Below are 461373 nucleotides of genomic sequence, written 5' to 3' on the forward strand. Positions count from 1 at the left end.
TTTTAAGAGTGCATTTCGGCTGATTTGATCTTTTAAATCTAACGCCATCTCACCTGCCCCAAATTCTTCAAAAAAGACTACATCTATGCCATCTGCATAAACTGTGAAAGGGGTTGGCAAGACCTGCCAGCGAAAATCACCTTTGAAGAAGTTGGTTACCCTTGCGGCTAAATTGGTTATTTTACTTAGGTAGACACTGCCTTTAAGATCCATGCGACTGATGAGGGTCGTTTTAAGCGGCTTTCTAAAAATACCCATGCACTCGCGCATATATTGGTTTATCTGCAATATTGCGGCTGCGTTAGGTGCCCCTTGGTGAACGCGATCATACTGTCTGACCAATTTATTTAAGCGTGATACCTCTCGCCAACGTGCATAAGTGCTGGGCAAGCTTTTTGACCAGGCTCGGTCACCGTCTATTTTGTCCCACTTAAGGCGCATAGTAGATAGGCCTAAGAACCCAATCTCCAATGACTCTTTAAGCAGAGCCTCCATCTGTAGCATCTCGCTCTCAGTGGGAGTGGCATCTGCATCTGTCGAGCGCATTAGCCCCATTACACCAGCTCTGAGGTCGCTATGGCCTAACATAGAGATAACGTTAGGTCCTAATGGGTGCTGTTTGACAAAATCTACCCACTGTTTTGGTGTGTTCCAGGTTTTATGTTGTTTGATTATTGGCAAGACTCTTTCTCGAGGAACGGTTTCGACTCGAGTAAAAATATCTGAGGCATCTTCATATTCACTACAGATCATACTTAGTGAGCAGCTGCCAACCATCACAGTGGTGACACCGTGCCGCACAGATTCAGATAAACTTGGGCTGGCAATGAGCTCTGCGTCATAGTGTGTATGAGTATCGATAAACCCAGGCATCACCCACATCTTATCTGCGGTTATGACTTTTTCGCAATGGTCTTCATTGAGCGGCTCATTACAAACTTGGGTTATTTTCCCTGCCTTTATGCCGATGTTTTTAACAGTGGCGTGCTTGCCTGTCCCATCGAAATAGAGGCCATTCTTAATGATTATGTCAAATTCTGCCATTGCCTAATCCTCCTATTAGTGTTTCTTTTTAGTTTTTTTTTCAGGTAACTTTTATTAGGTTACGTGTTAGTTAAACTGCTTTCTTGTCATTTGACGACACAGCTTTAGGAAGCTAGGTTCTTTTTTTATCAATGGGTTAAGTCTATTCTCGCTTTAAAGGTGAATGATTATGATTCCATGATAGTGGACGGAGGGAGATATGAATGAGACATATTTGATACGAAGCGCTGCGTTACAGGGGTTTAGCGACTTAGTGAAATCCTATGATGGTGAGCCAGCTGAACTGCTTGAAGCGGTGGGGCTCTCCTTTGAGGAGTTAAATAGTAAAGAAACTCTTATCTCTTTTCTCGCAGTGCAGCAGCTACTGGAGTTAAGCGCGAATAAACTCAATGTTCCAGGTTTTGGTTTAGCTTTATCTCAAGGCCAGAATATAGATATGTTGGGTCAATTAGGCCTACTGATGGCAAGCTGTAAAACCCTTAAAGATGTCATGTTATCGGTGCAAAGGTACATGTCACTACATTCGCCAGCGGAGAATTGGGTATTCAGTGAGGTTAATAATCTTGTTTATATCACTCGGTTTGAGTATGAGGCCAATACTGTGCCGCTTAAACAGATAAAAGAGTTGTCATTGGGGGTATGTTTTAAATTTTTGCAGCTTTTCATTGGACTGAGTTTCACAGCCACAAGGGTTGAGTTATCTCACAGTCCCGTGTCTGAGCTGAAGGCTTACCGTAAGATATTTAAAGTTGATGTGCAGTTTAACCAAGAGTATGACCAGATAATATTTGATAAGAAATATTTACAACAAGTTGTGCATCTTGATGATCAAAATCGAAATGAGTTTTTAGAGAAGTACATTGATAACGCTGTATCTGCGACAGATTATAATAATCTTGAGCGTCAAATTATGGGGCTGTTGATCCAATATATTGGTTCAGAAAATGCTTCTCTAGACAATATCTCCCGTAAACTCGGTATGAATAAAAGGACCTTGCAGAGACAGCTTAAAACTCAACAGATTAATTTTAAAGGGATATTAGCAAACATACGTGGGCGTAAGGCGTGTTGGTATCTTAGTGCAAGTGAAATGAGCATTACTTTAATCAGTGAAGCGCTAGGATATAAAGACGTTAGTGCCTTTTCTCGTGCATTTAAATTGCTTTACGGTACTTCGCCATCGCAATGGCGTAAAGCCAGAGGAGAGTTTGACTGCGAAGGAGACTGTGTGGCTACAGGGGTTGGCGAATGACTACGGCCTTAAAGAGCGTGATGTGAAAAGTGGCAAGAGCAAGGCGGTAGATATTAAGCTGCTTCTGCAAAATATCGATGTGATCCCGACGGGCATGGTGTTGGCTCAAGGGATAGATGAAAGCGGCTGGGGTACCGGTCACTTTGCAATACAGGGGAACGCGCTTTATGGGGAGCATCTACCTCAAAGTGGCGGTAAATACCTGACCACACCAGGTGGTCATGTCAAAGTTGCCGCCTTCGACAGCTTGTACCAGGGGACCGCTGCTTATATTTATAATCTTAACTCCAGTCGTGCCTACCATGGGCTGTGGCAGTTACGTCAGCAGCTGCGTGTGCAGGGAAAGTCCGTTACAGGATATGAGTTAGTTGGGGCTTTAGTGGATTACTCGGTACGTGGTCAAGCCTATGTGGATAACCTGCGCAGTCTTATCGAACATCATCATCTGGATAGTTATGATAACGCCAAATTTAACTCGGCAGAGGGCCGTCATTTAATTAGGTTTAAACACTAATTTGTTAATAATTTGGTTTTTATGTGCCTTTTTACAATGCCGTAACCATTTGGATTTAAATTAGATACATGAATGTGTACTATAACCAGTTCATAAATAAAGCGTAGGTTTGTAAATCTAAGAGGAGACTAATGGAAGCTTCTCTTTTTAGATTGGTTCTCTGACCTACCATTTTTAAAAACAATGGATTATAGGATTAATAATCATGTTGAAGAAAAGTCTAGTTTCATTATGTGTTACCAGTGCTTTAGTGAGTGGATGTGGTAGCTCTGATGATAATGAGCCTCAAGTAGAAGTTAAAAATACAGCCCCCACACTAAGTGCCAATTTTACACCAGTAATAGAGAAGTCTGAGTCGACGCTATCAGTATCTGCAAGCGATAGTGATGGCAGTATTGCGAGTTATTTATGGGAACAAACTGCTGGTCCTGAATTAGAGTTAACTGGCATAGACTCGGAGCAAATTAGTTTTACCGCTCCTATGGTATCTGTCGATACACCAATCAGTTTTAAAGTGACGGTGACTGATAATGAAGGCGCTACAACTTCGGTGACTGAGGACACCAATATTGAGCGAATTGAAAGCATCTATAAACTTGCTGGCAAGGTTGTTGGTGAACAATATATTGGTGCTAAAGTTACTGCGGCTGTCGGTGAAGAGTCTGTAGAAGGTCTAGTAGACGATGCTGGCAGCTTTACTCTCGATCTCGCTGTTGATGATGATGTTGCGTTAAATTCAAGTGTTAAGTTATCAGCAAATGGTGAAACATTATTAGGACTTAGCTCTTTGCTGCCTTCTTTAGAACAATTAGGTGGCTTGATTATTGATGCGCAAGCAAGTCAAAAGCGTCAAAGTGTTGCTTCCCAAGCTGCACAAGCACTTGAGAACACTCCTACCATCTCAGTATCTGCAGTATCAACGGCATTATACAGTCTTCTCGTTGCTGCAAATGGTGGTGAAGAGCCAAGTAACATAGAGGTTTTTGAGTTGGTCGAAAGTCAGGTTGACCCTGACGCCTTGATTGAAGCGGCTGCAGTAGTGCAGATTCTTATTAATAGTGATGATGCAATACTCGAAGACGGAGCTGATTTAATCGCGGTTCTTGCCGACCCTGTACAGTACAATGCGTTGGTTGAAACGATTGAAGAGGCGACGCCTGGTGCTATTGAGGATGCAGTTGATGCAGTTGTTGCGGATCCTGAGTTAACGCCACCGGTTGAAGCGGCTGATATTCCATCTTTATATTATCGAACCTCTCCAGTAGCGCCGACTTTTATTGCTCGTGGCGGTAATCGCTATGAGTTTGCTGAGGATAGTACAGGTGAAGTTGCGACAAGCTATGGGGTCTCATCGTTTACATGGTCGTTAAATGAAGGTGACATTATGCTGACTTATCTTGAAGATCAAGGCAGTGTTAGTTATCCAAGTGTCGACTCAATTGCAGGACTTACCCAAGAACAGATAGACAAAATACACGACGTGGGTATTTTTCAGGTTGAAGTGACAGATGAGAGACTTACTGAGCGTATGACTCGTTTGACAACGGGCTCTGCTTTAGATACGTATCGTATAGAAGTGGTTACTCGAGTAACTATGGCTCCCATCGAGCTCGATACTGAAGTGATTACTATTCCTGCTTGGGGAGATACTTACTCTTCAGATACCTTAATGCGTAAGTCGGCTAGCGGTGGCGTTGAGTTTGTCGATGCTGATATTGCCGGTTTATGGGGTTTTGAGGTTTATAATAACGAAGGAGTAAACTCTCTCGGTTCTGCGGCTACTAACCATTTTGAAGTGTTGGAGTTTCTGACCGATGGTAGTGGCACGAGTAAAGATAGCGGAGTGGAGTTTGACTGGTCTGTATCCAATGGAGTTTTGACCATAGTTTTTGCTGACTTTAGCCAAACATACTCAGTTATTGACAGTAACGAAGGTGACTTGGCGATATACTCTGAAGCTTCAGATCATGATGGCAAGTTGTTAGCGTCACTATTTGGCTATGGAACTCAGTTAGATGCAGACACAAGTTTTACTGCTGAAACGGCAGTAACAGGGTCAGAGCAATATTGGCAGTCAATGATAAATCAGTGGACAGCCAGCTCTTGGGATGGTGACAAACTGAATTTTTGCTATGACACGGATAATCTTGATTGCACTAGTTGGGGCAGTGTATTTTTTGGCTTCCAAATTTTAGACGACAGTTCAGGCACTCGTTTTTATGACGTAGAAGGTACACCACCTAATCTTACAAACTATTTTGGTAATGAACTTAGTTGGACTGTTGAGGCTAATGGAAAGCTTAAACACACCTATGTTGATTGGAAGTGTTGGGATAAGGATGAGTCTTGTCGTAATCGTCAGTGGCGCTTATTGAAAACAGTTGATGGTCGTTTAGGTCAGCGTATTTATGTACAAGAATTTGACCAGCTTAAAATTAATTCAACTGATGATTGGGAGTATTTTATTGCACCGCGTTGGAATATGTATGAGTTAATTGACTTAGAATATTTTAATGATGTTAATACTGCTCAGTCGAATGCCGCAACTAAGAGACAGTCGAGTAGCAAACAAGCCATCACTAGTGTTGAGAGAACCATTCTTGAGCCAACTAAGGCTGCACAACTTCATCATTAAATTTTTAAAGGTGGAAATATTGCGTAATTAATGTGTTACAAAGCCAAGCCCTTTACTCAATCGTAAGGGGCTTTTTTATGGCCGATAGGTATATCTGTTTAAGGATAGACACCTAGAGCTGCGTTCTATTCTAATTGATGGTCGATGAAATAGTTTTGGATTGAAATCAGTGAGCCATCAAATCAGTAAACTCTCTTAAATCCTGATTCAACGTCGTGGTGGGCTTAAAGCTCAACCCCTGCTTCATCCTCATTAACTATCTCTGTTTCTTCAAGTGCCGCTGCTATCCACTTTTGCATCTCAGGGCTCTGTGTTAGGTGTTTCATATATCGGCGTGAACTGTCGGATACGGCAACGCCATAGGTGTGAAAACGCATTACAACAGGAGCGAACATCATATCTGTGATGGACCAAGTGCCAAATAGCCAGCTTCCAGTCTTGCCTGTGTCGAACTCATCCATCTGCTGTGACCAGATGGTATCGATACGCTGAATATCTTTTTTAGCAGCTTCGCTGAGCTGGATGCAGCGGGTGGCGCGGATATTCATTGGTAGTTCATTGCGCAGAGCATTAAAACCAGAGTGCATCTCGCAGGCGAAAGATCGGGCTTTGGCTTTTTGACTTAGGTTTTCAGGCCAAGCGGAACCAGACATATAAGCATCATTGATATATTCACAGATAGCTAACGAATCCCACACTTTGATGTCGTTATCGATTAAAGCGGGGACTTTCAAGTTGGGCGAGATCTCCTTTAACTGTTGATAGAAGCTATCAGTAAAGAGTTTTAGCTTGATTTCGTTAAATTCGATCCCTGATTTCTCTAGCATTAACCAAGCTCTCAGTGACCAGCTAGAGTAATTCTTGTTGCCGATGTAAAGTTCCATATAATCTCCTTTTGATCCGTTACTGTTTTTTTACTATATGGGCTTGTACTGATGCTGACTAACGAATAGATTTGATGTTATCTATCAATAATTCGAATGGGTAAGGCTGAGAATATGGATATTGATGCTTTAAGAAGTTTTATCGCTTTTGTGGAAACCGGCAGCTTTACTCGCGCGGCGAAACAGACACATAAAACACAATCTGCAGTCAGTATGCAGATGAAGCGCTTGGAGGGGGAGTTGGGTAAAGGTCTGTTTGAGAAGGAGGGGCGAAACTTAGTTCTCTCTGTTCAAGGGCGACGCCTAGCACTTTATGCCAAGCCTCTTTTGCAGCTTCATGATGAAACGGTAGCGACTTTAAAGTCACCAGATGTGAGGCCTCGATTACACCTTGGTTGCCCAGATGACTATGCGGACTCTATTTTGCCGTCCATCGTTAAGTTGTTACATCGCTATCTACCAAAGTTGGAGCTGCAGATCACTTGTGCTTCCAGTTACCTTATCAGGGTGATGTTAGACAGTGGGGAGCTTGATGCCGCCATAGTGACTCGCTTGCCTGATTCTGAAGAGGGCTATCTGCTGACAACCGATGTGGGTGTGTGGATAGGTAGTGAAGAGATGGATATTACTGCCCAAAATCCATTACCAATTGTGCTGTTTCAAAAGGATTGTAAGTTTCATTTAGCAGCGATAGATGGCTTGATGAAACAGGGACGGGAATACCGTTTGATGGCCTCAAGTAGCAGTGCTACAGCTATTAAAGGGATGGTTAAACAAGGGATTGGACTCGGTGCGATGGCTAAGTTGAGTGCAGGACAGGATTGTTTTGTTATCGAGTCTGAGAGTTTACCTCCATTGCCAAGCATAGGTATTGCACTGGTTATCTCATCCCGTGCTCACTCTCCTTTGTCGGCTGAATTGGCGCAGCAGTTAGTAAAAGGATTTACTGAAATGACATGATGGGTATAAAAGGGCTCTCGATAGGAGCCCAAATGCTGTTATTGTTTCGTTTTGTAGTCAAAGCGTAGGGGAAGACCCTCCCTCATCACTAATAGGGTGATCTCATTTTGACCGAGTGCATCCCATAGGGGGTTCGAGCCTTCATGTACCCATTGGTTGTTGGCTTGAAGTACTACATCTCCAGATTGAAGTCCTAAGGTTTTATAAAACTCATTTCTGTCGATATCCGTTAACTTTAGCAAGTGAACCCCTTCAATCTGGTGCTCCGTTGCTTGAAAGTGTTGGGCCAGTTGCTGCTTGTTTTGAAGGTGCTTTGAGAGCCAGTTTCTAGATAGTTGCATCTTGGCCGTAGTGGGAAGTTGCTCAATCCTTTGTACTTGAGCACTGCTTGGCTCTCTACTGACTGAGCTGTCTCGTGATGAGTTGCTGGCAGGAGTCATACTGACCGTTGCGGGTTTATCTTGACCTTGGCTTAGTCGTAGAAACTCCTTTTGACCATTGTTGTTGAGTAATACTCGTTGTGACTCAATGGCGGTTAAGGTCACATCTAAATTTACACCACGTCTGCTAACCAGATTTAGGCCATCGCCATGCTTATATTCGGTCAGTGTTTGGTTATTAAGATCTTGAAGTTTGGCTCTTGAATCCTCTGTAGGATCTTTGACTGAAGTCGAGACTAAACGAAGGGGCAGAGTCGTGGGAATTGGTAGACCTAAACGGATCAGCTCCTGATTGATGTAGTAACCATAGCCATCTGCGGTATTAGCGCCTTTAGTGTACAAGCCATTGACGAACAGAACCGGCACATTGCCAAGGCCTAAACGTTGGGCTAACTCTTGGTCTGAGTCTAACTTGTCCTGATATTGGTTGTGATCGATACATTGGCTAAAGCTTTTGCTATCTAAACCAAGTTGATTGGCGATGATAAGGTAGCGTTCTCGATTGAGCTGATTAATGTTGCTATATAGCGCCTCTTGATATGCCCATTGGCTGCCTGATTCTGCTGCGCAGAGGTTGGCATTCGCTGCGGCTTTGCCGTAACGATGAAAGGTTTGTGGTAGATCGTAGAAGACTAAGTTAATGAGTTCGCCATATCGAGTCTCTAGCGTTCTGAGCTCAGGTTGTAGTCGAGCACAGTGGGAGGACTGAAAGCTGCAAAACAGTGAGAGCTTTACTACTGCATCTGGATCACCTTTTATCGGCTTATCGGTATCTGGTAGGAAAAACCTTGGTGCGGCAGGAGGGGTTAGCAGTATCTCTACGTGAGGTGCCGTTGATTTAGTGAGTTGCTGCTCTACTTTTGAGGCAACTGCCGTTTCCAACGCGGCTTTTCTTAACTGATATTTATGCCATTCAAGATCGAACAGCTTTAATTGGATACTGCTGTCTATTTGAGTCATTAAAACGGGTTCATTGTCTATGGTTGCGACAATTTGCTGGTGCCTGTTTCCTGAGTCGATATCAAGCTGCTTGCTGACTTTGCGTTCATTGAGCTCAGTTGAGGAAAGTTGAGGTTGCTCAGAATCGCTGCAAGCGACTAGCAGTAGGGCAAGTATCAGGCTGAGATTGAGAGTGGATCTTTGCATAGCGTTGAACCTAGACTAAATATGAAAAAACCATGGGAACAAGATTGAACCCATGGTGTACTTATACCAACCAGTATAAAGGTGTGATCGCTCAGCGAGAATCTAGTGGTCCTGAGGCAAGGTCTTTAATTGCTCCTGCATTAATGACATTCACCACATCCATGTGGTTTGCAGCGAGTGAAGAGCATAGTTATTCTACGGTTTAGCTCGTTAACACGGCATCAGGACCACTAAAACTCGCCTGTAAGGAGTGTTTTTGGTTGCCTACTTCTGCGTTGAATGAACTCACAAGGGAACAACCATTCCATCATCCATTCGTCTTGAATTAGTTTGCCAAAAAGCACTCTGAGTAGTTCAATCTCTTATACTGGTTGGTATTTCTTATACTAAAAGTGATTACTCAGGCTTATCAGTATTTGAGTTCCACATCAGCTCTGAGATAAGTGTTTGTGTTGCCACATTCGGGTGGAAACAATCGCCACCATTGATGTGAGATGCACCGAACTGGAAAGTACCGCCAGATGGTGTGGACTCATCAACATATTCAGCGACAACCTCAATACCGTTAGGATTTTGGCCATTATTATTGCTGTTATATGCAGTGGCTTCTTCGGCAAGTATTGCGTTATAACGTTTCTGCGCTGCCGCAACGCCAGCTATCCTTGATGCCAATGATTCACCATTTAACGTACCAGATTGGGTCACAATTGAGCATACATCATAGCTGCTCCAGATTGACTCACAGTTGATATACTCATCTCCTGCTTGCTTATCTAATCCCGCTTGGCGAATATCTTGAACGCGAGGCACACTACCGAGCAGAATACTTGAGCCTTCAGGCATGCCAGATACGAGTGTATTTAATCCAGTACGTATCGCTTGACGCCACTCATCATCGCTGTAGATAGGGTCACTACAGTTTGATGGATCAACGCAATCACGACTACAGAGATCGTTACCACCAAAAAGCAGTTCAACGTGATCGGGGGTTGGTGTTTGAGCGACAATGGTGTTGGCCTGAGCGGCGAAACTTGGCTCAGATCCATCTTCACGAATACCTGTTAGCTCGGCTCCCGTTGCAGCGCTGTTGTTACTGTTAATTGAGTTGTCGAGCACCTTGTAGCGGTCATGAACACTGGTGACCGAGGAGCTTGAACCATCAAACCAAGAGTGTTCAGGTTGATCGCCACCCGCTAGACATAGCAGTGACCACCATGAACTGTTGTAGGTACAGTCTGCACCAAAGGCGCGGGTAATACTGTCACCGACGACAGCGATATTAGCAACACCTGCTACAGGACCTGGCGGAGGAGGTGTTCCACCTTCATTGTAATTTCCAACCAATGAGACACCGCTAAAGCTTGAGTAACCATTCATCATCACATGGTAAGTACCAGCTTGTATGTTGCTGATGGTACAGGTTTCGTTATTACCGCTTTTATAGGGGCGACAATCATAGGTTCCGGTTGTTGCTTCTGCACCAAATCTGACATAAAGATCCGCATCTCCAGTACCGCCAGACATTGCGATGCTAAGATCTTGTGCTCCAGCTGGGACCTCAAAGGTGAACAGAAGCTGTTCACCACTACTGCCCGTTAAATTGTTGAGTGCCACTGAGTTTTCTAATACTCCAGTGTTTGAGCCCGGTGGTGGCGTGGTACCTGGTTCATCGTAACTTGCTGTCAGGGTGAGGGCTGAATAAGCGGAGTAGGCTTTTAGCATCACATGATATTCGCCGTTTTGCACATTGGCGATATCACAGGACTCACTGTTACCACTGTTGTATGGTCGGCAGTCGTAGCTTGAGCTGGTAGGCGCACTCCCAAATTTCACATAGAGGTCGGCATCGCCACTGCCTCCAGCAGTATTAAAGTTTAAATTGGTCGCGCCTTCAGGGACCGTTAAGGTAAAGAAGGTTTCGCTTCCTGATGTCCCGCTCAAGCCACTGGCTGGTGTTGCATTTTCTAATGCCGTTGCTGCTAATGCGTTGCCTGATAGCATTAACATATTGAGCGCTAATATATTCTTGAGTTTTTGGTTCTTTATTAATCGTTTCATAGAGCCTCGTCCATTATTCCCCAGAGTGATAAGTTTTGTTTTTATTATTAATGTTAATTTTTTTAACGATGTTTAACCTAGCAAGAATTATGGGGGATCAATACGTAACCAAAGATAAATGGCTCAAAGGGCGACAAAAATATCCCTTGAGTTTACTTTCTTTGTGAGTATTGCATTGGATAGAAAGTTCTGTGATATTGGCTCATAACAAAATGTTAACAGCAGCAGTGATGGAAGATTGGATAGAGGTGTTTAGTGAAAAACCTAATCGTTTCTCATAACTACTTTACCCTGATATCTGGTTATTTAAATAGAGTAAGACAGCAGCATTCAGGGACAGATAGATCGTCAAATCAAAGGGAGAGTGACCCATTAGAGGAGAGATCTGTATATCTTATTGAGGATATAGAGAAGCTGATTGAGCAGATATTGTCGGTATCCGATGATCTCTCTTTTGGTTTGGTATTAGGGGAGAATATCCACCCTTCAGATTATGGTTTAGTTGGGTACGCATTAATGAACTGCCCTGATTTGAATACCGCATTAAGCTTATCCTCAAAATATAAACCTGTAATGAACCAAGCTTTTGAATCCTTTTTTATTCAAGGAGAGCGAGAGTCAAGTTATCAGGTTAGGCCTAAATTTGATGAGGTCTATTTAACCTCACTCGTCGAGTTAGATTTCGCCTCCGGTATCCAGCTTGCTAAACTGCTGGTGGATAAACAGGATCTACCCAAACTTAAGTTGCAACAAGTAAACTTTCAACATGGTCCTTTGAGCTGCCCCTCCCATTATCAAAGAGTGTTCAATTGTCCGGTTAATTTTCACCAGGAGAGAAGTGAGATCATTATTGCCAATAGTGTGCTGGCACTGCCTGTTCGCTCAGCTAATCCTGCAATATTGGATATGTTACTTAGAAAAATAGATAAAGCGGTTAAATCCTACTCTTTAGGTCAGTCATTTAGCAGTAAAGTGATCTGCTACGTCTCTAAACATCAGCAAGATATCCCCAGTGCTAAGCAAGCGGCCAGTGACTTTAATATCAGCTTGAGTACATTAAAAAAACACTTGATGTCAGAGGGGCGAAATTACTCAGAGATTTGTGATTCGATTAGAAAAAACATGGCAATTAAAATGGTGGCAGATCCTAAAACCCAGATAAAAGCTATCTATTCATCCTTAAACTTCTCCAGTTCCAGTGCGTTTAATCGTGCCTTTAAGCGTTGGACATCTATGACGCCGACCGAATATCGGCACAAGATGAGTTTATCGTTAAAATAGAGGGGCTGTTTATTCCCCCTATAACACTTCTAGTTCTCAACCTAGCCGGTAAATCGAAACAACAGTTTGTTATCTGGCTGTGGAAGCTTTTTAGTTTAAGTCACTAGTTAGACAAAGTTAGTAGGGGTGTCTGTACTACAAGTTGAAAATCCATTGCCATAGCGATACTCAAAGCTGTAATGGTTACAATAGAGCAACCAAACACTTGCCTTGCCCATTGATTAAGATTGATATCACGTTGGTAACCTTTTAGTGCCATTCCAAGCCACCACAAGCTGGTGGCACAGGTTACTGCCATAAAGGCGATCCCTGTGTAACCTGCCAAGGGGAGCAAGGCGCTAACTAAAGAAAAAACGGCAATATAAAGTACTATGTGCAGCTTAGCCCTAGTCATCCCTTTGGCAACGGGCAACACGGGAATTTTCGCTGCGGCATAATCTTTATATCGAAAGATGGCAATGGCATAAGAGTGAGGCATCTGCCACAAGCTAAACATCAAGAGTAAAATGACTGCGCCAGTATCTATCTCTCCTGTGACCGCACAATAGCCAACTACCGGCGGCACGGCTCCCGAAAAGCTGCCGATTAAGGTGCCGTAGACAGAGTGTCGTTTCATATAGAGGCTATAGATCCCCACATAAACCAGATAACCAATCACGGCAAATAACAGAGCAATCTTGTTGGTAAATATGGCCAATAAACCAAAGCCTATTAGGCCCAAAGCTAAACTGAATACCAGCACTGAATATACTGATATCTCACCCGTGACAGTCACTCTATTTCGGGTGCGCTGCATCTTGGCATCGATGTCCCTATCGATACAGTTATTAAGGCCGCAGCCTGATGCTACGACTAAGGACAAACCTAATATTGTCATCAACATCAAGGTCAAGTCTACGCTACCTTTGGCGGCTAACAGGAATCCCCCCGTAACGGAGATCAAATTTCCCATGATGATGCCAGGCTTAATCACCTGAACATATCCCTTTAAACGTGACAGCCACTGCTTAGACATAAACCGACCTTGAATATTCATAACCTTCTCTCTCTACATCATCAAATCGTTGGCAGCGTAAATAATCCATACTGACAAGCCCACCACCATGACAATGATCAGCGCAGTGAATAGGAATGAAAATGTATTGAGCTTACCCTCTTTGGAGAAGTCCAGATGCAGGAAGTATTTTAGGTGCACCACAATCTGAACAACTGCCGTCACCAGTACTAAACCTAAGGTGACAGGCTTGTCGAAGTGGTGTGTGATCACAGCCCAAAACGGAATGGCTGTTAATACCACCGATAGCATAAAACCCATGAGGTAGGATTTAACACTTCCCATAAAATTTGCGGAGCTATTACTCTCAACTGTTTCTACCTGATTCATCACATGGCCCCCAATAAATAAACCACAGTGAATACACAGATCCACACAATATCCAGAAAGTGCCAAAACAGACTTAAACACCCTAAACGAGTAATACTGCGCTTATTAAGCCCCGTCTTTAATACTTCAAACATCATGATAGCCATCCACACAAGCCCAGCTGTGACATGCAGACCATGCATGCCAACTAAGGCAAAAAACGATGACAAAAATGCACTGCGTTGTGGCCCATTACCATGCTCAATTAGGTGATGGAACTCGTAGATCTCCATACCAATAAATGCACAGCCAAGAGCGAAAGTGATCAATAACCAGCCCAAAGTCGCGGCTTTTTTCTGATGCTTAGCACAGATCAAAGCGAAGCCGAACGTTATGCTACTGACGAGGAGTGCGGCGGTTTCGATTAAGACGAAGTTTAATTCGAAAATATCTTTGCCTGATACGCCGCCATCGGTATTCATATACAACACGGCGTAAGTGGCAAAGACTGACGCAAACAAGATACAGTCGGTCATTAAATAGAGCCAAAAACCGAACAGGGTATTTTCACTGGTGTCATGATGTTCATCATGGCTTGTTGCATGACTCACATCATAGTGTTTGTTGGCATCTGCAACGCCTAAATTTGCTCTGATAGCAATACTCATATTAGTCCCCTTGCAACCTTATCTAAGTGAGCATTTTCAATACGGGCCACTTCATCAGGTTGAACATAATAATCATGGTCATTGCTATAAGCACGACAGAGAAACACCACGAAGGCGCCTAGTATCCCAGCAATTGCCAGCCAAAGAATGTGCCAAATAGCGGCAAAACCAGCTGCAGTAATGCCCAGTGCCATCAGTATTCCGCTGGCGGTATTTTTGGGCATGTGAATTGGCTCATAAGCATCATGACGCTGGTAAGCCTCACCTTTCTCTTTCATGTCTGTAAAACAATCTATATCAGACACGTGAGGATCTTTGGCAAAGTTATAAAACTGAGGTGGTGATGATGTTGACCACTCTAATGTGTGACCATTCCAAGGATCGCCCGTGGTATCTAAGTTCTGCTCACGATCACGAAAACTCACATAGAGCTGCACAAACTGCAATATGATCCCAGCCAAGATAATAAAGGCACCGATAGCCGCTAAATAGATCCAGAAGTTCCAATCAGGATTGTCAGTGTGACCGATACGACGGGTCATGCCTAAGAAGCCAAGCACATATAGAGGCATAAAGGCAACGTAGAAGCCCACCTGCCAACACCAAAATGCCGCTTTCCCTAGGCGTTCATTGAGCTTGAAACCCATCGCTTTAGGGAACCAGTAAGCGAAACCAGCTAAGTAACCAAAAACTGCACCGCCTATGATGGTGTTATGAAAATGCGCGATGAGGAATAAACTGTTATGCAATACATAATCAGCTCCCGGTACCGCGAGTAAGACCCCTGTCATCCCCCCTATGGTGAAGGTCGTCATAAAACCTAAAGTCCATAACACTGGCACGGTTAAGCGAAGGCGGCCACGATAGATGGTAAACAGCCAGTTGAATAATTTGACCCCCGTCGGCACAGCAATCACCATGGTCATCACACCAAAGAAAGCATTCACGTTTGCGCTAGAACCCATAGTGAAGAAGTGATGTAACCAAACGATAAAGCCTAAAATTGAGATGGCACCACTGGCCCAAACCATAGATTTATAACCAAATAGGCGCTTAGAGGTAAATGTTGATATGATCTCTGAAAAAATACCGAAGGCGGGCAAAATTAGAATATAAACTTCTGGATGGCCCCATGCCCAAAACAGGTTGATGTACATCATGGCGTTACCGCCACCTGCATTAGTGAAGAAGTGGAATCCCAGATAGCGATCTAGGGTTAACATGGCCAAGACTGCTGTTAAGATTGGGAAAGAGGCCACAATTAAAATATTGGCCCAAGTGCAGGTCCAAGTAAAAATAGGCATCTGCATTAACTTCATACCAGGTGCACGCATCTTCAGCACAGTTGCGATAAAGTTAACCCCAGTTAAGGTTGTCCCTATACCGGAGATCTGCAACGCCCAAATATAGTAATCGACCCCAACTCCAGGGCTAAATGACAGCTCCGAAAGCGGCGGATAGGCTACCCAACCTGTTTTTGCAAATTCGCCTAACCCAAGTGAGATATTGATCAGTACAGCCCCTGAAGCGGTAAGCCAAAAGCTTAAGTTGTTCAGAAACGGAAAGGCGACATCTCTGGCACCTATCTGCAGTGGAACAATTAGGTTCATCAGGCCTATCATAAATGGCATCGCCATAAAGATAATCATGATCACCCCGTGGGCAGTGAAGATTTGGTCATAGTGCTCAGGGGGCAGATAGCCAGCAGCGCCATTGGTTGCGAGTGCTTGCTGTGTACGCATCATAATGGCATCGGAGAAGCCACGAATGAGCATCACCAGTGCTAAGATGATATACATGATGCCTAAGCGTTTATGATCGACCGAGGTAAACCAGTCATTCCATAACACAGCCCACTTTTTATGTTTAGTAATCAATGCCGCGATGATAACGCCTATTAGCGCCACGACAGCTAAAGTGACCATGATAATAGGTTCATGGTATGGGATTGATTCTAAAGTTAGTTTTCCAAGAAAAGACATAGTTACTCCATCTCCAAATGGTTAGAGGAGGAATGCCCTGAAGGGGATGACATATCTATTTTTTTATCCATAGGCATAGGATCACCCATATACATGTATTGCATCACGATATGGTCAAACATGCCTTGACTGACTTCGCCGTAATACTCGACGGGATTGTTTTCACTTGGTTTAGCTAATGCTTGATAACTTTGTCTATCAAGCTTATATTTTTGTTGCTTAACTTTAGCAACCCAAGTATCAAATTCTTGCGTATTTGCGGTTGCGATAGCTTTGAACTTCATGCCCGCAAAACCCGCTCCACTGTAGTTAGCTGAGATACCATCGAAGGTGCCAGGCTCATTCGCTATCAGATGGAGTTGAGTTGCCATACCTGCCATTGAATAGATCTGACTGCCCAACTGAGGAATAAAGAAAGAGTTCATTGCCGTATCTGAGGTGATCTTGAAATTCACAGGTACATTCGCGGGAAATGCCAGTTCATTGACCGATGCAATACCAAGTTCCGGATAGATAAACAACCACTTCCAGTTTAGTGAGACCACCTCAACAGTTATTGGTTTAGCCTCATGTTCCAATGGTTTATAGGGGTCAAGATCGTGGGTTGAGCCCCATGTAATGACGCCTAAAATAATCACAATCACCACAGGTACTAGCCAAACAATAATCTCAATGCTTTTTGAGTGCGCCCATTTAGGGGCAAAGATTTCATGATCACGACCATCTCGATATTTCCAGGCAAAATAGAGTGTCATGAAGATAACGGGGATCACCACTATCAACATCAATAGGGTTGCGACAACGATGAGGTGTTTCTCATCAATGCCTATTTGCCCTTTTGGATCTAGCACGCCCCCCTCACAACCAGACATCATGATTACTGATGCTGTGAGTGCAGCCTTACTTAAATTTCTAATTAACAAAGGAAGATTCCTCTAACCTTAAGTGTCTACAGCTCACTCCAAATGAGGAGAACTGCACATTAATAGCGTTCAGATACAGAGCAGAAAAATGTCAAACTTGGAGCAAATAGTCTTAGCTAAATTGTTCGACGATCTACCTTGTTAGTGACGCGCTAAATTTTAAAACCAGAAAATAAGATTAAAGAGGAGGGGCTCGACAGCCGTGAGCAGTTTGCTCACATGATTTAAATACAGGGGATGAAAAGCGAGGAAAACGACTAACTAAGTTCAAACCATTAATGAGTTTAAAAATATAGCTAATTAATCGCCAAAACTGATTAATAATCTGGGGGTTAACTAAGAATAAGCCGAATAAGCTCACTCCCAAACACTCAATAATTAAACCATCACTGACAGCAATGAGCTCACTGATATCAAGATAGCCACCTAAAGTCGCGGGAGCGGCATCCGATAGGCAAAGTAAAAATAGCCCGCCTAAAAATAGAGAGAAATTAGCCTTACCTGTACTTGAAAGTTTCACCAGAGAAGGCAATTTTTCAATAAGGGATAGGTTAGGAGTTAATTTCAAGGCGTATGTCCGAGCAGTTGAAAAGGGTTAAAAATCTAATGAGAAATATTAGCAATAAAGCTTGCCGCAGGAGGATAACAATAACCGAGTGATGAATGAAAGCCGATTAGGCCAGTAAAACGGCTTTCATATTAAATAAACCTTAATTAAAACGTAATTTAAACCATGGGTTTACGTTTTTAACCTTATTAGATCTTTTTTGCGTCTCAAAAAATGCATTAGTGTGAGTTTGGTGCTGTTTTGACTTGTGAGGCGATGATGCTTGTCACGGTAACGTGTCGACAAAAGCGAACCCATAGAGTGATAGATTATTTTGAGCCGCTATTAAACCAATCTTAAGTTATTATAGTTTCGACTCGAAACATATTTGACATTCAAATTATTTGTCTATAAATTATTGGTGTCGACTCGAAACTAATTTTGAGTTGTCTTTAAACAATTAATGAGGTTGATATGGCAAATTTACATCCAGTGGAGATCGCGAGTGCATCTGACGCGCAGCAGTTGTTATTTAAAAAGGTTGAGGGCGCATTTGGTGCCGTACCTAATATGTTTAGAACCATAGGCCATTCATCGGCCGCTCTTGAGAGCATGTGGACCTCTTTTGGTGCGCTGGGGAAGGGCAGTATCTCACCCGCTTTAGGGGAGCAGATTGCCGTATTAGTCGCGGACATCAATCGCTGTGAATACTGCCTCAGTGCACACACAGTGTTAGGTAAAAATGCGGGAGTCACGAAAGAGGAGATGGAGTTAGCGCAACGTGGAGTGTCGAATGACCTTAAGGTACAAGCTGCACTCGACTTTGCGAAAAAGCTGGTTACTCAACATGGTCAAGTGAGCCGTGATGATATCGGTTTAGTGAAGGGAGCGGGTTTTTCTGATGCTGAATTGACTGAAATTTTAGCTCATGTTGCGTTGAACATTTTTACCAACTACACCAATGTTGCATTCGATGTAGAAGTGGACTTTCCCAAGGTTAGTTTAAGTTGATAGTGACGATAGTTAACTTGGTATATAAGTCATCACTCTGTTTAGCAGACAGAGTGGTGGCAAAAAGTGAAGGGAGCGTTTATGCAAGTTCATGTTTTTGATACACACGTAACGACTTTGGCGAAACAATATGTGCACTTTGATGTTTTGGTGGATGATAAAAATAGGGAAAGGGTTAAAGAGTATGCCAAGGTTTACCTTGATTCATTAGGCATTAATGTTGAGAGTATTAGTCAGTCTCGATGTGATTTTTGTCACTCTGAGATGGCAAACCCTGAAGTGATAGCGTCGATAGAGCAGCATGGGTTTTGTATTATTCCTTTGAAAGTCGCTTAAGGAAACTTAAGCGAGGGGGGCTTAAATGATTAAGTGCGATATTTATGATTACATTGAAGTTGCTTGTCTATACAAGATAGAAGTGCTGTTAACGCTGCACTCAGGTGAAGAGGTTAAAGGTGTGGCAGATACGACGAGTATTAATGGTGATAAGCAGGAGTTCTTGGTGATTAAACAGGGCACTGAGACCCTGAATATAGAGTTGGTTAGCATTAAAAATATGAAAGCGTTAACGCCAAACCCTCATTTTTCTAGCCTAGATATCTATTGATTCAATAGCTATAAGAGGAGTTGGCTAACAATTATTCAATGTTTTAACGGTAAAGCTAAAATTTGTTATGCCATATAGCCAATTGCTCTTATAAGCGGATGCTTTATTTGTGGATTAGGTTAAGATTCGTATTCTGCCATCTATGCCGTCACAAAAGAGCTAAATACTATGCGCTATGAAGTTTGGGAACAGTTGAGAGTTGAAGCTGAAACTTTGGTTCAGAAGGAACCACTATTGGCCAGTCACGTATATTCATCTGTATTAAACCATGAGTGTTTGGGTTCAGCGTTAAGTTTTATTGTGGCGAATAAGCTCTCTGATGGCGTGGTTTCTCCTTTTACTTTTCGTGAGCTGTTCGACAAGGCATTTATTCATTGCGAACAGATGCTAACTAATGTCGCAACAGATATTAAGGCGGTGAAAGAGCGAGATCCTGCGGTTGAAAGCTACCTAACCGTTTTGCTAAATCTTAAAGGGTTTCAGGCTATTCAAGTTCACCGTTTGGCAAGTTGCTTATGGCACCAAGGCCGAACTGAGCTGGCACAGTTTATTCAAAGCCGAAATTCAGAGGTATTTGGTGTTGATATCCATCCCGCCTGTAAGATGGGGACGGGTATCATGTTTGACCATGCGACCGGAATTGTTATCGGTGAAACAGCTGTGATTGAAAATAATGTTTCACTGCTTCAGGGCGTAACGTTAGGTGGTACTGGTAACCAGCAGGGAGATCGTCATCCGAAAATCCGTGCAGGTGTTTTAATTGGTGCAGGCGCTAAGGTTTTGGGCAATATCGAAGTCGGTGAGGGAGCGAAAGTTGGCGCGGGCTCAGTCGTGTTAGCTGATGTAGATGCTCATACGACTGTAGTTGGTGTTCCGGCTAAAGTTGTCGGCAAACCTGTATCTGCTTGCCCAGCTGAAACAATGGATCAAACTTTTTATGAGTCTGACGATTGCCAGCGTCAGTCATAGGTTTCGATAGATTGCGGTTAATCTAAGTGACTTGAGTAGACGCGATAGTTGCCATCTGTGGCCTTGGCTTTATACATGGCGATATCAGCGTGCTTCATTATCTCTTTTTTGTTGGTACCATGTTTAGGGTACTCAGCAATGCCTATGCTTATTCCTATCACTAAGGCGTGATTTTCACATTGAATATCTTTGCTCAATGTATCCTGTATTGTCTTACTTATCTCTATTGCTCCTTGCAATGTCATTCCGGGAAGTACCACTGCAAACTCATCTCCCCCAAGGCGCGCTGCCACACCGCGTTTAGGGAGTATTCGTTGAATACGTTTAGCGACAACTTGAAGCACATGATCCCCCTCCGCATGTCCCAATGTGTCATTGACCATTTTAAAATCGTTGAGATCCATCATTAAGCAGCTAAAAACATGATGTTCGTTGGAGATTAGACTATCCAGTTCTTCATAAAACTGGTGGCGGTTAGCTAGGTTTGTCAGTAGATCATGGTGAGCTTGATAATGCTTTTCATGGATCGTTTGCTGTAGTTTAAAAATGGTCTCTTTACTCATTCTTGAGATAACAAATACAAAACCGCCTCCACCACAGAATATCGTGGCGACGATAAGCTCAAGAGTGCCAATATCTCTGTCTATCAGCATCCAGATATAGCCTAGGTAGCCGAAAATAAACATAAAGATCATGGTGAGCAGCAAGACCCAACCTTTATGCTGATGGTCGGGAATATTGCATATCTGATGAGTGGGCATTACTGCAGAGATGAGTCCCAGTAAGCCAGTCGTGACAAGTGCGATAGCGATATTGCTCATAAATGTATTTTAGTTTTATGTAATTGAAATAAAGAAGGTTACTGCCGATATAGTAAACAAGGTTCTTACAGTGATTGGTCTTAAGTATAGATGAAGATCTTATATCCGAAAGTTTGCTATTTAAGATCAAACGTCATGGTTATAAGTCGAATACTCAATCGCAACTGATTGTTTAGATCTGGTTTCTTCTATAAAACTTTCAAAAAAGCCGAGATGATTGGATCTTTCTGACTCTTGGTTTTACAGCAGCAACCAAGTTCAAAGGGGGGGATCTCTATGGGTGAGGGGATGATCTGTATGCGATCTCGAACTGGGCTGTTATTGATCACGACATCAGGCGTGATGCTGACGCCACACCCTAGTGCGACCATAGAGGCGATCGCCTCCTGGCCCGAAACCTGAGCATAGATGTTTGGGCTAAGGCCCAATTGCTTAAACCAATTATCGACCCTGCGTCTACCCGGCCCATGTTCTGGCACAATAAAGGGAAGTCGATCCCAGGGAATATAAGATTCGCTAAGTAGTTCCTGAACCTGACACCGGTAGGTGGGGGCGATAATGACGAGAGGAACATCGTCTATCTTGACGAAGTGTAAGCTATCTGGAAAAGGGTCTGGCAGGGCTGCGATGGCAACATCGGCGCGATTATTTTTCACTTCATTCACGGCATTCGCCGCATCACCTGTGGTTAGGGCTATCTCCACTAAGGGATGTTCGCGTCTGAAACTGTCTAGCAAGCCCGGTAGGTGACTATAGGCAGCAGTTACAGAGCAGTAGAGGTTAAGCCTGCCCCTAAGTAGGTCCTGCTTAGGATCAATCTTTGTTTTGAGCTTACTCCAGTGATCGAGTGTCTGCTCGGCAAAGTGACGGTACTCAACGCCTGCACTGGTAAGGGAAACACTGCGATTATCTCGCTGAAATAGTTTGGCACCCACCTCATCTTCCAGCCTCTGCATGGCGCGACTGAGTGTCGAAGGACTGACATGCATCGCCTGAGCCGTGCGTGAGAAGTGCAGGCTTTCAGAAAGGTGCAGATAGAGCTTTATGGTTTTTATATCCACGGCGCAGGATTACCTTACTCAATGAAACGAATGACCTGTGTTGCAATAATTGCAATACAGTGTCCCGAATATATCATTTTAAGCAATTAAAAGCATGCGCTATAGTGAATTCAATCACTGCTCAAGCAAGCGGGCTTGAGCAACTCTCCTAAATTCGAATCGAAAGGTGGTACATCAGATGGCTAACTATTTTAACTCTCTGAATTTGCGTCAACAACTGGAACAACTGGCTCAGTGCCGCTTTATGGATCGCAGTGAATTTAGTGAAGGTTGTGACTTCATTAAGGGTTGGAACATTGTCATCTTAGGTTGTGGTGCACAGGGCTTGAATCAAGGTCTTAATATGCGAGATTCGGGTCTGAATATCGCCTATGCACTGCGCGCTGAAGCGATTGAAGAGAAGCGTGCTTCATACCAAAAAGCCACTGGTAATGGTTTCCGTGTTGGTACTATTGAAGAGTTGATCCCTGAAGCCGATCTTGTTCTTAACTTAACACCCGATAAGCAACACACAGATGCCGTCACCCGCGTTATGCCGTTGATGAAACAAGGCTCGACACTTTCATACTCTCACGGTTTCAATATCGTAGAGGAGGGGATGCAAGTTCGTGAAGATATTACAGTCATTATGGTTGCACCTAAGTGTCCTGGTACTGAGGTTCGTGAAGAGTATAAGCGTGGATTTGGTGTACCAACCTTGATTGCCGTTCACCCTGAAAATGATCCTAAAGGGCAAGGTTTCGATATCGCTAAGGCCTATGCAAGCGCCACTGGTGGTGACCGTGCAGGTGTGCTTCATTCATCATTTATTGCTGAAGTGAAGTCAGACTTAATGGGTGAGCAAACCATTCTATGTGGCATGCTACAAACTGGTGCCATCCTTGGTTATGAGAAGATGGTTGCTGACGGTGTAGAGCCAGGTTATGCGGCTAAATTGATTCAACAAGGTTGGGAGACAACCACAGAAGCGCTAAAACATGGTGGTATCACCAACATGATGGATCGCCTCTCTAATCCAGCAAAAATCAAAGCGTTCGAGATGGCCGAAGAGCTTAAAGGTATCCTTGCTCCACTATTTGAAAAGCACATGGATGACATCATAGGTGGTGAGTTCTCTAAAACCATGATGGCTGATTGGGCAAATGATGATGCTAACTTGCTTAAGTGGCGTAAAGAGACAGGTGAAACTGCCTTTGAGAATGCACCTCAAAGTGATGAAAGTATCGATGAGCAGACCTATTTTGATAAAGGCATCTTCCTTGTCGCTATGATTAAAGCCGGTGTTGAGCTTGCGTTCGATACTATGGTGTCTGCGGGCATTATCGAAGAGTCGGCTTACTATGAGTCGCTACATGAAACCCCACTTATCGCTAACACGATTGCACGTAAGCGCCTTTATGAGATGAATGTTGTTATCTCTGACACGGCTGAATATGGCTGTTATCTGTTTAACCATGCTGCCGTGCCTATGCTGCGTGAGTATGTGCAAAACATGTCTCCTGAGTTCCTTGGACGCGGATTAAGTGACGGCAGTAATGGCGTCGATAATCAGCGTTTGATTGAGGTTAACGCAGCGATTCGTGGAACTGGCGTTGAGAAAATAGGTGCAGAACTTCGCGGTTACATGACAGCGATGCAGCGCATCGTCGAAGAGAAGTAGTTCATTTTCAAAAAGTTATAGGCCCAATATTTAATTGGGCCTGATAATAAAAATACACAAAGATAAATAAAGTTAGTCATTGAAGTAAAAGATAATTTCATAAAGAGGTTAAGGTATTACTTTTGGTGAAAATGCTAAAAATTGTTATCCATCTGGGCATTTATTCACTCAGGGTAAAAAGGTTTTTGTTGTGTTTTTTATTGGCTTTGTGTTATTGATTAATAACTCTTCGTTAGAAGATATCGAATTTAAGCAAACTAATTAGGAAACTGCTCAACTATGTTTAACCAAGCCGCCCTACTCATTATTGAGATTATTACCGTCGTGATTATTAAATCACAGCGGGGGCAAGGCATGGCATATCGACAAACCTAATTTAGGAAAAGATTGCAACCAACCCCCCGCTCCGAAAGGACCGGGGGGTTTTTCGTTTTAAGGCTTACAGAAAATAAAGCTTTACCCTACAAATATAGAACTTAGTGAGATGGGTTCAGAAAATAGTGAGAGATGCAGATGGAACAAGGGCAGAATAAACAGGGTCAGATGATGCGCGGTGCCGATGCCGTGATCAAAGTATTAACCGCTCATGGTGTGACCAATATCTTCGGTTACCCAGGCGGGGCAATTATGCCGATCTATGATGCACTCTATGGTGCCCCCGTTGAACATCTGCTCAGCCGCCATGAGCAAGGCGCCGCTTTTGCAGCTCTAGGCTATGCCAGAGCCAGTGGTAAAACGGGAGTTTGCTTTGCCACTTCAGGCCCTGGAGCCACCAATTTAGTTACCTCTCTAGCCGATGCACTACTCGATTCCGTCCCCGTTGTTGCTATCACAGGCCAAGTCTCCACTGCGGTTATCGGCACCGACGCTTTTCAAGAGATCGATGTCTTAGGTATGTCACTGTCTTGTACTAAGCACAGCTTTATGGTCACCGAGATGGACGAGCTAGTACCAACGCTTTACAAGGCGTTTGAGATAGCAGCTTCTGGTCGCCCAGGCCCTGTATTGGTCGATATCCCTAAAGATATCCAGATAGGTATGCTGGAATATAAGACACCGCTTCAAGACCGTGTTGAGGAGCCCGAGCTAGATACCGCTAAGCTAGATGATGCTGTCACCCTGCTGACTCAAGCTAAGAAGCCGATGCTCTATGTCGGTGGTGGTGTCGGCATGGCAAGTGCCGTAGAACCATTGCGAAAATTCATAAGAGTCACAGGTGTCCCCTCCGTTGCAACATTAAAGGGATTAGGCTCCATTGCCCATGACACTCCTGGCTATCTAGGGATGTTGGGAATGCACGGTTCAAAGGCGGCGAATATTGCTGTACAGGAGTGTGATCTCCTGATCGTGGTCGGTGCAAGGTTTGATGACCGAGTGACTGGACGCTTAGCTACCTTTGCAGAGCATGCCAAGGTGATCCATCTTGATATCGATGCTGCAGAGCTGGGAAAACTTCGATTACCTGAGGTGGCCATCGATGGCGATCTGCGCCAGATCCTGCCAGCTCTTGCCACTCCCCTTGATATAACACCATGGCAAGAGGAGATCGCCAGTTTAAAAGTGGAACATCAATGGAACTACGACAGACCTGGTGAGCTTATCTTTGCCCCTGCCATGTTGAATCGTTTGGCAGATAAACTTCCCGATGACAGTGTTGTCTGTTGTGACGTGGGTCAGCACCAGATGTGGGTAGCGCAGCATATGTGGTTTCGCAAACCTGAAGATCATCTGTCGAGCGCTGGTTTAGGCACCATGGGTTTTGGTTTACCTGCGGCCATTGGCGCTAAAGTCTCTCGTCCCGATGCTACTGTTGTCGCTGTGTCTGGTGATGGTTCCTTTATGATGAATGTACAGGAGCTGACCACCATCAAGCGTCGCAAGCTGGCGGTTAAAATCTTGCTTATCGATAATCAAAAGCTTGGCATGGTGAAGCAGTGGCAGCAGCTGTTTTTTGAGGAGAGATACAGCGAGACCGATCTTTCCGATAATCCAGATTTTGTCACTATGGCATCGGCATTCGATATTCCCGGACGAACCATCACCACAAGTGATGAAGTGGAAGCGGCACTGGAGCATTTAGTCAATTGCGATGGACCTTATCTGCTACATGTGCGGATTGATGACGCCCATAACGTCTGGCCACTCGTACCGCCAGGGGCGTGTAACAGAGATATGATGGAAGAGATGGATAAGTCGACATAATAAGTTGTTAGGCCGAGATATGACCCTATTTAAGAGCTGCATGATGGAGATACAGAGATGAAACATACCGTAAATTTAACCTTAGAACAGCGTCCAGAGGTGTTAGAGCGGGTGTTGAGAGTTGTCCGCCATCGTGGGTTTAAAGTCACCAAGATGAACATGAGTCTTGAGAGCGAAAAAGTCGCAGATTTAGATATGACAGTTGAGAGTGAGCGTGCCATTGAGCTGCTTACCAAGCAGTTGGATAAGCTTGTCGATGTACTTAGCTGCAATGCAAGCGAACATCGAGTGCCTGAAAGGCTCGTTAGTTAGCTATTAAAAGCAAATAAGATCAAATTTAAATAGAAATTAAATAAAGAGTGTCATCCCCCTGCAGTAACAGATAAGAGATTGAGGAAAAGATATGACCGCGAAGAGAGCTGAGTATATATGGTTTAATGGTGAGATCATGCCTTGGGGAGATGCCAAGGTGCATGTGATGTCCCACGGTTTGCACTATGGTTCCTCTGTTTTCGAAGGGATCCGTGTCTACGATACTCATCTTGGCCCAGCGGGTTTTCGTCTAACGCCTCACGTTGAGCGCTTATATGACTCAGCCAAAATCTATCGCATGCCTATTCCTTACAGTTTCGATGAACTGATGCAGTCATGCACAGACATCGTAAAGAAGAACGATTTAAAAAGTGCTTATATCCGCCCGCTGGCGTTTTATGGTGATGTGGGAATGGGGATCACGCCGCCAAAAGATGCTGTGTGCGATGTGATGGTGGCTGCTTTCCCATGGGGAGCCTACTTAGGGGAGGACAGCATGGAAGCGGGCGTCGATGTTGCCGTTACTTCGTGGAACCGTTTAGCGCCCAATACCATTCCAACTGGCGCTAAAGCGGGTGGTAACTACCTCTCCTCAATTCAGATCTCCACCGAAGCTAAGCGTAATGGTTTCGATGAGGGGATCGCACTCGATGTTAATGGTCTCGTCAGTGAAGGCGCTGGTGCGAACTTATTTGTTGTAAAGAAAGGGAAAATTTACACACCACCTGCCACAGCTGCTATTTTAATGGGCCTGACTCGAGACTCAATTATGGTGCTTGCCCGTGACTTAGGTTATGAAGTGGTGGAAGAGGCGATGTCCCGTGAGTTTCTCTATCTTGCTGATGAGATATTTATGACAGGCACCGCCGCTGAAATCGTCCCTGTGCGCAGTGTCGATCGCATCGAAGTCGGTGAAGGTAAGCGAGGCGCCATTACCAAGCAGATCCAGCAGAGCTTCTTCGGCCTATTTGATGGCTCTACCGAAGATAAATGGGGCTGGTTGGAAGTACTATAAAAGCAGGCCCTAGGTTTTAACATATAGGACCTAAGAATAAAACAAAGACGAACGCTTCGCTGACGGATAGCGGAACGTTCGCAGGCTCACTGACGGAATGCCGGGAAATTTTTGTTTTGTAGGTCGGGCTTTAGCCCGTCAATCAAGGGGTTGTTATAAGGTTTGTCGGCATAAATACCGACCTACATACGCCAGAAAAATTAAGACGAAACATAGAAGCTGAGATCGATATCTTACGCACATAGAATTAAAATTGAAGGTCACAGCTAGGTAGTTTGATGCTAGAACCTAGAACCTAGAACCTAGAACCTAGAACCTAGAACCTAGAACCTAGAACCTAGAACCTAGAACCTAGAACCTAGAACCTAGAACCTAGAACCAACTAGTAACCTAGCCTAGAACCAGCTAGAACCTAGCCTAAACAAAGAATAAGCAAACCTGAGAGTCATGACTCTTGGGCTTAAAAATTAAATTGAAGGTTAAATCGTGTGCTCTTCCTAGGATCTAGGACCTAGCATCTCGAGCCTTATTAGAAAGGACAATCGCAATGCCAAAACTACGTTCAGCTACCAGTACCCAAGGTCGTAACATGGCTGGAGCCCGCGCTTTATGGCGTGCAACTGGAGTTAAAGACAGTGATTTCGGTAAGCCGATTATTGCGATTTCAAACTCTTTCACTCAATTTGTGCCGGGCCATGTTCACCTAAAAGATATGGGCTCATTGGTGGCTGGCGCCATCGAAGAAGCGGGCGGTATCGCAAAAGAGTTCAACACCATAGCTGTCGATGATGGTATCGCCATGGGCCACGGCGGCATGCTCTATAGCTTGCCCTCTCGTGAGCTGATTGCTGACAGTGTTGAGTATATGGTCAATGCCCACTGCGCCGATGCATTAGTTTGTATCTCTAACTGCGACAAGATAACCCCCGGCATGATGATGGCCGCGCTGCGCCTCAACATTCCAGTAATTTTTGTCTCTGGTGGTCCGATGGAAGCGGGTAAAACGAAGCTATCAGGGGATATCATCAAGCTAGATTTAGTTGATGCCATGGTGGCAGGGGCTGATGAACGCGTATCCGATGAGGATAGCGAGAAGATCGAGCGCAGTGCTTGTCCTACCTGTGGTTCATGTTCTGGCATGTTTACCGCTAACTCAATGAACTGTTTAACTGAAGCCTTAGGTCTGTCACTGCCGGGCAATGGCTCAATGCTTGCGACCCACGCCGATCGCCGTGAACTATTTTTAGAAGCGGGCCGCCGCATTATGGATCTGGCAACCCGTTACTATAAGCATGATGATGAGTCGGCACTGCCTCGCAATATCGCTAACTTTAATGCCTTTGAAAATGCCATGACCTTAGATATCGCCATGGGTGGATCGAGCAATACCGTATTGCACCTACTTGCTGGTGCTCAAGAAGCTAAAGTCGATTTCACCATGGATGATATAGACAGACTCTCTCGCAAGGTGCCTCACCTATGTAAAGTGGCTCCATCGACGCCTAAGTACCATATGGAAGACGTCCATCGCGCCGGAGGTGTGATGGGGATTTTAGGTGAGTTAGACAGAGCAGGGTTAATTCACAATGACGCGTACCACGTTGCAGGCAAGAACCTTAAAGAAGTGTTAGCTAAGTGGGATATCGCCCAGAGTCAAGATGAAGCCGTGCGTAAATTCTTCTCCGCAGGCCCTGCCGGTATTCCTACCACTAAAGCCTTTAGTCAAGATTGCCGCTGGGACAGTGTCGATGATGACCGTGAAGGCGGCTGTATTCGTAAGCGTGAGTTCGCCTTTAGCCAAGAGGGTGGCCTTGCGGTGCTTTCCGGTAATATCGCCCTCGATGGCTGTATCGTTAAGACCGCTGGTGTCGAGGAGGAGAACCACACCTTTATCGGTTCGGCGCGTGTGTATGAGAGTCAAGATGATGCGGTTGCTGGGATCCTCGGTGGTGAAGTTGTCGCTGGTGATGTAGTGGTTATCCGCTACGAAGGGCCAAAAGGCGGTCCAGGAATGCAGGAGATGTTATATCCCACCAGCTACCTTAAGTCTCGCGGTTTAGGTAAAGCTTGTGCCCTTATCACTGATGGTCGTTTCTCTGGTGGTACCTCAGGACTCTCTATCGGCCATGTGTCGCCAGAAGCGGCAGCGGGTGGCACCATAGGTCTTGTTGAGACAGGCGATAGAATTGAGATAGATATTCCAGCACGTTCAATCAAGTTAGCCATTAGTGATGTTGAGCTGGCTGCGCGCCGCAGTGCCATGGAGTCTCGTGGTAAGCAAGCGTGGAAGCCAGTTGATCGCATCAGAGAGGTCTCATTGGCCCTTAAAGCGTATGCGCTACTGGCAACCAGCGCCGACAAAGGCGCGGTTCGAGATGTCAGTAAGCTGGAGGATTGATATGTTGGCATTAGCCTCAAAATCTAAACTGGATTTAGCCCACTATTATCTGCAGAAGACCTTGCTCTCTTCAGTGTATGACGTTGCCAAAGTGACGCCGCTGTCGAGCCTGAATAAGCTCTCGGCGCGTCTAGGCTGTCAGGTATTTCTTAAGCGTGAAGATATGCAACCTGTGCACTCATTTAAGCTGCGCGGCGCTTATAACAAGATGTCAGAGCTGACAGCACAGGAGTGCGAGTGCGGTGTGGTCTGCGCCTCGGCAGGGAACCATGCTCAAGGGGTCGCCATGTCGGCGGCCGCTCGTGGCATTAGCGCTGTGATTGTGATGCCGGAAACGACTCCAGATATCAAGGTTGATGCGGTGCGCCGTCTTGGCGGTGAAGTGGTGCTGCATGGGCAAGCGTTTGATCAAGCTAATGCCTATGCACAGAACTTGGCTAAAACAGAGGGGCGCGTATATGTGGCGCCCTTTGATGATGAGGCGGTCATCGCAGGACAAGGCACGGTTGCGCAAGAGATGCTGCAACAGCAGCGCGACCTTGAAGTGGTGTTTGTACCTGTTGGTGGCGGTGGCTTGATTGCGGGTATTGCCGCTTATTATAAAGCGGTGATGCCTCAGGTGAAGATTATCGGTGTTGAGCCGGAAGATTCAGCCTGCTTAAAAGCCGCCCTTGAGGCTGATGAGCGAGTGGTACTGGCGCAAGTGGGTCTGTTTGCTGACGGTGTGGCAGTAAAGCAGATAGGTGCTGAGCCCTTTAGGTTAGCCCGTGAGTATGTCGACAGTGTCGTGACGGTCACCTCTGATGAGATCTGTGCATCGGTGAAAGATATTTTTGAGGATACTCGCGCTATTGCTGAACCTGCGGGTGCTCTTGCGTTAGCAGGTCTGAAAAAATATATGGGCAGTGAAGGTAGAGGTGAGAAGGTGGCGGCGATTTTAAGTGGCGCCAACGTTAACTTCCATAGCCTACGTTATGTGTCTGAGCGCTGCGAATTGGGCGAGAAGAAGGAGGCGATTCTAGCGGTTAAAGTTCCTGAGCGTCCTGGTATCTTTCTGCGTTTTTGCGAGTTACTCGAAAAGCGGGTTATGACAGAGTTTAACTACCGTTTTAGTAGCCGAGACAAAGCGGTGGTATTTGCTGGGATCCGCCTTTCTCAAGGCCAAGAGGAGCTCGATGAGATCGTCGCTCGACTTGAGAGTGATGGCTTTGAGGTACAAGACCTCTCCCATGATGAAACAGCCAAACTGCATGTGCGCTACATGGTGGGCGGACACCCACCAGAAGCGTTAGAGGAGCGTCTGTTTAGCTTCGAGTTTCCTGAGCACCCCGGCGCCCTGTTTAAGTTTTTGACTACCCTGCAAAGCAAGTGGAATATTAGTCTGTTCCACTATCGAAATCATGGCGCAGCCTATGGCCGAGTGCTCGCGGGCTTTGAAGTACCAGAGTCTGACAGTTTAGCGTTCCAACAGTTTCTAACTGAGCTCGGGTTTGTTTATCAGGAGGAGACCCAGAGTCCCGCCTATAAACTCTTCCTCGATAACAGGGATTAGAAAAGTTAGTAGTAAGGGACGCAATCGCGTCCTTTTTTATGTTATCTTAAATTTCAAACGCTAGTTTGAAAAATCGACCGTCGAAGGCTTAGTTAGTCTTAAGTCCAGTTGTGGTCAATATTGAGAATTAATAAGATGCCTAAAGGCACTGCGATAAAAACCATAATGAGTCGCTAGCAGTAGCAATTTAATACGTAGGGAATGGTATCGAGTCTTTAGTCTCGTTTACTTATCAGATAGTTAACCCTTTTTCTGTAAGAGAAGGCTTTATTGAGGAAGTAAGATGTTAGTAGCACCGAAAATCGACGCATTTAATCCCCCACGTAGAACCTTGATGGGCCCTGGTCCTTCAGATGTGTATCCAGAGGTGCTTGCTGCCCAAGCGCGGCCTACCATAGGTCATCTGGATCCACTGTTTGTTGCAATGATGGATGAGCTTAAATCCCTAATTCAATATGCCTTTCAGACTAAAAATGAGATGACCTTAGCCGTCTCTGCCCCAGGCTCTGCGGGCATGGAAACTTGCTTTGTTAACTTAGTTGAAGCGGGCGAAAAAGTGATTGTCTGCCGTAATGGTGTATTTGGCGAGCGTATGCGTCAGAACGTTGAGCGCGTCGGTGCGACAGCTGTGATGGTCGATAATGAGTGGGGCGAGCCTGTATCGGTAAGCGATGTTGAAGCTACACTCAAGGCTAATCCAGATGCCAAGTTCCTCGCCTTTGTCCATGCAGAGACCTCAACGGGAGCGCTTTCAGATGCAAAGAGTTTATGTGCACTTGCCAAACAACATGGTTGTTTGTCGATTGTTGATGCAGTGACATCAGTCGGCGGCGTCGAGTTGCGAGTCGATGAATGGGGAATTGATGCCATCTACGCGGGTAGTCAGAAATGTCTTTCCTGTGTACCTGGCTTATCGCCCGTATCGTTTTCACCTGCTGCGGTTGAGAAGATTAAAGCACGTAAAACTCCAGTTCAGAGTTGGTTTCTGGACCAAACCTTAGTGATGGGATATTGGAGCGGCAATGCGGCAGCTGGTGGTAAGCGTAGCTACCATCATACGGCTCCTGTAAACGCACTTTACGCACTCCATGAATCTCTGCGTCTACTGGCCAATGAAGGGTTAGAGTCGGCATGGCAGCGCCACGCCGATATGCATCAAGTACTGCGCCAAGGTCTAGAGGGGCTAGGGCTCAAGTTTGTGGTTGATGAGACTTCACGCCTGCCACAGCTTAATGCGGTATATATTCCTGAAGGCGTCGATGACGCCGCAGTACGTAATCAACTGCTGCAAAACTATAACCTTGAGATAGGCGCAGGCCTCGGTGCCCTTGCTGGCAAAGCTTGGCGTATCGGCCTGATGGGCTTCGGTGCCCGCCGCGAAAATGTCGCATTGTGCCTTAAAGCATTGGAAGATGTGTTGAAGTAACACTTATCTTGTCCAAGTAAGCGACACTTCAAATGCCAGTAAGTTAAACTTACTGGCATTTTTTATCTGTTTAGCTTACCTAGAGTTAAGGTTGTTACCATAACAGCTTGCCTGAGGTAAGGGAGTGTCCTCTGTTATCGTTAACTCTTCAAAGCGTGCTGAGATTTGTTGATAAAGCTCAGGATATTTAAGTCGTAGCAATGCTAATGCTCTTTTATGGTAGCTGTGTACTGGTGGCGATAGTTGCATCAATGACTCTAGGTAATCCAATACTGTATTGGGGTTGAAGTGATAGCTTGAATCAATTATTAGGTACAAAGGGTCTATGCCAATAGGGTTAAGGTGATAGTCAGCTCTTTGACTGACTAGATAGCTAAGTAGTTCTAGGTTTCGCTTTTCTACACTAAGATAAATAAGGCTTTTTCCTGTGTGATCCATTCCTGTTATGTCAATTCCATTGATGCGTAACTCTTCGAAGTATGCTGAATTGCTACGACCAAACATCATTAAGAGATTGAAATCTATCTGTTCCTGTTTAAGTTGACTGCTCTGAAGAGGCTGATAATACGCTGTATCCCATGGGATAATTTGGTAGAAAAACCATCGTAATTGCTCTTCTGTTAAGTTAGCCGATTCAATGGCTTTTATCGCCTCGAGAATATTATTCTTACGAAGGTGTAGAGCAAAGACCTCGGACTCTAGCTCTTTATTTTTTGGGCGGGAATATCGAAGATAAGATGTTTGAGTTGCCATAAAGCAATCTGCTAATACCGGATCGATACTGTTAAGATTAGCAGCATTAACTTCCCTATTCTCATTCTTGAGTTGAACTGTGTAGTGACTGAGGTTTTTTGGTTGCCATCTTTTATCAACTGCCGAGACTTTAGCCTTACAGGTATGTAATTGTTCTTGTGTAACCTCTTTCTCAAGTAATAGAGCTCGCTCCTGGCTGAGCTTAACAATCAGTTTTGCATCAGGATCGAAAGCTAGTTTTTCTCTAGTTTGTACTTGAGTGAGATCTAGCTGATAGTGAGCCGATAATGAAGCGAGTTGTTCCTCTGTAAACTTATAATAATTTCTTGGGTAGCCCCCTGATACTAGTTGATCTGTTTGGGTTTCGAAAAAGGCGGGTGCATTGAGGCTTTGTAGTTGTTCAATAATATTGACCTGACGAATAACAGCATCACTCTCAATGTTCTTTCCTAGTACGTAGGTTAGTTTGGCTAAAGCATGTTCCATAGTTGAACCAAGGTAAGGATCGTTAGATATATTACTGTGCCGTTGTAATAGCTGATTGACGATATTGTTGCGTCCTTCAAAAGCAGCTACATCAATCAATAGCAGTTGCTCATCACTAATTGTTTCATAGCCAAGTAGTTGGTTAATATCATCTAATCTATTTATGGCTTCAGTTAAGATGTGTTGAGATACCTCTTCTTGTTCGATTAACCAAGCGACATCATCAATGCTCAGTTCAGTGGTTTTTATAAGCTGTAATGCCGCTTTTTCGGTTAGATTGGTAATGTTTTCTAATGCGGGGTTGGGGACAGCAACTGTAAAGCTAAAATCTTCAGGTAAGTCAGGAATTTCAACTTTTAGCAATTCATTTATTTTTAAAATATTTAGGTTCAGAGTTGATTGTTTCTTTAACTGTTCTGCACGCCAACTTGCAGCGAAATTAGAGTTTGAGAAGTGGTCGATTGCCGATGTGATCTCATCAACCGAATATCCCTCATCTAAATATTTACTCCAATTTTGTTTGCGCCCAAAATCATTACTTTTAACATAGTTATTTTTGATGAGCTGTTTGCACTTCTGATAACTGAATACGGGTTTGTTGGAGTAATTTAGTATTACTGTCTCAGTTATATTAGCTGTGTTGAGGTTAGCTTCAGTATTAACATGCTCAATATGAGTTGGAGCTATCTGGGGGCTAGGCCATAAAAAATACGATGTTATTGCCACAACGAGTGTGATGATGAAGATGAGCTCAATATGTATTCGTTTCACTAAGGTTTGTCCCTAAAGCTGAGTGGCATTACTCCCTTATTTGTTATCAAAAGGAGCCATAGAGATATGTTCTATGGCTCTGAGTTTACTAGTTTTAATACTTCAGGGAAAACACTGTAATAGCATATAATTGTATCAATATTAATGTTTTACAACGCCAGTGCCATCTCTCTTTGGGTCTCTGTTCTCCACCAATACTCTGTAGTGCTTAGTTGGCTCGTGTTAAGCTGATTGTTTTTCAGCGTTAAGCCTTGCCCCATCATAGGTGTTGCCAGCTTTACATCCGTGTCATTAGCGAGCTTAACGATGCGCTCTAATGGTTCATACCAAGAGTGAAAGGCGAGGTCGAAGGTGCCATTATGGATAGGCATCATGGTCTCTCCCCTTAGATCGATATGGGCTTGAAGGCTCTGCTCCGGCGTCATATGTATCGTTGGCCAATCGGCATCGTAGGCGCCAGTTTCGACCATGGTCAAAGTGAAGGGGCCAAAACGATCGCCAATCTCCTTAAAGCCTGCAAAGTAGCCTGAGTCGCCACTAAAATAGATCTTGTTCTGCTGTGATTCAATCACGTATGAAGCCCACAGTGTCTCATTCTTATCGAATATGCCACGACCGGAAAAGTGTTGAGTTGGCATCGCTGTGATCTTAGTGCTGCCCAGATTAAAGGACTCCCACCAATCCAGAGACTGAACCTTGTTTGCCGCTACGCCCCATCTCAATAGGTGCTTATCGACTCCCAAAGGCACGATAAATTGAGTTGATGTAGAGGCTAAGTGCTTAATGGTCGCCTTATCTAAATGATCATAGTGATCGTGGCTGATCAGTACGCCATCTATCTCTGGCAGATCCTTAAGTGAGATAGGCGTTGGGTGAAAACGCTTAGGGCCAATAAAGCTAAAGGGAGAGGCGCGCTCACTAAATACTGGATCGATAAGCCACTTCTTGCCATCAAGTTGCATAAAAATACTCGAGTGGCCCAGACGGATCACCATATCTTGGTCGCTGGGTAGCTCCATTAACTGTTTACTGGTGAGCTCGATAATTGGCTGCATCTGCTCTGGTTCAGCATCGACTCGCTTCTCTGTGGCGTAACGCATTAACAGCGGCAAAATTGCCGTCTCTTCAGTGAAATCTGCTGCTGTGTTGATGTAACCCCCCTTGTCACTGTGGTGTGTACCTTTTGCGTTATTAATACTTGGCTCAATTGAAGATGTGGTCATGGTTAGCATGGCGCCTCCGAAAATTAACGTTAGGGTGATAGCAATGAGTGGTTTCATTATCTGTCCATCTATTTAGTTAAACAAAGTAAACTATACGGTGTAGTTTACTTAAAGTTGTGTAAAAGTAAACTGGTCAGTGTAAAATATTGATGTGCTATTGTTGTTTTGAAAAGTAAGAGACTGAAATAATGGATAAAAAAATATCACGTTCTGAGCTAAAACGTCGTGCCATCATAGGTGCTGCCATGTCTGAGTTTCAGACTAAAGGGTTTAAAGCGACCAGTATGGATGATGTGGCCAAACGTGCTGAAGTGTCTAAGCGTACGGTTTATAACCACTTTTCAAGTAAAGAAGCACTGTTTAGTGCAATCATTTTGGAGATGATGGCACTCTTGTGTGCATTTGAGTATTTTACTTTCTCAGATGATATTGCTCTTGAGGTTCAGCTAGAAAAACTAGTGGATATAGAGGTTGAGCAGTTAAAGTCTCAGGCATTTATGGATATGGCTAGGGTGATTATCGCTGAAGCTGTGCACTCTCCAGAGTTGATCCAAGGTGCAATGGATGAGTTTAATAAGCAGGAAACACCGCTAAACACATGGTTTCAAGCTGCTTTAGAAGCTGGAGCGCTTAAGGGTCAAAGCCATGAGATCATAGTGACGCAATTTGTTGGGGTGATTAAGGCCTTCTGTTTTTGGCCTCAGTTGCTGCAAGGGGCTGCATTTCCCTCTGATGAGGAGGTGGTAGCGATAAAGAAAACAGTGGTTGAGATGGTATTGAAGCAATACAGCTAGCTTCAATTCACTTTTAAAAAGTCTTTATTGAAAAGGTCTGATTAGCGTAAAAACGACTAATCAGACCTTTTTAGATATTAAACATTCACTTAGATTTTATAACGATTGGTATTACTACTGATCTCTAACCAAGCGAACCGATGCTGCAGTGTATGTTTTCGAAGTACTGTTGTAACTTTGCCCATTATAGAAAAACAGATGCTCTGCTTTATTTGAGTCATTAGGGTTGGTGGTACTTGACCAAAAAGCTGACTGTAGAGGGGTATTAGGGAAGTAAGCACCATTGATCATTGGCGTGGCGTAATTGGTGTCTACTAAGCCTTCTAACTCCTCAATTGTGGGGAGTCGCCAACCATCGGCCGAACCACAGAAATCAGCGTTATTGACACTATCCTCAAAGCGTTGCGAATTGCAGAATGTGCTACTGTCATTTGCATCAAAACCGAAGCAAAAATTGCCTGAAGTGTTTGCACCTGAGAAGCCACCATTGGTTGTCGGGTCAGGATCAAACCAAGCATAAACATCATCGGCGTCATGCAAGCTCTCTTTCTTTATACCGTTGCTGTTGCGTTTCACTTCCCAGATAAGGTTGGTGGCGACATCTTTAACACATGACCACTGGGTGCCCTCACTTTCACTACCTGTATCGCTCCATGGAAGTGTCTGCTCTGCAAGTGGGTTACCATTATCGTCTAGCTTGATAAAGGGCGCCGTTGTTTCTTGGATCACAGGGAGGTTTGACAGAAGCTCATGGGTTACTGCTATCGATCCAACATTAATAGCGGGTCCAACGCCGCCAACAGTGCCTGTTCCACCAGAGTTGTCGACCACATCCTGTGTCGTACAAGCACCTAAATGACCTATAAATTCAAGTCTCCCTTTAACCGCTCCACCACTTGGGCCTGAGACATTTTGAACGCCAAGTTCAAGATTAAAGTCAACGCCATTACCGGTACCTGAAAAAGTGTTACTGCCACTTTCACTTGGGCCCCAAGATGCCATTGTTGACTGGCTATACTGGGTACGAGAAACGATTCGGTTAGCTGTTTGATTGGTGAGGTTGTTTAAGTCGATGTAACCCATATTGTCTGACTTAAACTCATCGATAACGACCTTGCCGCCACCACATGAGCAAAAGTCTTGATTTAACTTGTGGGTGACGTTTGATGCGCTACCAAAATCAAACCATGACAAAGCACCATCCCAGACAATGCCTTGGTACTGAGTACCATCAAACACATTATTCACAACAGGAGGGTTCCCCGCACTGTTTGCCCAAGAGTTCGCAAGGCTGAGATCTACCGTCACATACTCACTGCAGCTCTCTGGTAATACGTCAGTGTAAATGACTTCATTACACTGGTCAGTTACCGTGGGGTCGTTTGGATCACAATCATCATCATTGAGAGCGCCGTCACCATCTAAATCGATAGGAGTCGAGTCTGGATTGGTAGGATCGCTACCAGCATCTTTCTCCTCTTCGTCACAATAGCCATCACCATCGGTATCTACACAAGGTTGATCCCCTGTATTGATACATAGCTGAAGTAACGTGGTATCGACCTCTGTATTTTCAGAGACCAAAATATCAAGTCCTGATCCACTTGCGTTGGCAGAGTTTAGAATGGTAAGTAGGTTAGGTGTTGTCGGTAGGCTGGGAATATTAAATAGACCATCAATAATATACGCCGCGCCGCCGTTTAGCGTGCCATTAGGCCATTGAGTCACTAATGCTCCCGGTGCGGTTGTTGTAAACCCTGTGACCATATTATTTAGCGGTGTATTGGCCAAAAACACTTTATCGTTGGCGGCACTTGGGCTGGTTGCTCGTGCATTGATCATAAACTGGGCTTTAGTGATACTGCTGCCACTAGGTAAAGCTAACGTGTCAATAAAAGTGCTGTCTTTTGCCTCAATTTGATCGTAGGTAACAAGCGTGCCAGTGAGTGATGACAAAGCGGTACTTGGGGTATTTTGATCAGAACCTGGTGTGAAATCATCAGGCTCACCGCCTACTATTTCGTAGTAAGTCTCGCCTTGTTCTGCATTACAAGTAAACTTCTCTGTTAGAACAGAGATCACCTCTTTGACTGGTGTTTCTATCGGTTTTTGTGGCGCTTTTACACGGCAGGCAGCGACGGCAACAAAATCAACATTGGTGGTTGGCATCATCACCAGATCCAGATCGGTTTGCCCTGCGTGTAGTTTATCGAGAAGCGACTGGGTCCCCGCTTGGTTCTGTATGTTTTGTAAGTTTTCAAAATATACATTGGGTGAGACAGACTGCCAACTGCTTCTGATATCACTCACTGTCCCGCTGACATTGGCGTTTGAGCTTATGTTTGTTGCATCACCAATGGCGAAAATATCGAAGTAATTAGGGGTATCTGAAAGCGTAAAACCACGCTCTTTTAGCCCCATAACCAACAGACCATTGGTGAGGTCACTGGGTAAATTACTTAAGGTGTCTGCAAATATATTGGGGTTCGCAGGGGATATGCTGGCATCAAAATCATAGGGATGAACTAGGTTATTGGGTACAGTTCCTAACCAAGCGGTCAATGCAGCAGATGGGGATGTATTTTCTATGTTCGTTGTAGCGAAATTATCCCCTACACCATACATAAAGACCTGTTTTTCTTCGTCATCTTTACATGTTAATTGCTCAAACGCTTTTTCAAAGGGAAGCGGTTCTTTTTCACGGCTCCTGATGTTGTAAGCGATGTTACCGGCTTCTTTTTGGGTCAAGCGAAACATCTCATCGGTTACTGTTGATTCAACTTGGAGTTTAGGTATTTGTGCAACACAAGAGCCACCATCATAGGCGGTAATACAGGGCACTATGTTTGATAAATCGATTGGCGGATATGGGTCATCTGGGTTGCCTTCGCAATACTCAGGTACTCGGTCACAGATACTTTGAGAATGAAGGGTGAGATCCACTAATGACTCGGCCATCGCTTTAATGTCAGCATCATAGGCTTGTTTTAACGATAAGCCGTTGCCACCTAACTGCTCAAGGTTTGAGTTGAATGCTTGCAATATGGCTTCATTTTGCTGACCACTGCCATCAAGCTTAAAGTTTTGCGCTAAATAACTTTTAGCTTCCTTTAGGTTTAATGGGATTGCGTGACCACAGCACCAATCCTCTCCTAGCTCTTGTGCATATTGCACGACACCAAGAGCCAGTAGGTTGAATGGTGATGCTTCCTCTTCTCCTACTGGGAACGACATAAACCGTTTACCCTCGAAAGCGATAAAACTCCCTATGCCTGTTGCTTCAGGTGGCGCTAGCTCAATTAATACTCGTGCGTCTGGCGCGAGCTTATCAATGTCGATCCCTTTGTAAACTTCGGTGATCGCCACTGGGGTTGCATCGCAGGTAAAATCTGCATCTTCATCTATACAGGCTTTTACCTGAAATGAATCGGGGATCCCTTTTAATTCTGTTTTGGGTTCAATGACTGGATTGGGCTTCTCTGGTTCTGGCGTGGTGCTTTTATCGCTGCCTCCACACGCCCCCAGTCCCGTTATCATGATAAGTAAAATACTTAATCTTGTTAAAACATTCATCTTCAACTCCTCATTGAGCGTAAATTTATTCTTGTTAAGCCGTCCATTGGTTCGCCTTTTTTGACGCTTTTCCTAGGATTTGTTGGCATATTTGACGATATCAGTGCTGAGGAATTTCTCTTTAAAATACAAGGGAAAAAAGAGGGGGAGTTTGAAATTTACCCAATTTTACCTATGGGGAAATCTTTATAAAACAATATGTTGGTGGTTTCTTTAGAGAAGGGATGATGAAAGTGGTAAAAAGAGATTGTGCTCTATCCAAGCAGGTTTTCTTTAGAGTTTAGACTCGCTGCCATGTTAAGCAGCGAGTTGATTTAAGTAGGCGTTAAAAAGTGTAATCAAGTTTTACCCAAGCGGTACGGCCTGGCTCATGTGGCTTTGATTACATAGATTCGCTGCCTGTATCTGGCAGTATGTTAGCTTAAAAAGTGTAATCTAACTTTACCCAAGCGGTACGGCCTGGTTCATGTGGCTTTGATTACATAGATTCGCTGCCCGTATCCTGCAGTATGTTAGCTTAAAAAGTGTAATCAAGTTTTACCCAAGCGGTACGGCCTGGTTCATGAACCTGAAACATAGGCTCGCTGCCCGGTACATCATTACCTGCACCAGAGCGGCTGATATGCTCTGCGTAGGTGATATCGAAAAGGTTCTCAATACCTAGGCTAACCAAGATGGCATCGCCATGTTTCCAAGTGCCGTTAACCGCCAAGGTGCCAAAACCACTGCTCTCCCCTAAGTCTTGCCCTGAGATATTGCCCTGTCCGATACTCACTCTGTCTTGAGCGGCGACCACACGCCACAGCAGTCCCGCGGTCCAGTTACCATCTTGGTAATCCAGTGAGAGCCGCCCCTCTAATGGTGGGATCTGCCCCAGTGGAACATCTTGGCTATCATTCTGTCCTCGGCTATAGCTCAGAGTCGTTTGCGCCGATAAGTTATCGCTAAAGGGGTAACTGATACCGAACTCACCACCCCAAACCGTGGCGTCGATATTGTATGCTGATGCGCTCTTAGTATTGGCATCGATAAGAATGTAGTCATCTATTTGGCCGTAAAAAAGCGAGCTTGAAAGCTCTACATCTGCTTGGTATATCCAGCCGATATCCATCTGAGTCGTTTTCTCTGGCTCTAGATCAAAGGCTTTTTCGGCACTGTTTGCTGAGCTGGATTTCATTATCTCCCAATAGTCTGGGATCCTCTGTGCGTGGCCTGCACCAAGGTAATACTGGCTATTGCCGCTTAGGAGTTCGTAACGTAAAAATCCGCTGTAGAGTTCGTCGGTGCGCTTGCCTTGCTGGGCAACAAAAAGCTTGGTTTGCCAATGGTCGAATCTAAGGCCCGATAACAAGGTCCCTTTACCCATATCAACACTTGCTTCGATAAACAGGCCGCTATTTTCATAGCGCATATTATCGTTAAAAGGTTTTGAGAGTAGGTCATCGAGCCCAAAGTCAACATTGGCAGTGATGGCGCGACCCTCGTGAGCGCTAGACATATAGTCAACTCCCACGGTAGCTTGCCAGTTGTCACCTAGGGTGAGATCCAGCCACAGATGGCCACCATAAGTGCTTCGGCGAACATTGCTGCCAGAGTTCACCCCTTGGTCGAACTGATCCATAATATGGTTGTTCTCATTGGTGTATGCCTGAAATTCGAGGCCGTTAATCAACTCACTGTCAAATTCGAATTGGGCCAGAAGGGTGAGGTTTTCATTGCTGATCTCACGGGCTTTATTGGCTCTGTCGGCATATTCGGCTTCACCGCTGGACTGGCCGTAAGCCAGTTCGATAACGCTGCTATCTGTCGGGGTCCATCCCAGTGCTAGGTTGTAGTTATTTCTGTCATAGCTGGATTGAACGCTGTTGCCGCTACCATCTTGATAATGGTCGCTGCTCGACTGATTAATATCGAGATCTAAGTAGTGCTTCTCATCACCAGCTTTTAACTCAACTAGATAGTCTCTTCTATCGGCGCTTCCCCCTGTGATACTGGCGCGCCCCTCCATATCTTGTTCGCTAAAACTGTGACGATCTTTCTCAAATAGCACGGTTCCTGCCGAGCCAACTGGGCCATATTTCACCGTCTGCGGTCCTTTGATCACGGTAATATTGTCATAGGCTTCTGGATAGATGTATGCAGTAGGGGGATCCATACGTCCGCCGCAGGTACCGTAAACATGTTGACCATCATCGACGATACTTAGGCGCGAGCCGCCCAATCCCCTCAGAGAAGGGTCGCCACCCGCGCCGCCTTTGCGACCAATGCTAAAACCGGGAATGGTTTTAAGAAAGCCTGCGCCATCATAGGCGGGCAGAGGCAATCTAGGTTTCTTAGGGTCGGTAAACACCTTAGCGGGCTCACGCATCAGCTCTCCAGTCACGACAATATGCTCATCGCAACTATCTTGCTCACAGCCTTGAGTGTCAGCAAAGGTGCTAAAGGGGGATAAGATGCAGCTACTTGCGGTGAAAAGCGAAGTTAATATCTGTTTGTGCCGGTTCATTGCCAGACTCGGTTCTTAAAATGTGCGCTCTTTTTCGCAGATTTATAGCTTATTAACAAAGGGTAAGCGCGTGAGTGCGACAATGTGTCACAGCCAAAAATGATGGCCGTCACAGTTTTAAGGGCGGGTAGTTAGCTGCCGATTTTTAACTGTATTCGATGCAGAGTTTACTGGCCTACATCAGGGAGGTGTATTTGGGAAAGAATGAGGGAATTATGATCGATCTTTAATCTAAAAAGCTTGCTTAAAAATCACAATATCACTAATCTCCACGCCCCTTTGGAATTCGTAAGAAAACACCCGGTTTTCTTCTCCTTCATATTGAGTAAAACATGGCGCTACATACAGGGCTAGAGATAGATCCGAGCATGGATCAATACACCTCGTTATTTGAATCAATCGTACAGGATGTTGCTGATAATGGTTACAGCATTAAAACCAACGCCTTACCGGTTGAGTTGGCTCAAAAACTGAGTGCGCGAGCGCAAGCCATATCAGACACCCACTTTAAAGCGGCAGGCATAGGTCGAAGCAATGAGCTGATGCTAGATACTCAGATCCGCAGCGACGAGATCTGTTGGATTGTTGGCGACAGTGAGCTCGGTGCGAGCTGGTTAAACTGGGTTGAGGGACTGAAACAGTACGTCAATCGTACGCTATTTTTGGGACTCGATGAGTTTGAAAGTCACTTTGCTCACTATAGCGAAGGGGATTTTTATCAAAAGCATAAAGACGCGTTCCGTGGTGAATCAAACCGAATTCTAACCTTAGTGGCATACCTCAATGAGGATTGGAGTGAAGAGTGTGGCGGCGAGCTTCTGGTCTATCCCGATGACTCAGATGAGGTGATAGCCAAAGTTGCTCCTCATTTCGGCACTATTGTGGTCTTTATGAGTGAAGAGTTCCCCCATGAAGTACTGCCAGCTAAGTGCGATCGCTACTCTATCGCCACTTGGTTTAGACGTAAGTCAGATAAGTTGAGTTGATAAGGCTAAGAAGGGCGGCACTTTGTGCTTGCTAGGACGCTGCGCTTACGTAATAGCCTATGGCTACAGGAACGCGTTGCTTACAGTAGAAGCAACACTGAGCATTTGCCATTGCCGTCATCCCGGGCTTGTTCCGGGATCCATTCTTTTGAACTTAAGCGATGAAAGGCGGGCTGTTATAAATTCAAGAGATAAAGGCTTTAGTTGTTGCCGTTGCACTTCTCAGTGGCCTCTGTGTCCTCCGTGGTAAATCGCTTTTATCTTGGTGTTGTTATGAGAGTTGGGCTTCGCCCTGCTAGGACGCTGCGCTTCGAGTTAAAAGCCTTAAAGCAAAGGCGAGAGCTGTCTTACCACAGAGCGCTGCGCTACACAGAGTACGCGGAGGAAAAGCTGGAGGTAGAAGCAAAGAGGCTTTTGTTTGTGCTCCTCTCGTGGTCTCCGTGCCCTCCGTGGTAAATCGCTTTTATCTTGGTGTTGTTATGAGAGTTGGGCTTCGCCCTGCGAGGACGCTGCGCTTCGAGTTTCGAGTTAGAAGATAAGAACAAGAGCAGTGTCACCACGGAGCGCTGCGCTACACAGAGTCCGCGGAGGAAAAGCTGGAGGTAGAAGCAAAGAGGCTTTTTTGTTTGTGCTCCTCTCAGTGGTCTCCGTGTTCTCTGTGGTGGATCGCTTTTATCTTGGTTTTGTTATGAGAGTTGGGCTTCGCTCTGCGAGAACGCTGTGCTGCTAGTTTCGAGTTAGAAACCTTAAGAGCAAGAACAAAGGCAAGAGCAGTCTTATTACACAGATCACGAGGGAAAGCGGGAGGGGAAAACGCTGTATTTCGTTTGCTAATCGCTGTTAATGACTCTGTTTAAAATCTTCTAAAGTTTTTCACTTCACCAACGTCCATTAAATTGAAATCTGGAACTATGTTAGTGAACACTTAAGTGGCTGTAATACATCAAGTAATATGAAATTAATCAGTAAAAATGCTGATAGACATATTGTATACATATCGATATATTACTTTGCAACATAACAAGGACGAACCCCAAAGCTCTTATAGCGAATGGCGGACACCTGAAACAGGGATGTGTATCAGTTTATCTATCAGTTATCACGACTTGATCCCTGTCACTACCCATCTATTTCAGCCGATCTGTTCTCTTGAAGCAGATGAGCAGAGCGGGCTTCACCATTCGAGTGAAAAGCCTTATGAGCAAGCACAAAGGCAAGAGCTATCTCACCACTGAGCGCTGCGCTACACGGAGTTCACGGAGAAGAGATGGAGGTAAAGCAAACGCTTGTTGTAAAAAACTATCCCGTTTTGGGATTTATTAAGCTGTTATAAGTCAGAGCATTCCATAGCAAGGAAGTTGAATGAAAATTAAGATAAGAAATAAACACAAATCTATACCAGCAGGTCTTGAATTTGAATTGCCACAATTCACTGTATTAACAGGCGAAAATGGCAGTGGGAAAACTCATTTATTTGAAGCAATAAGCGACAAAAAAAATGGGCAAGTAACATTAGAAGAAGGTGGGCTGAACTCAATTAGCTATATTCCATTCGGCGGCCTAAATCCACAGGTAGATCAACAGTGTGATCCCGCTCAAATCTCACAAAAAGTAAAACAAGTTTGGCAAGAAGTAGCAAACGCTAAGCTACAGATAGAAAGAAGGAGTAGAGGTGTTGAATACACAGGGGCTCCCGAAGGAGACCCGATACTTAATCACGTAGGGAATGCTCAGCATAAAGAAGCCATTCTTAGTATTTCACAACAACTAAGTATTCTTCCGTCCCAATTAACTGAAGATATCATTTCAGATCGAATTAGCATGATGAGTCTATCAGGAAGCAACCTGTTTAATAGCCAGTTTGCTCTTATATTTAAATCATATCATGTGCGTTACTTAGATAATAAATTGAATAAGGTATATGAGGATGAAGGGACTTCCGATGCAAATCCTTACCTGAAGGATGAAGAGTTTAAAGAGCAATACGGAGAAGCCCCATGGGATTTTGTCAATGGAATCCTTGCAAAGTTATGCTTACCTTACACCGTCAACAACCCTATAAATTCAAAGAGAGACTCAACTTTCGTTTTTAAGCTGATTCACAATCAGTCCGGCATTGAAATAGGCACGAATGATTTATCGACAGGTGAAAAAACACTGATGTCGCTAGCTTTGGCCATATATAATTCTATTGGTACGGGTGATCGTGCTGACTGTCTAATTTTAGATGAGCCTGACGCCCCCCTTCATCCTTCAATGTCGAAGCTTATGCTTGAGATTGTCGAAGAGGAAATTGTTCAGAAACACGGAATTCCAGTATTATTATCTACACATTCACCAACAACGATAGCATGCACTCCCGCGAACGCACTCTACAAAATTACTGCAGCAGAAAAAATTCCAACTCAATGTGACCTTCATGATTCAATGAGAATATTGACCTATGGCATTCCAAATTTAAGAGTGTCTACTGAACATCGGCGCCAGATATTTGTAGAGCATACATATGACGTCGAATATTATGAGTCACTCTTTGATATTATTTCCAGAAAAATAGAATTTGTAACTATTCCTCAGTTTTTGCCTCCACACACTAATAATGGTTCCAATTGCGACGCAGTTTTGGAAATAACTCGAAAGCTTCGTGATATGGGGAATTCGCAGGTTTACGGACTAATTGATTGGGACTTAAAAAATGAGCCAGAGCAACAAGTAGTAATACTTGGCCTTGGTCGAAGATATGCAATTGAGAACTACATCTTTGAGCCACATTTTCTTGGCTTATATCTAATTCACAAAAAATTCGCATCTCCAGAAGAATTAGGTTTAGAGGGGTGCAACTCATATCTCGATGTAATAACTTTAATATCAAATAATAGTGATGCTATTCAAATAATTGTAGATTCAGTTCAGGAAAAATTACTTCCAGAAGAAGAGACATCAAGTTATTTTGAGAGTTTTCTTATTGATGAATCAAGCATTCGCATCGACCAAAGGATATTAGATATAAAGGGGCATACGCTGGAAGATTTAGCCAGAGAATCGTGGCCGCAATTAAATTGTGTTAGGAGTAACAATGGTGGCGATAGCGTTCTAAAAAAGGACGTCATCAGTACAGTAATAAATGATTTTCCTGGGCTTATATCAATAGATATAGCCGACACATTTCGAGAGTTAAGATAAAACTTATAACAAGGCACTGCTACGGAAAATTTACTCGCTGGCGCTCCTAAATTTCCGTAGAGCGCGGCGTTAGTTTTCAGCGTACATGGTTAAATTGATGGGTAGGGATTATGAGCAAGATATACAAATATTTTGGAAGTTCAGTTTTTGAATTAGTTTTTGATAAAGAAGGTTTCTGTGGTGTTAAATGTTCATTGCCTAAGGACTATAATGACCCCTATGAACTATTTCTAGCCATGGACTTGAATGTTCCTACTGAATATTTAGCGTTTTATAATGATGTTATTCAGGAGATGCCTCAATTCCCTACCTCATGTTTTTCTAAATCACCAATAGTTTCCCCTATGTGGGCTCATTATGCCAATAATCATACTGGTTTCGCAATCGAGTTTGATTTGGAAAAGCTACAGCAACATTTTGATGGAAACCCGTTTTGGGGTGTTGACTACCGAGAAGAACCACATAAGTCTCTCGGGGACATTGTTCAACGAGCGGCAGAACTTAAAAAACCACGATACACATATGATCTACAGCGTTTTGCATTTTCCGAAGCATATTTTTCTAAATACGCACAGTGGAGCTATGAGGAAGAGTTAAGGTTTGTGGATACAACAGGTGTTACCGAAAAAGCTGCCGGTAACGATATCTTATATATTCCAATGGACTGTTTAGTATCAGTGATTGTCGGCCCCAAATCTGACGAACAATTAATTACTTCAAGCCAAAAAGCGGTAGAAGAATGTGGGCTAAACTGGTACCAACTGGTCATTGGTAAAAGCCATCCTCAGCCTTATTTCAGGTCAATTGATGGGACTATATGTACTTTCAAGGATGGAGACGTTCTTGCTCATGATGAACTATGTGATAGATGTGAAGAGCCCATTAATAGTGGCAGCGAAATGTGCCCTTTGTGCAGCATTACGGAGGCTCATGCAATTGAAGCAGCAGCAGGCAACCCATTTCGGCTAATAAGTGAAGCTGGTCAGCTTGAAGGTTATATGCGTTCAATGGATGCAATACACAGAAAATAAGAAAACTAACGTATTAGGATAGGCAATCGGGTAGCCGGAGGTCTCTAACCTCCAGCCCCAAAACAAAGGGGTCGTAGCCCATTGACCTGAATCGAAGAGATACCTATGTAGTTGTCAGAGTCAGGTGTAGATGCGGCAGTGAGTTTCGGTTTCAAGGCCGTTCTATGACATCCTGTCACCACGGCATTTGTGAATCCATTCACATCAGATGTCATCGTAGAGACTGCAGTACAACAAAGGGGTCGTAGCTCATTGACCTAAATCGAAGAGATAAACAACTCAGTGTGAACGCGGCTGCGAGCTTCCAAAACATGGACGTTTTGGTAGAGCTCACAGGGATGTGCTTGCAGCGGTTCGCAAAAGTGTTTACACATTCAGCGAGCCGCAGGCTATAGATTAAGCATGAAGCCATGCTTACCCACAAACCATCAAACACCAACTCAGCCCAACCCCCCAAAGAAACCATAAAAAGATACTTCAAACTTGTTATCCGACAAGTTCCCCAATCTTGTTATCCAGACAAGCCAAAAACTATGTAAATAACCTCAACTCATCGTCAATCTTTAGTATTATCCTCTAAGGTATATGTTCCGGTTAACCGATTCTGCCAATTGGGTTTGGTATTGATACCATTCAGTACAAAAATGTGATTGCTCAGCGAGAAAGGGGGCAGTTAAACAAAGTTTAAGCTTGTTAACATCGCTCTGGAAGCGCTAAAACTCGCCTTTTAGGCGTGTTTTTGGCTGCCTACTTCTGTGTTGAATGAACTCACAAGGGAATAACCATTATCTCATTCATTCGCCTTGAATTAGTTTGCCAAAAAACACTCTGAGTAAATCACTCTCTTATACTGATTGGTATAAGGGTTAAACCTTGTTAGTGTAGAAGCTAAATATAATAAAAATCTCATTATGTGAAGGATCACTTATGTCTGAGGTTCGCTCTGAATACCTCTATCCTTGTCATGGTATTCATTCAGCACTGCCCAAAGGGCGTGCGTCGGGTCAATTGACCATATGTAAAACCCATCTGATGTTCACGGTTAACGACAAGACTGTTCAACTTGGCTTTGCCGAGCTTGAGATCTCTCAAGGTGGTGCCAGTGATAGGTTGATCTTCTTTAACCACCCTGCGTGTGCCGATTGGCGCTTTTACTGCTCCGATCGTTCTGTATTAAAAAACCCCTACTTAAAACAAGCGCCGCATCTAAATAGCGTGATGGCGAAAGCGACCCGTAAGCGTCAATTTAATTGGTTAGTGCTTACTGTGGTGGTTTTGCTGTGCGTGTTAGTGCCCGTGGGGCTGCTGGCCAATTTAGGTACCGGCAGTAAGATGATTGCTAAACAGGTTCCCGTTGAGTGGGAGGAGTCGCTGGGGTCATCGAGTTTCGATCAATACTCATTGCAGAGTGAGTTGATGGATGAGCAGCGCGGCGAGCTTTTATTGGCACCTTTAGTCCAGCCTCTATTGGAGGTTTTACCGAATAAGCGTTACCAATATCAATTTTATATCAGTGATGACTCTGAGCTAAATGCCTTTGCTCTGCCAGGTGGCGTAGTGGTGATCAACTCTGGATTGATCTTGGCGGCGGATTCACCAGAGGAGCTGCTCGGTGTGCTGAGCCATGAGATTGTCCATGTGCGTGAGCAACACGGGATCCGTAACCTTATTTCAAGCGCGGGCACCTACCTCATCTTAAGTGCCATTCTTGGGGATGTTTCCGGCTTGATGGCCGTGGTCGTCGATTCGGCTCCACTGTTGATAAATCAAGGTTACTCCCGCCAGTTTGAGACCCAAGCGGACGAACAAGGCTTCGATATGTTAGTAACTGCTAACATCGATCCTAAAGGCCTACCGCTGTTCTTTAATAAGCTGCTGGATAAAGAGGCCAAGATGTTGGAGAGCATTGAGGATGAAGATCAGCGTGGCTTGATTGAAACAGGGCTTGGGTTTCTTAGTTCACATCCAGCAACCAAAGACCGCATTGAGAATCTAGAGGCTAGAGCCGCGAGCATTGATGCTGAGTTTATTGTGTTAGATGAAGCGTTTTTTAAGCTGCAAGATGCAGTGGCAGAGTTTGTTGTTAAACATGAAGAGCCAGAAAGTGGCTTGTAAAAATCATAAACGATAAAAGGGAAATATGATGGAAGCAAAAATAATGGGCTCACAAGCCTTTTCCTACATAGATATCGATCTGGAACCAGGTGAAACAGTGATTGCTGAATCTGATGCCATGAGCAGTATGGATGCTGATTTGGATTTGACAGCAACCTTCAACGGCGGCTTTTTTAAGGGGCTACTGAAGAAGTTTTTTGGCGGTGAAACTCTGTTTATTAGCCGCTATAGCAATAATACCTCGGCGCCTAAGCGAGTGACTTTAGTGCAGCCGGTTCCCGGTGAACTCCGCTGTCATGAGCTTAATGGTGATGAGTTTAATCTTCAGCCTGGCGCTTACTTGGCGTCAACGGAAGGGGTTAAGTTGGGTCTGAGGTGGGCGGGCTTTGTCTCCTTTATTGCCCGTGAAGGCCTGTTTAAGCTGACGGTAACAGGTGAAGGTAAGGTCTGGTATGGCGCATATGGTGCCTTGCTGGAGAAGGAGATCGACGGGGAATACATTGTCGATACCTCTCATTTGGTGGCCTACGAGCCCGGAATTAAGCTAAAACTGCAGTTAGCGGGTGGGATCTTCTCTAGCTTCTTTGGTGGTGAGGGCTTAGTGACACGTGTGGAGGGCAAAGGGAAGATTATTGTCCAGAGCCGCAGTGTTTCAGGTCTTGCTGGTTGGTTAAATCCAAAGTTCAGATAATTGTGATAGTTGAGGGGGAAGATAGATAATGGAAATTGAATTGTTATACCGTCCTGGTAATACGGCAGCCAAAGTCACTCTTGAAGAGGGACAAACTATCACGACTGAGTCCGGCGCTATGATCGCCATGAGCGGTAATATGGACATTACCACAACCACCCATAAGAAGAAGTCTGGTGGATTTTTGAAAGCCGCTAAACGTATGTTGGCTGGCGAGTCTCTGTTTTTGAACCATTTCGAGCCTAAACAGGGTTCAGGTGAGCTGTTTCTGGGGAGCAGTCTTGCGGGCGATATGATGACGATGGACTTAGATAATGAGAGTCTGATCGTGCAAAACAGCTCCTATATGGCGTCATCAGAGGGGATAGATGTCGATATGGGCTGGCAGGGATTTAAGTCGCTTTTCTCCGGTGAAAGCGTGATCTGGTTGAACCTAAAAGGGCAGGGGAAGATCTTAATCTCCTCCTTTGGCGCCATCTACCCTGTGGAAGTCGACGGTGAGTATATTGTCGATTCAGGCCATATTGTCGCGTTCGATGAAACCTTAGATTTCAGTATTACTAAAGCTGGCAAAAGCTGGTGGCACTCCTACCTTGGTGGAGAGGGCTTAGTGTGTAAGTTCAAAGGCAAGGGGACAGTTTGGTGTCAATCTCATAATCCATCGAGTTTTGGTGGGGCGTTAAGCTCATCACTTCGCGCTAGAAAAGCTTAAGGGGAAGCGTAATGAATCAAACCTATAATATTACCCTGACCGGCGAGCTGATTGGTGAGATAGAGCGCTCTGATGCTATCGCGGTTTTTGCCAAGTTATTTAAGTTGCCTCTAGACAAAGCTCATGACTTTTTTCACAAAGCACCATTAGTGGTGAAAAAGTCAGTGGACGGCGATACCGCCAATAAGATCCAGCAGATCCTTGAGAAGTCAGGGCTGCATTGTGAAATCAATCCGGTAGAGGTGGTTGAGACAGAGCAGAGCACTCAAGTGGGCGTGATGAATGAGTCCGCTGTAGAGGCTCAGGATGAGCAAAGCGCTCAAGAGAGGGAAGAGATGTTAGATAGCGAATCGCAAACCACTACCGATCCAGAGCAGCCCAGCGCAAGCTTTAAAGGGCTTAAGTTTGAGATGGCAGGACAGCCTGATTATGGATTTGTAACGGTACATGTGCCTGCTGGTGAGATGCTAAAAGTGGAAGCTTCAGCCATGGCAACCATGGACACTAACATGCAGATGAAAACTAAGATGCGTGGTGGACTAGGTAGAATGGTCACTGGAGAGAATATCTTCGTTAATGAGTTTACCGCCGCGAATATGGAGGGAGAGGTGGGTATTGCTCCTGGCGCGCCGGGGGATCTGTGTCACCAGTATCTGGACAATGAGACCATCTATCTACAGAATTCGGCATTTGTGGCTTGCAGCAGTGGGATTGAAGTTGAGAGTAAATGGCAAGGGTTAGTGAAGGGGTTTTTCTCTGGTGAGAGCCTGTTTTTAATTCGGGCACAGGGCAAAGGCGATCTCTGGTTTAACTCCTATGGCGCAATTATTGAAATTGATGTGAATGATGACTACGTGGTCGATACTGGCAATATTGTTGGCTTCACCGATGGCCTTGAGTATCAGATCACTAAAGTGGGCGGTTATAAGTCGTTCTTCTTCTCGGGAGAGGGGTTAGTGTGTCGCTTCTCTGGTAAGGGAAAGGTCTGGATCCAAACCCGAAGCTCGGCGGCATTTGTGGGCTGGGCACACTGGTTTAGACCAGTGAAAAGCAAAGGTTAGTTCCTAGATTTAAACGACATTAAGCGTAAGCACTAAAAATGGCCCTATAGAGATATAGGGCCATTTTTGTTTGCTATTAGCTATTAAACAGCTGAATGATAATAAGCGTGATAAGTGCAGGGCAGACAAACTTGACGTACACAGGCCAAATGCGCCAGAAGATGCTGTTGCTGTCAGCCCCCTCTTGAGCTTGAATATCTTTTAGCAGATCATTTCTCTGCCACACCCAACCTAGATAGATTGCGATGCCTAGGGCGATAAGGGGCTGAGCTCGCTCTGTGGTTAGCGTGATCATAAAGCTAAACAGTTGCTCGAAGTTCAGTACCACAGTTAGCGACAGCACGACCACAAGTGCGCCAATTAAATAAGTAGCCTTGTTGCGACTGATAGATTTTTTCTCCATCAAATAGCTGGTGGGCACCTCAACAATTGAGATAGCCGATGTTAGTCCCGCTATGGTCATCAAGATAAAAAACACGAATGCCAACAGGTACTGTAGATTGCCGCCTAAGGTCTCAAATAGTGCAGGCAGTACAGTGAACACTAAGGTGTCTGAGTTAAGTAAGCTTCCATCTTCTGCAAATATCTGCACGCCATTATGCTGTGCGACATACATGGCTGGAATAATCATTAAGGCGGCTAAAAAGGCGACACTGGTGTCTGTTAGGGTGACGTATGCGGTTAGCTTGCCTAGATCCTCTTTCCTACTTAAGTATGCACCGTAAACCATCATGGCTCCTGTGCCTATGGTGAGTGAGAAGAAGGTCTGTCCCAGTGCGCCAATCAGCACATCCGGCTCCCATACTCGAGAGAAGTCTGGAACCAACAGCACCTCTAATCCTGTCATGGCACCGGTCTGGGTTAAGATGTAGATCACCCCCATCACTAAGATAAGCAGCAGTAGCGGCATTAATCTTTTTGACCACAGCTCGATCCCTTGCTGTACCCCTTGGCGTATCACGAATACCACCATCAAGATAAACAAAGTGGTGAATACTAGATTACGCGATAGCGAGAACTCCATCAGCCAGCTCGATACTTTTACAAAGCCAAATAACTCAGCGATGGGGGCTAAAGCGAAGCTGACAAACCAGCCTGAAAGTATGGTGTAGAAGGTGCAGATCAAAGTCGCAGTCGCGATAGAGATGAAACCTATGGCCTTACCTATTTTTTTACTGACAGGACCTGAGCCTATCTTTGCCATCGCATCGGCTGGGTTGGTCTGTCCGTGGCGACCAATCATCAACTCTGCAACCAGCATGGGGTAACCGAGGATTAAGATAAGCACCAGATAAACGAGGAGAAACGCTCCGCCACCATGGGTTGCGGCTTGAGTGGGAAACCCCCAGATATTGCCGACGCCAACAGCGGAGCCTGCGGCGGCCATAATGAAGCCTAATCTGGAACTAAAATGGGTGGAGTTGGAACTGCTCATGCTTATCTCTCGCTAACAAACTGTCTTCTGAGGGGCGCATCATAGAGGTTTATACTAACAGGTCAATGGCGAATTGTGGCGCGAAACTGATTTTTGGCAATGGAATGTGTTGTGTTTTTATCTATTTTTGATGAAGTCTATCGTTATTTTATCCTTTGTTGATGTTTGCTTGCTTAGTCGGTGGTTTGAAGGGAGTGAACGCAAACTTATTGCGTTTGAAATAAATTGTCGAGTTGTAATGTTTTTCATCACAACTCGAGTCTGATTGAGCTTAAGGGAGCTGAGTTGGTAGTGGGATGCTGGTTTTACTCTTAACCTGCTTAAGCACAAAACTGGATTTTACTCCTGAGATATGCGGGTCGGTTGTCAGCTTCTCCAATAGAAAAGTCTTAAACTCTTTCATATCGGCGATGAGTACTTTGAGCTGATAATCTGCATCGCTACCTGTTAATAGGCAGCACTCTTGCACCTCATCGTACTGGGTTATCTTATCTTCAAAGGAGTCTAAAATTGCTTGAGAGTGCTTCTCTAATCTCACTTGCACATAGGCGGTGAGAGAGAGATTAAAGTGCTCGGCTGAAAGCAAGGTGGCGTACCCGGCGATATAGCCGCTCTCCTCCATCGCCTTGACGCGTCGAGAGCAGGGAGAAGCCGATAGCCCTACTTTTTCTGCCAGCTCTTGGTTAGAGAGTTTACCTTGGCCTTGTAGCAGTTTTAAGATGGCCAGATCTATCTTATCGAGTTGCAACTCTGCCATATGAGTGGATCTCTTATTCATTATATTGGGTACCTGTCAGCTTCTTTCTCTTCTCCATTAAGCTTGAATAGATGAGAGACAGATAGGGAAAGGTTTTATGTATCACTAAGATGGATAACAGACCAATGATCCCGCCAAGAATTGTGGAGGCCAGCACATCCTGAGACCAATGCATACCCAATAGCATACGACTGAACCCCATGCCTATGCTCCAGACAAAGAGTAAGCCTGGCAGCACTAAATTTCCCGCAAGCAGCAGATAATAGCTGGCGATCATGGTTAAGGTCAGTGCAAACAGGGTGTGGCCAGAGGGGAATGCAAAGCCCACCTCATGTTTCCAGTGTTGCTTGATCAAAGGTGAGAGAGTGATGTCTGAATTGGCATAATTGAGTCTATCGAGTGTACTGCTCATCTCACTTTTGCGTTCCGCTTTGGTGAGTGAGTAAAAGTTATCTGTATTGAGCAGATATTGGCTCTCTAGCCATACCGCATTGGGTCTGGACTCATTGAAGTAGGGCTTAAGGTAGCTATTTAACCCTAGGCTAGTACACATACCCAGCGAGATAGTGAGAAAAAAGCTCATAAATTGAGGTTTTGATAAGCGCCGATATCCCAAAAGCAGGACAAGTAACACAGTGGCAACTCCATAGGGAGCTGTGCCTGTCGAGGTTAACCAAAACAGTAGGTTAGCAAAAGTAGAGTCTAGTTCGATGAGCGGAAACAGTGATGTATTCAACAGCAGCAAAATGGCTGGGATAATCGCTAAAATTGCCCAGCCAAAGATCATCGGGGCAAAAGGGGAACGAAGACTGGTTGAGGGTGCTTTCAAGAAAATGGCCTTTTAGTACAGTTTGTGTGCATTTTAATACTAAGGGTTAGGCTAACTTGCCAAAAACTGATTGCCAAGCAGATAGCCTGATAAAGCAGTAAATTGAATGAATTAGCATCAGAGGTTTAACCCCTGCTTAACACTTGTGTAAATTGTTACCTTGAAAAGAGCGCAAAGAGTGAAAATCCCCAAGGCAAAATTGCGATTGGGGATCTCATACTGATTGGTATTTAGCTTAAGTCTCCATGCTCTTATGGCGTGTAATAAACATCAAGATAAGCAGCACGGTTAGCAGTAAACCTGTTCCCATTAGTAGCGCGTAATCTTCCAGTTTTAGTATGGAGTAGAGAACGCCATACAGACTGGTTAGCATGGTGGCGATAATCGCGCCCTTTTTATAACTGGCTGTGGCGCTGGCCACATAGGCTGACACTGATAGCACCGGAATGGATGCGGCAATCGTGTAAGCATAGTTAAACTCTAGATGCTCCGAGAGTGAAAGTAGCAGCAGGTAGAAGAGGGTGACAGCGCAGCCAACTAATAGGTACTGGACCAAGTTAAGGCGCGTGTTTTGTCCAAATTCAAATATCAATAGCACGATAAAGGTGAGTGCGATAAATAACATGCCGTATTTTACTGAGCGCTCAATCTTTCCGTAGTGGGTGACAGGCTCAAAAAGCTGACTGCTTGCTTGTACTTCGGTGAGGTTGATATCTTGATGACTGCTGAATACTTGAGGATAGTTACGGGTTAGGTGGCTTATTTTCCAATCTGCGCTAAACCCTGTATCTGATATCTCTCTGTTGGTGGGTAAGATCCCGTTGAAGCTTGGGTGGGGCCAATCTGTGGTGATGGCGATATCTGTGTGTTCACCCAAAGGTAGTGCACTAATGGACTGAGAGCCGCGAAGTGCAATAGCAAAGTCGACCTCAAAATCATCTTGCTGAAGGTTTATTGAGAGGGGTTGGTGGAAGCCACGTTCCAGTCCAAGTTGTCGATCTAACCCTGTACCGGGCATGACTCCTGCCTCGGCTTGAGTTAGCAGTACCTTACCGTCGCTATTTAAGAGGGTTAATCTTTCTATCTTCTCAATCGCTTGGTTAGCGGAGATACCAAATATAAGTCTGGCATTATCTGTTTTTAGTTCAATTAGGTTTGGAATGTCTAACTCAGTCATAACAAATTTGGCTTTACCAGATACGGCAGCATTGTAGACCAATGATTGGTATATCCCTCTTGAACGAAAATCATGTTTAAGATCCATATTCAGCTTTAGCTTTTTAGGAAGTATCACAAGTTCACTTTGATATTCTGACTTATATTTTACTAGTTCACCTGCATCATTGATCTTCTCATGCACCATATGGTAACGATAGGGGATGACAAGGGCTGGCCCTGAAATACGCTGCTGTGGTCCCCAAGATTGTCCTATTTCATTAACCACGTCGTTGTAGAGGTATTGTCTGTCTGAGGTCATGTTCATCACTATTCCCAGAGGGATTGATGATAGAAGTGAGATGCCAACCAAGATAATTATCTTGTGGGTGATATTACTGGCGGCGGTGGTGAATAAGTTAAGCATTACTGGTTACCTTCCCTTTATTTGCGGTATTTTCCTTGGGGACTATTGGAGCAGAATTTAACTGGCGAAGGGGGGCAAGGCGGTGATCAATTGTGGCTAAAAAGAGGCAATCTATTCCAAACACAAAAAAGAGCGCCTAAGCGCTCTTTGTTATCATCTCGAGTCAGTGAGCTGTGCCACTGGGAGCTTATTGATAAGAATTACTCGGCAGACTCTTCGCGTTCACTAAGCTTCTTTTCGAGTGCATCTACTTGTGCTTGAAGTGCTTCAAGTTTTTCGCGAGTTTTTAGCAGTACATGTTGCTGTACCTCAAACTCCTCATGGGAAACCACATCTAACTTCATTAGCTGGTTTTGTAGGATCTGTTTACTCTTCTCTTCAAACTCGCCAGCAAATTGCTTTAGTCCATTTGGCAGGTTATCACTCAGTTGCTTAGCAACCTCTTCGAGTTTTTTGGGATTAATCATGATCGGTTTCCGCCATTGGCTAATTAAAGATTAATGATAGTCCAGATTGTACCTGATACCAATCGGTATAAGAAAGTGATCTACTCAGAGTTTTTTTGGCAAGCTAATTCAAGGCGAATGAATGACAGAATGGTTATTCCCTTGTGAGTTCATTCAACGCAGAAGTAGGCAGCCAAAAACACTCCTTACAGGCGAGTCTTAGCGCATCCGATGCGGCGTTAACGAGCTTAAACGTAGAACAACTATGTTCCTCACTCGTTGCAAACCACATGGATGTGGTGAATGTCATTAATGCAGGAGCAATTAAATACCTTGTCTCAGAAGCGCTAAACTCTCGCTGAGCGATCATATCTTTATACTGATTGGTATGGGGGGGCCATTTTTAGGAACTAGCTGAGATCAATAACTGCAGATGGTTTTTAGATTGGGGTGATACTAATTAGTATCAAAAAGCCCCCACTCAAGAGATTGAGTGGGGGCTTTAAATTAACTGAATACAGTTATTAGCTGAGCGTTAACTTCTCATCAAACTCAGGGAGAGGCTCATGCCTTTCTGCCAGATAGGTATAGATAACTGGCAGAACAAACAGGGTAAAGACTGTGCCAATGGCTAAGCCAGATACGATAACTAAGCCGATATTGAATCGAGCGACAGCTCCTGCGCCAACCGCGAACAGTAGCGGAATTAGGCCCGCAATCATGGCGGCAGTGGTCATCAAGATTGGACGTAAACGAACGGTCGCCGCAAGTTTAATGGCATCCATTTTACTGAGGCCATTATGCAGCTGCTCCTCTTTGGCCACCTCGCACATCAAGATCCCGTGTTTAGTGATGAGTCCTACTAAGGTGATAAGTCCAACCTGAGTGTAGATGTTCATCGACGACAGACCAAAGACATGGGTCCAAGCCAGTGCGATTAAGGCGCCACTGATAGCCAGAGGCACAGAGACCAGTATTACTAAAGGATCTCTGATGCTTTCGAATTGACTTGCTAGGACTAAGAAGATGATAGCCAGTGCCAAACCAAAGGTCGCAAATAGCGCAGAACCTTCAGTGACGTACTGACGTGCTTCACCTAGGAAATCATAGTCGTAACCCTTAGGTAGGTCGTTATCACCTATATTTTTTAGGAAGTCGATAGCATCACCTATCGCTACGCCCGGTGTGGCCACCCCGCCCACAGTTAAGGCATTCATCTGGTTAAAGTGAGGCAGTGAACGTGGCTCGGCAACCATCTCGATATCCACTAAGCTTGCAAGTGGAATGGAGCGACCGTCGGCAGCCTTAACGTAGAAGCCGTTTAGTGCCTCTGGGTTGTCTCGAAACTGTCTCTCAACCTGTGGGATAACCTCATAGGAGCGGCCATCAAGGTTGATTCGGTTAACATAACCATCACTCATCATGGTGGTTAAGGTGACCCCGATATCTTGCATTGTGATGCCGTAACTGCCAGCAAGGTCACGCTTGATATGGATCTTCATCGTGCCGGAATCAAATTTAAGGTTGATCTCAGAGTAGACAAACAGTGGGCTATTTTGCACCTTCTCAAGTACGCTGCTTCCTATCTGGAACAGGCTTTCAAATGAGTTTGATGTGGTGATCACAAACTGGATAGGTAAGCCACCAGAAGCACCTGGAAGCTCAGGCATCTGGAAGGTGGTTACTGCCATACCTGGGATCTGCTTGACCTCATCACCTAAAATCTTCTGCATCTCTTTTTGGCTCTTATCGCGCTCACTCCAAGGCACTAAAGGAGCGATACCGAAGGCCTGATTAGAGCTTGGTATTCCAACAAAAGCCAATGATGCATCACTTTCAGGGTGTGATTTAATGATATCGGTGACTAAGGTCATATTAGATTGAATGTAATCTAAGTTAGCCGTTGAGGGCGCGGTGCCCATCATCATCACAACACTTTTATCTTCGTTTGGTGCTAGCTCTGAAGGGATAAAACTGAACATAACAGGCAAGGTAGCGAAGACAATAAAGGCAAAAGCGATAACCACAGGGCGACGCTCCATCACCGCATTGAGCATGCTCTGGTAACGGTTTGTCATCCCTTCGAGGAAGCGCTCAACACCTTGCTCGAAACGGTTAGGTGTCGAGTGAGGCTTTAAGATTTTCGAGCACATCATTGGGGAGAGTGTCAGTGCCACGATCCCTGAGATAAATACAGCTCCAGCTAAAGTAAGGGCAAACTCCTTAAATAGAGAGCCCGTTATTCCGCCCATCAAGGCTATCGGTGCATAAACCGCTGCTAGTGTGATGGTCATGGAGATCACCGGAACTGCAATTTCACGGGTACCGATAATGGCAGCTCTAAAGGGAGTTTCACCGAGCTTAATATGCCGGTCGACGTTTTCCACCACCACGATGGCATCATCCACCACTAAGCCGATAGCAAGTACCATGGCAAGTAGGGTCATCAGGTTTAAGGTAAAGCCAAACATCTGCATGATGACGGCAACACCAATGAGGGAAAGCGGTATGGTGACAATCGGAATTATTACAGCACGCAGCGACCCTAGGAATAGAGTAATAACCACAATAACAATAAGTGCGGCTTCCCCTATGGTTTTGATCACCTCAGAGATGGACTCATCGATCGCCAATGAGGAGTCATAGAGAATACGAGCTTTCATCGATACAGGGAGGTTGCGCTGGATATCTGGCATCAACTCTCGGGCATCTTCGGCAACGATAAGCGGGTTTGCGGTTGGTGTGACATCGAGTCCAACAACGACCGCCTCTTGACCATCGGCCAATGCTCGGTAGACATCGTGGCTCTTATCTAGACTCACCTCGGCAATATCACCTAAGCGAACCACAAGACCATCTTTACTGGCGATCACTAGTTTTTTCAGCTCTTCAACGGTGGCAACTTGAGTATCTGCTGTGCCATTAAAGAGGGTAAATGTACCGTTGGCCTGACCTACTGCCGATTGGTAGTTGTTGGCTTGCAGTACCTGCATCACTTCGCTTGATGAGAGGTTAAACGCGCCCATACGTGCCGGATCTAACCATATTCTCATGGCATATTTGATACCACCGTAGAGGTTCACTTTAGCCACACCGTTGATGGTAAATAGCTGAGGCTTTACCACTCGCTCTAGGTAATCTGTTATCTGGCTAGAGTTGATCTGGTCACTATAGAAGGAGATATAGAGTACTGAGGTTTGAGACCCTGTGGACATATCAACGGTGGAGTCTTCCGCCTCTTTAGGCAGTTGAGAGCGTACCGAGTTAACCTTGGCGAGAATATCCGCCAACGCACCGTTTGGATCGGTATTGAGCTTCATATAGACAGTGATCTTGGAGGTGCCCAGAGAGCTGTCTGAGGTCATAAAGTCGACGTTGTCAGCCTGAGCCAGTGCTTGCTCTAAGGGCTGAGTAATAAAGCCCTGAATAAGATTTGCATCGGCGCCATAGTAGCTGGTGGAGACGGTGACCACAGTATTGGTCATCTCGGGATATTCACGCACCTGCATGCTACTCATGGAGTTAAAGCCAAGGAGTAGCAGTAGGAAGCTTATCGAGGCGGCGAGTACCGGCCTGCGAATAAAGATATCAGTAAAGCGCATTGCCAGCTCCCGTTTATAGTTGTGGCATAGTAGCCGGAGGCGTTAAAGCATCATCCTCGGTTACTTTGACTTTGCTGTTGTTGCTAAGACGAACCTGACCTGAGGTCACGACGAGATCATTGGCCGCTAAATGACCTTTGACTAGGGCGTTGTTACCATTACGTTCGAGCACCTCTACATTGATCTGTTGCACACGTTTAACGGTTTCTCCCTCCTCTTGACTCTCATGGATGAGGTAGATGGAGTTACCGTAAAGGGTGAAGTTGATTGCTGTTTGAGGCAGTACAAACTGCTCCGTCATCTCAGGTAGTAGAACGGCTACGCGGGCGAACATACCGCTACGCAGCTTTGCATCGATATTGGGGATGGTTGCCTGAATTTGGATTAAACCACTTTGATAGAAGACGGCAGGCTCAATCGCTGAGATCTTGCCTTCGAACGGGTGATCTGGATAAGCATCGACATAAACGTGAATTGTTTGGCCGTTAGAGATCCGAGGTAGCTGAGTTTGTGGCACTGTAAAGCGGATCTTCATGGTGCTGATATCCTCTAAACGAACGATATCGGTACCAGCTTGGAGGTATTCACCTAAGTTCACGCTACGTATGCCTACTAGTCCTGCAAAAGGCGCATCGATTTGGCGGCGATCTATGGTGGCTTTTAAGCTCTCAATATCGGCTTTCAGCGCGAGATACTTAGACTGACTATTATCTAAGTCTTGTTTTGATACTGAGTTCTTTTTATAGAGGCGAGTTAATCGTTGATAGTCAGCTTCGGCTGCGGGCAGTTGAACCATCTTGCTCTTTAAGTTTGCTTGTTCAACGGCGGAGTCGAGTACGATAAGACTTTGTCCATCCTGTACTTCTGAACCATTCTCAAAGTTAATATTTGAGATAACACCAGAAAGCTCATTGGCAATGGTGACACCTTGATTAGGCTCGACAAAACCGATGGCATCGATAGTTGGTTGCCAACTTTGAGGTGTTAGCGCGAGCGCTGTCACAGGAGACTCTGGTTCTGGCATATTGGCAATGGCGTCGGCAATCTTTCCCTTAACCATTATGTTAAAACCAATAACTGAACCGAAGGCAAGTAGTGCAATGATTAGCATCATCAGGGTCCATTTTTTCATTTTCCTGATAGCTCCTTTTGAGTTGATTCTGGTGTTGTGAGTAGGGCTTTCCAGCAAAGGTCGCAGGTTATCTCCAACTCGTCTCGATTATATTCAATCTGGCCACGTCGTATGCTTCTGCCAAGCGCCATAGATGGTTCAAGTGAGATAGCAAACAGGACCTTGTTTTGTAGGTTATGAAACTGACCGCTGACTCTCCCCGCTTCAAAAAGCATATGCAGCCCTTGAAAAGTCTGCTTTTCGTAGGTCTGATGGGGATCTGAGTCTATGCCTGGCAGATGGATATACTGCTCATAACTTAAATTTGCTGGTGTGCGTTGGCGGCCAAACTCGACAATGTTGAACCAGATACGTTTAAACCTCTGCTCCAGATCACCCTCATGGCAGTCAACTAGGATATTGCTCGCCACTTCACGCAGTACATGTTTTCTTAACTCCGAGATCAGCTCCTCTTTGTCTTTGAAGTAGCGGTAGATGGTGCCAGCCGCTACACCTGCTTCTGTTGCTATTTGCTGCATAGATAACCCCTGAATCCCCTTTGTGGCGATGATTTTTTCAGTGGCTGTAAAGATGAGCTCGCGCTTATTATCCATATTTTTACTTTTAAAACGTTAGTAGTGAATGAATGTTCATTCATTATTCTATGTTACTCAGTTTGAGATGGCAATCATTTGCTCATTTTGAGATAGGGGGTATGGGGCAATTCTGCTATTATCATCGGTCACTCAATTTTATTTACACCCAAACTAGTTTGAGATGCGGCTTATTGCTGCTTGAGATAACTCTTGGGTATAGCGCGTTGGTATAAGTTAAAAAATGAAGTTAAACCCCGGACAAAATGATGCCGTTCACTATGTATCTGGCCCCTGCTTAGTACTGGCTGGCGCTGGTAGTGGTAAGACCCGTGTGATCATCAACAAAATTGCCTATCTGGTTGAGAAGTGCGGGTATAAGGCCAGAACGATTGCGGCGGTGACTTTTACCAATAAAGCGGCACGTGAGATGAAGGAGCGTGTTGCTCAATCTATGGGGCGAAAGCAGGCGCGAGGCTTGTGGATCTCAACCTTTCACACCTTAGGTTTGGAGGTGATTAAGCGTGAACATAAAGTCATCGGCTTAAAGCCTGGCTTCTCACTGTTTGACGATCAGGACTCTTTGGCACTACTCAAAGAGCTGACTGAAGATGAGTTTGACGGTGATAAAGATCTGCTGAAAAACTTGATGACAGCCATCTCTAACTGGAAGGGAGATCTGGTTGTTCCTGAGCAGGCGATCAAGCTTGCAAAGGATGAGCAGTCTAAGTTACATGCGGTTTTATATCAGCGCTATGCCAAACATATGAAGGCATACAATGCGCTGGATTTTGATGATCTTATTTTAATCCCCACTCTTTTGCTGAGGCATAACAAAGAGGTGAGGGAGCGCTGGCAGCAACGTATTCAATATATGCTGGTGGATGAGTATCAAGACACTAACACCAGTCAGTATGAGCTGGTTAAGTTAATTGTGGGTGAGCGAGCACGCTTTACCGTGGTAGGGGATGACGATCAGTCTATCTATTCTTGGCGTGGTGCTAAGCCCCAAAACCTTGTGTTACTGGGCAAAGACTTCCCTAAACTTAAGTTGATTAAGCTGGAGCAAAACTACCGCTCTAGCCAACGAATTTTACGCGCGGCGAATATTCTGATCGCTAACAATCCTCACGTTTATGATAAGGCGCTGTTTAGTGAGCTTGCTTATGGTGAACCTTTAAGGGTGTTGATTGCAGCCAACGAGGAGCAGGAAGCTGAGCGGGTGATTGCTGAGATGATCCGGCATAAGTTTATGGGGAAAACTCAGTTCGGCGATTACGCGATTCTCTATCGAGGTAATCATCAATCTCGTCTGCTTGAGCGCTCACTGATGACGAACCGTATTCCCTATAAGTTAAGCGGTGGTACCTCATTTTTCGGTCGCGCAGAGATTAAAGATATCATGGCCTACTTAAGGCTGGTGGTGAATCCCGACGATGATAATGCCTTTTTGCGTGTGGTGAATTTGCCAAAGCGTGGTATTGGTCCCTCAACACTTGAGCGCTTAGGTAACTATGCTAATGAGCGTCATATCTCTATGTTTGAGGCAATTTTTCAAGCTGAGCTGAATCATCACCTGACACCTGCGGCGATGGGTTCACTGTATAAGTTTGGTCAGTTCGTTGTTGATACCGGAGAGAAAGCAACTCGTGGCGATCCGGTTGATGCGGTCAAGCACCTGATTCGTAATATTAATTACGAAGATTATCTGTATGAAACCAGTACTAGCGCCAAAGCGGCTGAGATGAGAATGAAAAATATCTCAGAGTTGTACCGCTGGGTGACTGAGATGCTTGAGGGCGATGAGCTAGATGAGGGGATGACTCTGCCAGAGGTGGTCACTCGCTTAACACTCAGAGATATGATGGAGCGTAACAGTGAAGATGAGGGGGGTGATCAGGTGCAGTTGATGACCTTACACGCCTCAAAAGGTCTGGAGTTTCCCTATGTGTTTATGGTGGGAACAGAGGAGCGGATCTTGCCACATCAAACCAGTATCGATGAGGATAATGTTGAGGAAGAGCGCCGCTTAGCCTATGTGGGGATCACTCGTGCCCAGAAGGAGCTTTGGTTTGTATTGTGCCGTGAGCGACGTCAGTTTGGTGAGACGATGCGCTGTGAGCCGAGCCGCTTTTTGATGGAGTTGCCTCAAGATGATCTAATTTGGGAGAATCGTAAGCAGGTTCAGAGCGAAGAGCAACGTCAGCAATCCGGTAGGTCAAATATTGCGAATCTAAGGGATATGTTTAAGAAGTAATTGTTTATAGGAGTGCTCTTTATGAGCACTCTTTTGAAGTTGTTTTATTGATTGATATTATATTAGGCACAGACTGAGGCTTGTACCTCTTGGAGTCGTAATACCTCTCCAAGTGCTTGGCCCTGTCCCTGCTCAAAACCTATCTCTAGCATCGACTCTTTCTGCTGCTTTGTGCTAATACCGTCAACAAAGACCGTTAACTCCAGCGCTTGAGCCGTTAAAAAGTGGGCATTAAGCAGCTTTTTGTGTTGCTTACTGTCTAGATGACAGGGATAGCTTGGGTCCAGTTTGAGCCCTTTTAGGGGAAGGAAGGTCAGGCTACTGAGAGCACTATGAGCGCTTCCATATCCACTGAGCGCTAAGTTGACCTCTAGCTTTGTGAGCAGATCGAAAGCATTAATGTGGTTATCAGTATCGAAGATAAACCCCTGCTCATCGAAAAATAGCCAGAGTTGCTCACGGCTAAAATAGCTCTGTTTCAACTTATTCTTAAGACGTCTTAATGCGTGCTTATGTTTGAGGTGATGACCCGAGATATTGATATGCAACGGCAGGTGGGCCAGTGACATCTTTTGTAGTTGGGCATACTCACTGTTTAACGTCTCCAATAGGAAGATATCTAGCTCTGTGGTTAAGCTGCAATGCTCTGCAATATTGAGCAGTTTTGCCTGTTTAATCTTGCCTAAACTAGGGTGGTTCCAATATAGACGTGGCTCAAGGGCCAAGGTCTCTCCTGTTTGCAAATCTTCTATTGGCAAGTAGCTAACTAAGAGCGAACGACTTGAGATCGCATTGCGCAGCTCAAGTTCAAGTTCAATATCTTTATCGAGTTGCTTATGGGATTTATCATCAAAAATAACATAGCAGCCTTTACCATTTGCTTTAGCTCGGTACATGGCTGCATCAGCGTCCCGTAGCAGGGATTCACTGGTGTCTGTTTTATGCTGGTTAAAGGCGATACCTATACTCGCGCCTGATTTAAACTGCTGATTGGCGAGTTTATAGGGCTCTGATAAACCAGTGAGCACACGCTCTGCGACCTCTTTTGCATCTTGAGAACCATTTATTCTGTCGAGCAAGATAACAAACTCATCACCACCAATCCGGCCTAGGCTATCATTCTCTCGGATGCAGAGTTTTAGTCGTCTTGAGGTTTCGACCAGAAACCTGTCTCCCTCTATATGACCTAAGGTATCGTTGATCAACTTGAACCTGTCTAAATCGATAAACAGGAGCGCAAAGCGATCTAGCTTATGCCTGCGAGTGTGTTTAATCGCTTGAGAGAGTTTCTCCATAAACATGCCGCGATTGGGGAGTCCTGTTAAGGTATCGTGGTTGGCATCATGGACGAGTTGTTGCTCCATTTTTCGTCTTTGAGCTATCTCTTTCTCCAAATCTTGATTGAGAAGAGCGAGTGCTTGAGTACGCTCGATAACTTTATCTTCGAGCTGTTCATAGCTGGCAATTAGAGACTCTGCGGATAACTTTCGTTCGATGGCGCTGGCAATATGCTGAGAGACAAAGGTTAGCAGGTCGAGATCATTCTCCTGATAACGACGGGTTTTATTTGTACTATAGATGGTTAATGCACCGCGGACCTGATCATGGATGAACAGAGGGATCCCAATCCATTGATAGATATCTTTAGTATTATTAAGCTCAGGAGTTTTAGCGTAGATCTGACCTGAGTTGACCAAGGACTGAATATCACTATTTTGTAGCAGCAGGGGTCTACGGTTTTTAATGACATACTCAGTTAAGCCATCACAAATTATTCTACTATCGGGAACTCGCCCATTCGTTTGACTGACATAGAATGGAAAGTTGAGCTGATTACACTGATCATTTAACAGGGCGATATAACAGTTACTTACTGGGATAAGGTGACTAATGACTCTATGGAGCTCTGAGTAAAATGCATGAGTATCAATATTTGAGGTCGCGAGATCGGCTATCTCAAAGAGCGACTTTTGTAACAGCTCCGCACGTCGCTTCTCATTCACTTCCTGTTTTAGCTTATCATAAGCAACGCTTAGCTCTCTTGTTCTCTGTGCTATAGCCTGCTCAAGCTGCTCCTGGTGTTGTACCCTCTCCATGATGTTGGATATCTGATGACTCACAAATCCAAGGAGCTCAATATCCACCTCTGTGAAATTAACCTGTTCAGAGTAACTTTGAATAACCAGGACCCCTACGACAGAGTGATGTACTGTTATCGGAACACCGAGCCATAGATGACAGGGGGCACCTAAACTCTCTATCTGCTTATCTAAGATTAACTGCTCAAATTTGTCTTGGTTGCACAGCAAGCTTCTCCCAGTTTTAAGCACATAGCCTGTTAAGCCGCTGAGCAGTTTTGCGGATATGTTTTCTTTGGAAAAGAGTTCAAGGGGATGTTTGTCTTTTTCATCGAGAAAGAAAGGGATTTCAAGTACGTTATTTAGCGGATCGAGTAGTGCTACAAAGAAGTTATCTGCGGGGAGAAGAGTGCTGAGGTAGCCATGTACCCCTGAGTAGAATTCAGCTGGGGAGCTTACGCTTGCTGCTAAGTTGGATAACTCAAGCAACATATTTTGCGTCACCTCTGCGCGCTTATATTTAAGAGCTAAGCTCTTTAAACGCGAAATCCTTTTTTGCATAAGCTCAAATTCACGCTGTGAGTGTTGAGTCTGTTCATCCCTAAACATGGTATCCGCCAATCGCTATTTTTATTTTATGGAGCTTGGATCTGGAATATTTTTACACTAATGGATATAAATAGCATGAAAAAACAGCTGAGCCAAGGTATTTGCTCGATATTATTCTGTGCAAAAAGCAGTCTTAATGAGGAAAAAAGAGGATAATAAGTTAAAAGTTGAGCAAACAAACACACTATTCGCATAAATCTGTAGACGGCAGGGTAAATAATCCATATTATATGCCTCGCTAACAAGGCAGGCACCCATAGCTCAGCTGGATAGAGCGCACCCCTCCGGAGGGTGAGGCCGAGGGTTCGAATCCTTCTGGGTGCACCAGAATGAGTTGAACGCCAAGTTAGTAATGTTGTTTTGAAATAGTCAGTGGTGATTGTAGCTCAGTTGGTAGAGTCCCGGATTGTGATTCCGGTTGTCGTGGGTTCGAACCCCATCAGTCACCCCATTTCAAATTACTTTTAGCTCGTAGAGCAGAGGGGGAACCTCTTTAAAAAATCTATCTCGGTGATTAGCGCAGCCCGGTAGCGCATCTGGTTTGGGACCAGAGGGTCAGAGGTTCGAATCCTCTATCACCGACCAAATTTAGATATATTGAATTGATTCGATATATCAACATAAAGAATAGATACGGTGATTAGCGCAGCCCGGTAGCGCATCATGATTTGAAGCAAGAGCGGACCAGAGTGTCAGAGGTTCGAATCCTACTCTTTATAAAATCAGCCAACCAAATTTAAAAGATTTACGGTGATTAGCGCAGCCCGGTAGCGCATCTGGTTTGGGACCAGAGGGTCAGAGGTTCGAATCCTCTATCACCGACCAAATTCTTCGAAAGCCTTCTGAGCAAATCAGAAGGCTTTTTTCGTTTTACGAACCAGAGGGGCAGAGGTTCGAATCCTGCTCTTTATAAAATCAGCCGACCAAATTTAAAAATATTTACGGTGATTAGCGCAGCCCGGTAGCGCATCATGATTTGAAGTAAGAGCGAACCAGAGGGTCAGAGGTTCGAATCCTACTATTCACAACATCAGCCGACCAAATTAACTAGAAGCCCTTAGAGAAATCTAAGGGCTTTTTGTTTTCAGCCCTAAACCACCTACTTCAGTAGGTGGTTATCATCAATTAGGCTTTGCCTGAATATCTACTCATGTTAATTGAACTCTAACTTTTAGCGAAGTAATAGAGGATAAAAAACATGAGTAGATATGAGAAAGCATCGCATGTGTATTGGCGATGTCAATATCACATAGTTTGGACACCTAAGTATAGGTTTAGGATTTTAAAGAATAAGTTAGGAAAAGATGTTTACCGATGTATTCATGTCTATAGTGAGCAGTTAGGGTGTGTGGTTGTAGAGTTGAATGTACAAATAGACCATGTACATCTGGTTATCAAAGTTCCTCCGAAGCTATCGATTTCAAAGTTGATGGGTGCTTTAAAAGGTAAAATTGCTTTGAAAATGTTTAGCAAGTATCCGTATCTTCGGAAAAATAAGCTATGGGGAAATCACTTTTGGCAAAGAGGTTACTTTGTTGACACAGTGGGGATTAATGAGGAAGTGATTCGAAGATATGTAAGGCATCAAGAAAAGGTTGAAAAACAGGAGCAGCCGCAATTAGATTTGAAGTAGACAACGCCCCCTTTTAGGGGGCTAATACAAAGCCACCTTCTTCAGAAGGTGGATTCTTTACTTTATAGTGGATTAGGGAGTCGAGAGATTCGAATCCTACTCTTCACAACATCAGCCGACCAAATTAACTAGAAGCCCTTAGAGAAATCTAAGGGCTTTTTGTTTTATAGTGGATTAGAGAGTCAATAGGTTCGAATCCTACTCTTTATAAAATCAGCCGACCAAATTTAAAAAGATTTACGGTGATTAGCGCAGCCCGGTAGCGCATCAACGCTTATTAATAGATATTTGAAACAAGAGCGGACCAGAGGGTCAGAGGTTCGAATCCTACTATTCACAACATCAGTCGAAAACAAAAAAGCCTAGGTCGTTAACCTAGGCCTTCCTTTTTGGTGACTTCAATTATTTAAGCGCTAATCTTCAATATCTGTTGGCGGGAAGATATAGCCCATAAAGGCATTGGTTTTCAGTGGCACAAATCGCTCTAGCTGAGGCATCTCTTCAATACCCGTCACAATAACCTTGATATCTAATCCTCGAGCAACATTGATGATTGCACGACACAGCTCACCACTATGTTCACTGTCATCATAGTAAGCGAAGGATTGATCTAATTTCACATAACTCGGTCTCAGTGACTGCAGGTACGACATTGAGCCAAACTGACGGCCGAAGTGATCGATGCCAAACTGGGCGCCGTTGTCTCGAATAACAGTACAGATCGCATGGCAAGAATCAGGATCGCTATAGACTGCCGCTTCTGGAATATCGAAACAGATACGTTCAGATAGGTTTGTTGAGCGCAAGAAGGTATTGAGCCATTCATGGAACTTAGGATCACTTAAGCTCTGGAAAGTTAAGTTGATGGCTATGGGCTCTTGGTTCTTGTTTAGTAGATGTTTTTCATGCACATCTTGTATCAAATGCTTATCTAACATCGAGCCTAGTGATAGCAGCTCAACATAGGGCATAAACTGCCCCGCATGGATGATCTTATCCCCCATATTAAGCTGACAATAAAGCTCCCTTTGTAGGATATTATCACTGTCATTAATATGGACAGGTTGCCATTTAAACTTGAAGTTACAATCTTGTATGGCTGCACTTAGATGTTCACGCCACTGCTCTCGAGTGAAGAGCTGTTTCTCGTTTGTCTCAAACCAATGGAAGACTTTATCTTCCTTGATGGCTTTTTGAAGCGCGTTGTCTGTCTGAGCTAAAATATCTGAAACCGACATATGACCAATACGCTCGGCAACACCAATGGCAAAGTTTTCATTAGGCTTACAGCCGGCCTTTGACATCTCCTGATTGATGGTACGTATTAAGGCTTGCAGATAACGACTTGTCTGATCATGCTCAGAGCTAGTGATTAAGAAGGCAAATTCATAGGCTGCAATTCGAGCTATGACCGAGCTCGCGACTTCATCGAGGTGATCTTGCATTTTCTCTGCAAGTAGCTTGATGGTTTCATCTCTTACTTGGTAGCCATATTTGCTATGAACCTCCTCTAACCAGTCAAACTTAGCCATGACCAAGGCACCGCTAGCAGGCTCATTAAGCCAGCTATTGAGACGCCCCATCATATACTGTCTGTTTGGCAAGCCTGATACTTGATCGACTAGGTTTTTCTTACGTAGTTCACCGACCTCTTCATCAAGGGAGTTAAAGAGCTGCTTTAGCTGATCTGACATACTATTAAAGGCAAGAACAACGGATTTGAGCTCAGCAGTTTTAGGCACTCGCATATCTGGGCCAAACTTGCGTTGAGCAATCTCTTTTGCATGGACAGCTATCTCATGTAGAGGTTTGAGTATCATGGTCAATCCGACCCTGGCAACTACAATAGCGATGAGAAAAAGTATGGAGAAAACGATGATGGCGTTTGTCATTGTTCGCCATAACTCGTTATATCCAAAACCTGGATGGGCAGTAAGCTCTAATTTCGCCAGCTGTATCCATCCAGAGGTAATTATGCTCTCTTTTTTTATTGTTTGGAAAAAATCGAGATCGATAAACCACTGTGGAACACCTTGAATATTAATGGGGTTTTCCCAAGTTTGCTGTTTACCATCGACCAACCAAGTTAATTTAACTTGCTGGTAGTAACCGCCTTCAAAGATAACGTTGATAAGGGTTTCGGCACCAACGATATCCCCTGCTTCAAGATCAGGAACTAGCATTATGCCAAGTGAATTACTGGTATTATTTAGGTCGGACTCCATCTGCTTAGTTAAAAAGCTCTGGGTCTCTGTAAATTGTACATAGCCTAGACTAGCCACCACCAGTAAGAATAGGCCGAACAGTAGTGAGTATATCTGTCGAAACAGTGTCATCTTTCTAGCTACTCCAATCTTAATTTGGGTTTTCTGAGTCTCTCGACACCCAATCTATGTTTGAGGTCATTCCACTTTGCAAGTTTCTTAGATGAACCTGCGAGAACTCCTCGTCCTTTTTCTTTGTTTAGCCAAAGTTGTCGACCGTTAAAGCTATATACTGGAAGCAGGTCTTTCCTTTGGGTTGCCGGTTTTATTTTTCTATCTAAATTATCGAGCACCAAGGGGATAGAGCCTGGTGTCTCATAATAAGCGAGGACCATATGGTATTGGTTAACCGTTGTGGCTTTTACCATAGTGATCCTTAACTTATCTTCTTCTACACCAAGTTGGAGTAAGGTGAAATATTTGGCAATTGAGAAATCCTCACAATCTCCACCGTTTACACCTATAAACTCCATTGGGGTTGCCCAGTAGTTGCTTTCACCCCAAAGCTTAATATCATCAACGAAACGAAAAAGGTTAAAAAAGGTATTTACCTTAGTTATCTTCTCTCTTTCGCTTAGATTTTTTGCTTCATCCAGTACTTTAAACCAAGCCCTGACACGTTTTCCCGCTCGTTCACCGTAGCGGGACTCAAGTGTTGAGGTGATATGCCCCTTATTGAGCTTTTGTGTGGGGGAAGCATAAAGACAGGAAGCAACTAACACCATAGCGATTAAGGTGAATCGACAGACTTTGATATAAGTTAAATTATGAGTAAGCCTGTCTTTCATGATGTTAGGTTAAGCTCCTTATTTCACTTCTTCATCTACCGTATAGATATTCCACTTCATATCAGCAGTTGTGTCTTCGCCAGTGACTTCAGCGATAACTCGTCTATTGCGAGTATGTGCCATGGCGGTTTCGCTAAGATCTATCGGTCGATCGAAGCTATATCCAATTGCTGTTAACCTATCAGGTTCAATGCCGAAACGTTCGCTTAGTGCAGTAGTGACTGCGTTTGCTCTGTTTTGGGAAAGCGCTAAATTATGCTCGTAGGAACCTGTTTTACTACAATGTCCTTCGATAGTTACCTTGGTATTAGGAAACTGGCGCATAAATGTCGCGATAATCTCTACTTGATCATAGTACATAGGATCTATGTAATAAGAGTCATTAGGAAATAAAATTTTAAGCTCTTGGCGTTCATTAATAGGCTTAATTTTCCCGCAACCATAGTTATCGATAGTTGCACCGCCAACGGTTTCAGTGCAGCGCTCACGGGCTACAATAACACCATCTCTGTCGTTATCGTTAAGATCGTGAACCTGTGTGGTTGCCCCATCCATGGTGGCAATGTCTCTCATCGAGCAGCCAGCCAATAAGGTTACGCTTAATATCAGAATGAAGGTTCTCATTAGTTAACCCCTCCTTCGTAGTTTCGTTCACCTTGCCATACATCCGGAGGAGTGACTCTTAGTGATTCTAATAGTCTGCCAGTTGCATTTAACACTCGGTACTCAGAGATTACTTGGTCATACTCAGCTTCAAGATAGTCTTTACGTGCTTCGAATAGCTCATTTTCAGTATCGAGCAGATCGAGCAGTGTACGCTGACCTAAGTTAAACTGTTGGCTATAGGCCACTTGTGTATCTTTGGCTGCGATCACATGATCTCGAATGTACAGCTTCTGTGGTTCAAGCAGTTCATAAGCGTTCCAAGCAAGGTTGACTCCTTCAACAACTTGGCGGTGCGCACGTTGACGGATCTCCTTTGCTTCGCCGATCTTGTATGCTGCTTCTTTCTCACGAGCAAGATCTTTACCGCCAGAGAAGAGGTTGTACTTGATTCGAACCATAGCAACCAGATCGTTGCTGTGACCACCTACACTTGAGCTAGCAATGTTGCTAAAACCATCTTCGCCATCTACGTCATTATTCCAGTTACCAGCTAAGTCTAAAGACAGCTTAGGATAATAGTTAGATTGAGCTGATGATTTCTCATTCTTTGCTGCTTCAATATCGCTACTCGCCGACTTTAGAATTGGGTGGTTCTCTTGAGCCAGTTGAATACTGGTATTGAGATCTTCCGGCATCATGTCGTCATCGGGCACAGGCACAATCAAGTTTTCTGGTTGTGACTCAACGACTTTTATAAACTGCGCTTTAGCGTCATAAAAGTTATTTTTTGCCGAAATAAGGTTAGCGTTTGCACGTGCTAAACGACCCGTTATCTGAGATAGATCAGCTGTAGAGCCTAAACCTGAGTCAGTTCTTTGCTTGATCTGTTCGTAGATATCTTGATGGCTAAGCAGGTTCTTTTCTGCAAGCGTCATCACCTGTTCGGTGCGGATATAGTTGATGTAGACTTTAGCAACATCGAGTGCCATATCCTCTGCTGCAGAGAATAATGCCCACTGATCGGCACTGGCCTCGAAGCTGAATCGATCAACTTCACTGCTAGTATAGAAACCATCAAACAGCATCTGTTTGATGCTAAAACCAGCTTCGCCACGTTCTAACTCTATAACACCGTCAGAATCTACGTCACCTTGGTTTTTCTTTCTTCGAGTCGAAGGACTATTGGTTTGCTCCCATCCATAACCGCCAGTCAGATCAACGGTTGGCATATAACCCGCTATAGCTTGATTAACCTGCTCCTCTCGAGCTTTAAATCGGTTAAAGGCTATGCGGATCTCAGGATTTGTATCCAATGTGTGTGCTACGGCTTGCTCCAGTGTTTGGCTGTATGCTGATGCCGGAATAATCAGCGCGCTAACTGCCAGTGCCAAAGCACTGCGTTTTAACTGCCGAATTGAACTGGTGTTCATTGTTAACCCCTCCAGGTTGAACTTTAAGGTTTAACGCTCTCGGAGCGCTGTATCTTTTGCCCTTAAAATTGGATTAAGTATGTACTCTAGAATGGATCTCTGCCCAGTAATAACATCAACTGAAGTCAACATCCCTGGTATTATCGGCATCTCTGTGCCATCGTCCCTTGTTAAGCTTGAAAGTTCAGTACGAACCTTGACAAGATAGAAGCTGTTCCCCTCCTCATCTTGTGATGTGTCAGCACTTATGTGCTCCACAGTCCCGTTCAACCCTCCGTAGCGAGTAAAGTCATATGCTGTGACTTTGACTACGGCTGGAAGACCAGGGTGTAAAAACGCAATATCTTTAGGTGTTATCTTAGTTTCAATAAGCAGTTGGTCTTCTGACGGAACAATTTCTAAAATATCAATGCCAGGTTGAACAACCCCACCCAATGTATTGATATAAATGCTTTTTATTGTCCCGTTTACTGGCGATACAATCTCCGCCTTATTCACTTTATCTTGAGCACCAACCTGCGCTTCGCTCATGCGTGATAGTTTAGTTTGTAGATCGCTCAGTTGAGTTCGCGTTTCAGTTGAAAAGGCAAATACTGCTTCGCGTCGCTTTAAAATAGCTTCATCTTGAGAGGCTTTTACCTTAGGACGCAGAAGCCTTAGGGTGGCTAACTCACCTTGTATGTCATTTACCGTACGTTCGAGTTTTAGCAGTTCAACTTCAGGCACAATGCCTTTATCCGCCAGAGGCCTTGTTAGCGACAGCTCTCGAGAGACTAATTGGTAACTTTTGGTTAGAGTACGTATTTTTGAAGCTAACTCTTGTGTCTCTTGCTGCCTTTGCTGTATCTGTCTGGCTAAGATCTCTAACTGATTGCTTAGGCTGTCTAATCGGCCTGAGTATTCATCTTTTTGACGTTCGATTAGCTCAGGCTCCAACTCTGCTAACTCTGCAGAAAACTGCAGTGGTAACTTAGTGATCCTTACTTGTTCGCGCCAATCAGCTGCCATATCGGTGATGACAATACTATTTAACTCTGTCTCTAACCGTTTTACGTTGGCTTGTAGGCTATAGACCTCTTGCTCTTGCTGAGCAAAGTCGGAACGAAAGCGAGTATCGTCAATACGAACTAAGGCTTGCCCTTTAGTAACTATCATCCCTTCCTGAACATATAGCTCCTGCATGATGCCGCCATCCAGGCTTTGAATTATCTGGACTTGAGATGAGGGGATCACTTTCCCCATGCCAGTTGTTACTTGGTCAAGTTCTGCAAAAAAAGCCCAAATTAAAAAGCATGTGGCTAAAGCCACTAGTGTCCAGATGATTAACCTATGACTGCTTGGTGCATCTGTCATCATGGCACCATAAACATCATCGATCATCTCAAGATCATGAGTGGTTAGTTTTTTACTCATTGGTTTGCCCTCCGGCAAGCAAACCTTTACTTAGCTTGTCTAGCACTTCCGCTTTGGGTCCATCGATGACCACATGTCCTCTGTCTAACACGACTATTCGGTCAACCAGTTTTAACAGGTGCATCTTATGGGTAATAAGCAGCAAGGTTCTGTCTCTGGTTACATTTTGCATTGCATGAATAAACTGCTTCTCTGCTCTAGCATCTAAGCTCGCACTAGGTTCATCCATTAAGAGCACTGGAGGATCGTTTAGGGTTGCTCTAGCGAGGGCTACGGTCTGTCTCTGCCCACGTGAGAGTGACTGGCCGCCTTCACCTACTTGCTGATCTAAACCTTCGCTGTCTAAATCGGTAAACTGACTGATCCCAGAGAGTTGAACGGCTCTGATCAATTGATGTTCTGTGACTTGACGAGTGCCGAAGAGGATATTGTCCCTGATAGTGCCGTGAAAGAGAGTGATATCTTGAGGCAAGTAACCAAAATTACGTCTTAAATCTGTAGGGTGGATCTGGGCTGAGTCAAGACCGTCATAACGCAGACTGCCTTTTGTTGGTTGGTAGAGGCCCACAAGCATTTTAGCCAATGTGCTCTTTCCTGAACCATTGCGGCCAATAATGGCAATACGCTCTCCGGGCTCAATATTGATAGACATTGGGTGCAGTACTGGCTTTTCAGAGCCAGGATACGCGAAGCTAATATGGTCTGCACTGATTTTACCCTGCAAGCGTTGACGGCTTACAAGATGACCTTTATTTTCAAACTCATCTTCTTGAGTCATGATCTCGTTAAGTTGGCGTAGTGCACTTGCTGTGTGGTTACCACGAGTCATAAGGCCTGCTAGCTGCGCCATAGGGGAGATAGCTCTGCTGGACAGGATCACCGCCGCAATAATCCCACCCATAGATATTTCGTTATCGGCAACTCGGTAAACCCCTAAAATCACGACACAAACAACAGAAAGTTGCACGACAAAATTGGCTAAGTTAGTGACTGCTGTCGAGATCTTTTTAGATTTAAGCTGCCAATTGGCTGTATGACCAATCATCTGCTGCCAACTTTTTTGCACTAAACCCTCTGCACCACTAGATTTAATTGATTCTAGAGACGCTAAAGACTCAATAAGGTGTCCGTGTTTTAAGCTAGAAAACTTATTACTCTCTTCAATAGCCGCTTTTAACTTAGGTTGCATGACTAGTGTATAACCAATAATGATCATACTGCCTATCAGAGGTATTACGGCCAGATCACCGGCTACAACGTAAATGATGATCATGAAAAATATGGCAAAAGGGAGATCGACTAAAGTAGTGATGGTTGCCGAGGTTAATATCTCTCTAATGCTGTCAAATTCGCCCAGTTGCCGTGCCATTCCACCGACGCTAGGGGAGCGCTTCTCTAGCGGTATACCTATCGCTTTAGCAAATAGCCTGGATGAAACAATGATATCAACTTTTTTCCCAGCCACATCAATAAGGTAGGATCGAAGCTGTCTTAGTATTAGATCAAATATGTAAGCGACACTCGCGCCTATGGCGAGTACCCAAAGTGATGAGAAAGCTAAGTTTGGCACAACTTTGTCATACACATTCATGATAAAGAGTGGGGACACTAACGCAAATAGGTTAACTAAAACCGATGCCAGTAGCGCATCTCGATAGATAGGTGCAGAGTCCCTAAGGGTCTGCACTAACCAATGTGTTGTGCTGTCATGTTGATGAACATCAAAGCCCATGTCACCACGGTACTGCTGCTTTACAAGAAAAAGATAGCCAACATAGATCGCCTCTAAATCTTCAAGTGTCAGTACCTGTTCACCACCAGTTTCTGGTAGTTGAATAACAGCTTTGTCTTTCTCTACATCTAACTCACGGAGTAAGCATGCCTTTTTATCTTTAAGTAGCAAGATACAAGGTAAAAATATAGGCGAGATCTGATTCAAGCCTTTTTGAGTGAGCTTGGCTGCTAAGCCTGCCCTCCCTGCAGCTTGGGGAACCAGATCTGGAGTAAGTACACTACCGGACAAAGGTAGACCTGCCGCCATCGATTCGCTGGAGCAGGGACTACCGAAGTATTCGGTCAATAATACTAAACTGTCTAGCAATGGATCGACTGTCACTCGCTGTGAGGCTGACACTGTCCATTGCTCAGTTTTTTTAGGAACTGATGTCGACACCTAAACGCATATCCTTAAGATTTTATTATCAATTTGATTTCATTATATTACATAAATCTTGATAAAAATTCTCTAATTTGATTTAAATCATCATTTTGCTTTACCCCTAAGGGATCAGATGCGTTACTTGATTCTCTTCTAAACTAGGGTCTGAACCAGGTCCTGTCGGTGATGGAGATGAAGCATCTGCCACTGTATTAATGATTAATGGACCATCTCCGTTATCACCTAATAAGCCATTGATAATCTCACTTTCAGTGTCTCCATAGATGTCACTAAGATCCACACCATCGAGTACGATATGCTGCTCAAATGTTCCGTTATGGTCAGCATCAATATCAATGGTAGTAGTTCCCGTTGTATCATTGATAGTGAAATGTAGGTACAGGAACAAGTTATCAGCAGTCTCACCTTGTAGTAGATCACTGAGGTCTAACTTATCTTGGCCTAGATTAAAGTCGATAATATGATCAGTACCTAATTCATCCTTATTCCAAACAAAGGTGTCTCTGCCTGCATCGCCTCTTAGTACATCATCACCCTGTCCACCAATAAGCGTGTCATCACCTCTACCACCACGAAGGGCATCGTTATGATTACCACCATCGAGGGTATCGTTACCTGTGTGACCATAAAGAATGTCGCTACCAGTTTGTCCATAAACCATGTCATCACCACTACCTGCGTTGACAACATCTGCTTTTTCACTAGTGACATCCGCTGATAATAACAGACCGTCATTATCGACAATGCTGTTAGAACCATTCAATGAACCTGTCATTATATGATGGCTGAGTAGAGTTGAAGTACTTAGCTCTATATCATTATCCGTATTACCGCTTACTGAGTTGCCAGTTGAACCGGCGTAGATAATATCGTTACCGCTGCCGGTCTCAATATGATCTTGACCTGCACCAGAGCTGACGTTTTGAGCTGAGTGAGTGCTGTAAGCTGTTCCTGAAGTTACTAACACTTCAGCACCTGCTTGATTGGTGATAGTACCTTGCAATCCACCACCAAAGTTAACATTCAACTGGTTCGGGTTAGCCGAATTCTCACCATCAACAACAAGGATAGAGTCATTGCCGTCATTGCCATCGACATTAAGGTCGATATCGACTGGAACGCCATTAAAGTCAGATGGGGTTACACCAATAATCAGTTTAGTGGTTGAAACATCACCATCAGAATCTCTGATTGTGTAAACAAAGGTTTCAGTCGCATCTTCAGGGATGATATTGGTGCCCGCTGTTAACTGGTACTCATAGGTGCCATCAGCATTGAGCACTAAGTTACCGTAAGTACCTTGTATCGTTGTACCTACACCAGTGAAGATGTCTGTACCATCATCATTGGTAAAGGCAACCCCGACAACGGTTAGACCATCAGAGCCTAAATCGTTGCTAAGCACGTTACCCTCTTTATTAGGTAAGTGGTAACCCACACCCTCAACTACCTTAGCGATTAACTCGTAGGTGTTAGTTTGATTTTCATAGGTTCTGACCGTGGTAACCAAGTCACCATTCTCATCAATGAAGCCAAGCACCTTAATGGTGTAGAACTCGCCTTCATATTGGAATGTCACCTCAGGTTGACCGATATTAATAATATCGCGACTTGCCTCTGGATCACTACTATTTGGGGTTTCGTTATGATCGAAGTTAATGTCAATTCCTACCGTCGTTACCACACCGAAAGAATCTGTGATGGTAAAATTAACCGTTAAGGTAGCCTGTGTAATTGACGAAAATACAGGGAAGTTAATGTGGGTGAAGTCACCCAATACTATATCTTGGTTGAGCTCAAGGACTCCATCCAAACCTGTATCATTATCGATAAAGCTATAACCAGAGGCGACATCGACATTTGCAACTCCCCAACGCATCTGATCGAGACCTGCATCGTTATCATCTGAATCGAAACGAGTCAGGTAAGGTCCACCACCAGTCCAACTACTCCACTCACCAACAATTCCAGATACCTCAAATCCATCGGTTAGTACATCGACACCGTTAGTATCTAAAGTAGCCTGTGCATGGTCATCGAGAATACCGACTTCAAGTGTTGTTGAGCTGGTATCGCCATCGATATCATATGCCGTCACACCAAAGTTATCGCTAAGCTCGTCTTCGGTTAAGCTGTGCGTCTGTGCTTCACTGAGTGTGTAGCTGTAGGTCACAGTTCCTGTGCTTGCATCATAATCAGTGATGGTTAATGTGCCATGCTCGCCCTCAATAACTATTGCTGCAGCTGGGGTTGCTGCAAGCAGCATAGCTAGAGTGACAGATGTAGTGACTCCACTGTTGGTTATCTCGAGTCTGTTTAACCCATCAGGTGCCGAAACAGTAAACTGCTGTGTTTGCACTACTGGGTCAATCTCTGTCCCTGTACCACCTGATAATTGATCTTCATCTAAGATCATTTTTGCAGGTGTTGTGATAGACACTGGATCGTCTGTAGGAGTTACTGTTAAGTAAACCGTTGCGGTATCTGTGCCACCATTACCATCGCTGATGGTGTAAGTGAAGCTAGCTGGACCATGATAATTCGCATTTGGCGTAAAGGTTATCGTGCCATTTGCATGGAGTACCACTGTGCCATTTTGAGGATCTTGTACTGAGACAACGGTTAAGGTATCACCGTCGATATCAGTGTCATTAACTAACAAATCAGACGTGTTGATAACGATAGCAGTATCTTCTTCAGTAGTGATTGCAACCGAGGTAGTGACAACTAAGTCGTAATCCGCTCCTACTGCGCCAATCAGTTTAATGCTAGTTGCATTATCCCAAATATCTTTTGCAATACTATGAGTGCTACCAGGTTGATAGGTCAGTGTTTGACCGCCAGCTGTTACTATTGTTAGCACTCCAGTGCTGAACGTTGCATTGTAAGTCCCGCCTGCAGCGGCCACTACACTGGTCGTAATATCAAAGTCACCAGTTCCACCATCAGGATAGGTAACAACCTTGTTACCATTCTCATCTACCTGGCCAATATAGATACTTAAATCGCCCCCATTAGCAGCAGAGTCTGTACCTACGAAGGAAACTGCATAAGCACCATTATTGCCTACAGCGACAATATCGAATCCTAAGTCGTTAATATTTGCTTGTTCACCAGTGAAGGTTAGTTCTGTACCTACCTTGTTACCATCTGCATCGTATTTTTGAGTGTGGACATCGTAATTGCCGGCATTATTGATACTTGCCCAAACGATGACGTAGTCACCGTCGTCTCCAACGCTGACAACTTTAGCGGGGCCGTGTCCACCTGAAGCCATGAACTTGTCAGTCGCACCATCTTTTGAACCATCGGCATTGAAGCGTTGGATGTAGGTGTGCCATTGACCACCTTCAATTCCACGCCATACCACCACAAATTCACCGTTAGAGCCGATAGTGGTGATAGAAGGCATATCGTTGCCAGTAGTACCTGCTAGAGACAATGTTTGCGTAGAGTTGGCAACTGGCACATTGGTTGAGCCATTAACCAGAGTCATTTTAACTACGCCACCAGTGGAACCGACAACTGCATAGATGCCACTTGAACCAATACTAATAACATTGGTCTCTAGGTCGTCAACACCTTCAGTACGACCAATATTTAGCGTTTGTGTACTGCCAATTTGAGTACCATCAGAGGACATTAATACAACATTGGTTGCGGTCGATGTGGAGCCGTGACTCCAAGAGATCACATAGTTACCGTTATCCAGTACTGAAATTTCAGGTTTGCCTTCAATAGGGAAACCATTTGTGTTGGTGGAGATTGAGCCTACAGTCTGGGCACCACCTACCTTGTTACCATCACTATCCAATACTTGCATGTACAAAGTGAAGCCGTTTTGCCAAACAAGGATACTGTTATCGCCAGATTGCTCTGAGGTGACACTTCTAAGCGCAGAAGCCCCAAGGTCCATCTCTGGACCCATTGTGGCTCCACCATGATCAGCAGGGTTAGCGTAGACTACTTGAGCATAGGAGTGAGTATTGAGCGAGCTGCTGTTGTTGTAGCCCGTCCAGGTTACTAACAGGTCACCTTCATCATTGAGTCGAGTCACTTGAGGTGATTCAATTTTAGCTCTAGAGCCTAATGTTAGTTTATCGCCATTTTCAGTGCCGTCAGCGTTAAACCTCTGCATAAATACTTTGTTATTTCCACTATAACTAGTATCCCAGGCGCGCCAGACCACTGTGTAACTTCCATCAGGATGCGTCGTTGTTAGATACGCTGAATCATCAACCTTATCTGTGCCATATCCCTCTACTATTGTTGAAGATGAGGAGTCGCCAGTGTAACCAGTAGCAATGGCTCCTGCATCAATAATCATGGTGTAATCATCAATTGCATCTGGGTCGTCATTTACGCTGTTGACTGTGATGGTGACACTGCCAGTGTCGGTATCACCATCTGCATCAGTTGCCACATAATCAAAGCTGATTGTGCCATTGAAGTTTGCATCAGGAACAAAGGTCATTGTGCCATCACTGGCAATAACGACAGTTCCATTGTCAACGAGAATACTTTGAGCGCCACCTGTTAAGGTAACACCGTTAATGCTTTGAATAGCTAAACCACCATCATTGGCAACATCATTGCCTAGTAGGTTAATTGCAATAGAGCCATCTTCATTTAGAGTGTAGCTATCATCATTAGCGATAACAGGATCATCAACACTATTAACTGTGATAGTGACAGTGCCTGTATCGGTATCACCATCGGCATCAGTCGCGACATAATTAAAGCTGACATTACCGTTGAAGTTAGCATTTGGAACGAAGGTCATTGCCCCGCTTAGTGCAATAACAACAGTACCGTTGGTCACTGCAATATTTTGAGCTCCACCAGTTAATGTGACGCCGTTAATGCTCTTAATTGCTAGGCCGCCATCATTGGCAACATCATTACTAAGTAAGTTAAGTACAACCGGTTGATCTTCATTGACGGTATAACTGTCATCATTCGCGACAACAGGATCATCGACGCTATTGACTGTTATGTTCACTGTACCAGTATCAGTATCACCGTCTAAGTCGGTAGCTACATAGTCGAAGCTGACACTGCCATTGTAGTTAGGTGAAGGTACGAAGGTCATAGTGCCATTGGCGGCAATAACTACTGTACCGTTAGGTACCGTAATATTCTGAGCTCCACCAGTTAATGTGACGCCGTTAATACTTACAAGTGCTAAGCCACCATCGGGTGCTAAATCGTTGCTAAGTAAGTTAATAGCAATAGAGTCATCTTCATCGACTGTATAGCTGTCATCATTAGCTGTAACAGGGTCGTCGACGCTATTGACTGTGATTGTGACCGTGCCTGTATCGGTATCGCCATCGACATCCGTTGCCACATAATCGAAGCTGACATTACCGTTAAAGTTGGCATCAGGAACAAAGGTCATAGCTCCACTTGCTGCGATAACAACAGTACCGTTAGTCACTGTGATGTTTTGAGCTCCACCAGTTAATGTCACACCATTGATACTCTGGATAGTCAGACCACCATCGTTAGCAATATCATTACCAAGTAGATCAATCGCAATAGAGTTATCTTCGTCGACTGTGTAACTGTCATCATTAGCAATAACAGGCTCATCTACACTGTTTACAGTAATTGTGACCGTACCGGTATCGGTATCGCCATCAACATCTGTTGCCACATAATCGAAGCTAACATTACCGTTAAAGTTGGCATCAGGAACAAAGGTCATGGTGCCATTGGCTGCAATCACAACAGTACCGTTCGTCACTGTAATATTCTGAGCTCCGCCAGTTAGCGTCACACCATTGATGCTCTGGATAGCCAGACCACCATCGTTAGCGACATCGTTACCAAGTAGGTCAATCGCAATAGAGTTATCTTCGTCGACAGTGTAGCTGTCATCATTAGCAACAACGGGATCATCGACGTTGTTGACTGTTATCGTGACTGTACCTGTATCGGTATCGCCGTCGACATCCGTTGCCACATAATCGAAGCTAACATTACCGTTAAAGTTGGCATCAGGAACAAAGGTCATAGTGCCGTCAGTTGCAATAACTACAGTACCGTTAGGCACTGTAATGTTCTGAGCGCCGCCAGTTAATGTCACACCATTGATACTCTGGATTGCCAGACCACCATCATTAGCAACATCGTTACCAAGAAGGTCAATTGCAATAGAGCTATCTTCGTTGACAGTGTAACTGTCATCATTAGCAATAACGGGCTCATCTACACTGTTTACAGTAATTGTGACCGTACCGGTATCGGTATCGCCATCGACATCTGTTGCCACATAATCGAAGCTAACATTACCGTTAAAGTTGGCATCAGGAACAAAGGTCATGGTGCCATTGGCTGCAATCACAACAGTACCGTTGGTCACTGTAATATTCTGAGCGCCGCCAGTTAGCGTCACACCATTGATGCTCTGGATAGCCAGACCACCATCGTTAGCGACATCGTTACCAAGTAGGTCAATGGCAATAGAGTTATCTTCGTCAACAGTGTAGCTGTCATCATTAGCAATAACGGGATCATCGACGTTATCGACTGTGATCGTGACTGTGCCTGTATCGGTATCGCCGTCGACATCAGTCGCAACATAATCGAAGCTGACATTACCGTTATAGTTGGCATCAGGAACAAAGGTCATAGTGCCGTCAGTTGCAATTACTACAGTACCGTTAGGCACTGTAATGTTCTGAGCGCCGCCAGTTAATGTCACACCATTGATACTCTGGATTGCCAGACCACCATCATTAGCAACATCGTTACCAAGCAGGTTAATAGAGATAGAGCCATCTTCGTTGACGGTGTAACTGTCATCATTAGCAATAACTGGCTCATCAACACTACTTACAGTAATAGTAAGGGTTGCTGTGTCACCTGTGTTTGTTGTGTAGGTGATAACAGGCAGAACACCATTCCAGTTAGCGGCTGGAGTGAAGCTATAACTGCCATCACTATTGATGATTAAGGTACCACCCTCAACAGTCACGTTAGTATTTACATCAAAGCTCTCTTCAACGCTATCACCATCAGTATCCATGGTGAATCCAGTCACACTGATATGACCTGCACCATCATTAGCTAGCACATTCCCTGAAGCTGTATTGTCCTCAAGAACAGTGATTGCATCATTAGTTGCGTTAGTAATTAATGCTGTATCGCTATTTGAGTTGGTATTGCCTGCCGGATCTGTAACTGTCGCAGTAATCGTTACATTAGTGCCCGTGGCCGGCGCGTCGATGGCCAAGCTAAGGCCGCTGTCGAGCATGGCTTGAGTGACGACGCCATTGAACAGTTCGTTACCGGCTTGGTCGGTGACGACTAAGGTGTCGCCGACGGCGGTGCCTTCACCGAGCTCAACGGTGATGTTGATTTGACCATCGAGCTCCGCATCGTTGATGAAGCCATCGTTGTTGATGTCCTCATCGATGGTGACGGTTGGGCTGGCGGGTGCGCCGCTGCCAATGCCGTAGTCCAAGGTCGCGCTGTCATTGCCTGTGGCGGTGTTGCCGGCAGGGTCAGTGACGTTAGCGGTGACCACAAGCTCAGTGCCTGTGGCAGGGGCATCGATGGCCAAGGTGAGGCCGTTATCAAGCATGGCTTGGGTGACTGGGCCGCTGAACAGGGTGTTACCCGCTTGGTCGGTGACCACTAAGGTGTCGCCCACGGCGGTGCCTGCGCCTAAGCTGACGGTGATGTCAATTTGACCTGAGAGCTCAACGTCATTGATAAAGCCATCGTTGTTGATGTCCTCATCGATGGTGACGGTTGGGCTGGCGGGTGCGCCGGTGCCCGTGCCGTAGTCGAGCAGGGCGTTATCGCTGCCCTGTGCGGTATTGCCAGCAGGGTCGGTGACGGTGGCGGTGACCGCGACGGTGGTGCCGGTAGCCGGCGCATCGAAGCTGACGCTGATGCCATTATCCAGCATGTCTTGGGTCACGGCGCCGGTGAACAGGGTGTTGCCGTCTTGGTCGGTGACGGTGACAGTGTCACCTATTACGGTGCCCGCGCCTAAGGTGACGGTGGCATTGATTTGGCCATCAAGCTCAGCCTCATTAATGAAGCCATCGTTGTTGGTGTCTTCTGTGATAACCACGGTAGGGGCCGCCGGTGCGCCGGTGCCTGTGCCGTAATCCAAGGTCGCACTGTCATTGCCGGTGGCGGTGTTGCCAGCCACATCGGTGACGGTGGCGGTGATAACCAAGTCCGTGCCGGTCGCTGGGGCATCGAGGCTGACGTTGATGCCATTATCAAGCATGTCCTGGGTGACTGGGCCACTGAACAGGGTGTTGCCGTCTTGGTCGGTGATGGTGACGGTGTCGCCCACCGCAGTGCCCGCGCCTAGGGTGACGGTGGCATCGACTTGACCATCAAGCTCCGTGTGGTTGATGAAGCCATCGTTGTTGGCATCTTCAGTGATTTCAACCGTTGGGCTGGCCGGTGCGCCGGTGCCTGTGCCGTAATCCAAGGTCGCGCTGTCATGGCTCGCTGCACTGTCGCCATTGGCGTTAGTGAGGGTTGCGGTGACGGTGACGGTGGTGCCCGTCGCAGGGGCATCCATGGTCAATGGTAGACCATTGGTGAGCATGTCTGTAGTGACCACACCGTTGAACAGCTCGTTACCGTCTTGGTCGGTGACGATCAAGGTGTCGCCGACACTGGTGCCCGCATCGAGGGTGACGGTGATGTTGATTTGACCGTCAAGCTCAGCGCTGTTGATGTAACCATCGTTGTTGGCATCTTCAGTGATTTCAACCGTTGGCGCTGCTGGCGCTGGCGCCTCAACGTAATCCAAGGTGGCTGCATCTGAGCCGGTGGCGGTGTTGCCTGCCACGTCAGTGACGGTGGCGGTGACCACGACATCCGTGCCGCTTGGCGGCGTGTCCATGGTGACGGCCAGGCCGTTATCGAGCATGGCTTGGGTAACCACGCCAGTGAACAAGACGTTACCCGCTTGGTCGGTGACCACTAAGGTGTCGCCCACCGCGGTGCCCGCCCCTAAGGTGACGGTGATGTCAATTTGGCCATCAAGCTCGGTGTCGTTGATGGTGCCATCGTTGTTGATGTCTTCATCAATGACCACGGTTGGGCTGGCGGGTGCGCCAGTGCCAGTGCCGTAATCGAGTAGCGCACTGTCAGAGCCTTGACTGCTGTTACCTGCCGGGTCGGTGACCGTGGCGGTGATAACTAAGTTGGTGCCCGTGGCTGGCGGGTCGATAGTGACTGCCAGACCATTGTCTATCATCTCCTGGGTGGCAGGGCCACTGAAGATGACGTTGCCGTCTTGGTCGGTGATGGTGACGGTGTCACCCACGCTCGTGCCTGCGCCTAAGGTGACGGTGGCATCGATTTGGCCATCAAGCTCGGCATCGTTGATGTAGCCGTCGTTGTTGGCATCCTCATCAATGACCACGGTGGGGGCCGCCGGAGCGCCGGTGCCGGTGCCGTAATCGAGCGTTGCTGCATCTGAGCCTTGGGCTGTATTGCCCGCGGCGTCAGTGACGGTGGCGGTGACCACGACGTCAGTGCCTGTCGCTGGCGCGTCCATGGTGACAGGGACGCCATTGGTGAGCATCTCCTGGGTCACGGTGCCGGTGAAGATGACGTTGCCATCTTGGTCAGTGACCACAAGGGTGTCGTCGACAGCGGTGCCTGCGCCTAAGGTGACGGTGATGTCGATTTGACCATCAAGCTCCGCATCATTAATGAAGCCATCGTTGTTGGCATCTTCATCAATGACCACGGTTGGGCTAGCAGGTGCGCCCGTGCCGGTGCCGTAATCGAGCGTTGCCGCATCTGAGCCGGTCGCGCTGTTGCCCGCAGCGTCAGTGACGGTAGCAGTCACCACAAGGTCGGTGCCGGTGGCCGGTGCATCAAAGCTGAGGTCGATGCCGTTATCGAGCATGTCCTGGGTCACGGTGCCGGTAAAGAGGGTGTTGCCGTCTTGGTCGGTGATGGTGACGGTGTCGCCCACCACGGTGCCCGCGCCTAAGGTGACGGTGGCGTTGATTTGACCATCAAGCTCCGCATCGTTGATGAAGCCATCGTTGTTGATATCCTCATCAATGACCACGGTCGGCGCCGCCGGTGCGCCGGTGCCTGAGCCGTAATCAAGCAGCGCATTATCTGAGCCTGCCGCTTCATTGCCCAAGGTGTCGGTGACCGTCGCGGTGATGACCACGTTGGTGCCGGTCGCCGGTGGATCCATGGCCAAGTCGAGGCCATTATCAAGCATATCCTGGGTGACGGTGCCACTGAACAGCTCATTACCGTCTTGGTCAGTCACCACAAGTGTGTCGCCCACCACGGTGTTGGCGCCAAGTTCAACAGTGATGTTGATTTGACCTTCCAGCTCGGCGTCATTGATGTAGCCGTCGTTGTTGGTATCTTCGGTGATAACCACGGTCGGTGCGCCCGGTACGGTGACGCTGTCATCGTAGTCCAGTGTCGCACTGTCATTGCCGGTGGCGGTGTTGCCTGCCACATCGGTGACGGTGGCGGTGATAACAAGTTCAGTGCCGGTCGCCGGTGCGTCGATGACGGCATCGATGCCATTATCGAGCATGTCTTGGGTGACAGGGCCGGTGTAAATCACCTCGCCAGTTTGGTCCGTGATGGTGACGGTGTCACCGACCTCGGTGCCGCTGCCTAAGGTGACGGTGATGTTGATTTGGCCATCGAGCTCCGCATCGGTGATGGTGCCATCGTTGTTGGTGTCTTCAACAATCTCAACCGTTGGCGCTGCCGGAGCGTCTGTGCCGACATCGAGCGTCGCCGCATCACTGCCTTGTGCGCTGTTGCCTGCCGCATCGGTAACGGTGGCGGTGACCACCACGTCAGTGCCTGTGGCGGGGGCGTCCATGGTGACAGGGACGCCATTGGTGAGCATGTCTGCGGTGACCACGCCGTTAAACAGCTCGTTACCCGCTTGGTCGGTGACCACTAAGGTGTCGCCCACGACAGTGCCTGCGCCTAACTCAACCGTGATGTTGATTTGGCCATCAAGCTCCGCGTCATTAATGAAGCCATCGTTGTTGGCATCTTCATCAATGGTGACGGTCGGCGCAGCCGGTGCGCCGGTGCCCGTGCCGACATCGAGGGTGGCACTGTCGCTGCCTTGTGCCGTGTTGCCCGCGACATCGGTGACGTTGGCGGTGATAACCACCTCCGTGCCCGTCGCGGGTGCGTCTATCGCTAAGTCCAGTCCACTGTCGAGCATCGCCTGGGTGACCGGGCCGCTGAACAGGGTATTACCGGCTTGGTCGGTGACGACTAAGGTGTCGCCCACGGCCGTGCCCGCGCCTAACTCAACCGTGATGTTGATTTGACCGTCAAGCTCGGCATCGTTAATGAAGCCATCGTTGTTGGCATCTTCCACAATCTCAACCGTCGGGCTGGCCGGTGCGCCAACGCCCGTGCCGTAGTCCAGTGTCGCTGCATCATTGCCTGTCGCGGTGTTGCCCGCTTCGTCAGTGACGGTGGCGGTGATCACCACATCCGTGCCCGTGGCTGGCGCGTCCATGGTAACCGCTTGGCCGTTATCGAGCATATCTTGGGTGACAGTCCCGTTAAACAGCTCGTTACCGTCTTGGTCGGTGACCACTAAGGTGTCGCCCACCACGGTGCCTTCGCCGAGTTCCACGGTGATGTTGATCTGGCCGTCAAGCTCCGCCTCGTTAATGTAGCCGTCGTTGTTGGTATCTTCGTCGATGGTGACGCTTGGTGCGGCAGGGGCGCCGACGCCCACACCGTAATCCAGTGTCGCTGCATCTGAGCCAGTTGCGCTGTTGCCCGCCGGATCGGTGACGTTGGCGGTGATAACCAGGTTGGTGCCAGTGGCAGGCGGATCGATCGCCAGTGCCAGGCCGTTGTCGAGCATGTCTTGGGTGGCCGGGCCGCTGAACAAGACGTTGCCGTCTTGGTCAGTGACGGTGACGGTGTCACCAATGACCGTGCCTGCGCCTAAGGTGACGCTGATGTTGATTTGACCATTGAGCTCGGCATCATTGATGAAGCCGTCGTTGTTGGCATCTTCAGTGATTTCAACGGTAGGCGCTAATGGGGCGCTGCTGCCGTAATCCAAGGTCGCGCTGTCGTTGCCCGTGGCGGTGTTGCCGGCAGGATCTGTGACGTTGGCGGTCACGACGAGCTCAGTGCCCGTGGCCGGCGCGTCGATGGCCAAGCTCAGGCCGCTGTCGAGCATGGCCTGAGTGACGACGCCATTGAACAGTTCATTACCGGCTTGGTCGGTGACGACTAAGGTGTCGCCGACGGCGGTGCCTTCTCCGAGCTCAACGGTGATGTTGATTTGACCATCGAGCTCCGCGTCGTTGATGAAGCCATCGTTGTTGATGTCCTCATCGATGGTGACGGTTGGGCTGGCGGGGGCGCCGCTGCCAATGCCGTAGTCCAAGGTCGCGCTGTCATTGCCTGTGGCGGTGTTGCCGGCAGGGTCAGTGACGTTAGCGGTGACCACAAGCTCAGTGCCTGTGACTGGGGCATCGATGGCCAAGGTGAGGCCGTTATCAAGCATGGCTTGGGTGACTGGGCCGCTGAACAGGGTGTTACCCGCTTGGTCGGTGACTACTAAGGTGTCGCCCACGGCGGTGCCTGCGCCTAAGCTGACGGTGATGTCAATTTGACCTGAGAGCTCAACGTCATTGATAAAGCCATCGTTGTTGATGTCCTCATCGATGGTGACGGTTGGGCTGGCGGGTGCGCCGGTGCCCGTGCCGTAGTCGAGCAGGGCGTTATCGCTGCCCTGTGCGGTATTGCCAGCAGGGTCGGTGACGGTGGCGGTGACCGCGACGGTGGTGCCGGTAGCCGGCGCATCGAAGCTGACGCTGATGCCATTATCGAGCATGTCCTGGGTCACGGCGCCGGTGAACAGGGTGTTGCCGTCTTGGTCGGTGACGGTGACGGTGTCACCTATTACGGTGCCCGCGCCTAAGGTGACGGTGGCATTGATTTGGCCATCAAGCTCAGCCTCATTAATGAAGCCATCGTTGTTGGCGTCTTCTGTGATAACCACGGTAGGGGCCGCCGGTGCGCCGGTGCCTGTGCCGTAATCCAAGGTTGCACTGTCATTGCCGGTGGCGGTGTTGCCAGCCACATCGGTGACGGTGGCGGTGATAACCACGTCCGTGCCGGTCGCTGGGGCATCGAGGCTGACGTTGATGCCATTATCAAGCATGTCCTGGGTGACTGGGCCACTGAACAGGGTGTTGCCGTCTTGGTCGGTGATGGTGACGGTGTCGCCCACCGCAGTGCCCGCACCTAGGGTGACGGTGGCATCGATTTGACCATCAAGCTCCGTGTGGTTGATGAAGCCATCGTTGTTGGCATCTTCAGTGATTTCAACGGTTGGGCTGGCCGGTGCGCCGGTGCCCGTGCCGTAATCCAAGGTCGCGCTGTCATGGCTCGCTGCACTGTCGCCATTGGCGTTAGTGAGGGTCGCGGTGACGGTGACGGTGGTGCCCGTCGCAGGGGCATCCATGGTCAATGGTAGACCATTGGTGAGCATGTCTGTAGTGACCACACCGTTGAACAGTTCGTTACCGTCTTGGTCGGTGACGACCAAGGTGTCGCCGACACTGGTGCCCGCATCGAGGGTGACGGTGATGTTGATTTGACCGTCAAGCTCAGCGCTGTTGATGTAACCATCGTTGTTGGCATCTTCAGTGATTTCAACCGTTGGCGCTGCTGGCGCTGGCGCCTCAACGTAATCCAAGGTGGCTGCATCTGAGCCGGTGGCGGTGTTGCCTGCCACGTCAGTGACGGTGGCGGTGACCACGACATCCGTGCCGCTTGGCGGCGTGTCCATGGTGACGGCCAGGCCGTTATCGAGCATGGCTTGGGTAACCACGCCAGTGAACAAGACGTTACCCGCTTGGTCGGTGACCACTAAGGTGTCGCCCACCGCGGTGCCCGCCCCTAAGGTGACGGTGATGTCAATTTGGCCATCAAGCTCGGTGTCGTTGATGGTGCCATCGTTGTTGATGTCTTCATCAATGACCACGGTTGGGCTGGCGGGTGCGCCAGTGCCAGTGCCGTAATCGAGTAGCGCACTGTCAGAGCCTTGACTGCTGTTACCTGCCGGGTCGGTGACCGTGGCGGTGATAACTAAGTTGGTGCCCGTGGCAGGCGGGTCGATAGTGACTGCCAGACCATTGTCTATCATCTCCTGGGTGGCAGGGCCACTGAAGATGACGTTGCCGTCTTGGTCGGTGATGGTGACGGTGTCACCCACGCTTGTGCCTGCGCCTAAGGTGACGGTGGCATCGATTTGGCCATCAAGCTCGGCATCGTTGATGTAGCCGTCGTTGTTGGCATCCTCATCAATGACCACGGTGGGGGCCGCCGGAGCGCCGGTGCCGGTGCCGTAATCGAGCGTTGCTGCATCTGAGCCTTGGGCTGTATTGCCCGCGGCGTCAGTGACGGTGGCGGTGACCACGACGTCAGTGCCTGTCGCTGGCGCGTCCATGGTGACAGGGACGCCATTGGTGAGCATCTCCTGGGTCACGGTGCCGGTGAAGATGACGTTGCCATCTTGGTCAGTGACCACAAGGGTGTCGCCGACTGCGGTGCCTGCGCCTAAGGTGACGGTGATGTCGATTTGACCATCAAGCTCCGCATCATTAATGAAGCCATCGTTGTTGGCATCTTCATCAATGACCACGGTTGGACTAGCAGGTGCGCCAGTGCCGGTGCCGTAATCGAGCGTTGCCGCATCTGAGCCGGTCGCGCTGTTGCCTGCCACGTCAGTGACGGTAGCAGTCACCACGAGGTTGGTGCCGGTGGCGGGTGCATCAAAGCTGAGGTCGATGCCGTTATCGAGCATGTCCTGGGTCACGGTGCCGGTAAAGAGGGTGTTGCCGTCTTGGTCGGTGATGGTGACGGTGTCGCCCACCACGGTGCCCGCGCCTAAGGTGACGGTGGCGTTGATTTGACCATCAAGCTCCGCATCGTTGATGAAGCCATCGTTGTTGATATCCTCATCAATGACCACGGTCGGCGCCGCCGGTGCGCCGGTGCCTGAGCCGTAATCAAGCAGCGCATTATCTGAGCCTGCCGCTTCATTGCCCAAGGTGTCGGTGACCGTCGCGGTGATGACCACGTTGGTGCCGGTCGCCGGTGGATCCATGGCCAAGTCGAGGCCATTATCAAGCATATCCTGGGTGACGGTGCCACTGAACAGCTCATTACCGTCTTGGTCAGTCACCACAAGTGTGTCGCCCACCACGGTGTTGGCGCCAAGTTCAACAGTGATGTTGATTTGACCTTCCAGCTCGGCGTCATTGATGTAGCCGTCGTTGTTGGTATCTTCGGTGATAACCACGGTCGGTGCGCCCGGTACGGTGACGCTGTCATCGTAGTCCAGTGTCGCACTGTCATTGCCGGTGGCGGTGTTGCCTGCCACATCGGTGACGGTGGCGGTGATAACAAGTTCAGTGCCGGTCGCCGGTGCGTCGATGACGGCATCGATGCCATTATCGAGCATGTCTTGGGTGACAGGGCCGGTGTAAATCACCTCGCCAGTTTGGTCCGTGATGGTGACGGTGTCACCGACCTCGGTGCCGCTGCCTAAGGTGACGGTGATGTTGATTTGGCCATCGAGCTCCGCATCGGTGATGGTGCCATCGTTGTTGGTGTCTTCAACAATCTCAACCGTTGGCGCTGCCGGAGCGTCTGTGCCGACATCGAGCGTCGCCGCATCACTGCCTTGTGCGCTGTTGCCTGCCGCATCGGTAACGGTGGCGGTGACCACCACGTCAGTGCCTGTGGCGGGGGCGTCCATGGTGACAGGGACGCCATTGGTGAGCATGTCTGCGGTGACCACGCCGTTAAACAGCTCGTTACCCGCTTGGTCGGTGACCACTAAGGTGTCGCCCACGACAGTGCCTGCGCCTAACTCAACCGTGATGTTGATTTGGCCATCAAGCTCCGCGTCATTAATGAAGCCATCGTTGTTGGCATCTTCATCAATGGTGACGGTCGGCGCAGCCGGTGCGCCGGTGCCCGTGCCGACATCGAGGGTGGCACTGTCGCTGCCTTGTGCCGTGTTGCCCGCGACATCGGTGACGTTGGCGGTGATAACCACCTCCGTGCCCGTCGCGGGTGCGTCTATCGCTAAGTCCAGTCCACTGTCGAGCATCGCCTGGGTGACCGGGCCGCTGAACAGGGTATTACCGGCTTGGTCGGTGACGACTAAGGTGTCGCCCACGGCCGTGCCCGCGCCTAACTCAACCGTGATGTTGATTTGACCGTCAAGCTCGGCATCGTTAATGAAGCCATCGTTGTTGGCATCTTCCACAATCTCAACCGTCGGGCTGGCCGGTGCGCCAACGCCCGTGCCGTAGTCCAGTGTCGCTGCATCATTGCCGGTGGCGGTATTGCCCGCCTCGTCAGTGACGGTGGCGGTGACCACCACATCGGTGCCCGTGGCTGGCGCGTCCATGGTGACTGCTTGGCCGTTATCGAGCATATCTTGGGTGACAGTCCCGTTAAACAGCTCGTTACCGTCTTGGTCGGTGATCACTAAGGTGTCGCCCACCACGGTGCCTTCGCCGAGTTCCACGGTGATGTTGATCTGGCCGTCAAGCTCCGCCTCGTTAATGTAGCCGTCGTTGTTGGTATCTTCGTCGATGGTGACGCTTGGTGCGGCAGGGGCGCCGACGCCCACACCGTAATCCAGTGTCGCTGCATCTGAGCCGGTCGCGCTGTTGCCCGCCGGATCGGTGACGTTGGCGGTGATAACCAGGTTGGTGCCAGTGGCAGGCGGATCGATCGCCAGTGCCAGGCCGTTGTCGAGCATGTCTTGGGTGGCCGGGCCGCTGAACAAGACGTTGCCGTCTTGGTCAGTGACGGTGACGGTGTCACCAATGACCGTGCCCGCGCCTAAGGTGACGCTGATGTTGATTTGACCATTGAGCTCGGCATCATTGATGAAGCCGTCGTTGTTGGCATCTTCAGTGATTTCAACGGTGGGCGCTAATGGGGCGCTGCTGCCGTAATCCAAGGTCGCGCTGTCGTTGCCCGTGGCGGTGTTGCCGGCAGGATCTGTGACGTTGGCGGTCACGACGAGCTCAGTGCCCGTGGCCGGCGCGTCGATGGCCAAGCTCAGGCCGCTGTCGAGCATGGCCTGAGTGACGACGCCATTGAACAGTTCATTACCGGCTTGGTCGGTGACGACTAAGGTGTCGCCGACGGCGGTGCCTTCTCCGAGCTCAACGGTGATGTTGATTTGACCATCGAGCTCCGCGTCGTTGATGAAGCCATCGTTGTTACTATCTTCATCGATGGTGACGGTTGGGCTGGCGGGTGCGCCGCTGCCAATGCCGTAGTCCAAGGTCGCGCTGTCATTGCCTGTGGCGGTGTTGCCGGCAGGGTCAGTGACGTTAGCGGTGACCACAAGCTCAGTGCCTGTGACTGGGGCATCGATGGCCAAGGTGAGGCCGTTATCAAGCATGGCTTGGGTGACTGGGCCGCTGAACAGGGTGTTACCCGCTTGGTCGGTGACTACTAAGGTGTCGCCCACGGCGGTGCCTGCGCCTAAGCTGACGGTGATGTCAATTTGACCTGAGAGCTCAACGTCATTGATAAAGCCATCGTTGTTGATGTCCTCATCGATGGTGACGGTTGGGCTGGCGGGTGCGCCGGTGCCCGTGCCGTAGTCGAGCAGGGCGTTATCGCTGCCCTGTGCGGTATTGCCAGCAGGGTCGGTGACGGTGGCGGTGACCGCGACGGTGGTGCCGGTAGCCGGCGCATCGAAGCTGACGCTGATGCCATTATCGAGCATGTCCTGGGTCACGGCGCCGGTGAACAGGGTGTTGCCGTCTTGGTCGGTGACGGTGACGGTGTCACCGATCACGGTGCCCGCGCCTAAGGTGACGGTGGCATTGATTTGGCCATCAAGCTCAGCCTCATTAATGAAGCCATCGTTGTTGGCGTCTTCTGTGATAACCACGGTAGGGGCCGCCGGTGCGCCGGTGCCTGTGCCGTAATCCAAGGTTGCACTGTCATTGCCGGTGGCGGTGTTGCCAGCCACATCGGTGACGGTGGCGGTGATAACCACGTCCGTGCCGGTCGCTGGGGCATCGAGGCTGACGTTGATGCCATTATCGAGCATGTCCTGGGTGACTGGGCCACTGAACAGGGTGTTGCCGTCTTGGTCGGTGATGGTGACGGTGTCGCCCACCGCAGTGCCCGCACCTAGGGTGACGGTGGCATCGATTTGACCATCAAGCTCCGTGTGGTTGATGAAGCCATCGTTGTTGGCATCTTCAGTGATTTCAACGGTTGGGCTGGCCGGTGCGCCGGTGCCCGTGCCGTAATCCAAGGTCGCGCTGTCATGGCTCGCTGCACTGTCGCCATTGGCGTTAGTGAGGGTCGCGGTGACGGTGACGGTGGTGCCCGTCGCAGGGGCATCCATGGTCAATGGTAGACCATTGGTGAGCATGTCTGTAGTGACCACACCGTTGAACAGTTCGTTACCGTCTTGGTCGGTGACGACCAAGGTGTCGCCGACACTGGTGCCCGCATCGAGGGTGACGGTGATGTTGATTTGACCGTCAAGCTCAGCGCTGTTGATGTAACCATCGTTGTTGGCATCTTCAGTGATTTCAACCGTTGGCGCTGCTGGCGCTGGCGCCTCAACGTAATCCAAGGTGGCTGCATCTGAGCCCGTGGCGGTGTTGCCTGCCACGTCAGTGACGGTGGCGGTGACCACGACATCCGTGCCGCTTGGCGGCGTGTCCATGGTGACGGCCTGGCCGTTATCGAGCATGGCTTGGGTAACCACGCCAGTGAACAAGACGTTACCCGCTTGGTCGGTGACCACTAAGGTGTCGCCCACCGCGGTGCCCGCCCCTAAGGTGACGGTGATGTCAATTTGGCCATCAAGCTCGGTGTCGTTGATGGTGCCATCGTTGTTGATGTCTTCATCAATGACCACGGTTGGGCTGGCGGGTGCGCCAGTGCCAGTGCCGTAATCGAGTAGCGCACTGTCAGAGCCTTGACTGCTGTTACCTGCCGGGTCGGTGACCGTGGCGGTGATAACTAAGTTGGTGCCCGTGGCAGGCGGGTCGATAGTGACTGCCAGACCATTGTCTATCATCTCCTGAGTGGCAGGGCCACTGAAGATGACGTTGCCGTCTTGGTCGGTGATGGTGACGGTGTCACCCACGCTCGTGCCTGCGCCTAGTGTGACGGTGGCATCGATTTGGCCATCAAGCTCGGCATCGTTGATGTAGCCGTCGTTGTTGGCATCCTCATCAATGACCACGGTGGGGGCCGCCGGTGCGCCGGTGCCGGTGCCGTAATCGAGCGTTGCTGCATCTGAGCCTTGGGCTGTATTGCCCGCGGCGTCAGTGACCGTGGCGGTGACCACGACGTCAGTGCCTGTCGCTGGCGCGTCCATGGTGACAGGGACGCCATTGGTGAGCATCTCCTGGGTCACGGTGCCGGTGAAGATGACGTTGCCATCTTGGTCAGTGACCACAAGGGTGTCGTCGACAGCGGTGCCTGCGCCTAAGGTGACGGTGATGTCGATTTGACCATCAAGCTCCGCATCATTAATGAAGCCATCGTTGTTGGCATCTTCATCAATGACCACGGTTGGGCTAGCAGGTGCGCCCGTGCCGGTGCCGTAATCGAGCGTTGCCGCATCTGAGCCGGTCGCGCTGTTGCCCGCAGCGTCAGTGACGGTAGCAGTCACCACAAGGTCGGTGCCGGTGGCCGGTGCATCAAAGCTGAGGTCGATGCCGTTATCGAGCATGTCCTGGGTCACGGTGCCGGTAAAGAGGGTGTTGCCGTCTTGGTCGGTGATGGTGACGGTGTCGCCCACCACGGTGCCCGCGCCTAAGGTGACGGTGGCGTTGATTTGACCATCAAGCTCCGCATCGTTGATGAAGCCATCGTTGTTGATATCCTCATCAATGACCACGGTCGGCGCCGCCGGTGCGCCGGTGCCTGAGCCGTAATCAAGCAGCGCATTATCTGAGCCTGCCGCTTCATTGCCCAAGGTGTCGGTGACCGTCGCGGTGATGACCACGTTGGTGCCGGTCGCCGGTGGATCCATGGCCAAGTCGAGGCCATTATCAAGCATATCCTGGGTGACGGTGCCACTGAACAGCTCATTACCGTCTTGGTCAGTCACCACAAGTGTGTCGCCCACCACGGTGTTGGCGCCAAGTTCAACAGTGATGTTGATTTGACCTTCCAGCTCGGCGTCATTGATGTAGCCGTCGTTGTTGGTATCTTCGGTGATAACCACGGTCGGTGCGCCCGGTACGGTGACGCTGTCATCGTAGTCCAGTGTCGCACTGTCATTGCCGGTGGCGGTGTTGCCTGCCACATCGGTGACGGTGGCGGTGATAACAAGCTCAGTGCCGGTCGCCGGTGCGTCGATGACGGCATCGATGCCATTATCGAGCATGTCTTGGGTGACAGGGCCGGTGTAAATCACCTCGCCAGTTTGGTCCGTGATGGTGACGGTGTCACCGACCTCGGTGCCGCTGCCTAAGGTGACGGTGATGTTGATTTGGCCATCGAGCTCCGCATCGGTGATGGTGCCATCGTTGTTGGTGTCTTCAACAATCTCAACCGTTGGCGCTGCCGGAGCGTCTGTGCCGACATCGAGCGTCGCCGCATCACTGCCTTGTGCGCTGTTGCCTGCCGCATCGGTGACGGTGGCGGTGACCACCACGTCAGTGCCTGTGGCGGGGGCGTCCATGGTGACAGGGACGCCATTGGTGAGCATGTCTGCGGTGACCACGCCGTTAAACAGCTCGTTACCCGCTTGGTCGGTGACCACTAAGGTGTCGCCCACGACAGTGCCTGCGCCTAACTCAACCGTGATGTTGATTTGGCCATCAAGCTCCGCGTCATTAATGAAGCCATCGTTGTTGGCATCTTCATCAATGGTGACGGTCGGCGCAGCCGGTGCGCCGGTGCCCGTGCCGACATCGAGGGTGGCACTGTCGCTGCCTTGTGCCGTGTTGCCCGCGACATCGGTGACGTTGGCGGTGATAACCACCTCCGTGCCCGTTGCTGGTGCGTCTATCGCTAAGTCCAGTCCACTGTCGAGCATCGCCTGGGTGACCGGGCCGCTGAACAGGGTATTACCGGCTTGGTCGGTGACGACTAAGGTGTCGCCCACGGCCGTGCCCGCGCCTAAGGTGACGGTGATGTTGATTTGACCGTCAAGCTCGGCATCGTTTATGAAGCCATCGTTGTTGGCATCTTCCACAATCTCAACCGTCGGGCTGGCCGGTGCGCCAACGCCCGTGCCGTAGTCCAGTGTCGCTGCATCATTGCCTGTCGCGGTGTTGCCCGCTTCGTCAGTGACGGTGGCGGTGATCACCACATCCGTGCCCGTGGCTGGCGCGTCCATGGTAACCGCTTGGCCGTTATCGAGCATATCTTGGGTGACAGTCCCGTTAAACAGCTCGTTACCGTCTTGGTCGGTGACCACTAAGGTGTCGCCCACCACGGTGCCTTCGCCGAGTTCCACGGTGATGTTGATCTGGCCGTCAAGCTCCGCCTCGTTAATGTAGCCGTCGTTGTTGGTATCTTCGTCGATGGTGACGCTTGGTGCGGCAGGGGCGCCGACGCCCACACCGTAATCCAGTGTCGCTGCATCTGAGCCAGTTGCGCTGTTGCCCGCCGGATCGGTGACGTTGGCGGTGATAACCAGGTTGGTGCCAGTGGCAGGCGGATCGATCGCCAGTGCCAGGCCGTTGTCGAGCATGTCTTGGGTGGCCGGGCCGCTGAACAAGACGTTGCCGTCTTGGTCAGTGACGGTGACGGTGTCACCAATGACCGTGCCTGCGCCTAAGGTGACGCTGATGTTGATTTGACCATTGAGCTCGGCATCATTGATGAAGCCGTCGTTGTTGGCATCTTCAGTGATTTCAACGGTAGGCGCTAATGGGGCGCTGCTGCCGTAATCCAAGGTCGCGCTGTCGTTGCCCGTGGCGGTGTTGCCGGCAGGATCTGTGACGTTGGCGGTCACGACGAGCTCAGTGCCCGTGGCCGGCGCGTCGATGGCCAAGCTCAGGCCGCTGTCGAGCATGGCCTGAGTGACGACGCCATTGAACAGTTCATTACCGGCTTGGTCGGTGACGACTAAGGTGTCGCCGACGGCGGTGCCTTCTCCGAGCTCAACGGTGATGTTGATTTGACCATCGAGCTCCGCGTCGTTGATGAAGCCATCGTTGTTGATGTCCTCATCGATGGTGACGGTTGGGCTGGCGGGGGCGCCGCTGCCAATGCCGTAGTCCAAGGTCGCGCTGTCATTGCCTGTGGCGGTGTTGCCGGCAGGGTCAGTGACGTTAGCGGTGACCACAAGCTCAGTGCCTGTGACTGGGGCATCGATGGCCAAGGTGAGGCCGTTATCAAGCATGGCTTGGGTGACTGGGCCGCTGAACAGGGTGTTACCCGCTTGGTCGGTGACCACTAAGGTGTCGCCCACGGCGGTGCCTGCGCCTAAGCTGACGGTGATGTCAATTTGACCTGAGAGCTCAACGTCATTGATAAAGCCATCGTTGTTGATGTCCTCATCGATGGTGACGGTTGGGCTGGCGGGTGCGCCGGTGCCCGTGCCGTAGTCGAGCAGGGCGTTATCGCTGCCCTGTGCGGTATTGCCAGCAGGGTCGGTGACGGTGGCGGTGACCGCGACGGTGGTGCCGGTAGCCGGCGCATCGAAGCTGACGCTGATGCCATTATCGAGCATGTCCTGGGTCACGGCGCCGGTGAACAGGGTGTTGCCGTCTTGGTCGGTGACGGTGACGGTGTCACCTATTACGGTGCCCGCGCCTAAGGTGACGGTGGCATTGATTTGGCCATCAAGCTCAGCCTCATTAATGAAGCCATCGTTGTTGGCGTCTTCTGTGATAACCACGGTAGGGGCCGCCGGTGCGCCGGTGCCTGTGCCGTAATCCAAGGTTGCACTGTCATTGCCGGTGGCGGTGTTGCCAGCCACATCGGTGACGGTGGCGGTGATAACCACGTCCGTGCCGGTCGCTGGGGCATCGAGGCTGACGTTGATGCCATTATCGAGCATGTCCTGGGTGACTGGGCCACTGAACAGGGTGTTGCCGTCTTGGTCGGTGATGGTGACCGTGTCGCCCACCGCAGTGCCCGCACCTAGGGTGACGGTGGCATCGATTTGACCATCAAGCTCCGTGTGGTTGATGAAGCCATCGTTGTTGGCATCTTCAGTGATTTCAACGGTTGGGCTGGCCGGTGCGCCGGTGCCCGTGCCGTAATCCAAGGTCGCGCTGTCATGGCTCGCTGCACTGTCGCCATTGGCGTTAGTGAGGGTCGCGGTGACGGTGACGGTGGTGCCCGTCGCAGGGGCATCCATGGTCAATGGTAGACCATTGGTGAGCATGTCTGTAGTGACCACACCGTTGAACAGTTCGTTACCGTCTTGGTCGGTGACGACCAAGGTGTCGCCGACACTGGTGCCCGCATCGAGGGTGACGGTGATGTTGATTTGACCGTCAAGCTCAGCGCTGTTGATGTAACCATCGTTGTTGGCATCTTCAGTGATTTCAACCGTTGGCGCTGCTGGCGCTGGCGCCTCAACGTAATCCAAGGTGGCTGCATCTGAGCCCGTGGCGGTGTTGCCTGCCACGTCAGTGACGGTGGCGGTGACCACGACATCCGTGCCGCTTGGCGGCGTGTCCATGGTGACGGCCTGGCCGTTATCGAGCATGGCTTGGGTAACCACGCCAGTGAACAAGACGTTACCCGCTTGGTCGGTGACCACTAAGGTGTCGCCCACCGCGGTGCCCGCCCCTAAGGTGACGGTGATGTCAATTTGGCCATCAAGCTCGGTGTCGTTGATGGTGCCATCGTTGTTGATGTCTTCATCAATGACCACGGTTGGGCTGGCGGGTGCGCCAGTGCCAGTGCCGTAATCGAGTAGCGCACTGTCAGAGCCTTGACTGCTGTTACCTGCCGGGTCGGTGACCGTGGCGGTGATAACTAAGTTGGTGCCCGTGGCAGGCGGGTCGATAGTGACTGCCAGACCATTGTCTATCATCTCCTGAGTGGCAGGGCCACTGAAGATGACGTTGCCGTCTTGGTCGGTGATGGTGACGGTGTCACCCACGCTCGTGCCTGCGCCTAGTGTGACGGTGGCATCGATTTGGCCATCAAGCTCGGCATCGTTGATGTAGCCGTCGTTGTTGGCATCCTCATCAATGACCACGGTGGGGGCCGCCGGTGCGCCGGTGCCGGTGCCGTAATCGAGCGTTGCTGCATCTGAGCCTTGGGCTGTATTGCCCGCGGCGTCAGTGACGGTGGCGGTGACCACGACGTCAGTGCCTGTCGCTGGCGCGTCCATGGTGACAGGGACGCCATTGGTGAGCATCTCCTGGGTCACGGTGCCGGTGAAGATGACGTTGCCATCTTGGTCAGTGACCACAAGGGTGTCGTCGACAGCGGTGCCTGCGCCTAAGGTGACGGTGATGTCGATTTGACCATCAAGCTCCGCATCATTAATGAAGCCATCGTTGTTGGCATCTTCATCAATGACCACGGTTGGGCTAGCAGGTGCGCCCGTGCCGGTGCCGTAATCGAGCGTTGCCGCATCTGAGCCGGTCGCGCTGTTGCCTGCCACGTCAGTGACGGTGGCAGTCACCACGAGGTCGGTGCCGGTGGCCGGTGCATCAAAGCTGAGGTCGATGCCGTTATCGAGCATGTCCTGGGTCACGGTGCCGGTAAAGAGGGTGTTACCGTCTTGGTCGGTGATGGTGACGGTGTCGCCCACCACGGTGCCCGCGCCTAAGGTGACGGTGGCGTTGATTTGACCATCAAGCTCCGCATCGTTGATGAAGCCATCGTTGTTGATATCCTCATCAATGACCACGGTCGGCGCCGCGGGTGCGCCGGTGCCTGAGCCGTAATCAAGCAGCGCATTATCTGAGCCTGCCGCTTCATTGCCCAAGGTGTCGGTGACCGTCGCGGTGATGACCACGTTGGTGCCGGTCGCCGGTGGATCCATGGCCAAGTCGAGGCCATTATCAAGCATCTCTTGGGTGACGGTGCCACTGAACAGCTCATTACCGTCTTGGTCAGTCACCACAAGTGTGTCGCCCACCACGGTGTTGGCGCCAAGTTCAACGGTGATGTTGATTTGACCTTCCAGCTCGGCGTCATTGATGTAGCCGTCGTTGTTGGTATCTTCGGTGATAACCACGGTCGGTGCGCCCGGTACGGTGACGCTGTCATCGTAGTCCAGTGTCGCACTGTCATTGCCGGTGGCGGTGTTGCCTGCCACATCGGTGACGGTGGCGGTGATAACAAGCTCAGTGCCGGTCGCCGGTGCGTCGATGACGGCATCGATGCCATTATCGAGCATGTCTTGGGTGACAGGGCCGGTGTAAATCACCTCGCCAGTTTGGTCCGTGATGGTGACGGTGTCACCGACCTCGGTGCCGCTGCCTAAGGTGACGGTGATGTTGATTTGGCCATCGAGCTCCGCATCGGTGATGGTGCCATCGTTGTTGGTGTCTTCAACAATCTCAACCGTTGGCGCTGCCGGAGCGTCTGTGCCGACATCGAGCGTCGCCGCATCACTGCCTTGTGCGCTGTTGCCTGCCGCATCGGTAACGGTGGCGGTGACCACCACATCAGTGCCTGTGGCGGGGGCGTCCATGGTGACAGGGACGCCATTGGTGAGCATGTCTGCGGTGACCACGCCGTTAAACAGCTCGTTACCCGCTTGGTCGGTGACCACTAAGGTGTCGCCCACGACAGTGCCTGCGCCTAACTCAACCGTGATGTTGATTTGGCCATCAAGCTCCGCGTCATTAATGAAGCCATCGTTGTTGGCATCTTCATCAATGGTGACGGTCGGCGCAGCCGGTGCGCCGGTGCCCGTGCCGACATCGAGGGTGGCACTGTCGCTGCCTTGTGCCGTGTTGCCCGCGACATCGGTGACGTTGGCGGTGATAACCACCTCCGTGCCCGTCGCGGGTGCGTCTATCGCTAAGTCCAGTCCACTGTCGAGCATCGCCTGGGTGACCGGGCCGCTGAACAGGGTATTACCGGCTTGGTCGGTGACGACTAAGGTGTCGCCCACGGCCGTGCCCGCGCCTAAGGTGACGGTGATGTTGATTTGACCGTCAAGCTCGGCATCGTTAATGAAGCCATCGTTGTTGGCATCTTCCACAATCTCAACCGTCGGGCTGGCCGGTGCGCCAACGCCCGTGCCGTAGTCCAGTGTCGCTGCATCAGAGCCTGTCGCGGTGTTGCCCGCTTCGTCAGTGACGGTGGCGGTGATCACCACATCCGTGCCCGTGGCTGGCGCGTCCATGGTAACCGCTTGGCCGTTATCGAGCATATCTTGGGTGACAGTCCCGTTAAACAGCTCGTTACCGTCTTGATCGGTGACCACTAAGGTGTCGCCCACCACGGTGCCTTCGCCGAGTTCCACGGTGATGTTGATCTGGCCGTCAAGCTCCGCCTCGTTAATGTAGCCGTCGTTGTTGGTATCTTCGTCGATGGTGACGCTTGGTGCGGCAGGGGCGCCGACGCCCACACCGTAATCCAGTGTCGCTGCATCTGAGCCGGTCGCGCTATTGCCCGCCGGATCGGTGACGTTGGCGGTGATAACCAGGTTGGTGCCAGTGGCAGGTGCATCAATGGCTAAATCTAAACCATTATCTAGCATTGCCTGAGTAATAGGACCATTAAAGAGTTCATTACCATCTTGATCGGTGATCACTAAAGTATCACCGACTTCTGTATCTTCCCCCAATGTCACATTGATGTTGATTTGACCGTTAAGCTCGGCGTCATTGATGAAGCCGTCGTTGTTGGCATCTTCAGTGATTTCGACTGTTGGTGCCGCGGGGGCACCATTGTCGAGAATTGCGCTGTCGCTACCAGTGTTAGTATTGCCCGCTGGATCGGTGACGTTAGCAGTAATAATAACCTCTGTACCGATCGCAGGAGCATCGATGGCCAAGCTCAGGCCGCTGTCGAGCATGGCTTGGGTGACTGGGCCACTGAACAGTTCATTACCGGCTTGGTCGGTGACGACTAAGGTGTCGCCGACGGCGGTGCCTTCTCCGAGCTCAACGGTGATGTTGATTTGACCATCCAGCTCCGCATCGTTGATGAAGCCATCGTTGTTACTATCTTCATCGATGGTGACGGTTGGGCTGGCGGGTGCGCCGCTGCCAATGCCGTAATCGAGTGTTGCCGCATCATTGCCTGTGGCGGTGTTGCCGGCAGGGTCAGTGACGTTGGCGGTGACCACAAGCTCAGTGCCTGTGACTGGGGCATCGATGGCCAAGGTGAGGCCGTTATCAAGCATGGCTTGGGTGACTGGGCCGCTGAACAGGGTGTTACCCGCTTGGTCGGTGACCACTAAGGTGTCGCCCACGGCGGTGCCTGCGCCTAAGCTGACGGTGATGTCAATTTGACCTGAGAGCTCAACGTCATTGATAAAGCCATCGTTGTTGATGTCCTCATCGATGGTGACGGTTGGGCTGGCGGGTGCGCCGGTGCCCGTGCCGTAGTCGAGCAGGGCGTTATCGCTGCCCTGTGCGGTATTGCCAGCAGGGTCGGTGACGGTGGCGGTGACCGCGACGGTGGTGCCGGTAGCCGGCGCATCGAAGCTGACGCTGATGCCATTATCCAGCATGTCCTGGGTCACGGCGCCGGTGAACAGGGTGTTGCCGTCTTGGTCGATGACGGTGACAGTGTCACCGATCACGGTGCCCGCGCCTAAGGTGACGGTGGCATTGATTTGGCCATCAAGCTCCGCCTCATTAATGAAGCCATCGTTGTTGGCGTCTTCTGTGATAACCACGGTAGGGGCCGCCGGTGCGCCGGTGCCTGTGCCGTAATCCAAGGTTGCACTGTCATTGCCCGTGGCGGTGTTGCCAGCCACATCGGTGACGGTGGCGGTGATAACCACATCCGTACCGGTCGCTGGGGCATCGAGGCTGACGTTGATGCCATTATCAAGCATGTCCTGGGTGACTGGGCCACTGAACAGGGTGTTGCCGTCTTGGTCGGTGATGGTGACGGTGTCGCCCAGCGCAGTGCCCGCGCCTAGGGTGACGGTGGCATCGATTTGACCATCAAGCTCCGTGTGGTTGATGAAGCCATCGTTGTTGGCATCTTCAGTGATTTCAACCGTTGGGCTGGCCGGTGCGCCGGTGCCTGTGCCGTAATCCAAGGTCGCGCTGTCATGGCTCGCTGCACTGTCGCCATTGGCGTTAGTGAGGGTTGCGGTGACGGTGACGGTGGTGCCCGTCGCAGGGGCATCCATGGTCAATGGTAGACCATTGGTGAGCATGTCTGTAGTGACCACACCGTTGAACAGCTCGTTACCGTCTTGGTCGGTGACGATCAAGGTGTCGCCGACACTGGTGCCCGCATCGAGGGTGACGGTGATGTTGATTTGACCGTCAAGCTCAGCGCTGTTGATGTAACCATCGTTGTTGGCATCTTCAGTGATTTCAACCGTTGGCGCTGCTGGCGCTGGCGCCTCAACGTAATCCAAGGTGGCTGCATCTGAGCCGGTGGCGGTGTTGCCTGCCACGTCAGTGACGGTGGCGGTGACCACGACATCCGTGCCGCTTGGCGGCGTGTCCATGGTGACGGCCAGGCCGTTATCGAGCATGGCTTGGGTAACCACGCCAGTGAACAAGACGTTACCCGCTTGGTCGGTGACCACTAAGGTGTCGCCCACCGCGGTGCCCGCCCCTAAGGTGACGGTGATGTCAATTTGGCCATCAAGCTCGGTGTCGTTGATGGTGCCATCGTTGTTGATGTCTTCATCAATGACCACGGTTGGGCTGGCGGGTGCGCCAGTGCCAGTGCCGTAATCGAGTAGCGCACTGTCAGAGCCTTGACTGCTGTTACCTGCCGGGTCGGTGACCGTGGCGGTGATAACTAAGTTGGTGCCCGTGGCTGGCGGGTCGATAGTGACTGCCAGACCATTGTCTATCATCTCCTGGGTGGCAGGGCCACTGAAGATGACGTTGCCGTCTTGGTCGGTGATGGTGACGGTGTCACCCACGCTTGTGCCTGCGCCTAAGGTGACGGTGGCATCGATTTGGCCATCAAGCTCGGCATCGTTGATGTAGCCGTCGTTGTTGGCATCCTCATCAATGACCACGGTGGGGGCCGCCGGAGCGCCGGTGCCGGTGCCGTAATCGAGCGTTGCTGCATCTGAGCCTTGGGCTGTATTGCCCGCGGCGTCAGTGACGGTGGCGGTGACCACGACGTCAGTGCCTGTCGCTGGCGCGTCCATGGTGACAGGGACGCCATTGGTGAGCATCTCCTGGGTCACGGTGCCGGTGAAGATGACGTTGCCATCTTGGTCAGTGACCACAAGGGTGTCGCCGACTGCGGTGCCTGCGCCTAAGGTGACGGTGATGTCGATTTGACCATCAAGCTCCGCATCATTAATGAAGCCATCGTTGTTGGCATCTTCATCAATGACCACGGTTGGACTAGCAGGTGCGCCAGTGCCGGTGCCGTAATCGAGCGTTGCCGCATCTGAGCCGGTCGCGCTGTTGCCTGCCACGTCAGTGACGGTAGCAGTCACCACGAGGTTGGTGCCGGTGGCGGGTGCATCAAAGCTGAGGTCGATGCCGTTATCGAGCATGTCCTGGGTCACGGTGCCGGTAAAGAGGGTGTTACCGTCTTGGTCGGTGATGGTGACGGTGTCGCCCACCACGGTGCCCGCGCCTAAGGTGACGGTGGCGTTGATTTGACCATCAAGCTCCGCATCGTTGATGAAGCCATCGTTGTTGATATCCTCATCAATGACCACGGTCGGCGCCGCGGGTGCGCCGGTGCCTGAGCCGTAATCAAGCAGCGCATTATCTGAGCCTGCCGCTTCATTGCCCAAGGTGTCGGTGACCGTCGCGGTGATGACCACGTTGGTGCCGGTCGCCGGTGGATCCATGGCCAAGTCGAGGCCATTATCAAGCATCTCTTGGGTGACGGTGCCACTGAACAGCTCATTACCGTCTTGGTCAGTCACCACAAGTGTGTCGCCCACCACGGTGTTGGCGCCAAGTTCAACGGTGATGTTGATTTGACCTTCCAGCTCGGCGTCATTGATGTAGCCGTCGTTGTTGGTATCTTCGGTGATAACCACGGTCGGTGCGCCCGGTACGGTGACGCTGTCATCGTAGTCCAGTGTCGCACTGTCATTGCCGGTGGCGGTGTTGCCTGCCACATCGGAGACGGTGGCGGTGATAACAAGCTCAGTGCCGGTCGCCGGTGCGTCGATGACGGCATCGATGCCATTATCGAGCATGTCTTGGGTGACAGGGCCGGTGTAAATCACCTCGCCAGTTTGGTCCGTGATGGTGACGGTGTCACCGACCTCGGTGCCGCTGCCTAAGGTGACGGTGATGTTGATTTGGCCATCGAGCTCCGCATCGGTGATGGTGCCATCGTTGTTGGTGTCTTCAACAATCTCAACCGTTGGCGCTGCCGGAGCGTCTGTGCCGACATCGAGCGTCGCCGCATCACTGCCTTGTGCGCTGTTGCCTGCCGCATCGGTAACGGTGGCGGTGACCACCACATCAGTGCCTGTGGCGGGGGCGTCCATGGTGACAGGGACGCCATTGGTGAGCATGTCTGCGGTGACCACGCCGTTAAACAGCTCGTTACCCGCTTGGTCGGTGACCACTAAGGTGTCGCCCACGACAGTGCCTGCGCCTAACTCAACCGTGATGTTGATTTGGCCATCAAGCTCCGCGTCATTAATGAAGCCATCGTTGTTGGCATCTTCATCAATGGTGACGGTCGGCGCAGCCGGTGCGCCGGTGCCCGTGCCGACATCGAGGGTGGCACTGTCGCTGCCTTGTGCCGTGTTGCCCGCGACATCGGTGACGTTGGCGGTGATAACCACCTCCGTGCCCGTTGCTGGTGCGTCTATCGCTAAGTCCAGTCCACTGTCGAGCATCGCCTGGGTGACCGGGCCGCTGAACAGGGTATTACCGGCTTGGTCGGTGACGACTAAGGTGTCGCCCACGGCCGTGCCCGCGCCTAAGGTGACGGTGATGTTGATTTGACCGTCAAGCTCGGCATCGTTTATGAAGCCATCGTTGTTGGCATCTTCCACAATCTCAACCGTCGGACTGGCCGGTGCACCAACGCCCGTGCCGTAGTCCAGTGTCGCTGCATCAGAGCCTGTCGCGGTGTTGCCCGCTTCGTCAGTGACGGTGGCGGTGACCACCACATCCGTGCCCGTGGCTGGCGCGTCCATGGTGACCGCTTGGCCGTTATCGAGCATATCTTGGGTGACAGTCCCGTTAAACAGCTCGTTACCGTCTTGATCGGTGACCACTAAGGTGTCGCCCACCACGGTGCCTTCGCCGAGTTCCACGGTGATGTTGATCTGGCCGTCAAGCTCCGCCTCGTTAATGTAGCCGTCGTTGTTGGCATCTTCGTCGATGGTGACGCTTGGTGCGGCAGGGGCGCCGACGCCCACACCGTAATCCAGTGTCGCTGCATCTGAGCCAGTCGCGCTGTTGCCCGCCGGATCGGTGACGTTGGCGGTGATAACCAGGTTGGTGCCAGTGGCAGGCGGATCGATCGCCAGTGCCAGGCCGTTGTCGAGCATGTCTTGGGTGGCCGGGCCGCTGAACAAGACGTTGCCGTCTTGGTCAGTGACGGTGACGGTGTCACCAATGACCGTGCCTGCGCCTAAGGTGACGCTGATGTTGATTTGACCATTGAGCTCGGCATCATTGATGAAGCCGTCGTTGTTGGCATCTTCAGTGATTTCAACGGTGGGCGCTAATGGGGCGCTGCTGCCGTAATCCAAGGTCGCGCTGTCGTTGCCCGTGGCGGTGTTGCCGGCAGGATCTGTGACGTTGGCGGTCACGACGAGCTCAGTGCCCGTGGCCGGCGCGTCGATGGCCAAGCTCAGGCCGCTGTCGAGCATGGCCTGAGTGACGACGCCATTGAACAGTTCATTACCGGCTTGGTCGGTGACGACTAAGGTGTCGCCGACGGCGGTGCCTTCTCCGAGCTCAACGGTGATGTTGATTTGACCATCCAGCTCCGCGTCGTTGATGAAGCCATCGTTGTTGACGTCCTCATCGATGGTGACGGTTGGGCTGGCGGGGGCGCCGCTGCCAATGCCGTAGTCCAAGGTCGCGCTGTCATTGCCTGTGGCGGTGTTGCCGGCAGGGTCAGTGACGTTGGCGGTGACCACAAGCTCAGTGCCTGTGACTGGGGCATCGATGGCCAAGGTGAGGCCGTTATCAAGCATGGCTTGGGTGACTGGGCCGCTGAACAGGGTGTTACCCGCTTGGTCGGTGACCACTAAGGTGTCGCCCACGGCGGTGCCTGCGCCTAAGCTGACGGTGATGTCAATTTGACCTGAGAGCTCAACGTCATTGATAAAGCCATCGTTGTTGATGTCCTCATCGATGGTGACGGTTGGGCTGGCGGGTGCGCCGGTGCCCGTGCCGTAGTCGAGCAGGGCGTTATCGCTGCCCTGTGCGGTATTGCCAGCAGGGTCGGTGACGGTGGCGGTGACCGCGACGGTGGTGCCGGTAGCCGGCGCATCGAAGCTGACGCTGATGCCATTATCCAGCATGTCTTGGGTCACGGCGCCAGTGAACAGGGTGTTGCCGTCTTGGTCGGTGACGGTGACAGTGTCACCTATTACGGTGCCCGCGCCTAAGGTGACGGTGGCATTGATTTGGCCATCAAGCTCAGCCTCATTAATGAAGCCATCGTTGTTGGTGTCTTCTGTGATAACCACGGTAGGGGCCGCCGGTGCGCCGGTGCCTGTGCCGTAATCCAAGGTTGCACTGTCATTGCCCGTGGCGGTGTTGCCAGCCACATCGGTGACGGTGGCGGTGATAACCACATCCGTACCAGTCGCTGGGGCATCGAGGCTAACGTTGATGCCATTATCGAGCATGTCCTGGGTGACTGGGCCACTGAACAGGGTGTTGCCGTCTTGGTCGGTGATGGTGACCGTGTCGCCCAGCGCAGTGCCCGCACCTAGGGTGACGGTGGCATCGACTTGACCATCAAGCTCAGCGTGGTTGATGAAGCCATCGTTGTTGGCATCTTCAGTGATTTCAACGGTTGGGCTGGCCGGTGCGCCGGTGCCTGTGCCGTAATCCAAGGTCGCGCTGTCATGGCTCGCTGCACTGTCGCCATTGGCGTTAGTGAGGGTCGCGGTGACGGTGACGGTGGTGCCCGTCGCAGGGGCATCCATGGTCAATGGTAGACCATTGGTGAGCATGTCTGTAGTGACCACACCGTTGAACAGCTCGTTACCGTCTTGGTCGGTGACGACCAAGGTGTCGCCGACACTGGTGCCCGCATCGAGGGTGACGGTGATGTTGATTTGACCGTCAAGCTCAGCGCTGTTGATGTAACCATCGTTGTTGGCATCTTCAGTGATTTCAACCGTTGGCGCTGCTGGCGCTGGCGCCTCAACGTAATCCAAGGTGGCTGCATCTGAGCCCGTGGCGGTGTTGCCTGCCACGTCAGTGACGGTGGCGGTGACCACGACATCCGTGCCGCTTGGCGGCGTGTCCATGGTGACGGCCTGGCCGTTATCGAGCATGGCTTGGGTAACCACGCCAGTGAACAAGACGTTACCCGCTTGGTCGGTGACCACTAAGGTGTCGCCCACCGCGGTGCCCGCCCCTAAGGTGACGGTGATGTCAATTTGGCCATCAAGCTCAGTGTCGTTGATGGTGCCATCGTTATTGATGTCTTCATCGATGACCACGGTAGGGCTGGCGGGTGCGCCAGTGCCAGTGCCGTAATCGAGTAGCGCACTGTCAGAGCCTTGACTGCTGTTACCTGCCGGGTCGGTGACCGTGGCGGTGATAACTAAGTTGGTGCCCGTGGCAGGCGGGTCGATAGTGACTGCCAGACCATTGTCTATCATCTCCTGGGTGGCAGGGCCACTGAAGATGACGTTGCCGTCTTGGTCGGTGATGGTGACGGTGTCACCCACGCTCGTGCCTGCGCCTAAGGTGACGGTGGCATCGATTTGGCCATCAAGCTCGGCATCGTTGATGTAGCCGTCGTTGTTGGCATCCTCATCAATGACCACGGTGGGGGCCGCCGGAGCGCCGGTGCCTGTGCCGTAATCGAGCGTTGCTGCATCTGAGCCTTGGGCTGTATTGCCCGCGGCGTCAGTGACCGTGGCGGTGACCACGACGTCAGTGCCTGTCGCTGGCGCGTCCATGGTGACAGGGACGCCATTGGTGAGCATCTCCTGGGTCACGGTGCCAGTGAAGATGACGTTGCCATCTTGGTCAGTGACCACAAGGGTGTCGCCGACAGCGGTGCCTGCGCCTAAGGTGACGGTGATGTCGATTTGACCATCAAGCTCCGCATCATTAATGAAGCCATCGTTGTTGGCATCTTCATCAATGACCACGGTTGGGCTAGCAGGTGCGCCCGTGCCGGTGCCGTAATCAAGTGTCGCGGCATCACTGCCTTGTGCGCTGTTACCCGCAGCGTCAGTGACGGTGGCAGTCACCACGAGGTCGGTGCCGGTGGCCGGTGCATCAAAGCTGAGGTCGATGCCGTTATCGAGCATGTCCTGGGTCACGGTGCCGGTAAAGAGGGTGTTACCGTCTTGGTCGGTGATGGTGACGGTGTCGCCCACCACGGTGCCCGCGCCTAAGGTGACGGTGGCGTTGATTTGACCATCAAGCTCCGCATCGTTGATGAAGCCATCGTTGTTGATATCCTCATCAATGACCACGGTCGGCGCCGCCGGTGCGCCAGTGCCTGAGCCGTAATCAAGCAGCGCATTATCTGAGCCTGCCGCTTCATTGCCTAAGGTGTCGGTGACCGTCGCGGTGATGACCACGTTGGTGCCGGTCGCCGGTGGATCCATGGCCAAGGTGAGGCCATTATCAAGCATATCCTGGGTGACGGTGCCACTGAACAGCTCATTACCGTCTTGGTCAGTCACCACAAGTGTGTCGCCCACCACGGTGTTGGCGCCAAGTTCAACGGTGATGTTGATTTGACCTTCCAGCTCGGCGTCATTGATGTAGCCGTCGTTGTTGGTATCTTCGGTGATAACCACGGTCGGTGCGCCCGGTACGGTGACGCTGTCATCGTAGTCCAGTGTCGCACTGTCATTGCCGGTGGCGGTGTTGCCTGCCACATCGGTGACGGTGGCGGTGATAACAAGCTCAGTGCCGGTCGCCGGTGCGTCGATGACGGCATCGATGCCATTATCGAGCATGTCTTGGGTGACAGGGCCGGTGTAAATCACCTCGCCAGTTTGGTCCGTGATGGTGACAGTGTCACCGACCTCGGTGCCGCTGCCTAAGGTGACGGTGATGTTGATTTGGCCATCGAGCTCCGCATCGGTGATGGTGCCATCGTTGTTGGTGTCTTCAACAATCTCAACCGTTGGCGCTGCCGGAGCGTCTGTGCCGACATCGAGCGTCGCCGCATCACTGCCTTGTGCGCTGTTGCCTGCCGCATCGGTGACGGTGGCGGTGACCACCACGTCAGTGCCTGTGGCGGGGGCGTCCATGGTGACAGGGACGCCATTGGTGAGCATGTCTGCGGTGACCACGCCGTTAAACAGCTCGTTACCCGCTTGGTCGGTGACCACTAAGGTGTCGCCCACGGCGGTGCCTGCGCCTAACTCAACCGTGATGTTGATTTGGCCATCAAGCTCGGCGTCATTAATGAAGCCATCGTTGTTGGCATCTTCATCAATGGTGACGGTCGGCGCAGCCGGTGCGCCGGTGCCGTAATCGAGGGTGGCACTGTCGCTGCCTTGTGCCGTGTTGCCCGCGACATCGGTGACGTTGGCGGTGATAACCACCTCCGTGCCCGTCGCGGGTGCGTCTATCGCTAAGTCCAGTCCACTGTCGAGCATCGCCTGAGTGACCGGGCCGCTGAACAGGGTATTACCGGCTTGGTCGGTGACGACTAAGGTGTCGCCCACGGCCGTGCCCGCGCCTAACTCAACCGTGATGTTGATTTGACCGTCAAGCTCGGCATCGTTAATGAAGCCATCGTTGTTGGCATCTTCCACAATCTCAACCGTCGGGCTGGCCGGTGCGCCAACGCCCGTGCCGTAGTCCAGTGTCGCTGCATCATTGCCGGTGGCGGTATTGCCCGCCTCGTCAGTGACGGTGGCGGTGACCACCACATCTGTGCCCGTGGCTGGCGCGTCCATGGTGACCGCTTGGCCGTTATCGAGCATATCTTGGGTGACAGTCCCGTTAAACAGCTCGTTACCGTCTTGGTCGGTGATCACTAAGGTGTCGCCCACCACGGTGCCTTCGCCGAGTTCCACGGTGATGTTGATCTGGCCGTCAAGCTCCGCCTCGTTAATGTAGCCGTCGTTGTTGGCATCTTCGTCGATGGTGACGCTTGGTGCGGCAGGGGCGCCGACGCCCACACCGTAATCCAGTGTCGCTGCATCTGAGCCGGTCGCGCTGTTGCCCGCCGGATCGGTGACGTTGGCGGTGATAACCAGGTTGGTGCCAGTGGCAGGCGGATCGATCGCCAGTGCCAGGCCGTTGTCGAGCATGTCTTGGGTGGCCGGGCCGCTGAACAAGACGTTGCCGTCTTGGTCAGTGACGGTGACGGTGTCACCAATGACCGTGCCTGCGCCTAAGGTGACGCTGATGTTGATTTGACCATTGAGCTCGGCATCATTGATGAAGCCGTCGTTGTTGGCATCTTCAGTGATTTCAACGGTGGGCGCTAATGGGGCGCTGCTGCCGTAATCCAAGGTCGCGCTGTCGTTGCCTGTGGCGGTGTTGCCTGCCGGATCGGTAACGTTGGCGGTGACGACGAGCTCAGTGCCCGTGGCCGGCGCATCAATGGCCAAGCTAAGGCCGCTGTCGAGCATGGCCTGAGTGACGACGCCATTGAACAGTTCGTTACCGGCTTGGTCGGTGACGACTAAGGTGTCGCCGACGGCGGTGCCTTCACCGAGCTCAACGGTGATGTTGATTTGACCATCGAGCTCCGCATCGTTGATGAAGCCATCGTTGTTACTATCTTCATCGATGGTGACGGTTGGGCTGGCGGGTGCGCCGCTGCCAATGCCGTAGTCGAGTGTTGCCGCATCATTGCCTGTGGCGGTGTTGCCGGCAGGGTCAGTGACGTTAGCGGTGACCACAAGCTCAGTGCCTGTGACTGGGGCATCGATGGCCAAGGTGAGGCCGTTATCAAGCATGGCTTGGGTGACTGGGCCATTGAACAGTTCATTACCCGCTTGGTCGGTGACCACTAAGGTGTCGCCCACGGCGGTGCCTGCGCCTAAGCTGACGGTGATGTCAATTTGACCTGAGAGCTCAACGTCATTGATAAAGCCATCGTTGTTGATGTCCTCATCGATGGTGACGGTTGGGCTGGCGGGTGCGCCGGTGCCCGTGCCGTAGTCGAGCAGGGCGTTATCGCTGCCCTGTGCGGTATTGCCAGCAGGGTCGGTGACGGTGGCGGTGACCGCGACGGTGGTGCCGGTTGCTGGGGCATCGAAACTGACGCTGATGCCATTATCCAGCATGTCCTGAGTCACGGCGCCGGTGAACAGGGTGTTGCCGTCTTGGTCGGTGACGGTGACGGTGTCACCTATTACGGTGCCCGCGCCTAAGGTGACGGTGGCATTGATTTGGCCATCAAGCTCAGCCTCATTAATGAAGCCATCGTTGTTGGCGTCTTCTGTGATAACCACGGTAGGGGCCGCCGGTGCGCCGGTGCCTGTGCCGTAATCCAAGGTCGCACTGTCATTGCCCGTGGCGGTGTTGCCAGCCACATCGGTGACGGTGGCGGTGATAACCAAGTCCGTGCCGGTCGCTGGGGCATCGAGGCTAACGTTGATGCCATTATCAAGCATGTCCTGGGTGACTGGGCCACTGAACAGGGTGTTGCCGTCTTGGTCGGTGATGGTGACCGTGTCGCCCAGCGCGGTGCCCGCGCCTAGGGTGACGGTGGCATCGACTTGACCATCAAGCTCCGCGTGGTTGATGAAGCCATCGTTGTTGGCATCTTCAGTGATTTCAACGGTTGGGCTGGCCGGTGCGCCGGTGCCTGTGCCGTAATCCAAGGTCGCGCTGTCATGGCTCGCTGCACTGTCGCCATTGGCGTTAGTGAGGGTCGCGGTGACGGTGACGGTGGTGCCCGTCGCAGGGGCATCCATGGTCAATGGTAGACCATTGGTGAGCATGTCTGTAGTGACCACACCGTTGAACAGCTCGTTACCGTCTTGGTCGGTGACGACCAAGGTGTCGCCGACACTGGTGCCCGCATCGAGGGTGACGGTGATGTTGATTTGACCGTCAAGCTCAGCGCTGTTGATGTAACCATCGTTGTTGGCATCTTCAGTGATTTCAACCGTTGGCGCTGCTGGCGCTGGCGCCTCAACGTAATCCAAGGTGGCTGCATCTGAGCCCGTGGCGGTGTTGCCTGCCACGTCAGTGACGGTGGCGGTGACCACGACATCCGTGCCGCTTGGCGGCGTGTCCATGGTGACGGCCTGGCCGTTATCGAGCATGGCTTGGGTAACCACGCCAGTGAACAAGACGTTACCCGCTTGGTCGGTGACCACTAAGGTGTCGCCCACCGCGGTGCCCGCCCCTAAGGTGACGGTGATGTCAATTTGGCCATCAAGCTCGGTGTCGTTGATGGTGCCATCGTTGTTGATGTCTTCATCAATGACCACGGTTGGGCTGGCGGGTGCGCCAGTGCCAGTGCCGTAATCGAGTAGCGCACTGTCAGAGCCTTGACTGCTGTTACCTGCCGGGTCGGTGACCGTGGCGGTGATAACTAAGTTGGTGCCCGTGGCAGGCGGGTCGATAGTGACTGCCAGACCATTGTCTATCATCTCCTGGGTGGCAGGGCCACTGAAGATGACGTTGCCGTCTTGGTCGGTGATGGTGACGGTGTCACCCACGCTCGTGCCTGCGCCTAAGGTGACGGTGGCATCGATTTGGCCATCAAGCTCGGCATCGTTGATGTAGCCGTCGTTGTTGGCATCCTCATCAATGACCACGGTGGGGGCCGCCGGAGCGCCGGTGCCTGTGCCGTAATCGAGCGTTGCTGCATCTGAGCCTTGGGCTGTATTGCCCGCGGCGTCAGTGACGGTGGCGGTGACCACGACGTCAGTGCCTGTCGCTGGCGCGTCCATGGTGACAGGGACGCCATTGGTGAGCATCTCTTGGGTCACGGTGCCAGTGAAGATGACGTTGCCATCTTGGTCAGTGACCACAAGGGTGTCGCCGACAGCGGTGCCTGCGCCTAAGGTGACGGTGATGTCGATTTGACCATCAAGCTCCGCATCATTAATGAAGCCATCGTTGTTGGCATCTTCATCAATGACCACGGTTGGACTAGCAGGTGCGCCCGTGCCGGTGCCGTAATCGAGCGTTGCCGCATCTGAGCCAGTCGCGCTGTTGCCTGCCACGTCAGTGACGGTGGCAGTCACCACGAGGTCGGTGCCGGTGGCCGGTGCATCAAAGCTGAGGTCGATGCCGTTATCGAGCATGTCCTGGGTCACGGTGCCGGTAAAGAGGGTGTTACCGTCTTGGTCGGTGATGGTGACGGTGTCGCCCACCACGGTGCCCGCGCCTAAGGTGACGGTGGCGTTGATTTGACCATCAAGCTCCGCATCGTTGATGAAGCCATCGTTGTTGATATCCTCATCAATGACCACGGTCGGCGCCGCGGGTGCGCCGGTGCCTGAGCCGTAATCAAGCAGCGCATTATCTGAGCCTGCCGCTTCATTGCCCAAGGTGTCGGTGACCGTCGCGGTGATGACCACGTTGGTGCCGGTCGCCGGTGGATCGATGGCCAAGGTGAGGCCATTATCAAGCATCTCCTGGGTGACGGTGCCACTGAACAGCTCATTACCGTCTTGGTCAGTCACCACAAGTGTGTCGCCCACCACGGTGTTGGCGCCAAGTTCAACGGTGATGTTGATTTGACCTTCCAGCTCGGCGTCATTGATGTAGCCGTCGTTGTTGGTATCTTCGGTGATAACCACGGTCGGTGCGCCCGGTACGGTGACGCTGTCATCGTAGTCCAGTGTCGCACTGTCATTGCCGGTGGCGGTGTTGCCTGCCACATCGATGACGGTGGCGGTGATAACAAGCTCAGTGCCGGTCGCCGGTGCGTCGATGACGGCATCGATGCCATTATCGAGCATGTCTTGGGTGACAGGGCCGGTGTAAATCACCTCGCCAGTTTGGTCCGTGATGGTGACGGTGTCACCGACCTCGGTGCCGCTGCCTAAGGTGACGGTGATGTTGATTTGGCCATCGAGCTCCGCATCGGTGATGGTGCCATCGTTGTTGGTGTCTTCAACAATCTCAACCGTTGGCGCTGCCGGAGCGTCTGTGCCGACATCGAGCGTCGCCGCATCACTGCCTTGTGCGCTGTTGCCTGCCGCATCGGTAACGGTGGCGGTGACCACCACATCAGTGCCTGTGGCGGGGGCGTCCATGGTGACAGGGACGCCATTGGTGAGCATGTCTGCGGTGACCACGCCGTTAAACAGCTCGTTACCCGCTTGGTCGGTGACCACTAAGGTGTCGCCCACGGCGGTGCCTGCGCCTAACTCAACCGTGATGTTGATTTGGCCATCAAGCTCGGCGTCATTAATGAAGCCATCGTTGTTGGCATCTTCATCAATGGTGACGGTCGGCGCAGCCGGTGCGCCGGTGCCCGTGCCGACATCGAGAGTGGCACTGTCGCTGCCTTGTGCCGTGTTGCCCGCGACATCGGTGACGTTGGCGGTGATAACCACCTCCGTGCCCGTCGCGGGTGCGTCTATCGCTAAGTCCAGTCCACTGTCGAGCATCGCCTGAGTGACCGGGCCGCTGAACAGGGTATTACCGGCTTGGTCGGTGACGACTAAGGTGTCGCCCACGGCCGTGCCCGCGCCTAACTCAACCGTGATGTTGATTTGACCGTCAAGCTCGGCATCGTTAATGAAGCCATCGTTGTTGGCATCTTCCACAATCTCAACCGTCGGGCTGGCCGGTGCGCCAACGCCCGTGCCGTAGTCCAGTGTCGCTGCATCATTGCCTGTCGCGGTGTTGCCCGCTTCGTCAGTGACGGTGGCGGTGATCACCACATCCGTGCCCGTGGCTGGCGCGTCCATGGTAACCGCTTGGCCGTTATCGAGCATATCTTGGGTGACAGTCCCGTTAAACAGCTCGTTACCGTCTTGGTCGGTGACCACTAAGGTGTCGCCCACCACGGTGCCTTCGCCGAGTTCCACGGTGATGTTGATCTGGCCGTCAAGCTCCGCCTCGTTAATGTAGCCGTCGTTGTTGGTATCTTCGTCGATGGTGACGCTGGGTGCGGCAGGGGCGTCGACGCCGTAATCCAGTGTCGCTGCATCTGAGCCAGTTGCGCTGTTGCCCGCCGGATCGGTGACGTTGGCGGTGATAACCAGGTTGGTGCCAGTGGCAGGCGGATCGATCGCCAGTGCCAGGCCGTTGTCGAGCATGTCTTGGGTGGCCGGGCCGCTGAACAAGACGTTGCCGTCTTGGTCAGTGACGGTGACGGTGTCACCAATGACCGTGCCCGCGCCTAAGGTGACGCTGATGTTGATTTGACCATTGAGCTCGACATCATTGATGAAGCCGTCGTTGTTGGCATCTTCAGTGATTTCAACGGTGGGCGCTAATGGGGCGCTGCTGCCGTAATCCAAGGTCGCGCTGTCGTTGCCCGTGGCGGTGTTGCCGGCAGGGTCTGTGACGTTGGCGGTCACGACGAGCTCAGTGCCCGTGGCCGGCGCGTCGATGGCCAAGCTCAGGCCGCTGTCGAGCATGGCCTGAGTGACGACGCCATTGAACAGTTCATTACCGGCTTGGTCGGTGACGACTAAGGTGTCGCCGACGGCGGTGCCTTCACCGAGCTCAACGGTGATGTTGATTTGACCATCGAGCTCCGCGTCGTTGATGAAGCCATCGTTGTTACTATCCTCATCGATGGTGACGGTTGGGCTGGCGGGTGCGCCGCTGCCAATGCCGTAGTCCAAGGTCGCGCTGTCATTGCCTGTGGCGGTGTTGCCGGCAGGGTCAGTGACGTTGGCGGTGACCACAAGCTCAGTGCCTGTGGCTGGGGCATCGATGGCCAAGGTGAGGCCGTTATCAAGCATGGCTTGGGTGACTGGGCCGCTGAACAGGGTGTTACCCGCTTGGTCGGTGACCACTAAGGTGTCGCCCACGGCGGTGCCTGCGCCTAAGCTGACGGTAATGTCAATTTGACCTGAGAGCTCAACGTCATTGATAAAGCCATCGTTGTTGATGTCCTCATCGATGGTGACGGTTGGGCTGGCGGGTGCGCCGGTGCCCGTGCCGTAGTCGAGCAGGGCATTATCGCTGCCCTGTGCGGTGTTGCCTGCAGGGTCGGTGACGGTGGCGGTGACCGCGACGGTGGTGCCGGTAGCCGGCGCATCGAAGCTGACGCTGATGCCATTATCGAGCATGTCCTGGGTCACGGCGCCGGTGAACAGGGTGTTGCCGTCTTGGTCGGTGACGGTGATGGTGTCACCGATCATGGTGCCCGCGCCTAAGGTGACGGTGGCATTGATTTGGCCATCAAGCTCAGCCTCATTAATGAAGCCATCGTTGTTGGTGTCTTCTGTGATAACCACGGTAGGGGCCGCCGGTGCGCCGGTGCCTGTGCCATAATCCAAGGTCGCACTGTCATTGCCCGTGGCGGTGTTGCCAGCCACATCGGTGACGGTGGCGGTGATAACCACATCCGTACCAGTCGCTGGGGCATCGAGGCTAACGTTGATGCCATTATCGAGCATGTCCTGGGTGACTGGGCCACTGAACAGGGTGTTGCCGTCTTGGTCGGTGATGGTGACCGTGTCGCCCAGCGCAGTGCCCGCACCTAGGGTGACGGTGGCATCGACTTGACCATCAAGCTCAGCGTGGTTGATGAAGCCATCGTTGTTGGCATCTTCAGTGATTTCAACCGTTGGGCTCGCCGGTGCGCCAGTGCCGGTGCCGTAATCGAGCAGGGCATTGTCACTATCAGTTAAGACCATGCCGTAAATATTTGTCAGACTAGCTGTAACCGTGATGCTAGTACCAGTGGCAGGTGCATCCATGCCGAGTTGGAGACCGTTGTCGAGCATCTCTTGAGTCACAGTGCCGTTGAACAGCTCGTTACCGTTTTGATCTGTGACTACGATGGTTTCGCCGACGCTGGTGCTTGCATCAAAGGTCACTGTGATGTTTATTTGGCCGTCCAGCTCATCACTGTTGATGTAGCCGTCATCATTGATATCTTCAGTGATCTCTATTGTAGGTGCGACAGGCGGCGTGATTTCCCAGTTATAATCTAAAGTGGCAGAATCGTTAGCGACTGCTGTGTTGCCTGAAGTGTCTGTTACAGTGGCTGTGACAATAATTTCAGTTCCTGTGACAGGTATAGCCATAACAACAGCAAGGCCGTTATCGAGCATGGCTTGGGTGACGACACCGCTGAACAGCTCATTACCGTCTTGGTCGGTGACCACTAAGGTGTCGCCGACCTCAGTGCCTGCACCTAAGGTCACGCTAATATCAATTTGATCGATTAGTTCAAAGTCTGTGATGACACCATCGTTGTTGACATCTTCATCAATCACTACGGTTGGAGTCGCAGGGCCACCAGAGCCGGTTCCATAATCGAGTAGGGCATTGTCACTACCTGATGTGGTGTTACCTGCCGGATCGGTTATCGTGGCAGTAACGACTAAGTTAGTACCACTTGCAGGTGGATCGATAGTGACTGCAAGGCCATTATCGAGCATATCTTGGGTGGCAGGGCCACTGAAAATGACGTTGCCGTCTTGGTCAGTGATGGTGACGGTATCACCCACGCTTGTGCCCGCCCCTAAGGTGACGGTGGCATCGATTTGGCCATCAAGCTCGGAATCGTTGATGTAGCCGTCGTTGTTGGCGTCTTCAGTGAGCTCAACTGTAGGCGCTGCTGGTGCACCTGTGCCTGTGCCGTAATCTAATGTGGTTGAATCTGAGCCCGTTGCACTATTTCCTGCTGCGTCAGTTATTGTTGCTGTGACAACCAGATCAGTACCCGTTGCTGGGGCGTCCATGGTAACCGGTACGCCGTTGGTGAGCATCTCCTGGGTCACGGTGCCAGTGAAGATGACGTTGCCATCTTGGTCTGTGACCACAAGGGTGTCGCCGACAACTGTGCCTGATCCGAGTTCAACTGTGATGTCAATTTGTCCATCAAGCTCGGCATCATTAATGAAGCCATCGTTGTTGGCATCTTCATCGATTGTAACTATAGGGCTAGCGGGTGCGCCCGTACCCGTGCCGTAATCGAGCGTCGCTGCATCTGAGCCGGTCGCGCTGTTGCCTGCAGGATCGGTAATAGTCGCTGTGACGACTAAGTCTGTGCCCGTTGCAGGAGCGTCAATAGCGATAGCTAGGCCGTCGTCGATCATCTCTTGAGTGACAGGACCATTGAAGATGACATTACCATCTTGGTCGGTGACTGTGATGGTGTCGCCGACAACAGTACCTTCGCCTAAAGTTATGGTGCCGTTGATTTGACCTTCAAGCTCTGAGTCGTTGATGTAACCATCATTATTACTGTCTTCTGTTAACTCTACAGTTGGTGCTGCTGGTGCGCCTGTGCCAGAGCCGTAATCAAGCAGCGCATTATCAGAGCCAGATGCTTGGGTTCCTAAAGTGTCAGTAACTGTCGCGGTGATGACTAGGTTGGTGCTGGTCGCCGGTGGATCCATGGCCAAATCGAGGCCATTATCAAGCATCTCTTGGGTGACGGTGCCGTTGAATAGCTCGTTACCGTCTTGGTCTGTGACGACTAAAGTATCGCCTACAAGCGTATTTGTGCCTAGCTCAACGGTAATGTTGATTTGACCCTCAAGCTCGACATCATTAATAAACCCATCACCATTAGTGTCTTCTACAATGGTGACATTTGGTGCTGCAGGTACGGTGACGCTGTCATCGTAATCCATGGTCGCACTGTCATTACCTGTTGCAGTGTTACCCGCAGGGTCTGTGATAGTGGCGCTGATAACTAAATCTGTACCATTGGCAGGTGCATCGATGGCAATGTCGATACCGTTATCGAGCATATCTTGGGTAACTGGACCTGTGTAAAGTACGTCACCAGTTTGATCTGTAACCGTTATGGTATCGCCGACTTGTGTACCTGTACCTAAATCTACAGTAATGTTGATTTGGCCATCGAGCTCTGCATCTGTGATGGTGCCATCACCGTTGGTATCTTCGGTGATCTCTACAACTGGTGCTTCTGGAGCACCAGTGCCAGTACCGTAATCTAAGGTGGCGGCATCTGAACCTGTGGCTGTGTTGCCTGATGGATCGGTAACTGTGGCGGTGACTACAAGATCTGTTCCAGTTGCAGGGGGATCTATTGCAATAGTTTGCCCATTATCAAGCATCTCTTGAGTAACGGTTTCACTGAAGATAATGTTTCCATCTTGATCGGTCACCTCTAAAGTGTCACCGACTTGAGTACCGCTATCGAGCTCAATTGTGACGTTGATTTGACCATCAAGCTCAGCGTCATTAATGTAGCCATCGTTATTCAGATCTTCATCAATGGTTACATTTGGTCCGTTAGGTGCGCCTTCAGTGCCATAATCTAATGTGGCACTACCGCTGCCACTCGCCGTGTTGCCTGCGGGATCAGTAATATCTGCAGTGATAACGAGATCTGTTCCAGATGCAGGCGGATCTATGGCTAATGTTAGACCGTTATCGATCATCTCTTGGGTTACTGGGCCATCAAACAGAGTATTGCCAGCTTGATCTGTGATGACTAAAGTGTCGCCAACTTCGGTGCCTTCGCCTAATTCAACGGTGATATCGATTTGGCCATCAAGCTCGGCATCGTTGATCACGCCATCTTGGTTAGTGTCTTCATTGATAGTGACTGTTGGGCTTACTGGGGCACCTGTGCCTGTACCATAATCGAGCGTTGCTGCATCTGAGCCTGTTGCTGTATTACCTGCAGGGTCGGTAACAGTGGCGGTAACCACTATGTCTGTACCAGTTACTGGCGCATCCATGACAACGGCTTGGCCGTTATCAAGCATCTCCTGAGTGACGGTGCCGTTAAATAGCTCATTACCATCTTGGTCGGTAATTACTAAGGTATCACCTACGACAGTGCCCGTTCCTAGCTCAACAGTGATGTTGATCTGACCATCAAGTTCCGTATCACTAATGTACCCATCGCCATTGGTATCTTCATCGATGGTGACACTTGGGCCCGCAGGGGCACCAGTTCCAACACCGTAATCTAGGGTTGCACTGTCACTGCCTGTCGCTATATTGCCTGATGGGTCTGTGACTGTAGCAGTAATCACTAAATCTGTGCCTGTGGCAGGTGGATCGATGGCGAGATTTAGACCATTGTCGATCATTCCTTGAGTGACAGGTCCATCAAAGATAACGTTGCCGTCTTGGTCTGTGACGGTGAAAGTATCCCCCAGCTCAGTGCCTTCACCAAGGGTAATAGAGATATCCACTTGGCCATTTAATTCAGGATCATTCAGGTACCCATCATTATTGGTATCTTCAGTGATCTGAACTACTGGGGTACCTATGGTGATATCAATTGTACCTGTATCTGTAGATGTACCTGTATTTCCTGCGGGATCGGTCACAGTTGCAACAACAGTGATTGGACCTTCAGTAACAGGATCGGTGACATCGACTGTATAAGTACCATCTGGATCCACAGTTGTCGTGACGGTTTGCTCCGTCCCGCTACTATCTGTGACGACAACGGTAATTGTGCTACCAGGCTCTGCGTCAGTGGTACCAGTTATGGTGGGTGTTGTGTCGTTTGTTGTGTCGGGTAGATCGACAGTAATAATTGGATCTGTAGTATCTATTTCACCGGTATCTGTAGCTGTACCTGTATTACCAGCGGGATCAGTGACCGTGGCTACAACTGTGATAGGGCCTTCAGCTGTTGGATCGATAACATCAACAGTGTAGGTACCGTCGGGATCTACAGTGGTAGTGACGGTCTGCTCACTGCCTGTGCTGTCTGTGACAACAACAGTAATGGTACTGCCAGGCTCAGCATCTGTGGTACCAGTGATGGTTGGTGTTGTATCGTTAGTTGCATCGGGCACATCAACTGTGATTGTTGGTTCTGTGGTATCTATATCGCCAGTGTCTGTGGTTGTGCCTGTATTACCAGCGGGATCTGTGACTGTTGCGACAACTGTGATTGGACCTTCAGTAACAGGATCGGTGACATCGACTGTATAAGTACCGTCAGGATCGACAGTTGTCGTGACGGTTTGCTCTGTACCTGTGCTGTCTGTGATAACGACAGTAATAGTACTACCAGGCTCTGCATCTGTAGTACCAGTAATGGTTGGTGTTGTGTCGTTTGTAGTATCAGGTACATCAACTGTAATCGTTGGCGGTGTGGTATCGATATCACCAGTATCGGTTGCTGTACCTGTGTTGCCTGAAGGGTCTGTGACTGTGGCAACAACAGTAATTGGACCTTCTGCTGTTGGCGTGGTGACATCAACAGTGTAAGTGCCGTCAGGGTTTACTGTTGTAGTGACAGTTTGCTCAGTGCCTGTACTGTCTGTGATAACGACAGTAATGGTGCTGCCTGGTTCGGCATCTGTGGTACCTGTAATGGTCGGCGTTGTATCGTTGGTGGTGTCAGGAACATCAACCGTGATGGTTGGTGGTGTTGTATCTACGCCACCTGTATCTGTTGCTGTACCTGTGTTACCAGCTGGATCTGTGACTGTAGCGACAACAGTAATAGGTCCTTCAGCGACTGGATCGGTGACATCAACAGTGAAGGTGCCATCTGGGTTAACCGTTGTTGTGACAGTTTGCTCTGTGCCTGTACTGTCAGTGATCACTACGGTAATAGTACTGCCGGGTTCGGCATCTGTTGTACCAGTAATGGTTGGCGTTGTGTCATTTGTCGTGTCTGGAGCATCAACCGTGATTGTTGGTGCAATGGTATCTACCGTCGCTGTATCGGTACCCTCTGGTGATGTATTGCCAGCTGAATCTGTAACGGTTGCGACAACAGTGATTGTTTCGCCTTCTGCAGGAGCAGGTAAGTTGACGTTTATCGAACCTATAAAAATATCATCAGCAGTAAGAACAATCTCAATACCATTGACAATTAAAACGTCACCAACCTGAGCACCTGTGCCTTCAAGGCTGATAGTGACATTGACTTCATTACTATCATTAAGCTCATCATTGCTGATTAAACCATCATTATTTGCATCGGTATTGATGGTGACCTGAGGAGCGCCATCGGCAACAGGAGTGACTTCTATGCTAAGTGTTGCAGTTACACCTGTATTGGTTGTATAGGTAATAACTGGCACGGTGCCGTTCCAATTTTCATTTGGTGTAAAAGTATAGCTACCATCTTGATTGATAACTAAAGTACCGCCTTCAAGCTCAACTGTAGTACCTGCTCCGTAGGTAGTTCCATTGACTTCGAAACTGAGCACGGCAAGTTCATCATCTACATCAGAGTCATTATCTAATACATTGCCAGTGGCAACTCCATCTTCATCGATAGTAATGAAATCATTGGCTAGGTTTGATTGGTTCTCACTCAGAGCTTCATTTAGGGTATCAGTAACTAAAAATTCATCTTGAGGAGCAGAGTCGGTATTGAAACCTGTAGCGGCTATTGTTTCACTGGCTGTTCTGTCCAAAGAAACAAAATCAGAGCCACCTTGATTACCTAAGGTACCACCTGCAGCTGTATCTGGTAGCTCAGTCGTAGGATCATCGCCATCTAAGATTGCATCTTGGATTGTTTGAATCTCGCGGGCATCGGCAACACTCGTGGCCGTTACTCCCTCTTCGACTGTTCGATCTGTCGATTCGAGGTTTGAAAAATAAGTACCATCTGAGTAGGCAATTTCAATATCGGCATTGTCTTCAATAATCAGCGTTGCACCAGCTAATAGCTGTTCACCTTTAGAAACATTTTCTAATGTATTCTCAAGTTGAAGTTTAATATCCCCTTTTACAAGAAGAACTGTTCCAGGCTGTGTTGTTACTAAAGTTTTCATTCAATACTCCGAGAATATAGCCTTGAGTCTACTGCTTTTGTGAAAAACAAATTGCACCAGATGTTACTGATAAGATGATCAAACAAGAGGCGAATGTTACCTACAACACCTACTTAAGTCAATTTATTGACGCCGTATGTGCTGAAGTAGTCTTAAAATTAAGATCTAAATGCCAATTTAAACTAACCTGTTAGTGTATACAACTAATTATAGGTCTGACGTTAGCCTTGCGTTTGTTTTGTGAGGGTTTGTTTGTTGCAGGTGTGATGCTCGGGTGTGAAGACCTCTTACCAAGAGATTTTGGTAAGAGGCCTAAAAAAGATAAAAACAAAAATACTTATAGAATAAGTTTGTTATTTATTTTATAAATCATTAGGTTAAATAAAATCTACCACTAGAGCTTCGTTATCTAAAAGGCCTGCAATAATCGTTGCGTAATCATTATTATCATAGACGCCATCTGGAATAACGCCATATTCGGTGAATAAATTTACTCCTTCTAAGGTAATAGTCATAACGTCACCACCTGATGCTGATCCGTTAGTGTCTAAAGTGATAATAGTATCGCCTGCTACAAAATTAAATGAGAGGAAATCTTCGAGGTTGCCTGTTTGTTCGTTCACAAGAAGATCTGAAATATCTAACTTATCTTCATGAAAAAAATCGAAATTTTTAACTATGTCATGAGCGTTATTATCTGAAATCGGTCCCCAGATAAGTATATCAATGTCATTATCTTGACCGACATCGAGCATGTCATTGCCTATACCACCGATAATAGTGTCACTACCAACACCTCCGATGAGCTGATCATCTCCCCCTTGACCAAGCAATATGTCATTACTTTCGCCTCCAATTAATGTATCGCCACTATCGTCGCTGCGTGAGATATCAAACTCACTGGTATGTTCGGACACATATTGGTGTACATCACTGGCAGTAATGTCACTGATATTTAGTAGAGTATTATTGGCAACGTACTCTCTTAGGGCTTCATACCCTTGGCCATCAATTCCAGTAAATTCAACAAGATCGCCAAATAAAATATCATCTCCAGCTCCTGCATCCACGGCATCACTACCCGGGAGTAGATTCGTCGCAAGAATGCTGTCTGCTAAATCATTGACGTCAACATTATTGAGAATATTGCCATCCGTATCGAAATTGACTAGTACATTAGTATCGATATCACCACCTAGGCCGATAGCTTGAACTGTCGAGAGCGTATTTAGCAATGCAAATGCATTTAGTGCATTTTGATAGTAGTTGCCTGGATGGCCATTATCGGTAGTGGGTTGTCCGTCGGTAATAAAATAGGTGATATTGTTACCGTTGTTCGTTGTAGGTACTCCATTTTGAAACCAATCATACGCAGTCGAAAATGCATCGTAGTAATTTGTAGCACCACCACTTGTCATGGTTGCAAGTGCGTTGCTTAGTAATTGCAACGCATTTGGATCTGTAAGGTTGATTGAGATGAGCAGGCTAGCATCGGTATCGAAATCGACCAATAGTGTATTTATGACTCCTGAATTGTTCTGCTCTGCATAGGAGAGCAGTTGTGAGTAAACAGTAAGTAACTGCTGCTCAGCAGTATTAACTGCTGTTGATCCCATACTACCTGAGGTATCAATAATGAAGGCTATGTTGTAATTTTGTCCTGGAATAATTCCTGTCGTGTCACCTATGACTAGATCCTGAGTATCACCAGTAATATTCAGGCTATCATCCCCAGGATTTAGTGTCTGATGGGCAAAAACCAATATCTCTACGTCGGCTGTATCAGTGTCACCATTGCCGTCATTGACGGTATAGGAAAAACCATTAGAGAGATTGGCGCTCCCATTGTGAGTAAAGATGTAACTTCCATCGGCTTTAATAGATAGCATTCCCCCTGAAATAGCGATATGTGCATTGCCATTATTATCAAAGACAAGTGCATCTCCATTAATATGAGTAACAGTTAATGTGTCCCCATCAGCATCCCTGTCTCTTCCATTTCCAGTATCATCCTCGATGATGTTGCCAGTAACACTATGACCTTGATCAACGTTGTAGGTGTTGTTTAATGCGTTTGGAACGTAGTTTTCTGGGATCAGTGTGACGGTAAAGTGGCCGTTATTGGTATCGGTAAAGGTGACTGCATCACCATCGTTATCTGTAGCGCCATAGGCAAACTCAATGTCGATAGGTTGATCTGTGATGATTCCTGTTGAAGCGAGTCCTATTATCTGGAAAGCTTCTCCACTGATATAAGCAATATCGACAGAGCTGATAGACAAACCATTTGGTGCTAACTCTTCAATGGTTAATGTGCCGTTAATCGTGGTATTGACGACTTTGGTTGTGTTGCCTGAGTAAGTGACAATATATTGTATTGCTGTTGTTCCCGTGTGATTTCCATTATTCCCTGTCCCTAGACTAATAGAGGTCAGCCCAGTTCCTGCAGCACCATAGTCAATCGTTATTACCTCACCAGTTCCGATTGAGGCTTGAGGCCCTACCCCAAGACCTGAACTATTAGAGTTAAGGTTTGAAGCTCCACCATTTACTGTACCCGTTATTGTTGCGATAGGATTAGCAGCCTGATTGTCTTGGGCGTATATACTGCCGTCTGAATCAATATAGTAGATAGGGTTGTTACCAGCAGGTGAGTTGGCCAGATCAAAATCGATAAGTGATTCGACGTCTATCTGCTGTAGTAGGGTTAACTTGTAATCATAGTGACCATTTGCATCAAGGATGGCTTGAAGGGTAAATACCTCGACGCCGTTAGCTGTGGCGGTTAAGGTATCTCCATTCATGGTGTAGATCAGTTCAAAGCCATTTGAATGTAGTCCTGGGGTGATAACGTCAAAACTAATATCGCCAAAGCCATCAGCGCCAGGATCGAAAAGGTCGCCAGTAATAAATTGATTCACTATTTGAGTGAGATTAGGGTTAGCTGCTTCATCGACTTCATCCAGAGGAGCATCATCCTCTATCGTCACCGTTAGTACTGTCGCAGTGTCTCCGCTACCATCATTAATCGTGACGCCGAAATCAAGAGAGATGATATCCTCTGTGTCATTAACAGGATGATCCAGTGGCGCGAATAAGCTAACAGTATAATCAAGGCTGAAATTGATACCGCTGTTAGTTATAGCACCCAGAGCAATGGTCATGACGACACCTGAGCTAGTCGAACCTGTGAGAGTTTGAGTGCCAACTGACCATGTCCAATTAACAGTCTCACCACCTGAGGTTAAACCGCTAGGACCAGTTAAGTTAAGAGTAAATAGCTCACTATCGAGATCGGTAAAACTCAAGATTCCACTATTGACTGTTGCATTTGTGGTATCGCTCGGGTCGCCTATATTATCAATAATGCCGTTATTGAGCCCCTCTTCTGACAATATTATTGGGCTAATGCTAACCACTTCTGGTAGATCTTTTGCACCGTGTATCGTGATGGTGACTAGCTCTGAATCTGAGCCGCCATGACCATCATCGACAGTGACGAGAAAACTTAATGTGATAGCCTCGTTAACATCTAGAAACTGCACTAATGAGTTGTTGATGGAGTAGTCCCAGCTATTACCATCGCTAGTAAAGCCTGCAACTAAATCATCAATCTGCCCCTGTGTTAAAGTGCCATCACTCCAAGTTACGGTACCGGAAAGAGCATGGCTGACAGTGTGAGTATCGTTAACATCAACATCGAAGATACTTAAATTACCACTATCAGTAAGTTGTAAATTCACGACATTAAGATCTTCAGTGACACTGCCGCTGGTATCGATGGTGAGTACGGGCTCATCATTGGTGCCGTTAATGGTGAGGCTGACGGTTTGCGTGTCGCTACCGCCATCATTGTCAGTAACGGTGACATCAAAACTCAGGGTGATGGTTTCACCAAGGGCGAGAAACTGCACTAATGAGTTAAGGATACTGTAGTCCCAGCTGTCGCTATCGACAGTGAAACCATCGATAAGGCTTTGGATCTCAAGGACACTGAGCTCATCGCTTAAAGTGCCATGACTCCAACTTATATCGCTGTTGTACACCTCACTGGTGCTGTGGGTGTTATTGACGTCCACATCGGTGAAGCTGAGTGCGCCGCTGTCGGTGAGGTTAGGGCTGCAGTCATCTTCGGTGACACTGCCGCTAATATCAACGGTGAGCACTGGCTCATCATTGGTGCCGTTAATGGTGAGGCTAACGGTTTGCGTGTCGCTACCACCATCATTGTCAGTAACGGTGACATCAAAACTCAGAGTGATGGTTTCGCCAAGGGCGAGAAACTGCACTAATGAGTTAAGGATGCTGTAGTCCCAGCTGTCGCTGTCGACAGTGAAACCATCGATAAGGCTTTGGATCTCAAGGGCACTGAGCTCATCGCTTAGTAGCCCATGACTCCAGCTGATATCGCTGTTGTACACCTCACTGGTGCTGTGGGTGTTGTTGACATCCACATCGGTGAAGCTGAGTGTGCCACTGTCGGTGAGGTTAGGGCTGCTGTCATCTTCGGTGACACTGCCGCTAATATCGACGGTGAGCACGGGCTCATCATTGGTGCCGTTAATGGTGAGGCTAAGGGTTTGCGTGTCGCTACCACCATCATTGTCAGTAACGGTGACATCAAAACTCAGGGTGATGGTTTCGCCAAGGGCGAGAAACTGCACTAATGAGTTAAGGATACTGTAGTCCCAGCCGTCGCTGTCGACAGTGAAACCATCGATAAGGCTTTGGATCTCAAGGGCACTGAGCTCATTGCTTAAGGTGCCATGACTCCAACTGATATCGCTGTTGTACACCTCACTGGTGCTGTGGGTGTTATTGACGTCCAGATCGGTGAAGTTGAGTGCACCGCTGTCGGTGAGGTTAGGGCTGCTGTCATCTTCGGTGACACTGCCGCTGGTATCGACGGTGAGCACTGGCTCATCATTGGTGCCGTTAATGGTGAGGCTGACGGTTTGCGTGTCACTACCACCATCATTGTCAGTAACGGTGACATCAAAACTCAGGGTGATGGTTTCGCCAAGGGCGAGAAACTGCACTAATGAGTTAAGGATGCTGTAGTCCCAGCTGTCGCTATCGACAGTGAAACCATAGATAAGGCTTTGGATCTCAAGGACACTGAGCTCATCGCTTAGTAGCCCATGACTCCAACTGATATCGCTGTTGTACACTTCACTGGTGCTGTGGGTGTTGTTGACGTCCACATCAGTGAAGCTGAGTACGCCGCTGTCGGTGAGGTTAGGGCTGCTGTTATCTTCAGTGACACTGCCGCTAATATCGACGGTGAGCACGGGCTCATCATTGGTGCCGTTAATGGTGAGGCTAACGGTTTGCGTGTCACTACCGCCATCATTGTCAGTAACGGTGACATCAAAACTCAGGGTGATGGTTTCACCAAGGGCGAGAAACTGCACTAATGAGTTAAGGATGCTGTAGTCCCAGCTGTCGCTGTCGACAGTGAAACCATCGATAAGGCTTTGGATCTCAAGGGCACTGAGCTCATCGCTTAAGGTGCCATGACTCCAACTGATATCGCTGTTGTACACCTCACTGGTGCTGTGGGTGTTGTTGACATCCACATCGGTGAAGCTGAGTGTGCCACTGTCTGTGAGGTTAGGGCTGCTGTCATCTTCGGTGACACTGCCGCTAATATCGACGGTCAGCACGGGCTCATCATTGGTGCCGTTAATGGTGAGGCTGACGGTTTGCGTGTCGCTACCACCATCATTGTCAGTAACGGTGACATCAAAACTCAGGGCGATGGTTTCACCAAGGGCGAGAAACTGCACTAATGAGTTAAGGATGCTGTAGTCCCAGCTGTCGCTGTCGACAGTGAAACCATCGATAAGGCTTTGGATCTCAAGGGCACTGAGCTCATCGCTTAGTAGCCCATGACTCCAGCTGATATCGCTGTTGTACACCTCACTGGTGCTGTGGGTGTTGTTGACATCCACATCGGTGAAGCTGAGTGTGCCACTGTCGGTGAGGTTAGGGCTGCTGTCATCTTCGGTGACACTGCCGCTAATATCGACGGTGAGCACGGGCTCATCATTGGTGCCGTTAATGGTGAGGCTAAGGGTTTGCGTGTCGCTACCACCATCATTGTCAGTAACGGTGACATCAAAACTCAGGGTGATGGTTTCACCAAGGGCGAGAAATTGCACTAATGAGTTAAGGATACTGTAGTCCCAGCCGTTACTATCGACACTGAAGCCATCGATAAGGCTTTGGATCTCAAGGGCACTGAGCTCATCGCTTAAGGTGCCATGACTCCAACTGATATCGCTGTTGTACACCTCACTGGTGCTGTGGGTGTTGTTGACATCCACATCGGTGAAGCTGAGTGCACCACTATCGGTGAGGTTAGGGCTGCTGTTATCTTCAGTGACACTGCCGCTAATATCGACGGTGAGCACTGGCTCATCATTGGTGCCATTAATGGTGATGGTTACTAGCTCGGAGTCGGTGCCGCCATTACCGTCATTTACTGTAACGGTAAAGCTCAGTGTAATGGTTTCTGAGGCAGCTAAAAACTGCACTAATGAGTTGTCAATGCTGTAACCCCAACCGCTATTATCGACGCTAAATCCCGCCACAAAAGCATCGATTTGTGCTTGACTTAAGCTGCCATCACTCCAGAGCACAGGACCTGTTAGTGTTTGACTGACAGTGTGAGTGTCGGTCACATCTACATCGGTGAAGCTTAAATTGCCACTGTCGCTTAACAGCAAATTGATCACGTTGAGATCTTCGGTGACGCTACCTGTAGTATCGGTCGTAAGCACGGGGTTATCGTTGGTGCCATTGATAGTAATGGTGACCAGTTCGGTATCACTCCCACCACGATTATCTGTAACGATGATATTAAAGCTTAAAGTAATGGTTTCACCAAGGGCGAGAAACTGCACCAATGCGTTGGGAATACTATAGATCCAGCCACTATTATTTACATTGAAACCATCGATTAAACTTGCTATCTCTGCAGTCGATAGTTGGCTTTCTAAGGCTCCTCCATTCCAGTTAATATCACTGTTGTATATCTCTGTTACTGTATGAGTATCAGTAGCATTACCGTCGGTGTAGCTTAAGGTTCCGCTATCATTCAACATTGGGTTACTGGCGTCTTCAGTAACGCTACCTAAGGGAGTCACGATAAGAACTGGATCATCATTGGTGCCATAAATTGCGATATTGACAGTTTCAGTGTCATAGGCTCCATTATTGTCAGTGACTGTGACGTTGAAGCTTAGAGTGATGGTTTCATCTTCTGCCAAAAACTGAACTAATGTGTTGAGTATTGTGTAGTCCCAGCCATTAATGTCGACACTAAAACCATCGATCAAGCTAGTGATCTGAGCCGCTGATAGTTGATCGGATATTAGACCACCACTCCAGTTGATATTGTTTAAATAGGACTCACTGATGGTATGAGTGTCGCCAGTATCAACATCAGAAAAACTGAGTATTCCAGTGTCGTTTAAGTTGGGAGTAGTGGCGTTTCTGGTTACACCACCGCTATCATCAAGATTTAGTATTGGTAAATCGTTAGTTCCTGTGACTAAGACTGTGACCTCTTGAGTCGCAATCGCCCCGAACTCATCGATAACTGTGACTAGAAAAATCTCTTCATGTTGCTCACCGGAGGCTAAACTATCTACCAAATCGTTATCGTTTAATAGGTAAGTCCAGGAGCCAGTATTGGGATCGATAGATAAATTTCCATAGGTGCCTGCGGCGTTTCCGTACCAAGTTAATATTGCACCTTGATCCACATCGTGAGCGGTTAATATGCCGGCAGTTTGTAATGTTCCGGGTTCAGGAGTATTTCCACCATCTTGAACACCGGCTTCGAGTACATCTCCGGATGCGTCTTCAGCGGTGGAGGTGATTATTGGGGAATCATTGGTTCCGTTAATCGTTATAGTAACTGTATGGGTATCACTTTCACCGAACTCATCGGTGACAGTCACAATAAAGCTCTCTTCGACTACCTGACCTTCAATAAGGCTATCGGCTAAGTTATTATCTAAGGTATAGACCCACTCTCCGGTTATGGTATCGATAGTAAAAGCACCAAAGGCGCCAGAGGTATTACCGCTCCAGCTCAATGAAGCTTGGTTATCAACATCTGTAGCTTCTAGTGTGCCAGTGGCTGTTGATACGCCGGCAACAGGAGTGCCATCGTCTAAATTTCCTGCTTCAGTGGCGGTGCCAGTATCGTATCCATCACCTGGGCTATCAACTGCTGGTGTGATGACAGGAGCGTCGTTTGTACCCGTAATAGTGATCGTTACAATTTGAGTATCGATAGCATCGAACTCATCAATGACGGTAACAAGAAAAGTTTCAACGACTTGCTCGCCTTCTGCTAAATAGTCTGCCGCACTGTTATTTAACGTGTAGGTCCATGTTCCCGTATCTGGGTCGATGGTAAAATCTCCTAGTGGCGAAGTGTCATTACCGCTCCACTGCAATACAGCCCCTGTATCAACATCCGTTGCTGTTAATGTACCCGAAGCCGATGCGACATTGGGATCGTTAACTTCCTGCACCATGCCTGTTGCGTCGGCGAGTTGGGATGTAATTACTGGTGAATCATTGGTTCCGTTAATCGTTATGATAACGGTATGGGTATCACTTTTATCGAATTCATCGGTGACAGTAACAATAAAGCTCTCTTCGATTAGCTGACCTTCAATAAGGCTATCGGCTAAGTTGTTATCTAAGGTATAGACCCATTCGCCGGTTGTGGCATCGATTGTAAAAGTGCCGTAGAGGCCAGAGGTATTACCGCTCCAGTTCAATGAGGCTTGGTTATCAACATCTGTAGCTTCTAGCGTGCCTATTGCGATTGATACGCCTGCAACTGGAGTGCCGTCATCTAAATTTCCTGATTCAATGGTTGTTCCCGCATCATAGCCATCTCTGTTTCTGTCATCGGGGGGAGTGATAATGGGGGCATCATTGGTGCCTCTAATATTGATAGATAGCGTAAGCTCGATACTATCTCCATCACTATCAGTTAGTTGGTAGGTAAAAATCTCTGTGATTATCTCTCCAACTGTAAGAGATTGAACTGTGTCCAATTCGGTTGATAGTTGATAGGTGTAGCTTCCATCTGCTGATATTGTGAGTGTTCCGAAACTACCGGAGATCACAGTTGATTGAAATACTGAGTTGGACTCTCCTGTTGAGTTTGTTATTTGAGTTATGTTTGCAGAATCAGCCCCCAAGGTGTCGTTATTAAGTACATCACCTACAACTAGCGATGTATCTTCATCGATCTCTTCAAGATCGTTTTGCCCACTAGGATTATCGTCGAGAAGATTGATAGAGATCCTTGATGAAGCAGTCTCTCCTTGGGTATTGACTAAAGACAGGGTAAAAATATCGGTGTGAATATCTGTTTCGGTATGATTAAAAGCTGAATTGAGCGTGTAGCTATAGCTTATTAAACCAGTATTAATATTTAAGCCAGTAATGGTTAATAAACCTGAGGCTGTGGCTAAGTTTAGAGGCCCTTCGAATACTCCATTAGCAAATATAACTTCTCCATTTATAGACAAGCTAAGGATCCCACTTTGGGGCGTGAAGAAGATGCTACTCACTTGATTTAATTCATTATTCGTTGGGGTTGAACCCTGCGGGAGCTGGCTTTCTGAGAAGGTGAGTGAGGAGGAGCTTAAACTGGGGGCTGGTAGCTCTTCAAGAGTAGATAAGGGGTCTTCATCTACAGGGGCTGATATAAATTGGAACCCCTTAGTGTCATGTCCACTTGCCGCTAGTGTTTCATCTGCGGTTCTGATTAATGAAGTAAAATCGAAGCCTCCCTCATTACCACTGCCGCCAGCGGTGGTTTCTGGGAGTTCAAGGGTAGGGTCTTCACCCGATTCAATTAAATTCTGAAGCGATTGAATTTCATCAATGCTTGCTAAATTACTCTGTTCTTGAGCTGGATCAGTCGTGGGATTATTTGAGTAAATAGAACCATCTGCGTAGGAGATAATGAATTGAGTATTATCTTCAATATAGATTTTTGCACCACTATGAAAATAATCATTAGCAACAATTTTCTTCTTGGCACCATCGATGTCGATAACTGTGTTACCGTCTACAAATATTACTTTTCCCTGTTGGGTGGTCACGTATAACATCATTTGATTACTCCCTGTAAGCAAATTTTTATCTCACAAATTTTTATCTCATTAGTCTTCTGGTCAGAAAGTGAGTGTCAAAGTCGGGTTCCAAAATCGAAAAGGGGTATTGATAATACAGATTTCACCATTAACGGTCAATTTTCATTCAATAAAAAGAGCTGCTTTAGCTTGCGAAAGTAGTCTTTTGTGCTAGTTATTGGGCTGTTTTGTATGTTTATCTATCTTAAATGTTTGTTTTGGAGGGGATTGATGTGAATGTAAGTTTGCAAATAAAAAAGTGGACCTTTGCCCACTTTTATTGACTAGAGAGTTAACTGTAATATCTAGGGCAAGAGATCGACAACAATGGCTTCATCGAAAAGTAATCCATCGAGAATGACAGTTTCATTTATGTCACCATACTCTTGGGACAGATCTACATTTTCAAGTGTGATAGTGACAGTATCTCCACCTGCGAGGGCGCCATTAGTATCTACTGTAATAATGGTGCTGCCACCGACAAAGTTAAATGTAAAGTAAGATTCAAGTGAGTTATTTTCCTCATCCAGTAAAACCTCCGATAGATCTAATATGTCGTGGGATAGGTTAAAGTTTTGCACTATATCGGAACTGGCATCTGCATCACCAGTTTGCCAGATAAAGGTATCATTATCTGAGTCTAAGCCTGCATCTAATGTATCAGAACCCATACCTCCAATGAGGATATCACTACCAGTTCCCCCATCTAGAACATCATTATCTGCTCCACCATTGAGGTAGTCATTACCTGCACCACCTGTGATAGTGTCATTACCTGAGCCACCCACTAACTCATCATCTCCATCAGCACCATCAAGCAGATCATCTCCCTCTCGTGCAAAGATACGATCGTTTAATTCGGCGCCAGTAAGCGTATCGTGGGAGGTTCCACCAAAGAGTAGGTTATCGACACCTGCGGTTCCCGTGATAGTCAGACTTGGATCGCCTTGGCTGTCGAACACAAAGTTGGCTTGAACGAATCTGGCTTGATAGGAACCACCGTCATTATCAAGGTAGGTGATGGTCCAGATATCACCTCCTGCTGGGGTATAGTTGTTGCTATTGATATAGTCTATAAGGGTGATACTAGGATCGCTCTCTTGAACAATTATTGAGTAATCAAATTCAGCCCGCATTAGGCCTGTTTCAACGTCATAAAACCAATCCGTTACACCATTTGCTGCGGCTAACACCACAAAGACTATGCCATTAATGGTGAGTCGGATAGATACCTCATCTTCTCTTTCTGTACCGGCTGTTCCTCCAATCTCGTTGGCTGGAATAGGGGTGTCAAAGGGACTTTTCTGGAAGTCGGTAAAGAGCACCAAACTAGCGAGATCTGGGTTATTAGTGATGTTAGAAGCAAAATTACTGTTTAATACTAGTTGTGCATCTTGGTCATTCCCTGAAGTTAAGGGGGATGAACCATCACCAATTTGAACGGACTGACCAGGAAGACTTGTAGGTGGAATGGTGTGTATATTGTAGGTGGTAATAACCTCTTCGCTACCTGATTGCATGGTAAAACTGAGTGTGTATTCGTTTGCTGCGGTTATATTACCACTAGGCATGTAGACAAGGTTTGTCAGCATATCTGTGGTGATAACGTCATTGACCGTTAAGGGAACAAAGATGTTATTTCCATCGTAGTAGCCAACTTCTCCTTCGCTTGGGATCATGGAGACGGTAATTGTGAGTGAATCGTTTGTATCGACATCACTTGGCGCTGTTAGCAACAGTGGATACCCTGCTGTGTATGGATCGACTATCTCCTCTAACGCGGCAGGCATCCAAATATCTTTTTGGAAGTCTCCCTCAAGAGGATCATTTGTGCCGTTGATGGTCACTGTTACTGTTTCAGTATCTGTGGCGCCGTTAATATCAGTAACGGTGACATCGAAACTAAGGGTGATACTTTCACCTATGGCGAGGAATTGAACCAATGAGTTTGCTATATTGTAGTCCCAACTATCATTGTCAACACTGAAGCCATCTATAAGGTCGGTGATCTGTTGTGCTGTAAGCACTGAAGTTATATCACCGCCAGTCCAGTTAATATTGTTGTTATACACCTCACTGACTGTGTGTGTATCGGTAAGATCAACATCGCTGAAACTGAGTACGCCGCTATCAGTTAACATAGGATCGCTGGCATCTTCAGTTACTTCTGCAGTTAAATCATTGATTGTTAATACAGGTGAATCGTTAGTGCCCTGCACGGTAACGATCACCAGTTGGGTATCGGTAGCGCCGAACTCATCGGTGACGGTGACGAGGAAAGTCTCTTGGGCAGATTGCCCTTCGGCTAAACTGTCGGCGGCGCTGTTATCTAAATTATATTGCCATGCACCCGTGGCCGCATCGATGCTGAAACTACCATAGAGGTTAGTTTGGGCTGCAAAGCTCCAGACTGGGTTATCGGTGACGATAGTATCAATATCGCTGACAGAGAGGGTGCCGTTAATAATGGCGGTACCAGCGACGACGGTGCCATCATCAAGGTTACCCGCTTCAATGACAGTACCACTTGCGCTGTCGCCTTGCTCAATTGACAGTACTGGTGAATCGTTAGTGCCTTGCACGGTGATGGTCACCACCTGCGTATCTGTGGCGCCAAACTCATCGGTGACGGTAACCAAGAAACTCTCTTGGGCCGTTTGCCCTTCAGCGAGACTGTCGGCGGCGCTGTTGTCTAAATTATATTGCCATGCACCCGTGGCGGAATCGATGCTGAAACTACCATAGAGGTTAGTTTGAGTGGCAAAGCTCCACACAGGGTTATCGGTGACTATGGTGTCGACATCGCTAACAGAGAGGGTGCCGTTAATAATGGCGGTACCTGCTACGACGGTGCCGTCATCGAGATTACCCGCTTCAATGACAGTGCCACTTGCGCTGTCACCTTGCTCAATCGACAGTACTGGTGAGTCGTTAGTGCCCTGCACGGTAACGGTCACCAGTTGGGTATCGGTGGCGCCGAACTCATCGGTGACGGTGACCAAGAAACTCTCTTGGGCAGATTGCCCTTCGGCTAAACTGTCGGCGGCGCTGTTATCTAAATTATATTGCCATGCACCCGTGGCCGCATCGATGCTGAAACTACCATAGAGGTTAGTTTGGGCAGCAAAGCTCCAGACGGGGTTATCGGTGACGATGGTGTCGACATCGCTGACAGAGAGGGTGCCGTTAATAATGGCGGTACCAGCGACGACGGTGCCATCATCGAGATTACCCGCTTCAATGACAGTGCCACTTGCGCTGTCACCTTGCTCAATCGACAGTACTGGTGAGTCGTTAGTGCCTTGCACGGTGATGGTCACTACCTGCGTATCGGTGGCGCCAAACTCATCGGTGACGGTAACCAAGAAACTCTCTTGGGCCGTTTGCCCTTCGGCTAAACTGTCGGCGGCGCTGTTATCTAAATTATATTGCCATGCCCCGGTGGCAGCATCGATGCTGAAACTACCATAGAGGTTAGTTTGAGCGGAAAAGCTCCAGACGGGGTTATCGGTGACGATAGTATCAATATCGCTAACAGAGAGGGTGCCGTTAATAATGGCGGTACCCGCTACAATGCTGCCGTCATCGAGGTTACCCGCCTCAATGACAGTGCCACTTGCGCTGTCACCTTGCTCAATCGACAGCACTGGTGAGTCGTTAGTGCCCTGCACGGTAACGGTCACCAGTTGGGTATCGGTGGCGCCAAACTCATCGGTGACGGTGACGAGGAAGGTCTCTTGGGCCGTTTGCCCTTCAGCGAGACTGTCGGCGGCGCTGTTATCTAAATTATATTGCCATGCACCCGTGGCGGCATCGATGCTGAAACTACCATAGAGGTTAGTTTGGGCTGTAAAGCTCCACACTGGGTTATCGGTGACGATAGTATCAATATCGCTAACAGAGAGGGTGCCGTTAATAATGGCGGTACCCGCTACAATGCTGCCGTCATCGAGGTTACCCGCCTCAATGACAGTGCCACTTGCGCTGTCACCTTGCTCAATTGAAAGTACAGGTGAATCGTTAGTGCCTTGCACGGTAACGGTCACCACCTGTGTATCGGTAGCGCCGAACTCATCGGTGACGGTAACGAGGAAGGTCTCGATGGCAGATTGCCCTTCGGCGAGACTGTCGGCGGCGCTGTTGTCTAACTCATACTCCCACGCACCTGTGGCAGCATTGATGCTGAAGGTGCCGTAAAGGTTAGTTTGAGCGGCAAAGCTCCAGATAGGATTATTAGTGATGATACTATCGATATCGCTGACAGATAGGGTGCCGGAGACGGTATCAGTGCCTGCTACAATGGTGCCATCATCAAGGTTACCGGCTTCAACCACAGTGCCACTTGTACTGTCACCTTGTTCAATTGACAGTACAGGTGAATCGTTAGTGCCTTGCACGGTAACGGTCACCATTTGCGTATCGGTAGCACCGAACTCATCGGTGACGGTAACGAGGAAGGTCTCGATGGCAGATTGCCCTTCGGCGAGACTGTCGGCGGCGCTGTTATCTAATTCATACTCCCACGCACCTGTGGCAGCATTGATGCTGAAGGTGCCGTAAAGGTTAGTTTGAGCGGCAAAGCTCCAGATAGGGTTATTAGTGACAATACTATCGACATCGCTAACAGATAAGGTGCCGTTAATCATGGCGGTACCAGCTACAACGGTGCCATCATCAAGGTTACCTGCCTCAATCACAGTGCCACTTGCACTGTCACCTTGCTCAATTGACAGTACAGGTGAATCGTTAGTGCCTTGTACGGTAACGGTCACCATTTGCGTATCGGTAGCGCCGAACTCATCGGTGACGGTAACGAGGAAGGTCTCGATGGCAGATTGCCCTTCGGCGAGACTGTCGGCGGCGCTGTTATCTAATTCATACTCCCACGCACCTGTGGCAGCATTGATGCTGAAATTACCATAGAGGTTAGTTTGAGCGGCAAAACTCCAGATAGGATTATCGCTGATGATGCTATCGACATCGCTAACAGACAAGGTGCCGGAGACGGTATCAGTGCCTGCTACAATGGTGCCATCATCAAAGTTACCTGCTTCAATCACTGTGCCGCTTGCACTGTCACCTTGTTCTATAGAGATCACAGGATCATCATTTGTTCCTGTGATGGTAATGGTAATCTCTTGAGCATTTGTGCCACCGTTACCGTCATCTATCGTGACTGTGAAGGTCATTGTAATGTTCTGACCTTGTGCTAGAAACTGTAGCAGATCATTATTGACCGTATAATCCCAGCTCCAACTATCGGTTTGTTGAGAATCTATCTGGGCTGAGAAGCCGCTACTTAGATCATCAATCTGCTGGCCGGTGAGTTCATCGGACAGTAAGCCTCCTGACCAAGTTGCAGCGGTTGTCAGTAGCGAGCTCATGGTATGGCTATCTGTGATATCAATATCATTAAAACTACCGCTACCATTTGCTGTTAGTGTGCTGGTTGGAACGACGGCTACATCTTCTTGAACATCTCCACTGTTGGTGCCCTCTATGCTAGGGATATCATTGGCGCCGTTAATAGTGATGGTAACGAGTTCAGTATCACTGCCACCACGACTATCTGTGACGGTAACATTGAAGCTGAGAGTGATGGTTTCGTTGACGGCTAAGAACTGCACTAATGCATTAGGGATACTATAATCCCAGCTGTCATTGTCGACGCTAAAACCGTCGATAAGTGTTGATATCTCAGCCTCTGAGAGTTGAGCGTCCAAGAGACCACCACTCCATTGAATATCGCCATTGTATATTTCAGTAATTGTGTGAGTGTCTGTGGCATTAGGGTCTGTAAAGCTGAGTGAACCTGTGTCGCTGAGGTTTGGGCTGGTAAAATCTTCGGTAACACTACCAAGAGGCTCGACTGAAAGAACAGGGAGGTCATTGTTACCAAATATGGTGATGTTAACGGTTTCTGTATCATTTGCTCCGTTGTTATCTGTCACTGTGACATCGAAGCTTAAGGTGATGGTTTCTCCCTCCCCTAAAAATTGAAACAGGGAGTTCAGAGCCGTGTAGTCCCAGCCGTTGTTATTTACGCTAAAACCATCGATTAGACTGTTAATCTCTTCATTGGTTAGATGATCTGAGATCTGGCCAGCACTCCAAACTAAGTTGCCGTTATAAGACTCTGTGACAGTATGAGTATCACCGTTATCTACATCGGTAAAGCTGAGTAAACCACTATCACTTAAGTTAGGCTCACTAATATCTTTAGTGAGCCCGCCAGTATCATCAAGGGTTAATACCGGAACATCATTGCTACCAGTTACTGTGATGGTGATCTCTTGGGTTGCTATGGCTCCAAATTCATCTGTGACTGTGACTAAGAAGATCTCATTGTGTTGCTCGCCAGAGGCTAAACTGTCGACAAGTGCACTGTTGTTTAAGGTGTAGTTCCAGCTACCACTATTGGGGTCTATGGTAAAACTGCCATAAACTCCCTGTGCATTACCGCCCCAGCTTAAGCTGGATCCAAGATCTACGTCGCTGGCTGTTACCGTGCCGCTAGTTTGTAAAATGCCTGGCTCAATATCATTACCACCATCAACCACTCCAGCCTCGAGTACGGCTCCTGTTGCTGATTCTGTATCAGAGGTGATAACTGGTGCATCGTTGGTACCTTGGACTGTGATTGTGATGACTTGAGTGTCTGTAGCTCCGAACTCGTCGGTCACCGTGACTAAGAAGGTCTCTATGGCAGATTGGCCTTCAGCTAAATTGTCAGCGGCGCTGTTATTTAAATTATACTGCCAAGCTCCGGTAGCACTATCGATACTAAAAGTACCGTAAGCATTCGTTTGAGGTGCAAAGCTCCACACTGGATTATCGGTGACTATGGTGTCAACATCACTGACAGATAAGGTGCCTGCAATAGAGGCTGTACCAGGCACTAATGTGCCATCATCGAGGTTACCGGCTTCAATCACAGTGCCACTGGCGCTGTCACCTTCCCCGATAAATATGATTGGTGAGTCGTTAGTACCTTGAACTGTTATTGTCACGACGATCGTATCGACAGCACCGAATTGATCCTCGACTGTGACTAAGAACTGCTCCTCAACTGACTCTCCCTCAGGAAGGGTGTCGGCGATACTTTCATCTAAGTCATAAACCCAGCCTCCTGTATCAGGATCTAAAGTAAATGTTCCATACTCATTGCTTTGGGGAACGAAGCTCCAAGTTTCAATGGTACCGCTATCAATATCAATGTCGCCAAGGTCGCCACTTATTTGTGTGGTGCCAGCTATGACTTTGCCATCGTCTTGGTTACCGGTTTCGACGACTTCACCGCTAGCCTCGGTTTGGTTGGATGTAATAACAGGTGAGTCATTAGTACCTTGAACCGATACAGTGACCAGCTGAGTGTCGGTGGCACCAAATTCATCGGTCACTGTGACTAAAAATGTTTCCTGAGCAAATTCCCCTTCGGATAAGCTGTCGGCAAGGGTGTTATCAAGAATGTAGGTCCACTCTCCAGTTGCAGCATTTAAACTAAATGTGCCATAAAGATTGGTTTGTGCACTGAAGCTCCAGCTTTGAGTTGCGCCGCTATCAACATCACTAGCGGTTAAGGTTCCACCTGTTTCGCTTACTCCGTCTACCACAGTTCCATCATCGAGATTACCTGATTCTATGACACTTCCTGAAGCATCAGCTTGGCTAGATGTGATAACAGGAGAGTCATTGGTACCTTGAACTGTGACGGTAACAAGTTGGGTATCAACTGCGCCAAACTCATCGGTCACAGTGACTAGAAATGTTTCCTGAACTTGTTGGTTTTCAGCCAAACTATCGGCTAATTCATTGTCCAGACTATAGGTCCAGGCTCCTGTGGCTGGGTCGATTGCAAAAGTTCCATATTCATTAGCTTGCGGATCAAAGCTCCAAATATGACTTGCACCAGAATCAACATCACTGACGGTGAGAGTACCACTTACCTGGGCTGTACCAGCGATAGGAGTGCCATCGTCTTCAGACCCAGCCTCGATAACAGTGCCAATAGCATCTGCTGATGTGGATGTTATTACGGGAGAATCATTGGTTCCTTGAACTGTCACTGTCACTATTTGTGTGTCGGTTGCGCCAAACTCATCTACCACAGTGACGAGAAAGGTTTCGCTGGCAGTTTGGCCTTCGGCAAGGCTATCGGCTAATTCGTTATCTAAGTTGTATCGCCACTGACCTGTAGCGGTGTTGATATTAAAGCTACCGAAATTGTTACTCTGTGGCACAAAACTCCAGGTCTGAATTGCTCCATCGTCAATGTCACTGGCAGTGAGCAAACCACTGGTTTGCGTTACTCCTGCTGTGATGGCTCCACTATCTTCGTTTCCAGCCTCGGTAACAGTGCCAGAAGCGTCAATATCAGTGGAGGTAATGACGGGGGAGTCATTAGTACCTTGAACTGTGATGGTTACTAGTTGAGTATCTGTAGCGCCGAACTCATCGGTTATTGTGACTAAGAAGCTTTCTTGTGCCGATTGCCCTTCGGCTAGGCTATCGGCCAAAGTGTTGTCTAGTTGGTAGCTCCACACACCAGTGGTTGAGTCTAAGCTAAAGGAGCCAAAATTGTTGGTTTGCGGGGTAAAGCTCCAACTGAGCTGGGCGCCGTTGTCGATATCAGTGGCGGTAAGTGTGCCCCCAACTACTGGTTCTCCTGGGATAATGGTTCCATCATCTTCATTTCCCGATTCTATCACTACACCGCTAGCCTCACCGAAAGTAGTGGTTATGATCGGAGCATCATTGGTTCCTGTAATATCGATACTTAAGGTTAATGTGACGATATCACCATCGGCATCGAGCAGTTGATAGGAGAAGCTGTCCGTCACTAACTCTCCTTGAGATAGTGACTGAACATCAGCTGAATCTGTTGTGAGCAGATAAGTGTAACTTCCATCTGCGGAGATCTGCAGCACACCAAAACTGCCACTAATAACAGTTTCTTGCCCAAGGGTTTGAGAGACTCCATCAGAGTTTACAATCAGTGATAGTGTGGCTGTATCGGCTCCTTGAGTATCATTATTAAGGACATTTCCGGTTACAGAGATTGTGTCTTCATCTAAATTGTTTGCGTCATTCTCTCCACTTGGGGCGTCGTCAAGGATATTGACACTGATAGTGGAGCTAGCTGAATTACCTAACTCATCGGTTAGTTCAAGAGCAAAGGTTTCAGTGATGGTGTCTGTAGTTAGGTTGTTTAAAGGTGAACTGAGTTGATAGGTGTAGGTTAATGTATTGGTCGATGGATCGAACGCGCTGATGGTTAACACCCCGTTGGCGGAGGCGAAGCTGATGGGCCCAGTGAACACCCCAGCAGCAAAAATAGCATTGCCGTTAATGGTGAGGTTTTCAATTCCATTATCTGTTGTGAATGAGATTGTATTTGTCTGTATGAGGGCATCAGCTAATGGCGCCGAACCTGCTGCTAGATTGGCTTCCGCCAGAGTCACACTGCTTGATGAGATAGTAGGAAGTGTAGGGTCGTCAGTAGTAACTGTTGGGTCAATCTCAGTTGCAGGAGCTCCAGCAAAGCCGTTGGTGTCATAACCACTGTCCGCCAGTGTTTCATCAGCGGATCGTCCTAAGGTGATAAAGCCTGAACCACCTTCATTTCCTCCGGTTCCAGCACCTGCAGCGGTGGCAGGAAGATCGAGTGTTGGATCATCACCTGCTAATATCTGCGCCTGTATCGCTGCGATCTCGTCATCTATGCCAAACACTTCACTCTCTGCTGTTAGTGCTTGTTGTAGATCATCTGGCAGCGCCTGTTCTGGTTCTGGCGGTATGATATTTTGTTCATTAATTATTGAACCGTCAGCCATCTGTAGATTGAACTGAGCGGTGGCTGAGAAAATAAGTTGCTCACCCTCTTCAATCAAATCGCCAATTGCCAATTCTCGTATATTGCCCTGCCCATCCTTGGCTTTTAGTTGCCCAACCAGATTGATGACAATGGCATCTTGAGTTGCTGTTGACACACCCATATCTATATTCCCGAGTTGATACTCTGAATTCGTAAGCGATCTATTTGCAATAAATTAGATGCTACTTTCCTAACTAGTCTCTTAAAGTCTGGGTCAGATACATGAACTGTCAAATGAGCTCAATGACTCCTAAAGTTCAGATGTGATAGTGGATGCAGAAGATAATGTTGATTAGGTCGGGTGATTCAATTGTTTAACGAGGAATAAGTAGAAATAGAGTAAGTCATAATAAGAAAACTAGCTTGATACTAGTTTTCTTATTAAAAATGGATATAAAAATTAATCAGCTTTGATGGCGTTTCTATAGCTTAATATCGCTGGGTTCTGCTCACCTAAATGCTCTTGAGCTTCACCAAGAGCTAGCCAGTGAGCCTTGCTGGGTTGTATCTGACAAACTTTTTGCCAGTACTCTTTCGCTCGACGGTGATCACTATTTTGCTGATGAAGTTTAGCTAACAAGATCTGAAAATCGATATTTTCAGCATGCTTCTTTTCCATCGAAAAGATCAATTCTCTCTCATCAAGATCTGTGGGTAATAGGATCTCTCCTAGACCAGTTAATAATTCAGTTGAAGGAGAACTCTTAAGATGTTTCATAAGTAGTTTTAACGCTTCAGGCTTTCTATCGTATCGGTTTAATCCAATACAATAGAGGGTGAGATAACTCATCTCTTTTCGCTCAGCCCGACTAAGCCAATGCCAGACTTTCTCTAACTCCTGTTCGCTAACCTCTGTAGCACTGAGGAGTAGAGAGCGATTGGTTGACATAGTTAACTCTGCAAATGCTGAATCACTCAGTAATTGGCGTTTTTTTATGATTGGTAGCAGCAGTTTAAGGGCATTAAAGTCTGACTGGGCTTGATACAGCTCGATGGCGAGGCGCAGCACTGGAAGTTTGCTCTTACTCGACGGAGAGAGTTTATCTAGCTGCTCACGTGCACTGATTAAATCACCTTGCTGAAGCAGGTAGCGAGTACGTGTCGTGGTGACAGCATTAACTGCTATTGGCTCTTTCTCTGCTTCATTCAGGTAATTATCACGAGAGGTTGAATCATTTTGGTGTTGCGCAGCCCTTGCTGCTGCGAGTAGGTTCAATGCGGGGAGCTCACCTTTTTCAGCACCTTTAGCCATGGCTTTTTCTGCTACAGGCCAATCCTCTTCAGCGAGTGCCAAGGCGCCAACGAGCGTGTGTTTTCTCGCGGCTTTTCTACGCCACTTTTCAGGCAGTAAACGGCTGCTTAAGATTAGGTTAAGAAGAAAAACTAAACACCACTCTACCACCTGTAGAATGCAGTAAAACAGAATTAACCCGACGATTGCCGTGACGACACCCATCTCGACTTCATAGTCCCAAAATGCGACATAAAGATAGCCGTTCATACCATCGAAAAATGGACTTATACATAGGCCGATTAAGATAATAGCTAGGTAAGCAAGCACTCGGATCATAGTGAAGGCTCCTCAGATATCATCAAATTACCATGGATAACAAGCTGCTGAAGAAGTGGGGTTGATGAAAACTGTTGGATCTTAGGTGTTTGAATCTCAAGGGTGCTTAGTGCATCTAATGCGGCTAATGCCTCCTCAGTTTGAGTGTTCTTCAGATCGAAATATTGGTAGATCCACTTCCTAGCCAAAGTCAGTGACTGACGATAGTTGACCTCATCTTGACGGTAAAGTGCAAGTTGAGATTGAAGTAGTTTATTTCTAATATTTTCGACTAGATACCACTGCTCATCAGGCTTTAATAGGGGGGTAACATCTGTGGTTCGTTTGCGTACCACAACAAAGTCGTCCATCAGGGCTTGCCATGACTTGGCCAAGTTACTCTGCCAGTCATCGATCGATTCAGTCATCTTGCTATTATCGACCATGTTTGCTGCATTGATTAAATCGGCTCGGTTGAGTGGTAGCTTGTCCAGATTTTCAATCATGCTATCTAACATCAATACTGTACCTGCGATATCAGTACTTTTAATGACGGAGACTTGCGCAATATCCTGAGCTAACGCTTTTCTCAATGGCGTTAGGGATGGGTCTTTCATCGATTCTATTCTTTGATCGGCAGCCTTCAGTAAGCTGACCGCTGTGCTGGGATCTTTTTCTAACCATAATTTGCTGCCAGCCATTCTAACTAGGTATTTTGCTTCCTCTGCCATCCAGTGATTTGGATTTCTTTGAGCCAGTTTAGCCACGCGATCGTTAAGTTTTAACTGGGTGGCGTTAAGGTTTTCTAACTCTTGGCTGAGTTGAGCTTGTGCTTGACGTTGCTCTTGGTCAAGTCTGGATATCTGGTTGGAAGGCTCTTTAAGTGCAAGCCTTAACTCTTGAGCTAGATTCTGTGCTCTGTCAGTCTGCTTAGTAAGCTCTTGGTGCAGATAGTAGCCGCCACCTAAGGTCACAAAGGTTAATAGTAAGATTAGAACTAAGTTAAACAGAAACCCCCAAGAGACGCCTGAACTGCGACTATCTGATTGGGGAGTGGGTGATGATGTCTCATCTGTGCTCTTGGATATGTTTAAAGCTTGAGCCTTCTCTTCTGAGACAATCTCTCTCTTAGGCTCTTGCAAGTTTTCATCTAATTCTTTGTTGTCCATTAAACAGTCCTTGAGGGCATACCGCTACAATAATGTGAGTATAAGGCCTTGTCGGGCTAAATGGATAAGCCTAGGGCGGAAAGCATGGCCTTACTATTTGCAGCTTTGGCGTTGGTAACGTGTTCGAGTCCATAAGCTAAAGCTTGCTCCTTAACTCGGGAGCTAGGGACTATAATATGACATGCACGCAGCCAAGCAAATAACTCTTTTGGTACAAGTTTGATTAGGCTATGGAGAATTTCTCCACTGGTGATGATAATCGTATCAACTTTTTCATCGTGCCATAGATAGGGAGTACGTTCATTAATGGCTGGGCAAGCTCTTTGGTATGTTTCCCAGTAATTAACCTTTGCTCCACGTTGGGTCAGTTTCTCAGCCAATGTTTCTCGCCCACCAACTCCTCTGACAATCATGATATTTTGACCGGTAAGCTCTTGTAGATCGGCAAGGGTCAATAAACCTTCGGTTTGCTGGCAATCAGATGGTGCTGCAAATGCGTCTATGCCTAATGCCTTTAAAGCTTGGAAAGTGGCGTCACCTACGGCATAAAATTGAGCTGTCTTGTGTTTTTTTAGCTCAATAACTTGTGAAGAGAACTCAACGGCATTGGTGCTGATAAAGATGATGATATCGGCGGCATTAAAATGAGCAATAGCATCTTGGTCTTGGTGAGTTTTACTTGCCTGAACTTCCAGTAAAGGCGTAATGATGTAAGGGACCCCAAGTTGAGTTAGGGCCTCTGACATCGACTGATTGCGGCCTTTTGGCCGCGTCAGTAATAGTTTCATCGACTGTGACTACTTAATGTAAACAGCATCGAGAATGGTTTTAGCACCTTTGCTTAAGAGCTCTTCGGCAAGGGAGATCCCCAATGCTTTTGCATCGGTTTTAGGCCCTACTTTGGTTGATGCAATGATCTGAGTACCATCTGGGTTACCGACCAAACCGCGAAGGGTTAGCGTATCATCAACTATCTCTGCGTAGGCTCCAATTGGAACCTGGCAACCACCTTCAAGGTGCGTATTCATGGCGCGCTCTGCGATCACGCGAAAACGTGTTTCTGCATGCTCAAGGGGTGCTAATAGCGCTTTTACACGCTCATCATCTGTGCGGCACTCAATACCAACAGCACCTTGACCATTCGCTGGCAGCGACTCTTCAGCTGAAATAAAGCTAGTGATGCGCTCTTCGAGCTTAAGTCTTTTAAGACCTGCAGCTGCTAGAATGATGGCATCATAGGTTCCAGCATCTAGTTTACCTAAACGAGTCCCCACGTTTCCGCGTAGATCGCGGATCTGAAGGTCTGGACGCGCTGCTCTGATTTGGCATTGACGACGTAGGCTAGATGTACCAACAACAGCACCTTTTGGAAGCTCACTGATGCTCTTGTAGTTGTTAGAGACGAATGCATCACGAGGATCTTCACGCTCACAGATGATCTCTAGACCAAGACCTTCAGGGAAATCTACTGGTACATCTTTCATAGAGTGAACGGCAATATCGGCTCTATTTTCAAGCATTGCAACTTCTAACTCTTTAACAAACAGACCTTTACCACCAACTTTTGCTAAAGGTGTATCAAGGATAATGTCACCTTTAGTGCTCATAGGCAGAAGTTCTACCGTGAGATCTGGGTGAAACTTTTCAAGTTCAGCTTTTACAAATTCAGCTTGCCATAGTGCAAGCGGGCTTTTACGTGTAGCGATACGAATGACGTTTTGGGACATGCTCGATATTCCATCAGAGGCCTTAATTGCAGCAATGCTAACATTGCTCGACAGCAGATGTAACATATGGCGTTTGATTCTTTGAAGTTAGCCCAAATATCAAGAAGTAATTAACTATTTTTTACTTGATAAAACTCCAAATAAACGAAGCTGGTACTTTAATAACCAAGCCATGATAAAGGTGAAGAGGTGGTGAGCAGAAGACGAAAGTGTGATCTTGGTCTCATTTATTCCACTGTTAGTGCAAAACATGATAATATTACGCTCCCATCTTAACCTGCAAGAAGCTATTCGATTTGTTGAATATGGTTAACGATCAAAGCCACTTTGTTGAAACCGCCCAGAGATTGAATCGAATCCGGTTGGCTCGTGCGCTTGCCATCTTATCCCCGCTAAAACGGGATCTGTTACGCCTTATTCCACTGCTGTTTCATTTTCATCGAGTGGGTTATCCTGGTTACAACGGTCCGCTAACACCCTCGGGAATATTTAACTATCAAGCGAGTGAAAGTGAGTATTCCGCCTGCAGCACTTTAGGCTTGGTTCCACCTAATCTTCATCTTGTTAATCACCCTGCAATTGAGGGGATATATAGCATGGGAAGCATGGCCAGCTTTGGCCAAAACCCAAAAAGTGATGTGGATCTTTGGTTAGTGCATGACAGGCTACTTAGTCCTAATGAGTGTCGTTTGCTCGAGGAAAAATCAGCACTGATAAGTCAGTGGTTTGAGCAGTATGGTCTTGAGGTTAATATCTATCTGGTTCACCCTGAGCAGTTTATTAAGTCTTCGGATTCTGATGAAGAGTTTCAAACTTCAATTGGTTTGGAGCACAGTGGTAGTGCCCAACATTGGTTACTGCTAGAAGAGTTCTACCGTAGTCAGATCTGTTTGGCTGGAAAAACGGTGGCTTGGTGGCCTGATGCAAAACGTTCTGAAGAGCTACTTTTTCTAGGTGATGTCAGTCAAATCCCCGCCAGTGAGTATTTTGGTGCTTCCCTTTGGCAGCTATATAAAGGCTTGAATAAACCTCATAAAGCCCTGTTAAAGGTATTGTTATTAGAGGCTTATGCGAGCCAATACCCAAATACTTGCTTAGTCAGTGGCAAAGTGTGGCAGAGAACGATGGAGGGTGATTTCTCAGCGGAAAATGATGCTTATTTTTTGCTTTATGAATCGATAGAGAGTTATCTACTAGCACAAGATGATCTTCGCCGATTAGATATTGTCAGGCGCTGTTTTTACCTTAAATGCGGTTTACGTTTAAGTGAGAAAAACCAAGCTAAAGATTGGCGCTATCACAAGCTGAGTATGTTAGTTGAGAATTGGAAATGGTCAAACAGCTTGCTGCAGACATTAGATCATTGTGAAGATTGGCATTGTGGCCAGTTGCAGTGGTTTAATGAACAGTTAAATGAGCTGATGTTAGGTAGTTATCAAACCTTGCTGCAGTTTGCCTCGACCCAGAAACTGAGTAAGAGCTTAAAGTTATCAGAGTTAGGCTTGCTTACCCGTAAACTTCATACCTACTTCAGCTCAGATATTCAGCAAATTATTAGTTTAAATCGCCTGTGGAGTGACTCAGTATGTGAGGCTGATCTCACCATTATCTATAGCAAAAACTCTCAGGAGTACTGTCTTTATCGTTGTAAGCCTGCCCCAAGAAATTTTATCGGTCAGCGAGCGGTTTATCGCTCAAAAAGTAAAGCTAAATTGATGGCCTGGGCCTGTCTAAACGGAGTCGCAAATGATGCGACCGCTTGGTATGAGTTTAGTGAAGGAAAGCGTAAGTCCTCTAGTTTGTCTAAAGCTTCTAAGCGCTTGGTGACATTCTTTGAACATGCAGACCTTAGGGTCTCTAAGATGGATTTTTGTCAGCCTTGGCGCTATAAAAAGTTGGTCTTCTTACTGAATTTTAACCATGACCCTACTGGCCTCTGGCAGGGACAAGAGATCATGGTGGACTATATGAATGCCAATATTTTCTCTCTGGGGCGGGAGCAGAAAAACATGTTGGAATCGATAGATATAATCTGCTTGAACTCATGGGGAGAGTGGCACTGTCACCATTATGAGGGAGAGTTTGGTCTGTTAGATGCACTGTGCTTTATTACCGCTGGAATTAGACGAGGTGCGGGTGATATCGCGATAGAGGTGATCAGCTGCTCTACTAAGTTAAAGTCACAATTTGAGCGCACTGTAGGGAATCTAATGCAGCGAGCCATTCGTTTGAGTTTACAAGTGTCGAGCTCGGCAACTTTAGTTTATCCGCTAAAAGTTAGTGGAATAGAGTATGGACTTTTCTTTAATAGTAAAGGAATGGTGTATCAAAACCTTAATGATACTAAAGGCCTGTTTCAGCAACTAACGAAGAAAAAGCTGCTGGAATTACCAAGACCAGATTTGGGGAATGAGCCTTTTAGTAAGGTACCTGAAGTGATTCAGGATTTTGCCGCTCGGGGAGCAATTCAATATTTTTTGAGGCAAAATGAGCAGGAGTTGGATGTGTTCATTCTTAATGAGAGCAATGAGTTAGATCATTATCAGCAATCAGGTATCGACATTGATGAGTTGGTGAGTAAAGTGAGCCACCATCATGCATTTGAGGAGTTTAAAGCCTCGCAGCAGAGATTTAATTTACCGCAGTTTTTCCGCTTGATCCGCGTGGATGGAAGGTTAAGAGCACTGCCCTTTGGGATCTCTGTTGATGAGGTCGATTTTGAGTTTTAAAAGAGGCTTACTGAAGCCTCTTTTTTCTTTCAGCACTTACAGAGAAAGCTGAATATCACCTTGTTTCAAAATGGAGTCTATTACAAACGGCATGAATTCACCGCCGTTTCGCTCATCTATCCATTTTCCCTCAACAAATGAGAAATGGTAACCGCCAAATTTGGTTGCAACCCAGATCTGATGTAGAGGCTCCTGCTTATTAATCACAATTTTAGAGGTGTCTTCAAAAGTGAGTTGTAGCACATTGCCAGATGCATCGATATCGACATCTGCATCTTGCTCATCAATTGCGATTTCAATCGCATTATCAATTGCCTGAAACATCTCATCGGCTAACTGATGAAACTCTGTATCTGTCATTGCCATAGGGGGTTGATCCTTGCTGAGTCTAGCGAATTATCTATTTAGCGATTCTATCAATGAGAGGCTTGTGCTCCAATCATTTTTACCGTTTGTCCGCTTATAACTCATATTTAATTCATCTTTATTATGGTTTCGACAGTAATTAATAGGAATAGTATGTATTAGCACTATATGTGCTTGACGTTGAAAGCCTAACTCTGCAACATCGGTAGACTGAGTGGGGTGAAGAGTAAGTGCTTTTAATACCCTTTGGCATGAAACATTGGATATACAAATAATCGGATAGATAGATGTTGAGAAAAATGAAACTGTGTTCACTGATATTGCTTACCAGCCTCTTTATTGTTGCTTGTGGTCAGAAAGGGCCGCTGTATAAATCGCCAGACAAACAAGATAACCAAAAGCAAGAACAGGAACAGCCGAAGAAACAAAGTATTAAGGAATAAAGGTTTGGATCATTTTCTCTATAAAAATGGTGAGCTGCTAGCTGAAGATTGTCAGGTTGCAGAGCTTGCCCGCACATACGGTACCCCACTTTACATCTATTCTCGCGCGACGTTAGAACGTCATTGGCATGCGTTCGACAGCGCTGTGGCTAATCATCCTCACCTTATCTGTTATGCAGTCAAAGCAAACTCAAACATTGCCGTACTCAATGTACTGGCGCGTTTGGGTAGTGGATTTGATATCGTCTCTGGTGGTGAGCTCTCTCGCGTCATTGAGGCGGGGGGCGACCCTAAAAAGGTGGTTTTCTCCGGTGTCGGAAAAACTGTTGAAGAGATGGAGATGGCACTGAATTTAGGGATACATTGTTTTAATGTTGAATCCGCTGCCGAACTTGAACAGCTTAATCTTGTTGCACTGAAATTAGGTAAAATTGCACCAGTTTCACTACGTGTAAATCCTGATGTTGATGCTGGTACTCATCCCTACATATCGACTGGACTAAAAGAGAATAAGTTTGGTATCGCCATGGATGATGCTGAGGCAATATTTGCTCGTGCCCACGCCTTACCTGGTTTACAGGTCAAAGGTGTTGACTGCCATATCGGTTCACAGTTAACTGAAATTAAACCTTTTCTCGATGCTATGGATCGTATTTTGGCGCTTATCGATCGTCTTGCAGAGCAAGATATCATTATTGAGCATTTTGATGTTGGCGGGGGATTAGGTGTCACTTATGATGATGAAACACCACCTCAACCCGATGTTTATGCCAGTGCTTTGGTTGAACGCTTAGGTGATAGAAAGCTCAAATTGATTTTTGAACCAGGTCGTGCGATTGCAGCAAACGCAGGTATTTTTGTGACTCAAGTGCTTTACCTTAAAGGTAATAGCGATAAGCATTTTGCCTTGGTCGATGGTGCGATGAACGATCTTATTCGTCCTTCACTCTACAGTGCTTGGCAGAAGATAATCCCTGTTGTGCCGCGTGAGGGAGAGAGCCGTAATTATGACATCGTTGGACCAGTTTGTGAGACAGGTGATTTCTTAGGTAAAGAGAGGGAGCTGTGCCTCGAGCCACAAGATTATCTGGCTGTTCGTTCATCGGGCGCCTATGGCTTTACAATGTCTTCGAACTATAATTCCCGCCCTAGAGCTGCCGAGGTGATGGTTGATGGTGAGCAGGCTCATTTGATTCGCCAACGAGAAAAGTTGTCACAACTCTGGCAAGGTGAGCAGTTACTGCCGTAGACTGTAGCTATAAGACTTTAGTTTGTGCTGCATATCTGTGTGCAGCACGCTCCTATTTTAAGGATGTAGACTTTGATTCATTTCGCTAAGATGCATGGCTTAGGCAATGATTTTATGGTGGTTGATGGTGTTACGCAGAATGTATTTTTTTCGCCTGAACAGATCAAACGTCTGGCTGATAGAAATTTTGGCGTAGGTTTCGATCAACTGCTTTTGGTAGAGCCTCCCTACGATCCCGATCTCGATTTTCACTATCGTATCTTTAACGCCGACGGTGGAGAGGTTGAGCAGTGTGGCAATGGCGCTCGCTGTTTTGCCCGGTTTGTTCGAAATAAAGGACTAACCAACAAGCATAAGATTAAGGTGAGCACCTCAAACGGTAAGATCACCTTACGATTAGAGCGCGATGGTAATGTGACGGTCAATATGGGCGTGCCTGTATTGGATCCAAGCAAGATCCCCTTTAATGCGAAACGAGTTGAGAAAACTTACCTGCTTCAGACCAGTAGTTCCCACGCGATGGAGACCTTCTTGTGTGGTGCAATATCGATGGGAAATCCTCATTGTGTCTTGGAAGTCGAGGATATCGAACATGCTGAAGTCGAGCGCATCGGTGCTCTTTTAACCCAAAATGAGCGTTTTCCTAAGGGCGTTAACGTTGGCTTTATGCAGGTCATTGATGCCGGGCATATCAAGCTAAGAGTCTATGAGCGCGGCGCGGCTGAAACTCTCGCTTGTGGCACTGGAGCTTGCGCTGCTGCGGCTGTTGGCCAGTTGCAGGGGAAATTGAATAAAATGGTTCGTGTTGATCTTCCCGGTGGTACACTGACGATTAACTGGGAAGGTGAGGGGAATCCTTTGTGGATGACTGGGCCTGCCGAACATGTATATGATGGACAGATACCTCAATGACCAAAGCTTCAAAAGAGAAGACTCCAGCCCCTTTCGATGAACTCTTAATCCGAGAGTTTCTGCTGGATAATCCTGATTTTTTTAATCGCTATCCAGAGCTTTTACTGGCGATGCAGATCCCTCACGCAGAGCGTGGTGCCATCTCGTTAATCGAACGCAAGCAGGAGATGTTCCGCAATCGAGTTCAGCAACTTGAGGAGGAGATCACCTCTCTGTTGGGAATGGCTTCACGCAATGAGATGATCTATATGTTTAATACCGCGTTATCACTTAAATTGCTCAAGTGTGAAGATTTAGGCGAGCTTAGGCAGGTGTTATCTGAAGGGTTAAAAACACAGTTTCACTTTAGCCATGTTCGACTTATCACTGTGCATGATATCGATAGCGAGTTATCGCAGATATGGAGTAAGCGCCTGAATCAGGGTTATTACTTCGGCAGACTGACAATGAGTGAGTCAAAGCGGTTATTTGGCAGTGAAGTGGGATCCGTTGCCCTATCTCGACTTTCTGAAGAGTGTGGTCAGGTGATTTTTGCTATTGCCAGTCAAGATGCGATGCATTTTCACCCAGAGATGGACAACTTGTTACTGGATCAGCTTAAACAACTGTTAGATCATCTACTGCCTAAACTTTAAGTTATCGTCTGAGGAGTTCTATGGAAGTTAATTGGTTCCAGCACTTCGAAAGCTACCTTAGCGCTGAGCGTCAGTTGTCTAAGCATACTGTTCGTAACTATCTTTTTGAGTTAAATCGTGTTGACCAACTGCTTGATGACTCAACATCTTGGCTAAGTGTTTCTCGAGAGCAGATCCAAAGTGCCATGAGTCAGCTACACCGAAGGGGTCTCAGTCCTCGCTCACTTTCGCTTACCCTTTCGGCTGTTAAACAGTTTTGTGAGTTTCTACTTCGCGAAGGCGTTATACAGACCAATCCAGCGATAAACCTTAGTGCGCCAAAGCAAAACAAGCCTCTGCCTAAAAATATGGATCCAGATTCAGTGAGCCATCTACTTGAGATAGATGGTGATGATCCTTTGAGTCTGAGAGATAAGGCGATTATGGAGCTGTTTTACTCATCAGGTTTGCGTTTAGCGGAGTTGGCGGCTTTGAATATCTCAGATATTCAATTTTCTGAGCGTCTGGTGAAGGTGCTAGGTAAAGGGGGAAAGGAGCGAATTTTACCCATAGGCAAGATGGCTATAAGCGCGATAGATAAGTGGTTAGCGTGCCGACGCTTGATACCTTGCGAACACGATGCGCTGTTTATCACCAATAAAGGAACTCGCCTAGCCCATAGAAGTATTCAGGCTCGTTTGTCTAAATGGGGCCAGGAGCAAGCTTTAAATATGCGAGTGCACCCGCATAAGTTAAGACACTCTTTTGCGACGCATATGCTTGAGTCTAGCGCCGATCTGCGTGCGGTTCAGGAGTTGTTGGGACATGCGAACCTCTCGACGACTCAGATCTATACTAGTCTTGATTTTCAACATCTGGCAAAGGTGTATGACGGTGCTCATCCAAGAGCGGCAAAAGCTAAGAAGGATAAGAGTGAATGATCCGTTGCTACATTAAGCCTGAAGAGATAAGCGCGATCAGTTTTGATCTCGATGATACCCTTTATGATAACTCCCCCATTATTGAGAAAGCTGAGGCTGAATTAGCTCACTTTTTACATCATAAATATCCACGCACAAGCCAGTTTGAGAGAGAGGACTGGTTTGCCCTAAAGCGAAAATTGCAAAAAGAGCGACCTGAACTTTGTCATGATACAGGCTTAGCAAGGGTGTCTGTGTTGACGCTTGGTTTGCGTCAGTTAGGCTATTCTGTGAAAGAGGCCGAAGCTGGTGGACTCGAAGGGCTTCAATGTTTTTTACAATATCGCTCAGACTTTACTCTCTCTCAACCTGTGCTAGAACTACTGCATGGTTTAAAGCAAAAGTATCGACTTGTTGGGATAACTAACGGTAATGTCGATGCTTCCCGTATTGGGTTGGGCTCTCTATTTGATTTTGTTCTCTCTCCGGGTAACGGTGTGCGGATGAAGCCAGCACCAGATATGTTTAACGTAGCCTTAGACAGGCTAAATATACCTGCGGTTCAGTTACTTCATGTGGGTGACAGTCACAGCTCTGATGTGGTGGGCGCAAGGTTAGCAGGGTGCCAATCTCTGTGGCTTAATCCCGCTTTTGGGAGGAGCAAAGTTGAGCAAGCTAAGGCTTATTTACCCCATATTGAGATAGATAATATTAAGCAGCTTAAACTGCTTATTTAGCAGAAAAAGAAACAGAAAAGAAAATGGCCTATAGAGATAGGCCATTTTTTAAGTGAAGCTTAGTATTTAAGGTATGTCATGAAAGTTTGATAACTCCTCATGTTGCTGACTTGGCTCAGAGGCGTTGGCAAATCGAGTCTGACTAGAAGATGAAGTAGATGCTGTGCTATCTATGATTAAAGCGCCTTCTCCGTTACTTCCAAGCAGCCCTTGAATGATAGAGCCTTCAAAATCAGGTTCACCATTACTGAGACCAAACTCATCTCGCAGGTCCACACCATCTAAAGTGATATATTGATCAACGTCTCCATCTTTATCGGCATCGATAGCAATGGTAGTGCTATTTGCATCGAAACTGAACTCTAGATGAGAAGCCAACTCTTCGGCGCTGACGCCTTGTAGGAGGTCGCTTAGATCAAGTTTATCGTCTGCAATCTTGAAGTCGGTAATATGATCGTTACCAGTATCTCCTTGGTTCCAAACAAAGGTGTCTTCGCCTTGACCACCTGTGAGAATATCGTCGCCTAAACCAGGAATGAGGCTGTCATCGCCATTACCGCCAAACAGTTGATCATTACCAGCACCGCCGTGCAGCTCATCATTACCACCTTGGCCAAAGAGAATATCACTACCATCTCCTCCCTTCAGAAGGTCGTTACCATCTTGAGTTCGAGAGGTATCAAACAGTGATGGATTACTGGTGACAAACTCATGCACATCCTGCACAGATACATCCGATGGATTGGTTTGAGTTTCAGATGCAACAAACTTTTGCAGCGCTGCGTAACCTTGTCCCGAAATGTTGGCAAACTTCACTAGGTCACCGAAGATAATGTCATTACCAGAGGCGCCGTCAACAGTATCATTACCTTGAAGCAGCACTGTTTCAGAACCTAAGATGACGCTAGCTAGCTTGTCGACATCAATTTTAGCTCTGACAGTTCCATCTGAATCATAAAGCGCTAAATCAGCTTCAGATAGGGTGCCACCGATGCCGATAGTTTCGACATTAGAGATTGAAGCAAGCAGGTTGAAAGCGTGAAGAGCCTGATCTTTATCATCCGTATCTTTATCTGAGAAGCTTTTGACAGAGCCATCATTATTAAACTTAAGGGCACCAATTTCAGTCGAAGTTTCATAAGCGAATACAGTGCCATCCTGATTGACAATGGTCTGGCCATTATATTGAATGATATCGCCCTCTTTGAAGCTACTATCGAGCAAGTCGCCAAGAATAATATATTCATTAAGTGCGGTGTCGTACCCAACGGCAAAGCTATCTGGATCCTCATCTTTTGTAGACCGATTAGGTTTACCATCTGTGATAAAGTAGGTCAGGTTCGTCGCGCCGTTACCTGCAATATTTGCGCTGTTAAACCAATCCATGGCAGATTCAAAACCAGCTTCATAGTTCGTCATCCCTCTGTCATCATCGATAATTCCGCTAACTGCACTTTTAAGAGTTGCAAGTGCATTTGGATCTGCCAGATTGACTGAAACACTAAAGTTTGATTTAGATGCAAAGTCAGTGAGTAATATATTCACTACCCCTGAATGGTTCCCTGAGATGCTTTGAGTTAGTTGCTCAAATACCATATCAAGCTGGTTCTTGGCCTCTGTGATACTGCCCTCCATGCTGCCGGAGGTATCGAAGATGAAGGCGATGTTATAGTCTTCACCTGCAATAATCTGTATACCTTGCACGTCACTCACAACGACTTCATGGTTGTCTGTACCAGTAATGTTGTTGTCGCCACTCGTGCCAGTTTGATTAATGTAATCACGCAGTGTGATATCGAGCGTTACCGTTGATGTGACAAAGTCGCCATTGCTCGACTCAGTGCTGGTGACACTGATGTTAAGCGCAAACTCCGAGTCACCTGAGTATCCCTCTTCAACCATCATCTTCAAGTTTATGAGCTCTTGCGAGGTAAGTGTCCAACTTCCGTTACCTAAGTAACTGCCAGCGGATAGATAAACTCCCTCAGGAACATTATCGATAGTGATATTAGATAAGGTCTCACTGGTGTCGATATCGGTTAGTGATGCCTCTATATCGAGAGGTAGCTCTTGAGTCTGCACTTGAGTGAGCGTGCCATCAGGGTTAACCACATAGACGCCATCGGCAAAGATAAGGCGCTCAACTTCATAAAGGTGATCGCCTGCATCTAGGTCTGCTGTGTTTACTGAGCTAGCATCTCTGTTTAGGCTGTCATTGATCAATAGGTATGGGGTTGTAGAGTGATCAAAGTGATTAGTGATAGTGTATTCGGCAAAGTTACCGCTATAAACCGCAGTGTCTATGCCACTACCACCATAGATGGAGTCATTTTGGCCACCGCCGATAAAGACATCATTACCAGCATCACCATGTAAGCTGTCACCTAAGTTACCACCAACCAATACATCATCGCCTTCACCACCGGTTAACATACTAACGAGATCTGCCTCGCCAACAATAAGATCGTTTTGATCTGTGCCATGGCTACCAGTTACGATATTTTCAATCACATTGCCGAGCACATCTTGCCCTGTCACTATCTCTCCTGTTGGGAGCTGATTACTGACAACTTTATTAACCCACTCAACACTACCAGAAGAGGCTAGCAGCGTGGGCTCATCGGCTCTTGCATCTATGTTAATAGTGATTGTCGCGCTGTCACTAGTAGAGGAACCATCAGTAACCACAAAGTCAAACTGAGCAAGGGCTGCTCCTTGATTACCTATTCCAGTTGCAGTGTCACCGCCATCAGCTTGGTTATTGGCAGGGGTGAAGCGTACTTGGTTTGCATCAAACATTGCAGCAGTAAGTAATACTTGTGCTGTTACCGCGACCCAAGAGTTGCCGTTGAAGTATTCTAGCGTTCCGTTTTGGCTATTTGGTACTTGAGTGATGCTAATGGCAAGCTCTGCTGTTGAGCTATCACTGTCAGTGATTACAAAATCACTCCACTGAAGTATAAGCGCCGTATCTTCAATCCCATTGATTTGACTATCTGCCGCAACCGGCTGAGCGTTGCTGCCTATGATATTTATCGTAACAGTTGCAGTGTCGGTAGCGCCGAATTCATCAGTGATAGTATAGGTAAAGGTATCGGTATCTAGCTCTCCAGCATTGAGAGAGGTAAAGGCACCGTTGGTATCATAGCTATAAGTGCCATCAGCATAGATGGTTAACTTAGCCCCACTGTCTAACATGATAATGTTATCAGCAGGAATCGCTTGACCATTAACTGCGGTAATAGAGAAAGAATCTGCATGTTCATGGTTATGGCCAGTCTCATCATGATCTAAATCTATATCATTGGATAACAGGCTATCTTCGATTGATGATGCTGTCAGCACGCCGCCCTCATGTACAACCAAAGCATCACCATCAAGCGCGGGGCCAGAAACAGAGATAGATGTGAGGAAGTAGTCTGAAGAGTCGCCACCAGGGTTTGATTGAGACTCTTCATCAACCGTATAAGTCGCTTCAAACACTAAAGTATCAAATACGATATTTCCTGTGTCTATGGTGAATTCACCGCTGTGGCTTCCAACTGTTTTGAAGGTTTCCATAGCCACAAGCTGGCCTTGATAATAGGCCTTCCAAACGCCTTGTTCGCCGCCTTCCTCTGTATGGAACATGTTACTGACATTGAAAGTGGCAGCATTCACAAGTCCATTAAAGTTAAAGACGAGCCCTTCTGATTGGCCTGTTTCAGCGTTGAACTCTATCTGTTCAGCGGTTGCGCCGCTGGTTCTAGGAGTACCTGATATACCCAGCTTATTTGAACCTGATTCAATATAAATGTTCCCAGCAGTACCATCTGCATCTCTTGCTGTAATGGTAAATAGCGCTTGTCCATTAACCTCAGGGATCGCCCACCCAAGATCTGAGCTGGAACTTGCAGAGTAGGTTTCGCCAGTTCGATCGTCATTAGCATCGACAGTGTTAATGTTTACATTAACCACTGCGGTATCGGTTAGGTTGTTTTCATCAGTGACTAACACGTTAAATGTATAGTCGCTGCTGGAGCTACTATTAATGGCTTGATTAAGGGTTATCTCACCAGTGTCAGCATCAATGGTAAAGATGCCGTTAACTAAAGATCCGTCTGCAAAGCTATATTGAAGATCACCAATTGAATCGAGGTCGTCTGCAATGACTGTTCCGACAGATGCTCCTACGCCGGAGTTATTGTTAACGCTATTGAAGTTGTACACATCTTGGTTGACTTGTGAGGCATCAGTGTCGGTTCCAGATAAAAATTCTGGTGCAAAGTTATGATCCTCTACATTCACATTAACAGTAGAGTTCGCTGTATTACCTGAACCATCGACCGCTATCACTTCAATGCCTGTTATTGAGAGGCTATCGAGGTTGATGTTGTGTGGGAAATCTTCAAGCAGTTCAGCTGTGACAGTCACGTCACCAGTTGTACCACTTTCAATACTGTTCCAGTTAAGAGTTAGGGTAATAGCCTCTTTCCCCATCACTGTACCAACTAACTGGCCTGAAGAGTTGAGGTTCCAGAAGATATTAGCGTTGATCCCATCGACAGAGATATCACCAGTATCGCCAAACTGGAAAGCATTAAGTGAGTCTGACCCTGCTTTAAAGCTCAGTGTTTGCAGATCTTGCTCAGTACCATTATTGAGAAGATCGGTCTCACTTAGTGTAGAAAGTACGCTGCTCTGTAATGCGGTAGGCCCTGTAGGTGGGGTTGTATCTGGTGCATTTAAGTCGATAACTAGATTGCCGCTGCTACTGTCTCCATCACTGTCGGTGACAGTAACGGCTAAGTCGAGCTGTACATCCTCAGTTGAGCTGACAATATTTTCAGCTGTTGTCCCGTTATATTGGAAGCGGTTACCTGTATCTGAATCTATGGTTGTCAGCTCTATATAGCTGATAGAGCCCATATTTCCGATTGTTTCTCCACTTGTCAGAGTTCCTTCACCTAGAAGGTTGCCGGCAGCATCAAAAGCTTTGAAATAAACAGTGGTAGCGCCACTAAAATTAACTGCAGCAGAGGCGACATCGTTGGCGTAATCGATAACGAAAGTCTCGCCACTATCTACCCAAGCGTTACCGCTACCGAAGGAGTTGCTATTACCATTAACAGTAATAGCACCAGAGGCATCTCTTGCCGTTAAGGTAACAGCAAGTTCATTATCAGCAGGTACATCATTGATATCATTATCGATAACATAGCCGCTCGCGCCTAATGAGATATAGGCTGCATAGGTGTTTCCGCCTAGTCCGCCATCAACATTTGCTACAGCAATGGTCTCTGTACTATCGATAGACTGAGCTACATCTATTTGGTAGCTATCATCATTAGGGTTAGCAGTAAGGGTAAAGATGATAGATTGATCTGGATTACTCGGATCATATTCCGATGGCGTTGCACTTGTATCTGAGTATGCAATCAAGATACTAGGGTCAGCCGGATCGACATAATAGAAGACAATTAAGCCGCCTGCTGTGATCCCTGAGTCTGCAAATGTCGTCGTTGTACCATTCCAGCCGTTAATATTGCCAGTGAGATCGGCACTATAGTTGTTATCTGCACCGTTTGTGACAAGAGAGCCGTTATAGATACCGATAGCATTATCTGCTACCAAATTGACAGTCGAAAACGCTACTGAGTCATCTTCAATGGTGACTGTGAAGTTACCGCTAGTTGAGCCACCGTTGCCATCAGAAACATCAACACCGAAATTAAGCGAGAGATCATCTTCAAATGACGTATTTGAGTGATCCACTGGTGCAAGAAGGGTTACTGCGTAACTCCAATCACCAGGAGCGTTATTCGCTGGAGCGTTAAGAGCGACAGTCATAATGGCTTGATATGAATCTTCGCCTACAGTACCAATGAAGCCAGTTAGCGTCTGGGAGTCAGCATCCCAAGACCACTGTACCGTTTCCCCACCAGAGGTGAGGCCAGAAGGCCCTGAAAGAGCAACTGTTAGTGCATCACCGTCAACATCCTCAATGCTAATCGTGCCACTTGCTGTCACGGAATCAGTGGTATCTGTATCACCAATACTATCAACCAAGCCATCGGTGAGACCTTCTTCAGAAACACGTGTGTTAGTTGTTGATGTGATTGTTACGTCATCGTTCGTGCCAGTGATTGTAATGACGAGTTCTGCGGTATCCTGGTTTCCATGACCATCTGTTACTGTATAGGTAAAGGTTTCAGTAACTATTTGTCCTTCAAATAACGCATCCGCAGCAGTTTGATCTGCTGTGTAGCTGTAGCTACCGTCGGCATTGAGAGTCAAAGTGCCGTAAGTGCCAGTTAGACTTGTGCCAACTGTTCCTATGTTGCCTGTGCCATCTTCTGTTCCTGTACGGATCTCAGTGACATTTAATGTGTTACTGACTAGATCTGTGTCGTTTTTCAATACGCCATCAGCAGCAGTTACTGACAGAGTAGCGTCCTCTTTAACATTCGCAGCATCATCATTAGCAACAGGTGCGGTGGTATCAATCACCATGACTTGGGTGTCAGTGGCGGTGTTGCCCGCCACATCCGTGATGGTGGCGACAATGGTGTAGCTGCCTTCCGCCAGCGCCGCTGCTGGTGTAAATACCCAGCCGTTGCCTGTGACCGTGACGGTACCCGCAACTGGTGCGCCAGTGCTGTCGGTGACCACGACCGTGACATCACCGTCAGTGGCATCGAAGCTGCCGTTAATCACAGCGCCCGTATCATTACTGATGAAGTCAGTGGCAGAGCTGCCCGTATCATCAGTCATGGAGTCGATAGAGACGGTCACGCCGTCGTTGTCTTGATCGATAGTGGTATCAATCACCATGACTTGGGTGTCAGTGGCGGTGTTGCCCGCCACATCCGTGATGGTGGCGACAATGGTGTAGCTGCCTTCCGCCAGTACCGCTGCTGGTGTAAATACCCAGCCGTCGCCTGTGACTGTGACCGTACCCGCAACCGGTGCGCCAGTGCTGTCGGTGACGACAACCGTGACGGTGCCATCAGTGGCATCGAAACTGCCGTTGATGACTGCACCCGTATCATTACTGATGAAATCTGAATCTGAGCTACCCGTATCATCAGTCATGCTGTCGATAGAGACGGTCACGCCGTCGTTGTCTTGATCGATAGTGGTATCTATCACCATGACTTGGGTGTCAGTGGCGGTGTTGCCCGCCACATCCGTGATGGTGGCGACAATGGTGTAGCTGCCTTCCGCCAGTGTCGCTGCTGGTGTAAATACCCAGCCGTCGCCTGTGACTGTGACCGTACCCGCAACCGGTGCGCCAGTGCTGTCGGTGACCACGACCGTGACATCACCGTCAGTGGCATCGAAGCTGCCGTTGATGACTGCGCCCGTATCATTACTGATGAAGTCAGTGGCAGAGCTACCCGTATCATCTGTCATGCTGTCGATAGAGACGGTGACGCCATCATTATCTTGATCGATAGTGGTATCTATCACCATGACTTGAGTGTCAGTGGCGGTGTTGCCCGCCACATCCGTGATGGTGGCGACAATGGTGTAGCTGCCTTCAGCCAGTGTCGCTGCTGGTGTAAATACCCAGCCGTCGCCTGTGACTGTGACCGTACCCGCAACCGGTGCGCCAGTGCTGTCGGTGACCACGACCGTGACATCACCGTCAGTGGCATCGAAGCTGCCGTTAATCACAGCGCCCGTATCATTACTGATGAAGTCAGTGGCAGAGCTACCCGTATCATCAGTCATGGAGTCGATAGAGACGGTCACGCCGTCGTTGTCTTGATCGATAGTGGTATCAATCACCATGACTTGGATGTCAGTGGCGGTGTTGCCCGCCACATCCGTGATGGTGGCGACAATGGTGTAGCTGCCTTCCGCCAGCGCCGCTGCTGGTGTAAATACCCAGCCGTTACCTGTAACTGTGACGGTACCCGCAACCGGTGCGCCAGTGCTGTCGGTGACCACGACCGTGACGGTGCCATCAGTGGCATCGAAGCTACCGTTGATGACTGCGCCCGTATCATTACTGATGAAGTCAGTGGCAGAGCTACCCGTATCATCAGTCATGCTGTCGATAGAGACGGTCACGCCGTCGTTGTCTTGATCGATAGTGGTATCAATCACCATGACTTGGGTGTCAGTGGCGGTGTTGCCCGCCACATCCGTGATGGTGGCGACAATGGTGTAGCTGCCTTCCGCCAGCGCCGCTGCTGGTGTAAATACCCAGCCGTTGCCTGTAACTGTGACCGAACCCGCAACTGGTGCGCCAGTGCTGTCGGTGACGATGACTGTGACGGTGCCGTCAGTGGCATCGAAGCTACCGTTGATGACTGCGCCCGTGTCATTACTGATGAAGTCAGTGGCAGAGCTACCCGTATCATCAGTCATGCTGTCGATAGAGACGGTCACGCCGTCGTTGTCTTGATCGATAGTGGTATCAATCACCATGACTTGGGTGTCAGTGGCGGTGTTGCCCGCCACATCCGTGATGGTGGCGACAATGGTGTAGCTGCCTTCCGCCAGCGCCGTTGCTGGAGTGAATACCCAGCCGTTGCCTGTGACCGTGACGGTACCCGCAACCGGTGCGCCGGTGCTGTCAGTGACGACTACTGTGACATCACCGTCAGTGGCATCGAAGCTACCGTTGATGACTGCGCCCGTATCATTACTGATGAAGTCAGTGGCAGAGCTACCCGTATCATCAGTCATGCTGTCGATAGAGACGGTCACGCCGTCGTTGTCTTGATCGATAGTGGTATCAATCACCATGACTTGGGTGTCAGTGGCGGTGTTGCCCGCCACATCCGTGATGGTGGCGACAATGGTGTAGCTGCCTTCCGCCAGCGCCGCAGCTGGTGTAAATACCCAGCCGTTACCTGTGACTGTGACCGTACCCGCAACCGGTGCGCCAGTGCTGTCGGTGACCACGACCGTGACGGTGCCATCAGTGGCATCGAAGCTGCCGTTAACTACAGCACCCGTGTCATTACTGATGAAATCTGAATCTGAGCTACCCGTATCATCAGTAATGGAATCGATAGAGACAGTCACGCCGTCGTTATCTTGATCGATAGTGGTATCAATCACCATGACTTGGGTGTCAGTGGCGGTGTTGCCCGCCACATCCGTGATGGTGGCGACAATGGTGTAGCTGCCTTCCGCCAGCGCCGCAGCTGGTGTAAATACCCAGCCGTTGCCTGTGACCGTGACGGTACCCGCAACCGGTGCGCCGGTGCTGTCAGTGACCACAACAGTCACATCACCGTCAGTGGCATCGAAGCTGCCGTTGATGACTGCGCCCGTATCATTACTGATGAAATCTGAATCTGAGCTACCCGTATCATCAGTCATGGAATCGATAGAGACAGTCACGCCGTCGTTGTCTTGATCGATAGTGGTATCAATCACCATGACTTGGGTGTCAGTGGCGGTGTTGCCCGCCACATCCGTGATGGTGGCGACAATGGTGTAGCTGCCTTCCGCCAGCGCCGCTGCTGGTGTAAATACCCAGCCGTTGCCTGTAACTGTGACCGAACCCGCAACTGGTGCGCCAGTGCTGTCGGTGACGACAACCGTGACGGTGCCATCAGTGGCATCGAAGCTGCCGTTGATGACCGCGCCCGTATCATTACTGATGAAATCTGAATCTGAGCTACCCGTATCATCAGTCATGCTGTCGATAGAGACGGTCACGCCGTCATTATCTTGATCGATAGTGGTATCAATCACCATGACTTGGGTGTCAGTGGCGGTGTTGCCCGCCACATCCGTGATGGTGGCGACAATGGTGTAGCTGCCTTCCGCCAGCGCCGCTGCTGGTGTAAATACCCAGCCGTTGCCTGTAACTGTGACCGAACCCGCAACTGGTGCGCCAGTGCTGTCGGTGACGACAACCGTGACGGTGCCATCAGTGGCATCGAAGCTACCGTTGATGACTGCGCCCGTATCATTACTGATGAAGTCAGTCGCAGAGCTACCCGTATCATCAGTCATGCTGTCGATAGAGACGGTCACGCCGTCGTTGTCTTGATCGATAGTGGTATCAATCACCATGACTTGGGTGTCAGTGTCGGTGTTGCCCGCCACATCCGTGATGGTGGCGACAATGGTGTAGCTGCCTTCCGCCAGCGCCGCTGCTGGTGTAAATACCCAGCCGTTACCTGTGACCGTGACGGTACCCGCAACTGGTGCGCCAGTGCTGTCGGTGACCACGACCGTGACGGTGCCATCAGTGGCATCGAAGCTGCCGTTAACTACAGCGCCCGTGTCATTACTGATGAAATCTGTATCTGAGCTACCCGTATCATCGGTCATGCTGTCGATAGAGACGGTCACGCCGTCGTTGTCTTGATCGATAGTGGTATCAATCACCATGACTTGGGTGTCAGTGGCGGTGTTGCCCGCCACATCCGTGATGGTGGCGACAATGGTGTAGCTGCCTTCCGCCAGCGCCGCTGCTGGTGTAAATACCCAGCCGTTGCCTGTAACTGTGACCGAACCCGCAACTGGTGCGCCAGTGCTGTCGGTGACCACAACAGTCACATCACCGTCAGTGGCATCGAAGCTGCCGTTGATGACTGCGCCCGTGTCATTACTGATGAAGTCAGTGGCAGAGCTACCGGTGTCATCGGTCATGGAGTCGATAGAGACGGTCACGCCGTCGTTATCCTGATCGATAGTGGTATCAATCACCATGACTTGGGTGTCAGTCGCCGTGTTGCCGGCCACATCGGTAATGGTGGCGACAATGGTGTAGCTGCCTTCAGCCAGCGCTGCCGCCGGTGTAAATACCCAGCCGTTACCTGTGACCGTGACGGTTCCCGCAACCGGTGCACCGGTGCTGTCGGTGACGATGACTGTGACGGTGCCGTCAGTGGCATCAAAGCTGCCGTTGATGACCGCGCCCGTGTCATTACTGATGAAGTCTGAATCTGAGCTGCCAGTATCATCAGTCATGGAATCGATAGAGACGGTCACGCCGTCATTATCCTGATCGATAGTGGTATCAATCACCATGACCTGGGTGTCAGTGGCGGTGTTGCCTGCGATATCGGTGATGGTGGCGACAATGGTGTAATTGCCTTCCGCCAGTGCTGCCGCCGGGGTGAATACCCAGCTATTACCTGTGACCGTGACGGTACCCGCAATCGGTGCGCCAGTGCTGTCAGTGACGACAACAGTCACATCACCGTCAGTGGCATCGAAGCTGCCGTTGATGACCGCGCCAGTATCATTACTGATGAAATCTGAATCTGAGCTGCCCGTATCATCAGTCATGGAGTCGATAGAGACAGTCACGCCGTCATTATCTTGATCGATAGTGGTATCAATCACCATGACCTGGGTGTCAGTGGCGGTGTTGCCCGCCACATCCGTGATGGTGGCGACAATGGTGTAGCTGCCTTCCGCCAGCGCCGCAGCTGGTGTAAATACCCAGCCGTTACCTGTGACTGTGACCGTACCCGCAACTGGTGCGCCAGTGCTGTCGGTGACCACGACCGTGACGGTGCCATCAGTGGCATCGAAGCTGCCGTTAACTACAGCGCCCGTGTCATTACTGATGAAATCTGTATCTGAGCTACCCGTATCATCAGTCATGGAATCGATAGAGACAGTCACGCCGTCGTTATCTTGATCGATAGTGGTATCAATCACCATGACTTGGGTGTCAGTGGCGGTGTTGCCCGCCACATCCGTGATGGTGGCGACAATGGTGTAGCTGCCTTCCGCCAGCGCCGTTGCTGGAGTGAATACCCAGCCGTTGCCTGTGACCGTGACGGTACCCGCAACCGGTGCGCCGGTGCTGTCAGTGACGACTACTGTGACATCACCGTCAGTGGCATCGAAGCTACCGTTGATGACTGCGCCCGTATCATTACTGATGAAGTCAGTGGCAGAGCTACCCGTATCATCAGTCATGCTGTCGATAGAGACGGTCACGCCATCATTATCTTGATCGATAGTGGTATCAATCACCATTACTTGGGTGTCAGTGGCGGTGTTGCCCGCCACATCCGTGATGGTGGCGACAATGGTGTAGCTGCCTTCCGCCAGCGCCGCAGCTGGTGTAAATACCCAGCCGTTACCTGTGACTGTGACCGTACCCGCAACTGGTGCGCCAGTGCTGTCGGTGACCACGACCGTGACGGTGCCATCAGTGGCATCGAAGCTGCCGTTAACTACAGCACCCGTGTCATTACTGATGAAATCTGAATCTGAGCTACCCGTATCATCAGTCATGGAATCGATAGAGACAGTCACGCCGTCGTTATCTTGATCGATAGTGGTATCAATCACCATGACTTGGGTGTCAGTGGCGGTGTTGCCCGCCACATCCGTGATGGTGGCGACAATGGTGTAGCTGCCTTCCGCCAGCGCCGCAGCTGGTGTAAATACCCAGCCGTTGCCTGTGACCGTGACGGTACCCGCAACCGGTGCGCCGGTGCTGTCAGTGACCACAACAGTCACATCACCGTCAGTGGCATCGAAGCTGCCGTTGATGACCGCGCCCGTATCATTACTGATGAAATCTGAATCTGAGCTACCCGTATCATCAGTCATGCTGTCGATAGAGACGGTCACGCCGTCGTTGTCTTGATCGATAGTGGTATCAATCACCATGACTTGGGTGTCAGTGGCGGTGTTGCCCGCCACATCCGTGATGGTGGCGACAATGGTGTAGCTGCCTTCCGCCAGCGCCGCTGCTGGTGTAAATACCCAGCCGTTGCCTGTAACTGTGACCGAACCCGCAACTGGTGCGCCAGTGCTGTCGGTGACCACAACAGTCACATCACCGTCAGTGGCATCGAAGCTACCGTTGATGACTGCGCCCGTGTCATTACTGATGAAGTCAGTGGCAGAGCTACCCGTATCATCAGTCATGCTGTCGATAGAGACGGTCACGCCGTCGTTGTCTTGATCGATAGTGGTATCAATCACCATGACTTGGGTGTCAGTGGCGGTGTTGCCCGCCACATCCGTGATGGTGGCGACAATGGTGTAGCTGCCTTCCGCCAGCGCCGTTGCTGGAGTGAATACCCAGCCGTTGCCTGTGACCGTGACGGTACCCGCAACCGGTGCGCCGGTGCTGTCAGTGACGACTACTGTGACATCACCGTCAGTGGCATCGAAGCTACCGTTGATGACTGCGCCCGTATCATTACTGATGAAGTCAGTGGCAGAGCTACCCGTATCATCAGTCATGCTGTCGATAGAGACGGTCACGCCGTCGTTGTCTTGATCGATAGTGGTATCAATCACCATGACTTGGGTGTCAGTGGCGGTGTTGCCCGCCACATCCGTGATGGTGGCGACAATGGTGTAGCTGCCTTCCGCCAGCGCCGCAGCTGGTGTAAATACCCAGCCGTTACCTGTGACTGTGACCGTACCCGCAACCGGTGCGCCAGTGCTGTCAGTGACGACAACCGTGACGGTGCCATCAGTGGCATCGAAGCTGCCGTTGATGACCGCGCCCGTATCATTACTGATGAAATCTGAATCTGAGCTACCCGTATCATCAGTCATGCTGTCGATAGAGACGGTCACGCCGTCGTTGTCTTGATCGATAGTGGTATCAATCACCATGACTTGGGTGTCAGTGGCGGTGTTGCCCGCCACATCCGTGATGGTGGCGACAATGGTGTAGCTGCCTTCCGCCAGCGCCGCTGCTGGTGTAAATACCCAGCCGTTGCCTGTAACTGTGACCGAACCCGCAACTGGTGCGCCAGTGCTGTCGGTGACGACAACCGTGACGGTGCCATCAGTGGCATCGAAGCTGCCGTTAACTACAGCGCCCGTATCATTACTGATGAAATCTGAATCTGAGCTACCCGTATCATCAGTCATGCTGTCGATAGAGACGGTCACGCCGTCATTATCTTGATCGATAGTGGTATCAATCACCATGACTTGGGTGTCAGTGGCGGTGTTGCCCGCCACATCCGTGATGGTGGCGACAATGGTGTAGCTGCCTTCCGCCAGCGCCGCTGCTGGTGTAAATACCCAGCCGTTGCCTGTAACTGTGACCGAACCCGCAACTGGTGCGCCAGTGCTGTCGGTGACGACAACCGTGACGGTGCCATCAGTGGCATCGAAGCTACCGTTGATGACTGCGCCCGTATCATTACTGATGAAGTCAGTGGCAGAGCTACCCGTATCATCAGTCATGCTGTCGATAGAGACGGTCACGCCGTCGTTGTCTTGATCGATAGTGGTATCAATCACCATGACTTGGGTGTCAGTGTCGGTGTTGCCCGCCACATCCGTGATGGTGGCGACAATGGTGTAGCTGCCTTCCGCCAGCGCCGCTGCTGGTGTAAATACCCAGCCGTTGCCTGTAACTGTGACCGAACCCGCAACTGGTGCGCCAGTGCTGTCGGTGACGACAACCGTGACGGTGCCATCAGTGGCATCGAAGCTACCGTTGATGACTGCGCCCGTATCATTACTGATGAAGTCAGTGGCAGAGCTACCCGTATCATCAGTCATGCTGTCGATAGAGACGGTCACGCCGTCGTTGTCTTGATCGATAGTGGTATCAATCACCATGACTTGGGTGTCAGTGTCGGTGTTGCCCGCCACATCCGTGATGGTGGCGACAATGGTGTAGCTGCCTTCCGCCAGCGCCGCTGCTGGTGTAAATACCCAGCCGTTACCTGTGACCGTGACGGTACCCGCAACTGGTGCGCCAGTGCTGTCGGTGACCACGACCGTGACGGTGCCATCAGTGGCATCGAAGCTGCCGTTAACTACAGCGCCCGTGTCATTACTGATGAAATCTGTATCTGAGCTACCCGTATCATCGGTCATGGAGTCGATAGAGACGGTCACGCCGTCGTTATCTTGATCGATAGTGGTATCAATCACCATGACTTGGGTGTCAGTGGCGGTGTTGCCCGCCACATCCGTGATGGTGGCGACAATGGTGTAGCTGCCTTCCGCCAGCGCCGCAGCTGGTGTAAATACCCAGCCGTTACCTGTGACCGTGACGGTACCCGCAACGGGTGCGCCAGTGCTGTCGGTGACCACGACCGTGACGGTGCCATCAGTGGCATCGAAGCTACCGTTGATGACTGCGCCCGTATCATTACTGATGAAGTCAGTCGCAGAGCTGCCCGTATCATCAGTCATGGAGTCGATAGAGACGGTGACGCCATCATTATCTTGATCGATAGTGGTATCTATCACCATGACTTGGGTGTCAGTGGCGGTGTTGCCCGCCACATCCGTGATGGTGGCGACAATGGTGTAGCTGCCTTCCGCCAGCGCCGCTGCTGGTGTAAATACCCAGCCGTTGCCTGTGACCGTGACGGTACCCGCAACTGGTGCGCCGGTGCTGTCGGTGACCACGACCGTGACATCACCGTCAGTGGCATCGAAGCTACCGTTGATGACTGCGCCCGTATCATTACTGATGAAGTCAGTCGCAGAGCTACCCGTATCATCAGTCATGCTGTCGATAGAGACGGTCACGCCGTCGTTATCTTGATCGATAGTGGTATCGATGATGACATCTTGGGTGGCTGAATCCGTGTTACCCGCGACATCAGTGACGGTGGCGGTGACGGTGTAGGTGCCATCGGCCAAGGTAGTGCCGGTCAGATCGATGCTCCAGTTGCCCTGTGCATCGATGGCGAGCCCATTTGCGGTGGTGTAATCGGTGCCTGCGATGTTCACAACCAATGTGCTGCTGTCACCTAAGTCGACAGTACCAGAGAAGATAAGGGTGTTGTCGTTGGTGATGAAGTCATCAGTTGCTGAGCCCGTATCTTGAGTGATGCTGGTGATGGCCACTGTGTGACCATCTTCGTCTTGGTCAATCTTGGTATCAATCACCACGTTCTGCGTGACTGAATCCGTGTTACCCGCGACATCAGTGACGGTGGCAGTGACGGTGTAGGTGCCATCGGCCAAGGTGGTGCCGGTTAGATCGATGCTCCAGTTGCCTTGTGCATCGATGACGAGGCCGTTGTCAGTGGTGTAATCGGTGCCTGCGATGTTCACAACCAATGTGCTGCTGTCACCTAAGTCGACAGTACCAGAGAAGATAAGGGTGTTGTCGTTGGTGATGAAGTCAGAGTCTGAACTACCCGTATCTTGAGTGATGCTGGTAATGGCGACGGTGTGGCCATCTTCGTCTTGGTCAATCTTGGTATCAATCACCACGTTCTGCGTGACTGAATCCGTGTTACCCGCGACATCAGTGACGGTGGCAGTGACGGTGTAGGTGCCATCGGCCAAGGTGGTGCCAGTCAGATCGATGCTCCAGTTGCTCTGTGCATCGATGACGAGCCCATTTGCGGTGGTGTAATCAGTGCCTGCGATGTTCACAACTAGTGTGCTGCTGTCACCTAAGTCGACAGTACCGGAGAAGATAAGGGTGTTGTCGTTGGTGATGAAGTCATCAGTTGCCGAGCCCGTATCTTGCGTGATGCTGGTGATAGCGACGGTGTGACCATCTTCGTCCTGGTCAATCTTGGTATCAATCACCACGTTCTGCGTGGCTGAATCCGTGTTACCCGCGACATCAGTGACGGTGGCAGTGACGGTGTAGGTGCCATCGGCCAGTGTAGTGCCGGTCAGATCGATGCTCCAGTTGCCTTGTGCATCGATGACGAGGCCGTTGTCAGTGGTGTAATCGGTGCCCTCAATATTGACCACCAGTGTGCTGCTATCCCCTAAATCGACAGTACCAGAGAAGATAAGGGTGTTGTCGTTGGTGATGAAGTCATCACTTGCCGAGCCCGTATCTTGAGTGATGCTGGTAATGGCCACTGTGTGACCATCTTCGTCCTGATCAATCTTGGTATCAATCACCACGTTCTGCGTGGCTGAATCCGTGTTGCCCGCGACATCAGTGACGGTGGCAGTGACGGTGTAGGTGCCATCGGCCAGTGTAGTGCCGGTCAGATCGATGCTCCAGTTGCCTTGTGCATCGATGACGAGGCCGTTGTCAGTGGTGTAATCGGTGCCTGCGATGTTCACAACCAATGTGCTGCTGTCACCTAAGTCGACAGTACCAGAGAAGATAAGGGTGTTGTCGTTGGTGATGAAGTCATCAGTTGCTGAGCCCGTATCTTGAGTGATGCTGGTGATGGCCACTGTGTGGCCATCTTCGTCTTGGTCAATCTTGGTATCAACTGTTGCAGTATCACTGCCCTGATTGGATGTGTTGCCTGATACATCTGTTTGAGTGGCGGTAACGGTTATTGTTTCACCTTCAGCAGGCTTGTTTTCTAACAGGTAGATAACGCCATTATCGTAGACGTAATCATTAGCAGGGCTACCGTCGGTGAATTGCAACTCACCATTTACAAGCTTGAGCTCTATAGTTTCTAGGTTGTCACCGTTTGTAATATTGATGGTAACTAGACCACCAGATTCGAACTTATCGCCATCAATAGCGATTGAAACTTCTACTCCATCATGTCCCCAGAGTTCAGATTTAGAAAGTAACTCATCGTTATTTACATCACTTTCAATAGTGACAATAGGTGCATCAACCACCGAAATATCAACGCTGTAGCTTTCACTGTCTGTCGCTGTGCTGCTATTTCCTGCCGCATCTGTGGTGGTAATAGTGGCTGTAATCGTTGTTGTTTCACCCTCTACCAGAGTACTTGCATCGACAAGGGTATTAAATCCAAGTACGCCATCGCCTAGATCAATGACTGAAGTGGTAATGATGGTACTACCATCTAAGGTGAGCGTTACGGTATCGCCAACTTGGGCATCTCCACCGACAGTACCGCTTAGGGTAACTGTACCACTGGCTTCATCACTATTGATGATGCTGTCTGTGCCAATGATGATTTGATTGAGGTCGATACTTGCTTCTGCGAGCGTATCAATAACAGCAGAATCAGAACCTGGTGCTGAGGTGTTTCCAGCTTGATCTGTGATAGTTGCAGTAACCGTGAGCTCTTGGCCTTCGCCTGGGTTTGGTAGGGTTAAATTAACGTAGCCGTTTTCAATGTCGGTTTCAGAAAGGATGATTTCTACACCATTTACATTGAGAGTGTCGCCAGTGATAGCTCCAGTACCTTCAAGTCCAACTGTTACTGCGATATCACTTGAACCATTTAATTCTTGGTTACTAATGAAGGCATCATTATTCGTGTCAGTGGTAATAGTTACTTGTGGGGCACCATCTATGACAGGCGTAACCTCTAAAGTCAGAGTCGCACTTTCGCCTGTGTTAGTGGTGTAGGTGATAACAGGAACTTCACCGTTCCAGTTGTCATTTGGGGTGAAGATGTAAGAGCCATCTTCATTGATGACGATTGAGCCGCCCTCTAATTCAACAGTGGTACCTGCCGTGTAAGTTTCTCCATCGACTTCAAAGCTAACCACAGTGAGGTCACTGTCGATATCTGAGTCGTTATCTAGCACATTACCAGTCGCTACCGTGTCTTCATCGACAGTATTGCTGTCATTGTTAACTATGCTTGGGTCATCAACGGCATTAACTTCAATGGTTAATGTGGCACTAGAACCTGTGTTAGTAATGTAGGTGATAACAGGGACTTCACCGTTCCAGTTGTCATTTGGGGTGAAGATGTAAGTGCCATCTTCATTGATGACGATTGAACCGCCCTCTAACTCAACAGTGGTTCCTGCCGTGTGAGTTTCGCCATCGACTTCAAAGCTAACCACAGTGAGGTCGTTGTCGATATCTGAGTCGTTATCTAGCACATTCCCAGTAGCTACCGTGTCTTCATTGACAGTATTGCTGTCATTGTTAACTATGCTTGGGTCATCAACGGCATTAACTGCAATGGTTAATGTGGCACTAGAACCTGTGTTAGTAATGTAGGTGATAACAGGGACTTCACCATTCCAGTTGTCATTTGGGGTGAAGATGTAAGTGCCATCTTCATTAATGACGATTGAGCCGCCCTCTAACTCTACAGTGGTTCCTGCCGTGTAAGTTTCGCCATCGACTTCAAAGTTAACCACAGACAGGTCATTGTCGATATCAGAGTCGTTAGTTAATACATTCCCAGTGGCGATCGTATCTTCATCTATAACTGATTGATCATCTTGTAGAATCGATTCAATATCATAGCTTTCAGTTGTATTGGCTGTTCCCTGCTCGCCGTTATTTCCAAACCCATAAACAACCGCTTCGATAGTTGTGTCAGGGTCGTTAACTAACTCTGTGCCATCAACTTGAATTGAGAAGCTGCCATCAGCATTCATCTCTGTTTGATAGGTAACACCATTAATTGTGATGGTGATGATAGCCAGTGTGATAGATGGGTCGGCATCTACAGTACCATTGACAGTGATTAGCTGCTGCCCTTCAGCGGTGGTGATGACATTGTCGCCAGTAATGGGGGCGATATCTATGCTAATTGGGGTATTCGATGGTGAGTCATTATCAAAAATACGCAATGTACCCTGTGAATCGACTAAGGCCGCGTTAACAGGATCTGTTAAGTTGATAAGTGCAAACTCAGGACTATCTTCAACAATTAAGTCGTCGACAATAGGTACATTTATAAAGGCCATTGTTTGCCCAGGTAGGAAAGTCACTGTACCTGATGTTGCGATAAAATCTTCACCAAATAGGGCTGTAAGCTCTTCTGTGCTGTAGTTAACAGTGATAACTTCGGTACTAGGCTCACTCAGTGTCAGTGTGAATACCGCAAACTCCATCCCCTCTACTACAAGTGCATAATTGATGTCGATAAGTGGGAGGTCACTACCTTCAGAGTCATTATCGAAGATGGCAAAGTCTAAAGTTTCATCGTAAACATTCTCACCGGTTACAACGGCATGGAAGAACTCTGTTGGCTCAATGGCGGCATCATCAAAAATCGGTACACGAATTAACACACTGTCGTTTCCGGCTTCTAACACAAAACCAAAAACTGGACGAGGGATACTGCCGCTATAATCGATAGAGGTGACAGTCATGGTCTGCCAAGTGACTCCACCATCGTTAGAGTATTCAATGGGAACTAAGTAATCATCGGCATATTCCGCAATGGGAAAACCAAGCTGCTCACTTAACAGTTCACTGGTGAAGTTGATCTCTAGTAGCGAGTCTTCATCGAAGGTCAGCTCGCTATTAAGGGCAAACTGGTTGAAACCATCATTTTCAAATACATCTGGAATATCAGCTGAAAGGTGTGACTTGTACTGATCTTGTGTGTTTGAGGTTACATCACGAGAAGCGGTCCAATCCTCCACACGGTAATCAATACTTAAGCCTTCTAAATCATATTGGGTGATCCCCTCATTTAGAATAATCTCATAATTGCCGTTACCTAGGTCGACTAAGGTGCCTATGTCTGCAAATTCAGCATTGAGTTGGACATTCTTAACGACCAAGTTTTCAGTTGTGACTTGTTGACCTATAGCACCTTCGAGTAGATCGTTCGCTGAAAAGGTAATTTTTCCATCTAACTCGTTATAGTTATATGTAATCAAACCACCGGGTACATCAAGAATATCTGCTGTACGGTCGTCGTGTGAATCAGGGGTTCTATCGCCTGCTAGCTCGTCGATAGTATCGGCAACGTGCTCCATCGCTTGGGTTTCGAAAACATTCTGGCCGTCACTGGAAAGCTCGCTTTCTCGAGTAAACACAATACCCAGCTCGGCGAGTACAAGAGACAACATCTCTTTACCTGCGGTAGCAAGGTTTAACGGCTGACCAGTGGTCGGATCGATGTAGTTACTTAAAAGTTCATGAATAGCAAAAACGATATTGATATTAGATGCATAGCTGGCATCTAAATTCAGAAGAGAGTTAGTTTGTAATACCCCATCATCAAGGCCATCGCTGAGGTCGTTATCTAGTGCCTGCAGGAAGATCGCCATGTTCTCAACATAGTTCATGTTGGTATCGGAAAGGGAGGTTCCGGCGATGTCTTGAAGAAACAGTATCGTTCCTTGGATAGCGTCAGCACTAAAGCTCGCAATAATCACGTTACCTATGCTGAAGGTAATCGTATCACCAGGGTTGTAGGCAAATGAGCCATCGCTTCCCATATCACCAGTAAAACCGTTTAATCCAGACGAGGTGCTGTAAGCTATACCGTTCACAAAGTTATCGCTAAATTGTGCGATATTGAAGTTGTTGCTTGAGTCTGGTGCTATCTCGCCCAAAGCAAGGCTTGTTGTGAGTGGAGCCTGATTTTCAAAAGAGGTATTAAAACCTGAGTTAGCAATGGTTTCATCGCCACTTCTCGCAACCGAAATAAAGCCTGAACCACCTTCACTGCCATTTGTTTCACCAGCAGCGGTTTCTGGCAGCTCTAAGGTTGGATCATCGCCAGATGCAATTAGCGCCTGAAGTGCCTCAATTTCATCTAGAGCCTCTGTGTTTACTGGGGAATCTGCTGTTTCTGTATTGGAATAAAAAGAGCCATCGTCATAGGCAATCTCTATTTGAGCACCCTCTTCAATAAACAGGGTTGCAGAAGCGGGGACTTGCTCGCCTGAAGAGATCGTTCTGGTAATGCCATCTAATGTTATCGTGACCTTTCCTGCAACAAGTCTAACCTGTCCATTTTGTGTCGTGACTAGTGATTCCATTCGAAAACTCCAAGCAATTGAGTATTAAAGTTGTTGCCTTGTAAAAACAGATGATCGGAGGTTTATTACAAGTGCAAGCATAGATCTTGAAATGTTAACGCATGCAACATTGGCTATCAACTTGTTGGTTTAACTAAAAATTATTTTTTGACGCAGGTAAAATAAGCGCAAAGTTGGTAAAACTGAAAGGGGGTATTTTATTGGTTTATAACTCTGTTTATTTTCGCGGGGCAGAGTTATGTGTTGATTTTTTGTTAATTTAAAGTTCGGCTGTTAGCGGCGTTTTTTTGACACTTTTTTTGATGCGATTACAAAATCAGACTTTAGTTTGTCATCTTGTTTTCTTTTTCTGCTCTTTGTGAATACAGGGGAGGGCGTACAAGGTTTGTGAAAGGCAGTTTAGCTATAAAAAGACCGGCCATGGCCGATCCTATATTCTGCATTAATATCTAAGCGATTAGTTTGCTAACGCCAATGCTTTTGGGAAGAGGATATTATTCTCAAGGTGGATATGCTGTTTTAAGTCGGCTTCAAACTCTGCCAATGTGGCATAACAGACTCGCCAAGTGGTGCAGGCATGCTCAGGTGGCTGAAAGTCATTAGTTAGCTCATGTAGCTTCTCAAGTATTCTTGCCGCATCATCATGTTCATGTTGCATCGCATTAATAGGGTTTCCTATATGGCCAAAGCAAGCATTTACCGTTTCACCACTCCCCATAGCACGAATAGCTGGGAACAAGATCTGCTCCTCTTTCATCAAATGAGGTGTGAGATCATCAACTAAAGCCCTTATCCAGCCCGCTAAGGGTTTTATCTCGGCATAGTGCTCACCATGTGCGCGCACCATTTTTTGGCTGTACTCAACGAGCAGCGGTGATTTTTCTCGTACGTAACTATGATGTTTAGCTTCGATATAATCGATCAGTTCTGCAACCGGTAGTTGGTTGAGTGCATCCTCTTTTTGACCTGTTCGTTCTAGCTTTTTTAACTCACTCATCACGTCAGAAAGCTCAATATTGGCTTTATTGCAGGCATTGGCTAACGAGCGGCCACCACCACAACAGAAATCGATACCAAATTGGCTGAAGATGTGAGCATAGCGAAAATCTTTAGCGACAAGTTGCCCTACGCCTTGCTCTGAGAGAGAAACATCGGATTGGGTAGTGAGGCTCATAGAAACTCCAAAAGCTGCTTTGTATTTGCATGTTTAATGCATCATATTGGCAGTATTAAAGCTGTGCAATCTATTCCCGACTAAAACACTAGGGTAATCACATTTTCATTGCGCTAGATCATTAATTGGGGTGATTAGCACTCTGTCTGAAACAAGCTGCTTCTCCAGCATTCCGCCCACTCTTAATAGCTCTCCTTGATAAAGAATAAGACCTCGATGATCCATACTCTTCTGTTCGGCCTCTATTGTGGGTAGCCAACTATGGCTTTTAAGATCAAAGCGGTAAAGCTTATTTGAGGGCTCGCTTGGCTGGCTGTTATAGCCAATACCATTGTAGTTGTATGGATTGTCGCTGCCGGCCATAAAGATCAGCTGTTGGTTCTTGCTGTCTCCAGTAGCAGCCATACGATAGTGGGCTACAAGAGGCTTAGCTTTGCTGGTTTCTTGAAACGACGAGTCCAGTGAATAGTGGGGCAGGGCTTGCCAGTCAATTTTTAGGTGGTTATCCGCTTTTATTTTTCCATAGAGGCAGATGGGAGAGGCGGTGAATGTTCGAGCTTGATTTTCTCTGGCTTGAACTGTCACCCCATCGCATAGAACAAGCTCTTGCCCCACTGCAGCAACGGCCTGACCAAATACGGCTGGAGCTGGGATAGGGGTTGCTTGGGACCAAATATTAGTTTGGGTGTCATAGACCTGAACTAAATTGACATTGCCATGTTGGTGCCAGCCACCAAACAGATAGATATACCTGTCTTGATAGCTAAGCGCTGCGGTATCATCAACGGCAACAGGCATGTCGCTAATTCGAGAGTAGCTATTATTTTTAAGTGAATATAGGTAGTTGTCTGATGTGGACACCTCTTGATGATCTTTTGACACCGTATAGCCACCAAAGATATAGACCTTGTCTTTGATGCCAACCGCCATGCTAGCCAATCTTCCTGGTAACTGCTCAATATGAGGCACGTTTGTGATTGCCTGCCACTGAGCTTTTGGCTCATTAAGCTTAAGCCGCCATGCCCTATTATGAACTCCTTGATGGTCTTTCTCTGAGTTCAGTCCCATAAAGCTAAACAGATAATCCTCGCCATCACTGGTTGCCAAAGCCACTGCGTTGTTAGCAACGGGTTCAGGCAAGTTTGGATAATGCACAGCGGGAGAGTTAGCCGATACCTGAAAGTGGGAAAGCAGCAAGGGAAAAAGTAGCAAGAGTACGGCGTTAAGCTTGTTCATATGTGGGCTCCAAATAACAGGTTTAGACATCATAGGGTGTTTGGCACATCGACTCCAAATTGTTACTTCAAAAAAGAGCCCAACATATAGCACTGAATGCGTTATGTGCGCGGTGAATATCTCGGATAAAACATTACAAACCTCTCTAATGTTGCTACTATAGTAGCAATATTTGTCTTTTTATGATTTGTTTTGTCACTATAGTGACAGGTGTTTGTATGTTGAATCTATATACCGCTTTTGATGTTCAAATGGAGTTGCGTGACTTTATAAGTCAATCTCGCAAACTAAATAAGTTGTCGGTGGAAGAATTATCGACCCGCTCTGGCGTACCTTATGGAACCATTAGAAAGTTTGAAACCACAGGGAATATTTCACTAAGGCAGTTTTTGATGCTTTATGAAGCTGTTGGTAATTTAAGCAAAGTCCGAACATTAACTAAGACTGATAATGAGCAGCCTACCAGCATTGAAGAGGTACTAAAAAATGCTTGAGACTCCACTTAGAGTAAACAGAACATTTTCTGATGGCTCAAAGGCGCATATTGGCACATTGGCAGAAAATAGAGCGGGCACATACTTTCAGTTCGATGAAAACTATTTAGCTCAACATCCTACTTCAATCGCTCCATTTAATATTAAGGCCGATCTCACACTACAAAAAGCACCCAAGCAGCCACATTATGGTATCCATGGTGTGTTCGGTGACAGCCTGCCAGATGGTTGGGGATTGCACCTTATGGACAGAGTATTTAGGCAAAATGGCTACAACCCACAACTTATCACAGCGTTAGAGCGACTGGCATATATTGGCGACCAATGCCTTGGTGCCTTGTCCTATGAGCCTGAGATGCATCTACTTGAAGCCGATTCAAGAGATGTTGAGTTAGTAACTCTAGGTCAAGAGGCGGTGAAAGAGTTTGAAGGAACTGAATCAAAGTTAATTGAACAGCTTATGAATGCGGCGGGATCTGGTGGTGCGCGGCCTAAATTGAATGTAACAAAAACCAGTGATGGCCAATTTTCGACACATGCTAATGCCACTGGTGAAAAACTAATTGTTAAATTAACTTCTGAAAAATTCGACCTAAAGCATTCTGAAAGCTTGGTGGAATACGCCTACATGCAGATGGCCAGTAATTTGGGTATTGAAACGCCTAAATTTGAATTGATTGAAGCGAGTGCAGGACGAATGTGGTTACAGCAAACCCGATTTGATTGTACTCCTCAAGGTAAGCGACACATGATCTCGGCTTGTGGTTTACTTGATGCGCCCTTTAGGGAGCCTTCACTTGATTATGTTGATCTCGTTAAGGCCACTCGAATGCTGTGTGGTGTTGGGGAGGCGAGAAAGCTAGTTAAACGTGCCTTGTTCAATTTCATTACCGTAAACCAAGATGATCATGCTAAAAACTTTGCCTTTTTAGCTGACGATAATGATCAGTGGCGGCTATCACCGTTTTACGACATTGTTTACAGCCCCTCGCCATACAAACAGCATATGACATCGTTTAATGGCAATGGCAGTTCGCCAAAGCAAGCACTTAATATACTGGCTGGCCAAGCAGGCTACTCAAGTGATAAGCCATTACGAGAGATGCTAGAAGAGATTTATCAGCAGAGCAGAAGCTTCACCCAAGAAGCAAAAAATCTTGGTATCCCTAATCAATTACTGACAAGCATAGATAACCAGATGACAGAAAAGTGGAATAGCCTTCGATAACTTTGGACCGCAACACTTTTACGCGCATTAAAATGCAATTTTTCACACTTTTACGCGCATAAAAGTGTGGCTTTGTAGTTTGTCTTGTAACATTTCTATTTTTACCTGTTATAGCGTGTGAATTGAATTTAACGGTTGTAGCAGGTAAAGTAGGTTTTACCTGTTTTAGCGTGTAAATCTTGATTTACCTGTTAGAGCGTGTAAAGTTAGAAAGGGATCGAGTGCATAGGTGGGCCAATTATGAAGGTGACAAACTCAAAACAGCTTAGTGCGTATTTAAAAGATGCGCGATTGAACATGAAGCTATCGCAAAGCAAAGTGGGCAATAAGGTTGGTATTCGTCAGGATACAGTCTCAAGCTTTGAGCAAAACCCTGACTCTACGAAATTAGAAACGCTGTTTAAGATCTTATCTGCACTTAATCTTGAGTTAGATATCAAGGTTAGAAATCCCGAGCTGGCCCATTCTAATGTGAAAGATAAGCCTCTTGATGATCATCAAGCTCAAGCCACTGCCACTGCTCAAAACCAAGAGTGGAAGGAGGAGTGGTAATGGCTGTACTCGATATTTATATGAATGGCTATCTGGTGGGGGAGCTCACCAAGTCGACAACAGGTTCTCACTTGTTTGAGTACGCACCGCAGTGGTTAGATACACAAGGTAGTCGTCCAATCTCCTTATCTATGCCACTTCGAAAGCAAGTGTACAAAGGCGATGAAGTGTATAACTTCTTTGATAACCTATTACCTGACAATATTGAAGTGAGAAACCGGATTGTTGCTCGTCACAATGCTCAATCGACACAAGCATTCGATCTACTGAGTAAAGTCGGCCAAGACAGTGTTGGTGCATTGCAGCTAGTACCGCATGGGCAAGCGCCTTTTGAAGTTAAAAAGATTGAAGCCAAACCTTTATCTGATGAGGCATTGGAAAAGGTACTAAAAGGTTACCAGTCAGACATTCCATTGGGCATGTTAAATGATGAAGATGATTTTCGGATCTCCATTGCGGGCGCGCAGGAAAAGACAGCCTTACTTAATCTGGATGGCCAGTGGAAACTCCCTATAAAAGCAACACCCACAACGCATATTATTAAATTGCCTATTGGTGACATACAGAGCCATTCATATCGGATTGATATGTCTGATAGCGTTGAAAACGAATTCCTTTGCATGATGATAGTCAGGGAGTTTGGCTTAGCAGTTCCACACTGCTCAATAATCAAAGTGGGCGATATAAAGGCACTTGCAGTGGACAGGTTTGACCGTAAGTTATCAAGTGATGGCCAATGGATTATGCGCTTACCGCAAGAGGATTTTTGCCAGACATTAAATGTCCCGCCCGCTAAAAAATATGAAAACCATGGTGGTCCCGGTATTGAACAGATCATGCCTTATCTAGTGGGCTCTACCAATGCAGATCAGGATAGGCTTGATTTTATGAAGTCTCAGGTCTTATTTTGGTTGCTAGCCGCGACAGATGGTCATGCTAAAAACTTTTCGTTATTTATTGATGCTGGTGGTGGTTACCGGTTAACGCCCTTTTACGACATCATATCCATGTACCCAGTGATAGGTGGTAAGGGGCTCAATATTCGAGATGCTAAGCTTGCTATGGGGCTTAAGGCCAGTAAAGGTAAGAAGTATTCGATAGCACAGATTTTTCCGAGGCATTTTATTCAAACTGCAAAGGCTGTCGGTTTTGATACTGAAGTCATGGCTGCCATTTTGATAGAGATAGAAGATAGAGTCGATGAGGTCATTGACAAGGTTAAAGCTCAGCTTCCAGAAGACTTTCCATCACATATTAGGGATTCGATTCTCGATGGCTTAAAGGAGCGGTCGCAGCGATTGAAGGATTTTGAGTGATATGTTTAGAAAGACAGGTCGTGGATTTATCCGTGGTTAAAGCAGCTTAAAGCTTAAAACCAGAAGTCAGGATATCTGCTTGGACAGTTAAAGAGCCCTGAGTCGGTTAGCGTTTACGGTGGCAAGATCTGCTACAGGGTCTGGGAAAAGCTACAACACGAGAAGAAGTGGACCTTGCACGATTTAAGGCGAACCCTCGCGACTCGACTTAATGACTTAGGTATTCCACCTCATGTTGTTGAGCACCTGTTAGGCCACTCTGTCTCCGGTGTTGAAGGGATCTACAACCGTAGTCACTATATCAATGAGAAGAAGATAGCGCTTGAACGATGGCTCGATGAGATACAAAGAGAGGCTGTTGTGGAGAGTGAAAAGGCTTTGTAGTTTGTTTTAGTTGTTCATAGGCGAGCAGCGTTATTAATATAGCGCTGCTCATCAGAATAAAAGCCTGATTTAGTTATAACAAGCTCTCACATGCTGGACACTTGATGTTTAATGGCTCCATAGGCATTTGCGAGTGATATGACCAATAGTCACCATTTTTGATAAGTCGCGTATTACAACTGTAGCAATGGTTATACACTGTAAAGTGTTTGCACTCATCACATTCATACCAAGCAGACCTTTGATTTCCTGTATTTGTGTCTTTCCTAGTTAGTTGATGAGAGCCGCAAGCAATACAAAAGTTCATTGATTCAACATCATCAGGGCGACCCCCCAATGAGTTCTCTTCAATACCATACTGCAAGAACATCCCTATCATACGTTGGAATTCATCTAAATAACGTAGCCTTAAGATAGGGTTAGCACATATTGCACCATACTGATGATAGAGTTGACGGCTTGAACTATCCCAATCAAACATTGCTAACTCGCCAAGATAGCTATCTTGTCCCCAGAGCTGTGGCGAAACCTTTTCCTCAATAGCGGCTTTGGCAGGGTGAAGTACAAATACTGCATTAGCGCCATTTTCACTATAATTTTTCTCGTGGTAGAGGTGTTTAACTACACTTGAAATGCCGCCATTGTTTTTCAGAATACCATTAGAGTAGAACTTAGCATCCATAACAAAACGTTTTGTAAAGCGCTCACCATTCTTACGCTCAAAGTTAACGTCCATAACAAAGTCAGGCGTTCTACCATTAGCCAAAACGGGTTCATATCTTAGCTTGAGATCTCGCTTCAGTACTTCATTACTAAAGCCCATGCTTTCGCTATGCCTACCTGTTGAAATTATTTTCAGCAGTCTACGCTTCCAATCATCAGTAGGCTGATAATGATAATTCTGTACTAGCACTTTTATCATTTGTAATAAGCACCAGCGCTCATAGAGCAGAGGCATATTGATTAACCCAATATCTTCTACTTTCTCTAGAGATAACAGTAGATCTTCATCTGTCAGGTTTGTCTGTTCTCGGATTCTTTTATAGCCAGAATGAACTGCCTGATAATCAATGTTTTGCACAAAAGTCATTGAGTTAGGAAAAGTGGAGGATGGCTTGACTCCTAACTTTTCAATCTGATTAAGTAAGACTTTAAATTTGTGTAACTTAGGTTCAAGTTGTTCGTAGACTAATTTAACTGATAAATGCTGATTGCTATAGGTCTCTAGCTGGTTTTGAACTGATCTCTTTTCTCTGTCTTGCTCTAATTTCTCTTGTGATGTAAGTTGCTTTCTCCAGCCACTATTGCGAATTAAATCGACTTGCTGCTTAGCTGCTAAATATTTATCGTGTCGTTTTTGTAAACCTACTCCTCCAATAACCTTTATGCTCGTTAGGTCGAGCAGGGTATAAGTATGGTATGGTGTATCGCGTTGAGAAATGCCAGAAAAGTTAGCTAAATTAGCTTGCACCTCATACTCAAAATATGGTTCAAAGAGGGGGGAATAATTCTCGCTGCCATTACCAAACTTTAGAATGACCGTTTCTTTTACTGACTCATATTCAAACCATGGGGCATTTGGATTTGTTTTAACACCAGCAAAAAAGCTACCATCTTCCGTTTTTTTTGATAACTTCAGGTACCAGAGGTAAGTAGTCGATTGTCTTGGTTTATTGTTATTAATACTTTCAAGCTGTTTATGTAGTCCATTCGTAATGTCGACAGCATTACTCAAAGACTGCATCCGTTTTAAGTCTTTTAAAACGAGTTCTTCATCAATCTGCTTTACATCACTAAACGCCTCAAGTCTTTCATTTAGCTTCGTGACGGTATTTTCTAAACGATTGACCTTGCTCTTTGATATTGTGACTAACTGCTTCAAGATCTTATGTATACGCTGTAAAGCGAATAACACGTAACGGTTTTCCGGTACGTTATAACTAGGCTCGGTTGCACGGCTGGTTAGGAACTTTCGCTCTCCTTTAGTGGCAAGCTCCATAAAAGTTCGATTCACAGGTCTAACTAACTTTCGAGGTTTTAATGTTTGGATTTCTCGCAGTTCAGATTTAGGCTTTTTTAAGATATTTTGTGCATGGGAAAGTATATTATTAACTAGCTGAATGCTTTCTTCGCTTATCCCGCCTTCCTGTACCTTTTTTGCTTTGCCTGTGACGTAGCTATTTTCATCTAAGATCAACTCCCATAAATCACTCTTAAAGTCAGAAAGGTAGCGGTTTAGCTGCTCGGCTGTAAATTCAGAGGAACCGATAACGATTTGGCAAATCTGGCCACTCAGGTAAGCCTTTATATTGCCTGCAGTTCGGTGGGACTTACCAGCCCAACGCTTATTATCTTTTAGCCATACATCAGCCTCAACCCACCACGTTTTGCCTGTGTCTTTGTCTAACACTTTTTTAAGAGGGATGCGTTGACCGTCAGCTCGTTCAAAATAGGGAGCGGTAGAGCTTTTAGTTAGAGCCCTAAAAGCTAATTGCCCATGTTTAACGCCGTCAGTTTTAGGATAGATTACAGTATGACAAGTAAAGTGTTTTAGCGTGTCTTCAAATTCCAGCTTTAGGGGGATGAAAGACTCTGTAACGCTTACAACAGTGTTTTTGTCATACCAAGTAATATCTAGGTACTTAACTTCAAACTTCGCTTTCATTGTTAGGCCCAGTAATTAACCACGCCATCATTCGATTTTGCATTTTCAATAATCGATCTTAGCCCTTCTACGCAGGAGAACTCACTTGAAATTGACTCATGTTCTGTTATTAGTTCTTCAAGCTTTGGTAGTAGTACTTTCTCTAGCAGGTCTAGCTTATTGAAGTTTCCAGACTGTTTGTTGCCGTCAAAGGTAAATTTAGGTAGCACTTTATGGATAATAAAATTATTAATCGCCTGCTCATGGCTTGAATTCAACTCTGTGAACAGTCCAAGGTAGTTAAGTCCTTGACGAATGGTACGCATACCAAACTCGACGTCTAGAGGGCTAAAAAACTCTTTGTTGAGTTCAACAAAGAGCTGGCAAAACTCATCGTCTCGCTTAAAGCTTGGATAAGGTGTTCTATCGCCTAACTCTTCAACCTCCATAAACAAAGGTTTTGAAACATCATCAAAGTCATAGGTGTCGATTTCGGCGAATATCTCATCCCAATCCGTTAAAAGCGGGCTCTTAAACTTCATGATATGTGCGCGGTCAAGAATTTTAGGTGACAAATAGTGGGTAGTTTCATCGATGTTAATCGCACCAATGATTCGAACGTTTGCAGGGATTTTAATTGCTGACGGTGTGCTTATAATACCTGCCAGCATACGGCGTATATCGCCATGGTATTTTATTAATGAGTCTTTATCGCTAAAGCCAAAAGCACGCTTCATTTCAGTATTGACTGCTTCATCTTGCATTAGCTTCACAAAGTCGACCAGTCCATCTTGGGAATACTTTTCTTTTGCCCCTGAAATGATGGACACAACAGCTTTAAGTTCTGATAACACATGCGCAGATTCATTATCAGAATAAAGCTGTATCTCAGGCGTGCCGTCCCTATCTTCGAGCTTTGATAAGAAGTCTGCAAAATAGTATTCAACCCGTGCTAAATTCATCTCATCTAAACAGATAAAGTAAGGAATATCAGGGTTTTGTTGTGCTTCAATCAGCGCTTCGAGAAATGGTGTTGCAAGGTATTTTTTCTCAAGTGGATTATAGTAACCCAACAGATCTTCAGAACTGGTCCAGTTTGGCTTTACTGGGATGATTTTTGATTTACCACCAACAGCTTTGGCAAATGACTGTACCAAGCTGGTTTTACCAGAGCCCGAGTCACCCGCCAATATGATTAAATCGTTTGAGCGAATAAGAGTAAGATAGTTTTCGATGATATGACGTGGGTATAAAATATCTTGTTCTTTTAAGTAAGCCTGAATGTATGAGACCGCCTGCTTATAATCACCGTCGAGTATCCCTGAAAAACTGACCATATCTTCAGTTCCACGGCTCTTCGTTACTTCAAAGATAAAGCTATCGAAATCATCCTCATCGATGAACTCAAAGCTCTTTAAAAAAACGGCTTTTTCGGAAATATAAGACTTTAATTTTTCGATTTTCATGGCCATTTCTAACTGCATCTCTTCGTATTGGGCTTTAAGGGCTTTGAGTTCTTCATTTTTTGTAGTTACAAGCGTTGATAATTGACTACTTTCTTCGCTTACTTTGGCGTACGTTTGGTCTAGCTGTTCTAAAGCTGACTCTTTAGCAATCTTGTCAAACTCTAGGCTTTTAAGCTCGCTCTCTATAGCCGACTTAGACTCTGCAATTTCTGTTGTTAGGTTTTTTATGTAAAAATTATAAATAAGCTCAGGGATATAGTTTGATACATCACCTTGAATTATATCGTCATTTGATAGAGGTAATGACGCTAAGCGTGCTGCACTTCCTCGCTTAACTGATACGTCAAATGGATTACTTTTTTTGGTTCGTTCTGTTGGTGGTGAAAGCTCTAATTCACACCTAACCCAAGCTGTGTCATCATTACCTAAAAGCCGTTTAGCGACTTCTTGGTTAATGAACACGCCTTTATCAATCCCTTTGTGGGCACTAACCGGATAAGAAATAATCCTGTTACCATCAACTGTTTTAATGTCATAGAGACTCACCCAATCATTAAATGGGTTCTTTCGGAGCTCACCCCAAACTTCAATCTTGCCATTGGTGATGCCCCAACTATCAAACAAACGTTGATAAAGTTCGGCATCTGGAAGGTCTTTAACGACATCAAAACTATAGATAATGTCTGTGTTGCTCATTGATTATATAGCCTGTTCGACGATGGCGTCGGTGAGGTGGAGTTGGATTGTTTGGGCGTCGCTTAAGCGGGCTTTGAGTTGGTCGCAAAGCGCCATTAGCTCATCAACTTTAGCAACGATGCGGTGTTGTTCATTTAAAGGGGGAAATAATAATGGAAAATTTGAAATAGTTTTGAGAACTAAATTCTTATTACCTACACCTTGGGTACCCTCTTGAGATTGCTTTTTCACTAATGGGGATTTAACCAAAAGAGAAAGGAAGTTCCCATCAATTTCATTGGTTGAAAATTTAATCAAAGCCACGCTAACGAAGATACTAAATTCTTTATCAGTATTAATTAAGACAGGAACACCTGTTGTCCCAATCTTAGTAAGTAAAAGGTCACCTTTTTGAGGATTGCATCTCTTAATCAAATCTTTATGTTGTTCCTCTGAAATAAACCTAGTATCACCAAAATTTAATTTGCCATCACTCATATCTTTAACTGATAAAAATGGAATGCCATGCTCAATGTACTTTGGAGTGTGGTGAGCACCATCAGTAATAAGATAAGCTATATCTACAAACCTTGCCCACTCCCATCCATTCGGTAGTTCAAACGGCTTTTCTTCATCGGTGATGGCTGGCAGTGGTTTCTGCTTTTTGATTTTCTTGTCAGCTATTAATTGCGCTTTTTCTGCGGCGATACGCTCTAGTAGCTTAGCGGCTGGTTCATCATTAGTATCCTGTGGTACCAGCTTGCCCATGACGGCGAGTTGCAGGATGGTTTGCTTTAGCGTGTCGATGCTGGCGCTGGTGGTGAATAGCGTATCGAAATGCTCGGCAACACGTTGCCAGCTCTCTATAAAGTACAGCTCAGGGCTTTCTACCGGCTCAGGGCTGTTAGCATCAGCAGAAGGAAGCAGTAATGCCCCTAGCAAGATTTCAACTAAGGTTTGGTGTGCTGACTTGCTAGCTTCTGTTTGCGCTTCTAGGGCATCACACAAGATCATCAATTCATCAACTTTAGCGACGATGCGGTGTTGCTCTTCAGTTGGAGGAATTGCAATAATGCCATTGAAAAATTGTTTATCATTAATTGCTGGGTAAGCAATACCTGTCTGAACGCTTTCGACATAATTAATGAAACAAGGTGAACGCAAATAACGATAAATATATGAGCTATTCATTCCCAATAAAGGGTGGATGATTGCAAAGGCTGTACTCGCAATAGGTTCTGGAGATAAATCGTTACCAATGACCGCAATATTGAGTAAATATGGTCGTACAGTCGAATAAATAACGGTATTTCTTTTTACAAGTTTTCGTGCCCGAGATGGTGCGTCAGAAGCTTTTAAGATACTTGGCTCTTCAACAAAGCCTAGTTCTTTATTGATTGCACCAACATCTATATATGTAAATTCGCAATCAGGTGTCTTTTGACCAAGGTCATGTCCAATATCTTGAAGCCTCGTCCACTCCCACCCCTTGGGCAGCTCAAACGGCTTTTCATCCTCGCTAATTACAGGCAAAGCTTTAGGCTTTTTAATCTTCTTGTCTTTCACCAATTGTGCTTTTTCGCTAGCAATGCGCTCAAGCAATATTGATGCTGGTTCATAGCTAGCACTATTTCTCGCCTCGCGGCTGGCCTGTGGTACTAACTTACCGCGAACGGCGAGTTCCAAGATCAGTTCACGCAACTTTTTAATGCCATGCAGTGAAAATTTCTTTGATGAACCACGGCCTGACGCTGACTTTTGCTCGATGGCGGTCGTCCAGATATCAAGGTTCTCAGTGATTAATTGCTCTGCGGTTAACTCTGTCGTTAGTTCCACAGCCTTATTTAATGCGTGCTCAGCCATTATCTAACTTCTCCCGCTGAATCTTTAGGAGAAAGGGCGGCAGAAAGAATGTCTTTAAGCTGCTCACGTAAGGATTGAATATCGGCTTGCTGCTTGGCGTAGTCTTGTAGTAACTCTTGTGGATCGTGGCTGACCACATCACCTACATGGGGGTTTTTAATATCTAGGTTGTAGTTGCGAGCGATGATGTCATCGATAGACACTTTCCATGCCTGCTCGTTTTCAACTCGTGATGCAAAACCGTCGGTTTCAACGCCCCACCAGCTCAATTCAGTTGCAAACTCTTCAAACTTCATTGGCTTGGTTTTGTTGTAGTTCTTCACTCCTGCAGGATATGGGTGCTCATAGAACCAGACATCTTTAGTTGGCTGGCCTTTGTTGAAGAATAGGATGTTAGTTTTAATGCCAGTGTATGGGTTAAATACACCGTTAGGTAAACGCACAATAGTGTGCAGGTTACATTCTTCCGTCAGCAGCTTTTTGATTTTGGTTTTAACGCCTTCACCAAATAGGGTGCCGTCTGGCAATACCACCGCTGCACGCCCTTTCGTTGCTAGAACCTCGATGATTAGCTGTAGGAATAGATCCGCAGTTTCACGGGTTTGCATTTCGCTTGGGAAGTTCTTTTCAATACCGTCTTCTTCGGTGCCACCAAATGGTGGGTTAGTAATGATGACGTCAACTTGGTCATCCCAGCTTGATAATGGCTTATTGAGGGTGTTGCCATGCTTAATCTGTACTGGTACTTCAATACCGTGCAGCATCATGTTGGTGGTACACAGTAGGTGTGGCAGCTGCTTTTTCTCAACACCAAAGATTTGTTGCTGTAGGGTCTTGTGGTCTTCGCCCGATTTAACGTAGTTAGTTTTAACGTGGTCAAACGCGCATGCTAAGAAGCCGCCAGTACCGCAAGCTGGGTCCATAATAGACTCGCCAAGCTTAGGGTCTGTTACTGCGACAATGAACTTAGTGATAGCGCGTGGGGTATAGAACTCGCCCGCATTACCAGCGCTTTGTAAGTCTTTTAAGATCTGCTCGTACAAGTCACCAAACAAGTGACGCTCTTTTGAGTCGGTAAAGTCGATTTCATTAAGCTTGTTGATCACTTGGCGCAGTAGGGTACCGTTTTTCATGTAGTTAAAGGCATCTGAGAATGCTTCTTTGACTACATAACCGCGCGGGTTTTTATCTATCGGCGCAGTGAGGTTTTTAAGCTGTGGGAATAGCTCATCGTTTACAAAATCCAGTAGCTCTTCACCAGTGATGCCTTGATTGTCAGCAGCCCAGTTGCGCCACAAGAACTGTTCTGGGATCGGCTCACGGTAATCGTCTAGTTCAAGCTCTAACTCTTCCTCTTGGGCATCGAACACTTTAAGGAAAAGTAACCAAGACATTTGCCCTAGGCGCTGGGCATCGCCGTCAACACCGGCATCTTTACGCATAATATCTTGGATGGATTTAATCGCTGAACTGATAGACATAGTATTCTCTTTAATTTGAAAACAGGCTCGATTAAATGATTAATCAAGCCTGTGAAATAACGGTTTTATTGCATGCTTTACGCGGCGCGATTGTTAAGCTGATTGCTGGTGGAGCTGATAAATCTCAGCTTCCAATTCGCTAATCGCTTGCTCGTACTCTTTTTTACCACCAAAGCCTTTTTTAACGATTTCACTGAGGCTGCCAATCTCGTTAAAGGGTTGTACTTTGAGCACCTGCATTGATTCAATTTCTTGCACCCCAACATCGGCGTATTTTAACAGTAAATTCTGTAATACTGCTTGGGCTGTGTCAGAGTATTTGGTGAAGTAATTACGCTTTTTAACGTTATTTGCACGTTCTTTACGCGTTAGTGGTGGTTGGTCGTATACCGCATGACAGATCATGTCGAATGGATCCATATCTTTGCCAACCTCTTCTTCAAGTGCGGCCCAGATAATGCCTTCTTGTGCGAGCTCATCGATGATGGCTTGTTTACGGTCAGAATCATTCCAGCGCTTTACGAATTCATCGAGAGAGCTGAACTGCTTAGCCATGGTTTTGCGAGTGTAGTCTTTGAAAGACTCGGTAACTAACTTGCCGTCGCTATCGTAGTACTGCACACGCTCTGCAACTTTACTAACGCTTACACCCGAGACTCGGTATTTGGCTACTTTACGAGTTTCATCGTCTGTCCATTCACCTTCACCTGTTTGAGCACCATCGCCATTACCATCGGGTTGATTATTACTGCTATCGCCACCAAGCTCACCATCATCGAATGGATTATCTTCATCACTTGGGTCATCAATCGAATCTGTGCCATCAATGTCAGTATCGTCATCTTCTATATCTGTAGGGGTAACGACTAAGACCTTCTCTGGCGTACCATCAAAGCGCTCATCGGCAAACAGTTCGGTAGCCTTTTTGAAGTCTAAGATGGTGAACCACAACTTGCCGTATCTGTCATCGATACGGGTGCCGCGACCAATGATCTGTTTAAACTTAGTCATTGACTGAATGTTTTGATCCAGTACCACCAGCTTACAGGTTTTAGCATCGACACCTGTGGTCATCAGCTCTGAAGTAGTGGCAATGACAGGGTAAGGTTTTTTAGGGTTGATGAAGTTATCAAGCTGTGCTTTACCTAGCTCATCATCACCAGTGATTTTCATCACGTACTTATCGTTCTTCGCCATTTGCTCTGGATTGAGGTTGGCGATAGCACGGCGCATGCGTTCGGCGTGGTCGATGTCGTTACAAAATACAATGGTCTTTGCCATTGGGTCTGTACGCTTTAGGTAGTTGGTTATCGTCTCAGCCACCAGCTGAGTCCGCTCATCAATCACCATGGTGCGGTCAAAGTCTTTTTGGTTATAGATACGGTCTTCTATTACCTCACCTTGATTATCTATTTGGCCTTTTGTTGGTCGCCAGCCTTGTAGATCAACATCAATATCTACGCGCACCACTTTATAGGGTGCTAAGAAGCCGTCTTCAATACCTTCTTTAAGGGAATAGGTATAAGCCGGATCACCAAAGTAGTCTGAGTTTGATACTTCAGTCGTTTCTTTAGGGGTCGCCGTTAAACCTACTTGAGCTGCACTTTTGAAATACTCTAGAATCTCACGCCATGCGCTGTCTTCAGAGGCACTACCGCGATGGCACTCGTCGATAATGATTAAGTCAAAGAAGTCTGGGTCTACTTGCTTAAAGGCTTTCTGGCTCTCTTCTGGGCCAGTTAAGGCTTGATAGAGTGCGAGGTGTATCTCGTATGAAGGGTCAACGGTTCTGCCGGTTATCTTAGTCATGGATTGACCGAACGGTTGAAAGTCATTTATGCGAGTTTGGTCGACTAAGATATTACGGTCGGCTAGGAATAGAATGCGTTTTTTAGCGCGAGACTTCCATAAGCGCCAGATGATTTGAAACGCCGTGTAAGTTTTACCTGTGCCTGTTGCCATGACCAGCAATACACGGTCTTTACCTGATGATATTGCTTCTACGGTCTTGTTGATGGCTTGCAGTTGATAATAACGAGGATGCTTACCGCTACCATCGTCATAGTATTCTTGATTGATAATGGGTAGCTGCTTTTCGGTGTAGCCTTTCCAAGCGCAATACTTGGCCCAGAGCTCTTGTGGTGATGGGAAGTCCTCAAGGCGGATTTCGGATTCTAGGTAGTGAGCTTCTGATGTGCCTTGACTGTTTGTGACGGCATGGGTTTTGTCGTGAAAGATAAAGCCATCACCGTTAGAGGCAAAGATGAAAGGTACCTCAAGCAAGCGTGCATAATCGAGCCCTTGCTGCATGCCTTTGCCTACTTCATGTTTGTTAGCTTTAGCCTCAATCACAGCAAGTGGCATGCTTGGTTTGTGATAAAGCACAATATCAGCAGACTTTACGGTTTTGCGCACACCGAGTTGGCCACGCACAATGACCTTACCGTCGCGCAGTTTCACCTCTTGGCGAATTTGCGTCATATCATTCCAGCCCGCATCTTTAATCGCTGGCATGATGAATTTGGTGATGATATCGGTTTCAGTCAGTTTTGCTTTATTGATGCTCATAACCTAACAAGGTCCTTCTAGGAAAGATAACAAACCGTTGCGGACAGCTTTGCCCATTCGGATTGTGTCATAAAGCCCTAAGGAAGCACAGGATTTAGCTCAAGGATTGATAAAGACATGATGTGGTTTTTAACAGCTGTGTGGAGGGCATAACAAAACGGGCTTTCCATTGCTGGAAAGCCCGTTCTCTTACAATCACTTAGACGGTTAGTCTTAGTTCATGCCGTATTTCTTTAGTTTCTTACGCAGAGTACCACGGTTGATACCTAGCATGTTTGCTGCACGAGTCTGGTTACCACGAGTGTGCTGCATGATGATATCTAGCAGAGGTGCTTCAACTTCGCTTAACACCATTTCATACACTTCTTCAGCTTCTTGGCCGTCCATCTGAGCGAAAAAGTTAGTTACTGCGCGCTTTACTGCGTCACGTAATAACTGAGGCTTGATAGTACCGTTAGCGGTTTCGATTTTGCCAACTGTAAGCTGATGAGTTTCTGTGTTAGTAGTCTGATCAAACATTCGTATTCTGCTCTTTAATTAATTCTGTGCAATTTCGTCAAAATAGCGTTCCACCATGGAACCTTGTTCTTCAACAGTTTCCAGCCGATTAAATTCGGCGCGGAATGGACGCTGTTCATCTTGGTCCAAATACCATCCAACATGCTTTCTAGCGAAACGGATCCCCTTATATTCACCGTAAAGTGAGTATAAGTTTTTAAGGTGTTCCAGCATCACTTGACGCTTTTCATCCACCTCTACAGGCGCTAGCATGTTACCCGTTTCCAGGTAATGTTGGATCTCTCGGAAAATCCAAGGCCTTCCTTGGGCACCTCGACCTATCATAAGAGCATCAACTCCCGTATGTTCAAGCACAAATTGCGCCTTCTGCGGGGTGGTGATGTCTCCGTTCGCTACAACAGGGATCGAGACATTCTTTTTAATAGCTTTAATCGTGTCGTATTCAGCATTACCTTTATACATGCACTGCCGAGTTCGGCCATGTACGGCTAACGCGGCGATACCACAATCTTCGGCTATCTGGGCGATTTGAACACCGTTCCTGTGCTCCGGGGCCCATCCAGTTCGAATTTTCAGTGTCACGGGGACATCAACTGCAGCGACCACGGCTTGTAAAATTGCTTTTACCTGCACTGGGTCTTGTAGTAGTGCTGAACCCGCTAGCTTTCTATTCACTTTCTTTGCAGGACAACCCATATTGATATCGATGATCTGCGCCCCTTGTTGTACGTTGACAACGGCGGCGTTGGCCATCAATTCTGGATCTGCACCTGCAATTTGTACTGATCGTATCCCATCTTCACCAGCATGAAGCATCCGCTGGCGGCTTTTATCTGTATCCCAAACATCGGGGTTAGATGAAAGCATCTCTGACACCGCCATGGCAGCGCCATATCGAAGACAAAGGTTTCTAAAGGCTTGGTCTGTGACACCTGCCATTGGTGCCACGATCAGCTGATTTTTCAGTTGATAGGGTCCAATCTGCATTTTCAACATACCTAGAGCTTCAAAGGGGCGCTATAGTACGCCTTTTTTGAGCCAGTGAAAAGGTCAATAAATGACCTGAGCGAAACTTTTTTTCTTGACTTTTGCAAGGCGCGAACTCTGTGGTAGCACGCGGTGTGCTACCGCTAGCGTTATTTACGTATTCCTGTCAAGCGGCTCCACTCCTCTTTGTGAGCGGGCTCATCCATATCAAACCACTGAGTATAAAACTCTGCAACTTCGAGTGCTTGCTCTTGTAATAGGCCTGATAGCGCCAGTTGTCCACCAGGTTTAACTTTTTCTGCAATCAGTGGCGCTAACTCTCGAAGTGGGCCTGCAAGTATGTTGGCGACTAAGATATCGGCTTTAAGATTTTCAGGCTGATCTTCTGGTAGATAGAGTGTCAATTGATCTTCTACGCCATTTCGCTCTGCATTCGCTTTAGAGGCATCGATAGCTTGGTAATCGATATCGATCCCTGTGACCTTAGTTGCACCAAGTTTCAGTGCGGCGACCGCTAAAATACCTGAGCCACAGCCAAAGTCGATCACCTCTTTATTGTCGAAGTTGAGGCTATCTAACCACTCTAGACACAGAGCCGTTGTTGGATGAGTACCTGTACCGAAGGCGAGACCTGGATCGAGAATAATATTAACCGCTTCTGGATCGGGGATCTCACGCCAGCTTGGACAGATCCATAAACGCTCACCAAACTTAATGGGGTGGAAGTTATCCATCCATTCACGTTCCCAATCTTTATCTTCAACTTGCTCAATTTTATAGCTGAAATCAGCGCCTAGAAACGGCTGTAGCTTTAAATTGTCAACCACTATGCTCAGGTCGCGATCGGCTTCGAATAGCGCTGTCAGCACCGTGTGGTTCCACAGGGGCGTTTCGCCTAATGTAGGCTCAAAAATGGGTGTGTCTTTACCATCTTCTAATGTGATAGAGAGTGACCCCTCCTCCATCAGTAGATCGCTGAGTGTGTCGGCATGTTGATTATCGGTATCGATTTTTAACTGGATCCAAGGCATATGGGATCGTCTCTTGTAACTGCTGCAATGGGCGCATTGTAACATGGGGCATTTAAAGAGTGAGAAGATCTTGGGGCGAAAATTTACCCATGGCTATGGTGGAAACCTGAAATATGCTATTTAAAATTTAGACTGTTCGTTTGAATGTGGGTCGTAACCTTTTGAATTTGTCTGGTTAATTGGTATTACCTCTGTTTTTATTTTGCTGGTTGTTTGTGATGTGGTTCAAAAAAACAGCGCTGAAGGAGTGAGCTTTATCACGATCCGTAGGTGGGATTATTTTTAAGGCTGCGCTTATTGCTAAGGTGTGTAGATTGTAATAATTGCCGACATTAGGCCTGATAAAAAGATGACAATAAAAACCCTACTTCCCACTTCGAGCTTTGCTGGTTTAACAGGTAACCCTTGGTCTGCTAAAGCGGATAAGATACAGAGTGCCACTGGGTTGTTGCTCGGGTGTTTTCTACTGGCTCACCTGCATTTTGAATCGAGCATCTTACTCGGGAAAGATGCTTTTTATCAGGTGGTACAGATTTTAGAGGGGGGCATGTTTAGCGAGTCCGGCCATGGTTTTCCTTTAGTCACTAAGATTTTCTCGGTATTTATTCTTCTTGTGGTGATTTTACACGCCGCTGTTGCATTGCGACGTTTTCCTGCTCAACTTGGCCAGTGGCGAGCGCTTCGTCGCCATATGAATGGTATTAACCATAAAGATAGCCATGCTTGGTTCTGGCAGTTGGTAACCGGTTTTATTCTGTTTTTCTTAGCGCCAGTACATATCTTTACCATGATCACGAACCCAGAGATTGGGCCACATCTGTCGGCTGAGCGTGTCTACCTAGATAACGCTTGGCTGCTCTATGCACTTTTGCTACCTGCCGTTGTCATTCACGCCATGATTGGGCTTTACCGCGTTGCAATTAAGTGGGGCTTTACCGCTAATCGTACAGGTTTACGGAAAGTGATTAAATTTATGATCATCTACCTCATCACAATTGGTGTGCTGAGCTTAGTGTCGTACCTCTTCATTGGTGCAGAGTTAACAACGCCAGTGCAGCCATATGTACCTAACTAGCGATATCTTTAAAGAGTTACGCTGAACATTCGTCAATAAAAACCGTTCTGGATGAGTATTTTAGTGGTTAATTGATTAATTAATCCTGATTTGATCTGTCTCACAGTATTTGGTTGATTTGTGAGCGACATTATCTAAGTGCTTACTTTTTTTAACTTAGATAGATGCAAACTCAATGGATCTGATGAGGGTTTTATGGCGATAACTAAAATAAACAATAAAGCAGGTGAGGCTTCTAAGCTAAAAAGCTGGAGTGAGGGGAAAAACTGGAGCGGCAAACTGGACATTAGCCAGAGTGTGTCTGGCGTTATTCTGGCTCTGTTCCTATGGACTCATCTTGTGCTGGTCTCCTCTATTTTATTGGGAGGCGATGCCATGACATGGGTTGCTGGCGTGATGGAGCTTAATTTTTTAAGCCCTGATGGCCATGGCTACCCTTGGGTTGTCTCGCTTATTGCGACAGGTGTTGCTGCGTTAGCACTGGTGCATGTTGTGGTGGCTATTACGAAGCTACCAATGAATCTACGTCAGCAGCTCGCACTTAAAAAGCAGATGAGTGTTATCAATCATGGTGATACTAAATTATGGGTTTGGCAGGCTCTGACTGGCGTCGCTATCTTGTTTCTTTTGCCTGTGCATCTGTGGTTAATCGGCGCTGCGCCAGAGACCATAGGTCCTGCAGGATCTGCTGACAGAATATGGAATGATGGGGTTTGGTTGCTCTATCTGCCTCTGCTTGTTTGTGTTGAGCTTCATGGGGCAATTGGAGTTTACCGTGTGGCGATTAAGTGGGGAGCGGCAAGAGATATTAATACCCGAGCCCGGATGAAGAGAGTTAAAACGGTTATTAGTGTGGTGTTTGTATTGATTGGTATCGCTTCATTATTGGCATTTCTGCCCTATGCATAAAAAATTACAGGTTCTAGGTTCTAGGTTCTAGGTTCTAGGTTCTAGGTTCTAGTTTTCGATATTCGAGTTATTTAGGCGATGGTCAGTAGACTCGAACAAAAAATGGATTACTACTAAATAAAATGTTGATGATCTCAAGCCTTACTTAAGGAGCAAGTGTGAAACTGATATATACGGATTCTTTGGTGGTCGGCGCTGGTTTAGCGGGCTTGCGGGTCGCGATAGCCTCGAAAGAGCGTGGGTTAGATACGGTCGTCCTGTCACTGATCCCTGCTAAACGTTCCCACTCAGCAGCTGCTCAAGGCGGCATGCAGGCGAGCTTAGGCAATACCATTAAGGGGATGGGGGACGACGAAGATGTCCACTTTCAAGATACTGTAAAGGGTTCTGACTGGGGCTGCGATCAAGATGTCGCGCGTATGTTTGCTCACTGTGCGCCAAAAGCGGTACGTGAACTCACCAACTGGGGAGTGCCATGGACTCGGGTGACTAAAGGGCCACGTCAGGTGGTGGTTAATGCCGAGAAGGTCACTATCGAAGAGGCGGAAGAGGCTCATGGACTCATTAATGCCCGTGACTTTGGTGGCACTAAAAAGTGGCGTACCTGCTACACGGCTGATGGTACAGGGCACTCGCTGCTTTATGCGGTGGATAATAAGGCTATCTCGTTAGGTATTCCCGTGCATGAACGGGTCGAAGCTCTCTCTATTATTCATGATGGTAAGCGTTGCCAAGGCGTGGTTGCACGCTGTTTAATCACAGGTGAGTTAAGGGCATATATTGCTAAATCCACCACGATTGCCACCGGTGGTTATGGCCGCATTTATGAAGTCTCAACCAATGCCATTATCTGTGAAGGGATAGGCCAGGCGCTCGCGCTGGAAACTGGTGTCGCTAAGCTTGGCAATATGGAAGCGGTGCAGTTTCATCCAACGGCTATTGTGCCTGTTGGGATCTTAACGACAGAGGGTTGTCGTGGTGATGGTGGTCTGCTGCGTGACAAAGATGGTCACCGTTTTATGCCAGATTATGAGCCGGAGAAAAAGGAGCTTGCCTCACGTGATGTAGTGTCTCGTCGAATGACCGAGCATATGCGTAAAGGTAAAGGTGTCGACAGCCCTTATGGCCCACATCTATGGCTCGATATTACCTTGCTTGGACGTAAACATGTGGAGACCAATCTGCGTGAGGTTAAGGAGATCTGTGAGAATTTCTTAGGGATAGATCCCGCTAAGGATTGGATCCCAGTGCGTCCGACTCAGCACTACTCAATGGGCGGTATTCGAACCGATAAGACAGGACAAAACCCACAGCTTAAAGGTTTGTTTAGTGTCGGCGAAGCGGCATGTTGGGATATGCATGGTTTTAATCGGCTCGGCGGTAACTCCCTAGCGGAGACCGTTGTTGGCGGGATGATTATCGGTAAATATGTTGCCGATTTTTGTCAGGAAAACAGCTTAGAGATCGACACCGGGTTAGCTGAGTCTTTTGTCGAGAAGCTAGGTAGCGAAATTGATGAGCTTATCGACGGTGACGGCACGGAAAGTCCATTTGCGCTTAGGAAAGAGATGGAGCGTGTGATGATGGACTATGTGGGGATCTTCCGTAACGGTCCTGAGCTTGAAAAAGCGGTAACAGAGCTTCAGGCACTACTAAAGCGCTCACGTAACATTGGTCTTAAATGCAAAAAGCGTCACGCAAACCCTGAGCTAGTTGAGGCGTTAAGAGTGAAGCGTATGCTCAAAGTTGCTCTGACCGTCGCTTGTGGCGCGGCAGCACGAACAGAGAGTCGCGGAGCCCATGCTCGTGAAGACTTCCCTCAGCGTAACGATAAAGATTGGCTAAACCGCACTTTGGCAAGTTGGCCAGATGAGCATGCACTCTCTCCTGAGCTGAGCTATGAGCAGCTTGATGTGATGAAGATGGAGTTGCCACCGGGATACCGAGGTTACGGCATTAATAATGCGATAGCCCATCCTGATACTGAGAAGCGCGAGCATGAGATCACTGAAATTTTAAGTCAACTTGGTGATGATGCCGATCGCCATCAGCGTCAGCATGCCTTGATGCCATTTGAAGTGCCTGAATCATTGATGCCTAAGAATGAACGGCTGTGTGACACATTAGATAGACCTACTCCCCCTGTAGTGGGTGAAGAGTCCGTAGGAGAGCAAGCGTTATGAGTCAGGGTCGTACACTAACCTTTAATATCTTCCGTTATGATCCACAGGTGAGTGGTGATAAACCTAAGATGGTTAAATATCAGATTGAAGAGACACCTGGGATGTCGGTGTTTATCGCACTGAACCTACTGCGTGAACAGCAAGACAGCTCACTGCAGTTTGATTTTGTTTGCCGAGCTGGGATCTGCGGAAGTTGCGCTATGGTGATCAACGGTTTCCCGACGTTGGCTTGCCGTACATTAACCAGCAAATATCCCCAAGGGGAGATCACCTTGATGCCGCTACCAGGTTTTGAGTTGATTGGCGACCTTTCGGTTAATACCGGTAAATTTATGCGTGAACTGGCTGAGCGTCTAAAGCTGTGGCTCCACCCAGATCAAGATGATGTGGATGTGCACAGATTAGAAGCACCTATGGCCCCGGAGGAGGCAGCTAGACTCTACGAGTTAGAGCGCTGTGTCGAATGCGGTGTGTGTGTGTCAGCTTGTGCAACTAAGCAGATGCGTGAAACCTTTGTTGGCGCCGTTGGCATGATGAAGTTAGCGCGTTTCGAGCTCGATAGCCGCGATACGAGAAGTGTGGAAGATTTCTACCACGTGATCGGTAATCAAGATGGCGTATTTGGCTGTATGACCCTACTAGGTTGTCAGGACAACTGCCCGAAAGATCTGCCTCATATGCAGCAGATAGCGTATCTGCGCCGTAAGATGGCGGTTGCGCTGGTTTAATACCAACCTATTCCCAAAGCCTGCTTTAATCGCAGGCTTTCTTTTTTCTTTAATCCCTCATAGCATGATGCCTAATATTTTTTTGAGGCTTGTGCATATGCAGATAAATGATCTTAAGCTTTTTGTGCGGGTTGCCGATTGTGGCAGTATTACGGCTGCCGCGACTGAGCTGGATATCTCGCCAGCTTCAGCCAGTGCGGCGCTAAAACGCTTAGAGAAACAGCTTGAGACCAGTCTGTTTATCCGTAGTACCCGTAGTCTAAGGTTAACTGATACTGGCGAGCGTTATCTTATCCATTGTCGTAAAGCACTGGCAGACTTAACCTTAGGTCAGCAGGCGATTGATGATGTGAAGGAGAAGATCTCCGGTGTGGTAAAGCTGGCTCTTCCCTCTGATGTAGGCCGAAATGTGTTACTGCCTTGGCTTGATAGTTTTATGGATGAGTATCCAGAGCTTAAACTTAAAGTGCATATCGGCGATACCTTGTCGGATTTTTACCATGATAAAATAGATATGGCGCTGAGATCTGGCACCCCAAGAGACTCCTCATTAGTGGCGTTTAAAATCTGTTCTGCTAGTCGTGTGCTTTGTGCTTCACCCGATTATATTGCCAAGTGGGGAAAGGTGGAGTCTATCGATCAACTTGCCGATCATAACTGTTTGTTTTTTATGTTAGATGAACGCACACACGATCAGTGGAGTTTCACTCAGCAAGGACGTCAATTTAAAGTGAGAGTCACAGGTAATCGCAGCTGTAATGATGCGGATATTACCCGTCGCTGGGCGGTGGCTGGAAAGGGGATTGTCTATAAGTCATCACTGGATTTAGGTGAAGATATCGCTAAGGGTAACCTAGTGCCTATGTTGACTGATTATCAGGGGGAGGCGGCAGATCTCTATCTGGTGTGCCCGGGGCGTGAACATGTGACCCCTGTGATGCTGCTACTGCGAGATATGCTAAGGCAGAGATGTAAGCAGAGGTTGGAAGAGAGTCATGGTTGATAAAAATTAAAAAAGCCGCAATATCTGCGGCTTTTTATGCTTTCCTAGAACCTAGAACCTAGAACCTAGAACCTAGAACCTAGAACTTGCTAATGTTTAAGTCTTAGCACGCTTCATCGCAGTGAAGAACTCATCGTTAGTCTTGGTCATAGCAAGCTTGTCGATAAGGAACTCCATACCTGTGACCTCATCCATTGGATTAAGGATCTTACGTAGGATCCACATCTTCTGTAGCTCATCAGGTGTGGTTAGCTTCTCTTCACGACGCGTACCTGAGCGGTTGAAGTCGATAGCAGGGAAGACGCGCTTTTCAGCCGCTTTACGAGAAAGGTGTAACTCTTGGTTACCAGTACCTTTAAACTCTTCGTAAATAACTTCATCCATTTTAGAACCAGTATCAACCAGTGCGGTTGCGATAATGGTTAAGCTTCCGCCATGTTCGATGTTACGAGCGGCACCGAAGAAACGCTTTGGACGATGTAGTGCGTTAGCATCAACACCACCAGTAAGTACCTTACCTGATGATGGGATAACTGTGTTGTAAGCACGGGCAAGACGGGTGATTGAGTCGAGTAAGATAACAACATCTTTCTTGTGCTCAACAAGGCGTTTTGCTTTTTCGATAACCATCTCAGCAACCTGAACGTGACGGCTGGCTGGCTCATCGAAGGTAGAAGCAATTACTTCACCTTTTACCATGCGTTGCATCTCGGTAACTTCCTCAGGACGTTCATCGATAAGAAGAACCATCAATACGACGTCTGGGTTGTTGTAAGTGATGCTTTGAGCCATGTTCTGAAGCAGTAATGTTTTACCCGCTTTTGGCGGTGCAACAATAAGACCACGCTGGCCTTTACCGATTGGTGAACATAGATCCAAAATTCGTGAAGTAATATCTTCAGTTGAACCATTACCGCGCTCCATGCGAATACGCTCTTCTGCATGTAGTGGGGTAAGGTTTTCAAATAGGATTTTAGAGCGAGAGTTTTCAGGCTTGTCAAAGTTGACTTCAGAGACTTTTAAAAGAGCAAAATAACGTTCGCCCTCTTTAGGTGGTCTGATTTTACCAAAAATGGTATCACCGGTGCGCATGCTAAAGCGACGTATTTGGCTTGGAGATACATAGATATCATCCGGTCCTGCCAAGTAAGAGGCGTCTGCGCTACGAAGGAAGCCGAAACCGTCCTGTAGAATTTCTAATACACCACCACCGAAAATATCTTCACCGCTTTTGGCGTGGGCTTTAAGGATTGAAAATATAATGTCCTGCTTACGAGCACGGGCAGTATTCTCAACTTTCATTTCTTGGGCGAGTAGTACTAAGTCTGAAATCGACTTATCTTTTAGTTCTGATAAATTCATCTTGGTGGGTCTTTTATGCGAGATAAGGCTATTTAGATTCAATGGTCATAAACTGATGGGGTATTGAACGAATAGCGAGATGTGGTTAATTAGAAATAGGTATGGTTATTAAAGTAGCACTATAGTGGCTGTGCGTCTAGAAATTTAGCTAAACCCGACACAATTTATTGCATAACTTGTGTCGGGAGTCACTTTAGACCGCTTAATCGATGATTAAGCGGTAAAATTGTGGGATTTATAGTTGTGCGTCAATGAACTCTTTAAGTTGAGTTTTTGAAAGTGCGCCAACTTTAGTACTCGCAAGTTCACCATTTTTGAAAATCAGTAGTGTTGGAATACCACGAACACCATATTTAGCAGGTGAAACACTGTTCTGGTCAACATTCATCTTGGCGATAGTCACTTTGCCTTCGTACTCTTCAGCAACGTCATCTAAGATAGGCGCAATCATTTTGCATGGTCCACACCACTCAGCCCAAAAGTCGACGACTACAGGTAGTGTTGAGTTGATTACGTCATTTTCAAAGCTGTCGTCACTTAGATGTACTATTTTGTCGCTCATGATCTTCTCCAGTTTGGTTGCCATTGCTGGTTTGTTAATGGCTTAACCTGTATATTGGGACTGAAAAATAACTTTTCAAGGCATAAATTTTCGCCTTTAAAGCTAGTTTTTATTATTAGTCGCTATTTCAAACGATTGAGTTTCTTATTGCAACCCTAACTGGTATGCTGCCGCTATGAGCGAAACACATTTATCAAATCAAAAGTTTGCCGACTTTTCTCTGAATAAAGAGATAAAAACAGCACTAAACGAGAGCGGTTTTGAATTTTGCACACCTATTCAAGCCCTATCTTTACCTATTCTATTACAGAAAAAAGATATTGCTGGCCAAGCCCAGACCGGAACAGGCAAAACATTAGCCTTTCTTGTTGCGACATTTGACCATCTTCTTTCTACTCCCGTTCCTGAAGGACGCCAACTTAATCAGCCTAGAGCGATGATTATGGCGCCAACCCGTGAATTGGCTATTCAAATAGCTAAAGATGCGACGCTTCTTGCTAAGCATACAGGCCTGAAGGTCGGTATTGTCTACGGTGGCGAGAGTTATGATGTTCAGCGTAAGGTGCTGGACAAAGGTGTTGATATTCTTATCGGCACTACGGGTCGTATTATTGATTATGTTCGTCAAGGGATCATCAATCTTAGTGCTATTCAAGCGGTTGTTCTCGATGAAGCCGATCGCATGTTCGATCTCGGTTTTATTAAAGATATTCGTTTTCTTTTCAGACGTATGCCAGATGCTAAATCGCGTCTGAATATGCTGTTTTCTGCCACTCTTTCAATGAAGGTGCAGGAGCTAGCTTATGATCATATGAATGAGCCTGAGAAAGTGGTTATCGCACCTAATGAAAAAACCTCTAAAAATATCAAAGAGGAGATCTTCTATCCATCGATGGATGAGAAGATGCGTCTGCTGCTTTCTTTGATTGAGGAAGATTGGCCAGAAAAAGCGATTGTATTTTCTAATACCAAACACAGCTGTGAAAATGTTTGGTCATGGTTAGAAGGTGACGGGCACCGAGTTGGTTTGTTAACTGGCGATGTACCGCAAAAGAAGCGTATTCGTATTCTTGAGCAGTTCACCGAAGGTAAGCTAGATATACTGGTTGCAACAGATGTAGCTGCGCGTGGCCTGCATATCTCTGATGTGTCTCATGTGTATAACTATGATCTGCCCGATGACTGTGAAGATTACGTGCACCGTATTGGTCGTACAGGTCGAGCGGGTAAGAAAGGGGTATCAGTTAGCTTTGCATGTGAAGAGTATGCACTTAACCTCCCTGCTATCGAAGAGTACATTACCCACTCTATCCCTGTGACTAACTATGACAGTGAAGGATTGCTGGATGATATTCCTGCACCAATTCGTGTCCATAGAAAACACAATAATCGTCCGCAACAGGGCCGTAATAACTCTGGTCGTCCTCAGGGACGAAATGGCAATCGTGCAGGTGGCCGAAATGGTCCACGTCGTCATGATCAAGTACGTAGGCACTCTTAAACGGTTGCATTAATGCCAACAACACCTCTTTATGCGGCGATCACATTAGGATCGAATAGTTTCAATATGTTGGTTGCCAAAACACTTGGTGGCCGACCTGAAATTATCGCGAAATATAAGCGAAAAGTCCGGCTTGCTGAAGGGATCCAAAGTGATGGTTCCCTGAGTGAAGAGGTGATGTTGCGTGGCCTTGATTGCTTATCTATGTTCAGTGACATGCTGAAGAAAGAGGGCGTATCAGTAGATAATATCGCCGTTATTGCCACTGCAACCCTTAGACATATTGCTAATTCCGATGAGTTTTGTCGTCGAGCCCTTCCCATTTTAGGTCACCCAATCGAGATCATCTCCGGCATGCGTGAAGCTGAGTTAATCTACCAAGGTATGGTTGCTACTACTGAGGGAGAGGGGCGCCGCCTAGTGATTGATATTGGTGGCGCGAGCACTGAGTTTATTATCGGTGACGGCGATAAGGTGCTGTTGAAAACCAGTCTACCTATGGGCTGTGTTACCTTTAATGATAAGTTTTTTACCTCTTTTCCCTTCCAGAAATTAGATTTTGATGATGCTAAAGCAGCGGTAAAGTCTGCCCTGGGTGATTATCTGAGTGAGCTTAAGCACTTAGGTTGGCACTGTGTTGTAGGCGCTTCTGGCAGTGTGCAATCAGTGGTGGAACTGCTTAACTATAGGCAAGAGCCAGCTAGCATCACATTAGATGTATTGACCTCACTGCAAGAGGAGGTGTTAACCCAATCTAGCCCCTCTATGTTATCTATTTCTGGCCTTCATCAGGAGAGAGCGCCAACTTTTGCTGCTGGGATCTCAATCTTGCTTGCCCTGTTTGAACTGTTAGAGATTGAGAGTTTGAACCTATCTGGCGGTGCCCTCAGAGAAGGGGTATTGCAGACATTAGCTCAACGTATTGAGCAGGTTGCTGACAGTGCCTAAAGGACAATAATATTTCTCAATCTTAAGCTATTTCAGTTTTATATCTTTTCTTATGTTTGCCTTATTCACTCAATATTTACTACTTTTTATCTCCTTAGCTATCCAATATTAAAATATTATTAGTGCATTTATATTTTAAATCCCCATGGCTACCTTGTTAGCTATAACGCCAACCCTCCTCGATTTATAAAGCCTAGCCAATACAAGTTACTAAATTTCCTAACTTAGCCATTGTAGATGGTTGTTGATTTTTTATTCACAAATCATACATATAAATATTTCCTCTCACTCTGTGTATATTGCATGCAAAATAAAGTATGTGATATAAATGTTGCTGCTTGGTATCAACTATGTGATCTGGGGCGTCCCTAGAACTTGTAATGCTGAGAAAAATAACAACTATATTTTGGGAGATGGATAGATGAAGTTTAATCGATTAGCCAAGTTAGTTAGCTTGGCATCTAGTGGCATAGTAGCTCTTTCGGCGCCGAGTTACGCTGTAGAGTCAAATGAAGAGAGTGTTGAACGTATTGAGGTCACAGGCTCTAGACTAAAACGTGTTGATATGGAGGGGGCAAGTCCTGTCACGACCATTACCGCTGAGGAGCTTGCGAAATCAGGTTTTGCAACTGTGGGTGATGCACTTCGTAGCTCAAACCTTAATGCATTCGGTTCTTGGGGCGGTGGGTCCAATAATGGTTGGGGCTCACAGGCGACAGTTCAGTTAAAAGGTGCTTCAGCCTTCCATACTCTGACGCTATTAGATGGTAAGCGGATGGCTAAGTCTCCAGTCATGGACGGCGGTGCAGCTAATATTAATACCATTCCTATGGCGGCGGTTGAACGGATTGAAATTCTTACCGATGGTGCATCGGCGATTTATGGTACCGATGCCATTGCTGGTGTTGTAAATATTATTCTTAAGAAAGATTTCGAAGGTGTGCAGCTCGATGCCAGAATGGATCGCCCTACACAGGAGGGGGGAGATTCCTCAAATCTTTCGTTTACTGGTGGCTTGAATTCAGACAAAGGCCATTTAGTTTTCACATTTGAGCATTATGAATCGCAAAAAATCCTGCAAAAGGATCGTTGGTACACTCAGCCATTTGTCCAAGAGGGTGGCGATCCTAGTGACTATCAAGACTGGGTGAATATTAGTCCTACAGGCCGTGTATTAACACAAGGTGGCGCTGGTGGCTGGGTATACTCTACTCCTTTTTCAAATAGTGATAAGAGCTGCGCCGATGTCTACGGTGATGCATTTATTGGATCATTAGATGACAGTGATTATCCTGGTGATACGCTTTGTGCTTATGATTACACTCAAGCTGCCGCAACCTCTGTTGGCCAGACCCGTAACAATACCCTGCTGCATTACACCTATGAATTGAGCGATAGTATTGAGTTAACTGCACGTGCGTATTGGGCTGCAAATGAAACACAAGACGTATCGGCGCCAGTCCCTGCATCAATTAGCATTCCAAATGGTTTACCCGCTTACACTACTGCAGAAGGCTTAGATCTTGTTGAGTTAGTTGCCGATCCAAATGCTGGTATGAATTTCCGTTTTGATACCGCGGGCGATCGTGTTGCTGAGCACCATGATAATATTTTTGACTATCTATTAGCCTTAGATGGCACGACCGATTTTATGGATTGGGATATTGCTGTTAATTACAATAAATATGATAACTACACTTGGGGAACGGGTTATCAACTTAAGGGAGCGACCACGGATTTAGTGGGTGAGTGGGATGATGAATCAAACTCATTTGTTGGTTGGGATCCACGGGATCCAAACTCTGAAATGCCAGCTGGGGCAACGGCTAATTACGATAAGCGTATGTCCGCATCTTATCTGGATATAAGTGGTGGCGCGGCTTTTGAGCTGTTTGAATTACCAGGTGGTGACGCCAATATGTACATTGGTGGTTCATACCGCGAAGAGAGTCTAGATTCTAAGGTGTCAGCTCTAGCCGAGGCGGGTCAAATCGTTGGAGGGAATGGCGGCTCAGGTGGTGAAGGTGAGCGTGATGTCATGGCAGCGTATTTTGAGTTTGCTATGCCTGTGATGGATAATTTAGAGCTAAACCTTGCTGGCCGTTATGATGATTATTCTGACTTTGGTGGTACGTTTAACCCGCAAGTGTCAGTGCGTTATAACATTATCGAGCCTCTACTTATTCGTGCCTCTTGGGGAACTGGTTTTCGTGCTCCAACCTTGTCAGACCTATACCAAGGGACGTCAGAAGGTTTTGGTTACATGAAAAACTACCTGAACTGTTACGATCAAGGTGAGTCTATAGATAACTGTGACCGTTGGGATTATGGGCCAACACGTACGGGTGGGAATGTAGATCTAAAGCCTGAAGAGTCTGAATCATATAACTTAGGGATCGTTTGGGATATTACAGAGAGTGTTAATGTCTCTGTGGATTACTGGTCTCTGGAAACAACGAACTTAATCGATAGCTTAGGTGCAAGTGAGATCATTAAGACACAAGCTAAGCTTTGGGAAGCTGCCGACGCCGCAGGTGTTGCACGCCCTGATGTTTCAACTGTCTATCCTGGCACAGAGATTAGTCGCTTAGGGAATGGCAAGATTGATTATGTTGTCAGTCAAAAGCTGAATGTTGGTTTAAGTGAGCGTGAAGGTATAGATGTAAAAGTAGGAGCTGGATTTGAGTCTGAATTTGGTGACTTTAAGTTTGGCTTAGGGTGGTCATATTTCTTGAAGTATAAGTCATCGTATTCCGAAGCTGGTGTACAAGTTATTAGTGATGATGAAGCTGGCCGTGAAGATACACCTGCACACAGAGTGAACTTAACTGCTGATTACCTCTTAGGTGATCACTCTATCAGCTACTATGGTAACTTTATCGGCTCTCAAGAGAGCTGGGATGTTATAGAGGGGAGCTGGGATCCAGATGCAGGGGAGACTGCAGATGACGGCACTCTTTATGAGATCGACTCAGTGATGTATCACAATTTGACCTACACCTACACTCTGCCTTGGAGCAATAGCTTCTCCTTGGGTGTGACCAATTTGACTGACGAAGAACCTAAGTTTGATTACAATGGAACCTATGAGGGCAACTTGTATGACATACGTGGCCGCACTTACTGGGCTGGTTTTAGACAATCATTTTAAATAAATAGCTAAATATGTAAAAGGCACTCAATGAGTGCCTTTTTTGTTTTCAACAGGTGATAGAAACTTAGTTCAATATCTTAGCTAAGTCTATCTCAAGTGAGGTTTCTGGTCGTTCGATAATACGGCCTAGCTCTTCACCTTGTTGGCTAACAATAATCGTTGGAATGCGGGTAAACTCATACTGGGCGGCTAGCCCTTGTGGATCAGATTTTGCTCTGTCGACACCGATATAAGTGACCTTAATATTCGGGTTGTTTATCTCTTCCATGATACGGATAAGGCGTGGTGTTTCACGGTGACAATCAGGACACCAAGTTCCTATGATAACCACTATTTCAGTAGGTTCCTTTAGGTTTTTTAGCGGCGTGATTGCAGCTGTATCTACTTGGTATTCCTTGTAGCCTTGGGTGAAATCCGCTAACTCAGTCACCATGGTTTGCGCTTCTACTAATCCAGTTAAAATCACTTCCTGTTTCTCCTCGCTACATGTGGCGATCATGCCATCTTGCTGATCTTCGAATGCACAGCCACTGCTGGCCAATGTTTGGCAGCTAAAGAAGAGGGCTGTGGTGGCAAGTAATGCCTTGACGTTATTGTTCATGATATTACCTCAGGCTCGGGGGGAATAACCAGTCTCGTATTGATACGAGCTTTATACTGATTGGTATTTATCAGTATTTAATCATTTAGGAGTAGGAGTGGACAGCACTGAACTTGCTATTGGTTAGTTGGATCACTATGTAATGTCTAGTTTAGTTATATAGATCACATATTTATGCTGACTGGTATAAACATGCTTCCAATGAGTAATGACAAAGTTTACACAGTAAAAAGCCGCAATAAATGCGGCTAAATCATATGGTTGAATATGAAATTACTTTGCCTGCTCCTCTTTGAGCCATTGAGCGGCACGTTTAGCAAAGTAGGTTAGTACACCGTTGGCACCTGCTCGCTTAAAGCAAAGCAGTGATTCCATCACAATAGCTTTTTCTGATAACCAACCATTCTCGATGGCTGCCATGTGCATGGCGTATTCACCACTGACCTGATAAGCAAAGGTAGGCACGGCGAGTTCACGTTTTACGCGGGTGACGATATCAAGGTAAGGCATGCCTGGTTTAACCATGACCATATCAGCACCTTCTTGGATATCGAGGGCAACTTCGTGTAACGCCTCATCACTGTTGGCTGGATCCATCTGGTAGCTGTGCTTATTGCCACCTTTCAAGTTACCAGCTGAACCTACTGCATCACGGAAAGGACCATAATAATTCGATGAATATTTAGCTGAGTAAGCCATGATCTGGGTATTAACGTGTCCAGCTTCCTCTAATGCTTGACGAATCGCCCCAATACGGCCATCCATCATATCCGATGGTGCGACGATATCGGCACCAGCTTCTGCATGAGATAGTGCTTGTTTTACCAAGATCTCTGTGGTGATGTCGTTAAGAATATAGCCATCTTCATCGATGATCCCGTCTTGACCGTGCGTGGTGAAAGGATCTAGTGCGACATCTGTCATGACCCCTAGTTCAGGAAATGCTTCCTTGAGTGCACGAACGGCACGTTGAGCTAGCGCATCTGCATTGTAAGCTTCTTCTGCTAGCAAGGTTTTCTTCTCTGCAGGCGTTACTGGAAATAGGGCGATAAGTGGGATCCCTAATTTCACAATCTCCTCTGCTTCTTTAAGCAGTAGGTCGATTGAGTAGCGCTCTATGCCAGGCATTGAAGCTATCTGCTCAGTTCTATTATTACCTTCTAAAACAAACATAGGGTAGATAAGATCGTTTACCGAAAGTTGATTTTCAGCCATTAAACGACGGCTAAAATCATGTTTGCGCATGCGACGCATTCTGCGTTGTGGGAAGGCACTGGTAATAATATTCACATTCGACTCCTAACTATTCCCGCTAGAGGTAACTTGCCGTTGCTTGTTACTCAAGACTGGGTGTGGTCTATCTCTTTTTGAGGCTCAGGCGTATAAACCATGACACGGTTACGCCCATCATTTTTTGCACGATAAAGTGCTTTATCTGCTTGTTCTAACAACTTGGTTGGCTGAGTTTCAGATTGCATTATCTCTGAACTAACACCGATACTAATGGTGAGTGGAATATCGATATTTTCCCAGCTAATGGGCAGATCATAAATGGTTTTTCGTATCTGCTCAGCAACCTGTACAGCACCTGGCTGATCTGTGTTTGGCAATATAATAGCAAACTCTTCACCGCCAAAACGTGACACCAGATCCGCTGGACGTTTTAATTTTTCTTTAAGTGTTTGAGCGATAAATCTTAAGATCTGATCGCCAGCCAAGTGACCGTAATTATCATTAATCGACTTAAAGCGGTCTATATCTAACATCAAAATAGCCATTGGGGTCTGCTGTCTTCGGCTTAATCTTCCTTCGGCTTGAAGACGTTTATCGAAAGCGGCGCGGTTCTTAACACCAGTAAGACTATCGGTAGTGGCCTGCTCAGTGAGTTTTTGATTAGCCTCGTTAAGTTCCCTAAGTGCGATCTCTAACTCTAAGGTTCGCTCCTGTACCATCTGCTCAAGCTTCTCGTTGCTGTTAGCCTCGATAAGCAGGGCTTCCTCTTTGGTTTTGCGTATTCTTTGAGATTGCAGTAGCGCTTCTTGTTGTGTCTGCAATTTTAATTTTCGCTCATCGTTATAACGAATCGCGAGAATACTGGCCATAAAGATGATCTCGAAGGTGAGACCAACCATTAGCGGAGTTAAGTGCTTAATCGGTAATGTGATTAATCCTAAGTAGGAGGAGCCTGTAATAAAGGAGCCAATCAACATACCACTCCAGGCTAGTGTGTAGAGCCGAGCCAGTTTATGTCCTCTGATAGCCAGTATGGAAGCTATTCCCATCAGAAGTGTGGTCACTAAAAGGACTGAGAAAATATTGATATATTGCGCCTGAGAGTAATCCAGCATAGGCGTAATAAACACTAGCAGTAGGGCAGCTGCAGAGCTGTAACGACATAACCTGAGCATAGGCAAACTGTGATACTTAAGCAGCAGCACCTTCTCTGTAAACAAGATGGCAAAAAAGATACTCAGAGGCACAAGTGTGGTGATCATCAAGTGCTGCAACATCGGCCAGTCTGGCCAGATAAACCTAAAAGCTAGCCCCTGCAGGGTTGCGACTAACAGAGTGACAGATAGGACGTAACCTGCATAGTAGCTGTAGCTGAACGAGCGTGATGTAATGGCAATGCAGAGGCTAAAGAAACCAATAGCAGCAAGGGCACCAAGCTGAAAACCTTTAGATAGAGCACTGGCTTCTGTGTGCTGGGCAAAGGCATTAGGGGACCACAAGCTCAGTGGCAAGTTAGCACTCCCCTCGGTATCTACCCTAATGTAGAAAGTGTTCACTATCTCTGGTGCAAGTTCAAATGGGTAGATAAACAGGTTGTTGATCACCGGCCTTTGATGGAAAGGGAAGGTATCGCCCACTTGGGTGTGATTGACCAGTACATTCTGAGCAAAGTGGTAGATATCTAGCTTATCTATATGGGGATTTCCCAGAGAGAGCAGCCTGTTGATTGTCTGAGGTTCTGCATTATAAATGCTAAACTTTATCCAGAAAGGTTTAAGCGCAATGTGGTTATTATCGCCTAGGGATAACCTATCCCACTGCGTTGTACTGAACTTTCTTATCTGCTCAATACCTTCACTTTCAGACTCAAAGGTATAATAAAGCCAAGGGGAGATCCTTAAGCTTTTATCTGAATCTCCACTTAGCGCAAGTAAGGTTTCCGATTTGAGCGGATAAGATAGGAGTAGAGTCAAGATGACTAAAATGAGGTTTATCTGTTTCATCTATCTGCTTATAGCCCAAAAAACTTAACGCTATTTTGGTAGGTCTTAGCGGCAAATTCTGTTGGGTTTTGCTCCCTAAGAGTTGCAATATATTGAGCTATATAGGGCAGATATTGGGGCTCATTCTTACTCGATTTAGGTTTTGGCCTCATGCTTCTAGGGAGTAAATAGGGACTGTCAGTTTCAATCAAAATACGATCGTCAGGGATATCACGAACCAGCTCAGCTAACTCTAGACCTCTACGCTCATCACAGACCCAGCCAGTGATCCCCAAGTGTAGATCAAGCTCAAGATAGGCCTCCATACTCTCTCTATTGCCGGTAAAGCAATGAAGCAGGGCGTTGGTTAGTCCGCTACGGTACTCTTTTAATATGGCGAGAAAATCTTCATGGGCATCACGTTCATGCATCAAAACCGGCAGCTTGAGTTCAACAGCTAAAGCAAGTTGAGCACGAAAAGCCTCTCTCTGCTTTGCTCTGGGAGAGAAATCTCGATTGTAATCTAGGCCGCACTCACCAATGGCCACAACTTCAGCGGCTTGGGCAAGCACTCTGATTTTATCTGCACTTGTATCGTCCCATTGGCTTGCTTGATGGGGGTGAGTGCCAGCTGTAGAGTAGAGAGTTTTAGGGTATTGCTGACATAAGGTGATCGCTTGCTGGCTTTCATTTAAGTCGCTGCCAATAACAATAAGCGGTGAAACCCCATGGGCCACCGCTCGTTGAATTACTTCATCACAATTTTTTTCTAGGGCGCTGCCAATAAGATTGACAGCGATGTCTATGTGTTCGGACATTATTTTAGACGTTTAACACGAATCGTAGAGTTGCGATCATCTGAGCCAAGTATAAAGGACCCTAAAGCGGCTTTCTCAATAAACACGCTCTGGTTAACTTTGACCTTGAAACGACGTCCATCGGTTTGCTTCCAAACCTGACCATTGGTAAAGCTTAGCTTTAATGCGCCATAAGGGTCTTTCTTAATTGAAGCAACCTCAAGATAGATCTTTTCAATTGCATCAGCTTTCTCTTTCTTTAGGTTGCCAAATTCATCCTCTATGTTGGCAGGCAGTGTGACAGGCACTGCTGCCACTGTCGCAGCTCCTGCAACAGGAGGAGTTGCAGGCCCCTTCGTTTTAACTTTTTGGGCAAGTGCATCGTAACAGATAAGCCTATCTAGCTTATCTGTATTTGCGGCGCAGGCAGATAGTTGTTGTTCTATGCCCGCAGTGGCATTTGCCGATACTAAGATGGCGACTGCGGTGATCCAACGTAAACGCATTGATATATTCCCTTTTAATATGCGAGCATCATGCCTGAGTTGCTAATTAAGCGCTCTTACTTAGCTTCTTGGCCAGGTTCATCCTGTTTTTCTTGCTCGTCTTCATCTTCTTCATCCTTTTTACTGTAGAAACGAGCAGCAATCAATCCCCCTTCAAATAATATCAGCATTGGAACCGCTAACATGGTTTGAGAAATGATGTCTGGAGGAGTTAATAACATGCCAATAACGAAGGCACCGACTATGATGTAGGGGCGTTTCGCTTTTAGGTCATCAGGTGTAGTTACACCAGCCCAGCATAGTAATACTACGGCGATTGGGATCTCGAAGGCTAAACCAAAGGCAAAGAAGAGCTTAAGGATAAAGCTTAGGTAACTGGTGATATCGGTAGCGACCTGTACTCCCTCTGGTGCAACGCTAGTAAAGAAGCCGAAAACAACAGGGAAAACAACATAGTAAGCAAAGGCTATACCTAGGTAGAACAGCAGTGTACTGCTGGCAAGCAGCGGCATCATTAAACGCTTTTCGTGCTTATACAGACCAGGTGCGATAAAAGACCAGATCTGGAATAGGACATAGGGGATAGCGATGAAAAAAGCCAGAACCAGTGTTAGCTTAAACGGAGCGAAAAAGGGTGCGGCAACATCGGTCGCGATCATGCTACTGGCTTCAGGCATCACATCCATAAGTGGGGTTGCCACATAATGGTAGATATCATTAGACCAATAGGCCATACAGGCAAACACCAATATCACACTGGCGATGGCTCGGAGTAATCTGGTTCGTAGTTCAAGTAAATGACTAATAAGAGGCTGCTGTTGAGACATGGACTACCTGTTAGATTTGTCTGGGTTAGCGCTAACCTCAGCTGTGGGAGCCTCTGAAGGAGTACTTTCCGATGGCGCAGAGCTGCTGGCCGAAGGTGTTTCTTCTATCTTATAAGGACGATTAACAGACTGAGCCGCTTCTTTTAATTGATCGATTGAATCCTGCAACTCAGGTGAAAGATCTTTAAGACCTTGATTCTCAGCTTTTTTCAAATCTGAATGCAGTTGCTCAATTTTGAGTTCCTGCTCAAGCTCATCTTTAACTGAGTTAGCCATACGTTTCATGGCTCGGATCCAGCCTGTTATTGAGCGAACTGCAACCGGAAGTCTTTCAGGGCCAAGCACAACTAGCCCTAAAATACCGATCAACAGCAGTTCCATAAAGCCAATACCGTCGAACATAGGAGATTATACCTGTTCTTTATCCTTGGTTTCTGTCTTCTTCTCAGCGTTTGGAGCTGTCTTCTCTACGCTAGGAGTCGCTTTTTCAGATGCTGTTTCTTCCAGAGCTTTCTTCTCTTCTTCTGAAGACATGGCGTTCTTGAAGCCTTTAACTGCGCCACCTAAGTCACCACCAAGAGAACGTAACTTCTTAGTTCCAAACAATAAGATTACGATCACAGCTATGATCAGAAGTTGCCAAATACCCATGTTACCCATGAAATTTTCCTCAAAAATATGTCTATAGTTCTATTATGAACTTATGGTTTATTAGTGCTAGCTAAAATTTGCGTTTTTTTGGTCTAGATCGCCATCCTAGAAGCCAGAGTACAACTCCTACAGTGATACTGCCATAGGAGGCCCATAGTGTAGCGTTTTGATTAAACAAAATCGTGCCGCAGATCACTAAAACCGCTGATGTGATTAAAAGGTAGTTACTTTTATGGGCTTTCTGCTGCTGTTTTAGGTAGCGATCCAGCATCTGGTTCTGAGATTTGACGAAGTTTCTGCCCATTTTCAGATTATCGTAAACCAGCTCTGGCAGTTCAGGCAGCTTATCAGCCCAATAGGGGAACTCTTTTTTGATCTTACTTGCCATCCCTTTAGGGCCAACTTGCTCTGACATCCACTTTTCAAGGAAAGGCTTGGCTGTTTGCCACAGGTCCAGTTGCGGATAGAGCTGTCGGCCTAGCCCTTCGATATAGAGTAAGGTTTTTTCTAAGAGCACAAGTTGGGGCTGAACAACCATGTCGAAACGTCTTGCTGTGCGGAACAGCTCGAGGAGAACATGGCCGAATGAGATCTCATCCAGTGGTTTATTGAACATAGGCTCACAAACCACTTTGACTGCCTGCTCAAATGCCGCGATATCGGTATCTGGTGATACCCAGCCTGACTCGATATAGAGTTGGGCTATTCTGTGATAGTCACGATTAAAGAAGGCGAGGAAATTCTCCGCTAGGTAGCGCTTATCCTCTTCGGTTAGTGTGCCCATGATGCCGCAGTCTAGACCGATATAATAGGGGTCTTCTGGGTGCTCTCGGCTGACAAATATATTGCCTGGGTGCATATCCGCGTGAAAAAAGTTATCCCTGAAGACTTGAGTGAAAAAGAGTTCGACCCCTCTCTCTGCCAATACCTTGAGGTTAGTGCCTTGGGCTTTTAAAGCTGCCATATCAGACACTGGAATACCTTCGATCCGCTCCATTACGATCAAACGTGTAAAGCAGAGCTCTTCATACATATAGGGAATGTACAAAGAGCCAGAGTCTAAAAAGTTATTTCTTAATTTGACGGCATTAAGCGCCTCAAGTTTAAGGTTGAGCTCACCCTCAATGGTGGTGCGGTAATCTTCAACCACTTCCGCGGGACGCAGGCGATTGCCATGACCAAGTACTGTTTCCAGAAAATTGGCCGCCTGAGACATCAAATGCAAATCAGCGTCTACCTGAGCCTCAACATTCGGTCTTAACACCTTTAGTACTACTGCTTTGCCGTTGGACTTTAGCGTGGCGGTATGAACCTGAGAAATAGAAGCAGAAGCTAAGGGAGTATTGTCAAAATCATCGAAATAGGTGTCGATTGAAGTACCAAGCTCAAGTTCGATCATCTCTCTGGCAATGGATGAATCGAAGGGGGGAACTCTATCTTGCAACATTGCCAGTTCTTCAGCCCACTCATCATCGAGTAGATCCCGCCTGGTAGAGAGCATCTGGCCAAACTTAATATAGACTGGGCCCAGCTCCTGCATGACAAGCTTTAACCGCTCACCACCAACTTTATCTTTATGCTGGTTGCGCAGCCAAAAAAAGGTGCAGCGTAGCAGTCTGAAGTACCATGGCTTAACCTTTGAGGGAATTAATTCATCTAGACCGTAATGAAGGGCCGTCTTGATAACTTGATAAGCACGCCTGATGCTGGTGACTGTCATGTGTTAGTTTTTGCTCTACTTTGTAGGTTATTAATACGTTTCTCTATGGCGTCGATATCGGCCACCAGATCATCGATTCTATCACCTAAGTAGACAAATTCTATCGCATGGGGCGCCAATTTATACTCTTCGGTGGTTAATTGACCGACATGGCTTCGGCTCTGGCGAAATATATGTGTGATATCATTTTTTGCCTGCTCGATGCCTGTTATCAGCATATGTGTCGGGGCATCGCCTATATATTTTGACAGAGGTTCTGCAAAGTCGAATTCAACTTTTTGCAGGAAGTGACTAAAGGTTTGCAGCAGATTTAGATCGCCCTCTAAGCTTAACTTATCTTGCTTAATAAGCTCAGTGAGGTTCGCACCTTCGGTTAACTGATAAAGAGTAGTGATGTCAGCATTCACCTTAGTGGTGACTTCTCCCTCATATTTGCCTAAGACCTGTATCTCTTTGGCAAATATAAGGTAGATAGGCCAGCTAAGCTGGCTTAATTGGATACAGAGCACTTTTCCATGAAGTGAACGCAGCTTTGCGTATTCATCGGGAGATTGGGCGATAACTTGCTTTAAAGCCGTTTCCAGAGCTGCACTGAGAAGCAAAGCGAATTCACGTTTCATGGTTGTTCCAATTAGAATTTGTAGCCCTTATGTAGCGCAACAATACCGTCGGTCATGTTGGTGTATTCGACCTGTTCAAAGCCAGCATCGACCATCATACCTTTTAGGGTCTCTTGATCTGGATGCATTCTGATTGACTCAGCTAAATACTCATAACTTTCAGCATCCTGAGTGATTAATGCGCCCATCTTTGGCATCACTTTAAAGCTGTAAAGGTCGTACACTTTACGCATCACATCATGCTTAGGCTTTGAAAACTCAAGGACTAATAACTTTCCACCTGGCTTGAGTACACGCAGCATAGAGCGGATAGCCGCATCTTTATCTGTGACGTTACGTAGTCCAAAGGCGATAGTAATAATATCGAAATGGTTATCTGGAAAAGGTAGGGCTTCGGCATTAGCCTGAACATAGTTCACATTACCAACGATCCCTTTGTCTCTTAACTTCTCACGGCCAACCTTCAGCATGGAGTCATTAATATCGGCAAGGGTGACCTGACCTTTATCTCCAACAATATGTGAAAATTTAGCGGTAAGATCGCCTGTTCCGCCAGCAAGATCCAGTACCTTCATGCCAGGACGAGCGCCTGCACTTTCGATAGTGAAACGCTTCCACATGCGGTGGATACCAAAGGACATGACATCGTTCATGATGTCATATTTGGCTGCGACAGAATGAAAAACACCAGCAACCATGTCGGCCTTTTGATCGCTTTCAACTGTTTTGTAACCGAAATGGGTACTGTTTGGTGTGCCCTCTGACATCTATGTCTTCCTATTGATTAAAATATTATTTATGAGTTTAAATCATTCAATCAAGCTGCAATATAACTCATCAACCACATTGTGAGCTAGGTGAGCTATCTGCATCTGGATTTGTCGAAAATGTGTGCTAGCGCAGAGTTTCGCAAAACAGACTGGGCATTATTCTGCTAAGAGATTCAGCCAGTGAGGTATTATACCCAAACTACTTTAATAAGCGAGTTTCAGAGTTTGCTTAATTATCCACCATTGGAAGCAGAACAAGCTCCAATGGTGGCATTGAGTGCTATTGTGATTGGCCTCGTCCCTGAATATAAGCGTAGATAAGCTCGCTGATACTCTGTCCGGTTTCGCGATAACCAGCTTGAAGCCCGGCCACATGACAACTAGGGGCAGCTTCGGCCAGATGAAGGTATGCACAGGGAGTATGTCTGGCAACTGTGTAGACATAGTGTAGCGCGTCCAGTAGTGGGATCCCCGCTGCTGTTGATGCACTGCTTGGCATATTCGTAATGGCATCAAGATCGAGCTCCAGTGCCACTGGCAGCTGACTATTATTGAGTTTAGTGACTATCTCCTCTAGCGCCGATGCTAAGCTCACTTCGCGGCGTATCCAGGTAGACTGAAGTGTATGCCATCCTCCACCAAAGCTACTGAGCTGGTCTAAGGTTTCTTCACTATTTTTTAGCTCATGCATGCCAAGTACGTGGTAGTAACCTAGTGCCTCACTCGCTGCTGCGTAACTAAAGCCGTTACCACTATGGCGTCCTTCTCGGGGGCGAAAATCACTGTGGGGATCTAAGTTTACCGCTGCTACTTTCTTGTTATGGCTCTGCTTTGCGGCCATCAAAAGTCCGTATGCATTATTATGGCCACCACCAATGACAATAGGTTCAAGCCCTGCTTGCATGACTTGCTCTGCTATCTCTATGACTCGGGTATCCAGTTGCTCTACATTTGCTCTGAGTGATTGGGTGGCAGCTTCTTCACTAAGCTGAAGGTCGTCGGTTTTTATCTGGCCTAACACTAAACAGCTTTTGCCGTCGAAGAAGCGGTTTGACTGTAGATTTAGGAATTGAGCCATCGCAGCCTCAAATGCGTCGGTTGCGCCACCGCGACCTAAATTGGCACGAGGACCGATATCTTCCCCAATACCAAAGATGGCAAATCTAGCGCCTTTAAGCTTCGCCTTGGCTAGCGTCTCTTTTAAGACAGCGTTTTCATCGTGGGTCAATACTGTTTGAGCCAACTTGGTTTCGCCCTCTCTGGCGGTGACGAGTTGTCGGCAATGTTGCGAGGTAAAAGGGAGCAGGTATTGCATATTGGTCTAGTTCTTATTTTTGATGCCTATGCCCTATATTGTGGCTTAATGTGGGAATTGAAGGCAATGAAAGAATCTTAAGGTTAAGGAGTAGTACAAAAGCGTTAGCATTATGTTATTTTATCATTTTTGTAATAATTGTAATTGAGGCAAGGATGAGCCGAATATTTATCGCTTTATTGTTGATTTTATCTAGTGCTGCTGTTCACGCTGAACAGCTCCCAGTTGAAGCGTTTGGTCTGTTACCACAATCTGAACAGGTAAAGCTGTCACCAGATGGGGATAAACTGTCTTTCATTATCCACAATCAGGGTAACACCTATATTGGTGTTAAAGATTTTAAAGCTGATGCAACTAAGTACGTAGTGAGTACGGATAACCAAGAGTTTAAAATAGGCTGGTATAGGTGGGCTAATAATGAACTTTTACTTGTTAGTGCAGATTATCCCGTAAAGCAAAGAGGGATAAAATACACAGAAACTCGACTTCTTAAAGTGCATGCTGATGGTAGTGGTAAACTGAAAACCGTTATGAAACCGAAAAAGAGGGAGCTAAACCCTCAGTTTCAAAATGGCATTATCGATCTGCTGCCCGATGAACCCGATTATATTTTAATGGGACTTGCACTGAAAGTCGCAAATCGTCCTGATGTTTATAAGATTAATTTAAACTCTGAACGAAAGCGCAAGCTTTTACAAAGAAGTCGTTCAGACATTCACAGTTGGCTAACCGACCAACAGCATAGAGTCAGGCTAGGTTATGGCCGGGATGAGACCAAAATATTTTATCGTCTCTATGATTTAGCAACTGATGAATGGCGTAACATTTGGGAGTATGAGATCTTTGATGCGCCTGATATTACGCCGTTAGGGTTTGGCCTAAATCCATCCGAACTCTATATTCGAGCGATACATAATGACAGGTATGCCATCTTTAAGGTTGATGTTACCGATAAGAAACTGACAAAAACCTTAGTCTATGCCGATGAACATTATGATATCGAAGGTTCATTAATCTACTCACGTAAAACCAAGGATGTGATCGGGGTTTATCATGGTGAAGCCAACAACGCTAAGGTCTACTTTGATCCTGCTTATGAGCGCTTTCAAAAGTCGTTAAACAAGGCGATTCCCGATGCCTATAATAATATCGTCAGTGTGAGTGATGACGAAAATATGTATGTGTTATATACCAGTAACCCGCAGACTCCAGGTGCTTACTATTTAGGAGATAGAAAAGCGAAAACATTAGAGTTCATTATTGATGAATATCCTTTTCTACTCCAAAAAAACTTATCTGATAAAAGAAAAGTCAGCTATCAAGCTCGTGATGGTTTAAGCATTGAGGCCTATGTGACCCCGCCCTATGAAGGTGTAGAGTCTAAAAAGGCGGCACTAGTTATCCCCCATGGGGGCCCAATGGTACGAAACTATGGCGGTTTCGATTGGTTCTCTCAATTTTTTGCCAGCCGTGGTTATACCGTGATTGAGCCTAACTTTCGCGGCTCATCAGGGTATGGTTTTGAGTTTGAGATGGCCTCGATTCAAAAGTGGGGCGGAGCGATGCAGGATGACCTTGCCGATGCCGCTAAATGGCTGACTAAGAACTATCCAGTAGATAAAAATAAGGTATGTATTCTTGGCGCCAGTTATGGAGGTTATGCGGCGATGATGGCTGCGGTGAAACAGCAAGATGTTTTTCGTTGTGCAGCCAGTTTTGCAGGGGTATCGGATCTTGAGTATATCGTGCGAAAAGCAAAACGATTTACTAACTATAAGGTGGTGAAGAAACAGATAGGTGATGATTCAGATATGTTAGAGCAAAAGTCACCGGTTAACTTCGCTAAAGAGATCAATATCCCACTGCTGCTCATTCACGGCGATAAAGACAGGGTTGTCGATGTTTACCATAGCCGTGAGATGTTTGAGGAGCTTGAAGATCTGGGTAAAGTAGTTGAATACATCGAACTTGAAAATGGCAACCACTATCTGGAGATCGAGAAGAATAGACTCAAGACTTTAAATGCGTTTGATAAGTTTCTGACTCAGCATCTTAACTAGGTTCAAGCTTATATTGGTTGGTATTACTCACTTGATAATGTAATCAGATTAAAAAAGGACGAATAGTTTCGTCCTTTTTTATTTTTAGAGTGTGACTATCGATAATTAGTCGATATCTAAAGGTTCTGGAGAGAGAATGATGCCTGTGTTGTCAGCATAAACATGATCAAGTGGTAAGAAAGTCACACCACCAAAATTGACTGGGATCTCCAGTTCACCAACTGAGTTACTGTCAGCGCCCACAGGGATAGAAGCCATGGCCTGAATACCGATATCAAGATCTTCAAGGGCATCGACATCTCTAACTGAGCCGTAGACGATTATCCCTTCCCAGTTATTATCCACAGCAACTTGAGCGATAGATGCATCGATAAGGGCACGTCTCAGTGAACCACCGCCATCAACGAGTAAGACTCTACCTTCCCCATCATTTTGCAACGCTTCAATTATGAGGCCGTTATCTTCAAAACATTTTATCGTGCTGATCGAGCCACCAAAAGAGTTACAACCACCGTAATTGCTGAACATGGGTTCGACAACATCAACGACATCGATGTAAGTGTCACATAGTTCTGAGGTGTTGTATTCCATAGTCATACTCCTGAAATCAATAATGTGCCAGTTAGGGATAGGCGTTGTTGCTAGTATATAAGGCTTTCTTAAAAAGAAAAGTGTTATCAATCACGCAATTGGCGATAGTATATCTTGTTAACAATAATGTTGTTTAATTCCTTCATTAACGGGGCTAATGTACTAAAAGTATGATGCAAGTCATCAAATAACGTATTTTTATTACATTTTGTGGGTCGATTTGTTAGCATGTGGGTAGAATTTGATTACTTAACTTTAACTTGCTTTAGGGGCACGGACCCCCCAATTCGCTTATGGATGGCAGAGGGCCTTAAGAAGGTACCTTATGGACACTGCAAATACGATTGAAATCATTGGTTATTCTGCATCAGTGATGGTTGCGATCTCATTGATGATGAAAGACATCATCTGGCTTAGATGCCTCAACTTTACCGGCTGTACTCTGTTTGTTATCTATGGTGTTTACATCTCAGCTTGGCCCGTGGCAGGCATGAATGCCTTTGTCGCCTGCATCAATATCTACCACTTAATTAAACTCTACCGAGAAAAATCTCAGCAGTCCGCGACTGCCTAATGTCCCTGACACTTAGCGTGTCATAAAAACTTAGGCTAGTTGTCACTTAGCCGTAACGGCACCTTCTTAGGCTCTGAATCAGCATACTGGCTGGTAAGGAGCCTTTTTATGTTTACAAAGCTAGTCAAATTGGACAGACGCTTATTTAACTATCTCTTCGCACAGTCTGAAGCGAGAAAGTTAGGCGTGCTTGCAAGGCGGCTCTCCAGAACGGGAGATGGGCCGCTCTATCTGTTCTTGGTTTTTATAGTGATGATCAGCCACGCTAAAGGTGAGATGCTGTTTTACCTTGCGCTTGCAGGTTTCACTGTTGAACTTCCCCTCTACCTTATTCTGAAAAACACCATAAAACGTACTCGGCCCTGTCACCTTGAACTTTCGAGTTGTGATAGTGGTTACTCACCGCTAACTGATAAGCATTTAATGGCGTTAAAGCGTTTTGAGCCCTCAGATAAATTCAGTTTACCCTCAGGCCATACTGCGGGGGCTTTCGTTATGGCCACCTCTGTTGCCTTTATCTATCCACAATGGGGCTACCTTGTTTATCTATGGGCGTTGCTTGTGGGGGGATCTCGAATTGCGCTGGGCGTGCACTATCCGCTGGACATATTGGCAGGAGCTGCACTGGGGACTGGTTCTGTATTCGCTATTCTATCGATAGGCTTTGATTAGATTTCAATATTTTAAGGAGAAGATATGAAGATACTCTATGGCGTCCAAGGAACGGGCAATGGCCATTTAAGTCGTGCTAGGGTGATGGCGAAATCGTTGTGTAAGCACGGTGTTGATGTGGATTTCTTTTTCTCAGGCCGCTCCCCTGAACAGTTTTTTGATATGCAGTGTTTTGGGAAATATCAAGTTGAGAGTGGCCTGACATTTGCCACGCATCATGGGCGAGTCAATATTGCACAAACCGCTTGGAGCAATTCAGTGCCGTCGCTGATCAATGATATCCAATCACTGGATTTGAGTGGCTATGATCTTGTTTTAAATGATTTTGAACCCGTTTCAGCCTGGGCAGCAAAGAGACAGGGCGTGACCTCAATAGGAGTGAGTCATCAGGTCGCGTTAAAATATGATGTGCCTAAAGTCGGGGCGAACTGGTTTAATGAAACCTTGCTTAACTACTTTGCTCCCGTCGATATCGCTCTTGGCTGTCATTGGCATCATTTCGGTTTTCCTATCTTGCCCCCCTTTGTTGAAGTTGAACCAGTGGTCTCAGTTAATCCCCACGATATTTTAGTTTATCTTCCCTTTGAAGATCCCGATGCCATTGTGAACTTCCTTGCACCATTTAAGGAGTTCAAATTCTATGTCTATCACTCAGGCAAACCTCTGCTCAGAACCCCAGAACATATTAAATGGTCTGGTTTTAATCGAGATGAGTTTAAGCGCAGGCTATCACTGTGTAGTGGTGTGATAGGCTGTGCGGGGTTTGAACTAGCAAGTGAAGCGTTAACCTTAGGCAAGCGGTTACTGGTTAAGCCACTTGTGGGTCAGTTTGAGCAGCTCTCCAACGTTGCAGCTCTAGAGTTGTTAGGGGCTGCAGATACCATGCTGACACTCGACGGTAAACAGCTGCAACGCTGGCTAAAATCGGCACCACCTCAACCCATCTTGTACCCACAAGTGGGGGATGAGTTGGTGAAATGGTTACTGTCAGACGACTGGCATACAGGAGATAAACTGTGTTGCCAGTTATGGGATAAGGTGGAGTTGCCCATGAGTTGGCGTAAGAAAAACCCATAATTTGGGGGACTTTTGTTGAGTTTGGTTTGGCTCTCTAATGGTTGTTTTCAGCCTTCGAATGAAGGCTGATTACATTTCTATGTGCTAACTTTTGACTGAATTGGTATTGGGTTAGGTTGTTGAAGGTCATACCTTCATTGGTATCTATCGCTTTCCAGCGGGGAATGTGCAAGTAATCTCTCGGAACGCTGTAAACCCATCCTTGGACGCTCTGCGATTTCATCCTTGAAATCGAAGTCCTCGAGCTCACTTACACCTGATCATTTATCTCTTCGATTTGGCTTTACTTTGTAGAAGGCCGCAACTGGTTTTCCCCTTTATGCATTAGCTTCAACAATTCGTCTGATACAGCACTAAACCCTTTGTAATAGCTTTCTTATCGGTTGGATAAGGTAAGTGTTTCTATTTAGCGACAACGTCTTAATTAACCAGTGTTTGGCAATATTACGATGAATAAAAGTATGACCAAACTGACCTTACGAGGTAAAACTAAGGTTAATGCACAATGGCAAATGTACTGCTTAGTCCATAATATCGAGAAACTGCAAAGTAGGATGCATTAAGGGTAGGTAGCCTTTTTGCCATCAAACAGCCCCATAAATGCCACTGAGGCTAACCTAAACTGAAATCTCCGCTAAAAGCCCATCAAAGAATAAAGCCAAGTGAAAAATGGAATAGCCATAGAAACTTCGATACTGTCCTTGTATGGTGTTAAAAATCAGTCAAGAACGAGTAATTTTACAAGCTCGTTAAGTGTTAAAGGTAATAAGTGAAGTATGTATTAAAAATTTCCTCGCATTTAGGTATCGACTTAATAGAGTCATCTGAGGACGAGTTGAATGAAGTAAAAGATGCCAAAAGCAACATTTTGGAATCGGTGACACTAGAAGAGAAGCTAGATCTTGCGTTAACAAACTACAAAGAATTTGAAATGTTTATCGCTTCCATCTCGATCGATTACAAAATGTTCAAAGGAGGCGATTGGCAAGGTGGTATGCAGAAAAGAAGAGAGCTGGCCCGATTGTTTTCAAACCTGCTGTCATCCACAAGGTTATATATAGATCACCTGATGCATCATGTCTCCAGAATATATGGCAAAGAAAGTGATAACTATAAATTGATCAAGGAGCATGTCTCTCAGCACTATGATGAATCTTTAAGCTATCGGCTATTAGAGACAATTAGAAACCATGTACAGCATGCAGGACTACCTATTAGTTTTAAGTCAATGTCAACTTGGAATGTAGAACGCACTCACATGGTTACAATTGTCACTCCAACGCTGATGATTGAAGAGTTGCGACAAAATAAACGGTTTAAAAAATCCGTTCTAGTTGAAATTGAGTCATTGACTAAATCTCCTGACTTAAAGCCTCACATAAGGAACTACATTGGCAGGCTTACCCAAATTAACGGTTTCGTTCGAGAACTTTTAAACAGTGATTACCAGAGGTGGTCGGAGTTAGTTTTAAATTGCATTGAAAAAGGTGAGCGATTGCATTTAAAAGCATCAGGAAGTATTCATACCGCCTTGTATTGCGAATCAGATAACTATGAGGTTCTAGAAAAGATCGAGTTATTCCGAGATTTTCTCGAGCTACGTGAGTACTTTTGCCAACACAACATGGTACTAGATGACTTTGAAAGCAGATATGTATCTACTTTGCCAATCGATGAACTACGCACCTAAAAATGCCATGAACGGAATGTTTACTCGTGGCGCATTTTTCAAAGAAACACTGTGATTTAGGTGTTTCAATCAGTTTGGGCTAGTAAACGCCCGTTATGCTAACGTTAGCTTTTAGGTACATGGTATGGATGGAGTTATAAAACTAATTATTAGTTTCTTAGGTGGTGGTGTAATTGCGGGCTTAATAAGCTGGGCAAGAATTGCCCGATCTGAAAGAGAAAATAGAAAAACTGAGCATATTAAAGCTCAAGTAAATAACCTATATGGTCCTCTTTATTTTTTTACATCTCAAAATGTTCAGTTACTTGAACTTAATCGAAATTTAATGAGTGCATATAATGATGAGTATGTTGACCAAAATTGGGCATTAGCTCCTGAAACACAAAAAAGTATTAATGAAGAAACATCGACAACAATTGATATTGCAAACACCTATGTAAAAAACATAATTGCTAACAACCAGAAAATAGTGGAATTATTGCAAAATAATTCTGAATATATAGATCCAGAAGATAATGATGTTTTTCATAAAGTTGTGATTGATAATATTAGAGATATGGTTGAAAAAGAAGAAAGTGGAAAATTAAGGACACCATTTATGGTGTATAAAAGTGTTGGCGATATCTTCTTTGTAAGACAAGAGTTTAATGAACTTGTGATAAATAAATTTCTAAGCAAAAATAATGAGCTTAAGAAATATCATTGAAGCTTAAAGCTAACAAATATGGATAGGCTTGTTCAACACTTGTCCTTATCCCGAGTGTTGAACAAGCCCGATTGATACCTTTATATAGTAAATAGCAGATCGAGAGTTTGGTCTGCTTGAATGATGAGTTTGTCATTTGTTTTCACCAGAAAATATCTAGCTCATAGCAAAGCAGCCAATTAGATAAGTCCTGCTATATCAGTGTATTGAGGTTAAGGGGGGCGGAGCGAATTAGCTCCTTAAAACAACTTAAGATACTTTTTCTAATCAATATCAGCTTAATTCGACTCAATGCACTAACGCATTTCTGTCCAAAAATGCGCTATAACCAATAAGTTCAATCGAAGAGATAAACAATCAAGTGTGAACGCGGCTGTGACCTTCCGTGACATGGATGTCACGGCAGAGCCCACAGGGATTGTGCTTGCGGCGCGTCACAGAAGTGTTTACACATTCAGCGAGCCGCAGGCTATAGATTAGATATGAAGTCATGGTTGATCATAAGCCAACCAAAGACCAAATGAACCCAATCAAAAAGATATTTGAAACTTGTTATCCGACAAGTCATTCAACTGGATGGAGATTGTATAGAATTCATTCTTTAACCATAGAAAAAGTAGGAAATATCGTAAGTTAGCGCTTTGTTTAGCTCTATTTTACAATTAAAAGGTTCTGGTTAGATTTTTATATTATAACCGTCCGTACCTGTCTTTATAATTCCCTTTACACTACATCTACATAGGTGTTAATCACCTATTTTATATGCGGGATTAGTTATTTAGACTTCTCTTTAATTCGTTGACTCAATGTGTTTTTTTTATAGACTGGTCGGTCTGAAAGGAGTGGTTATCATAGGGAGATAGGATGTTTTCTGTAGAGGGATACGAGCATAAACGGGTCTCCATACGGTTTACTGTCGTGAGTATTTTTATATTTGCGACTGTATTAACCGCCGTGATAGCCATAGGGTTGCAGTACTATTTTAGTCAGTCTATGGCAACTGACTCAGCCTTAAAACATTATGATCTAAATGCCGATCATACTAGCAAATACCTCTCTCAAGTCGATACACAAGCTGTCAATATCACCAAGTTGCTCTCAGGTTCAGATCTATTAATTGAAGCCGAGCATTTTAATCAAAAGTCTTTACAGACTTTTGCCGAGCTGATGCGGATTAATCCACTCTACTTTTCGATTAACTTAGCCCTGCCAAATGGCGACTTCTACCAGTTAGTCAATCTCAATGCTTACCCTACTATTCGGGATCAACTATTGGCAACGCCCGATGATCGATGGGTACTGCTGTTGGTAACAGGAGTGGGGGATAAAAGGTTCAGAAAAGTCAGTTATCTTGATGATAAATTTAATGAAAGGGTTAACCGGGAAGAGCTGACTGACTTTGATCCAAGGCAGAGGCCTTGGTACATTTATGCTGGTAGGGGTAGGGTCTCCAGAACTCAGCCCTATCTGTTTGATTTTAGTCAGTTACCAGGTCAAACCTACTCCATAGCATTGGCCGACTCTGGCTCTGACTTTGAGGCTGTTTTGGCTGTGGATATTACCCTCTCTACGCTGTCTAAATACTTAAACGTGATTGGCCGAAGTACCAGCGGAGGCTTTGAAAGCGAGGTCTATCTCTATCAACCTAGCGGTGAATTAATCGCCTCTAATCGGCAGCAATCAACTCAGGTTGAGCTCCCTAAATCTGTACCGCTTGGGCTCACTCAGGAGCAATACTCTTTTATTGAAAGCTTACCTGTACTTAGGGTCTCAAATGAGACTGATTGGCCACCAATCGACTTTGCCATCTCCGGCGAGCCTTTAGGCTATGGAGTCGATGTTATGCAGCTGATCGCTCAGATGACAGGTCTGAAGTTTACTTATGTGAATGGCTTTAGCTGGCAGGGGTTATTGAGCGCCTTTAAGACGGGAAAGATAGAGCTACTGCAGTCAATAATAAAGACTGAAAATAATAGTGAGCTAGGTAATTTTAGTGAACCATTTTTAACTTTGCCTTATACCTTAGCAAGTTTAGAGGGGGCACCTAAGGTAAGTGCGCTCACCGCCCTAAAAGGCGAAAGAGTCGCGGTGTCGACAGGCTGGTCGATCATTCCATTTCTTCAGCGTCATTTTCCGAGTATCGAGTTAGTCGAGTATCCATCGAGCTATGAGTCTCTGCTCGCAGTTAAGCGTGGTGAAGTGATGGGAACACTGGATATCGGGGTTAACCTGCATTACACAGTGCAGCGATTCTTTATTCAGGGCATAAGCTTTCACGATGAACTCTCCTTTTCACCTCAAAAGGTTCCTGATGGACTGACTATTCTGGCAAAAAATAAGCGACTAATTGAAATCATTAACCTCGCATTAGCCAATATCACTCCAGAGCAGAAAGAGGCTTTAAGGCTAAAGTGGATAGATAGAACTTCTCCTCAACAGCCAATGAAGACCATGGGGGTGGTTCCTTATCAAGATTTGATAGAGATAGGAGAGCAGAGTGAACTTCATCAAACGCTGCAGAAGCGCCTCATTAATGGCGTTGAGCAGTTTATCTATGTGACCTCCTTTGCACAGGGGTTATCTATGTTTGCGATTGTGGTTCCTAGTGAGGCGATATTGGCCACGAGTACTGATAAGGTGCTGACCTCTATATTAATAACCGCTGTTTGCATGTTGATGGTTCTGCCTATCTCTTGGCTGTTTTCAAACCCAATTATCAAGCCTATCAATCTTTTATGTCGTGAAAATGTCAAGGTAAAGCATCGCCACTATGACTCAATCAGTAAGGTAGAGACTCATATTAAAGAGCTCGATGAACTTGCCGATTCTATGCTTGAGATGGCCTCTGCCATTAAAGCCTATGAAGAGTCTCAAAAAGCGTTAATGGAGGCGATTATTCGGTTAATTGCTCAAGCGATCGATGATAAGTCTCCCTATACGGCTGGGCACTGTAATCGTGTGCCTGAACTCGGTTTGATGTTAGCAACTGCAGCCCATAAAGCGCAGAGTGGTCCCTTTAAAGCGTTTAGTTTTAAGAGTGAGGATGAGTATCGAGAGTTTAGGTTAGCTGCTTGGTTACATGACTGCGGCAAGATCACCACCCCAGAGCACATTGTCGACAAGGGGACTAAGCTTGAGGTCAATTATAACCGTATCCATGAGATCCGCATGCGATTTGAGGTGCTATGGCGAGATGCTGAGATTAAGTATCTTAAGTTATTAGCCGAGTCTCCTGAGAGTGAAGAAGCCCTGCTTGCTCAGTTGAAAGCACAGCATGAACAACTAAAGCAAGATTTTGAATTTATTGCTAACGCCAATATTGGTGGAGAGTTTATGGAGGACGCTGATATTGAGCGGTTAATTCAGTTGGCTGAAATTAGCTGGCTTAGATACTTCGATGACAGGCTAGGTTTGTCTCCCGTAGAGGAGGGGCATCTAGGAGAGATGCCATCTTCACTGCCTGCTACTGAACAGCTGTTAAGCGATAAAGCTGAGCATCTTATCTCCCGTATATCGCCTGTGAGTTTTGATCCTCAATTTGGGATTAATATTCAGGTGCCTGAGCTGCAATATAACCGAGGAGAGCTCTATAACCTCTCTATCTCTAGGGGGACCTTAACCGCGGAAGATAGGTATAAGATCAATGAGCATGTGATTACCACTATCAAGATGCTGGAGAGCTTACCATTTCCACCTGAGCTGGCCCGAGTGCCCAGATATGCATCGACTCACCATGAAACCTTAATTGGGACAGGGTACCCTAGAAAGCTCATCGGCGATGAGCTCTCAGTCCCTGAGCGTATTCTGGTGATTGCGGATATATTTGAGGCATTAACCGCAGGAGACAGGCCCTATAAAAAAGCGAAACCTGTCAGTGTTGCTGTGGATATTCTCCATAAGATGGCGTTAGAGCAGCATCTGGATATTGAACTGTTTAAGCTATTTCTCTCTTCAGGGATCTACCTTGAGTATGCCAACAAGTTTCTTGACCCCTCTCAAATCGATGAGGTGGATATTAGCCGATACTTGGATTGAGTATTGTTTTTGACTGAGTGGTATATTTGGAAATATTAACAACATTGATCTTTAAAACATTAGATGATGTTGTTATTTCGATTCTATCTTTTACTTTATTTCATCAACATCAAAACCCCTGTTTTTTCACGTTGAAAAGTTCTGAAAAATCGTGAAATCAATCAATAAATAACCCTTAGGATACATTGGTATGGGTTATATCCCTATCTATTAAGTGTGAATCTGGATTTTTATACTTATCTGCTCGTTGACTTGAGTCGCTTGATTTATAAACTGGTTAACTTTCAGTCGCTGAAATTATAGGGAAATAAGATGTTTTTTGCTGAGGGGAATGAACGCAGACGGATCACAATACGTTTTACTGTGGTGAGCATTTTTATCCTTGCCACCGTGTTAACGTCCGCTATTGCCATTAGTCTTCAATATTACTTTAGCCAGTCCATGGCAACTGAATCAGCACTTAAGCATTTTGATCGTGATGCAAAACATATGAGTAAGTATTTGTCTCAACTGGATACTGAAGCTGCCAATATTACTAAGCTTCTTTCAGGTTTAGATCAGCTAGTCGAAGATGACCACTTTAATCGTAAAGCGCTATATACGTTTGCTGAACTTATGCGGAGCAACCCTATTTACTTTGGGGTTAATGTCGGCTTACCTAACGGAGATTTCTATCAGTTAATTAACCTTGAGGCTTTTCCTTCCTCGAGAGTTAAGTCTTTTTCAATCCCCTCCGATCGATGGCTATTTTCATTTGTAACGGGTACTGGTGATAACAGGATAAGGCAGTTTAAGTACCTAAATGATGACCTACAGGAGCGAATAAGTAGAGATGAAGTGACGGTTTATGACCCAAGGGTTAGGCCATGGTTTGTTAATGCGCAGTTTGGTAATGTTTCAAGAACTCAACCTTACTTATTCGATTCAATTCAATCCCCTGGTAAAACCTACTCAATTAAACTGCCCGATCACTCAGGTGCTGTTTTAGGAATGGACATCACCCTAGATACTTTCTCTAAGTACCTCAGTACGGTTGGCCAAAATATTAGCGGTGGGTCAGCAAATAAAGTGTATGTGTATAAGCCTTCTGGTGACATTATCGCCTCTAATCAGGAAAAGTCTGATCAGCTTAAGATCCCTGAATCGACACGACTGGAACTTCCCCCCAATTTACGTGATTTTGTTGATAACTTATCGGAATTGAGGGTCTCGAACCAGACCAATTGGCCACCGATAGATTTTGCAATATCAGGTCAGCCTTACGGTTACGTGGTTGATTTGATGAAGCTAATCTCTCAGATGACTGGCTTAGATTTTTCTTATGTAAATGGTTTGAATTGGAAAGGGCTGGTTGATGCTTACAAAACGGGCAAGATAGAGGTGTTGCAGTCTATCATCATGAAAGATGAAAATCGTCATCTAGGTGTGTTTAGCGAACCGTTTCTTTCTTTGTCCTATTCGGTGGTGACGCTAGAAAAAGTGCAGCCTATTACAAATATTTTGGAGCTTAAAGGGCATAAGGTTGCGGTACCTGTGGACTGGTTGTTCATTGAGCAAATCAAACAACACTTTCCAGATATAGAGTTTGTTGAATATGCGTCCACTCATGAATGTTTTCAGGCTGTTATACGAGAGGAAGTACTGGCTACATTAGATACAGGAATTAATTTACGCTATACAGCACGACAGTTTTTTATTGAGGAGCTTAGGTTCCATGATAGCTTATCTTTTTTTCCTTACATTGTTCCTACCGAGCTGAGAATTTTAGCTAAGAATAAGCGACTAATCGAAACAATCAACTTGGCATTAGCCAATATCACACCTGAGCAGAAAGATGCATTAAAGCTGAAATGGATAGATAGCAGTTCACTTGGCCAGCCGACGAAAACAATGGGAGTGGTTCCTTATAAGGCCTTAATTGATATTGGGTCAGACAGTAAGAAGCATAATAAACTACATAAGCTGATGCTCAATGGCATCGAGCAGTTCGTGTATGTTACCGAATTTGCAAGTGGTCATTCGATGCTTGGGATTGTTGTGCCCAGCAATATTATTTTGGCTCCTAGTAGGCATAAGGTATTGACCTCAATCTTTATTACTGCAGTGTGCATGCTGACGTTTTTACCCGTAGCTTGGATATTTTCAAATCCTATCATCAAACCTATCAACTTGTTATGCCGTGAAAATGTGAAGATAAAGCATCGAGATTATGACTCTGTGATTAAAGTGGGTACCTGTATAAAAGAGTTGGACGAACTCTCAGACTCCATGTTGGAGATGGCTGAAGCCCACAAGGAGTATGAAGAGTCTCAAAAGGCGTTAATTGAGGCGATAATTCGACTAATTGCACAGGCAGTGGATGATAAATCTCCCTATACAGCTGGGCACTGCAATCGTGTTCCTGAGCTTGGGTTAATGTTAGCAGATGCCGCGCATAAAGCGCAGAGCGGTCCTTTTGCAACGTTCAGTTTTAAGAATGAAGATGAGCACAGAGAGTTTAGAATCGCTGCTTGGCTGCATGATTGTGGCAAAATCACCACGCCTGAGCATATTGTGGATAAGGGAACCAAACTTGAAGCGAACTACAATCGTATCCATGAGATCCGCATGCGATTTGAGGTATTGTGGCGCGACGCAGAGATTGTGTACTTAACCTTGTTAGCACAATCACCAGCAAATGAATCAGTTTTACGGGAGCAATTAAACGAGAAGCATGAACAATTTAGGCAAGATTTTGAGTTCATTGCTAATGCCAATATTGGTGGAGAGTTTATGAGCCAAGAAGATAAGGATCGTTTAGGCTTACTTGCTAATGTGACCTGGGAGCGTCATTTTGACGATAGACTTGGGTTGTCACCTTTCGAAGAACTTCGCTTTAATGAAGTAAAGACGGGAGCTAGTTATCCAGTCATCGAAAAGCTATTAGGAGATAAGCCTGAACATATTTTCAAACGCCTCAACAAGGTAGAGTTTGATCCTAAGTTTGGTATTAAGATGGAGATCCCAGAGCATCAATACAATCTCGGTGAGCTTTATAACTTGTCGGTATCTAGAGGCACGTTAACTGCGGAAGATAGGTATAAGATTAATGAGCACATCATTAGTACCATAAAAATGTTGGATAGTTTGCCTTTCCCTCCAGAGCTTGCTCGAGTTCCCAGATATGCATCAACTCACCATGAAACCTTGATTGGAACTGGCTACCCTAGAAAGCTCACTGGTGAAGAGCTGTCTATACCGGAGAGGGTTTTAGTCATTGCTGATATTTTTGAGGCGTTAACCGCAGCAGATCGACCCTATAAAAAGGCGAAGCCAGTCAGTGTTGCTGTGGATATTCTCCATAAGATGGCACTTGACGAACATCTAGATATTGAACTGTTTAAGCTTTTTCTCTCTTCAGGGATCTACCTTGAGTATGCCAACAAGTTTCTTGACCCCTCTCAAATCGATGAGGTGGATATTAGCCGATACTTGGATTGAGTACTGTTAGTATTGAAAGCGTAAAAGATGGATTTTTGGTCTTTACTTAGATGATGATCTCGCTATAGAGCTCTAGGTTAGTGCATTGTGTTTGATTGTTTGTAATTACTGTATTGTTATGATTTTATTGGAGATTACCCCTCTCACTCCCTGTTAACTTGTTATGTAACTGTTATAATATGCAGCTTTCAGGGATTGAATCATAGAGCAGGGATACTATGGGCGTCGAGACTAAGGTCAGCAATAAACGTTTTACCATTCGTTTCACTGTGGTGGGGATCTTTATTTTAGCCACTATTGTGACAGCTTCCATCGCCATAGGTTTGCAGTATTACTTTAGTAATACTATGGCCACAGAATCCGCCGTTAAGCTCTATAATCTCACGGCTAAAAACACCAGTAGTTATCTCACCCAAGTCGACAATCGAGCCACGAATACAACACAGTTACTCTCAAACTTTGATGATCTTGTGACTGATGGGGCTTTTAACCCCGAAGCGCAGCAAGCTTTTGCTGAAGTGATGCGAACTAACTCTTTGTTTTATGCCATCTACATCGGCATGCCCAATGGCGATTTTTATGAGTTAATTAACCTAGATGCCCATCCAATAATCAGGTCCCAGCTCAATGCATCTCATTTAGATCGTTGGGTGATCATTACAATAAGTGGGGAAGGGGAGCTGCGCCAACGAGATCAATCCTATCTCGATGAACAGTTTAACTTGCGTGTGACCCACAGCGAGCACAGTGAATACGATGCGAGTGTCAGGCCTTGGTTTGTTGGTGCTAATACTGAATCAGTCTCGAAAACAGAGCCCTATCTATTCCAGCATCTGCAATCACCGGGTCAAACCTATTCCATAAAGTTGGCAGAATCTGGTGCTGTGCTCGCCTTAGATATCGCATTGTCGACTCTGTCTGATTTTCTGGTTATGCAGGGGGAGGACGAGAGGGAAGCCGGTATCCATGAGAAGATCTACCTCTATAAAGAGAGCGGCGAACTGATTGCATCAAACCAGATACAGAAACGTGGCGTTGAGATCCCAGAGTCCAGAGAGCTAAAACTGAGCAGTAAACAAAGAGATCTAGTTGCAGCAACTCAACCTCTTTTAGTCTCCAATGAAACCGATTGGGCCCCCATCGATTTTGCCATCTCTGGTATGCCGCAAGGGTACAGTATCGATCTGCTTAATCTGATCTCAGAGATGACTGGGCTTCGTCTACGCTATATCAATGGCTTTAGTTGGAGCGAGTTAACGCAAAACTATAAAGCCCATGAGCTAGATATGTTGCACTCAGTGCTAAAAACCGATGAGACTCGTTTACTTGGTGAGTTTAGTGCCCCTTTTCTTGAGCTGCCTTTTGCACTTGTCACTCTGCCAGGTATCGCGCCAATTACTCACATTGAGCAGCTAAATGGTAAACAGTTGGCGATACCCGTTGGCTGGTCGATTATAGAGGTTATTAGAAAAAACTATCCCCAGATAGAGATTATTGAGATGGCTTCGACCTATGCAATACTGCACGCGGTTGAGGAGGGAGAGGTGTTTGCTGCGCTAGATAGCAGCATCATATTGCACTACACGGCGAATCAGTTTTTTGTTGAAGCTATTCAGTACCATGAACAGCTGGACTTCTCTCCTGTAGAGGTCGATACCGGCCTACATATTGTGATGCCGGCTCAAGAGCAAGCTGTGATGGAGGTGATTAATTTGGCTCTTGCTAACATTACACCTGAGCAAACTCTGGCGTTAAGGGCTAAATGGTTTGGAGAGGGAGATAAGAAGACCTTGTCGACACAGGGAACCGTTCCTTTTGAGGCACTGATTGAGTTAGCAGCTTCGCCAAATGAGCAGAAAAGATTAATTCAACGTGAGCTTAATGGGGTTGAAGAGTTTATCTACGTGACACCCATTGGTGGTCGCTCTTCTGGAGAGAAAGAGTATTTAGCGATAGTTGTGCCTAAACAGCAGCTATTAGCGGCAAGCATCGAAAAAGTGCTGCAGTCTATTTTTTTCACCAGTATCTGTTTGTTGTTGATTCTGCCTGTCTCTTGGTTATTTTCATCCCCTATCATTCGCCCCATTAAGCTACTAGCTATTGAAAATGAGAAGATAAAAAATCGTCAGTATGATGAAGTGCGCAATGTCGACTCCAATATCTCAGAGCTGGATGAGTTAGCAACCTCCATGATGGATATGTCTGTCTCGATTAAACAGCATGAGGATAACCAGAAGGCCTTAATGGAGTCATTTATCAAATTAATAGCCCAAGCTATTGATGATAAATCTCCCTATACAGCAGGGCACTGTAACCGTGTACCTGAGCTTGGTTTGATGTTAGTGGAAGCTGCACAGATATCTGAGCTGGCACCCTTTAAGGATTTTAAGTTTAATTCAGAAGATGAGCACAGAGAGTTCAGAATTGCGGCTTGGTTACACGACTGTGGCAAGATCACAACGCCTGAGTATATTGTCGATAAGGGAACTAAGCTTGAGGCGGTTTATAACCGTATTCATGAGGTCAGGATGCGCTTTGAGGTGCTGTGGCGCGACGCAGAGATAGAATACCTTAAGCGAGTATCTTCTGAGGTGAGCTCTTGTGAAAATGGCCCGAACGAGCTTCTTCTTGCCGAGCTTGCTCATAAACGAGAGCAGTTAATTGAGGACTTTGAATTTATCGCTAACGCCAATGTTGGCGGAGAGTTTATGGGCCAAGAGGCAAAAGATCGTCTTGCTCAGCTTGCTAATATCACTTGGGAGCGACATTTCGACGACAGACTCGGTCTCTCGCCTGTTGAAGAGCTTAATCTTAGTACCCAAGAGGGCGAAATAAGTTACCCAGTGACTGAGTCGCTATTAAGTGACAGAGCTGAACATATTATCAAGCGAGTTAATAAAGTGGAGTTTGACCCTAAGTTTGGTATCAAAATGGCTATTCCAGAGCATCAATATAACTTAGGTGAGCTTTATAACCTCTCTATCTCCAGAGGCACTTTGACCGCAGAAGATAGATTTAAGATTAATGAGCATGTGACCAGCACCATTAAGATGTTGGAAAACCTTCCATTCCCACCAGAGCTTGCTCGTGTGCCTCGTTATGCCTCGACCCATCATGAAACCTTAAAAGGGACGGGCTACCCACGAAAGCTAAGCGCAGATGATCTCTCAATACCTGAGCGTATCTTAGTCGTTGCCGATATCTTTGAGGCCTTGACCGCCGCCGATAGGCCCTACAAAAAGGCTAAGCCTCTTAGTGTTGCCATCGATATCTTGCATAAGATGGCATTGGATGAACACTTAGATATGGATATTTTTAGACTGTTTCTCTCAAGTGGGATCTACCTAGACTATGCCCATAAGTTTCTTGATGTTAAACAGATTAATGAAGTTGATGTGGCCAAATATTTAAACCAAGAGCCGATGAAAAAGAGTGCGTAATAGCGAATATTCAGTTGTTCACTAAGCTTAACAGTTCAAGGAATGCAACACAGTAGGGATACTATGAGATCAAAAAGTTTACTGCTTGTACTAAGTACAAGCTTATTATTGAGCGCTTGTTCAGATAGCGACAGTCAAGATGAAACAGCACTAGAACAAGAGGTTGTGACTAAGGAGCTAAGAGGGGAGATTAGGCTTGCGTCACTCAGTGGTGATCCCAGTTTGAATAGGAGTGTGCCCGAAGCAAGTAGTCCTCTTGCAGTGTTGGGGATGCAACTCTTTTACAGTCAGGCATTGAGTGGTGATATGGATACCGCCTGTGTTAGCTGCCATCACCCAAAACTCGGAGGTGGTGATAATTTAGCGCTTTCAATTGGTGTCGAAGCTGCCGACCCTCTGTTACTTGGCCCAGGTCGCGAACATAGTTCAGCGGGACATGATTATGACGGTGGCCCAACGGTGCCAAGAAATGCGCCTACAACCTTTAATATTGCCCTGTGGGATAGGGCGATATTTCATGATGGTCGACTCGAGAGTATAGAGGGCACTGAAAATATGAACGGTGAAGGCACCAATATGGTGTCACCGGACTCTCCAGACCGAGCCACGCCTGATGAGAGTGCGGCCAATCTAACCGTGATGCAAGCCATGTTCCCTGTGACCTCGAGTGAAGAGATGAAGGGCCATCATTTTCAAGAGTATGATAATCAAGAGATCCGCCAATATCTCGTTGAGCGTTTGCGCGGAGAGACAGGCGAGCTAGTGACGAATGAGTGGTTAGCTGCATTTCAGTTAGGGTTACAAGATCCCGATGGAACCGCCGAAAGCCTTATTACCCAAACTAATATATTTACAGCCATTGGTGAATTTGAGCGTTCTCAAGTATTTGTTAATAGCCCCTGGAAGTCATTTGTTCAGGGAGATGATGATGCCATCTCTCTTAATAGTAAAAAGGGAGCCCTGATATTTTTTAAACCACAAGAGCAGGGGGGAGCAAATTGTGCGAGTTGCCATAAAGGAGATTTTTTCACCGACGAGGAGTATCACAATATCGCCATGGTGCAAGTTGGCCGTGGTAAAGGGGATGGAGAGAGTGGGAGCAATGATTTTGGCCGTTTTAAGGTAACTCAACTTGAACGTGATAAGTTTGCCTTTCGAACCCCAAGTTTATTAAATATAACCCAAATGGGCCCCTATGGTCATGCGGGGAGTTATCATTCCTTGGAAGCCGTAGTCAGGCACCACCTTGATGTTAATGATGCCATCAATAACTATGACGCTGATGCGAATATTGAGCAGCAGGGCGTGCAAACTCAAAATATGATGAGCAATACCTTAGCCGCGCTGAATAAGCTTAATGCCGAGCGCAATGCAGGCACTGAGGGAGTGTTGCAAGATAGGGCGCTTAGCGATGAAGAGTTCGATCAACTAATCTCATTTCTGCACACTTTAACCGACAGCTGTATTGCCGATGCAGATAATACTCAATGTTTAGCCCCTTGGATCCCTGGTGATGATATTGCCGATCCTGATGGGCTGAGATTAGAAGCTGTCATAAGGTAGCTGTTTTCCTCAATGATATCTGTATGAGCCACCTGTGTAAGTGATCGCAATAAGACAGGGGAGCTATCTCCTGTCTTTAGATTCAGTAAGAGTGGAGCAAGTGGTTGAGAGTTTCCAATCTAAACACAAATTAATTGTTCAGGATTAATCTCGTGTTAAAATGCGCTCGGCGAGTCATATGACCGTCAGATAGGCCGCTTAGTGTCTCCCTTAATTCCCCATCATTGATTAGAGTCTTTATGAAACGGATTTTACTGTTAACCCTGTTTGCTTTTTCTAATGCGGCGATTGCCGTAGAACCTCTGTTTGAAACCCCAAAAGATATGGAGCCAACTTGGGTGGACGATATTTTGTCTGTCTTTGGTGCAGATGGTGAGTTTGATGAGAGCAAAGCCATTGATATGAGCTATCTTCCAACAGCTTATTACACGCCGGAGAAGAAGTTTGGGGTTGGCCTTTTGATGGTTGGCCTATATAAAACCGACGGTGCTTCGGCACAGGAGCAGCCCTCATCTTTGGTGCTGAATTCATTTGTTTCGATGAACAACTCCTACGGCGTTGAAGTTGAAAATATGACCTTTTTTAACGGCGGTAAGCAAAGGTTATTATTGGAACTAGAGCTTCACAATGAAGCATCTGTTTATTATGGCCAAGGGATAGAACAAGGTCACTTAGACAGTAACCACCATGAGTTTGAGGAGCAGCTATACAGCTTTAAACCTCGTTGGATGACTGAAGTTGCCGATAACTACTTTGTCGGTGTGGGTGCCAATTTTGTCTACGCCAGCGCAGACAAGTTTCAGTTAGCTGAAACAGAGGTACCTGTTGATTCCAGTACTATTTTGCCTGATAACGTCAGCTCAGGCGTGGTGGTGACCAGTATTTATGACTCGCGAGATTATCGTTTAAATGCCACCAAAGGTTGGTTATTTCAAATCGACGCGGGCTTATATCAAAACAGTGAATACGCTTCGTTTTCGACCTATGATCTTGAGTTGGCCAATTACATCGATTTAAGTTCTACCTCCATTTTGAGCTCAGCACCTGGATTAATTGCATGGCAGCTACAGGGGCATTTTACCGATGGCGATGTGCCTTGGAACATGCTACCTGACTTAGGTGGCTCTAACGCCATGCGTGGTTATATTAAGGGGCGCTACCGTGACGAGCAGATGATGATGGGGCAAGTTGAGTATCGCTTACCTATATTCCAGCGTTACGGCATGGTTTTCTGGGGCGCAGCTGGAAGCGTCGCACCTAAGATAGGTGATCTGACCGATGAGCTATTAACCTCCTACGGAACCGGCTTCCGCTTTAAGATTAAAGATAATATCAATCTGCGTCTTGATGTGGGCGTGGGTGAAAATGAGACCAACTTCTACCTGAATGTGAACGAAGTTTTTTGATTATGCGTCATGCTATTGGAGCCACCACTCCACTGATGTCAATTTTAATATTGACCTCAGCTTTGGTAGGGGTCAGCAATAGAGCTTTTGCCAGTGATGAACTGGCAAAGCCGTTAGATTTGCCATTGGCAAGCTGTAATCGCATATCACACTATGCTATCTACCTCAGTGGTATTCACACTGGCACCATGAGCAGAACTGAAACTTGGCAGGGGAAAACGGCAGTAGTGAGCTCTGAGAGTAAGGCCAGTATTCTAGGGATCGGCACTCAATATCAGCAGCGAGCAGAACTCTCTTGGTCAGATAGCACCCATGAATGGCTTACTGATAACTTTCATCAAAAGGTGACAGGGTTTCGATCTCGGGATATGCGTGCGAGCTTTAAAGAAGCTGGACTTGAATCTCGCGTCGATATTGACGGTGAAATAGATACCTATAGTTCCAAAACCATCCCGATTAGAGATGTAGATACCTTAGCGATTCAAATTCGTGAATATCTGCTGCAAGGACGAAAGCAGTTCGCTCTAATTAGGCAAGCTTCAGATGCGATAGAGCCTTACCAACTCTATGTGCAAGAGCTGCAGAGTGAAAATATTGCGCCTTGGGGAGAGTTAAGCTTAATACCCGTTGAGCAAACTGGCGCCGAAGATGTTACTTACTACTTTGCCCCCGCTCTGGACTATCAACTAGTTAAAGCTCGCTACCACGGCTTTATACTCCATGGTTTGATAGAGCTTGATAGTTATACTTCAACTTGTGAGTGAACTCATTTCTGCCATATCCATCTTGCAGTCTTATTTTGTGAAAACAGGCTTTTTAATTTGCAAAATAGATGTAGATTCTTGTTTGTATAAGTCATACGAAGGAATGAAAATAGTGTTTAATCTATATTCCAAGTGGAAGCTATTATTTAATTAAATATTCATGGATCAAAGTATAATAGTAACAAGTTGAACCTGTTCTGAGTATGTAGTCAGGTGCCAATACTTTTTAAACCCAGATTGTTTTATCTAATATTTATAAATATTTATTTGGATGGTGGATTGTTTTTTATTGAGAACGCCCTCTGTTTTATCTTCGATATTATAATCAATAAATAGTCAGTTATTCATAATCTTCATGTTTAAATCATTACTACACCATCTAGCAGTGTCTTTAATTCACCCCTTAAATCTCCCCCAATAGTTTTATTGATATTTTTCTGGATATAGATAAGTTAACCCTACTTCAAGTTGTTGATGGTGCAATCAACGCTATATTTTGTTTACCGTAGCTTATCTGTCTATGGTTTGGCTTGTTGCGTGGTTGATTGTAATTGTCGTTCTTGGCTTTGGTGAAGAGAATCTATCTCTTTGTATATAGGGAAATGTCTAGAGGTTATTATGTTTTACCAACTTAAACATAAGGTTAATCGTATTGGTGCGATATTTATTGCTGCATTTATTACTATACCTGCAAGTGCAGAAATACCTGCTAATTATTATCAATCAGTGGATGAATCCACACCTGAGAGTTTACGTAACTCTCTGCATCAAATAATTAAGGGACATACAAAAATCCCCTATACCTCTTCATCAACAGATACTTGGGATGTATTGGAACAAGCCGATGAAGATCCTAATAATTCCAACAATGTAATAGATGTTTATAAAAATGCTAGTTACAGAAAAGTTGGTGGTGGTAATTCAAATTATAACCGTGAACACTCTTGGCCTAAGTCTTACGGGTTTCCAAATAATGTTTCGAGTAATTACCCATATACAGATATGCACCATCTATTTATAGCTAATGGCAGCTATAACTCTAGTCGAAGTAATAAGCCCTATGCTGATTGCACAAGCTGCAATGAAAAAGTAACGCTTTTAAATGATGGGCGTGGTGGTTCGGCAACAGAGTCAAACTGGACCGTAGGTTCATTCGAGTCGGGAAGTTGGGAAACATGGGAGGGGAGAAAGGGAGATGTGGCACGTGCATTGATGTATATGGCCATTAGATATGAAGGGGGAAGCCATGCAGTAACTGGCCACATGGAGCCAGACTTAATCTTAACTGACGATCGGAGTTTAATAGGAGCATCGAACACTGGCTCAAATATCGCTGTAGCTTATATGGGGTTAAGGGCTGAACTGATAGATTGGAGTAGGGAAGATCCAGTTGATGATTATGAATTAAGGCACAATGAAGTTGTATTTACTTACCAAGGAAATAGGAATCCATTTATCGATCACCCTGAATATATTGCTTGTGTATTTGAGGAGATCTGTTCAGGTAATGGTGGTGGGACTCCCCCGCCAGCTTCTACTAATGCATGGATAAATGAGATCCACTATGACAATCGTGGAGGTGACGTTAATGAGTCGGTTGAAATCCTTGCTCCAGCAGCAACAAACTTACTTAACTGGCGAATCGAAGCATACAATGGCAATAACAGCTCACTTTACAAAACAGTCGAATTGTCAGGTACTGTACCTGATCAGCAAAATGGCTTTGGTAGTATCAACTTTAACATTAAGGGAATACAAAATGGCTCAGCTGACGGACTCGCACTGATTAATCCTCAAGGCGAAGTTGTACAGTTTCTTAGCTATGAGGGGACTTTAGTGGCACAAAATGGCAGTGCAGAGGGGATGGAGTCAACAGATATTGGTGTTATGGAGACAAACTCTACTCAGTCAGGGTATTCACTTCAGTTAAGTGGTCATGGACAAGAGTATAGTGACTTTATATGGCAGTCTCCGATGCAAAATAGTAGAGGCTCAATTAATCATAACCAATCATTTTAAAGCTAGGTATTAATATCAATAAGGTAACCTCGCTTTGGCAGAGGGGTTACCTTTAAAGAGGGCTCACCATTTTCAATGGTTGGCAATATTACAGCGAAGCTATCTAGCAGTGAGCTTGCGAACATCTTAGCAGGCATGTAGTGCTGCCCTAGCAGGGCGAAGCCCGCTCTATTTCTTCTCGAGCACCTGCTTTTCTAAGTAGTGTATCGACTGTCCGCCCTCTCTAAAGCCTCTGTCTTTTAGGATCTGTTGGAGCAGAGCTTGGTTTGTCGAAATCCCTTCGATAGTTAACTCATCCAATGCAGTTTGCATACGGGCGATAGCTTGATCTCGTGTAGTGCCCCAAGTAATAAGCTTGCCTATCATGGAGTCATAATAAGGAGGGACCGTGTAACCTGAGTAGAGGTGGGAGTCCCAACGTACGCCGATGCCGCCAGGGGCGTGAAAGCCTGTGATTGTTCCGGGAGAAGGAGTGAAGGTGTGGGGGTCTTCAGCATTAATGCGGCACTCTATGCTATGGCCGTTAAGTTGAATATCTTGCTGTTTAATAGTGAGCGCTCTGCCCGATGCTATCTCAAGTTGGGCGTGAATAAGATCGATGCCAGTTATCATTTCAGTGATGGGGTGCTCGACCTGAATGCGGGTATTCATCTCGATAAAATAGAACTCACCAGCCTCGAAGAGAAACTCGAAAGTACCTGCACCGCGATAGCCTATCTCGATACACGCATTGGCGCAGAGCTTACCTATTTTGCTGCGTGTGGCGCTATCTATCTCTAATGCTGGCGCCTCTTCCAAGACTTTTTGATGTCGACGCTGCATAGAGCAGTCTCGCTCACCTAGATGTATGGCGTTGCCTTGGCCATCTGAGAGGACCTGTATCTCGATATGACGTGGATGTTGAAGATACTTCTCCATATAGAGATCGCCATTAGCAAAGGCAGCCTTAGCCTCAGCCTGAGTAAGCTCAATCGCCTGAATAAGTTCATCGCTATGGTGGACGACTCGCATCCCTTTTCCACCGCCGCCAGCGGTTGCCTTGACGATAATCGGGTAGCCTATTTTCTCAGCAATCTGTTGATTAAGCTTATTATCTTGAGTCAATACGCCATCAGAGCCCGGTACTGTCGGCACGCCCACTTTTTTCATTGCGCTAATAGCAGAGACCTTGTCCCCCATTTTTCGTATCACATCGGCATTGGGGCCGATAAAGGTGAAGCCACTGCGCTGAACCTGCTCGGCAAAATCTGCATTTTCAGATAAAAAACCATAGCCAGGATGGATAGCATCGGCCTTGGCTTGAGCGGCTGCGGAGATTATCGCCGGTATATTGAGGTAACTATCAATAGGGGCAGGCTTACCAATACAGATGGTGTTACTTGCATGTCTTAGATGAAGCTGGTCTCTGTCGGCGGTGGAGTGCACTGCAACGGTTTCAATCCCTAATTGCGAGCAGGCGCGCTGAACTCTTAGGGCTATCTCACCACGGTTGGCAATCAATACACGTTTCAGAGGCTCTGGCTTCATCGGTTTTATCTTCTTTGTTATCTATTAATGAAAGGTGGTTAGCTTTTCGAAACTCGAAACGGCTCTATTCATCCTCAATAATGATTAAGGCTTGATCGAACTCCACGCCATCACCACTCTCAACTAAGATTTTACTGACGATGCCGGAGCGTAAGGCCTCTATCTGGTTCATCATCTTCATCGCTTCGATAATGCAAATAGGGTCGCCCTGCTCAACCCTTTGGCCTACTTTACACAATGGTTCAGCCTCTGGTGCCGGAGAGAGGTAAAAGGTACCGACCATAGGCGAGATCACTGTATTTTTTTCATCGAAGTCGGTGACCTGATCAACGTCACTAGCATCATCTTGGCTGTTATCGACTTGAGGTGAGTTGGCGAGGGTGTGGATCTGCTGAGTGGTTTGAGAAGCGCTTGTTTGATCTCTATGCTGACAGATCCTGACCGACTCCTCCCCCTCGGTGACCTCAAGTTCGGCGATCCCTGACTCCTGTACTAACTCGATCAACTTCTTAATTTTTCTAATGTCCATAATGGTTCCGATTTATCACAGATGAAAATGCTGACGGGCTATGAGTTATGAGCTATGAGCTAAGCCGATGGGCCCTGCAAACGATTAATGGCTGACTTGAGGGCAAACTGATAGCCATCGGCGCCTAAACCACAGATAACACCGACGGCTTTATCTGAAAAATAGGAGTGGTGACGGAAAGGTTCGCGGGCATGAACATTGGATAGGTGAACCTCAATAAAGGGGATCGCGACTCCTAAAATGGCGTCTCTAATGGCGACGCTAGTGTGAGTAAATGCAGCAGGATTGATGATGATAAAATTGGCATCTGTGCTGTGAATCGCATCAATAAGTTCATGCTCGGCATTGGATTGAATATGCTCAAGTTCAACATCGGCACTGTTTGCCGTATTTTTCATATTTTGTACGATACTATCTAAAGTGTGATGACCATAATGGCCGGGCTCACGACGCCCTAACAGGTTCAAATTGGGACCATTGACCAGTAGAATCTTAGCTTTGGCGCTCATATCAAAATCCTTTGAGAATACAGATGAATCGTACATTTATGTACTGATAAGAATAATAGTCTGATTTCACCAGAAGTTGACGAAGATGTCGACATTTGACTGCTTTTTCGACGAAAATAGCAGGAGCTTCGCCCTGCTATAATGGCACTTCGTGCCTGCGAGAGCGTTCAAAACTCACTTCGCGACTAGAAAAGTTGAGCATGTGCTATTGCCGTCATCCCGGGCTTGTTCCGGGATCCATTCTTTCTTTTAAAAAATAGATTCTCACCACAGAGCGCTGCGCTACACGGAGTTCACGGAGGTAAAGATGGAGACAAACGTCTACAGAACCCGTTGCTCACGGAATAGCCTGTGGCTACAGGAACACTTCGCTTACAACAAAAGCAAAACTGAGCATGTGCTATTGCCGTCATCCCGGGCTTGTTCCGAGATCCATTCTTTCTTGTAAAAAACAAAGATATTCTCACCACAGAGCGCTGCGCTACACGGAGTTCACGGAGGTAAAGATGGAGACAAACGTCTACAGAACGCGTTGCTCATGGAATAGCCTGCGGCTACAGGAACGCTTCGCTTGCAGCAAAAGCAAAATTGAGCATGTGCCATTGCCGTCATCTCAGGCTTGTTCCGGGATCCATTCTTTCTTTTAAAAGCACGAAGACATTCTCACCACAGAGAGCTGCGCTTCACGGAGGTAAAGCTGGAGGTTTAAGTCTGTGGTTTTTTGCCTTTCCCCGAGGTCGATGGCGTTTGAATGAACGCTGATTACATTTTCTGCAGTAAAGGGCTGGGCCAGAAAACGACCCAGTCTCCATTTCGAAGAGTATCATTTCGCGATACCTTATCCTGAAACAGAAGCTCTCAGCCTTATCTACATTGAATATTTACAAAATTCCTTTTCAAATGACTGTGTATTGATAATGTTCTACTTACTTTGATGTTATCTTTTAAAACAATAGGTTATTCTAGCAACTAGAAGATTATCGAGACGTATCGATAATATTTAATAATGCAGCACTGATAACAATGTTATCGCTGCTGCTAATCAATAAGCTGTTAGTTTTTTAAGAAAAGGGAATTTTATGTCAGATAATAAGTTTAATATATATGTCAAACCAAGTGATTCTGATGCGAAAGAATCTTTACTCGCTTTTATAAACGCAGTTCAAAGTAAAAACTTCCAAAGCCTTTCTAATGCCAGCGAGTATTGTGAAGTTGAACATCATTTAGATGTTGAGTTGAGTAGCTCTGAGCTAGACGGGGTATTCAATTTAAAATTCTGGGCTGTTGGATCATTAACAGTAGAGGATTTTTTAGCTTTTCTGATTGAAGAGCTAAATGTGTCAGCAGTCGAAGCCGCTGTATTCATAGGAGACTGTGGAGAATATGATTTTCATTTTATGTCATCTGAGGATGATGAGTCATTTGATGAATATGATGATCATGAGTGGAGCTGGCTAGAAAATCCTGTTATTGAATGGGAAGATCAAAATATTGTTTTAACTGGAAAATTTGAAAACTACGAAAGTAGAGATGAATTAGCCGAGGAACTCGAAGATTTGGGAGCTAACATACGATCTTCTATTTCTAAAAAAACAACGTTGTTGGTAACTGGTTTAAGAGTTGGCCCATCTAAATTAGAAAAAGCTAAATCTTTAGGTGTCCGAATAATCACTGAAAATGAACTAATGGAATCAATGGAGTTGTGTTAAAAAACTAACAAGCCGTTAAAGTGCGACAAAATACAGTTGGCTATTTTCGCTTCGCTCAAGTTTAGCCAACAATATTTTGCGCCTTAACAGGGGCGTTGAGGCTGTAGAATATCTCAAAAGTGAAAAGTGACGGGGGAAGTTGAGGTTCAGAAAGGCTGCAAAACATTTTTAGTCGGGTATTGTCTCAGGTTTCACTAAAAACTTATTTGCGAGCTTAATTTCTAATAACCTTTTAGTCTACTTATGTGCTACTCGATTTATCATTACACTTATTTTAGGCGTAATGATTAAAACCATGACAGGAACTAAAATTATCGTTATTGCAAAGGTTTGCTGCCACAGAGGTAATTGAAAGTCTAAGCTTGTGATTGTAAATATTAGTAATGTCACAATAGGATAAACACACACCCAAGTTAAAGCTATTCTAAATATTTTTATCCTCATATTTATTCCATTAATTTATTTATTTCATTGAAATACCCAGGAATCACCTTAGATAAGCAGGTAACCCCTTTTTTTGTCAGTGTAATTTTTTTTGCTCTTTTATCGGTTTCATCATTACTCGAAGTCAGTAAGCCATCCTCAATTAAACTTTTTAACGTTCTCGTTAGTACTGGCCGTGACACGTCTAAACGTGATGCTATTTCGTGTGGATAGAGGCTGCTTCTATTGGGCTCTCGATCAATAACAATGAGTATTAAAAACCTTAATTGTGAAAGATCATGAACAGAAAAATAGGTTTCTATACTCCTTATTAGGAGGCTTGCTTGTCTCATTATTCTGAGAGCTTCAATTATTGAGTTTTTCTCACCATTTGTTAAATCACTTGTGTATTTATCAAGCATTACTTCGGTTGGAAGTTCCTTTAAAAAAAACATATTTTACCTTTAGGCTTGCTTAATAAGTTTAGAAATTTCAGGGGGGATTGCTAACCAGTCAGTGTAAGCTTCAAAAACAGCTTTTGTATAATCCATTTCATGGTGAAGTTTCAAAGCATTGTCATCAATCCATTCTTCGTATAAACACAAATTACCAGATCCATCTTCATGGAGAGTGAACTCTAGACACCCAGGTTCATTTCGAGTCTGGGATATGATGTTCATAATAGCTTCTTTAGATACTTCAAAATATTTTGGTTTTGGTGTTATCTTTGCAAAAATAAACGTGTGCTCATTCATTATGTTCTCCTTTACCTTTAAATATAGTTACCATGATAACTATATTTAAAGGTAAAGCAACTTTGCAAAACAGATAGCAGAGGCTATGGCTCCTATTCTGACGCTTATCACAATAACTTCCATCGTCATCAAGAAGGGTTACCTTCTTAGGTTTTTTAACTAAGACTTAGTAGCTAATTAACTCAAATCGTTGGTGTGAATCCAAGTGTGAACTCGGTTTATACTGTTGAAATATATAGGCTTTAATTGGCGGGTTAGGAAGTGTTTTACAGTGTCCCTCAGAAGTATCTGCACATCAGGTCGCTCTTTGGCATCTGACCCATAGGGATATGGGAAATGTCATGATTATGTAGGGAACATCATTGACCTGCCACTGCGACATTGGTGCATCCATGCACGGCACCTGCTGTAAGCAATAAACAAGATTGAAGCTATGGTTTCCTAGATACTATCAAACATCAAGCCAACCCAATGAACCCAACCAAAAAGATACTTGAAACTTGCTATCGGGCAAGTAGAACAGCTGTGATTAGACAAATGTCAAAAGTCTTTGTTTTGACGCAGCGCCTTGGTGGCCCCTTTCTGCTTTTTAGCATCGACTCGCCTGCGTTGGCTGCCCTTGGTAGGTTTGGTCGCTACCCGTCTTTTCTGTACTATGGCCACACTGGCGACCAGTTCAATAAACTGCTCCAAAGCGGTTTGGCGATTAAAGTCTTGGCTGCGGCTGGCTTGGCACTTGATGATGATTTTACCGCTCTTGGTGATGCGGTGGTCGGCTTTTTTTAACAGTGCCTGTTTATAAAACTCTGGCAGGGAGGAGGCGTTGATGTCGAAGATAATCTGGGCGGCGGTGGAGACCTTATTTAGGTGCTGACCGCCAGCGCCACTTGAGCGGATAAATTGCCATTCAATCTCATTTTCTTGAAGGGAGACACTATTTGAAATTTTAATCATGGCAAACTACTTTAGCTTCGGGGGAGGCTATCTTACCAAAACTAAAATGGATTTATTCATGTTTACTATTTTTGCTATGCTGCCCTCAATTAGACTGATCTGTTCGGAGTATTTTCTATGTTGTGTAAAATCCCAGATATTGCAGAAGGTGTGATAAGCCTTTTTGCCAGTGGGCGTTTGTCGAGTTCAGACTATCAAGAGAAACTTAAACCCTTGATTGAACAGAGTCGTGGTGAGGCGGGGAAGGTTTTTCTCTATGTCGAAGCCGATGTATTACTTGAGGGATGGGATGCAAATTCACTGACTGGCAGTGGTGAAGTGCGTTTAGATAATTTCGATGCCTTAGTGCTTGTTGGTGGCCCTGATTGGTTTGGTAACGCTGTACGTTTGATGGGGCCTTTTATGCAAAGTGAGGTGGCTTGGTACCCGCTTGAGGCGAAAGTTGAAGCGATTGCTTGGATGACTGAACGCTTAGAGAAGTAGAATGGTCTATTTTATCTAGCTTAGATAGTTTATTCTATTTGTTTACTAAAGCGGCGCTGGATCACATCATGCCCTCGTGGCTAGTCGTTCATTTATAAGAAAAGTTATTCGCTAAGGAAATGCGAATAACACCAATACTTAAGGAAATATCATGTCTTTATCTACTAAGTTAACTAAAACTGTTTCTGCTACTTTCTCTATCTTGATGGCGAGTGTGTTTGTTATCAGCCTAAGTGGTTGTGCACCTGAGGTGGGCAGCGAGAAGTGGTGTAAGCAGATGAGCGAAAAAGATAAGGGTGATTGGTCAACGAACGAAGCTACTGATTACGCTAAGCACTGCGTATTTAAGTAAATATTGTTTACAGTGTCAGAGATCTTTTGACAAAGTGCACAGAGATCTCGATTTTAGATAGTTGACTCACGGTAGTAGGTAGAAACGCTTGTTACCGTGGAACTTTTGAATACAATGTCAGTCTGAATAAAAGTAAGTTCCCAAAACGCTATTTTTAAAGGTATTTTTTGAAGCACTCTTTTCGTCAATTCACTCACAAGATCGCCATTATGATGGTCGCTGTTGTGCTACTGCAATTTGCAGGGGCAAACTTAGGCGCGCATCAGTTGCATCTTGGGGATCATAAAGAGGAGAGCGTAAACCATCCGCATCTGGAGTTTACCGCCCAGATCACCAGCTTAGCCCAGTGTATCGATTGTACCTGCAATGTTGAAACCGATGTTCCACTTTCACCGAGTAGCGACGCCAATATTAGTCAATCTTTAGATCTTCCAGGCGCTAAACACAATCATCTGATCAGTAAAACCGAAACTCAGACCTTCGATCTCTGTTTAGATTGCCAATGCCACGGTGGTCACGTGACTGCCATGTCTATTACTACTATGGTGCCCTCTATTCCCAAAGGGGATGAACTTGTGGCCAGTGTAGAACAATACCTGCCACCAGAAGCCACGTTAAATTACCGCCCTCCAATCGTATAACCTCAGCTAATTTTTTAGCTTCTAAAAAGCATAATGGAACAGCCTAGACCTAGTTTATTTGGGTGTCCGACTGTACCTCACTTTTTTACCCCCATTTAGTCTTGAGCCTAAGCCTTGCTAAAACCTGAGTGTTTAGCCTTGGTGTTAACTCATCTATGACTTTTGGGGAAAGGAAATACGATGAAAAAAACTATCATTGCCAGTTTACTGCTTGCCTATATGGCGGGTGGTGCACTGCATGTGCAGGCGGAAACAGCAGACTCAAATTTAGCTGTAGAGCGCACAACTGCTGCATCTATAACGCAAAACTCTCAAACCCCAATAGCTCAAAGTGAAGCTATGGCAGACTTTAGCGTTTGGCTCCCTGAGCTAATGCAAGATTTTAATGCCCTGCCTGAAGTTCGAGCTCAAGAAGCCAAGCGTAAGCAGGCCAGCCTTATGATCAAGGCAGCCGATCAAGCTGTGTACAACCCAGAACTTGGTCTAGGTTATCAAAATGCCTCAGAAGACACTTACTCTCTTGATATAAGTCAGACCATAGATTGGGGAGATAAGCGTGGCGCCGCAACTCGCAAAGCCCAACTGCAAGCTGAAATTCTGCTATCAGATATTGCTCTAGAGCGGAGCCAGATGTTGGCAAATACGTTACTTGCACTGGTCGAGCAGTCACAGGCGAGTAAGGCGTTAGCGTTTCAAAAGCAGCAGTTGGTATCGGCGAAGACTCAGTTAAAGATAGCGGTGCAGCAGATGGAGCTGGGCGATCTGTCTGCGGTTGAGCTGCAGCTTATCCAGCTTGATGTTGCCAGTAAGGCGGCAGATTATGCGGTTGCTGAGCAGGCCTCAATCACGGCTGATGCGGATGTGTTGATGTTATTAGGCAGTAGCGAACTGCCTTTTAACGGCTTCTTAGGTGCGTTGACAACCTCCCTTGTTTCTAAACAGGTTAGCCCACAACTGCCTGCGCTGAAGAGTGCGTATCAACAGGTGTTACTGGCTAAAGTGGCTGCCCAGCAGGTGAAAGCGGATACCTCCGCCGACCCAACCATCAGCTTGAGTGCTGAGCGTGAAGGTGAGGAGAATAAGCTAGGGGTGGGCTTATCAATTCCACTGCAGATCCGTAATAACTACAGCGATACCTTGGCCGTTGCAGGTCAGGAGATCGCTGTTGCCGAGCAGAGTTATCTAGCACGTGAACGCGTGCTTACTCAGCAACAGAAAAAATTCAATCTAAGTCTGCCAAGGCTCACGGAGCGCTATCAGGAGTGGCGCGAGCTCGTGTTTCATTCGGGTCAGGAAGCAGCTTCAGCGCTGGGACAGCAGTGGAAAGCGGGTGATATCAACACCAGTGACTACCTGCAGAGTCAGCGGCAACTGTCGAGCAGTTTCCTCGCGGGCTTGTCACTGGAGACGGCACTTTACTCGAGTTGGCTCGAGTGGATGGGCGCCAGTGGTCAGCTAGATAGCTTCCTTAGCGCTCAGCTGCCAGCGGATTCAAGTGCGACTGCCAACACCAGTACGCTTTCTCATTAGATTGGAATTTATCATTATGAAACACAATACAGATTTAAAGATTATTGAAGTTAACGCCATTACTAAGGCGATCGCGAAAGCCATGTTTAGTGCAAAGCGTTTTGGATTATTTATCACTTTAGCGGCAGCTATCTCTATTCCTACCACGGCACTGGCTGGCGATGGTCATGAGCATGCATCCATTGAGAGTGGCTCAGGCGAGCCCCATGTGGAGCAGATTGCTCATCAAAATGAGGAGAGCCATGATCACGATGGAGAGTCAAAAGTTGTGGCCGATGACGGTCATGGCCACGGAGCTGGTGAGGCTGAAGAGGAGTCTCACGCTTTAGTGCTCAGTGATGAGCAGTTAGCGCTGGCCAATATTCAGGTTGAGAAGTTAGCCGTTGCCACTTTTAGTTTAGAAGCCGTTGCCACCGCAACCTTAGTGGTCGACCGTGATAAAACCATGACCTTAGCACCGCAACTGGATGTCAGAGTCGAGCAGCGTCATGTGGTTCCTGGACAAGAGGTTACTCAAGGACAAGCACTGCTGACACTAGGTGGCGTTGCTGTTGCACAGGCTCAGGCTGATTACATTAATGCCGCTGCTGAGTGGAGCCGAGTTAGCCGTATGAGTAAGAGTGCAGTGAGTGCGAGTCGCCGCCTTCAAGCTCAAGTCGATGCTGAGTTAAAACGCGCGATTTTAGAGGCGATGAAGATGACCTCAAAGCAGATAGCTCAGCTGGAGTCGAATCCGAGCAACATAGGTAGCTATCAACTGTTAGCGCCGATCAATGGCCGTGTTCAGCAAGATTTAGCAAAATTAGGGCAGATAGTGCCTGCGGGAACAGCGCTGATGCAGCTAACCGATGAGTCTCATCTTTGGGTTGAGGCGCAAGTGACGCCTGCTCAGTCTGAAAAGGTGAGCATCGGCAGCGTGGCTTTGGTGCGTGTGGGTGAGAGAAGCTTAGAGGCGAAAGTGATTGGTCGCTCCCATGAGTTAGACAGTGTGACTCGCACCGAGCAGATCTTGGTGAGCCTAGAAAATCCAGGCCATGTGATCCATGCCGGTCAGTTTGCTGAGCTTTACCTGCCTGATTCTATCGAAACAGGTTTTGTGTTGCCCGATGCCGCGTTAACTCGCGGTGGTGATGGAGATTGGCAGGTATTTATTCAAGATGAAGATGGCTTTGAAGCTGTCGAAGTGGACGTGGTTGAAAGCCAACGTGGCATGAATCTGGTTCGTGGATTAGCCGTTGGTAGTCAGGTTGTGGTTTCCGGCGCCTTTTTCTTAGCGTCAGAGCTGGCTAAGTCTGGTTTCGATATTCATAACCACTAGTCACAAGCCTGAGTCATTACTTAGATTTAGACCATCTACATATTCTTGAAAAGAAAGAGGTTCTCTCATGTTACAGAGACTGATTGAGGTTGCGATCCGTAACCGATTACTGGTGGCACTTGGCTTGATCGCCATTGCGGTCGCAAGTGTGGCCATGTTGCCAAAATTAAACCTGGATGCCTTTCCAGATGTGACCAATGTTCAGGTCACAGTGAATACCGAAGCTGAAGGTCTGGCTGCAGAGGAGGTTGAAAAACTCATTAGTTATCCGGTTGAGTCGGCTATGTACGCCCTGCCTGCGGTGACAGAGGTTCGCTCACTGTCGCGAACTGGCTTGTCTTTAGTCACCGTTGTGTTCGCCGAAGGCACGGATATCTATTTTGCTCGCCAACAGGTATTTGAGCAGTTGCAGGCGGCGCGGGAGATGATCCCCGATGGGATCGGTGTGCCAGAAATTGGCCCAAACACCTCAGGGTTAGGACAGATCTATCAATATATCCTGCGTGCTGCGCCAGATGCAGGTATCGATGCAGCGGAGCTGCGTAGTCTTAACGATTACCTCGTTAAGCTAATCATGATGCCAGTAGGCGGGGTGACCGATGTACTCTCCTTTGGTGGTGATGTTCGTCAATACCAAGTGCAGATAGATCCTACTAAGCTACTCAGTTTTGGCCTCTCTATGGAGCAGGTAACCACAGCTCTTGAGAGTAATAACCGCAATGCTGGTGGCTGGTTTATGGACCAAGGACAGGAGCAGCTAGTGGTTCGTGGCTATGGTCTTCTGCCTGCTGGAGAAGCTGGTTTGCAGGCGATAGCCCAGATCCCATTATCTGAGTTTGCCGGTACGCCAATTCGTGTCAGTGATATTGCAACAGTTGCCTACGGCAGTGAGATCCGTGTCGGTGCCGTTACCATGACACGCCGTGATGAAGCGGGTAATGCGCAGGATTTAGGTGAAGTGGTTGCCGGGGTTATCTTAAAGCGTATGGGCGCGAATACTAAGGCGACCATCGATGATATTAATGCCAGAACGGCAATGGTGGAGCAGGCTCTGCCTGAGGGCGTGACCTTTGAGGTGTTCTACGATCAATCCGATCTGGTGACCCAAGCTGTGACTACAGTGCGCGATGCACTCTTGATGGCATTTGTGTTTATCGTGGTCATTTTGGCACTGTTTCTGGTGAATATCCGTGCCACCTTATTGGTACTGCTCTCTATTCCTGTCTCTATCTGTCTTGCCTTGATGGTGATGTCATACTTCGGCATGTCGGCCAACTTGATGTCACTGGGTGGACTTGCGGTGGCTATCGGTATGTTGGTGGATGGCTCAGTGGTGATGGTGGAGAATATCTTTAAACATCTGACTCAGCCTGATAGACAGCATTTGAGTGATGCTCAGCGTAGAGCGGATGGAGAGTTAGACCCTCACCATGCCGATGAAGATGGCTCAAAAGCAGGCTTTGAAGATGGTATTGCCATGCGAGTAATGTTGGCGGCAAAAGAGGTGTGTAGCCCTATCTTCTTTGCAACGGCGATCATTATTGTGGTGTTTGCGCCCCTGTTTGCGTTAGAGGGGGTTGAGGGTAAATTGTTCCAGCCGATGGCGGTGAGCATTATTCTAGCCATGCTGTCAGCCCTTGTGGTGGCGCTGGTTGCGGTTCCGGCTCTTGCAGTCTTCCTGTTTAAACGTGGGATCACCTTAAGAGAGAGCCCAGTTCTTAAGCCGATTGAAGCTGGCTATCGCCGCCTGTTAACGGCAACCATGGCAAAGCCTAAAACGGTGATCGTCACCGCCGTGGTGATGTTTGGCCTGAGCATGGCGCTCTTGCCACGTTTAGGAACCGAGTTTGTACCTGAGCTGGAGGAGGGCACGATTAATCTACGTGTGACTCTAGCTCCTACCGCTAGTCTTAGGACTTCACTGGATGTTGCTCCTAAGCTTGAGAAGATGCTGCTGGAGTTTCCAGAGGTTGAATATGCATTGAGTCGTATCGGCGCCGCCGAATTAGGGGGCGATCCTGAGCCTGTGAACAATATCGAGATCTACATCGGTCTGAAACCAGTCGATGAGTGGCGCTCTGCTGAAAATCGTATTGAACTGCAAAAACTGATGGAGAAGGAGCTAAGCGTCTTTCCAGGCCTGCTGTTTACCTTCTCTCAACCGATTGCGACTCGAGTGGATGAATTGCTGTCAGGGGTAAAAGCGCAGCTGGCGATCAAGCTATTTGGTCCCGATCTTGATGTGTTATCTGAAAGTGGCGAAAGACTCACGGCTTTAGTCGCTGGGATCCCTGGCGCTGTGGATGTCTCTTTGGAGCAGGTGAGTGGCGAAGCTCAGCTGGTGGTGCGCCCTAAACGTGAGCTGCTTGCACGCTATGGTATCAGTGTCGATGAGGTGATGAGCCTAGTCAGCCAAGGTATTGGTGGTACCAGCGCTGGACAAGTGATCGATGGCAATGCCAGATACGATATTAATATGCGTTTGGCCGAGGAGTATCGTAATGCACCAGATGCCCTTAGGGATCTGATCTTAAGTGGTGTCAGTGGTGCCAAGGTGCGCTTGGGTGAAGTGGCCAGCGTTGAAGTTGAGATGGCGCCGCCGAATATTCGCCGTGACGATGTTCAGCGCCGCGTTGTGGTACAGGCTAACGTATCGGGCCGAGATATGGGCTCTGTGGTTGACGATATCTACGCCATTATTCCACAGGCAGAACTGCCACCAGGCTATACGGTTGTGGTGGGCGGTCAATATGAGAATCAGCAGCGTGCTCAACAAAAGTTGATGTTAGTGGTGCCAGTCTCTATTGGCCTTATTGCGCTACTGCTCTTCTTCTCATTTGGCTCGGTGAAGCAAGTGGGCTTAATTATGGCGAACGTGCCTTTGGCATTAATTGGTGGTGTGGTCGCCCTGTTTGTCAGTGGCACTTATCTGTCGGTACCGAGCTCAATCGGCTTTATCACCCTATTTGGCGTAGCTGTGCTTAATGGCGTGGTGTTAGTGGACTCGATTAACCAGCGACGTCAGGCTGCGCTGAAAGATAAATTAGGCTCAAACGCTGGTGAAAGTCTCTATACCAGTGTGTATGAAGGCACGGTAGGGCGTTTGCGTCCGGTATTAATGACGGCCTTGACCTCAGCTTTAGGTCTGATCCCTATCTTGGTATCGAGCGGTGTGGGCAGTGAGATCCAGCAGCCTCTTGCTGTGGTGATTATTGGTGGTCTATTTAGTTCGACCGCTTTGACCTTGCTGGTATTACCGACCCTGTATCGCTGGATCTATAGAGGTGAAGAAAAGTAGTCTTTAGCTACGAGTTACGGGTTAAAAGTGACAAGCTTTTACTCGTGATTTTTTAGGCTTTGTTTAACTTAATTTTTAAAGCTGGATGCTTACCTATGGGGTGCATAGCGTTAGTCTGCCGTCGCACCCATATTTGTTACCGTCACCCTGTCTATGGGGGGATTTAGTACGCGCAGCAGGATGCTGCGCTTTATTAGCTGTGAGTTCTCACTGTTTTGGTGATGCTTTTTGTATTAAGTGGTAAGTCTGCAAAGATAGCTGATTATTCCACCTCTTCATTACCCAAAAGTTTATAGTACTAGTTCTTTTTTGCTCTCAAGATAGCTCTTTTATCTAATTGCCCCCTCTATCTTTGGCTTATAGCATTGATGTTTGCTTAAACTTGTAACAATTGATTTTCATTCTTGTTACTTGGTTAAAAGTGAAACCAATAATATCCGACCTCCAATGTTTCCAGTCTATTTTTTGCTGTGTCTGTTTGACCTGGATGTCTTCTGGTTAGCTGCGGTATTGAGTAGCCGACCCCCTAATTTTTAATAAAAATGGGCAAAAAGCATGATGCTAAATAATAAGATCTCATTAGTTTTCCTCGCTATTTCAGCGGCGTTAAGCTCTCAAGCCATGGCAGCGAATAGTGTCGATGTTTCAAAACTAAAAACTATTCACTCTAGTAACGATATCAACCGTGTTCTCCCCCTTGAGAAAGGCAGCGACTTTAAAGTCGCCAAAGAGGTAAAGCTGGGTAAGATGGGCGTTAAACAGCGTCTGCAGCAATACTTCTATGGTATTCCTGTATTTGGCTACTCCATCAGTTCAGATGTGTCATCCATGGGGATCTATTCTGACTTGAAAGGCAATATGTTGGGTAATATTGCCCAACCTGAGAGCTTTGTTAATGCCAAGCTCTCACCTCAACAAGCTATCGCAGCTTCAATAAAAGGCAAAAATGGGCTGGCAAAGAGTGCTAAGCGCCATAATGAACAAGCAGATCTTTGGGTATATCAAGATGATGCCCAGCAGCCGCGTTTAGTCTATATCACCTCCTATGTTGAATATGGTGACAAACCTACTCGCCCCTTTACTATTGTTGATGCTAAGACAGGTGCAGTGCTTAAGCGTTGGGATGGTTTAGCTCATGCTGAGGTGGGCACAGGACCTGGTGGTAATGTTAAAGTTGGTCAATATGAGTACGGGACTGACTTTGGTTACATGGATGTGATTGAAGATGGCGCGAGCTGTACCATGGACTCGGCAAATGTCAAAACTGTTAACCTAAACCATGGTACAAGCGGCAGCACTGCGTTTGAGTATGATTGCCCACGCAATACGGTGAAAGAGATTAACGGCGCTTATGCACCGCTCAATGATGCCCACTTCTTCGGTAATGTTATCTATAACATGTACAGTGATTGGTATGACACTGCGCCATTGACCTTTAAGCTTACCATGCGTGTACATTACGGTAATAACTATGAGAATGCCTTCTGGGATGGCTCTGCCATGACATTTGGTGACGGTGCTACTACCTTCCACCCATTAGTGAGTCTGGATGTATCAGCTCACGAGGTGAGTCATGGATTCACAGAGCAGAACTCTAATCTAGTGTACGCCAATCGCTCAGGTGGCATGAATGAAGCTTTCTCTGATATGGCCGGTGAAGCAGCTGAGTTCTTTATGCATGGCACTAACGATTGGTTAGTGGGTGCGGATATTTTCAAGGCTGATGGTGCTCTGCGTTATATGGAAGATCCAACGCTAGATGGTCGCTCTATTGGTGATGCCGCTGATTATTATGATGGAATGGATGTTCATTTTAGTTCAGGTGTCTTTAACAAGGCATTTTACACTCTAGCTAATACCGACGGTTGGAACACTCGCACCGCATTTCAGGTGATGGTGGTAGCTAACCAAGTTTACTGGACGGCCAATAGTCATTTCTGGGATGGCGCTTGTGGCGTTAAAAGTGCAGCTGAAGACCTAGGCTATAGCACTGCAGATGTTGAAGCTGCCTTCATGGCGGTGGGTGTTGAGGCTTGTGTAGAACCTGAGCCAGAGCCGATTCCTGAGCCTACAGTGCTAGAAAATGGGGTATCGATTGAGACCTCTGGTAATGCGGGTAGCAAAGCCTATTACACATTAGCAGTTCCTGGCGATGCGACAGAGCTGGGCTTCGTTACCTCTGGTGGAACGGGCGATGCAGATCTGTATGTGAGATTTGGTGAAGCGCCAACACTAGCAGATTATGATTGCCGTCCTTATGCCAATGGTAATGAGGAGTCTTGTCCTGTTGATACAGCGCAAGAGGGGACTTACTGGGTGATGTTACATGGCTACTCTGCTTATGATGGTATGTCACTTGTGGGGAGCTATGAAGGTACGGATGTACCGAATGAAGCACCTGTCGCTGGTTTTGATGCGAGCTTTAATTTAGGTCAGGCAAGCTTTACCAGCACAAGTAGTGACAGTGATGGCACTATTGTAGACTGGAGTTGGAACTTCGGTGATGGCGGAACTGGCAGTGGTGAAACAGCCTCTTACGAGTATGCGGCTTCTGGCAGTTATGATGTGAGCTTAACGGTAACCGATGATGATGGCGCAACCGCAGTTTCGACGCAGACCTTTGCTGTTGAAGTTGATGAGGTGACTGAGTTTGACCTAACGGTTAAAGCAGCGAATAAATCTCGTCGTGGCAGTATCCGTGTCAGACTTATCTGGGACAGTGTAGGCTCTTTCACTGTTTTCCGTGATGGTGTTGAGGTAGGCACTACCAATAACAGTAGTTACATAGATCGCTTTAGAGACGCTGATGGTACAAGCTTCAGCTATCAGGTATGTGGTGCTAATGGAAGCTGCTCAGATGTTGAAGTGGTGAACTTTTAGTTCGACATGAACTGATACTAAGCAACTGAAAAGGCCATCGAACTCTCGATGGCCTTTTTGTTAGCGCTCAAGGCTAGTTTTGCAGTTGTGCCTTAGCCGCTTCTACTTTGGAGAAGTCTAAACCTAGCTCATCAACGGCTTCTTTAATTAACGCAGGGTTTTGCATCACAAGCGCCATCAGTTGCTGTAGTTTTTCTGGTTGGATCCCTAGCTGTCCAATCATGCCCATAGCCATCATAGGGTTGTCTGTCATCGCCTGAAATAGCTGGTTAATTTGCGCATCACTTACATTATGCTCTTTTAAGATCGCCAGAATTGGGTTCATTGCACTGCCTTGTATGGGGTTATAGTTAAACTTATCTCAATTCTATCACTCATCGAGTCAAATGGTAGTTTTTGCATATAGCCTAAGTGTTAGAGAGTATTAAACCGTAAATTTTGCGATAGAGAAATCCAGCTGTTCAGCCATCTTACGCAGATTGTCGCTCATGTTTGCCTGTTGCTCACTGCCAGTGGCGGTTTGAGATGCGACAACACTAATGTTAGTGATGGAGCGTAAGATCTCCTCCGTTGCTACGCTCTGCTGCTCCATCGCGGTGGCTATCATAGTGCTGATATCTTCAATATTCATAGTTGAGCGAGTGATCTCCTCCAGAGCTGCTCCAGCTTTCTCTGCTTGCTTAAGGCTCTGAGCGCTTTGATCTTTCCCTATTAACATCGCTTCGTTTGCATCTGTGACACTGGTATTGAGCTTGGCAACGACATCGCGAATATCTTCGGTTGAGCTTTGTACTCGGCTGGCTAGGCTACGAACTTCATCGGCGACAACAGAGAATCCACGGCCATGGTCGCCCGCTCGTGCGGCTTCGATGGCAGCATTGAGGGCAAGAAGGTTGGTCTGCTCTGCCATATCGTTGATGATATTTAGTAGACTAGTGATCTGTTGGGACTGGTTGACTACTTGGGTAAGAGCGATCGATGCAACACCCACTTGGGTTGACAGCTCTGTCATCATGGAGATGGTGTGCTTAACTTCGACCTTACCTATTTCGGCTTTAGACTCTGCACCATGGACAGCATCCAGCGCCTGTTGAGTGTTGTGTGAAACCTCTTTAATGGTGACTGACATTTCGGCCATTGCGGCGGCCATAACATCTGAATTGCTCTGCTGGTCGATGGCGCCACTACTGGCTTGCTGTGTAATAACAGATAGCGAGTTGGCGGTATCCGATAGTGCCTTAGTGTTGTCTGCTACATCACTGATAACCGTTTGGATTTTACTGACGAATCCATTAAATCCTACAGCCAGACGACCTGTTTCATCTCGCCTCGTTGAGTCGATACGCTGAGTCAGATCACCGCCCGCTTCGGCTATCTGATTAAGTGAGTTCACCACAGTGTTAATGGGTTTGGTTATCTGCCCTGCGACTACCCAACCGATAAGGCTGGAGGCGCTGACTAAAAGAAGAATAATCACCAAGGACCAGGTAGTGATATTGGTCGCGAGCACAGATTGTGAGGCAAATGCTTCGGCGACATCAATTTCACTGAGGATGGCGAGCTCTACCCCCTCTATATCCAGTGGCGCATAGGCAGAGAGTACCTCAACATTTCGATAGTCAGGAAATATTGCAAAGCCATGCTCTCCAGCAAGTGCAGCTCTTACTCCTGGGCTATCGACTTTCTGTAGGCCAATGCTGGTATTTTTAGTGTCTATGGCATTTACCTCTTTTGGGCTTACACCAGATGAGGATAGTGCGGCTAAATAGGCTGGCTTGTCTTCAAGCAGGAAACGGCTAACTGATTGCATCTTTTGGCTTTCATCGATGAGGTAGGCTTCACCTGAGTCACCCAGTCCCGACGATGCCCAGTTGTGATTAAAGGTCATAATGGCATTGATCTCGTCAATGGGGGCTTGAAAGATCAATACTCCTATTTTTTGAGTATCTTGATAGATAGGTGAGGCGATAAATGCTGCGGGTCCCATGTAAGAGGGCAGGTAAGGTTTAAAATTTGAAATGACGGTAAGATCTCTGTTGCCTGCTCTGTTGGCAGCTCTAAAAGCCTCTGCAATACCGCTATCGGCATAGGGGCCATCAATTAGTGAAGTGGCGAAATCTAACTCTTTAAAAACGGAGTAGACAATATTGCCAGTCGTATCATCGATAAGAAAAATATCGTAGTAGGAGAACTTTTGTAAAAAGTCACTGATATGGGGGTGGTACTCTTGGTGGAGCTGGCTATATTGGCTGCCATCTCCCGCATTAAGCAGTTTATCTTTCTCGCCGAGAGGGTTGGGGTTAAAAGCGATATAACTCTGCTGCAGGGCGAGCGCCTGTGGAGATAAGCTTGTTAGTAAACGCTCAGTATTGATTCTCTCTTTTGGGTTAAGTCTATCAAACTGTCTGCCAAACTCTTGCTGGTAATAGCGCTGGAGCTCCTGAGGCTGGCGTCCATCTTCCGTTAGTTGCGGAAAATCTTTGTAGGCCTGCTTAAACTCCTCCATGGCGGTGATGATCATGCGATCGTTGGAGAGGGTTTGTACCTGCCGTTTAAGAGTTGAATAGTAACGCTCTATCTGATCTTTCTTGATATCACGGATTGAGGTTAGGTGATTTTCTGCTTGCTCATGAATAATCTCCTGCCCCATCTTATAGGCGATGAGTCCGACAGAGATGCAAGCAATAATAAGAAAAGAGGCTGTGATAGTACCAAACAATAGGGAGAGCTTTGCGCGGATTTGCATAGTAACTTCCTTGTATTAAATCATCCATTTAGCCGTTTTTCTAAACAGCATCAAATTGAGTTTAGGTGTTATTGGCTAGATCGCAATGACAATAATTGCTATTTACAAATGTAAGTGAAACAAAATTTGCACTGAGGTTTAAGTCTGTTTGAACTGATTTATCTAATTATTTTAAATGGATTTATTGTATGAAACCACTTGTGTAAGTAAGTGCTTACATTGTGTGCTGTTGCCAACATGAATCTCTGGGCTCTTTATTATGTTGCTGAACTGGCTTGCTAGACTTAGCTTATAAAACATCGTAGTTTGAATAAGCTAACTGATTAATCTTTTTGACCCTATTATCCCTGGATCTGCCATGGCTAAATATCTACTTCTCCTGTGCGTCTTGTATCTGATTTTGGGTTTTGCTGCATCGGCTAACCCTTGGGCGCGAGTGGAGCAGCCCTTTACTGGAAGTTCTGATGCGATCGGTAGTTACTCCAATGGTTGCTTATCTGGCGGAGTAGGGCTGGCGAGTGAGGGAGAGGGGTTTCAGGTGATCCGCACTTCACGCAAAAGATACTATGGTCATGCAGATCTGGTGAACTTTATTAATGAGTATGCTGCAACACTTAAGCAAGCTGGTTTAGATGATCTGCTTATCGGTGATATGTCTATGCCTAGAGGCGGTCATTTTACTTCTGGACATAGAAGTCATCAGATAGGTCTAGATGTGGATATCTGGTTACGTCAGGCCAATAGGAAATTGACCGCGCAAGAGATTGAAAATCCTAAGAAGTTGGATGTTGTTAATCGAAAAGCCTTTAAGGTGAATGCAAACTGGTCCGGTGCACATGGGGTGATGATACGCCTAGCGGCATTAGATAAGCGAGTTGCCCGTATTTTTGTCCACCCAGTGATTAAACAGCAACTGTGTAGCCAAGCGGAGCAGGGGAGTTCTTGGTTACAGAAAGTGCGCCCTTGGTGGGGGCACTCATCTCATATGCATATTAGACTCAAGTGTCCTGATAATAGTCAACTGTGTGAGGGGCAAGACCTGCCACCTGAGGGGGATGGCTGTGATGAGCTTAGCTGGTGGCAGGAGCAGATGAGTGCGCCGAAAAAAGTGAACAATAGTGAAAAGAAACCTAAACCCAAACCTAAAAAGAGGAAACCCATGCAGTGTACCCCTCTGTTAGGTTCAGGTCTGTGAATATACTGATTATTACAGGGTCAGTGCTCTGCCTTTTCGGCTCAAGTCTTGACTCATGGCTCTTATTTTTAGAGGCTTTGTCACCTCATCATTGACTTGGTATGGCAACCATTCACCTGACTTTTCTTGATACTCTACAGGGATCCCTGGAAATATTGTTTTAATGGTTAGCTTGCCGTTTTTGAACTTAGCTCCGACAGTGGGAATACGGTAAAACACCCCCGCTTTTTCCAATTTGAGCAGCTCTTTACGCCCTAAAACGGATGCAAACCTCTGCCAGTCCTGCTCTCTTGCGTATATCGCATCTTCGGTAAAATGTTTAGAGTCGCTGGAGTAAACTTTACCTGAGTGATCATAGTCGAGCTCCCACTGAGCTTTATGCCACGCACGTTCAGCTAGCGCTAATAGCCGGGGGAAAAGCATATATTGAGCTTGTCTATCACTGCGCAGCATCTCACTCCAAAGGTGGCCTTGAAGGCCTTGGTATTTTACCCCTGACCTTAATGGATTGGTGGTATCGTCTGAGCGGTATGCCTGATTGTTTATGTCGGTCCAAATTTCAGCGTGGGCTGGTAGGTTATCGGGCATAAACTCGAATACCTTTCTACTGCTGATATTTCTGGCTGCCCAGTGGTTTCCAGGCTCTTGTGGATGCGCTTCATAGGGAAAGTCGAAGTAGGTGACCTCGGGTGTTGAGATGATGGTATCCCAATCATAATTAGCTTGTTTATGGGTGGCGATATGGCCTTGGCTATAGAGTTGTGACCAGGAGTTGGTTTGCACCGACTTGGGCATCTTATCAGGGCGAGTTTCACCCATGCCATCGTTCCAACCCGCCACTTTTATCTGCTTTTTAGCTAGCATGGCTGAAACCCGCTCAATAAAGTAGCCATTTAAACTATGTAATCCTGCTATCTGTTCGCTGAAGTTACTGCGTAACTGATCGCAAGCTGGTGAGTCTACCCAAGCTCCTGCAGTCTCATCAGCTCCGATATGGTAGGTGGTTAATGGCGTGCCTGCCTGTAGATGCAACTGCTGAACCTCATCGATAACCTTGTCGATAAAGAGGTAGGTACTGTCTAAGCAGACGTTCAGTGTGTTGTCTTTGTAGTGCTGTATTGAGCTGTATTGGGTTTTATCTTCAGGTTCAACGAGTCGATAGCGTTCAGCGGCTTTTAGGTCACCTTTGGCTAAATAGTGACGGTATCTTGCTTCCATAGAGTGAATGGCTGCGCGGCTGTGCCCTGGCATATCTAAGGATGGGATCACTTGAATATGGCGGGCGTTGGCATAAGCCAAAATTTCAAGGTAATCATCGACGCTGTAATAGCCGTCACTCTGACTACTGCCACTGATATCGCTACCAAGTTGAGGGAGCAAGCAGTCATCAGGTGCATTAAAGCAGCGTCTCGATCCAACCTTTGTTAGTTCGGCCAAACCTGGGATCTCAAGACGCCAACCTTCATCATCGGCAAGGTGTAGATGCAGTTTATTTAATTTATATGCTGCCATCTGATCCAGTGTGCTTAAGATAAAATCTTTAGAGAGGAAGTTACGGGCGACATCGATATGTAGGCCCCTAAATGAATATCTGGGTTGGTCCTCTATTGCTAAATAGGGCAGGGTTAAATTCTGTGTGTCTATTAGTCCTGCCAGCGAGATGAGTCCATAGAAGGCACCTACCTGACTATGGGCGGCTATCTGTATTCCCTGCGCGTCTATGGTTAGCCTGTAGTGTTCAAGATGCGCGCCTTTTTCAGGAGATAGATTAACAGATACAGCTAGTCCGTTAGGGGTCTGTGCTACCCCTAACAGCTTTAATCTATTGATTGCTGGGGTGAGTGACTGCTTACTTATTCCTTTTGTTTTAAGCACGATCCCCTTAGTTAGATCCACTTGAGACAGCTTATCTGTGATGATAAGTGATTGTGGTTGAGGGATAAGTTGGGCACTAATATCGATCGTTTCAGATACCGATTGAGTTTGTTGATAGAGGAGGGCGGAGTCGGCCCACTGGGTATTATCACTTTTATTGACCCTGAACTGTTTCTGTTTATCGGTAAACGGCTCAAGGTATGGCTGGAGCTCTAAGCCGGTTTCAGGGTCGAGTTTAGTTTTAGTGCTGTCGATAACCTGAGCTTCACCTCCTTGAGTGTGAACGAAGAAGTTAGGCATAAACTCTGCGCGGGTTATCTGGCTTCCTTGACTATAGAAGGTGAGTGAGTATTCAGCGTTGGGAGCAAAGGTATTGAACTCTCCCGTGGGTGTGATGCGGTGAAGATCGCCATTAATATGCTCAATATCGAATTGGGAAGACTCATTGACTATCACAGGAGTGAGCTGGCTAAAGTAGATATTCCAATCAGTTAAGTTTAACTGCTCTTTAGTGGTTAAGCGGATACGAGAGTAGTAACATTTTTTCAGCTCTTGAGGGCAAAGTTCAGGTGAAGCATTCAAAAGCTCATAGCTAACTTGAAGATGCTTGGCAAAGTCAGTGACTTGAGCTTGCTGGCTCTGTGCTGCGGCATGAGCAGATGACATCGCCAGTAGGCTTACCATTAAGGTCCTTCTCATATCTGTCTTCCTTTTTTATTGTTTTTAAGAGGGTTGAGGTGATGTTAGGTATGACTCAGCTGAGACCTCTCTAGAGTTAACTATTTGGGCTGTGACCTCTGTTTTTTTATTCTGTTTACATTGATTAAGGTAAAGTTGGGCTGCACCTAACAGGGCTGTATCTCTATTGGACGATGGGATTATTTTAAGGTTTTCGATTACCTTGTTATAGGGAAAATCTGCAAGCCCTAGCCATAGCTCCTCTTTAAAGAGATCGAATGAGTGAGCGACAGAACCGCCAATCACGATCACCTGAGGGTCAAGAATAAGCAGTAGATGGCTGATAGCGTGAGCTAAGTGACGACCAAATTGAGAGTAGGCTTCAATAGCGTAAGCTTCACCTGACCTTGCCTTTACTGCCAGATCAGTGCCTGAAGCTCCTATATGTAGATCGAAGAAGCGCCCTGAGCAGTATTCATCAATAGTCGAAGTGAGATAACAGACCTCTCCAATTTCGCCTGCGCTACAGTTATGACCTTGATAAAGCTCATTATTAATAATATATCCTGCGCCTACACCTGTGCCAAGGCATAAACCTATGATGTCATCATAACCTTGCCCTGCACCGAATCTATGTTCGCCTGCGGTGAAACAGTTAACGTCATTATTGATATAGACATCTAAATGATAACGCCGCTGAAGCGCACTTTTGAGATCAAACTCTTTCCATGCGGGTATATTAACGGCGTCATAAACCACCCCTAGCTGAGTATCGACAATACAAGGTACACCAATGCAGATAGCGGTTGTACTTTGAATTAAAAAACCATCAATGCAGTTAATAATAAAACACTCAATTTCACTCAAACTTGCATTAGCGCAAAACTTGAATGATCGTGAATCCTCTATTACACCGTTAACATAACGGCCTGCATTGATTTTGGTGCCACCAATATCAAGGGTGACAAGTGAAGGAAAACTCATATTAAACCTAGACGTTATTCTGATTTTTTAATTACAGATTAATTAAGATGGTTATCTATTTTTATTAAAACTATTGTGACTTATTAATTACTTGTTTGAATCGTTTCCTCCTTTCTGTTTTTAAATAGGTTAATCGTTTTATTATTGATGAGTGGTTTCGCCCAGAATCCAACACTCAAAATATAAAATAGAGTGATGTAAACAACGACCATGCCCAGACGAAGGTCACCAGATATGTCGGCGATTGCCCCTACCATAGGTGAAGCAAGGCCACCGCCAATAATGCCAGTACAGAGAATACCTGCTACAGAGCCATGATGTTTGGGGACTGAGTTTAGTGCCAATGAGAAGATGACTGACCACATGACTGAAAGGAAAAATCCAACCATAGGAAAGGCCATTAATGCGACCTCTTTACTGCCAAATAATCCGGCCGTTAGGGAGATGATGGCGCTGACAGAGAAGAGTTTGAGCACGAGTCTGCTGTCTAAAAACTTAACCAGTATTAGCCCGAGCACACACCCTAGTGTCAGCATCAACCAGAACTGGCTTAATACAGCTGTTCCTTGGGTTACTGGATCTAATCCGTGCTGCTGTTGCAGGAAGATGGAGATGAAGTTAGCAACTCCTTGTTCTGTTCCCACATAGGCGGCGATGGCAAGAAAGAATAGGACAATTTTCTTATCTTTAAATAGTGATACATATACTTTTACTGCACCGATGGACTCCGCTTCATTACGCTCAACCTTAGGGAATTTAAGCAAGGTGATAAGCATTAACATCATTAATGAGATAAGTGCAAATATCCAATACATGGAGACCCAAGTCATATTTGCGGGGACGAGTGCTTGCAGGGTGCTGACCATGGCACTGCTTGTGTTAGGTTCGTCGATGGCAAGCACCACCTTGCTGTAGACCAGTGGGCTAAGAGCACCGGCTGCCCCAAAGAGAAGTTGGGCTGATACTGAGTAGAAAGCGAAATGCTCCTCACCACCAACAACTCGTAATAGTGGGTTGATGGCTACCTGTAACATCGCCATGCCTGTACCTATGAGAAACAGAGAGAGCATCGCCATATAGAAGTTCGGTGATATTCCAAACAGTAGTGAGCCTAAGGCTGCCATGAGAAAAGCCAGAAAGAGCACTGGCTTTTCACTGAACTTGTCGACTAACATCCCAGATGGGATAGACATCACCCCGTATGCTGCAAAGAAGGAGAAGGGCAGGAATCCTGCGAGTGCTAGACTTAAATTAAAGTCGGCTATCAAAGAGGGAAATAGGGGGCCGAGTATATTGGTAATAAAAGACACCACGAAGAATGTCAGTAAAACTAAGGCCAGAATCAGCTTGTTCTTATTCATCTTTCAGCATCCTTTGCTGTATCAAATATCTGATTTATATTGCCTGTCTTTTATCACTATAGAGATACTAAACTATCAAATAGTGATACTTTTCAACCGCCCTTGTTTTTATTGTTATCTTCATGATAGGAAAGAGTTTTTAATTCTAGGTTAAAGAGGTAAAGGATGTAAAAAGGCCAGAGATTTAATCTCTGGCCTTTCGGTGATAAGCAATTCTTACACTAGATAGGTAAGTTTACTGGTTCAATTAGTTTGCTAAGAACAGTGTATCGCTAACATCTGGTGCCCAAAGAGTTTGAGATACATGGTCAGCAATTACAGTATATGTCTGCCCCATATAAGTGACGCTCTCGCCAGCTTGATAACTAACATTTTCAGTCCAAACTGAGCTTGGTGTGCTCTTTAACCATAGGTTTGAGCTGGCTGTTGGTGCCCAGTTATTTTGGGATGTATGGGCAGAAACCGCCTTAAATACAGCATTATTGTAGGTAACATAGTCACCCTCTTGGTAGCTAGTTTCGCTTAACCATTGTGGTGCATAGTTATCCATAGTATCGAATTGATAACCTGCAGCCAGTGCAAGCTCAATAAACTTAGCCAGTTTTGGTAGGTTCAAGGTTGCACCTTGGCCACGCTTAGCATCTTCGAACAGGAAGTCATGGGTTAAGATAATAACCTTATCTGCGTGCAGAGCATCACCACATGGGAAGGTTTGTGTCTTTGAGTTAACGGGGTTGATGGTTACCGGTGCACAGGCATTAAGTGCTGCATCAACATAACCGAGAAAGGCTTCGGCTTCTGTTAGGCTGTTCGCTGGGTATGGGATCCCCCAGTTTTCAGGTGCCCAGTCGAGATCCCAACCATGGATAAGATAACCTTTATCAGCAAGGATATTTGATACCTCAACACCTGCTTTTGAACTGTTTGATGGATTTTCAGCATCACAAACATAACCAGGCTCCCAAGGCTTAAAGTCATCAGAGGTCGCACACAGGCCATCCCCTTTTAGCTCACCGCTTGAGCGCCAGCCATTAGTGTATGGTAGGCGAGCTAGGCTAGCTGCTTTATAGTTAGGGTAGCTTTGAATGTTTGGTATGTAAGACTCTAAAACAGTGAGGTTTTCACTGAACATAGAGGCATCATATACAGGATCTTGATAGGAGTTAATTTGATGATCACCAGTGGCATTACACTCAGCGCCACTTGTTGGGCCAAACTCCTCGACACAGTTATGTACCATATGGTCATAACTGTGGTTAGCTACCACATGTCCGCTTTTTAATGTTTGAATTAGTGCAGAAAGAGCCTGATCTTCGTTTTCATCAGCGATGCCATCTAAGTGCCAAGCATTGATATAGAAAGTCGCTTTAATACCTGCATTATCTAAGGTGTCAATGAGTGCTGGAGTTGCATTCATCGGGCCATCATCGAATGTTAAGTAGATGGTTTTATCACTGGCTTGTGCATATGAAATAGAGGCAAGAGCTAGTGATAGTGCGCAGGTTAGAGTTGTTAATTTCACTGTTATTTCCTTGTGTTATCAGAGGTAAAAAATGATATTTTCAATTATTTTTATAATTGTGTTTTTATTAGTGTGGTTAATTTAATCTTTGTTTTTTAACTCTGGTTATACGATTCAACTCCCTTAATATATTATTCTATCCATTTGATTTTATAACTTGATTGTCTAGTCAGTAGTGATATCTACTTTATATATATAAATATCCAGTTATAAACAACTGCTATTATTTGTATTCTGCCTTTATAAGGATAAAGTCTAGTTATATTTAAAATGAATATATTGTAAAAAGGTCTAATACACTTAACTACTAAGCGGGTTAGACTTTTCTAAATTGAGCATTAATAAACGGACTTATTTTAATGAAACCTATGTGCGAGAAAGTGATCCCTTCGAGTAACAGCTCATGGCGTTTTGTTAAGTACCAACTCCCCAATATTGACTTTAATTGGCACTACCATCCTGAGTATGAGATCTGTTTGACCTTAAACAGCCAAGGTTTGAGGTATATTGGCGATCATATTGAGGAGTATTCAGAGCCAGATCTGGTCTTTGTTGGTCCCCATATGCCCCACACTTGGCACTCAAGTATCAATGAGGATGAGTCTACACAAATAGTCTATGTCGCTCAGATCCCTAAACTTTGGCTAGATGGGCAAGTGGCTGAACACCCTGAAATGCAGGGTTTAGAGGAGATGTTAGAGCGCTCCTCAAGGGGGATTTTTTATAGCCCAGAGAGTACGGAAAAAGCCCTAAGTTTGTTTCAGCAGATGGAAAGCGCCGATCCCTTTAGCCGTTATATTCTGCTAATGAATTTACTCAATGTGATGCTCAAAGACGCTCAATCTAAGCTGTTATCCAGCCGATTCTTTACCTACGGTGATAAGACAGATTCAGGGATCGATAAACTAGATAGGGTTATTGAGTATATCTACGGTAACTTTGATAGGGGGCTTTATGCTGATGAATTAGCTGCTATTGCGCATATGAGTACCAACCATTTTCATCGATTCTTTAAAAAGCGTACCGAACGTACTTTAACTGAATTTATCAATCAGTTGAGGATAGGTAAGGCATGTAAGTTACTCATTAACTCAAACCATCCAATCTCTGTAATTAGCGATCAATGTGGTTTTAATAACATCTCCAATTTCAATCGTCAGTTTCTTTCGATAAAGGGCAGTACACCGAGTCGATTTAGAAAAAGCCTCAGGCTTAAGCATGCGCAATAAGAAAAATAAAAAAGAAGCACTAGGCCTCTTTTTATTTAGTTTCTGTTTGTATTTATACCCAAACAACTTCAAGGTGCAGGATTCAGCATGTCGAGAAGTGACAGAGTTCAAGGCATGAAATAGTAGGACTAGTTATTCTAATTCAATATTTCATAACACAGAAAAATGTTGCTTCTCGCCTTGCCCTTTGGGAGTTCCCGTAGAATCCCTGCACTGCGTTAGTGATATCAACAAGGGAATAACCATTATCCTCAATCACTGCCTTGTTCAGCTATCCTACGGGAGCTCTGAAACGAGCATCTTGAGGTAGCTTGGGTATAAGCTATGGGGATTAGCTGCTTAACGCATAACCGCCCTTTAGGTGAGCGACATTCGTAAAGCCAAGTCGATACATGGCTTGAGCCGCAACCATAGAGCGACTGCCACTGCGGCACACAAGCACCCACTCTGACTCTTTCTCCATCTGATGCTCCTGAATGAATTGCACCAGACGTGTCATCGGAATATTAAGGCCTGTATTTAAGCTGTTTTCAGTACTACTCTGCTCGCTCACTGTATCTAGTTTATGTTGCAGTGCATACTCATGGGGTTCACGAATATCAAGAATCTTCACATCACTGGAAACTGTCAGTCTCTGTTTGAGACTATCGCTACTGTACTCCTTAATTTGAGCTTTATCGCAGTCACCATAGTAGGCTCCACATAGGATCTCAGTGCCTGTCTCATCATTTAGATTTGAGTCTAGATCAGCTTTTCTTGCTGCAAACTGGGATTGGTTAATTGAACCCGTAAGTACTGATTGAAGCAGGCAATTGCGCACCACTTCAGCTGAGAGCGTGGTAGTAAATTCGTTATTGTAGTCATGACTGGCGCATAGCAAGGTTTGCTGGCCAATTAAGCGGTTTATCTGTTTTAGGCTATGGTACATGTCGATTGAGCTGCTGGAGGCGAAGTTAGTTCGGCCTAGGCTACCCATTAAGATGGTGTCCCCACAAAAAGCATAGCGGGTACTGGTGATTAAATTCATTGGATCTGAGCTTAATAACAGGCTGATGCTGTCATCGGTGTGGCCAGGTGTCGGCACCTTGACTAAAAAGAGCTCCCCTATAGTAAGCACACTAAATGATTCATCACCAACGGCTACTTTTTTTGTGTTGGTTGGCCAGCCAAGAACGTCGCTTTGTTGAGTGCTAAGGTACTTATTGGCTAATGCAACTCGTCCAGAGATATGATCGGCATGACCGTGTGTATCTAAGATGGCGACAGGGGTTAACTGCTGACATTGCAGCAGAGTATCGATACGTTTCTCAAGTTCAGGAAGTGGGTCGATAACCAGCGCCTGTTTACTCTTCATATCGGCATAGACCCAGGTACAGCTAGAGCCGGAGCGCAGTTGCACTAAACCATTGAGTGGGGTTTTATCTTGTGTTTGCTCTGTGTCATCGAGCATTAAACAGCTATTGGTGAGTGCTTTGGCCGCTGAGCGGATCCTTGCACAAGCACTATCAACCTCCTCTTGGGTCATAGCGGGACCAAAGGAGAGACGAATAGCGGATTCACTCTGCCAAACAGGTAAACCCATGGCGTCGAGAACAAAGCTTCGCGTGACTTTAGAGCTGCAGGCAGAGCCTGAACTGACACGGATATTTGCAGCGTCAAACAGGTCCATAATCTCTTTGCTGCTAAATCCTGGAACGGCGAAGTTCAGTGTGGTGGGGACACTATTATTAAATTGGTGGTTAAAGACAATATCGGGAAACGCTTGCGATAGGCTGTGACTTAGCTGTCGACGATAATCGTTCAGTGTATTGAGATCGTAAAAAGTCGTGTTATCTGTGTCGAGCAGCATCTGGAATATCACATTAAGGGCTGCCATACCTGGCAGGTTTTCAGTGCCTGAGCGCAGTCCGCTCTCCTGACCACCGCCTGCAATGAAGGGAGTAAAGGGCGCACCTTCACGTATATAGATAAAACCAATTCCCTTAGGTGCATAGAGTTTATGTCCACTAAATGGCGCGTAATCTATGCTGGTTTTGGCTAAGTTAAGTGGGCGTTTTCCCAGAGCCTGAACACAATCGACTAACCAAAATACCTTAGAGTTTCCCTCCCTTATGCACTGCTCAAGTTGCTGTAGATCTTGATAGACACCGGTCTCATTATTGACCGCCATGGTGCAGATCATTAATGCATTGCCGACCTCTTTTTGAATAAATTCAAGATCTAGTTTGCCAAACTGATCCACTGGGATCGCTTTAATTTCGGCGTTGATCCCTAAGATCTCATTCCAGTGAGCCAAGGAGTTAGGAACGGCTTTATGCTCAGTTGAGCCATATAGAATGCTATATTTTTTCCCTTTTTTAATCTGAGTCTTGGCTTTTATCAGACCAGACAATATTCCGGTTTGGATCCCCTCAGTAGCGCCACTGGTAAAGATAAGCTTGCCCTCTCCTGTGCCTAACAGTGTTTTGGCACGCTGACGGGTCTGCTCCATTAAGTTCTTCGCTTTGAGCCCAGTTATGTGACTACTGCTGGGATTGCCGAAGAGATCTTGCATGGCATCCATTGCAGCTTGTGCGGCTTGAGGGAGAACCGGAGTGGTCGCATTCGCATCGAGGTAGATCTGACTTAAGTTTGTTGTCTGGCTCATAGGGGGCTCTTATTTTTATCTCTGTTACCCACATATAACATAAGGGTATAACTAATTTCTTTTAGTTATATTAGCAGTTCTAAAGGAATGATCAAGATCACATTTAGTCTGCTCACGTTTAGTCAATGGAACGGGAAAAAGGGCATAGAAAGTTCTATGCCCTTTTAAATGGGGATCTATACCAATCAGTATAAAGATTTGATCGCTCAGCGAGAGTTTAGCGGTTCTGAGGTAAGGCAACGAGTGAAGAGCATATTTATTCTACGGTCAAGCTCGTTAACACAGCATCAGAGTCGCTAAAACTCGCCTGTAAGGAGTGTTTTTGGCTGCCTATTTCTGCGTTGAATGAACTCACAAGGGAATAACCATTCCATCATCCACTCGCTTTGAATTAGTTTGCCAAAAACATTCTGAGTAGATCAACTTCTTATATTGATTGGTATTATTAATGGGAAGGTTTATAGCTTCTTAAGGTGTCTACTCGTTCGCTTAACGCTGGGTGAGTACTGCTCCAACTGGGTAGATCAACCGCTTGTTGCTCTTGTAGCTTTTCAAACAGATCCGCAAGAGGCGCTGCACTTTGAAGCCGTGAATAGAGCTGGTGCGCGGCAAAATTATCCGCTTCGTTCTCATGTATTCTCGAATAGGTTAGGCCCCCTCCTAATACTGCGATACTGGCTAGAGTATCGGATATACCGCTACTGTCACCGATAACCATAGCAGCAGTAATGGAGAGGATGGCTGTTTGTACCATATTCGTCATCACATGATTGTGGTGCACATGGCCCAGTTCGTGGAGTATGACCCCTTCGAGCTCCATCTTTTCGTTTGCTAATTTGACCATAGCATCGGTTAAAATAATGGTGCCGTCGGCGAGTGCAAAAGCATTTGCTCCACCGTCTGCATATCTGAACTCTATTTTAGGACGATGCTTGAATTCGACGCCTTGGTTACTGAGTTTCTCTATTAGGAGATCAAACCTTTGGCGCAGCTTCTGCCGTTCTTGCAACTCAAGTTTAGACTCTTCAAAGCCCATCTTATTAAGCATGGTTAGTCCTTGATCACCTAATTCAGTTGAGAGTTCGACAGGCAGCTGGTTGGCAATAAACTTAGCTGCTTTCGGCACCCCATAAACATAGAGCCCATAAGCGGTTAATAGGGTGATAATCGAGGCCAGAAAGATAAGTAGCAAGTTACGCTCAAGCTTAACTAAAAGTGGCGTTTTACAGTGGCTGTTTAACCAGCTATTGAGCTTGTTTCCGTCACTGCTGATAAATACCCAGCCAGTTGAGAAGGTGATACTTCTGGGCATTGAACCTATGGCATCTGAGAGCGTGACCTCCTCCAGCTGACATTGGTGCTGGTGGGCCTCGCTTTTTAAGATAAGGTAGCCGTTACTCCCTAGGGTAAGCTCGGCCGCATGCTTTGTGGAGTTTTGGGGCGCCATTAGGTGCCCCTTTATGGTTTCGTTCATCTGACTGTATTATATGATGTTTAGGTTGATATCGAAGGCATCGACCATCTCATCGGCAATGGCGTTATTGGTTTCCTGATTATGATCTCGTACAGACATTAGAGCCAGATCGCCTTCGACTTGAGTAATACTTGCCATGTATTGAGCGCGTCTGATATCAGTCCATGCACGACCTAAACCGAAAGTGAAGACCACTATCAGTAGATTGGTGATGATCAGCGACAGATAACCGCCTAATGTCATATTGGACACCAGTTGTAACTTGTCATCTATTTGAGTTTTGCTAAAGAGATAGTTACGGATGCGAGTTTTGATAAATGCCGCGATAACAAAGCCGATAAAGAACATGTAGATATAGCCAATGAAAAGGGCGAAAAATGATGACGCTTGGTTAGTTGGATCGAGCGGTTCACCTGAAAAAAGGGAAGCGATAGTATCAAACATTCCAAAACCTAAAATGATAAGAAAGCCGAGAATCATGGATCCCAGAAATAGAGCCCCTGCGAGTGCGGCAATTTTTGCGTACTCACCCATGTCTAATTCAGCACTAAATTGCTTACCACCATATCGGTAACCGTTGACGACATAGCTTGCCATTCCCGTCATTACCCAGGCATAACCAAAGACTCCAGTTAAGGTAAAGAGCAGTATGCCGCCAATCACAGCAATGGCTGGATTGCTCTCCATTAGTAGAGCACTAAATCCCATTGAGCTTCCAATGATGATGGCGTAGGCGGCTAATGGTTTGGCTAAGATGTTAAGGTAAGCGCCTGAGTAGCTGCCTTCAAAATTAAAACGCACATTTCTAAAGCGTGTGATCCTAGCATCGAAGCGGATATTTCTTACCGATAGATAGGGGATAGCTAAGGTGAGCAGTGCACCACAAGCTATAGCGGCAACTGGGTGAACGCCAGACAAGATGGTCCATGCTATTAGCGCGACAACAGCGATGATACGCCCGATTAGTATCTGCATAGGTTTAGCAAGATACTCAAAGCGATCGCCATCTAGCTCAGTATTACCGTAAAAGTAGTTATTGGTTCTGACTTTCGCCCAGGCGGAGTAGATGCCAAAGGTGACGATAGTCAGTAGGATGTTAACTATCCATATCCCGAAGAATTCTGTGGCGTTACCGTGGAAATTAAAGGAGTGCTGTGTATTGGATAGATCTGTGTTGGTCCGGGTCATGATTTTTCCTTCCATTGGAATAAGCGTCTATTAGAGACGATATGAGGAAAGATATCAAACAATGGAGTTAACTCACAGATGAAATTCACTTAGGCCAAACCTTTGAGAGGAGATTGGCCTAGTGTTTAGTTTTGCTAATTTTAGGGGGATAGATCTTGTTTGATCTTTTGGAGCCATTTATGCCACTGAGGATACTCTGTGACCATGACGTTTAGACTTTCACTTTTATCACGACTTTGCGCACCTGAGTTGGGGTCGCACTTGTGCCTGGCATATGCATATCTTGGGGAAAGAAGATAGCAAACATCCCAGCTTTAAAGGGGATAAAAGCAGCGTCATCTTTATTGCTCTCGTAGTCAAACTCCGCATAATCATGTTTAGCAAAGTAGGGGCGAGAGGGAGTTTGATCCGCGAGTGGAAGGTAGCCAAACTCCTCCTCACCACTAACGACGAACTGCACATCAATATACTCTTGGTGTACTTCAAAAGGCTCCACTTCTTTGGGCTTAGTCTCATAATCGTTAACGATGACGAAAATATCTTTACCCTCGAGCTCATAACTTCCCACTTCAAGCTGGGTGAAGTCGGTTTCGGTAAGATGGGCTAACGCTTTCGTCAATCTTGGCGTTAGGTGGGAGTACAGGTTTGCGTTGCTTAACGTATCGAGGATCATAATCGGCTCAATAGGGGTAGATAGTAGAGGGAGTGTAACCTTGTCGCTGTTTGGCGTAAACCAGTTGGTTTGCTATATTGCCGAGGCTTATGAAGCAAATTGATAATTAATTAAGATAGGGATGTTCGCTTTGCCTGCATTACGCTTCCTTGCTGGTTCTACCGCATACAAAACAATTGCCGAAAATGGTTTGAAAGCCGACCTGTTTACTCAAGTGCTAGCGGCATCTGGAGGGCCGAAATGGATCGGTATCGCAGGTTTAGATAGGTATCTCTTTGGAGAGTTCTTTAAGGGAAGAACTGCCCCGTTGCATACCTTGGGGGCATCATCAGGTGCTTGGCGTCTGGCTTGTTTGGGTCAGGCAGATCCTTTAAGTGCCTATTCCCGTCTGGAGGAGCTCTACATAGAGCAAAGATACGACACTAAACCAACTCCGGTTCAGGTATCGACTCAGGTTAAGGGGATCATTGAGGGGCTTTTGGGTCAAAGTGGAGCTCAGGAGTTGATATCCCATCCGGTTATTAAGACTCACTTATTAGCGTGTCGTGGTCGTCATTTGAATCGTATAGCTGGTCGATTACCATTAAGCTTAGGTTTGGCAGCAACAGCAGCGACTAACCTTGCAAGTCGTCGTAGTCTAGGTTTGCACTTTGAACGCTTTGTTTTTAGTGGTCAGCATGATGACTCTCCATTTAACCAGCTTAAGGATCTTCCCAGCCAGCAGGTTAAGTTGACCTTAGATAATCTTCATAACGTCCTGTTAGCGACAGGCTCTATTCCTTGGGTATTGGCACCTGTTACCGATATCCATGGGGCGCCTAAGGGGCACTATTATGATGGTGGGATAACAGATTACCACTTCGATCTGCCTCTTTCCCATGCAGATGGACTCACCCTTTATCCTCATTTTTACCCGAATATGACACCGGGGTGGTTTGATAAATCTCTGCCTTGGCGCAAGGCAAATAAAAATTACCATAATGCACTTGTACTAGCACCGACGTCAGAGTTTCTCGCATCACTTCCCTATGGAAAGTTACCGGATCGCAGCGATTTTAAACATCTCTCTAGTGATGAAAGAATAGCGTATTGGCAGCAAGCTCTTGCTATGAGTCATCGATTAGCTGATGAGTTAAGTCTTGTAATTTCAAAGGGTAACATTATGGAGTACCTAGAGCATTTTTAAGCTGAATTGAGGCTGTTGCAACAAAATCCCACTTTAACTTGTCTAATAGAAAACAGTACAAAAAATAAACTTTCAGTCTTTTGTACTGTTTTCTATCTGGGCCAAGCATGCTAGAAGCAGTTAACTGCTACACTTTAAGATTATCAGCTCTTTATTTTGACTAATCAGCTAAAGCTAGTTCTTTCTAGCAGTTACCGACCCTAAGTGGAGGAGGTTACTATGAGAACACAGGAGATGGCGTTAATCACGCGGGACGCTTTACTGTTGCCCGATGGTAGACTTGAGCTGAGATTAGTAAGCCCCAATCACTTAAAGATGATTGCCGATGTATATAAAGGTAAATACCCCTTAGCATTTGGCATGTTAAAAGCTAATGGCAACCCTCCCTGTTACTCCAGTGTCACTCAATGTGAGATCATCGACTTTAATCAGCTAGACGATAACAGTTTGAGTATTGTACTTGAGGGTAAGCAGAGGGTAAAAATCTTGTCTGCGGCTCGACAGAGAAGTGGTGTGTGGATGGCAAGAACACTACCATCTTGCAACTGGAGTGAGGAGCCGATTCAGGGAGAGTTTGAGTTGATAAGCGCGGCATTAGAGCAGTTTTATGAGGTCAATCCAGATCTATTTGAGCTCTACTCTAATGTGCATTTAGAGGATGCTTCTTGGGTCAGCCAACGTTGGCTTGAGGTGCTGCCACTTTACAACAAAGATAAGTTGAAGCTAATGAATCAACCTGATTGTCATCAGACCATGGAGTTTGTTTTAGAGTTAATCAAATCACATGCAGATTAACTAGACTAAGGTGATAATCAGGCCCTGTTTACGAGCCTATGTCGTTATCTAGAGCCTATTTCTACTGCTCTATTATGGGCCTTATTCGCAGTGTCCAGCGTTTATAATTCTGTTAAAATACACTTCTCACTTTTTAATAGTTAACTCTCATGTCTTCCTCAGTCCTTGCAACCCAAGCCTCCTATGTTGTGTTACCTGAACATATTACCGATAAACCGACAGTACTCAGCTTTCTGGTTGAACGTTTTGCTCAGATTGATGCTAGCGTGTGGCAATCGAGAGTGGTTGAGGGAAAAGTACATTGGCAAGATGGAAGCTTGATTGAGCTTGATACTCCCTATAGACCAAGAGCAAGAGTCTATTACTATCGTGAAGTGGTGAGTGAGACTAAGGTGCCTTTCGATGAAGAGGTTATCTATCAAGATGAGAGGATTATTGTCGCTTTTAAGCCCCACTTTCTAGCATTGCATCCAAGTGGGAATGTGATTAATGAGTGTTTGGTTAATCGATTGAGGATTAAAACTGGATTAGAGACTATAGTGCCTGCTCATAGGCTTGATAGGGCGACAGCGGGCCTAGTATTACTCTGCCTGCATCCTGAGCATCGTCAAAGATACCATGACCTGTTCAAGTTTGGACAGATCCGCAAAGAGTACCAAGCGCTGGCTAAACTGACACCTGAATTGCTACTGAAACATCAGCGTGGAGAGCTATCACTTCCACTTAATTGGACGGTGAAGAACCGTATGGTGAAAGGGGAGCCCACATTCACCATGAGAGTGGCACCGGGGGAGCCAAATACTCACTCAGAGATCCAGTTGATTGAGATAAACGGTGAGCTAGGTGTGTTTAATCTCTCTCCTATCACGGGGCGCACTCATCAGCTTAGGGTACATATGCAAAGCTTAGGCATGCCAATCTTAAATGACAGATGTTACCCAGAGCTACAGCCTAAGGCCCCTGATGACTACAGTAAGCCTCTTAAGCTTTTGGCTAGGCGGCTTACCTTTACCGACCCCGTGAGTGGCCAGTTGATTAAACTTGAGTGTGATGCTTTATCTTTATCTTGAATATTGTATTCAATTGTTGTTTTTCTGCCGCGTTCATTTTAAGCTGGGTTATAAGTTAGGATATCGTCGCCAGACGCGGCACATACAGGGAGAAGGGTAATGGATAAAACGAGCCTCACCGCTTTAGGTTTAGTAACTTTTGTTGGTATTACTGCCTTGGGTTATCAAATTTTCACCCAAGACCCTTCAGCCTCTCTCACTCCATCTCAATCAAGTGAGCAGCCTGCCAAGACGTTAGCTCATATCTCTGACCCAGGGCGAGAAAATGTAGAGTTAGCGACGGTTTCAACCCTGGTGAAATCAGATGAGGGTTTAACACCAGTTTCCACTTTGCCGCCTGAATCCATCAACCTCTCTACTGTTAACGCTCCGATTGAGAAGGCGGTTTCTTGGTCAGAAAGAGAGAGACAAAATGAGGCACAAACCCCGCCACCTCAAGTTGCAGACTTGGTAGCAGAGGCCGATCCAGGCCCCAGTGCTGGAAAAGATCTCTCACGTCCTCAAAGGCCTGCAGTACAAGCGCAGCGCGTAGCGCCCGTCAGTCGTCCCGCACCCACAGCTGTGAATTAGGTAATTAACAATCACCTTTAGGGTCAATCATCACTCAATGAATCGGCATTTTGAGCGCCATGTTTATCACGGCTGGGGACCTGAAAAAGGGTCTCACTCATATCTGCGTGAAGAACAGCAATTTTAGTTGGTGCTCCATTTGGTGCAAAGCTCACCACTCCTATACCGCTCTCGTTAAACAGTCGCTGACTGCGAGCACCGTTAGGCCTTCTGCCACGAATTGACATGCGCTTACGCTTAGTGAAGAAGTTAAGTGGTGAGAAGTGTCCATATAGCCAACCATTAAGTTTATCGAAAATTGGCAGTAACTTTTCGGGGAACTGATTCTTAATGCCGCTGCTGGTGATCTGGTATATTTTCGGCCCCCCTTTACGGAAACGAATACGGATATCGTAAGCAAAGGAGTAGTGTACATCCCCTGATAGGATCACAAACTGCTCTGGGGTTTTTCTGTGTTGGAATATGCTCAACAGAGTGTTGGCAGTTCCTGGGTGAGCCATCCAGTTTTCAGCATCGACTAATAGAGAACCTCCGAGTAAGGTTGCGGTTCTTTGAATTGTTTCAATCAGTTTAACCCCGAACATAGGGGCGGCGGAGATGATGATCACCTTATCTTGGCCCATTAGTTCATGTTGAAACTCCATAAGGGCTTCCCAGTCCATTAAGCCAGAGGGTTTAGCCAGATTAGACTCACTGCGCCATCTATGGGTACGGGTATCTAGAACTACTATTTTTGGGCTGGTATTAAGGCTGTAGTGCCAATGTTCAAATCGGAGTAGTTTATCGATTAGCTCATCTTGGTAGAGTTCATTGGGTTGATTAAAGAAAGCATCTAGGCTGGGAGTGATCTCATGTTTAAATTTATCAGGCCCGTTGCCGAGCCCTTGGAACAGGGCGTAACCTATCAGCGCATTACCAATGATCCGCTTTGAAAATGTATGTCCATAAGCCGCTTCCTCCCACTTGGCGGTGAGATTCCAGTCATCGGTGACATCATGATCGTCAAATATCATATAGGTGGGCAGATGAGCCATAAGTCGCCTGACCTGTTTTAGCCCAGTTTTGAACTCAAGCAGGTGTAACCACTCTCGCTGCCACCTTGCTGTATTGGCGACTGATAGGCCAACAACCTCTTTTGGAATTTCGATGCGATCCCATAGCTCCGGTGACCAAGTTAACAGGTAGAAGGCGATTATCTCCCCTAGGCTCACCAGATGATTTTCGGCGAGGGAGGAGGTGAAGATCGGGTGGTTTTTATACCAGTGCCCTAGTGCTGTTTTGGCCGGGTAGTTGGTTTTGGGTAGTAAGTTCCTATGCCTTTGGTACATGGCGGCAGGATGGTAACTTATTGAGTGGCTATCAGGGAGCTGGGCATGGGTAAACTTCTCCTGGGGCAGGCCCAATAGTTTTATTGTTTCTCCAATGGCAAAAAGAGTGGGGCCTGCAATATCATCAACATAAACTTGATCGCCACTGAGCATCAGGAGTGAAGGTCTGGCTTGTGGGCTTAAGTCTTGGCTTACCTGTGTATCGGCTGCGACTAAGGCATCGCCACTGTGATGGTGGGCATTACGACAGGAGCCATGGAGCATATGGTCAATTTCAGGTTTGATAACGAAATTCGGTGTTGCTTGCTCGTCATAATTAAGTGCCTCCACGCCGCTAAAAATTGCACCATGCTGGCTGTCTTCAAGGCTATAACTTATCTCTACTTCAGTTGGCAGTAGCTGAGTTTGTTTGAGCTGAACCATATATTGGTAAGCTCGCTCGCCCAATCTAATAGTGTGTAGCTGCTCACTTGTTAGCGGTTTGCTGAAAAGAGGTTGCTCACCTTGGTGCAGGCTTGAGCTCTGTTTAAGTGTCAGAGTGAGCGAGTCCATAGGTTGGCTGCTTACAAACCAGAGGGTAAAGTTATCCCGATCGCAATGGCGCAGTATCGGGCCGGCAACTAATAGGGGGAGAGCTGACTTCATCTAATACCAATCTCAATATTTCATTGCCTACCAGACTAAACAAGTGATCTTAAATTGCAAAGGTAATTCAATGAAAAAGAGTTAACTTATGTTTAGGAATAGTAGGGGAGGATTATCTGACTTTGTGAATAAAAGGATCGGCGAAAATATTCTTGATATCGGCGCCCGCTAGATAGGTGCGTTTTTTCATCTTATTTACCATATCGGGATGCCCACAGAGGTACACTTGCCAACCACTTAAGTTTTGATGATTTTTAAGTGCAAGCTCATCGGCGCGAATTCGATCTTTTTCCTCTGCCTGAGTGCCAGAAACACAGCCTAAGTAATGGAGATTATCGTATTGTCTCGCAAGTGAAGTCAGGAGTTGTTGGGCATATAGGTCATCAGCGGTTCGACTTCCGTGGTAGAGGTGTATCGGCCCTTGATGTTGGTGATGCAGTGCATCTTTGACGATACCAAGTAGAGGTGCTAAGCCACTGCCAGTTCCTACCAGCAGCATGGGCATGGTTTGCATCTCTTTTTGATAGTAACAATGGCCAAAGGGACCGCATAGCTCAAGCTTGTCATCTAGTGATAGCTGCTCATGTATCCACTGGCTCATGCCACCATTATCAATACGCTGAACATGAATCTCGAGCATATCTCCTTGGGCTGGGTGACTGGCTAGGGAGTAACTTCGTGTTAATCCATCGGATCGTCTGAGATTGATAAATTGGCCTGCGTGGTACTCCAGTGGAGTATCTGGGTCGAGTGTGATGCTGAGTATTCGCTTGCTAAGGGGAGTAATGGCAGCGACCTTAACTTGGGAAAATAGCGCCTGCTGAGTGATGGGGGATACCGTTAACTCCCCCTGAGGAAAACAGATACAGGGGAGGAAGTAGCCTAATGCTTTCCAGCTTTCCCTTATATCGGGCTGGGCATCTTGAACATCTCCCTTTTTTGCTTGCAACATGCAGGTGTGACAGTTGCCGTTTTTGCAGGAGTAGGCAAGGTCAATCCCTTGTCTTAGAAGGGCTTCTAGTACGCTCTCATCTTGATTGAGAGTGATTGCTTTTTCTTGCCAGTGTATCTGCTTCATCGGCTATAAACTTAATACGTCGTCATGGGTGCTAGCTGCGATAGTCATGACTTGTTCGATTAACTCATCCGATACATTGAGCTCTTTGAGCGTGGCTTGCAGGTGTCCTGCGACAGTGTTGAAGTGATTGGTATCGAGGCCCTGTTCAAGCAAAGGAGCGTGGGCTTCGCGCAGGGAGTTGCCTGTGTAATCATTTGGTCCACCAAAGGCCATGGTTAAAAAGCTTTTTTGCATTGCGCGCATACGATCCATATCTACATCATCAAAAAAGTGGCTGATACTATCATCGCTCAATACTTTACGATAAAAGATATCCACTGCAGCATCGACAGAGGCGTTACCTCCGAGTTGTTCAAAAAGTGTTGTCATTTTTATACCCTGTTGGTCTAGTAATATTTGGTTCCATCTCTATGAAGTTACCAAAGGTCAATACGCTCTTTTGAGGTTAGGACACCAACAGCTAACGTCAAGTTGGATGACTTTGTACTCAGCTTCTATCAGGTATTGTGAGTCATAATATTTTGCGCCTGATGAAGATGAATAGAGCTAACATTAGAGTTAAGGTAAAGCCCAGCGCACCAGAGCTTGAGCCTACTAGCTCTACTGGAGTATTGGCCTGTAAGCGATCATTAACACCATCTCGATTTGTATCTGCATTTTCATTTCTGTCTAATATTCCGTCGTTATCGGAATCATCATCAAGGTAGTTTGGTATGCCATCAGTATCGGTATCTATGACTCCCTCCTCGATATCAGGTATTCCATCGTTATCACTGTCTAGATCAATGAAGTTGGGGGAGTTATCTTTATCTGAATCGATATCCCCTTCAATACTGTCGGGGATAGTATCGTTATCGCTGTCGCTATCGATAAAGTTAGGGATATCATCATCGTCGATGTAGCTTTGGGTTAAGAGGCTGTCATCTATGCCGTCGAAGTTCTCATCGACGCCCATGGTGATCTCTACATCGACAGTATCATCAATTCCATTTTGGTTATTGTCTACTTTAGATAACGCTATCATCACCTCCTCTCTGGTATCTGAAATGGAGTCATTATCACTGTCTAAATCCAGATGGTTTGGCTGAGAGTCGAGATCTGAATTTAGCGGAGTAAATTGATCATCAATGCCATCGTTATCAGTATCGATACCACCTGTGATGTCTACGTCCCATGCGTTATCGATACCATCTTTATCGTGATCGAGATTCATCGGGGCTGGGTAGTTATTTTCAACTGTATCGGATAAGCCATCATTGTCGCTGTCACGGTCTAAGTAATCGGCCACATTATCTTGATCAAAATCGCCTCGACCTTCGGTAATGTCAGAGAGTCCGTCATTATCATTATCTTTATCTAACGCAGAAGGGATGCCGTCATTATCATGATCTATGGGGGCAGCGGTGCCGAACCAATTAGGCATGTTGTCATAAGAGTTATCTATGCCATCTGCATCATCATCGTTTGATAGGTCGATGCGTCCATCGCTGTTTTTATCTAAAGTGGCAGCGGGAGTGTTTGTGATATCCATAATGCCATCGTTATCACTGTCCAGATCGATGAAATCGGGAATAGTATCTAAGTCTGTGTCAGTGGGAGTTAAGAGCTGTGTGCTGTTGGCATCAAATAATCCATCGTGATTAATATCGGTTCCACCGGACTCATTAATATCGAGTAGACCATCGTTATCACTGTCTAAGTCATGCATATCAATAACATTATCAGCGTCACTATCGGTAAGCTGGATATTGTCGATGATTCCGTCAGCGTTGCTGTCATCTCCTGGAGTGAAGTCAGGGTCGAAGATATCAGCTATACCGTCATTATCTTCATCGATGTCTTGCGCGACGGTTTCGCTCGTATCTATGATGCCATCGTTGTCTGAGTCAATGTCTATATGATCTGCTAAGCCGTCGTGGTCATTATCATTTTCCTCTAACTTTGCATCACTTATCCCATCGTTATCAGCATCGAAATGACCGGTGTTATCGATATCGAACCTGTCATCAATCCCATCGCCATCACTGTCATCTCCCTGTGTCATGTCGATATCGTAAAGATCGGTAATTCCGTCACTATCGAGATCAACACGGGCATAGGTGGCCTCGATAGCATCGGGGATCCAGTCGTTGTCTGAGTCTATATCTAGGTAGTTAGGTTTACCGTCACTATCCGAGTCGATAAGATCAATATCATCATCGATACCATCGTTATTCGTATCCCTCCCTTTTGTTTGCTGAACATCGAAAAGGTCATCTATCCCATCGTTGTCTGAGTCCTCTCCTGAGATCCCAGCCTCAAATCCATCCACTAGCCCATCGTTATCGCTATCAATATCAAGGTAGTTAATGATGCCATCGAGATCGCTATCAAAATTTCCTTCAACAATATCTGGGATCCCATCTCTGTCTTCATCTTGGCTTGAGTCGAGGTAATCAGCGATTCCATCGCCATCACTGTCAACTAGGCCCTCTTCACTATCAGGTATACCATCATTATCAGAATCGGTATCTAGTCTGTTGGGAATGCCGTCGCCATCGCTGTCGGAGTCTCCTTCGATGACATCTAAAATGCCATCGCCATCATCATCGAGATCATCACTGTCTGAAATTCCATCCCGATCGAGATCCGGTAAAACAAGAATCGTGATGAGAGCGATATTTGAATCAGATTCAGTATCGTTGGCCTTAAATGTGAAGCTATCATCTCCTGAAAAACTCTCTGTTGGTTGGTAGGTTAAATTGGGACCAGATCCCATTAGCGTTCCATTTTGAGGAGATGACACGATAACGTAACTCAATGGTGAACCTTCAGTGTCTGTGGCGTTTAACTGGAGTTCGATGGAGCTTGCTTGCACCATCTCTATACTTTGGCCACCTGCTATGGGCGCATCGTTAATGGCATCGATATTGATTGAAACCGTGGCGATATTGGAATCGATGGCCCCATCATTGACCTTAAAGGTGAAATTGTCGGCTCCAGTCTCATTAAGGTTTGGCGTGTAGGTCAGGTTAGGTAGGGTGCCGGTTAAAACTCCCTTGCTGGGTGAGCTGATTACACTGAAAGTTAGACTGCCGGCTTCGACATCGATTGCGGTGAGGATGATAGCTTTAGGAGTATCCTCTGCCACTGTCACGCTCTGGTTATTTGAGATTGGCGCATCGTTAATGGCATCGATATTGATTGAAACCGTGGCGATATTGGAATCGATGGCCCCATCATTGACCTTAAAGGTGAAACTGTCGGCTCCAGTCTCGTTAAGGTTGGGCGTGTAGGTCAGGTTAGGTAGGGTGCCGGTTAAAACTCCCTTGCTGGGTGCGCTGATTACACTGAAAGTTAGACTGCTGGCTTCGACATCGGTTGCAGTGAGGGTGATAGCTTTAGGAGTATCCTCTGTCACTGTCACGCTCTGGTTATTTGAGATTGGCGCATCGTTAATGGCATCGATATTGATTGAAACCGTGGCGATATTGGAATCGAGGGCCCCATCATTGACTTTAAAGGTGAAACTGTCGGCTCCAGTCTCATTAAGGTTTGGCGTGTAGGTCAGGTTAGGTAGGGTGCCGGTTAATGCTCCCTTGCTGGCTGAGCTGATTAAACTGAAAGTTAGACTGTTGGCTTCGACATCGGTAGCGATGAGGGTGATAGCTTTAGGGGTATCCTCTGCCACTGTCACGCTCTGGTTATTTGAGATTGGTGCATCGTTAATGGCATTGATATTGATTGAAACCGTGGCGATATTGGAATCGATGGCCCCATCATTGACCTTAAAGGTGAAACTGTCGGCTCCAGTCTCATTAAGGTTGGGCGTGTAGGTCAGGTTAGGTAGGGTGCCGGTTAAAACTCCCTTGCTGGGTGAGCTGATTAAACTGAAAGTTAGACTGTCGGCCTCGACATCGGTTGCGATGAGGGTGATAGCTTTAGGGGTATCCTCTGCCACTGTCACGCTCTGGTTATTTGAGATTGGTGCATCGTTAATGGCATTGATATTGATTGAAACCGTGGCGATATTGGAATCGATGGCCCCATCATTGACCTTAAAGGTGAAACTGTCGGCTCCAGTCTCATTAAGGTTTGGCGTGTAGGTCAGGTTAGGTAGGGTGCCGGTTAAAACTCCCTTGCTGGGTGAGCTGATTAAACTGAAAGTTAGACTGTCGGCCTCGACATCGGTTGCGATGAGGGTGATAGCTTTAGGGGTATCCTCTGCCACTGTCACGCTCTGGTTATTTGAGATTGGTGCATCGTTAATGGCATTGATATTGATTGAAACCGTGGCGATATTGGAATCGATGGCCCCATCATTGACCTTAAAGGTGAAACTGTCGGCTCCAGTCTCATTAAGGTTTGGCGTGTAGGTCAGGTTAGGTAGGGTGCCGGTTAAAACTCCCTTGCTGGGTGAGCTGATTAAACTGAAAGTTAGACTGTCGGCCTCGACATCGGTTGCGATGAGGGTGATAGTTTTAGGAGTATCCTCTGTCACCGTTATGCTCTGGTTATTCGAGGTCGGCGCATCGTTTACCGCAGACACGGTAATGGTGATACTTGCTGTATTTGATATCAGGTTGCCGTCATTGGCGATAAAAGTAAAACTATCTCCGCCCGCATAATTTGCTGCTGGCGTATAGGTCAGGTTAGGTGGAGTTCCGCTTAAGCTACCGTTTGCAGGGGAGGTGAGTAAGCTATAGCTGAGGCTGTCCAGATCGATATCGGTTGCGGTGAGGGTGATGGATGTCGGTGTATCTTCTGTTACTGGAATACTCTGGCTGCCGGCACTGGGAGTGTCATTGATGGGGCTGACATTAATTGAAATCGTTGCCGTATTGGAGTCGGTAAATCCATCATTGACCTTAAAGCTGAATGTGTCGGCTCCGTTATAATCTGAATTAGGTGTGTAGGTTAGGTTAGGGAGCGTGCCGCTCAACACCCCATTATTTGGAGAGTTGGTAATGCTGTAGCTGAGGGTATCGAGATCTATATCTGCTGCGGTTAAAGTGATTGATGTAGGAGTATCTTCGGTTACAGATATGCTTTGAGGAGTAGAGCTAGGTATGTTGTTAACTGAGATGGTGAGTTCTTGATGAATATATTCTAACGTGCCGCCTCCATCTACACGAACAAACAGTAAGTAGTCATTATTGGTGTCTGCATCTAAAGGCGTTTCATAGTCTGGGGCGGAAAGAAAAGTGAGCTCTCCGCTGGCATCTATATTAAATAGTGCCGAGTCACCGCCAAATATAGAATAGGTGTATGACCCTGAACCTCCCGTTGCGACAACGTTTGTCACTAAGGTGCTGCCCTCATTTACTTCGATTGCGGCTTCATGACCCCCCCCATTTGAGGTGACTGTCGGGGCGCTAGCATTGACGTTGATAGCTTCAGTGGCAAAGTCACTTGAGAGACCATAAACATAGGTGTCTATGTAGTTGAGATCACCAATGCTAGTGAAGGTAAAGTCTCCCCATGTATGGCGGTGTGTACCTACTGATGCAAGAGAGGATAGGGTGCCACTGGGGAGATTCGTACTCCCGCCTATTGGAGTGTCATCCCAATAAACCTGCGTTCCCACAAGCGTTGTTTCATCGGTCGCCTGTAAAATTGTTAGGCCGTTGTTTGTTCCTCCTCCACTTGTTTCAACATCTTTAACAACGAAGTGAGATTCACCTAGCTTTAGGGTTAATTTAACATCATATTTGGCTGGAACCATGGCGTTCCCATCAGCATCTTTTCCATCCCAAACGTGATTAACGGTGACATTTTGCTGCATCTCTCCTTGTAATATAACTTGATAGCTTCCCCCTAGCGCAGCTACGCTGATGGCGTAAGTTCCTGTTGCATTTGGAGTAAAAGAGAAGGTACCTGTATCTTCAATGGTGTCACCATTGGGCGTTATTTCATTGTCGTTACCTGCGCTATCGATAAAGCTGAGGGTGTCGGTTAGCTGAGCGGCACTGCTAGGAGCTGGAGAGGGACTGGCGCCTTTTGGGTAGCTAAGGTAAGTGGGAAATTTCTCATCAATACTGAATGACAGAGAGTTACTCGTGCCAGAGTAGGGTGGATTTAATCCTATGCTGTTTGAGAGGACTTTATGAATATCCCCGGCAAAGTTTTGCAGGTCGGCTGCCCACACATAATTCGTGTTAGCAAAACCACCCGGAGCTAGAATATACATCCTAGTATCTGCCGCATAGGGCTCCGTAGAGCCAGGGGTATCGAATCGCCATAGGTAAGAGAATAAGTTGCCGTCGTTAGCCATAGGATCGACGCTGTCTCCTACGTTATCGACAACTGAGATATCCCACCTCTGGTAATTATCAAATAACTCACTTAAATCGACGGCATACACTCCCGCACTTGATACCTGATAGTGCATGACTTCACCACTACTAGGAGTTGCTGGAAGCGGGTTAGTCATGGGATCTGAACAGCTAATATTCCCAACGGTGGAGGTGAGATCTGCTAACTTGGCGTTTTTTACATATTTGCCAGAAACAAGATTCGTTGAGTAGATGTCAGCATAGACCTGTCCACTTTGATTAGACTGCCGACATAGGTGTAAGCGAATATACTTATTTGCCCCATCGACATGAACAAACATCAAGGTATCTGTTTCGAGATATTGTGGATGGGCTGCATCCATCTGATAGGTTCCCTCTGCATAGAGGTTATGGCTGTATATGCAAAGGAGCATCAGGAAAATTGAACGGTTTAATAATGGCTTTAACGTCTCATTCATCATCAGCTTCTTTTCCACTTTAAGGTAAAGGCTGGGTCAATGAATGAACTGAATTTCGATTTGATAATTTCAGTTCGATTGACCTGATTATTACGAAAAATCCATTTCTTATTTCATTAAATATAGAATAGATGTTGAGTTTTAGCTTGTTGGTGTGAATGCAGAGTTCTTTTGATTGGTTTGATATCAACGGCTTCTAGTAGACTTATCTTGTTTTCTAGTCTGGCCCATTATGTAATGATGAGTGACTTGAGTGCGTATAACATTGAGATTGGAAACTTTAGATATTATGGATGATGTTCAGATTAAGTGGCGTAAGTTTAAAGCATGCATAGCTCTACCTATGGCGATGATGAGTACTCAAGCACTTGCTGATATCGGCGATACCCCCGTTATTGGTGGCGTGTTTAATGCCAGTGAGATAATGAGAGATCAAATCGTCTCCTCTTTGAGTGCATCCACTAAGCTGACTCGTGATATCACACTGTTTACCATCGCTGGTGTTTCTCTCGATGTTTACATTCTCTCTCTTCCTCTGGACAGTAAGGTTAAAGCCAGAGTTATCGGCCAACTCAGCGACCCCACTTATGCCATTCCTTTGGGTCATTTTCTCTACAGTTATTACGACCGTTATGGTGACATGAACACCCATGATGAGTTTAAGTTGTACCTCAATAGTCAATATACGCTGCAGCAACTAAAAGGGTTTGAACATAGCTTATATCATGTGGGTGAGGAGGCTGAGATAGAGGAGAAGGAGTCTGGTACTCAAGGTAATAGTGAAGGGTTAAAAGCCGATAGTCAGTTTATCGCCTCTATGGTGACTATCTATGATGCCTTGGTTGAGATTGGTCAATGGCAGAACATGGATACCTTGCCATCGACTTATACTTATCTCACCTCTTCAGCAGAAGACCTTGAGTTAATAGATAAGATACAGCCGATCATTATTAGTTTAATGGACAAAGCCAGTGGAGGGATGGAGCCTAGCGAGATGAAAACGGCTCTGCTTGGAATTATCGAAGATGGCAAGCCTGAGCATAAACATAAAGTGAATAATAAAGCTCAGGCGTTAACCATCACACTCATCGATTTTGTTCGCCTAAACGTCCTCAAAGCCTATCGTCAATTTATCTATAAGCAGGAGCGGGAAGAGGCCCTGCATGCTTGGATGTTGGATACCTTTGATGAGGACAGCAATCAGTTAATGGTATTTCTCAGTTCACAGCAAAAACGCCGTTATGGGGTGCAGGTCGCCGTTGATGGTCTGCAGCAGGGGTTACTTGAAGGGCTGGTGGATCAAGGTAAACCTTTTATTAAATATGCAAACTCCCTACATGAGTCTCGTGACAAATTAAAACTTAAGGGGGAGGGGGTTAATCAGCCGGAGCATGAACAACAAGTTAAGTTTATGAATCGCTTAGCCGAGCATGAGTACAAAGATCCCAACTACCTGCCATTCTTTAAGCGCCTCTATCTTAACCATCGAGACTCTATTACTCAGGTGGGGATCTCATCCACACCGACAATCAGCGTGCGAAACCTACCTATCATTAAAACTGGCGCCAAGGTTTCTGGAGAGAGAGGAACTGGGATCCCCAACTTTCACTTTGTCGACAGAGAGGATGATAGGGCGTATTACTTTTTTGGTAACGATGCGCTGCAACTGGACAGGTTAATGGAGAGTCAGGGCGTTCAGACCATGTTCGATCGTTTAGCTTATCTCAATACCCTAAACTGCAATGGACAATATGATTGGAATGCACACTCGACCTACGATGGGCTCGTCAACCTTGGGTTTGGTGAAGTGCAGCGAGATTACGGTGAGAAGCGTTGTCTTAGAGAGCTAACTGAGCGGGCTAAAGTGGAGGTGAAGTTAAGGCACTTTCGACAGGAGTTAATTGAGGATATACAAGGCTATCAGGGGATCTTCTTTCTTGATATCGTCACTAAACTCACCAAGAGGTGGAAGATAGAGAAGGCGATCGCTGAACTGGCAAGTATGGATGGACAAGGTATGCCTGATTTCACCTTGATCTATAATCCTTGGCCGGATCATTTTGCGCATTTTACTGGGCCATTTAGTGATGAGATCATCATGCCCACTGGGGAGCTTAATCGGCTAGATCATTGGCTCGCCAAAACAGAGCAGGTCTACAAAGAGGCTGGGATCTATGATCAAACCCTCTGGGGGATGGCTGGAGATCATGGTTTAACCCCTATCTTCTATGCGCTGAATCCTGAGAAACGTGTTTTTGAAGCACTTTCAAAAGAGCAGGGATTTGAGATTGTGGTAAAGAAGATCTCCTCCGATGAGGGCGAAGGCCCTAAGATCACAAATGCACTGAACTATTCTGGAAATCAAGCTGTTGATGTAGTTGTCGCTTCTACAGCTGGTGGCAACATGATGATGGACTTTTTCAATTCAAAAGCGGGATGGAAGTCGCAACCTGTTTACGAAGAGTTGACCCAATGGAGGCCGTTTAAGGGGGATAAACCTGTCGATATCGTGGCTGAGTCAGCAGCTAGGTTATCAGAGTCTCTTGACTACATGGTACTGCGTGAACGTCAGTGTAAAGTGGATGATTGCAGGGTACGTTTGGTGGGATACCGTGAAGGTGTGCGTCTCGATGAATTTGTTGAACTTAAAGGGGATAAGCTGTTTTATGCTAGCCACTCTGCTAGTGAACCAAGCTTGCTTGATATCCAAACTTTAAATCCTTATCGTGTTCGCCCTACAGAGGCTGAATTTCAACATTACTTAGATTTAAAATCGCAATGTCTGCAGCAAGCCAAGGAGCAAGACAGTGCAACGTGGTGCAGTGTAAAACAGTGGCGTAAGTTGACGGCATTTACCCTAAGGCCCGACTCTGTTAATCAAATAGCAAGGCTTTATGAGGAGGATAGAGCTGGCACAGTTAATCTGTTTCCCAAAGCTGGGATAGGATTTAATACTAAAGTCCCTGGTCGCCACGCTGGTGAAGATTACCTTGAGAAAGATGCCTTTATCGGTTTTTGGGGCGCGCCAATAGGTGACGCAGCCACACCATTAACCATTGAAGAGAATGGCTCACTTGCACCAACTATCTATGAATACCTAACAGGTGAAACCCTTGTGCCCGGTGAGAATGGTTGGGGGTATCCCTCTTTACTGGACAAGTTGGATATTCAATAGGTGAAAATACCCAAATGATTCTTTATTGATCGTGAAACTATATAGGTAATACACAAAAGTAATGCTCACTTTAGTGGGCGATCGCTTTTATTACTTTATAAATCTATTTTAGAATTCTGGACTTTATTAGCGTTAGCTTAAGTGTGAATTCCCTCTTATTAGACCTATCAGCCTTTTAAGTTGCATTGAGTGCTTCTGTTTTATTAGCAACACAGGCACTAATCATAACTTGTTGTTAACCTGCTGTTATTGTTTTAAAAAAACTATTCTAAAAAAGTTAATTATTCCTGATGAACTCGTAAGTTGTGAGCTAGATCACCTATAAATTGTGACTTTGATCACGGGGTTGTTCTGCTGGGTATCACTAGGTGTATACATGTGTGTATTTTGATGTGTATTATGGCGTCAACAAAACGGAACACTGTGATGTTCTCGTCTATTTCGCTAATACATATTTGGATCTACTTAAATGAAAAAATCTTTAATTGCTTTAGTTGTTGCAACTTCTATTTCAGCTTTGAGTGTTGCAGCTGCGCCAGTCGATAAAGACGGCCGCTATCTAAATACCGCTAAGGACTTGATTGGCTCTTTATCCTATCAGGACAAACAAGAGTACATCGCTCAGTTCAATACTCTTGAAACTCAGCAAGAAAAAGCGGCGTTCTTCAAGATGGTGATCGTTGCTGAAACCTCAGTTGAAAACGCTGTTAACTTCGTACTTGACCGCGTTGAAGCTGGCGAAGGTACGCTTGCTGATATGGGTCTGACCGGTACTGATGTAGAAGCGTACATGGTGGAGTCAGGTCTGCTTACAGAAGGTCGTAACGGCAATCTAGTTATCGATGACACATCAGATGCGTATAAAGCAATGAAGGCTCGCCGTAGCGAAGCATGGACGAAGCACGTTCAGTACAGCGATGACGACCCGTTCTACATCAGCCCAATCGTTGATGATAACGAGCGTGATATTCCTACTCCTGCTCCAATCTCAACTGACCTTAAAGTATCAGGCTTCAACAAGGCAATGGAGAAAGCTGGTAACTCAGCTATGATCCAGAAAGATCCTATTACTGGCGAGTATACTCTGTACCGTGAAGGTCAAGCTCCGTTAGCTCTAACTAACGAAGAAGCTGTTAAAAATGCAATGCGTGTGGTTGCGTTAACAAACACTGATGGCTATGAGAAAGTTCTTCAAGAAATTCATGACCGTCAAGAAGTGATTGTAGATCCTGTCGATGTTGTAATTACTCCTATTGATCCAGGGTTTGGCGTAGACCCCAAACCTGGTAACCCTACTCCACATCCTGGTTACTCTACCGATGTTAAAGTCTCTGCTTTCAATAAGGCGATGGAACGTAAAGGTAGTGAAGTACAAATTTCTAAGACTGTTGATGCTGTGACTGGTGAAGCAACTTACCATTTCATTCAGGACGGTTCAGCCCCAATCGAACTAACTCCTGAAAATGCTGATAAATTCAAGAAGGCTTTAGCTAAGGCCACAAATGACCATCGTAGCGCAAAAATAGATCCTATAGATCCAGGCTTCGGTGGTGACCCTGATAAATCTCCGAAAGATACAGGTATTGATAAGATTTTAAATGAGTTTGCTGCGGTGAACTCAAGCATTCAAGTTGTCGCTAACTCTGCAGCTAATAATTCATTATTGATTGCTGATGTTGCAGCAACTCAGAGTGCATCTAATGTTGCACTTCAGGAAGCGAGTCAAACATTACAAGCCAAAACTGGTAAAGCTGTTCAGGTTCTAGAAACGGCTCGAAATGGTATGCAGTCAGGTGTCAATGAGCTTCATATTGCAGCAGGTAGTATGAAGACTTCACTCACAGCAGAGCTAGCAGACTTACAAGCACAGATAGACCGTTTAAATTCTGGTGATGATGGGACTAATCCACCAACGGTGGACGAAGAGCTTCGTGCTGGGCTCGTTGTTGCTAAAGATAAAGTAGAAACTGAATTAGTGGCTGTAAATAAAAGTGTTGATATCGTAGCTAATTCCGCTGCCAATAACAGTACGCTGATTGCGACGAACTCAGCTAATCAAGCTGCGACTAACGATGCACTTAAATCTGCTGGTCAAGAGTTACAAGCTAAGACAGGTAAAGCCGTTGAAACGCTTGAGACTGCACGTTCTGGAATGAATGCAGGTGCTAATGAGTTAATGGCAGCCCTACAAGCGATGCAAGCTCAGATGGATGCTCAAGCTAGACTGATTGCTGAGTTACAAGCAGGTGAAAACCCTGGTACTGGACTTCCTACTGGTATTGATGAAGAGGTACGTGATGGTTTACAAACAGCTTCAGCCACCATGCAGAAAAAACTTGGTACAGCTGCAGATACGCTAAAAGCGGCTTCTAAAGGACTTAAAAATAATAAGCCTCAGAATGGCGTTCAGCCTATTCAGCCTATTCAGCCAACAGACCCTGTTGAGCCAGTAACTCCACTTGATCCAAGAGAGCATGAATATGGTTCAGTTGGAAACGGAGCAGCAACAGCTTGGTTAAATGAGCGTATTGACTCAGGTAAGGGGCTGATGAACGAGCATCTTGACGCAGAGTTTACGGCATTTGAAGACAAGATCACCGCTATGTATCAATCCGACATGGCATCGTTCCAAGAAGATGTTCAAGATGAAATGGATGGAGTGATGGCATCTACCCATGCCATCACTAACTCTCGTCCTTTCTTGAGTAACGGTGGTACAGCAGTTGGTGTTGGTATTGGCGCTGCTGGTGATGCTTCAGCTGTTGCGATTGGTGTTGCTCATTCGTTTAAAGATACTGGTTGGTCTGTATCTGGTTCGGTAAATGCGACTACCGGTTCAAGCTCTGATGTTAGTTTGGGGGCTGGTGTTCAGTTTCAATTCTAATAAATAGTTGTGGTTTATAGAGAGAGCGTTCGCTCTCTCTTTCTTTTTAAATTCTGAGAGTTAAATGAAAAATCAAAGTGGTTTTACCTTAATTGAGATGATTATCAGTATTATCGTTATCGGGATTCTTGCTGTAGTGGCCTTGCCTAGATTTATACATATTAGTGATGATGCTAAAATTGCGGTTGCTGATGGTATGGCTGCATCATTTGAATCTAGTATCAAACCTGCCAGCTCTAAGCACGTAATTGAGAATAAAAAAGGCTTTATTGTTATTGATGGTTCAATTGTATCTTTCCGTTCAGATAATGAGATAAAAAGTTATCCTCAAGCAGGTGACTCAAGAGCTTGTGCTGAGCTTTGGAACAAGTTAACGGAAGGTGAGCGAGCATCAGATTTTGAAGATGAGTATATTCACTCTGTATTTTATGAGAAGACGTGTGAATATAGTATTGAAGAGCAGATATTTACCTATAACAATAATTCGGGTGAAGTTGTTCGCATATGACATCAAGTCTTTGTGATAAAAATTATAATTTAAACAATAATATGAAAAAATCAAAGCTTCCTGTAGGTGTGGATTATATCGACGGTCGCTATTATGTGAGGTTGTCAGAAAGTAGTCAAACTTATGAAAACTGCTCTTTTGAATCACCGATGTTAGCTTTTACTTACAGAAGACAAAAGTTAAATAAAGTCGCTCTAGAGTCCAAAAAATTGAAAGGACACTCTACTAATAGCCTTAATAAGTTGAAGAAGATATCTTTGTTATCTGATGAGCAGATTGAGCTAATATTACAGTCTATTTAGATAGGTTTTGTATATAAAAATATAGCTATCTTAGGGTAGCTATATTTTTAATTATGTCATGTTGTTCAAATGTGCTTTTCTCGTGAATCTTTTGTGATATTCAGGGCGTAGAGTCTGTGTCTCTAGTTCAAGATGTTGATATCAAATCCGATGTTAACCCTATTCATTACCATGAGAGCACAGCCATGAGACATACTATAAAACTGAGTTTGATGCTTTTTGCCCTTTGCTTATCTCCTAATCTGTTTGCCGACAACTACGGAAACTATCACCGTGAAGCTGTTTATGAGGTAACGGTGACCAATCTAACCAAAGGGATCGCATTTACCCCTATTTTAGCTGCGACCCATAAGTCTGGAATGCAGCTGTTTACCTTAGGTGAACCATCCAGTGAAAATATCGCCAATATTGCCGAAGGTGGCGATATCAGTGGGTTAAAAGATGAGTTAGACAGTTCATCTAGAGTCGCTAATACAACCAGTACGGATGGATTGCTAACAAATGGCCAAAGTGTGACGTTTGAAATTAGTTCGAGTCGTCGCTTTAGCCAGCTCAGCTTAATTTCGATGTTATTGCCAACCAATGACACTATGGTTGCATTAAGAGCAAAGAAGCTGCCTAGAAAACGTGGTCAAACGGTTCACTACAATATGCGTGCGTATGACGCAGGCTCAGAAGCAAATGATGAGCTATGTGTGAATATTCCTGGCCCTGTTTGTGGCGGTAACCCTTTCTCTGCACCAGATGCCAGTGATGAAGGCTACTCATATCCCAGCCCAGGTATTCATGGTGAGGCTGATTTAGCTCAGTCACTCTACGATTGGAATGGCGCTGTTGCTAAAGTAAAAATTAAGCGTATCCGTTGATCTCTCATTGATTAATTGATGCCTAAAAAGCGAGCCACTAGGCTCGCTTTTTACTGGCAGTCAGTATCTGTTTGATCTCTACGCCGTTTCATAACTGTGCTCAAAGCCACTAAAGTTATGATGATTAAGGAGGTGGTCACCAGCCAAAAAAGGTGTTGGTGATGATGGTAAAAGCTGAGTATGGGGGTGAGCTCATTACGAATAAAAAGAGGTCCAAGGCCGAAGAGACCTAGCCAAAGTCCAGTGGCTAATGTATTGCCTAACAGGAATTTTTTAAGGGGCATCTTTCACAGCCTCTTTAGTTCCGATGTTGAACTTCCAGAACATCAGTGAAGCGAGTTGTGCCAACCCAAGCAGAGTTAAAAGTTGTAAATTGGTATCGATATCTGAGTTGGTAAGCCACAGCAGTCCAGCGCCTATGCCATAGCCTAAGGTTTGGTATTTAGAGACTAAGCCTGTGGCGATCGCTTTTTTTCCTTTCCCTGCTTGATTGCACAATAAGCTAGTTATCTGCAGCTGTAAGATTGCGAACGCGCCACTAAGTAGAGGTACACAGATGAACAAAATATGGGGGATTGGCAACTGCATCAAGATCAGTGAAAGCAGTAACATCATATTGGCCAGTAACATCATTTTAAACTGATCGACCTGCTTTAACTTAGATGTTATCCCGTGGCATAACAGCATAGTCATGGCGGCTAACGTCATCAATAAACTGAGATATTGGCTGGCTTGTTGGTTACTGTAATTTAGCCATTGTATTGCCATAGGTGTCAGCAAGAAAGTGACACAGCTGTAGCTGATACAGATTAAGGTGATGCTGATAAGTAGGCTGTGGACGGATTTATCATCTATTTTATCTTGAACGCTTATTGGCTTATCTATTTGGTGGGCAGCGGGTGCAGGTAGGGGCTCTTGTGAGCGACTAAATTTGAGTATGTAGCCCAAGCAAATCAGTGGTGCTAAGCTAAGAAATAGCAGTGGTGCTTGCCAGCCAATCCAGATCAGAGCCATTGCAAGCAGAGGGGCGATGAGCCGCCCAAAAGCCATGGTTGCCGAGAGTTCTGCGAGTTTTTTCATTGTATGTTCAGCATGATTTAACTCGCTTAACCAAGCCTGACAACTTGGTACTATTGCCGAAGCTGTCATGCCGTAGATCACTCTTGAGATGATAAGGCTGCTTATAACCCACACCATAGGCCACTGCAATGAAACACTCCCCCATAGAGCTACGAGCATTAAGCTAAAACTGGTGCTGAAGCCTAAAATCCCACTCAGTAACACCTTAGGGTATCCGTAACGCAGTGAACACTTGGCCCACATGGGAGCACTAAATAGAAATAGTGCCGAACCTAAGCTCATTAATATTGCAAGAGATGCAAGAGAAAGTGTTGTTTTCTCAATAAATATTGGAGTAAAGACAAGCAGAATACTATGACTTAAACCTAACAGCGGCGCCGATATAAACAGCGGCCAAGGGCGCATTTTCATCACTAACTTTCGCAAATGTAAACCTTGTTGACATGCTAATGGGAATAATTATCATTTGCAACTCAATATTATCTAAATTAGATGCAGGTGTAATAGGGATGTTAGTCAACGAGCAAAGTGAGCGTGTCGATCTGGCGGCTCAATGTTTTTTTAATGGGCTACTTAAAGAGTTTCATGGCTGGAAAGTGAATGAGCAACAGCGACTTGTCTCTATCGACTTGCCTGATAGTGGTGTTGAGTTACAGCTCTCATATGAACACCTTTCCAGTTGCGGCCCCCACAAGTTTATCTTCCCTATTCGTTATTTAGATGGAAAAAGCAGAGGTTCGCTGAGCTTTGAGCGTGCGCTATCTTTAATCATCAATGAGTCGGAGATTGTCGGTGAACTGTCCGATAGTGCAAGAGATCTGTTTAAAGATCGTGTGATCCAGAGTGCGGCAAATACCGCTAATGGGGTCACAGTAAGGTTTGATGATCTCCCGCATCTCTATAACCAAAAGCTGAATTTTATTGAAGCTGAACAGGCACTGCTGGTGGGACACAATATGCACCCTGCTCCTAAGAGTCGTAGCGGGTTTACTGGTGCCGACACTTGTTATGCTCCAGAGAGCGGTGAGAGTTTTGGCCTTCACTGGTTTGCCGTTCATCAAACAGCCTGGCAGGGCGAGATCTACGGTGGTGAGGTTGACGCTGCAATCGCCTCGATTATTGAAGACCTTAAGTTAGATATCAAGCTAGATATTAGGCCTATTCCCTCTGGTTATCAGCTACTTCCCATGCATCCTTGGCAAGTCAAAGTGCTTAAAGAGCGAGACGATATTGCACATCTGTTTGCATCCGATCTCATTTTAGATCTGGGTATTCATGGGGATGGTTGGCGAGCCACCACATCTTTACGAGCTATCTACCACCCAGATTGTCGCTTTATGCTCAAATATTCATTGAGTGTCAAGCTGACTAATTCAGTGCGCCACCTCTCGGTGAAAGAGGTGCGCCGTGGCATGTTGTTGGAAAAAATCTTAGACGCCGATAAAGGGCTTGAGTTGCAACAGCGCTACCCAAGTATGACCATAATGCGCGAGCCAGGGTTTGTGGCACTGCAAAACAGCGAGGGAGAGGCGATTGAGGAGAGTCTATTTGCCTTCAGAGTGAACAGTTTTTGGAAGCAGTCAGAGCGTGAATCTTTGGTGCTAGCGAGCTTGACTCAAGCCGATCCTATGGGTGGAAATAGCGCATTGGCTAACATGGTGTTGAGTCGAGCCAATGAGCGAAAAGAGTCTACCTCAATCACGGCTCAGCAGTGGTTTCAAGGATATTTGGAGCAAGTATTAGAGCCCTTAGTGACGGCGCGAAGTGACTACGGCGTAATATTTCTAGCTCATCAGCAAAATATCGTGGTGGATATTCAAGACAGGCTTCCTGTCGGCCTCTTCTACCGAGATTGTCAGGGAACCGGCTTTACCTGTGCGGCTCAAGAGTGTTTCCCCGAGCAGTTAAGCGAAGCCGCGCCTGAAAACTTTATGTCCCGCGAAATAGTGGATCCTTTTATCAGTTACTACCTGATATTTAATAGTAGTTTCAGCGTGATCAGTGCCCTAGCATCGGCTGGGTTAGTCGATGAGTCGGTACTGCTTAACCAGCTAAGACTGTTTATGGGGCATCTAAAGCAGAAAGGTTACAAGGATTCCGGCTTTGTTGATTATCTTCTAAGCTCTGAAACTTTGATATTTAAAGGTAATTTCTTTGTCTACCTGAGCAATATTAATGAAAACAGCATAGAAGATCCCAGCGAGATCTACCAGAGCATCCCCAACCCTCTCTATGTTAAATCAGGCACCAACGCTTTGATTAAACGGCTTCCCGATAATAGCTTGATCGGTTTTAGCCAGAGTGGTTCTAGCCAAGCCAATGCTATCAGTATCGAGACACCTGAAACCTCATGTGAAGTCAGCTTGACTGAACTCGATGGCTTAAGGCTTATACAGCCGAGCGGACTTAGCGCTAACTTCTTACGGCTCTCCTATCTGCAGATGCTATCACTGATTGAACATGCGATGTTTGCCAAAGAGGTTAAAGGGGTCAGTATCTCGCTATCTCATTGGGACCAACTCTGTTTTGCTAAGCCTCCTCGATGGATCTGTGTTGATGATAATGCGCTGTTTATTGGTGTTTCTCAGTTTGAGCAGAATCCAGATCTCTGGCTGTTATCTCCGCTATCACGCAATTTGGCCTCACCTGAGTGCTTTATTAAAAATGATGAGGTCACATATCCCTTAAGACCCAATCATCCACAAGGTGTTTTCTTCCGTCGTTTTAGTTATGAGCTGGGTCTGGAGTTTAGTCTGCGACTTATCGATCCACAGGCAGATCTTGATCTCTTCCATCAATGGATGAATCAGCCGAGAGTGGCCGATTTTTGGGAGCTTGATAAGCCTAAAGAGGAGCTACTTGAGTACTTGCAAACAACCATCGCGCTCAAGCATCAGTTTCCTGTGATGGCGATGTTCAATGGTAATGCCTTTGGTTATTTCGAATATTACTGGGCAAAAGAGGACAGACTTGGCCCCTACTACGAAGCCGATGATTACGATCGTGGCGTTCATCTGTTGATCGGCAATGATAATTACCTTGGTACCCAATATTGGAAAGTATGGGGTAACTACTTTATTCAATACATTTTTCTCGCTGATAGTCGTACAAAACACCTTGTTGGCGAACCGAGAGTCGATAACAAAAATATTATCAAGCTATGGCAGCACTTTGCCTTAGAGAAGGTGAAAGAGTTTCATTTTCCCCATAAACATGCAGCTTTAGTTATGGGGAAACGAGAGCGCTTTTTTGAAAAAATGTTACGTCACTATCAGGGGAAAAACTGATGAATAAGGATATGAAACACTTTGATCTTTTTGGTATAGGCATCGGGCCTTTTAACTTGAGTATTGCCGCGCTGTCTCAAGGCATTAATGGGTTAAATACAGCTTTTGCCGATGCTCATAAGTCGATGACTTGGCACCCTGGTTTGCTGCTCAATGAAGCGAGAATGCAGACCAGTCCATTGAAGGATATGGTGACGGCTGTTGAGCCGACCAATCCGCTCTCGTTTCTCTCTTACCTAGTGAATAAACGCAAAATCTACGCCTATATGGCGGCCCAGATGGACACCATCAGCCGAATAGAGTTTGCCGATTATTTAGCTTGGGTAGCCAGTAGAGTGGATAACCTGATCTTCGATAACCCCGTGGATGCAGTGGAGTTTTCTGGTGATAAATTTCTAATCCATAGCAAGCAGGGGATATTTACCAGCCAGCATATCTGCCTAGGAACCGGCAAGGTTGCTCACCTGCCAGCATGTGTTAAGCCCTATATGGGCCCTAAATGTCTGCATGCTAGTCGCCTAGCGTTAAAAGATCGCAGCTACCAAGGGAAAACCGTGGCTGTGGTCGGTGGTGGTCAAACTGGCGCCGATGTTTTTCTAAACCTGTTGCAGCGTCAGTGGGGGGAACCAACACGGGTTATCTGGATCTCGAGACGGCCTAATTTTCAAGCCTTGGATGAGGGGGTCTTTACCGATCAGTACTTTACTCCTGGTTATGGCGAGATCTTCTATGGATTGAGTGAACAAGTTAAAAGCCAAGAGGTGAAACATCAGAAGCTCTCGAGTGATGGCATTACCAGTGCATCTTTGAATGAGATCTATCAGCATCTCTATCAAGAGCGGTTTATTAAGGGAGACAAGGCGGGAGATAAATGGAACCTGCGCCCCCACAGAACGCTAACAAAGATGCGTGAGCAAGGTGACAAATTTGAGCTGACCTTAAGGAACGGGATCACAAATTGTGATGAGTCACTTGAGGTGGATGAGTTGATCCTCTGTACCGGTTTTGAATCGCAGATCCCAAGTTATCTGGCGCCGATTAAGCAGAAACTAGATATCGACCGCTATGGTCAATTTAATCTAAATCGCGAGTTTTCTGTTGCTTGGGATGGACCACAAACCAATAAAGTCTATGCGGTTAATGCGGGTATTCATAGCCATGGAATTTTAGAGCCTCAGCTTAGCCTAGCCGCTTGGCGTAGCGCCGTCATCATCAATGACATGCTTGGGCATAACCATTTTGACCTTTCATTAGAGGAGTCAATTATAGATTGGGGCCAGGAGGCTCCAGTTTTAAACAAAGAAAGTATTATTAAACATCAGGGAATAAAATAGTGTCTAAGTTCAAGTTAGCCCCAATATCGACCGCCATTTTGCTTTCCACACTGGGTGGAGCTGCATGGGCTGAGAGTGACCAACTTAATGTCGATAATCAAGAGATGGAGGTGATTAATGTCACCGCTAAACCTTTCGATACCCCAGTATCTTCACTGCCAGGAACGGTTCAGATCATTGATCAGGAGGCGATTGCTGCACAGATCAGTGTAAGTGCCGATCTGTCTGGATTGCTAGCAAACCTAGTGCCGAGCTACGGCCCTGAAACTCAGATGATGTCCAGTACATATCAGGGGTTTCGTGGCCGAAAAGCGATAGTGATGATCGACGGGGTCATTGTGTCGAATACGCTACGTGATACCAGTCGGGTGCTCTCATCTATCTCGGTGGAGAATATCGAACGTATCGAGGTGATACAGGGGGCGAGCGCTGTATATGGAAATGGTGAATCTGCTGGTGTGATCAACCTTATCACCTATCAGGCAAGTGAAGAGGGGATCGCATTTTGGAGCCAAGCAAAAATTGATGGCTCTATCCATGACTCTGATTCAATCGGTTACCAACTAAGCCAGCGAGTCTCTGGCACTCAAGGTCAATTTAACTATCTGGCTCAGCTTAACTGGCGAGATTCAGGCACCCTATTTGATGGTGAAGGTACTCAAATTCCCTCAGATCCAGCGGGACGTGGTGGGCAGGGGGAGCTAGAAGACCTCGACGCCTTAGTTAAACTTGGTTATCTATTTGATGATGACTCAAGCATGGCGCTGAACCTGCACACTAGAAAGCTTGAAAATCAACTGAGCTTTGCACGTAAAACAGTGTTTGATGAAACCGTTGTGGTTGATACCTCTAAACCTTTTACTGGTGATGCGCCCTATAGCGAAAACAAGTATCTGCAGTTTACCTATCATGCTCCCTCGTTAGGTGGCCATCAGGTGAATATCGAACTGAGTGCCAGCGAAAGTGAAAATACTCAAGCAAACAAGGTGCTGACTCAGTCTAAAAAGCAGGCTGCACGTATCGCAGCCCAGCCTCTAAGGTTACCTAGGGAGCAAGACCGACTCACCTATGGTATCGATTATCAAGTGGATAAAACCAAACAGATCAGCGCGAAAGGGATCTGCGAGATCTGTAATGTCGAGCAGACCAACATCGCCCCTTTTGCAGAGTATGAGTTTAACCAAGATGACTTTATGCTGCAGTTCGGCGTCCGTTATGAGCATTTTGATCTCGATGTGCCAGATTATCTGGCTACAGGTAGATATGGATCTACACCATACAGTGGCCAAACCATCGAGGGTGGTAGCTTAAATTACAGTAAGCCTGTATTTAATTTGGGTGGGGTTTATCGATTTGAAACCACAGAAGTTTATGCCTCATTTTCACAAGGGTATGGACTTGGCGATCTGCGTCGACTTCGTTCTATAGATGTGCCTGAGGTTGAGCAATATGATGACAAGATGAAACCAACCGAAGCCAATAATTTTGACTTGGGTTATCGGGGACAGTTCGATAGTTTCAGTTTCGATATAGGCCTTTTCTATACTCAATCTGAACGTGCCCAGAGTTATGTCGATATATTGGATCAGGTGATCTACGGCACTTTAGCCACGATAGACCCTCGGCTGGTTTATGATCAATCTAACACACTAAATCCTGATGCTATTGATGCCGTGGTGAGCCGCGATGAGAAGACCTACGGGCTTGAGCTTATCTCATCCTATGCGATTAATGACACCTTTACCTTTGGCGGAAATTTGAGTTATACCCAAGGTGAATATCGTCACCCGACAAAGGGTTGGGTGGAGATGAACAACGCCCGCATTAGCCCGATGAAAGCCAATCTATTTCTCGATATGAACTTGAACGATGAGTTTGGTGGTCTGTTACAGGTCAACTATGTAGGCTCACGAGATGAAGGTACAGAGATAGATCTGCCACTGCCGCAAAACGGTATGTGGGGAACCTTTAATGGCTATAGCTATTACAACGCACCTACCGAGAGTTATACCACGGTGGATCTCAGCCTCTTCTATCAAAGTCATTTTGGTCGATTTACTTTAGGGATCAAAAACCTGTTTGATAAGGTTTATCGCCCAGCCTATGCCCAGATGGGGAGTGGTAGTGTGTATGGCGGCATCGACTTGCCAAGCGATCCTACTTTAGATCAGCTAGAAGGCTTAGTGCGTGACTATGCGTTCAAAGACAGCTACAACGCTCAAGGAACGACCTTCACCTTAGGTTATCAAGTTTATTATTAATAGACATTAATATAGCTAAGAGATAGCAGCAGAATCGAATCTGGTTCTGCTGCTTTTTATTTGTCTGAATTTAGGGTTATCTATGGTAGAAAAAATCATTAGACTAGAGAGGATTAATAATAACCAGCGGATTATTGGAGATAAAGTGGCAAGAGTTATGATTACAGGGTCAACGGGTCTCTTAGGTAGAGCGGTGGTTAAGCAGCTTAAGCAAACAGATGAGCACCTACTTATTGCAACGGGGTTTAGCCGCGCCGAAACTGGTATATACAAGTTAGACCTGACCGACGAAGAGGCGATCAGTGAGTTTATTGGAGTCCATCAGCCGGATGTGATTATTCACTGCGCAGCAGAGCGTCGACCGGATATCTCAGAACAATCTCCCGAAGCGGCACTGGCACTTAACCTTGGTGCAACTGGGGCTTTAGCAAAAGCGGCTAAGCAGCAGGGAACTTGGCTTATCTATATCTCCACAGATTATGTGTTCGACGGGACTGAACCTAGCTACAGTGAGGCTGATAAGCCAAATCCAGTTAATTTTTATGGTGAGTCTAAGTTACAGGGCGAGCAGGCTTTATTAGCAACAGCCAGTGATTTTGCCGTGTTGAGGTTGCCTATCCTCTATGGTGAGGTTGAGAAAATTGAGGAGTCTGCTGTGTTAGTGCTATTAAATCAGCTGCTCGACAGTACGCCACAAAATGTGGACAATTGGGCCGTTCGCAGCCCCACTTCAACTCAAGATATTGCTCTAGCCATTGAACAGATGATAGGCCTTCACCTGAAAGGAGAGGATCTGAATGGGATCTATCATTTCAGCGCTAAACAGACCATGAGCAAATATCAGATGCTACTTGTGTTAGCGGAGCTATTTGAGCTAAACAGTGAGCACCTTACGCCGATATCATCCCCTATGGACACGGCTAAAAGACCCCATGATTGTACCTTGAGCTGCCAACGTCTAACAGAGTTAGGGATCGCCTCTCAAATCGCTTTTAAGGAGGGAGTAAAAGAGAGCTTAGTTAGCTCACAAAATGCATTGTCCTTAATAGGATTAACCTTGAAATAATTGTTATATTTATGCCCTTAAAAATGAGTCGGCAATATTTATGTTAAAAGGCGTTTCTCCACAACTATTTGCAAACTTAAGTGCGTCTGATCAACTCGCTTCCCTGCGGATTTTAGGTCTCGTACTTAAGTTAGTGCTGACCTTTATGGCGGCAGAAACCTTTGGCCTTTCACTGCACAGTCCAGCGTTAAATTATGCCCTGATATTGGAGGCTGTGTATCTTGCCGTCACCTTTGGGGTACGTAAACCGCTGCAGCTAACCGATACTGGTCTGTTTATTGCTCTTTTGCTCGACACCGCTTTTTGGATCACTTGGCTCTACTTCTCCGGTGGCGCCACCAATGCATTTATCTCCCTATTGCTACTACCTATCGCCATTGCGGCGGTGATCTTGCCCCGTTGGGCACCGTGGACATTAACGCTCATCTCAACCTTGGCCTATAGCCTGATGCTATACACAGTGCCGTCTGAGCAGATGCAGCACCACGGTATGGATATGGGGTCTCACTATTTAGGAATGTGGCTCAACTTTGTGATCTCATCTTTAGTGCTAACCACAAGCGTGGCTTTTATCGCTAATCGGATGCGTAGGCAAGATGCTGAACTCGCTTATATGCGTGAGGCTCAGCTCAGGCAAGAAAAGCTTCTCGCCTTAGGTACGGCCTCGGCTCAAATGGCACATCAACTGGCGACCCCTCTTTCAAGTTTAAGGTTGCTCGTTGAGGAGGTCGCCGAGGAGTCCGATGCTAATATGCCTGCGATAAAAGAGATGAATAGTGCGTTGAGCCGCTGCGAGAAAACCTTGGCTGATTTGAGACTGGCCACTGAGTCGATTCGCGAGCAGAAACAGCTTAAGATCACAGCAGGTGAGCTTATTAATCAACTTGAGCAGCAGGTGACGTTACTGATGCCACAAGTGTTACTGGAGCTGGAGTCAGATGCCCAAGCTGATGTTATCCAAGTGCAAAGTGATACTAGCTTGCTGCCAGCGGTTCTGTCGTTAATTGAGAATGCGGCGCGGGCAAGTGATGAGCAAACCGCGAGCCAGAGGGTCAAGATCACACTGGATATCGACAGTGAGCAGGCCTGCATTATATTAAGGGTTAGGGATTATGGCTGTGGCATTCCACAGGGGGTTATCTCTCAACTGGGTCATAAATTCGTTGAGAGCCCAACAGGGATGGGCGTTGCCTTAATGCTCAGTCATGCCAGTTTTGAGCGTTTAGGCGGGCGGCTAATTTTAGGTGCTCACCTAGAGGGGGGCGCTGTGGCTGAGGTGAGTTTGCCAATTGCGGAGTCAGTGAGATGATGGGTTATAAACTTTTGATTATAGAGGATGACCTTGCATTAGCCGGTGTGCTGGAGCGGCGTATGTCACGTCATGGCTTCAGCTGCATTCAAGCCCACGATGCTAGTAAAGCCCTGCTAGATGCTAGGCAGTTTAAACCGACCCATATTCTGCTGGATATGAAGCTAGCCCAGGACAATGGCCTGAATCTTATCTCGCCTTTACGCCGCAGCTTACCGGATGTGGTGATGGTGCTATTGACCGGCTACGCCAGTATTGCCACGGCAGTAGAAGCGATTCGACTCGGCGCCGATAACTATTTAGCCAAGCCTGTAGATACGGCAACCTTGTTGAGTGCGTTAACCGATACTCAGATAAAAGGGGGAGCTGTGGAGATCAATGAGCTCGATGAGCAGCCATTGAACCCTAAACGGCTGGAGTGGGAGCATATTCAGCAGGTACTAAATATGAATAAAGGCAATGTTTCTGAGACTGCTCGTCAGCTTGGGATGCATAGGCGTACTCTGCAGCGAAAGCTACTCAAAAAACCTACCTTAGATAATCGCCAATCTGAAACATCCTGATGCTGAACATAAAAAAATCCCCGAGCTTTCTCAGCAGAGGAGAGGGCTCGGGGTGGGCAAACGCAGTGGATAATCCCTAAATTAAAAGTGCTAGAACCTGTATTCTCCGGTCGCAATATCGCCGCACATGACTCGGTGATATCCGGCCAGATGATTCTTTATAGTCAGTATCGAAACGAGAGTAGCGAGAGTGGAAAGATCGGTAAGGGTAACTTCATCATAATCTTTGGAATTTTGTTATTTTATCTATGCTATCGATGGTGACAGCCAAGCGCTAAAGTAACAAAGGCTAATCTACAAACTGCGACAAGGTGTCGCAGTTTGTCATCGTTTGTCATAGTTTCATTGAATCGTTTCTATACCCAAATGACCTATTTTTCGAGTGGGTAGATCTGCTGAAACTCTTGGATCTTATCGCTTAGAAGATCCATGATGCAGCGTACTTTAAATTTAGGGTAATCAGTTTGCAGGTGGACCAGCTGCAGAGGAGTTTTACTGGCAAGCTGGTCTGCAAAAAGCAATTTAAGCCTTCCCTGATGTACATCTGCTGCGACATCGAGCCAACTCTTATAGGCGATTCCCATTCCATCTAAGGCCCACTCTCTGAGCACCGCGCCATCATTGCACTGCCTAGCGCCACGCACGTTGATATCAAACTCCTCACCTTTCTGGCTAAAGTGCCATTTATGCCAAGGCTCGCCACCACGGTTGAGGATCAGTATCTTATGCTGGCTTAGTTCATGGGGGTGTTTTGGTGTGCCCTGTTTGGCTAGATAGTCAGGTGATGCGACGGCGACCCTTGGAGTCATGGCCAGTTGACGTCTCATTAAATTGGAATCCTCTAAGTGACCATATCTGAGTGCGAGATCGACATTTTGACCGATAAGATCTGTCATCTGATCGCCAAAATAGAGGGAGAGAGTTAACTGAGGGTATTGCGCTGCAAACTCATCCAGCCATGGACGGATTAAACTTCTGCCAATATCTGATGGCAGAGCTATCCGTATCTCACCTTTTAACTCTCCTCGGTTATCCGCTAATGCATTACTTGCGCCTTCGAGTAGCGTCAAAGCTTGGCGTCCGCTTTCAATAAAAAGCCTTCCCTCTTCGGTGAGCTTCATGCTGCGAGTCGAACGAGCAAAAAGCTGGCAATCAAGTTTCTGCTCCAATCTTTGCAGCGCCGCGCTTGCCGCCGCTGGTGTCATGCCCAGTTCACGCCCTGCAGCCGAGATACTGGCAAGCTCAGCGATTCGGATCGCCAGTTGTAGATCGTTGAGGTGATACATGTCAAAAATTTTTTGAAAATGATTTAAATAATAGCCCAATTATCAAATTTAATTAATGAATTTACACTGGCTCTATCTTTTCAATGTGTGAGTTTGTTTATGGCGATGACATTTAACCATCTGAACCTACTAGCTTCAGCCGATAGCGGCATATTTACCTTGCTGGTAGATACCTTAGGGCTTGAAGTTGGGCAGCGCCCAGATTTCCCATTTAAAGGACACTGGCTATATCAAGGTGATAAAGCTCTAGTTCATATCATTGAGAGCCAAGCTTACCAAGAGTGCCAACTTGGACACCTAGCGTTTGAGCTGAATATGAATCTGCAGGAGTTAACCACTAAGTTACAACAAAGCGCCATTCAATACAGTGTTAAGCAGGTTCCTGACAGTGAGATAGTTCAGGTCTTTGTGCGCGTGGGCAATATGGTTTTCGAACTGCAAACCTTAAATGAGCCAAGAAACAATCAATTTCCCATTTTTACCCAACATGAGGAGTTAGTATGAGTCTTTTTACCCCCTACAAAACAACAAAGTTGTCATTGAGTAACCGCATGGTAATGGCACCTATGACTCGCTCGCGCACCACACAACCGGGAAATATCCCCAACGAGATGATGGCGCAATATTATGCTCAGCGTGCATCTACTGGGCTTATCATTACCGAGGCGACTCAGATCTCAGATGACAGCCAAGGTTATTCGTTTACACCTGGAGTGTATACGCCGGAGCAGATTTTAGGCTGGCAAAAGGTAACCTCTGCAGTGCATGAGTCGGGCGGGAAAATCTTTAATCAGCTCTGGCATGTGGGACGAGTGTCGCACCCTGTGTTTCAGCAAGGTCTAGCGCCAATGGCGCCTTCGGCAATAAAGCCCACTGATACACAGGTTTGGGTTGTTGATGCAGAGCATCCCGACGGTCAAATGGTAGATTGCCCTGTGCCCAGAGAGATGACTTATCAGGATATTAAACGTGTGGTGAATGATTTTGCTGATGCTGCAGAAAATGCCATTGAAGCGGGCTTTGATGGCGTCGAGATCCACGGTGGTAACGGCTACCTGATCGATCAGTTTCTGCGGACTAACTCAAATCATAGGACTGATAGTTATGGTGGGAGCCGTGAAAATCGAACTCGCTTTTTAATGGAGGTGATCGCCGAAGTGAGCCAAAGAGTCGGCGCTGATAAAGTGGGAGTCAGACTCGCACCATTTGTGACTTTTAAAGATATGGATTGTCCCGATATCGTCAATGCCATCTTGTTGGCCGCAGAGCAGTTATCACAACTCGGCATCGCTTATCTGCACCTATCAGAAGCGGATTGGGACGATGCGCCCCAGATCCCCGCTAACTTTAGAGTGAAACTAAGAGAGGTGTTTAAGGGCACCATAATAGTCGCTGGGCGCTATGACACCGTGCGAGCCTGCGAGATTATCGACAGTGGCTATGCGGATCTGGTTGCGTTTGGCCGCGCTTTTATCGCTAACCCAGATCTCCCTTTTCGTTTACAGACGGGTAAGCCCTTAGCCGATTTTGATAAGGGACCACTGTTTGGTGGCGGAGCCGCTGGTTATACCGATTATCCAAACTACAGCTAAGGGGGAGAAGTACATGAAAAAACAACTGACGACTATTCTACTTATTTTAAGCATTAGCTGGTTAGCCGCTCTTTCAGGAGCTAGCGCCGCTGAATATGATGAGAGAGGAGGAAGCAGGGGAGATAATCATTTCCAATTAATTTACTCAGATGGAAGTGGTGAGCATGCCGGAGTAACTTATGAGAGTTTAGTGCCACATATATAAGTGGCCTTCTATATGTCGTTGGACTGGAGCTGTACTCGATTGCTGAACAATATATGGATTACATTATCGTCTCTATATGGTTTATGCTCCTGCACTATGGTCAAAATGCAATGACAAGTTTAATGGGTAGCAAAGCGTGAAAGTATTAGTGACGGGGACGGCTGGTAGAGTGGGACGGGCTATCTATATTCACCTGATGAAAAGCCATGAGGTGGTAGGAGTCGATAAAACGCCATGTTCGACGGTGAATTATGTGGGAGATATTCGCGATTCAGCCCTGATGAATACTGCATTAAATGGGGTTGAGGCGATCATACATACGGCGGCCCTGCATGCGCCTCACGTAGGTTTATGCTCAGAAGGTGAGTTTGCCGAGATAAACATTAATGCCACCGAACAACTTGCCTTATTAGGACTACAAAGGGGCGTGAAACATTTTATCTTTACCAGTACCACGGCTCTCTATGGTTATGCCTCAACGCCTGAAGGAGTCGCAGGCTGGGTTGATGAAACTGTGCAGCCACAGCCTAAGAGCGTTTACCATAAGTCTAAAATAATGGCGGAAAGCATGCTTGAAAATATATCTAAGCAGTTTGCTTTGCCAATCACAGTGCTTCAGATGTCACGCTGCTTCCCTGAATCAGCCGACTTTATGTCGGTATACCGCCTAACTCGGGGGATCGATGTTCGCGATGTGGCCCTTGCTCATGCTTGCGCGCTAGATAAGCGACTTCAAGGGTTTAGGCGTTATATTATTTCGGGTAAGACGCCCTTTGTAAGGGAAGATTGCGAACAGTTACCTCTTCATGCTGCAGGTCTTATTCAAGCCCATATTCCAGAGCTTGCACAGGAGTTTGCCAACAGGGGCTGGCAGTTGCCCCAAGGATTAGATCGCGTCTACGATTCATCGCTAGCACAGCGTGAGCTAGGCTGGCAGCCTAAGCATAGTTTTGAGAGTGTGTTGAGCATGTTAGACAGTGAGAGTTCAGAGGTTCTACCGGTTTTGGGTCAAGCTTCGAATGAAGCTTGATTACATTTTCTTATTTAGCTTTTGGCTGAGTGGGTATTGGGTTGATTGCTGAAGCTTGTACCTTCATTGTTATCTATCGCCTCCAGCGGGGGGGAATGTGTAGCTACTTCTGCGAGACGCTGGCTCTTGATTTCAAAAGAGTCTTCCAATGTAAGCTCGACGACAGCATCTGACCCACAAGGATGTGGGAAATGCCGGAAAATGTAGGGAACATTTCTGGCCATGCTGTCAACGGCCACAGCTGCAACTACACCTGTTCATGAGTCTCTTCGATTTGGCTTTACTTGGTAAGGTTTCGTAAATCATTTCTGCCCCATTATCAGTTATGCCTCACGAAAATTAATAATGGGGTGTTCTAACTTTTCCATAGATTTACTAATGAGTAGAAAAGGCAAGAGTTGATCTCTATGGATTCTTCGTCTCAAGCACCTAATTGATCAACAACGCATACTAATACCAAGGTAACTGCAAGCTTCACTGTTAACTTTTTGATCAAGTGTAATAAATTACTCAGGAATATGATTATCTTCTATTGGCCAAGGTTTACTCTCGCCAAAAATAGTCTCAATGCCTTCCTTGATCTCCGAGATATCATCCAAATACAGTACTCTAAGATTTTTTATCGCTCGCGAAGAGGCAACATAGAGTAAATTTTGGGTATTAATATGTTTTTCTTCCACTTCGCGGTCAGAAAGTAAGCGCTTTTTTTCTTCCTCATTTTGTTGTATTACATTAAAGTAATTTTTAAATTTATCTTTATTTATCTTACCAAAACTATGCTCTAGGATGATGGCGACATTCTTGTACTCTTCACCCTTAGTGCCATGATAGGTATGGTAGCTAATATCATCGGCTTCGATACCATAAATAAAGTTTGCCCAGTTCATTAAGGATGTGATTGGCAACTCTAAAATGCTATCATTTTTTTCTTTGGCCTTATCTTCATCCTCCGAATCCTCATTCATTAGAATATTAATGCTGTCTAACAATGATGAGCGAAATACATCAGCAGAAATTACATCGCCCTCAAAATGATTAACCCTATTAATCAGTACCTTACCTAGAACTTCTTTAGCATTACTATTATCAAGTCGATCAATAATTAAGTCGACCCAATTTTTTAATGATGCAACTTCTGTATTTCCTAATTCACGGATAATCAAGCTTGCCTTGGAAAATGCCATATTTCTACTCGACGTTCCAAAAACATCATAGTACGAAACCTTTCCTTGTAGTATATCTTGGTAAAGCTTAATAAGGTGAAAAATGGCTAAAACCGTTGGATGTAGCTTTTCTAATTGTTGAGATAACACTTGGGTATTTAGATTGTCATAATAGATAGCTGATTTTTGAAACACTTCATAAACATCACCAAACCCATTAAAGTTTGCCATTAGTTTGTTTGTTAATACTAAGCAATGAATTTTAGTATCTTCAGGAGATATATCTCCTGATTCTCCATTGTGTGTGACAAGTTCATTTTTATACTCAACTAGGAATTGTTGAGCTGTAGTAAGTTTGTCCTCTGAATTATTGTAGTAAAAGCGTACTGAACCAGTATTTCGTTCCTCAAAGATAGGTACTTGAACTATTTGATCAGCACGAATGTTATTGGCGACATCAATAATTTGCTGGTGTGAACGTCTATTAAATATCTTATCGACATTAACCAAGCCATCATGAAGACCTTCAATCTTTCGACCAACCCCATCATCATAAATGCTCTGCGCAGTATCACCAAAATAGCCTACCACCCAGTCTTTATTGTTTTCTATTGCGTAGTCATGAATAGTTTTGACAAATTTAACTACGTTGCTATGTGTATCCTGATATTCATCAATAAAGAAATAAGGGTAGCTATCAATAATAATGCGGCAAAGGGTAGGGTAAGTTTCAACTAGCTTTAACCCATACTCTAGTAGGGTATCATGGCTGAACTTCATGTAGTGAAGCCTGTCAGAATTTACCTTGCTGTCATATTCAACACGCTTTATCTCTCCAGTATCGATTCTTTCTAAGCAAACTTTAAGCCTTTGCTTTTTGTATAATAGACCAACGACAAATTTGAAGTTCCTTACATTTCTTAAGCAATTATCTAGAAATTCTGGTTTATTAATCTCAGTATTATAAGCGTGTCTGAAAGGAGCTGCGTTTAGTTTTTTAGATTGATAGAACAGATCTTTAGTCTGTATAGCAAACTCCAAAAACTCTTGTTGTTCTGGCTGTTCGAGGTCATTAAAGAATTGGGCTTTGGGGGAGCCTAACAGGTCTTGTTTATTTTTCTCTATAACCTCTTCTATTTTCTCCTTATGACATATCAAAAGCTGAGGCTGAGCCCTTTTGATTATCTTCCATATCCTTTCATGAATTGTTGAAACTTTTACCGCATCTGAGTTACCTAGTCGGCTCTTTATCTCATTCACCGCAACATTGGTATAGGTGATACAAGCCACTTTTTGTGGGCTTTTGGTGGCTGCTATTTTATTGATAGTGACGTATTTTAGCGTTTCTATCAGTGCATAGGTTTTACCTGCACCCGCACCAGCGTTGAAACGAAAGCTATTAAAATCATCGATGTGTTTATGGATGCTTTTCTGAATATCGAGTTCAGCTATCTCATTGGACGTCATCAGATGTAACCCCCGTACTTTCAACTTCCACATCAACCGCCGTTTCAACTCTACTTAATGAAGGCATGTCATTGGTTTTCAGTTTAGTCACAAGCCAATTTAAGCCATCTTCTAGGTAGTTTGGTAATTGTGGCAAAACCTCTCCTTTTTCTGCTGAAAGTAGGCTAAATATTAGTTCATTAGAGAACGTGCTCTTACTGTCTGAAAGTTTTTTCTGTAGCTTATACGAGTGATTAATAAAGTTCCTTAGTGATTTTTTTCCACCGCCATTTAAAATCCCCTCATATATCTTAGGTTTACAGCTTTTAATCACATCGTTAATAATTTTATTTTGGTAGTTAGTTAAAATTAACGCTTCTTCTAAGCTAGTCGCGTGTTGCCCCTTAATAAGATCTTTTTGGAATACGACATAAAGATTATCATCCTCAAAGAACTCTATATTACTAATCTTATTTGCAACTTCTTTAGACTTACCTTTTAATGTACGATTAAAATCAATAAGAGTTGTATTAGTAGTTATGCGGCTAACAAGGCTCTTGATTTGAAGATAGCGAGGAGGTGTTCCTGCAACGTAAGGGGTGGCTTCACCATCTTTAGGTTGCTGGCCACATGCCTCACACGATTCATCTTTTTTATGCTTTTCACCCTTCTCACACTTTTCACGCTTGATATCCAAATCGGTAACAATCAAGCTAGGGACACTAAGCTTTTTCGCCAGCGGAAGATACAATTTACCGTGAGCACCATTAATGTTAAAAACTGAGATATAGTATTCGCTAAGGCTTTGGTGATTTTCCAAATAGTAATTTAACAAGGTTTCTTCTGTGATACCCTCAACAAAGATAACAGCATCAGAAAAGAACAATTCTGAGACTTTGTACTTTATGTGCTTTTTAATGAAATTGAGCTTTTTATTCGCATCACTATCATCACTAGAAACTACGGCCTCATCTGTGAGGTTTATGGCTTTAGTACATTTGTTTATTGAGGTTAAATAGTTAATGCTATTGAAGGTATTACTGCTGTGAATCTTACTATTGACGATATGAGAAGAGTGAGTCGTAATTGCTATCTGACACTGTAGTGTTTTTGGATCTTGTGAAGACGCATTTGCGATCTCCACTGCTTTTTTTACTGCATTATCAATACGCTTAATGAAGAACTCTTGCATCTGAGGGTGCATAAACGCCTCTGGTTCTTCAATAAAGAGTAGATTAATGCGGCTTAGATGACTGTTCTCTTCATAGCTATCAACAAAATGGATAATTTCACCAATAATGTTTAGCAGGTTGATATAGCCTAAGCCAAATTGGTCTTCTGGAATAAAGTCAGCGTCATCCATGAAGTTATATTTGATCAGCCCTTTCATGATGGCTTCGTAAGTAACGTTACCAGATAGATTCAGATTAACCTTGTTTGTACTTTCTACCTTCCCCAAGACTTGAGATATATCAGTACTTTTAGCACCTACATTGTCAGATATCTTTTTATTTATTGACTCTATGCTTGCTTCTAAACTAGAACGAGAGCTAACGTCATTAGCGAACTGAAAGGCAACGATTTTGTTAAAGACATCGCTTAGTACACCTTCTTTAAGATGACGGTTAGCTTTAATTTCTTTAATATTTATCAGTTTTTTTAGGGAAAATTTCTCTGTTGCATCACCTAGAAGATCCATAAACACGATTTGATAAAGATTACCCTCTGTTTGAATAACGCTACTTTCTTTTGAAAGCAGTGCGTAAAATTTTTCAAACCTTTGGTTGCTCTCTAGCTCTTGCCCCTCTGAACCAGTAGCTTTAAAGATTTTGCTAGCTTCCTCTTTAAATGCAGATTCTTCTGCAAGCGCCACTTTAACCACGATGTACACGCTAACTGGTTTCCCATTACCTTCTTCACTAATTGGGATAAAAGGTGCAAGGTGAGTCATCAAATCTTCATCATTGAAGTCCACTTTAACCCTCAAGCCGAACTCTAAATTAGGTGTTGCTAAAGATTTAAATTTTGTAAGTTGATCCGCTTCAAAATCTTGTTTGTACTGATTGAACAACTCATTTAAGTAGGAGAGGTTAAAGTCTGATGCTGAGGGTTGTTCATTATTGCATAGCATCTTTAATGCATTGACGACTGTAGTTTTACCAGCGTTATTCTTACCTATGATTAAGGTTGTTGAAGGAGCAATCACTGATGACTCTGGCTGATCTTCTTCAACACTCATATCGACAACTTCAGGCTTAACGAAGCATACCGTATTGTCTGTATCACGAAATTTTCTGTAATTTTTTATGGTTAGACTCTCTAAATACATGAATTTCTCTTTTCTATATTATTTTTAAGCCGTTTACTTAGTTAATTCACTGTAACATACTAACTATATTGGATATTTGATTAAAGTCATAGACACACTTTAAAAGCACTTTAACCTTCAGGATGGAGTTTGCTTATATACCGGAGGTTGACTTATCAACGGAACAAAGGGACTTATAACTTGCGTTTTCTACTGAAGAGTAGGCTTAGTTTTGCTAATCCTGTACTGGTGTTCTAGAGCAGGAAATCTAGCTCATTTATGTCCAAAAATGAGTCACAACCCAAAACCTCAATCGAAGAGGTAAACGTTCAGGTGTAGATGCGGCAGTGAGCTTCGATGACATGGATGTCATCGTAGAGACTACAGGGATTGTACTCGTGTCGTCTCACTGAAGTATCTGCACGGAAGCATGCTGCAGGCAATAAACATCAGCTTAGCTATGGTATTCAGCAAACCAGCCAAACACTAAACCTGCCCGATGAACCCAATCCAAAAAGATACTTGAAGCTTGCTATCAGGCAAGCGCAAACCTTCTTGTTGGAAACAACAAAAAGGCTTGAATGCCTGTAACCTTGCCTAATGTCTCAGGCTTGAGACCTGTTTCCACTGTCGACGTCCCATCTCCAATATCACCCCAACAGCGAGTCCTGCTGCGGTGTTGACGACTAGGCAGATGGCAGCGGTGGAAAGGATGACGAAGATACAGAAAGGTTTTCCGTCGATTAATCGCTTTGACCAAGCCAGTTGGGTACCAGCAATGGCAAGCATGCTGCCAAGTATCGCTAGCGGGATAAGGGATAACATGGTGGCGATACCATCTCCCCAGCTAAAGGCGATAAGCAGACAAGCTGTACCGAAGATAGTTGGAGCTATCCAGGTTCTGGCACCAAAGTGATGTTGCACCGCAAGACCACCCGCACCGTGGCACATGGCGGTGGCGCCAAAAGGAGCCAGTAATAGGTTGGCAAGTCCTGAGCTGGTGGCTAGTCGTTTAGGTGTGAAGTTCTCCTTACCATTGACCTTATCTGCTGGAAACTTATCTTTTGCCATCGCAGAGATGGCGATCACCGCATTGGTTAAGGTCAGTGCCAGTTGCGGCAGAACTAAAAGACCCGCCGCCGAGGTCCACTCATCGAGACTTGGCCAACTGGGTTGCCAGCTTGTGTGACCGGTAAGATCGAAGCTAGGGGCAATGCCGCTGTTCATCTGCCAGATAATGCCAAGGGCGAGCACGAGTGGCATAGCTAGATACCTAAGAGGCATAAACTTACTGGCAAAGAGGGCGATAAAAGCGCTTATGCCAATAAGCCAAGTTTCACTCATCATCTGGCCACCCATCCAGATTAACTGGAGACCGATGGCGAGTTGAATGCCGATACTTACTGCTGGTGAGAGCTGCTTTGCCATCCAAGTTATCGCGCCGCTATAGGCGAGTAGGAGTAAGATAGCTCCCATCATCATGCCGCTCGCTTGTAGCATGCCTGGGGTGAGGCCTTGGGCGATAACTAAGGCTGCGATCACTTTCATCGGCTGCACGGGGATCGGGCGTCGATAATAGAAGGCGGTAAAGAGCGCAAACAGGCCGAAACCTAAGAAGATCCCTTGAGGAGAAAAGTGGTTTAAGGCAATAAGACCTAAAACTAGCGGTAAAAAAGTACCAAGATCGGCGAAGGCTCCACTGAGTTCACCTGAGAGTTGATCACATCTACTAAAAAATGTGCTTTTGCATGTCATATAGCTTGCCGTGGGAAAAGATTAGCTCTGTTATTACAAGTTTGGTGCCAATATTTGAGGGCGAAATACTTAGCTTGAGGGAGCTATTTACCGCTATTTTAACAAGCGGCTAGACAAGTTGGCTAATTGGCAGGTTTTTGTGCGGCAAAATGTAACTTATTAGTGGGAGCAATATTAGAGGGGGCTTGATTGAGCGCCCCTCTGATAGTCACAATTACGGCTGTTGGCGAGTCGCAGCCAGTACAATTTCACGTACGCAGACACTTTGTGGTTGCTCGAAGGCAAAGAGTGCGGCTTCGGCAATCGTCTCTGGTGCGATAACGCCACCCATCTCCTCTTTCCAGTCGGCGTAACCTGCTTTAATTTCATCGCTAGTTGTGTGGCTAAGTAGCTCAGTTTCTACCGCACCAGGTGCGATAGTGATTAGACGTACGTCATCCATAGCAACCTCTTCACGGATGTTTTCTGTCAGTGCATGTACCGCAAATTTAGTTGCGCAGTATGCCGCATGATTTGGGAAGGTTTTGCGTCCTGCAATTGAGCTAACGTTGATAATGGTACCTGTTTTACGTGCTTTCATATCAGCAAGTACAGCGTGAATACCATTGAGTACGCCCATCACATTGATGTTAAGCATGCGTGTCCACTCGGCTGGATCTTGTGTATCGGCTTGACCAAGTAACATGACACCTGCGTTATTGATTAATCCGCCAACGGGACCAAACTGCTCAACAGCCATTGCGATAGCGTCTTTAATAGCTTCACCATCGGTCACATCAACACTGATGCAGAGAGTATTTTCAAGTGCTAGAGCTTGCATAGGTTCAACACGGCGAGCCAGTAAAAGAAGAGGGTGACCCTTAGCGCTAAATGCTTTGGCCATCGCAGCGCCAATACCAGAAGATGCACCTGTAATTACGATTAGTTCTTTCATCGGTTTTTCCTTTCGTCAGTCTATTTACTGAGCTGAATAAGATAGTTGTTTTGTATCAATTACGGTCATTATAGTGATGAGTTTATTGTTGATATATAATATATAGCGAACATCATTGTTTACATATAAGCTCTAATAGATGGTGGTCCCTAGTTTAAAATAGGAGTGTTTAAAATAGGCAGAGTTAATAACAAGTGAGTGTGTAATGAATAAAGATTTGAACCTAGCAGATATCCGCGCTTTTACTGTGATTGCAGAGCAGGGAAGTTTTACTCAAGCAGCAGAGGTGCTTGGCTGCTCCCGCTCACATCTGTCGAAACAGTTACTGCAACTTGAAAACTTGCTTGGGGTGAGCCTTATTACCCGCACAACCCGTGCACAAAGGCTAACGGAGCAAGGGCGGTTCTTTTTTGATTCCTGTCAGGCGGCATTAGAGAGTATTGACCAAGCGGTTGCAGTAACAGTAGATAATGCTCAGCGCTTGCAAGGGCATATTAATATTAACTGTGTTGGCGGGATTATCGGTGAAGAGATTGTGACTGCGCTAGTGAATGATTTTATCTCACAATACCCAGATATCAGTGTGCATCTGGATTTCAGCAGCCCAAGGGTTGATCTGGTGGTGGATGAGTTCGATCTGGTGTTTCGAATGGGAGAGCTTGAGGACTCGGCGATTGTGGCGCGTAAGCTGATGAGCATAGAGAATATGACGATGGCATCACCTCAGTACCTTGCGGCTCATGGATATCCAAATCATCCAAAAGATCTAAAAGAACACCTTTGTATCACTGGCTCAATCGATCACTGGTTATTTGAAAAGAGAGACGATGCTAAGAGTAAAGTTGAGGTGGCGATTAAGGGGGGGTTTAAGTGCAAAAATGGGCGTGTGATGAAAAGTGCGGCGTTAGCTGATAATGGCATCGTGAGATTACCCAGGCTGTACTGCCCTAATGAGCTTGCCAAAGGGGAGCTTGTTTCTGTTTTTGAAGATTGGCGAGTGGCAGATACGCCATTTTACCTGCTTTATTGTAAAGATAGATTTCAGCCTGCCAGACTAAGGGCATTTATATCCTTCACAATGAAAAATTTTATGAAATATGTCACTGACGTAAAGCGAATATAATACTGACTTATACAAACAAACTATTATTTAACAGTTTTAGCACTAAATAGATTAATGTTGTTACATCTTTGGTTTTTAGTATAAATAATAAACCTAGTTAAGCTGATTGTATTTAATGGATATAACATTGTATTTAAATAGTTGTCTTTAAAGTTTAAACATATTATTAACCTTTCAAGGTTTATGCTTAATTAGTGCCACATTAAATGTATCTCAATTGATACAATATGACACAAATGTCTGGTTGTGTAGTTAATGTTTACGCAGTTATGCTTCGCGACAATATAATATATTGCCATATGTTATTTGCGACTTGAGAATGTTCGCCTAAATCAGCCTTTGCCTACTTAATATTTTGCTATAGTTCTGATTTGATACATTTTTACACAAAATTACTGGCATGGAAGTTAACAGTAAAACCACGACTTCAAAAACATAATGATTAGTCATGAAAATTCAATTCGAGAGCCTTAGTGCCTTTATCGCAGCAGCCGATACAGGTTCCTTTAGTGCAGCAGGTCGAAAGTTAAAAAAGTCTCAGGCTGCCATTAGCTTAGCGATTCAAAATCTAGAAATAGATCTAGGTTTCACCTTGTTTGACAGGGATGGAAAGTACCCGAAATTGACTCAGCAAGGTGAGCTGGTGTTGAAGGACGCGAGAGAGCTGATGTCTCAGTACAGTGCTTTTATTGAGCGTTCTAAATCGATCTCGAGTGTAGAGCAAGTTAAGCTGCGTATTGGTATAGATCCGCTAGTTTGTTGTCATAAAATAAATGAAATAATTCAAGATTTTTCAATGGCTTTCCCCTTGGTTGAACTCAAGATTGTTCAGCAAAGTAGCGAGTCGTTAGCACAGAAATTAACCGATAAAACTTTAGATTTTGCTCTTGGGGTTTTCAGTCGTGATGTGAAAAATAATTTTGAGCATGTCTCTGCATTTCAGCTCAACGGCAGCTGGGTGGTGTCTCCAACTTACGTGGAAGACAATCAGCTAAGACTCGATAATGGTGTCGTGAATATTGAAAAAACTGTTTTTAATCAATCTCGTATCTTACTACCTTCAGAAACGCCTTTGACAGACATTGATGAGGTAAGCCTGACAAAGCAGATCTGGTATGTCGAGGATATTCATACCTTGCTGTCGTTTTGTCGTAACGGGCTTGGGATCGCCTACCTGCCTAATTTCGTTGTTGGCCATGATCTGGAAAGGGGCAGTTTAAATAAGCTTATGTTGGATTCAGAGCAGACGGGAAATAACAGCTGTAGAGCATCACTTATCTACCTTCTCGGTTATCAAAAATCTTCAGCTGTAGACTGGTTAACTCGAAACTTTTTAAAATTTAAGCTATGCGATCCTGATTGAAATGTTATTTAAGTCTATTTTAACTTTGAATTAATGATCTATAAATTTATCTCATAGGTCCTATTTTTATTTTAATTTTTACTGCGACTACAATCCGCTCGTTGAAAATTCAGCCTGCTGAATATTACTGTAAATTAAATAGAATAGGATCTCTTATGAATAAGTTTTACTGCAATACAATGGCTTTTCTTGCTACTTACAAAAAAGATGAGCGCGGCGTAACAGCGATTGAATATGGCTTGATCGGTGTCGCAATGGCCGTGGCTTTGACTGCCGCTTTCGCTTCTGACGGTAACTTGATGACTGCATTAAATACAGCATTTACCAAAATCACTGATAGTTTAACCAAGATCACAGCTGGCTAAATGATGTAGAAACACATCTATCATGTTGGCGATTGCTTCCCTGTTACTCGTTTTAGTTATCTGTTGCTTAACTGACATATGCAAACGACGTATTTCAAATATTGGGTGTTTCGCCACATTGATCATTTGTGTTTGGCTGGCCGCTAGTCAACAGCTGTTAATTGAAGGCTTTCTAACAGGCTCTTTAATCTTTGCGCTGAGTCTAGTGCTTTTCAGATTTCGGTGGCTTGCCGCCGGAGATGGAAAGTTAGCCAGTGCCCTTGCGGTTGCTTTACCACTATCGCAGCTACCTGTGGCACTGATGCTCACCTTGATATGTGGTGGCGTGCTAGCCGTGATCTACCTGATTAAATACCGAGTGATACAAAAAATTCCCCGTGGTGAAGATCTAGGCTTGCCCTATGGCATCGCTATTTCACTGGGGTTTTACATCCCGATTTTGGCCTTCTACTTAGGCGAATTAGAGGGAGCGAGTCAAACCTCGCTTTTGGCTACCGCAGTCGTTAATCGGCTCTAATAGAACAGTTGAATAATGCTTAACTCTAAATTGATTTTCATTATCGCATTTATTGCGGTATTGACCGGCCTGTATGGTGTGGCGGATAAGTTGCTTTCCACCTCAGAGTCGGTGACTCAGCCTGTTAGCGATGATGGCATAGCGAAAACCTTCACTTTGTGGCAGACAAAATCCTCTCTGAATAAGGGGGAGCATCTGAGTCTAGCCGATCTCAAAAGAGTGCAGTTGGGCAGAGATGAGTCTTTGGCTCTGGGAGTCAATGCTGATGTCGAGTTAAACCTAGACCCTCAATCACTATTGAACTCATCAGTCGAGGCGGGGCAATACCTCTTTCCTGAACAACTTTCTCATCCAGGAGAGTCGGGGTACCTCAATCTTATTACCCGCGAAGGGATGACGCTTTATCCACTGACGGTGGCGACAAGAAATATGATCCAAGACTACATCCTGCCTGGAGATGAGATAGACATCATGACCGTGAGTTCCCCACAGCATAATTTAGCCAATGATATGAGCAGGCTGGATGATTTTATTGGTTTACGTGCATCGATGTTGATGAAGAGGGTGAGGGTGATCTCTGTGGCTGATTCAGATACTGACTCTCAATCTCAATCAAGCAAGATTAGTCCAAGCATGAAAAGCTCTGATAAATCTCAAACCCGTATTGTTATCGAGGTGGATCCAGAGGATCTTCCCCGTTTAACTTTGGCCCAGCGAACCATGCATATTGAGGTGTTCCATAGCCAAAGTTACCGCGCTAAGCCCGAGGCCGATGTGAGTGATGTGATTAACAACTATACCGGTGTGGTTGAGCTACGTGGCGCATCTGAAAACAGTGTAGGCGGAATTTTTTAACCATGAAAAGTCGAATTAATTTCTGGGCGAAAGGCCTTATTGTCAGCCTGTTTTTCTGCAGTTATGTCATGGCCAGTGACAGATTTGTCACCCTTAATGATGCCTCAAGTATTGAGCTGAAGCAGGAGATAGGCACGGTTTTTATCAGTCAGCCAGAAGTCGCCGATTATAAAATTACAGGTAACAATAAGTTAGTGATTTATGGGCGTCAATTGGGGCAGGCAAGGCTGTTTGTTTATAACAAGGCCAATGAAGTTATCTTATCTCAACTGCTTCATGTGGATATCAATCTGTCCCAAATTCGTCGCCAGTTGAAACTATTTTACCCAGATCTCGACCTAACTCTGACCTCAGTGGGCGATAAGGTAGCGGTGCGTGGCATCGTCTATAGCGAAGAGCAACGTAACGATATCTACCGTCAGGTGGCCACGTTTTTAGGTCGCGAAAAGGTTGAGCGCTTTGATGAGTCGGAGTTGGTGGAGTTTAAGGACTCCTTTACCGAAGCGAATTGGCTGGCCTATGAGCGCAATTTTATCTGGCAGGGGATCATCGAAGGGCTGAGGCTCTCTCAGACCCAGCAGGTCAATGTGAAGATCTCCGTGGCTCAGGTGACGAAAGAGTTTAATGAAACCTTAGGGGTGAGCTGGTCAACGGTTGGGCGAAGTGTTGGTGAGTTCTCTTTTCTCGATTTTAAAGCCAGCGATCTAAGCACCATTATTAATGCCCTTGGCAAGGACAGTATCGCTGAGGTTTTGGCTGAGCCTAATCTATCAGTGATGTCTGGTGAATCGGCAAGCTTTCTGGTGGGGGGCGAGATCCCTGTGATATTCAGCAACAATAATACCACCAACATTACCTATAAAGAGTTTGGTATTCGATTGGACCTGTCTGCCAAGGTGCTCAATAACGAGAAGATAAAGCTACAGATGATGCCCGAGGTGAGTGCAGTCGAAGGTTTTGTTGAAGCGGCGGGCATCAAGATCCCTCAACTTACCACTCGGCGTGCGATGACCACCATAGAGTTAGGTGATGGGGATAGCTTTCTATTAGGTGGCTTGATGAGCAGTGATGAGCTGGAAAATGTCAGCAAGATCCCACTATTAGGTGACATTCCAGTTTTTGGAGCCCTGTTTAGGCAAGCGGGAACGACTCGTAAGAAAACCGAGCTGGTGATTGTGGCCACAGTGAATCTGGTAAAACCTCTCTCTCCTACTGAGGTACGTCTACCTAAAATGACACCGACTAAGTCTTTGGCACGATTCTTCAATATCACTGCCGACTCCGATGAGAACAACAAGGTTAACGTGATTCAGATGCTTAATCAGGGAGGATTTATTCAGTGAAGAGCTTAATCACCATTAGCCTGCTAGTGCTGAGTTTATCAGGCTGTGCCGACAAAGCTTCCACTCAGATGGGCAGCGAAGCCTTGGTTTACCAAGAGCTGCACCATTTTGTTATTGAGCCGAAGAGGAGTGGTTCAAAGACTGAGGTGGACAGTGAGTTTACGCGCATTATTGCTAGTTTTCATCAGGGATTTGAACAGACAAATTGGCATTTAGGTTATCGGTATGAGTCGGATAAGCCTTGGGTTACTTCGCTCGAGATGAGCTTGCTCAATTTAGGGCTAAACCCAGCCAGAATCCATGTTGAGAAGTTGCAGTCTGGCAACAGAGTTATCGATATCCGTGTTGGCCAATACAAGCTGAAATCCCAAGAGTGTCGACGCAGCATTTTTGGTGAAATGGGCAATGATGTGGGCTGCTATGTCGACTCCATGCGGCTTAAGCAGGTGCGTGATGTGCAAACCTTAGCAGCAAAGGAGGGTTTGTAATATGTTTGATCTGGCAAAAGTGATCACTAAAAACAGTGAGCAGACTCGCGAGCAAGCAGGGCCAGCTAGCTGCTCCTTCTACTACCAATCCTCTGAGTGCCTCGAGTTGATCGAACAGGTTTTCCGTTTCGAAGGCTGGAATGTTCCCGATTGTATTAAAAGCTCAACTCCAGGTGAGCTGCAGCTCGACGCCCTTAAAGATATCGTTATTTTAGAGCTGAATAACTCCAAAAATGTGGTTAAAGATGCCCGTGAATTTGCTGCCAAACTCCCAAATCAGAAGGGGGTGATTGTAATAGGTAAAGAGGACACCATCACGACGCTACGTGAGCTCAAAGAGATGGGGATCTATTATCTATTCTGGCCACTGAATCAGGAGGAGTTAAGTGAGTTTTTGCGCCATGTTCATAATAATTTGCAGCACCTCTCTGGCGTTAATAAAAACCGTAAGGCGAAGCGTGTCGCTGTGGTGGGCACAAAAGGTGGTATAGGTAATACCATGATCACTTGCGAGCTGGCGGCGACCTTGGCGTATCAAGGGGTCGACACCATTCAGGTGGATCATCAGTATTTTAATAGTAATACCGATATTTTATTAGGCCTTAAGAAGTTTGAACGTCAAGACACCGATAACCTCTCGTTACAGTTGCGGGATATGGATGAGGTGAGCGCCAGTAACTATCTGAGCAAGGTGGATGAGCATTGGCGTCTATTAGCGTTTGGTGGTTCACAGTCGGCAGAAGCCCTCTACAGTGATAGCCAGAATATCGCTGATCTGCTGAGTCGTCAGGCTAATTTTATTATCGAAGACTTCTCCAGCTCTAATGATTTTGTCATGGATCCAGCACTGCTATCCGATCGAGTAGATCTGTTTGTGATAGTCCTTGATGCTACCGTCTCATCGGTGCGAAATGCCAGTCAGATCATTGAGAAGATTGAGCTGCATAATCTGTCTGGGACAGCGGATATTCGTATCTTAACCTTCCTAAATATTCATCGCCCTGAGGGGGGATTTCCTCTTAAAAAGGATGAGGTGGAGCGATATCTCGCTCGCCCAGTTGATGTTCAGTTGGATTACGCCGCAAATTTCTCGGCCCTGATGTTATCTGGTAAGCGCTTGCACCGTTTAGAGAAGCGCAGTGGCGCGTTTAATAAATTGGCTCAGCTTATTCAGGGCAAACAACCAGAGCTGGCGAGCTCTCCTCTGAATAGATTTAAGGCGCTGGTTAAACGATGAATAATAAAGAGATCTACTTAAGCTTTCGCGATCAGATCTTTGAAGCGCTTGATGCTCAGATGATTGCCAATATGCCGCGGGATGAGCTGTCTAGACAGATCCAAAGTGCGGTTGAGGTATTGGCGAATAATTTCAGCCAGCCCATCTCTACCGCAGTACGCACCATGACGGTAAAGAATCTGGTGGATGAACTATTGGGGCTTGGGCCGCTACAGCCGCTATTGGAAGATGACAGCATCAACGACATCATGGTCAATGGGCCAGATCAGATCTTCTATGAGCGCCACGGTAAAATTCACAGCTCAGAGGTGGTGTTTGTTAACGAAGCTCAACTACTCGAGATAGCCCAGCGCATTGCAGCAAGAGTTGGTCGCCGCGTCGATGAGTCCTCACCTATGGTCGATGCCAGACTCAGTAATGGTAGCCGAGTCAATATCGTTATCAAGCCTATCGCCATCGATGGTACGACGATCTCCATTCGTAAGTTCAGGGAGCAGAAGATTGGGCTGGAGGAGCTGGTTGGTTTTGGCTCTCTTTCGCCTGAGATGGCAAGAGTCTTGATGATCGCTGCTCGCTGCCGCTTAAATATCTTGATCTCAGGCGGGACAGGCTCAGGCAAGACAACCTTGCTTAATGCACTGTCTAACTATATTGCCGATGATGAGCGGATCATCACCATAGAGGACGCCGCTGAGTTAAACCTACAGCAGCCCCATGTGGTGAGGTTAGAAACCCGTCCAGCCAGTATTGAGAATAGTGGTCAGGTGGATCAAAGAGACTTGATCATCAACTCCCTACGGATGCGGCCAGATAGAATCATCTTAGGTGAGTGCCGTGGCGCCGAGGCGTTTGAGATGTTGCAGGCGATGAACACTGGTCACGACGGTTCCATGTCGACTTTGCATGCTAATACGCCAAGAGATGCGATCTCTCGAGTTGAGTCTATGGTGATGATGGCATCCCTTAACCAGCCTTTAGATGCCATCCGCCGCACTATCGTCGGGGCGGTCCATCTTGTGGTGCAGGTAAATCGTCAGCGAGATGGCTCACGTAAAATCACCAGTATCTCAGAGGTCGTTGGCCTTGAAGGTGAGAATGTGGTGATGGAGGAGCTATTCAAGTTTCAACCTACCGAAGGGCAGAGCATGGAAAAAGTGCTTGGTGAGTATCTCTCTCCTGGCATTATGCAGCGCTCTGTCTTGATGCAGCGTGCCGCTTATTTTGGGCTACAAGATGAGCTGATGCTGGCATTTAGAGGCCAGCAATGATCTTGTCGCTCTCCTTGATACTGCTTGGTATCGCCGCCCTGTTATGGGGGATGAGAAGCCGAGATATTAAGAGCCAGTTTTTGGTGAATAAAGTCGAGATGGCGGAGCCTGATGAGATCCGCTCTGCGGTAAAGTTGGACTCGCTGCAACACCAAGCTTGGCTAGTGAAGGTACAACTGCTGCTTCGACCTGCCATTGTTGCACTGGGTGATAAAGCTTGGCTCAAGCTGACAGGTTTTTTGCTGCTACTGAGCAGTGCTGGGGTCTATATCAATGGCTTTTTGCAGCTAGATAATGTCTGGTTACCGATTGCTCTTCCAGTATTGGGCTTTTTCTGGGGTTGGAACTATCTGATGAGAAAGCGCAAAAACGCCTTTGATGAAACCTTCCCCGATGCCCTCAATATTATGATGAGTGCGGTCTCATCTGGTGAAAGCATTATGCAGGCGATCGCCTACGTGGGGCAGTCATTGGATAATCAAATTGGGTTGGAATTTAGGGATATGGGAGAGCGTCTTAAACTGGGCGAACCACCTGAGCAGGTATTCAAACGTGCCTGCAAACGCTTTCCCTACCCGACGTTTCTGTTTTTCATCGTGACCATTCGCGCCAATATGTCCAGAGGCGGCCAGCTAAAATCTGTGATGGCTAGATTGATCCGTGTATTGATGGACGCGAGAACGTTAGATAAGAAGAAAGCGGCTATGACCTCTGAGGCACGATTGTCGGCGAAGATCGTCGCCTCACTGCCCTTCTTCTTTATGATTTTGCTGAGCTATCTCAGCCCCCAGAACCTAGATTTTGTCCTAACGGATCCATCTGGGAGGTACATTTTGTACTACGTTGTCGGAAGTGAAGCGCTGGGGATGTTTATTATCTGGTTACTTATCAGAGGTGTTCGCTAGTGTTTATTCTGGTTTTATTGGTTATCTCATCCATAGCACTATTTGTTTCTGGTTGCGCCCTCTGGTCATGTATCAGGGAGGAGTCATGATGCTGATATTAATCATGGTATTGATTGCAATCAGTGGGCTACTGGCACTTGGATTGGCGTTATGGCATCAGGAGAAACAGCGACAGTGGCATATACAGCGCTATTTGGAGACATCTCAAGAGTCAGGCCTTGAGAAGCTAAGTAAGCTAGTGGTGCGTGTAGGTCAAGAGAAGCGTGAGGAGCTTGAGCAGCAATTTATCGAAGCTGGTTTTTACGATACTCGTTTTGCTCGCTTCTACGTACCTGCCAAGATAGGACTGGCTTTGGTGATTATTCTGCTGATTGTTATCTCAGATATGACACTGTCGAATAAGGTGATGATAGGGGCTGTCGCCATGGTAATGACCTTGATAGTGCCAGATTCTATCTTAGCCATGCGCAAGAAGATGTTAGTGAAGAAAACCTCACGCCAGCTTCCTTACATGTTGGATATGATGTCCGTATGTGTTCAAACAGGGATGACGGTTGAAGCGGCGCTGGCTTACCTTGCTGAGGAGCTAAAAGCGTTCGATAAAGATCTCTGTTTTCATATTAAGAAAACCGCAGATACCTCCCGCATCACAGGATTAGAAAAAGCGCTATTAGAGCTCAGTGAGCGGATCCCAACCCCCGAAGTGCGTAGCTTTTCGTTAACTCTTATTCAAAATATTCAGTACGGCACCTCTATCGCCAATGTGTTGGCCGATTTGGCTGAAGATATGCGCCAGATGCAGGTGCTTGCTATGGAGGAGAGCATAGGTAAGTTAGCAGCGAAAATGAGTGTACCTCTCATCCTCTTCATCATGTTTCCTATCGTGGTGCTTATCTTAGCTCCCGGTTTTATGCAACTCTCAATAGGTTAATCCATGCTCAGATATCACATCATCCCCTTACTGCTGTTACTCACAATGGCTGGGTGTAGCACTACGCCAGTTTCGCCAGAAGTCAGCGCAAAGGATCTTATCGCCGTGGGTAATCATGCTGGATTGATTCAGCACTATAAGCGTGAGCTGACTAAGAAACCGGGCTCGACCAAGGTGATGCTTAAACTAGCTCAGTCCTATTATGATAATGGTGATGTGGAGTCGGCGAGTTTCTATGTTGAGCAGTTGAAAAAGCAAGATTTTCAGCAGCCTAGTCTCTATTTTCTTTCCGGTAATATTGCAGCTGATTCAGGCTTGTTTGAACTGGCGGTTTCAGATTATCAAACTGCGGCGTCTAACGGCTATCAGGGCTCACAGCTCTATATCAACTTAGGGATCGCCTTCACCAATTCAGGTCAATATCAAGCGGCATTGGAGGCGTTTAATCAGGCGCGCTTGATGGGTCATGATGATATTACAGTTAAGAATAATCTGGCTGTCCTGTATCTGGCTCAAGGAGAGTACTTGCGGGCAGTTGAGTTACTCACTCCTGTTTATCGTCAGCATAGTGATGAAAAAAAGCTGGCCTTTAACTTAGCTATTTCGCTGTTTAAGGTTGGGGATTACCGTGAGGCGCACCGACTGCTCAGTGATGATTACTCTGATGAGCAAATTTCTGCCCTGTTCCATAGTTTACGTCAGGGAGAGCAGAGCTAGTGCAGTATAAGCGCTTAAAGCGGAGGCAGTTAGGTGCTTTCTCTGTTGAGTTTGCCATCGGAGCCATGGTGATGTTTTTGGTGACATTTGGGATCTTCGAAATTAGCAGACTTATCTACGTGATTAATTTAGCTGAGTCTTCACTGCGCGAATCATCCAGAGATACCCGAGTGTGGGAGGGGGAGCGAAGCGGCGATCTTTATGATCAGAGATTAACTCAGATGTTTGAGAAGAAGGGGGAGATCTGGCATCTCTTGGTTGATCCTAAGCGCTATCACCTTTCGATCACCTATTTCGAAAGTTTGTCGGATCTCATCGACGATAAACCTAGCTTATCTCAAGCAAAACAACAGCGATCCCCACTCGCTATCTATGAGATCTCCTATCAATATACGCCGATGTTCTTTCTTGCTGGGATAGTTGAAAAAAAGATAAGCCGACGCATTTTAGTGACCATGGAGCATGAGGGGTGGCCAATTGATGAAGAGTAAACAACATGGTGCTTTTACGATAGAGCTGGCTTTTGTTCTGTTATTTACCTCAGCCTTGTTGGTTTTTACTGGTGATATTGCTTTCCAGCTGCTTAATCGGGTCAACTTGGACAGGGTGAACTACTCCTTGGTGAATGTGCTTAAGGAGCGAACTCGTTTTTTTGATGAAAACTTAATTGTGACCTCGGCTGAGGTGGATGAACTGGATATCTTAGCCGCCAGACTGCTTGGTTATGGTCAGACATCTGAGAATGCGCCCTATGGGATCCGTGTGGAGTGGATCGTCAACGATCGTTACTCATCAATCGACAAAGGTATTGAGGGAGGGGCTCCCTGTATTCCTGGTGATTCTCTTAAAGATAGAGGGCACCTTGCACCACAAACTTCGGCAGATAAACGATTTCCTCTCTATCAAGTGACTCTCTGTTTAAATACGGACTCTTGGTTTAACCAGTTTTGGGGCGACGATGCCCAGCACTATATCCATTCAAGTTCAGTCATGCCGGGAAGATAGCGATGGTAAACAGTGAAAGTGTGACGGCTAAACGTCAGCGCGGCGCGGCAGCCATCTATTTAGTTTTTTTATTGATCCCACTTTTTGGCATGGTGTTTTTAGCCTTAGAGGGGACTCGTTATATTCAGAAGAAAAACCGTTTAGGGGATGCGACAGAAGCGGCGAGCTTAGCTGTTTCTATGGCTAACCGAGATGATAAAGGGTACGAGACCCAGCTCGCTAAAGATTACATCTCAAGTTATATGCGAAATATCAAAGAGATAAGTCAGGTAAAGGTTGAGCGTAAAGAGGATATAGATCATTACCCTATGGCGGATGGCTCGTTTGAAGATAGGGAATATACCCAGTATCGTGTGACGGCGAAGACAGAGCATACCTCTTGGTTACACAGTGACTTGATCCCAAGCTTTAAGGAGACAGAGACCTTAGCTAATCGGGCCTTAGCACGTGCTTATCCTGAGTATCTGGGAGATCGTGATGTCGATATTGTATTTGTCTCAGATTTTTCCGGCTCTATGAAAGGTTCTAGAATTAACAGCCTTAAAGATGCAATTACCGAAATATCGAATGAGATCTTAGTGCCTCGTGATGGAGAGACTGAGATTAGAAATCGTATTGCGTTAGTGCCCTATAACATGCGCGTTGTCGAGGGTGATAGCGGTCGAAGTGTCTGTATGACTCAGCTTAAGTACCGCAACCCAAGCGGGAAAACTGGCAGTAATTATACCAATTATGAATCAATTAATTGGAGAGAGTGGGCTAATAAAAGCTATAACCAAGTCTCCAGTTGTGTGAGTAACAGCCGTAAATGTAATGGGTTACCAGGACCAAGAGCAGATGCGCGCACGATTAAGTCAGTTGTGAATGACGCCCCTTCAAGCTATAGGAGCTCCAAATGGCCCGATAGTAGTAATTGGATAGATTACAGTCGCAGTGTTGATCAGTTGTTTAATGAGAACTCAAATAATGTTCAACACCATCCAAGTTATCAAAGGCTCTATAGTGGCTCAATGTGTAATGGCAAATTTTGGACGGTTCCTTTAACTAATCAAAAATCTGAGATCATGAAGGTGAATCAGATGTCACCCGATGGTGGCACCTCTGTTTATCAAGGCTTATTAAGAGGTGCGCAGATCTTAGATAAGGGTCGACCAGTAAATCCAAATGAAGAGGAACTCGAGGAGTATAACAAGCGCCTTAAAATGATCCTTATTCTGAGCGATGGTATGGAGTCTCCCTATGAAAGTACTTTCTCTAAGCTGGTGAATAATTATGGTATGTGCAACAAGATTAGGGCTCAGTTTAATGATGGTGAGCTCCCGCTGCATATGGGGGTGATAGGGATTAAGTTTAGTGCGTCGGGGCAAAATGCGTTTAAAAATTGCGTAGGGGCTGACAACATCATAGATGTGAATGACTTAGATGATTTGATCCAGGAGATTTTAGATTTGATTAAGAAAGGTGCCAAGAGTGATGGCATCTCTAAACTTTATTACCGACATACAGAGAGCTAAATAATGGCAAGCAAAACATGTTCTACCTTCATCAGTATCTTAAGCCTGAGTTGGCTTTTAAGCGGATGTGCACAAGAGATGGTATCAGAACCGATGCAACCTCAAGCATCTGAACAGGGTCAATATGAACTAGCGTCATTTTGTTCAGCTAAGGGGTATAACCTGAGTCAAAACGTGACAATCTCTGATGTGGCAGGTATTGCAAACCATCGTGATGGGTATTTGATGATTAGGCAAGACTCAGATCAAGCAGAGATTAAGACCGCACTATTGAAACTGGCAAAAAATCAGGATGTTTCGATAAACTGTATGGAGTATTTATCTAGTAATGGGTTGGTTGAATTTGGTTCCGGTGAGGGGCTGCTGGCACGAGTCTATTTTGATTTTGACAGTAAGAGTTTGACGCCGGAATCTCGCTTAATTTTGGATAAGGTGGCAAAAAGGCTGGTTCAAGCTCCGGAGGTGATCAAGTTGGTTGGCCATACAGATAATAGTGGTAGTGAAGAGTATAACTATAGTTTGGGCTTGCTCAGAGCTGATAATGCCCAAACTTATTTAAATAAGCAGGGAGTGAGGGATACTCAACTCAAGAGTGAAAGCCAAGGTGAAACAAGGCCTATTGCCAGCAATGAAAACCTTGATGGCAGAGCGTTAAACCGAAGAGTTGAGCTGCTACAAGTTACGCCTTATTAGCCATTTCGGTAAATATTTACCTGTGAACTTATGGGTATAAGTACTGGCTTATTAAGCGACTTAGCAAGCTTAACTCTGTTTAGAGGGGAGTATAGCTCTCCTCAAAACATTACCCTGTGGTCAAGAACTCTTCGACGCCTGTGACCCCAAAGTATTGAACTGAACGCTTGATGGCGATTTTTTTTGCGATCAGGTTTCCATCTTTAAATATCTTTACCACCTTTTTGCCGCCCCGGTCATTGGTGGAATATTCATGGTCATCGTTGAGGCGAAGATTGTCGAACTGGGTTTTCATTATCAGGTGCATAGGCCCCCCATATATTTACCTACTAATTCTCTATCTGTCTATTATCTATACTTATTTAACTTTAGCACCTGTGGGTACTATGGCTAGTATTTTTGGAGATTTATCTGCTTATTCAGCAAGCTTTATGTCATCCATTTACCTTGAGTTAGTTTGCCAAAAGGCACTCTGAGTCGATCAACTTCTTATACTGATTGGTATTATCTATTCTAAAGAGTTTTTAAAAAAATCGACTATTATTTGATGTAGGAGCATAAGGTCTATACTTTTAATATTATTAATAGTATTTTTTGTTAGGGCCTAAATATTCACTGATAAAGTAACTTTTACGGTAATAAATATGAGCGACTTACCTGTTTTATCTGAGGAAGAGTTTAAAAATAAATTTCCTGAAGTTCATCAACAGGTTTGCGATGAACTCGGGATGGGCTTTGTGCCTGCAATCTTTCGCTGTGTTGCTCTTTTAAATCCTGATTTAGCGATGTCTTCTTGGAACATGGTGAGAAAAAATCTCTGCGCAGGGGATCTGCCAAGGATCACAAAAGAGCTTATGTTCTCCTATATCGCCCATAAGAAAAAATGCCATTACTGTACCGTGGCGCATCATGCTCTTGCATTGCATCATGGCTTTACTGAGCAGGATATGGCCGTGATTCTTAAGGATATAGAGCAGATAAAAAACCCCTCTTTAAAGTTAGTGATGAAACTTGCAGATGCTTCTGTTGATAATGATTTTAAGCGTGTGTCTAAGTTAGATAATGAGCTTTGTAGTTTAGGGTTTGCTAGAGATGAGATAACTGAGCTGGTTGGTATGATCTCTTGTGCCCTGTATATGATCAATTTAGCGGACAGCATAGGTATCGATGCCGATAAGAGGTTTACCGATACCATAGATAAGGCTAGCTTAAACTGATGTCAGCCAAAAAAGCGTTAAATATTGTCTCTGATAATGAGGTGGCTAACGCCAACAGTATAGACAGGTCACTGTTCTATAGTGATTCTACGTCGATTAAGCAGACACTAGAGGCTTCTCTCCGATCCGCTAGTTTGCTGGAGCTTAGCTCAAGTATTAGTGTCGACTCTAATTTCGTTCGAGATTTGAAAAGTATCTACCAAAAAACTCGTTTCTCAGTCGATATTGATACCTGTGTGCTTTTTCGTTTTGTAAATGGTCTATGGTGGGAGGTGATGCCCATCATTGAAAACCATAAGTTCATTGAACAGTGCCGTTGGAGCAAAGTGCCTAAAAATAAAGTGGGCACAATTGAGTCTCTCTTTGAGATCCGTGATGAAGTGGTCAATCAGCGAGAGTGTGGAGATGAATCAACAGATATCTTCAGCTTACTGTCTCAGGGAAATATTCATTTTGAGCGCTTTAAAACAGAGCGTGGTGGAGTTGCTTTTAAGCCTTCAGGGGTCAAGTTCTTCTCCCAATATGATACTGCTTTCTTAGCCTATGTTGCGGCAATCATCTCATTTTGTGTGGACAAGGATATCTCGAGTCACTATCTACAAGAGGTCTATCACTCACTGCAGGAGATTGCAGATAATCTTAATGAGCAGAGCAGTGATGAAGAGAGCATATCAACCATGTTTCTTGATCCTACAACAGGGCTGCATAGTAAACTTGGTTTTCAAAGGATCATTCAATATTTGATTGATAAGAAGCAGACCAATAGTTTTATTGTTGTCTTATCGCTCGAGATATCCGGCGGTTCAATCAATTTACTTGATGAAGAGGTGAAACGCTCCTTTTTAAAGAAAGCGATAGTACGATTAAAAAGCGATATACCGGATAATAATACGCTTTCAATTCTCAATAGCAGTGAGTTTGCCTTTATTATGCTGGACTCCACTACTGAGGAGGTGATTAGCATACTGACTCGCGTCATTGATGCATTTCTTAATTATTTGATGGTTGATGGCCATCCTATGCCCTGTGAATTGAGAGCGGGTTACAGCTGCTATCCTAGCTGTGAATCAGAGCCTAATGAGTTGCTAAGAATGGCTTATATTGCTCTCTACCAAGCTAAGAGTACGCCCTCTCGAAAACCCGTTGGGTATCAAGATGCCATTGTGCAGGAGTTAAGATTGCATCTGGAATTAGCACACTGTTTACCCAGAGCCATCGAGCTACAAGAGTTCGCCCTCTATTTTCAACCTATTGTGAATACAACGGAATTAGATGAGCCTATTCAGCATTATGAAGCGCTGATCCGGTGGGATCATCCCATTAAGGGGGTTATCCCACCGGATCACTTTATTGAAATTGCTGAAAAGAGTGGTGATATTATTGCCATTGGCTATTGGGTGATTCATGAGGTGTGTCGATGTTTATCTCAACCTTCAGTGCCGCAAAATGTAGGGGTATCGATTAACCTTTCTCCGGTGCAGTTTAAGGAGGAGATGCTGGTTCAAAATATTGCCAAAATAATTAAGAGTTATGGTATTTCAACCAATAGAATCACCATAGAGATCACTGAAAGCTCGGCGATGCAAGACAATCAATTGACCAAAGAGATGTTTTCCGAGTTCCATGCAGAGGGCTTTAAACTCTCGATGGATGACTTTGGTACTGGTTATTCATCTTTAAGTTATCTGCTTAATTTCCATTTTGATATCATAAAGATAGATAAGAGTTTTATCGATAACACCTTAGTCGATGTTCAATATGAGATCATTGCACAGACGGTTGTTAAGCTCGCTCATGATCTGAAGCTGACGGTGATCTGTGAAGGGATAGAAACCGATGAACAGTATAAGATGGTCAGTGATTGGCAAGCAGATATGATCCAAGGCTATCTAATCAGTAGACCAAAGCTTTGGAGTGAATTTTACTGAAACTAAAATTTTCCCCCTCTATTTCAAACTCCCTTCTTAATCAAATTACCTAGTTATCCACAAACCTATATCTTTTTGTTCTATTTACTTCTTTGCTAATTGAAACTTTAAAATTAATAGATATCAATTGGTTATTTTTAGCCAAAAGAGAGTGCAAAACCTTTGTTAGAGATTGAGATATTTATTTGTTATTTCTGTTTGTTTTTTGAGCGCTCATCACACACAATTCCGATTGTTGAACTATCTTTAAATTCCACTGTTTTTTGTCTTTGGTTCCCATTGAATCACGCTTAATTTCCAAGGCACAACTTCAGTGAATAATGATAAGTAAAGATAAGGGATGAATGGATGAAAAAGCTAAAATATGCAGTGTACTTCGCTTTGTTATTACCTTTCACCACCATGGCTGGTCAGCAATATTATGAGGCCCGTAGTGACGCTATGGGAGGCACGGGTGTGGCGTCATCTAACCGCGAGGGTGCAGCCTTTATTAATCCAGCTCTTCTAGCACTGCAAACGCCACAGTTTAATGATTTCTCCCTACTTTTACCGGTACTTGGCGCCGATGGTGCAGATAAAGATCAGATGATTGATAAGTTTGATGCGTTAGAGGAGTCCTATGATGGATTAGAGGCTGCGATTAACGCTTCGAATGCCGCTGCTATCGATCGATTTCGCACAGATCTGATTAACGATCTAGAGTCGCTAAAAGATAACACTGCTTATGTCAGTGCTGGCGTTGGTTTTTCGCTGGTGATCCCTAACGATAAGATGCCAATGGCGGTCTTCTATAAAAGTTATATCGATGCCATTGGTGTTACTGCCATTGAACAATCAGATATCGATGCTCTAACTGTGATAGATCCTAATAATCCTCCAGAAGTGTCTGATCTTGATTCTCAAGGGGCTGTTGTTGCGGGGGCCGTTTCGGATTTAGGTGTGGCAATTAGTTTTCCACTCTCAATCGTTAATATGCCGATATCGGTTGGGGTATCCCCTAAGTTTCAGCGCATCGATACCTATAACTATGTGGTAAGCGCAAATAACTTCGAGTCCAGTGATTTTAATGACTCCAAATATCGTAACGATGAGTCCACGTTCAATCTGGATATTGGGGTGGCGATGCAGCCCATTGAGGGGCTGGTTGTCGGCTTATCTGGGCGTAACTTAATCAGTCAAGATGTGGATACGGTTGAGGCTCAAGGACGTAAGTTTACCTATCAGGTTGAGCCCCTATTTACCGCTGGAATCGCCTATGACTGGGAGAGTCTGACATTAACATCTGATATCGATTTAAATACCCATAAACGTTTCGATGAGATAGAGGGAACTCAGTATTGGCGATTAGGTGGTGAAGTGAGGGCTCTGGACTGGTTAGCGCTGCGCATGGGCTATCGACACGATATGAAGGACAATACTTCCAATATCTACTCATTAGGCACTGGCTTCTCTATTGGGCAGACATTTTACTTAGATTTTACCGGTATGATGGGTAGCGATGATGCTATTGGTGGTGTGCTGCAAACCTCATATCATTTTTAGCGGCTAAGAAGGGCGTTTGCAGGGCCATTTAGAGATAGCTTAGTTGCGAGAGTGAACGAGTTTCCTTTGAGTGTGCCAACAAGTTGGCTGCGAGTACAAGCAATACGTCGTAGGTTTGTGTCACTTCTCTTTCTCGAAGAGCGAAGGTCACTCTTGAAGTATCGCTGATACGCACTAGCAGTGACAAAGTCACGCTCTCGGAGCATCTCGTTTTTACAGCTCAATTAACGATTTTATCGTCAACACTAATGCGCTGATAGAGCAAAGTACCAAGGTCATGCTGCGTGTTTTATTTTTATCTACTCTCCCGACCAACCTGCCAGCCACTAAGTAGCCTAATATCACCGAAGGAAGCAGTAGCAGTGATAACCAAAGCTGTTTTAACTCTAGTAATCCTGTCACGGCTAAGATGGCTAAGGCTATGGTGGAGCTGAAGATAAAGAAAGCTGAGAGCGCTGCTCTGAATTGGTTGGCATCTTTACCTGAGAGTAAGATGGCTAATGGTGGGCCACCAATGGCCGCTATATTACCAAATACACCAGATATGACCCCTGCTGCAAATAGATTCTTGCGATTCACGACTAAATTAAACTTCATTAGGCTTAAGATCACGGCTGCGGCTACGATCCCAGCGATGGCGAGTCCCAGTATCGGTTGAGGAGCAAATATGAGTAAAGCAGCACCTAAAAAGCCACCAGGAATACGACCAAGTAGTGCGTATTGCAGGCCGTTAAACTCCAAAGCACCACGTTCTCTAAAGAGGGTCAGTAACGAGATAGTAAACCCCATGATGATCACGGGAGCTGGAACGAGATCAGGGTCAACAATGTAGAGCAGTGGCGAGGCCACAACAGCAAGACCAAAGCCAATTAAGCTTTGAGTCAGTGCACCAAAGAAGATGATGATAGATGCCAGTAGCAAGGTGGTAGGTGCGATTAACTCAAACACATTGAATGTCCATTAGCCGAGCACAATATTGAAAATTAATATAAAAAGAACAAAGTAAAACAAACAGGGACCGCATTGCGGTCCCTGAGGTGAGTATATATTTATAAAAGCTTACTCGACATCTTCCCACTCAATCCCCATCTCATCCATTAAGCGTTTTACTTCCGCTGGGATGCTGTCAGGCTTATCTTTTGAAAGATCTTCATCGTTAGGCAGTGGCTGGCCAGTGTAAGCATGCAAAAAAGCTTCACATAGCAGCTCACTATTGGTGGCGTGACGAAGGTTGTTGACCTGACGACGTGTGCGTTCATCAGTCAGTACCTTAAGTACTTTCAAAGGAATGGAAACAGTAATTTTCTTTACCTGTTCATTCTTTTTGCCGTGTTCAGCATAGGGGCTGATGTAATCGCCATTCCACTCAGTCATTGACTCACCTGTAAATTCAAAATTCGGGGCAGATTTTAACCCTTTAATTTGTACAGTCAAATTATTGCCTCTTATTTCCATTAAATGCAAATAGATTTCCATATGTTCGGACGTCTAAACGTCTAATTGGTTGACGAAGAGGTAACTCTTAGGTACATTTAGACGTCCAGACATCTCTTTGTTCTAATCGATATGAAGTATGATGTGCAGTAGTCAGTATTAGGAGCAGTAGATGACCGAACGTAAGTTAGCCACGATTGCCGTGCGTCAGGGGATTGAGTCCGATACCCAACATGGTGCCGTAGTACCGCCGATCTATCTTTCCACTAATTACTCCTTCGATGGGCATAAAAACCCAAGAGATTTTGATTACAGTCGCTCAGGTAATCCAACTCGCTCAATTCTTGGCGATGCCATTGCAGGCCTTGAGAAAGGAGCCACTGGCGTCGTAACCTGTACGGGAATGGCAGCCATCACTTTGGTCACTAGCTTGTTAGGTCCAGACGATCTGCTTGTAGTACCTCACGATTGTTATGGTGGTAGCTACAGATTATTCACTAATTTGGCTAAAAAGGGTCAATTTAAGCTGGCGGTGGTTGATCAAACTGACAGTCAGGCTTTAAGTGAGGCGATAGCACTAAAACCTAAGATGGTTTGGCTTGAGACGCCATCGAATCCACTGTTAAGGGTGGTTGATATCGAGGCGATTGCGCAAGCAAGTCACGAGGTTGAAGCACTTGTGGTCGTCGATAACACTTTCCTCTCTCCCATTTTACAGCAGCCACTTCTTCTAGGGGCTGATATCGTGATCCACTCAACGACTAAATATATTAATGGCCATAGTGATGTTGTAGGTGGCGCTGTAGTGGCGAAAGATCCAGAACTTGGTGAGTTGCTGCATTGGTGGTCAAACACCTTAGGGCTGACAGGTTCGGCGTTTGACAGCTATCTGGCTCTACGTGGTCTTCGAACCTTGCCTATCCGTATTAAAGAGCATCAAGCTAATGCTGAGCGAGTGCTAGAGGTGCTGACAAACAGTAGCGCCGTCGACAAGGTGTATTATCCTGGGCTTAAAGATCATCCCGGTCACGAGATTGCCGCTAAGCAGCAAAAAGGCTTTGGCGCTATGCTCAGTTTCGAGTTAAAAGGCGGAGAGGCCGAGTTAGTTGCCTTTTTAGCGCAACTTTCTGTGTTTTCTGTCGCAGAAAGTTTAGGTGGGGTAGAGAGTTTAGTCGCGGTTCCTGCGACAATGACCCATAGAGCGATGGAGCCAGAGGCACGAGCCGAGGCAGGGGTTAAAGAGACCCTTATTCGCCTCTCTGTCGGTATTGAAGATGCTGATGATTTAGTTGCAGATATTCAAGCTGGGCTTACTGCTGCATCTGCAGCCAGCTGTTAATTGGTTTAGTAGGAGTTAGAGATGGCGCGTGGTCATTTACATAAATTTGGTGGTTCTAGTCTGGCTGATGCTGATTGTTACCGCCGCGTGGCTCATATCCTTCTCACTCACGGCAATAGCGATGATTTAGTCGTTGTCTCTGCCGCAGGTAAGAGCACCAATTTTCTTTATAAGCTACTGGCGTTAAAAGATTCGTCTCAGCTGTGGCAAGAGGAGCTACAGGTGCTGATCAGTTTTCAACAGAACCTGATTGAGCAGTTGCTCTCTAATGAGCAGGCAAGGAGCTTGCGCGAACGTTTATCTATCGATAAGTACCAGCTGATAAGCTTGTTCTCTCTCGACTCCCTTAATGAGTACAAGCGTAGCGAAGTGGTGAGCTTCGGTGAGCGTTGGTCAGCACGTTTATTAGCTGCACTTTTACGAGAGTCTGGTGTAGCGGCGAGCGATATTGATGCTAGAAGTTTGTTAATTGCCGATGAGGGGGCTATTCCTCAAATAAGGGTTGATGAGTCCCGTGCTCGAGTGCTTAAACGTGTGGATGATAGTCCCAATGAGAGACTGATTATCACCGGGTTTATCTGTGCCAATAGCCAAGGTGAGACTCTACTGCTTGGCCGTAATGGCTCAGACTACAGCGCCACCTTAATCGCAAGCCTTGCTAATATCGGTCGAGTGACAATCTGGACCGATGTTGAAGGGGTATTTAATGCCGATCCGAATAAGATTAATGATGCCAAATTGCTTAAGAGCCTCTCGCTAGATGAGGCTAACCGTCTGGCTCATTTAGGCTCTCCTGTATTGCATAACCGCTCACTGCAGCCTCTGTTTGATACCGACGTGAGTTTAGCGGTACGTTCAAGTTACGCATCACATACCGATTTTACTCTTATTGCACCAAAGAGTTCATCTGCCAGTGCACCGGTTGTGACAAATCTATCTTCAGTATCGCTATTTAATTTCAGACTGACAGCTGGACTGCAAAGCGTTATCGAGCTGTTAGCCGAAGCGGGGTTGATCCCGTTAGCCCATTGGAAGTTAGCGCAAAACCGAGTGGAGTTGGCATTCACGAATGAGAACAGCAAACAGGTGCAGTCGATACTGGAGCTTGATGCTGAGCCTCTAGGTATTGCTGATATCAGAGTGCGTGAAGATCTGGGGTTAGTCGCGCTCGTTAGCGCCGACTCAAATCTCTACCGCCGAGGATTTGCTCGTTTGCTAAGCCGTGATGCGCGGCCACTATTTAATGATGGCTTGAGTCTAGTGACCTTAGTGCCTTTTGGTCAGGTTAACCTCTTGACTCAGAAAGTTCATCGTCGCTGCGCCGGACCTCGCAAACGTATTGGGGTTCTGCTTCTAGGTGTGGGCAATATTGGTGAAGCTTGGGTCGATCTCTTTACCCGAGCGCGCACCTCATTGAATAAAGAGTTAGAGGCTAGTGTCGAGCTGGTGGGCTTATTGAGTTCAAAAAAAGCTCTCCTTAAAGAGGAGGGTATTAGCCTGAGTTCATGGAAGGAGGAGTTTGATCAACAAGCGACGCCTTGGCTGTATGACCATCTTTTTGAGCAGCTTCAAGCCCTCGAGTGTGATGAACTTATTGCCCTCGATATTAGTGCAAGTGCCGATCTTACACTGCAATATCCAGAGTTTTTTGCTCGTGGGATCCATGTGGTCAGTGCCAATAAACTTGCAGGTTCAGGGCCGCTGGCCTTCTATCATGAGCTTAAACAACAGCTAGGTAATCGCAGACTGTTCTGGCGCTATAATGCTAGCTGTGGTGCAGGCTTACCGGTTCAACATGCCTTAAATGATCTGCACAATAGCGGCGACAACATCGAAGCAGTAGGCGGTATCTTTTCTGGCACCTTGTGTTGGTTGTTTGAGAACTATGATGCCGAGAAACCGTTTTCGCAGCTTGTATTGGAAGCGAAAGGCTTAGGGATCACAGAGCCCGATCCCCGTGACGATCTTTCAGGTCGTGATATGCAGCGCAAGCTACTCATTTTAGCTCGCGAAATCGGTCACGATATTGAACTTGAAGATATTAAACTTAACTCTCTCGTACCTGCCGAGTTAGCCGATATCCCTCTAGAACAGTTTTTAGTACGGATCTCTGAACTTGATGAGGAGATGCTAGCGCAGTTTAACAGTGCAGCTGAGCTCAATAAGGTGCTGAGATATGTGGCGGGGCTGGACTTTATCGATGGTGAGTTAAAGGCTGAGGTGGGCATAGAGTGGGTAGACAGAGAGCACGCTTATGCCAATTTAACCCCAGGTGATAACGTCTTTGTTATTCGTAGCTCATTCTATCAGGATAACCCGCTTATTATTCGTGGTCCTGGAGCCGGTCGTGAGGTCACGGCAGCCGCTGTACAATCGGATCTGGCCCAAATTTGTCGGGATCTGGTTCAGGAGTAAAGAGTAACGAAGGGCGCTTTGCTTCGAGAGCGCCTTCTCTACGAGAACGGGAACAAGTCCCTTCGAGTTCACCAACAAGTTGGCTGCGAGCGACTACGGAACGCTGTGCTTACGGACAAAGCTAGATACTGAAACAAGTTCAAGATGACGGCTAAATCTAGATATTTTATAGGTTGTTAGTTGTTGCTTTTCTCTGTGACCTCCGTGTTCTCCGTGGTGAGTTGCTTTTTCTTGTGATTAAAGGCAAAAGCGAATCTACATGATGAATATGGTGAAGCCTTAGCTCATGAATTAGTGTCAGGTCGTTCTCGGACTCCCGTCCTTCACGACATTGAGACTGAACTGGCTTAGTAAGTAGATTTACATTCCCTGTGAGCAAAGCGTAGAGCTTTTGACTTTTCTTTTTCTCGTAGCAGCTTTGCTGCGTTCTCGTAGGGCAAAGTCCTAACTCACTGTGAGGAAGTCACTGTCTCGTTACACCCCGTTATATCTTATTTAATAAAATTGGCATTAGTGCTCTTTTAGCTATTGACTTCAAACCTAGTTTCTCTAATATGGATGTATAGACGTCCAAACGTCTAAAATAGAACTCTGTGACTTAACTTGATTAAGTAGAGCAGATTATACAAAGCAGTAGAGGGAATAGAGATGAGTTTTAATCATGCACAACATTCAACGTCACTAAACCAGAGCTTAGCTGAGCTGAATGGCGATATTAACGTTTCTTTCGAGTTTTTCCCTCCTGCATCACCTGAAATGGAGCAGTTACTCTGGAACTCTATACGACGCCTTGAGCCACTGAACCCTAAGTTTGTTTCGGTAACCTATGGCGCCAACTCTGGAGTTCGTGACCGTACTCACGGTGTGATTGAACGTATTCAAAAAGAGACAGATCTGGTCGCTGCCCCGCACCTTACTTTAGTTGATGCCAGTGATGAGGAGCTTAAAGAGTTAGCTAAGCACTACTGGAATTCAGGTATTAAAGATATTGTGGCACTGCGAGGCGATCTGCCTGAAGGAAGCCCAAAGCCGACTCGCTTTGCTAACGACTTGGTAGGTCTACTGCGCTCGGTAGCTGATTTTGATATCTCAGTCGCCGCGTACCCTGAAGTTCACCCTGATGCGCGTAATGCTCAGGCCGATCTGATTAATCTAAAAAAGAAGATCGATGCAGGCGCCAATCGTGCTATTACCCAGTTTTTCTTCGATGTTGAGTCTTACCTTCGTTTTCGCGACCGCTGTGTGACGGCTGGTATCGATGTTGAGATCGTACCTGGCATACTGCCAGTGACTAACTTTAAGCAGTTAAAGCGTTTTGCTGGCATGACCAATGTAGGTATTCCAGGTTGGTTACATAAGCAGTTTGAAGGCTTAGATGATGATCCTGTGACTCGTCAGATGGTAGGTGCCAACGTGGCGATCGACATGGTCAAAGTCCTGTCCCGTGAAGGTGTTAAAGATTTCCATTTTTATACCCTAAATCGAGCTGAACTCACTTACGCTATCTGTCATACATTGGGTGTACGCCCAGGCAGGTAAAGTATTAAGTTACAAGTACACATGCTCTGAGTGACGAGTTTAGTTAAGTTTAATTAAATAGAATAATATAGATGCTCTACTTTACCAAGTAGGGCATTTTTGTATCTAATTTCAGTTTGTTGTAAGGTATAAAAACACTTTAAGGATAACTGGATGAAAACATGGAAGATTAGTTTTTTGAGTTTATTATTACTTAGCGCGTGCAGTAACCTCACGTTTCGAACTCATATTAGTCCAGAAATTGGTGACGTTGCTGCTAGGTCTATAGCGGCTTCTGACGTTAGAGAGTTTTCGGTTGAAGAGATGTCTCGTCGTGAAAAAGAGTTCCTTGGAGAGATAAGATCATCGTATTGCCAAGCAGGATTATCTAAACCAAGTCCTTCACGCTCCTTGTTAGCGACGGATCTGCGTTATAAGACAGTAGGACTTGGTGGCAATGGTTATACCGTAATGGAGTGCTTTGATTCTAATGCTGGCTGCAATGCATATTTAGAATGTCGTGCTTTAGCTTATACAGTTAGAGATGGTTCCCTTTGAAAGTAATCTTAATCACAGATATTTTTGGTGTAACTGAGCACCTATTACAGATTCAACAAGGGATCGCTGGAGCAGGTTGGGTGTGTGAAGTGCTTGACCCCTATTGCGGTGTTGACCGACAGTTCACGAGCGAGCCTGTCGCCTATGAAAGCTTTATGGCTGAGTGTGGTCATAAACAGTATTGTGACTCGGTGATAAGTAAGCTTGATACTGCTGATTGTCCCTGTGTTGTAATTGGCTTTAGTGCTGGCGCTTCGGCGGCTTGGAAAGCACTTGATAGGCTTAGTCCTGATTCTGTATCGCAGCTAATTGGTTTCTATCCCAGCCAAATACGGCACCATTTAGCGGTTAATCCTAGTGTCCCCGTTAGCCTTGTTTTCCCCGCCTTTGAAGCGCATTTTGATCTGGATGCGGTGATGGCCAGTTTAGCTAAAAAATCATTGCTGATGCTTAGTCAAACTCAATATGAGCATGGTTTTATTAATTTCTACTCTTCGGCTTATTATAAGTTAGCGTCTTCGCAATATATTGATCTTCTCTGTAATCCAAAGCTGTTAAAGGATCCAAATTCGATGCAACTTGAGTTGGCCAGGCTTTCAAATAAAATACTGGATCGTTAAGGTGAACCTATGACTCAAACATCCGCTACCTTCTGTCCGCTGTGCCGAAACAAAAACCTATGTGCAGTCAGTGCTAATGGAAGTATTGATGAGTGTTGGTGCCAAACAGCCTGCTTTCCACCTAAAGCGGCTGTGAAAGAGTTAACCGATGGTAGCAGCTGTATCTGCCAAGACTGTCTCTCAAGGATTAAACAAGAGCTAGCGCTAGGCTTGAAGAGGGTTTAAGAAAAGCCATCCTTGGCAGATTGAATCGATGTTGTTTTTATTATTTTTTTAGTTATATTTTTTATCTATTCAATCACGTTAAACCTGTTCCGCACTCTGCTAGCTCAATGGTTACGCCAGAACATGCTAAATCTAGGCTATTAGGAACCCTTGTGAATACTAATAATCTGCTGCTGATATAAGGTTAACGCCACGTTGAAAACAGCCATCAGTAAGTCTTTTGTGGCTGACGCCTTGCAGCATGAATGAGATGTCATATCTGCTGCCTTTAACGGCTAGTTTGCTGATGACAGCTCCTCTTACCAAATAGCCTGAACTCTGTGTTATTGCATCTTCTATTCGCTCAATTTTGGTGATCTTATACACTGTTGAATTGAGCTTCTTATCCCCTTGTACGACCATGGCCATCTGTCCCTTAGTGACATATTGCCAGTCATGATTCATTGCGTTAGCAATTTGCGTGTCATGGAGATCGAAAATAATAGGATCATCCCCTTGATCTCTAGACTTTACCGTCTCGTTATATACGCTTTTGTAATCTCGACCTTGTAAATTATTAAAATAGATCATGGGTTCACCTCTGCAAAATGTAAAACAAGTATACCAATTAATAGTCAGTTGTATATCAATTTGTTTTGTTGTGAGTTGGTTCAGCTTATATTCAATGGTGGTGGAGTATTCTTGCCCTGTTGCATAGTCAAAATAGGACGGTTTAATGAAATTTCGTGTATTACTCGTGTCTCTACTTATCTGCTTTGCGCCTGCTTCCATGGCTGAGTCATTGCTCTGGATAAAAGGCAATCACAGCGTGATACCTGATGCTGTGATAAAGCCATCGGGTGAGCTGTGGTTGAAGGGAAACAGCGGTACTTTACCTGATGCATTCGTTAAAAATACTCAACCTGTAGTGCAACTCCAATCGCAGCTAAGCAGCCAAATAAGTGAGGCAAAAAGTGATCTCATCATCTGCCGAGATAACCAGATCTGGCTGAGTGGTGATATGTCACAAGAGCCAGATGCTAAGTTAGATAAGTTAGGCAATGTGTGGTTGAAGGGCAATGATACTGACACGCCTGACGCAAATGTATCTCACGATGGTTTTATCTGGCTTATTAACAATTACACCAATACTGCCGATGCCGCAGTGAGAGGAGGAGACAATTTTAAAAACGCTTTTATTGCTTCTGTGTACCTGATGATCTAACTTCTGTTCAGGTTATTTGACTATGCTTAGTATTAGTTTGAACTAGGCAGAGGACACAGAATTGGTGTTATATCTCAAACCAATATTACCTGTTCTGTTTATTGTGATCACAGTGAGTGGCTGTTGTTTGCAAACGCCACAACCAAATTTTAGTCAGAGCACTTTGATGAATAAAACAGAACCAGTGTCTTCTTTCTCTGTCATAGCGCTATTCGCCCACCCCGATGATGAAACTTGGATCTCAGGCACTTTGGCAACATTAGCCGCTAGAGGTGTGCAAGTGACGCCTGTCTATGTAACCTCTGGTGATGCTGGAAGCGATCACTCAGGTCAAGGACTTACTGGTGTTGAACTGGCGAATGTACGAGAGTCTGAAGCGCGTCAAGCTACTGCTATTTTGGGGCTAAACTCACCTATCTTCTTAAGGTTTCCTGATGGCAAAATTACCCAGTATGAGCAAGAGGTTAAAGGTAAACTCACTACGCTTGTAAAGAAGAACTCCCCTAAAATAATGCTTACTTTTGCTCGAGGTGGGATCACAGATAATCGAGACCATAAAGCACTCAACGCCTTGGTAAGCGAGCATTTCTCTACGCTTGCAGCCTACTTTGCCGTATCTCAATCACAAGCTGAGATTTTAGCGCTATCTGCGAGTAAGTTTGACCTTAACTACCGCATTGCGAGACCTGTTGCAGATGCTGATATCAGCATTAAACCTGATGTTGCAGGCTACCAAGCACAAAGAGTTCGTGCGATGGCAAGTCATAAAACCCAGTTCCCCCCTGTGATGATCCAAGCCTATCAAGACTATGTAGAGGCATCTCCTCGAGAAGCCTTAATGGGCATGAGTGAAAGTCAGTTTATTATTTTTCAAACTACTCTAGATTAACCTCTACTAACATAAACATTAGGTTTTTCATCTATTAATTCTTGCTGAGTTAAAATTTAGGCAGTCGTTGGGGATTAATAATATTTAATTGAATGGCATATTCCCCTTTGTTGGTGCAAGATGCCTGCTGATCCAATAAGCAGGTAAGTGCTAGTGCAAGCTAATTTCAAACTAGGTTTTTTCTTTATCTCAACGGCGGTTCTATTTTGGGGCATTCTTCCGATAGCACTAAAGTTGTCAGCGAGCTTTATTGACCCTGTGACCCTGACCTGGTTTCGCTTTCTGGTTGCCCTGCTGATTACCTTTGTTATCCAGTATGTGAGCGGGAGCTTGAAGCAGTTTGCATCTTTGAAGTCTCGAGATTGGTTGAAGCTTGCTTTTTCTGGCGTCTTTCTCATGTTCAACTACGTCTCATTTGTTTACTCTTTAGCGTATCTTGCGCCTGGGGCTGCACAGCTAAACTTTCAGACGGCTCCCTTTTTTCTAGCTTTCGGTGGCATGCTCTTTTTTAAAGAGAGACTAAATGCGGTTCAGATGGCCTGTTTTGCGACATTAGCCTTAGGTATGTTGCTATTTTTTCATCCCTATTTAGATTTTTCACAATCGGACAATAGTGCTATCTGGATTGGAGTGATGATCATTCAATTCTCTGTGTGTTCCTGGACCAGTTATGCTTTGCTGCAAAAATCACTGCTGAAGAAGTTAGATCCCAATAATATCCTGCTGTTTATCTATGGTTTAGGCGTGTTAGTGATGGCGTTTTTCAGTGACTTTACTCAGTTTGGAGTGATGACACTCAATGAGTGGTGGGTTGCCATTTTTTGTGCCATTAATACTTTGATCGCATATGGCTGTTTTGGGGCTTCGATGAAGTATTGGCCGACGCCGCAAGTGAGTGCCATGTTAGCGTTAACGCCGGTGTTGAGTTTTAGTGCTACCGCTTTAGTTGTCAGTTTAGGGTTATGGCCTAATGCCTTTGTGAGTGATGAATTGAATCTATTATCTTTAAGCGGCATTGCCATTATTATCTTGTCGGTGGCTTCTCTTCAGTTACTTCCTGTGATGAAGAAGCGTAGGGAGAAGTATTCTTCGCTAAGTGTGAATGAAAAGAGTTGAGAGGCTGAGCTTAAGCTGTGCTGTCTAAGATCTCCTTAAGCCAGTTCATGGCGCTTTTAGTGCCTAACTTGGTTGCAGGAAATATCTTTACATTGATTTCGTCTAAGGTGACTCGTTGGCCCAGAAGAGGAGGAATATGCTCCCTTTGAAGGTCATGGTATAGGATAGCTAAGGCTCTTTGATGTTCCAGTGAAGCGAGACAGAGTTGGGCTTCATAGGTGTAGCTATAGGGATTTTGTTTGTTAACGAGCAGGGCAAAATCTCCCGAGTAAAAGTCGCTTAGATAGTTATCCAGCTCTTCGACCATTTCAATACCCAGCTCAACACCACTGTCGACAATAACTTCCGCTATATTTGATTCTAAGTGGTTAACAGTACAGCCAAAACTTAGCCTTGTCATGCTTTCCTCTTTATACTTCTTATTGAAACCTGACGGTTTAATATAGAACATAGTAAATGGCGCTGCAACGCTCCCTTGTGATGCGTTGGCTAACCTCTTATTAAGGTGTATCGTTAACTGATTGAAATAGACTGTTTAATCGTTAGGATTAATTTTAATGGAAAAATTGGATGTCATTGTTGTAGGTGCTGGTGTCGTCGGACTTGCCATTGCCGCCAAGTTGATTGGCACAAGTAAGAGTCTTGCTGTTATTGACAGAAGGGGCAGTTTTGGTGAAGAAACGAGTAGCAGAAACAGTGAAGTAATCCATGCTGGGATCTATTATCCCCAGCACAGTCTAAAGGCTAAGCTTTGTGTCGCAGGAAAGCATGCTCTCTATGAATATTGCCAGCAAAAAGGGGTTCCTTTCTCGTCGATTGGTAAGTTGATTATTGCCAATAACTCTGCTCAAGAGGGCGCATTACATGCTGTAATGGCACAAGCACTTAATAATGGCGTTGATGATCTTTGCTGGGTTTCAAAGCAAGGTCTTGATTCGTTCTCACCTCAGCTAAGCGCTTGTGCTGCCCTGTTATCTCCCTCGACGGGGATCATAGATAGCCACAGTTACATGTCGAGTCTATTGGCAGACATAGAGCTGGGTGGGGGAATATTTGCTAGTAATACTGAGCTGGTAAGGGCTGAACCTATCTCTGATGGTTTTATCGTCTGGCTGAATGTCGGCGGTGATGTGGTAAAGATGCAGTGTCGTCACCTTATTAATAGTTGTGGTTTAAGCTGTACAGAGGTTGCAAAGCGCATAGAGGGGCTTGATGTGAGCCTTTTACCTGAGCTTTATTGGTGTAAAGGACACTATTTCAACTACAGTGGTGTTAACCCCTTCACTAAGTTGATTTACCCTGCACCTGAGCAAAACAGTGCAGGGTTAGGCATACATGCAACTATAGATATGGCTGGGCAGTTAAGGTTTGGCCCTGATGCGCACTATCTAAGCCCTCATGACTTGTTCAAGTCGCAAGATTACTCGATCCCACTCTCATTGAAAGAGAGTTTTATAACCGCGATAAAGCGTTATTATCCCAGTATCGATGCTGCAAAGCTCCATCCAGGCTGTGCAGGCATTCGCCCTAAGTTGCAAGGTCCCAATGACTCCTTTAAAGATTTTCATATTCAAGGGGCAGGTGAGCACCATATAGATGGACTGATAAACCTATTTGGTATTGAGTCTCCCGGGTTGACCGCGAGTCTGGCTTTAGCCGAGTACGTGGCTAACATGGTTAAGGAGAGTGAGTAGTACCCTTAAACTGATTGGTATTATCCATTGTGTAAAAGCTCGTCAGCTCTACTCATTAGCTTTTTGAACATCTGACTAAGCTTGACCTGTTCATAGCTACTCAGTATCGACATAAGGGCTTGCTCTCTGGCTAAAATCATTGGGGCTAGCTCTTGATGGATCTTAATTCCCTCTGGGCTTAACTTTAATAATGAGGAGCGCCTATCATGCTTGTGGCTGTCTTTCATTAGAAGGGATCTGTCGAGCATCTTAGCGATAGCTCGGCTGGTTTGCATCTTCTCCAGATTTATCATCAAGCCGATATCTTTGGCAGACAGTGACTGCCCCGCACCCAATACTGCCACGATACGCCATTCATGCTTGGATAGCGCAAAATGACCTGTGTAGATATCAGCAATACTGTCACTTACGCGAGCCTGTAACTGGGTGAGCTGAAAAGGAAAAAACTGCTCCATCTCTAAGCTCACCTCATCCTCCCTTTTAGAATCGTGCTCACTTGCTGACATAGTTACTCTTAATTAGTTAGTTGTAGCGCCATTATCGACTTACCCGTTAGTTGGAGTAAAGGGATTCCTTAACCGCTTATCTTTAAATCTTGCTCATTTCTTGAACTCTGATGACAAAAAGAATATAGTAACAAGTGTTACTATATTCTTAAGGTAAGTTATGATCAATATCGAGCGGATACACCATGTGGCATATCGCTGTAATGATGCTAAAGAGACGGTTGAGTTTTATAGAGATAAGCTCAATATGGATTTTCTTGTGGCCATAGCTGAAGATAAGGTGCCGTCGACTAAGGCACCTGACCCCTATATGCATCTGTTTCTCGATGCGGGCAATGGCAATATTTTGGCTTTTTTTGAGCTGCCGAACTCGCCTAAAATGGACAGAGACAGAAACACCCCTGAGTGGGTGCAACATATTGCATTTAGGGTGAAAGATACTGCGGCACTGCTTGAGGCCAAGCGTGAGCTTGAGGGGAAAGGCGTCGAGGTTCTCGGGATCACTAAGCATGGCATTATTGAATCAATTTACTTTTTCGATCCAAACGGCCACCGATTAGAGCTAACCTGTGTGACTGGTACATCTGCACAGTTTAAAGAGTTGAAAAAGGTCGCGCCCGCTATGCTTGAGGAGTGGTCGGTGACAAAACGTGCTCCTAAGCATGCCGCCTGGTTACATGAGGAGGAGTTCGAAGGGAGCGACTCTTAATACCAATCAACAGAAAACAAAAAAGGAGCCTAGGGCTCCTTTTTTATGGATTCACTTAGTTAAAAGTGATCGGCTCATCTAGCGGGTTTACTCGCTATCTCTTGATGGGCCTTTGCGGTGTGGCTTTCTGTCACCTGATGGGCGACGGTCACCAGAAGGCTTACGTGGGCGACGTGGTGGACGGCTGTCTCCAGCTGGCATCTCAGCACCATCAGCTTCACGAATGTTTAGTGGCTTACCACAAACACGAACCTTTTTAAGGTGGTCCAGTACATCCTTTGGCATACCATCAGGAAGATCGATAGCAGTCATGTTATCAAATAACTGAATCTGACCAATATAGCGGCTGTCGATGTTTGCTTCGTTTGCAACAGCGCCAACGATATTACCTACACCAACACCATGATCACGACCCACATCTATGATGTAACGGCTCATCTTAACGTCTGGATTGTCCTTAAGTGCATCGGCTTTACCCAAGTTCGTTGGAGTAGGGCGCGAATCACGACGAGGACGATCATTACGGTCACGTGAACCACGATCGCGAGAGTTACGGTCATCACGGTTGTCACGCTGACGCTCGTTAATCGACGGCAACTGTAAAGGACGCTCTTTCTGTACTTGCTGTAGCAGTGCTGCTGCAAGAATGTCAGTGTCGACTTCAAGTTGTTGACAAAGTTGAGCTACAGCACCCTTCATGAAATCTAAAGAATCTTTGCTGATGATCTCGGCAACTTGCTCACCTAGGCGAGATAGACGACGCTCGGTCACTGTCTCTGGGCTAGGAACGTCCATTGGTGAGATACGGCTCTTTGTTGCACGTTCGATAGTGCGTAGCATACGCATCTCTCTGTGTGTAACAAATAAGATTGCCATACCTGTACGACCAGCACGACCTGTACGACCAATACGGTGAACATAAGCTTCAGTATCATAAGGGATATCGTAGTTAACTACGTGTCCGATACGCTCAACGTCAAGACCACGAGCCGCAACATCAGTTGCGATAATGATATCTAGCTTGCCACGCTTAAGTTGATCAACTGCGCGCTCACGAGCCTGCTGGTTCATATCACCGTGTAGTGGTGATGATGCATAACCGCGAGCTTCAAGCTTCTCTGCTAGCTCAACACAGCTGTTACGAGTACGAACGAAGATGATGATGCCTTCAGTCTTTTCAACTTCAAGAACACGTACTAACGCTTCAAGTTTGTTGTGCTGAGAGACCTGAACAAAACGTTGCTCGATGGTTTCAACTGTTGTTGTCGTCGCTGCAATTTTAACGTGTACTGGATTATCCAAGTACTTGTTAGCAACACGCTTAATTTGCTCAGGCATTGTCGCTGAGAAAAGCGCTAGTTGACGCTCTTGAGGTGTATGCTCAAGGATCCATTCGATATCATCGATGAAGCCCATTTTTAGCATCTCATCAGCTTCATCAAGTACCATAGCTTTAAGCGTAGCGAGCTTAAGTGTGCCACGACGCATATGGTCCATAACACGGCCAGGAGTACCAACGATGATCTGTGGACCACGTCTAAGAGAGTTAAGCTGCTGCTGCATGCTTTGACCACCATAAATAGGTAGTACATGCATGCCCTTCATAAATTTAGAGTAGCTAGCAAAAGCTTCTGCAACCTGAACAGCAAGTTCACGTGTTGGCGCTAGCACTAAAATTTGAGGTGCATTGGTTGTTGGGTCGATGCTGTTAAGTAGTGGCAGAGCGAAGGCACCAGTTTTACCTGTACCAGTCTGTGCCTGACCTAATATGTCCTTGTTGGCCATAAGAGGGTCGATACTTGCAGCTTGAATTGGGGTAGGCTTTTCGTAGCCTAGCTCATCAAGAGCACGCAACAAAGGCTCGGAAAGACCGAGTTCGCGGAAAGTTTTTTCTTCGGATGACATGGGTTGTAGCCTTGTGGAATAACAGAGTGCAGAAAATGCACTTAGGTTTATAGACAGAAAATCAACCCCGTGTCGACTTCCCGCAACAAAAATTGCTTTAATAAGCCGATTATTATAGCAGGGTGCAATTGGTATTACCAATTAAATGTGAGCTCGTAATGAGTTTACAGGATGATTTCATGGTAAATCGGATACTAATTAGTAAGTTATATTCAAAAATAATAATTTATCACTATCATTTATTGAATGTTTCCTAGTTGTAAACTGTCTATTATCAGCAGTTGGTGTGCCGAGCTGGTAACAGCGGCTAGAAATTCAAAATCTATTTTTTCCTGAGTGTCGCTAGGTGCATGATAATCTTGATGAGGTGGCACACCAAAGTAGAGCCAAGGAACCCCAACTTTATGCAGCGGGTAGTGATCTGAGGCCCTAAGCCAGTCAATATTTCCGGTTAACTGACCTCGCTTTCTTGGGTGCTTAGCCTTGATACATAGCCCTGTCTCATTTATCAGTTTCTGCTTAATTAATGGGAACTGGCTGAAACCTCTTCTTCCCTCTAAATAGACCACCATGGAACGCTCTGGTCTACCTATCATATCTAAGTTAATGGCGAGCTCTATCTGTTTGTTGTTTGGAGTGATGTTTTGTTGGCTAAGAAGCTCGGCTAAGGCGTAGCCGCCGTAGAGTCCTGGCTCTTCGGCATCGGTCGCGACAAACATAAGATTGGTTTTTGTAAATAGCTCAGGATGCGTAGCCGCATAATTGGCAAGTTGTAACATGGCTGCAATGCCTGATGCATTGTCATCGGCGCCAGGGTATATCTTACGACCTTTTACGCCTAAGTGATCATAGTGTGCGATGACAAGTCGCCAAGATGTTGAGGGGTTTGATGCTTTTAATACCCCGACCACATTGCTGCCTTTTCGTTCGCTGAACCCTTGGGAATAGGTAAAGGGAAGGTTGAACTTATCTGTGTTCTTACTTTGTTGCGTAGTGGTTTTTGTATCAGCTTGCGCTGATTGCCAAGGTGTTAACCCTATCTGAGTGAAACGCTCGTTGAGGTAATCCCTAGTTAGCGCCGCGCCTTGAGTGCCAGTTTTTCTGCCCTCAAACTTGGCTGAGGTCAGTTGAGCGAGATCGGCTTTAAGGGCTTGTTGGTCGACCCAGTTGGCTTTTAATTGAGTCTTACAGCTGGTACTAAATGTGGAGCAACCAGAGAGAGTAAGGCTAAAGAGCAGTAGTATCGAGAGGGTAAACGAGAAGCGGAGAGAGATGAGCTTAATCTGTGTTGGACTCATCTTCTCTCCCCATTTATCTCGTTAATTATTTTTCTAGCAAAGGCTTAAGAAAGCGTGCCGTGTGAGACTCTTTATGCTCGGCAACTTGCTCTGGCGTACCTGTCGCTAGTATTGTTCCGCCGCCAGCACCGCCTTCAGGTCCGAGATCGACAATCCAGTCTGCAGTTTTGATCACATCCAGATTATGCTCGATAACCACGATGGTATTACCGTGAGCTTTTAACCTGTGCAGGACATCCAATAGTAATTGAATATCTGCAAAGTGTAGTCCTGTTGTTGGCTCATCGAGAATATAGAGCGTCTGACCAGTATCTCGCTTAGAGAGCTCTTTTGCCAGCTTAACACGTTGTGCTTCACCGCCAGAAAGTGTAGTCGCACTCTGTCCCAAGCTGATATAGGAGAGGCCAACTTCAATCAAGGTTTGCAATTTTCTAGCAATGGCAGGGACGGCATCGAAGAAAGGTCTTGCCTCTTCAACGGTCATATTGAGCACCTCATGGATGCTCTTACCTTTATATTTGACCTCTAAAGTTTCACGATTGTAGCGCTTGCCCTTACAGTCATCACAAGGAACATACACATCAGGAAGGAAGTGCATCTCAACCTTGATTAAACCATCACCCTGACACGCCTCACAGCGTCCACCTTTGACGTTAAATGAGAAACGACCAGGTTTATAACCTCGGGTACGTGACTCTTGAGTTGCCGAAAATAGCTCCCTGATTGGGGTGAAAATCCCCGTGTAAGTGGCTGGATTCGAACGCGGTGTACGGCCAATGGGGCTTTGATCGATATCGACCACCTTGTCACAATGCTCCATCCCTTTGACTTCTCGATAAGGGGCTGGCTCATCCACGGTTGCGCCATTAAGTACTCGATGAGCAATCTTATAGAAGGTGTCGTTGATCAGGGTTGACTTTCCTGAGCCAGATACCCCAGTCACACAGGTAAATAGGCCAACAGGTATGGTCAAGTCCACATCTTTTAGGTTGTTGCCACTGGCACCAAATAGCTCGATTAGCTTATCGCCGTTATACGCGACTCGCTCCTCGCTGATATGGATCTGTTTTTTGCCCGAGAGGTATTGGCCAGTAATTGATTCGTCACAGCTGAGAATATCCTCTAAAGTACCGTCACAGATCACTTCACCACCGTGTACGCCGGCTCCAGGGCCAATATCGATCACGTGATCTGCCATCTTAATGGCATCTTCATCGTGTTCGACCACAATAACGGTATTGCCTATATCGCGCAGATGGATAAGAGTTTGCAGTAAGCGTTCATTATCTCTTTGGTGTAGACCAATTGAGGGTTCATCGAGCACATACATTACGCCGACTAAGCCTGCACCTATCTGACTTGCAAGCCTGATCCGCTGAGCTTCACCACCAGAGAGTGTGTCGGCAGAGCGAGATAGGCTTAGGTAGTTAAGCCCGACATTGACTAGGAAACCTAAACGATCGCCCACCTCTTTAAGGATCTTTTCGGCAATCTGGGCTTTCTGTCCCGTCAACTTAAGTGTGGAGAAGTACTCCATCGCCTCACCGATAGACCACTCGGTTAACTCAGGCATGCTCAGATCATTGATAAAGACATTACGCGCCTCTTCACGAAGACGCGAGCCGTGACAGCTTTGACAGGACTGGGTATTGATAAATTTGGAGAGCTCTTCGCGAACAGCGTTTGATTCTGTCTCGCGGTAGCGCCTGTCCATGTTGTTAAGTATGCCCTCAAACGGGTGATTACGAACGACTACGTCACCACGATCGTTAATGTATTTAAAGGCGATACTCTCGCTGCCTGAGCCATGTAGAACCAGCTTTTGTATTTTATCGCTAAGTTTTACAAAGGGTTGCTCAACATCAAATTTATAGTGCTCGGCAAGTGAGCTTAGCATCTGGAAGTAGTAGAAGTTGCGTCTGTCCCAGCCGCGAATAGCACCGCCAGCTAGAGATAGCTCATTGTTGACGATAACGCGTTCTGGATCGAAATATTGCTGTACGCCTAAACCATCGCAAGTGCCACAAGCACCAGCTGGGTTGTTAAATGAGAATATTCTTGGTTCCAGCTCAGCCATCGAGTAGCCACAGTGAGGACAAGCAAAGTTTGCCGAGAAGAGTAGCTCTTCATCGGGATTCTTACTTTCGCTATCCATGTCAGCTACGGTGGCGATACCGCCAGAAAGCTCCAGTGCAGTTTCAAATGATTCGGCTAATCGCTGTTGAATATCATCACGAACCTTAAAGCGGTCGACCACAACTTCAATGGTGTGCTTAACGTGAAGTTCAAGCTCTGGTGGATCGGTGAGATCACACACTTCACCATCAATACGGGCACGGATGAATCCTTGCGCCGATAGGCTGTCCAGTAGCTTTACGTGCTCACCTTTACGGTTATTGACCACAGGGGCAAGCAACATCTGGCGACTGCCTTCTGGTAGCTCTAATACTTTGTCTACCATCTGACTGATGGTTTGTGCCGTGAGGGGCTGGCCATGTGTGGGACAGCGTGGCTCACCGACGCGGGCAAAGAGAAGGCGGAGGTAGTCGTAGATCTCTGTGATGGTTCCCACTGTGGATCTTGGGTTGTGGGATGTGGACTTTTGCTCGATGGAGATGGCTGGGCTTAACCCTTCGATATGATCGACATCAGGTTTCTCCATCAGGCTTAAGAACTGGCGGGCATAGGCTGAAAGCGATTCAACATACCGCCTCTGCCCTTCGGCATAAAGTGTGTCAAACGCCAGAGAGGATTTCCCCGAACCTGATAGGCCGGTGATCACGATTAATTTGTCTCTGGGAATTGTCAGGTTGATGTTTTTTAGATTGTGGGTGCGGGCGCCACGTACTTCAATCTTGTCCATCTGTCTCTCTATGCCAAATAAAAAAAGAGATCGATTATCGCACAAAAATTAGCAAAAGCAGAGAGGAGAAGATCAAGAGTAAATTCTGCAGGGGAGAAAGGTTAACTGGTGTGGAGTTTTGTTGTGATCCCACTTCAAAGGTCCTAGATGAATTAGTTACATCTTGATTTGAATTGGTATAAAATGCGCGGCTTATTTATGTATTCAGATCAGGGCGAAAAATGGCCAATAACGGACTCTCAAAGACTGAGAAAAAAGTCGCGTTCTCTTTAGCCAGTGTATTTGGTTTGCGCATGATGGGCTTGTTTATGATCATGCCTGTTTTTGCACTTTATGGGCAACATCTGCAAGGTTTTTCACCACTGTGGGTAGGTATTGCTATTGGCGCTTATGGTCTGACTCAAGCTATTTTGCAGATCCCTATGGGGATGTTATCGGATAAGTTTGGCCGTAAACCTATTATCCTTATCGGCTTACTGATGTTTGCCTTTGGTAGTTTAGTGGCCGCCAACGCCGACACTATTTACGGTGTGGTTGCTGGTCGTGCGATACAGGGTATGGGGGCGATAGCCGCTGCTGTGCTTGCCTTAGCGGCTGATCTGACTCGTGATGAGCAGCGTACCAAGGTGATGGCCATTATCGGTATGTGCATCGGATTTTCGTTTGCATTGTCTTTGCTGGTGGGACCGATTGTCGCTCAATACTTAGGTTTATCTGGTTTGTTTGCCATGACTGCGGGCCTCGCGGTGTTGGGGATGATTATTGTACAGCTGCTAGTGCCGAACCCCATCTCTCAAGCCCCCAAGGGAGATACATTAGCGACGCCAGCTAAGTTGAAGGCGATGGTGACTGACCCTCAACTGTTTCGTCTTGATGCGGGGATCTTTATTCTACACTTAGTGTTGACCGCTGTATTTGTTGCCTTGCCGCTGGATTTAGTTGATGCAGGTTTGGCCAAAGAGAAGCATTGGATGCTCTATTTCCCCGCTTTTATGGGGGCATTCTTTCTGATGGTGCCGCTCATTATCATTGGCGTGAAGAAGAAAAACACCAAGGCGACATTTCAGGTTTCACTGTTAATCATGATGCTGGCATTGGCTTCAATGGCACTGTTTGCCAATAATTTAGTTGTGCTAAGTATCGCGGTTGTGCTGTTTTTTACTGGCTTTAACTATTTGGAGGCATCGCTTCCAAGCTTGATTGCTAAGTTTTGTCCCGTTGGTGATAAAGGTTCCGCCATGGGCGTATACTCAACCAGTCAATTTCTTGGTGCCTTCTGTGGTGGTATATTAGGCGGTGGTGCTTATCAGCTTGTGGGGGCCGAAGGGGTTTTCGCAGTTGCGTTGGGTTTGATGACGCTCTGGTTACTGCTGACATTAGGCATGAAAAACCCAGTGTTGTTAAAGAGCTATACTCTTGAAGCAAAAGTTGAAGGTAAAGAGCAGGCAAAGGTGATGGCGACTGAGCTGTCTCAGCTTGCAGGTGTCGCCGAGGCAATAGTGGTTCTTGAAGAGAAAGTGGCTTATTTAAAAGTTGATGAGCATTTCGATTTAAGAGAAGCGCGAGCTGTGTTAGGCTCTGTCAGTTAAGTCGTTATTTCGTGTCATTTGATATGAATTAAGCGTAGAATTTATCGTAATTTGTAAGAATATCTCAGGAGATTTCAATGGCCAGTCGTGGTGTCAATAAGGTAATTTTGGTCGGTAATTTGGGTAAAGACCCTGAAGTTCGTTATATGCCAAATGGCAATGCCGTCGCCAACTTTACAGTGGCGACGAGTGAGTCTTGGAAAGACCAACAAGGTCAGCCACAAGAGCGTACTGAATGGCATAATATTGTCATGTACCGTCGTCTAGCTGAGGTTGCTGGTGAATACCTTAAGAAAGGTTCTAAGGTTTATATCGAAGGTAAACTGCAAACTAGCAAGTGGCAAGATCAGGCAACCGGTCAAGACAGATATAAGACTGAGATCAATGCCAATGAGATGCAGATGCTAGACAGTCGTGGTCAAGGCGGCGGTCAACAGCAAGGTGGTTATGGTCAGCAGCAGGGGCAGCAGAATCAGTACAATGCACCTCAACAGCAAGCACCACAACAGGGTGGTTATGCGCCTAAGCCTCAAGCTGCTCCTCAGCAACAGGCACCTCAGCAGGGCGGATACCAGTCGCAGCAGCAAGGTGGTCAACAGCAGCAAGCGCCAGCTTATGCACCTAAGCCACAAGCAGCTCCACAGCAGCAAGCGCCACAACAGCGCCCAGCGCCTCAGCCTCAACAGCAAGCTGCACCGCAACAGAACTTTACCCCAGACCTTGATGATGGTTGGGATGACGATATCCCGTTTTAGAGATTAGTGACTAAGTTTTTAAAACATGTATGAAGCCTCTTATTTAAGAGGCTTTTTTGTTGCCTATTTTCTCCGCTTTAAACTCTCTCTTTTATTAGTCAAAAGTATTACTCCTTTTCTATCGCTTTCTTTAGTTACTCGTTAGTGAGCACTTTTTACTCGTCAAAAAAAACCAATTGCTGATAGTGTGGTTCTTTAGTCTAAGTCGCGGCATTGCTGGATTCGCGTTGGCTTAATACTGTGTAGTTCGGGTCTAATCCCGTGAGCCTTTGTAATTGTTGAGATTGATAGCATATGAAAAAGTGGGTCTATTTATTACTGTTTCTCTTTACCTTCCCTACGGCTGCAGTTGCGGTGGAGGATGACATTGAGATTAGTGGTTTGGTGATAGATAGAACCTTGACTCGTTTTGGTAAAGACTTTGGTTTTTACTACTCAGGTTATTGGCGAGATCTCACCTTCACCCAAGGCTTCAATGTCACTCTATATGAAACGGTATTCCCACAAGCAGGCACTCAGTTGACTTTAGAGGTGAATGGAAAAGCTATCTATAGAACCCACTTTGGACGTCGGGCAAACCCGGTAAAGGAGCGGGCAGAGCAAGCAATTTTGCTTACCATAGATCATATAGCCCAGATCAAGGCGAACGCTGTTACTGGTGAGCTGGCAAGTGCTGAAGATGGCTACTAATTTTGGCTATTAGGATAACAATAATGAAATACAGGATGTTAGTTTTAGCAGCCAGCTTAGTTGCCGGCAGCGTTCAATCGACCGAATTGGTCTATACCCCTATAAACCCCAGTTTTGGTGGGTCGCCGTTAAATGGTTCGTACCTACTTAATAAGGCTAATGCGCAAAATGATCATAGCGAAGGTGAGGGCGATAAAGACTTTATTACTCGGTTCAAAGAGTCTCTAGAGCGAAATATTCTTAATACGATAACCCGTGGCGTCGCTAATGGGGAGATCACTGATGGTACTTATGACACTGGGGACTTTCGTATTGAGGTTGCCTCTGTTGGTGGTGGGGTAGTGCTCACAATTACTAATCTGGTAACAGGTGAAATTACCGTTATTGAGATGCCAGTTTATGGAGGTGGGGGATGAAATACTTACTACCTCTAGTTGTCATCGGTCTGCTTTCAGGCTGTGGTCTGCTTCCTAAGCCGGAGCTAAATGTGAGTCAGGCTGAGCTCAATCCAGTGAGCGAGACCATGTTAGCACTGCAAGCGAAAAAGGGGCCTAAATACCCTATTCCCGTTGCTGTGTATTCATTTAGAGATCAAACGGGGCAGTATAAGCCTCAGCAGAATGTTAGCTCATTTTCTACTGCGGTGACCCAAGGCGCGACCTCTATGCTAATTCAGACGCTGCTGGACTCTCGCTGGTTTACCCCTGTGGAACGTGAAGGGTTACAAAACCTGTTAACTGAGAGAAAGATAACCAAGAAGCAACCTAAGAGTAAAGACTCAGAGGTGCCTCAACTGACCAATGCTCGCCTGTTACTTGAAGGTGGGATTATTAGTTATGAGACAAATGTGAGTACTGGTGGTATCGGCATGGAGTATTACGGTATCGGTGCTTCTGAGCTCTACCGTGAAGATCAAGTCACCATCTACTTGAGAGCTGTCGATGTGCACAGTGGAAAAGTGATGATGTCGGTATCGACCACTAAACGTGTGTTTTCTCAGGAGTTGAGAGCGGGTCTGTTTCGTTTTACTAGCTTAAACCGTTTGGCAGAAGCTGAGATGGGCTTTACAACTAATGAGCCTGTGCAGTTTTGTGTGCTACAAGCGATTGAGCTAGCGGTTGCAGAGATGGTCGATAAGGGGATTGCGTTGGGATATTGGAGTCCTAATTCTCAAAGTTAATTTATAGAGCTAATTCACAGGACTTAATCACAAAGTTAAGTCAGTCTAGACTTTTTGAGAACAAAGCAGCAATAACTAGTGTTTAATGTTATTGCTGCTTTTTACTGCTTGATATTAAATTCTGTTTATTCAAAGACCTGCACTTATGAACTAATAACCTATTTTTAAATAATCATAAACTTACTTAAGCAGTATAAAATATGCCTGAATAGCTAATAAAACTCCTCTATGTAAATTTTACAGTTTTATTTATTTTTCTTAGTTTGTTTTCTGGTAATTTATAATTATTTATTATAATAATGTTTCTCAAAAGTAAAAAAGCTGTTTTTAACTCTCATGGGACCAGAGAGTATTTTATGTTTTCTTCAGGGTGAAAACATAAGTGTATAGACAAGGAGAAAGTTATGAACCAAATCGATGAACTTGTCTTTTTTCATCAAATTGAAGCGCCATGTCATTTAGCTATTTTGGCTCAATCGATTGGATTAAAGACTCGGATTGTCAGTAAGTCTTCAGAGCTTTTTGATGGGCTACTATCAAATAGTTTCTGTTTTATTGCTCAAAAAGGGGAAGCTCTGGATAATAAAGGAATTCCTTTAATAGCATCCAGGCTTGCGTCGCATTGTCCTGTAGCGCTTCATCAGGTTGAGCCCAATACGTTAGAGGTTGAGTCTGCGCTGCTTTTGGGAATTAAAGGTGTGCTTTATTCTAATCAAGGAATGGACTCTTTGATGTCTGGGATTACCAATATGGTAGAGGGTGAGCTCTATTTTGATCGACAGTTGATCAGCCAGGTTTTCAGCCGTCTTGTACGTAAACTAGACAGTGCCAATGACACATTGCAAGATAGCGCAGTGATGATGCAGATGCTAACGAGTCGAGAGAGAACGATTATTAGTTTAGTGTCGAGTGGTGCGAGAAATAAGGAGATAGCTCATAGACTATGTATCAGTGAGCATACTGTTAAGGCTCACATTTCATCTATCTTCAGAAAGACGCAATCTCGTAACCGTGTTGAACTGCTAAGGTGGGCACAAAGTTATCAGAGTCAGCTTGAGTTATGTTCTTAATCTGATTTAAATTACTGATATAAAGTTATTAAAAAGGGAGCCTAAGCTCCCTTTTTGCTTTTCTTACTAATATGAAATTAGTTTTGAATCACAGTTGCGGTATTAAAGTCACCGGTTTGTGTGACTGAGATGCTGTGATCTGAACCAGTTTGTGAACCCATAACTAGGTTGTCATTACCTGTTTGCGCTATGGTTAGGCTGTTACCATCACCAGTTACGACGAAAGCACCATCATCTTCACCACCAACCCAGTTACCATCACCTGTTTGAGTGATTAGGGCGCTGTTTTCATCACCAACAATGATCAGGTCGATAAGGTTAAGGTCGCCCTCTTGTGTCATATCGAGATCAGTATTATCCATACCAACAACAGTCAATACGGCTTCGTTTTCATCGCCATCTTGTTCGATATCGGTGTCGTTGCCATTGCCGATAAGGTCAGCATAACCGAAGTTCATGTCACCCTCTTGGCTGATCTCTATCTTGTTATCATCACCTTCAGCAAAAGCGGTAACCTCATTTTCAGCTCCGTCACTTCTTAGCTCAAAATCATTATCGTTGCCATAGGCACCGAATGTAGCAACGTTGGTGTTCCCCTCTTGATCTAAAGAGACATCGTTGTCGTTGCCAAAGACTTGGAACTGGGCAGTGTTGTTGTCTCCCTCTTGGTCAACTCTTAGATCATTGTCATCACCTTGAACTTCAGCGATTAAGGTGTCACCAATTGTGTTGCCCATACCATCTTGCTTTATTTCAATAAAGTTATCATCGCCCTGGACAGCAGCCATATAAGCCGTGTTGTTATCGCCCTCTTGGTCAATCTCAAACTCATTGTCAGAACCGGTTAAGTCGTAAACAAAACCTGTATTATCGTTACCTGCTTGCTCAATATCGAAGTTGTTATCATCGCCAGCAACCCCTTTAACGGCACCTAGGTTATTGTCTCCCTCTTGATAGACGGTTACATCATTGTTGTTGCCAACATTGGGCGTGATATCAAGGGAAACCATACCTGCGGTATTACCGTTACCCATCTGGGTAATATCACCATCATTATCGTTACCCTCAACGCGGTATACCCCGAAGTTACCGTCACCTTCTTGATTGATAACAGCGCTATTATTATCACCAATTAACTCAACAACAGCTTCACTTTGTGAACCGTCTTGAGCGACATCAACATTATTATCATTACCTGTTACATCGATATCGGCTTGGTTATAAAAGTCGAACTGAGCAACGTAGGTTTCGTTGTCGTTACCTGTCATATCGACATTAGAGATATGCCAATCGTCTGCCTGATCGACTTCAACATTGTTACCTAGACCTGTGGAGGTCGTATAGGCTTCAAGCCAAACGCCTTCTTGTACAGTGGTTGCAGATTGATCATCACCAACTTGATCTATGGTGGCTACATTGGCATTAGCACCAACTTGAGTCTGCTGAATATAAGCCTCTTGGCCAACTACAGAGTTAGCAGTATCTGTGGTTTGTGTAATAGTTGCAGAATCAGCAAATGCTGAGCCACTCATGCCGAGTCCTGCAGTGATCGCTAGCGCAAGTATTGTTTTTTTTGTTTGAGATCTCATGTGACTTTCCCTGTTTAATATTGTGTTATGGTTATTTCAGCACCATCGGCAATCTGCTCGATAGAGAAATTAGCACTGCCAAGTTGATTTAAATTAACCAAGTTATCGTTTCCTATTTGGGTGATATCTGCTTGGTTATCTCCACCAACTTGAATAAGTTCTACCTGATTATTCTTCCCATCCTGAGTGATATTAGCCTCGTTGTTATCCCCTAACTGCATCAGATCGACATAGTTGTTATTGCCAGTCTGCATAATATTTGCGGTATTTAGGTTACCTAGCTGGACTAGGTTAACTAGGCTTGAACGCCCATTGCTTTCGAGAAGAGTTTGTAGCGTGATAGGTAGTTCATAGGTATTGCTTGTGTCTAGCTCATCATCTGCGAATACCCAAGCGCTACTGCAGAGGGTAATAAACAGTAAAAATAGAGAGTTAAATGTTGGCACTTTCATACCCCTTTTACTTTATGAGTTTTAGGTTTATCTCGATACAAGTCTTGTATCAAATTTCCTAAAACTATTAGCTATCCTTTAGACCTCTTGCGAAAGCTTAATAACGAATGCTTAACAATAGATCCAGATGAGGGTTCAAGTTACAGCCCTGTAAAAATGCCGCAATTGGAAGAAGGTATATTTATTTAAATGTCTGGAATAAATATTTTTTAAACTTGAAAGTTGGATTTAATTCTTTGTTTATTATTAGTAAATTATATTTTTGTAAATGCCATTTAGTCTATTGAATTAAACTTGCTAGCGCGATGGGCGTAGTAGAAAGGTAGTAAAGCCAGCGAGTCCGCTTTTAAAATTAATAACCTTGTGGCAACAATCTTTTTGTGAAATGCACCGGGATGTTTTTGAGACTTTCATGGGAAGAGGAATAATACCGAGAAAAGGTCTTAGATGGATTTGGTTCCGGATATGAATATTTAGGGATAAAAAGGAAGTCAGAATTATGTTTAATAAGTTGACACCGATCGCGCTTGCCATTGCTGGCGCCATTACGGTATCTGCAGCCCCCGTTCAGGCTAAAGTGACGCAACATGAATATGTGAAAGACTCAATTCTTGTTGTATATAAAGATAATGCCACAAAATCTGAACGTCTTTCTGCACAGCGCTTAGTGCGCGGTTCAATACGTGACGTCAATGCCGATGGTGTTGATGATAAGTTCGCTAATTTAATGGGTGGTAAGCTGGCAAATCTATCACTGCGTTCAGGATCTGATGTATCAAAAGCAATTAAAATGATCAGTCAGCATCCAGCAGTTAAGTATGCAGAACCAAACTATGTGATTAAGGCGGTAGGTACGCCAGATGATCCAAGTTTTGCATCACTGTGGGGAATGAACAATACAGGTCAGGACGGTGGAACCGCCGATGCTGATATTGATGCGGTAGAAGCATGGGATATTTCAACAGGTGATACCGATGTTGTTGTGGCGGTGATCGATACAGGTGTTGATTACAACCATGAAGATCTTCAAGGTAATATCTGGACTAACCCGAATGAGATAGCCGGTAATGGTATCGATGATGACGGTAATGGCGTTATCGATGATATCCATGGTTACAGCGCTATCGATGATGATGGCGATCCAATGGATGGTAACGGCCATGGTACCCACGTATCAGGAACTATTGGTGCTAAAGGTAACAATGGCGTAGGTGTTGCTGGGGTTAACTGGGATGTGTCAATTATTGGTTGTCAGTTCTTGGATGCTGGTGGTTCAGGTTCGACTGCAGGTGCGATCGCATGTATAGATTACGTGACAAACCTTAAAGTTAACCATGGTGTTGACGTTAAGGCGAGTAACAACTCGTGGGGCGGCGGTGGATTTAGCCAAGCGCTAAAAGACTCTATCGAATCAGGTGGTGACGCGGGGATCTTATTTGTCGCAGCCGCGGGTAATGGTGCTTATGATAACGATGCTAGCCCAAGTTATCCTGCGAGCTATGACTCTGCTGCTGTAATGGCGGTTGCAAGTACCGATCGTAATGACAATATGTCAGGTTTTTCTCAATATGGTCTTACAAGTGTTGATATAGGTGCACCTGGTTCGGCTATTTTGTCGACGACACCGGGTAACAACTATAGCTCATTTAACGGTACCTCAATGGCGACGCCGCATGTTGTTGGTGCTGCTGCATTAGTATGGTCTATTAACCCTGACCTCACTATTGACGAGATGAAGCAACTGCTGATGGATTCAGGTGATTCAAATGCAGACCTAACGGGTAAAACCGTGTCAGGTGCACGTCTGAATGTAGCGACAGCTCTGGATATGGCTGATCCATCTCCAAGTTACCGATTCACAGTCACGCCATCTTCACAAACAATCGAAGCGGGCTCTGCTGCAAGTTATGACTTTAGTGTTGGCAGCGTGGCAGATTGGGATGGAACTGTTGCATTGACAGTAGAAGTTTCTCCAGCCCTTGATGGTGTTTCTCTATCAACTGATTCTGTGATGGCTGGTGATAACTTTACCCTTGATGTCATGACGGCTGCTGCAACGCCTTGGGGAGATTACACCATTACCGTTTCTGGTGATGATGGAGCTATCCAGAAGAGCAAATCGGTGTCATTAGGCATTCTGCCACAGGGTATCGAGGACTATCCATACAGTAACGATGATCCTGTTAGTATTCCGGACAATGACTCAAATGGTATCGTAAGCACAATTGAAGTTGCTGATGATCTACAAGTGTTTGGTGTTACTGCTGATGTGAATATTACTCACACTTGGAGTGGTGACCTTATCGTGACACTGACTTCGCCAGAAGGCACAGAGTCTGTACTGCACAACCGCTCTGGTGGCAGCGCCGATGATGTTGTAGAAAGCTGGGATCTTGCAGACTTTAACGGTGAGATGGCGATGGGTACCTGGACTCTGTCTGTTAGTGATAATGCAGCAGCAGATTTAGGAACGCTTAATAGCTGGGGTATCATTATCTCAGGTGTAGGTGACACAGCCCCAGCCGCGCCTGTAGCTGGTTTCGATTACAGTGCTGAAGGGTTGAGTGTTAGCTTCACCAATACAAGTACAGATGCGAACGATGATATCGTTAGCTATAGCTGGGACTTTGGTGATATGGGCACTTCAACTGATATGAGTCCATCTCATACCTACGCATCAGCGGGTAGCTATGCAGTTTCACTAACAGTGACAGATGCTGAAGGTAACACTGATACAGCTAACATGAATGTTGACGTATTTGATAATGTGATTACGGCTGAAGTACTTCGAGCTAAGCTATCTCGTCGTGGCAGTGCGCTAGTTGATCTGACTTGGGATGGAGCAAATGGCAACTCAGTAGATATCTACCGTGATGGTGAGATGGTTGCGACGACAGAGAATGATGGTCGTTACCGTGATCGTTTCACAAATGCACCTGCATCGGTTGAGTACACAATCTGTGAAACGGGTTCTAGCCTATGTTCTGATCCAATCACAGCTCAGTTCTAAATTGTAGAGTTACTTGTCATTAGCGGCCCTCGGGCCGCTTTTTTTTGGTTTTAAATATCTAGGCTATTTTAATTCAGCTTGGACCGCTACCCCTGAACTGGTGACCTCGCTTGCAACAGTAATGTAGTACCAGCCCGGTGTAGGGTTATTAACAGTAAAGGCTTCATTTGTGCTGTCAGCTGTTGTTGATGCAGCCTCATAACTATTGGCATTTGACCAAGAACTGCCGCCATAGAGGCTGATATCTCCACTACCATAAGCAGAGGTCACCGTTAGCTCACTTGTGCCCTCATCGACCCAGAGCGAATAGTAGTTGATACCATCGTCTGCGCAGATAGCTTCCCCAGAGGTGAGGCGCGCACTGTTAGTGGGGTTTTGAGTTAAACAAGCATCGCCTGAGTTCGGTGGAGTAGGTGATGTTCCAGTATCTAACTCTACCTTGACCGTCACGCCTGAAAATTCACTCTCAGAGTCCACCGTAATATAGCGCCAACCTCTATTTGCTGTGACATGTAAAGTCTCATCATTACCCGCATTTGTTGAGCTAGCCTGATGGTTGGTACTGCTTGCCCAAGTCTCCTCATTGAAGTAAAGATTAGCATCACCGCTGCCACCTGCTGTGCTGATGGTGAGTTGAGTATTATCCTCTTCAACGTAAACATATAAGCTATTTTTGCCACCACTGATGCACTCATTTTGGCCTAAGGTCAGTTGACCATAGCTAATGGTTGCTGCGCCACAATCTTCAACCGGAGTGGGCGTTCCTCCGCCATTATCACCACCTTGGGCGGGATCGGGGTCTGCAACTACCTCAGTGGTACTAACTAACATATCCACACCTCCGAAATCACCTGCTAGGGTGATATAGTGCCAATATTCGTCAGGGTTCATGGTGACCTTAATCACTTCATGATTACCATTGCCTATACCGTAACCTTCATTAGACTCGCCGCTGGCCCATCCTGTTGTGTTGTAGTAGATATCAGCATCGCCCCAGCCACCACCAACTTTAATCCAGATCTCTTGCGCATTGCTGTCGACATTAGCAATGGCAAAGCTAGCTCTGCCATTTTGAGAGTCGATACACTCCATGGGGGTATCTAGTTTAAGGCTGGCTTCATCACTGTAGCGATAAGCTTCATCGCTGACAGTACAGGGCGAATAATCTGTACTTATGGTAGATTTAGGACCTGCCCAGTTACCGTCAGTGCCACTTGGTAGTGCATCGGTATCAGAGGGGCCATGGTCGATAATACCGTTGTCTATGGCACTTAAACCACTGGTAAGCCAACCTGTCCATTCGTTGTCATAGCGGGTACCGATACTGTCCATAAAGACTTGATACTCTTCATACTGATCATTACGCAGGTAAGCTAAGATCTGGTCCACATCTGCTTTGTGATTTTCAAACATAAAGCGCACCGCCAGATATCCCCAGCGATAGATACGGTCTTGGCCTGAGTCATAGTTGTTTTTGAAAATCGTTGAGAGTGGGTACTCTGCAGTTTCGCCCATTGCGATAGCCGCTGTATTGGCGTCGCGGTAGGAGATATATTCAGCTAAGCCCTCTATCCACCAGATGGTATTAGCTGAGATCCCACGACCAAAATCACCGTGCAGGTTATAGCGCCCATCTAAGTAGTGAACATATTCATGTTGTAGGTTCCAGATATGGAAGTCAGGTTGACGCCACTGCGCCTCATAGGCGATAAATCTGGCTTGGTTTTTCATTCCTGCAGGCGAACCCTCAAGGTACATGCCGCCATTGTTGGTATTGATGCCGAAAAAGGTGCCTGCATAGGATTGATAATCGCTGGAGCTATCAAAAACGACCAATTCAAGGGCTTCATTATTATCATTTGCCACAGGTGTGTTATTGGTGCCTAACTTGCTATGGAAGTAGATCTCTTGTCCCCCAAGCACCTCACAGGCCCATTTGGCCTGATCTTGATAGAGGGCTTGGGCGCGCATCATTAAAGTGTCTGAGCATTGCCAATTAAAACCTAAGGTGTCGGCTTCGAGCTGAGCTTTAAAGCCACAAATATCATAATAGTTGCAGTTGGCCCTGTCGTAATAATCTGCCATCTCAGCAGCGGCTAACCAGATAACCTTAGACTCATCGTTTTTACTGCTGCTATCGAGTACGGCTTTGACTAAGGTGGTGACTCTGCTCTTCATCTGGGGAATATGGTAAAGGCGGGACATCTCACGAATACCGTTAAGCAGTACATATTCAGCGTTGCTGCCCACTAAGTGTCGATTATTGAGCTGAAAGTTATTGAGGGAGTCGAGAATGCTATGGTCGGTCGCAAACAGCGCCTTCATAGCATCATCCCATTGTGCCCGAAATAGTGTGGTGAAGATAGCGTTCGCGGCGCCATTCATGCCCCAGCTGGCTTGCCAGTCGGCATTGTACTCACTCAGCACTCTTTTGGTGATATGGTTAAAGTCAGCACCTAACCCAGCCGAATCGATTAAAATTAAAGACTCCTTTAATACGCTGGCGTTCTCCTCTGAGACAGTCCAGATCTTGGCGTTTCCAAAGATAGCCGTGATCTCCTTCTTGATATCTGCTTTTACCGCACTGCTGTAGGCGGGAACATCTTCTGGGCTGTAAAACTGCACATAAAGGGCAGCACGTTGAAAGTAGATAAGTGATTCTATGCCTGTGCTATCAAGCCCTGTGTATTCGGGAGCGCGACTAGTGATCCCATTTGCCACACTGAGCATGTTTGCTTCACTGAATAGAGCTGTGGCATCGGCTCCCTTAAGGCTGTAAAGAGGGCTGACACATTGTGGATCTGATTTTGCCAGCTCAGTCACCAGCGCACTGCCACTTAACCCAATAAAGCTACTGCAATCGGCGGCTGCCGCTGGGCCATTGGGCCCAATCAGTCCAGGTCTTGCAGCCATAGTCTCTGTACTCGCCCAAGGGGAGAGAGTTTGAGTGAGGGCAGTTTTCGATGCTTGAGCCTGATTTTCTGACAAACCGATGTGATGAGAATAGGTACTGCTGGGGTTACTTACTGCGTCAAAACTTGTAGTGAGTCCTATTGCGACGACCAGATGTTTTAATTTCATGGGATCTCCATTGATTGTTGTTCCTTAGGATCTATGCCTAAGGGAGGTGTATACCCAAACAACTTCAAGGCGCAGGATTCAGCATGTCGAGAAGTGACAGAGTTCAAGGTCGTTAATTGCTCCTGCATTAACGACATTCCCGCCATGCCCTACGGGAGTTCCCGTAGAATCGCTGCACTGCGTTAGTGATATCAACAAGGGAATAACCATTCTCCTCAATCACTGCCTTTGTTCAGCTATCCTACGGGGGCTCTGAAACGAGCACCTTGAGGTCGATTGGGTATGTATAAAAGTCTGCTGAGCAGATCTTATTAAGCTAAACAGGCAGGTAGTCTCTCTTTATTAGAGACTTAGTTTTCTCAGGAAACCTGCTTAACATAAATGCAACAATATAGCTTGGGGATAAAATATACAATAGTCAAAGTGGCTATTTTGTACTTTCCTTGTTCAGTAAGGAGTGAGAAATTAAGTGGAGGCCTTGAGCGTACTGGCGTGTGGTTGAAAATGGGGTAGATAGAATTTAGTTGCTATTTTTTGCTCTATTAAGGATTGATTTACCTGCATTTGAGGTGTATCAATATAAAATCTGAATGTTAATAAGTCCTAATTTATGTCTGCACACTCACTTCCACAAAATTATTTACACGTTACTTTTGATGAACCAGGAGCGCCGGATGTTTTACATCTGATTCGCTCTCAACTACCTAAGATTGAAGAGGATCAGGTGTTAATTAGAGTGCATGTGGCAGGCGTCAATGGTCCTGATCTGGCTCAGAGAAAAGGCGTTTATCCTGCACCAACTGGCGCCAGCTCAATTTTAGGCTTGGAGGTTGCAGGTGAGGTGGTGGCACTAGGGTCAAAGGTCACTCGATGGCAATTGGGAGAGAGGGTGTGTGCCTTGGTGCCCGGTGGTGGCTATGGCGAATATGTGGCGACGTATGCAGACCACTGTCTGCCGATCCCTCATGGCTGGCGCGACTCCGATGCCGCCGCAATTGTTGAGACCTTTTTTACGGTCTGGGGCAATCTATTTATGCGCGCTGGGTTGAAGGTGGGTGAGACTGTATTGATCCATGGTGGCTCTGGAGGTGTCGGAAGTGCAGCCGTTGTCTTAGCTAAGGCATTTGGCGCTAAGGTTATCACTACATCGGGCAGTAATGAGAAGTGCGAGCATTGCGTAACTCTAGGCGCCGAGCTTGCACTTAATTACCGTAGTGATTTTGTTACTCCTGTTATGGAGCATACTCAAGGCAGAGGAGTTGATGTTGTATTTGATATGGCTGGTGGCGATTTTATTAATCAAAATTTAAAGGCCTTAGCTATGGATGGACGTATGGTATCTGTAGCGATGCAGAGAGGGGCTACAGCTGAAGTGGATATTTTTCGGATCATGGCTAAGCGAATTCGTTGGACTGGGTCAACACTGCGACCTCAAAGCGTTGGGGCTAAAGCTGAAATTACCACTCAGTTGTTAGAGAGAGTTTGGCCCTTGTTAGATTGCGAGCTGGAGAGTTCCACTCAACTTAAACCGCACGTTTTTGCAGAGTTTCCCCTTTATGAGTGTGCGAAAGCTCACACCTTGATGGAGGCTGGAGAGCATAGAGGTAAGCTAGTGTTGAGGGTGGAGTGACATTGAGTTTTTATGATGAAAAGTAAGTTGATATATTTGTTTTGACTTAAATTTTTTCTGTAATCTAAATGACATTAGATTGTCATTTAGCCTGCTCAATATAGCCTTCAATTTGATATTTTTTAAATCCATTTTTATCAAATGGTTGAAATTGATTTTATTGAGTTATAGCTTAATATTTGTAGATTTCACAAATGAAAACTTGAATAACTCATGCTTTCAACTAAATTCGATATTAGTTTGAAAACTCATGATTCAGCCCTTGCTTTACGCGAGGTAGAAGTGAGTATTTTGATGAACAGGGCTGCCCCTTTCGGTGTAGGCCTAATTTGAAATAGCATAGGTTGGTAAAGGTCTATCGTTTCATCGTTTTGGCCTTGTATTCCTCCTGTATGTGTTGATTAAAGGATATTGGCATATATGTATAATACAGTGAAAACACCAATTTGGTATGGCGAGTTAAGAACGGCTCGTGGTAATGCTATTGTCATTCATGACAAGCAATTTCCAGAAGCCTCGGCGGGGCGCATCTATCTCTATAACACTCAAAGAGATTCGATAATCGAATATGCAGAGGAGATAGTTCAGCACAACCTGCATGATCTGGACAAGGCATCGGCAAAAGCTGCTGCAGAGACTTACGGTGCGGCTTGGAATAGCGCACGTAGTGAGTTTATGGGCAAGCACGAGGGCTGGGTAGAGGCGATATCTTCTAAACATAAACCTTTGATTAAAAAGGAAGCCCAAAAGGATCTGGACAGCAACAAAACCCCCGATGATGAGATTGATCTCGATGACGGCTCAGAAAGCCAAGATCGTGAGTTTGCTGATGGCTGGTCTGGTGGTTTAGAGGAGTAAGCCTTAATTAAGGCTTATCTTCATTAAACTGCTTCAAATTGATAGCGACTGATATGATGATAAACCTGATCTGGTTTTATCCATGGGTCACTAAATAGCTTTGTTTGATTGGGGCCGTCAGGGATCTGCTGAGGCTCCAAGCATATCCCTTGATGCTTACTTAGTACCTGTCCACCTCTGCCTTTTTCCCCTTCTAGAAAATTGGCTCCATAGATCTGCACGCTAGGTTGATTCGTGTATAGAGTTAGGCTTCGGCCAGACTTAGGTGAACTTAGACAGCCAAATCGTGTTAATTCATCACTGTTTGTTGAGAGCAAATAGCAGTGATCTATCCCACCAGTTGAGGAGAACTGTTTATCTTCCTGAATATCGAAGCCTTTGGCCTGACTAAAGTCGAGCAAGCCGCCGCTTACCTCTTCTATTCCAGTAGGAAGGCCCAGCTCATTGAGAATAAAGTGCTTTTGACTGTCAACTTGAAGGGTATGGTCGCGGTTAGAGCTTGCGTTGGCGCCCTCTAAATTAAAATAACTGTGCTGAGTTAAGCTGATCGGACAGGCCTTATCTGTAGAAGCAAAAATCTCCATATAGAGATTATTGCCTGCGAGCCGGTAATCCAGCTGTACTGTGCAGTTGCCAGGAAAGCCCATATCGCCATCAGGACTGATTAAACTTAGTCTCACGCCATCGGAGAGCTGACCTATATGCCACTGTTTGCGGTTAAAGCCTTCACTGCCACCATGCAGGCAGTTGGTCAACTGATTGGTATCGAGTTGATAGTTGTTGCCTTCAAAACTCATCTGGCCATTAGCAACCCGGTTGGCGTAACGTCCAGCAATAGCGCCAAGATGGGCCCCTTGAGCCAGATAATCCTCTGCAGAATCACAACCTAAAACAATATTGCTTCTCTCGCCATCTTTGTCAGGAGTCCAGAGTGAGCGGATGATGCCGCCCAAACTCAACACTTCTAGCGCTATGATACCGTTATCTATTCTGACACGCTCAATTAAGCCTCCTCGGGGATCTTCCCAAGGTTCTAACGGACGAAAACGTACCATAAAAGCAATCCCTTTTTTTGTTGTGAAACTAAGTAATTATTATCGCTAGTAGAACTCTTCGTCTACGCGAGCGGCACCGTCACATGCAGAGCAAAGATACACGGTCGCTTCGAGTCCTGTTTGTTGGGTGTATTGGCTCTCAATCGCCTCGACAACTGCATCGGTAAGCTCATGATCGACCAAGGCTACGACACAACCACCAAAGCCGCTGCCAGTCATTCTTACTCCACCACGCTCTCCAACGACCCCAGAGATGATATCTACAAGTGTGTCTATCTCGGGTACTGTGATCTCAAAATCATCCCGCATAGATGCGTGAGATTGCGCCATTAGTTGACTGAGCTTAGGGATATTTCCCGCTTCCAGTGCATGGGCTGCATTTTGAGTTCGTCTGTTTTCTGTTAGGACATGTTTAACCCGTCGATAGCTGACTTCGTCTAGCTTATCTTTTGCTGCTTCAAGTTTGCAGAGATCAAGATGCCTTAGGGTATCTAAGCCAAAATGTTCGGCGACGCTTTCGCACTGCTTACGTCTAAGTCTGAATTCGGGGTCAAGCAATCCACGCTCTACATTGGAGTTCACTATGATAAGGCTCAGGCTTTCAGGAATAGAGACTGATTCACTGTCAAGATCTTCACAATCAATAAGCAGTGCGTGATCTTGCTGACCTAAGGCACTGATCATCTGATCCATGATGCCGCAAGCATAGCCTACATACTGATTCTCACCACGTTGAGCCATCTGAGCAACGGCTAACGGAGAGAGTCTGAGCTGACTGCAGTCGTTGATTGCTGTACCAAAAGCGATCTCTAGTGCTGCAGATGAAGAGAGTCCAGCCCCTAAAGGGACATTGCCAACAATCGACAGATCTAACCCTTTAGCTGGTAGACCGGATGCCGCCATCGCAGCGGTAAATCCTTTAAGGTAATTTATCCAAGTATCTTGGGGATCCATTTGTCCCTCTTGGCCAAATTCCCACTCTTTAATCTCACCGGGAAAGGCATCAGAGATAACACGAAATATCGCATCTTCACGGCGTTTTACCGCAACAATGGTATGGAAGTTAATGGCGGCTGGGAGGACGAAACCATCATTATAGTCTGTGTGTTCACCGATCAAGTTTACCCGGCCTGGTGCCAGATAAAGATCGTCTGCGGTTGTGCCAAAAGTTTGCACAAATAATTTGTTCGCGCGTTGAGCAGGATTCGACATGCTTTACAACTACCCTAAATATGTATTGAGTATGCACCAAATCAGCTCTAATGCTGATGGTGGCAGATAATATGTTTTGGTCTTTTTGTACCTATTTTGGTACTTAATATACCCAAGCTAGCTCAAGGTGCTGTTTGGGTATTTACCAATTTATATCATGAGTTAACTTAAGCTGTAACTGAGTTTTTGCAGGGAGCAGAAGATAATAAAAGGTTTTTTATCTAATTACCCATAAAGAAGTGGTTGTTTGAGGCATTTTTAGAGAGTTCTTGCTAATTGCTAAGGCAGTAAAAGTGGTTTTATATTGATTTGAACTACTACTTTCTGCTCCCCACCTTCGTTTAGGTGGAGAGCCGGTAGGGGAGGCTTATGTGTATTCTTGTCGCTATCCTTGCTGTTTTACTTCTACTACCTCAGAGGTGTCTTCCTCTTTAGTTTGGCTATCAGCAAGAAGATCTTTTACAACATGCTCAACAAAACCAGCACCAGCTGCTTCATAGAGGTTATAGATACTGTGTACGCCGGATTCTCGTAGAGATTGGGCATCATCACTATATTGGACTATGGCGCTGAGTTTACCTTGATAGTTAAGGCGCTTAAGTTGCTCGACGGCGAACTGATTACCGATATGGTGCGGCATAGCTAACAGAACAAGTTCTAGGTTTGGCGCGCGATCTAATTTTTCCCAGAAGTCGGTATCTGAGGCATCGCCTTGAACCACATTACGTCCTTCACTTTGATGGAAGTCAGCTAGATCCTGCTTATGTTCAATACCTAATATTTCGCCATCAAAATTGGCTTTGAGTTCATCATAAGCTCCACTACCAATCCGTCCCATACCTAAGATAAGGAACCTAGGGTTACCAACTGGGATCGGCCTGTCTTCCGGATGAAGAGGGTGTCTTTCAAGCTTAATTAAGCGGCCCTGTAATTTTTGGTATAGCCTACTGGAAGCTGCGTTCAGTGGCGCTGCAAACAGGAAGCTAATACTTAGCGCAACAGCAAGGATAACCATCCACTGAGAGGGAAGCCAACCTTTACTGGTGGCTACCGCTGCGACTATTAAGCCGAACTCACTGTAGTTACCTAAGCTAAATGAACTCATTAGAGCGGTGCGCGATCTGAGCTTAAAGTGGGTTAGTAGGTAGAGGAAAAGCAGCATCTTAATAGGCACTATAACCACTAACAGTGTGGCGAGCCCGATATCGGAGAAGCTAGGTAATCCATTGAGTCCTACTGTGAGGAAAAAGGCCACCAGAAAGAGCTCTTTGAAGTAGAAGAGGGATTTAGCCAGTTCTGAAGACTTAGGATGCCCCGCTAATAAAATACCGATTATCAGTGCGCCAAGATCTGGCTTTAATCCGACCACTTCAAATAGCCATGCCCCTAATACTAAGGCCATAACTAGGCCAAAGAGGACCAGCAGTTCACCGTGACCAACGCGATCGAAAGCGCGATAGATAAGTGGTTTTGCTAAGGGAAGCAGTAGCAGACCAAAGGCCCAAACAGAGGGAATATCACCTTTAGAGATAGTTAAAAAGGCAACAGCAAAGATATCTTGCATAATCAAGATACCGATAGCAACACGGCCATAGAGTGACTGCATATCACCCTTATCTTCCAGTATCTTAACGGCAAAAATAGTACTGGAAAAGCTTAAGGCGAACGCCAACAGAGCCAGTTGATTAAACTCGAGTCCGGTTAATTGTTCCAGACCGAGCATTCCCAGTAGTTTAAGTAGGGGAATAAAGAAGATCATCGAGCCCATTAAGTGCAGACTAGAGCCTGCCCATACTTCTGCTTTAAAGAGACTTTTGATATCCAGTTTTAAGCCAATTGCAAAAAGCAGTAGGGTTACGCCTAACTCCGCCAGCTGCTCGAGCAGGGGAAGGCTGGATTCGTCAATTCCAAATAAAAACAGCACAAAGCCCGCAACAAGGTAACCAATCAGCGGTGGCAATCCGACTCGACTGACAAGCATGCCACAAGCTAAAGTAATAATAAGAATGGCGGGTTCCATGACTCTCCTGGCTAGGTTAAGTTAACTGCCTATTATTCTATAAGATTTAGATTAATTATAAATAAATATTAATGCTTTTCGGCTATCTTTTTTGTGGTCTCTGGGATAGGAGATTAGCAGGTTATTTTTAGCCGAAATTTGTGCTTTTGGGATTGCAACTGGCTAAAGCTATTGAGAGTTAAAGTGTTTAAGTTGAGTAGAGATAAGAATTAAGCCGTGATTTATCGGTAATTTATCATTTTAGTTGAGAAATAGTGCTAAATTATCACTTATAGCTTTTATTTGAGGATAGATTGAGCGTGGCGATATCGGTAGCTGGTGGAGTGAGACCTGGTAAGGTAATTGAGATTGAGCATAGGCTTTATCAACAGTTGATTGTAGGAAAGCAAAAATCCAGCTCAATGTTTGATGAGCTTGATGCCGAGCTTGAGAATGATGCCAATAAGTTAGCCATTGAGCGTGAAGCTGTATTGGAGAGGTTGACTAAACAGATAGAAGCTAAAGATATATTCGATCGAGTGTCCAAACAGTTGATCGATACCGTAAGCTGTGCCGTTGACCATAGATTAGCTTCGGCAGATTCTGTGATAAAAAGTGCTGGGATCAATGAGTCACAGCTGCTGATGTTAGAGCTTTTGCAGAGTAACAATCTTGATATTAATCGTCTTCGCCCTTTGATTGCCAATGAATCTTGGTTAGTAAGGGACCTACTCAATATCGTTAATAGCTCCTCTTTTAGACACAGGCGTCCTCAAGGCTCTGATGTCAAAGTAACCGACATTAAACTGGTGCTCAATTTTATTGGTATTGAGAATATTAAGTTACTTGTGCCCTATTTCTGCCTACGAAATTGGCTGCCTTCTGGTCACGCTAATCTACTTTGGACTACCCGAAAATTGTGGCGTTACTCCATGGTGAGTGCCATTGCAGCACAAGCTTTGGCTAAGCTACATGAAAAAGATGGTGTTTTTGTTTATACCTGTACCTTGTTGAGTCAGCTAGGGCCATCTGTGGTATTGAAAAATAGTGCACTACTATTTGAAGAAACATGGGGAGTTTGGCTGCGAGAGGCGAGTAATAGTAGAGACAAAGAGCTCTATGATGCCGTTCTGGCAACTGAGTTTCCCTCCCAGAGAGTCTATGAGTTGGTGATAGAGCATGGGGATAGGCTTAACTGGCAGTTGTTGGAGCAGCTCAACTTCAGTGATAGTGCTATGGGGGCTGTGATGGCCGAGCTGGACAATAATCTTAGCTATAAAGAGCTTTCTGAAAATGCTTCCATCGTTGCTCGGGCAAATTGTTACGCTAAGGTTGTGTTACTGGAGGAGATGAGAGAGCTCTCTGTGCAGGAGAAGCGGATCATGTTCGATTATTATGAGTTGAGTGAGCAGGAGATTATCAGGTTAAAAGCACAAAACTATCGCAAGCTGGATATCATCTAATCTCCTACCTATTATCCAAGCTACCTCAAGCTGCTTGTTTCAGAGCCTTAGTAGGATAGCTGAACAAGGCTGTGATTGAGGGGGTGGCATTCCCCTATCGATATCGATATCTATATAGCGCTTTTGTTAATTTACTTTCCTATCTTATGTTTTGAACTAAGCTCTTCATGTGCAAAAAGCGAAAAACTAGGATTAAGTTCGCATTAATGGACCATTTTTACTGTTATCTATGCATTTGTGGTGAATATTTAAATAAAATGGGTTGGAGTAACTTTTTTTATGACTAAATATGCTCTAAACCCCCGTTATAAACGCTTGTATAATTCTTAAACTCAAATCTTTATGCAATAAATATGTGCTGCTGATCTTATTTGAGTGTAAGAAACTGGTGTTTTGATCACATTTTCGCTATTAATGTCTCTTAAGTAATGTAAATAAGCACCGCCAGCGTGAGCTATTATAAAGAAAATAGGCGGGCCTAGTGGCTTTGAGAGCCATCAACAACAATAAAGGATGAGAAGGTATGAGCGTAAACAAGACCCTGACAAGAGCCCAGTTTGATGATGTGATGGTGCCTAACTATGCGCCTTCGGCTGTTATCCCTGTTCGTGGAGAGGGAAGCCGAGTTTGGGATCAGGAGGGGAATGAGTTTATCGATTTTGCTGGTGGTATTGCGGTTAACTGTCTTGGTCACTGTCATCCAGCCTTAGTGAGCGCACTGAAGGAGCAAGGTGAAAAACTTTGGCATCTTTCAAATGTAATGACTAACGAACCTGCATTAGCGCTAGCGACTAAACTAGTCGATGCAACGTTTGCTGATCGTGTTTACTTTGCTAACTCAGGCGCTGAAGCCAACGAAGCTGCATTGAAACTTGTTCGCCGTTATGCAATGGATAAGTTTGGTGCAGAGAAAGATCAAATTATTGCATTCGATAAAGCTTTCCATGGCCGCACCTTCTTCACTGTTAGTGTTGGTGGTCAAGCGGCATATTCTGATGGTTTCGGTCCTAAGCCACAGAGCATTACTCATGTTCCTTTCAATGATATTGCGGCACTAGAAGCTGTTATTTCTGATACTACCTGCGCTGTTATGATGGAGCCACTTCAAGGCGAAGGCGGAATTATCGACGTCGATCCTGAGTTCCTTAAAGCGGTTCGTGCCTTGTGTGATAAGCACAATGCACTATTAGTATTTGATGAAGTTCAAACTGGTGTTGGTCGTCTAGGTGAGCTATACGCATATATGCGTGGTGACGTGGTACCTGACGTTTTGACAACGGCTAAGGCACTTGGCGGCGGATTCCCAATTGCAGCTATGCTGACTACCAAAGAGATTGCCGATCACCTTAAGATAGGCACTCATGGTTCAACTTATGGTGGTAACCCACTTGCTTGTGCTATCGGTAATGCTGTCCTTGATGTGGTTAACACTCCTGAAGTGCTTAACGGCGTTAAGGTACGTGAGCAGCTACTTCGTGACGGTCTGAATAAGATCAACGATAAGCATCAGGTGTTTGCTGAAGTTCGTGGACAGGGGCTGCTACTGGGCGCTGTTCTCAATGATAAGTATCAGGGACGCGCTAAAGAGTTCCTTGTTGCATCTGTAGGCGAAGGCTTAATGAGCTTAGTTGCTGGTGCAAACGTAATACGTTTTACTCCATCTCTGGTTATTCCTGAAGCAGATATTGCTGAAGGTCTAGTACGCTTTGAGCGTGCTGTAGCTAAAGTCGTTGCGGCCTAATTGGCATTTAGGGTATTGGTATAAAACCGATACCCTTATTTGTCATAGGGAATACTTGAACCTTAATGATTCTCTACTTGTCTTATAGTTAGTAGACAGGGAACGTTAAGCGGCCGAGTGAAAGTGAGGAGACTCAGAGATGTTAATAATACGTCCTATCCGATCTAGCGACTTTGAAGCGCTGTATCAAATAGCCGAAGAATCCGGACACGGATTTACGTCATTGCCAGTCAATGAAGAGCTACTTAGAAATAAAATAGCCCGAGTTGAAGCTTCGTTTTTAAAAGAGGTGGATAAGCCTTTTGATGAAGGCTATCTCATGGTGCTTGAAGACACAGAAACTGGTGAAGTTGTAGGTACATGTGGCATTGAGGCTGCTGTGGGGATGGAAGATGCCTTCTACCACTACAGGCTAGGTACTGAGGTGTATCATTCGGAGCAGATTGAGGTTCGCAACGAAGTTGAAACCTTGACCTTATGTCACGATTACACCGGCGCCGCTGAGCTTTGTACTCTATTTTTACGTGGCTCTTACCGTAAAAATAGCAACGGTCGCATGCTATCTCGCAGTCGTTTTCTTTTCCTTGCTCAACATAAGGAGAGGTTCGGTGAAACAGTGATTGCAGAGATGCGTGGTGAAAGCGATAAAGAGGGTAACTCCCCTTTCTATGACTGGCTACAGAAGCATTTCCTTGGGATCGACTTTGTTGAAGCTGATTACCTTTCAGGTTTAGGCCAAAAAGCGTTTATGGCTGAGATGATGCCTAAAAATGCTGTCTATGTATGTCTCCTGCCAGAAGATGCGCAAAAGGTGATTGGTGAAGTTCATACTAATACCCGCCCCGCGCTGAACTTGCTGCAGGCTGAAGGCTTCAGGTGCCGAGGTTATGTCGATATCTTTGATGGTGGCCCCACTGTTGAGTGCAATATCAATGACATTCGCGGTGTCAGAGAGAGCCGCTTGCTTACCGTTACTATAGGTGAGCCGCCTGAATCAGACACTAGCTATATCATCTCAAATACACAATTAGCGAACTACCGTGCGACCTCCGCCAAACTGCTTGTCAGTGAGGAAAATGATGAGGTTGTCATATCACCAGAATTAGCCACAGGCTTGCTGCTTGAGCAGGGTGATCAAATCCGTATTTTGGCTTTGTAGGAAAAAATAATGACTCAATTTATTAATGGTCAGTGGGTTGCTGGCCTAGGTCACGAAGTGACATCTAAAAACCCAGCAAACAGTGAAGTTATCTGGAGCAGTAAAACAGCTACCGCTGAACAGGTTAATACCGCCGTTGAAGCTGCACGTGAAGTACAGTTTGACTGGTTTATGCTGGGCTTTGAAGGTCGTTTGGCTATCGTTGAAGCTTATAAAACTCAGCTTGAAGAGCATAAAGCAGAGATGGCGGAAGTGATCGCTCAAGAAACCGGTAAGCCGCAGTGGGAAACCGCCACTGAAGCTGGCGCCATGATAGGCAAAATTGGTCTTTCTGTTGCTGCTTACAATAAGCGTACTGGCAGCTCTGAAAACGATACACCAGCTGGACGTGCTGTATTGCGTCATAAGCCCCATGGTGTGGTGGCTGTGTTTGGCCCTTATAACTTCCCAGGTCATTTACCAAATGGTCATATTGTTCCTGCTCTGCTTGCGGGTAACACTGTGGTTTTCAAACCATCGGAATTGACACCTAAAGTGGCTGAGCTGATGCTTAAGCTTTGGGAGAAAGCGGGACTGCCTGCTGGTGTGATTAACTTGGTTCAAGGTGAAGTGGAGACAGGTAAAGCCCTAGCTTCACATGAGCAGATCGATGGTCTGTTCTTTACTGGAAGTTCTCGTACTGGCCATATTTTGCATCAGCAGTATGCTGGTGAACCAGGTAAGATTTTAGCTTTAGAGATGGGTGGTAATAACCCACTTATCATCAAAGGTGTAAAAGACACCAAAGCTGCAGTCCATGACATCATTCAGTCGGCTTATATCTCATCTGGTCAACGTTGTACTTGTGCTCGTCGTCTCTATGTTGAGAAGGGCGCAGAGGGCGATGCACTACTTGCAGAGCTTGCCGATGCGGTTAAGCGCATTCAAGTTGGTGCTTGGAACAGCCAGCCACAACCGTTTATGGGCTCTATGATCTCAGAAACAGCTGCTAAAGGCATGGTTGAGTCTCAGCGTAACTTGCTGAACCTAGGTGGTAGCTCACTGGTTGAATTAACACATTTAAAAGAGGGCACTGGGCTAGTTTCACCTGGTCTTATTGATGTGACTCAAGTGATTGAGCTGCCTGATGAGGAGTACTTCGGTCCTCTGCTTCAAGTGGTGCGTTATACCGATTTTGATGAAGCGATTAAGCTGGCGAACAAGACTCGTTATGGCCTATCAGCTGGTATTCTTGCTGATAGCCGTGATGACTACGAGTACTTCCTAGCGCGTATTCGCGCGGGCATTGTTAACTGGAATAAGCAGATCACAGGCGCATCTGGTGCAGCTCCATTTGGTGGTGTTGGCGCATCGGGTAACCACAGAGCGAGCGCATTTTATGCTGCTGATTACTGTGCATACCCAGTTGCTTCTGTTGAAGCTGATGCGGTAAGCCTGCCTGCGAGTCTGAGTCCAGGTTTAAGTATTTAATTTTTTTGAAAAAATGATGGGAGACCTTAGTGTCTCCCTTTTTTATAACCAGTACAGAAAGTTATACCAATTAGTATAAAGATTTTGGTATTAGATAGGTTAAAACCACTTTACTCTCGCTGTACTTATATCGTGAAAATAAAAAAACAGCATAGCTTAGCTATGACTGAGTAACACGATGCTGTTAAGGATAAACTGATGCACACTGATATTAACAAGCTATTTGAATCCCTTTGGAGTGATTACCTCGCGATGACTCCTTCTGCTGGAAAGGTTCATCAGCTGCTCTCACAGGGTGAGACCATTATTAACGACCATATCGCGCTGCGTACATTCAATATTGAGAAGGTAAACTTAGCTGTTTTAGCCGCTCATTTTGAAAGCTTAGGTTATGTAGACTCTGGCGATTACCACTTCGAAGCGAAGAAGCTGAAAGCTAAGCATTTCGAGCACCCAGATCCTACCCAGCCTAAGGTCTTTATCTCCGAGTTGATGGTTGAAGAGTTTAGCCCGCAACTACAAAGCATACTGAAGGGTCTAGTCGATCAGATCGATGTTGCAGCGACTACCGCTGATAATTTCCTCTACTCTGGCCGTCATTGGGAGCTTGATTTCACTACCTACGAAACATTGCTTGCTGAGAGTGAGTACGCGGCTTGGGTTGCTGCATTTGGTTACCGTGCGAACCATTTCACTGTTTCAATTAATCATCTTCCTGGTTATTCAACTATTTTAGATGTGAATGAAACTTTGAAGAAAGGTGATTTCATCTTGAACTCAGCCGGTGGTGAAGTAAAAGGATCTGCCGATGTGCTGCTTGAGCAGTCTTCGACTATGGCTGATAAGATTGAGGTTGATTTTAAAGATGTACAGAAGTCGATCCCAAGCTGCTTCTATGAGTTTGCACTGCGTTATCCTAAGGCCGACGGTGAGCTTTATACAGGTTTTGTTGCTGCCTCTGCTGATAAGATATTTGAAAGCACCAACGCGAGTTAATCTGATATCAGATCAAAAGGGCCGTCTAACGTGACGGCCTTTTCGAGCTTGTCGTTAAAAATCCAGCTTTATTCTCAGTCCGCCTAACTTCATGCTTTTGGTGAAGGCGAGTTTTATCTCATACTGCTCGGCGATATCTTTGACAATTGAGAGTCCGAGCCCGTGACCCATGGTGGCTTCATCTAGCCTTTTACCTCGGTTTGTTAGCAGGCAGAGTTCATCATCGGCAACACCAGGCCCATCATCTTCAATTACTAAGCTGATACCAGAGGCTTCATTCGTGACACTCACCTCAACCCTCTCTTTAGCCCACTTGTGAGCATTATCGAGTAGGTTTCCGATAAGCTCCATGCCATCTTCTCTGTGTATGGGGAGCCTACTGATGGTATCGGGAATATCAAAACTGCAGATGATCTGCTTATTAAAATGCACCTTGCTTAAGGTTTTACTGAGATCTTCAATATCTTTAGGGATCTGCATCTGAGCTGCGGGTAACATATCGCCTGTGATTCTGGCCGCTGCGAGCTTTCTCTCGATCATCTTATGCACTAGATCCAGTTGACTTTGCAGGGCAATAGCTGAGTCGGGATCCTTAAGTCCTAGGGCTTCGACTTGCTGCTGCATTACCGCTAATGGGGTTTTAAGGCCATGACTTAAGTTACCTAAGTTATTACGGCTGCGCTCTATCTGCTTACCTGAGTAATCCAGTAGGTCATTGTAAGTGGCGGCTAAGGGACGTAGCTCTGAGGGAATTTTACTGACCTCAATTGAAGTGATCTCACCCTCTCGCAGGCGTGCAAGCACATCCTGTATCTGGTTAACTGGCTTGAAAGATTGCCTTATGACTAAGAAGATCCCCATGATCATCGTGAGTAACATGGCTAAGTTAACCCCGAGTTTGGTGCCATATATCTGGGTAAATACTTTCCGTCCAATACTTAAGTCTTGGGCCACAGTTAAGGTGGCATCGAGACCAGTCGATTCGGACTTTAGGCCGATGGAGAGCAGCTGTATGTCATGGTTAAGAGGTCCTTTGGCTTGCCATACTCGGGTTTCGCCAAGTGGTAACATCTCAATATTGAGTCTTTGGTCCCATAATGAGCGAGAGCGGATCTCAAGATCAGCCAGATTAAGTTGGTAATAACGTCCAGAGAAAACAGGTTTATAGAAACCAGAAAGCTGGCTTTGATCGATACTGAACTGTTCATCATTAAGGTGAGTCGCCAGCATCACCTGCTCAATATCTTCCTGCAATCTGGCAATGATTGAATCATGGAAGGCTTGGCGAAGCATTGACTCGAAAAAGACGATCCCTACGGCGGTAGATAAGATGACTAAACCCGTTAACCAGAGGCTGAGTTTAGTCTTTATCGATATCATTCTTTTATGCCATGAAAGATATACCCTTGGCCGCGACGTGTCTCAATGCTTGTTTTACCGAGTTTTTTACGCAGGTGGGTAACATAGACCTCAACCACGTTACTCTCTTTCTCATCGTCAAACTGGTAAAGTTTATCGGTGAGTTGCGCTTTAGAGAGTAGCTTTTTAGGCGACATGATAAATATCTTTAGCAGTCTGAACTCCATAGCAGTAAGTTCAAACTTCTCCTCTTGGACCATTACTGATTGCTGATCTTCATCTAGGGTAATACCGGCATAACTTAACTCTTTCGAAGGGGAGTTTGCCTTGCCGTGAGCTCTCTGTATCAGTGCGTTAATACGAACTAATAGCTCCTGAGTATGGAACGGCTTGCCGAGGTAATCATCTGCCCCAGCATTAAAGCCTTCCACTTTTTCATGCCACTGGCTTCTTGCTGTGAGCATGATAACTGGCGTGTGTATGCCCTGATTACGCCAGCGGCTGAGGAGCTCCAAGCCATTACCGTCGGGAAGGCCGATATCTAAGATGACACAATCATAGTTTGTCTCTTTCAGCAGGTAATCAGCTTCCGATGCTTTATCGGTCACGTCTGTGACGTATCCGGCCTGTTTTAACTGCTTCTCTAACTCTTCAACAAGTAATGCATTATCTTCTACGAGCAATAGTTTCATAGGAACCTGTCTGTAAAAAGTACCATTGAGGTTAGCTTAGCTTGAGGTTATTTCTCTAAAGCGCGGCATTCACTAGGCAATGATAGGTAAGGATTAGGTTGTCCGGTGCTGGCATCCAGACTTAGATCTATGATTTGGCCACGTTGTGTCTTAATTTGCAAATCATAACGCCATTTTCCTTCCTCTTGATAGAGGTGGGCATCGATTAGTTTACCAAAACAGAAAGATTGAGTCTTCGCTAAGGTCACATCAAGAGAGAGTATCTTTCCTGTGCTAACCAGCTGCTTGGCTTGGTTGTGCTCAAGTTCGATTGCAGATGCGGTTGTGGTTAGTGTGATCGCAAGAGCTAATAAGCCAGAAAATTGAGCTCTTGTCATTAGCATTGTCTCCAAAAAAAATGGCCTGAGATAATCTCAGGCCACTTTATCGAAGCTATCTTAAATCTAACTGAATGTTAGCTTAGCGAGTTCCGTAAACTACGATTGTTTTACCGTGTGCTTGGATCAAGTTTTGTTCTTCAAGCATCTTAAGAATACGACCAACCGTTTCACGTGAACAGCCAACGATTTGACCTATCTCTTGACGAGTGATCTTAATCTGCATGCCGTCTGGGTGGGTCATCGCATCAGGCTGTTTGGCCAGATGTAATAAGGTCTGGGCAATTCTTCCTGCAACATCAAGGAAGGCAAGATCGCCGACTTTCTGACTTGTGCTGTGTAGACGGTAAGCCATCTGAGAAGACAGTTTCATCAAAATTTCAGGGTTTACTTGGATCAACTGCTTAAATTTCTTGTAAGAGATCTCAGCAATTTCACAAGGTTGTTTAGCGCGAACCCAGGCTGTACGCTCAGCTTGCTCTTCGAACAAACCAAGTTCACCAATAAAGTCGCCCTGATTCAGGTAAGAAAGGATCATCTCCTTACCCTCTTCATCTTTGATTAAAACAGCGACTGAGCCTTTGACGATATAGTAAAGAGTATCTGACTCTTCACCAGCGTGGATCAAAGTGCTTTTGGCTGGATACTTATGAATGTGACAGTGTGATAAAAACCATTCCAAAGTAGGATCTGGTTTCGGCTTACCAATCAGAGCCATGCCTATGTTCCTCGACTGTTTAAATGAAATACAAGAATATGCTAAATAAGCAGTTTACGTCAATTAAGTCCGTAAAACCTAGATGGAGGTCTAAATTTAGACAAAATGAATTTAGCTAACATGCTATCTATTTTTGCGATTATTTTGATACATTAGTGATATAAGTCAACTAATAACGGACAAAGATAGGCTGAATGACGTAACAATGCTGAGTTAATCACATCTTATTCGGTTTTACGTTCGAACTTGTGTGTGTTTTATCTGTCTTACTCATGTGAATAAACTCATTATTTCCATGCTTTCACCAGTAAATCTTAGTCTAATGTGAAAAAAGACTTGTTTTGTCATGATTTTATTTTTATTTTGTAAACAAGCTCTCGGTTTGTCATCAAACCCGATGTGCTTTAACCCGATATCCTTAAGTCTGTAATGTTCAATAGGAGTTGTGTGTGAAATTTCATCCGTTAATCATAGGTGCTGGATTTGTCATTACCTCGGTAATGAGCACTGCTGCGCATGCTTTTTCAATTCCACAACCCGCTACTGCTGAAGCTGCAAGTAAACTGGCTCATATTGAGCTTAAAGCAACGCAGGGTGAACAAGAAGCGCAGTTTCTGTTGGGCTTGATGTACCTCTCAGGGCGTTTTGTCGCACAAGATCAGCCCTTGGGAATAAAGTGGGTTACTTTGGCTGCTGAGCAGGGGCACGTAAAGGCGCAGCAAACCATTGCAGACCTCTCCTTTGAGGGCAATATTATTGCTCGAGATCTGGCGGTTGCCGAGCGCTGGTATCTCAGTCTCAGTGAGCAGGGCAGTAAATGGGCCGAATTCCGACTCGGATTTATCTATGCTGCCGGTGGTGAAGGTGTTCAACGTAACTGTGGTAAAGCGGTTAAACACTTTAGTGCAGTTGGTGATGAGGTCTCGCTTGGTAACGTGGCTTGGATTTTATCTACCTGTCCAGAAGCTAAATATCGAAACGGCGATAGGGCATTGGAGCTTGCTCAAAGTCTAGTGAAAGCCAATCAAGAAGATCCGACCAATTTAGATAATCTCGCCGCGGCTTACGCTGAGATAGGTGACTTTAGTTCGGCAATTGTAACCCAACAGAAAGCGATTCATGCCTTAAAGTTAAGTGAGCAAGTTGATCGCTCTGATGAGTTTGAGCTGCGCTTGCAAACTTATGAGCAGAACAAACCATTTCGTGAAAAAGTACCACTCAGTGATTAGATAATACCGATGAGTAAAAGAGCGCTTTCCAGAGGGGCTCTTTTGCTATCTGGCTCACGCTTATATCATTTCTTGCCACCTCAAGATGAATATTGTTCTTTTTCTCTAGAATTGAAAATCTGACTCTGGTTTAATAGCGCCTTAGTTTATTTCACCTTCGTTATTGGAATCCAAGCTTGCTCAGTACGAAAACATCAACACGGATCATGCAGTCTAACTTGACACTAGTGCTTCTACTGGTGGTTTTTGTATCGCAACTTTTTCCTACCTGTGTCGCATCAGATATCCATATCAATGAGCAAACCTCTCAAGAGAGTCAGCAGATATCGATGACGTCGAGTGATGGAGAGCAGGAGTCTTGTTGTCATCAACAGGGACACGTATGTGGCCATGCACGAACGGCAACAGAGCAAGATGAACATGATGATGACTTTCATACTTCATGTCATCCTCCAATGGAACTAAGCTTTTTTAACCACCTCAACCACAGCCAAGATAACTATCTGTTTGCTGTACACTATCAAAATCGAAGTTACGCACCTCCTATACCTCCACCTCACGGGTGAGTTCAGTTAACCCCATATTTTCCTAATTTTGTGGTTGAGTTTCGGCTCTATGTTTCAAGGCATCCTGAATTTTGATAGTTGAACTATCTGTTGGTTTGCACTGAAGGGCTGAGACTTAGTCAAATTGTCTATATCTGTGAGCGTAAGGTTTCAAGAGCTAACTTGCTCATATCCTTATCAAGTTCAGGTGTAGGCTTGTTAACTGGAGTTCATTCTCGTGAAGAGATATCTAGAGAGCGCACTGCTTGCCTGTAAAGGTGGGCTGATGATTGCGAGTGCCTGTACCCTTGTGTTATTGCCAATGAAAGGGGTTGCAGCTGTCACCTCTGAGTCGGCAAGTGACAAAACAATAACCTTGCCATGGGTGTTGGAGAAAACCTTACTCTCCAACCCTCAACTACAGAGTTTTCCCTATGAGTTAAGGGTGAGTGAAGCGCTCACGCTGCAGGCGGGGATCACACCTAATCCTAAGCTGTCTGTCGAGCTTGAAAATCTGCTTGGAACCGGTGATAAACAAGGCGTGGAGAATGCCGAGGTAAGCTTAGGCCTGAGTCAGTTAATTGAACTCGGTGATAAGCGCCAGAGACGGATCGATTTTGCCCACGCCTCAAAGCGTCAGAGTCTGGCTGAATATGAGTTGCTTCGTCTGGAAGTCTTATCTCAGGCTACTCTGAGCTACTATCAGCTGCTGCGTTTTCAAGCTCTGCTTGAGTGGAACCAGCAAGGCATTCAAATAGAGCAGAAGGCATTAAAGGCGATAGAGCTGCGGGCCAAGGCTGGCGCAGTGGCTAAGGCCGATGTGACTAAGATGGCGCTGAGATTAATGCGAGCTCGTTCAGCACAGCAGCAACTTGAGGGTGATATTCAGGTTGCTAAGCAAAGGCTAGCAGCCAACTGGGCGGGTGAGGCACATTTTGATCGTGCAGAGGGGGAGCTTGCTAGTTTAACTGAGTTACCGAGTGCAGCAGATGTGCTTAACGCTATAGAAACTGCACCACAATATTTGCAGCTATTGAGTGTTGAGCGGCTCATGTATGCCAAGCGCCGTGTTGAAGAGTCAAAGGCTCAATACGATATCACTTTAGGCATGGGAATACGCAGCTATGATGGCTTTGACGATGCTGCATTGATGTTTAATTTCTCAATGCCTATTCCTCTCTCTAACCCAAATCAGGGCAATATCTTAGCGGCCAAGGCTAATGAAAGTCTGGCGATGGAGCAGCAAAAGCTAGTGCGAGGTCAGCTTAAGCTTACTCTACTTGAGGTCCATCAGAGCATGGTCAACAGTGCTCGTCAGGCTGAGTTGCTCCAAAAGGAGCTGCAACCTTTAGCTCAGCGACTACTAAAAGAGACTGAGCTCGCTTATCAAACCGGGCAAGCCAATGTTCTGCAGCTGGCCGATGCGCAATCTGAGCTGCAGAATATTAAGCGTGAGCTTATTGAGGCTAAAACGGCTGTTTACCTGCAAAAACTTGAGCTTGAGCGCATCACTGGCCAATCGATGAGCGCTGCTCATCAACGCCAACTATCCCACTCTTTTTTAAATACTGAGCCTATGATGGCGCAGGAGAATCACTAATGGATCTTAACGTTAAAAAGCTCTCATCGGTATTGATGGCGACAGTGTTTACTTTTACAGCAATCAGTTTCACTGCGCTGCAACCGACAAACCTTGCATGGGCAAGTGGCGATCATGGGCATGGACATGAGGAGGAAGAGGAGCATGTTCCAGAAGGCCCCCATGGTGGTCGTCTACTCCACAATGGGGAGTTTGAGATTGAGGTGACCATGGTTGAGTCGGGGATCCCGCCAGAGATGAGGGTATATGCCTACTACAAAGAGCAGGCTGTAAAGCCTGAGGATATTAAGCTTGAACTGCTGTTAAATCGTCTCGGGGGAAAAACTGACACCGTTAACTTTACTGCTGAAGGTGACTATCTCGTCAGCACTACAAGTATTGCGGAGCCTCACTCTTTTGAAGTTGAGGTTCATGCTGGCTTTAAGGGGCAATCCTATGATTGGCATTATGACAATTATACCGGTCGCACCGAGATCAATGACCGTCTGCTAAAGCTATCGGGAGTGAAAACGGCTCAAGCCAGTGAGCAGGAGTTACTGTTTACCGATACCCTGTTTGGCATTGTTGCCCCTATTACCGATAAGCAGTTTAGCGTTACCGCGCCTTACACTGGTGTGATTGAACAGCTGCATGTGAGTATTGGTGAGAGAGTTGAGAAAGGCCAAGTGATCGCAACGGTACGTAACTCTGGCACGCTGCAAAGTTATCAGGTTAAAAGCCCTGCTGCAGGTCAAGTGACTGAGCAGCTTCTTAGTTTAGGAGACAGCACCTATAACAGAGCCCTTGTTCGTATCAGCGACCTCTCATCTGTGTGGATAGATCTGTCAGCTTTCCCTAAAAGCATAGATAAGTTGTCGCTGGGGCAAAAGGTGAGCATCCTTGACGATCACAGCGATGAAGTCAGCTCTAGTGAACGGTCAAATGATCAGTATAGTAATCAGCACAATAGCGCTGTAGCCAGTAGCACAATTAGCTATATCGCCCCCAATATGACTGGCGGGCATATTGCTCGTGTTCGCGCTGTGATTGAGAATGACCATGGTCATTGGCGTCCCGGCATGCATATTCAAGCTGCCATTGAGACCAGCAGTAAGCGGGTGCCTCTAGCCGTGCGCGTCGATGCGCTGCAGACCTTTATGGATAAGCCCGCTGTATTTGTTAAGCATGGCAATACCTTTGAGGTGCGCCTGCTGACCTTAGGTGAGAGCGATGGCATCTATACCGAAGTGTTAGCTGGGCTGGAGCATAACAGCGAATATGTTGTTGAAAATAGTTATCTATTAAAGGCGGATATTATGAAAAATGCCGCTAAACATGTGCACTAGGAGCCGATAACTATGGATACGATTATCTCCTTCGCCTTAAAAAGGCGCTGGCTTGTGCTCACGGTAACCTTGCTTATCGCACTCTTGGGGGGTTATAACACGCTTAAGTTGCCGATCGATGCTGTACCAGATATCACCAATGTGCAGGTGCAGATAAATACAGCGGTTGCTGGCTACTCACCGCTAGAGTCTGAGCAGCGCCTGACCTATGTAATTGAAAATGCTATGGCGGGGATCCCAAACCTTGACCATACCCGTTCAATCTCCCGTTACGGTTTATCTCAGATCACAGTGATCTTCGAAGAGGGCACCGATATCTACTGGGCTAGGCAGCAGATAGCTGAGCGTCTTCAGGGGATCCGCGGTGAACTGCCTGCTGAAGCGGAACCTGCTTTAGGGCCAGTAAGTAGTGGGCTGGGGGAGGTATTTACCTACTCCATTCGTGCTCTTGATGGTGCGCTGAAGGAGGATGGCACGGCGTACAGCGCTGAAGATCTGCGTACCATTCAGGATTGGATCATAAGGCCCCAACTCGTCAAAGTACCAGGGGTGACAGAGATCAACAGTTTAGGGGGCTATGAGCGCGAGTATCAGGTTGCACCAGATCCTGGCAAACTGTTGGCGTTTAAAGTCACTGTCAACGATGTGATCACGGCTCTTGAGCGTAATAACCGTAACGTTGGTGCCGGATACATAGAGAGAAATGGTGAGCAGTGGCTAGTTCGCTCGCCTGGTCAACTTAAAGATCTGGAGGAGATCCGTCAGGTCGTGGTCACTAAGCGTGATGATGCACCTGTGCGTATCGGCGATCTGGCTGAGGTGTTTTATGGTAAGCAGCTAAGAACTGGCTCTGCGACACAAAATGGCGAAGAAACAGTGCTTGGCACCGCCTTTATGTTGCTGGGTGAAAATAGCCGAGTTGTGGCAAAAGAGGTGGGTGACAAGCTCAAAGAGGTGAATGCTAGCCTGCCTGATGGGATTGTAGCCGAAGCCGTATATGACAGAACTAGCTTAGTGGATCAAACCATAGCTACGGTGCAGAAGAACCTGTTCGAAGGTGCTGTGCTGGTGATTGTGGTTCTATTTGCTCTGTTAGGTAATTTTCGCGCCGCCCTGATCGCAGCACTGGTGATCCCGCTGAGTATGTTGTTTGCTATTACGGGCATGACGACTAACCGTGTCTCGGGTAACTTGATGAGTCTTGGTGCTATCGATTTCGGTATTATCGTCGATGGCGCAGTGATTATTGTCGAGAATGCCCTGCGACGACTAGGCATGGCGCAGAAGCAACACGGTAGATTGCTCACCTTAGAGGAGCGTCTAAAACTCGTATTTGAAGCGACACGAGAGGTGTTCCGCCCTGCGGTATTTGGTGTCTTGATCATCATGTTGGTATATCTGCCAATATTTGCCTTGAGCGGCGTTGAAGGTAAGATGTTCCACCCGATGGCCTTTACTGTGGTGGCAGCCTTGATAGGTGCGCTTATCTTCTCGGTGACTTTTGTCCCTGCGGCCATTGCGATCTTTGTGAAGGGTAAGGTTAACGAAAAGGAGAACTTCTTGATGGCCAGAGCGCGCAGCGTCTATGAGCCTGTATTGTTCTTCTCCCTTAAACGTCCAGCCATTATCCTGCTTGCTGCAGCGGCTTTAATGAGCGTTAGCCTCTATCAGGTGAGCCGCTTAGGTTCAGAGTTTTTACCTAAGCTTGATGAAGGTGATATTGCCATGCATGCCATGCGTATTACTGGCACAGGACTTGAGCAATCTACTCAGATGCAGAAGGAGCTTGAGCTGGTGATTGCTGAGCTTGATGAGGTAGAGCGTGTGTTCTCCAAGATTGGTACTCCCGAGGTGGCGACAGATCCTATGCCACCGAGTGTTTCCGATACCATATTGATCATCAAGCCGAGATCCCAATGGGCAGATCCGAGTAAGAGTAAAGCGCAGTTTATGGATGAGCTAAGGGACTTAGTAAAACAGGTGCCCGGCAACAACTATGAGTTTACTCAGCCTATTGAGATGCGTTTTAACGAACTCATCGCCGGGGTTAGGGCTGATGTGGCGCTGCGTATCTATGGTGACGATCTCGATACTCTTAAGGCGGCGGGCGATCGTGCTCAAGCGCTGTTTCATAAAATTGATGGTGCTAAAGATGTGCGTGTAGAGCAGATGTCTGGCCTGCCGACACTCTCTGTTGAGCCTAACCGTGATCACTTAGCGCTGTTAGGTCTAACTATTGTTGATGTACAGCAAGCGTTGCAAAGTGCTGTCTCAGGTGTGCCTGTTGGTCTTATCTATGAGGGAGATCGCCGCTTTAAGCTGGTTGTTCGTATGAAAGATGAGATAAGCCATGATCTGAGGGCATTGGAGAAGCTACCTATCGCCTTGCCGGCGGATCTAAATCCTGATTTGAGTTATGTCCCTCTTGGGGAGGTGGCTGATATTCGCTTTAAGGTGGGGCCTAATCAGATAAATCGCCAAAGCGGAAAACGTCATGTGGTGGTGACGGCAAATGTTGAGGGGAGAGATCTGGGCTCGTTTATTCAAGATACTAAGGCGCTGATGGGAGATGAACTTAATCTGCCAAGCGGCTATTGGAGTGAATATGGCGGCACATTTGAGCAGCTAGAATCGGCATCAAATCGCTTGATGATTCTGGTTCCGCTCACCTTGCTACTCATCTTTGGTCTCCTTTATAGCGCCTTTGGTTCTGTCAGAGACTCACTGATCATCTTCAGTGGTGTGCCCCTTGCCTTAACTGGTGGCGTGTTGGCCTTAGTGCTAAGGGATATGCCACTGTCTATCTCGGCAGCGGTAGGTTTTATCGCACTCTCTGGTATAGCTGTGCTGAATGGCGTGGTGATGTTGAGCTTTATTAAGGAGCTTAAACACAAAGGGTTAGCGCTTGTCGATGCGATCAAACAGGGAGCAAGTCAGCGTTTACGCCCAGTTATGATGACGGCGCTGGTGGCCAGTTTAGGCTTTGTCCCTATGGCATTTAATGTCGGTACCGGTGCTGAAGTTCAGCGCCCACTGGCAACCGTGGTGATTGGTGGTATCGTCTCATCGACCCTGCTGACCTTAGTGATCTTGCCTGTGCTTTATTTGTTGGTGTACCGCATAAGTGGTAAACGAGCTTGATATTCGCTAGCTGAAAACAGCAGTAGATAGAACCAAACCAGCCTAACCTAGGCTGGTTTTTTGTTTTAGAGGCCAGACTTGAGATGCTAGATGCTAGATGCTAGATGCTAGATGCTAGATGCTAGATGCTAGATGCTAGGTGCTTACTTATCCTAGGCCTTCTTGAAAAAGGTATTAGGCTTGAGGTTCTAGGTTCTAGGTTCTAGGTTCTAGGTTCGAGGCTTTAGGTGCTAGGAACTTCTTTTATCCTAGGGCCTTCTTGGAAAAGGCTTTAGATTTTAGAACCTAGGAACTTGTTTGAAGGGAATAGTTAGCAAGCCCAAGAGAACAAACAGATCAAGCGTGGGCGTGGAATTCACTCTTCATTGATAAAGTGATTTTTAGGAATAGTTAGTAAGCTCAAGAGAACAAACAGATCAAGCGTGGGCGTGGAATTCACTCTTCATTGATAAAGTGATTTTTAGGAATAGTTAGTAAGCTCAAGAGAACAAACAGATCAAGCGTGGGCGTGGAATTCACTCTTCATTGATAAAGTGATTTTTAGGAATAGTTAGCAAGCTCAAGAGAACAAACAGATCAAGATGGGGGAATTCACTCCCAAGAGCATGCTAACTCATCAGTCTTTCGCCTGAAATCCCGACGAGATAAAGTCTACAAGAGGATGCTTAAACAAAACTTAAGTAAACCTGAGCTGCAGATTGAGCCCATTACTCACTATCCAGAGACAGAAGTTGTTGGCGCTTCTCTAACAGATCTCGTATCAGCGGAGTGAGGATCAGCTCCATCGCCAATGACATCTTGCCGCCAGGTACCACTAAGGTATTTATCCTGGACATAAATGAGCCATCTATCATCTTAAGATAGTAGGGGAAGTCGACATTCTTAATGCCGCGGAAACGGATCACCACAAAGCTTTCATCTAAGCTTGGAATGCTCTTCGCGCTGAAGGGGTTTGAGGTGTCTACCGTGGGAACTCGCTGAAAGTTGATATGGGTACGGGAGAACTGAGGTGTCATATGGTTGATGTAATCATCCATACTACGGACGATCGAGCCCATCACCTTTTCACGACTATGACCTCTGTCAGAGGTGTCCCGAATAATCTTCTGGATCCATTCAAGGTTGACAATAGGTACCATGCCAATGAGCAGATCCACATGTTCGGCGACATTGCAGGAGTCAGTTTTAACCCCGCCATGCAGGCCCTCATAGTAGAGCATATCGGTATTTTCGGGCAGTGAGTGCCACTGGGTAAAAGTGCCTGGCATCTGATTAAAGGGCACGGCTTCATCGAAAGTATGCAGATAGGAGCGGGTTTCACCTTGGCCCGTGGCGCTATAATCGCTAAAACACTGCTCTAATTTGTCAAAATCATTGGCTTCTGGGCCGAAGTAGCTGATATTTTTATTATCGGTCTGGGCTTGGCGTATCTTCAGTTCCATCTCTGGACGGGTAAAATGATGAAAGCTGTCCCCTTCAACTGTCGCCGCATTGATCCCAAGCTGACGAAAGATATGTTTAAAGGCCCGTGTGGTTGTCGTGGTACCAGCTCCTGAAGAGCCAGTGACTGCGATAATGGGATGTTTTGCTGACATTAAATTTCCTAAATGGAAGCTGAAAATGGTATTGGTTTCGAGTAGCGAATCTCTATTTATACGGTAATCAGTGACTAAAGGTCAAACTTGTATGAATCTCAATAACCTAATTGTTCTCTCTGGCGGATAGCGATGGACTCATCATCTTCGCTATACTCCACAACCAAGACTCCCTGTTTAAGTGCTTGCTTGCATTGAGCTATTGCTCGTTGTAGCCCCTCTTCATCTGTGTTTGAGAAGCTACCATCTTCCAACTGAGTAAAGAGGTACTCCTTGATTAAGGCCTCAAAAGTCTCTGTCGGCAGTTGAACTAATGAATCATATGGAACAAGCATTTTTGCTTTACCCTGATACTAAAAGGAAGTTAAGTATTCTCTGCTCTAGGTAATACTTAGGTTTAAACGGTGTTCCACCGTTGATGAATCCCACATGGCCACCCTGTCCATGGAGTTCATAGGTCACATGGGGCGAGACGTTATCTTTTGCCGGTATCACTTCTGCAGTCATAAAGGGATCGTCTGCAGCGTGAAGGACTAAAGTGGGTTTGCTGATACTGGCTAAAAAATCGATCCCACTGGCTCTTTGATAGTAATCATCGACACCACTAAAGCCGTGCAGCGGGGCGGTAACCCTATGGTCAAACGCATAGAAAGTATCGAGCTGCTTAATCTGCTCTAAGGATACAGGCATCGCATCTCGCAGAGAATCATCTTTTACTTTATCTGTGACTTTTTGCTGCAACTGCTTGATTAAGTAGCTTTGATATAGCTTAGAGAAACCTTTTTCTAACCGCTTTGCACAGGCAGACAGCTTAAGAGGAGCTGAGATCACAGCTCCTCGCTTGAGTAGACTTTGCTCGCCATATTCACCCAAGTATTTAGTCAGCACATTGCCCCCTAAGCTATAACCAACGGCAAGCAGATCTGAACTGGGAAATCGCTGTTGCAGATGCTGAAGATTATCCTGCAGATCTTGGGTATCACCGCTGTGATAGCTTCGTGCTAGCCTATTGGTGACACCTGAACAACTTCTGTGATGGTGGACCACTGCGCAGAGGCCGCGTTGATGGCAATCATTGAGTAACCGTCGCACATAGTGAGACTCAGCGCTCCCCTCAAGGCCATGGATGATGACCAGTATCGCCTCATCTTTTTTTGGGCTTCCCAGCCAATCTAGATCGATAAAATCCCCATCATTGAGCTCAAAACGCTCTCTGCGTAATGCTGGTCTGTCCACCTTAGTCAGCAGAGGTAAAATCGTTTGGATATGTGGGTTTCTGGCCCACCAAGGGGGGGAGAAATTATTCGTCATCATCTATTAACTATTATTGGCTATTGCTGAAAATTAAAACGTGTGTTTAATTAGTATCGTAATTTATATCCAAACAACTTCAAAATGCAGGGTTCAGCATGTCGAGAAGTGACAGAGTTCAAGGCATGAAATAGTAGGACTAGTTATTCTAATTCAATATTTCATAACACAGAAAAATGTTGCTTCTCGCCATGCCCTTCGGGAGTTCCCGTAGAATCGCTGCACTGCGTTAGTGATATCGAAAAGGGAATAACCATTATTCTCAATCACTGCCTTGTTCAGCTATCCTACGGGGGCTCTGAAACGAGCATCTTGAGGTAGCTTGGATATATTAACATAAATGGTCAATCACTGGTTTTTTAGGATTGAGTATTACTCCAATCGATAACCATTTTAAGGGGGAGAGCATGGAACGACGTACCTTTCTAACCACTGCGCTGGTTGGCACGGCGACTTTGGCGCTAGGGTTGAGTGTCTACTCCCCTGAACATATTCGGGTTAATAAAGCGCTGGATAGTGAACATAGGTTGCTATTTAGTGTGTTACTGCCAGTGTTTTTAGAGGATGCGCTACCCAATGTTGAAACGACTCGGGTTGCGGCACAAAATCGAACCTTAGATGCGATTGCAGAGACTATCTCGCACCTGCCGCAAGAGGGTCAAGCTGAGCTGGAACAGCTGCTGGATATGCTAGAGCAGAGATTAGGCCTACTGGTGTTAACTGGCAGCATGACCCCATTGATGATGCGTTCTCCCGATGAGCTTATCTCAATGTTGGAGTATTGGCGCAACAGCTTTATCGATTTGATGGTCACGGCATATCAAGGGTTGAGAGAGCTGGTGATGGCAAGCTATTACGCGTGCCCTGAGCACTGGAGCCGGCTTCATTATGCTAAACCTACCTATTTTGATAATTAGATCAGTAAAGCAGTACTGATGAGTTCGGTTAAAAAATAATAACAATATGAGTGTTTGGAGGTGATGCAGTGGCGATACAAGATCCCATAGAGGAGGGCTTGGCTTCGGGGTGGAAACATATCGATGCCAGTCAACTGAGTGAGGGCAGAACCCTTGAAGCCGATGTTGTTATTGTTGGTAGTGGTGCCGGCGGTGGAGTTGCTGCTGAGATCTTAACTCAAGCGGGGCTCTCTGTGATCATCGTTGAGGGCGGGCCGCTTAAATCATCTAACAGCTTCAATATGGAGGAGAGAAGGGCTTATCCGAACCTCTATCATCAAGCGGCTGGGATGAAAACTAAAGACAAAGCGATCGGTATCTTTCAGGGGCGAGCTGTCGGTGGATCAACCACAGTTAACTGGACCACCTCCATTCGAACACCTGAGCCCGCGCTTGAGTTCTGGGCAAAGGAGAAGTCGGTTACCGATCTCTCCAGAGCCGAGCTTGATCCCTGGTTCCAGAAGATGGAGGAGCGGCTGAATATCTCCAAATGGGAGTATGAGCCTAACCGTAATAATCAGGCATTAAAAACGGGCTGTGAAAAACTGGGTTGGGATTTCACTGTCATCAAGCGTAATGTAAAAGGTTGCTGGAATACTGGCTATTGCGGCATGGGCTGTCCGGTAAATGCTAAGCAATCTATGTTAGTCACCACCATACCTTCAGCATTGGATTTAGGGGCCACATTAGTCAGCAGGGCTAAGGTGATTGAACTTGAACACCACAATGGCAAAATCACAGGGGTTAAAGCCCAAGCCCTTGATGAGCAACTAAAACCGACCGCTATTGAGCTGAACCTCAAGGCTAAACATTATATTTTGTCTGCGGGGGCGATCCACACGCCAACTATCTTGATGCGCTCAGGGACAGATGATCCCCACCAGCTTCTGGGTAAGCGAACCTTCCTCCACCCAACTCTGCTCAGCGGAGCTGTGTTTAGCGACCCAATCAATGCCCACAGCGGCGCACCACAATCCATCTATAGCGATGAGTTTGTTTGGCGTGATGGCGCAGCAGGCGAGCTAGGTTACAAGCTTGAAGTACCGCCTGTGCACCCAATCCTTATCTCATCAAAAACAATTGGCTACGGTAAGAGTCACGCAGCCTTGATGGAGAACTTCAATCAGTTGCAGGTAACCATTGCCTTAGTGCGCGATGGTTTTCATCCCGATAGCCAAGGTGGACAGGTCCATCTTACTGATACTGGGTTTGCGCTGGACTATCCATTGACCGATGCTTTTTGGCACTCTGCCAGACGGGCATTTGCCAGCATGGCAGAGTTGCAGTTTGCTGCGGGGGCAAAACAGGTGTTACCCATCAGCGAAGGTGTGAGTTACCTTAACAGCTGGAAAGAGGCTAAATCTGTGATTGCCGATATGGAACTGGCGCCGCTAAAAACCGTCGTGGCATCGGCTCATGTGATGGGTGGCTGTGCTATGGGAGAAGACACCAAAATAGCCATGGTAGATAGTCATGGTCGCTCCCACTACTACGAGAACCTCTCCGTAATGGATGGCTCTATCTTCCCCACAAGCTTAGGGGCTAACCCGCAACTGTCGATTTATGGAATGACCGCAAGAAATGCAACCAAACTGGCAGAGGAGTTAACCGCTTCTTCTTTAGCTTAGGGAAGGGGTAAAGCTGAGAAGGGCGGGCTTCGCCCTACTAGGGCGGCACTGCGTGCCTTCGAGGACGACCCTCTGGAGTACGGAACGCGTTGCTTACGGAATAGCCTATGGCTACAGGAACGCTTCGCTGCTAGAAAAGGCTGAGCATCTTTCATTGCCGTCATCCCGGGCTTGTTCCGGGAGCCATTCTTGTGGATTTTAGCAATGGAGCGAGGGCGATACTACGTGCCTTCGAGGACGTTCGCAGGCTCACTGCTAGGAAGCTGCGCTGCGATAAGCTCAAGAGATAAATGCTTCAAGTATCTTTTTGAGTGGCCTCATTGGGCAGACTTGGAGTTTGATTGCTCTTAGGTAAGCATGACTTTATCGATACTCCCGGGCTTGTTCAAGACTTGGGATAAGGACGCGGCTTCGCGCGGCCTATCCTATTTGTTAGTACATATGATATTTAACGAAATCATATGGAGCTTAGCCTTCCCTTAGCAAGTGCGGAAAGTGAGGTATTATCTAGCCGCAGTGTAAAGGTTTCAGAGTTAGCAGAATCAGCCATTGTACAACTAATATCGACCTTAATTTTATTATCTGGGGATAGGTAACCATCATCAATTTCGATTATTTCACCAGATACTTCAATCTGTCTTTTTTGTAAAATAAAGCTATATTGTTCTTCAAGTGCTTTACTGTGGCTTCTATAGACTGAAAGGCATTCATCTCTATTTAAGTTGAATTTATCAGCTAAAATCGAATACATCTTCTGTTCTTTTACAAGAGTTTGAACTCGAACTCTGTCGAAAGGTGAACTACTAGGGTGTTCTGATTTATCTAGTTCTATTACTAGAGTTGGATATGGGAAGCCTTCTAGTTTATTTTCATGAACTGCGGGTATGGATTTGCCAACCAACTCAAGCAAAGTCATATCTACTAATTCGATTTCTGTTTCTAAACTTAACTCACCTTTTTCTGTACAACCAATACAGAAAAGTAGAAATAATGTTGTCGTAACTATTCGAAGTCTCATTCGAATTCCTTCCGGGCTAACGTGCTGCTAATAAGTAAGCCAAGTGTTGTTGGTCGATTTGTTCAGCAAGTGGCGTGATAATCTTGGTGAATCTAAATTTAGTCGCTCGTTATATGCACCTATCGTATTGAATAGACAGGTAGTGACTTACTTTACCATTTACCAATACTTCAGAAACGCAATAATAACCTTTATTAGGAGGAGCATAGATTTTTGAATGAATAACTGTATTAGATGGAAGCTTAAACCGTCCAACTGACTGAGCCTTTGCTGCTTTATAAGATGAGCCACCATATACCGAGATTGGTTTAAGCAAATAGCTCTGACCGTAACTAATTCTGTCAGGCTCTAATCCAAAGTCAAATTCTAATAATTGGAATATTAAAAAACCTAGAGTTAGAGCAAAACCCATTAATGCCGAAATCAAGCGAACCTTTGTTTTAATTTTCAATCTTACTCTATGCGTATGATTCATAAGATATATAACTATCCTGTAGATTTACTTATTTCTGGTTAGTATTTAATACAATGACAGTACCGAATCTTCTATTGCCATTCAATTTTTCCTTAACTCTATAGTTTGTCATCGATTCTCAATGCTCTTCTTACTGTTATAACTTATCGGGAAGGCTGAGGGGGGATTAAATCGAAATAAAGGTTGTTTTGTCAGCTTGAAAGGATTGACGATGTTTCTCTGACTGTCCGTTGTTAGCCCTTGTTAAGCTCCAGTTTCATTGGTTGAAACCTAAGTCCTGAGGCCTCAGAAATACCTCCTGATAGAACGAAACCAAAGCTTAAATAGGCGTTAACAGAGGTCAGGGATGCACTGACTGTAATAGTATCACTTGTGGTGAAGGACATTATTGATAAGAGCAGTGATCTACCCACTCCTTGCTTTTGATGTTCGGGTGATACGAAAAGCATTGATATATGACGCCCATCTTTTAACTCGATGATCCCTTGGATTTTTTCATTTTCTTCGCATACCAGAATATCTATATTTTCTTTCAATCTAGCGGTAAAACTATCTACAGAGGATATTTTCTGAAATGTAGAAATCCCCACATCCGATAATGATGGAGCAACCGATTTCATGAACGAGTTTAAACATACAGAGCTGACTTGAGCAAGGTCTCTATCTTCAAGCTTCCTGATAATCACACGATCTTCCTTAGAACATAACGCCGACATAGCCCATCGAAGGCCGTGTTGATGCCATTGTTAAGTTTATTACCAGTTATAGGAAACAAGAGTGACAACACCTGAACCATAAGGTTTATTGTGTGATCTCATATCTCCACAGCCCTGATAATCAAAAATTAGTTGTTTAAAATTAGAAATCACTAAATCATTGCCGGATTTTTCAATCATGAGAGGTTTTGTGAAAATAAGATAAAGCTGATTATCTAACTCTAATATCAGTTTATTCTCTCTTTCTAGCGAGTAAGTCAATCTATGTTGATTATCGCCCGGGCGGCCAAACCAGCCATCAGGTAATTGAAGCCCAAATACTTCGTTACTCTTATTCCAATGCTCGATTTCTTTCATGCGTAAAATTTCACAATATATTAGGCTGAATTCCGAATAGGAACGCTTTTTACAGGGTATAGCCAGTGTATTAATTGCTTTAAGCTAACAGTAAAGCAATTAATCATCAATGAGTTAAAGTTGGCAACTTTAATTTTAGGGGGGAAGCTTTTCACCACGGAGAATATGGCAAAGCCATGTGCTAATAAGCGAGAGCTAGGGATAGCGAACTGGCCGGTAAACAGGGAGGTTTTTGGAACACAGAGATCACGGAGTGGAGCGAAAGCTAAATCGAAGAGATACTCTTGCTTAAAATCAGCTGGTGCGGCTGCGAGCTTCGACTTCAGGGCGAAGTTTCACCCTGTGAAACTCTTTGAGCGCGAGGTAAGGATACTGAGCTGGCCGTTTAACAGGGAAGTTATTGGAAGTCGTAGAGCCCATAGGGCAGAAAATGTTCCAGACATTTTTCTGCATTTCCACCATCCATGGCGGTCAGATGTGCTTCACAGCGTCTCGCTGAAGTAACTACATATCCCCCGCTGGAGGCGATAAATACCCCTAAAGGTATGATCTTCAACAACCAAACTCAATACAAACTCAGCCAAAAGTTAACATATAGAAAATGTAATCAGCCTTCATTCGAAGGCCTGCTAACTTGTAAGGTTTAATTAAAGAGAAAAGCTGGTTTAGCCAAACCACACCATGATGAGAAGTAATATTAAACAGCCAACTCTAGATAATTCGATGAGTCGAGCTGATATAGCTCTAGAAAAATCTCGAAGTTTGAGCGTGTCCCTTCATGGGGAAGGAGCCTTAATTTATGTAAGATAAGTGCTTGAGACTTTCGCTCTAGCATTAGTTCTACATCTAACATCTGTTGATATTCAGTTTCGGCAAGGCTGTTTTTACTCAGTTTTCGCAGCTTGCGATATGGCAGAAGCACTCGCTCCTCCCACTGCTGAATCTCCAGTTTTAATTGTGACCAAGCTTGGTCTTGAAGTCGGTAAGTCTGCTTATCTAACCAGATTGAGAGCAGGAGGAGATTGATATTAACCTCATGCTCATCTTGAAGTTGCAGGCATTGAGCTTGATGCTTTAGGTAAAAGGTGTCACAGGCTTGCCACAGTGAAATATCAAACTGATTTAAATATGTCATCTAAGGTTTCCTTGCCTCCGCGCTTGGAAAGTGGTCTCACAGAGGCGATAAAAAAGGGATACTCGGTAGTTAAATCGCAGATCGAACCTCTAGTTCTATCTCTTCAATCGACTCCTGAACGTCTAACCATTCCATTTCACTCTCTTCAACCGCTTGAGTGAGTTTAGTTCGTTCATTCAATACTTGAGTTAATTTATCCTTGTTTTCAGCTTCATACAAGGCCATATCTCCCAGCATCTCCTCTATTTCAGCTAGGCGGCTGTTGGCTTTTTCCTGATCTTTTTCAAGTTTTAGCTGAATTTTGCGCATGGGCGATAGCTTTTGTCTTAACTCGGCCTCGAGACGTTTCTGCAGTTTTTTATCTTGAGCAGGTTTAGCGTCTAGGTTGACCTCAACCTTAGCCGCTGCTTTTGCAGCATCGAGTAGCCATTGATGGTAATCATCGAGATCGCCATCAAAACTGCACACTTGACCACCGTCGACAAGATAGTAATCGCTACAACTTAGTCTGAGCAGGTGCCTATCGTGGGAAACAATGATCATTGCGCCTTCAAATGATTGCAGGGCCATAGTCAGAGCATGACGCATCTCGAGATCTAAGTGGTTGGTTGGTTCATCGAGAAGCAGTAGGTTAGGTCGTTGCCATACGAGTAGCGCCAAGACTAAACGCGCTTTTTCACCACCGGAGAAGGGGCGCACAGGAGATAGAACCATATCACCGTTAAAACCGTAACCACCGAGGAAGTTTCTTAACTCCTGCTCCCTATGGATCGGAGCGAGCCGCGTGAGGTGCTGAAGCGGTGAATCATCTAAGCGTAAGCTCTCTAACTGATGTTGGGCAAAGTAGCCGATATTTAACCCCGGATTTGTCTCATACTTGCCCTTCATCGGTGAGAGCTCTTCTGAAAGCAGTTTAATCAGGGTTGATTTACCTGCACCGTTACGCCCTAGTAGGCCGATACGGGCACCGGGAACCAGATTTAGGTGAACACTTTTGAGGATCTCTTTATCACCATAACCGACGGAGACCTGTTCCATGGTGACTAATGGGTTGGGTAGTGCATCAGGCTCTCTAAAGGCCATATGGAATGGGCTGTCGGCCTGAGATGGCAGAAGTTCAGTCATACGCTCCAAGGCTTTTAGGCGGCTTTGGGCCTGTTTAGCTTTACTTGCCTTGTAGCGGAAGCGGTCGACAAAGGATTGCATATGAGCACGCTCCTTTTGTTGACGCTCAAAGGCAACTTGTTGCTGGGCCATACGCTCGGCGCGGATCCGCTCAAAAGCTGTGTAGTTACCCTTGTAGTAGTTCAGCTTAGTGTTCTCAACATGAACAATTTCAGAGACAATTCCATCGATAAAATCCCGGTCGTGACTGATGAGAATCAGAGTACCTTGGTACGCCTTTATCCAACCCTCTAGCCAGTACATGGTATCTAAGTCTAAGTGGTTGGTTGGCTCATCGAGTAGCAGAAGGTCGGAGCGACACAGCAGTGCTTGTGCCAAGTTGAGGCGCATACGCCAGCCACCGGAGAAGCTTTTAACCGGATTACTCTGCTCAGCTTCACTAAAGCCAAGGCCTGCCAATAAGCTGGCGGCGCGAGAGTGGATAGCATATCCACCAATGGCATCTATTTTTCCGTGAAGTAGGGCTATCGCATTACCGTTATCATCGCTCTGGGCTTTTGCCAGTTGGGCCTCAAGCTCGCGATACTCAACATCACCATCTATCACATACTCTAGCGCCGAGACTTCAAGGGCTGGGGTCTCCTGAGCCACGGTGGCGATCTGCCAACCACTAGGCAGGCCTATCTCGCCTTTATCTAGACTGATATGTCCCATAATGAGGGCAAGCAGAGATGATTTACCTGTGCCATTAGCGCCAACTAACCCGACCTTGTGGCCTGGGTATATGGTAAGAGAGGTCTCATCTAAGAGGGTTTTTGTGCCGCGAACCAGCTGCGCTTGAGTGATGGATATCATGGAGTAGGATTTGGTGTCTCTGAAAACAATTGCCGCAGATGATATCTCACAAGTGATGTTCATACCAATCACTCACGGTAAAAGAGGGAGATAAACAGGGTAAAAAGCGGCAAGTGTCGGGCTAACTGATTTTGTTTATGGCAAAATAGAGCTCCAATGTAGAGGTGTGTGAATATAAGGTTGAAAGACGTGGCTGACACTAAAATAAAAAAACGTTTCGTTGCCGGAGCCAAATGCCCTAAATGTAAGGCCATGGACAGTATCATGTTGTATAAACTCAACGGGGTTGAAACGGTTGAATGTACAGAGTGTGATTACACCGAACAGCAAGCCGATGAACAGGTTGCGAATAAAGCCACTGGTAATGTGATTGGCGTGTTTAAACCTTAGGTTTGGTTTAGAAGAGCTGAGAAGGTCGGGCTACGCCCTTCGAGGTCGCTTCACTTCTAGGACGTTCGCAAGCTCACTGCGAGGTCGCTGCGCTGCGATAAGTTCAAGAAGTAGATGCCGTTGATCTTCTTCGTGATCTCCGTGTTCTCAGTGGTGAATAGCTTTTATCTTGGTGTTTAAAGTAGAGAAGATCGGGCTTCGCCCTTCGAGGGCGCTTCGCTGCTAGGACGTTCGCAAGCTCACTGCGAGATCGCTGCTAGAAAGAGCTGAGATGAATGTCGCTGCGGGCGACTCATTTGAGTACGGAACGCGCTGCTCACGGAATAGTCTCAGGATACAGGAACGCTTCGCTGACAGTAAAAGCCAAGTTGAGCATTTATCATTGCCGTCATCCCCGACCTGTTCCGGGATCCATTCTTTCTTGTAAAAACAAGAATATTCTCACCACTGAGCGCTGCGCTTCACAGAGTTCACGGAGGAAAAGATGGAGGCAAAAATGATGTCTTTTGATCTTCTTCGTGATCTCCGTGTTCTCAGTGGTGAATAGCTTTTATCTTGGTGTTTAAAGTAGAGAAGATCGGGCTTCGCCCTTCGAGGGCGCTTCGCTTCTAGGACGTTCGCAAGCTCACTGCGAGATCGCTGCTAGAAAGAGCTGAGATGAATGTCGCTGCGGGCGACTCATTTGAGTACGGAACGCGCTGCTCACGGAATAGTCTCAGGATACAGGAACGCTTCGCTGACAGTAAAAGCCAAGTTGAGCATTTATCATTGCCGTCATCCTGGACCTGTTCCGGGATCCAGTTTTTCAACCACCTACTTATTGCTCTTTCCCATTTTTTTACTCTCTCCCGACTCTCACTAGTGGTTTATTTAGCTGTACTGCAAGGTGGAAAAATTGAACAGATGTTAAATTTTAGGTACTGTTGCTGTGTGGTACTCAGATAATAATCAAAAATAACATTTTTTGCAGGGTAGCTGGTTTTAAAGTCTATAGGGATTCGTATGCACATTATATTAGCGTTATTAGGAGTGATTGTAACAATTCTTATATTGTTAAATCGACTTCAAGAGAATGGATTAGATGTGGGCTGGTTAAACCCCTTTAGCTGGAACCGACGCAGACGCTATAGACTTGAGCATGATTTAAACCCCGCATTTAAGCTAGATTCACCGATGGATGTAGTTGCCTTGTATATGTTCTCTGTAGCCAAGGTTGACGGCGAAATAAGTAGAGAGCAAAAAGAGAAGATACTTGAGTTATTTAAGTCAGAATTCCACTTAAACCATCATGATGCCGTTGCATTATTAAGTTCCAGCGCGCACTTATTTGGCCAAACAGACGATGTGATTGGGAATCCTCAGAAAGTGATTGAACGAAGTTATGATAAGTTTACCAGCGAGCAAGTTCAGTCATTGTTTTATCTTTTAGATGAGGTATCTAAAGTTGAAAGTAGTGGTTCTGAAATACAGAAAAAGTTAATTTCAAGCATAAAAAGTGCATCTCCCAAATTTACTTCAGAGAAATGGTCAAATTAGCCGAGTAGGCTAAGGATCCCCGAGTTATCGTGCATTAAAAGGTGTGGCGGATATGTTTTTATGTCGTCCTCCGACCTTTAATTTCTTTCGCTGAACAAACAACGACACTAGTTTGCTGCTTACTTAGTAAATTTGATATTGTTGTGTTAAGAATTAATAAGTATTTAGTAGGTCTATAGATCTCAGTTTTTGAAAAGGATTATTCATGAAACATAGAGCATTCATCGTATCTGCATTATTACTTTCAGGTTGTACCTCTACTTCCAACATCGACCCATTGTTAGTATCGAAGTTGTCAGGTGTTTGGGACGAAATAAACTCTGAAATGTGCAGTTCTAACTATCATACTGTTGAGTTTGATTCTTCCACTCTTATTTTGAAATATGTGGATAAGGGGTATATTTCTGAAAATGATGGTCGAAATATACTTAAATATAGAATCTTGAGCCAATCACCTGATTCAATTCGTGTGGTACTTGACGATGAAACTCGTTTAGATAATGACAATAAACCGGTTGTTTGGCATTTAAAGTCACTTAACAATGATCAATATTGTTGGGGGCGTGATGATTGGCCTGAGGGAAGTTGTACTCCATCACGACATAGATGCAAGAGTTAACCTTAACGTCGACTTAATCGTCTCTCTAGCACAAACCCCATTATGCCACTGCAGAGCAATAGTACACCGAATATCTGTAGCCAAGCGTTGATTTGACGGGGGATCTGTTCCTCTTTATCTAGCCTGTAATGGCGTTTCCCTCCCGTCACATCCATCATAAAACCCTGTCCTTTGTATTCCCTGAATACTAGGTAGTGAGTATCTTCTCTATTGGCCATCTCTAGCCGTTTGGCCCTCATTAACTGTCTACCATCTTCACCGTTAGTATCCATACGATTTCTCCAAGAGGAGAAGATATCATCGGGCTCATCGGCTAACGCGACTCCTGAGGACTCAGATTGATAGCGAGTTTCATTAAAAAGTTGTTTACTGCTTCCTGTATAAAAGAGCGTTAATCCTAAGATGATTAAGGCGCTGGAGATATAGAGGTAGCGGCGAATATTTTGAAACTTCATCTTGTCTTTTTGTGACAGTAGCTGCTCGATATCTGGGATCTGATTGAGCTGTTGCTTATTCTCATTGATATCAATCGCGTCGATAAACTCTTGAGTGTTGACTGATAGGGCGGAGAGCAAGTTACGAAATATCTCGTTGGAGGGGATGGATTTATCATTCTCCAGTTTAGATAGGTAGGATTGCTCAATACCCGCAAGCTCGGCAAGCTCAGGTTGGCTGAAGTTTCTTTCAGCTCTAAAGTGCTTTATCTGTTTTCCTATGGTCATGCTCTATTCCTTGTATGTTTCTTCATTCGAATTTGCTGCCGGCAGGGTATATATTCTTAGGTATTCCTGCATAAATATGAAGTGGAATATTGACGAATAATGGGGAATATTGGGTTTTAAAAGAGAGAGAAGGGGAGATAGGAGAGAAGACCTGAAATATTCAGGTCTAGATGACTCAGGACTAAATGATTGAGGGTTAGACTGGATTAATCGCTAAAGCCTTCACGTAGAAAAAGGTGGCGAGTCTGATTAAAACGAGATTCATCGGCTTTGATAAAGTCGATGGCTAGCTGGAAGTTCTCTAAGCGAAATTTTGCCAGCTTAGCTATCTCATATTCGTTCATTACGATATTCATCGCTTCCACTGTCCACTCAGGCTCTCCGAGACCAATATCGGTTTCATCTGGATCGTAGTGAGTCACCATCCAATCTTGAAGCTGCTCAGCTGTGATGCTTGAAGCTCCCCATGCGTTAAGGGTGTCGATCAGCGCTTGTTTACTGATATTGGGTTTGCTTGATGTCTCTGTCATAGCGGTTAGCTCTTTTGGGTTCATATTTAGCTTTAGTGCAATTTTGCCAAAGGGTAACCGAATTGTTTGCTAAGAGCTAGTTGAGGGCCACTGCATTAGATGAAAATGAGTTGCCCTCTCAGTGCCTTGTTTGTTACAGCTCAGCGTGGGGGCCAAATACCTCATAGTGGATGTGCTCTTCACTGACATTTAATTCAAGCAGTTGCTGCTTGGCAAATTGCATAAAGGCAACGGGACCGCATAGGTAAAAATCACCATCAGTCAAAGGTAGCTGTGATTTTAAAAGGGCTAGATTCATAAAACCTTGCTGAACATTGGCACTCATCTGATCTTTATTTAGGCTGCCTATATCACGGTACCAGGTATGGTGCTGAAGGTTTATCTTCTCGCTTAGCAGATTGACTCGCTGATTGAATGAGTGCTGCTCAACACTTTCGCAGGCATGCAGATAAAAGACGGGTTTATCAAACGCTTTGTCGGCTAACATCTCCAGCATGGATTGCATAGGAGTGACGCCAACTCCCGCTGAGATGAGTACCACAGGTGCTTCACGTTCGATATAGTGAAAGTCTCCCGCAGGTGGATAAATATCAACAATATCATCAAGATTAAGGTGGTCATGTAGATGATTAGAGACAACACCTGGGATCCCTATTGCCTCACGTTTTACCGAAATTCGATAGCTGCTGGCGTTTGGCTTATCTGACAGTGAGTATTGACGTATCTCCTGAAATTCATGATTGGTAGGTGCGACTTTAATCCCTAAGTATTGGCCAGGCTCATAACCAATTACGGGCTGTTGATCGACAGGGGTGAAAACAAAACTAGTGACTAGGCTCGACTCTTCACGTTTTTGAGTAACACGGAACTGTCTTGCACCAAGCCAACCACCTGCTTGAGTTGCACTCTTTTGGTATAGCTCATCCTCTCGCTTGATAAAAATCCCCGCCAATAGTCCATAGGCTGCGCCCCATGCCTCCTCAACATCAGGGGTAAAGGCATCGGGTGCAAGCTCCCGTAGCGTTTCTAGTAGATGGTGTCCGACAATCGGGTAGTGGTCAGGTTGGATATTAAAACTTGTGTGCTTATGGGCGATGCGCTCTACTGCACCTGAAAGTGCCCCTAAGTTGTCGATATTTTTAGCATAAGCGGCAACGGCATTAAACAGTGCTGCAGGTTGGCCACCGGTTTTTTGATGGCTCATATTGAAAATATCTTTAAGTTCCGGATTGTGACTAAACATTCTTTGATAAAAATGTTCAGTAATGGCGGTACCAGCAGACTCTAATAGGGGAATGGTGCTCTTAACTATGCTGATATGTTTTTCAGATAACATCTAAATATCCTTCTGATATAGGGTGTGTTTTATGACGAAAAATATCGTTCGATTGAGGTAGAAAATTAATGCTTAGCTGGCTCTTGCACTCATTAGAATGCGAGTGTAGTGCCAGATGAAAATGGAGAAAGCGGTTATCCAGCAGATAGCGCTGATGTCCCAAGCCATAATTGGCATCTGCAATAGTGGCAGAATAAACCTCACTAGCGTACCGATAAACATGAGTGCAAACGCGATATTCAGTGAAGGGTGAGGTTTAAGTGGTCGACCAGTGTGACCCAGAGAGACGCGAGCGATCATGGCTAAGATCATACCGCCTATGGTACCGACTGTGATTAGGTGTAGCGCATCGGCAAATCGAACTAAGTCGATGTGATAGCTTATCCCTAAGGCGACGAGACCTAATCCAAGGGCCAGATATGCCAATTGTAGTGACCAAAGAAGCGGGACTTTGCGTGTTGAAAGAGGATCCCAATGCCAGAGTCTAAGTAGGTGAATTATGCCTGCACTGATTAAGGCAACAGCGGGGGTAAAAGGCAGTGCAATAAAGTGGCCTGTGAAGAAGATACCTATGCCGATAATCGTGACCACTGGCAAGAGTTTGTCGAGTATTGGCGTGGCTTTTACTTGAGCATTGTCGGCGCCGCGTCCGGTGAAAAAGGGGATAACACGCCCACCGACTATACCGACCAGCAGGCCGAAGGTTAGGATAGCAGTGCGGGCTAGATGGAGCGCAAGTTCAGTATGGCCACTAAAGTCAGCGATTAAGAAGCTTAAATTCAGTAGCATCATCACGCTAAGAAGAGGAATAAATTGGTAGTTTCGTTTACTTTTAGCGCGGATAACCATAGAGGCGAGAAAACCGATACAGGCTAACCACCATCCAGCTTGAAGCACTAAGGCAAGCACCTGAATTCTTGAATCCTCGCTCCATAGAAGTACGCGGACCATCAACCAGATTAAGGTGAGGGTTAGCAGGGCGCCACCATTGATACTGCGTTTATTGGTCCAGGTTTGTGCCGCGGTCAGTAGGAAAGCCACCGCTATATTAGCCCCGAATCCAAATAGCATCTCATGAATATGCCAAGCCACTGGAGTCAGGCCAGAGTTTGCTAAAGTGGGAAGATAGCCATGGAGGAATAGGATCCATATTCCAACGCTCAATACTGAGCTTAAGGTACCTGCTAGAAACCAAGGGCGAAATGCCAGATCCCATAGGGGCTGTTGAGTAATACTCAATAATTTAGGGGGCAAGTGAGTTTTCTCTGCGCCCGATAGCTCGCCTGTCGAGTGTAGTTGTTGATTGAGTCTTGCTTTACTGACCTGCTGTTTAGCGGGCTCATTGATGCTGTGGAGAGTTTTGCTCATCTACTGCTCTTATGCTAATGAAAAATTAATGATTAAGTTACAAGTTTACAGCTGAGTGGCGCCTAAGCCATGTAGGCCGATACAGCGCATCACATAACCTATCTTTACTGCTGTCGCAAAAAGAATAAGTGCAATATGGCTTGCGACTTGAGTCCATAAAGAGAAATACTCATCGTGGGTATAGCCGATAATAATGCAGGTTATTATGCCAACATTGCAATGAACATAGCGCCGTTACCACTGAGCAAAACTCGTGAGAAATTTCGCTTATTCCTTTTATGTGAGCGACTGCCTTCATAGGTTGTCCAACTGGGTGTTAAGCTTGGTTGAATCCTTGTGTGTGCTGTACTCATCATAAACTCCTCACCTATTTACGCTTACTCATTCACTTATACATTTTCTACTCTATGACATAGCGATTACCATGCCAGAAATTCAAGGTGTTGATTTTGAATTGTTTTATGTTTCACTAAGCCTGTTGTGAGTCAATATGACTACATGGTAGTTGTAGTCATATTGACTCTATTGATGTGTTTTTAGTTAGTTCATGTTAACGTGCTTATTAATGGCTTCAAGTAGATAAACAGTGAGGTAGACAGTGGGTGAACTCTCTCCACAAGCTTTAATCGAGTTAGCGCTGGATCTGGCAAATAGTTTAACCACTAAAGATAGATTTGAGCGTCTGCTGAGTACCGTTAGGCATGCGGTAGAGTGTGATGCGGTTGTCTTACTGGATGTTGAGTCTGGCTTTCTTAAACCTTTAGCTCAACAAGGCTTGACTCAAGATGCCTTGGGACGTCGTTTTGAGATAGCCGCTCACCCTAGATTTGAGGCGATCTGTGAGTCATCGACTCCCATACGTTTTGCTGCTAGCAGTCCACTTCCCGATCCCTATGATGGAATGCTGCTCGCCCATGAGGGGGACCTGCCAGTTCACGCCTGCATGGGTCTGCCATTGATGTCAGATGATAACTTAATTGGTGTTCTCACTTTGGACAGCATGAGCCCTAACGCTTTTGATGATATTCCCAAAAGGAGTCTAGATATCATCTCCGCCATGTCGGCCGCAACGCTAAAAACCGCCATTTTACTGCAGGAGTTGGAGCATCACTCACTGCATAATCAGCAGGTGGTTGCCGAGCTTACCCATGAGGCCTTAGTTAAAGATGGTGGTGAGTTGATTGGCGATAGTTTGGTGATGCTTAAGCTTAAGCGTGAGATTGACATGGTGGCTATCTCAGACTTCTCCATTTTGATTGAGGGGGAGACAGGGGTGGGTAAAGAACTGGTGGCCAGGACTCTGCACCGTCAATCTAAGCGAGTCGAAGGACCACTTGTATACGTTAACTGTGCTGCTTTACCTGAAAGCTTGATTGAGAGTGAGCTGTTTGGCCATGTAAAAGGGGCGTTTACTGGGGCAGATCGAAACCGGATAGGCAAATTTAGTCTTGCTGATGGCGGCACTATTTTTCTCGATGAGATCGGCGAGTTATCACTCCCTGTGCAGAGTAAATTGCTGCGTGTGCTGCAGAATCAAGAGATCCAGGTTGTTGGTAAGGATGATATTGAACGGGTGAACGTGCGTATTCTTGCGGCAACCAATCGCAAGTTAAAGGTGGAGGTAGAGGAGGGGCGTTTTAGAGCCGACCTTTACCATAGGCTGAGTGTATATCCTATTTCGGTTCCCCCTCTTAGAGCCCGAGAGGGAGATGTGACCTTACTTAGTGGTTACTTTATTGAGTTGACTCGCCGTAAGCTGGGAATGCAGCAACTTACCCTTACCTCTTCGGCTATCGATGCGTTAAATCGATATGATTGGCCCGGTAATGTCAGGGAGCTTGAGCATGTGATTGCCCGTGCAGCTCTGCGCGCCAAAGGCAGCGTAAACTCAGTGATAGTACGTATCGGGCTAGAGCATATGGAACATCTAGTTGCCACATCAAGCCTGCAGTCAGCTAGCGTGCTGAAAGGAGATTCAGGCCCTAGGGTCAGTGAAGAAGTTGAAGCTAATCTCAAATTAGCGACCGAAGCATTCCAGCGCCGGGTGATCACCCAAGTGTTAGCCGAGGAGTCGGGAAACTGGTCGGCTACAGCTAAGCGTTTGGAGACAGACAGAGCTAACTTAAATCGTTTGGCTAAGCGTCTTGGGATCCGTGTTGCCAAGAGCATCATTACCGACAGTTAGGTGCGAGGGAATGCGCACTATATCTGGTATGTGTTAGCGGCTATTTCTTCGGCTTCTACTGTCTCCTTAATAATTATTTATGGGTTGTGATTTAAGCGTCTAGACGCTGGTAAACTCGCTGAGGCAGTGCCCGTCATCACAGAGAGTTAAGGTGGTTAAGCACTTTACTATACAGCTGTGCTTTTTAGGGTTAAACTATCTGTACTTAAAATAAAGGTTGGATAGTTATGAAATTTTGTCGAATTGCCGTGAGTCTTATGCTGCTTATGTTAACGGGCTGCGGTGCCATTCATGATTACCGGCAATCGCAGATGTTTAACAGCTTCGATGACTTTAGGCCTGGACCTGATGGTGGAAGCGATCTTATCTGGTCTAAGCCAGGGATCAGAAGTATCCATGATTTGAATGAGATACTTAAGCAGTACGATAGTGTGATGGTGGACCAAGTGTGGTTGGTACTGGATGATAAAACTCGCTATGACAACTTGTCTGAGGCGGAGATTATCGGCGTGTCTGAGTATCTAGTTGAGAAGATAAAACGTAAAGCTTCGTCTCGTTTTAAGCTAGTTGATGAGCCTAAAGAGAAGACGTTAAGGATCAGTGTTGCACTAACCAACATCGAAACCCCAAACCCTATTTTAGCGGTGACCAGTAGTTTACTGCCTGTTGGACTTGGGATCTCAACTATCGCAAAAGTGGTTACCGGTGAGCACACCAATGTGGGCAGCGCGACCATAGAGATGATGATAAGTGACGCGGCTTCTGGGGCGCCCATTGTGGCTGTTATCGATAGAAGGGCTGGCAGTAAAGATCTTAGCACCATGATAGACTCCACCGATGATGCCAAGGATGCTGTGGACTGGTGGGTTGAGCGGATAGGTCTAACTCTGCGAGGGCAGGTTGCGGAGTAATACTCTTTGCTAGCACTAGGGCAAGCTAGATGACACAGAGCCTACTACTCTTTTATGACTCGCTATCCTAATGCAAGCAACTCAATTCAATCCTTGCTATAATCACGCCCATTATTATCGGGCCCCCATACTGTCCATTTCACAACATAGTACTCGGCTTGATAAATTCGATTGATTTCAGCGTCATACTGTTTTTTGGTGTGTCGCTTTCATGGCGATGTTCGTCGTGATAAAAATAGGAATAGACCTTGAGCCAAGTTACCCCAAATGCAGACAGTAAGATGTCGTTTTCGACATTAACGCTAAAACCTGAACTACTCGATAACCTAAAGACCATGGGTTATGACTCGATGACGCCGATCCAGGCCCAGAGTTTACCCGCAATTTTAAATGGTGAAGATGTTATCGGCCAAGGCAAGACGGGCTCAGGTAAAACAGCCGCCTTCGGTTTAGGTCTGCTGCACAAGCTAAACGTGAAGCGTTTTCGTATTCAGTCTTTGGTGCTGTGCCCTACCCGTGAGTTGGCTGATCAAGTCGCAAAAGAGATCCGTACCTTGGCTCGTGGTATCCACAATATCAAGGTGTTGACCCTGTGTGGTGGCGTGCCTATGGGGCCACAAATCGGTTCTCTCGAGCATGGCGCTCACATTATTGTAGGAACACCAGGTCGTATTATCGATCACCTGTCACGTGAGCGTTTAAGTCTTGAAGATGTGAATACCTTAGTGCTTGATGAAGCGGATCGCATGCTAGAGATGGGCTTCCTGCCAGATCTTGATTACATCATGGCTCAGATGCCACGTGAGCGTCAGACGCTGCTGTTCAGTGCGACTTTCCCTAAACAGATCCAGAAGATCGCCGAAGAGATCATGTATGAGCCTGTAATGGTAAAAGTCACTTCGACTCACGACAGTAATACCATAGACCAGCACTTCTATGAGTTGGAAAGTAACAAAGATCGCCAAAAGGCGCTACGCCTATTGTTGCTGCAACACCGGCCTGAGAGCGCGGTTGTTTTCTGTAATACAAAGCGTGAAACCAAAGATGTAGCAGCAACTTTAGCCAATGACGGTTTTAGCGTTGTGGCTCTGCATGGAGATCTGGAGCAGAGAGATAGAGATATCACCTTGATGCAGTTTGCTAACAAGAGTGCCTCTATCATGGTAGCGACCGATGTTGCTGCTCGAGGTTTGGATATTGAAGCGTTGGATATGGTGGTGAACTATGAGTTTGCCTATGATACTGAAGTTCATATTCACCGTATTGGTCGTACTGGCCGCGCTGGTAGTAAAGGTGCCGCTTATACTTTCTATAATTACGAAGATGATTATAAGGTTAAGCTGTTAGAGGAGTATCTGGACCGCGAGATCACTAGTGAGGTGCTACCGCCTGAAAACCTACTCGATACCTTCCCAACTCAACCTAAAATGGTGACTTTGCAGATTGATGGTGGCAAGAAGAACAAGCTGCGCCCTGGCGATATCTTAGGTGGGTTAACCGGCGAAGATGGCATCCAAGGCTCTGAAGTTGGCAAAATCAAGATCACCGACTTCCGCTCATATGTTGCAGTCGACCGTAAAGTCGCCAAACGTGCACTACACAAGATCACCAATGGCAAACTTAAAGGCCGCAGCTACCGTGCTTGGGAGATGCGTTAAGCTAGTCTCTAACTCTCGCTAGTGGATGCGGATAATCGACTTATCTAAACGATAAAAGGAGTGAACTTAGTTCACTCCTTTTTTAGTATTTAGACTGATTGGTATTATCGTTACCTATCTTGGCTTATAAAATAGCCCTCTTCGCATTGCCTTTGATAACAGGGCAAAATTACTCGGCCATCAAAGGGCGCTAGAACTTTTTTGCCCGATATTTTAGCCAATAACTGGCCCGCGTTAACTTGCTGAAGATTAACAAATCCCGGTTGCATCTCAAATATCTGATCTTTGTTGACCGCCTGACGATAACAGATGTTGGTTTTTAAGTATGAGTAGGGATGTGTGTGGCAGGATAGATAGTCGAATGCTTGCTGTACTTGTTTGCAATCTTCTAGCATATCAAATAGATATAGATGATAGATTAAGGTATGAAATCCAAAATCAAAAGTAGATTGCTCTTGGTGCTGACCACATTCAACGATATGGCTGCTATTAAAATAGGGTGCAAACCATTTAGCTAAACACCCCTCTAAACTATCAATTATCCCCTCAATTACAGGTATGGGAGTTTGTTCAATAATTAGTTGTGGTGGTTTGTCTGCAACAAAGGACATAAACGGAGTGCCAGTTGATGACATTGAGTGAATATCGAGTAGATGCTTAGCGACATTTGAAGCTTGCTCATCGAGCAAATTTAGCATTAGTTGGCTTAGATGTTGTGCTGAGACTAACTCGTGATTTGTAGGCTCAGAGATAAGATTTGTCGCCGTAAAAGCGCGATTAAAGTCTTGGTCAACATAACGCACTTCTTGAACTGTGGCTTCTGGGTTCCCATGAATGACGACGATTCTCCCCTTTAAAGGTATTTTGGATGCTATGTTACTTAAAGCATCTATCGCCTTAAGGCCAACCAGTTCATTACCGTGAACAGCGGCTGTGACCACGAGTAATGAATTGGCGTTTTTTGCTGTTATATCTTGATATATATAAGGTAATTTTTTCACAGTATTAATGTAAGCCATCTAATAAACTACTGTACTCTTTAAATAGTTCAGCTTCAGTCATCATGCCCATTAAATGGCCATTATCAACAACTGGCAGGGCACTAATAAGATTCTCACGCATTAACTTAATAGCTTCGCCTATTGAACCACGGGGAGTGATGGTGATAGGTTTTGCGTTCATCACCTCTTTAACTGGGACTAAATGAACGTCACCGGAGCTGGCGTATCGACCATAGATATCTAGAATCTGTCGGTAAGATAGGACTCCTATCAGTTCACCTGAGTCAGACTCGACGGGTAGGTGCCTGACGTTATTCCAATGCATGATTTTAGCGGCTAAGTCGATGAGGTCGTCTCCTCTCACTGAGAAAATATTAGTCGACATGACCTGCTCTACAGATTTATAAGTCTCTTTTAGTGCTGACATCTCATCTTGTGTGACATCATCCCATAGGTGTAATGGTTTACCTGTGGCTTGTCGGTTATGCATGACTTGCACTAGTAACTTACTGCTTATTTTATGGTTATAGCCGTTTTCATGGATCTTTTCGAAGTTACGTAGCATCCATATGCTGCCATTCGTGCGCTTAGCGACTCGCTGCTCAATAATACCTATATACTTATCAATATCGGTTTGATCTATATTGGCTAGAGCTAATCCTTCACGAGCTACGGGGATTAATTCACGCTCAATCAGTTCGGCACATGGGATCACCTCTCCATTAAACCAGACAATGTCGGTATTTAAAGAGCGCATAGATACATTGTCGAAATTCTTCTTGGCTGCGCTAAAGTCCATTATTTTTGTGACATCATCAAGCCTAGAGCCATAGCCATTCATTAAGCCTAAAAAGAATGCCATATTAGCAATCGCATCAACAATAGTTGGGCCGGAAGGTAGTACTCTGTTTTCGATGCGCAAATGTGGAACATTGTTCTGTACACCGTAGCAAGGTCTATTCCAGCGATAAACCGTGCCATTGTGCATACACAAAGCATCTAGCTTGGGAACTTGACCTTGTTTTAGCTGTGCCATCGAATCAGTTTCGATATCGTTAGATATTAAGACTTTAAACTTGGATATGTCCTCTTGGAATAGCTCTAAAACTGATGATTTTACCCACTGACTACCAAACCAAACTCTAGGTTCTGATTCTCGTAGGTTTAAGTTAGATTGACGAGTGTCTATCGCCTGTTGAAAAAGCGCTATACGTGTTTCGTGCCATAAACGCTTTCCCAATAATAGTGGGCTATTAGCGGCAATAGCTAATAGAGGAGCTGTTATTGCTTGGGAGATATTGTAGTAGTGAGCAAAGTCTTGCTGCGATACCTGAAAATGAACTTGAAAGCTAGTATTGCATGCCTCTATTAATACATTGTCATGGCTAAATGATAACTCATCCTGACCTCGGATATACAGCTTACAATCTTCGCCACGTTGCTGACCTAAAGTATCATTTAGGGCGAAGTACCTTGGCTGAGGAGTAAGGTTATCTAAAGTTAAATCACGGTAGCGTATGGTGGGTAAAATTCCGGTCGTGATCACTTCTCCGTTTTCAGCGGCAATATGCTTAAGTAGCTTCTTATATAACTCTTGTAACTGTTGTTCCGTTTTTGAGATGGCGTCTTTGGTAAATTCGTGGGGATCTAAGTTTGCTTCGAGGTTAAATAAAGCGAGTTCATTGGTAAAACAGGGGTCGTTCATGCTCTCTAATAATGTCATTGCTAACGGCGCAGGATCCATATGCTCATCGACTAAAAAAAACTCCTGTTCAGCGCCTATTCGGCTAATATCCTTTTCAAACATCTCCTTTTTAAGCATCTCTTCTAAAGCATGTACGTCTTTGATTAGCGACTTCATAAACATACGAATTTTATCTGGTGAGCTTTGTTGATTAACTTGTTGTTGCCCCATAAGCCAGTACCTCTACTCGATTTATTACTACTTACTTATATACGAACATTTATCAAGCTACAGTAGATTTGGCTGAACTTCAACAGCACTAAAGAGCTAGTACCTGTATCTCAGTTTGTCTTGAGTTGTTAGTACCCATTAGTGTTCGATTGTTAGTTAAATAATCTTGTGGTGGGGGTGGTGGCTGTGTGGGTAATCTAAAAAGTTGAATGGATATCTTTAAACTCTGTTAGCTTTGTGCAGCTTTTTTCTCTGCATACATCTTATGGTCTGCACTGGATACTAATGAGTCTACATTCTTGCCATCGGCTGGGTAGATAGCAGCGCCCATGCTAGCACCCAATTTGAAATCGATACCGTCTATGGCAAAGGGCATCTTGATTCGATTTTTTAATAGCTCAGACAGATGCTCTAGCTCAGCTTTATCTGTGACGTTTTTGATTAGCACGCAAAACTCATCGCCTCCCATACGACAGACAAGGTCTGTTTCCCTTGTGCAGCTAGTGATCCGTTTTGCTATCTCTTGAAGTACCCAATCCCCATATTGATGGCCGTAGGTATCATTGATAGGTTTGAATTTGTCTAGATCTACATAGATGAGGCCAAATATGCCACCAAAGTTTTTGGCTCTGTTCTCTATTTTTACCGCTTCCTCCTCAAATTTACGTCGATTTGCTAATCCGGTTAACTCATCATGGTGTGCTTGGTGCTCTATCACTTCTTGCATCTCTATCATCTCAAGCATTTGATCTTTTAAGGTGATGCTGTAGACCACTTCATTGAGTGCACTTTTAGACATCTCGATTGATTTACGGCTCATCAATAAAACCCCGAACAGTAAGAAAAAAGATGAGAAAGCGATGACTCCCTGACTATGATCATCGAAGCGAGTGAGTGCATGAAGCAGGATCGAGGGCAGGATCAGTATGCCGTAAGCGATATAGTACTCGGGAAAGCTAATGTTACTTATTAAAATAATCGCGAATAAGCAGATTAAAAATATATAGTAAAGCTGTACATGATCCAGCGGTACATCGTTTAAGAGTGTGAAGGGGCTAAGGGAGAATAATAGTCCAATAAATAGACCGAAATAAAAGCGTTGAGTGAGCTTTTTTTTAAGTGCTGGGTAGTCTGCATTTTCGGAGACGAGTGTATTGCCTTCTTTATCTATTAAGTAGATGGCAACAATAGTAATTGCAAAAACACTTTGCCAAATTGCTAATAAAATCAATGATGAGTCTAGGTAAGTTTGATAACTCGACAGTATCAATGAAGCCATGAGCAGTAGTGGTGAGTTTTTAATACTTTGGCTAAAATAAATGGCGATTCGCGCCGTATAGACACGATTTTCGAACTCATTAACAGGTGAAGATAGTAATAAAAATAGCTTTTTTTTCATTGTACTTATATCGCCAATTTTTAGATACGTAATACTGTTAGCCGCAATATTTAATTATAGGTCTTTTAGGACAAGCGATGATTGAAAAGTCTGGGTGATCAGAAAGATAACCTCTTTATTTATTAAGACTATATACCTAAATAACTGAGAAATGGAGGTTTCATAGAAGATTTAGATTATTTCATTTATGAATATCCCCTCATAATCATCGAGCATTAGATCTGTTATCCAAACCCAGCCCACTGTTTATGGGCTTTCTCGATCATCTTGGTGAAAAATAGATGAGTTTACATTTTGATGAGATTTGTAGTTCTGATCGCCAAGGTCTATGTTGAGTTAGGCTGAATTGGTTAATTCAAGGGGAAATTATGAGAGTGTTAGTGACCGTGATGAGCTTAATCTGGATGCTGACTTACGACCTTAATGCTTATGCGGGTAGTTTGTCAGCGGAGCAGGTGAATGGAGTTTATGATCTAGCTAAGCCAGAACGCAGCGCAGCTGGTCAGACTCAGGAGTTGTTAATACAGTTAGGTGAGCATCAGGGAAAAACCGTTATTGCGACAGCGGGCTGTGAACGATGCCCACCAGCTATCTACTCTTTGATGAAGCAGGAATCTAGTGAGCTTCAACGTGCTGTATTTTTTAATAGTATGGGGGTTTACCTGATTAGCTATGATGACAACACCTTAGTTTCAGTGATGGCCGATGGTTTATTGGGTAAAAAAGTTTGGCAAAAAATCGCCTACATCAATGTGTACCGCAAACGGGGAACCCCAGGGATAGAGCTTGCCGCCGCGAAAACATTTGTTATCTCAGAGTCGAAGCGGATGATAACGGGCGAAGGTGTTGAGAAAGTTGCCGTGACAGGGGGGAGTGGACATTATTACAGCGCCGCAAGATATCAGATAAATGGCACTAGCTATGATCAGTTTGCGTTAACCGTTGAGGCGGAGAAGGCCGTTTTACTTGAAGGTGACAAATGTCGCTCTTGTACCTCTGATCGCTTTATCTATGAGCCTGAATTAAGTTTAGCGATTGGTAAACCTGTGTATGAGATGGGTCATATGGGTCGCTTTATTATAGAGGAATCGAAAGGTGTGTTCCTGTATGCCAAGGCTAAGTTAGGTAAAGCTTTGTGGGGGAAAAACAGCCATTTTAACCTATTTGCCCAAGATCCTATCTATGTACGAACGATCAGCTCAGATAAAAATATGCAGCAGGAAATTGATAGTCAATTAGCAAGCTATGCTCAGTTGGCTAAAAATGCCGTGGATGAGCACTATCGTCAGCAAGATGCTGAGCGAACGGCAAGTAATGAGTTACCCATGCAGGGACTTAAAGATGAAAAACTTCAACAGCAGGTATTAAATGCTGCAAAGCAGAGGGCTGATAAAGAGTCCTGGAATGAGTCGATACTCAATGCTTACATTCGAGGTAATGATTGGACGATTTTGCGCAATAAACTAACAGGGATCCAGACAGGGCGTTATATTGCAGGTGTGATCGTGATGCAAAGAGAAGATGGTCTATGCAGCTACCAATCTGTGCACTTTGCTCAACAATATAATGGTGCCGATTATCAGCAAGCCTATGTTTACAGTATCGACTCAGGGCAGGAGAAACTCGATTGCAGCAAGGTAAAATAACTAGGGAAAAAACCGAATTTAGCTTCGGCTTTTTCATGGGCAATATGAGACGGGAGTTACTGTTTAATCAAATACGTAGGGGCAAGCTGAGTAGTGGTTAAAGGCATCGTCCCAGCGTCTAACATCATTTGCACGTCGCCAGCGAGAGTGCCAGAACTCCATCATACAAGTTCCGCTATCTAGCTGGATTAGCAGTGTATCTTGTTCTTTTACTTGATCATAAGGCGGGTAGTCTCTACTACTTCCCCAGGTGATACCGCCGCGGCTATCTGCCCAGTATTGCCAAAAAGCATCTAAGCTCAGCCACTGTGCTTGTGATGCTTGCCATGCTCTTTCCTGACCAGCGATTAGCTTTACTTGGCCGTTTGTCGCTTGAGCGTCTTTTACCTGTGCACTGCTTTCTGTGATGATCTTTTTAGTGTCATCGGCATTGGCCACCCCACTGCTGAACAGCATACAGAGGCTTGTGAATAGAAAGGCGAATGTCATAGTCAATTGTCGAGTCATCTCTGTTCTCCCGCTTTTTGAGTATCTATATTGAATTGATAAGACCCTCTAACTCGAAGAACTATTTCGAAGATCTATTTGATGAAGAGTAAAACTAATTCAGTTCTGGTTTTAATTTGATTCAATCGCGGCTGAATCTCTGGCTGTATCCTCTTTGTGAAACAACCAATTAATTCCCAACCGATAACTATCTGTACTGTTGGCCGCATGGGTCCCACCATCGATAGTGAATACCTTAACATCCCAAGGCGCATCGTTACGATTTTGCCACTCTTTAGACCAATCCATAGCATTGTCTCTGGAGTAGCCACGATCATGTGAGCCTGAGGTGAGGATAAGGGATAAATCATCCCTGTTTGCTGAATTGGGTGTCGAGAAGAAACGCTCGCGCCCAGGTTTTATCGAAGGGTTGCTGGCGATATGTCCCCAAAAAAGATCAGGCTTAGTGAAAGCGCTATATAAAACCATATAACCCCCTCGACTTTGACCAAAGAGCACTCGCTTATTGGGATCGGTCTGATAGCGGCTTTCGATATCAGGTATTAGTTCAGTTTCTAGAAATTGCTGAAACTTGGGGGCACCACCTTGGTTAGGTTTAGCATCTACAGCGGGAGCGCTAAAGTCATAACCTCTTTTATTGATGCTGGGATCAAATGAGCCGTAGGCGATACCGACTATGATAGCTTCCGGTAGTTTATCGTCGTATTGAAGGAATAGGTGGTTGGTCGCTAGGATGGGAAATAGAGAATCTCCATCCAATAGGTAGACTACTGGATATTGTTTACTCTTATTCTCATCATAGCCCTCGGGAAGTCGAACATAGATATGAAATGGACGGCCTACGGATTCAGATTCTAGTTTGAAATAGTCACCTGCCAGAGCTGGTAAAAAATTCAGGGGTACTAAGCTGTTTATGTCAGTGGAACTGGAGGTCTCTTTAACTGTACTGCTACAGCCTACTGTAGAGAGAGAACTGACACTGAAAGCAATGGCAAGCAGGTACTGTTTAGCTGATATCCATTTCATTTTTAGTCCTTGTACTGGGGAAAGTACTGTTAAGCTTAAAATTTATCTCCTTTAAAATCATACGGACTAATGCTGAGAGAATAAAGGGATTGCTCATAAAGCTAACGGGGTTAACTGCGAGAGCTTGTATATCTTGGCGCATTGTCTTTAATATTCAGCCACCTTAACTGGTTGCTTGTATGTATATGGTATTGAGGAGCAACGAGATTTGGGTCGTCCAGTGATGCAATACTTAAGGTGTAATATTGGGGATGCCCAATATCGCGAAAGCTGATACTTGTCCCACAGTTAGGGCAGAATCCACGTCTGGTTGTCTCCGATGAGGCGTACTCTTTTGGTGTACTGCTGGATAACCAATTTACCTGTTCTATTCGAAAATCCATCCAGCTTGCCACTACTGCGCCAGTACTTTTCTGGCAGAGGCTACAATGGCAATGATCGGCATCGAAGGGCATGGCTGTTATGCTGTATCTGAGGCTTCTGCAGAGGCAGCCGCCCTCTATTATTACCTCACTGTCCTGCTCCATAATCCCTATTCCGTTCTTTTCGGTAATGACTTGAATTAACACTAACCTAGCAGCTCCAACTATCCCTGTCATTGCGCTTTTATCTTCCTCTGTTTTCGATAGGAGGTGCTATTTGTTCTCATATGTCAACAATTTGTTGGTCTTGGAGCCATATATCAACAAATGAGAGTCCATTATGATCTGTTTCGATTAAATGTGTTGAATATGTTGGGGTTATTTGTAGTCAAATGTTGGGACCCCTAAAAAGGATAAATGATGAATAAAACAAAGATATCGATTCTTGCTACCGTTCTCGCTTCAGTGATGAGCACGCCGTTTTCAGTTTCTGCTGAAGAGTCGTTTAATACAGGTAAAAATGCAGTTAATTTTTTAAGTGAAAATGTTCGTATTTCGGGGAACCTATATCTACCTGATAACTACAGCGCTAATGGTAGCTTCCCTGCGATCGTGGTGATCACTCCTGCCAGTGGCGTGAAAGAGCAGACTGCAGGCATATATGCAAAAAAGCTCGCCGATAAAGGCTATGTGACGCTGGCTTTCGACCATAGAAGTTACGGTGAAAGTGGCGGGATGCCAAGGGGGATGGAGAACGCTCCGATGAAGGTAGAGGATATTAAAAATGCCATCAGCTTTATTCGCACTGTTGCTGGTGTTGATATCGAGCGTATCGGCGAGCTGGGGTTATGTTCTGGTGCGGGCTATAGCTTGCAAACGGCTCAGATGGATGGTCGTATCGATTCTGTGGCTACCGTGAGCGGTTTCGTTGATTTTATTGATTACGGTCTAAGTGGTGCAACGCAATATCAGAACGGCTTAAGCGGAGATAAGATTGAGCAGTTTCAGACGCAGATCCAGTGGGCCAGTGAGGCTCGCCAGCGTTACTTTGAAACAGGAGAGGTGATGTACGTCGATGGTATCCCCCCTAAAAGTGAGCGTTTAGGGATATTTTGGGATCGCGCTGCCGATTATTATCTCAACCCTGAGCGAGGAGGGGCGGTGGCGACTTATAGTCCGATGCGGGCAGCCATGTCTCTGGATACTCGTTACTTCTTTAATCCAACCGAGCATATGGAGTTAATGCGAGGGAAGCCTTTTTTAGCGATTGTTGGTACTGAAGCTCTGTCGGCACAATTTAGCGAAGTGGCGGTTGAGCGTTCAAAGAAGGCGGGTGGAGAAGCTGAGTTATTTAAGGTGAAAGGTGCGCAGCACTTTGATCTTTATGATAAGCATAAATATGTCAATCAAGCGGTTGATAAGTTAGATAGCTTCTATCGAACGACACTCAAAAGATAGGTTAACCTCTTGATGGCATAACCTAAGATACAGGCAAGTGGGCTAACTGTTTGCCTGTTTTATCTAGATGATAAAGCGCTATGGGGTTATCTTGTTTAAAAACTTGCCATAAGATGAATATTTATTCTTGACTCAAATTCAAATCGGGATTATTTTTTCGCGCGATGTTTTTTCCAAAGGGGGATTATGCGAATCACAACTTTTGTTTGTTGACGATATCTCCATAATAAAGCAGCAATAAGTTTAGAGTGAGTCTGGACCTCATCTCTAAGTCTTGTAATTAATTTGCCATTTTGGCTCTATTAAAAAGGACCTTAGCGCATGTCTGAACCGACAGCATTAAGTCTTATTCCACCTGTGGTGGTCCTGGTGTTAGCGATTGTGCTACGCCGTCCAATCCTTTCGTTAATTATTGGTGCACTAGTGGGACTCGTTATGTTCGAGCCCGAAAACTTGCTCACTAATTTTACCGATATCTCTCTTTCAGTGATGGCCGATGAGACCATTGGTTGGCTTATTCTTGTGTGTGGTGGCTTCGGTGCCCTGATCGCGTTATTGGTGAAAACCGGTGGTTCGATGGCATTTGGTCGTCATGCCCTAAAGTTGGCCAAGGGACCCAAATCATCACTCTTTATGACCTTTATCTTAGGTGTGGTGATCTTTATTGATGATTACCTCAATGCCCTGACTGTCGGCTCAACCATGAAGCGAGTAACCGATAAGTTTAAGGTCTCTCGTGAGATGTTGGCCTATGTGGTGGACTCAACGGCTGCACCAATCTGTGTGCTTGTTCCACTCTCCACGTGGGCAGTGTTCTTCGGTGGTCTGCTGGTGGATAATGGTATTGCAAGTGAGGGACAAGGTATTGCTGTTTATATGCAAGCTATTCCTTACATGCTTTATGCTTGGCTGGCGGTGGCTATGGTGCTGTTAGTTATCTTAGGTATAGTGCCCGCATTTGGTCCGATGAAAAAAGCTCAGCTTGCAGCTTCTCAAGGGGAGCCTGCTTTAAAGCAGATCGATCTCGATGAAGTACAGACCTCTGATGAATATGCGGTTAAAGCGATTGAGGATGAGTTTAAACACGCCGATGAGCAGGGTAAGTTGCATAACTTCTTCGTGCCTATTCTTCTGCTTGTTGGCTTTACTGTTTACTTTGATATCGATGTATTGAAGGGGTTAGTGGCGACTTTGGCGGTTACTTTACCTTATTATGGTTTGCAAAAGCTGATGCCACTGTCTGAGATGATGGAGCAGATGATCGATGGCTTTAAAAATATGTTGCCAGCGATCGGGACTGTGATCGCGGCATTTATCTTTAAAGATGTGTGCGATAAATTGATGCTACCTCAGTATGTGATCGATACGCTAAGTCCATTTATGACACCAGACCTGTTGCCTGCTGTCGTGTTCTTGAGTATGTCTATTTTGGCATTTGCAACTGGATCAAGCTGGGGGATTTTTGCGGTTTCTATCCCTATCGTGATGCCATTGGCCCAATCGGTTGATGCCAATATTCCATTGGTGATAGGTGCACTGTTATCTGCTTCATCTTTCGGTAGTCAGGCTTGTTTCTATTCTGACTCCACTGTATTGGCCGCTCAAGGCTCAGGCTGTAACTTAGTGAGTCATGCCGTGACTCAGTTGCCATATGCCTTAATTGCAGCAGCAGTCACCTTTGTGGGCTTCCTGTTGCTGGCATAATGCACCGCCTATAGTCAAAAAATTAACACCAGAGCAGTTGAACTGCCTGGTGTTTTTTTATATCTGCCACATGAAAACTGATCGCTGTAGATTCTAAATTAGTATCGCCTGATTAAATTATGTTAGTTTTAGGTTAACTTTTTGGCCTAACTATTTTCAGGGTGTCTCGTTGGTAGCGAAGAATAAGTCAAATGTGTCAGACATTTTTGCTAAATACTCGAACAAGTTAAAGCGAGTGATTGGCCGGATCGTACAGCCTGATGATATTGACGACATAGTACAAGATACCTTTGTGCGCAGTTATGAGGCTGAACTAAAGCAAGAGATTAAGTATGTTCGTAGTTATATGCTTAAAACGGCAAAACATCTGGCTTTGAATCACGTCGCGAAATCTTCCTATCGATTCAATCACTCTATTGAAGAGTTTGTTGAGACTCCCATAGAGCTTATCTCCACCTCCTTTGAATCTGAGTTCGAGAGCAAAGAGCGATTTCTATTTTTTTGTCGTGCAACGGAGCAGCTTTCAGAGCCTGTTAGAAAATGTTTTATTTTGAAAAAGGTGTATGGTTTAAGCCAAAGTGAAATTGCAAAATACCTTAATATCAGTGAAAGCACGGTAGAGAAGCATGTCGCCAAGGGATTATTCAAAAGCGTACAGTATATGGAAAGCGTCAGTGCTCAAGGTGAATCATTGCAAACTCCTTCAGCGTTATCAAAGCGGTCTGCAGGTCATCAAGATAGTCAGTCTAATATAAAAGAGTTTATTAGCAGATGAGTACAATTAAACAGTTTTACAGTAAAGAGGAACTTCAAGAGCAAGCTGCTTTGTGGATAAGCCGTATCGATAGAGGCTTATCTGAGGTTGAAATAGATTCACTGTCTAAATGGGTTAGTGAGAGTAAGGCTCATCAAGATGCTCTGTTTGAGATGGCTTCCTATTGGGACGATTTAAGTGTTCTTAATGAACTCAGCGTGCTTTTCCCTCTTGAAACAGCAAAAAATAAGTCTAAATGGCAGTACGCAGCCATCGCTGCAAGTTTTCTGCTGCTCTCTTTTGTTGGAGGAAATTGGCTTTTAGGCGGCCAAATCTCTCAACATATCTGGGGGGCAGGTGAAATCTACACCCAAAGGTTAGAGAGTCCTGTCGGCAAACAAACAAGCTTCTCTCTACCTGATGGAACTCAAGTTCAGTTAAACACCAATAGTGTTGTCGAGGTCGATTATTCATCAAACTATCGCCAGCTTACTTTAGTGACTGGTGAGGCTAAATTCGATGTGGCTAAAGATAGGTCTAAGCCTTTTACTGTCACAGCTGGTGTGCAAGCATTTACAGCCCTAGGTACGGTTTTTAATGTTCAGAAAAATGATGAACAGGATATGGAGTTAGTGGTTACTCACGGCAAAGTACTGGTAACCTCTGTCGATAAGAGCCTAGAGCAGATTAAAGAATCACTCAGTGATATTGCTGAGCAGAGCTTACCGGGATTGTTAGTTTCCACCGGCGAGAAGGTCGTGATTGCTAAAAACACCAGCTTGGCCGTTGAAGCTTTGCCGCTTGAGCAGATGCAACGTGATCTGGCTTGGCAACAGGGGATGCTTATTTTTGAGGGTGAGCCTTTATCCCAAGCATTAGACGATGTAAGCCGCTATACGTCGGTTAAATTCGAGATTGTCGATCCAGAACTGTCAGAACTGAAAGTGGCAGGCTACTTTAAAGCGGGTGATGTTGATGGCTTACTGGCCTCTTTAAGCAGTAATTTTAACATAGTTCATGTTAAAGATAGTGACAATATCATTCACTTAACTGCACCAAGTAACACTAATCCTACAAAAAAATTAACAATACAATAGAGGATTCCTCCTTCTGAACTGTTTATTAATACTGCGTAGATGGCAAACATTGGTTTGTCCGAAGCAAACTTCGATGATGCAAGCATGCTTGTTGATGCTGAGTGCGGTAATGCTGGTGGTGACTCTGCCTGCATCTGCCGAGAGTTTGATTCGCTTTGATATTGATAAACAACGAGCCGATAAAGCCATTATTGAGTTTGCAAAGCGGTCTAATCAAACAATAGTTTTTTCGTTTGATTTAACCAAAAAACACTATGCAAACAACCTTAATGGTTATTACTCGGTGACTTCCGGTTTAAAAAAATTACTAGATGGTACCGGTCTAATCGCTGTTGTTGATCTCTCTGGTCTATTGAGCATTCAAGCTGATGAACAGGAAAGGATAAATACAACAATGAAAAAAACAACAATAGCGGCTCTACTGCCCCTAGCGATAGGGACCACAGGCCAAGTTGTACAAGCGCAAGAGGTGGAGCAAGTTGAGGACGAGATAGAATCAATCTCAGTGATTGGTAGTCGTGTTCCAGGTAGAAGTTCAAACGAACTGCCCGTTCCCGTTGATATTTTAACGGCCGAAGATCTTGCAAATACTGGCCAAACGGAAGTCGGTCGTATGTTGCAGGCGATAGCCCCCTCTTTTAACTTTTCAAGCTCTGCGATCAGTGATGGTACCGATGCTCTGAGACCTGCGACTCTGCGTGGCTTAGGCCCAGATCAAACCTTGGTATTGATCAATGGTAAAAGGCGTCATCAAGCCAGTCTTATTCACATCAATACATCGGTTGGACGAGGCACTGCAGGGACAGATATGAATGCTATCCCCGCATCAGCGATTAAACGTATTGAAGTTTTGCGTGACGGTGCTGCGGCTCAATATGGTTCAGATGCAATTGCCGGTGTGATTAACATTGTACTGAATGATGCCGTTGATGGCGGTAAAATTGGCGTCTCTTACGGTGAGCATTCAGAGGGCGACGGTGAAACCACCAATGTTGATATCTCTAAAGGCTTTGCCTTAGGGGAAGATGGCTACTTAGATGCGACGTTCAACTTTAGAGATCGTGGTTCAACCAATAGGGCAGGCCTTCATGGGTCATGCCAGTTTTCAGGTTGTACTGATGCCGCCAATGGCGCGCAACTGGCTGGCGATCCAAGAGAGCTGACTGCGGACAGAAACACCTTCCGCATTGGTGATGCAACCTCTGAGCAGATAGGTATTGTGCTCAACACCGGCTATGAGCTGGGTGATGGCGAGCTTTATGGTTTCCTTACCTACTCAAATCGTGACAATGAGTCTGCCGCATTCTTCCGCCACAACAATAACAATGGCGGTAATGCACCACTGCAAGATGGTGATGCCACCATTCCTGCGGGCTTCCTGCCTAAGATAAATTCTGAGATCAGTGACCTTTCATATAACTTTGGTTATCGGACTGATTTCGACAATGATGCTTCGCTAGATTTGTCCTACACCTATGGTCGAAATAAGATTGACTATACAACCAGTGACACCATCAACTCATCTTATGCCAACTCATTAATCTATACCTCCACAATGACGGCCGATGAGATCCGCTCTTCGATACCTCGCGAAGGTTTTGCCTATGGGTTAGAGCTTTCGTTGCAAACCCTCAACTTAGATTACACAAAGCAGTATGATCTGTTTGCCCTAGCCATGGGAGCTGAAATTAGAACTGACGAGTACCGAGTGACACCGGGTGAAGAGTACTCATACCGTGACTATGATACTGACGCGATGGGGCAGAGCTTGTATGCGACCGACCGCAGTGCCGGTACCCAAGGTTTTGGTGGGATAGGTCCGGTTTCTGAAGTGGATGAAACCCGTGATGTTTTCTCTTTCTATGTAGAGTTAGAAGCTGATATTACCGACGATCTTTTGGTCAGTGGTGCGGCGCGTTATGATGACTATGAAGGCTTCGGTGACAGCACCAACTTTAAATTTGCGGCTAACTGGTCAGTGACCGATGAAATCTCTCTACGCAGTGCGGTGAGCACAGGCTTTAGAGCACCGTCAATGCAGCAACTTTACTTCAATAATATCAGTACTCAGTTTATCAATAACCCAGATCCAAATGCGCCTTCAGGTGATCAGATAGCGGTTCAGGTGGGTACCTTTAGAAACGACAGTGAACTGGCAAAATCAATCGGGATCCCTGAGCTTAAAGAGGAGGAGTCGACCAACTTCAGTATTGGTACTGTTATCGACCTAGGTTATGACATCAATCTAACGGTTGATTACTACTCCATCGATATTGATGATCGTATTGTGATCAGTAATAAACTAGGGTTTGGCTTAGATAATAATCTAGATAACGCATTGACTGCGGCGGGTGCTGGAGCAGGTCAGTTCTTCCTTAATGGGGCGGATACTGAAACCAGCGGTGTCGACATTATTGCGACCTGGAATACAGAAGTGTTAAGCGGAGACCTTAAGCTGGTTTTTGCGGCTAACTTCACTGAAACAGAGGTGGTTAATATCTTTACTCCGCCAAACAGTGCCTTAGATGGAATTCCACCTGAAGATATTTTCTCGCAGCAAGATATCTCCATTATTGAAGATTGGCAGCCAGAAGATCGCATCAGTTTAACTGGATTATATACGTTCGATGATCTGACTGTGAACTTAGGGTTTAACCGTTATGGCGAGTACACAGTAACTGACGGAGATAGCCAAACTTACGGCGCAGAGATCCTCACCGATCTTCGCATTAAATACCAAGTGACTGACAACTTATCATTCAACATCGGTGGCAATAACATTTTTGATGTTTACCCTGATGAGAACATGATTGGTAACTCGAGATCGGGAACCATTGTTGACAGCGCAGGTAATGAAATCGTTAACAGCCCGGGGGTATTTACCTATTCACGTCGTTCAGCACCATTTGGATTTAATGGGGCTTACTACTATGCGGGGGCTGAATACAGCTTTTAATTAAGCAGTTCATTAAACCGTTAATTATTGTCTTCACCAGACACAAAAAAACCTAGCGAAAGCTAGGTTTTTTTGTGTCGCAATAGAAGTGGCTTACTTACCCCAAATATTACTATTTGATGTTGGCTTAGAAGCTGGAGAGCTAGATGAACTCTGGCCAGAAGGTTTACGTGAGCGGCCATGGCTTGAGTTCTTATCATTTGGCTTATGACCGCGTGCCGCTTCGCCGCTACGTTGGCCATCTTTATGCTCTGTTTTGCCTTCACTGTTTCTACGTGGGCGTCTATTCTTGTCAGAGTCGCTGCGGGTATCACCGCTACCACGTCCCTGTTTACTTCCGCGAGACTGGCTATTGCCATTACGGCCATTGCCTCTGCCATTTGCATTACGCGGACCGCGATTTTGACCATGCTTTTGGCTATTAAGATCATTGTCAGGCAAAACCTGAGTCGGCACAAAGCCCTCAACCTCTTTACGGGGAATATTCTGCTTAATTAAGCGCTCGATATCCCTAAGTAGCTTGCTCTCATCGCCGCTAACTAGAGACACTGCTTGACCGTTCGCGCCAGCACGACCTGTACGGCCGATACGATGAACGTAATCCTCAGGTACATTAGGTAGGTCGAAGTTAACGACGTTCGGCAGTTGATCGATATCGATACCGCGAGCTGCGATATCAGTAGCAACTAATACGCGAACTTCGCCACTCTTAAAGTTTGCTAAGGCTTTTGTGCGGGCACCTTGGCTCTTATTACCGTGGATTGCCGCTGCGGTGAGGCCGCTAGCTTCAAGGTTTTTAGCAATACGGTTAGCGCCATGTTTAGTGCGACTAAATACCAGTACTTGTTTCCACTCATTCTGTTTAACCAGATGGATAAGGGCGGCAGTCTTCTGTTTCTGATCTACAGGATAGATATACTGCTCAACGGTTTTAGCCGTGGCATTACGCGGCGTAACAGATATCTCAACTGGGTTGTTCACTAAGCCTTTAGCTAAGTTGCGGATATCATCAGAGAAGGTGGCCGAGAACATCAAGTTCTGGCGCTTGGCTGGCAATATCTTAAGAATTTTTTTAATGTCATGAATAAAGCCCATGTCTAACATGCGGTCGGCTTCATCGAGTACCAGCACTTCAAGCTGTTTAAAGCTAACGGCGCCTTGATTATACAAGTCCAGTAAGCGACCCGGTGTTGCGACTAAGATGTCGACCCCTTTACCTAGCTTAGATATCTGCGGGCCTATGCCTACGCCACCAAAAATAACGGCGGAGCGCAGTGGAAGGTTTTTACCGTACGTTTCAACGCTTTCTGCAACTTGAGCTGCCAGTTCACGGGTAGGAGTTAACACTAACGCTCGAACCTGCTTTGCTGGAGCACGCTTTCCTCTGCTTAACAGCTCTAAAAGCGGTAGCGTAAATCCTGCTGTTTTACCTGTGCCTGTTTGAGCTGCGGCCATTACATCTTTGCCTTCGAGTACAGCCGGAATGGCTTGGGCTTGAATTGGCGAAGGAGTATCGTAACCTTTTTGGGCAACAGCTTTTAATATTGGGGCTGATAACCCCAGGGAGGTAAAACTCATAGATAGATCTCTCGGTGCATTAAAACAGCAGAATTCATGGAGCCAGTGACGCTGGCGGGCGTGCATCTTACAGGATAAGAGCTAAAAGAGCTAATTAATAAGCAGAGGAGGATGTTTTAGCCACCATAGGGCTTCTCTGTTTTAACGGGTTTGCTTGCAGAGCTATGTATACCCAAACAACTTCAAGGTGCAGGATTCAGCATCTTGAGGTCGCTTGGGTATAGCTATAGCTAATGAACGGAAATAGAGTTAAATCATTTTGTTTAAACTCTGTACGTGTTACTCTCGCGCCCTAAACGCTCAACTTGGCTAAGACTGTTGGGTTATTAGTCTTTAGGTTTTATGAAACAGTCGATAGTTAGTTATCTTAAAGATGATGAAAATCATTGGGTTGCTATACTTCAATGTGGACATTATCAACACGTTAGGCATACGCCACCTTGGGTAAATCGCCCTTGGGTGATAACAGCGCAGGGCCGAAAGTCTATGCTGGGTTATAAACTGAATTGCAAAAAATGTGATTTAGGGGCTGCTAAAGACGTGAGTGAGTAAAATCACCGTAAAAATTTTGACTTAACGCGAGTGCAAAGATGATTTGCCAAGCGATAAGATTATATCTGTAGGAAATAAGTAATATGACACAAACTAAGAAATTCGATTTTCGCATCGTTCAAGATAAGGACGTATGGGCCGCTGAGATCACGCGTCGTATGACAGCGAGAAAGACGATCGTTTCGAAAAGAAAAACTGGCTTTGCAACTGAAGCCGAGGCCACAGCTTGGGGTGAGAAAGAGCTTAAATCTTTCCTCGACAACCTGATGGAGCGTAACGAGCGCAAAGCTAAGCAGCGCGAAGTACGTAATGATGCTGCCGCTGCAAAAGAGCTTGCTGCCGATGCATGGCGCGATGCCCGTGATGTTGCCGATGGTGACAGAACTTTTGATGAAGATAGCGATGACTACGCATCTGATGAAGCTAAGTAATTAGCCACTCTTTAGCGTATATAGTTTATCGCTTTATCATTAAGCGAAAAATAGAAGGCCGGTAGAGCAAACGCTCACCGGCCTTTTTTGTTTTTGTGCTTTGCAAGCGAACTTGCCAGATAACAAGGTAGTGAACTTGTGGGATAACAAGTTTCAAGTATCTTTTTAGTTGGGTTCATTGGGCTTCTTTTATATTTATTGAACTTGCTAGGTACCATAGCTGTATTGTTATCTAACGCCTGTCCGGCGAGGAATGTGCAAACACTTCTGCGACACGCCGCAAGCACAATCCCTGTGGGCTCTGCCGTGACATCCATGTCACGGAAGGTCGCAGCCGCGTTCACACCCGATTATTTATCTCTTCGATTGAGGTTTTGGGCTGTAACTCATTTTTGGACAGAAATGCGTTAGTGCATTGAGTCGAATTAAGCTGATATTGATTAGAAAAAGTATCTTAGCTCCCTAATCCGCCCCGGCCCCTTTATGGAGAGAAAAGATGGAGGTAAATCAAAAACTAGTTGAAGATATATTGAGAAGACAAAAGGTATGGCTGTCCCGTCTTTTGTTGCAAGTGGTTTCTGGTGGCTTTAAAATTGAAAAAGCGAACTAGTGAGCTTAATGCTATTAGGATAAGCATATAACCCGCGATTAGGTTAAAGGCTTATAATGAAAGAACCCAGTTTTCACTGGGTTATTTTGCTTTTAAATGTTTAAGAATATTAGCTAATTGCTCATTTTTACGCTTAAACGATCGGTATTGAACTAGTGAGCTCGCTTTTTTGTTGGGCGAGGAAGGGTCACCGGATACGACTTATTTTGATTTAGGTACAGTTGGATAGAGTATAGGTCTTGTAGATACAAGCTCTAACTAAAATGCTAAAATATAAATCTCGTAATATTAAGAGAAAATCATGACAGAACAGATTGACGACCCTATTGAAATTGAAGCTCAAGAAGAACTTGAATTAGCTGTTCATCCTCACCCTATGGGTACAGAGACTCAAATTCGAATAGCCAAAGAGCAGTCGAGTGTTTATGAGTTGCTTCGTAAGGAAAGTAAAGGGTTACTAGTATTAGCGCCTGCTTTTCAACGCATTGATGTATGGGATAAAAAACACAAGTCTGAACTGATTGAATCCATCTTAATGGGGATCCCAATACCACTGATTTATTTGTTTGAAGACGAATATGGGATTCGTCAAATTGTTGATGGTAAGCAACGCATAACTGCGTTAAAAGAATTTATAAATAACTCTTTTTCACTTTCAGAACTATCTATGTTACCTCAATTAAAGGGGTTGAAGTTCGAGCAGATTCCATCACTGCTACAGGCAAAGCTGGAAGATTATCAACTACAAACTTATGTCATTCAGCCCCCGACTCCAGAATCTGTCAAATTTAACTTGTTTGAACGAGTTAATCGAGGAGGAGTAAATCTAAATAAGCAAGAGATGCGGCATGCACTCTATCAAGGGAGAGCCACGGTTCTTTTGGAAGAACTTGCAATGAGTCAAGAGTTTCAACTAGCAACAGGATTCGGGGTTAAATCCAACCGCATGCGAGATCGGTATCTGATATTACGATTTATTGCTTTTTATCTCTACTTTACAAATCAATTGCCAAATATACAGTATCGTTTGGGTATTGATGGCTTTTTGGCATCTGTCATGAGGTTTGTTAATCAGGCTCCCAAAGAGTTGATTGAACATGTGAGGCACGTTTCCTTGTTAGGGATGAGAAATTCGGCAATAATTCTTGGTGAGAATGGCGTACGATTTGCGCCCAAAAAACCTGGTGGAAATAAACGCCCTGTTAATATGGGACTGTTTGAAATGCTGATTTTTACTTTTTGCTATGTAGATTTATCAATTGTGAACCATCAAGAAATAAAGAGGGTTATCGAGCGACAAAAGTTTGAAATTGATCAAATGGATTTGCTAGCTGGCTCTATTGACACGACAGCTAATGTCACTGAACGCTTTAACCTTGCTCAACAGTTAATTCAGAGAGCTAAGTATGCTTAAAAAACTATCTATCAGCAACTTTAAAAGTATTGATAAAGAAAAATTAAAAATCGCACCACTAACGATCCTTACGGGGATTAACTCGACGGGAAAGTCTACTGTAATTCAAGCTATTTTATTGCTTTTAAGGTTTGCTATACCTGTAAACCGTGTCACATTGAATAAAGTTGTTTCTGCTTATGTTTCTCCAAGAGATACTCGAAACCGATACACTAACCAATCTGACATTAATATCGAACTAGAGCTGAATAGCGAAGTCTTTGATTCTCTTTTACTTCAAACAATAAAAAGTGAGGATGATCAGGTTTTGTTTCGTGGTGGTATTAAGCCAACGGAAAAGTACATAGGAAGTGGTGAATTTAATCCCGCAGAACCCCCTTTAACATATGTTTATGAACCTGAGGAAGGAGCGTCGAATTGCTCTGAACTCTTCTATCTTAATGCAACAAGATTGGGCCCTCAAAGTACCTCCGAAGTCGGTGACTTTAAAGTAGGTTTGTTGGGGGAGCTTATTTTCTCTACTTATGATCAAATTAAAAATCAAGCTCTACCAGAAAAGTTAGTTAAGTTTTCTGAATCCAGCACTATAGGTTATCAGGTGAGTCAGTGGCTCAGTAAAATCACTGATTCAAAGCTAGAGTTGAGGACTGAAAAAATTAACAGTGAACAGATTAAAGTTTCTTTTAATAGTGATGGACTCGAAGAGCTATCTCCTCAAAATCTTGGGGCAGGTATAAGCTATCTAGCTAAAGTGGTAATCCTATGCTTTATGGCTAAAAAAGGTGATTTAGTTATTATAGAAAATCCTGAAATTCACCTTCACCCTAAATCACAGGCTCAGTTAGGAGTCTTTTTTTCCTTTATTGCGAGCAGTGGAATTCAACTGATTATTGAAACTCATTGTGAACATTTGATACAGAAAATCAGGGGAGAGGTAAGAAATGAGGCCATTGAGTGTGAAGATGTTGTCATTCACTACAAATCCGCTACATTAAAACCTTTTGATACTTTATTCTTAGATGCTAATGGTCATTATTGTGATCAAGAAGAAAATCGTATCAGTTTTCCTAAAGGGTTCTTTGATACCAGTGTCGATACTTTACTGAGTTTACGATAGGACTCGTCATGACTAGACCAAGCTACAAAGTCGTGCTTTCCGATAAATTATTTAGTATTTACAAGAAAGCATCGCTTCCATGCCTTCTAAGAGCAAAAGAAAGAAAAGCCTATGATTTATTGATGGGTAATATTGAGTTAGATATTTTAACGAATGCTGCTCAAGTTCAGCGTTGCAAAGACGACCATAACTTACCCGAAGAAGTATATAATGATTTGTATCCTATACTTCTGAATCTTGATGACCAAAAAGATTTATCTTTAGAGCAACTATCAAAGGAAACGTTATTTAAACTAATAGTTACTATTGCTGATGGAGAAAATAGCCCTCCATTTTTTAACCTTAAAAAACAGCATATAAAACGCAATTATACTTTATCTTGTCTGCATGATGAAGAAAGAGAGCCATTAAAAGATTACTTAGTCTGTCTTTTGCAAGGAGCTAATAAAGTCTTAATTCATGATAAATACTTTTCAAGTGAAGACGATAATAAGCAGATATTTACCTTCCTTCCAGATAAGGACATCATTATTCAATATGTTGAAAATGGTGAGAGAAGTAATGGTCGTTTTGTTCGAGATATCTGTGGAGCTAACGCTAAATGGAAAGTAGAGCAATGCGATACAACTCAAGCAGAGTTCAATAGGTTTGCTCGGTCTCATGATCGTTATCTTATTATCAATGAAGAAATAGAATTAACGTTGACTAGTGGCTTTTCTTACATTTGGAACAAAGAAAAAGAAATCACCTGTGTTGTTAGAGAGTTGTTGGGATAAGTGGAGTAAAAAAATCTACCAAACATATACATGCATAAAGATAGGACAGGCATAACTTATAGACGATGCAAAAGCCTTTCATATTAGCCTTTCTATAGCTAAAGCTTTACATGTTAGCGATTTCCCCAGATAAGCCAAATCGAAGAGATACTCTTGCTTTTAGAACAGTAGGTGTAGATGCGGCTGCGAGTTTTGGCAGCATGGAAGCTGCCGTAAAGCCCACACGGATGTGTTCACGGCGTCTCGCAGAAGTAGCTGCACATAAGCACGCTGCCAGCGATAAATACCCCTGAAGGTATGACCTTCAACAACCTAACCCAGTACCAATTCAGATAAAAATTAACACATAGAAAATGTGATCAGTCTTCATTCGAAGACTATCTAACTTTGGGGCAAAAATCAGTTACAAAACCTTCCCAAGTAAGTCAAAATCGAAGAGACAAATTATCAGGTATAGATGCGGCTACGAGTTTTGGCAGCATGGAAGCTGTCGTAAAGCCCACAGGGATGTGCTAGTGGCGTCTCGTAGAAGTATCTATACGTAAGCACGCTGCCAGCGATAAATAACCCTGAAGGTATGACCTTCAATAATCTACCCAGTACCAATTCAGATAAAAGTTAACATATAGAACATGTAATCAGTCTTCATTTGAAGACTCACACTATCATTTGAACAAAGGGTTTCACCTTTAGTCATTCATGAATCATTTTTAGCTAGATATTCCTAACATATCCATAGTCTTATAAAAAAATCCGATGACTTGGGTCATCGGATTTTGGGTTACTTAGTGCTTGTCTCGTCAAGTGCTTCGTAAGGTTTGACGAGTAAGACTGAACACACTTATATCAACAATAAGTTTATATCTTGTTGCTATCTCCATTAAGGTATTGTTCGCATCTAATACTAATTGATCTAAATGGGCTCCAACCTATGTTGTTTTTGGCTCTGGCTTTAAGGCTAATATAGCTAGGGCTGTAGTTAAAAGATTTGAAGAAGTTTGCATTTGAGCCTGAGTAGATCAAGGAGCTTCCCATATAAACCTCATACTGGGTTGGTGAGTTGGTTGCGGTAACCGTACCAGAGAGCCACATTCCATCCTCTGGAATTCGTTTCAGATCTAAATCTTCTCCTTGTGGAGCGATTGGCATCTGGCCACCGCTGAAGCATTCAGCAAAAGCAGTGAAAGAGCTCACTACTGGCACTGATGTTGTTCCTGTCACTGTTACACTTCGATTGGTGCTCGCACCATTACTGTGCCTGACAGATATTTGATAGGTACCTGCACTGGCATAATTATGGTTCAGTGTTCTGCTGCTTGCTAAATTGCTAATGCCTGATGTGCTGCCATCACCCCAATAGACGGTGAAATCTTGGTAGCCTGTATCAGCAGACTTAACACAAGATCTTAGGCTCACGGGCATGGTGACTGAGCTGTTGGACACTGATGGTCGAATGATAGGTGAAAATGCTGAACTGTATGGATTGACCAAATCTGCAAAATAGATATCTGTACGGTAAATCTGCCAATATTGTTCATTGAAATATTTAACCTGTGCAACGACACCTGCGCGGAAATCAATATCCAGCACACCAGCAGCAACGGTTTCATTACCGCCTATGTTGTCACCATTTCCACACATATTACCGTAGTAGCCAGAAAGTTTAATTGGTAGAGAAGGTTTGATACCCACCTTCGCCCAAATCAGTCCCCAATATATACGTCCTTTAATCGCTACTTCAGCCCAAGGTTCAATGCTTGCTGATGCCATTAATTGATATTGGATATTATCCATACTTAATGTGCCATTATCATTGAATGAGCTTGATACTCTGGCGCAGTTGTTCTTGTCACAGGCATACTCATAATGACCTGTAATATCAAGTACTTTCTCTAACCCTACATCTCCGCTGGCACTGAGTGTTAGGTCGCCTGTTCCTGCCCTAATGGGTAATTTAACATCGTATTGAACTGGAACAATACCAATCATAAACCATCCATTGGCTATATTTGGTTCTGCAATATTCCAGGTATAACCGGTAAAGGTATGTGTTGCTTCACCGTGTAGATTGATGTCTCCGGTAACAGCATAATCAGCTCTAGCATTAAGCTTCTTCATGCGAATTTTATAGGGAATACAAAAACTTCTCTTATATTTGTACTCTAGAGTAGCCTTACCGTTTCCCGAAGTGGTTGCGTTAATCTCAACGTCCACAAAAGCATTACCGCTACCGAAACGTTTGGATTTGTTGAATGTCTCATTAAATGATTTAGACCAGTTTTTACTTCTGTGAGTCCAGCCAAAACATCCTTTTGCCTCGAACTTATCATCTCCAGTATTTATTCCCTTAATATTTAATAAGTCATATTGCTCTTGCTGAATATCTTGCCAACCACGTTTTGCTACTAGAGCATTCATATCGCTGAGAGAGGTGACGCTTGCTGCATCTTTGTCTAAAACGATCACATCGAACTCATCATCAACGGCTTGAAGTTCTGGCATACAAGGTTCAGCGGCTTTAATACAAGGAACTGGGGTACGATCAAATTCATCAACAATTTCATCCCGTTCACTTATCGGCAAGCCAGCATAAAGGTAAGCTTCATTTGCACCTCGAGACGAGTACAAAAAGTAGAAATCAGATTGCTGTGGTGCCCCGTTTTCATCCGTATAGCTGATCTGTTTTAGCTCATAGTCAGTACCTGACATTAGGACAACTGTCTCAACATCACTGCCTTTTGCCGGACCATATAAGTCTGCTGCACTTGTATTGGCGAGACTTATTGGCGAAGTAACCACAAGTCCTACTAGGGTAATTTTCCTAAATATCTTTTTTAAGTTTATTTGTATATTCATATTAAAAGTTCATCCTTGGTTGGATTTAACAAAAAATATTTAACCCAGATAAGTCTATTTCTCTATAACCAGCGTGGAACTAATCTTAATTAATAGATTTTGTTCCACGAGTACTTCTCAATGAAAAAACAAACTTCTATATATAAATCAACGAGACTAACCATTGCCTAACCTATTAATTATAAAAGGTTCTATATCAAGGTTTTGGAATGTATTTAACCATAAGTGCCTAAAGTATCTCTAATAGCTGCACATTTGAAAAATGACGTATCCCTATATGTTTTTTATAGTTAGAATACGTTGATAAATACATACGTTTGGATTTTAAATTTAACGCACGTTTATAACCTACATATATTCCATGCCGAGAACATAGTACGAAAGAACTGTAATTAATAAGGTGGAAAAGTATTGTATTTAATTACTAGTACAATAGGGTTGAAGTGCAAAAGGGGAGTTCGTAATTAATAACGGGTTTGTAAAATCGTTTATTGCACATAGATGAACTTCTCAGTTCCAGTTAGATCAATGTTCTATATCTTGGTTATATCTGAGATTACCTGATAAATCATCCTTTGCAGCATACTAAATATGGTCGATAGTGCTTGGTGGTAGATGCCCGTTTGTCACCTCCTATTTCTAGTCGTAGAAACATAGCGAAGCTATGACCATAAAAATCCCTTAAGGTTTATCTAAAGGGGGATTTTTATTGATCTAGCTCAATTTTTGTGAATCTCTTAACATTTACAAGCATGCTAGTTTATTCCTTAAGCTTGGCCTGCGATACTTGGAGCTATCTCCCATTTCCCTTAAGCCGATATTGAAAAAACGGCTTTCACGCTTGCAGGAACTGCATGGAAAAATCGCTAGAGAAAGTGCTGACATCTTGGCTAAAACAGCAGAAAGGTGCCTGTGGTTTCTACCTAAATTTAACTGTTCTGTTTGGTTTGTTAACTGGGCTTTCATTGGTTGTTCAGGCCTACTTTATCGCCACTATTTTACATGGGGTGATTATTCTAGAGCTGCCAAGAGAGCAGTTCAGCCATGAGTTTTATGCTCTGCTAGGTTTGATTTTTGTGAGAGCTTTGCTGGCTTTTGCTAGAGAGCGAGCCAGTTTTGAAGCAGGAAAGCGGTTAAGAACTCATATTCGCTCCATGGTACTCGATAAGCTTAATGAGCTAGGACCTGCTTTTGTCAAAGGCAAACCAGTGGGTAGCTGGGCGAGTATCGTGTTGGAGCAAGTGGAAGATCTTCATGATTTTTATGCCCGTTATTTGCCACAGGTCTTACTGGCTGGCTTTATTCCTCTCACTATTCTTGTGGTTGTGTTCCCGATTAACTGGGCCGCTGGTGTGATCTTATTTGCCACTGCGCCGCTTATTCCTATGTTTATGATCTTGGTTGGCATGGGGGCGGCCGATGCCAACCGTAAAAACTTTGGTGCGCTGGCGCAGTTAAGCGGCCACTTTATGGACAGGCTTAAAGGCCTTAGTACCCTAAAGCTGTTCAATCGCGGTAATGCTGAGGCCAAGGAGATAGAGTCTGCATCGGAAGAGTTTAGAGAGCGCACTATGTCTGTTCTGCGAATGGCGTTTTTAAGCTCTGCTGTGCTTGAGTTCTTTGCCGCTGTCTCTATAGCAGTTCTGGCAGTCTATTTTGGTTTTAGTTATCTAGATCATCTTAATTTTGGTGATTATGGAGCTGGCTTGACCCTGTTTACTGGCCTGTTTGTGCTTATTTTGGCTCCAGAGTTTTATCAACCTCTGCGTGATATGGGAACCCACTATCATGCAAAGGCCCAAGCGATAGGGGCTGCTGAAGAGTTGATGGCACTGCTTAACTATGAACATAAGGATATGGGTGATGGCGAAGGGGAAGACGCTAGCGATAGATGCAGTGAGTCCGCTCTTGGGGATCTCTCGTTAGGGTTAAGTCTAGAAGCCTGTGAGCTAAGGGTGAGTAGCTTAGATGGTGCGCCTCTGCTGGGGCCGATAAGTTTTAGGTTAAAAGCGGGTGAGCATCTGGCTATTGTTGGTCCAAGTGGTGCGGGAAAAACCAGTTTACTCAATGTATTGCTGGGTTTTCTCCCCTATGAAGGCTCACTTAAGGTCAACGGCGTTGAGTTACGTGAACTGGACAAGGGGTTATGGAGGAAGCAGCTGGCATGGCTTGGTCAAGATCCACAACTGTTTCACGGGACTATTCGCGATAATGTGGCGATGGCTAATCCACAAATGAGTGATGAGTTGGTGAGGAAAAATCTGGCTCAGGCTAAGGTGCTGGATTTCGTTGAACAGCAGGCCGATGGACTCGATTACCAAATAGGTGAGCAGGCTGCAGGCCTCTCAGTAGGCCAAGCACAGCGAATTGCGCTTGCTCGTGCTCTGGGACAAAATGCACATCTGTATCTGCTTGATGAGCCAACTGCCAGCTTAGATAGTCACAGTGAACAAGCAGTACAAGAGGCGCTCACAGAGGTGATGATTAACTCAACTTCTTTGATGGTGACCCACAGGTTAGATCAGTTGGATAGGATGGACACTATTTTAGTGCTCGACAGAGGACTGATTGCTGAGCAGGGCAGTTTTGCACAGTTGAGTCAGGCTAATGGAGTATTTAAGCAGATGCAGCAAGAGGCGGTGAATCAAGCCTCAAGTGTAGAGGGAGCAAGCTCATGAAGGTGTTGTTTCCTTTTTTAAAGCTATTCAAGCACCAGTGGTTGATGATGTTTACTGGCCTGCTTCTCAGTGTTGTGACCTTGATGGCGGGCATAGGTTTATTGTCGCTTTCAGGCTGGTTTCTCTCGGCCGCTGCGGTGGCGGGCCTATCGGCTGCCACTGCCATGATGTTTAACTATTTTACCCCCGCAGGTGGCGTGCGGTTTCTCTCTATTGCGCGCACGGCGAGTCGTTATGGTGAACGATTAGCTACCCATGAGGCGACGTTTAAGCTGCTAACTCAGTTGAGAAGCTGGGCGTGGCGTAAGTTGCTGCCCTTAAGCGCTGAAAACTTACAGGGATTGAGACAGGGAGATCTGCTAAATCGCTTAGTCGCAGATATTGATACTTTAGATCATCTCTATCTGAGGTTAATCACGCCAATGGCGGCGTCATTGATCATGCTTGTGGTGCTCTACTTTTTTGTGGCCTGGTTCGATACCGATTTAGCGCTTATTTTGAGCGGCACCTTACTGGCCGTATGGGGGCTACTGCCACTGGTTTTTTACCATTTAGGCCGAAGACCAGGTGTTGAACTGCTTGAGAATAAACGTCAATTACGGGTGTTGTTACTTGAGTTTATTCAGGGGCAGGCGGAGATCAGCCTATTTGGCGCAACCGATAGATTTAGAGCCGAGTTAGCGGCATCAGAGCAGGCGCTATTTAGTAATCAATCTGCGATGGCCAGTGTGACGGCTTTAAGTCAAGCCATGTTGGTGTTGTGTCATGGCGTTGCTGTGGTGTTGGTATTTTATGTGGCTACAGCGGGTGTAGGTGAACATGTTCCACCTGGGCCTATTCTGGCCACTATGGTATTTATGACCATGGCCTGTATTGAGATGTTGATGCCGATAGCTGGTGCATTCCAGCACCTCTCCTCTTGTGTCTCTGCTGCGACGCGAGTAAATGAGCTTTTGGATCAAGAGCCAGGGATCAGTTTTAACACTGATAGCGAGCTTAAGATCACGCAAGGTGAACTTAAGCTCTCCGATCTCTCCTTTAGCTATGATGGCGAGCATCAGGTGCTGAGCCGATTAAGCCTCTGTATTAAAGCCGGTGAAAAGGTGGCTTTGTTAGGTCAAACTGGCTGTGGTAAGTCGAGCCTGCTCTCTTTGATAGCGCGTGAGTGGGAGGCTCAAGAGGGGGAGATCAGTATCGATGGTGAGCGGTTAGACCGTTACAGCGAGTCGTCACTCAGAGAGGGGATAACCTTAGTGAGTCAGCGCATCTATCTGTTTGCAGGCACCTTGAGAAGTAATCTCATTTTGGCCCAAGCTGAGGTTGAACCTTTAGCCACAAGAGCCTTGAGACGCGAGGCGCAAGCGGCGAATGATGCGATATTGATTGAGGTGTTAAACAGAGTAGGCCTAAGTTCGCTCACCCAAGGAGAGGCACCGCTTGATGCTTGGATTGGTGAAGGGGGTAGACAGTTATCCGGTGGTGAGCAGCGACGGATCGGTGTGGCCAGAGCCCTGTTACGTGATGCACCTATTTTATTACTCGATGAGCCGACTGAAGGTTTAGATAAACGCACCGAGCGTGAAATATTAGCCCTTCTGTTTGAATTTGCTAAAGATAAAACGGTAGTGATGATCAGCCACAGATTAACGGCGATGGAGCAGATGGACTGTATCTATTTGATGGAGGAGGGGGGAGTGTTAGCCCATGGCGAGCATGATCAGTTACTTCAAGATAGCCCATATTATAAGAGTCTATACCGCCAGCTGGTTTAAGGCTTTAGCTAATAGGCTACCTAGACTCGGTTTAGTTTAGGTAGCCTTAATGCTTCTTATCAAATTTTAAACTGAGTTATTTGCTTGCTTATGTTTGCTGAGATCAGTTGCATTGTATCTGCACTATCACTTACCTCTTGGGTTTGTTGTGCCAATGAGTTTGATACATCGTTGATCGCTTGAGTGTTTTTGCTTATCTCTTCAGATACAGCTCTTTGCTCCTCAACGGCACTGGCTATCTGGGTTGCCATGTCAGATATCTCAGATATTGAGTTGGTGATCAACCCTAAACTGCTTTGAGCTTTATCGGCAAACAAAACACTCTCATTGGCAAGCTCGGTACTGGTCATCATACTTTGAACTACTTGTTGGCTGTTTTCCTGCAAGCTGGAGATCATCTGGCGTATCTCCTCAGTTGAATCGTGCGTTCTTTGGCTTAATACCCTAACTTCATCAGCAACAACAGCAAATCCTCGTCCCTGCTCTCCGGCACGTGCTGCTTCAATTGCGGCATTGAGTGCCAATAAATTGGTCTGTTCAGCAATCCCTTGAATTGTTGAGATGATCTGGTTGATCTCAGCCGAGTTACTCTCAAGTTGGTTGACGACTTTTGTGGTTGAGCTCAGTTGAGTGGAGAGCTGGGCAATGGAGTCATTGCTTTTTGAGATTATAGCTTGTCCCTGTTGACAGGATTGGGCTGATGCTTGAGCTGCACTTGCGGTTACTTCCGCATGATTGGCTACCTCATTTGCCGCCGCCGACATCTCGTGAATAGCTGTGGCAATTTGAGCCACATCCTGATGTTGGTGACTGACCCCTTCACTGGCTTGATTCGCTAAAATGAGTGAACGGTCTATCTGTTGACTTAGCCCTTGAACATCAGTGGTGAGCGAGGTCATTATGGTTTGAAGATTCTCTAGGAAATCATTCATATAGCCAGATAATAGACCTATCTCATCTTGCTGTTTTACTTCAAATCTACGAGTCAGATCTCCATTGCCTTCAGAGAGAGATTTTACTGCTTTAGAGAGCATATTTAATGGAGCAAAAAGGCGGTTAATTGCCAAACTTGCTAGGATAAAGATTAGGGTGAAAAGTAAGCTGTCTGCTAGCAAGATCTTGTTGATCTCCTGCTTAACTGGGGCAAATGCTATCCCCTTATCTTCGATAACCCCTAAGGTCCAGCCTGTTCCTTGAATTGGGGTCAGTTGCAGTAGTTTTTCCTGTTTATCATAGCCCCAGTTAGCGGTTTCCAGCGTATTACTATCACGCATCTTCTGTATGGTGGAGGAGGTTAGGTAAGGATCGATTCTATCAGCTGCTTGGTGTAGTTTTGATTCGTCAGAGTAAGCTAATATTTTATGATTCTCATCAAGTAAAAATGCGAAACCATTGTTTGGGATCTCAAGATCTTTGACACGTCTTGCAATATGATCGACCGTTAAATCAGCTGCGAGAACGCCATTTAGCTGGCCAGAAAAAGCCTTAGCTAAGGTTATGACTGTGCTGCCATCAAAGTCAGCGTAGGGTTCAGTGACTATTATCTCACTGCTACTTTTTGCTTTAAGGTACCAATTTCTATTTCTAGGATCGTAGTTGTCAGGCCAAACTTCCTCTTTGTTCCCGAAGATAACTGTTCCATCGGCAAGTCCTGCGTATACCGACATAAAATCACCGGCTCTTAGAGTGAACAGCATCTCGCGTTCAACATCTGAGCTATGGGAGATTAATCTTTCATTGGTTAATAGTATCTTTTTGCGGGTTTTAAGCCACTCAGTAATGTATTGGCTGGTTGTTTGGCTGGTTTGGTGAATACTATCACTGATAGAACTGGATGTTTCCCTCTCAAGTTGAGTTATAGATATATATGATTGAACAATGCTGATGGTTGCACAGATCGCCAGCACTGCTATCTGCATTTTACGTTTGATCGTTAAGGTCATTATCTTCACTGCCGGATAAATAATAGCGATAGTAGGTATGATTTTGTCAGTGGGTAAGATGTTGTCTAACAACATGATGGCTCATGCTGACGTGCCGATTATACAGTATATATTTTATGGTTCTTCTATTTGTTTGGGAGGGGGAAGAGTGTCTTCCCCATATTTGTGATCAACCTAAACGTTTAGCAAAGTCGAGATAGCGCATGACCTCCTCTTTATTGAATTTGAATTCATCTTCGTCACCTATATTGGTCAGTAGACTTTCACGTGCGTAACGTTTGATGGTTGCTTCTGGCTTACCTAATATTTCGCAGACCTGATCTAGCCCCAAGATCTCATCACTCATTTTGTTCTCCTATGAAAAGCCGTCAATTTGTAACGGAATTTAAAGATAGTTCAAGTATAGCCATTGTTGCCTTGATAAAAGGAAATTGTCCATAAAAAAACCAGACACATAGGTCTGGTTTTTATTTTTGTATCAGCAAAGGGCTTACTCGTCGCTATCACCTAGAGAGAGTAGAGTTGCATTACCGCCAATCGCGGTGATGTTATTGGTGCGAGTCTTCTCTGTCACGAAACGAGTCAGGTAGTGAGGACCACCCGCTTTAGGGCCTGTACCTGAGAGTCCCTGTCCGCCAAATGGCTGTACGCCAACCACTGCGCCAATCTGATTACGGTTAATGTAGACATTACCTACATTAACTTTACCAGCAACTTTAAGGGCGTGGCCTTCGTTACGGCTGTGGATCCCTAATGTCAGACCAAATCCTGTTGAGTTGATCTCATCGATCACCTTATTAAGATCGGCTGCCTTGTAGCGAATGACATGTAGGATTGGACCGAAGTGCTCCTTCTCAAGCACCTTGATAGAGTCTATCTCTACCGCAGTCGGCGCAACGAAGTGCCCCTTCTCTGTACCTGCTGGTAGCTCTAGCTGTTTCAGCAAAGTACCCACCTGCTTGATATGGTCGATATGGGCATTGAGGTTAGCCTGAGCAGTTGCATCGATAACTGGCCCTACGTCTGTTTTAACAAAGCTTGGGTCACCTATTGTCAGCTCCTCCATTGCGCCTTGCATTACATCAAGCACACGGTCGGCAATATCTTCCTGTAGGAAGAGGACACGAAGTGCTGAGCAGCGCTGTCCTGCACTGGTGAATGATGAGGAGACCACATCGTTAACCACTTGCTCTGGTTGTGATGTTGAGTCAACCACCATCGCATTTTGACCACCTGTCTCTGCGATAAGTGGAATAATAGCCCCTTCACGATTTGCCAAAGTGCGGTTAATTAGCTTAGCCGTACCAGTGGAGCCAGTGAAACAGACACCGCCGATACGCTCATCAGAGGTGATGGCTGCCCCAACAGTCGCACCAGTGCCTGGAAGGAACTGTAACACCTCTTTAGGGATACCAGCTTGATGAGCAAGCTGCACCGCTCGGAAACCGACAATAGAGGTCTGCTCAGCAGGCTTAGCAACAACAGTGTTACCCGCTGCAAGGGCGGCAGCGACTTGACCGATAAAGATAGCCAATGGGAAGTTCCATGGGCTGATACAAACAAAGATACCTCGGCCTTGGAGGAATAGCTCATTGAGCTCGCCTGTTGGACCTGGAAGCAGCTCAGGTTGCGCCATCATCTTCTTCGCTTGTACGGCGTAGTAGCGACAAAAATCAACCGCTTCACGAACTTCATCAATGCCGTCTTGAATGCTCTTACCCGCCTCTCGAGTACAAAGGGCGATAAGCTCCTCACGGTTCTCTTCAAGCAGGTCGGCAAGTTTTTGCAGTGCATTAGCTCGGGTTTCTACAGGGGTGTTACACCAGCTGCTAAAAGCGCCATCGGCGCCAGAGAGTGCTTGCTCGATCGCTTGGTTGTTAGCAAAGGCTAACTTACCTACGACTTTGCTGGTGTCGAACGGGCTAACGACTTCATGTGTTTCACCAGTTAATAGCTCACCATTAACCAGTGGGCCTGCGCTCCAGTTGGTGTCTTTAAACTTATCTAGTGCAGCGAAGAATGGCTCAGATTCTGAGATGATGTTCATGTTGAGTCCCTTGGAATTTTGACGCTCTTCACCGAAGATATCGGCAGGCAATACGATTTTATTGTTAGCCAGGGTTTTGTATTTTTGTAGCGTGACCAGTGGGTGGATCACTAGTGATTCAATAGGGGTTTTAGGGTCTACTAACTTATGAACGAAGGAGGTGTTTGCTCCGTTTTCAAGCAGGCGACGAACCAAATAGGGAAGCAGATCTTTATGGGCACCCACCGGAGCATAGATGCGTACTGCCTTTACACCACCCTCAGCAAGCAGGGTATCGTAGAGCTCTTCACCCATTCCATGTAGACGTTGGAACTCATAGTTTCTATCACCTGCCATATGCGTGATTGATGCCACGGTTTGCGCGTTGTGGCTGGCAAACTGTGGATAGATGGCACCACGTG

General features: G+C 45.9%; 298 protein-coding genes, 4 tRNA genes and 1 pseudogene (2 of these 303 only partly in view). 167 read left to right on the top strand and 136 right to left on the bottom strand.

The genetic code is table 11. The features are described from left to right. On the bottom strand, nt 1–1044 hold the 5' portion of the coding sequence (locus SWOO_RS02170; RefSeq protein ID WP_012323067.1) for an N-acyl-D-amino-acid deacylase family protein. Its footprint begins 696 nt before the window's first position; the window shows 1044 of its 1740 coding nt (coding positions 1–1044); its start codon is at nt 1042–1044; the stop codon falls past the left edge of the window. Nucleotides 1045–1243: 199 nt separating this feature from the next. On the opposite strand from SWOO_RS02170, the gene SWOO_RS25740 reads away from it, so the two are divergent. From SWOO_RS25740 to SWOO_RS02180, 3 genes are all read left to right on the top strand, one after another. Further along, nucleotides 1244–2296, top strand: coding sequence for an AraC family transcriptional regulator (locus SWOO_RS25740; protein ID WP_012323068.1), 1053 nt, complete (start codon nt 1244–1246; stop codon nt 2294–2296). Continuing rightward, entirely contained in the window at nt 2253–2810 is a 558-nt protein-coding gene (locus tag SWOO_RS02175) for a glucosaminidase domain-containing protein (protein WP_229377283.1), read from the top strand. Before SWOO_RS25740 ends, SWOO_RS02175 begins: the two co-directional genes overlap by 44 nt. 205 nt (nt 2811–3015) lie before the next feature. After that, nucleotides 3016–5445 carry a PKD domain-containing protein gene (locus tag SWOO_RS02180; protein WP_012323070.1) on the top strand — a complete coding sequence of 810 codons (2430 nt, stop codon included), beginning with the start codon at nt 3016–3018 and terminating at the stop codon, nt 5443–5445. Nucleotides 5446–5669: 224 nt separating this feature from the next. Here the strand turns inward: SWOO_RS02180 and SWOO_RS02185 are convergent, their stop codons facing one another. Further along, complete coding sequence (locus tag SWOO_RS02185) at nt 5670–6329, bottom strand: glutathione S-transferase family protein (protein WP_012323071.1); 660 nt, start codon at nt 6327–6329, stop codon at nt 5670–5672. 114 nt (nt 6330–6443) lie between these two features. Here SWOO_RS02185 and SWOO_RS02190 point away from each other — a divergent pair, with 114 nt between their 5' ends. Next, nucleotides 6444–7289 (top strand): LysR substrate-binding domain-containing protein, encoded by an 846-nt coding sequence (locus SWOO_RS02190; protein ID WP_012323072.1) that lies wholly within the window; start codon nt 6444–6446, stop codon nt 7287–7289. 38 nt (nt 7290–7327) lie between these two features. Here SWOO_RS02190 and SWOO_RS02195 read toward each other — a convergent pair whose 3' ends face one another. Further along, a complete protein-coding gene (locus SWOO_RS02195) occupies nt 7328–8875 on the bottom strand; it encodes a thioredoxin domain-containing protein (RefSeq protein WP_012323073.1) in 1548 nt (515 codons plus the stop codon). A gap of 32 nt (nt 8876–8907) precedes the next feature. Here SWOO_RS02195 and SWOO_RS26215 point away from each other — a divergent pair, with 32 nt between their 5' ends. Beyond that, nucleotides 8908–9081, top strand: coding sequence for a hypothetical protein (locus SWOO_RS26215; protein ID WP_229377284.1), 174 nt, complete (start codon nt 8908–8910; stop codon nt 9079–9081). 190 nt (nt 9082–9271) lie between these two features. Here the strand turns inward: SWOO_RS26215 and SWOO_RS26220 are convergent, their stop codons facing one another. Continuing rightward, a complete protein-coding gene (locus SWOO_RS26220) occupies nt 9272–10933 on the bottom strand; it encodes a pre-peptidase C-terminal domain-containing protein (RefSeq protein WP_012323074.1) in 1662 nt (553 codons plus the stop codon). A gap of 255 nt (nt 10934–11188) precedes the next feature. Here SWOO_RS26220 and SWOO_RS02205 point away from each other — a divergent pair, with 255 nt between their 5' ends. Next, a complete protein-coding gene (locus SWOO_RS02205; protein ID WP_012323075.1) occupies nt 11189–12214 on the top strand; it encodes an AraC family transcriptional regulator in 1026 nt (341 codons plus the stop codon). A 103-nt stretch (nt 12215–12317) separates the two neighbouring features. On the opposite strand, the gene cyoE is transcribed toward SWOO_RS02205, so the two are convergent. The 6 genes from cyoE to SWOO_RS25755 all read right to left on the bottom strand — a co-directional run bounded on the left by cyoE (nt 12318) and on the right by SWOO_RS25755 (nt 17718). Further along, on the bottom strand, nt 12318–13250 hold the full coding sequence (cyoE, locus tag SWOO_RS02210; RefSeq protein WP_012323076.1) for a heme o synthase: 933 nt from the start codon (nt 13248–13250) through the stop codon (nt 12318–12320). Between the two features lie 12 nt (nt 13251–13262). Next, nucleotides 13263–13598, bottom strand: a complete 336-nt coding sequence (gene cyoD / locus SWOO_RS02215) for a cytochrome o ubiquinol oxidase subunit IV (protein ID WP_012323077.1) — start codon at nt 13596–13598, stop codon at nt 13263–13265. Then, on the bottom strand, nt 13598–14245 hold the full coding sequence (cyoC, locus tag SWOO_RS02220; protein WP_012323078.1) for a cytochrome o ubiquinol oxidase subunit III: 648 nt from the start codon (nt 14243–14245) through the stop codon (nt 13598–13600). The genes cyoD and cyoC overlap by 1 nt, the downstream gene beginning before the upstream one ends. Beyond that, entirely contained in the window at nt 14242–16227 is a 1986-nt protein-coding gene (gene cyoB, locus SWOO_RS02225; RefSeq protein ID WP_012323079.1) for a cytochrome o ubiquinol oxidase subunit I, read from the bottom strand. The genes cyoC and cyoB overlap by 4 nt, the downstream gene beginning before the upstream one ends. 2 nt (nt 16228–16229) lie before the next feature. Continuing rightward, nucleotides 16230–17150, bottom strand: a complete 921-nt coding sequence (cyoA, locus tag SWOO_RS02230) for a ubiquinol oxidase subunit II (protein ID WP_012323080.1) — start codon at nt 17148–17150, stop codon at nt 16230–16232. A 178-nt stretch (nt 17151–17328) separates the two neighbouring features. Beyond that, nucleotides 17329–17718 carry a hypothetical protein gene (locus tag SWOO_RS25755; protein WP_012323081.1) on the bottom strand — a complete coding sequence of 130 codons (390 nt, stop codon included), beginning with the start codon at nt 17716–17718 and terminating at the stop codon, nt 17329–17331. A 453-nt stretch (nt 17719–18171) separates the two neighbouring features. Here SWOO_RS25755 and SWOO_RS02240 point away from each other — a divergent pair, with 453 nt between their 5' ends. The 4 genes from SWOO_RS02240 (at nt 18172) to cysE (ending at nt 20284) form a co-directional block, all read left to right on the top strand. After that, entirely contained in the window at nt 18172–18708 is a 537-nt protein-coding gene (locus SWOO_RS02240) for a carboxymuconolactone decarboxylase family protein (protein WP_012323082.1), read from the top strand. A gap of 81 nt (nt 18709–18789) precedes the next feature. Further along, entirely contained in the window at nt 18790–19044 is a 255-nt protein-coding gene (locus SWOO_RS02245; RefSeq protein WP_012323083.1) for a DUF2024 family protein, read from the top strand. 25 nt (nt 19045–19069) lie between these two features. Further along, on the top strand, nt 19070–19315 hold the full coding sequence (locus SWOO_RS02250) for a Rho-binding antiterminator (RefSeq protein WP_012323084.1): 246 nt from the start codon (nt 19070–19072) through the stop codon (nt 19313–19315). Between the two features lie 168 nt (nt 19316–19483). Next, nucleotides 19484–20284: a serine O-acetyltransferase gene (cysE, locus tag SWOO_RS02255; RefSeq protein ID WP_012323085.1), complete on the top strand. Its 801-nt coding sequence runs from the start codon at nt 19484–19486 to the stop codon at nt 20282–20284. A gap of 17 nt (nt 20285–20301) precedes the next feature. On the opposite strand, the gene SWOO_RS02260 is transcribed toward cysE, so the two are convergent. Together SWOO_RS02260 and ilvY are read right to left on the bottom strand one after the other, a co-directional pair. Then, nucleotides 20302–21105: a GGDEF domain-containing protein gene (locus SWOO_RS02260; protein ID WP_012323086.1), complete on the bottom strand. Its 804-nt coding sequence runs from the start codon at nt 21103–21105 to the stop codon at nt 20302–20304. Between the two features lie 188 nt (nt 21106–21293). Then, nucleotides 21294–22166 carry an HTH-type transcriptional activator IlvY gene (ilvY, locus tag SWOO_RS02265; protein ID WP_012323087.1) on the bottom strand — a complete coding sequence of 291 codons (873 nt, stop codon included), beginning with the start codon at nt 22164–22166 and terminating at the stop codon, nt 21294–21296. Nucleotides 22167–22344: 178 nt separating this feature from the next. Here ilvY and ilvC point away from each other — a divergent pair, with 178 nt between their 5' ends. From ilvC to SWOO_RS02305, 8 genes are all read left to right on the top strand, one after another. Next, on the top strand, nt 22345–23826 hold the full coding sequence (gene ilvC / locus SWOO_RS02270) for a ketol-acid reductoisomerase (RefSeq protein WP_012323088.1): 1482 nt from the start codon (nt 22345–22347) through the stop codon (nt 23824–23826). A 279-nt stretch (nt 23827–24105) separates the two neighbouring features. Beyond that, nucleotides 24106–24201, top strand: a complete 96-nt coding sequence (locus tag SWOO_RS02275; protein ID WP_041417466.1) for a hypothetical protein — start codon at nt 24106–24108, stop codon at nt 24199–24201. Between the two features lie 171 nt (nt 24202–24372). Continuing rightward, nucleotides 24373–26028, top strand: coding sequence for an acetolactate synthase 2 catalytic subunit (ilvG, locus tag SWOO_RS02280; protein ID WP_041417899.1), 1656 nt, complete (start codon nt 24373–24375; stop codon nt 26026–26028). A 57-nt stretch (nt 26029–26085) separates the two neighbouring features. Beyond that, nucleotides 26086–26340, top strand: coding sequence for an acetolactate synthase 2 small subunit (gene ilvM, locus SWOO_RS02285; RefSeq protein WP_012323090.1), 255 nt, complete (start codon nt 26086–26088; stop codon nt 26338–26340). Nucleotides 26341–26431: 91 nt separating this feature from the next. Beyond that, on the top strand, nt 26432–27355 hold the full coding sequence (locus SWOO_RS02290; protein ID WP_012323091.1) for a branched-chain amino acid transaminase: 924 nt from the start codon (nt 26432–26434) through the stop codon (nt 27353–27355). A 547-nt stretch (nt 27356–27902) separates the two neighbouring features. Further along, nucleotides 27903–29753: a dihydroxy-acid dehydratase gene (gene ilvD, locus SWOO_RS02295; RefSeq protein WP_012323092.1), complete on the top strand. Its 1851-nt coding sequence runs from the start codon at nt 27903–27905 to the stop codon at nt 29751–29753. A gap of 1 nt (nt 29754) precedes the next feature. After that, complete coding sequence (gene ilvA, locus SWOO_RS02300) at nt 29755–31305, top strand: threonine ammonia-lyase, biosynthetic (RefSeq protein ID WP_012323093.1); 1551 nt, start codon at nt 29755–29757, stop codon at nt 31303–31305. A 283-nt stretch (nt 31306–31588) separates the two neighbouring features. After that, nucleotides 31589–32731, top strand: coding sequence for a pyridoxal-phosphate-dependent aminotransferase family protein (locus SWOO_RS02305; protein WP_012323094.1), 1143 nt, complete (start codon nt 31589–31591; stop codon nt 32729–32731). A 75-nt stretch (nt 32732–32806) separates the two neighbouring features. Here the strand turns inward: SWOO_RS02305 and SWOO_RS02310 are convergent, their stop codons facing one another. Together SWOO_RS02310 and SWOO_RS02315 are read right to left on the bottom strand one after the other, a co-directional pair. Next, on the bottom strand, nt 32807–34741 hold the full coding sequence (locus SWOO_RS02310) for a hypothetical protein (RefSeq protein ID WP_012323095.1): 1935 nt from the start codon (nt 34739–34741) through the stop codon (nt 32807–32809). A 149-nt stretch (nt 34742–34890) separates the two neighbouring features. After that, entirely contained in the window at nt 34891–36021 is a 1131-nt protein-coding gene (locus tag SWOO_RS02315) for an MBL fold metallo-hydrolase (RefSeq protein WP_012323096.1), read from the bottom strand. A 131-nt stretch (nt 36022–36152) separates the two neighbouring features. On the opposite strand from SWOO_RS02315, the gene SWOO_RS02320 reads away from it, so the two are divergent. Further along, complete coding sequence (locus SWOO_RS02320; RefSeq protein WP_012323097.1) at nt 36153–36758, top strand: TetR/AcrR family transcriptional regulator; 606 nt, start codon at nt 36153–36155, stop codon at nt 36756–36758. 114 nt (nt 36759–36872) lie between these two features. Here SWOO_RS02320 and SWOO_RS02325 read toward each other — a convergent pair whose 3' ends face one another. Both SWOO_RS02325 and SWOO_RS02330 read right to left on the bottom strand, forming a co-directional pair. Continuing rightward, nucleotides 36873–40331: an Lcl domain-containing protein gene (locus SWOO_RS02325; protein ID WP_012323098.1), complete on the bottom strand. Its 3459-nt coding sequence runs from the start codon at nt 40329–40331 to the stop codon at nt 36873–36875. A gap of 517 nt (nt 40332–40848) precedes the next feature. Then, nucleotides 40849–42837, bottom strand: coding sequence for a TonB-dependent copper receptor (locus tag SWOO_RS02330; protein ID WP_012323099.1), 1989 nt, complete (start codon nt 42835–42837; stop codon nt 40849–40851). 332 nt (nt 42838–43169) lie between these two features. On the opposite strand from SWOO_RS02330, the gene SWOO_RS02335 reads away from it, so the two are divergent. The 7 genes from SWOO_RS02335 (at nt 43170) to SWOO_RS02365 (ending at nt 52616) form a co-directional block, all read left to right on the top strand. Then, nucleotides 43170–43823 (top strand): 2OG-Fe(II) oxygenase, encoded by a 654-nt coding sequence (locus SWOO_RS02335; RefSeq protein ID WP_012323100.1) that lies wholly within the window; start codon nt 43170–43172, stop codon nt 43821–43823. Nucleotides 43824–45185: 1362 nt separating this feature from the next. Next, complete coding sequence (locus SWOO_RS02340; RefSeq protein WP_012323101.1) at nt 45186–47006, top strand: AAA family ATPase; 1821 nt, start codon at nt 45186–45188, stop codon at nt 47004–47006. Between the two features lie 110 nt (nt 47007–47116). Then, nucleotides 47117–48037, top strand: a complete 921-nt coding sequence (locus SWOO_RS02345; RefSeq protein WP_012323102.1) for a DUF2971 domain-containing protein — start codon at nt 47117–47119, stop codon at nt 48035–48037. A gap of 927 nt (nt 48038–48964) precedes the next feature. Beyond that, the gene (locus SWOO_RS02350) at nt 48965–50152 is read left to right on the top strand and encodes a M48 family metallopeptidase (RefSeq protein WP_012323103.1); all 1188 of its coding nucleotides are present in this window, start codon (nt 48965–48967) and stop codon (nt 50150–50152) included. A 25-nt stretch (nt 50153–50177) separates the two neighbouring features. Then, nucleotides 50178–50843, top strand: coding sequence for a TIGR00266 family protein (locus SWOO_RS02355; protein WP_229377285.1), 666 nt, complete (start codon nt 50178–50180; stop codon nt 50841–50843). A gap of 28 nt (nt 50844–50871) precedes the next feature. Next, on the top strand, nt 50872–51555 hold the full coding sequence (locus tag SWOO_RS02360; RefSeq protein WP_012323105.1) for a TIGR00266 family protein: 684 nt from the start codon (nt 50872–50874) through the stop codon (nt 51553–51555). A gap of 11 nt (nt 51556–51566) precedes the next feature. After that, the gene (locus tag SWOO_RS02365) at nt 51567–52616 is read left to right on the top strand and encodes a TIGR00266 family protein (protein ID WP_012323106.1); all 1050 of its coding nucleotides are present in this window, start codon (nt 51567–51569) and stop codon (nt 52614–52616) included. Nucleotides 52617–52692: 76 nt separating this feature from the next. Here SWOO_RS02365 and SWOO_RS02370 read toward each other — a convergent pair whose 3' ends face one another. The 5 genes from SWOO_RS02370 to ubiK all read right to left on the bottom strand — a co-directional run bounded on the left by SWOO_RS02370 (nt 52693) and on the right by ubiK (nt 57686). Beyond that, nucleotides 52693–54051: a sodium-dependent transporter gene (locus tag SWOO_RS02370; protein WP_041417467.1), complete on the bottom strand. Its 1359-nt coding sequence runs from the start codon at nt 54049–54051 to the stop codon at nt 52693–52695. Nucleotides 54052–54322: 271 nt separating this feature from the next. Then, nucleotides 54323–54808: an Lrp/AsnC family transcriptional regulator gene (locus SWOO_RS02375; protein ID WP_012323108.1), complete on the bottom strand. Its 486-nt coding sequence runs from the start codon at nt 54806–54808 to the stop codon at nt 54323–54325. A gap of 13 nt (nt 54809–54821) precedes the next feature. Beyond that, entirely contained in the window at nt 54822–55595 is a 774-nt protein-coding gene (locus SWOO_RS02380; protein ID WP_012323109.1) for a phosphatase PAP2 family protein, read from the bottom strand. A 277-nt stretch (nt 55596–55872) separates the two neighbouring features. Further along, nucleotides 55873–57219 carry a cell envelope integrity protein CreD gene (creD, locus tag SWOO_RS02385; RefSeq protein ID WP_012323110.1) on the bottom strand — a complete coding sequence of 449 codons (1347 nt, stop codon included), beginning with the start codon at nt 57217–57219 and terminating at the stop codon, nt 55873–55875. A 200-nt stretch (nt 57220–57419) separates the two neighbouring features. After that, complete coding sequence (ubiK, locus tag SWOO_RS02390) at nt 57420–57686, bottom strand: ubiquinone biosynthesis accessory factor UbiK (protein ID WP_012323111.1); 267 nt, start codon at nt 57684–57686, stop codon at nt 57420–57422. Nucleotides 57687–57829: 143 nt separating this feature from the next. Between ubiK and SWOO_RS25760 the strand changes: the two genes are divergently transcribed. Then, nucleotides 57830–58027 carry a hypothetical protein gene (locus tag SWOO_RS25760; protein ID WP_195742845.1) on the top strand — a complete coding sequence of 66 codons (198 nt, stop codon included), beginning with the start codon at nt 57830–57832 and terminating at the stop codon, nt 58025–58027. A gap of 162 nt (nt 58028–58189) precedes the next feature. On the opposite strand, the gene SWOO_RS02395 is transcribed toward SWOO_RS25760, so the two are convergent. From SWOO_RS02395 to SWOO_RS02405, 3 genes are read right to left on the bottom strand one after another with little or no spacing between them, the layout of a single operon-like run. Beyond that, on the bottom strand, nt 58190–61267 hold the full coding sequence (locus SWOO_RS02395; RefSeq protein WP_012323112.1) for a multidrug efflux RND transporter permease subunit: 3078 nt from the start codon (nt 61265–61267) through the stop codon (nt 58190–58192). 13 nt (nt 61268–61280) lie between these two features. Continuing rightward, nucleotides 61281–62399 carry an efflux RND transporter periplasmic adaptor subunit gene (locus tag SWOO_RS02400; protein WP_012323113.1) on the bottom strand — a complete coding sequence of 373 codons (1119 nt, stop codon included), beginning with the start codon at nt 62397–62399 and terminating at the stop codon, nt 61281–61283. Further along, nucleotides 62396–62992, bottom strand: coding sequence for a TetR/AcrR family transcriptional regulator (locus SWOO_RS02405; RefSeq protein ID WP_012323114.1), 597 nt, complete (start codon nt 62990–62992; stop codon nt 62396–62398). The genes SWOO_RS02400 and SWOO_RS02405 overlap by 4 nt, the downstream gene beginning before the upstream one ends. Before the next feature lie 223 nt (nt 62993–63215). On the opposite strand from SWOO_RS02405, the gene rep reads away from it, so the two are divergent. Beyond that, nucleotides 63216–65228: a DNA helicase Rep gene (rep, locus tag SWOO_RS02410; protein ID WP_012323115.1), complete on the top strand. Its 2013-nt coding sequence runs from the start codon at nt 63216–63218 to the stop codon at nt 65226–65228. Nucleotides 65229–65290: 62 nt separating this feature from the next. Here rep and SWOO_RS02415 read toward each other — a convergent pair whose 3' ends face one another. Further along, nucleotides 65291–67915 (bottom strand): sensor domain-containing phosphodiesterase, encoded by a 2625-nt coding sequence (locus SWOO_RS02415; protein ID WP_012323116.1) that lies wholly within the window; start codon nt 67913–67915, stop codon nt 65291–65293. A gap of 250 nt (nt 67916–68165) precedes the next feature. Here SWOO_RS02415 and SWOO_RS02420 point away from each other — a divergent pair. The 5 genes from SWOO_RS02420 to tnpA all read left to right on the top strand — a co-directional run bounded on the left by SWOO_RS02420 (nt 68166) and on the right by tnpA (nt 69548). Beyond that, nucleotides 68166–68242: transfer RNA gene (locus SWOO_RS02420), tRNA-Arg, on the top strand. Nucleotides 68243–68290: 48 nt separating this feature from the next. Continuing rightward, nucleotides 68291–68366: transfer RNA gene (locus SWOO_RS02425), tRNA-His, on the top strand. 57 nt (nt 68367–68423) lie between these two features. Continuing rightward, nucleotides 68424–68500: transfer RNA gene (locus SWOO_RS02430), tRNA-Pro, on the top strand. Nucleotides 68501–68663: 163 nt separating this feature from the next. After that, nucleotides 68664–68740, top strand: a tRNA-Pro gene (locus tag SWOO_RS02435). A 373-nt stretch (nt 68741–69113) separates the two neighbouring features. Beyond that, on the top strand, nt 69114–69548 hold the full coding sequence (gene tnpA / locus SWOO_RS02440) for an IS200/IS605-like element ISShwo2 family transposase (RefSeq protein ID WP_012323117.1): 435 nt from the start codon (nt 69114–69116) through the stop codon (nt 69546–69548). A gap of 413 nt (nt 69549–69961) precedes the next feature. Here tnpA and SWOO_RS02445 read toward each other — a convergent pair whose 3' ends face one another. The 13 genes from SWOO_RS02445 to hemC all read right to left on the bottom strand — a co-directional run bounded on the left by SWOO_RS02445 (nt 69962) and on the right by hemC (nt 151791). After that, nucleotides 69962–71884, bottom strand: coding sequence for a bifunctional diguanylate cyclase/phosphodiesterase (locus SWOO_RS02445; RefSeq protein ID WP_012323118.1), 1923 nt, complete (start codon nt 71882–71884; stop codon nt 69962–69964). 8 nt (nt 71885–71892) lie between these two features. After that, nucleotides 71893–72600, bottom strand: a complete 708-nt coding sequence (locus SWOO_RS02450; protein ID WP_012323119.1) for a transglutaminase-like cysteine peptidase — start codon at nt 72598–72600, stop codon at nt 71893–71895. Nucleotides 72601–72618: 18 nt separating this feature from the next. Then, nucleotides 72619–73224 (bottom strand): OmpA family protein, encoded by a 606-nt coding sequence (locus SWOO_RS02455; protein ID WP_012323120.1) that lies wholly within the window; start codon nt 73222–73224, stop codon nt 72619–72621. Continuing rightward, entirely contained in the window at nt 73224–74636 is a 1413-nt protein-coding gene (locus tag SWOO_RS02460) for a TolC family outer membrane protein (RefSeq protein ID WP_012323121.1), read from the bottom strand. The genes SWOO_RS02455 and SWOO_RS02460 overlap by 1 nt, the downstream gene beginning before the upstream one ends. Before the next feature lie 30 nt (nt 74637–74666). Beyond that, nucleotides 74667–76049 carry an HlyD family type I secretion periplasmic adaptor subunit gene (locus SWOO_RS02465; RefSeq protein WP_012323122.1) on the bottom strand — a complete coding sequence of 461 codons (1383 nt, stop codon included), beginning with the start codon at nt 76047–76049 and terminating at the stop codon, nt 74667–74669. Continuing rightward, on the bottom strand, nt 76042–78222 hold the full coding sequence (locus tag SWOO_RS02470; RefSeq protein ID WP_012323123.1) for a type I secretion system permease/ATPase: 2181 nt from the start codon (nt 78220–78222) through the stop codon (nt 76042–76044). The genes SWOO_RS02465 and SWOO_RS02470 overlap by 8 nt, the downstream gene beginning before the upstream one ends. A 106-nt stretch (nt 78223–78328) precedes the next feature. Continuing rightward, a complete protein-coding gene (locus SWOO_RS02475) occupies nt 78329–127297 on the bottom strand; it encodes an Ig-like domain-containing protein (protein ID WP_012323124.1) in 48969 nt (16322 codons plus the stop codon). A 377-nt stretch (nt 127298–127674) separates the two neighbouring features. After that, nucleotides 127675–137454, bottom strand: coding sequence for a VCBS domain-containing protein (locus tag SWOO_RS02480; protein WP_012323125.1), 9780 nt, complete (start codon nt 137452–137454; stop codon nt 127675–127677). Nucleotides 137455–137777: 323 nt separating this feature from the next. Continuing rightward, a complete protein-coding gene (locus SWOO_RS25395) occupies nt 137778–147467 on the bottom strand; it encodes a beta strand repeat-containing protein (RefSeq protein WP_012323126.1) in 9690 nt (3229 codons plus the stop codon). A gap of 279 nt (nt 147468–147746) precedes the next feature. Then, nucleotides 147747–148916: a heme biosynthesis HemY N-terminal domain-containing protein gene (locus SWOO_RS02495; RefSeq protein ID WP_012323127.1), complete on the bottom strand. Its 1170-nt coding sequence runs from the start codon at nt 148914–148916 to the stop codon at nt 147747–147749. Further along, on the bottom strand, nt 148913–150064 hold the full coding sequence (locus SWOO_RS02500) for a uroporphyrinogen-III C-methyltransferase (RefSeq protein ID WP_012323128.1): 1152 nt from the start codon (nt 150062–150064) through the stop codon (nt 148913–148915). The genes SWOO_RS02495 and SWOO_RS02500 overlap by 4 nt, the downstream gene beginning before the upstream one ends. A 56-nt stretch (nt 150065–150120) precedes the next feature. Next, complete coding sequence (locus SWOO_RS02505) at nt 150121–150852, bottom strand: uroporphyrinogen-III synthase (RefSeq protein ID WP_012323129.1); 732 nt, start codon at nt 150850–150852, stop codon at nt 150121–150123. Between the two features lie 9 nt (nt 150853–150861). Continuing rightward, entirely contained in the window at nt 150862–151791 is a 930-nt protein-coding gene (gene hemC, locus SWOO_RS02510) for a hydroxymethylbilane synthase (RefSeq protein WP_012323130.1), read from the bottom strand. Between the two features lie 305 nt (nt 151792–152096). On the opposite strand from hemC, the gene SWOO_RS02515 reads away from it, so the two are divergent. Then, on the top strand, nt 152097–154520 hold the full coding sequence (locus tag SWOO_RS02515; RefSeq protein ID WP_012323131.1) for a class I adenylate cyclase: 2424 nt from the start codon (nt 152097–152099) through the stop codon (nt 154518–154520). A gap of 36 nt (nt 154521–154556) precedes the next feature. Here the strand turns inward: SWOO_RS02515 and cyaY are convergent, their stop codons facing one another. Further along, nucleotides 154557–154886, bottom strand: a complete 330-nt coding sequence (gene cyaY, locus SWOO_RS02520; protein ID WP_012323132.1) for an iron donor protein CyaY — start codon at nt 154884–154886, stop codon at nt 154557–154559. 299 nt (nt 154887–155185) lie between these two features. Here cyaY and lptM point away from each other — a divergent pair, with 299 nt between their 5' ends. The 6 genes from lptM to SWOO_RS02545 all read left to right on the top strand — a co-directional run bounded on the left by lptM (nt 155186) and on the right by SWOO_RS02545 (nt 159761). Further along, the gene (lptM, locus tag SWOO_RS25765) at nt 155186–155329 is read left to right on the top strand and encodes an LPS translocon maturation chaperone LptM (RefSeq protein ID WP_229377372.1); all 144 of its coding nucleotides are present in this window, start codon (nt 155186–155188) and stop codon (nt 155327–155329) included. Between the two features lie 4 nt (nt 155330–155333). Next, the gene (gene lysA, locus SWOO_RS02525; RefSeq protein WP_012323133.1) at nt 155334–156578 is read left to right on the top strand and encodes a diaminopimelate decarboxylase; all 1245 of its coding nucleotides are present in this window, start codon (nt 155334–155336) and stop codon (nt 156576–156578) included. 72 nt (nt 156579–156650) lie between these two features. Further along, a complete protein-coding gene (gene dapF / locus SWOO_RS02530) occupies nt 156651–157490 on the top strand; it encodes a diaminopimelate epimerase (protein ID WP_012323134.1) in 840 nt (279 codons plus the stop codon). Beyond that, a complete protein-coding gene (locus tag SWOO_RS02535) occupies nt 157487–158125 on the top strand; it encodes a DUF484 family protein (RefSeq protein WP_012323135.1) in 639 nt (212 codons plus the stop codon). The genes dapF and SWOO_RS02535 overlap by 4 nt, the downstream gene beginning before the upstream one ends. Before the next feature lie 20 nt (nt 158126–158145). After that, entirely contained in the window at nt 158146–159045 is a 900-nt protein-coding gene (xerC, locus tag SWOO_RS02540; RefSeq protein WP_012323136.1) for a tyrosine recombinase XerC, read from the top strand. Then, on the top strand, nt 159045–159761 hold the full coding sequence (locus tag SWOO_RS02545; RefSeq protein WP_041417904.1) for an HAD-IA family hydrolase: 717 nt from the start codon (nt 159045–159047) through the stop codon (nt 159759–159761). Before xerC ends, SWOO_RS02545 begins: the two co-directional genes overlap by 1 nt. 66 nt (nt 159762–159827) lie before the next feature. Here SWOO_RS02545 and SWOO_RS02550 read toward each other — a convergent pair whose 3' ends face one another. The 3 genes from SWOO_RS02550 to SWOO_RS02560 all read right to left on the bottom strand — a co-directional run bounded on the left by SWOO_RS02550 (nt 159828) and on the right by SWOO_RS02560 (nt 183687). Continuing rightward, a complete protein-coding gene (locus SWOO_RS02550; protein ID WP_012323138.1) occupies nt 159828–181277 on the bottom strand; it encodes an Ig-like domain-containing protein in 21450 nt (7149 codons plus the stop codon). Nucleotides 181278–181734: 457 nt separating this feature from the next. After that, entirely contained in the window at nt 181735–182451 is a 717-nt protein-coding gene (ric, locus tag SWOO_RS02555) for an iron-sulfur cluster repair di-iron protein (RefSeq protein WP_012323139.1), read from the bottom strand. A gap of 105 nt (nt 182452–182556) precedes the next feature. Further along, entirely contained in the window at nt 182557–183687 is a 1131-nt protein-coding gene (locus SWOO_RS02560; protein ID WP_012323140.1) for a Kelch repeat-containing protein, read from the bottom strand. Between the two features lie 218 nt (nt 183688–183905). On the opposite strand from SWOO_RS02560, the gene SWOO_RS02565 reads away from it, so the two are divergent. The 5 genes from SWOO_RS02565 (at nt 183906) to SWOO_RS02585 (ending at nt 187661) form a co-directional block, all read left to right on the top strand. After that, the gene (locus SWOO_RS02565) at nt 183906–184181 is read left to right on the top strand and encodes a DNA-binding protein (protein ID WP_012323141.1); all 276 of its coding nucleotides are present in this window, start codon (nt 183906–183908) and stop codon (nt 184179–184181) included. After that, the gene (locus SWOO_RS02570; RefSeq protein ID WP_012323142.1) at nt 184174–185409 is read left to right on the top strand and encodes a type II toxin-antitoxin system HipA family toxin; all 1236 of its coding nucleotides are present in this window, start codon (nt 184174–184176) and stop codon (nt 185407–185409) included. The genes SWOO_RS02565 and SWOO_RS02570 overlap by 8 nt, the downstream gene beginning before the upstream one ends. Nucleotides 185410–185649: 240 nt before the next feature. Beyond that, nucleotides 185650–185961 (top strand): helix-turn-helix domain-containing protein, encoded by a 312-nt coding sequence (locus SWOO_RS02575; RefSeq protein ID WP_012323143.1) that lies wholly within the window; start codon nt 185650–185652, stop codon nt 185959–185961. Beyond that, nucleotides 185961–187277, top strand: a complete 1317-nt coding sequence (locus tag SWOO_RS02580) for a type II toxin-antitoxin system HipA family toxin (RefSeq protein WP_012323144.1) — start codon at nt 185961–185963, stop codon at nt 187275–187277. The genes SWOO_RS02575 and SWOO_RS02580 overlap by 1 nt, the downstream gene beginning before the upstream one ends. Nucleotides 187278–187403: 126 nt before the next feature. After that, the gene (locus SWOO_RS02585; protein ID WP_267864810.1) at nt 187404–187661 is read left to right on the top strand and encodes a tyrosine-type recombinase/integrase; all 258 of its coding nucleotides are present in this window, start codon (nt 187404–187406) and stop codon (nt 187659–187661) included. A 73-nt stretch (nt 187662–187734) separates the two neighbouring features. Here SWOO_RS02585 and SWOO_RS02590 read toward each other — a convergent pair whose 3' ends face one another. The 8 genes from SWOO_RS02590 to prmA form a co-directional block, all read right to left on the bottom strand. Next, nucleotides 187735–190326 (bottom strand): hypothetical protein, encoded by a 2592-nt coding sequence (locus SWOO_RS02590; protein WP_012323145.1) that lies wholly within the window; start codon nt 190324–190326, stop codon nt 187735–187737. 2 nt (nt 190327–190328) lie between these two features. Further along, entirely contained in the window at nt 190329–192467 is a 2139-nt protein-coding gene (locus SWOO_RS02595; protein WP_012323146.1) for an AAA family ATPase, read from the bottom strand. 3 nt (nt 192468–192470) lie between these two features. After that, nucleotides 192471–194309, bottom strand: coding sequence for a restriction endonuclease subunit S (locus tag SWOO_RS02600; protein WP_012323147.1), 1839 nt, complete (start codon nt 194307–194309; stop codon nt 192471–192473). Beyond that, nucleotides 194309–195790: an N-6 DNA methylase gene (locus SWOO_RS02605; RefSeq protein WP_012323148.1), complete on the bottom strand. Its 1482-nt coding sequence runs from the start codon at nt 195788–195790 to the stop codon at nt 194309–194311. The genes SWOO_RS02600 and SWOO_RS02605 overlap by 1 nt, the downstream gene beginning before the upstream one ends. Before the next feature lie 93 nt (nt 195791–195883). Continuing rightward, nucleotides 195884–198358, bottom strand: coding sequence for an EcoAI/FtnUII family type I restriction enzme subunit R (hsdR, locus tag SWOO_RS02610; protein ID WP_012323149.1), 2475 nt, complete (start codon nt 198356–198358; stop codon nt 195884–195886). A gap of 213 nt (nt 198359–198571) precedes the next feature. Further along, the gene (gene fis / locus SWOO_RS02615; RefSeq protein WP_005496187.1) at nt 198572–198877 is read right to left on the bottom strand and encodes a DNA-binding transcriptional regulator Fis; all 306 of its coding nucleotides are present in this window, start codon (nt 198875–198877) and stop codon (nt 198572–198574) included. Between the two features lie 18 nt (nt 198878–198895). Continuing rightward, nucleotides 198896–199864 (bottom strand): tRNA dihydrouridine synthase DusB, encoded by a 969-nt coding sequence (dusB, locus tag SWOO_RS02620; protein WP_012323150.1) that lies wholly within the window; start codon nt 199862–199864, stop codon nt 198896–198898. Between the two features lie 149 nt (nt 199865–200013). Beyond that, on the bottom strand, nt 200014–200895 hold the full coding sequence (gene prmA, locus SWOO_RS02625) for a 50S ribosomal protein L11 methyltransferase (RefSeq protein ID WP_012323151.1): 882 nt from the start codon (nt 200893–200895) through the stop codon (nt 200014–200016). A gap of 349 nt (nt 200896–201244) precedes the next feature. Here prmA and SWOO_RS02630 point away from each other — a divergent pair, with 349 nt between their 5' ends. The 5 genes from SWOO_RS02630 (at nt 201245) to SWOO_RS02650 (ending at nt 206793) form a co-directional block, all read left to right on the top strand. Beyond that, complete coding sequence (locus SWOO_RS02630) at nt 201245–201970, top strand: fumarate reductase cytochrome b subunit (RefSeq protein ID WP_012323152.1); 726 nt, start codon at nt 201245–201247, stop codon at nt 201968–201970. A gap of 195 nt (nt 201971–202165) precedes the next feature. Then, complete coding sequence (locus tag SWOO_RS02635) at nt 202166–202879, top strand: fumarate reductase cytochrome b subunit (protein ID WP_012323153.1); 714 nt, start codon at nt 202166–202168, stop codon at nt 202877–202879. 158 nt (nt 202880–203037) lie between these two features. After that, a complete protein-coding gene (locus tag SWOO_RS02640; RefSeq protein WP_012323154.1) occupies nt 203038–205062 on the top strand; it encodes a fumarate reductase flavoprotein subunit in 2025 nt (674 codons plus the stop codon). After that, on the top strand, nt 205059–205790 hold the full coding sequence (locus tag SWOO_RS02645; RefSeq protein WP_012323155.1) for a fumarate reductase iron-sulfur subunit: 732 nt from the start codon (nt 205059–205061) through the stop codon (nt 205788–205790). Before SWOO_RS02640 ends, SWOO_RS02645 begins: the two co-directional genes overlap by 4 nt. A 97-nt stretch (nt 205791–205887) precedes the next feature. Next, nucleotides 205888–206793, top strand: coding sequence for a LysR family transcriptional regulator (locus SWOO_RS02650; RefSeq protein WP_012323156.1), 906 nt, complete (start codon nt 205888–205890; stop codon nt 206791–206793). Nucleotides 206794–206889: 96 nt separating this feature from the next. Here SWOO_RS02650 and rho read toward each other — a convergent pair whose 3' ends face one another. Together rho and trxA are read right to left on the bottom strand one after the other, a co-directional pair. Beyond that, on the bottom strand, nt 206890–208155 hold the full coding sequence (gene rho, locus SWOO_RS02655) for a transcription termination factor Rho (RefSeq protein WP_012323157.1): 1266 nt from the start codon (nt 208153–208155) through the stop codon (nt 206890–206892). Nucleotides 208156–208390: 235 nt separating this feature from the next. Then, entirely contained in the window at nt 208391–208717 is a 327-nt protein-coding gene (trxA, locus tag SWOO_RS02660) for a thioredoxin TrxA (protein ID WP_012323158.1), read from the bottom strand. Between the two features lie 175 nt (nt 208718–208892). On the opposite strand from trxA, the gene rhlB reads away from it, so the two are divergent. The 3 genes from rhlB (at nt 208893) to SWOO_RS02675 (ending at nt 214317) form a co-directional block, all read left to right on the top strand. Further along, on the top strand, nt 208893–210218 hold the full coding sequence (gene rhlB, locus SWOO_RS02665) for an ATP-dependent RNA helicase RhlB (RefSeq protein WP_012323159.1): 1326 nt from the start codon (nt 208893–208895) through the stop codon (nt 210216–210218). 12 nt (nt 210219–210230) lie between these two features. Beyond that, on the top strand, nt 210231–211166 hold the full coding sequence (locus SWOO_RS02670) for a Ppx/GppA phosphatase family protein (protein WP_012323160.1): 936 nt from the start codon (nt 210231–210233) through the stop codon (nt 211164–211166). Between the two features lie 421 nt (nt 211167–211587). Further along, nucleotides 211588–214317 carry a TonB-dependent receptor domain-containing protein gene (locus SWOO_RS02675; RefSeq protein ID WP_012323161.1) on the top strand — a complete coding sequence of 910 codons (2730 nt, stop codon included), beginning with the start codon at nt 211588–211590 and terminating at the stop codon, nt 214315–214317. A 67-nt stretch (nt 214318–214384) separates the two neighbouring features. On the opposite strand, the gene SWOO_RS02680 is transcribed toward SWOO_RS02675, so the two are convergent. From SWOO_RS02680 to SWOO_RS02735, 12 genes are all read right to left on the bottom strand, one after another. Next, nucleotides 214385–214921, bottom strand: coding sequence for a thioredoxin family protein (locus SWOO_RS02680; RefSeq protein WP_012323162.1), 537 nt, complete (start codon nt 214919–214921; stop codon nt 214385–214387). A gap of 273 nt (nt 214922–215194) precedes the next feature. Further along, a complete protein-coding gene (gene hemB / locus SWOO_RS02685) occupies nt 215195–216211 on the bottom strand; it encodes a porphobilinogen synthase (protein ID WP_012323163.1) in 1017 nt (338 codons plus the stop codon). 50 nt (nt 216212–216261) lie between these two features. Further along, a complete protein-coding gene (locus tag SWOO_RS02690) occupies nt 216262–218157 on the bottom strand; it encodes a sensor domain-containing diguanylate cyclase (protein ID WP_012323164.1) in 1896 nt (631 codons plus the stop codon). An 8-nt stretch (nt 218158–218165) separates the two neighbouring features. Next, nucleotides 218166–218954, bottom strand: a complete 789-nt coding sequence (locus tag SWOO_RS02695) for a TatD family hydrolase (protein WP_012323165.1) — start codon at nt 218952–218954, stop codon at nt 218166–218168. Next, nucleotides 218954–219439 (bottom strand): hypothetical protein, encoded by a 486-nt coding sequence (locus SWOO_RS02700; protein ID WP_012323166.1) that lies wholly within the window; start codon nt 219437–219439, stop codon nt 218954–218956. The genes SWOO_RS02695 and SWOO_RS02700 overlap by 1 nt, the downstream gene beginning before the upstream one ends. A 56-nt stretch (nt 219440–219495) precedes the next feature. Beyond that, on the bottom strand, nt 219496–220266 hold the full coding sequence (tatC, locus tag SWOO_RS02705; protein WP_012323167.1) for a twin-arginine translocase subunit TatC: 771 nt from the start codon (nt 220264–220266) through the stop codon (nt 219496–219498). A gap of 3 nt (nt 220267–220269) precedes the next feature. After that, the gene (gene tatB, locus SWOO_RS02710) at nt 220270–220668 is read right to left on the bottom strand and encodes a Sec-independent protein translocase protein TatB (protein ID WP_012323168.1); all 399 of its coding nucleotides are present in this window, start codon (nt 220666–220668) and stop codon (nt 220270–220272) included. A gap of 6 nt (nt 220669–220674) precedes the next feature. Next, entirely contained in the window at nt 220675–220926 is a 252-nt protein-coding gene (tatA, locus tag SWOO_RS02715) for a twin-arginine translocase TatA/TatE family subunit (protein ID WP_012323169.1), read from the bottom strand. A gap of 61 nt (nt 220927–220987) precedes the next feature. Next, nucleotides 220988–222637, bottom strand: a complete 1650-nt coding sequence (ubiB, locus tag SWOO_RS02720; RefSeq protein ID WP_012323170.1) for a ubiquinone biosynthesis regulatory protein kinase UbiB — start codon at nt 222635–222637, stop codon at nt 220988–220990. Beyond that, nucleotides 222634–223257, bottom strand: coding sequence for a ubiquinone biosynthesis accessory factor UbiJ (locus SWOO_RS02725; RefSeq protein WP_012323171.1), 624 nt, complete (start codon nt 223255–223257; stop codon nt 222634–222636). Before SWOO_RS02725 ends, ubiB begins: the two co-directional genes overlap by 4 nt. Nucleotides 223258–223268: 11 nt before the next feature. Then, on the bottom strand, nt 223269–224024 hold the full coding sequence (gene ubiE, locus SWOO_RS02730; protein WP_012323172.1) for a bifunctional demethylmenaquinone methyltransferase/2-methoxy-6-polyprenyl-1,4-benzoquinol methylase UbiE: 756 nt from the start codon (nt 224022–224024) through the stop codon (nt 223269–223271). 283 nt (nt 224025–224307) lie between these two features. Next, nucleotides 224308–225342, bottom strand: coding sequence for a formimidoylglutamase (locus tag SWOO_RS02735; RefSeq protein WP_012323173.1), 1035 nt, complete (start codon nt 225340–225342; stop codon nt 224308–224310). Nucleotides 225343–225497: 155 nt separating this feature from the next. On the opposite strand from SWOO_RS02735, the gene SWOO_RS02740 reads away from it, so the two are divergent. Beyond that, a complete protein-coding gene (locus SWOO_RS02740; protein WP_012323174.1) occupies nt 225498–227402 on the top strand; it encodes an alpha/beta hydrolase family protein in 1905 nt (634 codons plus the stop codon). A 105-nt stretch (nt 227403–227507) separates the two neighbouring features. Here the strand turns inward: SWOO_RS02740 and rraA are convergent, their stop codons facing one another. After that, nucleotides 227508–227993: a ribonuclease E activity regulator RraA gene (gene rraA / locus SWOO_RS02745; protein WP_012323175.1), complete on the bottom strand. Its 486-nt coding sequence runs from the start codon at nt 227991–227993 to the stop codon at nt 227508–227510. Between the two features lie 325 nt (nt 227994–228318). Here rraA and SWOO_RS02750 point away from each other — a divergent pair, with 325 nt between their 5' ends. The 13 genes and pseudogenes from SWOO_RS02750 to SWOO_RS02805 all read left to right on the top strand — a co-directional run bounded on the left by SWOO_RS02750 (nt 228319) and on the right by SWOO_RS02805 (nt 249419). Then, nucleotides 228319–228567, top strand: a complete 249-nt coding sequence (locus SWOO_RS02750) for a YgjV family protein (protein WP_012323176.1) — start codon at nt 228319–228321, stop codon at nt 228565–228567. A 108-nt stretch (nt 228568–228675) separates the two neighbouring features. Then, a complete protein-coding gene (locus SWOO_RS02755; RefSeq protein WP_012323177.1) occupies nt 228676–229239 on the top strand; it encodes a phosphatase PAP2 family protein in 564 nt (187 codons plus the stop codon). Between the two features lie 24 nt (nt 229240–229263). Continuing rightward, the gene (locus SWOO_RS02760) at nt 229264–230316 is read left to right on the top strand and encodes an MJ1255/VC2487 family glycosyltransferase (RefSeq protein WP_012323178.1); all 1053 of its coding nucleotides are present in this window, start codon (nt 229264–229266) and stop codon (nt 230314–230316) included. A gap of 428 nt (nt 230317–230744) precedes the next feature. Continuing rightward, nucleotides 230745–230879: pseudogene (locus SWOO_RS25770) on the top strand (transposase); the annotation flags it as partial. A 206-nt stretch (nt 230880–231085) separates the two neighbouring features. Further along, complete coding sequence (locus SWOO_RS02765; protein WP_012323179.1) at nt 231086–232006, top strand: hypothetical protein; 921 nt, start codon at nt 231086–231088, stop codon at nt 232004–232006. Between the two features lie 124 nt (nt 232007–232130). Then, on the top strand, nt 232131–232712 hold the full coding sequence (locus SWOO_RS02770) for a hypothetical protein (protein ID WP_012323180.1): 582 nt from the start codon (nt 232131–232133) through the stop codon (nt 232710–232712). An 864-nt stretch (nt 232713–233576) separates the two neighbouring features. Then, nucleotides 233577–236747, top strand: a complete 3171-nt coding sequence (locus tag SWOO_RS02775; protein WP_012323181.1) for an HD domain-containing phosphohydrolase — start codon at nt 233577–233579, stop codon at nt 236745–236747. A 312-nt stretch (nt 236748–237059) separates the two neighbouring features. After that, entirely contained in the window at nt 237060–240227 is a 3168-nt protein-coding gene (locus tag SWOO_RS02780) for an HD domain-containing phosphohydrolase (protein WP_012323182.1), read from the top strand. A 218-nt stretch (nt 240228–240445) separates the two neighbouring features. After that, nucleotides 240446–243667 carry an HD domain-containing phosphohydrolase gene (locus SWOO_RS02785; RefSeq protein WP_012323183.1) on the top strand — a complete coding sequence of 1074 codons (3222 nt, stop codon included), beginning with the start codon at nt 240446–240448 and terminating at the stop codon, nt 243665–243667. A gap of 63 nt (nt 243668–243730) precedes the next feature. Further along, entirely contained in the window at nt 243731–245230 is a 1500-nt protein-coding gene (locus SWOO_RS02790) for a cytochrome-c peroxidase (RefSeq protein ID WP_012323184.1), read from the top strand. A 239-nt stretch (nt 245231–245469) separates the two neighbouring features. After that, on the top strand, nt 245470–246636 hold the full coding sequence (locus SWOO_RS02795; protein WP_012323185.1) for a BamA/TamA family outer membrane protein: 1167 nt from the start codon (nt 245470–245472) through the stop codon (nt 246634–246636). A gap of 35 nt (nt 246637–246671) precedes the next feature. Further along, complete coding sequence (locus SWOO_RS02800; RefSeq protein ID WP_407636066.1) at nt 246672–247400, top strand: hypothetical protein; 729 nt, start codon at nt 246672–246674, stop codon at nt 247398–247400. A gap of 618 nt (nt 247401–248018) precedes the next feature. After that, nucleotides 248019–249419 (top strand): endonuclease, encoded by a 1401-nt coding sequence (locus tag SWOO_RS02805; RefSeq protein WP_012323187.1) that lies wholly within the window; start codon nt 248019–248021, stop codon nt 249417–249419. 2 nt (nt 249420–249421) lie between these two features. Here SWOO_RS02805 and SWOO_RS26355 read toward each other — a convergent pair whose 3' ends face one another. The 4 genes from SWOO_RS26355 to aroQ form a co-directional block, all read right to left on the bottom strand. Beyond that, the gene (locus tag SWOO_RS26355) at nt 249422–249556 is read right to left on the bottom strand and encodes a hypothetical protein (RefSeq protein ID WP_267864807.1); all 135 of its coding nucleotides are present in this window, start codon (nt 249554–249556) and stop codon (nt 249422–249424) included. Between the two features lie 31 nt (nt 249557–249587). Further along, complete coding sequence (accC, locus tag SWOO_RS02810; RefSeq protein ID WP_012323188.1) at nt 249588–250946, bottom strand: acetyl-CoA carboxylase biotin carboxylase subunit; 1359 nt, start codon at nt 250944–250946, stop codon at nt 249588–249590. 64 nt (nt 250947–251010) lie between these two features. Next, on the bottom strand, nt 251011–251475 hold the full coding sequence (gene accB / locus SWOO_RS02815; RefSeq protein ID WP_012323189.1) for an acetyl-CoA carboxylase biotin carboxyl carrier protein: 465 nt from the start codon (nt 251473–251475) through the stop codon (nt 251011–251013). 59 nt (nt 251476–251534) lie between these two features. Next, complete coding sequence (gene aroQ, locus SWOO_RS02820) at nt 251535–251984, bottom strand: type II 3-dehydroquinate dehydratase (protein ID WP_012323190.1); 450 nt, start codon at nt 251982–251984, stop codon at nt 251535–251537. A gap of 1079 nt (nt 251985–253063) precedes the next feature. Here aroQ and SWOO_RS02825 point away from each other — a divergent pair. Continuing rightward, a complete protein-coding gene (locus SWOO_RS02825) occupies nt 253064–253693 on the top strand; it encodes a BRCT domain-containing protein (RefSeq protein ID WP_012323191.1) in 630 nt (209 codons plus the stop codon). A 446-nt stretch (nt 253694–254139) separates the two neighbouring features. On the opposite strand, the gene SWOO_RS02835 is transcribed toward SWOO_RS02825, so the two are convergent. The 3 genes from SWOO_RS02835 to arfB all read right to left on the bottom strand — a co-directional run bounded on the left by SWOO_RS02835 (nt 254140) and on the right by arfB (nt 255825). Then, nucleotides 254140–254571 (bottom strand): MarR family winged helix-turn-helix transcriptional regulator, encoded by a 432-nt coding sequence (locus tag SWOO_RS02835; protein WP_012323192.1) that lies wholly within the window; start codon nt 254569–254571, stop codon nt 254140–254142. A 9-nt stretch (nt 254572–254580) separates the two neighbouring features. Next, nucleotides 254581–254871, bottom strand: a complete 291-nt coding sequence (locus SWOO_RS02840) for a putative quinol monooxygenase (protein WP_012323193.1) — start codon at nt 254869–254871, stop codon at nt 254581–254583. A 540-nt stretch (nt 254872–255411) separates the two neighbouring features. Next, nucleotides 255412–255825, bottom strand: coding sequence for an alternative ribosome rescue aminoacyl-tRNA hydrolase ArfB (arfB, locus tag SWOO_RS02845; protein ID WP_012323194.1), 414 nt, complete (start codon nt 255823–255825; stop codon nt 255412–255414). Nucleotides 255826–255942: 117 nt separating this feature from the next. Here arfB and SWOO_RS02850 point away from each other — a divergent pair, with 117 nt between their 5' ends. From SWOO_RS02850 to SWOO_RS02880, 7 genes are all read left to right on the top strand, one after another. Continuing rightward, on the top strand, nt 255943–256308 hold the full coding sequence (locus SWOO_RS02850) for a SpoIIAA family protein (RefSeq protein ID WP_012323195.1): 366 nt from the start codon (nt 255943–255945) through the stop codon (nt 256306–256308). A gap of 205 nt (nt 256309–256513) precedes the next feature. After that, a complete protein-coding gene (locus tag SWOO_RS02855; protein WP_041417911.1) occupies nt 256514–256660 on the top strand; it encodes a DUF3012 domain-containing protein in 147 nt (48 codons plus the stop codon). Nucleotides 256661–256872: 212 nt separating this feature from the next. After that, nucleotides 256873–257301 (top strand): hypothetical protein, encoded by a 429-nt coding sequence (locus SWOO_RS02860; protein ID WP_407636069.1) that lies wholly within the window; start codon nt 256873–256875, stop codon nt 257299–257301. Nucleotides 257302–257481: 180 nt separating this feature from the next. Continuing rightward, nucleotides 257482–258831, top strand: coding sequence for a TolC family protein (locus SWOO_RS02865; protein ID WP_012323198.1), 1350 nt, complete (start codon nt 257482–257484; stop codon nt 258829–258831). A 16-nt stretch (nt 258832–258847) separates the two neighbouring features. Next, a complete protein-coding gene (locus tag SWOO_RS02870) occupies nt 258848–260149 on the top strand; it encodes an efflux RND transporter periplasmic adaptor subunit (protein WP_012323199.1) in 1302 nt (433 codons plus the stop codon). 67 nt (nt 260150–260216) lie between these two features. Then, nucleotides 260217–263447, top strand: a complete 3231-nt coding sequence (locus tag SWOO_RS02875; protein ID WP_012323200.1) for an efflux RND transporter permease subunit — start codon at nt 260217–260219, stop codon at nt 263445–263447. Nucleotides 263448–264002: 555 nt separating this feature from the next. Then, nucleotides 264003–266327 carry a M4 family metallopeptidase gene (locus SWOO_RS02880; RefSeq protein ID WP_012323201.1) on the top strand — a complete coding sequence of 775 codons (2325 nt, stop codon included), beginning with the start codon at nt 264003–264005 and terminating at the stop codon, nt 266325–266327. 73 nt (nt 266328–266400) lie between these two features. Here SWOO_RS02880 and SWOO_RS02885 read toward each other — a convergent pair whose 3' ends face one another. Beyond that, nucleotides 266401–266652: a DUF2999 family protein gene (locus SWOO_RS02885; RefSeq protein ID WP_012323202.1), complete on the bottom strand. Its 252-nt coding sequence runs from the start codon at nt 266650–266652 to the stop codon at nt 266401–266403. Nucleotides 266653–266751: 99 nt separating this feature from the next. After that, nucleotides 266752–269073, bottom strand: coding sequence for a methyl-accepting chemotaxis protein (locus SWOO_RS02890; RefSeq protein WP_012323203.1), 2322 nt, complete (start codon nt 269071–269073; stop codon nt 266752–266754). Nucleotides 269074–269431: 358 nt separating this feature from the next. On the opposite strand from SWOO_RS02890, the gene mepA reads away from it, so the two are divergent. Continuing rightward, nucleotides 269432–270268: a penicillin-insensitive murein endopeptidase gene (gene mepA, locus SWOO_RS02895; RefSeq protein ID WP_012323204.1), complete on the top strand. Its 837-nt coding sequence runs from the start codon at nt 269432–269434 to the stop codon at nt 270266–270268. A 12-nt stretch (nt 270269–270280) separates the two neighbouring features. Here the strand turns inward: mepA and SWOO_RS02900 are convergent, their stop codons facing one another. From SWOO_RS02900 to SWOO_RS02915, 4 genes are all read right to left on the bottom strand, one after another. Beyond that, nucleotides 270281–272842: a family 20 glycosylhydrolase gene (locus SWOO_RS02900; protein WP_012323205.1), complete on the bottom strand. Its 2562-nt coding sequence runs from the start codon at nt 272840–272842 to the stop codon at nt 270281–270283. A gap of 24 nt (nt 272843–272866) precedes the next feature. After that, nucleotides 272867–273805 carry an ROK family protein gene (locus tag SWOO_RS02905; protein WP_012323206.1) on the bottom strand — a complete coding sequence of 313 codons (939 nt, stop codon included), beginning with the start codon at nt 273803–273805 and terminating at the stop codon, nt 272867–272869. An 83-nt stretch (nt 273806–273888) separates the two neighbouring features. Continuing rightward, nucleotides 273889–275166, bottom strand: coding sequence for an MFS transporter (locus SWOO_RS02910; protein ID WP_012323207.1), 1278 nt, complete (start codon nt 275164–275166; stop codon nt 273889–273891). Between the two features lie 247 nt (nt 275167–275413). Continuing rightward, nucleotides 275414–276688 (bottom strand): carbohydrate-binding protein, encoded by a 1275-nt coding sequence (locus SWOO_RS02915; RefSeq protein WP_012323208.1) that lies wholly within the window; start codon nt 276686–276688, stop codon nt 275414–275416. 359 nt (nt 276689–277047) lie between these two features. Between SWOO_RS02915 and SWOO_RS02920 the strand changes: the two genes are divergently transcribed. After that, nucleotides 277048–277917: an AraC family transcriptional regulator gene (locus SWOO_RS02920; RefSeq protein ID WP_012323209.1), complete on the top strand. Its 870-nt coding sequence runs from the start codon at nt 277048–277050 to the stop codon at nt 277915–277917. A gap of 331 nt (nt 277918–278248) precedes the next feature. On the opposite strand, the gene SWOO_RS02925 is transcribed toward SWOO_RS02920, so the two are convergent. From SWOO_RS02925 to SWOO_RS02940, 4 genes are all read right to left on the bottom strand, one after another. After that, nucleotides 278249–280564 carry an aminotransferase class V-fold PLP-dependent enzyme gene (locus tag SWOO_RS02925; protein ID WP_012323210.1) on the bottom strand — a complete coding sequence of 772 codons (2316 nt, stop codon included), beginning with the start codon at nt 280562–280564 and terminating at the stop codon, nt 278249–278251. Nucleotides 280565–281009: 445 nt separating this feature from the next. Continuing rightward, nucleotides 281010–282038, bottom strand: a complete 1029-nt coding sequence (locus tag SWOO_RS02930) for a M48 family metallopeptidase (protein ID WP_456154245.1) — start codon at nt 282036–282038, stop codon at nt 281010–281012. A 9-nt stretch (nt 282039–282047) separates the two neighbouring features. Beyond that, the gene (locus SWOO_RS02935; protein WP_012323212.1) at nt 282048–283226 is read right to left on the bottom strand and encodes a YjgN family protein; all 1179 of its coding nucleotides are present in this window, start codon (nt 283224–283226) and stop codon (nt 282048–282050) included. Between the two features lie 211 nt (nt 283227–283437). After that, entirely contained in the window at nt 283438–283899 is a 462-nt protein-coding gene (locus SWOO_RS02940; protein WP_012323213.1) for a YhcH/YjgK/YiaL family protein, read from the bottom strand. A gap of 130 nt (nt 283900–284029) precedes the next feature. Between SWOO_RS02940 and SWOO_RS02945 the strand changes: the two genes are divergently transcribed. From SWOO_RS02945 to SWOO_RS02960, 4 genes are all read left to right on the top strand, one after another. Beyond that, nucleotides 284030–285085, top strand: coding sequence for an alpha/beta hydrolase (locus SWOO_RS02945; protein WP_041417914.1), 1056 nt, complete (start codon nt 284030–284032; stop codon nt 285083–285085). A gap of 219 nt (nt 285086–285304) precedes the next feature. Then, the gene (locus tag SWOO_RS02950; RefSeq protein WP_012323215.1) at nt 285305–285880 is read left to right on the top strand and encodes an LON peptidase substrate-binding domain-containing protein; all 576 of its coding nucleotides are present in this window, start codon (nt 285305–285307) and stop codon (nt 285878–285880) included. 149 nt (nt 285881–286029) lie between these two features. Beyond that, nucleotides 286030–286950, top strand: coding sequence for a pseudouridine synthase (locus SWOO_RS02955; RefSeq protein ID WP_012323216.1), 921 nt, complete (start codon nt 286030–286032; stop codon nt 286948–286950). Nucleotides 286951–287049: 99 nt separating this feature from the next. Then, nucleotides 287050–287520 (top strand): hypothetical protein, encoded by a 471-nt coding sequence (locus SWOO_RS02960; RefSeq protein WP_012323217.1) that lies wholly within the window; start codon nt 287050–287052, stop codon nt 287518–287520. Between the two features lie 23 nt (nt 287521–287543). Here SWOO_RS02960 and SWOO_RS02965 read toward each other — a convergent pair whose 3' ends face one another. The 4 genes from SWOO_RS02965 to SWOO_RS02980 form a co-directional block, all read right to left on the bottom strand. Continuing rightward, on the bottom strand, nt 287544–289493 hold the full coding sequence (locus SWOO_RS02965; RefSeq protein ID WP_012323218.1) for an alkaline phosphatase D family protein: 1950 nt from the start codon (nt 289491–289493) through the stop codon (nt 287544–287546). A 112-nt stretch (nt 289494–289605) separates the two neighbouring features. After that, complete coding sequence (locus tag SWOO_RS02970) at nt 289606–290571, bottom strand: 2Fe-2S iron-sulfur cluster-binding protein (RefSeq protein ID WP_012323219.1); 966 nt, start codon at nt 290569–290571, stop codon at nt 289606–289608. A gap of 3 nt (nt 290572–290574) precedes the next feature. Beyond that, nucleotides 290575–290940, bottom strand: coding sequence for a group I truncated hemoglobin (locus SWOO_RS02975; protein WP_012323220.1), 366 nt, complete (start codon nt 290938–290940; stop codon nt 290575–290577). Between the two features lie 142 nt (nt 290941–291082). Continuing rightward, on the bottom strand, nt 291083–297307 hold the full coding sequence (locus tag SWOO_RS02980) for an Ig-like domain-containing protein (RefSeq protein ID WP_012323221.1): 6225 nt from the start codon (nt 297305–297307) through the stop codon (nt 291083–291085). Between the two features lie 250 nt (nt 297308–297557). Here SWOO_RS02980 and SWOO_RS02985 point away from each other — a divergent pair, with 250 nt between their 5' ends. From SWOO_RS02985 to SWOO_RS03005, 5 genes are all read left to right on the top strand, one after another. Continuing rightward, nucleotides 297558–300479, top strand: a complete 2922-nt coding sequence (locus tag SWOO_RS02985; RefSeq protein WP_012323222.1) for an alkaline phosphatase family protein — start codon at nt 297558–297560, stop codon at nt 300477–300479. A 469-nt stretch (nt 300480–300948) separates the two neighbouring features. After that, nucleotides 300949–303363: a YadA C-terminal domain-containing protein gene (locus SWOO_RS26225; protein ID WP_012323223.1), complete on the top strand. Its 2415-nt coding sequence runs from the start codon at nt 300949–300951 to the stop codon at nt 303361–303363. A 64-nt stretch (nt 303364–303427) separates the two neighbouring features. Beyond that, complete coding sequence (locus tag SWOO_RS26425; protein ID WP_012323224.1) at nt 303428–303871, top strand: prepilin-type N-terminal cleavage/methylation domain-containing protein; 444 nt, start codon at nt 303428–303430, stop codon at nt 303869–303871. Beyond that, nucleotides 303868–304173, top strand: coding sequence for a hypothetical protein (locus SWOO_RS03000; RefSeq protein ID WP_012323225.1), 306 nt, complete (start codon nt 303868–303870; stop codon nt 304171–304173). Before SWOO_RS26425 ends, SWOO_RS03000 begins: the two co-directional genes overlap by 4 nt. A gap of 116 nt (nt 304174–304289) precedes the next feature. Continuing rightward, complete coding sequence (locus SWOO_RS03005) at nt 304290–305039, top strand: spondin domain-containing protein (RefSeq protein WP_012323226.1); 750 nt, start codon at nt 304290–304292, stop codon at nt 305037–305039. A gap of 273 nt (nt 305040–305312) precedes the next feature. Here the strand turns inward: SWOO_RS03005 and SWOO_RS03015 are convergent, their stop codons facing one another. Continuing rightward, entirely contained in the window at nt 305313–306545 is a 1233-nt protein-coding gene (locus SWOO_RS03015; RefSeq protein WP_195742846.1) for an MFS transporter, read from the bottom strand. An 83-nt stretch (nt 306546–306628) separates the two neighbouring features. Between SWOO_RS03015 and SWOO_RS25410 the strand changes: the two genes are divergently transcribed. The 6 genes from SWOO_RS25410 to SWOO_RS03045 all read left to right on the top strand — a co-directional run bounded on the left by SWOO_RS25410 (nt 306629) and on the right by SWOO_RS03045 (nt 315939). Next, the gene (locus tag SWOO_RS25410; protein WP_012323229.1) at nt 306629–309406 is read left to right on the top strand and encodes a GNAT family N-acetyltransferase; all 2778 of its coding nucleotides are present in this window, start codon (nt 306629–306631) and stop codon (nt 309404–309406) included. Continuing rightward, entirely contained in the window at nt 309406–310740 is a 1335-nt protein-coding gene (locus SWOO_RS03025; protein ID WP_012323230.1) for a lysine N(6)-hydroxylase/L-ornithine N(5)-oxygenase family protein, read from the top strand. Before SWOO_RS25410 ends, SWOO_RS03025 begins: the two co-directional genes overlap by 1 nt. Continuing rightward, nucleotides 310740–313001, top strand: a complete 2262-nt coding sequence (locus tag SWOO_RS03030; RefSeq protein WP_012323231.1) for a TonB-dependent receptor — start codon at nt 310740–310742, stop codon at nt 312999–313001. The genes SWOO_RS03025 and SWOO_RS03030 overlap by 1 nt, the downstream gene beginning before the upstream one ends. Before the next feature lie 145 nt (nt 313002–313146). Then, a complete protein-coding gene (locus tag SWOO_RS03035; protein WP_041417921.1) occupies nt 313147–314067 on the top strand; it encodes a dTDP-4-dehydrorhamnose reductase family protein in 921 nt (306 codons plus the stop codon). Nucleotides 314068–314107: 40 nt separating this feature from the next. Next, nucleotides 314108–315376 carry a sensor histidine kinase gene (locus tag SWOO_RS03040; RefSeq protein WP_012323233.1) on the top strand — a complete coding sequence of 423 codons (1269 nt, stop codon included), beginning with the start codon at nt 314108–314110 and terminating at the stop codon, nt 315374–315376. After that, complete coding sequence (locus SWOO_RS03045) at nt 315376–315939, top strand: response regulator transcription factor (protein WP_041417922.1); 564 nt, start codon at nt 315376–315378, stop codon at nt 315937–315939. The genes SWOO_RS03040 and SWOO_RS03045 overlap by 1 nt, the downstream gene beginning before the upstream one ends. Before the next feature lie 371 nt (nt 315940–316310). Here SWOO_RS03045 and SWOO_RS03050 read toward each other — a convergent pair whose 3' ends face one another. Beyond that, entirely contained in the window at nt 316311–317225 is a 915-nt protein-coding gene (locus SWOO_RS03050) for a LysR family transcriptional regulator (protein WP_012323235.1), read from the bottom strand. A 99-nt stretch (nt 317226–317324) separates the two neighbouring features. Between SWOO_RS03050 and SWOO_RS03055 the strand changes: the two genes are divergently transcribed. The 4 genes from SWOO_RS03055 (at nt 317325) to SWOO_RS03070 (ending at nt 320052) form a co-directional block, all read left to right on the top strand. Further along, complete coding sequence (locus SWOO_RS03055) at nt 317325–317729, top strand: VOC family protein (protein WP_012323236.1); 405 nt, start codon at nt 317325–317327, stop codon at nt 317727–317729. Beyond that, nucleotides 317726–318817: an alkene reductase gene (locus SWOO_RS03060; RefSeq protein ID WP_012323237.1), complete on the top strand. Its 1092-nt coding sequence runs from the start codon at nt 317726–317728 to the stop codon at nt 318815–318817. Before SWOO_RS03055 ends, SWOO_RS03060 begins: the two co-directional genes overlap by 4 nt. A gap of 13 nt (nt 318818–318830) precedes the next feature. After that, nucleotides 318831–319022 carry a hypothetical protein gene (locus tag SWOO_RS03065; RefSeq protein ID WP_012323238.1) on the top strand — a complete coding sequence of 64 codons (192 nt, stop codon included), beginning with the start codon at nt 318831–318833 and terminating at the stop codon, nt 319020–319022. A gap of 136 nt (nt 319023–319158) precedes the next feature. Beyond that, nucleotides 319159–320052 carry an NAD-dependent epimerase/dehydratase family protein gene (locus SWOO_RS03070; RefSeq protein WP_012323239.1) on the top strand — a complete coding sequence of 298 codons (894 nt, stop codon included), beginning with the start codon at nt 319159–319161 and terminating at the stop codon, nt 320050–320052. A gap of 506 nt (nt 320053–320558) precedes the next feature. Here the strand turns inward: SWOO_RS03070 and SWOO_RS03075 are convergent. From SWOO_RS03075 to SWOO_RS03090, 4 genes are all read right to left on the bottom strand, one after another. Further along, nucleotides 320559–322682: a UvrD-helicase domain-containing protein gene (locus SWOO_RS03075; protein ID WP_012323240.1), complete on the bottom strand. Its 2124-nt coding sequence runs from the start codon at nt 322680–322682 to the stop codon at nt 320559–320561. Further along, nucleotides 322669–324990: an AAA family ATPase gene (locus SWOO_RS03080; protein ID WP_012323241.1), complete on the bottom strand. Its 2322-nt coding sequence runs from the start codon at nt 324988–324990 to the stop codon at nt 322669–322671. Before SWOO_RS03080 ends, SWOO_RS03075 begins: the two co-directional genes overlap by 14 nt. 576 nt (nt 324991–325566) lie before the next feature. Next, nucleotides 325567–326724 (bottom strand): putative sulfate/molybdate transporter, encoded by a 1158-nt coding sequence (locus SWOO_RS03085; RefSeq protein WP_012323242.1) that lies wholly within the window; start codon nt 326722–326724, stop codon nt 325567–325569. Nucleotides 326725–326938: 214 nt separating this feature from the next. Then, nucleotides 326939–327658, bottom strand: coding sequence for an SDR family oxidoreductase (locus SWOO_RS03090; RefSeq protein WP_012323243.1), 720 nt, complete (start codon nt 327656–327658; stop codon nt 326939–326941). Nucleotides 327659–327863: 205 nt separating this feature from the next. Here SWOO_RS03090 and SWOO_RS03095 point away from each other — a divergent pair, with 205 nt between their 5' ends. The 16 genes from SWOO_RS03095 to SWOO_RS03170 all read left to right on the top strand — a co-directional run bounded on the left by SWOO_RS03095 (nt 327864) and on the right by SWOO_RS03170 (nt 341982). Further along, a complete protein-coding gene (locus SWOO_RS03095) occupies nt 327864–328781 on the top strand; it encodes a LysR family transcriptional regulator (protein WP_012323244.1) in 918 nt (305 codons plus the stop codon). A 448-nt stretch (nt 328782–329229) separates the two neighbouring features. After that, on the top strand, nt 329230–330144 hold the full coding sequence (locus tag SWOO_RS03100; RefSeq protein WP_012323245.1) for a LysR family transcriptional regulator: 915 nt from the start codon (nt 329230–329232) through the stop codon (nt 330142–330144). Between the two features lie 155 nt (nt 330145–330299). Then, a complete protein-coding gene (locus SWOO_RS03105; RefSeq protein ID WP_012323246.1) occupies nt 330300–330509 on the top strand; it encodes a Flp family type IVb pilin in 210 nt (69 codons plus the stop codon). A gap of 22 nt (nt 330510–330531) precedes the next feature. Further along, nucleotides 330532–331026 (top strand): A24 family peptidase, encoded by a 495-nt coding sequence (locus SWOO_RS03110; protein ID WP_012323247.1) that lies wholly within the window; start codon nt 330532–330534, stop codon nt 331024–331026. 15 nt (nt 331027–331041) lie between these two features. After that, complete coding sequence (locus SWOO_RS03115; protein ID WP_012323248.1) at nt 331042–331881, top strand: RcpC/CpaB family pilus assembly protein; 840 nt, start codon at nt 331042–331044, stop codon at nt 331879–331881. A gap of 2 nt (nt 331882–331883) precedes the next feature. Further along, the gene (locus tag SWOO_RS03120; RefSeq protein WP_012323249.1) at nt 331884–333224 is read left to right on the top strand and encodes a type II and III secretion system protein family protein; all 1341 of its coding nucleotides are present in this window, start codon (nt 331884–331886) and stop codon (nt 333222–333224) included. Next, a complete protein-coding gene (locus SWOO_RS03125) occupies nt 333221–333712 on the top strand; it encodes a hypothetical protein (RefSeq protein ID WP_012323250.1) in 492 nt (163 codons plus the stop codon). Before SWOO_RS03120 ends, SWOO_RS03125 begins: the two co-directional genes overlap by 4 nt. Nucleotide 333713: 1 nt before the next feature. Then, on the top strand, nt 333714–334949 hold the full coding sequence (locus SWOO_RS03130; RefSeq protein WP_012323251.1) for an AAA family ATPase: 1236 nt from the start codon (nt 333714–333716) through the stop codon (nt 334947–334949). After that, nucleotides 334946–336217, top strand: coding sequence for a CpaF family protein (locus tag SWOO_RS03135; protein WP_012323252.1), 1272 nt, complete (start codon nt 334946–334948; stop codon nt 336215–336217). Before SWOO_RS03130 ends, SWOO_RS03135 begins: the two co-directional genes overlap by 4 nt. Next, complete coding sequence (locus SWOO_RS03140; RefSeq protein WP_012323253.1) at nt 336214–337122, top strand: type II secretion system F family protein; 909 nt, start codon at nt 336214–336216, stop codon at nt 337120–337122. Before SWOO_RS03135 ends, SWOO_RS03140 begins: the two co-directional genes overlap by 4 nt. 85 nt (nt 337123–337207) lie before the next feature. After that, nucleotides 337208–338053 (top strand): type II secretion system F family protein, encoded by an 846-nt coding sequence (locus SWOO_RS03145; RefSeq protein ID WP_012323254.1) that lies wholly within the window; start codon nt 337208–337210, stop codon nt 338051–338053. Between the two features lie 3 nt (nt 338054–338056). Next, the gene (locus SWOO_RS03150) at nt 338057–338770 is read left to right on the top strand and encodes a tetratricopeptide repeat protein (RefSeq protein WP_012323255.1); all 714 of its coding nucleotides are present in this window, start codon (nt 338057–338059) and stop codon (nt 338768–338770) included. Beyond that, nucleotides 338770–339261, top strand: coding sequence for a TadE/TadG family type IV pilus assembly protein (locus SWOO_RS03155; protein ID WP_012323256.1), 492 nt, complete (start codon nt 338770–338772; stop codon nt 339259–339261). Before SWOO_RS03150 ends, SWOO_RS03155 begins: the two co-directional genes overlap by 1 nt. Further along, a complete protein-coding gene (gene tadF, locus SWOO_RS03160; protein ID WP_012323257.1) occupies nt 339251–339775 on the top strand; it encodes a tight adherence pilus pseudopilin TadF in 525 nt (174 codons plus the stop codon). Before SWOO_RS03155 ends, tadF begins: the two co-directional genes overlap by 11 nt. A gap of 2 nt (nt 339776–339777) precedes the next feature. Further along, nucleotides 339778–341289: a TadE/TadG family type IV pilus assembly protein gene (locus SWOO_RS03165; protein WP_012323258.1), complete on the top strand. Its 1512-nt coding sequence runs from the start codon at nt 339778–339780 to the stop codon at nt 341287–341289. Between the two features lie 3 nt (nt 341290–341292). Continuing rightward, nucleotides 341293–341982: an OmpA family protein gene (locus SWOO_RS03170; RefSeq protein ID WP_012323259.1), complete on the top strand. Its 690-nt coding sequence runs from the start codon at nt 341293–341295 to the stop codon at nt 341980–341982. Between the two features lie 109 nt (nt 341983–342091). Here the strand turns inward: SWOO_RS03170 and SWOO_RS03175 are convergent, their stop codons facing one another. Then, entirely contained in the window at nt 342092–342289 is a 198-nt protein-coding gene (locus SWOO_RS03175; RefSeq protein WP_012323260.1) for a hypothetical protein, read from the bottom strand. 337 nt (nt 342290–342626) lie between these two features. Between SWOO_RS03175 and SWOO_RS03180 the strand changes: the two genes are divergently transcribed. The 3 genes from SWOO_RS03180 to SWOO_RS03190 all read left to right on the top strand — a co-directional run bounded on the left by SWOO_RS03180 (nt 342627) and on the right by SWOO_RS03190 (nt 346669). Further along, nucleotides 342627–343199: a carboxymuconolactone decarboxylase family protein gene (locus SWOO_RS03180; RefSeq protein WP_012323261.1), complete on the top strand. Its 573-nt coding sequence runs from the start codon at nt 342627–342629 to the stop codon at nt 343197–343199. Further along, the gene (locus SWOO_RS03185) at nt 343199–345127 is read left to right on the top strand and encodes a putative bifunctional diguanylate cyclase/phosphodiesterase (RefSeq protein WP_012323262.1); all 1929 of its coding nucleotides are present in this window, start codon (nt 343199–343201) and stop codon (nt 345125–345127) included. Before SWOO_RS03180 ends, SWOO_RS03185 begins: the two co-directional genes overlap by 1 nt. 348 nt (nt 345128–345475) lie before the next feature. Further along, nucleotides 345476–346669, top strand: coding sequence for a conjugal transfer protein TraF (locus SWOO_RS03190; protein WP_012323263.1), 1194 nt, complete (start codon nt 345476–345478; stop codon nt 346667–346669). 213 nt (nt 346670–346882) lie between these two features. Here SWOO_RS03190 and SWOO_RS03195 read toward each other — a convergent pair whose 3' ends face one another. Further along, a complete protein-coding gene (locus tag SWOO_RS03195) occupies nt 346883–347617 on the bottom strand; it encodes a sulfite exporter TauE/SafE family protein (RefSeq protein ID WP_012323264.1) in 735 nt (244 codons plus the stop codon). Between the two features lie 111 nt (nt 347618–347728). Beyond that, entirely contained in the window at nt 347729–348043 is a 315-nt protein-coding gene (gene metJ / locus SWOO_RS03200; protein WP_012144376.1) for a met regulon transcriptional regulator MetJ, read from the bottom strand. 232 nt (nt 348044–348275) lie between these two features. Here metJ and metB point away from each other — a divergent pair, with 232 nt between their 5' ends. The 6 genes from metB to SWOO_RS03230 all read left to right on the top strand — a co-directional run bounded on the left by metB (nt 348276) and on the right by SWOO_RS03230 (nt 354778). Then, on the top strand, nt 348276–349442 hold the full coding sequence (gene metB, locus SWOO_RS03205) for a cystathionine gamma-synthase (protein ID WP_012323265.1): 1167 nt from the start codon (nt 348276–348278) through the stop codon (nt 349440–349442). A gap of 21 nt (nt 349443–349463) precedes the next feature. Beyond that, nucleotides 349464–351857, top strand: a complete 2394-nt coding sequence (locus SWOO_RS03210) for a bifunctional aspartate kinase/homoserine dehydrogenase II (protein ID WP_012323266.1) — start codon at nt 349464–349466, stop codon at nt 351855–351857. Nucleotides 351858–352505: 648 nt separating this feature from the next. Beyond that, the gene (metF, locus tag SWOO_RS03215; protein WP_012323267.1) at nt 352506–353396 is read left to right on the top strand and encodes a methylenetetrahydrofolate reductase; all 891 of its coding nucleotides are present in this window, start codon (nt 352506–352508) and stop codon (nt 353394–353396) included. 153 nt (nt 353397–353549) lie between these two features. Then, on the top strand, nt 353550–353933 hold the full coding sequence (locus SWOO_RS03220; protein WP_012323268.1) for a hypothetical protein: 384 nt from the start codon (nt 353550–353552) through the stop codon (nt 353931–353933). Then, nucleotides 353930–354553: a dienelactone hydrolase family protein gene (locus SWOO_RS03225; RefSeq protein WP_012323269.1), complete on the top strand. Its 624-nt coding sequence runs from the start codon at nt 353930–353932 to the stop codon at nt 354551–354553. The genes SWOO_RS03220 and SWOO_RS03225 overlap by 4 nt, the downstream gene beginning before the upstream one ends. 9 nt (nt 354554–354562) lie before the next feature. Then, on the top strand, nt 354563–354778 hold the full coding sequence (locus SWOO_RS03230) for a cysteine-rich CWC family protein (RefSeq protein WP_012323270.1): 216 nt from the start codon (nt 354563–354565) through the stop codon (nt 354776–354778). A gap of 159 nt (nt 354779–354937) precedes the next feature. Here the strand turns inward: SWOO_RS03230 and SWOO_RS03235 are convergent, their stop codons facing one another. Next, nucleotides 354938–355348, bottom strand: a complete 411-nt coding sequence (locus SWOO_RS03235; RefSeq protein ID WP_012323271.1) for a hypothetical protein — start codon at nt 355346–355348, stop codon at nt 354938–354940. Between the two features lie 145 nt (nt 355349–355493). On the opposite strand from SWOO_RS03235, the gene SWOO_RS03240 reads away from it, so the two are divergent. From SWOO_RS03240 to SWOO_RS03250, 3 genes are all read left to right on the top strand, one after another. Beyond that, complete coding sequence (locus SWOO_RS03240; protein WP_012323272.1) at nt 355494–355982, top strand: hypothetical protein; 489 nt, start codon at nt 355494–355496, stop codon at nt 355980–355982. Nucleotides 355983–356148: 166 nt separating this feature from the next. Then, nucleotides 356149–356871: a PIG-L deacetylase family protein gene (locus SWOO_RS25415; RefSeq protein ID WP_012323273.1), complete on the top strand. Its 723-nt coding sequence runs from the start codon at nt 356149–356151 to the stop codon at nt 356869–356871. A gap of 153 nt (nt 356872–357024) precedes the next feature. After that, nucleotides 357025–357987 (top strand): DMT family transporter, encoded by a 963-nt coding sequence (locus SWOO_RS03250; protein ID WP_012323274.1) that lies wholly within the window; start codon nt 357025–357027, stop codon nt 357985–357987. A 10-nt stretch (nt 357988–357997) separates the two neighbouring features. Here SWOO_RS03250 and SWOO_RS03255 read toward each other — a convergent pair whose 3' ends face one another. After that, nucleotides 357998–358387, bottom strand: coding sequence for a hypothetical protein (locus tag SWOO_RS03255; protein WP_012323275.1), 390 nt, complete (start codon nt 358385–358387; stop codon nt 357998–358000). A gap of 157 nt (nt 358388–358544) precedes the next feature. On the opposite strand from SWOO_RS03255, the gene SWOO_RS03260 reads away from it, so the two are divergent. Then, entirely contained in the window at nt 358545–359681 is a 1137-nt protein-coding gene (locus tag SWOO_RS03260) for an NAD(P)/FAD-dependent oxidoreductase (RefSeq protein WP_012323276.1), read from the top strand. Nucleotides 359682–359701: 20 nt separating this feature from the next. Here the strand turns inward: SWOO_RS03260 and SWOO_RS03265 are convergent, their stop codons facing one another. After that, the gene (locus tag SWOO_RS03265) at nt 359702–360187 is read right to left on the bottom strand and encodes a MarR family winged helix-turn-helix transcriptional regulator (protein ID WP_012323277.1); all 486 of its coding nucleotides are present in this window, start codon (nt 360185–360187) and stop codon (nt 359702–359704) included. Nucleotides 360188–360347: 160 nt separating this feature from the next. Between SWOO_RS03265 and SWOO_RS03270 the strand changes: the two genes are divergently transcribed. Then, nucleotides 360348–360896: a VOC family protein gene (locus SWOO_RS03270; RefSeq protein WP_012323278.1), complete on the top strand. Its 549-nt coding sequence runs from the start codon at nt 360348–360350 to the stop codon at nt 360894–360896. An 87-nt stretch (nt 360897–360983) separates the two neighbouring features. Here SWOO_RS03270 and SWOO_RS03275 read toward each other — a convergent pair whose 3' ends face one another. The 3 genes from SWOO_RS03275 to uvrA all read right to left on the bottom strand — a co-directional run bounded on the left by SWOO_RS03275 (nt 360984) and on the right by uvrA (nt 366962). After that, entirely contained in the window at nt 360984–362801 is a 1818-nt protein-coding gene (locus SWOO_RS03275) for a DEAD/DEAH box helicase (protein WP_012323279.1), read from the bottom strand. A gap of 239 nt (nt 362802–363040) precedes the next feature. Beyond that, entirely contained in the window at nt 363041–364099 is a 1059-nt protein-coding gene (locus SWOO_RS03280) for a M28 family peptidase (protein ID WP_012323280.1), read from the bottom strand. A 25-nt stretch (nt 364100–364124) separates the two neighbouring features. Further along, nucleotides 364125–366962: an excinuclease ABC subunit UvrA gene (uvrA, locus tag SWOO_RS03285; protein WP_012323281.1), complete on the bottom strand. Its 2838-nt coding sequence runs from the start codon at nt 366960–366962 to the stop codon at nt 364125–364127. A 221-nt stretch (nt 366963–367183) separates the two neighbouring features. Here uvrA and SWOO_RS03290 point away from each other — a divergent pair, with 221 nt between their 5' ends. The 6 genes from SWOO_RS03290 (at nt 367184) to SWOO_RS03315 (ending at nt 372246) form a co-directional block, all read left to right on the top strand. Further along, nucleotides 367184–368551, top strand: a complete 1368-nt coding sequence (locus tag SWOO_RS03290; RefSeq protein ID WP_012323282.1) for an MFS transporter — start codon at nt 367184–367186, stop codon at nt 368549–368551. 77 nt (nt 368552–368628) lie between these two features. Beyond that, complete coding sequence (locus SWOO_RS03295) at nt 368629–369306, top strand: single-stranded DNA-binding protein (protein ID WP_012323283.1); 678 nt, start codon at nt 368629–368631, stop codon at nt 369304–369306. 294 nt (nt 369307–369600) lie between these two features. Next, nucleotides 369601–369996 (top strand): curli production assembly/transport protein CsgE, encoded by a 396-nt coding sequence (locus SWOO_RS03300; RefSeq protein WP_012323284.1) that lies wholly within the window; start codon nt 369601–369603, stop codon nt 369994–369996. A gap of 23 nt (nt 369997–370019) precedes the next feature. After that, nucleotides 370020–370412 (top strand): curli assembly protein CsgF, encoded by a 393-nt coding sequence (locus tag SWOO_RS03305; protein ID WP_012323285.1) that lies wholly within the window; start codon nt 370020–370022, stop codon nt 370410–370412. After that, nucleotides 370409–371176 (top strand): CsgG/HfaB family protein, encoded by a 768-nt coding sequence (locus SWOO_RS03310; protein WP_012323286.1) that lies wholly within the window; start codon nt 370409–370411, stop codon nt 371174–371176. The genes SWOO_RS03305 and SWOO_RS03310 overlap by 4 nt, the downstream gene beginning before the upstream one ends. Nucleotides 371177–371580: 404 nt before the next feature. Continuing rightward, nucleotides 371581–372246 carry a response regulator transcription factor gene (locus SWOO_RS03315; RefSeq protein ID WP_012323287.1) on the top strand — a complete coding sequence of 222 codons (666 nt, stop codon included), beginning with the start codon at nt 371581–371583 and terminating at the stop codon, nt 372244–372246. A gap of 77 nt (nt 372247–372323) precedes the next feature. On the opposite strand, the gene SWOO_RS03320 is transcribed toward SWOO_RS03315, so the two are convergent. Next, nucleotides 372324–373835 carry a curlin gene (locus tag SWOO_RS03320; protein ID WP_012323288.1) on the bottom strand — a complete coding sequence of 504 codons (1512 nt, stop codon included), beginning with the start codon at nt 373833–373835 and terminating at the stop codon, nt 372324–372326. Between the two features lie 14 nt (nt 373836–373849). Next, nucleotides 373850–374281 carry a curlin gene (locus SWOO_RS03325; RefSeq protein ID WP_012323289.1) on the bottom strand — a complete coding sequence of 144 codons (432 nt, stop codon included), beginning with the start codon at nt 374279–374281 and terminating at the stop codon, nt 373850–373852. A 505-nt stretch (nt 374282–374786) separates the two neighbouring features. Between SWOO_RS03325 and SWOO_RS03330 the strand changes: the two genes are divergently transcribed. Then, nucleotides 374787–377297: a S8 family serine peptidase gene (locus SWOO_RS03330; protein WP_012323290.1), complete on the top strand. Its 2511-nt coding sequence runs from the start codon at nt 374787–374789 to the stop codon at nt 377295–377297. 63 nt (nt 377298–377360) lie between these two features. Here the strand turns inward: SWOO_RS03330 and SWOO_RS03335 are convergent, their stop codons facing one another. Next, on the bottom strand, nt 377361–380378 hold the full coding sequence (locus SWOO_RS03335) for a M9 family metallopeptidase (RefSeq protein WP_012323291.1): 3018 nt from the start codon (nt 380376–380378) through the stop codon (nt 377361–377363). A 610-nt stretch (nt 380379–380988) separates the two neighbouring features. Between SWOO_RS03335 and SWOO_RS03340 the strand changes: the two genes are divergently transcribed. After that, nucleotides 380989–382008, top strand: a complete 1020-nt coding sequence (locus SWOO_RS03340; RefSeq protein ID WP_012323292.1) for an NAD(P)H-quinone oxidoreductase — start codon at nt 380989–380991, stop codon at nt 382006–382008. A 420-nt stretch (nt 382009–382428) separates the two neighbouring features. Continuing rightward, nucleotides 382429–382866, top strand: a complete 438-nt coding sequence (locus SWOO_RS03345) for a hypothetical protein (RefSeq protein WP_012323293.1) — start codon at nt 382429–382431, stop codon at nt 382864–382866. A 23-nt stretch (nt 382867–382889) separates the two neighbouring features. Here SWOO_RS03345 and SWOO_RS03350 read toward each other — a convergent pair whose 3' ends face one another. The 3 genes from SWOO_RS03350 to SWOO_RS03360 all read right to left on the bottom strand — a co-directional run bounded on the left by SWOO_RS03350 (nt 382890) and on the right by SWOO_RS03360 (nt 387153). Beyond that, nucleotides 382890–383921: an aldose epimerase family protein gene (locus SWOO_RS03350; RefSeq protein WP_012323294.1), complete on the bottom strand. Its 1032-nt coding sequence runs from the start codon at nt 383919–383921 to the stop codon at nt 382890–382892. A 45-nt stretch (nt 383922–383966) separates the two neighbouring features. Then, nucleotides 383967–385133: a galactokinase gene (gene galK / locus SWOO_RS03355; protein ID WP_012323295.1), complete on the bottom strand. Its 1167-nt coding sequence runs from the start codon at nt 385131–385133 to the stop codon at nt 383967–383969. Between the two features lie 385 nt (nt 385134–385518). Beyond that, nucleotides 385519–387153, bottom strand: a complete 1635-nt coding sequence (locus SWOO_RS03360) for a cation:proton antiporter family protein (protein WP_012323296.1) — start codon at nt 387151–387153, stop codon at nt 385519–385521. Between the two features lie 299 nt (nt 387154–387452). On the opposite strand from SWOO_RS03360, the gene SWOO_RS03365 reads away from it, so the two are divergent. From SWOO_RS03365 to SWOO_RS03385, 5 genes are all read left to right on the top strand, one after another. Further along, nucleotides 387453–388595: an HDOD domain-containing protein gene (locus SWOO_RS03365; protein ID WP_012323297.1), complete on the top strand. Its 1143-nt coding sequence runs from the start codon at nt 387453–387455 to the stop codon at nt 388593–388595. A gap of 523 nt (nt 388596–389118) precedes the next feature. After that, nucleotides 389119–390336 (top strand): aspartate aminotransferase family protein, encoded by a 1218-nt coding sequence (locus tag SWOO_RS03370; RefSeq protein WP_012323298.1) that lies wholly within the window; start codon nt 389119–389121, stop codon nt 390334–390336. 139 nt (nt 390337–390475) lie between these two features. Continuing rightward, nucleotides 390476–391495, top strand: coding sequence for an arginine N-succinyltransferase (gene astA, locus SWOO_RS03375; protein WP_012323299.1), 1020 nt, complete (start codon nt 390476–390478; stop codon nt 391493–391495). 9 nt (nt 391496–391504) lie between these two features. Beyond that, entirely contained in the window at nt 391505–392965 is a 1461-nt protein-coding gene (gene astD, locus SWOO_RS03380) for a succinylglutamate-semialdehyde dehydrogenase (protein ID WP_012323300.1), read from the top strand. A gap of 198 nt (nt 392966–393163) precedes the next feature. Further along, nucleotides 393164–393961: a DUF1338 domain-containing protein gene (locus SWOO_RS03385; protein WP_012323301.1), complete on the top strand. Its 798-nt coding sequence runs from the start codon at nt 393164–393166 to the stop codon at nt 393959–393961. Nucleotides 393962–394015: 54 nt separating this feature from the next. On the opposite strand, the gene SWOO_RS03390 is transcribed toward SWOO_RS03385, so the two are convergent. From SWOO_RS03390 to crp, 4 genes are all read right to left on the bottom strand, one after another. Beyond that, nucleotides 394016–395341 (bottom strand): ATP-binding protein, encoded by a 1326-nt coding sequence (locus SWOO_RS03390; protein WP_012323302.1) that lies wholly within the window; start codon nt 395339–395341, stop codon nt 394016–394018. Beyond that, entirely contained in the window at nt 395338–396012 is a 675-nt protein-coding gene (locus SWOO_RS03395; protein ID WP_012323303.1) for a response regulator, read from the bottom strand. Before SWOO_RS03395 ends, SWOO_RS03390 begins: the two co-directional genes overlap by 4 nt. A 47-nt stretch (nt 396013–396059) precedes the next feature. Next, nucleotides 396060–396389 (bottom strand): PepSY domain-containing protein, encoded by a 330-nt coding sequence (locus tag SWOO_RS03400; protein ID WP_012323304.1) that lies wholly within the window; start codon nt 396387–396389, stop codon nt 396060–396062. 82 nt (nt 396390–396471) lie between these two features. Beyond that, the gene (crp, locus tag SWOO_RS03405; RefSeq protein WP_012323305.1) at nt 396472–397107 is read right to left on the bottom strand and encodes a cAMP-activated global transcriptional regulator CRP; all 636 of its coding nucleotides are present in this window, start codon (nt 397105–397107) and stop codon (nt 396472–396474) included. A gap of 449 nt (nt 397108–397556) precedes the next feature. Between crp and SWOO_RS03410 the strand changes: the two genes are divergently transcribed. From SWOO_RS03410 to SWOO_RS03430, 5 genes are all read left to right on the top strand, one after another. After that, nucleotides 397557–398336: a tetratricopeptide repeat protein gene (locus SWOO_RS03410; RefSeq protein ID WP_012323306.1), complete on the top strand. Its 780-nt coding sequence runs from the start codon at nt 397557–397559 to the stop codon at nt 398334–398336. Between the two features lie 176 nt (nt 398337–398512). Then, complete coding sequence (locus tag SWOO_RS03415) at nt 398513–398902, top strand: hypothetical protein (protein ID WP_195742848.1); 390 nt, start codon at nt 398513–398515, stop codon at nt 398900–398902. Between the two features lie 217 nt (nt 398903–399119). Continuing rightward, the gene (locus tag SWOO_RS03420) at nt 399120–400481 is read left to right on the top strand and encodes a TolC family protein (RefSeq protein WP_012323308.1); all 1362 of its coding nucleotides are present in this window, start codon (nt 399120–399122) and stop codon (nt 400479–400481) included. Continuing rightward, nucleotides 400481–401806, top strand: a complete 1326-nt coding sequence (locus tag SWOO_RS03425; RefSeq protein WP_012323309.1) for an efflux RND transporter periplasmic adaptor subunit — start codon at nt 400481–400483, stop codon at nt 401804–401806. Before SWOO_RS03420 ends, SWOO_RS03425 begins: the two co-directional genes overlap by 1 nt. A 12-nt stretch (nt 401807–401818) precedes the next feature. Then, nucleotides 401819–404947, top strand: coding sequence for an efflux RND transporter permease subunit (locus tag SWOO_RS03430; protein WP_012323310.1), 3129 nt, complete (start codon nt 401819–401821; stop codon nt 404945–404947). A gap of 707 nt (nt 404948–405654) precedes the next feature. Here SWOO_RS03430 and SWOO_RS03435 read toward each other — a convergent pair. The 3 genes from SWOO_RS03435 to SWOO_RS03445 all read right to left on the bottom strand — a co-directional run bounded on the left by SWOO_RS03435 (nt 405655) and on the right by SWOO_RS03445 (nt 407853). Continuing rightward, complete coding sequence (locus tag SWOO_RS03435; RefSeq protein ID WP_012323311.1) at nt 405655–406542, bottom strand: phosphoribulokinase; 888 nt, start codon at nt 406540–406542, stop codon at nt 405655–405657. Nucleotides 406543–406640: 98 nt separating this feature from the next. Next, complete coding sequence (locus tag SWOO_RS03440) at nt 406641–406877, bottom strand: YheU family protein (protein WP_012323312.1); 237 nt, start codon at nt 406875–406877, stop codon at nt 406641–406643. A 7-nt stretch (nt 406878–406884) separates the two neighbouring features. After that, a complete protein-coding gene (locus SWOO_RS03445; RefSeq protein ID WP_041417933.1) occupies nt 406885–407853 on the bottom strand; it encodes a hydrolase in 969 nt (322 codons plus the stop codon). Nucleotides 407854–408260: 407 nt separating this feature from the next. Between SWOO_RS03445 and SWOO_RS03450 the strand changes: the two genes are divergently transcribed. Further along, nucleotides 408261–408770 (top strand): twin-arginine translocation signal domain-containing protein, encoded by a 510-nt coding sequence (locus SWOO_RS03450; protein WP_012323314.1) that lies wholly within the window; start codon nt 408261–408263, stop codon nt 408768–408770. Nucleotides 408771–408838: 68 nt separating this feature from the next. Next, nucleotides 408839–410437 (top strand): GMC family oxidoreductase, encoded by a 1599-nt coding sequence (locus SWOO_RS03455; protein ID WP_012323315.1) that lies wholly within the window; start codon nt 408839–408841, stop codon nt 410435–410437. A gap of 457 nt (nt 410438–410894) precedes the next feature. Here the strand turns inward: SWOO_RS03455 and SWOO_RS03460 are convergent, their stop codons facing one another. The 7 genes from SWOO_RS03460 to SWOO_RS03490 all read right to left on the bottom strand — a co-directional run bounded on the left by SWOO_RS03460 (nt 410895) and on the right by SWOO_RS03490 (nt 416118). Further along, nucleotides 410895–411455, bottom strand: coding sequence for a hypothetical protein (locus tag SWOO_RS03460; protein ID WP_012323316.1), 561 nt, complete (start codon nt 411453–411455; stop codon nt 410895–410897). A 109-nt stretch (nt 411456–411564) separates the two neighbouring features. Beyond that, a complete protein-coding gene (locus SWOO_RS03465) occupies nt 411565–411906 on the bottom strand; it encodes a hypothetical protein (RefSeq protein WP_012323317.1) in 342 nt (113 codons plus the stop codon). Between the two features lie 257 nt (nt 411907–412163). After that, nucleotides 412164–412616, bottom strand: a complete 453-nt coding sequence (locus tag SWOO_RS03470; RefSeq protein ID WP_012323318.1) for a GNAT family N-acetyltransferase — start codon at nt 412614–412616, stop codon at nt 412164–412166. A 69-nt stretch (nt 412617–412685) separates the two neighbouring features. Next, nucleotides 412686–413003: a hypothetical protein gene (locus SWOO_RS03475; protein WP_012323319.1), complete on the bottom strand. Its 318-nt coding sequence runs from the start codon at nt 413001–413003 to the stop codon at nt 412686–412688. Nucleotides 413004–413297: 294 nt separating this feature from the next. Next, nucleotides 413298–413456, bottom strand: a complete 159-nt coding sequence (locus tag SWOO_RS25780) for a hypothetical protein (RefSeq protein ID WP_195742849.1) — start codon at nt 413454–413456, stop codon at nt 413298–413300. Nucleotides 413457–413700: 244 nt separating this feature from the next. Further along, entirely contained in the window at nt 413701–414138 is a 438-nt protein-coding gene (locus SWOO_RS03485; RefSeq protein WP_012323320.1) for a TIGR02444 family protein, read from the bottom strand. Nucleotides 414139–414207: 69 nt separating this feature from the next. Further along, on the bottom strand, nt 414208–416118 hold the full coding sequence (locus SWOO_RS03490; RefSeq protein ID WP_041417934.1) for an ABC transporter ATP-binding protein: 1911 nt from the start codon (nt 416116–416118) through the stop codon (nt 414208–414210). A 189-nt stretch (nt 416119–416307) separates the two neighbouring features. Between SWOO_RS03490 and SWOO_RS03495 the strand changes: the two genes are divergently transcribed. From SWOO_RS03495 to SWOO_RS03505, 3 genes are all read left to right on the top strand, one after another. Continuing rightward, nucleotides 416308–416508 carry a YheV family putative zinc ribbon protein gene (locus SWOO_RS03495; RefSeq protein ID WP_012323322.1) on the top strand — a complete coding sequence of 67 codons (201 nt, stop codon included), beginning with the start codon at nt 416308–416310 and terminating at the stop codon, nt 416506–416508. A 1002-nt stretch (nt 416509–417510) separates the two neighbouring features. Further along, a complete protein-coding gene (locus SWOO_RS03500) occupies nt 417511–418044 on the top strand; it encodes a tellurite resistance TerB family protein (RefSeq protein WP_012323324.1) in 534 nt (177 codons plus the stop codon). A 205-nt stretch (nt 418045–418249) separates the two neighbouring features. Then, complete coding sequence (locus SWOO_RS03505; protein ID WP_012323325.1) at nt 418250–418663, top strand: hypothetical protein; 414 nt, start codon at nt 418250–418252, stop codon at nt 418661–418663. Between the two features lie 2 nt (nt 418664–418665). Here SWOO_RS03505 and SWOO_RS03510 read toward each other — a convergent pair whose 3' ends face one another. From SWOO_RS03510 to SWOO_RS03525, 4 genes are all read right to left on the bottom strand, one after another. Next, nucleotides 418666–419385 carry a helix-turn-helix domain-containing protein gene (locus SWOO_RS03510; protein ID WP_012323326.1) on the bottom strand — a complete coding sequence of 240 codons (720 nt, stop codon included), beginning with the start codon at nt 419383–419385 and terminating at the stop codon, nt 418666–418668. Nucleotides 419386–419591: 206 nt separating this feature from the next. After that, on the bottom strand, nt 419592–419915 hold the full coding sequence (locus SWOO_RS03515; protein ID WP_041417935.1) for a hypothetical protein: 324 nt from the start codon (nt 419913–419915) through the stop codon (nt 419592–419594). Between the two features lie 133 nt (nt 419916–420048). Further along, a complete protein-coding gene (gene hmpA / locus SWOO_RS03520; protein WP_012323328.1) occupies nt 420049–421251 on the bottom strand; it encodes an NO-inducible flavohemoprotein in 1203 nt (400 codons plus the stop codon). Between the two features lie 72 nt (nt 421252–421323). After that, entirely contained in the window at nt 421324–422619 is a 1296-nt protein-coding gene (locus SWOO_RS03525) for an NnrS family protein (RefSeq protein ID WP_012323329.1), read from the bottom strand. Nucleotides 422620–423217: 598 nt separating this feature from the next. Here SWOO_RS03525 and norR point away from each other — a divergent pair. The 3 genes from norR to dbpA all read left to right on the top strand — a co-directional run bounded on the left by norR (nt 423218) and on the right by dbpA (nt 427373). Beyond that, entirely contained in the window at nt 423218–424804 is a 1587-nt protein-coding gene (norR, locus tag SWOO_RS03530; protein WP_012323330.1) for a nitric oxide reductase transcriptional regulator NorR, read from the top strand. 227 nt (nt 424805–425031) lie between these two features. Beyond that, nucleotides 425032–425715, top strand: coding sequence for a DUF3313 domain-containing protein (locus SWOO_RS03535; RefSeq protein ID WP_012323331.1), 684 nt, complete (start codon nt 425032–425034; stop codon nt 425713–425715). A gap of 281 nt (nt 425716–425996) precedes the next feature. Beyond that, entirely contained in the window at nt 425997–427373 is a 1377-nt protein-coding gene (gene dbpA, locus SWOO_RS03540; RefSeq protein ID WP_041417937.1) for an ATP-dependent RNA helicase DbpA, read from the top strand. Between the two features lie 110 nt (nt 427374–427483). Here dbpA and SWOO_RS03545 read toward each other — a convergent pair whose 3' ends face one another. The 3 genes from SWOO_RS03545 to SWOO_RS03555 form a co-directional block, all read right to left on the bottom strand. After that, nucleotides 427484–428392: a M14 family metallopeptidase gene (locus tag SWOO_RS03545; protein ID WP_012323333.1), complete on the bottom strand. Its 909-nt coding sequence runs from the start codon at nt 428390–428392 to the stop codon at nt 427484–427486. Beyond that, the gene (locus tag SWOO_RS03550) at nt 428379–430289 is read right to left on the bottom strand and encodes a CBS domain-containing protein (RefSeq protein ID WP_012323334.1); all 1911 of its coding nucleotides are present in this window, start codon (nt 430287–430289) and stop codon (nt 428379–428381) included. Before SWOO_RS03550 ends, SWOO_RS03545 begins: the two co-directional genes overlap by 14 nt. Before the next feature lie 229 nt (nt 430290–430518). Further along, nucleotides 430519–431688, bottom strand: a complete 1170-nt coding sequence (locus tag SWOO_RS03555) for a GGDEF domain-containing protein (protein WP_012323335.1) — start codon at nt 431686–431688, stop codon at nt 430519–430521. Between the two features lie 368 nt (nt 431689–432056). Between SWOO_RS03555 and SWOO_RS03560 the strand changes: the two genes are divergently transcribed. Next, on the top strand, nt 432057–433334 hold the full coding sequence (locus tag SWOO_RS03560) for a hypothetical protein (protein ID WP_012323336.1): 1278 nt from the start codon (nt 432057–432059) through the stop codon (nt 433332–433334). A 63-nt stretch (nt 433335–433397) separates the two neighbouring features. Here SWOO_RS03560 and SWOO_RS03565 read toward each other — a convergent pair whose 3' ends face one another. From SWOO_RS03565 to SWOO_RS25785, 3 genes are all read right to left on the bottom strand, one after another. Next, nucleotides 433398–433841: a hypothetical protein gene (locus tag SWOO_RS03565; protein WP_012323337.1), complete on the bottom strand. Its 444-nt coding sequence runs from the start codon at nt 433839–433841 to the stop codon at nt 433398–433400. 111 nt (nt 433842–433952) lie between these two features. Further along, nucleotides 433953–434867 carry an alpha/beta hydrolase gene (locus tag SWOO_RS03570; protein WP_012323338.1) on the bottom strand — a complete coding sequence of 305 codons (915 nt, stop codon included), beginning with the start codon at nt 434865–434867 and terminating at the stop codon, nt 433953–433955. A gap of 110 nt (nt 434868–434977) precedes the next feature. Then, on the bottom strand, nt 434978–435466 hold the full coding sequence (locus SWOO_RS25785; RefSeq protein WP_012323339.1) for a GFA family protein: 489 nt from the start codon (nt 435464–435466) through the stop codon (nt 434978–434980). Nucleotides 435467–435646: 180 nt separating this feature from the next. Here SWOO_RS25785 and SWOO_RS03575 point away from each other — a divergent pair, with 180 nt between their 5' ends. The 5 genes from SWOO_RS03575 to SWOO_RS03595 all read left to right on the top strand — a co-directional run bounded on the left by SWOO_RS03575 (nt 435647) and on the right by SWOO_RS03595 (nt 443198). Then, nucleotides 435647–436687 (top strand): alpha/beta hydrolase, encoded by a 1041-nt coding sequence (locus SWOO_RS03575; RefSeq protein ID WP_229377290.1) that lies wholly within the window; start codon nt 435647–435649, stop codon nt 436685–436687. Between the two features lie 321 nt (nt 436688–437008). Then, on the top strand, nt 437009–438391 hold the full coding sequence (locus tag SWOO_RS03580) for a Na+/H+ antiporter NhaC family protein (RefSeq protein WP_012323341.1): 1383 nt from the start codon (nt 437009–437011) through the stop codon (nt 438389–438391). Nucleotides 438392–438560: 169 nt separating this feature from the next. Further along, nucleotides 438561–439166, top strand: a complete 606-nt coding sequence (locus tag SWOO_RS03585) for an RNA polymerase sigma factor (protein WP_012323342.1) — start codon at nt 438561–438563, stop codon at nt 439164–439166. Then, nucleotides 439163–440242 carry a FecR family protein gene (locus tag SWOO_RS03590; RefSeq protein ID WP_012323343.1) on the top strand — a complete coding sequence of 360 codons (1080 nt, stop codon included), beginning with the start codon at nt 439163–439165 and terminating at the stop codon, nt 440240–440242. The genes SWOO_RS03585 and SWOO_RS03590 overlap by 4 nt, the downstream gene beginning before the upstream one ends. A gap of 73 nt (nt 440243–440315) precedes the next feature. Further along, nucleotides 440316–443198: a TonB-dependent receptor plug domain-containing protein gene (locus SWOO_RS03595; protein WP_041417479.1), complete on the top strand. Its 2883-nt coding sequence runs from the start codon at nt 440316–440318 to the stop codon at nt 443196–443198. Between the two features lie 93 nt (nt 443199–443291). Here SWOO_RS03595 and SWOO_RS03600 read toward each other — a convergent pair whose 3' ends face one another. Then, nucleotides 443292–444776 carry a DEAD/DEAH box helicase gene (locus tag SWOO_RS03600; RefSeq protein WP_012323345.1) on the bottom strand — a complete coding sequence of 495 codons (1485 nt, stop codon included), beginning with the start codon at nt 444774–444776 and terminating at the stop codon, nt 443292–443294. 342 nt (nt 444777–445118) lie between these two features. Here SWOO_RS03600 and SWOO_RS25790 point away from each other — a divergent pair, with 342 nt between their 5' ends. The 6 genes from SWOO_RS25790 to SWOO_RS03625 all read left to right on the top strand — a co-directional run bounded on the left by SWOO_RS25790 (nt 445119) and on the right by SWOO_RS03625 (nt 449969). Continuing rightward, nucleotides 445119–445328: a DUF3565 domain-containing protein gene (locus tag SWOO_RS25790; RefSeq protein ID WP_012323346.1), complete on the top strand. Its 210-nt coding sequence runs from the start codon at nt 445119–445121 to the stop codon at nt 445326–445328. Between the two features lie 83 nt (nt 445329–445411). Next, nucleotides 445412–445759 (top strand): DUF3622 domain-containing protein, encoded by a 348-nt coding sequence (locus SWOO_RS03605; RefSeq protein WP_012323347.1) that lies wholly within the window; start codon nt 445412–445414, stop codon nt 445757–445759. 911 nt (nt 445760–446670) lie between these two features. Continuing rightward, nucleotides 446671–447783, top strand: coding sequence for a DUF262 domain-containing protein (locus SWOO_RS03610; RefSeq protein ID WP_012323348.1), 1113 nt, complete (start codon nt 446671–446673; stop codon nt 447781–447783). Next, nucleotides 447776–448900: an AAA family ATPase gene (locus tag SWOO_RS03615; RefSeq protein ID WP_012323349.1), complete on the top strand. Its 1125-nt coding sequence runs from the start codon at nt 447776–447778 to the stop codon at nt 448898–448900. The genes SWOO_RS03610 and SWOO_RS03615 overlap by 8 nt, the downstream gene beginning before the upstream one ends. A gap of 8 nt (nt 448901–448908) precedes the next feature. Then, nucleotides 448909–449676, top strand: a complete 768-nt coding sequence (locus tag SWOO_RS03620; RefSeq protein WP_012323350.1) for a hypothetical protein — start codon at nt 448909–448911, stop codon at nt 449674–449676. Between the two features lie 110 nt (nt 449677–449786). Continuing rightward, a complete protein-coding gene (locus SWOO_RS03625) occupies nt 449787–449969 on the top strand; it encodes a hypothetical protein (protein ID WP_041417480.1) in 183 nt (60 codons plus the stop codon). 565 nt (nt 449970–450534) lie between these two features. Here SWOO_RS03625 and SWOO_RS03630 read toward each other — a convergent pair. Further along, nucleotides 450535–452532 carry a PKD domain-containing protein gene (locus SWOO_RS03630; RefSeq protein ID WP_012323351.1) on the bottom strand — a complete coding sequence of 666 codons (1998 nt, stop codon included), beginning with the start codon at nt 452530–452532 and terminating at the stop codon, nt 450535–450537. A gap of 854 nt (nt 452533–453386) precedes the next feature. Between SWOO_RS03630 and cydD the strand changes: the two genes are divergently transcribed. Next, nucleotides 453387–455210, top strand: a complete 1824-nt coding sequence (cydD, locus tag SWOO_RS03635; protein WP_012323352.1) for a heme ABC transporter permease/ATP-binding protein CydD — start codon at nt 453387–453389, stop codon at nt 455208–455210. After that, entirely contained in the window at nt 455207–456982 is a 1776-nt protein-coding gene (gene cydC, locus SWOO_RS03640) for a heme ABC transporter ATP-binding protein/permease CydC (protein ID WP_012323353.1), read from the top strand. The genes cydD and cydC overlap by 4 nt, the downstream gene beginning before the upstream one ends. 59 nt (nt 456983–457041) lie before the next feature. On the opposite strand, the gene SWOO_RS03645 is transcribed toward cydC, so the two are convergent. The 3 genes from SWOO_RS03645 to putA form a co-directional block, all read right to left on the bottom strand. Further along, a complete protein-coding gene (locus SWOO_RS03645) occupies nt 457042–459000 on the bottom strand; it encodes a methyl-accepting chemotaxis protein (protein WP_229377293.1) in 1959 nt (652 codons plus the stop codon). A 94-nt stretch (nt 459001–459094) separates the two neighbouring features. Then, the gene (locus tag SWOO_RS03650) at nt 459095–459271 is read right to left on the bottom strand and encodes a MerR family transcriptional regulator (RefSeq protein ID WP_012323355.1); all 177 of its coding nucleotides are present in this window, start codon (nt 459269–459271) and stop codon (nt 459095–459097) included. 144 nt (nt 459272–459415) lie between these two features. After that, nucleotides 459416–461373 carry the 3' portion of a bifunctional proline dehydrogenase/L-glutamate gamma-semialdehyde dehydrogenase PutA gene (putA, locus tag SWOO_RS03655; RefSeq protein WP_195742850.1) on the bottom strand. The gene runs 1237 nt beyond the window's last position, so 1958 of the gene's 3195 nt are visible here — the last part of the coding sequence; its start codon lies off the right edge, out of view; the stop codon is at nt 459416–459418.

It is taken from the genome of Shewanella woodyi ATCC 51908 (assembly GCF_000019525.1).
GTDB classification, from domain to species: Bacteria; Pseudomonadota; Gammaproteobacteria; order Enterobacterales; family Shewanellaceae; genus Shewanella; species Shewanella woodyi.

What these genes read in the sequence shown, in the direction of transcription:
- SWOO_RS02495 (WP_012323127.1), bottom strand. Translation starts at nt 148,916, where the DNA reads ATGATCCGAGTGCTTGCTTACCTAGCTATTATCTTAATCGGCCTATGT.
- SWOO_RS02865 (WP_012323198.1), top strand. Translation starts at nt 257,482, where the DNA reads ATGAAAAAAACTATCATTGCCAGTTTACTGCTTGCCTATATGGCGGGT.
- SWOO_RS26215 (WP_229377284.1), top strand. Translation starts at nt 8,908, where the DNA reads ATGGGAACAAGATTGAACCCATGGTGTACTTATACCAACCAGTATAAA.
- SWOO_RS03060 (WP_012323237.1), top strand. Translation starts at nt 317,726, where the DNA reads ATGAGTCTTTTTACCCCCTACAAAACAACAAAGTTGTCATTGAGTAAC.
- SWOO_RS03105 (WP_012323246.1), top strand. Translation starts at nt 330,300, where the DNA reads ATGAATAAGTTTTACTGCAATACAATGGCTTTTCTTGCTACTTACAAA.
- SWOO_RS03400 (WP_012323304.1), bottom strand. Translation starts at nt 396,389, where the DNA reads ATGACAAGAGCTCAATTTTCTGGCTTATTAGCTCTTGCGATCACACTA.
- SWOO_RS03430 (WP_012323310.1), top strand. Translation starts at nt 401,819, where the DNA reads ATGGATACGATTATCTCCTTCGCCTTAAAAAGGCGCTGGCTTGTGCTC.
- SWOO_RS02380 (WP_012323109.1), bottom strand. Translation starts at nt 55,595, where the DNA reads ATGATCTTTGGCTGGGCAATTTTAGCGATTATCCCAGCCATTTTGCTG.
- SWOO_RS03350 (WP_012323294.1), bottom strand. Translation starts at nt 383,921, where the DNA reads ATGGTACGTTTTCGTCCGTTAGAACCTTGGGAAGATCCCCGAGGAGGC.
- SWOO_RS02850 (WP_012323195.1), top strand. Translation starts at nt 255,943, where the DNA reads ATGTTGTGTAAAATCCCAGATATTGCAGAAGGTGTGATAAGCCTTTTT.
- SWOO_RS03110 (WP_012323247.1), top strand. Translation starts at nt 330,532, where the DNA reads ATGTTGGCGATTGCTTCCCTGTTACTCGTTTTAGTTATCTGTTGCTTA.
- ilvG (WP_041417899.1), top strand. Translation starts at nt 24,373, where the DNA reads ATGCGCGGTGCCGATGCCGTGATCAAAGTATTAACCGCTCATGGTGTG.
- SWOO_RS26425 (WP_012323224.1), top strand. Translation starts at nt 303,428, where the DNA reads ATGAAAAATCAAAGTGGTTTTACCTTAATTGAGATGATTATCAGTATT.
- SWOO_RS02515 (WP_012323131.1), top strand. Translation starts at nt 152,097, where the DNA reads ATGGTTAACGATCAAAGCCACTTTGTTGAAACCGCCCAGAGATTGAAT.
- SWOO_RS02755 (WP_012323177.1), top strand. Translation starts at nt 228,676, where the DNA reads ATGTTTACAAAGCTAGTCAAATTGGACAGACGCTTATTTAACTATCTC.
- SWOO_RS03645 (WP_229377293.1), bottom strand. Translation starts at nt 459,000, where the DNA reads ATGTTGTTAGACAACATCTTACCCACTGACAAAATCATACCTACTATC.
- SWOO_RS26220 (WP_012323074.1), bottom strand. Translation starts at nt 10,933, where the DNA reads ATGAAACGATTAATAAAGAACCAAAAACTCAAGAATATATTAGCGCTC.
- SWOO_RS26225 (WP_012323223.1), top strand. Translation starts at nt 300,949, where the DNA reads ATGAAAAAATCTTTAATTGCTTTAGTTGTTGCAACTTCTATTTCAGCT.
- SWOO_RS02240 (WP_012323082.1), top strand. Translation starts at nt 18,172, where the DNA reads ATGGCAAATTTACATCCAGTGGAGATCGCGAGTGCATCTGACGCGCAG.
- SWOO_RS02305 (WP_012323094.1), top strand. Translation starts at nt 31,589, where the DNA reads ATGTTAGTAGCACCGAAAATCGACGCATTTAATCCCCCACGTAGAACC.
- SWOO_RS03275 (WP_012323279.1), bottom strand. Translation starts at nt 362,801, where the DNA reads ATGTCATCCGAAGAAAAAACTTTCCGCGAACTCGGTCTTTCCGAGCCT.
- metB (WP_012323265.1), top strand. Translation starts at nt 348,276, where the DNA reads ATGACCGAACGTAAGTTAGCCACGATTGCCGTGCGTCAGGGGATTGAG.
- SWOO_RS02955 (WP_012323216.1), top strand. Translation starts at nt 286,030, where the DNA reads ATGTCTTCCTCAGTCCTTGCAACCCAAGCCTCCTATGTTGTGTTACCT.
- cyoB (WP_012323079.1), bottom strand. Translation starts at nt 16,227, where the DNA reads ATGTCTTTTCTTGGAAAACTAACTTTAGAATCAATCCCATACCATGAA.
- SWOO_RS03580 (WP_012323341.1), top strand. Translation starts at nt 437,009, where the DNA reads ATGTCTGAACCGACAGCATTAAGTCTTATTCCACCTGTGGTGGTCCTG.
- SWOO_RS02600 (WP_012323147.1), bottom strand. Translation starts at nt 194,309, where the DNA reads ATGGCTGAGCACGCATTAAATAAGGCTGTGGAACTAACGACAGAGTTA.
- SWOO_RS03435 (WP_012323311.1), bottom strand. Translation starts at nt 406,542, where the DNA reads ATGTCAGCAAAACATCCCATTATCGCAGTCACTGGCTCTTCAGGAGCT.
- SWOO_RS02680 (WP_012323162.1), bottom strand. Translation starts at nt 214,921, where the DNA reads ATGAACAATAACGTCAAGGCATTACTTGCCACCACAGCCCTCTTCTTT.
- hsdR (WP_012323149.1), bottom strand. Translation starts at nt 198,358, where the DNA reads ATGAGCATCAATAAAGCAAAACTGACTGAAACCGATATCATCACCAAA.
- SWOO_RS03210 (WP_012323266.1), top strand. Translation starts at nt 349,464, where the DNA reads ATGGCGCGTGGTCATTTACATAAATTTGGTGGTTCTAGTCTGGCTGAT.
- rraA (WP_012323175.1), bottom strand. Translation starts at nt 227,993, where the DNA reads ATGGAATACAACACCTCAGAACTATGTGACACTTACATCGATGTCGTT.
- SWOO_RS02345 (WP_012323102.1), top strand. Translation starts at nt 47,117, where the DNA reads ATGAGCAAGATATACAAATATTTTGGAAGTTCAGTTTTTGAATTAGTT.
- SWOO_RS03450 (WP_012323314.1), top strand. Translation starts at nt 408,261, where the DNA reads ATGGAACGACGTACCTTTCTAACCACTGCGCTGGTTGGCACGGCGACT.
- metF (WP_012323267.1), top strand. Translation starts at nt 352,506, where the DNA reads ATGAGTTTTAATCATGCACAACATTCAACGTCACTAAACCAGAGCTTA.
- SWOO_RS03570 (WP_012323338.1), bottom strand. Translation starts at nt 434,867, where the DNA reads ATGAAATGGATATCAGCTAAACAGTACCTGCTTGCCATTGCTTTCAGT.
- SWOO_RS03625 (WP_041417480.1), top strand. Translation starts at nt 449,787, where the DNA reads ATGTTAGCGATTTCCCCAGATAAGCCAAATCGAAGAGATACTCTTGCT.
- rhlB (WP_012323159.1), top strand. Translation starts at nt 208,893, where the DNA reads ATGAGCGAAACACATTTATCAAATCAAAAGTTTGCCGACTTTTCTCTG.
- SWOO_RS03305 (WP_012323285.1), top strand. Translation starts at nt 370,020, where the DNA reads ATGAAATACAGGATGTTAGTTTTAGCAGCCAGCTTAGTTGCCGGCAGC.
- SWOO_RS03550 (WP_012323334.1), bottom strand. Translation starts at nt 430,289, where the DNA reads ATGGGGCAACAACAAGTTAATCAACAAAGCTCACCAGATAAAATTCGT.
- SWOO_RS03590 (WP_012323343.1), top strand. Translation starts at nt 439,163, where the DNA reads ATGAGTACAATTAAACAGTTTTACAGTAAAGAGGAACTTCAAGAGCAA.
- SWOO_RS03565 (WP_012323337.1), bottom strand. Translation starts at nt 433,841, where the DNA reads ATGACTCGACAATTGACTATGACATTCGCCTTTCTATTCACAAGCCTC.
- SWOO_RS02360 (WP_012323105.1), top strand. Translation starts at nt 50,872, where the DNA reads ATGGAAATTGAATTGTTATACCGTCCTGGTAATACGGCAGCCAAAGTC.
- mepA (WP_012323204.1), top strand. Translation starts at nt 269,432, where the DNA reads ATGGCTAAATATCTACTTCTCCTGTGCGTCTTGTATCTGATTTTGGGT.
- SWOO_RS03385 (WP_012323301.1), top strand. Translation starts at nt 393,164, where the DNA reads ATGCACACTGATATTAACAAGCTATTTGAATCCCTTTGGAGTGATTAC.
- SWOO_RS02800 (WP_407636066.1), top strand. Translation starts at nt 246,672, where the DNA reads ATGTCAATTTTAATATTGACCTCAGCTTTGGTAGGGGTCAGCAATAGA.
- astD (WP_012323300.1), top strand. Translation starts at nt 391,505, where the DNA reads ATGACTCAATTTATTAATGGTCAGTGGGTTGCTGGCCTAGGTCACGAA.
- SWOO_RS03650 (WP_012323355.1), bottom strand. Translation starts at nt 459,271, where the DNA reads ATGAGTGATGAGATCTTGGGGCTAGATCAGGTCTGCGAAATATTAGGT.
- SWOO_RS02275 (WP_041417466.1), top strand. Translation starts at nt 24,106, where the DNA reads ATGTTTAACCAAGCCGCCCTACTCATTATTGAGATTATTACCGTCGTG.
- SWOO_RS02570 (WP_012323142.1), top strand. Translation starts at nt 184,174, where the DNA reads ATGCTTGAGACTCCACTTAGAGTAAACAGAACATTTTCTGATGGCTCA.
- SWOO_RS02475 (WP_012323124.1), bottom strand. Translation starts at nt 127,297, where the DNA reads ATGAAAACTTTAGTAACAACACAGCCTGGAACAGTTCTTCTTGTAAAA.
- SWOO_RS02415 (WP_012323116.1), bottom strand. Translation starts at nt 67,915, where the DNA reads ATGTTTAGGGATGAACAGACTCAACACTCACAGCGTGAATTTGAGCTT.
- SWOO_RS02790 (WP_012323184.1), top strand. Translation starts at nt 243,731, where the DNA reads ATGAGATCAAAAAGTTTACTGCTTGTACTAAGTACAAGCTTATTATTG.
- SWOO_RS02925 (WP_012323210.1), bottom strand. Translation starts at nt 280,564, where the DNA reads ATGAGCCAGACAACAAACTTAAGTCAGATCTACCTCGATGCGAATGCG.
- SWOO_RS02670 (WP_012323160.1), top strand. Translation starts at nt 210,231, where the DNA reads ATGCCAACAACACCTCTTTATGCGGCGATCACATTAGGATCGAATAGT.
- SWOO_RS03515 (WP_041417935.1), bottom strand. Translation starts at nt 419,915, where the DNA reads ATGACAGAGACATCAAGCAAACCCAATATCAGTAAACAAGCGCTGATC.
- SWOO_RS03080 (WP_012323241.1), bottom strand. Translation starts at nt 324,990, where the DNA reads ATGTATTTAGAGAGTCTAACCATAAAAAATTACAGAAAATTTCGTGAT.
- tadF (WP_012323257.1), top strand. Translation starts at nt 339,251, where the DNA reads ATGAAGAGTAAACAACATGGTGCTTTTACGATAGAGCTGGCTTTTGTT.
- SWOO_RS03120 (WP_012323249.1), top strand. Translation starts at nt 331,884, where the DNA reads ATGAAAAGTCGAATTAATTTCTGGGCGAAAGGCCTTATTGTCAGCCTG.
- aroQ (WP_012323190.1), bottom strand. Translation starts at nt 251,984, where the DNA reads ATGAGCGCCAAAGCTAAGATTCTACTGGTCAATGGTCCCAATTTGAAC.
- tatA (WP_012323169.1), bottom strand. Translation starts at nt 220,926, where the DNA reads ATGGGTAACATGGGTATTTGGCAACTTCTGATCATAGCTGTGATCGTA.
- SWOO_RS02340 (WP_012323101.1), top strand. Translation starts at nt 45,186, where the DNA reads ATGAAAATTAAGATAAGAAATAAACACAAATCTATACCAGCAGGTCTT.
- SWOO_RS02645 (WP_012323155.1), top strand. Translation starts at nt 205,059, where the DNA reads ATGAGTCAGGGTCGTACACTAACCTTTAATATCTTCCGTTATGATCCA.
- SWOO_RS02330 (WP_012323099.1), bottom strand. Translation starts at nt 42,837, where the DNA reads ATGAACCGGCACAAACAGATATTAACTTCGCTTTTCACCGCAAGTAGC.
- SWOO_RS02975 (WP_012323220.1), bottom strand. Translation starts at nt 290,940, where the DNA reads ATGACAACACTTTTTGAACAACTCGGAGGTAACGCCTCTGTCGATGCT.
- SWOO_RS03485 (WP_012323320.1), bottom strand. Translation starts at nt 414,138, where the DNA reads ATGACATATTTAAATCAGTTTGATATTTCACTGTGGCAAGCCTGTGAC.
- trxA (WP_012323158.1), bottom strand. Translation starts at nt 208,717, where the DNA reads ATGAGCGACAAAATAGTACATCTAAGTGACGACAGCTTTGAAAATGAC.
- SWOO_RS02855 (WP_041417911.1), top strand. Translation starts at nt 256,514, where the DNA reads ATGGCGAGTGTGTTTGTTATCAGCCTAAGTGGTTGTGCACCTGAGGTG.
- SWOO_RS02400 (WP_012323113.1), bottom strand. Translation starts at nt 62,399, where the DNA reads ATGAAAAAATGGACCCTGATGATGCTAATCATTGCACTACTTGCCTTC.
- SWOO_RS02725 (WP_012323171.1), bottom strand. Translation starts at nt 223,257, where the DNA reads ATGAAACGTGAATTCGCTTTGCTTCTCAGTGCAGCTCTGGAAACGGCT.
- ubiE (WP_012323172.1), bottom strand. Translation starts at nt 224,024, where the DNA reads ATGTCAGAGGGCACACCAAACAGTACCCATTTCGGTTACAAAACAGTT.
- SWOO_RS02905 (WP_012323206.1), bottom strand. Translation starts at nt 273,805, where the DNA reads ATGAGTTTTCCTTCACTTGTCACCCTTGATATTGGTGGCACCAAAATC.
- galK (WP_012323295.1), bottom strand. Translation starts at nt 385,133, where the DNA reads ATGTCGAATCCTGCTCAACGCGCGAACAAATTATTTGTGCAAACTTTT.
- SWOO_RS02970 (WP_012323219.1), bottom strand. Translation starts at nt 290,571, where the DNA reads ATGAAGCAGATACACTGGCAAGAAAAAGCAATCACTCTCAATCAAGAT.
- SWOO_RS03270 (WP_012323278.1), top strand. Translation starts at nt 360,348, where the DNA reads ATGATCAATATCGAGCGGATACACCATGTGGCATATCGCTGTAATGAT.
- uvrA (WP_012323281.1), bottom strand. Translation starts at nt 366,962, where the DNA reads ATGGACAAGATTGAAGTACGTGGCGCCCGCACCCACAATCTAAAAAAC.
- SWOO_RS02190 (WP_012323072.1), top strand. Translation starts at nt 6,444, where the DNA reads ATGGATATTGATGCTTTAAGAAGTTTTATCGCTTTTGTGGAAACCGGC.
- SWOO_RS03075 (WP_012323240.1), bottom strand. Translation starts at nt 322,682, where the DNA reads ATGACGTCCAATGAGATAGCTGAACTCGATATTCAGAAAAGCATCCAT.
- cyaY (WP_012323132.1), bottom strand. Translation starts at nt 154,886, where the DNA reads ATGGCAATGACAGATACAGAGTTTCATCAGTTAGCCGATGAGATGTTT.
- metJ (WP_012144376.1), bottom strand. Translation starts at nt 348,043, where the DNA reads ATGACTGAGTGGAATGGCGATTACATCAGCCCCTATGCTGAACACGGC.
- tatB (WP_012323168.1), bottom strand. Translation starts at nt 220,668, where the DNA reads ATGTTCGACGGTATTGGCTTTATGGAACTGCTGTTGATCGGTATTTTA.
- SWOO_RS03140 (WP_012323253.1), top strand. Translation starts at nt 336,214, where the DNA reads ATGATCTTGTCGCTCTCCTTGATACTGCTTGGTATCGCCGCCCTGTTA.
- SWOO_RS02405 (WP_012323114.1), bottom strand. Translation starts at nt 62,992, where the DNA reads ATGGATAATAAGCGCGAGCTCATCTTTACAGCCACTGAAAAAATCATC.
- SWOO_RS02370 (WP_041417467.1), bottom strand. Translation starts at nt 54,051, where the DNA reads ATGAGCAGTTCCAACTCCACCCATTTTAGTTCCAGATTAGGCTTCATT.
- SWOO_RS03620 (WP_012323350.1), top strand. Translation starts at nt 448,909, where the DNA reads ATGACTAGACCAAGCTACAAAGTCGTGCTTTCCGATAAATTATTTAGT.
- SWOO_RS02630 (WP_012323152.1), top strand. Translation starts at nt 201,245, where the DNA reads ATGACAATAAAAACCCTACTTCCCACTTCGAGCTTTGCTGGTTTAACA.
- SWOO_RS03220 (WP_012323268.1), top strand. Translation starts at nt 353,550, where the DNA reads ATGAAAACATGGAAGATTAGTTTTTTGAGTTTATTATTACTTAGCGCG.
- SWOO_RS02650 (WP_012323156.1), top strand. Translation starts at nt 205,888, where the DNA reads ATGCAGATAAATGATCTTAAGCTTTTTGTGCGGGTTGCCGATTGTGGC.
- dusB (WP_012323150.1), bottom strand. Translation starts at nt 199,864, where the DNA reads ATGCAGATTGGACCCTATCAACTGAAAAATCAGCTGATCGTGGCACCA.
- SWOO_RS03235 (WP_012323271.1), bottom strand. Translation starts at nt 355,348, where the DNA reads ATGATCTATTTTAATAATTTACAAGGTCGAGATTACAAAAGCGTATAT.
- SWOO_RS25415 (WP_012323273.1), top strand. Translation starts at nt 356,149, where the DNA reads ATGAATAAAACAGAACCAGTGTCTTCTTTCTCTGTCATAGCGCTATTC.
- SWOO_RS02785 (WP_012323183.1), top strand. Translation starts at nt 240,446, where the DNA reads ATGGGCGTCGAGACTAAGGTCAGCAATAAACGTTTTACCATTCGTTTC.
- cydC (WP_012323353.1), top strand. Translation starts at nt 455,207, where the DNA reads ATGAAGGTGTTGTTTCCTTTTTTAAAGCTATTCAAGCACCAGTGGTTG.
- SWOO_RS02565 (WP_012323141.1), top strand. Translation starts at nt 183,906, where the DNA reads ATGTTGAATCTATATACCGCTTTTGATGTTCAAATGGAGTTGCGTGAC.
- SWOO_RS02635 (WP_012323153.1), top strand. Translation starts at nt 202,166, where the DNA reads ATGGCGATAACTAAAATAAACAATAAAGCAGGTGAGGCTTCTAAGCTA.
- SWOO_RS03230 (WP_012323270.1), top strand. Translation starts at nt 354,563, where the DNA reads ATGACTCAAACATCCGCTACCTTCTGTCCGCTGTGCCGAAACAAAAAC.
- SWOO_RS03295 (WP_012323283.1), top strand. Translation starts at nt 368,629, where the DNA reads ATGGCCAGTCGTGGTGTCAATAAGGTAATTTTGGTCGGTAATTTGGGT.
- ilvD (WP_012323092.1), top strand. Translation starts at nt 27,903, where the DNA reads ATGCCAAAACTACGTTCAGCTACCAGTACCCAAGGTCGTAACATGGCT.
- SWOO_RS03500 (WP_012323324.1), top strand. Translation starts at nt 417,511, where the DNA reads ATGCACATTATATTAGCGTTATTAGGAGTGATTGTAACAATTCTTATA.
- SWOO_RS03555 (WP_012323335.1), bottom strand. Translation starts at nt 431,688, where the DNA reads ATGAAAAAAAAGCTATTTTTATTACTATCTTCACCTGTTAATGAGTTC.
- SWOO_RS03425 (WP_012323309.1), top strand. Translation starts at nt 400,481, where the DNA reads ATGGATCTTAACGTTAAAAAGCTCTCATCGGTATTGATGGCGACAGTG.
- SWOO_RS02375 (WP_012323108.1), bottom strand. Translation starts at nt 54,808, where the DNA reads ATGGCAGAGTTGCAACTCGATAAGATAGATCTGGCCATCTTAAAACTG.
- SWOO_RS02355 (WP_229377285.1), top strand. Translation starts at nt 50,178, where the DNA reads ATGATGGAAGCAAAAATAATGGGCTCACAAGCCTTTTCCTACATAGAT.
- SWOO_RS02315 (WP_012323096.1), bottom strand. Translation starts at nt 36,021, where the DNA reads ATGAAACCACTCATTGCTATCACCCTAACGTTAATTTTCGGAGGCGCC.
- SWOO_RS02870 (WP_012323199.1), top strand. Translation starts at nt 258,848, where the DNA reads ATGAAACACAATACAGATTTAAAGATTATTGAAGTTAACGCCATTACT.
- SWOO_RS02700 (WP_012323166.1), bottom strand. Translation starts at nt 219,439, where the DNA reads ATGCGTTTACGTTGGATCACCGCAGTCGCCATCTTAGTATCGGCAAAT.
- SWOO_RS03335 (WP_012323291.1), bottom strand. Translation starts at nt 380,378, where the DNA reads ATGAAATTAAAACATCTGGTCGTCGCAATAGGACTCACTACAAGTTTT.
- SWOO_RS02740 (WP_012323174.1), top strand. Translation starts at nt 225,498, where the DNA reads ATGAGCCGAATATTTATCGCTTTATTGTTGATTTTATCTAGTGCTGCT.
- arfB (WP_012323194.1), bottom strand. Translation starts at nt 255,825, where the DNA reads ATGATTAAAATTTCAAATAGTGTCTCCCTTCAAGAAAATGAGATTGAA.
- SWOO_RS02480 (WP_012323125.1), bottom strand. Translation starts at nt 137,454, where the DNA reads ATGATGTTATACGTGACCACCCAACAGGGAAAAGTAATATTTGTAGAC.
- SWOO_RS03330 (WP_012323290.1), top strand. Translation starts at nt 374,787, where the DNA reads ATGTTTAATAAGTTGACACCGATCGCGCTTGCCATTGCTGGCGCCATT.
- SWOO_RS02560 (WP_012323140.1), bottom strand. Translation starts at nt 183,687, where the DNA reads ATGAACAAGCTTAACGCCGTACTCTTGCTACTTTTTCCCTTGCTGCTT.
- ric (WP_012323139.1), bottom strand. Translation starts at nt 182,451, where the DNA reads ATGAGCCTCACTACCCAATCCGATGTTTCTCTCTCAGAGCAAGGCGTA.
- SWOO_RS03490 (WP_041417934.1), bottom strand. Translation starts at nt 416,118, where the DNA reads ATGATATCCATCACTCAAGCGCAGCTGGTTCGCGGCACAAAAACCCTC.
- ilvC (WP_012323088.1), top strand. Translation starts at nt 22,345, where the DNA reads ATGGCTAACTATTTTAACTCTCTGAATTTGCGTCAACAACTGGAACAA.
- SWOO_RS03260 (WP_012323276.1), top strand. Translation starts at nt 358,545, where the DNA reads ATGGAAAAATTGGATGTCATTGTTGTAGGTGCTGGTGTCGTCGGACTT.
- ilvA (WP_012323093.1), top strand. Translation starts at nt 29,755, where the DNA reads ATGTTGGCATTAGCCTCAAAATCTAAACTGGATTTAGCCCACTATTAT.
- SWOO_RS02900 (WP_012323205.1), bottom strand. Translation starts at nt 272,842, where the DNA reads ATGAGAAGGACCTTAATGGTAAGCCTACTGGCGATGTCATCTGCTCAT.
- SWOO_RS03145 (WP_012323254.1), top strand. Translation starts at nt 337,208, where the DNA reads ATGATGCTGATATTAATCATGGTATTGATTGCAATCAGTGGGCTACTG.
- SWOO_RS03475 (WP_012323319.1), bottom strand. Translation starts at nt 413,003, where the DNA reads ATGAAAGAAATCGAGCATTGGAATAAGAGTAACGAAGTATTTGGGCTT.
- SWOO_RS02935 (WP_012323212.1), bottom strand. Translation starts at nt 283,226, where the DNA reads ATGACCCGGACCAACACAGATCTATCCAATACACAGCACTCCTTTAAT.
- SWOO_RS03050 (WP_012323235.1), bottom strand. Translation starts at nt 317,225, where the DNA reads ATGTATCACCTCAACGATCTACAACTGGCGATCCGAATCGCTGAGCTT.
- SWOO_RS02940 (WP_012323213.1), bottom strand. Translation starts at nt 283,899, where the DNA reads ATGATCCTCGATACGTTAAGCAACGCAAACCTGTACTCCCACCTAACG.
- SWOO_RS25395 (WP_012323126.1), bottom strand. Translation starts at nt 147,467, where the DNA reads ATGGGTGTGTCAACAGCAACTCAAGATGCCATTGTCATCAATCTGGTT.
- SWOO_RS02245 (WP_012323083.1), top strand. Translation starts at nt 18,790, where the DNA reads ATGCAAGTTCATGTTTTTGATACACACGTAACGACTTTGGCGAAACAA.
- SWOO_RS03370 (WP_012323298.1), top strand. Translation starts at nt 389,119, where the DNA reads ATGAGCGTAAACAAGACCCTGACAAGAGCCCAGTTTGATGATGTGATG.
- astA (WP_012323299.1), top strand. Translation starts at nt 390,476, where the DNA reads ATGTTAATAATACGTCCTATCCGATCTAGCGACTTTGAAGCGCTGTAT.
- SWOO_RS02185 (WP_012323071.1), bottom strand. Translation starts at nt 6,329, where the DNA reads ATGGAACTTTACATCGGCAACAAGAATTACTCTAGCTGGTCACTGAGA.
- SWOO_RS02460 (WP_012323121.1), bottom strand. Translation starts at nt 74,636, where the DNA reads ATGAACACCAGTTCAATTCGGCAGTTAAAACGCAGTGCTTTGGCACTG.
- SWOO_RS03135 (WP_012323252.1), top strand. Translation starts at nt 334,946, where the DNA reads ATGAATAATAAAGAGATCTACTTAAGCTTTCGCGATCAGATCTTTGAA.
- SWOO_RS03165 (WP_012323258.1), top strand. Translation starts at nt 339,778, where the DNA reads ATGGTAAACAGTGAAAGTGTGACGGCTAAACGTCAGCGCGGCGCGGCA.
- SWOO_RS02500 (WP_012323128.1), bottom strand. Translation starts at nt 150,064, where the DNA reads ATGGACAACAAAGAATTAGATGAAAACTTGCAAGAGCCTAAGAGAGAG.
- SWOO_RS02890 (WP_012323203.1), bottom strand. Translation starts at nt 269,073, where the DNA reads ATGCAAATCCGCGCAAAGCTCTCCCTATTGTTTGGTACTATCACAGCC.
- SWOO_RS03190 (WP_012323263.1), top strand. Translation starts at nt 345,476, where the DNA reads ATGAAAAAGCTAAAATATGCAGTGTACTTCGCTTTGTTATTACCTTTC.
- cysE (WP_012323085.1), top strand. Translation starts at nt 19,484, where the DNA reads ATGCGCTATGAAGTTTGGGAACAGTTGAGAGTTGAAGCTGAAACTTTG.
- SWOO_RS03085 (WP_012323242.1), bottom strand. Translation starts at nt 326,724, where the DNA reads ATGACATGCAAAAGCACATTTTTTAGTAGATGTGATCAACTCTCAGGT.
- SWOO_RS03170 (WP_012323259.1), top strand. Translation starts at nt 341,293, where the DNA reads ATGGCAAGCAAAACATGTTCTACCTTCATCAGTATCTTAAGCCTGAGT.
- SWOO_RS02760 (WP_012323178.1), top strand. Translation starts at nt 229,264, where the DNA reads ATGAAGATACTCTATGGCGTCCAAGGAACGGGCAATGGCCATTTAAGT.
- SWOO_RS02195 (WP_012323073.1), bottom strand. Translation starts at nt 8,875, where the DNA reads ATGCAAAGATCCACTCTCAATCTCAGCCTGATACTTGCCCTACTGCTA.
- SWOO_RS03615 (WP_012323349.1), top strand. Translation starts at nt 447,776, where the DNA reads ATGCTTAAAAAACTATCTATCAGCAACTTTAAAAGTATTGATAAAGAA.
- SWOO_RS02695 (WP_012323165.1), bottom strand. Translation starts at nt 218,954, where the DNA reads ATGTCCGAACACATAGACATCGCTGTCAATCTTATTGGCAGCGCCCTA.
- SWOO_RS02675 (WP_012323161.1), top strand. Translation starts at nt 211,588, where the DNA reads ATGAAGTTTAATCGATTAGCCAAGTTAGTTAGCTTGGCATCTAGTGGC.
- SWOO_RS02350 (WP_012323103.1), top strand. Translation starts at nt 48,965, where the DNA reads ATGTCTGAGGTTCGCTCTGAATACCTCTATCCTTGTCATGGTATTCAT.
- SWOO_RS25410 (WP_012323229.1), top strand. Translation starts at nt 306,629, where the DNA reads ATGTTAGTCAACGAGCAAAGTGAGCGTGTCGATCTGGCGGCTCAATGT.
- SWOO_RS03575 (WP_229377290.1), top strand. Translation starts at nt 435,647, where the DNA reads ATGATGAATAAAACAAAGATATCGATTCTTGCTACCGTTCTCGCTTCA.
- SWOO_RS02965 (WP_012323218.1), bottom strand. Translation starts at nt 289,493, where the DNA reads ATGAAGTCAGCTCTCCCCCTATTAGTTGCCGGCCCGATACTGCGCCAT.
- SWOO_RS03280 (WP_012323280.1), bottom strand. Translation starts at nt 364,099, where the DNA reads ATGAGTCCAACACAGATTAAGCTCATCTCTCTCCGCTTCTCGTTTACC.
- SWOO_RS03000 (WP_012323225.1), top strand. Translation starts at nt 303,868, where the DNA reads ATGACATCAAGTCTTTGTGATAAAAATTATAATTTAAACAATAATATG.
- SWOO_RS03045 (WP_041417922.1), top strand. Translation starts at nt 315,376, where the DNA reads ATGGGTTATAAACTTTTGATTATAGAGGATGACCTTGCATTAGCCGGT.
- SWOO_RS02325 (WP_012323098.1), bottom strand. Translation starts at nt 40,331, where the DNA reads ATGAATGTTTTAACAAGATTAAGTATTTTACTTATCATGATAACGGGA.
- SWOO_RS03095 (WP_012323244.1), top strand. Translation starts at nt 327,864, where the DNA reads ATGAATAAAGATTTGAACCTAGCAGATATCCGCGCTTTTACTGTGATT.
- SWOO_RS02465 (WP_012323122.1), bottom strand. Translation starts at nt 76,049, where the DNA reads ATGAGTAAAAAACTAACCACTCATGATCTTGAGATGATCGATGATGTT.
- SWOO_RS03545 (WP_012323333.1), bottom strand. Translation starts at nt 428,392, where the DNA reads ATGGCTTACATTAATACTGTGAAAAAATTACCTTATATATATCAAGAT.
- SWOO_RS02590 (WP_012323145.1), bottom strand. Translation starts at nt 190,326, where the DNA reads ATGAAAGCGAAGTTTGAAGTTAAGTACCTAGATATTACTTGGTATGAC.
- SWOO_RS02960 (WP_012323217.1), top strand. Translation starts at nt 287,050, where the DNA reads ATGGATAAAACGAGCCTCACCGCTTTAGGTTTAGTAACTTTTGTTGGT.
- SWOO_RS02880 (WP_012323201.1), top strand. Translation starts at nt 264,003, where the DNA reads ATGATGCTAAATAATAAGATCTCATTAGTTTTCCTCGCTATTTCAGCG.
- SWOO_RS02550 (WP_012323138.1), bottom strand. Translation starts at nt 181,277, where the DNA reads ATGGAATCACTAGTCACGACACAAAATGGACAGGTTAGACTTGTTGCA.
- SWOO_RS03605 (WP_012323347.1), top strand. Translation starts at nt 445,412, where the DNA reads ATGACACAAACTAAGAAATTCGATTTTCGCATCGTTCAAGATAAGGAC.
- SWOO_RS26355 (WP_267864807.1), bottom strand. Translation starts at nt 249,556, where the DNA reads ATGCCTGCTAAGATGTTCGCAAGCTCACTGCTAGATAGCTTCGCTGTA.
- SWOO_RS03240 (WP_012323272.1), top strand. Translation starts at nt 355,494, where the DNA reads ATGAAATTTCGTGTATTACTCGTGTCTCTACTTATCTGCTTTGCGCCT.
- creD (WP_012323110.1), bottom strand. Translation starts at nt 57,219, where the DNA reads ATGCTTAACTTATTCACCACCGCCGCCAGTAATATCACCCACAAGATA.
- SWOO_RS02980 (WP_012323221.1), bottom strand. Translation starts at nt 297,307, where the DNA reads ATGATGAATGAGACGTTAAAGCCATTATTAAACCGTTCAATTTTCCTG.
- SWOO_RS03630 (WP_012323351.1), bottom strand. Translation starts at nt 452,532, where the DNA reads ATGAATATACAAATAAACTTAAAAAAGATATTTAGGAAAATTACCCTA.
- hemC (WP_012323130.1), bottom strand. Translation starts at nt 151,791, where the DNA reads ATGTCCCAAAACGTCATTCGTATCGCTACACGTAAAAGCCCGCTTGCA.
- SWOO_RS02180 (WP_012323070.1), top strand. Translation starts at nt 3,016, where the DNA reads ATGTTGAAGAAAAGTCTAGTTTCATTATGTGTTACCAGTGCTTTAGTG.
- SWOO_RS03065 (WP_012323238.1), top strand. Translation starts at nt 318,831, where the DNA reads ATGAAAAAACAACTGACGACTATTCTACTTATTTTAAGCATTAGCTGG.
- ubiB (WP_012323170.1), bottom strand. Translation starts at nt 222,637, where the DNA reads ATGACAGTCACCAGCATCAGGCGTGCTTATCAAGTTATCAAGACGGCC.
- tatC (WP_012323167.1), bottom strand. Translation starts at nt 220,266, where the DNA reads ATGTCTCAACAGCAGCCTCTTATTAGTCATTTACTTGAACTACGAACC.
- rep (WP_012323115.1), top strand. Translation starts at nt 63,216, where the DNA reads ATGAAGTTAAACCCCGGACAAAATGATGCCGTTCACTATGTATCTGGC.
- SWOO_RS03320 (WP_012323288.1), bottom strand. Translation starts at nt 373,835, where the DNA reads ATGAGATCTCAAACAAAAAAAACAATACTTGCGCTAGCGATCACTGCA.
- SWOO_RS03100 (WP_012323245.1), top strand. Translation starts at nt 329,230, where the DNA reads ATGAAAATTCAATTCGAGAGCCTTAGTGCCTTTATCGCAGCAGCCGAT.
- xerC (WP_012323136.1), top strand. Translation starts at nt 158,146, where the DNA reads ATGGAAGTTAATTGGTTCCAGCACTTCGAAAGCTACCTTAGCGCTGAG.
- SWOO_RS03535 (WP_012323331.1), top strand. Translation starts at nt 425,032, where the DNA reads ATGAAATTTTGTCGAATTGCCGTGAGTCTTATGCTGCTTATGTTAACG.
- SWOO_RS03090 (WP_012323243.1), bottom strand. Translation starts at nt 327,658, where the DNA reads ATGAAAGAACTAATCGTAATTACAGGTGCATCTTCTGGTATTGGCGCT.
- SWOO_RS03310 (WP_012323286.1), top strand. Translation starts at nt 370,409, where the DNA reads ATGAAATACTTACTACCTCTAGTTGTCATCGGTCTGCTTTCAGGCTGT.
- SWOO_RS03180 (WP_012323261.1), top strand. Translation starts at nt 342,627, where the DNA reads ATGAGCGACTTACCTGTTTTATCTGAGGAAGAGTTTAAAAATAAATTT.
- SWOO_RS02875 (WP_012323200.1), top strand. Translation starts at nt 260,217, where the DNA reads ATGTTACAGAGACTGATTGAGGTTGCGATCCGTAACCGATTACTGGTG.
- SWOO_RS02860 (WP_407636069.1), top strand. Translation starts at nt 256,873, where the DNA reads ATGGTCGCTGTTGTGCTACTGCAATTTGCAGGGGCAAACTTAGGCGCG.
- SWOO_RS25790 (WP_012323346.1), top strand. Translation starts at nt 445,119, where the DNA reads ATGAAACAGTCGATAGTTAGTTATCTTAAAGATGATGAAAATCATTGG.
- tnpA (WP_012323117.1), top strand. Translation starts at nt 69,114, where the DNA reads ATGAGTAGATATGAGAAAGCATCGCATGTGTATTGGCGATGTCAATAT.
- SWOO_RS02455 (WP_012323120.1), bottom strand. Translation starts at nt 73,224, where the DNA reads ATGAGAACCTTCATTCTGATATTAAGCGTAACCTTATTGGCTGGCTGC.
- SWOO_RS02250 (WP_012323084.1), top strand. Translation starts at nt 19,070, where the DNA reads ATGATTAAGTGCGATATTTATGATTACATTGAAGTTGCTTGTCTATAC.
- SWOO_RS03185 (WP_012323262.1), top strand. Translation starts at nt 343,199, where the DNA reads ATGTCAGCCAAAAAAGCGTTAAATATTGTCTCTGATAATGAGGTGGCT.
- SWOO_RS03130 (WP_012323251.1), top strand. Translation starts at nt 333,714, where the DNA reads ATGTTTGATCTGGCAAAAGTGATCACTAAAAACAGTGAGCAGACTCGC.
- SWOO_RS03525 (WP_012323329.1), bottom strand. Translation starts at nt 422,619, where the DNA reads ATGAGCAAAACTCTCCACAGCATCAATGAGCCCGCTAAACAGCAGGTC.
- SWOO_RS03300 (WP_012323284.1), top strand. Translation starts at nt 369,601, where the DNA reads ATGAAAAAGTGGGTCTATTTATTACTGTTTCTCTTTACCTTCCCTACG.
- SWOO_RS02950 (WP_012323215.1), top strand. Translation starts at nt 285,305, where the DNA reads ATGAGAACACAGGAGATGGCGTTAATCACGCGGGACGCTTTACTGTTG.
- rho (WP_012323157.1), bottom strand. Translation starts at nt 208,155, where the DNA reads ATGAATTTATCAGAACTAAAAGATAAGTCGATTTCAGACTTAGTACTA.
- SWOO_RS02775 (WP_012323181.1), top strand. Translation starts at nt 233,577, where the DNA reads ATGTTTTCTGTAGAGGGATACGAGCATAAACGGGTCTCCATACGGTTT.
- SWOO_RS02580 (WP_012323144.1), top strand. Translation starts at nt 185,961, where the DNA reads ATGGCTGTACTCGATATTTATATGAATGGCTATCTGGTGGGGGAGCTC.
- fis (WP_005496187.1), bottom strand. Translation starts at nt 198,877, where the DNA reads ATGTTTGATCAGACTACTAACACAGAAACTCATCAGCTTACAGTTGGC.
- SWOO_RS03055 (WP_012323236.1), top strand. Translation starts at nt 317,325, where the DNA reads ATGGCGATGACATTTAACCATCTGAACCTACTAGCTTCAGCCGATAGC.
- SWOO_RS02605 (WP_012323148.1), bottom strand. Translation starts at nt 195,790, where the DNA reads ATGTCTATCAGTTCAGCGATTAAATCCATCCAAGATATTATGCGTAAA.
- SWOO_RS25785 (WP_012323339.1), bottom strand. Translation starts at nt 435,466, where the DNA reads ATGACAGGGATAGTTGGAGCTGCTAGGTTAGTGTTAATTCAAGTCATT.
- SWOO_RS02450 (WP_012323119.1), bottom strand. Translation starts at nt 72,600, where the DNA reads ATGAAAGACAGGCTTACTCATAATTTAACTTATATCAAAGTCTGTCGA.
- cyoE (WP_012323076.1), bottom strand. Translation starts at nt 13,250, where the DNA reads ATGAATATTCAAGGTCGGTTTATGTCTAAGCAGTGGCTGTCACGTTTA.
- SWOO_RS03445 (WP_041417933.1), bottom strand. Translation starts at nt 407,853, where the DNA reads ATGACGAATAATTTCTCCCCCCCTTGGTGGGCCAGAAACCCACATATC.
- SWOO_RS03255 (WP_012323275.1), bottom strand. Translation starts at nt 358,387, where the DNA reads ATGACAAGGCTAAGTTTTGGCTGTACTGTTAACCACTTAGAATCAAAT.
- SWOO_RS02505 (WP_012323129.1), bottom strand. Translation starts at nt 150,852, where the DNA reads ATGAAACTATTACTGACGCGGCCAAAAGGCCGCAATCAGTCGATGTCA.
- SWOO_RS02365 (WP_012323106.1), top strand. Translation starts at nt 51,567, where the DNA reads ATGAATCAAACCTATAATATTACCCTGACCGGCGAGCTGATTGGTGAG.
- SWOO_RS03505 (WP_012323325.1), top strand. Translation starts at nt 418,250, where the DNA reads ATGAAACATAGAGCATTCATCGTATCTGCATTATTACTTTCAGGTTGT.
- dbpA (WP_041417937.1), top strand. Translation starts at nt 425,997, where the DNA reads ATGTCGTTTTCGACATTAACGCTAAAACCTGAACTACTCGATAACCTA.
- accB (WP_012323189.1), bottom strand. Translation starts at nt 251,475, where the DNA reads ATGGACATTAGAAAAATTAAGAAGTTGATCGAGTTAGTACAGGAGTCA.
- SWOO_RS03175 (WP_012323260.1), bottom strand. Translation starts at nt 342,289, where the DNA reads ATGCACCTGATAATGAAAACCCAGTTCGACAATCTTCGCCTCAACGAT.
- SWOO_RS03440 (WP_012323312.1), bottom strand. Translation starts at nt 406,877, where the DNA reads ATGCTTGTTCCATATGATTCATTAGTTCAACTGCCGACAGAGACTTTT.
- SWOO_RS02335 (WP_012323100.1), top strand. Translation starts at nt 43,170, where the DNA reads ATGGCGCTACATACAGGGCTAGAGATAGATCCGAGCATGGATCAATAC.
- SWOO_RS02735 (WP_012323173.1), bottom strand. Translation starts at nt 225,342, where the DNA reads ATGCAATACCTGCTCCCTTTTACCTCGCAACATTGCCGACAACTCGTC.
- SWOO_RS03290 (WP_012323282.1), top strand. Translation starts at nt 367,184, where the DNA reads ATGGCCAATAACGGACTCTCAAAGACTGAGAAAAAAGTCGCGTTCTCT.
- SWOO_RS03315 (WP_012323287.1), top strand. Translation starts at nt 371,581, where the DNA reads ATGAACCAAATCGATGAACTTGTCTTTTTTCATCAAATTGAAGCGCCA.
- SWOO_RS03600 (WP_012323345.1), bottom strand. Translation starts at nt 444,776, where the DNA reads ATGAGTTTTACCTCCCTGGGGTTATCAGCCCCAATATTAAAAGCTGTT.
- SWOO_RS02395 (WP_012323112.1), bottom strand. Translation starts at nt 61,267, where the DNA reads ATGCGCTTTACTGATATCTTTATTCGCAGGCCGGTACTCGCCGCCTCG.
- crp (WP_012323305.1), bottom strand. Translation starts at nt 397,107, where the DNA reads ATGGCTCTGATTGGTAAGCCGAAACCAGATCCTACTTTGGAATGGTTT.
- SWOO_RS02260 (WP_012323086.1), bottom strand. Translation starts at nt 21,105, where the DNA reads ATGAGCAATATCGCTATCGCACTTGTCACGACTGGCTTACTGGGACTC.
- lptM (WP_229377372.1), top strand. Translation starts at nt 155,186, where the DNA reads ATGAAACTGTGTTCACTGATATTGCTTACCAGCCTCTTTATTGTTGCT.
- SWOO_RS03115 (WP_012323248.1), top strand. Translation starts at nt 331,042, where the DNA reads ATGCTTAACTCTAAATTGATTTTCATTATCGCATTTATTGCGGTATTG.
- SWOO_RS02825 (WP_012323191.1), top strand. Translation starts at nt 253,064, where the DNA reads ATGTCAGATAATAAGTTTAATATATATGTCAAACCAAGTGATTCTGAT.
- SWOO_RS03510 (WP_012323326.1), bottom strand. Translation starts at nt 419,385, where the DNA reads ATGACCATAGGAAAACAGATAAAGCACTTTAGAGCTGAAAGAAACTTC.
- SWOO_RS03025 (WP_012323230.1), top strand. Translation starts at nt 309,406, where the DNA reads ATGAATAAGGATATGAAACACTTTGATCTTTTTGGTATAGGCATCGGG.
- hmpA (WP_012323328.1), bottom strand. Translation starts at nt 421,251, where the DNA reads ATGTTATCTGAAAAACATATCAGCATAGTTAAGAGCACCATTCCCCTA.
- SWOO_RS02690 (WP_012323164.1), bottom strand. Translation starts at nt 218,157, where the DNA reads ATGAAACAGATAAACCTCATTTTAGTCATCTTGACTCTACTCCTATCT.
- accC (WP_012323188.1), bottom strand. Translation starts at nt 250,946, where the DNA reads ATGAAGCCAGAGCCTCTGAAACGTGTATTGATTGCCAACCGTGGTGAG.
- SWOO_RS03040 (WP_012323233.1), top strand. Translation starts at nt 314,108, where the DNA reads ATGTTAAAAGGCGTTTCTCCACAACTATTTGCAAACTTAAGTGCGTCT.
- SWOO_RS25780 (WP_195742849.1), bottom strand. Translation starts at nt 413,456, where the DNA reads ATGCAGAAAAATGTCTGGAACATTTTCTGCCCTATGGGCTCTACGACT.
- SWOO_RS02930 (WP_456154245.1), bottom strand. Translation starts at nt 282,038, where the DNA reads ATGAACGAAACCATAAAGGGGCACCTAATGGCGCCCCAAAACTCCACA.
- SWOO_RS02320 (WP_012323097.1), top strand. Translation starts at nt 36,153, where the DNA reads ATGGATAAAAAAATATCACGTTCTGAGCTAAAACGTCGTGCCATCATA.
- ubiK (WP_012323111.1), bottom strand. Translation starts at nt 57,686, where the DNA reads ATGATTAATCCCAAAAAACTCGAAGAGGTTGCTAAGCAACTGAGTGAT.
- ilvM (WP_012323090.1), top strand. Translation starts at nt 26,086, where the DNA reads ATGAAACATACCGTAAATTTAACCTTAGAACAGCGTCCAGAGGTGTTA.
- SWOO_RS02445 (WP_012323118.1), bottom strand. Translation starts at nt 71,884, where the DNA reads ATGACACTGTTTCGACAGATATACTCACTACTGTTCGGCCTATTCTTA.
- cyoC (WP_012323078.1), bottom strand. Translation starts at nt 14,245, where the DNA reads ATGAGTATTGCTATCAGAGCAAATTTAGGCGTTGCAGATGCCAACAAA.
- SWOO_RS03150 (WP_012323255.1), top strand. Translation starts at nt 338,057, where the DNA reads ATGCTCAGATATCACATCATCCCCTTACTGCTGTTACTCACAATGGCT.
- SWOO_RS25740 (WP_012323068.1), top strand. Translation starts at nt 1,244, where the DNA reads ATGAATGAGACATATTTGATACGAAGCGCTGCGTTACAGGGGTTTAGC.
- SWOO_RS02910 (WP_012323207.1), bottom strand. Translation starts at nt 275,166, where the DNA reads ATGAATAAGAACAAGCTGATTCTGGCCTTAGTTTTACTGACATTCTTC.
- SWOO_RS03595 (WP_041417479.1), top strand. Translation starts at nt 440,316, where the DNA reads ATGATGCAAGCATGCTTGTTGATGCTGAGTGCGGTAATGCTGGTGGTG.
- SWOO_RS03340 (WP_012323292.1), top strand. Translation starts at nt 380,989, where the DNA reads ATGTCTGCACACTCACTTCCACAAAATTATTTACACGTTACTTTTGAT.
- SWOO_RS02535 (WP_012323135.1), top strand. Translation starts at nt 157,487, where the DNA reads ATGACCAAAGCTTCAAAAGAGAAGACTCCAGCCCCTTTCGATGAACTC.
- SWOO_RS03460 (WP_012323316.1), bottom strand. Translation starts at nt 411,455, where the DNA reads ATGAGACTTCGAATAGTTACGACAACATTATTTCTACTTTTCTGTATT.
- SWOO_RS03265 (WP_012323277.1), bottom strand. Translation starts at nt 360,187, where the DNA reads ATGTCAGCAAGTGAGCACGATTCTAAAAGGGAGGATGAGGTGAGCTTA.
- SWOO_RS02885 (WP_012323202.1), bottom strand. Translation starts at nt 266,652, where the DNA reads ATGAACCCAATTCTGGCGATCTTAAAAGAGCATAATGTAAGTGATGCG.
- SWOO_RS02290 (WP_012323091.1), top strand. Translation starts at nt 26,432, where the DNA reads ATGACCGCGAAGAGAGCTGAGTATATATGGTTTAATGGTGAGATCATG.
- SWOO_RS03345 (WP_012323293.1), top strand. Translation starts at nt 382,429, where the DNA reads ATGTATAATACAGTGAAAACACCAATTTGGTATGGCGAGTTAAGAACG.
- SWOO_RS02795 (WP_012323185.1), top strand. Translation starts at nt 245,470, where the DNA reads ATGAAACGGATTTTACTGTTAACCCTGTTTGCTTTTTCTAATGCGGCG.
- cyoD (WP_012323077.1), bottom strand. Translation starts at nt 13,598, where the DNA reads ATGAATCAGGTAGAAACAGTTGAGAGTAATAGCTCCGCAAATTTTATG.
- SWOO_RS02780 (WP_012323182.1), top strand. Translation starts at nt 237,060, where the DNA reads ATGTTTTTTGCTGAGGGGAATGAACGCAGACGGATCACAATACGTTTT.
- SWOO_RS02805 (WP_012323187.1), top strand. Translation starts at nt 248,019, where the DNA reads ATGTTTTACCAACTTAAACATAAGGTTAATCGTATTGGTGCGATATTT.
- SWOO_RS02840 (WP_012323193.1), bottom strand. Translation starts at nt 254,871, where the DNA reads ATGAATGAGCACACGTTTATTTTTGCAAAGATAACACCAAAACCAAAA.
- SWOO_RS02770 (WP_012323180.1), top strand. Translation starts at nt 232,131, where the DNA reads ATGGATGGAGTTATAAAACTAATTATTAGTTTCTTAGGTGGTGGTGTA.
- SWOO_RS03360 (WP_012323296.1), bottom strand. Translation starts at nt 387,153, where the DNA reads ATGGAACCCGCCATTCTTATTATTACTTTAGCTTGTGGCATGCTTGTC.
- SWOO_RS03560 (WP_012323336.1), top strand. Translation starts at nt 432,057, where the DNA reads ATGAGAGTGTTAGTGACCGTGATGAGCTTAATCTGGATGCTGACTTAC.
- SWOO_RS03610 (WP_012323348.1), top strand. Translation starts at nt 446,671, where the DNA reads ATGACAGAACAGATTGACGACCCTATTGAAATTGAAGCTCAAGAAGAA.
- SWOO_RS03395 (WP_012323303.1), bottom strand. Translation starts at nt 396,012, where the DNA reads ATGAAACTATTGCTCGTAGAAGATAATGCATTACTTGTTGAAGAGTTA.
- prmA (WP_012323151.1), bottom strand. Translation starts at nt 200,895, where the DNA reads ATGCCTTGGATCCAGTTAAAAATCGATACCGATAATCAACATGCCGAC.
- SWOO_RS02920 (WP_012323209.1), top strand. Translation starts at nt 277,048, where the DNA reads ATGAAACCTATGTGCGAGAAAGTGATCCCTTCGAGTAACAGCTCATGG.
- SWOO_RS02595 (WP_012323146.1), bottom strand. Translation starts at nt 192,467, where the DNA reads ATGAGCAACACAGACATTATCTATAGTTTTGATGTCGTTAAAGACCTT.
- SWOO_RS02835 (WP_012323192.1), bottom strand. Translation starts at nt 254,571, where the DNA reads ATGTTTTTTTTAAAGGAACTTCCAACCGAAGTAATGCTTGATAAATAC.
- SWOO_RS03390 (WP_012323302.1), bottom strand. Translation starts at nt 395,341, where the DNA reads ATGATATCGATAAAGACTAAACTCAGCCTCTGGTTAACGGGTTTAGTC.
- SWOO_RS02575 (WP_012323143.1), top strand. Translation starts at nt 185,650, where the DNA reads ATGAAGGTGACAAACTCAAAACAGCTTAGTGCGTATTTAAAAGATGCG.
- SWOO_RS02750 (WP_012323176.1), top strand. Translation starts at nt 228,319, where the DNA reads ATGGACACTGCAAATACGATTGAAATCATTGGTTATTCTGCATCAGTG.
- cydD (WP_012323352.1), top strand. Translation starts at nt 453,387, where the DNA reads ATGGAAAAATCGCTAGAGAAAGTGCTGACATCTTGGCTAAAACAGCAG.